Here is a 461,373-nt window from a genome sequence, read left to right as displayed (position 1 = left end):
ACTATTTTAAGGTAAAATTTACATAAAATATTTCTTAAAAAATAAGAAAATTTACAAATTTTTTATCCATGAAATTATGTGATATTCACACTTTAGAACAATGTGTGAATACTACACATTTAGAGAAAATTGACAGATTTTATTATGATTAAAATTTATTTTAAGATGAAATTTATTTTTAAGATTAGTAGGGTATTATTACACTCATAGACGACCTCCCTGGTGTGTTGGTCGTCTGCTTTATTTTGATCCAGCTTTATATGACTTTAATTAAAACTTTACTCTTTTTCTTCTTTGGTTGCTGCCCATATAAAACCGCCAACGCCAATGGCAAAAACTATCACTAACAAAACTACTTCACTGATATCAACACTACTCATAACTATCCTTGATTTTTATTATAATTATACTCTTAGATTTGTTATCTAACTGTTTATCTCATCTTGATTTTTTTCTTTTAACTGTCCACAAGCGGCACTGATATCTATTCCTTTAGAATCGCGTATGGTAGAGAGTAAACCGTGGTTTATAAGGTATTCCTGAAATTTGATCATATCTTCGCGTGATGGACGTTCGTAAGGTGTACCAGGATAGGGATTAAAATAGATAAGGTTTACTTTTGCTTTAATTCCGCTAAGAAGTTTTACAAGTTTTTTTGCAGAACCCAAATCATCATTTTTATTTTTAATGACAAGATATTCAAACATAACACGCTTGCGTGTATCAATTGGAAAACGTTTTACCGCTTCTATAATTGAGTTGATGTTATGTGCTTTATTCATCGGAATAAGCTCTGTGCGCAGTTCATCATCAACTGCATGGAGTGATATGGCTATATGTACACCCAGATCCATTTGACCGAGTTTGTCTATTTTGTTACTGAGACCACTTGTGCTTACTGTTTGTCTTTTTGAAGAAATGGCAAGTCCCTCTTCTTCTTTAAAAATTTCTATAGCCTGTGCAAGATTTTCAAGATTGTCGAGAGGTTCCCCCATTCCCATGTACACTATATTTATCTTTCTGTTATGTTTGTGTTTGTTGTCACGTTTGAGTGTTACTACCTGTGCAACAATTTCTCCGGCAGTCAAATCACGGGTAAAACCGCCTTTGGCCGTCAAACAAAAACTACAGCCGACTTTGCAGCCAACCTGTGTGGAAACACAGACTGTATATTTTGCCTCTTGTGTTATTTCACCATTTTCATCAACTTGTTCATCTTTCATTTTAAGCCAGACTGCCTCAACGGTCTTGCCGTCCTGTAGCTGCAAAAGATATTTTATTGTACCGTCGCTTGACTCTTCTTTTCGTACGATTTCCATGGGATTGATGGTATATTTTTCGCTCAGTTCTTCTTTTAATGCTTTTGGGATGTTTTTCATTGCATCAAAATCCTGTGCATACTGATGATACAGCCAACCATAAATCTGTTTGGCACGAAAAGATGGTTTGACTAACTGTGTCAGTTCTTTTTGTGTGAAGTCATATAAAGAAGGTTTCATTTTGCTGTTAGCTCTGCTATACGCTTTTTTACATGCTCTTCAAGGAGTTCTTTTGCTTTGGATTGATTCTTGAGAAAATCTTCATGAGCCTGTTTGTTAGTATAGTTTGTTATACAAAACACACCGCCGGCAGGAATATTAAACTCCTGGGCAATGCGCAACACTGAAAAAAATTCCATATTTTCTATGCCGACACCAAATTTTAAAAAGTTTTTTGTCAATGTTTCGTTTGTAGATATATAATTTGATGAGTTGACAACAATGTCTTTTTTGTTGGTAGTGTTTGTTGTAACAACATTATCAAGCGGTGTATAGGCATCATTACTTAAAAATGCCAGTTCTATATTTGCAGCAGTTTTTGATTCTATGATATCAAATATTTTTTTTTCTCCATAGCTTCCTGCAGTTCCTACAAAGAGTAAAAATTCCGGTTTGTCAAATAGACAAAGCCGTGTAAGATTCATAGCTGTTTCAATGAGCCCTACTCCCATTGGAGTTGCAAAAGAAAATGTTTCATTGTTTCCTGCACATATAATCATTGTTATAGCCTTACCGGAATATTTGTTCATGTAAATAATGTTTTAGATCCATTATATCTATCTCTTTGTAGTGAAATATGGAAGCAGCCAATGCAGCATCTGCTCCGTGTTCAAATGCTTCTTTTATATGTTGCATTGTACCTGCACCGCCACTGGCTATGACCGGTACATGTACTGCACGGCTTATCTGTTCTGTTATATTGAGTTCAAAACCTGCTTTGGTTCCATCCGCATCCATAGATGTCAAAAGAATTTCTCCGCTTCCTCTGTCTACAACCTCTTTTGCCCACTCTACGGCGTCTATACCTGTATCTACGCGTCCGCCGTTTAGTAAACATTGTATTTGTCACCTGTTTTTTTCACATCAATTGCTGTGACAATACACTGTGATCCAAAGCGTTTGGCACCTTCGTCTATGAGTTGGGGTCTTTTTATGGCTGCGGAATTAACGCTGACTTTATCACAGCCGACATTTAAAAGTTTGTATATATCATCTAGTTTGCGAATGCCTCCGCCTACAGTTAGCGGTATGAAAATTTCTCGTGCTACCTGGGCAACTATATCTACTATTGTGTCTCTGTTGTCAGAAGAAGCTGTAATATCCAAAAATGTAATTTCATCCGCACCCTCTTCATTGTATCTGCGGGCTACTTCAACAGGGTCACCGGCATCTTTGAGCCCTACAAAATTGACGCCTTTGACAACACGTCCGTCTTTTACATCCAGGCATGGGATGATTCTCTTTGCAAAATAATTCATAGCGCAATTATACACTTTTAGGCTTAATGATTGATTTTGTTTCACGTGAAACAAAAGTTTTATATTGCTTTAATATAGTTAGGACTATAATCGTTCATTATATTTGGATAGGAATGTAGATGAAGAAGGATGAAACATTAAAAAGTTTAGAAAATGCAGAAATAGAATTGACAAGGTTTGTAGAAACAGCAAAATCCTTAATAGACGGGATAGATCCGGAAGATAGAATTTTACCGACTTCATCCAGAGAAACAAAATTTGGTCAATGGTTTTATACCGATGGACAGAAGTTGAAGATACTCTCAAACAATCCGCTGGAGTGTATGAGCAATATTGAAGAGCTTCATGACAAACTTCATGAAAGATATCGTGAAATTTTCGACTTGTATTTTGCTGAAGAAAAAAAAGGCGGATTTTTATCAAGAATATTTAAACCAAAGCAAAAGGTACTGACTGAGTCGGAGTTGAAGCTTGTAAACGAAAAGTATCTTGCAATGGAACAAATAGCCGAAGAACTTTTGGCAGAGATAGCAAGACTGCAAAGACGATTAGTGGCCGTTTCAGAAGAAAAAATCAATGCTTTAGTATAAAAAAAGAGAAAAAAATTGATTTTTTCAGTCTGTTACCTTTTTGTAAGTAAAAAAAAGATATCATAGTGCTATGAATAGAGAAAGTATTGTAGCAAAGAAGAAGTTTGGACAAAACTTTCTGAAAGACCAGTCAGTTTTAAGAAAATCGTCGAAGCGATGCCCAAAAACGAGAATAAAATCGTAGAAATTGGGCCTGGCTTAGGTGATTTAACTAAATTTTTAGTTGATGTCAAAAGTGTAGAAGCTTTTGAGGTAGATACCGATTTATGTAAACTGTTACAAAGTACATTTAAAGAAGAGATTGCTACCAAGCGACTCCATATAAACTGTGGAGATGTTTTAAATGCTTGGCAGAGTGAACTTGTGCGTGAGCCTTATGATTTGGTGGCAAATTTGCCCTATTATATTGCTACGAACATACTATTGAAAGCACTCGCAGATCCTATGTGTAAAAATATACTTGTAATGGTTCAACTTGAAGTAGCAGAAAAGTTTTGTGCAACTGCAGGTGAAAAAGTTTTTGGTTCTTTGAGCGTAATAGCCCAAAGTATAGGAACAGCACAGATTGTTGTGAAAGTTCCCCCGACTGCATTTGATCCTCAGCCCAAAGTGGATTCTGCTGTTTTTCTGATAGAGAAAAATGCTGATAGAAATGACAAAGAGTTCGAGGATATGCTTAGAGTTGCATTTTCGCAGCCTCGAAAAACTTTGGTGAAAAATCTATCTTCAAAATATGACAGGAAAAAACTTCAGGAAGTTCTGGAAAAACTGGAACTTGCATTAACGGTTCGGCCTCATCAGGTAAGCACTAACGACTATCACCAACTCTATAAATTAACAAGGAGTTTGGATGGCAGAAGAGACACAAGAGGCAGCACAAAGCAAACCTCAGGAACAACGCAAACCAAATAACAACCGCAAACCAAATAACAATCGTAGACCAAACGGCAATCAGAAGAAGCCAAACGGTGAAAAAAATGCAAATGCAAAACCAAGAACAAACAACAATAAAAACAAAAGTCGCGGCCGTCACAAAAGAGGAGCTTCTCCTATTGATGACAAGCTTAAAGCATTTGTTGTAAAAAATCAGGAAGCACACAAGCAAAGACTGAATCCTCACTATAAACTTGATTTGGAATCAAAAGCGAGAGTCCGTGTCACACCACTTGGAGGGCTTGGAGAAATCGGCGGAAATATTGCTGTATTTGAAACTGACAATGAAGCGATTCTTGTCGATGTAGGGATGAGTTTTCCGGATGAAGAGATGCACGGGGTTGATATACTGATTCCCGATTTTACCTATCTGCATGAAATCAAGCATAAAATTGTCGGTATTATCATTACGCATGCGCATGAAGATCATATCGGTGCAGTACCGTATCTTTTTAGAGAACTGCAGTTTCCTATATACGGAACACCGTTGCCTTTGGCAATGATTGGAAACAAATTTGATGAGCATCATTTAAAAGAGGCTAGAAAATATTTTAATCCTATTGAAAAAAGAAAAGTCTATAAAATAGGAAATGATTTTGAAGTTGAGTGGATGCATATGACCCACTCTATTTTAGACTCTTCTTCTGTGGCGATTACAACAGCAGCCGGAACTGTGATACATACAGGTGATTTCAAGATTGACTATACACCGATAGACGGGTATCCCGCAGACTTACACCGTTTGGCACATTATGGCGAAAAAGGGGTGTTGTGTTTGATGAGTGATTCGACAAATTCACATAATCCTAATCCTACACCGTCTGAGTTAAGCGTTGCACCGGCACTTGATCGTGTGTTTAGCAAGGCAGAGGGAAGAGTGGTTCTTTCAACGTTCAGCTCAAATATTCATCGTGTTTATCAGGCAATTCAGTATGCTGTGAAATATGGTCGTAAAATTTGTGTTATCGGACGTTCTATGGAGCGTAACCTTGAAGTGGCTATGCAATATGACTATATTAAATTACCAAAAAATATCTTTGTGGAACCGGATGAAGTGGCACACATGAGTGATAAAGATGTTTTAATCGTGACAACAGGTTCTCAGGGTGAAGGCAATTCGGCACTGTTTAGAATGTCAATAGGTGAGCACAGACATATTAAAATTAAACCGACTGATTTGATTGTTCTCTCTTCCCGTGCTATTCCTGGTAATGAGGGTTCTATTTCCCAAATGCTTAATCACCTGCAAAAATGTGGAGCTAAAATTGCCTATGACAAAGATTTACATGTTTCAGGACATGCATCTTTAGAAGAGCAAAAATTGATGCTTCGTCTCGTTAATCCTAAGTTCTTTTTACCGATTCACGGTGAATATAATCACGTAATGAAACATAAAGAGACTGCAATGCTGTGTGGTGTTCCTGAGAGAAATATTTTACTTATGACAGATGGAGAACAGATAGAGATTGCACCAAAATATATGAGAAAAGTCAAAACTGTAAAAACCGGCAAGACATATATTGACAATCAAAACAATTATGAAATCGAAGATGACATAGTTATGGATCGCCAAAAACTTGCGACAGACGGTGTTGTTATGATAGTGGCTCAGGTGAGTGAACAAACCGGAAAAATGATGGATAAACCAAAAGTGACATCATTTGGTCTGGTCGCTGACAAAAGAGACAGGGCTTTTGCAAAAGAGATAGAAGAAATACTGGAAAACTTCCTGTTGAACATGAAGCCCGGACTTATCGGTAATCCTAAAACTTTAGAAGGTGATTTGCGTCAGGTTATCAGAAAACATATTTTTAGAAAAATGAAAAAATACCCGCTGATTGTTCCAAATATCTTTATTCACTAAAAAAATACCTCAAGTTTACTCTTGAGGTATTTTTATTACATCATCTTTTCAGCAAATTCTTGCTACTCTATCATACTAAAAACTTTAAAAGGCATAACTTTGTCAGAGAATAAAAACAGTGAATTTGAAAATGCAGTCAAAATAATGATGCATCATGTCGGAGAAGATCCAAGTCGTGAAGGGCTGTTGGATACACCTGCACGCGTGCGAAAAGCCTATGAGTTTATTTACGGCGGATACAAAGAAGATCCTGCGGAAATTTTAAAAAAAGCGCTTTTTACGACCTCCAATGATGAAATGGTTTTGGTAAAAGACATAGAGTTCTATTCTACATGTGAACATCATCTTCTGCCTATTATCGGTCGGGTACATGTAGCCTATATTCCAGACGGAAAAGTGGTCGGACTTTCAAAAATTCCCCGAGTTGTCAATGTGTTTGCCCGCCGTATGCAGATTCAAGAACAGCTGACGGAACAGATTGCTGATGCCATTATGGATACGATTGCGCCAAAGGGTGTTGGTGTTGTCATTCAGGCGCGTCATATGTGTATGGAGATGCGCGGTGTTGAAAAGATAAACTCAACGACAACATCATCAGCGCTTCGCGGACTTTTCAAAAAAGATGAAAAAACACGCAGTGAATTCTTTTCTCTCATTAATTCTCCTACGGGAAACAGATACTAAAATATGCCATTATCATCACTGAAAGAGAAACTTGCAAATAAAAACTATTCGGTCTCTTTTGGCGAGGTTGTGAAAATAAACGCAACGATTATCACGGCAAAAGGTTTACATGTAAGCATCAGCGATATGGTAAAGATTGTCTCAGATACTACAGGACAGGAGACTGTTGGGATGGTAACGGAGATTGATGCAGATCTCTTTTTCATTACACCTTTTTCATTTGTAGAGGGATTTCGTTCGGGAGATAAAGTATTTTTAGATTCCACAGGCTTGAATATTCCTGTGGGCCCTGCTCTTTTGGGACGTGTAGTAGATCCGTTTATGCGCCCTGTTGACGGCAAAGGCAGTCTGAAAGAGGGAAAACTTACTCCTATCATAAAAGCACCAATAGCGGCAATGAAAAGAGGTATGATAGATGAAGTTTTTTCTGTAGGGGTCAAATCAATTGACGGACTTCTGACCTGTGGAAAAGGACAAAAACTCGGAATATTTGCAGGAAGCGGTGTCGGAAAATCAACCTTGATGGGTATGATTGTCCGCGGAGCAGATGCCCCAATAAAGGTCGTAGCGCTCATTGGTGAACGCGGTCGTGAAGTTCCTGAGTTTATAGAAAAGAATCTCGGTGGTGATTTGACAAATACTGTTATAGTCGTGGCAACGTCAGATGACTCTCCTTTGATGCGAAAATACGGTGCTTTTGCAGCAATGAGTGTTGCCGAACATTTTAAGGATCAAGGCAGAGATGTGCTCTTTATTATGGATTCTGTCACACGTTTTGCTATGGCACAGCGTGAAATAGGACTGGCACTTGGAGAACCGCCGACTTCAAAAGGCTACCCTCCCTCCTCTCTCACTCTTTTGCCCCAGTTAATGGAACGTGCCGGAAAAGAAGAAGGCAAAGGAAGCATTACGGCCTTTTTTACTGTTTTGATAGAGGGGGATGATATGGGTGATCCTATCGCTGATCAGTCCCGTTCCATTTTAGACGGACATATTGTACTCTCACGGGAAATGACAGATTTTGGCATCTATCCGCCTGTGCATATTTTAAATTCGGCTTCAAGGGTTATGAGTGATATCATTACACCGGAGCATCTCAAGGCAGTGATGAAATTTAGGCGCCTGTATACGCTACTCAAAGAGAATGAAACACTCATAAGAATAGGTGCCTATACAAAAGGCAGTGATGCTGAACTTGACGAGGCTATTGATAAAAAAGAGGATATGGAAAAATTCATAACGCAAGATTCGACAGTACAGATACCGTTTAGTGAGACTGTCGAGGTGTTGACTGCTCTTATGAATTCATAATATTTGTGAATCAAACCAGCTGTCCCGTGAACGTTTTTCCCCCTGTTCGTGAGTAATGGCAAGTTTTTTGGTGCTATATGTTTCATAGCCGTTCATGATAATTCTAATCTCTTTGTCTATACCGAAAATATCAATATAGGAATAAATGATATTTTCAGCACTGTTGAATCTGTTTGTATTGATGAGTTGTTTTATCTGTGTGTAGAAACTGAGTCGAAGAAGATTCCCTGTTCTTTGTCTTCTTGAAGGTGTGTATATCAGTTCCCCCAGTGTCTTTTTTATGTGTTGTATATCACCGTTAAGCGCATGTTTTTCACACTCATTCATAAGCTTCTGCCAGTGTTTTTCAAGAAGTTTTGTAATTTCAAGATTTTGCAGTCTTGTATCGCTGTCTATAAGTTCATAGCATTTTTTAAAATCATTATTTGCATAGTATGAGAGAAATTTTTGTACAGATTGCGCATATTCATATAACTCTTGCAGTATATTCCTGTTACATGTAAAGAGCTGTGCAGATTTTATTTGCTGTAGTGCTTTTTCAACATTGGCGCTGTCAATTGTATTTTTTATATTTTGCAAAAGCATTTTTTGTGATTTTTGCAGTTCATAATATCCGGGAATATCCTTAAAAACCTCATATTTTGATATAAGTCTGTCAATTGTCCTGTATTCTTTATATTGCAGTGCTTTTAAAAATACTAAAAATTCTTCATTTTGTCTGAGCAAAAGGTTTATAAGCGGACGTTTTGGCAAAATTGTTATGTATGGAAGCAAAAGTTCTTTTGCTCTGTTTAAATTGCCAATGAGGATCTGTTTTTGGGCAAAAATATATGATTTTTTAAAATCAGCTTCCATTTTTTTATAGACAGAGGTATGTTGCAAGGGTGCAAACTTTTCACTGAGTTTGTAGGCAAGAGCATATTTTTTGTCTCTGTAAAAGTGTTGAAAGGCTGCATAATTTTTATGCGCTTTGAACAAAAGCTTAATATCATCTGTTTTACTGTTTATCTGCTGTAGGATATTGAGAATTTTTTTTAGTTCATTTTTATTGGAGTTTATAAGATGAACAAAAGCTTTTGCATAAAGTTTTTGATAAAGGGTTTCAACTTTTTTATGCTCTTTTGTACCTTGAAGTCGCGGATCTGCATCAATTATGTCAAAAGCTTTGACAATATCTTTGCGAAGTATACACATTTTCAGATCATCAGCATCGGCAAATGTAATAGTGTAGAGTTGTTGGTTTTTTAGAGCAACGACAAGCTTTTTCTTATGCGTCAAAATCATAGTATCGACTTCATGCCCGAAGCTGAGATATTTTGGGCTTACAAGCTTTTTGCTTCTAATATTTACAAGCGAAATACTCTTTGATCTTCCGCTTATAAGTGCAAAATCAGTCCGGGGAAAATATATAATATTTTTTATTGCACCAAAAGGCATATGTAAAGAGAAGTTTTCTTCATCTTCGTGAAGTTTTTGTATATAGAGTGTGCCATCATGACTGCCAAGCATAAGCGTCTGCTCGTTTATGAAGCATAAAGCCTCAATAGCTACTTTGGAAACACAAAGTTTTTTTATCTGCTGGTGTGACTGCAGATGAATTATACTGACATAACCTCCATAGCCGCTGCATGCCATATAGTTTCTATGAAAAGCAAAAGCATTGATATTTTGGTGTTTAAACGAGATAAGACGGGCTATTTCTCTTTGAGTATCATGCCGGTAGAGCATAACTCTACCCTCGTTCGTAGCACTGACAATATAAGGCATATCCGGTATAAAATGAAGTGCGGTAACAGTACCATTGTCGGTATAAATAGTTTGCAAAAGACTTTTGTTTGTTAAAGAAACTATATATATTTGGATACCATTGGCTATGGCGCAAATATTTTCGCTTGGATGAACAGCAACGGCAGTTGTTTTATAATTTAACTGTGCGATGGAGAGGATTTTTTTATTTTGACAATCATCAGCATCAAAAATTCGCATACCATGGAGTTTGGTACTGAGTGCTACGGTATTATTGTCCAAAGCCTGTAAGACAGTGATTTGAGAGCGGACTTTTAGACACTCATAAATCTTTGGCATGCAAGGCTTCTAAAAGATTTTATTCACTAAAAGCTGGGCAGAGACCCTGCCGTTAAATTCATTTTTGGTTACGGAGTAACTGCATGTAATCTTTTTATTCTCTGGCATTTCATAAACACGCCGAAAAGCAATAAGCTCTATAGTCTCTCTTTGATGCGGGTATTGTCTGATTTCAATGCGCGAATGTGATTTGTCGGCACCCATCAGTTTTATACTGACAACTTCTGCATCTTTTATAAGAAAAGTCGGCCGGAGATTCGCTTCTCCATAGGGTTCAAACTGTTCAAGCAAATCCAGCAGTTCTGTATCTATATCTTCGCTTGCCAAGATTCCGCTTATCTGTTCTTTTGGTATAAAATCATCATCAGGAATTCTTTGTGCACTTCTATTGACAGCTTCTCTAAAGGCTGCTATATCCTTTACATGTAAACCCAGTCCTGCTGCCATTTTATGCCCGCCAAATTTAGTTAACAGATGTTCATTTTCTTTTATGAGTTCATATATATTGACCTCACCGATACTTCTGGCACTCCCTTTGGCTTCTTCATCTTTTATACTCAAAACTATAGCAGGAGATCCAAACTTATCAACCAAACGGGCGGCTACAATGCCTACAACACCTTCATGCCAGTTTTTACCTGCCACAACAATAATTCTATCGTTTTTATTGACAGAGTTCAGTGCCTCTTGCGTTGTTTGTGCTTCAGTCTCTTTTCGTAGATTATTGAGCTGTCCCAAGAGTTCAAACTGTTTATAAGCCGTATGTGTATCGGATGCAGTATAAAAATCAAGGGCAATAGAAGCATCTTCAAGGCGTCCGGCAGAGTTGATACGCGGTGCTATGTTAAATGCGATATCTTCACTTGTGATGTTTGACTTGTTTAAAAAGTCCCTGATAATAACACTGGCAGGCCTGTTGGAGTGCATAAGGAGATTAAGCCCTTCTTTGACAAGTGTTCTGTTTATATTGACAAGAGGCATAATGTCCGCAATAATTGCAATCGCCAAAATATCTAAAAATTGCTTCATATCTATACTGAGTGCAAGCTCTTTTTTAACAAGTCCAAGTAAAAGCCATGCAACCTGTGCGCCACATATCTCTTTAAAAGGATAGTTACATGTAGAGAGCTTTGGATCAACAATAGCATAGGCATCTGGTAAAACATCGCCTGGAGTATGATGATCAGTAATAATTAGGTCTATTTTGCGTTGTTTGCATATATCGGCTGCTTCTATTGCAGATATTCCGTTATCAACAGTTATAATCAAGTCCGTATCCACTCTTTGCAAAACAGTAGGATTTACCCCATAACCATCATGAAAACGATTGGGAATAATAGCTTCAAGAGGATAGGGAATCTGCTTGAAAAAATCAACAACTATAGCAGTAGAGCTGACACCGTCTACATCATAATCACCTACTAACGTTATACGTTTGTTAGCGCGTATAGCTTCTGCAATTTTTTTTGCGGCTTTATCCGCATCATGAAGCAATTGTGGATTTGGAATTTGGGAAAGTTTTTTGTCTTCCTTGTCAAACCTTTGTGCAAGCAGAGCAAAAAGGTCTGATTTGTTTAAGTGGGGTATATTACTCAGCATTTAAACTGGCATTGACAAATGCTAGTATAGATGGATTTGGAGTTTGGAGGCGTGATGTGAATTCAGGGTGAAACTGCACCCCTAAAAACCATGGATGGCCTTGAATCTCTACTGTTTCTATCAACCCGTCAGACTCACCTGTGACTATCATGCCGGCATCCTCAAGCTGTTGTCTGTAGGCAGGATTTGCTTCATATCGGTGACGGTGTCTTTCATAAATTGTTTTTTGTCCGTTATAGGCTTCACGGAGCAAAGAACCCTCTTTTGTGTCACACGGGTACTCTCCAAGACGAAGGGTCCCGCCCATCGGCGACTGATGTGTCCGAAGCTGCATACCGCCGCTTTGGTCCAAAAAGTTGTCTATAAGATAAATCATAGGGTGCGGTGTGTTTTCATCAAATTCAACGGAGTTCGCACCCTCCAGTCCAAGCACATTTCTTGCATATTCTACAAGCGTAAGCTGCATGCCCAGACAGATGCCGAGATAAGGTATCTTGTTGACACGGGCATACTCAATTGCCTGTATTTTTCCTTCAATTCCCCGGTTTCCAAAACCGCCTGCTACCAATATGCCGTCACAGTCACTCAGAAGTGTCTGTGCATCTCTTTCTTCTATCTCTTCAGAATCAACCCAGCAGATTTCAACTCTGCTGTCAAGATGAGCTCCGGCATGAATAAGAGCCTCTGTTAGTGATTTGTAGGACTCTTTGAGGGCAAGATATTTTCCGACAAATCCTATAACTACTTTTCCTTTTGGCTGTACGATTTTTTTGACAAGAGTATCCCACTCCTGCATATCAGGTTCTATCTCGCCAAGATCAAGTTCTTTTGCTATAGGTTTTAAAATATTTTGTCTTAAAAATGACATAGGAACATCATATATGCTTGCAGCATCAAGTGCTTCTATAACACTGTCCGGTGCAACATCACAGCTCATTGCAAGCTTTTTCTTGAATGTTTTGGGCAGAGCATTTTCGCTTCTTGCTATAATCATCTGCGGTGTGATACCGATACGGCGAAGTTCCTGAACCGAGTGCTGTGTCGGCTTTGATTTCATCTCACCGGCTGCTTTAATGTAGGGAATAAGGGTTACATGGACAAAAAATGTACCGGCAACTTCATCATCATGTTTCATTTGGCGAATCGCTTCCATAAATGGCAGCCCTTCAATATCACCAACCGTTCCTCCAAGTTCCACTACAAGAATATCATGCCCTTCCCCGGCTGCTTTTATACGCTTGACAATTTCACCGACAATATGCGGAACAACCTGAATGGTCTGTCCGAGATACCCGCCTGCGCGTTCACGCTCAATTACACTTGAGTAAACCTGCCCTGTTGTAAAGTTGGATGTTTTTAAAAAAGACTTGTCCAGGAAACGTTCATAGTTTCCAATATCAAGATCAGTTTCTGCGCCGTCTTTTGTAACAAAAACTTCTCCATGCTCCAGCGGACTCATCGTACCCGGGTCAACATTGATATACGGATCAATTTTAAGCATGCCTATATTCTTACCGGCATGTTTGAGTAAAGTACCTATACTGGCAGCTGTAATCCCTTTTCCAAGAGAGCTTAATACTCCACCGGTAACAAAAATGAATTTAGTCATTAAAAAATCTCCATATATATTAAGTATAAGCGCGATTATAGTATATAATGTCTTATTAAATTATGAAAGTAACTGTATGCAAAATGTTTTAGTCTATATAATCATCGCTCTTGGGGTTTCCATAGTTATTAATATCTTTTTGAAAAAAATAGGCATATCGCAGATTATAGGCTATATTCTGACCGGAACACTTATTGCCTATGGTTTTGATCTGCATAAAGCCAGTCATTCGCATGCTTTGGAGATGGCAGGGGAATTCGGTATTGTATTTTTGATGTTTACCATAGGGCTTGAAATATCTTTGGCAAAAATGGGTTCGATGAAAAGAGAGATTTTTGCCAACGGATTTTTACAGGTCGGACTGACTACGGTTGTCACCTATCTGCTAGCCCATTATATTTTTGCTCTGGGAGCAAAATCATCCATAATTATAGCACTCGCGTTTTCGCTTTCATCAACAGCAATCGTACTGACATATTTAAAAAGTTCTAAAGAGATTTATACTCCGTACGGGCAGAATGCAACAGGAATTCTGATTTTTCAGGATATTGCAGTGATTCCTATTTTAATTCTGATAAGCTTTTTAACCAAAGAGGGAGATCAGGAGATCTTTGTCATTTTATGGCATACACTTTTAAGTGTTTCTGTTGTTATCGCTGTGATGTTTACATTCGGCAAGAGAGTTGTTGCCTGGCTGCTGCATTTTTCATCCTCGTCAGAGGTAGACGAACTCTTTATGGGTTCTGTACTCTTTATCGTCATGGCATCTTCTCTTTTTGCCTACTATATGGGTTTTACCTACTCTTTAGGCGCATTTGTAGCCGGTATGATTATCGCGGAAACGAAATACCATCATAAAGTAGAATCAGATATCGCACCGTTTAAAGATATTCTTTTGGGAACATTCTTTGTTGTTGTGGGTATGAAAATTGACATCTTCTTGTTCGTTGACAATATCGGACTTATTATCGGTCTGTTTTTACTGATTTTTATTATAAAATCGCTCCTTATGTTTTTGGTCTTGCGGTTAAGCTCAAGCAGTGCAGTTTCCTTGAAAACGGCACTCTTCCTTTCTCAGGTAGGCGAATTTTCATTTGTAATTTTTGCACTCGCGGCATCAGGGCATATTATTGATGAGCAGTTGGCTTCTTTGTTGGTACTGATAGTGATTTTTTCCATGATAGTGACACCGTTTTTTGTTCCCTTTATCAATGCTGTAACCACCAGGCTGATAAAAGAAAAAGATATTGTTACAGATATGTCTGCACTTAAGGGCAGAGAAAATCATGTGGTTGTGTGCGGATACAGCGTGGTCGGTAAATTTGTGACACAGTATCTTGAAGAACTTGATGTTCCCTATGTTATCATTGACAATTCAAACAAACATGTACAGGAAGCACTGGAAGAAGGAAGAGAAGCCTATCTCGGAGATGCTTCCAAAACAGCTATTTTGCAAGCGCTCCATATTGAAAAAGCTGCTGCAATAATTGTAACACTTGACAATATTGCGAAGAAGCGCCTTATTTGCGAAGCAGTGCTGAATCATTCAAGAAATGCAAATTTGATTGTAAAAGTGGTCTCACTGGAAGAAAAAGAGAAGCTTTCGGACTGGCTATAACGAATATTGTGGACGGAAAAGTAGAGGTGGCACGTGTTTTGGTTGAGAGAATGTTAACCTGCCAGCTAAAATATCGCTAGCGGTTGTATACTAGTTTCCGCGTGAGCCCGGCTTAATGGCCTGGCTGCCGTCTTTGCAAAGCGGACATGTCTCAGGCGGATACATTTCAAAGGTGAAGTCTGCAAGTGCAAAAAACGGAATATCCTGAGGAAGTTTGCAGTTTGGCTTTGTCTCTATGTTGCTGCCCTCTCTGTGGCAAAATCCGCGGTTCGCCAATGCGGCAATGCCGACTATTTCACCACCCAGTTCTTTGACAACTGCAGCAGCTTCCATAGCGCTTCCTCCGGTTGTAATGATATCTTCGCACATCAAAACCTTTTCACCCGGTTTGATTTCAAAACCGCGGCGAACAGTCATCTTTCCGTCAACCCGCTCAGCAAATATACTTCTTGCATCAAGTGCCGTAGCAAGCGCAAAACCTGCAATCAAACCGCCAAGCGCCGGAGCACAGACGGTATCAATCTCAAGGCCGCTTGCCTTGATTTGCTTGGCAAGTTCCTCTGCTAAAAGTTTCGCTGTTTTGGGATCTTCCAAAACTTTTGCAGATTGAAGATAAAACTGTGAATGGTTGCCTGAACTCAATTTGAAATGCCCTTCCAAAAGTGCTTCGGCATCCATATATATTTGCTTTATGTCCACGAATCAAACCTTTAGAATTTCAGCTTCTTTTTCTTTTAAGATGCTGTCAACTTTAGAGATATATTTGTCTGTAATTTTTTGTATATTGTCCTGAGCGGATTTAGACTCATCCTGCGTAATCTCTTTTTCTTTTTCAAGTTTTTTGATTTTGTCGTTGGCGTCGCGTCTGTCATTTCTAATGGATACTTTGGCATTCTCACCCATAGTTTTCATTTTTTTTACAGATTCCTGACGCTGTTCCACTGTCATGGCAGGAAAGAAAAGTTTAATCTGCTCTCCGTCATTATTAGGGTTTACGCCGATATTTGCCGCATTGATAGCAGACTCGATATCAGACAAAAGGTTCTTTTCCCAGGGATTGATGACAATAGTTGTCGCATCGGTTGCCAAAACAGAACCCACCTGATCAAGAGGAGTAGGCGTGCCGTAATAGTCAATTTTTACATTATCAAGTACAGCAGTTGTGACCTTCCCTGTTCTGAGTGTTTTGAAATCTCTTTGCATATGTTCAATGCTGCCTTGCATTTTCGTTTCACATTCATTAAATATTTCGTTTAACATTCTGTTTTTCTCCTTAAAAAGATTATTTTTTTGGTGTTTCTGGTTTTGCAGTCGAAGCAGTCGGCACTGCAGGAGCAGCTACATTTGTTGTCGGAACCATTTCATCTATCACAGAAGACTGTGCAGACTGAGAATACATGTATCCCAGTGTGATCGTATTGACAACGAACAAAAAGCCGATGGTAAATGTCGTTTTTGCCAAGAAACTGCTTGGCCCTTTTGCACCAAAAACCGATTCATTTGAACCACTGTAAGCACCAAGGCCTATGCTTGAGCTTTTTTGTAAGAGCACAGCGATAACCAAGATGATAACTAAGACGATTTGAATTATAAGTAAAAGACTGGTTGTCATATATTTTCCTAAATTATAAAGTGGAGAATTATATCTAAAAAACCTTATATTATCAAACTCTAAAAAAGAGGGTATAATTACAATTATTAAATAAAAATTATTTCGAAGGGTGGGCAGTGAAAAATATAAAAATTATTGCATTGATTCTTATTTTGTTTATGGCAAGCCTGTTTCTTGTTATAGAAAATGAAAAAAAACCTCAAACAAATACAAAACCGATAGTCGGGGTAACCACATTTGCTCTTTATGACATTACAAAGCATATTGCAGGTGATACTCTTGATGTCGTTAATATTTTGCCTTTTGGTGTTGACCCTCACAGTTTTGAACCAACTCCAAAGCTTATGGGCAACATAGAAAAAAGTGCCCTGCTTTTTTACAGCGGCGCAGGATTGGAACCATGGGTACACGGATTTGCATTTAAACAAAAGGCTGTAAATATCAGTAAGTATGTAAAATTACGAGAACTTGCAGATACGGATGAAAACGAAGAAGAGGAACATATCGGGCATCACCATCATGAAGGAGTAGACCCTCACTACTGGCTTGATTTTGACAATATGAAAAAAGCTGCACAAGTGATAACAAATGAACTTATTGCACTGCAGCCTCAATATAAAGAACTTTACATTAAAAACAGAGACAGATATGTAAAAATGCTCAATACGCTTGACCAGGAATACAAACAGAAACTTGCAAACTGTAAACAAAAAAGTGTTGTTGTTACACATAATGCTCTTGGCTATATTGCAGACAGGTACGGATTTGGAGTAGAATCATTGACGGGACTCTCTCCCGAAGCTGAACCGAGTGCTAAAGCAATGAAAAGAGTTTTTCAGGATATTCGCAAAAAAGGCATACAGACAATTTTTTATGAAAATTTTGTAAATGACAAGGTAACCAAAACAATAGCAAAGGATGCAAATATCACTGTTGATGTTTTTCAGCCTTTGGGCAATATTACAGCAGATGAGCCAAAGCGGGTATGACATACCAGGCAATTATGCAAAAAAATCTTAAAAAACTCTCAAAGGCGCTTATGTGCAGATGAAATTCAAAGTTCCCATCTTTGATGTAAAAAAGCTTAGCTTTATTGTTCGCGGACAGAAAATTCTTCAGGATATTTCATTTGAAATTTTTGAAGGAGAATACATTGCCATTATCGGACCAAACGGTGGCGGGAAAACAACGCTCATCCGTATGCTTCTCGGATTGGAACAGCCTACATCCGGGGAAATCAGAATATTTGGCAAAAAGTTAAAAGAGTTTAAAGAGTGGTACAAAATAGGCTATGTGCCACAGCGCGCAACGCTCGTAGACGAAAACTTTCCGGCGACTGTTGAAGATATTGTAAAAATGGGGCGTATAGCAAAAAGAGGAATACTGGCCGGTATAAGTAAAGAAGACAAAGAAATGGTAGAAGATGCCATGATAAAAATGGATATTCTTAATTTAAGAGATAAAATGGTTGGTACCCTCTCAGGCGGTCAGCGTCAAAGGGTCATGATAGCAAGAGCTCTGGCCTCTTGCCCAAAAATTCTGATTCTTGACGAACCCAATACCGGTGTAGATATGGTGTCTCAGCAAAGATTTTACACATTGCTGGCGAAGCTGAATAAAGAAGAAAAGATAACCATTTTGTTTATTACGCATGATATCGGTGTTATAGCTGATGATATCGGACGTTTATTTACAATAAATCAAAAAGCGACAATTTGTAATGACCCAAAAAAGATGCTTTCTTGTGAAGAAGTAAGTGATTTGTATGGCATAGATGCCCATGCACTTCATCACCACAAGCATGAGCATTAAGGATTCCTATGTTTGAAATGTTTGAATATGATTTTATGCAAAGAGCCTTTGTTGCAGGACTTTTTATAGCCGTGCTGGCTTCTGTAAGCGGAAATTTTGTAGTACTTCGCCGTTACTCTCTTATGAGTGAGACTCTGGCACATTCGGCGCTTGTCGGAGTTGCTGTAGGACTTGTGGCAGGATATAATCCTTTGTGGGTTGCTGTTGGTGTTGCGATTGCTTCTGCATGGTTGATAGAATATCTGCGAAGTGCATTTTCACTCTACAGCGATGCTATATTGGCTATAATCCTTTCAGGTTCACTGGCAATTGCTGTGATTATTGTCTCTTTGGGCGGTGCTTTTAACAATTCTCTTTTTTCTTATCTGTTTGGTTCTATTTTATCGGTGACAGATGAAGATGTAATGACAATAGTCACAGTAGGGAGTCTCTCTTTACTCTTTTTGCTGCTTTTCTCAAAAGAACTTTATTTTATTGCTTATGACGAAGAAGTAGCTCAAACAAGCGGTATCAAAGTAAAGTTTTTAAACTTTTTACTTGTTACCGTAGTGGCTGTTATTATTGCACTCTCGATTCGGGTTGTGGGGAGTCTGCTTATCGGAGCTTTGATGGTGATTCCGACTGTCGCTGCCTTGCAGTACCGAGTGGGCTTTAGAAGCACAATGCTTATTTCACTCTTTTTTGCCCTTTTCAGTGTTGTATTCGGCATGAGCCTTTCTTACTACTATTCTTTACCTTCCGGGGCTACTATAGTGCTTTCAATCATAGTTATTTTTATTGTTTCACTGATAATAAACAAGAAATGATAGAGAAGAGATGAAAATAAGTTCTGAATTTTCCAAGTATGCAATGCATTACGGTTCTTATAATGTTATTCAGCAAAAAGTGGCCGATAAACTTCTCTCTCTGATTACCTCGCAGCCAAAAAATATTTTGGACCTTGGTTGCGGAAGCGGTACTTTGGCAAGAAAAATAAATTGGCAGTATGATAAACTGATGGCAGTTGATTTTGCTCCGGGAATGTTGGAGTTGCATCCAAAGTCTCAAAAGATAGAGTGCATTTACGGAAATTTTAATGATGTAAATCTTTTTGATCTTCTGAGAGAATACAGTTTTGATTATATTCTTTCCTCTTCTGCTTTACAATGGGCGGATGATATGGAAAAAACATTCCAGCAGTTGCAAGCTTTTCATACCCCTGTTGCGCTCGCAGTTTTTACCTCAAATACATTTAAAACATTACATGTAACAGCAGGATTGGAACCACTGCTTATAGATACATGTAAACTTGAAAAACTGCAAAAAAAATATTTAAATGCGAACTTTGAAGTAGTACGGTATAAGCTGGACTTTGATAATGTGAGAGATATGTTTCGTTATATAAAAAAGAGCGGAGTGAGTGCCTCCCGCAATGTTTTAAGCTACAAAGAGATGAAAAAACTGATGCAGGAGTATCCCTTGAGCTATTTGGAGTTTGAAGTCGCCTTTATCTATTGAGCATGACTTCTTTTTCTAAATTATACAGCTCATAACGCAGAGTTTTAAAGTTTTCGCTGTAGTCTATGTTGTCTAGCTTATACAACTCCTCTAAAACCCTGGCAGATTCCTGCGCGCGTTTAAAATTGGCAGTCAGGATATCTTCAAGTGTAGAACGGTTTTGTTCACTTTTTGTAGAGGGTCGCAAGACATCATTTATACTGTCTCTGTTCTTGAGAAGCTCTTTTGTTTCTTGAATCTGTGCTTTGTGTCGGAGTGATTTGAGTCTGGAGGAGAGTTCTTTGTTGTTGTCTTTATATCGAAGTATATCTTCAACAACGCGTATGCCTTCTTTGAGACGGTTTATGTTGGCATCAATCACCCGAAAAAGCTCGGGTGAGAGAGTACTACTCTTCATTTCCAAAGATACCAAAAAGCTGCAGCAGTGCTATAAAGATGTTTAAAAAGTCCAAATAAAGCGCAATGGCACCGTCAATAGGCGTTTGATACGCTCCTTTCATGATATTTTGCGTATCATAAATTACCAGGATGCTAAAAGTATGACTACTGCTCCGGCAATGATAATTTGAAACATCGGATTTCCAAGAAATATGTTTATTATTGAAAATCCGATGATTACAAAAAGAGCAATCATTAAAGGTTTTCCGTATCCTGTAAAATCCTTTGTGCTTTTTATAGCAAAAAAGCTCATTGCACCGAATACTACAGCTGTCATTGCAAAAGCATTGCCTACTATCGCACCGCCGCCGTTCATTCCAAGTGTATAAGCCAATAACGGCGCTGTTGTCAGTCCTGTCACAAAAACAAAAGCAAACATTACCAGCAAGTTTATACCTGGTTTGTTTTTTACAAACTGCAAACCGATTAAAAGACCGATTTCCAAAAAGAACAGGGGCCAGATCAAACCTGAAATACTGGCAGCCAAAGGCACACCAACATAAGCACCGGCAGCTCCTGCAAGCATTGATGCAGCGAAAAGCTTATATGTCTCTTTTACAAAAGAGACTATCTGCGCTTCGCTGCGACTCTCTACATGTGAAGCATAAGTATTACCTCTTGCATAATCACGATCATATAGTCCCATAGTTTTTTCCTTTTTCAATATCTATCCATAAGATATTTTTTTATTTAGTGAATTCTATAGATAAAAAGTTAATGGAAGGCAACATAAGAGAAGAAGAATGCTTACACTATAATATATATTAGTGAACAAGCTATGCTAAAATAAGCAAAACTAATTCTAAATGAAACAGACCAAAAAGAAATTTAAAATTTCTCTCAAATACTATTGACATTAAAGTCGAAATCCCCTATAATTCCCATCCACAAACAGAGAGACCTTGTTTAAAAGGCCTGAAGAGACTTCGAGTAGAAGCTTTTAAAAATGTTTGAGATCATTGAAAACTAAGCAAGTAAGAGACTTTTTAACTTTAGAGTTAAAGAGATAAATTACTTAGAAATAACTAATAAACAACAACCGTCTATTCTATTTTGAAATCCATACAGGCTTGCCTGTATGGTTCCCTTAATAGTAATAGATAACTATTATTCTGTGCTTGAAATGGCACAGAACATACAACAGTCTAGTAATAGAACCTTAAGCAGTTTTATTAAGACTTAAAATAACAAAGCCAATGATTTAATAATCTTGGGCAAAAGATCAGTAATAAGTTTACTTATCTTTCTGTAATAACAATTATGGAGAGTTTGATCCTGGCTCAGAATGAACGCTGGCGGCGTGCTTAACACATGCAAGTCGAACGGTAACAGATGGTAGCTTGCTACTATGCTGACGAGTGGCGCACGGGTGAGTAATATATAGATAATGTGCCCCTTGGACCGGGATAGCCATTGGAAACGATGATTAATACCGGATACTCCTTCTTATCACAAGATAAGTCGGGAAATGGATTCCGCCAAGGGATCGGTCTATATCCCATCAGCTAGTTGGTAGTGTAAGAGACTACCAAGGCGATGACGGGTAGCGGGTTTGAGAGGATGATCCGCCACACTGGTACTGAGACACGGACCAGACTCCTACGGGAGGCAGCAGTGAGGAATATTGCACAATGGGGGAAACCCTGATGCAGCAACGCCGCGTGGAGGATGACGCATTTCGGTGTGTAAACTCCTTTTATATGTCAAGAAAATGACGGTAGCATATGAATAAGCACCGGCTAACTCCGTGCCAGCAGCCGCGGTAATACGGAGGGTGCAAGCGTTATTCGGAATCACTGGGCGTAAAGGACGCGTAGGCGGGTTGGCAAGTCAGATGTGAAATCCTACAGCTTAACTGTAGAACTGCATTTGAAACTGCCGACCTAGAGTATGGGAGGGGGAGATGGAATTAGTGGTGTAGGGGTAAAATCCGTAGATATCACTAGGAATACCGAAAGCGAAGGCGATCTCCTGGAACATAACTGACGCTAAGGCGTGAAAGCGTGGGGAGCAAACAGGATTAGATACCCTGGTAGTCCACGCCCTAAACGATGTTCACTAGTCGTCGCTCTGCTAGTCAGGGCGGTGATGCACTTAACAGATTAAGTGAACCGCCTGGGGAGTACGGTCGCAAGATTAAAACTCAAAGGAATAGACGGGGACCCGCACAAGTGGTGGAGCATGTGGTTTAATTCGAAGATACGCGAAGAACCTTACCTAGCCTTGACATTGAGAGAACCTGCCAGAGATGGCGGGGTGCCCTTCGGGGAGCTCGAAAACAGGTGCTGCACGGCTGTCGTCAGCTCGTGTCGTGAGATGTTGGGTTAAGTCCCGCAACGAGCGCAACCCTCGTCCTTAGTTGCTAGCAGGTTAAGCTGAGCACTCTAAGGAGACTGCCTTCGTAAGGAGGAGGAAGGTGAGGACGACGTCAAGTCATCATGGCCCTTATGGCTAGGGCTACACACGTGCTACAATGGGGCGTACAGAGTGTTGCGATACCGCGAGGTGGAGCTAATCACTTAAAGCGTCTCTCAGTTCGGATTGGAGTCTGCAACTCGACTCCATGAAGCTGGAATCACTAGTAATCGTAGATCAGCAATGCTACGGTGAATACGTTCCCGGGTCTTGTACTCACCGCCCGTCACACCATGGGAGTTGATTTCACCCGAAATCGGGAAGCCAACCTTCGGGGGGCTACCGCTTACGGTGGAATTAGCGACTGGGGTGAAGTCGTAACAAGGTAACCGTAGGAGAACCTGCGGTTGGATCACCTCCTTTCTAGAGTAAAGAGCACTCATTCGATTGAGTGGCTCAACACAAGAAAATCTCACACGAGAAATAGTTTATTAGTTGTTTCAAAAGTTACTTACTTGCTTAGTTTTCAGTGATCTGTGTTCATTTGAATTACGATTATGTCAAAGGTGTAACCTTGAGAGGGCTTTGCTTTCTGAGGGATTTTAGCTTTAGTCAAGGAAGGTTCTTTGCTGAAGGCGGAGCGTATAAACTGTACGTGACAACTGAAGTAAAGGTTCTGACGCAGAATAAAGTTAAAAGCACCAGAAAGGGCCTATAGCTCAGCTGGTTAGAGTGCACCCCTGATAAGGGTGAGGTCCCAGGTTCAAGTCCTGGTAGGCCCACCATTTCTTAGCGATTTGCACTTAAAAAAGAAACTCACATACTAAAGTATGCTTCGCTTCTTTTTTAAGCACAACTCATCTAAGAAACAAGTTTCTAAATTAAATATAAGTTCTTAAAGTCATAAGAATTTATATTTGGTTTAAAAACCAAACGATCATTAAATTACAATTGTTAAAGTCAACAACTTTAATTATAGAGATATAATTAAAAACTAAATAACTACAATAACAGATCATTCATCTTGTTTAATGTATTCATACATTAAATAAGGTAGTGAACGCAACATAGAATAAAAAGATATTAAGGGCCATAGGTGGATGCCTTGGCTAGTAGAGGCGATGAAAGACGTACTAGGCTGCGAAAAGTCTCGGGGAGCTGCCAAGAAGCTTTGATCCGGGAATTTCTGAATGGGGCGACCCAGCACGGAGCGATTCGTGTTACCACCTTCGGGTGGGGCGAACTTGGGGAAGTGAAACATCTCAGTACCCAAAGGAAGAGAAATCAAACGAGATTCCGAGAGTAGCGGCGAGCGAAATTGGAATAGGGCGCATACATTTAGCATATTTGTTAGCAGAACATTCTGGAAAGGATGAGCATAGAGGGTGATACTCCCGTAAGCGAAAACATTTATGTGGAACTAAGGTATGGAACGAGTAGGTCGGGACACGTGTTATCTTGACTGAATATGGGGGGACCACCCTCCAACCCTAAATACTACTACTAGACCGATAGCGAACAAGTACCGTGAGGGAAAGGTGAAAAGGACCGCGGTGAGCGGAGTGAAATAGAACCTGAAACCTATGGCTTACAATCATTCGGAGCACTATTAAATAAGTGTGACGGACTGCCTTTTGCATAATGAGCCTGCGAGTTGTGGTATCTGGCAAGGTTAATCGAACGAGAAGCCGTAGCGAAAGCGAGTCTTAATAGGGCGACATAGTCAGATGCTGCAGACCCGAAACTGAGTGATCTATCCATGAGCAGGTTGAAGCTGGTGTAAGAGCCAGTGGAGGACCGAACCCGTAGAAGTTGAAAATTCTTGGGATGACTTGTGGATAGGGGTGAAAGGCCAATCAAACTCAGTGATAGCTGGTTCTCTCCGAAATATATTTAGGTATAGCCTCGAGCATTAGCGTATAGGGGTAGAGCACTGACAGGGCTAGGGCTGCTTACCGCGGTACCAAACCCTATCAAACTCCGAATACTATACGTGTAACCTCGGGAGTCAGGCGTAGGGTGATAAAATCCTATGTCGAGAGGGGAACAACCCAGACTAACAGCTAAGGTCCCAAAGTTTTATCTAAGTGGAAAAGGATGTGGAGTTGCTGTGACAACCAGGAGGTTGGCTTAGAAGCAGCCATCCTTTAAAGAAAGCGTAACAGCTCACTGGTCTAGCGATTCTGCGCCGAAAATATAACGGGGCTAAGATAAACACCGAAGCTTTAGATTTACAGTTTACTGTAAGTGGTAGGAGAGCGTTCCATTCAGCGCTGAAGGTATACCGGTAAGGAGTACTGGAGCGGATGGAAGTGAGCATGCAGGCATGAGTAGCGAGAAAAGAAGTGAGAATCTTCTTCGCCGTAAACCCAAGGTTTCCTACGCGATGCTCGTCATCGTAGGGTTAGTCGGGACCTAAGTCGAGTCCGAAAGGGGTAGACGATGGCAAATCGGTTAATATTCCGATACCGACATTACATCGTTTGAGTGATGGGGGGACGCATAGAGTTAAAGGGGGTCACTGATGGAATAGTGGCTCGAAGGACGTAGGTCGTAGCGTAGGCAAATCCGCGCTACATGAGACCGAGATCTGACAGGCTGGTCAATCTTTTCGGAGAGCGACCAGAACCCTTGATACTGTCGTGCCGAGAAAAGCCTCTAAACGAGATGTAATGTTGCCCGTACCGTAAACCGACACAGGTGGGTGAGATGAGTATTCTAAGGCGCGTGGATGAACCCTTGTTAAGGAACTCTGCAAACTAGCACCGTATCTTCGGTATAAGGTGTGCCCTAAGTGTTAGGAGATTTACTCTCCAAAGCACTGACGGGTCGCAGCAAAGAGTCCCTCCCGACTGTTTACCAAAAACACAGCACTCTGCTAACACGTAAGTGGATGTATAGGGTGTGACGCCTGCCCGGTGCTCGAAGGTTAAAAGGATTGCTTAGCTTCGGCGAAGGCATGAATTGAAGCCCGAGTAAACGGCGGCCGTAACTATAACGGTCCTAAGGTAGCGAAATTCCTTGTCGGTTAAATACCGACCTGCATGAATGGCGTAACGAGATGGGAGCTGTCTCAACAAGGGATCCAGTGAAATTGTAGTGGAGGTGAAAATTCCTCCTACCCGCGGAAAGACGGAAAGACCCCGTGCACCTTTACTATAGCTTGACACTGCTATTGGGATATTCATGTGCAGGATAGGTGGGAGCCGTTGAATCCAGGACGCCAGTTCTGGAGGAGGCAACCTTGAGATACCACCCTTGAATATTCTGATAGCTAACTCCGTACGATTATCTCGTGCGAGGACAATGTCTGGTGGGTAGTTTGACTGGGGCGGTCGCCTCCTAAAAAGTAACGGAGGCTTACAAAGTTCGGCTCAGAAGGGTTGGAAATCCTTCGTAGAGTATAATGGCATAAGCCGGACTGACTGTGAGACATACAAGTCGAGCAGAGTCGAAAGACGGTCATAGTGATCCGGTGGTTCTGTGTGGAAGGGCCATCGCTCAAAGGATAAAAGGTACGCCGGGGATAACAGGCTGATCTCCCCCAAGAGCTCACATCGACGGGGAGGTTTGGCACCTCGATGTCGGCTCATCGCATCCTGGGGCTGGAGCAGGTCCCAAGGGTATGGCTGTTCGCCATTTAAAGCGGTACGCGAGCTGGGTTCAGAACGTCGTGAGACAGTTCGGTCCCTATCTTCCGTGGGCGTAGGAACGTTGAGGAGAGCTGACCCTAGTACGAGAGGACCGGGTTGGACGTGCCACTGGTGCACCAGTTGTCCTGCCAAGGGCATAGCTGGGTAGCTACGCACGGATGAGATAACCGCTGAAAGCATCTAAGCGGGAAGCCAACTCCAAGATGAACGTTCCCTGAAGTACGCTTGAAGACTACAAGCTTGATAGGCTGGATGTGTACGCACAGCAATGTGTTTAGCTGACCAGTACTAATAGTACGTTTGTCTTTTTACCAAGTTCTTAAATGAACACAATTGCTTCACTACCTTATTTAGTGTATTTATTAAATAAGAGATATGTTAAGAAGTTATTTAGTATGACGGAAACAAGGTTTTAACCTTGCCTTTTAGGCTTTTAAGCCAATTAGCCCAGACTGAAGTCTGGGTTCCGAAGAGTTTGTTGACTTTAACAATTGATATTACTCAACTCTTAACTGATATAAGATCAGATATAAATACATCAGTCAGATGTCTTTATATCTGATCTTGTCTAGGTGGCTATAGAGAGAGGGAAACGCCTGGCCCCATTCCGAACCCAGAAGCTAAGCCTCTCATCGCTGATAATACTGCAGGTTTCACTTGTGGGAATGTAGGTCGCTGCCTAGTTGATCAGATTTTTCTTCCTAACTTTCAATCATTTACAAAATTTTCTCTGCTATATTTCTATTTACTTTATTTTTACATTTCTTTTGTACAATACATATATATTTTAATATGTGATAAAAATGTTACAAATATACACATTGTTATTTTTTTATCACATATCTACATTTTCATCTTTTTTATCATATAGTGATATTTACTATTAATACAGCTGATATTTTCTCTATTTCTTCCATTTTTATAATATTTTATTATGTTCCTCAGTGATTTTTGTTATACAATGAACTATAATGATTTAATCTATAAGTTTTTATGATACCTATGTTTCTCTTCTTAAGATGCAATTAATTTTTTATCCCATATAATACTTTCAGTCGAAATAGCTTTGGCTATCTCAAAAATTTGACATACTCTTAAGGAGAGAAAATGAAAAAAACAATTAAATTAGCAGTAGTAGCTGCATTAGCTTTAGGTGCAACTTCTGCATTTGCAACGAACGGTGCAGCATTAATAGGTACGGGTGCAAAATCTCGTGGTATGGCAGGAACGAGTATTGGTATAAGCCATGGTGCAGAATCTGCTCTTTCAAATCCTGCTTTAATTACTTCTGTGAAAGGAACTGAGATTTCTTTCGGTGGTACAATTTTTATGCCACATGTAAAAAATGAAAATAATATTGGTTTTGGAGCTTCATCATTTGACAGTGATGCTAATTTAAATGTTATACCTGAAGTTTCTTTGGCAACTAAAATCAACGATAATTTTTATGTTGGTATTGGTATGTGGGGAACTGGCGGTATGGGTGTTGACTATCGTGATGCCAACTCTGTATTAGCAGGTGGTACTCAAATGCAAATGGTTACCAATCTTCAATTAATGCAGTTTGGTGTGCCATTGGCATATACTACAAATGGTTTTAGTGTAGCAGTTACACCAATTTTGCAATATGGTTCTTTGGATATTAATTATGAGTATCCAGGTAGCCCTAATCCTTTAGATCCAAATGCTGCGGGAGATACAATCGGAATGGGTGTTGCTCAAGATTTAAAATTTGGTTACAACATAGGTTTAGCTTATACGATGTCTGGTTTTACAGTTGGAGCAATTTATAAATCTAGAATTGATATGGAATATAAAGGGTTTGATACAGTTGTTAGTCCTTTTACTGCAACTGGATATAATAACAATAAACTTTCCACACCAGCTGAGATTGGTATAGGTGCAAGTTATAATATGGGCGAGCATACTGTAGCTGTTGATTATAAGCAAATTAAATGGTCTGATGCGAAAGGATATAAAGATTTTGAATGGGATGATCAAAATGTAATTGCTTTAGGTTATGAGTATAATACAAAAGGTTGGGCAGTGCGTTTAGGTTATAATTATGCTTCAAGTCCTATTAGCGAAAAAACTGTTGTGAATCCTGCAACTGATATTCCAAATAGTGCTGGATTACAGCCAGGTACAGTCAATACTTTTAATCTTCTTGGTTTTCCAGGTATTGTTGAATCTCACTATGCAATTGGTGCTTCTTATGATATAAGTAATAAAGCATCAGTAGATGTAGCATATACATATGCACCTGAAGTTACAAATACTTATAAAAACTTTGCAGCTCAAGATATTACAACAAAACACTCTCAAGATGGTGTAAGTGTACAACTGAACTATAACTTCTAGAAAAAGAAAATTAACAGTTCTCTTTTCACATCGCCTTTTGGCGGTGTTCTTTTCTTCTTTCTATTATTTTAATCTTATTTTCTGATCTGTTAGCATAATTCCTGACTTCCGCGATAACTTTTTAAATAAAACTTAACCTCGTAAAATAGGTACTTTCAGAGGATAAAAAGGCACGATTTGTGTGCCTCGGGAATATATTCATAGAATTTGTTATCATTTTATATGGGATTAAAAGTCAGAAAAAAGAAAAATAGCAGTGGAAGTATCAGTATTCATATTGTTGACAGAAGCAATCGAGGCTATAAAGTAGTTGAAACTTTGGGTAGCAGTAAAGATCCAGATGAGATTGAGCAACTTTACCAAAAAGCACTGGGGCGTATTGATGAACTTGAGTATAATCTTTTCTATTTTTTACAAACTAACAGTAAAAAAGAGTTGTTAAAAAAGCTGCTTGCAGAATATACAACACAAGATTTTATACCTATTGGTGATGAGTTAATATTTGGGAGATTGTTTGATGATATAGGGTGTAATAAAGTTTTTGAAAAGTTACAAACAACATCCATTCGTAAAGTTTCAGAAAAACAGTTTTTATTTCGCTCATTGGTAATATCAAGAATACTCTACCCCGGCAGCAAATTGGAGCTGATACACTATTTGGACTACTTCAAACATCAAGAGATGACAACAGATACAATTGATCGCTTCTTGGATACTATCTATCAAGAGGAGATAAAGACACAAATATAGCAATGTGTATTTGAACACACCCAAAAGGTGATGTCAGGAACTATCACTGTAACTTTCTATGATGTAACAACACTCTACTTTGAAAGTGAGAGTGAAGATGATTTAAGAAGAATCGGTTTTTCCAAAGAGGGAAAACTTGCCCGTCCCCAAATACTCCTTGGTCTTTTTACAACTCTAGAAGGGTATCCACTGAGCTTTGAAATATACGAGGGAAATAAATATGAAGGGCATACCCTTATAGATATACTTCAAAAGTTTCAAACACGGTTTCAACTCAAAGAAAAACCGATAGTAGTTGCGGATAGAGGGATGCTCACCCATGCAAATATTGCTTTTTTAGAGAATAACGGTTATAAATATATCCTTGCCTATAAAATCAAAAATATTGACAATGTACTCAAAGAGCAAATTGCAAATTTGACATTTATTGATGATGGGGCTATCCATACCATTGATATAGATAAAACGATAAATTATATAGATGAATTTGGCAATAAACAGCAACTCCCTATCAGACAGAAACTGATTCTTACCTACTCCTCCAAAAGAGCAAAAAAAGATAAAAGAACAAGAGAAAAAGCGTTAGAAAAAATCAAACAGAGGTTATCTGATAAAAATATCACCAAAAGCGATCTAAAGCTCTCCTACTATGCAAAATATTTGGATATAGATGAGAAGTGCAGTATTAAATACAAACTCAATCCTCAAAAAATTATTCAAGATGAAAAGCTTGATGGAATCAAAGGGTTTGCAACAAATGATTTTTCACTCAATGCCAATGATGTTATAGCACATTATCAGAATCAGTATGATGTTGAGAGAGCTTTTAGAATCTCAAAAACAGATTTACGCATTCGGCCAATATACCATCACGTTGAGGAGAGAATAAAAGCACATGTACTTATTTCGTTTGTATCATATGCAGTTTACAAAGAGTTTGAAAGAAGATTAAAGTTGCATGATGTCAGATTTAAGTTCTCGCAGAAATTACTAAGAAAAATTATTGAACATATTACAGCTTTAAAAATTGATGATGAATTACTGCCTATAAATCCATCACCGACTCAGAAGCAAATCCTTGATATTTTTGAAAATTGAAAATGTGTGCCTTATCGCGGAAGTCAGGAATTTTTTGAGATTACTACCCAATATATAACTTTAATTCCATTAAAAACTCAACGACTTCTCGGAATTTATATTTTAGTATGGACTGAAAAGTGACAGAAAAAAGTTGCAGCAGTCGGCACTTATGTGCCGATTCCGAAGGATGTAGAGTTTCTTTGATATATATAATATCTAATTTTAATAAAAAAAGCTATACAAGCTTGGCTTCGCGTTTGCCCTCTTTTATCTCTCCAATCAGGTAAGATCCCTCGGCAGATGCCAAGACTTTCTCAACATTCGCTTCTTCAACGACAAGTATCATGCCTACACCCATATTGAATGCTCTAAACATCTCATCACGAGCTACATGCTCGCTCATAAGTTCAAAGATAGGAAGAACCCTGATAGCATCTTCTTTTACTTCTGCCATTAAGTTTTCAGGCAGTACACGTGGAAGATTTTCTACAATGCCTCCGCCTGTAATATGTGCCATAGCTACTATCTCGTTTTTAAGTGCTTTGAATGTTTTCACATAGATGTTTGTCGGCTCTAAAAGTGTCTCTATCAGCGGTTTACCGTTGAAATCATCATTGAAATCTAAGTTCATTTTTTCAAAGAGCACTTTTCTTGCAAGAGAAAAACCGTTTGAATGCAGTCCGGAACTTGGAAGTGCTATAAGTTTGTGTCCTGCACGAACCAAGCTTACTCTGTCCATTTCAGATTTTTCTGCAACACCGACTGCAAAACCGGCAAGGTCATAGTCATCTTCGGAGTACATTCCCGGCATTTCAGCTGTTTCTCCTCCAATAAGTGCACATTCACTGCGGATACATCCCTCTGCTATGCCTGCAACGACATTGGTTGCTACATTTACATCGAGTTTTCCGGTTGCATAGTAATCAAGAAAGAAACTCGGAGTTCCAAAGTTACAGATTAAATCATTGACACACATTGCAACCAAATCAATACCTACGGTATTGTGAATACCGCTGTCAATGGCAAGTTTGAGTTTTGTGCCGACACCGTCGGTTGCCGCAAGCATGACAGGCTCTTTAAAACCTTTTGGCAATTCAAAGGCACCGGCAAATGAGCCGATGCCTCCAAGGACTCCTGGAACTTTTGTACTTTTGACAAGAGGTTTTATATTTTCTACAAAACTGTTTCCTGCATCTATATCTACACCCGCGTCTTTATACGAAATTTGACTCATTATTTTGACTCCGAATCTTGTGGTAAATCACATTTTTTTGAAATGATACAAAGTGGACAGAAGTTAGTCAAGCCCGCAATGAGAGGAATAAGTCCAAGATAGAACCATACTATGCCTGTGATTAAGCCTGCAATAATGAGAGCAAGACCAAGTGCAATGCGAAACACTCTGCAAAACTTTCTAATTTTGTTATAATCCATTTTATACCTTTAAGTTTTTATAAATATTATGTAATTATAGCGATATTAAGTAAAATTAATCCAAATATGCTAAAATCGCTTTTAATTAATCTACGGGCAAAGCCCATAACAGGAATTTAAGAATGAAAGATTTTATATATAACGAAATGATGGTGCATGTGCCATTGTGTACACATAAAGAGCCAAACAATGTTTTAATCATCAGTTCAAACTCGGCAGGCTTTGTGCAAGAGATACAAAAATATAAATATGATGATATTAATTGTGATGTAATTTCAGCAGATATAAATTTGCTCCGTGAGGTTGCCGATGACAAATATGATGTAGTGATCTCAGAACTTGAGACAGATGCTGCAGTTTTAGCGCATTTTAATCGTGTGTTAAACGAAGAGGGACTTTTGGTAACAGCGCACCCTTCTTTGGATGATGTACCTGAAAACAAAAGAATTATGCAAATTTTAGGCAAATATGCAAAAATCATTATGCCATATAACTTAGGTAATGGAAAAACAGCTCTTTTGGCATCAAAAGAGTATCATCCAACAGCAGATATAATTTTACAAAGAACAGATCTTCTTGACGGTTTAGAATATTACAACTGTGATATTCATCCTGCTGCTTTTGCTACCGGAAACAATGTGAGAAAAGAGTATCTGGGCATTATTAAAAACTAATGGCTTATGAGTATGCTATTGCACTGACAGGCGGTATTGCTACTGGAAAAAGTACAGTAGCCTCACTGTTGGCACTGAACGGAATGCGGGTTATTGATGCAGATACGATTTCACATGAAATTCTCGATGACTCTGTAGAATGGGTGATAGAAACTTTTGGAAGTAAGTATGTAAACGGTACAAAAGTAGACAGAACAAAGTTAGGAAGTTATATTTTTTCTCATCCTGCCGCGAAAAAAACACTTGAAGCGTATCTGCATCCTAAAATACAGGCTGAAATAGAAAAACGCAGTGAAAAGCAGGATAAATTTCAATTCCCCTATCTTATAGATATCCCGCTTTTTTTTGAAAATTCCAATTATGATATAAAAGAGAGTGTTGTAGTCTATACTCCTGAAGATATTCAACTTGAGCGTTTTATGAAACGTAACGGTTACTCAGAAGAGGAGTCTTTGAAGCGAATTGCTTCACAAATGCCGATTGATGAGAAAAAAAACAAAGCGACCTGGATTATAGACAATTCAAAAAATCTCAAACATCTGCAAAATGAGGTAGAGCAATTTGTAGAGAAGATAAAGGAGATATACAAAAAATGAAAATAAGCAAATACAGTGCAAACGGAAATGATTTTGTAATATTTCATGATGATAAAAAACAAGAGCGCAACGAGCTTGCAAAAGTCTTATGCCATCGTCAAGAGGGCATCGGAGCAGACGGACTGATAGTCATCGTGCCTCATGAAAAGTATGATTTTGAATGGGAGTTTTATAATTCTGACGGAAGTCATGCGGATATGTGCGGAAATGGCAGTCGGGCATGTGCCCATTATGCGTACAATCATAACCTTGCACCTGCAAAAATGCAGTTTATGACAGGAGCCGGTGTTATTGGCGCAGAAGTCGAAGAAAATACTCCCAAAAATGCTATGGTGACAAGCGAACTGACAGCTCCTGAGATTCTTGAAACCGGTATAGAATTTGGCGGACACTCTTGGTGGCTGATAAATACAGGTGTGCCGCATTTGGTACGATATACCGACTCTATAGAAGATTTTGACACAGAAGAGGCAAGAGAACTTCGCTATGTTTATAATGCAAATGTCAATATTATGCATGTAGAAAGCGGCAATTTGAGAGTCCGTACTTATGAACGCGGTGTGGAAGATGAAACATTGGCCTGTGGGACAGGAATGGCTGCCTGCTTTTACAGAGCTTACAAAGAGGGCAAAGTCAAAAACAATATTGAGGTTTATCCGACAAGTGGCGATACACTCTATTTGGGTGTAAATGAAAAAACGATTACTTTTAAGGGGCGTGTGAAAAAAACTTTTGAAACAGAGTGGGAAGTTTAGATTGCTAGGTTACATGTAAAGCTTATAAGCTTGAGGCTTTAGCATAGAACGTACGGGTTCCGAGGGAGCGTTGAGCTTTACATGTATATTTTTAGGAATCGGTACTTCAGTGCCGACTGCTGCAACTTTTCTGCCACTTTCAGCCCAGACTGAAGTCTGGGTTCCGAAAAAGTTGATGAAACTTAACGGAATAAGCATTGAATTCTGGGTTTCGGTACCTGCATCGGCTTTACATGTAAGCTTGTAAAGCTATTTGCAAGCTTTAATAACGAAGTTAAAGCAAAGCCCTTTAGAGCCCTGCAGCCTCTACAATTTTTGCCTGATGGTCTGCAATAAGCGGCTCGATGATTTCATCAAGCAGTCCGCCGCTCATAATTTCATTGAGTCTGTAAAGTGTCAAGTTGATTCTGTGATCACTGATACGGTTCTGCGGATAGTTATATGTTCTGATTCTTCCGCTTCTGTCGCCTGTTCCGACTTGTGTAGCACGAGCCTCACTGTCTTTTGCCTGCGCTTCTTGCATCTCAAGGTCATAAAGTCTTGCTTTTAAGACTTTCATCGCTTTTTCTCTGTTTTTATGCTGTGATTTCTGATCCTGATTAGTGACAACCAGACCTGTAGGCAGGTGAGTAATGCGAACAGCCGAGTCGGTAGTGTTGACAGACTGCCCTCCACAACCTGATGAACGCATCACATCAATTTTTAAATCATTCTCGTTAATCTCAATTTCGACATCATCAACCTCAGGCATAACTGCAACTGTGATTGCAGAGGTGTGTACCCGGCCCTGACTTTCTGTCTGAGGCACGCGTTGCACCCTGTGTGTACCGCCTTCGTATTTCAACCTGCTGTAAACCTGTTCCCCTTTTATAAGTGCTATAACCTCTTTGTATCCGCCTGCATCTGAAGGAGAAGTGCTCATCAGTTCTATTTTCCAGCCTTTTAAATCTGCATAGCGCGTATAGGCATCAAACAGGTCTCCGACAAAGATTGCCGCTTCATCTCCACCGGCACCGGCACGAAGTTCTACAATGATATTTCTGTCATCATTGGGATCTTTTGGAAGAAGGAGCATTTTTATCTCTTCTTCCAAAACGGAAACCTGAGGTTCAAGTTCTTTAAGTTCTTCTTTTGCCATATCACCCATTTCCGGGTCTGAGAGCATCTCTTTTGAGTCACTGATTTCTTCTAAAAGTGCTTTGTACTCTTTTGTCTTTTCAACGATCGGTAAAAGGGAAGACTGTTCTTTGGAAAGTTCTGTCATCCGTTTGATGTCAGAGGTGATGTCAGGTGAACTTAGCAATTCGCTAAGTTCGTTATAGCGGTTGATAAACGGTGTAAGTTTATCTGCTAACATTTGTTGCTAGCCTTATATTGCGTTTACAGATTTGTGTAGACGGCTTACTTTTCTTGCAGCAGTCTCTTTTTTCAAGATACCTTTGCTTACAAATTTGTGAATTTGCTGGTTTGCAACTTTAAATGCTGCCTGTGCTTCTTCTTTGTTACCAGCTTCAACTGCTGAACTAACTGCTTTTACGATATTTTTAAGACGAGTTCTATAGAAACGATTACGTTCGGTACGAACGAGTGTCTGGCGAATTCTCTTAATTGATGACTTGTGATTTGCCATTTAATGAGTCCTTTTTGGAATTTAAGTGCGAAATATTACCTTAAAAATAATTAAAATTAAGTTAAAGGGTGGTAAAATACTTGAAATTGTCCTGAATGTTTACTTTCAAGCTTCAAAAAAAGAGAGCGAATCCTCCCTTTGGTCTGAGTCTCTTTTTTTAAATCTTGCAAGTAAACCGGCAAATCGAATATTTTGAGTGGAGTGAATATGAAATTATTTGGCACAGACGGCGTACGAGGCGAGGCAGGTTCTTTTTTAAGTGCTCGGTTGCTATGAAGGTTGCTATGGCTGCGGGGATTTATTTGAAATCGTCGGCAGTTACAAATAAAATACTTGTAGGAAAAGATACACGCAGAAGCGGCTACATGATAGAGAATGCTATTGTAAGCGGATTGACGGCTATTGGGTATGATGTCATTCAGGTTGGTCCTATGCCTACACCGGCCATAGCATACATTACAGAAAATATGCGCTGTGATGCGGGGATTATGATTTCTGCTTCACATAATTCTTATGAAGATAACGGGATTAAGTTTTTTAACGCCCACGGGGATAAATTTTCAAGTGAGACAGAAAAAGAGATAGAAAATATATATTTTAACGATGCACTTCTTAATAACTCCCAGGTTACAGGCAAGGCAATAGGAAAAGCAAAACGTATTGATGATGTGATAGGGCGATATATAGTACAGCTTAAGAACTCTTTTCCTGTGCATATGACACTGCAGGGAATGCGTATAGTGCTTGACACGGCAAACGGTGCAGCTTATAAAGTAGGCCCGACTGTTTTGGAAGAACTTGGTGCCGAAGTGATTGTACTGCATGACAAACCAAACGGTTTCAACATTAACGAAGACTGCGGTGCTTTGCATACAAAAGATTTATGCAAGAGTGTTGTCAGATATAGAGCCGATCTGGGAATAGCACTTGACGGTGATGCTGACAGACTTGTTGTTGTAGATGAAACTGGAGAAGCAGTAGATGGTGACCATCTTCTGGGTGCACTTGGCGTTTACCTACATAAGCAAAACAAGCTCAAAGGCGGAGGAATCGTAACGACTGTCATGAGTAATCAGGGGCTTGAAGATTACATGTCAGAAAATGGTTTGAAACTTTTTCGATCAGATGTCGGAGACAAACATGTTTTGGCAATTATGAAAAAGCAGGACATTAACTTTGGCGGGGAACAAAGTGGGCATATTATATTTAGTGATTTTGCAAAAACCGGAGATGGACTTGTAGCAACACTTCAGCTACTTGCCTTATTGAATGATAAAAAGAAAAAAGCTTCAGAGCTTTTACGACCATTTCCTTTATATCCGCAAAAACTTGTGAACTTACATGTAAAGAGAAAAAAGCCTTTAAGTGAAATTACTTCTCTGGATGAAAAGTTGCATGCTTTAGAGAAGAAAGGAATACGGCATTTGATCCGCTACTCAGGGACAGAAAACAAACTGCGTGTTCTTTTGGAGTGTAAAGAAGCTGATATCATGAATGAAAAAATGAATGAAATCGTAGAATTCTTTAAAAAAGCGCTCAATGAATAACAGTAATAAAATGTTACGCCTTTCAGCGATATTGCTCTTTAGTATCGCAGGTGTATTTATCATCGATCAAAATATTAAAAGTCTCTTTGTTGAGGGCTTTCGTTATTATACAGAGTGTATAGATCTGATACTTGTTTACAATAAGGGTGTTGCATTTTCAATGTTTGCATTTTTGAATGAGTATTTAAAGTATATTCAGCTTTTGCTTGTAAGTGGTGTTTTGATATATGTACTGTACCTAAAAAAGCTATGTTACGCTTTACCGGTGGGCATACTTCTTGGAGGGGCGTTTTCCAATATTTATGACAGGTTTGTTCATGAGGGCGTTGTAGATATGGTCTACTGGCATTGCGGATTTGATTTTGCTGTTTTTAATTTTGCAGATGTGATGATAGATTTTGCCGTTTTATGGCTGCTTATTTTAAATTTCAAACCAAATTTATGCAAAAATTAATCGCAAAAAAAGCACATTTTTGGTATGATTGTCCAAAATAATGGTGTATACAATACAGATAAAAGGAAATTGATGGAAATCAAAGCAAACAAAATTAATGGTGCAAATGCTCAAATTGAAGCAACAATCTCAAGAGATGAGGTGAATGAAAAGATAGAAAAAATTGCGAAACAACTCTCTAAAACTGCGAATGTTCAAGGTTTCCGTAAAGGGAAAGTTCCTGTTGCTATTATCAAAAAGCAATATGGTGAAAAACTTGTTGAAGATGCTGAAGCAGAAGCACTTCGTGAAGTTCTTGCAAAAGGCTTGACAGAGTTAAACATTGACAGTGCATCTTTGATTGGTGAGCCGACTATTTCTAAATTTGAGAAAAGTGATGATAAAATAGAGGTAGCCGTAAAAATAGCTATGCGTCCTGAAATAAATTTAGAGAATGTAAAATCTTTTGTTCCTGATTTTGAAAAACCTGAAGTGACAGATGAAGAGGTTGAAGAGAGAATTAAGGAAATCGCTGAAAATCAAGCGCCTTTGGTTGACATCAAGCGTAACCGCAAAATGAAAGAGGGTGATACTGCTGTTATTGACTTTGAAGGTTTTATAGACGGAAAAGCTTTTGAAGGTGGTGCTGCAGAGAATTTTGAGCTTAAACTCGGTTCGGGACAGTTTATCCCAGGATTTGAAGATCAGTTGATTGGCGTAAAAAGAGATGAAGAAGTTACAATCAATGTGACTTTTCCTGAAAACTACGGTTCAGACACACTTGCAGGAAAAGATGCCGAATTTAAAGTAAAAGTAAACGGTATTAAAGTAAAAGACGAGGTTGTTATAGATGATGAGCTTGCAAAAAAACTGCTTCCTGGTGAAGAAGATGCAACTTTGGAAAAACTTAAAGAAGAAGTAAAAAAAGCACTTGAGCAGGAAAAACTTGCAAAACTTTACAATGATGAGCTAAAACCGAAACTTTTAGAGACGCTGGTTGAAAAAATTGATTTTGATTTACCGGAGTTTGTCGTAGATCAGGAAATTGATATGGCTGTCAACAAAAAAGCATCGCAAATGAGTGAAGATGAAATCAAAGAGCTTAAAGAAAACCCTGAAAAACTAGAAGAACTTCGTGAAAGCTTTCGTGATGATGCAGTAAAAAGTGTAAAAGCGACATTCATTATAGATGCGTTGGCACAGGAGATGAGTATAAAAGTAGAAGAGCAGGAAGTGATGCAGACTATCTACTATGAAGCAATGCAAATGGGTCAAGATCCGCAAAAGGCATATGAACATTATAAAGAGGCAGGGTATCTTCCGGCAATTCAAATGTCAATGGTGGAAGACAAAGTGTTAACTGCTCTCTTGAATGAAAAGTCAGAAGCGTAAGCCATGAGCTATATTCCTTATGTAGTGGAAAAAACAGGACGCGGTGAGCGTTCTTATGATATTTTTTCCCGTCTTTTAAAAGACAGAATTGTGATGCTCAGCGGAGAGGTAAATGATGCTGTGGCATCTACTATTGTTGCACAGTTTTTGTTTCTTGAAGCAGAAGATCCCGAAAAAGATATCTATTTTTATATTAACTCTCCCGGCGGTGTTGTGACTGCGGGGATGGCTATTTTTGATACGATGAACTATATTCGTCCGCATGTTGCTACGATTTGTATCGGTCAGGCTGCATCTATGGGTGCATTTTTGCTCTCAAGCGGTGAAAAAGGCAAACGCTATGCATTGCCTCATGCCAGAATCATGATACACCAGCCTTTAGGCGGTGCACAGGGTCAGGCAACTGATATCGCAATTCAGGCAGAAGAGATTCTTCGCATGAAAAAAGAACTCAATGCAATTTGGCAGAAAATACCGGGCAAAGCATTGAAACAGTTGAAAAAGATACAGATCGTGACAACTTTATGAGTGCTGCAGAAGCAAAAGATTATGGCATGATTGATGAAGTGTTAGTTAAGAACGACAAAGAGTAGGGAGAAAATATGGCAGGTGGATTAAAATCAAAAGTACAGAAAAACTCTAATGCAAAGACAACTGTCATAAAAAAACTGGATCTAGAGAGTTCTTCGAGTGATATTGAAATTTATGCAAAAGAGGTTTTAAATGCACTTATTGCAGACAATTTACCACCTACTCCCAATAACTTTTCACTCTATTTTGACAGACTTTTGGAAGATAAAAGCGAAAATCTTCGGAAGCAGATACACTCTATTTTGGAACTTGAAGAGAACAATGATGATGAAAATACTATTGTTTTGGAACAAAATCTTAAACAGGGATTTAGTTCCATCAAGCATATTCTTACGGTAACAGCCAACCTGTACAAAAATATGTCTTTAATGATAAAAATTTTAGAAAAAAGAAAAAAAGAGCTCAGTAATGTACCTAGTGAAAAAGAGGCTGTGAATATAATCGGTATTTTAGAGGGGGATGTTTCCAAACTGAATTCTATTTTGAAAACACAAAGCTCTCAAATGAAAACAATCTATGATGATACAGCTAAAATTGTTAAAAATGTTGAGAATGAGACAATATTTGACAATCAATTCGGAGTCTATAACAAACGTTATCTGCTTACAAAAATTGAGCAGGAAATTGGGCTTATTAAAGAGTTTAATCATAAAAGTTCTCTTATTATGATAGAACTTTCTCGTGAGCTCAAGAAAAGCGTCAACAATGATAAGGCGGTTTTACTGATGACCAGAACAATTGCAAGACTGCTTTTAAAAACTTCAAGACGAAGCGACATTGTGGCACATTACGGGAATGGCGTCTTTGCAATGCTGCTGAAGCATACAGATATAGAGAGTGCCCAAAAGGCAAGTGAGCGACTAAGTGATTTGGTTTCAAACTCTAATTTCTTTTTGGCAGACAGAGAAATTCATCTAAAAATTTCTATCGGTGTGACAGATGTAAATCCTGAAAATTCTGTTGAAGAGATTGTAGTCAGTGCAATGGACGGTATCCAAAAAGCGTATGAAGATAAAAACAGTGATTATGCTGTCTCATTGAGATCATAAAAAGCAGGAAAATTTTTTAAGAGATGAAGTTAACTATAGTAGAATATCCGGATAAAAAACTAAGAGAAAAATCTTGCGAAGTCAAAGAGTTTGATGATTCTTTGCATGAATTGCTCGATGCCATGAACCCTTTGATGATAAGCACAAACGGTATAGGCCTTGCAGCGATTCAGGTTGGACATCCGATTCGGGCACTTATTTTAAATATTCCTGATGAAGATGGAGAGCAGCCTCCTGAAAACCTGCTTGAAATTATCAATCCGGTTATGACGCATAAAAGCGGAGAAACAACCTATCAAGAAGGTTGCTTGAGTGTTCCCCAGTTTTATGAAGATATTAAACGATATGAAAATATTATTATAAATTATCAAGACAGATACGGGAACACAAAAACACTCGAAGCAGATGGGCTTTTGGCTATAGCTATTCAGCATGAGATGGATCACCTTGAAGGTATTTTATTTATAGACAAACTCTCCTATGCAAGACGAAAGAAGTTTGAAAAAGAGTATAAAAAAATGCAAAAAGAGAAAAAAAACAACAAATAAAATGACAATTTGTCATATTATTCCTTACATGTAAAGCATTCAGCTAAGATAGAAGCAACTAGAAGAAGGTTGATTCAATGAAAAAAGTTCGCTGTGCAACATATGAGGGAATAGATGCCAAAGTCGTTGATGTGGAATCAACTTTGACGAAAGGACTACCGTCCTTTTCTATAGTAGGGATGGCATCGACTGCTATTACAGAATCAAAAGAGCGGGTAAAATCTGCACTCCTGAGCAATGATTTTTCTTTTCCTCCCAAGAGAATTACTTTTCTTCTGGCTCCGTCTGAACTTGCAAAATCGGGTTCACAGTTCGATTTGAGTATGGCTTTGCTCATACTTTTGAATGAGAGTGATGCAGACTTGAACGGCTGGTTTGTCTTTGGTGAACTGGGGCTGGACGGAAGTGTAAAAGAAAATATTCAGCTCTATCCTTTAATTCTTTCTTTGGCAAATCAGGGGCTTATATCGCAAGCTGTTGTGCCGTACGAATCACTGCAAAAGCTGTCAAAAATTCCAAATGTTTCATTTTACGGAGTTAAAAGTGTCAATGAGGCTGTCAGTCTTTTGAAAAATCAGGAGACTGCAACGCCAAATATAGAACAAAGTGAAATTGGCTATCCGTATTATCAGTTAGAGGGACAAAGGTATTATTATACAAAAGAGTATACAGAAGATTTTATCGATGTCAAAGGACAAGAAATTGCCAAAAGAGCGGCTTTAATAGCCGCGGCAGGGTTTCATAATATTATTTTTGAAGGCAGTCCCGGGTGCGGGAAGAGTATGATTGCAAACAGACTCCGTTATATTCTTCCGCCCATGACAGAGAGTGAAATCCTGGATGTTGCCAAGCTTGAAGTTTTAGAAGGGTATGAACCGGAATTCAAACCTCACAGAACACTGAAAAATCCACATCACAGTTCTACACCGGCAAGTATTTTTGGCGGTGGCAGTCATAAGGCAAAAATAGGAGAGGTAGGGCTTGCAAACAACGGTATACTGTTTTTTGATGAATTACCGCATTTTTCAAAAGCTGTTTTGGAATCACTCAGAGAACCAATGCAGGATGCAAAAATAAGAATTTCAAGAGTCAATTCAAAGGTAGAATATCCGGCTAAGTTTTTGTTTGTAGGTGCTATGAATCCTTGCCCGTGCGGAAATTTATTAGATTCACACAAAGAGTGCAGGTGCAGTGATCTGGAAATACAAAAATACAAAAACCGTCTCTCTGAACCATTTTTAGACAGAATAGATTTAAATGTGGTGATGCAAAATGTAAATGTCAATGATTGTCCAAGTTTTTCATCAAAAGAAATGCACAAAACGGTTATTGAAGCACATATATTTTGCCAAAAACGTGGACAAAAAGTATTTAATGCACATCTGTCAGATAAAGATATGGAGAGATTTTGCAAGATGGATAATACATCCAATACAATACTTCAGACTGCCATAGAAAGGTTTGCTTTGTCATTTCGAAGTATAAAAAAAATTCAAAAAGTTGCTCGGACAATAGCAGATTTGTCTCAATCGGGTTTGATTAAAAAAGAACATATGCTTGAGGCTCTTTCATACAGAAGAAGGTAGGTTAGTAAAAGATATTTATATATCTTTTACTTTCATTCAGTTACAATGGTTGGGATTGGTATTGTATGGAGTGTGCTTAAAATGAAGAGGAGAAAAGAAATATGCATGACAGAAGAAAAAAATCAAAAATATTACCGATCTTTTTTTTATTTTTGCAGATAACTGCATTTTTCTTTGCAAGCTGTTTCTTTTATCAGTTGGCAGTTATTATGGGGGTATCGGCTAATATTACAGTGCTGATTATAGCAATTGCCAGTGTATATGCCATAACAAAATTTTTTGCCAGGTATTTTGAAATTAAAAATCGGATAAAATATATGGACTATGAATATTTCGGAAAAAAAGAGAAGTGATAAAATTTGTTTTTATGTTGTGTATAAGCCCATCTCTGCTTGTTTTGAGTGATGAGCGTCTCATTATTAAAAAGAGCAAGAAGAGGGCAGCTACACATCAGCTGTCTGTAAAAGAGAAAAAAAAGAGATTTTTGATGTTGCTGGTTCCTGTTATTAGTAAAGTACATAATGAACTGATGCAAAGATATGAAAGAATTGCAAAAGATATCGCGAATAAAGAAAACAGAGAAGAGATTGAGTTCTTGAAAAAAAAATATAAGGCGACAAGTGATGAGGATTTGTTGGCACGTTTGAAACCGCATCCTGTAAGCATTGTATTGGCTCAGGCTGCTATGGAAAGTTCATGGGCTACTTCGAGATTTTTCAAAGAGGCAAACAATGTTTTTGGAATGTGGAGTTCCCATTTAAATGAAAAACGTATTGCCGCAGGTAGAAAAAGAGGTGGTACACAGACGATATGGCTAAGAAAATTTGATACACTGGAAGACGCTATACGTGCCTATTTTGAGATGATTGCAACAGGAAAGGCATATCACAGGCTTCGTCAACTGCGTTTAGAGTATGATGATCCCTATAAAATAACACAGGGTCTGGATAAGTATTCTGAAATGGGAGAGGATTATATAAAGGTGTTAAACCAGGTGATTAAGTTTAATCATTTAACAAAATATGACCGCTAAAGTATTATTTTTGGGAGCTGCTGGGTTACGGAACAAATTTTATGGCAAAGAATAAAATGATAGGGGTCTATTTAAAATAATTTTAGTTTTTTGGTTGCAGTAGTTTATTAAGCAGTGGAATAGTTGAGATGATTTTTACATCATGAAACGCCTCTGTTTACATGTGATGTCTGGGAACATGCCTATTATCTTGATTACAAAAATGAAAGAGCAAAATATCTGGATGCTTTTTGGGCACATATTAACTGGGACAATGCTTCAAAAGTATTTGCAGATAAAGAGCAGAAGAAAGAAGAAATAGGTTCCTGATTTACAAAAATACCTGTCGGCTACACATTGTAATATGTAGCCTCAGGATGGTATACAACAAGTGCCGAAGTTGACTGCTCGGGGTGTATTTGAAATGTTTCACTCAGTTCAATTCCAAACTCTTCCGGTTTTAAAAGATTAAACAAAGGACGGTTGAGCTCCAAGTCAGGGCAGGCCGCATAGCCAAAAGAGTAGCGGCTTCCCTGATATCTGTTCATGCGTACATCGGCGAGAGTGTTTCCTTCATCTTTTGCAATGTTGAGATCAAGGCGTATTTGTTTATGGGCAATTTCGGCAAGGGCTTCAGCAAGTTCAACCCCCAGTCCGTGAAACTGGTAATACTCCGTATAATCGCCTCTGTCATATATTTCGCGCTCCGCATCACTGATTTTACTGCCGGCACTCACACAGGTAAGTGCGATGACATCATGTCTGTCATTATGAAAGAAGTCACTGAGTGCGCGGTGGGGCTTTTTTCGCTGACGGGGAAAGGTAAAAACTTCTTTGGCACGTCCTATGATGTGTTCAAGCGGTTCGCGGTTGATATCTTCTTCTTTGAACCAGCCTTCGCTTTCATCAAAAATCAAAAGGGAGGTATCATCACTTCTGCATGGCCAGTAGCCGTAGAGTATGGTCGGCTCAAAAAGTTTTTCTTCAATAAAACGCTTTTTGAGTTTTTCATAGGCAGGCCAAACGACTTCGTCAAGCTGTTTTTGATAGGCTTCTTTGCTCATGCCTTTTGAAGAGTAGCCCCAGCGGGATTTGAAAAGTATTTTATGGTTTATCCATTCAAAAGCCATTTCAATTTGCTGCGAGGTAAGTTTAATTTCGCGTCTGCCCCAAAACGGTGGTGTCGGTACGGGCACATCCCGTGAAGGCATTTTTATTTCAGACAACGGCGGGATAATAACCTCTTTGACTTCTTTACGCTCTATTTCAGGTGCATCAGGATGCAGATTGGTATCAAAATTACCCGCTTCTATACGGCTCATAGCGGTAACGCCGTCAAAAGCATCTTTACAGTAAAAGATAGGTCCATCATATGCAGGTCGGCAAAAGTCATCTATAAAAGCACGTGTTAGTGCCGCACCACCCAAAAGAATCGGAATTTTAATACCTTTGTCCTGTAAAATATTTAAGTTTTCAAGCATCACCTGTGTTGATTTTACCAAAAGACCGCTCATACCAAGAGCCTGTGCGTTTGACTTTTCCAATGTTTCAAGAAAGTTGTCAAGTTCTACTTTTATACCAAGATTGATGACCTTGTAGCCGTTGTTGGAGAGAATGATATCGACAAGGTTTTTGCCGACATCATGAACATCTCCTTTGACGGTTCCCAGTATCAGTGTGGTATCAGTCTCTTTTTCAATTTTTGGCAGATAGGGTTTGAGATGGTCAACGGCCTTTTTCATTGTCTCCGCCGATTGGAGCACAAAAGGGAGCTGCATCTGTCCTGAACCGAAAAGTTCGCCGACAACTTTCATGGCATCTATAAGAATTTCATTGACGATTTTTTCAGGAGCAATTTTGTGACGAGCCTCTTCCACAAGGGGAATCATTCTGTCTTTGTCCCCGTCCATCAGCAGTTTGGCTATCTTCTCTTCATCGCTCATTTTGAGATAGGCTTCATCTACCGCATCATTGTCAACTGCTTCTTTGGAGGAGAAATGTTCTATAAAAGTAAAGAGCGCTTCGCCGTTTGGTTTGCGGTTAAAAATCAAATCATCACAAATTTCCTGATCTTCTTTGGGAATCTTGTTCAGGGGAATAATATGCTTTACATTGATAATAACAGAAGTCAGTCCCGCCTCAACACAATGATGCAAAAACATAGAGTTCAAATAGGGTCTTGCATCTTTGTCCAGTCCAAAGGAGATATTTGAAAGCCCCAGGATGGCTCCGACTTCGGGATGTTTTTGTCGAAGCTGGCGAATTGCCTCAATAGTGTTAATCCCTGCATCAAAATACTCTTCATCTCCGGAACCCAAAGTAAAAGTGAGTACATCAAAAACCAGATCTTCTTTTTTGATGCCGTGACGGTTTGTTGCGAGGTCGATAATGCGCTCTGCTACTCTGATTTTGTCTTTAACGGTTTTTGCCATCCCTTTTTCATCAATCGTCAGACAGACAAGACTGGCTCCGAATTTTTTTGCCAACTGGCAGACCGCATCAAATTTCGGTTCACCGTCTTCGAGGTTCACAGAGTTGAGAATCGGCTTGCCTCCGATATGTTTGAGGGCAGTCTCAAGCCCCTTTGTCTGGGTAGAATCGGGCATAAGCGGCAGGGCAATTTTTTGGGCATACATTGCCATGACTTCTGTCATATCTTTTGTTTCATCACGTCCGGCAAAACCGACATTGACATCAAGCACATGCGCACCTGCACGTACCTGTTGCTGTGCAACCGAAAGTGTTCCTTCATAATCTTCTGCTAAAAGCAGTTCGCGAAATGCTTTTGAACCGGTTGCATTGGAACGCTCACCTACAAGCAGCGGTGCGGGTTCCTGCATAAGCGGTACGGTATTAAAGAGTGACGCGATAGAGTTTTGCTGTGAACCTGATGGCGGTTTTGGAACAACACTCGAGACCTTGTCGACAAGTGCGCGAATATGTTGCGGTGTCGTTCCGCAGCAGCCGCCTAAAAAGCTTACGCCGTCATACTCTAAAAATTTCTCCTGTTGTGCTACAAATTCATCAGGTCCCATCGGGTAGTATGTATAGCCTCCGCGGTTTTGCGGCAGACCGGCATTGGCATGCACACTGATTGGTTTGCCCCAGAGTTCACTGAGTGTTTTGACATGTTTGAGTACCTGCTCAGGTCCTGTTCCACAGTTGAAACCAAGAGAGAGAATATCAAAAGGCTCCATAATGGTGGCAATGGTTTCGGCATCTGTTCCTATAAGCATTGTTCCGCTGAGTTCGATGGTCACAGAAACCATGATGGGGATTTCGACCTCTTTTTGTCTGCAGGCTTCCTGAATGGCATGCAAAGCAGCCTTTATCTGCAGCGGGTCCTGGGCAGTTTCAATGAGAAAAACATCCACACCGCCGTCTATAAGCGCGATACAAAATTCAGTATAGCCTGCATACATTTCATCATAGGTGATATGTCCGAGTGAGGGGAGCTTTGTTCCCGGTCCGATAGAACCAAGACAAAAACGGGGATGTTCGGGTGTTGAAAAAGCTTCACACTGTTTTTTGACAAGTTCGGCTCCGGCACGTGTCAGTTCATACGCACGGTGGCCGATGTTGTATTCATCCAAAACCCAGGAAAAAGAACCAAAGGTATTGGTTGTGATGAAATCAGCCCCGGCAGTCAGATAGGCATGAAAGATATCATTCATAATTTCAGGAGCTGTAACATTTAAGAGTTCATTGCATCCCTCATTCCCTTCCCATGCCTCTTTTGGAATTTGATCATCACGTTGCTGGAGTTGTGTACCCATTGCCCCATCGATGATAAGCGGGCGTTTTTTGATAGTTTCCAAGATGTATTGTTTTGTTGTCATATATAAAATCTTTTTATTTAAATATTTTATTATTTTAACATTATTGGATATAAAATTTGCTGTATTATCAGTCTAAATTTCACTTTTTAAGTTCGAGAAATGCTAAAATGACGAAATAATAAAAAAAAATATTGACTTTTATCGTCAAATAAGTGTATAATGACGATGAAAATCAATTATTAGAGAGGTTTAATCGTTAAATGACTATTGCCTATATCCGTCCGGATAAAAATTTTTTATCTGCACATGAACAGTTGAAATATATAAATTCTTACACAACGACTAATAATCTTGTTGTTGATGATGAATTTGTAGATTACATATCGCAAAATAAACGTTTGGAAGATCGCATAAATGTAACATCTTATTTTCAATCTAAAGAAGAAGCTATACTGCTTATATATGATGTTTGGGTTTTAACTACAAATATGGAAGATTTAATTCAAATGGTAAGTTGTTTGTTGAAAAATAAATATAAAGTGCATATTATAAAACACTCTGTTATAATTTCACAAGAGAGTAGTGCAATGTTGATTTTAGGGCTTATGGATCAACTCCGGCAAAAATTGAAAAATGATGCTAAAAGAATGATAGGGAGACCAAAAGGAAGCAGATCCAGTTCTAAGTTTGATATTTATTTAAATGAGATTATAGAGTATATAAGAGAGAAAAAAAGTGTAAGTGAAATGGCACGTCTTTTAAATGTCAGTAGAAGTTCACTAAAAGATTACATTGAATCAAGAGAGTTAAAACAGATAGCTTCGGGTTCGTTGCTGACGCATACTCAAGAAGATGCCGAAGCTCAGGTTATTAATACAATAGTATGTCCAGATTAATTTAATAGGAGAAATAGATGAGTGAAAAGAAAAAAAGTATAGAGATACCTACCCCTTGGAGAATTAAACGCTATTATGTTTATGCGTTGGCGACAATAGTAGCTTTGGTGCTGCCATGGATTAAAGTCAATGGACACCACTTCTTTTTATTGAGTTTTGACAAAATGAAACTGGACCTTGCTTTTGTGCAGTTTGATATGCAAGAATTGTATTTGATGCCATTTTTATTGATGCTTCTTTTTATTACTATATTTGGTATGACAGTTTTAGGCGGTCGTGTTTTTTGTGGATGGGTATGTCCGCAAACTGTGTTTCGTGTCATTTATCGTGACTTGATTGAAACAAAATTATTGCATTTACGAAAACGTATCGGAAACAAGCAGCAAGAACCGGATATGTCAAAACCTGAAAACAAAGTAAAAAAAGCGATAGCTGTTATGATATGGACTGTGCTTGCATTGATTGCAGGAGCCGATTTTATGTGGTATTTCGTTCCACCGGAGACCTTTTTTCAGTATTTAAGTAATCCTGGAGAGCATTTGACGATGATTGGTTTTGTTGTAGGGATTGCAGCATTTTTGATTTATGACATTGTATTTTTAAAAGAAAATTTTTGTATTTATGTCTGTCCATATTCCCGTGTACAGTCAGTACTCTATGATGAACACACAGTTATGGCGATTTATGACTTTAACAGAGGCGGACATATCTATGACGAGCATCACCATAAAAAATTTGAAAAACAAAAAGAGTTGCAAGCAGCAGAACCAAATGCCGAATGTACGACATGTGAAAAATGTGTAACAGTCTGTCCTACTCATATTGATATACGTGAGGGACTGCAACTTGAATGTATAAACTGTCTGGAATGTGTTGATGCCTGTACAACAGTTATGGGTAAACTTGGAAAACCATCACTCGTGACATGGTCAAGTGAGTATGAGATTGCTGAGAAAAAGGGAAAAACAAAATATTTCCGTCCAAAAATCATAGCATATATGGTTTTACTTGTGGGTCTTATGTTTGCACTTGGATATATGAGTACGACAAAAGAGCATATGCTGTTAAATATCAATAAAGAGACAAGACTTTATTCTGTCAAACATCTTGCAAATAATAAATTTGCAGTTGAAAACTCTTATGTCTTTTTATTGCAAAATACTGAGAATGAACCAATGAAATTTTTCTTTGAAGTTATTCCTCCAAAAGGAATGGAAGGGAAAATTCAAATAGTAAAACCGTCAAAACCTTTCAGAGTGGTACCTGGTGTTAAAAAGAAAAAAATTGTAACACTTAGAACAACAGAGATGTTGGTTGATGACAAACGCAAGGATACTATTATTCCTATTACTATTCATGCATATGCTTTGGATAAAGACGGAAAGCCTAGCAAACTTATTTCTGTAATGAGACATACAATTTTCGTCTTTCCTAAAGAGAATGTTCTTTTAGACTCAAAATAAATTTAATAATAAGAAATCACACCATGGTGTGATTTCTATCAAATTCTTCGCAAATAAATAATTTGTTTTCTCATCAGCATAAAATTTGCTATAATTCGCCTCTATTTATAAATTTATAATAAAAGGTAATAACTATGGCATTCTCAAAAGAAAATAGAAAAGGTACTGTTTCAGGTATCATCTTTGTTGCAATTTTTGCAGCTGCTGCAACATCAATAGCGCAAATTGCATTTGTCAAATCACTTGGCATCTCTCCTCTTGTTATCGGTATAGTATTAGGTATTTTTTATGCAAATACTTTACATAACCATATTCCGAGTGCCTGGGGAACCGGTATTACGTTTTCAGGCAAAAAGATTCTTCGTTTTGCAATCGTATTTTATGGTTTTCGTATAACATTTCAGCAGATTATGGATGTGGGGCTCAGTGGTTTTACCGTTTCACTTATTATGCTTTCCACGACTTTTTTACTGGGAACATATTTAGGTATAAAAGCGTTTAAGATGGATAAAGACACATCAATGCTTACAGCAGCAGGTGCCTCTGTCTGTGGTGCTGCAGCAGTTCTTGCAACAGAACCTGTTTTAAAAGCAGAAGGGTATAAAACTGCAGTAGCGGTTTCAATGGTTGTGCTCTTTGGTACAATTTCTATGTTTTTGTATCCTGTTTTGTATGCATCAATTATTGAGCCGGCAACAGGATTTTTGCATATGACTCCGGAACAGTTTGGTATCTATACGGGTGGAACTATTCATGAAGTGGCACAGGTTGTAGCCGTGCCTGCTTCTATTCCAGGTGCACCTGAAATTATGGCAAACTCTGCAGTGATTGTTAAAATGACTCGTGTTATTATGATTGCACCAATGCTTATTGTTTTGGGAATTTATTTGTCTATGCAGGCAAAAAAAGAGGGAAAATCTGGCGGTAAATTACAGCTTGTTATCCCTTGGTTTGCAGTATATTTTATAGGTATGGCCGGATTTAACTCTTTAGATTTGGTACCGCATACTATTGTTGATACTATCAATACAATTGATACTTTTCTTTTAACGATGGCAATGACAGCACTGGGTATGGGAACAATCTTTTCCAAATTCAAAGGGCTTGGTTTGGCACCGCTGTATACTGCCGGTGCGATGTTTGCATGGCTGGTTATAGGCGGTTTTGTGGTGACTAAGTTTGTAACAGCTGCTCTTTAGCAGCTGTTGCAGCTTTGGCAATGAAGCTTCTTAATATACTTATTTAAATAAATATTATATAATATTTATACTAGTTCACAAGGAGTTTAATTTTGTCATATATTCCAAATACATTAAACTCTTTTTGGCTTTGGAAAGAGGTTTATGTAAAACTGGGGATTTCTAATCCTGCCTATAAATATTGGAAAAACACTCCAACGTTAAAATTGAATAATAAATATATTTTTATTCAAAAACAGACACTTCCAAAAAAACATGAACATGTTGAAAATATTCTAACAGATCTTTCGGGGTATTTGCCAATTAAATATGCATCAGATCAGTTACATGTAAATGAACACTTGTTCGTAAGTGATAAAATGGCACTTCATACAGAGTTTGAGTATAAGTTTGTCGAAGATGTAAAATTTGTAAATGTAAAAAGATTTTTCAGAGAATATGGAATTAAAGTGAACAAAAATTCCATTGTACAGTTAGGGAAAATCAAAGATTTGGAAATATCTTCGGATGCAATATTTTATAATTTGAAAAATGATTACGGATTGGTGGTATATAATTCATGAATACTTTTTTTATAGAGTTTCGAGACCCTCTTTTTTCCATTATTATTTTCTTTACCATTATATTTATAATTACTTTTTTTTCTTATTGGTGGGGGAGATATAAAAGAAAAGAGGACTCTAAACAAATAAGTAAATTTTTGGAACAGTTTCGTACCTTACCATCACATAACGAATTGAAAATTTTAATAGCTGAAGGAGGGCTGTCAGAAAAATCATGGCTGCTTCTTGCGAGTGCATACTATAAAAACGGTGATTATGAAAAAAGTATAGAGATATATAATGAAATATTAAAACTCGGAAATAAAAGAAATACGAGAGAAACAATGTTCTTACTTGGAAAAACATATTTTAAAGCAGGATTTTTAGAACGTTCCAAGCAGGTTTTTTTAGAAATTCTGAAAAAGAATCCCCGTACACCGGAAGCTTTGCATTATTTGCTTCTTGTGTATGAGTACATGAAAGATTATAAATCCGCTTTGGAAGTTTTAGAGCCGTTGGATGAACTTCAAGAAGATGTTATTCTTGAACGTGCATACCTGCATGTTTTGGAAGCTCTTGATTCGCCGAATATGACAAAAGAAGAAAAAGTCCAGAAGTTGTTGGAGATATATAAAAATGCTCATCGTCTGGCTTATTTGATATTTGATTATATTTTTCAGGTAGATCCGCAACTTGCCTGGAAAAATATTGACATCTCTAAAAGCGAACTTTTGACAGAACTCTTCTGGCGATGTGATTCAAAAGATTTGAATTTGGATATAATTACAGACAATGGCTATCTGCGGGAACTTTATACTGCAAGAGGTGATGTGAAACTTGCATACAACAGCAGTATATTTGAGCTTGATGTGTTGATAAAACTTGAGGGAAAATCAAATGCAACACTCAGTTTTGAATATGTGTGTGATAACTGTAAAGGGACATATCCTTTTGCTTTCAGCCGTTGCAGTTCATGTCATGCGATAGATACAGCAAGAGTGGAGTACAGTTTAAGTAAAGATTACGCTAAGGAATTCAGTGAAGAAAATAACTCTTTTCAGTGACGGCAGTGCCTTGGGAAATCCAGGTCCTGGAGGTTATGGTGTTATTTTGCGATATGGTAAAAGTGAAAAAGAGCTTTGGGGCTCGGAACTCCATACTACAAATAACAGAATGGAACTCAAAGGTGCAATAGAAGGGCTTCGTGCTCTAAAGGAGCCTTGTGAGGTCGATATAATTTCTGACTCCTCTTATGTGGTGAAAGGAATCAATGAGTGGTTGCAAAACTGGATTAAAAGAGATTTTAAAAAAGTAAAGAACCCTGATTTATGGAAAGAATACATAGAAGTGGCAAAACCGCATAAGATTCATGCCATATGGGTACGGGGACATGACGGTCATGAAGAAAATGAGCGATGCGATGTATTGGCAAAAGAAGCGGCGCAAAAAGCCAAAGAGGCTTTAACACAATGAGGAGAAGGTATTTATGCATAAAAATATAAAGACATTGGAAGAAAAATTAGGATATGAGTTTCGTGACAAAAAGCTCATTATCGAAGCGCTGACACATAAAAGCTATAAGCAGCCCTACGATAATGAGCGATTGGAATTTTTGGGTGATGCCGTATTGGACCTTGTGGTCGGAGAGTATCTTTTTAAAAAGTTTCGGACATCTGATGAAGGAAAACTCTCCAAAATCCGAGCATCACTGGTCAATGAAACAGGTTTTGACAAACTGGCACGGGCTTTGAATCTGGGTGATTATATACTGCTTTCAAATGCTGAAGACAATAATGGCGGACGCGAAAAATCTTCTCTGCTTTCAAATGCTTTTGAAGCTATAATGGGTGCAATATATTTGGAAGCCGGTTTGGCAGAAGTACGAAGAATAGCCATTGATTTAATAGAAAAAAATCATGATGAGATCTCTTTGGATTCTTTGTTCCGTGATTTTAAAACAACACTTCAGGAATTGACACAGGCCCGCTTCGGGATAACGCCGGAGTATAAAGTTTTGGCATCACGTGGTCCTGATCATCAAAAAGAATTTGAAGTGGGTGTATTTATAGAAGACAAGGAGTATGCCAGAGCAAAGGGAAAGAGTAAAAAAATTGCACAACAAGAGGCAGCGAGAGTTGCTGTAGATATGTTAAATAAGGAAAAAAAGTGAACAGTTTTGGAATGAAATTACGATTTTCAACATTTGGTGAGTCTCACGGAAAAGCATTAGGCTGCCTTTTGGATGGTGTTCCGGCGGGCTTGAATATTGATGAAGAATATATTCAAAGTGAACTTGACAGAAGAAAACCCGGAAAGAGTAAATTTGAAACTGCCAGAAAAGAAGCAGACAAGGTTGAAATCTTAAGCGGTGTGTTTGAGGGAAAAAGTACAGGTACTCCAATTGCAATGGTTATATACAATACAAACCAAAAATCCAAAGACTATACAAATATAAAAGATGTGTTTCGTCCCGGGCATGCAGATTTTACCTATTTTCACAAATATGGTATACGAGACTACAGAGGCGGGGGGCGCAGTTCTGCGAGAGAGACTGCTGCAAGAGTAGCAGCAGGGGCTATTGCAAAACTAATGCTTCAAAAGCTTGGTATTACAGTGCTTAGCGGTATCAGTGAAGTTGCAGGCATACAGGCAGAAGATTTTAATTATGAAGGTGCGAAGAAAAGTGTAATTTATGCACTTGATGCCAATAAAGAAGAAGCACAAAAAGCAGCAATACTTAAAGCAAAAGAGGAGCATGATTCTGTCGGCGGTGTTTCGCGTGTAGTCATCAAAGGCACACCCGTAGGTTTGGGGCAGCCTCTTTACTATAAACTAGACGCTGTTTTAGCGGATGCTATGATGGGTATTAATGCTGTAAAAGCTGTTGAGATTGGAGATGGTGTATTGAGTGCCAAGGTACACGGTTCTCAAAACAATGATCAGATACGTGCAAATGGATTTGAATCCAATCATTCGGGTGGAATACTCGGTGGTATCAGTAACGGGGAAGATATAGTGCTTAATGTCTATTTTAAACCAACGCCATCTATTTTCAAAGAGCAGCATACTGTTACAACAGCAAATGAAGAAGTTGATTTTTCACTCAAAGGCAGGCATGATCCTTGTGTTGCTATTCGCGGTACTGTTGTATGTGAATCAATGGCCGCTTTGGTTATAGCTGATATGATACTGCTCAATATGGGTTCAAAAATGGATGGTGTCATTAAATATTATAAATAATATTTAAAAATCATCATCTCCAAATTCTTTTTCCATTGCTTTTTGATACTTTAATTCTTCTTCTTTTTGGAGTTGTTGTTTTGTTAAGACGGCTTCATGAAGAAACGCACCGAAAAATGTCTTTGGTTCTAATTTTGCCAAAGCAAGATAAATACCGCTGATAAGGGCAATGATTGTTATACCTGCTACTGCTTTTTGTATAGGATTAAATCTCTGTATAGGTTCTTTTATTCGCATTTCACAGGTTCCGCCCGGGCAGAGTGTTGGACTTTTTCTTGTTATAAACTTGTAAATCATACAGCCTACACATATCGAAAAAGCACTTTCGAGAAACATTAATGCAAGGCACAGTACACAGATGAGTACTTTGTAAAAAGTAATATCCCAGTTGAGAACAAACCATTGCATCATAGGCAAAGATATCAGCCAGCCAAGAGTCCAGGCAAAGCGTTTTTGGAGTCCGCCTACATATTCCGGTTTTTGATTTTGTACAGCCAGTTTTCCCAGCAGTAAAGAGGGCGAGTATTTGGGAGAAATCATCCTTGCTGTAAAGTCAATAAACAAAAATGTCAAGTAGACTCTTGCTACGATGACATGTCCAAATCCTATTCCTATAAAAATTACAAGCATTCCCAGCAAGCCAAGTATGCCAGCAGCAGCTCTTGCCTCACGCTCGTTAATGACGGTTACATCATAACCCGGAACTCTTTCTCCGTAGTCTAGTAAAAAACTTTTTAAATTCATAAAATACCTTTAGTTGTAATAATTATTCTGTCATTTCTTTTAAAATTTTGACAATCATCCCCTGGGCCTCTTTTAACGGACGGATAGATTCTTCGTCTTGTATGTCGAGTGTATTTATCCAGTTTTCAACACCCAAAAATCCCATATACATCTTTGATTCATTTTTTTTCTTGTAAAGATAAAAAGAACACGGTGCCCAGGCACCTGCTTCGGGATGAAGTTTTGAAACAGGGTATATTACATCAAATTTGCAAATGGAATATGTATGAAAAAAATCATATTCATGAAAATCGTAATCATCAAATATTTCTTCTTGCAGATTAGTATAGTTTGGAAACAAAAATCCCAAAGGTTCTAATTCGCCTTCAAATTCTGCTTCAAAATCTTCTATATAGTCTTCCATTGGCAGGTCGGTCTTTACTTCTGTGGCCATATCAATTGCAAATGATTTTTTTGGAAATTTTACAGTGTAATTTAAGTCTTTAAAATGTCCGTCTGGCATTGCTTTTTTCAGTCCTGTTTGTATCAAAGCAGCATATTTTATTAGATCCGGATCATTTTTCGGGATACCTGTCGCTCTTGACATTCCGTTGAGCGTCAAGGTTGCTATATTCATATTGCCGTCTCTGTCTTCCCAGATAGACATAGTTAAAGGTGTCAATGCACCAAATTTTGGATACTTCTTGATAATCTTATATGTAAGTTCGCTGTTTATATACATAGCAAGGTTGTAAGTTTTATAATGCACTTTACCAAATCTGGTTTTAAACGGCTTATTCATATCATTGTTTCCGGGAACACTCAGTCCAATGGCATCAAAAGCAGCTTCTATTGTTTTGGGAGTAACCTTTTTGTTTGTATTGTGTGTTGTAAAAACCTGCACATCCTGTGTTTGGGCAGGTTTGGAAGGTGTTACGGTAGATGTAGCATTACAGCCGTTAATAGACAGCGTTGCTAAAACAACCATTATCAGAGTGTATATCTTTTTCACTTAGTCTCCTTGAGTTTTCTATTGCATAATACGGATTAAATTTATACTGTGTAACTTTATCATTATTGTTATATAAATAATATTAATAGAGTCAAATACTTACTGTATCTCCGACTTTAATTACGCAAGGACCACTTATTATTTTTGCAAATATACCTCTGTCGTTTTTTAGCAGTTTAGGCAACTTTGGGTTTATGATGGACAAGCCTTTGCACAGAGTGCAGTTTTGTGTTATTTCCAATGTTGTATCACCTATTGTAAAGGTCTCCCCTGTATTTAAATGGTAGGGGTTGATATCAATTAAAATATTTTCGCCCAGTGCTCCGTCTGATAGGTTTATGTTTGTATCATATGCCATATTGTAGCTTTGGATAGAGGTAATTAAAATAGCTCTTTGATCATTTTTATTGTAAAATTTGTCATTTAGAATTCCGTGTTCGTCGGCATCTATATGAGAGGTGTTTATTCTTGTTTTATCTGTATCATTTTTTGTGATGAATAATTTCAGAACTTTACCCTGCAGGTTTTTCTTCATCTGTTTTTGCTCATTATTTGTATTTGTTGTAGTTGTTGTAAAAAATTGAGAGTATGAGAGCCAATGTAGTAATTGGCTCTTAAAAAAGAGGGTAAAATTATTTAATTTTACCTTTGCCTTTGTAAGTTTTACCTTTAAGGTCAACTGCTAACATTTCAACCTTATCACCTTTTTTACCAATTCCTTTAAATTGAAATTTGAAAATAGGATTTTTAGATAAGAATTGTGAAGTAGACATATCTAAAACAGTCTCACCATTGACTGTAGCAGTTAAATGAGTAACAAAGTTTGCGTTATCTCTGCTACCGGTTTTCTTTTCTGCCATATTGTAAGTCATCATTTGATGTTTAACCATTGCTTTAACTTTAACAACACCGCCTTTTAATTTTGCTTTTACTTTAATTCCAGCCATTGTATTTCCTTATTTATTTTATTTTTTTTGTATCAAAATGAGAAGGAATTATCCTTCACATCCACCAAGAGCAACATCAAGAGTTTTCTTAGCAGCGTATAGTTTGCCGTCTTTACCCTCAGCAACGATTGTTATCGTACCGGATTTAGCCATTTTGATTTTAATAGAATATTTGTTTACACTGTACTTGTTTGTTTCTACAACAAGTACTGCTGCTTCCGGATTTGCATCTTGAAATACAGAAATTGTTTTTACATCTTTGTCAGTTGAAAAATCAACCGGAATTGCACCACCGTTGCTTGCAACATCAGGAGCAGTAAGTTTCACACCTTCCATTGTTAATGCATTTGAACCATACATTGCTTTGATAGCATCATCAACAGTTTTTGCTGTCCATACAGTCGGTTTGAGTTTTCTGTAGTCTTCTGCTCTTACACTTGCCGGTACAACCGCTAACGCCAGTGCGCCTAAAGTCATGCTTAAAAATTTTCTTCTTTCCATCATTTTATCCTTTTTGTTTATTTACTTTGGTTGATAATATAGTCAACAACTGATTTGAATTGTTTGTCAGAGAGTGATGAACCGCCTTTAGGAGGCATTCCTGTATCAGTCCCTTTTAAACCATTTTCATATACTTTATCCATTCCTTTTACAAGCAACGGTGCCCATGCGGACTTCTCCCCAGGTGCTGGAGCAGCACCTGTGTCATGGCACATTGCGCAGTTTGCAGCATATGCTTTTTTCGCATCAAAACTGCTCTCTTCTTTCTCTTTTGGAAGATCTCTTACTGCAGACAAAGGCGGATGAAAGTCACTGATTCCGGCACCTTTTATATAAACAACTTCCGCAGTCGGTTCCTGGCAGTCTTTCATACATCTTGATGCAGGGTTTTTGACATCATATTTCTGTCCGCCAAAGTTTTTTGCATTTGCATAATACTTACGTACATTTTCAGGACCATTCGGACCAGCGATATCCGGTTCAAATCCGTCTCTGTTTGGCATTTTTATTTTTAGGAATTTTTCACGATTAAGTACATACTCATCATCAACTTCCACACCGTCTATTTCCATTTCATTGGCATTTAATATATATGCAACCAAAGCATATACTTCATCATCACTGAGACTGTCAGTCAACGGATGAGGCATCGCATCTTTGATGTACCACCATAGAGTACTTGCCTGTGGCCAGTATGTACCAAAAACACGTACTGGACCGTCAGTATCTGGTTTGATTCTTTGATTTGTTAATGTTTTATGCAATTCATAGGCATTTCCTTTGGATAAAGCAGGATAGCCACCGCCGCCTGAACCAAAGTCACCATGACACATGACACATTTTGCTTCATAAATATTTTCGCCTTCTTCTACACTTCCCTGACCTTCCGGTAAACCGGTACCGTCAGCCATGACATCAGAATTCCACTCATCATATTCCGCTTTTGTCGGAGTACGGCCATATTTTACATCTGCATTATGCGCATTTGTATTGACATAGTATGGTCCTGTTTTTCCGTTTACAACAGGATAGTCTACTCCACCGTCAATAGAAGCTTTTGTAGGCACATTTGAACCTGCAGGTGAAGCATTTTCCACACATGCAGAAAGTCCCAGTGACAATACAGCTGCAGTAGAAATTGAAATTAATAATTTTTTATTTAATGTAAACATCATTACGCTTTTCCTTCTATTACTAACTCGCCATTTGCTTTACGCCCTAATTGAGAACGTACTTCAACGTGAGTTATCTTTCCGTCTTTTTCAACTTTCCATGTTTCCACTGCATTTCTATGGTACACAGCTTCTACACCTACAGTAAGAATTTCCTGGTCAACTGTCGGTTGGATGTATCCTGCATCATCTCTGGCACGAGAAGTAAGGAAGAGTTCCTGTCCTTTTTTGTATGTATGCATATAGCTCCAGCGTGTCCAGCATTTAGGAAGAACCAAACCTTTGAGTTTTGCTTCAACATAATTTCTTCCACCGTCAAAAGAGAGATCCACACCTGTAATTGTTCCCATTCCGGACTATGCAAGACCTTCTATCTCTACTATGTCACCATCTTCCAGGTCTGTCCAGTCAATTTCCGGAGACGGAGAAGTTACTGTTGAGTTTACTTCATTTGCATAGAAGTGTTGGATGGCCTTTCCGGTTGGTTTCAAGACTGTGTATTTAGATGTTTCTTCTTTACAGTACCAAGGTTCACTTGCGAAGTCTAAACGTCTTAGCCATTTTACACAGAGATTGCCTTCCCAGCCCGGAACAAGTAAACGAATCGGATATCCTTGTTCAGGACGCAGTGCTTCACCATTTTGGCCCCATACAATCATGGCATCATCCCAGACTTTTTCCATTGGAATGGTTCGACCCATTTTTGAGGAGTCTCCGCCTTCTGCAAGCATCCACAGTGCCTCTTTTTTTACACCCAGGTCTTTGAGGATGTCTTTAATGTAAACACCTGTCCATTCTGCACAGGACATAAAGCCTTTTGCAAACTGTAAAGAGTTGTATTGTGGACCTCTCCATTCTTGACCGCCGTTTGCAGGACACTCAATAAAGTGAGTACGTGTTACACTTGGGTAGCGCTTCAGCTGCTTCATAGTAAGAACCAGAGGTTTTTCAACCAAACCGGTAATCATAAGTCTGTGCTCATTCGGGTCAATATGTGCCACACCACCGTGACAACGACTGAAAAAGAGGCCGTTTGGTGTGATGATTCCGCTTGACTCTTGTAAAGGCGTAACCGCAATAGATGCTCTGAAGTTACCCGAAGCAAGGAGCTTCGTGTATCTTCTTGTTACGTTATGCTCATACTTGGATGGCATTCCGTAAAGATTCTTTGTTACAGGATCTCCCCATTTTGTTCCCCACGGTGTAGGTTCTAAAATAGCGGGATCGCCTGCTTCTTCTGATGCCAGCAGAGAAGTTCCAGCAAGTGCAGTTACAGATAATGCAGCTGTTTTTCTGAAAAAGTCTCTTCTGCCAAGACTTGAGTCGTTACTGTTGTCAGTAGCAGACTCTACATCTTGTTGAGATTTTTTTATATCCACAATGTTCTCCTTGGTAAGTTGTTATTCTGTTTAATACTTTTAATATCTCATTAATTTCCAGGCAATACAAATAATTGCTGATTTGTATTATGCCATTGTATGCTTAAATTATAAATACATAGCAAAAGGTATTATACAAAAAAATGAGACAAAAATGTGATATTAGCACCTAAAATGCACTAATTGGTTACTTATTGAAACACTCTCCATATATAACTAAAAATAATATTTGTACAGGTTATTTTTGGAATAACATAAACTTATTAGATAATAAAAATTATTTTTCAACTATACCCAGCACAAGATAGGTTTCAGAGGCTTTGTCAATGAAAAACGGTATTATAAATCCCTGGTGCTCAAGGTCTTTTATGTTTTCATCATTAAAATAGACAGACTGCTTGTATTTTTGTGCTTTTGTCGGAATATTGATTATTACAGTATCCAAATACATTTTAAAGTTTTTTGTTGCCATAAAATCTTCTTTTGCGAATTTTTGCAAAATATCCTGTAGCTGTTTTTCAAACAGGTCAGTGCATAGTATTTGCATCATTTGGCCTTTTCGTTAAGCCAGTTTGAAAGTTTTTGTGTGCAAGGATAGAACTCTTTTACAGAGTTCTTGTCCTGTTTGTATTTTTCAAATGCTTTTTGCATCTTTTTTTTTGCATCTTCATTAATCTTTTGCATTATCTACTCGTCATCATCTTCTTCTTGGGTTTTTGGTGTATTGCCATAAATAGCATCCACTTCTTCTGAAAGTGAACTAATCTCATCTATTGCGTCTTCATAGGCTTCCACTTTTTCATCACAGTCCTCAGTGGCTTCAGCATTAGCTGTTGCTTCATGGAGAGAATCTTCTATCATATAGGCTTTAAAAGGCATACCGTAGTTGTAAACTATTTCTCCACCGTGTTTTCCTTGCAAAAGTGTTGTTGCTGTTGCTGCAAGTAAAAGAAGAATGGCCAATGCCTGCACAGCAAAGTTTTTCATTTTATATCCGACTATCTGCACCAATGCGATAATACCCGTTGCTATTGCCAGATACAGCCCAAGCTCTTTATGTTCCAGGAGTTCTTCTTTACCGGCTTTGCTCAGATAATCAAAAATTTCCGGTCCGGCCTGATTCCCTGTATACCAGGCTACTGTCATTGCAAGTGCTGCCGCAAGTGTCATTATAAGAGAAGTTTTCGACATCATTTCACTTTTGCTGTAAAGATAAACAAGTCCAAAAACTGAAGCAACTACAGGTAAAGCCATCGCAAAGTGTACGGTTGCAGGGTGTAACATCATAGTAAATCCTTTGTATTTGAGTTTAGAAAATTATATTAAAACATTCAAATTTATTTTTTAGTTAATTATAATAATAAATTATCTTAAGATGAAATTTATCTATCTTTTTTTTCCATCGCATCTTTGGCTGACTTTATTGCACTGCCAAGTGCTGCCCGGGCAACTTCCCATGCCTGTATGCCCATTTTTTTGGCTTCCTGTGCCTTTGGCGAATGCAGGGCACTGTCTGCTTTCTTGGCTGCAATTTTTGCAAAGGCAGAAAACTTTTCTTTGATAACTTCAGCTGTTTCTTTGGAGATAAGAATAAGCTCTTCGAGATCATAACGCATTTCTTTGTTAAGTTCGAGAAGGATTTTTTTAATGTATTGTGAACTTTGGGAAGCCTGCGTGATGATTATCTGTGAAAAAAGTGTATCTGTCTGATGCAAATCTTCTATGATAGTATCATAGTCTTCGATAAGTATATGTTTGGCTTCTACAGGCATAAATGCAACTCTTTGTTTAAATCTGTCAATAGATTTGATCAATCCGCTTCGCATACCTTTGAGTGTGGCAGAGAGAATCTCTTGGGCTCTTGTCGGTGTTGCTTCTGCAACTTCTATAGTCGTTGCAAGAATTGTGGAGAGGATTTTTCTCACACGTATTGTATTGAGAGAACCTTCTTTTATAGACTCAAAGGTAATATCTTTTATAACCTCTTTGATTGATTCGTTTACATCACCGTCTGTATCTTTTTCCAGTGCTGTAATAATGGCTGATTCCACCATTTCGCTGAGCATATCATACAGATCAATGGACTGCAGTTTGATTTGATGTAACATATGAACAGCTTTGTCATCTTTGAGTTGCTCTTCAATAGCATTGAAAACCTCATATTTTGCTATTTGCAGCTCTTCTGATTTTTTGTGCAAAGCTCTTTCGATGGCTTCTTTTTGTTCCAAAAGCTTTTCAACCTCTTCTTTCAAAGTATGTGTTTCTTCTTCAACAAAAGTATTTGTTAAGGCTTTCATCTCATCCAGTGAGATGTTTTTCAGATCTACTTTTGCATCGGACAATGCATGTCCGATTCTTTTTTCTATACTTTTAAATTTATGACTGTATGCTTCTTTGAGTTTTGTTTGCAGGGTTTGATTTTGATCCATGGGTTACTCCTAAAGTACCATTTTAATATCTTGATGATTTTTCAAAGCATCATATATAAATTTTCTGTCATCTTCGTTATGAACAAGTAAATCAAGGTTCATGCTGACATATTTGCCTGTTTTAGACTTGTTTGAGTCTGTAAGTTTGTGTGAGCGTTCATCAATGACCTCTTTTATGGCATTTTGCAGAGCCTCTTTCTCACTTGCAATGACTTTATAGCACCAGTTACAAGGATATTCAAGTTCCAATTGTTTGTCTTTGAGTTTATCGTTTAAAGTCTCCACTTTTTCCTCCTGATTTAGATTCAAGTTGAACATTCTGTATCACCATTCCTTTGTCGATAGCCTTTACCATGTCATAAATTGTCAAAAGCCCGATGCTGACTCCTGTTAATGCCTCCATCTCAACACCTGTCTGTCCTGTGAGTTTCGCAGTAACTGTAAGCTTAAATCCAGGAAGCTGTGTCAGTTCTTCTACCTCACAGTTTATGCCGCTTAAATTTAAAGGATGACACATAGGAATGAGTTCGCTGGTTTTTTTCGTCCCCATAATAGCTGCAATAACGGCTGTTTGCAATACAGGACCTTTTTTTGTTTTTTCGCTGACTATGGCATCGTAGGCATCTTGACTCATTTTTATGATACCGCTTGCTATTGCTACTCTTGTTGTATTGTTCTTATCACTTACGTCAACCATTTTAGGTCTTTGGTTTTCATCAAGATGCGTTAAATTCATTACTAAACTGCTCTCTGTTAAATTATTTTTACTATTATAGCAAAGTGCCGTTAATAATGCGTGAGAATTTCAAGAGCTTTTTGATAATCTTTAGGGTGATTCATATTTAAAAAGGGTTTTGAATCAGGAAAATAAACATAGCTTGTTTTGGAATTTTTTAAAAGAGAACCAAGTTTATGATTGTTTTCATGAAGCATCTGTAAAAATTTTGGTTGTAAATTTTTGGAGTAGATCCCGCATAAGGGCTGTACACCCTCATCTGTTTTGGCAATAACCGCATCAGAAGCAGAGTTGTCGGCAAGTATGATTTTTTCTATTTCTCTTTGGGAGACAAAGGGGGTGTCAACGCTCAAAACAAATATTTTTTCTGCACTGAGTGTATCAAATACTGTGACAAACCCAAGAGTAGGAGCGAAAACAGAAGAAACTTTTTTATCTTCTATGAAGTTCGCATCAAAAGAAAAAACTGATTTGTTTTTGCAGGAGATATAGACCTTTGTAAAAATTTTACCCAGTCTGACGTATTGGTACTCTGTCAGGGTACTGAAACCGGCAAAAGGGAGAAGCGATTTGTCCTCTCCCATTCTGCTGCTTTTGCCGCCTGCAAAGATAACACAGGAATATCGAACATTTAGTTGAGTGTTAAGTTTGCTTCAATCCGTCTGTTTTGTGCGCGACCTTCAGCTGTTTTATTACTTGCAATAGGGTTAAGCTCACCCATTCCTAGCGTTGTCAGTCTTGAAGCAGGTACTCCTTTTTGCACAAGAAGTTTTTTACTTCATCGGCTCTTTTTTGAGAAAGTTTTTTGTTATAAGCTTCGCTTCCTCTGCTATCAGTATAGCCGACTATCTCAGCACTGTAGTTTTTGTATTTTTTCAAAAAGTCTGCAAATGCGTCTATTTTTGCAAGAGATGTTTGCTTGACTGCATACGAATTGTTTTCAAAATGAATGTCTAAGTTAATCGTTTGAGGGCATCCATCTACATTTACCGGAGTTCCTGCAGGAGTGTTTGGACATTTGTCTAAAGAATTTTCTACTCCGTCATGGTCATCATCAAGAGAAATTTTGCAACCGTTTATATCAACTGTACTGTTTGGCGGAGTATTTGGACATTTGTCGAGGGCATCATAAATGCCGTCACCGTCACTATCCACTTCCGGTTTTTCTATGAGGATAACTTTTTCTTCGACAATTGTAACAACCTCAGGGATTGTTTGTGCTTTTTGTGCACCAAAAGAGTAAGTAAGACCGACAAGACCTACAAGGTTGCTGTCAGCATTTCCGGCATTGTTTGAAGCAATTTTTGCCATATAAATAGCTTCTAATTTAAGCGCCCAGTTTTGAGTAAAAGGGATTTTCACTCCTGCCCCTGCATCTAAAAACATACCGGTTTCATTATTTCTGTTTGTATCAGAAATATTTTCAATGCCTACACCCATTTTTGCAAAAGGGATGACGGTATGTGTTTTTTCAAAAGTATACACGCCATTAAAAGCACCACGGGTAATTTGTGTATCTCCACCTGACTTATAATCTACGCCGCGAGAATGAAATACTGAAAATTCCGGGCTTATTTTACTTTCTAAAGTATTGAATTGTACTTCAACGCCTCCTGTAAAATAGCCGTCATCTTTAATGCCAAGATTGCCTTCTGCGATATCGTATCCTATCATTGGAGAGATTTCGTATTTGTAATCGCTCGCTTGAATCAGTGTCCCTGCCAATAAAAGTGGTAGCAAAAATCTTTTTTTCATAAAATGTTCCTTATTTGTTATTAATATATCATTATCTCGGGTCTGTAATATACCCTGTAATTGCAGATGCCGCGGCAGCAACGGCTGAGTTGCCAGGTAACTTTGAAGAGCGGCTGCCCATACGACCGACAAAGTTTCTGTTTGTTGTGCTGATGGCTACTTCATTGTCCCCTAAAATACCCATGTATCCGCCGAGGCAGGCACCGCAAGTAGGATTGCTCACAACACCGCCGGCATCGACAATGATGTCGATATAGCCCAAATGGTTTGCTTCACGCAGGATTTTTTGTGTTCCCGGTGTGACAATGAGACGAACATCAGGATGGACTTTTTGTCCTTTGAGTATCTCAGCGGCTACTTTGAGGTCAGCAAGGCGGCCGTTTGTACAGCTTCCGATAAAAGCCTGGTCCACTTTGATTTTATCTTCGACCGCTTTTTTGACTGAGTGACCGTTTGACGGCAAGAAAGGATAGGCAATAACGGGGTCAAGGTTTGCAACATCAATCTCTAAAACCTGAACATACTGGGCATCTTCGTCAGAGTAGTGAATACGAGGCGCGCGGGCGAGGTTTTTGTCTGCCAAAAACTCTGCTGTAATCTCATCATAGGCTACGATACCGTTTTTTGCACCGGCTTCAATCGCCATATTGCACATAGAAAATCTGTCATCTATCGTAAGGTGCTTAATCGTACTTCCTGTAAATTCCAAGGTTTTGTACAGTGCACCGTCAACACCGATAAGACGAATAATTCCAGGATAATATCTTTTCCTGTTGTATATTTTCCGGGTTTGCCTGAGAGTACAACTTTGATAGATTCGGGTACTTTGAACCAGTTCCCTCCGGTAATCATAGCAAATGCAAGATCCGTTGAACCCATTCCTGTTGAAAATGCACCGAGTGCTCCGTGCGTACATGTATGCGAATCGGCACCGATGATAACATCACCCGGAACAATCAGTCCCTTTTCCGGCAATAAAGCATGCTCAATGCCCATATCCTTTTCATCAAAATAGTTTTTGAGTTGGTGTTTTTTTGCAAAATCGCGGGAAATTCTTGCCTGATTCGCTGATGCAATGTCTTTTGCCGGAATAAAGTGATCAAGAACGATAGAGAAACCGTCCGGATTTGCCAGTTTTTGTGCACCACTCTCTTCAAAAGCTTTGATAGAAATAGGTGTAGTAATATCGTTTCCGATAACCATATCAATATCGCAACGGATAATTTCACCCGCTTTGACTTCACGACCGATATGCTGTGAGAATATTTTTTCAGTTATAGTTTGCCCCATGATGGTTACCCTCTTATAATATAATTAATTTCGCGATTATAACATAAGAGATTTAAAGTGATATTTCAGGAGATGCTAGATTTGATATTTAATGGCTTTTTTAGTAAATTCGGTTGAACAAAAAAACAGAGCAATAAAAACAGGGTTAAATACGATAACATCATCTTCAAGCGTTTCAAAAACAGTAAAACTGAAACCTTCTCCGTCATTGGGATTTTGGGGAGTGATGACAAACTTCAAAGGTGCAAGTGCCCGCGACATGTTGATGATGTTCTTTTTTACTTTTGAATTTGTCCCGTGTAAGATATTGAAATCTTTTTCTTCAGCCTCTCTGTGCGCAACGAGAATATTTTGAATCAGATCTATTTTGTCTTTAAAAACTACTTTGTTCCATTTTATGATTGTATTGTTTGAAGCAATTTGGCAGTTCTTTTGCATAAGCGGATGCGGTTTTTTTGCACGCATGGCTTCAATGAGTGCAAGTAAATAGTTTACGCCACCTATATTTTGGCTGCTTTTGTTAAAAAAAGATGTAAAAACTCTTTTTTCTTTTGGTCTAGATTGTTAAAATTACACATTGTTTTTTCCTTCTTAATTTGTTATTATAACATTATTATTGGCTGTTTGAATTCTTAAACAAAATGTAAACTCAGTTTGGCTTAAGCAAATCATAATGACAAAACTATTATGATGTCAAAAGTAAAAGAAGACAAAAATAGTCTGATTTAAAATATAACCCAATTAAGAGGTAAAAATATGCAAGTTTATTTAGACAATAACGCTACTACAATGACGGACCCGCAGGTAGTAGAAGTAATGCAACCATTCTTTAGTGAAATTTACGGAAATCCCAATTCGCTTCACAAGTTTGGTACAGCATCACATCCATACCTGAGAAAAGCAATAGACCAGGTTTATACAGCACTCAATGCGAGTGACAATGATGATATCGTATTCACATCATGTGCAACAGAATCAAACAACTGGGTATTAAAGTCCATCTATTTTGACAAAATTGTCAATGGAGAAAAAGACCATATCATTACAACAGAAGTTGAACATCCTTCAGTGCTTGCTACATGCAGATGGCTGGAAGAGCAGGGCGTGAAAGTAACTTACCTTCCTGTCAATGAAGAGGGTATTGTTGAGTCACATACGGTAAAAAGCTTCATCACAGACAAAACCGCACTTGTAAGTGTTATGTGGGCTTCAAACGAAACAGGGATGATTTTCCCTATTAAAGAGATTGGTGAGATTTGTAAAGAAAAAGGGGTTCTTTTTCATTCGGATGCTGTTCAGGCAGTCGGAAAAATTCCTGTTGATTTACAAGATGTACATGTAGATTTTTTAAGTATGTCTGCGCATAAATTTCATGGACCAAAAGGTATCGGGGCACTTTATATTAAAGATTCACAGCCTTTGACTCCACTGTTTCACGGTGGAGAGCAGATGGGTCATCGTCGTTCGGGAACATTGAATGTTCCCTATATAGTAGGTATGGGAAAAGCTATCGAACTTGCTACAACAAACATTGAAGAGACAATGGCTTCTATTCGTGCAAAACGTGACAGACTTGAAGATGCACTTTTGGAACTCAGTGATACTTTTGTTGTCGGCAGCCGTGAAAACCGTACACCAAATACAATTCTTATTTCTATAAGAGGTGTTGAGGGTGAAGGGATGCTTTGGGACTTGAATAACGGTCAAATCGGGGCATCTACAGGTTCAGCATGTGCTTCTGAAGATTTGGAAGCGAACTCTGTTATGCTTGCAATCGGTGCTGACAATGAACTTGCACACACAGGTATCAGACTATCACTTTCGCGTTTTACAACAGATGAAGAGATAGACTACACCATAGAGCATTTTAAGAGTGCGGTGGCAAGACTTCGTGCTATATCGAGTTCGTTTGCAAAAGTTGCACCGACTCCGGGCGGCGAAGCGGGGAGTGTCATATTCCTCACCACATGGCACATTAATAAGTAAGTGGTGCCATGTTTTTCTCTATAAAATTCCGAGGGCGAATCCTCCCTACGGTCTGAGCCTCTTCATTTTACAGAGAAAAACATTAGGGTAAAGCAACGAGTTGCGCGAGCTTTGCATTGAGCAAAACCAAGTGTTAGCGTAGGGAAAAGAATCGAGGTACCCCTTGAGGGTATACTTCCTTTCCCGTAATAATAATGAAGGGTCGTCTTCATTTTATAAAATAAAATTAAGGAAGAATAGTATGGCAAAAGCAGATATGTTAGGCGAGTCTCTATGGGACGCGTATTCAAATAAAGTAACTACATTAATGAACAATCCCCAGCATCAAGGGGAAATTACACCGGAAGAAGCTGAAGCACACGGAAACAAGCTCATCGTAGCAGATTTCGGAGCGGAGAGTTGTGGAGATGCAGTAAGACTCTACTGGGAAATTGATCCAAAAACAGACAAAATTGTAAACTCAAAATTCAAATCATTCGGCTTGGTACGGCTATCGCATCAAGTGATGTAATGACAGAGCTTGTATTGGCAAAACAGTACAGGAAGCGGTAAAAATTACAAATATTGATGTGGAAAAAGCACTGCGTGATGATCCGGATACTCCGGCAGTTCCACCGCAAAAAATGCACTGTTCGGTAATGGCATATGATGTTATTAAAAAAGCAGCTTCATTGTACCTTGGTGTAGATGAAGAGAGTTTTGAAGATGAAATCATTGTATGTGAATGTGCGCGTGTTTCACTCGGTACGATTCAAGAAGTTATTAAACTAAATGACCTCAAAACGGTTGAAGAGATTACGGACTATACAAAAGCCGGCGGTTTTTGTAAGTCTTGTATCAAACCGGGCGGTCATGAAGACAGAGAGTGGTATCTGGTTGACATTTTAGAGCAGACTCGCAAAGAGATGGAAGCAGAAAAAATGAAAGCAGCTGCAGATGCGATGAGTGCAGGCGGCGGAAATTTTGAAGAGATGACACTTGTACAGCAAATCAAAGCTGTTGATGCTGTCATTGATGAGAGCGTCAGACAGTTCCTGATTATGGATGGCGGAAATGTGGAAATCATAGACATTAAAAAGAATGATGACAACATTGATATTTATATCCGCTATCTCGGTGCATGTGACGGTTGTGCCTCATCTGCTACGGGTACACTCTATGCAATTGAATCAACACTAAAAGAAAAACTTTCTAAAAAAATCAGAGTTTTGCCTATCTAATTTTCTTCTCTGACTCTCCCTTGACGGGAGTCCTCTTCTTGCTACAATACCTTCATGTATAAAAAGCTTTACTCAAAAATAACAGATGCCCTGGTCGACAACGGCTATATTATTTTAGAAAATGTGTTTGAACCTGCACTTGCAAAGCAACTTTTACAGATGTCACAAAATATCAGACAATACAAACAGGCGGGAATTTCCCATCACTCTACGATCAATACAAATCGCAGAAAAGATAAAATATACTGGATAGATGCAGAGAATGAGCCAACTGCCAGGTACCTGGATTTTATGAACGGACTTCAAAATTATTTGAACCGGCAGCTTTATCTTGGGATTAAATACTATGAGGCACATTTTGCTTTATACCAGGCAGGTGATTTTTACGAAAAACATCTTGATGCTTTTGGCGGTACAAAAAACCGTGTTGTTACGACTGTCTATTATCTTAACGAAGAGTATACGTCTCAAAATGGGGAGAACTGGTCATGTATGACAAAAATGATAACAAATGCAAACAGTTGCGCCTCTTATAAATACTCTGGTTGTATTTTTGAGCGAAGAGTTTCCTCATGAAGTTCTGGTTTCCAAGAAAGAGAGATACTCTATTGCAGGTTGGTTTAGAGTTGATGAAAGAGGAGTGAATATTTGAGCTTGCCATATCATGATGAAATTCAGAAACTCAAGCAGTATAAGATGATTTTGGATCATAACAGTATTGTCTCCAAAACGGATGTCAATGGCATTATAACCTATGTGAATGACAAATTTTGTGAAGCTTCCGGTTACTCCAAAGATGAACTGATCGGGAAAAATCATCGCATTATCAAACATCCTGACAACCCGGAACATATCTATCAACATATGTGGGATACGATAAAAAATAAAAAAATATGGCAAGGTACGCTTAAAAACAGAAAAAAGAACGGAGAGGCCTATTATGTAAAGTCAACTATTGCCCCTATTTTGAACTCCTATGATAAAATTATAGAATATATCGCTGCTAGAATTGATGTGACGGACCTTGTGCACAAAGATGAAATCATTAAAAATCAGTTTATGGACGAACTTACCGGTTTGCAAAACAGAACGGCATTGTTACACGATTTAAAGCTAAACGGAGAGAATAAAGCCTCTTTGGTTCTTATCAATATAGACAGGTTTCAGATATTAATGATTATTTTGGATATGAAGTCGGAGATGAGGTGCTAAAAAGTTTTTCACAGACTCTGTTGCAGGCCCATAAAAAAGTCTACAGAATAAGTGGTGATGAATTTGCAATCTTGTGTGAGCATACATTAAACAATACGGCGAAGCAGGCAATTACAGCAATTCTGGATACCCTTCAAAACAGCAGTTACTCTTTTGAAGGGATGAACATCTCACTGTTTCTCTCTTGCGGCGTCTCCTATGGAAAAAAGAAAGATATTTACAAATTCTCCCATATTGCCTTAAAAGACAACAAAAGAACAAACAAAAAAGTGACATTTTTTAATGAAAATCCGGATCTGCAAAACCGTATCAAAGAAAATCTTGAAATAATAACAAAGATTAAAAATGCGATTGACAATGACAGGTTTGTCCCATACTATCAGGGTATTGTAGATAACAAAACACAAGAGATTGTTAAATATGAAGCGCTTATCCGCTTACAGGAAAAGACGGGAAGATTATTTCTCCTGTCTTTTTTTTAGAACATGCCAAAAAAGCCAAACTCTATACACAATTGACAAAGATTATGCTTGAAAAAGTATTCCAAAAATTTGCTGATTCAGCGTGCTCATTTGCAATCAATTTTACACTTGAAGATATAGAATCACAAGAGGTTGTGCAGACTTTGGTGGAGAATCTGCAGAAGTATGCATGCGGAGAGCGGGTAACTGTAGAGATTGTGGAATCCGAGGGGATAGAAAATTTTGATGAGGTCTCAAATTTTATAAAAAAAGTAAAAATGTATGGATGTAAAATTGCTATTGATGATTTTGGAACAGGATATTCAAATTTTTCATATCTTGGAAAACTTGATATAGATTTTATAAAGATTGACGGTTCTCTGGTTTTGAATATGCATCAGGGTGGTGCTGAAATGGCAACCCTGGAAAGTATTTTGCATTTTGCGAAAAAAATGAAGATCAAGACAATAGCAGAGTTTGTTAAAGATGAAGAGACATATGAAACATTGCATCAAATGGGTGTTGACTATTCACAGGGGTACTACTTTTGCAAACCGCAGGAAAATTTGAGAGATTAAACAAAGGTAAGTGTAATTTTGGTTCCTAGATTTTCTTTGGACTCTATGTTTATTTGAAAGTTATACTCTTCTATGATACTCTGGACAATATTTAAACCGACTCCAAATCCGCCGGCATAGGAATTTGCCCGTACAAAGCGGGTGAAAATTTGCTGCAGTTTTTCTTGTTTGATACCGATGCCTTCATCTTGAATGACAAAAGAGTTGTGTGTGGTTGTGATTTTTATCTTTGTGTTGGGATGAGAATATTTTATGGCATTGCCAAGCAGGTTGTTTATAATCATTTTTGCTTTTGTCGGTGCTATTTTAAGTGGACAGTTTTGCAAATCGGTTTGGACAGTAATATTTTTTTTCTCCACAAGTTCACTGAAATAAGCAATATCTTCTTTGATAATTTCATCAAACAGAAGAGAAACGGCCTCTTCACTCTCATTGTCAAAACTTAAAAAGCTGAGTGATGCATATATGTCATAAAGCTGTTTTGTACTGATGGAGATGTTCTTGACCGTTTTTTCATCATACTCCTTTTTTGCTTTTAATCTTGAAGTACTCATCATAATTGCTGTAATGGGTGTATTTAATTCATGGGTTGTGTCTTTGACAAAATCCTCTATCTCCTGCATTTTGTCTTTGAGCGGTTTGAGAAAAATATAGGATAAAAAGACGGCGATGACAATGATGAGAAAAGCTGTAATAATGACAGCATAGGCAATTTTGTTTTTTATCACTTCTATATTTTTTACACACTCGTCACTTTGTACAACAATGTACTTTACATGTAAATGTCCGGCTGTCCTTTGGGTGATTAGAGTAAAAATATCATCTTTCATGTAAAAATCTTTTGAAAAATCAACCGCCTGGACAACTCTCCCGTATAACAGGTGTTTTTGTGCATCAAAAAGGGCGATAGCTTCTTTTTGAAACGCATCAAGTTTGAATTTTTTATGGTGCATATGGGCATCAATGACTTTGGCACTGACAATGTCAGCGATGTGGTTCATTTTGTAAAAATTGGCATTTTTTTCCATAGCTACCTGAGATGTGTAAAACCAGTAAGCCGCCAAAGACAAAAACATAAAAGAGCTGAGAAGATAAAGAGAGAGAAAAGAGTAGAAGGATTTTTTTGTTATTTTATTCAAAAATATACCCTTCCCCTCGAACAGTTTTTATTTTTTCTTTGCCTATAATTTCTCTGAGTGTTCTGATGTGCGAACGAAGCGTAGCATCACTGGGCAGCGAATCAAAGTTCCAGATATTCTGCACAAGTTCTTCGTTGGTAATGAGGCGAGATCTGTTTTTTAAAAAATAGGATAAGAGCAGTGTATCTTTGGCAGTGAGAGAGATTTTTTTGTTGTTTACATGTACTGTTTTTTGCACAGGGTAAAATAGAGTTTCGTCATCCAGGATGATAAACTTGTTATTTTCAATATTGAAAACTCTTTTGATACTGAGTATTCTGGCATGCAGTTCTTCAAGTTCAAAAGGTTTTTTAATGTAATCATGCGCACCGGCGTCAAAAGCACGCTGCAGGTGTTTTGTATCTCTGTAGGCGGTGATAAAAACAGTGGGGGTTTTGTTGCTGAAAGCTCGGAGTTCTCTGAGGAGGTCTATGCCGTCTTGACCCATCACATTGATATCAAATATAAACAGGTCATATTTGGAGTTTTCAAGATGCACATAGACTTCCTGCGCATTGTAAGCATAATCCACATGCCACTCTTCTCGCAAAAAATCCAGTAAAATATCGGACAAAACAGGGTCATCTTCCATTAAAAGTATGTTCATAAGTTATTTTATCCTAAAATAATGAAATGATTATAAAAATTGATAATATTAATACAGATGAACTGCAGATTTACAAAGAACTCAGAGAGAATGCTTTTCGGAGTGACAGAAGTTTTATAGCCGACAGTCCGAAAGTCGTCAATCTTTTGCTTGAGAGTGATTTGGAGATAAAAGTATACTTGCAACGCAGGAGTATTATGATGAATTTATGCCTCTTGTGCAGTCAAAAAATATTCCCAAAGTCTATCTCACAACGAAAGAGGAGATGAGCAGGATTGTCGGGCATAAGATACATCATAACTGCATGGCACACGGCATACGTCCTGATGATATTACTTTAGAGGGGGCAGGTGAGCGTATCATCATGCTCGATAATATCACTTCAAGTGAAAATGTAGGCTCGATTGCCAGAAGTGCAGCCGCACTTGGCGTAACGAGTTATTTTTTGCCAAAATCCTCACCTCATCCGTTTAACAGGCGTGCTCTGCGTGTCTCTATGGGCTATGCGCACAGGCTGGGCATACATGTCTATAAAGATATTTTTGAGACGATTGCTGCTTTAAAATCTGCCGGTTACCGAGTCTATGCCGCAGAAGTTACCGAGGATTCCACTCCCTTGTCCTCTTTACATGTAAGCGGCAAATGGGTACTTCTGATGGGGCATGAGGGTCAGGGAATCGCACAGGATATTTTGGATCTCTGTGATGAAATTGTCAGCATAGAGATGCAGGCGGGCATTAAAAGTTTTAATGTAGGTGTGGCTGCATCCATTCTTATGTATAGCTTTGTGCTTAAGAAACAGTAATACTAAAAAGAGCACCTTTGTCGGTATTGCGAACACAGAGTGTGCCCGCGCAGTAGTTTTCAATGATAATTTTACTCATATAGAGCCCCAGTCCTGTTCCTGTATCATCTTTTGTGCTGAAATAAGGGTCAAAAATTTTGTTCATAATATCCTGAGGAATACCTCCTGCGTTATCTTCTATTATAATTTCAGTCTGATTATGCCGCAGTGTCAGTGTAATGTATATATTTTTATCTTCAATATTATTTTCAATTAATGCATCTTTGGCATTGTTTAAAATATTAATGATCACCTGTCCGAGAATATCACTTTGCATTGTAAGTGTTTTTGTACTTTTGTTTTCATAGGTAATGGAGATATTCTTTGCCTGAAATACCGGTTTTACAAGATTGATACTGTGAGTGATAATTTCATCTATAGAAAATTCTAACTTGTCTTTTGGCCGAAAGTAGTGCATAAAATCGTTTGTGACTTTTGTCATTTCCTGGAGTTGTTTTTTTGCATTTTTGTCAAAATACTCAATAAAATCATCATTGAGTTTAGACTGTTTGTACTTGTGCCTGACTGTTTGCATAAGCATAGAAAGTGCATTGAGTGGTTGTTTCCATTGATGCGCAATCATATTCATCATATTCCCCATCTGTGCCAGTCTGTTCTGCTGCAGCATGTGCAACTCCTGTTCTCTCTGTTTTTCTACTTCTTGTCTGACCTGCTGCTGAAGGTTTTGATTGAGTGCGCGTAGTTTGTCTTGGGCATCTTTTCTTCTTTTTACTTCGTGTTCGAGCGAGAGGTTTATGAAATAAAGGTAAATGGAAAATGGTAAAATAATTCCAAAGGCAATGGCTAAATAAATAAGTGTCTGCTTGTCGAAATAACGCTCTTTGTCTTTAATATAGCCCCATTTCAGGTAAAGAGACTGCAACTCCTGTTGGGGTAAATTGGTCACCGCTTTACTTAAAATAACATTAAGCACAGGCAGACTGCTTTGGCTTGCTATACGAAGTTGATAAAGGTAGTCCAAATCACCGGCAACCCGCAGGTTTTGAATATTATACTGACTCATATAGTAACTCGCTCTCACAGGTTCACTGATGGTTGCCTCTGCTGTTCCTGCTGCTACAGCCTGCAGGGCTTTGAGCTCTGTTTCGCAGGGTTTTATCACAATAGAGGGATATTTGTTTTGAATGTATGCAAAAATTGCACTTTTGTCAACAAGTGCAACACTCTTTGCCTGCAGTGACTCAATATCAGAAACCAAAAAATTGTCACGCTGCGTGATGATTTTGTTTTGCTGTGTGAGAATAACATCTGTAAAATCCAGATACCCCAGACGTTCCTGAGTTTTTTGCGCTGCAAAAACTATATCGATTTTCCCTTTTTTTGCAGCGTCCATTAATGCATGCCATGTAGGAAAAGAGATGTATTTAAAAGAGATACCCAACTCCTGTTCAAGGAGATGAAAAAGATCCAAAGAAAAACCGGCAGTTTTGCCCTCAGGAGATATGATAACCTGGTTTGGAATGTTGGTAATACCGACAGTAAGGGGCTTCTTTAAAGTACGCAGCCATGTTTTTTCTTTTTGATTTAAGAAATTTTTTGTTGTTATCTGTTGAGGTTTTGAGAGCTCTTTAAGCTGCATGAGGAGAAAAAAACTCAAGAGGATTACAAAGGCAATGAAAAAGAGATAGCTTTTTTTATACATCTGAACTCCGCCCTTGAGTTGTGGGTGCTGTAGAAGAATCGCCGAATTTAAAATGAGATTTTGCCTCTTTCTTTGCTGCATACATTGCCATATCTGCACTGTGTAAAAGTGCCTCTTTTGAGCTGCCCTGTATTGGGTAAACTGCTATGCCTATACTGCATGTAATGTGAAATGTATACTTTTGAAATACTATAGGAGTGCTTACAGCCTGTATAATTTTCTCGGTAAGACTCTTTGTATCAGAGATCTTTTTCACACTTTCTACAATTAAAGCAAATTCATCACCTCCTATGCGGGCAAAGGTGTCTTCGATGCGAATAACTTTTTTTATATTTTGCGCGACAGACTGCAGCACTGCATCTCCTGCTGAGTGTCCGTATTGATCATTAATACTTTTAAAATTGTCCAAATCAATAAAAAAAAGAGTAAAGTTTTCATGGGAGTGTTGTGCTTTATTTACAGTTTCATTGAGTTTGACACTAAAGAGATGTCTGTTTGCAACCTGTGTCAATGTGTCGTAATGTGCAAGCGCATACAAGACCTCGAGCTCTTTTTCTTTTGCCTTTTTGGCATCTATGTCATTTTGAAGATTTCTGGCAATAGCGTGGAGTCTGTCATAGAGCATTTCTATGTCAACCGGTTTTGGAATAAAATAGTCTATACCTGTATTGATCGCTTCAAGCAGTTTTTCTCTTTCATCAAAAGCAGAGAGAATGACAATCGGTTGCCATTTGTCGATTTTTTTAATTTCTTTGGAAAGTGTCAGTCCGTCTGAGTGGGGAAGCACAATATCTGATAAAATAATATCAGGTTTTTTTTCTTTATAGACAGCTAAAGCCTCTTCTGCGTCAAATGCCTGGTAAAATGCCTTGAAATCATCCGCTAAAAGCATCTTCATATGTTCCTGTGCCTGCATGTCATCTTCAACATACAAAAGTGTAAAATTCTTTAAGTTCATTTATTTTTTTCCTTTTGGCAGACGGATAACAAAGTTGGCTCCCTCGTGGGTATTGAAAACTTCTATTGTAGCATGTAACTGTTCCTGCAAGACCATTTTTACCATATACAAACCCAGACCTGTTCCGTTTTTTTCCTGTTTTGTTGAGAAGTAAGGGTCAAAGATTTTGTCTTTTATGGCTTCGTCAATTCCCCCGGCATTATCCTGTATGGCAATGAGTAGCTCTGTGCCGGTATCTTCAAGTGTTATCTGTATCTTTTTTTCATTTTGTGTTGTTTGCAGCAGGGCATCTTTCGCATTGTTGAGAATATTTAAAAGAACCTGGTTCAGGGCATTGGGATTTGTAAAGAGTTCATAATCCTGTGCGGCATTAAATTCAATGAAAATTCCTTCATTCTTAAAAATATCGGCCGTAATATTTAAAACTTCATTGATAGCATCCTTAAGAGAAAAGGCATATATCTGATCTTCCTGTTTGAAAAAGTTTTTAAAATTATCTATAGTGTCAGACATTAAATCTATCTGTTTTTTAGAGTGGCTTTTAAAATACTCTATTGCCTTGTCATCAAGTTTTCCTTTGGCATGTTTTGAAATTGTCAGTTGGTTGATGAGGGCAAGATTATTCAGGGGTTGTCTCCACTGGTGGGCTATCATGCTAATCATTTCTCCCATTTGGGCAAGTCTGCTTTGCTGGTAGAGAAATAATTGCTGTTCTTGGCTTTTTTTTACTTCTTTGGCAATGGTTTCTTCAAGTGTTTTCGTGTATCTCTTTCTCTCTTCAACAAGCATTCCGATGGTGAGGATTACAGAGACATGGACCAGAATAAAAAGGTTGTAGTTGATGACATTGTCTATATGGTTGTTGAGAGTAAACGCCCCAATATCCAGATAAACCGCATAGGATGCAATGAGAGCTACAAGTACATTGAAAAAAGTTCCGTATACCAAGCCTTTGTATGCACTCGCGAGAGCGACAACAGGAAGTGTTAAGCTCAAAAGAAGAAAACTGTTTTCAATGCCAAATACTATCTGGAGTATATACACGTAGGCACCAAACAGCCCTGAGCAGAGAAAAAATTCTTTCCATTGGATTTTTTGAAAGTTTGTAAAAAGGAGGAGTAAAAAGGGTGTAAAAACCAACTGCCCCATTACATTGCCAAACCACCATGAAAAAAGATAGAGCGAAAACTTTTCAATAGAAATATAATGTGCCATAAGCAGTACGGTGTTTGAAAGTAAAGCACTCAAAGGCTGCAATACAAAAAATATCAGCAAAACCAATCCAAAAATATCACGAAATTTTTCAAGGCTGACACGGAGATGAAATTTTTTAAATAAAACAACAGCCAGGTAGGCTTCGGCTGTATTTATAAGAGCAATACTGAGTGATACCGCAAATGAGATTTCATTGCCAAGGGCTAAGAAAAACTGTCCAAGAAAAATCCCCGGGAGGACTTTTTTGCCGAAATACAGGGCAAACGCCAAAGCAATGCCTTCTGCTGCAAAAAGTCCGACATTGATAATCGAGTTTCCGCTTAAAAGACTGAGGCTGAGTGTTCCGCTTGCATAGTATAAAAAAGCAAGAAGAAAAACAAGGAGACTATTGCGTATCATTCTCTTCTCCTTCATAAACAGGCATTTCTATAATAAATTCGGCACCCTCTTTTGTGTTTTTGACAGAAAGATTTCCTCCGCTGTGTTTTTCTATAATCATTCTTGACATATAGAGACCGAGGCCTGTTCCGTTTTTTTCGGTTTTTGTAGAAAAATAGGGCTGAAAAATTTTGTCTTGTATATGTGAAGGAATGCCTCCTGCATTATCGATGATATGTAAGCTGTTTTTGTCAATCTTCAAAGTGATTTTCGGATGCCTAATGTTGTTTTGGACTAAGGCATCCTGCGCATTTTTTATAATATTTAACACAACCTGTACAAGTTCATTTTCAAAGGCCAAAAACTGTTGGGGTGCAGTAATCTTTTTTTCAAAATGTATATTTTTTTGTTCGAGACTGTGTTGAACCAAAGCAGTGACAGTACGAAGAATTTTTTCAAAATCTGTCACTCTTTTTTCTTTTTGCGGTTTAAAAAAGTTTCGAAAGTCATCAATAGTATGACTTAAATAGTTGATATAGTTTTGCAGTTTTTCAGAGATTTTTTTTGCTTCTTCTGCATTAAGTTTGTCATTTTGCGCTTTGAGTTCAAGTACGATTGCCGCCGTTGCCATAGCATTGAGCGGTTGTCTCCACTGGTGGGCAATCATGGCTATCATTTCACCCATTTGGGCATGGCGGGACTGGGTGAACATAATTTCATCTTTTTTTCTGTTTTTTTCAACTTCTTCATAAACAAGGCGCTCAAGGTTGTCATTTGTGTATTTGAGCTGAAAGTTTGCTTCTGCCAACTCTTTCTCTTTTTTGAAGTAATCTATCCACAGGTCGACTTTGAGGATAAACTCTTCAAACACATAAGGCTTTTTTAGAAAATCATTGGCTCCGTTTTTTAATACATCCCGAATAATATCCGGCGTGGAAGTTCCCGAAAGTACAATAATGGGAATAGACAAAAACCGGCTGTCTTTACGTAAAAGTTTTAAAAATTCCAGGCCGTGGATATCCGGGAGCTCCATATCTAAAATGATAAGATTATACTCCTCTTTTTTGAGCTTATCAAAGGCTGTTTTTGCTTTCATCGCTGTGTGCACAGTATAGTTTCTGGGTTCAAGAACTGTTTTGATCTGTTTGCAGATAAATCGGGAATCATCGACTACCAAAATTTTATCTCTCTTTTTTGTACTGATTGTGTGAATTATTTTTACTATTTCAGAAATAGAGTATAAAAAATTGGTATCTTTGATAATGTAATCAAGTATACCGTACTGAAACAGTTCTTCGCGAAGATCTGCATCTTGAGAAGATGTCAGGACAATAACTTTTGTTTTTGTCAAAGACTGTATATGGGCTATGAGCTCAGAACCTTCTCCGTCAGGCAGATGTAAATCTAAAATGATAAGCTGAAACTTCAGTGTCGTCAAAAACTCTTTTGCCTCGGCAAGTGTATGGGCCTGTGAGATCTCAAAACCAAGAAGTGTCAGCTCTTTTTTTATGAGATTGTTTATGGTACGGGAATCTTCTATTACTAAAATATTTTTCATAACAACGGCTCCGGTTTTCCAAAATAGTATCCTTGAGAAAAGTCAATTCCAAGCTTTTTGACTATCTGAAAAATAGCTTCATTTTCAATAAACTCTGCAACAGTTTGCAGTTTCTGCTCTTTTGCGAAAGTAACGATACTTTTTACTGCAGAAAGGGAGTAGGTGCTTGTTTCTATATCGCGTATCAGGCACCCGTCTATCTTGAGAATATCCGGCTGATACTCCAAAAGTCTTTCAAAGTTGGAATATCCGGCTCCAAAATCATCAATGGCAATTTTCACCCCGTATTGCTTTATCTCTGCAATGAATTGTTTGACGGTTTCAAAGTCTTTGATCCGTTCGTCTTCAAGCAACTCAAAAACTATTCTGTGGGCACTCTCTTTGTATTTTTGCAAAAGGGAGAGAATTTTTTTGCGCATACTCAGCAGTTCAATATCCAGGGCAGAAAGATTGATGGAGATATCTGCCTCACAATGGCGTAAAACAGTAAAAGAGTGTTCTAAGACGATATTCGTGATTTTGAGATAATAATTACTTCTTTTGGCAGTTTCCAGAAAAAAGTAAGGTGAGAGCACTGTACCGTCTTCTTTGACCAGCCGCACCAGGGACTCATATTTTTCTATTTTCTGTGTGTTGTTGTTGATGATGGGCTGAAAGTAAGAAATAATTTTTGAACTTCGAATGGCATCCTTAATCATATGCACTGTTCTTATATTTTCTTTTGCTTTTCTCTGCTCCTGGGAGGCAAAATTATTGGCAAGTAAAAAACGCTGCTTCTCTTTTACAAGCTTTTTCATGCCGAGTTTTACCGATTCGTAAAGTTTGTCATTTTCATAGGCGAAAGTGAGTAAAATTGCAATATCATACTCAAGATCTTCAAAAGCAATGGTATCATCGCGGACCTGCTGTTGCAGTGCCTGTAACTCCTGTACAAATAATGTTATATTGTCGGTGTGTTCTTTGGCATCAAGTATAAAAGCATATTCTCCGTTTTGCAATTGATATATTTTGTCAAAACTGTATTTTTTTGCAAAAGTATTCTGTAGATATATTCGCGCTTTTTGTTCAAGAATATAGAGCGTATTTGTATCATAAAAATCCTCAAGATCATCATAGTCTTCAAGTTTGATATAAACCAGTAAAGGATTATGGGCATTTTTGAGTTCGTTTTTGAGTTGTTTGAGCGGATGCATAATGTCTGTAATATCATGCCGCAATGAAATATACTCAAGAATGTTTCCCTCTAAATCAAGAATCGGTTTTACTGTTGCATCAAGATAGTAACTTTTTCCGTTTTTCGTTCTGTTTCTTATGCTGCCTTTCCAAATCTTTTTTTTATTTTTTATGGTATCCCACATTTCTTGAAAAATTGATTTGGGATTGTCCGGGTGGCGTATAATGTTGTGATTTTTTCCGATAAGTTCCTCTTTTGTATATCCGGAAATTTCACAAAAAGCATCATTGACATAGGTAATGATGCCTGCTGTATCTGTTTTGGAAACGATAGCGCTGTTGTTTGTTGCTTCTTGATACTCTTTGAGGAGATGAAGATTCTGTTTGGCCTGCAGCGCATATTTGTATCTTTGTGTTACCTGAAAGATGGTACTGGAGAGCTGTTTCATATCAATGGGTTTTAAAAGGTAACCGTTAATGCCGATTTGTATGCTCTGGAGAAAAAAGTCCTCTTCGTTATGGGCTGAAAGTATGATAATAGGGACTTCTTTGTTGATGGCTCTTATTTTTTTTGCCATTTCCAGACCGTTCATGTGGGGCATATTTATATCTGTAATAATGATATCTATAGACTCTTTTTGAAATTTTTCCAAGCCCTCCTGCCCGTTTTGTGCGACAATGATAGTATCGAAAAAATCCTCCAAAAGCATCGTTGTAATCTCTCTTGCATCAATGTCATCCTCAACATACAAGACTTTTAAACTCTGCGAATACTTAGTGACTTCTTGGATTTCAATCATAACAACACCCTTTAAAACAGATTTATAATTTTAAAATACAAATCTAAGCAAAATTACACTAAAATCTGTTAAATCTGTATTTAACTGGGATAACGCATGCAAAAGGGCAAAATATTACTTGTAGAAGATGATGAACTCTCTTCGGAACTTATTTTCGAATATTTGAGTGACTGCGGGTTTTTTGTTGAGGCTGTATTTACGGCGACTGATGGTGTGGCAAAAGTAAAAAATGAGCCGTTTGATCTTGTATTGCTTGATATAAATCTGCCTGATTTTGACGGGTTTGAAGTCTTGAAAAGTCTTAAAAATCACTCTTCTGTGCCGATTATTGTGACAAGTGCCTACAGTGATACACAGAAAAAACTTTTGGCTTTTAGATACGGAGCGAGTGACTATATGACAAAACCTTTGGATCTTGAAGAACTTGAGGCTAGAATATGGCTACAGCTTGGAAAAAACAGTGCGATTAAAACAGAAGACGAAAAAAAAATCTTTGAAATAAAAAACAATCATGTCTATTTTCAACAAAAACAGCTTGATCTGACGACTATTGAGTTTGAACTCCTCTCCTTGCTTATCAAAAACAAAAACAGTGTTATGCAGAGGGAAAAACTTGTCAATGCCCTCTCCTCTATCAGTTCGCATCGTTCTTTGGATAACCATATAAAAAATATTCGTAAAAAAATAGGCGATACCGGAACAAAAGCCCAGTATCTTAAAACGGAGTACGGTGTTGGCTATAAATTGACATTTTAGCTATAATTACAAAAAAGAAACTACTCAATGAACTTTACTACACTTCCGCTTTCTCCAAAAATGCTTCAGACTATAGAATCACTCGGTTACACACAGATGACTGCCATTCAGGCTCAGGCACTTCCTGCTGTATTGGAAGGACGTGATGTTATTGCACAGGCTAAAACAGGCAGCGGGAAAACAGCTGCTTTTGGTATAGGACTGTTGCATCATCTGGATGTGAAAAAGTTTCGTGTGCAGTCTTTGGTATTGTGCCCGACCCGTGAACTTGCCGATCAGGTTGCCAAAGAGCTGCGCCGTCTTGCACGGTTTCAGCATAATATTAAAATTTTGATGCTCACAGGAGGAGAGTCTTTTGGCAGACAGCTTGGCTCTTTGGCACATCAGGCACATGTTGTCGTGGGAACACCCGGGCGTGTTTTAAAGCACTTGCAAAAAGAGAGTCTGGATCTGAGCAATCTCAAGACTCTTGTTTTTGATGAAGCAGACAGAATGCTTGATATGGGGTTTATAGAAGAGATAGATGCTGTGCTTTCTTTTGTGCCCAAGCAAAGACAGACGCTGCTTTTTTCCGCCACTTATGATGATGAAATTTTAGCAATCAGCAAAAAACTTCAAAGCAATGCTTTACATGTAAAGACAACAGCACAGGAAATAGAAAATAAAATAAAGCAGGAGTTTTATCAAACAGAGCATAAAACAGAAACACTCATTCGTATATTTTCTACCTATAAACCGCAAAATGTAATCGTCTTTACAAATACAAAAGTTGAAGCAAAAGAGCTTGCAGAGTCTTTGGTGCGGAACAAAATAGACGCACTGGCAATTCACGGCGATTTGGAACAGTATGAAAGAAATGACGTGCTGGTACAGTTTGCCAACAAATCCTGTCCCGTTTTGGTGGCAACTGATGTGGCAGCCCGCGGGCTTGACATAAAAGAGCTAAGCATGGTTGTCAATTATGACCTGCCCCATACCCAAGAAACATATACGCACCGTATAGGACGTACCGCAAGGGCAGGGGCAGAGGGCATTGCAATTACGTTGTATAACGAGTATGAGGCACAAAAGCTTGAACCATATGAAAATGATGAAAAACATCAATTTTTAGATGTCTCTGTGCTTAAAAAAGAGCAGGGTTTTGAAATGAAACCAGAGTTCGTGACTTTGGTCATAGAATGCGGCAAAAAGGATAAAATCCGTGCCGGTGATATACTCGGAGCCTTAACAGGTGATGCCGGACTGCAGGGAAAAAGCATCGGTAAAATTGATTTGTACGACAGACAAAGTTATGTGGCAATTGAAAATTCTTTGATAGACGAAGCCCATAAAAAACTCAAAAACGGAAAAATCAAAAACAGAAAATTCAGCGTCTGGGTACTTTAGCTTACTTCTTCTATCTTTAAAGTATACTCTTCTAAAATTGTATCAAGTTTGGTTTGTTCTTCTTCAAGTTTTTCAAACATCTCTTCTACCTGCTTTTCCATCTCCGAAACAGTTTTTGAAAGTTCCATGAGCGTGGCGCTGTCACCTGCATTGGATGCTTCTATAAGCTCTTCATGTTTACATGTAAGTGTATCTTCAAGTTCCATTATTGTGTTTTCGAGATTTTCGACTTTTTTCTTGAGCGGGGAAGCAAGTTTGTTCCGCTCCCGTATAAGTTCGGCACGCAGTTTTTTGTTTTCTTTGTGATTTGATTTTGGTACTGTTTTCGTTTTTTCTTCCTGCTCTTCCTCATCCCAGCCGATTTTTTCTAAAAAGTCGTCGTACCCGCCGTCAAAATATTCAGCGCCATCTTTTGCAAAGATGATGAGTCGGTCACATACACGGCGCAGTAACTCTTCGGAGTGGGTCACAATGATGCTTGAGCCTTCAAACGCATTGATGGCATTTGTAAGGGCTTCAATACTTTGCATATCAAGGTGGTTTGTCGGTTCATCCAAAAGCAGGAGATTGACATCTTTGGCAATTATCTGTCCCAGCATTACGCGGCTTTTTTCTCCGCCTGAAAGCAGGGAGATTTTTTTCTCGGCGTGTTCACCGCTAAAGAGCATCGCCCCGCAGATACTTCTGACTTTTGCTTCACTTAAGTTTACATTGGCATTGTAAATTTCATCCATGACGGTATTGTCAGGGTTTAAATGGGCGATGTTTGTCTGTCCAAAGTGGGCAGCTTCAGTTGCGGCGTTGCAGATAACCTCCCCGCTGTTTTGTTTGAGTTCCCCTGCAATGGTGTTTAAAAGGGTTGATTTCCCTTTGCCGTTTTTTCCGATGATGCCCAGGGTTTCGCCTTTTGCAAGTGTGAAGCTGATATCTTTAAAAAGTATTTTATCTGCTGTGTAGCCAAAGCTTAAATTTTTGACATCAAGCAATACTTTGGCAGGCGTATCTTTGTAATGAAATCGAAACGCAAGCGAGGCATCTGTGTTTAAATCTTCAAGCCTGTCCATCTTTTGCAGCTGTTTTACTTTGGACTGTGCAAGCGAGGCCGTAGAGGCACGTGCTTTGTTTTTGGCGATGAACTCTTCAAGCTCTTTTACTTTTCTGTCCTGAGAGAGCTTTTGTTTCTGGTGCAGTTCGTCATCGCTTGCAAGCTGGGCATAAAACTTGTGTGTATTTCCCTCGACAAGTCTGATGTTTTTTCGTACAATGCCTGCGGTATGTGTGCATACTCCGTCCATGAAATTTCTGTCATGGGTAATAAGGATAACCTCTCCCTCAAAACTTCTTAAAAATGTCTGCAACCAGCGCAGCGAGACAATATCGAGATAGTTTGTCGGTTCGTCCAGAAGCAGTAAATTTGGCTCAGTGACCAAAAGTTTTGCGAGATTGATGCGTATCTGGTAACCGCCAGAGAAAGAGAGCGGGTCTTTGTTCAAATCATCCGCACTAAATCCCAGTCCGAAAAGGATTTTTTCCACTCTGTAGGTATCATACTGCATCTCTTCGCCAAGAGCGAGTGCCGCTTCTTCTCCCAGTGTTTTTTCACTGAAACTCAAGTGTTGTTTGAGTATGCCGATACGATAGTTTTTTGGCAGGAGAATCTCACCCTCATCGGCTTCTTCCTCACCGGTAATTATTTTAAAAAGGGTCGATTTCCCGCTGCCGTTACGTCCTACAAGTCCGAGACGGTTGCCGGAGTTGAGTTTGAGGCTGAGGTTTGAAAAAAGTTCTTGGGTGGTAAAAGATTTTGAAATATTTGTTAATTGAATCATAAAGGTATTTTACACTCTTGTCTATTAAATTTTTACATGCTTTGTGCTATAATTGGGAAAAACAGCTTAAGGAGGACGATATGAATATTGCGCAGTATACATTCCAGTCACCTTATCCGAGTCCTGTTCAGATTGGAAGACTGGATCCGAGTTCACTCAAAGATTCCTCTTCATCACAAAGTGATACATCCTCATTACTCAAGGCGAGCAATGAAACTTTAAAAAAAGCACAGGTCTTGGAGACATCGTTGAAGAGTGAAGTAAAACCGAGTGTTTCTCAGTCAAAGTCGTTGGATATTTACGCGTAAGAGAGCTATAAAACAGTTTGCAGCTCTTTGCGCATCCATTCCCATTTTCCATATCCGCTGTCTGTATTGATATGCCCTGCATTGTTGAGTATTTTTATCTTTACATGTAAAGTTTTCTGCAATTCTTTTGCTTCATCCAGACTCATATAAGGGTCATTTGTAGAGGCAATAAGCAGGGTCTCTTTTGCAAACAGCTGAGCCGGTGCCGATACCGGAAAAAATTCCTCAAGTTCTTTTATCTTACATGTAAGACTCGGCGGTGCGACAAGGTACAATTTCTCTATTTCGGGTACTTTTTTTGTATTGCACAGATGAAACCATAAGGTATTTGCGAGCGAGTGGCAGATGACGATATCTGGTTTGAAATCTGCAAGAGCAGATTCAAGCTCCTGCATCCAGACAGCAAGTTTTGGCGTATCAAAATTTGAAAACTTTAAAAAATTGACACAGCCGTATTCTTTGGCAGTCTCTCCCGCAAGCCAGCTTTGCCAGTGCGGATAATCGCTTCCTCCCCAGCCATGCAGCAGCAATACTTTCTTGGCCATGACTATTCTACCAGTTTGGCAAAGTTTTTCAGTGTTAACAGGCGCAGATTTTGTCCTTTCAAAGCTTTAAGTTCACTGGAAAAACCCTTTTTTGAGACAATGACAAATATATCTGCATGAATGCCTGCTTTTTTTGCAAGCTCCTGCAGGCGAGTAAGTTCACTCTTTTTGATTTTTGTATTTGTATATTTTGTACTGCCGACAACTGTCTTGCCTGATTCTGTTTTGGCAAAGATGTCAAACTCTGCTTCTTTATCCCAGTAGCTTGAAATCTCTTCAACAGGGTCCTCTTTTGCAAAAATATCTTTGAGAAGCTCATGGGAGAGCTGGGTAAAAATCAGATTGGCAAACTCCGCTTCTCTGTTTTGCCAGCGTTTTTTTACTTCGCTGTAGTCACCGTCACGAATGCCTTTAAAAAGCGGAGAGACGAATGCAAACCAAAAACGTAAAAATGGTGTTGTAAAGTAGAGTTTGTTATCAAGTTTTTCATCATTTTCCCAGGAGGTAAACTCTTTTTTGGGCTTTTGGACACGTATAATCCCTCTTGCTGTAAGCTCCTCTACTGCTTTGTCTCCGACTTCTTTTTCAAGTTTTGCCCGCTTGTAGCTTGCATGTGTTTTGCCGTCACCCATGGCAATGGCACTCAAAAGTGCATGATACAGCGGGGCTCCGCCCGTAATCTCACTGATATCATTGCGAATGTAGTGATAGTCTTTGAGTATGAGTTTCTCTATAAGCTCATAGGAAGGCTTTGATGTATCTATCTCGCCCCATCCTACACCGCCGAAGATTGCAAATTTTTCCAGCAAATCTTCAAAACTCTTGCCTGGATGCTCTTTGTAAAATATTTTGAATGCTTCTTTGAGTGTCTGTTTTTCTGAAATCACAGCGAATGCCTTTTTTTATAAAATTATACACTAAATAATCACTACACAGATACTACACATTTAAAATGTATAATTTTTTAATGTAATAATTGTAATATATTTTATGCTACAATTGTTCTAACTTAAAATATCAAAGGATAACAATATGAACAGGTTAAATCTTACAGCTTTACTTTTGGGCGCGGCTCTTTTTACAGGACTCGGTGCAGTTTCACTCAGTGCAGGCGATATGAAATGCGGCGCAGGCAAATGCGGATCTTCAATGGACAAGCCAATGAAGAAAGAGGGTGATTCCAAATGCGGTGCCGGTATGAAAAAAGCGGGCATGAAATGCGGTGCTGCCATGAAAGAGATGAAAGAAAAGAAAGAGATGCAGGAAAAGAAAAAAGGCGGTATGAAGTGCGGCAAAGGAAAGTGCGGCGCTAACTAGCGAGCATTTTATAACAGAGGCCTCCTCTGTTATATGAATATTATCGTATACGCTCTTGCATAAAAATACGCTCTCTTCCAAAAAACATTAAATTTTCCTGATTATACACACTTATTACACACAAAAGCAGTAAAATTTTTCATACAACTTAAGGAGTTTGTTATGAATTTGAAAAAGATATATCTTGAGTTTTCACGTTTAGGGAATATCTGCAGCCGTTAAGTCTGCTTTTTGCAAGACTCTTGGTAGCATACGGTTTTTATGAACCGGCAATGATGAAATGGAATGATATGAAGTCTGTTGCAGAGTGGTTTGGCTCAATGGGTATTCCGTTTCCGACACTGAATGCCTACATGGCCGCCAGTACAGAAATAACAGGGGTTGTGTTGTTGACATTAGGATTTTTTACGAGACTCATTTCTATTCCTTTGATTATCATAATGATTGTGGCCATAGTCACTGTCCATCTGCATAACGGCTTTGCAGCAGGTGATAACGGTTTTGAAATTCCACTCTATTATATGGCATTTTTATTTATTTTCTTATCTTTTGGTGCAGGAAAATTTTCATTGGACAGACTTGTTTTTGGAGAAAAAAATTAAACAATGGAAGCATTATTCAGGTTTACGCATGAAATAGGAGAAATCCAATTCCCAATATTGATGTTTCTATTTAAGGCAATAACTATTCTTTTTATTGTAACTTCTATAGTTTTATTTATTTATGACAGGTATATTCAACGGGAAAACCAGCTGCTGATTAACTATCCGTTAATCGGTCGTTTGCGGTATCTGTTTTATGCACTGCGTGACCCGATGCGTCAATATTTTGGTGATGAAAAATTTTATGAATCGTTTGACAAGGTCAAATGGGTATATGACTCGGCTGAACGAAAATCCGCCTATGCCTCTTTTTCTCCCGGACAACCGCAAAAAACTGCAAGACTGGGCATTAAAAATGCCAACTGTGTGCTTAATACAGAAGATGTGAGCGATGATTTTTCTGCAACTTTTGGAGAAGATTCTCCCAAGCCTTTTACAACAAGATCTGTTCTCGGGCGGAGTGCCATGAGTGACGGGGCTATCTCTCCTGAGGGAACACGTGCTTTTACAAAAGGGGCTTATCTTGGAAAATTTCCTATCAATACAGGAGAAGGCAGTCTGACTTCAAACTTTTTTTATACCCATAAATATACAAGAGAGTGTCAATTTTTTCAAATCCAAGAGGGAACTTTCTTTGCAAAAAATGTGTATAGAATTGTAAAATTTTTGATCAACCCGGCCACTGCACAAAAGGTATACAAACATATGGTTGTGACAACTCCTGCTCCTGACAGTTATCTTTTTGATAAAACGGAATTGGTTTTTTACCGGGTTAACTGGGATGCGCCTATGAGCACTTTTCCTTCACAGGTGCCTGATGATATGCCTGATATTATTTTTCAGATGGGAAGCGGACTCTACGGTGTGCGGGACAAAGAAGGAAATTTCTGCGAGGAACGCTACCAAAAGACAATGCGTTTTTGTAAAATGACAGAGATTAAAATGGCACAGGGAGCAAAGCAGACCGGAGGGAAACTGCTTGCATCCAAGGTAAGCGAAGAGATCGCCTATTATCGCGGGGTAGAAGCACACAAAAATCTTTTCAGTCCAAATCAGTTTCCTTTTGCACACAGCATAGAAGAGCTTTTTGATTTTACGGGCAGGCTCAAAGCCTTGTCTGAAAAACCGGTAGGCATCAAGCTTGTGATTTCATCCCAGGAGAATTTTACAGAGTATGCAAATCTTATCCAACAGCGCCTTGCTGCCGGTTCAAATGCCTATCCTGATTTTATTACCATAGACGGCGGAGACGGAGGAAGCGGTGCTGCACCACTGGAGATGATGATGAGTGTCGGCATGAATATTGCAAAAGCGCTTTATATAGCAGATAGCGAATTAAGAAGAGTAGGCGCACGACAAAAAGTCAAACTCATTGCAAGCGAAAAAGTACTGACACCTGATGATGCTGTTGTCCTGTTCGGTTTGGGCGCGGACTATGTAGCCATAGCAAGAGCTTTTATGATGAGTGCCGGATGTATCCGAGCACGGGAGTGTTCAGGGGCACACGGTCGTGCCTGTCCTGTCGGTCTGGCAACACAGGACAAGAAAAAAAGAGCCTCCTTCTTGATAGAGAAAAAAGCAAGAAACATTGCATCATATCATGAACAGCTGCTTTTTGGAATACGAAACCTGCTCGCTGTGATGGGCTTACACCATATAAAACAACTTGAAAAAGAGAATCTTATTTTCAGAGACAACAGTGGAAAAACATACATGGATGTTGAACGTTATTTTGAAGAAATGCTGATAAACTAAAAAGGTGTTACACAATTATTACACACTTTTTGAGTATAATAGTTGTAATAATTAAAAAGAAGGAGGCTATGATGTGTATTCCTCACAGTACCGCAGGTACAGTTACACAAACTTTTGTGAAAGAGAAAAAGCCTAAAAAACATATACAAAAACCTTCAAAAGAGATGCTTGAAAAAGGGGATCCTGATTTTGTGGATGAACGGACATCCTCTTATAAACCAAAAAAGAAAGGTTCTTTTTTTGATGACCTTTTCTCGTAGAAAATTTTTACAGGCAAGTTTTCTTTCCGGTGCCGTTTTTTTAATGGACGGATGCACCCTTTTTGGCGTGACAATACCCTTGCAAACCTTCACCCTTTTACACAAAGACCTGTTCCCTCAGGCACAGCATTTAGGGATACAAACTGCTCCGTACATGCAAAAAATATTTCATCACAGCCGCATAAGCGATGCGGATAAAACTTTCTTAAAAAACGGTGTGAAATGGCTGAATGAAGAAGCCATTCAAAGCTATAGACAAGAGTATACAAAGCTTTCGCCAATGCAAAGGCAAAGTATTCTTGAGAATATAACACAAACAGAGTGGGGAGAGAGTTTTGTTTATGATGTGATGAACTATATGTTTGAAGCAATGCTCGGTGACCCTGTATATGGCGGAAACAACAAAGAAGCCGGTTGGCAATGGCTCAATTTCAAAGGCGGACAACCCAGACCGCAAAAGGTTTACATGTAATGGCAGAGATATAATGGTTGATGTATGTATAATCGGCAGCGGAGCAGGTGGTTCTCCCGTAGCGTATGAGCTTGCCAATGCCGGGTTCAGTGTTGTCGTTTTGGAAAAAGGCGAAAACTATACAGAGCGTGATTTTAACAAAGATGAAATAGCCGTCACACGACGTGATATGTTTACTCCGCCGCTGAGTGAACAAAAACATATTATAAATGAGTATAACGCAGACGGTAGTTTTACCCGTTATGACGGGGAAGCATCGGGCTGGAATTTTTGGAACGGCTCCATGGTGGGCGGTTCCTCAAACCTGATGAGCGGATATTTTCACAGACTCAAGCCAAATGATTTTAAACTCAAGAGCGTATACGGCGAGATCAAAGGGGCAAATATTGTTGACTGGGCGATCAGCTATGAGGACTTGGAACCGTATTATGACAAGGTTGAAAAAGTTGTGGGTGTGAGCGGGAAAATTGTCAAACACAAACATCTTGAACCGCGCTCACGTGCAGATCTGCCTTACCCTGAGTTGCAGACAAACGGTGTTACGAAGTGGTTTGACCTTACATGCAAAGAGCTTCATTATACCCCGATACCGACACCGCGTGCCATATTGTCGCAAAATGCACTTGGGCGCAATGCCTGTTATTACTCCAATTTTTGCGGCAGTTATGGCTGTGCAAGCGGAGCAAAGGGAAGCGGTCGTGCCGCCTTACTGCAAAAATGCTCTGCAAAAATTATTACAGATGCCTTTGTCTACAAACTTCAAAGCGATGATAAAAAAGTGACACGGGCGTACTACTACACAAAACGCGGTATCAGACACTCTGTGCAGGCAAAAATTTTTGTTGTAGCGGCACAGGCGATTGAGACCTCAAGACTCTTGCTTAATTCTAAAAATGAGCATTTTCCAAATGGTTTGGCAAACTCCAGCGGCGAAGTCGGGAAAAATCTTATTTTTTCTGCAGGCGGCAGCGGAAGCGGACGCTTTGTCTTTGAAAAACTGACACCGCAGCAGCAAAAAGAGCTGATGGAAGTCGGTGTTTTTTTCAACCGTTCTTTACAAGACTGGTATGATTTTGAAATGAATGCAAAGATGCAAAAAGGCGGAACGATTGACTTTTTGTTTGAGCATCAAAATATTATTTCCCGTGTGATGCGTGAAGTTTATGATGAAAACGGAAATCTCTTGTGGGGTGATGCCCTTGCCAAGAAAATTAAAAAACGCATAACACGCTCAAGAGTACTGACCTTTGAAGTCTTTAACGACTGGCTGCCTACGGACAAATGCTTTGTGAGTGTGGATGATACAGTCAGGGACAAATACGGTGTACCTGTCGGGGTTATAAATCTCTACGGACATCCGCATGACCTGGAAGTAGGAGAATATTTGGCACAAAAAGCAGTGAAAGTTTTAAACAGCTTGGGTGTGAGGAGATTGATTACTCCATATCTTCTGCACCGCCGCCTAACCTTGTCGCGGGCGGATGCAGGTTTGGCGAAGATGTCAAAACATCGGTACTGGATAAAAACTGCAAAGCCCATGATTTGGAAAATCTCTATGTCGCGGATGCCTCTTTTATGCCGACAGGCGGGAGTGTTCCCTACACATGGACGATCTATGCAAACGCATTTCGTGTGGCGGATGTTATCAAAGAACAATTAAAGAAGGAAAAGTCATGATAGTCTCAATAGTATTTGCAGCAGGATGTTTTTGGGGTGTTGAAAAACATTTTGAACATATGCAGGGGGTTGTCAGTGCCGAGTCCGGTTATGCAGGCGGGAATTATCCCAATCCGACCTATGAGAAGGTACTGAAAAACCGTTACACAAAAGACGGCAAAAAGATCATCAACTATACCGAATCGGTCAAAGTCGTTTATGACAATTCTAAAACAGATGCAAAAACACTGATAAAATCTTTTTGGGAACTGCATGACCCGACACAGGCAAACGGACAGGGTAATGATATTGGCAACAATTACAGAAGCGCCATTTTTTACACAATACCCAGACAGGAAAAAATTGCTCACGAGACAGAAAAGGTGTATCAAAAGCTTTTAAGACAAAAGGGCTTTGGCACAATACAGACAGAAATAAAACCGTTGAAGCATTTTTATACGGCAGAGACCTACCATCAGGATTATCTGCAAAAACATCCTCATGGGTATTGTCCCAACCATGCTACCGGTGTCAAGTTTCAAAAAGAACAAGCAAAACATGATTTTGTAACACCTTTGGGAGGCAAAGAGATTTTGGTCATTAAAAGTCCTAATTTTTGTCCCTATTGTGAAAAATTTGATACAGAGGTGACAAAAAACTATAAAGGGAAAGTGCCGATGCGGACAGTTTTGGCAAGTGATTTGAAGGGCTTTGCAATACAAACAAAACTTTATGCAACGCCTACTGTGCTTTTTATAGAAGATGGAAAAGAAATAGCCGGTCATGTCGGTTTTATGAATGAAAAAGAATTTTATAAAGCCCTGGGTAATTTTAAACTGGGTAAAAATTCCGAGAGTTACAAGGTAGCGTTTAATCAGGGCACGGATAACCGCTTTTGCAAACAGTATGATATATTTAAACATACGTCTGAGGGTGTATTTGTAGACAAACTCAGCGGTGAAGTACTGTTTGATACGCGAGACAGGTTTAATTCAGGAACCGGATGGCTCAGTTTTTACAAGGCGGTTGACGGTGCGACAATACAAAAAGAAGATAACAGTTACGGTATGCAGAGGATTGAAATTATTGCAAAAAAAAGCGGCATACATTTGGGACATGTTTTTCCTTTGCCTGACGGACGCAAACGGTTTTGTATCAATGCAAGTGTCCTTGAATTTATACCAAGAAAGTAGTTTGGCAGATTTTTAAGAAATATTGGCGTATAATCGTTACATGTAGATTACATGTAAAGGATTTGTGATGGCAACAGTGAGATCGTACGGTGCAACAAAAGAGGTGACAGGTTCGTGTCATGTCCTTAAAATTGATGGTGTGAAAATCATGATAGACTGCGGGATGTTTCAGGGCGAAGATGAAGAGAAAAACGAAGAGGCCTTTTATTTTGAACCCTCGAGTATAGATTATCTTTTGGTGACACATGCCCATCTTGATCATATCGGACGGATTCCCAAACTGGTCAAAGAGGGTTTTAAGGGAAAAATCTATGCTACTGCCGCCACAATGGATTTGGCAGAGATTATTTTGATGGACAGTGCGAAAATAATGAGTGAAGATTTTCAAACAAAGTACAGAAAAGCACTGCGCAAAGGAAGAGAAAAAAAACTTTCAAAACCACTCTACCAGCCTTTGGATGTGGAAAAAACATTTCAAAGTATAGAGTGGGTCAATCCTGAATATAACAAATATTATGATTTATGCGAAGGTGTGAGTTTTGTCTACCGTAATGCAGGGCATATCTTAGGTTCCGCTTTTATCGAACTCTCTTATATGGACAAGAGTGATTCGCATACTATTGTATTTTCAGGTGACATCGGAAATGATAACGGCCTTGTCATGCCAAATTTAAACAAATGTGACAAAACACAAAGTCTGTATGTTGAAACAACCTATGGAGACAGAGACCATCAGCCAATTGATGCAACAATCAAAGAGTTTAAAAAGGTTATTGTAAAAACGCTCAATAACCGTGGAAATGTGCTGATACCGTCATTTGCGGTGGAACGTACGCAGGAGTTGCTGTGTATTTTAAGAGAGATGCATGAGAGCGGAGAGTTGCCAAAATGTAAAGTGTTTTTGGATTCTCCCATGGCAACGCGGGCAACAGCCGTATATCGAAAATATGTGAATGAATTGACAAACAAATGTCAGGCAAATGTGCAAGAAGACGGAACCGTTTTTAATTTTGATTCGCTTGTCTATACAGAAACACCTGAAGCCTCAAAAAGCATAAATGATATAAGAAGCCGTGCTATCATCATTGCCGGAGCAGGAATGTGCAACGGCGGACGCATTACACACCATTTTAAACACAGAATCTGGGATAAACGCAATGCCGTGATTTTTGTAGGATTTCAGGCTGAGGGAACCTTGGGACGTGAAATCGTCGAGGGAGCAAAATGGATCAATGTTTTGGGAGAAGATATTGTTGTCAAGGCATCTATTCATACAATTAACGGATTTTCCGCCCATGCGGACAGAGACGGAATCTTAGAGTGGATCTCGAGTATGCAAGATTTGAAAAAAGTCTTCTTGGTACATGGAGAACTCAAGAGTCAAAAAGCTTTTAAGAAAATGCTAAATAAAAAACTGCATCTGGATGCGCATATCGTTTCTTTTAAAGAGAAAATAGTTCTCGACTAAGAACTATTTCATGGAACCGCCGCATTTCCCTGCACCGCATTTCATTGTGGGTGCCGGCATGGCTGCACCGCATTTGCCTTCCCCGCAGTTGAGTGTCATAATGTGTGTTTTGGGATCTCTTACACAATCATACATTTTTTTTGTACTTTTTGCATTTTTTACACAGTTTTGACGCGGATCATCCTGTCTCATCTGTGCTAAAATATTTTTCTTTTTTTTGACAAGTGCTGCACTGCCGTCAAACATATTTGCGCCGCATTTTCCGGAGCCGCATTTCATCCCCGGCGCCGAAGATTTGGCAACTTTTTTCTCATCGCTGCAGGCACTTATGAAGAGTACAAAAGTGCTGAGCGTCAGTAAAACAATTTTCATTATACCTCCTGATTACAGTTTTACATTTTTTAAACGCAGTGCGTTTGCAATAACAGAAACAGAGCTGAAACTCATAGCTGCTGCGGCAATAATAGGGGAGAGTACAATCCCAAAGAACGGATAGAGTACCCCTGCCGCAATCGGGACGCCGGCGCTGTTGTACACAAAAGCAAAAAAGAGATTTTGTCTGATGTTTTGCATTGTGGCGCGAGAGAGCCGCAGTACTTTTACAATACCCAGCAGATCGCCTTTTATAAGAGTGACTCCCGCACTCTCAATAGCCACATCTGTGCCTGTTCCCATGGCAATTCCGACATCTGCCTGTGCCAGTGCCGGAGCATCATTAATACCGTCACCGGCCATAGCAACGCGTGCTCCATTACTTTGGAGCTCTTTTACAACATCTGCCTTGCCGTCTGGCAGGACATTGGCATATACTTTTGAAATGCCAAGTTTTTTGGCAACAGCATTGGCTGTAAATTCATTGTCTCCACTGAGCATGACAACTGTTATGCCCTCTTTTTCCAATGTATGAACAGCTTCAACAGAAGTCTCTTTTATAGGGTCTTCTATCGCAATAATTGCACAATATTTATCATCTATTGCCATAAAAATAATACCTTTTGCATCATTGCGCATGGCATCTGCTTTTGTCTGGACCTCCTCTATGGAGATACCCTGTTCCTGCAGAAGTTTTTCACTGCCCAGAATTATTTTTTTACCGTCAATTTTGGCAATGACTCCTTTGCCGGGCACCGCTTCAAAATTGTCTACATTGATAAGTGAAATATTTGACTCTTTTGCATAGTCTATAACAGACTGTGCAAGAGGATGCTCACTGGCACGCTCAAGTGAAGCAGCATATTTTATAAGCTCTTGCGTATCATAGCCGGGTGCAGTGAGAAAATCGGTCACTTTTGGTTTTCCAAGCGTCAGTGTTCCTGTTTTGTCTACTACGAGAGTGTCTATTTTTTCCATCGTTTCAAGTGTTTTTGCATCTTTAATCAGTATACCCGAGAGTGCCGCACGACCGGTTGCCACCATAATTGAGATCGGTGTAGCAAGGCCGAGGGCACACGGGCAGGCAATAATTAAAACAGAAACGGCAGCGACAACGGCATACGCCAATTGCGGAGACGGTCCCCAGATATACCAGCCTATAAAAGCAAGTACCGCTGAAATGACAACTGCAGGTACAAAATAACTTGACACCGTGTCGGCAAGCTGTTGGATCGGTGCACGGGAGCGCTGGGCCTGTGCTACCATCTGGACAATCTGTGCAAGCATCGTATCCGAGCCTACTTTTGTCGCCTGCATAACCAAGGTGCCGTTTTTATTGATGGTAGCCCCTATGAGTGTATCGCCTACTGTTTTTTGCACAAGAACAGGTTCTCCTGTAATCATAGACTCGTCAATATTGCTTTGTCCTTCGATAACAATGCCGTCAACAGGAATTTTTTCTCCCGGTTTTACTCGGAGTTTGTCACCTACATGTACAAGTTCGAGATTTACTTCCTCTTCATTTCCTTCTTCATCTATAATTCTATGCGCTTTTTTTGGCGCAAGATTCAGAAGTGTTTTGATGGCTGTGTTTGTTTTGCTTCTTGCCCGCAGTTCCAGCACCTGTCCTAAAAGAACAAGGGTGGTAATGACGGCTGCTGCTTCAAAGTAAACAGGGACAACACCTTCTTTTGTGTGCATTAAAGGCGGAAAAATTTCAGGAAAGAAAAGAGCCACGACACTGTAAAGATAGGCGGCTCCCACACCCATGGAAATGAGTGTAAACATATTGAGGTTCCATGTTTTTACCGACTGATAGCCTTTGACATAAAAAGGCCAGCCACCCCAAAGTACAACAGGCGTTGCCAGAACAAATTCAATCCACTGTACTAATTGTGCACTCAGCCAGGAGGGAATATACTGCGGAGTAATGTCATGAACCATTGCCAGGGCAAACAAAGGAATTGACAAAACGGTGCTTATCAAAAAGCGGCGGCTCATATCGTCAAGTTCTTCGTTTTTCTCTTCGGCCTGTACGGTGGCAGGTTCAAGATGCATACCGCATATAGGGCAGTTTCCCGGTTCATCACGGATGATTTCGGGATGCATGGGACAGGTGTACTGTGTCTTAATCGTCGGCAGTGCCTCAACCTCTTTTTCAAGGGTCATGCCGCATTTTGGACAGTTCCCGGGATGGTCCTGGTGAATCTCCGGATGCATAGGACAGGTATAAAATACATTGCCTATTTCACAGGAATCATCAATACAGTATATATTTTCTTCTTCTGTGTTTTCTTCTGTTTTCTTTTCACTCATAATACACCTCCAAATCAGTGTTTCAGCAGTTCTTTTTTTCGTTTGTACTCTTCTTCGTCTATTTCGCCGTTTGCATACTTTCTGTCTAAAATATCTCGTGCCGATTCTCTGTCAGTGTTGTTATTGTTGTTGATAAAATAAAAAAGCGCAAAAATTAAAAGCAACGGTATAATCCATCCTAAACCCATTGTAAACCCCCATCCTGTCATTGCATGTTCAAACATACTGTTTCCTTTAAAAAGCACTCATAAGAGTACGCAAGTTATTGAAAATTTCGCTCATATGCTGTTTAAAATCTTCGTCTACATCGACTGCATTGAGCATCTCTTCTATGCCGATTGTCGCCAGAACCGTTTTACCGTTTTGTTCGTAAATGGATATTCTGCAGGGAAGATACACGGAAATGTCGGCAATGGCATTGAGTGCCATGTTTGCAGCAGGAGGATTGCAAAGTTCATACACTGTGATTGGTGTTTTAAGTTCAAATCCCTTGCTTTTCAATATCTTTTGAAAATCATAAGACCCCAATACACCAAAACCTAATGCTTTTGCCTTGTCCTGAATCTCTGCTTTGACTGTTTCAAGAGGAGTGCTCGTTTGTGTTTTGTAAATCATCTTCCATCCTTTTAGAATTTATTTTAGAAAAGTATAGTAAGAGTTTGTGGTGAATTTGTGAGTTTCGTAAAAGATGTCATGCTATGGAGGAGAAAAGTCTATAGCATGACAGAAAAAAGGAAGTGTTAGAAAACTGCACGTAATGTAAAGTATATTTCATTGCGTTTTTGAGAATTTTGATTAAAGACATAATCAAACTGACATTGCACATTTTCTTTGTAAAAATATTTGACAGCCAGAAGTTGTGCATTGTCTGCAGAGTTTGTATATGCACCGTTGTCTGCCGCCCTGTAGCCTGCTGAGAACATAAGAATATGTGCAACAGGCGCTATTTCACCCATAATGGTAGCTGCTTTTACCTTGTTTGGAGTCTGTGCAAAGAGACTGCCTTGTTTTGCCTGGGCATAGGTGAGAAAAACACTCACAGGAAGTGTGTCAACGGATCCCATAGCCTGAAAGTTCAGTGCGAATTTGTCTGTTTTATCTTCTATTTTTGGTAAAGATGTATTTGCATCATCTCTTGAGGCTGTTCCCCACCAGATTTGAGTGCTCATGCCAAGATCCCAGTTGCCGACCTGTGGTGTAAAAGCAAGGGAAGCGTAATGTGCGGGTGTAACACCTGAGACGGTACCGACAGTTGGTACATAGGCAGAGTAAACACCGTACCATAAATCACTTGCAATATAAAAGCCGATACCTTCTGCGGCAGCTTCTTCTCCTGCATTATTGACAATGTAAGACTGCGCAGATGTGACAGAAACAGCTTCAAGTGTCTGCCCGTTTGCTTTGGAACCGGTTGCCAGTGTGTCATAAGAAGCGGCTGCTCCAAATTCACTTGTTCGGTAAAATACAGTTCCGAGTGTATAGTTTGGAAGTTCATAGACAACAGGCACTACCAAAGTAGCGAGTTGAAATACAGGATCATTTCCGTCTTCTGATTCGTAACCGATTTCGGTAAATACACCAATATTGTTGGCAACACGCCCCGCTATCATAAAGCCAAGAGCCTGTGGAAACTGAATTTGGGCTGCTTCGGCAGGATCTTCTCCTTGAACATACCCGATTTTAACATTCAAAGAGAGGTTGAGTGTGTCTGTCAGTGAAAGAAATTTCCCGTTTTGGTCATCATAAATCGACTTTTGTGCACCGACCATTGTGTAGCCGCTTGCCTTAAAGCTTCGTCCGAAACGATTGAGCGCAGGAAATCCGTTTTGTGAATGGCAGGCATTACACGAGATTCCCATCTGTCTTGCAAATGCCGGAATAGCGTAAGCATTTGTTACAAAAGTGACGAGACTGATACCGAGTAAAAAAAACATTTTTAACATAATATACCCCTTATTCTTAAGTTTTAAAATTAGTTTTGAAATGCAAAACAACACTTAAGATATTGATACGGTATCAAAAAAGTGTGATGAGTTTGTGAGGAAATACTGTAAGCCAAAAAAAGCTTACAGGTTTAGTAGCGAATTAAAACCAAAATCGAAGACCAAAAGTCGCATAAGCTTCATTAAGCGGAGAGTAGGTATTTGTTGTCCCAAAGTTTTTTGCCCATTCAATGCCGACATAGGGGGCAAACTGTCTTCTGAATTCATATCGAAGTCTTGCGCCGAGAGTAAGATTTGAGATGCCTGAACCGTAACCCATAGTCGGGGCATCTTTTGTATAGGCATCGAGTGTAAATTTTGGTGTGAGGATGAGTCTTTGGGTGATGAGTGCCTCATATTCCATGTCAATTCTCAGACCAATATTGCCATCGTCACTAAAAAGTAAAGCTGCCCGTGTTTCAAAAAAGTAAGGAGCCAGGCCGGAGAGAGCAAGAACGCCCCATGTTTTGTTGTTTGATCCGGCTATACCGTAACTGATACCGGCCTGCACATCCCAAAAAGGGGCAACCGCACGGGAGTAAAGGAGTTGATTTTCACTGCTTGCATCGCCACTGTTGGGCTTTTCTCCCTCACTGTAGAAGTAGAGTTTGTTGAGATCATAGCCAATGTATCCATAGGTGTCCCAGTAAAGATTTTTTTCGCTGTTTGTCTGGTACTCCAGGTTGTCAGCGGTAAAAGTTGCACGCAGGGTATCACCACCTCCACCGGCAAAAGAGAGCGTTGCCAGAGTCGTTAAAAGTGTTAATTTTGTGAGTATATTTTTCATCATAAATCCTTTAATCAACCACGACTTTTCTAAACATATCTGTCATGTGATAGAGTAAGTGGCAGTGGTACGCCCATGCACCTTTTGCATCCACTGTGACACGAAAGCTTATTTTGGAACCGGGCTGTGAGATAATAGTGTGTTTGCGTACCAAATGATTTTCATCACCGGTTTCAAGATCACTCCACAAACCATGCAAATGCATTGGATGGTTCATCATAGTGTCATTTATATAAGTGATACGCAGACGTTCGCCGTAATGAAACTCCAAAGGTGCCGCTTCATGATAAGGAATACCGTTGATAGACCACATGTAACGCTCCATATTTCCTGTTAGATGCAAAACGATCTCTCTGTCTGGATATCTGTCTTCTTTTGTAGAGCGCAAAGAGCGTAAATCTGCATAGGTTAATACTTTTCTTCCGTTGTTTCTTAGTCCGACACCCGGGTCATCGAGTCTGTACTGCGGATTCATTGCCCGCATGGTTGTGCCGACATCCCATCGTATTGGCAGTTTTGTAAGGGGAATGGGCTTTTGTAGAGATGGCATTGATTGTTTCTTTGCCATATCCATACTTTTCATCTGTGCCATATCTTTACTCATGCCCATATCAAGCATTGTAAGTGCTTGCGGCGGATCCATTTGCGGCACTTCTGCCAATATATTTGCATCAGTTGAAAGGTTTCCGAGTGCATAGCCTTTTCTTGCTATACTTTGTGCAAAAATAGCATAGGCTTTGTCATTTTCGGGTTCAACTATGACATCATATGTCTCTGCAACACCTATGCGAAACTCATCCACATCCACAGGCTGTATATTATTGCCATCTGCTGCAACAACTTTCATTGTAAGCCCTGGAATGCGAACATCAAAAAATGTCATTGCGGCTGCATTTATAAATCGAAGCCGTACTTTTTCTCCGTTTTGAAAAAGTGCCCTAAAACGTGTTGCCGGATTTTGCCCGTTCATCAAAAAAGTATAGGTGTAGGCTGTTACATCAGAGAGATCTCTGTCTGACATACGCATTTTATTCCACATTTGACGTGCTTTAAAGGCTTCAACAAATCCTTTGTCTTTGACTTCCCAAAAGAAATCGCCGACAGTTCTTCTGTTAAAATTATAATAATCAGGAAAAAGCTTCAGTTTTCGGTAAATAGCTGCGGGTTTTTCATCTGAATAATCGGATAAAAGGACAACATAGTCTTTGTCGTATTCATAGGGATCTTTCTCTTCTTTTGGTTCTATGACAATGGCGCCGTAAACACCTGTCTGTTCCTGAAAAGCAGAATGGGAATGATACCAAAAGGTTCCGCTTTGACGGACGGTAAAGGTATAGGTAAATGTCTCTCCCGGCGCGATACCGTCATAGCTGATTCCCGGAACGCCGTCCATTTGGTAGGGTAAAATGATACCGTGCCAGTGAATAGAGGCGGATTCGTTGAGATTGTTGGTTACGTGTAAGGTAATTGTGTCGCCTTCGCGCCATCTGAGTGTAGGACCCTGCAGCATAGCATTGACTGCCGTAGCATATGAGGGTTTTCCTGTTACATTGACAAGAGTTTTGTCTATAGACAGATTAAAAACCGTTCCTGAGAGTTCTTCGGTCTTTTTGCGCTTTTTAACTGTGTCGGTTGAAGCGTTGAGGTTTATTCCGTAAAGCATTGCACCTGAAGCGACAACGCCTTTGACAAAAGTTCTTCTTGATAAAGAGTGTTTATTGTGTTTCATAAGAATGCCTTTTTTGTTATTCTGCATTTAAATCAAGTACATCAAATAATTCTTTTGCACCTTCATAGCCGTAATGTATTGAATCCGTTTGGGGTGTTCCGTCACTCTCTATGAGCAAGAATGCGGGGTAGCCGAAAACACCGTATTTTTCTTTAATAGCCAGTGTGTCTTTATTGCTTTTATCAGACAAATCAACTACTAAGGCAATATATTTGTTATTAAGAATTTCAATAATTTTTGGATCTTTGAATGTTGTTTCATCGAGTTTTTTGCAAACCTTGCAATATTTTGAATGAAATAGACAAATACAGGCTTGTCGGTTTGTTTTGCCAGCGCTAATTTTTCATCCATTGCTTTGAGGTTTGGTACTTCTGTAAAAAGAGAAGGTGTTTTTGTAACCGTCTGCAAACCTGATGTTGATTGTTGTACAGCGTTGCTTTTGAGTGGCATATATATGTTGTCATGCCCCATAGCAGCTCCTGTCAAGCTGATAGTTCCCCAAACAAGACACAGTATTGCCAGCGTTCTTAAAAACCTCTGCCATAGCGTCAAGGACTCATCTGTTGTTGCCAAGGGATATATAAATGCGCCGATTATTATAAAATAAACACCCCACAGATACAAAGCAGAAAAGAGTTCAAGCTCGGAAAATATACTTACAGCAACACCTAAAAGGAGAATACCGAAAAAGTACTTTACATAATCCATCCATGCGCCTGCTTTTGGAATCAGATATCCGGCACCCAGACCAACGAGTAAGAGCGGAACACCCATACCAAGTGAGAGTGCAAACATCATCTCTGCTCCCAAAACAGGATTTGCCTGCGCAATGGCAACACTTAGAAATGAGATAATGACAGGCGAGACACAGGCTCCTAAAATAAGGGCCGAGAGTAAACCGAGCAAAAAAACGGCAAAAAAGGTACCGCCTTTAATATTTCGGGTTTGACTGTCAAGTTTTGACTGAATAAAAGAGGGCATTTGCAGGTTGAAAAAACCAAACATAGAAAGTGCCAGCAGAAAAAAGACAAAGCTCATAATACCAATCGCCCAGATATTTTGAAAGTAGGATTGCAGCTGTTCACCTGTAGCCCCGGCAAGAGCACCCATAAGTGTATAGGTCAGTGCTGTGCCAAGAACATAAGCAACAGAGAGGAGTAAACCGTTTTTCTTGGTAAGCTTTTCACCCTGTCCGGCTATGATACTTGAGAGAATCGGAATCATAGGCAGTACACAGGGAGTAAAAGTAAGCAGTAATCCGGCTCCAAAGGCTCCGAGTAACAATCCCAGAAGCGTGTGTGTTTGGAGACTTTCTGCATTGGCAAACAACGGAATTGTTACTAACAGCAGAAAAAGTAAAATAATCTTTTTTCTCATCTTTTTTGCCTTTTAAAAGTTTAATGTTGTTTTAACACGAGACCTTTTTCCTGTTTTAGGTGTGATAAATATATGCAGTTGCCATGTTCCGCTCATTGCAAGATTGAGTGTTGCTTTGTATTTTCCGTTACCAAGATTTTGGGCATTTGCTTTTGAGCTCATAGCAGGCATCCCCGGCATGGCTGGCATAAAGGCTTTGAGTGCTACTTTTGCATCAGTGACAGGTTTGCCGTTTTTCTTGATAGTGACAATAAGTGTGTTGGAACCGGTAGTAAGCGGTTTGTCTGCGGTGATATGTACTGCTGTTGTTCTGAATTTTGCATCCTTGGAGAATGCGGCTGCCTGAACAAGTGTTGTGCCTAAAAGCAGTGCGAAAAAGATTTTTGCCAAAGTTTTCATAAGAAACTCCTTTTTGTTTTGTTAGGAGAAGTATATAACTTTTTTGTGGTGTGTTTGTGTAGCACAGGGACAAAAATGTATGACACAAAGATTACACAGGAAAAATATATAATTGACTTTTTAAAAAGGATAAGTCATGACAGATCTGTTTAGAACAAAAAATGAAGGTGATAACTGCTGTACGCCTCAGCCAAAAGGCAAAGTTGCCTGTCCGATATGTGGAGAAAAAGCCAAAGGGGTGCTGGGCAAAACACTGCAGCATCTTTTAACAGAGGAGGCAAAATCAAAACTTTCCTGTTTTGACGGTTTTTATTACTGCAAAACAGCTGCATGCGAAGCAGTCTATTTTCGGGGCGATGAGATACTGACACAGGATGATATGAGCATTGTCGTCGGACTCAAAGAAGGAGCAACTCCGGCTACTGTATGCTACTGTTTTGGCTGGAGCAAAGAGAAAATAAAAGCGGAATTAGAGGCAACAGGACAAACAACAGCACTTGAAGACATCAAAGCAAAAATGAAAAATCCCGGCTGTGCCTGTGAAGTGCTGAACCCAAGCGGCGGATGTTGTCTTGGAGATGTAAGCATGGCGATAAAAGAGCTTATAACACAGAGTTAGGATGTTAGTGGCACAGATATGCTATAATCTGTCTTATGAAAGCGACAAAAAACAATATCATAGAGTATCTCAAACAGATAAAACCTGAACTTTATAAAAATGGCATCAGCTCAGTCGCCCTTTTTGGGAGTTTTGCAAAAGAGACACAAACAGTTTACAGTGATATTGACATTGCCATATCCAAAGATAAAAATTTCTTACAGACAAACACATCTTATGATTACTTTGATACAGTAGCAACGATAAAATCAAAAATACGAAAGCAGTTTCATAGAAATATAGATATTTTTGACTTAGACAGCAACAGTCCATTTAAAGAGAGTATCAAAAAGGAGCTTATATATGTTTAGTCAAAAATCTGTAGAGAGAATAAAAGTTATAAAAAAAAAGATTCTCTTTATAGAGGAGATAGTGAAACAAAACGGCTCCATTGAGAAAGCGTTAGAAGACGAACAAAATGCAAGAGCAGCTATACTTATGCATCTTACATCCATTTCAGAACAGTTTGATAAATTACTTCATAACGGTGAACTTGAGATACTTTCAAAGTTTGCAAAAGAGGATATAAAAGGAAGTTACGAACTAAGAAATTTTATAGCGCATGATTATGAAGGTGTGGACCTGTATATAGTGGAAGATGTAATAAAAACAAGATTACCCATAATTAAAAAAACGACTGAAGATATACTTATAAACGAAAAATGAAAATATTACTCCTTGAAGATGACACGGCACTGGCAAACATTTTGGTTGATTTTTTGGAAGACGAATATGAGGTTGTGCAGACTTACAGTATGAAACAGGCACTTGAACTCTCGGAAAATGAAAAATTTGATTTGTATATTTTTGACATTAATGTTCCGGATGGCGACGGTATTTCACTACTGCGGGAACTGAGAGACTTCCATGATGAAACACCGGCTATTTTCATTACCGCTTTTCATGATACAAAGTATCTCAAATCCGCTTTTGAATCAGGCGCGAACGATTTTATAAAAAAACCTTTTGATTTGGAAGAGCTGGCACAGCGTATAGAAAACATTAAGAGACATTTTGGACTGGAAAGTCTGGTGAAACTGGATGAACATATCATATTTGACACAAAAACACATATACTCAAAACGCCAGAAAAAATGATCAAACTGACACATAAAGAGAGTGACTGTCTTCATTACTTTTATAAAAACCGTCATCGTGTGGTAAGTTCTGACGAACTGTTGCAAAATTTTTGGGAGTATGAAGATATGCCGAGTGATGATGCTATTCGTACCATTGTAAAAAATCTGAGAAAATACATCGGCAAAGAACATATTGTCAATATCCGGGGAGAGGGCTACAAATTTGAATGAGTTGGAAAAAAAGTCTTTTTACTCTTTTGTAACGCTCTATCTTGTCTCTTCCTTTTTGTTTGTTTTGCTCTCAGGATACTGGTACTACAGCGCACAGAAAAATTCTTTGGAGAGTGCAACCTATTATAAGCTCAACCATATCGCCGACAAACTTTCAGGACTCATAATTAATGCACAGATGAAAGGGACAACATTACAGCTCCCAAATGAAAAAGGGTATGAATACAGTTTGATTGGTGCAAATGAAGCTGCGGGTTTTAAAACAGGATATTATGAGAAAAACGGTTATAAGGTTCTGGTTTCGGATGCACCGCAGGAACATCTGAATATTGAATATGTCCTTGTCAGAACAAAAGAGTATTTCAAACAGCTGCACGAACTGCAAAAAAATGTCCTTTTGGCTATGAGTGTGGGTTTTTTCTTTATTGTCCTCATCTCTGTCATACTTGCCAAACTGTTTATGAAACCTGTGCATCAGAGAATGGAGCAGATAGAGAGCTTCATTCAGGATGTCTCGCATGAGTTAAATACTCCTATAACCGCTTTGAAAATGAGTGCGAGCCGGGCAATCAAGAAAAAAGTTTATGATAAAAAAATACTGACGAATATCTCTATAAGCACAAAACAGCTTGAGAGTATCTATAAGTCACTGACATTTTTAAATTTTAATCAAAAACAGCAAGAAGCAGAGGATGTGAATCTTAAAAATATTTTGGAGCAGACTATCGGTTACTACAGTGAACTTACAAATGCAAAAAATATAAAAATAGAGAGTCAGCTTGAAGAATGTTATTTTCATATAATTCCCTCACGGGCAGAACTGTTGTTTTCCAACCTGCTCTCAAATGCCATCAAATACTCTCTTCCCCAAACAAAAATAAGCATAAAACTTGATAAAAATGCCTTTGTTATAGCAGATGAGGGTGTCGGTATAGAGCAAAAAAAACTTGATGCAATTTTTGAAATGTATAAACGTGAATCAGATATAGCAGGCGGATTCGGTGTGGGTCTGAGCATTGTGAAACAGATATGTAATGCATATGGTATCACAGTCAATGTTACATCCCAACTTGGAAAAGGAACACAATTCACACTTCTTTTTAAATAATAATAATTTTCTTTTAAGAAGAGTTGCCTTATACTTGAGGTAATTCAAATCAGAGGAGAAGAATATTATGACACGAGGAAATTCGATTATTAAAGGCATAGAACCTGAAACAGTGGTGAAGTTGCTTAACAGAGCCTATGCTGATGAGTGGCTGGCCTATTATCAGTATTTTATAGAAGCAAAAGTGATTAAAGGCATTATGAAAGATGCGGCATTTGCGGAGCTGACACAGCATGCAAATGATGAACTCAGACATGCCAATATGGTTGCCGACAGAATCATACAGCTTGGCGGTACACCGCTTCTGAATCCGCAAGAGTGGTTTACGCATACAAACTGCGGCTATGAAGAGCCAAAAAACTTTGATGTGGTTGCCATCCTTGAAGACTCTATAAAAGGAGAACAGTGTGCAATCAGTACCTATTCGGAACTTGCCAATATTGTCAAAGACAAGGATATCATCACTTACGATATGGTTTCTCAGATACTGGCCGATGAGGTAGAGCATGAAGCAGATTTACAGGATCTGCATGATGACATTACAGAATTTGTCCAAAATATAAAAAGTACGATGCAATAAAAAAGAGGATTAAATATCCTCTTTTTGGGAAAGTTGTCGTTTTGCATAGATTTCAAACAGGATCGGAATGATGACAAGGCTCAAAACAGCTGAACTGACAACTCCGCCAAGCATAGGTGCGGCAATACGCTGCATGACTTCGCTTCCTACTCCGTGGGTATACATAATAGGTGTCAGACCTGCCAAAATAGCAAACACCGTCATAAGTTTTGGACGGACTCTTTGTACAGCTCCTTCATAAATTGCGGCATTGAGTTCTTTGATTCCAAAGTTTTTTCCATATTTTTCTTTATATTCATCCACCGCTTCCTGCAGATAAATTATCATGACGATGGCTGTTTCCGCGGCTACTCCAAGGAGTGCCAAAAATCCGACGATAACGGCTATACTCATGGCAAAGTTGAGGATGTCTATATAGATAAGTCCGCCTAAGAGTGCAAAAGGCAGAGTGAAAAAGACAATAATTGTCGGTCCCGGTTTTTTGAGTGCCATATAGATGAGTAAAAAGATGACAACAAGAACAGCAGGCACAATCCAGATGATACGCTTCATAGCCGAATCAAGATACTCTGACTGTCCCGCCCATTCTATATAGTATCCCGGATCAAATTTGATTTGATTGATGAACTTTTGTGCGCCTATTTTATACTCTGTCGCACTGATACCCTCTTTTGGTGTGATATAAATGAAGGTCACAGGTGCTGCCATTTCGCTTTTTATGACAGAAGCGCTCTGTCTGTAAGCCACTTTTGCAAGTGAACCAAGCGGAACAAAGCCAAGTTTGGTTTTGACCTGTATGTTTCTGATGGACTCAAGGCTTCTTCTCTCATTGTCTTCCAGACGCAGTGCGATAGGATAACGTTCAAGACCTTTGTACATTGTTGAAACTTTCATGCCCCCGATGGCAAAAGCTGTGTACTCCAAGAGCGTATCTTTTGTCATGTTGTATCGGGCAAGTTTCTCCTCATCAGGGATAATGTCAATGTAGTATCCGGCACTTGCCTGATCTGCAAATACGGAGAGGGTTTTGTCATACTCCCGCAGTTTGTCTTCTATCTGTTTGCCGAATTTTTGCAAACCTGCCGCATCCATTCCGTAGAGTTTGATACCGATAGGGGTTCGGATACCGCTTAAAAGCATATCGATACGACCGCGAATCGGGTAGGTCCAGGAATTTGTCAGTCCCGGAACCTGCAAAGCGGCTTCCATGTCTTCACGCAGTTTGTCATAGGTCATGCCTTTGGGCCACTCGGACTTTGGTTTGAGCGTGATGATAGTCTCAAGCATACCAAGAGGAGCAGGATCCGTTGCCGTACCTGCACGCCCGGCTTTGCCAAAAACATTTTCTACTTCGGGAAAACTTTTGATAATCTTGTCTGTTTTTTGCAAAAGCTGTTTTGTCTGGTCTATACTGATACCATAAGGGGTAACAGGCATATACATGAATGTCTGCTCATTGAGCATAGGCATAAATTCCCATTTCAGACTCTTGTAAAGCGGATACATGTAACCAAGAGAGAGTAGAACAAGAACAATGACAAGATATTTTGCTTTGAGGCCGTAGACAATAATTGGACGATAGAGCCAGATGAAAAATCTGTTCAGTGGATTTTTGCTCTCTGGCAGGATTCTGCCTTTGACAAAAAATATCATCAGTGCAGGGACCAGAGTGATGCTCAGCAGTGCGCCTGCAGCCATTGCAAATGTTTTGGTAAAGGCAAGCGGGGTAAACAACAGTCCCTCTTGACCTGTCAGTGCAAAAATAGGCAGGAATGATACGACAATAAGTGCAAGTGCGAAAAATATCGGACGCCCGACAAGCTGTGAGGACTTGAGTATGATGGCAATGCGCTCTTTTTCTGTCGGGATTCTTCCTTCTTTGTGTTCAAATTTGTGCAGCATTTTGTGGGCATTTTCTATCATGACGATGGAGGCATCAACCATGGCACCTATGGCAATGGCAATACCTCCAAGACTCATAATGTTTGAGCCGATACCAAAGATTTTCATCAGCAAAAAGGTAAAACCGACTGTTAAAGGCAGAACAATAATGACAATAAGCGAAGAGCGAAAATGCATCAAGAAAAGTCCAATGATGATGACAACAATAACGCTCTCCTCAATAAGCGTATCTTTTAAAGTGTCTACCGCTTTGTCAATGAGACCTGAACGGTCATAGACGGTGACAACATCCACACCCTCAACTTTAAGCTCTTTCATTTTTTCCTGAACACGCTTAATCATTGTATAAACATCTTCGCCGTAACGTGCCATAACGATACCGCCGACAACTTCGCCTTCGCCGTTTAAGTCTGCCAACCGCGACGCGGTGCAGGGGTAAGTTCTACCCGTGCAATATCACCGAGTTTTACAGGTGTACCGGCTTTTGTTGTGACAACAAGTCCTCTGATATCATCAAGGTTTTTAATATAGCCTTTGGCCTGTACCATCCACTCATATCCGTTTTTAATGACGATACGCCCGCCTGTATCATTGTTGTTCTTGGCCAATACTCTTTTGATGTCTTGTATGCTGAGATTGTAGCGAACCAGATTGTCATTGTTTACTGTCACCTGAAAGGTAGGAATAAATCCGCCGATACTTGCTACTTCACTGACACCGTCAACACCCATAAGCGCATATTTATAGTAATAGTCCTGGAGGGTACGCAACTCGGCAAGATTCTTTGTTTTTGATTTGAGGGCATATTCATACACCCAGCCCACACCGCTGGCATCGGGACCAAGGGATACATTCATGTTTGCCGGCAATTGCGACTGAATGGAAGCAAGCTGTTCAAGAACACGGCTTCGTGCCCAGTAGAGATCTGTTCCCTCTTTGAAAATGATGTAGATAAGACCGTTCTCATAGGTAGAGTATCCACGTACCGTATCAATATTGGCAATAGCCAAAAACTGTGCAACAAGCGGATAGGTTCCCTGATCTTCGACAATTTCAGGAGACTGTCCTGCCCAATTGATTTGTACAATGACCTGAGGAGGAGACAAGTCAGGCAAAGCATCCAAAGGCGTGTTTTTCATACTCCAAATAGAAGCGCCGACAAGAGCAAAAGCCGCCAAAAGAACAATAAACTTGTTTTTTATACTAAAAGCGATGAGTTTTTCTATCATAATTTGTCCATTTTTTTAGTTTTGAAAATTATAGCACGCTAGTGTGTAGCGTTTGTGAGAAATAGTATGAGACAATCAGGATTTTTAGAGGTTCTCTTAATATATTTTCTTATAGAATTAGGATATGAAAAACAATAATAAAAAATCTATATACTCCTGGGCACTGTATGACTGGGCAAATTCTGCCTATGCAACCACTGTTATGGCTGGGTTTTTCCCTATATTTTTCAAGTCTTATTACAGTGTGGGAACTGAGGTGACTGTGAGTACCGCGCAGCTCGGATTTGCAAATTCAATTTCGAGTTTTGTGGTAGTGCTTCTTGCGCCTTTGCTTGGGGCTGTGGCTGATGCAGGTTCACTCAAGAAGCGTTTTTTGTTTCTTTTTGCATTTTTGGGTATTTTGATGAGTGCCTCACTGGCTCTTGTCGAGCAGGGAAACTGGCAGATGGCGGCACTTGTCTATACGCTGGGAAATATCGGTTTTATGGGATCAAATATTTTTTATGACGCTTTGCTTCCCTCTGTGAGTAATGATAAAAATGTTGACTATGTTTCAGGCCTGGGCTTTGCCCTTGGATATCTCGGAGGCGGTATTTTGTTTGCCTTGAATGTTTTTATGGTACAGGAACCCGCCTTTTTCGGTTTTGAAGACAAGGCTGCGGCGATAAAAGCTTCTTTTGTCAGTGTTGCAGTGTGGTGGGCGGTTTTTTCATTGCCTCTTTTGCTTTTTGTAGAGGAGAAGAAGGGAGACAAAGAGCAGAAAAATATTTTATTGGTTGCAGGGTATCTGCGTTTGAAAAAAACCTTTCAAAGAGTGGCAAGTCTTAAAGGACTTTTGCTTTTTTTGGTGGCATACTGGCTCTATATTGACGGGGTTGACACTATTATCCGTATGGCTGTTGATTACGGAATGGCGCTGGGGTTTGACAGCAGCAAGCTTATAATGGCCTTGCTTATTGTGCAGTTTGTCGGTTTCCCTGCCACACTCATTGTTGCCAAACTTGCCGATATCTGGGATACAAAAAAAGTTATCTATCTTTGTATCGCTGTCTATATATTTATTATTGTTTATGCTGCGATGATGGAAGATGTCTATGAATTTTATATACTGGCAATACTTATTGCATTGGTTCAGGGAGGTATTCAGGCACTGAGCCGTTCCTATTATGCCAAAATGATACCGCAAAAATATGCGGCAGAATTTTTCGGATTTTATGATCTTCTTGGAAAATTTGCAGTTATCATAGGGCCGCTTTTGGTAGCCTTTGTCGCACTCTTTAGCCATAATTCAAGACTCTCGATTGCTTCTGTTGCCATTCTTTTTATTCTCGGCGGACTGCTCTCTTTTTTGTAGATGAGAAAAAAGTCGCAAAAGATGTGCGTCAGGCAATGGAATGAGATGCAAATTAATATACCTCATCATGTGAACCGATGTCTATAAGAATGATCTGCTCATCTATAATGATAAAATCTATGAGGATTCTGTAATCCATATCAATAGAGACAGAATGATATTCACTTAACGACCCCTGCAGTTTGTGCAAACGCAGTGAAGGGTGAAAAGGGTTTTTCTGTAAAAGAAGAATAGTTTTTGTGTATTTTCCTTTTAAATTTTGATGCTTTTTAAAAAACTTTTTTACTGTTTTTTCATACTTTTTACTAAAAGTGATTTCATACATCAGCTATCTCTTTTAAATGTTTTGCAACATCTGTATGATAATCTCCATTTTTAATATCCTCCATTACCTCTGTATAAGCACGGTCAAGTTCCAAAGCACGAAGCTCTTTATACCTTTCTATGTCCATAACGACATACTTTTTTTCACCACGAAAATTGATAATAACCTCGTCCCATTTCTCCAAGAGTTCTCCAAAAAGAGAAACGCCTCGTTTTTTTACTTCATTTGCGCTGACTGTCATAAGAATATCCTTAAAAGTACTTTTAAGAGTATTATAACACAGTTTTAATACAAGCCGTTTATCTGCGCATCACTGTCCATCATAAAGAGGGCATTGTTGACAACTTCATCGCCGGCATTGAGTCCGCTTGTTATGATGTATGTTTCATTATTGAGCGGTTTGACATTGACTTCCATCGGTTCATACTCTCCCTCAAATTCTCCGACAACAAAAACATAGTATTTTCCGTCTTTTAAGATAACCGCACTCTGCGGCAGTGTCAGATACTCTTTTGCCTTGTCTTTTGAAATTACATCCGCATACATTCCCGGAAAAAGTGTATGGTCTTTGTTCGCCAAAGTGAGTCGCATAGTGAGTGTTGCCTCTTTTGGACTCAGATTTGGATAAAGAAACTTTGAATGCGTCTCGTATGTTTTATCGGTTGTTTTAAAACTGACACGAAAGTCATTGGCATGTTTGAGCCATTTGACATCATCTTCAAAGACCTTTACCTCAACCCAGACGTCATCAAGATTGACTATCTCAAAAAGATTTGTTTTTGCATTAAAAGCAGATCCTTCATTGATATTTTTCATAAAGATATAACCGCTTTGCGGTGCATAGATTGTTGTGTTCGGTGATACTTTTCTCATCTTTATAACTTGAGAAATCTCATTTGGCGCGACTTCCAGCAAAGAAAGTTTCAGCTTTGCACTCTTGAGCATACCTTTGTTTGGTCTGTTTTTTGTGTAGTTGTACGAGTTGACATAGTCCTCTTTTGCTTTGTATACTTCAGGAGAGTAGACAACTGCCAAAGGCTCGCCTTTTTTGACATATTTGTAAATTTTGTCGGCATAAAGTTTTTCGACAAATCCTCCAAAACGGGGACTCACTTCATACACTCTCGCTTCGTTTGCTTTGACAAAACCGTAATTTTTTTTGCTGTGGCTTGTTTTTGTTTTTTGTACCTTGACGGTCTGAACTGAAAAAAGCTGTTCCACCGATGCTTCTTTTGCCGATACCATCAACGGCAGCAAAAGTAGTAATAATTTTAAATTTTTCACTGTAATTCTCCTTTAAGTTGTGCTATTTTGGCTTGTGCCAGGTTGTAGTTTGCGACGGCTTTGATACTTTTTTGTTCCAAATCAAGTTTTTGAAACAGGACATCTATATATTTGAACAAATCAGCCCCGACAGAGATGGAAGAGCTTGAAAGCTCAAACATGTGAGCAACCTGGGGAAGGGCTTCATCTTGAATAATATGATATATTTCATAAGAAGAGAGCATTTGCGCATAATAGGCTTCAAGCTCGGCATTGACAGATATCTGAGTATCTGCTTTTTGGCTTGTAGCGGAGAGAACCAGGGCGCGTGCTTCTTCTTCTTTGTAGTCTTCCGTGCCGTATATAGGCAGGCTCAAGCCGAAACCAAAATTAAAATAGTTGTTGAAATTTTCTCGAAGAGCATAGCCTGCGATAAGATTAATGTCCGGATAGTTGTTGAGATCTGCCATTTTTAACTTTGCATTTTGTTTGAGAATCTCTTTGTCTTTTATTTTAATATCCGGATTCTCTGCTAAAGATTTTTGCAGTTGTCCCAAATCCGGTTTTTCCCCCATTTGTATATTTATATCCAAATGGTGTATTTTAAATGAGGCCAGATAGGAGAGTCTTGCATAGGCAGCATTGATTTTTTCACGCAAAACACTTTTTTGGATTTGCAGATCTGAGAGGGAGAGTTCCGCTTTCATTATTCCGATATGCTGGTTCTCATCAATACTTGTGTAGGATTCGTACAGATCAATGTTTTGCTGTGTCAGTGTGACATACTCATCAATAATTTTATACAATTCATTCAGTTTCCAAATGGTATAGGCTTCACTCTTTATCTGTGCAACCAGTTTTGTTTTTGCTGCATTTAGTTTTTCCTGCAACAAAGCATCTTCCGCTTCTGCAATTTTTTTGTTGGTTTCACGTTTATTGTAAAAAGGAATTTTTTGTTTGAATGTCACCACAGACTGACTCATCGCCTGCGAAGAATTGAGTGTATTTTTTGTTATGAGCAGTTGGGGGTTTTCAAATTGGTCGGAGACTGCTATATTATATCTGTTTGCCTCAATTCTTTCATTGATAGCTTCCAGCGACGGTTTTTTTGCCAAAGAGATGTCAATAATTTCACTCAGGCTGACTGCCTGTGCTCCGGAGCAAAGTAGGAAAATACCCAGTATCACTGTTTTCATAAATTATTCCTCTGTTTTTTTAGTTTTCAAAGTATAGCATGCTAATGTGTAGTGTTTGTGAGTTTTGTTGCTTATATGTCTACGCTAACTCAGTCAACGAAGCGGTGAGAAAGCCTTTTATTGTTAAGATGTTGTTTTAATAAAAAGGGAAAAAATGAAAGAGATAGAAGAATTACTGCAAAAGTACAACCACTTTAAGCATGAACAACTGCGTTCAATACAACAGCTGCCCGATACAAAAATTGTGACACTTGTGGTGCAGGATGACGAGGGGGAGGATATTCACACTGTTAAAATTACTTTTAGCGGTATCAATGCTTCGAGAATTTTGGAAAACCATGTCCTCTCTTTTTTAGATATGGGCTTTGGGATAACACTTATCAAAGAAAACAACCTCTATGGCTTTGCCCTTGGAAGCGGAAGTACAATGTTACATGTACACAATGCGCCTTTGTACATTGTCGCTTCTGATATCAAGATAGAAGAGAGCTAGCTTTATTCCTTAACATAGCTTTCAGTTTGTTTGCTATAAGCTATTTGTATGAAGAACTCAAAAAATAAATTTTTTATGATTGGGATTACCATTTTGCTTGTATGGGTTTTTATAGAAGCATACTTCTACATGATAGCTGTAGAGGCACAAAAAAACTATACTGACAATTTACTCAAAGATGCACGGGAACATTACGAAGAGATAGAAAATATCCGTAATCTTCCTGCCGAGATTGGAACTTTTTATGTGAAAGAAGGTGATGCCTTTAAAAAAGTTGATCCCAGTCTGCTTGTACAAACCCTCTTGAAGCAATACCAAAAAAACGATTTTTACTATACAGTGACTCCAAAGGTGCAAAAAAAGGGAGCAAATCTTTCAAAAAAACCTATTTACAGGCTTGAGAGCGAAAAAAAAAGGCTTTATTATGTTTATAAAGAGATTGCCATTGATATGGATGCCTCTTTCTATGTAGAGAAGATACAGAGCGTCTGGTTCAAGTTTTTTGCAGTAAGTTTTTTATTTACTGTTTTTACACTTGTCCTTCTTTTTCTCATCAGGTTTTTACAAAAAAAGAGCAGTAGTTATGAAAAGCTAAGCAATACGCTTGAACTCAAAGTTCTCCAGCAGACAAAACTGCTCGAAGCAGAACATGCCAAAAAAGAGATTTATCTGGAGACGCTTTTTGAAAAGAGTCCCAATATTATCATTATCACAACCGGCAACAGTATTACCCGAGCGAATGAGGCATTTTTTAAATTTTTCAAAGAGTATGCTTCTTTGGAAGAGTTTAAAAGAGAGCATGAATGTATTTGTGACTTTTTTTGTGCATCATGCCATGGTGATACCATCAACAGCACAAAAATGCAATGGGTGGAAGATGTTCTGGGTGAGGAAGAGCCAATCATAAAAATCTGTTACCTGGAGCAGGAATACTATTTTTCTGTGTATGCCAAAAAGATATATGAAGAGAATAAAATGCATATGATGGTGACATTAAATGATATAACAGAAATATATAATATTCGGCATAAATTTGAAGATTTGTCCATGCAGGACGCACTGACAAATATTTACAACAGGCGGTACTTTAATGTAGTGTTTCCCCAGGAGCTAAACAGAGCAAAAAGAACCCATGAGAGTTTTTGTTTTGCGATTATGGATGTGGACAATTTTAAACTCTACAATGATAACTACGGGCATGATGCAGGGGATGAGGCACTTCAAAGCATTACTGCAAAAATCACAGAACTGACACAGCGTGCCAATGAGTTCTTTTTCCGTTTGGGCGGAGAAGAGTTTGGCTTTGTCTGCAGCGCCTATACAAAAGAGGAAGCCTTTAGGCACCTGCAAAATATATGCAAAGAGGTGCAAAACCTGAAAATTGAGCATCTTTACAATGAAAAGTATGGAGTGCTTACTATATCTATAGGCGTATGTTATCTCTCTGATGCACGCGAGGGTGAAGTGAAATATATTTATAAAAGTGCGGACAATGCCCTCTATAAAGCAAAAGAGAGCGGAAGAAACAAAGTTGTTCTATTTGAAAACTGTTGAGAGCGCTTTTTTTGTCAAAGAAGAGATTGGAGCGCTGTGCAAGGCCTTTGTTTCTACCCAGATGCCATCTTCAAAAGAGTCGAGTGTGTAGAGCTTTACATGTAAGCGGTATTTTGTGTAGGCGTGTTTGAAACTGCCTAAAAAATCTTCTTCTATCGGGTCGACGGCAGGAAGTTCAAGCATGCCTTTGTACATGTTTCCTGTAGCAGGGGTAAGGGCTATTTTTTCATTTTGTATGCAAATACCGTAAAAAAGTTCGAGTGATTCATACTCTTTTTTCTTGGTTTTTGTATATAACTCCGCTTCTGTTTTTCCCTGACACGTTTTTTGTAGCGGACACTCTTCGCATTTTGGATTTTTGGGCAGGCAGACAAGCGAACCCAAATCCATAAGGGCAAGGTTATGGCTTCTGGTGTCTTTGTGATTAAGGAATTTTTGTGCGTATTCCCAAACTGTTTTGTCCTTTACATGTAAGAGGGCAAAATAACGCTTGAGCACTCTTGCTATGTTTGTATCGACAACAGGAATACTCTGATTGCAGCCGAAACTGCAAACGGCACTTGCGGTGTATTGCCCTATGCCGGGCAGAGAGAGCAGCTCCTTGTAGTCTGTTGGCAGAGATTTTGGTGAAAGTCGGGCTGTTTTATGAAGGTTTCTTGCACGCGAATAGTACCCAAGTCCGCTCCATGCCGCTAAAACATCATCCAGCGGTGCATTTGCAAGGCTTTGAAGTGTGGGAAATTTTTCAAAAACTGAGGATAGTATTCATCCCGTACACGATTGACCTGTGTTTGTTGGAGCATGATTTCGCTGAGATATACACGGTAGATGTCCTGTGTATTTCGCCAAGGAAGCTCATGCCTGCCTGCTTTTTCATACCATGCCAAAAGTTCTTTCTGTGCCTGTTTTATCTTTTTTATAACAACTGCTCCTTGAGAAATTCACTGTAGTGCCCTTCTTGTTCTTCAAGTTCTTCATGCGTGCCGCGTTGGACTATTTCACCTTCATTGAGGACATAAATCATATCGGCATTTTTAACAGTGCTGAGTCTGTGGGCGATGGTAATGACTGTTTTTTTCTCAAGCAGGGGAGCGAGTGCTCTAAAGAGTTTGGCTTCGGTATGCACATCAAGTGCAGAAGTTGATTCATCAAAAATGACGACACTCGGATTTGCAATTATCATTCTGGCGATGCTGAGTCTTTGTCGTTGCCCGCCTGAGAGGCGTATGCCGTGATGCCCGACGAGGGTGTCAAGCCCGCTTGGCATACTTTGGAGCATATCTTGAAGCTGTGCGATTTCAAGAGCTTTGTAGATGGCCTCGTCGCTAATGTTTTCATGTCCCATGGTGATGTTAAATCTGAGTGAAGCGTTAAAGAGGATAGGCATCTGCAACACTAAAAATATTTTTTGGCGCACGGAGTGTTTGTCCAGCTCTTCTGTGGGAATATCATTGTATCTGAGTTCACCGGATGTTTTTTCATAAAAACCGGCAATAATCTGAGCAAGGGTTGTTTTGCCGCTGCCGCTTGCACCGATAAGCGCTGTTTTTGAACCGTATTTGACATCAAAAGTTATCTCTTTAAGAATGAACTTATCACTTGAGGCATAACTGAAGCATATATTTTTCAAAGAAATATCAACGCTCTTTGTTGTAAGTTTTTTCTCCCCGCTCGTTTCTGTTTTGAGTGTCAGGACTTTGTTGATACGCTCTAAAGCAGCTTTGGCGGAGGCATAACTGTACTGCATGGAGAGGATGTCCTGGACTGGTGTCATGATAAACCAGATGTAGCCAAACATGGCAAACATCATACCGATACTCAGATCACTGTAGGCTACAAGCAAAAGTCCTGAAGCGCGAATGAGTTCAAAAACACTTAAAAAGATTGTATAAGAGAGTTTTTCATAGGCAACACTTTTAAAGCTGAATTCATTGGAAGTATCCTGAATTTTTTTTGCCTGTTCTATCGCTTTGCCAAAAAAATGCTGTTCTTTGTTACTGGCCTTTATTTGCCCGAACAGTTCAAGCGTTTCGCCGACATTTTCCTGAAATTCTGCAATTGCCTGGTTCTCTTCTTTTTTGAGTTCTCCCACGCGTGCGGACATTTTTTGCTGACAAACATGATAAGCGGCTGCACAAAAAGTATGAGTATGCCCAAAACAGGATTGATAACAATCATCACGATACCGACGGCAAGAAGGGTTAAAACAGAGGCAACAAAACGTGAAGCACTGCTCATAATAAATGCATCAAGGGTATTGATGTCGGTGATAAGATTTGCCGTAATAGCACCGCTTCCAAGGGTCTCATAGGCATTCATGGAAGTTTTTTGGAGATGTTTTAGCAGGCGTGAGCGTATCATAAAGGTAACATATTTTGATATTTTTGTAAATATTTTTGTGCTGAGTACCCCTAAAAAGTAGTATAAAAAACGTAAAAATATAACAGCAAAGGCAACAAGCCCAATATAGTAAAAAGCAGAACCGCTGCCAAAAAGTCTGTCAATGGCAGGAACAATATACTCAGGTTTGTGCAGCAGGACTTCATCTACCATGACCGGCAACATCAAAGGAATGGGAACACTGACGATGATAGCCAAAATGGTCAAAATCTGCCCGTTTATCAGAGAAGATTTTTTATGCAGCGCTAATGCAAAGATGGATTTTATAGTGACAGGTTTTTGATTCATAAAAGAATTATATCTCAAAAAAGCAGACTCTAAAGTTAACTTTTTTATGTTTTTAGATATTTCAGGTATAATATATTGTGAAAAAATAGATAAGGACAGGTTATGAAGAAAATATTATTGGCAGTTGTCTTTGCCGGCTTACATGTAATGGTGCTTAACGGGGATGATATTACACAAAAGCATATTCAGCAACAGATACAAAAAGAACAAAAATATGCAAAAGAGCAGAGGTTTTATCAGGGAAAAGATTATAATCTCTCAGCAGTGGAAGTAGACCCAAGTGATTTGGATGCAATCCCTACCATTGAACCGGAAAATGATTTTGATATGACGGATGTCTACAGAGATGATATTTAATGGGGATATTTTGAAAATAGACGGATTTTATAGCTGAATAAGTTCTTTTTAAGCAATAATATCAAATAATTCTTAAAAGATAATATTTTTCTATTAATGAAAGTATGCTCTTTACTAAAAAAAGGATTCTCCGTGAAGAAAATGATTTTTTCATTATCAGTTGTTATATCATCCCTCTATGCTTCAGACACTCTCCTGTTAGAACAGGCAAAACAAAATTTTGCACCATTGCCAAAAACATTTCCTTCTGCGCAATATACCATGATGCCGGAAAAAATCAGACTTGGAAAGATGCTTTTTCATGAAAAAAGAGTTTCTATAGACGGAACAACGAGTTGTGCAAAATGCCATCCGTTTAGTTATTACGGAGCAGACAATCTTGAAAAATCAAGAGGGAATTTTGGAAAACTGAATCCAAGAAATGCACCAACGGTCCTCAATGCTGCAGGTCAGGTTTCTCAGCACTGGCGCGGAGACAGAAAAGATGTTGAAGAGCAGGCAAGAAAGGCATTGCTCGGAAAAGGCTCTTTTGGCGCACCTTCTAACGAGTGGGTGGAAAAGAAGCTGCAAAGTATTGAACAATACCGTATTTTGTTTAAAAAAGCATTTCCAAATGATACGAAGCCGATAAGCGTTGCCAATTATGCAAAGGCGATTGGAGCATGGGAACGCACACTTTCAACACCTTCACGGTTTGACGAATTTTTAGAGGGCAAAACAAATGCTTTGACACAAAAAGAAAAAACGGGGCTTAAAACATTTATAAAAACAGGCTGTGCCTCTTGTCATTCAGGAGCACTGCTTGGCGGGACAATGAATCAAAAATTCGGAATAGTTGCGCCTTACTGGGAGTATACCAAAAGTAAGAAGATTGATGAAGGTCGCTACAATGTCACGAAAAAAGAAGATGACAAATATCTCTTTAAGGTACCGCAACTCAGAAATGTTGCAATGACTTCCCCTTATTTTCATGATGGCAGTGTTACATCATTGCAAGAAGCTGTAAAAATAATGGCAAAGGTGCAGTTAGGGGTAGATTTGTCGCAAGAGGAAACAGAAAGTATTTATCTGTTTTTACAATCTTTAACAGGGAAATTATCGCAAGATATAGTGACTGTGCCTATTTTACCGGAAACAAATTAAAACACAGAAGCCATTATATATTGGCTTCTATGGCTCTGGCAATACGAAGGATGGTTTCATCCTTTCCGATGACAGACATAACGACATCAAGTCCCGGACCGCTCATTTTACCCAGCAGTGCCACACGAAGCGGATTGCCGATTTTTCCAAAACCGATTCCATCTCATTGACAAGGGCTTCCATCACATGATGATAGTCACTTGGCAGGTGCAGCTCTTTTGCTTCATCAAGTTTGTTTGCAAAATGTTCAAGAATTTCAATCGCATTGCCTTTAAAGGCTTTTTTGACAGCTTTTTCATCATATGACTGAGGTGTTGTCACTATCTCATTGATAAGCGTTGCCAGCTCTTTGAGGGTTTTTGCCCGTTCTTTAAGGGCGTCAAGCAAAATCTCTTTTTTATCGTGTGAACTTAATACCACACCAAAATCAGCAAGCAGTTCCGTCAGTTCTTCATTAGGTGTGTTTTTAATGTAGTGGGCATTGAGCCAGTCGAGTTTTTCCGTATTGTAAATGGAGGCTGATTTGTTGATGTCTTTTGGATCAAACAGCTCTTTCATCTCATCCATAGAAAAAATCTCCTGATCTCCGTGGCTCCAGCCAAGACGCACAAGAAAGTTAAGCAGTGCCTGTGGTAAATATCCCATCTCTTTGTATGCCATGACATCTGTCGCACCGTCACGTTTTGAGAGTTTTTTGCCCTGCGCGTTGTGAATCATAGGGACATGATAAAATTTCGGAACATCAAATCCGAGCGCTTCATAAACGACGATTTGTTTAGGAGTGTTTGAGAGGTGGTCGTCTCCGCGGATAACTTCATTGATACCCATCAAAGCATCGTCTATTGCCACGACAAAGTTATAGGTAGGACTTCCGTCTGCACGGGCAATGACAAAATCATCCAAAATATCCTCTGCCTGAAACGAGATATCGCCTTTGACACCGTCATGTACGACTATTTCACCGCTTAGAGGTGCTTTGATGCGGATGACAGGATCAACACCTTCGGGAGGAGTTCCGCAAAAGTCACGGTATCTGCCATCATATTTTGTTCGTTCTTTGTTTGCCATTTGTTGCTCACGCAAAGCATCAAGTTCCTCTTTGCTCATATAGCATTTGTAGGCTTTGCCCTCATCAAGCAGCTGCTGTATGTATTTTTTGTAAATATCTTCGCGTTTGCTTTGGTAGGTGATTTCTCCGTCTGCTTCAAGTCCAAGCCATTCAAATGCTTTTAAAATGGCTTCTGTTGCCTCTTGAGAATTTCTTGCTTTGTCGGTATCTTCAATGCGAAGAAGAAACTTTCCCTTGTTCTTTCTTGCCCACAGATAAGAAAAAAGAGCCGTGCGTAAACCGCCAATATGCAGATAGCCTGTAGGAGATGGAGCAAAACGAGTAACAACCATGATATACCTCTTGTGTTAGTGTTCACTTCTTATGTAAACTTAGCGTGAGGCTCAGACTGGCAAGGAGAATTTGCCCTCTAAGTTAAGGTTACATAAGAAGTTTCTTGCAATTTTAGGCAATTGTTGGTTAAAGGTTGGTAAAATACTCTATTAAAATTAACAAAATGGATTTTTATGTTTAAATTACTCGTATTACTTATGCTTGCAAGCTTAGTAAATGCAGAAGTCTATGACGGTGTCGCAATTGTTGTAGAAGATAAAGCAATTACTCTGCTTGATATTGAAAAAGAGATGCAGCAGGCGCATATAGATGCAAAAAAAGCGTCCGACATCCTTATTCGTAAAAAACTTGAAGCACTTGAAATTGCCAAAAGAGATATTTCGGTTTCAAGTACGGAAGTGTATGATGATATTAAAAAAATGGCTGAAGCAAACGGATTGACAATCAGTCAGTTGTATGATGCTGTGAGAGAACAAAGCGGTTTGAGTTCTACAGAATTCAAAGAAAAAATAAAACAAAAACTTTTAAGCCAAAAGCTTTATGTTGCCATTGCAATGTCATCACTCTCCGAACCGACTGACGAAGAGATAAAAGAGTATTACGAGTTGCACAAACAGCAGTTTAACCATCCCGAATCTTTTTCTGTCATCATAAACGAATCAAAAGACAAAAGCCGACTGCAGGAAAAAGTAGACAATCCAATGTTTTATGCACCCGATATCAAGACACAGGAGCAGGTATTGCCTTACAATAAAATTCCGCCACAGCTTGCGGCAATCTTGGAAAAAACACCCCCAGACCATTTCACTCCGGTTTTGCCTGACGGCAGAGGCGGTTTTATGTGTTGTTATGTAAAGTCGACAACAAAATCAAAAAAAGTGGATCTGAAAAAGCTGAAACCGCAGATCATCAATGCGATTATGGCAGAAAAACGTGAAGCGGTTTTGAGTGACTATTTTGCACGGCTTCGTGACAATGCAGATATAAATATTATCAGACTGCCAAAGTAAATTATGCTTAGTGACAAAAATTTTATAAACATAGCTTCAGAAATAGCCTCAGCATCCAAATGCGTTTCAAAACAGGTCGGTGCGGTCATTGTCAAAGACGGACGCATCTTAAGCACAGGCTACAACGGAACGCCTGCAGGCTATACGAACTGCTGTGATCACTGGAATGACGAATACACCAAAGAGCACCATGAGTGGAGCAAGACATACGAAATTCATGCGGAGATGAACGCGATTATCTGGGCGGCACGAAAGGGTATCTCCATTGAGGGCGGAACAATTTACGTTACTTTGGAACCTTGCAGCGAATGCAGCAAAAATCTTATTGCCAGTGGCATCAAACGCATTGTATATGCCAAAGAGTATGAACATACACACTCCAAAACCATCTCAAAGTTTTTGGAAGATAACGGAGTAAGCATAGAGCAGTTAACTCTTTAAAAACTCTTTTGCTTTAGAAATAGGAAGACGATTGCCATGCCTTGCGGGTATTTATTGGTGAACTTAGTTGTTATATCTAAGCTACTTAAGAAAATTTATCATTGTTTTTCGAAAATAGATTTTAAATTTAATAGAAAAGCATCTATTATTTTGTTAGAATAGTAGTATATGCTTAAAATGGAGTTCATTATGCTAACCTTAAAACAAGAACAACTATTTGAAGAAATAGACATTTTACCGATAGATTTAAAAACTAAAATTGTTGATAAGTTACTGGCAAGTATCACACCTTCAAATGCTGCAATAGATTCTTTATGGATTAAAGAGGTAAATAGACGTAGAGATGAGATAGAAACCAATCAAGTTTCACATGTTAACGGGGATGAAGTTTTTAAAAAAATTTTTCAAAGATTAAACGCATAGTATGATATATTTTTTTCATCCTGATGCAGAAGCTGAACTTAATGCTTCAGTAAATTATTATGAAGAATGTCAAACTCATTTGGGTTTAGAGTTTGCACATGAAATTTACAAAACAATCCAAAGAATTATAGAATTTCCAGATGCTTGGCAAAAGCTTGATAAAGATATTCGAAGATGTTTAACAAATCGCTTTCCCTTTGGTGTAGTTTACTATCAAAAAGATGATGAAATAATAATTTTAGCAGTTATGCAACTTCAAAGAAAACCTAACTATTGGAAATCAAGAAAGACATAGAAATTCCACCCTTGTACGTAAATCTCCACTTTTAGGGTGTAAAGTAACAAAGATATAACAAAAATGAGGAGACTAAGAGTTGATTCTATCAAGTAGGAGCGAACAAGTATCCATGAAAACTCATTTTCAAAGATGGCAATCACGCACTCGCGCTCCCTGTTAGCATCCTCAAAAATTTTATTTTACACAATTCAAGTTGAGAGTCTTTTTTAGATTACAAAACTAACTGTGCTTAAATGTCAGCAAAACATACGAGCCAAATGAATGATAAAAGAGTAAGCATAGAGCAGTTAGCTCTTTAAAAACTCTTTTGCTTTTTCTGGCGGACGGGCGATGATTGCCTCTTTGTCATCTTTTATAATTATCGGACGTTCTATCAGTTTTGGGTGTTCTGCCATTGCCGCAATAAGTTTTTCCTCATCTTTTTCATTTTGCAAATCAAGCTCTTTGTAAATGGCCTCTTTGGTACGCATCATCTCTCTCGCACTTTGCAGTCCGAGCATTTTTATAATGTTTTTGAGTTGTGCGGCACTCGGACGTTCGTCAAGATACTTGACAACATCGGCAGCAATACCATTTTCTTCTAATATTTTAAGTGCCTCTCTTGATTTTGAACATCGCGGATTGTGTAAAATAGTGTATTTACTCATTCTCTTTCCTTTTTTTTAGTAGAATTTTACACTATAATAGTTGCAATTGATTAATAAAGAGGGCTTTGGAATGAAATATAAAAACAAATCATTAAAACTTGCCGAGTTTGCAAGGGAGTTGTTGACAAAACATTCTCTTGAAGATGGTCTGCCTCTGATTGCAAAATATGTCAAAGATGTCATAGGTGCCGAGCGGTGTTCTATATTTATATATGATGCTGCTGCAAATGAGGTGTGGACAACCCTGGCGGATGAAGTTAAAAAAATAACACTTCGTGCAGATAAAGGGTTGGTGGGGTATACACTCAAGGCAAAGAAACCTGTTGTAGCAAATGATGCCTATGCCCATCCGGAGTTTTTGCCCGAAATTGATTCGGCGACAGGTTATATTACAAAAAATATCATAACAGCACCAATATTCAGTTCCAAAAGAGAGATTATCGGGGTGATGGAACTTTTAAACAAAGAAGAAGGATTTGATGAAGAAGATGTCCGTTTTATGATATTTTTTGCACATTATGTCAGCGGATTTTTAGAACTGCTGCATACGTATTTAGATCAAGAAAAGAGAGTGGATTAATATGAAACAATTAAAGAGAATTGCCGAATTCGGTAAAAAACTGATGACAACCAATGCGATTGATGATGCAATTGTTTTGATAAGTGATGAGGCAAAATCTCTTGCAGAGGCACAAAGATGTTCTATATTTATTGTGGACAGTGATGATGAGATACTCTGGACGACACACAGTGACGGAATGGGAAAAATCGTTGTCAGTGCGGATGCGGGGATAGTTGGCGCCACATATAAAAGCAAGACACCGCAGATAGTGAACAAACCTTATGAAGACGAGCGGTTTTTACAGCACATAGATAAAAAAAGCGGCTATCTGACCGAAAACATGCTGACAGTTCCTGTATTTGATTCAAAGAGAAATGTAATGGGCGTGATGCAGCTGCTTAACAAAGAAACAGACTTTACCCCGCAGGATCTGGAGACACTCACTTTTTTTGCCAATTATGTGAGTGGAAGCCTGGAACTTGTACTGATAACACAGATACAAGGCGGGGAATAAACACCTTGTATTTTCTCAACATTACATTGTAATATTGAGAACTTTGTGTGCTTTACTGATAAGTTCGTGGTCAACAGCTCTGTCTGCAGGATCAATGGCTTTCATTGTTTTTGCAAGGGTGACTAAAAGTGCTCCTGCTATTTCCGGAAGTTTGTTTTCAAGCTCAATTTCAAGTGATAAAACCGGTGGATAAAAGCTAAGCGTTTGCGCAACATCTTTTGCATCTATTTCTGCTTCAAGTTTTTTAAAAATTTCGACAGTCTCCTCAAACCCTTTTGTAATCGGCATATCTGCCACCCAGATAACATCACGACCATTGTATTTTGCATTTTTTTGAGCGATTGTGAGCATATCATATAACTTCTGTTCCACTATATCTGTGACCTCTTTCGCATGTCCTTTATGAATATCCAAAGATGCACTTTTTCTAAAAATCTCTTGTAATTTTGTAAATCCTACTACTGCCATTTCTGACTCCTTTTGTTTTTTTGTTTAAGGTGAAGGAATTATGACAGCTTTTGATTTTTTTTAATGCAACCTATGTAGCAAATTATTCAGTTTTTAGTAAAGTGTGGGCATCATAGGCTAATCGAATGACGCCGACGGCATAGTTTGACGAGTTGTTGTAACGCATGATTTTTTGTACATATTTTCTCATATACTGCAGGTGCTTTTTGCCTTTGCTGAAACATTGGTACGCTTTGCCGCTTTTGCTGCTTTTTTCATAGCAAAACGATGCATTGTCGTATTTGTAGGCATAGGCGTACCACTCTTGTTCTGTTTTTGGAATATCGGGCATTTTTTTCCAGTCAATGAGTGTGTCAAATTTTGCCTTTACATGTAAGAACTTCGCAGCAGAGAGGATGGCGTCTTCCATTTTACTCAAGTCTGCGACTTTGCCTTTGTAGCTGTCTGTGTAGATAAAACTGTTTGGCATAAACTGCGGGATGCCGACAGCTCCGGCGTAGGAGCTTGGAAGGTTGCATTGTTCGGGTTTGACACCTTTTTTGTAGCAGTGTTCAATAATGGAAGCCATATTTGTTTTGCCCATTTTTAAGAGCCACTTGTTTCGGTGGGTATTGGGTTTTGTGCGTGTTACGATAGTGTTGAAAACAATGAAGGCATCATGTGTCGGTTTTATTTTGCCGAGTTTTGTCTCTTTGAGTAAAATGGCGGCAATGATTTCACGGTTGACATGATATTTATTTTCGGCATAGTCGTAAACATCTTTGTATTTTTGAAGATTTTTTACCATCTTTGGGACATACTTTACCAGTACATTGTTTGCCTGTTTCTCTTTTTCTTTATGATATTTTATTTTTGAAGGCTGTATGTATTTCCAGGTTATTTCATCATACTTTTGTGTTTTAAAATAGGAGAGTAGAAATTGGTTGGCATATTTGTAACTGACGCCGTGTTTGACGACTTTTTTGCAAATATCTTCATAATGTTTGTTTATAAAATTGCAGTTGTCATATTTTGCAAAGAGTGTATTGCTTAACAAAAGTAAAAATATCAGTTTAGTTTTCATTGATTTCTTGAAGCCTTTGTGGTGTGCCTATATCATGCCACATTTTGTTAAATACTTCGCCACTGACAAGATTTTTGTCGATATTTTTTCTCAAAAGCGGAGCGAGCGGGCTTTTTTGTAACGCTTCGTTTTCAAAGAGTTTCGGATGGTAGTAGCCTATGCCGGAAAAGGTGTACATTGTTTTGTCTTTATTTGTTACAAGTCCGTTTTTGAGTCCAAAGTCTCCTGTTGGATTGTGTACAGGATTGGGTACCAAAACAAGATGGGCAAGCACGTCGGTGAGTTTGAAATTCGGATTGAATTCATATTCGCAAAATATATCGCCGTTGACGACCAAAAAAGGAGCATCTCCTAAAAGTGGCAGTGCTTTTTTGATACCGCCGGCACTCTCGAGGGCTCCGCTGTTTTGCTCATTCGAGTAGTGAATTCTGACATGCCACCGTGAGCCGTCTCCGAGAGACTCCTGGATTTTAGAGCCAAGATGCGCAATATTGATAACGATCTCCTCAAAACCGTTTTGAGCCAGCTTTTCAATATGCCACTCTATCAGCGCCTTTCCCTTTACATGTAACAAGGGCTTTGGCAGAGTATCGCTCAAAGGACGCATGCGCTCACCCCGTCCTGCCGCAAGTATCATCGCTTTCATCATATGCTCTCCTTTTTTATGGGTTTTAACCTGGCTATTCGTCTTGAAAGACACAAAGCCCGCGCTACAGAAAAAAATTTAGTTTTTTTCTAAGTCATGCTTTAGCATAGAAAGTACGGGTTCCGGGAAAATCATTTAACTTAATGGAACCCAGACTTCAGTCTGGGCTGAGTTGCTGTCAAAGTACAAGGCGAAGCTAAAGCATCGCTTCCGAAGAGTTTAGCACATGTTCTTTGAAACCTAGACTTCAGTTTCAATGACATTAAGTTAAGCGGCTTTTTCGGAACCCAGACTTCAGTCTGGGCTGAGTTGCCGTAAAAGTTTCCCAAACTCTTTTGTCTCATCATATCGCAAAGCTGTTTCAATCACATAACGCAGTGTCAGCGGAATATCTTTTACATATCCCTCCTTGCCGTCACGCAAATGCAGACGCGAAAAAATCCCCAACACCTTTATATGCCGCTGTAATCCCATAAAATCGAACCATTTTAAAAACTCTTCACTGTTTACATGTAAACCCTTTTTACGGGCAAATAAAAGTGCCAATGCTTCTATGTCTTCACGTGAAAAAGCAATATAACAGTCTTTTAAAAGCGAAACCAGATCATAGGTGAGTGCCCCGCTCATGGCATCCTGATAATCAATTATACCAAGTTCATTTTTACTTGTGAGCATAATATTGCGCGAGTGAAAATCACGATGTACAAAAATGTTTTGCGGCTGAGACAATACAACGCCGGATATCGCCTCAAGGGTAGAAGATATCAGCCTCTTTTGTTCTTTGTTTACATGTAAAGCAAGCTTTTTCTCCAAATACCACTCTTGCATGAAATCCATCTCTGTATGGAGAAATTTTTTGTCATACAGCGGCAGGTTTTTCGTATCGGCTTTTTGCATTTGTATTATTGCATCAATGGCTTTTTCATACAGGTTTTTAAAGTTTTCACGCTTGAGTACATCCAGCAGTTGCGTATCACCGAAATCTTCTAAAATAAGATATCCAAGAGAGAGATTTTTTGCAAGAATTTTCGGTGCTTTGACCTTTACATGTAAGAGCCTTGCCGTGATGTTTACAAAGGGTGACAAAGAGTGTTTTTCCAAAGAGGCATCCATCAAAATAACAGAATGATTTTTATGTGAAAGCCGATAATATTTTCTAAAACTTGCATCAGCCGAGGCAACTGCGATGGCATACTCTTTATAGGGAGTGGTTTGCAACCAGGCTTTAATCTGCTGCATAAATAGCTCCTGCTATGGAATCTTTTTGGGCACCGGTAACTTTTTTGAGGGGAAGGGGCTCTTGATGGATGCGTTTCTTTGCAAACCAGGCAAATGCCATGGCTTCTAAAAAATCACTGCTGATTCCAAGGGTATCGCTTGCAATCACTTTGGCATGGCACAGTGTGCTGAGTCTTTGCATCAAAAAGCTGTTTTTTACGCCGCCGCCGCAAATTATGAGCTGTGTAGCCTGCGTGGCATTGACGTCATTGGCAATGGAGCGGGCGGTGAGTTCGAGCAGGGTTCTTTGTATCTGTGCATCGGATAAATGTGCAAAATCTTGCAGCTGTTTTTCAAGCCATGCGGCATTAAAATACTCTCTGCCTGTACTTTTTGGCGGTTTTTGTCTGAAATACTCATCGTCAAGCATTGTTTTGAGCAGTTCTTCATGTGTTTCGCCGCTTTTTGCAAATGCTCCCGCTGCATCATAGCTTTTATGCTGAGTTTTTTGCATCCACACATCCATCAAAACATTCCCGCAACCGACATCCCAACCGCCAAAAGTATCAAAAAGCAAAGAGATGTTTGCCATCCCTCCGATGTTGACAACTGCCGTATGCTCTTGTGTAGTGGCAAATAAAAACTGATGAAAAAGAGGGGCAAAAGGCGCTCCCTGACCGCCGTTTGCTATGTCTTTGCCTCTAAAATCCGCCACAGTCGTGATGCCTGTCTTGGCAGTAACGATGTTGGGATTGCCAAGCTGCATCGAGAAAGGATATGGAGTGTTTGGTTCATGCCAAAGTGTCTGTCCGTGCAAACCGATGGCGACTATGCCCTTTACATGTAAAGCATTGCTTTTTATAAAATCATTGAGACACTCTGCAAAAAGAAGCCCGAGTCTGCTGTCGCATTCTCCGATTTGTTTTAAAGTGGCAGAATTGGCTGCAAGTTTAAGAATATCTTCTTTTAATTCATCTGGAAAAGAATACTCCTGTGCCGCAAGGAGTTTGCAGTTTTTACTATCTATTTCACACAGAGCAATGTCAATGCCGTCAAGACTTGTCCCGCTCATAACACCGATGTAGAGTTCTTTTTTTATCATGTTTTTCCTGTTTCTTTTGATTATTATATCTATTTAGTAATAATTTTTTGTAACCTGGGCTCTAGTTTTGAAAGACACAAAGCCCGCACTACAGAAAAAATTTAGTTTTTTTCCAAGTCATGCTTTAGCATAGAAAGTACGTGTTCCAAAAAAAGCAAAAGAAACGAAAAAAAAGTTTCAATACCATTAGGCTCTCAACGGCTTTTTCGGAACCCGTACTTCAGTGCGGGCTCAAAGTGTTAAAGTGCTGGCAACAGCCGGCACTGAAGTACCGGTTCCAAGACGATAGCAAGCTTTGCTTAAGCTAATGGTTTATCCTTTTAGTCTGGGCTGTACTGCTTGCGAACTTTGTCTGCGAAGTATCTGTCTGCATAATCACAAAAGCAACCAAGGTTCCTAAAATCATCTGCCAGGCAAATCCTATATGAATGCCAAATAGATAGGGCTGCAAGGCTAAAACACTCAAAAAACCTCCGACAAGGGCAAAGGGAACGGTCGCGGCACTTCCTCTTGTTGTAAAAACTGCCGAGAAAAAGACGCCTAAAAGTCCGGTATAGGCAAAGGTCATGACACCCAGGGCAAAACTTACCAGTGAAAGTTCACTTTCTCTTTGCCAAAAATAACTTACAATTGCCATAAAAAAGAGAATAAATGCAAAGATAAGTACGGCTTTTCGGGAAGCTTTTAAAAAATGTATTTCTTTCGTATGGGGATCTTTTTGCAATTTCCACGGTCGGTACAAATCTTCAACGGCGACAGAAGCCATGGCACCCAAAACAGAGTTTGTGCTTGAAAGTGCTGCGGCAATGGCACCGACTGTTACAAGTCCTCGCAGTCCTGAGGGCATTTCATTGAGGATGTAATACATAAAAATGGTAATGCTCTCGCCTTGAAAATTCTGACTTACCGTACCTGTCTGGTAATGTACAAAAAGCAGTGCTCCGATGCCAAGAAAAAGCATGACAATTGGAATAGTCAAAACAATGGAGAGAATGAGTGACTGTGCAGCTTCGTTTTTGTTTTTACAGCTGAGTACGCGCTGGGTCATGTCCTGATCAAGTCCGAAAGCGGCTATGTTTAAAAGCAGCCAACCGCTAAAAAGTGCAATAATGCTGAACTTCCCATCAAGTGAATTATCTATTACATGTAACTTGTTATGTGCTTGCAGGATTGCTAAAATATCTATATTGTGCAAAGAGAGATACAAATACCAAAAAACTAAAAGACCGGCACCGACATAGGTAAGGGCTTGAATGATATCACTGAAGATGATGGACTTGATACCGCCGAAGTAAGTGTAGGATAAAGCGCCTGCAATTAAAAGAGTGATGGCAACAAGCATATGAAAAAAGCCGATATCCAAAAAAAGTATCATACTCACAGCCAGTGCGCCGATGTAGAGCCGTGCCCGCTCGCCATAATGCGTCCAAGCAAAAACATGATGCCTGCCTGCTTTTTGGCACGTTCGCCGTAGCGTGTTTGTAAAAGTTCATAGACGGTGACAACTTTGTATTTGTAAAATTTCGGGACAAAAACAAGGCTGATAAATACAACAGCCACCAGCGCAGAAAAATAAAACCCCAAAAAGGTAAAATCATGGACATAGGAAAATTCCGGAACACCCAAAAAGGTTGCAGCAGATTGGGAAGTTGCTACGATAGAGACAGCAACGGCGAGCATAGGCATGGTGTTTGCACTGACAAAATAATCCCTTGAGGAACTGATTTTGAATTGAGAAAAAAGGTAGGAACTGATGGCAAGTATAAGAAAATAAGAGGCAAAAACAAACCAGTCAAGAGAGGAAAAGCCGTTATTCATCCGCGCCTCTGAGGTGCAAAGTATGCAGCCCTTGTCTGACTTTATGCATAAACTCTGCTCCGGGATCTGCTTTTTGTGTTCTGTAGTGTGCATCACGCTCCAGCCAGAGGGAATTGTTTTGCATTTTTGTGTATTCGTAATGCCCGATGAGGTAGGTAATGTCAGGATATTGTTGTTTGAGATATTTTACAAGGGCAATGTTTGCACGTACCTGCGCATCTGTTAAATCCTCTTTTTTGTTTGCCTCACCGCCGACGTTTTCTATGCCGATACTTGAGTAGTTGAGTCCGATGACATGGCGTGCCATAATATCATCTGGCATCAGCTGGTAAATTGTTCCGTCTCGGTCCACCAAATAGTGTGCCGAGACATTCAAAGCAGAAGCTTTGGCTATATCTTTTCTGTCACTAAGAAGTTTTTGCGGGTAGAGTCTGGCAAAACTTTTGTTAAGATCCATAACGGCAGTCCAGTGCAGAACAATTATTTTTGGCTTTATTTTTATCTCCTTTACATGTAAGCCGTAATGTTTTTGAATATATGCCCGCGTTAATGCTTTACGCTCTTTCTCAAATATGACAGGCTTTTGTACAAGGCTGTTCTTGAAATGCAGATTTGTGATTCGTGCATTGGATTCTATAATTTTGCTGAGCGGAATCTTTTTATTTTTGACCTGTTTGAAAATAGTCTCAACTATCTCTTGCGTCGAATTGTGTGCAAGCTGATTGCCAAAGAGTAAAATATTCACTCCTGAATTAATGGCTAATGTCACGGCACTTTTGAGAGAATAATTTGCCGAAATTGCCTTCATCTGCATATCATCACTGATGATGATACCCTGAAAGTGCAATTTGTTTCGTAAAAGTTCTGTATTTATTTTATAAGAGAGTGTTGCCGGATATTTGTCATCCAAATGTGCATTAAAGACATGTGCAGTCATAATGGCATCAGCCTTATGGGCTTTGATGAGGATTTTATAAGGCTCCAGTTCTTTTTTGCTCCAGGTATTTGTGATGTCAACAAACCCTTTATGGGAATCTCCGAGTGAGGAACCGTGCCCGGGAAAATGTTTTAAAACAGAAAGGACATTGTGGCGTGTCTGGGCGTCTATCATTGTCTGTGCATATTTTGCAACCTCTTTGGGATCGCTTCCGTAAGAACGCTCCAAGCCTACTATGACTTTGTTGTCTGGGTTGGTGCTTAAATCGAGTACGGGGGCAAAATTTACATTGATACCACTGTTTTGGAGCATTTGAGCCTGAGCCTTGTAAATTTGCTGTGCTCTTTGTAAAGGCATACATGAAACGGCAGCAGCAGAGGGGATTTTGACAAAGCCGTATTGTGGTTTGAGCCTGCTGACCTTGCCGCCTTCCTGGTCGACGGCTATAAAAAGTGGTTTGTGTGCAAAATATTGTAAATGCCAGGTAAGTTTTTTCAGCTGATAGGGTGAGAGGATGTTTTTAACTCTTTGTTTGTCTGTATAAAACCGGTCAAAGAGAATCACACCGCCCAAATCATACTTTTGTATATCTGAAACTATTTGGGACGTCGGTTCTACATAACTTTCATCAAAGCCGACAATCAGCATGCGCCCTATCATTTTTTTGAGTTGCGTATCTGTAGGCACTGTGGCAGGAAGCGTTATGTAGAGACTTAAAAAAAGTAAAAAGATGCGCATTATAAGTAATCCTGATTTAGATATGCTTTTGCAATACTCTATTTATATCATGAATAACATTAAACAAAAGTGATTTTGTATTTTCTTTTGTAATGGTGTGTGGTGCAAAATGGTCACTGACGACCTTTAAAATATGAAATTTTTCAATGGCAGGATTATGAACAACCGCCTCATAAAAACCAAAACTTTCCATATCAACGGGTGTTTCGTGTTGTATTGCGGCTGCTTCGTCTTTACATGTAAGCGTATGTTTGTCAGAGCAAAAGGGATAAACGGTATTGTGATAGACTACAGTACCTATTTCTAAAAGTTCTCCGATTTTATGCTGCTTTGGTGCACCGCAGATACCGACATTGAGATAAATGTCTTCTTTTGTAATGTCAAAATTGTCAATCAGCGTCTGCGTCGCAAGTCTGGCATTGTCAACCCCGATACCGCTGATAATGAGTCTGATATCTGTGTTTGTAAAAAGTGTATAGTTTTGCAGTTTGTTTTTTTTGAGTCTGTATTTGTCAACGAAGGCCTGAGCTTCAGGTTTGAGAGCGGTTACTATGTAGAGCATAGTTTTTCTTTTTTATTTTTTAAGCCTAAACTATACAATAGGAATTTCTAAAATTTGTCTATGCTTGTGATGAAGGAGCGTTTAATAAAAATTTAAAGCTACCTAATTGGTAGTGTAAATTTTTAATGAATGTTACTTTGTTACAATGATAGATGAAGTTTTTAATTCTCTATTGTATAGTTTAGGCTTTAGGTGCCTCTCTCCAGATGGCTGCGGCACATAGCGTACTAAGGCGTGCTGCTGTATTCCTACCCTGACACATTACCTCAGTGCACCATTGCACAGGTCTAAAGAGAAGCGGTGAAATTATAGCAGATTTTTCTTAATCTTCTCTATATTTTGAAATGCCGCAGGGCTGATTTGGTGTTGGCGGGTGCTCTTTTAGGTAGGTTAAATCTTCTAAAGTCTGGTCAAGTACCCGTTTTTGCTGCAAAATCGGCAGCATCAGATTGTCTTTTTCATTGAGCGGAATACTCCAGTCGAGTAAAATCTTTTGTACTTCGTCATCGAGTTCTTTGAGGGCATTTTTTATATGTTTTATGGAATTATCTATCATCATGGCAGAAGTATAGCAAAATTTTAGAAAAGTTTGGGTATAATTGCACTTCCAAAATTTTACGAAAAGGATTATCGATGCCAAAAATGAAATCGGTAAAAGGCGCTGTAAAGCGTTTTAAAGTGAAGAAGAACGGTCAGATCAAACGCGGAACAGCGTTTAGAAGCCATATTCTTACAAAGCAGGATGCAAAAACTCGTCGTAAGCAACATGCTCCAAAAGTAGTTGCCAAGTCAGATGCAAAAAACATTAAGGAAATGATCGTTAGCTAGGCTAAGAGTATCATTAATCTCCAATTTTCAGTAATTGGGCAAGACCACCCGAGAGTGGCACCCTGACTACATGTAAAGTAGCTGGGTAAAGAAACAAAAGGAAAGATATGCCAAGAGTTAAAACAGGTGTTGTTCGCAGAAGAAGACACAAAAAAATATTAAAATTAGCGAAAGGTTTTTACAGCGGTCGCCGTAAACACTTCAGAAAAGCTAAAGAACAGATAGAACGCTCATTAATGTACGCGTTCCGTGACAGAAAGCAGAAAAAACGTGAATTCCGTAAACTATGGATTATCCGTATCAATGCTGCATGTCGTTTAAACGGGATGAACTACTCAACTTTTATGAACGGACTTCACAAGTCTGGTATCGAACTTGATCGTAAAATTCTTGCTGATATGGCAATGAACGATGCGGCTGCATTTACTGCAGTTGTTGAAGCTTCTAAAGCTGCATTGGCAAAATAACCTTCTATTTCAAAAGCCTTCAGGGCTTTTGTTATTACTTACATATTACTTACAATCTTCTCTACGCTATATTTCAAATCTTAAGTCAGTATAATAAAATATTATATTTTTAAACACTCTGAGTTTTTAATATTGATTACACTTATCAGATACTGTTTAATTTTATTGTATATTGAATTTTTTTTTGATATAATCTTTAACTGTAAAAAAAAAGGATTATTTTATGACAATCAAAACAAAATTAGTATCTGTTGTTATAGCGGTTATTATTGTATTGGCATCAGCTATTACCTACGTATCTATTACAAAGTCCAAAGAGGCTATAGATAAGAGTGAATTTGATAAGCTTAGCAGTGTAGAGGTGTCTAAGCATGGGGAAATTGCAAATTATTTTGATTATCTTGGTGGTCTTCTTACTTCTTTGGCAGGGCAAGAAGGAACAAAAGAAGCTTTTGTTTCTTTAGATAATGGTTTTTATAAGCTTGAAAATGAACTGCACCTGGATATAGAAAAAGTAAAAGCTACATTAAAGAAAAATTATAAAAATGAGTATTTGAATGCAGTAAATTATAATGTGCCAAATGCAGCAAAACCCAAACCGCTAGAAGAGTATTTACCGCGTGAAGATGATGCATTGGTTGCACAATATATTTTTATTGTAAAAAATCCTGCGAAATTGGGTGAAAAAAATAAAATGGCTTTTAATCCAAAATATGACAGCAGTTATATGCGCGCCCATAAAAAATACCATACTTCTTTTGATAAGTTTTTAAATTCTTTTAGCCTGTATGATATCTTTTTGGTAAATATGAGAGGAGATGTTGTTTATACAGATTTTAAAGAAAAAGATTTCGCGACAAATCTCAAAAAGGGTGTTTATGCAGATACAGGGCTTGCTAAAGCGTACAAAAAAGCCTTAAGGATGAAAGAAGGTGAAATTGCATTTGATGATTTTTCTCCTTATGAGCCAAGTTACAATTCTCCGGCATCTTTCATAGCAACACCAATTTTTATAAATGGTACCAAAAAAGGTGTCTTGATTTTTCAAATGCCTGTGGATGTTATAAATTCTATTATGCGTTTTAATGATGATTTTGAAAAAGCAGGGTTAGGAAAAAGTGGGGAGTGTTATCTCGTTGGCAGTGATTATTATATGCGAAGTAATTCCAGGTTTCAAAAAGAGATAAAAGATAAAGTAGTACAGGAATTAGGGACTACGATAGGAGTATGGAAAGTAAAAACGCCTTCAACTGAGGCAGTAATAACTGGAGAACGCAAACGCGGGCAATGGATTATAAAAGATTACAGAGGTATTTCGGTTCTTAGCGTTTACGAAGAATTAAGTATTTTTAATGGACAGGGAAAATGGGTAGTTGTGGCTGAGATTGATGAAGCAGAAGCCTTTGCCCCTGCCTACAAGTTAAGAAATTATCTTTTAATTATATCTTTAATTATCATTATTATCTCTGTTGGAATATTACTGTTTATGATCTATAAAATTATTATCAATCCTTTAAATAAAATTGTGCAATATATTCAGCATATATCCAATGGTGAAAATATTGATTTGACAAAAGAGTTGAAAATGAAAGGGGATGATGAAGTTTCGATTATTGCACAAAACCTTTCTCGTGTTATGTCACAGTTAAGAGATTTACTCTCTGAGGTTAAAGTAACATCAGAAGAAAATGCTTCAATTTCACAAGAACTTTCACAAAGGGCTATAAGTGTGGGCAAAAATGTTGAGAGTTCAGTGGCAATAGTAAAAGAAACAACATCAAATGCAAAAGAGATACAAAATGAAATAGCTACGGCAATCACAGAGGCTCAAGAATCGAAAAATGATATTATAAATGCAAATGAAAATTTAGAAATGGCGAAAAACAATATTATTTCTTTAGCATCAAAAATTCAAACAACAGCAGAATCTGAGTCAGATTTAGCACAAAATATGGAGACTCTTTCTCATGATGCGAGTGAAGTGAAAAATGTATTAACTATTATTTCTGATATAGCAGATCAGACAAACTTGCTTGCTTTAAATGCTGCTATAGAAGCAGCACGAGCGGGTGAACATGGACGTGGATTCGCTGTTGTAGCTGATGAAGTCAGAAAACTAGCAGAGAGAACTCAAAAAACACTCTCTGAAATTAATGCTACAATAAATGTTGTTGTCCAGTCTATAATTGATGCTTCAAATAAGATGATTTCCAATTCTGATGAAATTCAGGAGTTGGTAACAATCGCTCAAGATGTGGAAGAAAGAATTAATTCTACTGTCACGACTGTGAATAAGGCGGTGGATGCAAGTGATAGAACGGTTAAAGATTTCGAAGATACAGGTAGAAATGTAGGTGAAATTGTAGGAAAAGTCGAAGAAATTAATGAAATATCATCAACAAATGCGCACAGTGTGGAAGAAATAGCTGCTGCGGCAGAACATCTTAATGTAATGACAGATGAACTTAATATGAAATTAACAACTTTTAAAATTTAATAGAAAAATTGTGAGACCGTTTAAAGTTCTGTGTTAATCTTCCAGGTCCATTTGGGCCTGATTCTCAAAATCACTTCTTTCAACTCTTTTTTATTAAATTTATCTTAGAATGCACAACCTTGTGTTTTTTGGATACGGATTATGACATTACTAGAAAAGCGGAAACGCTGTTTAGCTGTATTTTTTGCAATAAAGATGAAAACAATCCATAGAGCATGCAACAAATGATTGAAAACAGTAAAGCAGAAATTTTGCCAAAATTTGTAGAACAGGAATTTGAAAATCTGATAGGTACCATACAGGATAATTTAAAAATCCTTAAATTTGTACTCAACAGTGTGCCGATAGGTATTTTTATATATCAGCCCAATATTGTCTATGCAAACAACTACACACTGCAGCATTTTAAAATAGACGCAAAAGAGCTTTTTTCCTATACTCCAGAGATGCTCCTTGACAAAAGTACCCCGCAGCATGTTCGCAAAGACCTCATAAGCAAAGATACCGGTATCAAAAACTACGAACTGAGATTAAATGTAAAAGGTGTCATTTTAGATGTTATTGCCGTTTCGCAGACTATTGTCTACAAAGGCAAACCGGCAGGTATTATCTGGTTTATAGACAATACAAAGTTTAAAGAGATAAAAGAAGAGTTTTCTGAGTTGCTGCACTATTTGCCGATTGTGGCCTATAAAGTACGTATATTTAAAGACAAAAGTTTTCAGGTAACTGTTTCAAAGGCTATAAAAAAGTTAACAGGTTTTACTTCTAAAGAAGCAGAATCAAATTTATTTTGGTGGCAGGAACATATTTATGAAGCAGACAGAGACAGAATGCTCAAAGCGCAGAAGGCTCTTGTTGCAAACAAGTATATGCAACACCAGTACCGAATAGTATGCAAAGACGGCTCTTATATCTGGATTGATGACAGGCTTGTAAATCTGAATCACGGTGATATGATTCTAGATATTTTAGGTTTTTGGAATGAAATAACCGTACTGAAACTCCATGAATTTGCAAATCAGGCAATAGCTGAAATCAATCAACATTTTATTACACAAAGCGATGAAGAACGGATCCTGTTTTGTATATGCAAACATTTTGTTGAGAGTGAATTTTGTGAGCAGGTTGTTTTAACACGAAAGTCAGGAAAGAAATACCGTTATCCCGAGAATGATATAAAAGATTTTGTCATGCAAAAACATCTGAAAGTTGCTTATGCAGAAGAAGTTTTAAAAATTGTTTTTTATTTTCAAGCCAAAATAACAAAACCGGAAGTTTTTGAGGGTATTTTAAATATGTTTAAAAACAATGTGGAAACCGGGCTGAAGGCTCTTAGGGATGCAAGAAAACTGAATTATCTGACCTACCATGAGTTTCTTTGCGATTATCCTAATGATAACGCGCTTAGAAAAAAACTAAAAAAGTATAAAGAGCCTTTTGCTCTGCTGATTATCAATATACGTTCTTTTTCAAATATTAACCTTCTGTATGGCTTTTCATTTGGAAATAAAGTACTTTGTGCGGTGGCGGATATAATGAAAGAGAGTTTGGCAGTCACCGACTCTGTTTATCATCTTGCAGGTGATAAATTTTGTCTTTTTATTAAAGATGTGAACCAGCTCAAAAAAATTGCCAAGAAAATAGCCAACCAGTGTGCACATAGTATTTTTGTCAAGCAAAGGCACATTCCCGTCAGTTGCAGATTCGGCATAGCAAAATACCCTCAAGACAGCGAAAACAGCTTAGAAGTAAGAGATTTAGCGATGACGGCACTCTCTTATGCAAGCAAACACAAACAAGAGATAGCAGTATATGAGCCTAAAATGAAAGAGACGTTAAGTACATACATTGAGACGGAAACAGTACTCATTGATGCAATAGAAAATAATGCCTTTGTGCTGCATTATCAGCCTGTAACAGATGTAAAAACAGAAAAAATTCTGCACTGTGAAGCACTTATCAGGCTTAAAGATAAAAACAATAAGCAGATAGTGCCGGAGTATATGATACATGTCGCAGAAGAGCTTGGGCTTATTAAAAAAATCACAAAGATTGTTATAACAAATGTTGCAAAGCAGCAGCAGATCTGGCAAAAAAAAGGTTTGCATGTAACGGTTGCTGTCAATATTTCTTCTTATGATGTAGAGAGTGAAGAATTTCTGGATTTTTTTGAAGAGACCATGACAAAGTATGGCCTGAACAATAAGAGTATAGCAATTGAAATTACAGAAAGAACAGCGGTACAAAATTATGCGGCAGCAGAAAAATTTTTGCAGGTTATGAAACAGCTTGGCATATCTGTAGAGATTGATGATTTTGGAATAGCACACTCTTCACTGTCTCAAATAACGCAAATGGAATTTGATACACTTAAAATAGACAAGTCTTTTATTGATAAAATTATACAAAGCGACAAAGAGCGAGAAATTGTAAAGATTATAATTGAGATGGCAAAGGTTTTAAATGTTACAACTTTGGCAGAAGGTGTTGAGAGCAAAGAGCAACTTGAATGGCTTAAAAAGAATGGCTGTGATATGATACAGGGGTATTATATTTCCAAACCGTTGAGTGCTCAAGATTTTGAAGCATATTTTTCTTTAAGGGGCTAAGATTGAATACAGATCTGCAAAAACAGTATGTTCACAATGAATATATACAGACCTATTTTCGTCTTTTTTTTATTGCTGTATCGGTTATTGCCATTACGTATTATACTTTTGTTGAGCATGCGCTTAGTGTTGAAGTCTATAAGTATATTATGCTGTTTCCTGTTTTGATGCTGAGTTTAATTGCCGTATATATGTTTATAGTTTACAAATATCCCTATTTTCTCCAGAACCAACGAATTGTTTTTATGAGCTTTGTTGAAACAACAGCAACTGGTTATGTTATGTACCTGACAGGACCGCTTTCGGCATATTTTCCTGCTTTGCTGTTATGGTTTTGTATAGGGTACGGAGTACGGTATGGAGAAAAGATAGGATTTGTCACCTATGGTATAGTTTTAATTACCTGGCTTGTTCTGCTCAACACCAGCCCATTTTGGATACAAAACAGAGCACTCGGTTTTGGCTGGTTTATTGCTTATCTGGTTATTCCTCTGTATTTTTTCAAATTGCTGCAAAAACTTCATAGCGATGTGAAAACATTCAACTACAAAGCGACACATGATCCCTTGACAGGTCTTCCAAACAGATTTTTATTTGACGAAGTTTTATATCAATATTTAAAAGGCAAAAACTTTGCGTTGATATTTGTAGATTTGGACGGCTTTAAAGAGATAAATGACTCTTTTGGACACCTCACCGGCGATAAAGTTTTAGTGGAAGCATCCAAAAGAATAGAGCAGATAACTGATTTTACCTCTCGTTTGGGCGGAGATGAATTTGTTTGTATTGTGACATATGAGACAAAAAATGAATTAAAAGACCGATTAGACAAACTTGTTGCAAATCTTCAAAAAAATTGTCCAAATGAGCATATAAATCTTTCTGCAAGTATAGGTGTTTCACTTTATCCGAATGATTCTTTGTCTGCACATGAATTAAAGAAGAAAGCAGATGCGGCAATGTACAAAGCCAAGGAATCCGGAAAAAACAGATATTTTTTATACAGTGAGCTTGCCAGTTAAAAAATATTTACAGAATCTTTTCAGAGAATCTTTCAATAATCTCTTTACATGTAACCGGTCGTGAAAAAAGATAACCCTGTCCAAAATCACAGTTTGCTTCAGCCAGAAACTCTTCCTGATCCTGTGTTTCGATGCCTTCGGCAACTATCATATATTCGAGTGTTTTTGAAAGCGCTATAATTGCTTCGATGATGACATTGTCCGAACTGCCGTTGGCTATGTCATCGACAAAAGATTTGTCTATTTTAATGGTATCGGTGGGGAGTTGTTTGAGATAGGACATAGAGGAGTACCCTGTACCGAAGTCATCGATTGAAATTTTAAATCCATAGTTTCTGAAGTTTTGCAAAATATTCAAATTGGCAACGGTGTGTTCCATTATGAAGCGTTCAGTGATTTCAATCTCTATCTCATGCGGTTGGACATTGTGTCTTGCCGCTATGGCTAAAAAAGTTTCCAAAAGATTGGCTTCTTTAAACTGCAAACTGGAGACATTGATAGCAATGTAGTGTATGTGAATGTTTGCTTCTTTCATTTGCTTAAATGCTTTGCAGGACTCTTCAAAGACGAAGTACCCAAGTGGGATAATCGTACCGTTTTCTTCGGCGACAGGAATAAATTTGTCAGGGGCAACATTGCCAAGTTTTGGATTTTTCCATCGGACAAGAGCTTCAACAGAGTGGATGGTTTTTGTTTTGAGTCTGTATTGTGGTTGAAAAACCATAAAAAGTTCATTGTTTTGCAAAGCGTTACGAAGTGCCATGTCAATGTCGAGTCTGTGCTGTATGTTGCGTGAAAGTTCTTGTGTGTAGTAGCGGAAGTTGTTTTTTCCTGACTCTTTGGCAAGATACATCGCACTGTCGGCATGTTTTATGAGTGTCTGGGAATCTTCTCCGTTTTGCGGATAAACGGCTATACCGATACTTGCCGTAGTGATAAGCGAGTGCTCATTTACATGTATGGGTTCTTCAAGGTTTTTTATAATGTTTTGAGCGACTATTGCCGCATCGCTTGCAAGTGTCAGGTTTTCCAAAATTATAACAAATTCGTCACCGCCCCAACGGGAAATAAAGTCACTTTCTCTGAGTGTCGTTTTCAGTCTTGAAGCAACAGTTTTTAAAACTTCATCTCCTATGTCATGCCCGAGTGTATCATTAATGACTTTAAAACGGTCCAGGTCTATAAACAATACAGCTAAAATATCCTTGTTTCTTTTGCTTATTATGAGTGCATGTTGCAAATACTCTTCAAAGTTGACACGATTGGAAAGTCCTGTGAGCGCATCATGATAGGCAAGATAATCCGCTTTTGCCTGTGAAGTCTCTATCTCTCTGAGGTCGGTCTGCACTGCAGTATAGTTGAGAACATCGCCTTTGGAGTTTGTGATTTTTTTAATTGTTGACCAAAGAGGAATCAGTTCACCGTTTTTGGTTTTATTGACAAATTTTCCTTTCCATATACCGTGTTCTATCAGTTGATTCCAAAGATCTTTGTAAAAACTTGTATCCTGTACTCCCGAGTGTAAAAATTTAAGACTTTTCCCTTTGACCTCAGTAAGGGTATACCCGTATATGTTTGTAAAAGCACTGTTAATGGAAATAATCCTTCCCTCTGCGTCTGTTATGATGATGGATTCTTCTGTATTTTCAAAAACACTGGCTGCCTGGGCGAGTTGCTGGTTTTTTTCTATATACTCTGTGATGTCAAGTTTTAAGGCAATGTAGTTGACGAGCTTGCCTTGAAGAAAAATCGGAACGATGGAAGCCTTTTCGTATAAAAGAGAGCCGTCTTTTCGTTTGTTGATAAACTGTCCCTCCCATTTTTCCCCTTTGGCAAGTTTTGCATTGAGTTCTTCATAGAGAGCCGGGTCCTGAATATCTGATTTTAAGATTCTTGGATTTTGTCCCAGTACTTCTTTGCTTTGTATTTTGTTGTTTTTTCAAATGTTTCGTTGACATAGACGATATTTCTTTGGGCATCTGTGATGACCACAATGTTGTCACTGTGTTCTATGGCATATTTAAATGCCAAAAGTTCTTTTTTTGTTTTGTTTGACTGAAGATGTGAAAAATAAGTACAAATAAAATCGAAACAGTTACAAGGAAAAATACTATCATCAGCCATGTCTGGTGCTGCAAGTCTTTTTCATAGTCAAGTGTTATATGACGCTTGAGTGCTTCGAGTTGCCTGTAAAGCGGATTTGTCTGTACTTCTTGTGAAACCTCTTTGAGTGATTGGAGTGTTTGGAGCATTACTTTTGCGTGCATATAAAAAGTATAAAGATATTGACTGTTTTTATTGCGGGCAATTATTTTAAGTTCATGAAGCTTTTTTTGTATGGTTTTTTTATCTATATATTCACTTGAAGCATATCGCAAGATATAAAAAAGAGCTCATTTGTAAGGTTTTTGCCTGAAGAGAAATATCAGCAGCATTGGAAATTGTCGTATGCAGATCAAAAAGAAAATGGGAGCTGTTTATAAGAGCAGAGTTTTGTGCTTTGAAGTATTCTAAATCATCAGCTTTTTTTTGAAAATTTTGTGCAATTTTTTCTAAAAGAGGTGCAGTATTTTTATTGTATTTTTGCATATCCTGACGCAGGCTTTTTAAAATTTTCTCAAATTGTTTTTTTTGCTGGTCAACTGTATCATAATTTGTGAATTTATTTGCAGTGAATGTAAAGTCATTGAGTTCTCTGTCTATAAGTTGCAGTTGGGTTATTTTATTGCTTTGGAGTGAAAAATGACTCATGTTTTCTTTGATTTTGTAGCCGTTTACAAACATTATAAAAACAAAAAGGATGAAAACAAAGAGTATGAATGTAGTTTTATCGGTATGCTTTAACTTTTCTATCATTCTGGCTCAATATTTTTAGGAAGTTCACCGTTGAGAGACTGTAAAAAAGCAGTTATTTTCGCAATCTCCTCTTTTGTAATGTGACGACCGAGTTGATACTGAGACATAATTTCTACCGCTTTTTTCAAATCATAGGTACGCCCGTCATGGAAATAGGGTGCCGTCCTTGCAATATTTCGAAGCGAGGGGACTTTAAAAAAGTATTTGTCCCGCTCTTTATGGGTAATATTGTATCTTCCCAGCCACTCGGAATTTGATTCATTGAAGATACCAAATTTGTTATAAAGATTGCCGCCAATGTTCTCTCCGTGATGGCAGCTTACACACCCCTTTGACTTAAAAAGTTCATATCCCTCTTTTTCTTTTTGAGTGAGAGCACTTTTGTCACCCCTGAGATATCTGTCAAAGCGGGAGTTTGGCGTGATGAGTGTTTTTTCATATTCCGCGATGGCATCTGTAATATTATTTTTGGTAATACCGTCATTATAAATTGCATCAAAAAGTTTTTTGTATTTGCTTTTTTTGAGTTTTGGTATGATCTCTTCAAAGCTAGAACCCATTTCAACAGGATTTTCAATAGGTCCAATGGCCTGTTCCTGCAGATTTTTTGCCCGACCGTCCCAAAACTGTCGAAAATTAAAAACAGCATTATAAACAGTAGGTGCATTCACTGAGCCTTCTTGCCCTTGAATACCAAAAGAGAATTTTAACCCGTCATCTCCGCCATTGTGTAAGTCGTGGCAGCTTGCACAGCTGATAGTATTATCATGCGATAAAATAGGATCAAAAAAGAGCGCTTGACCGAGTTTTGCCTTTGCCTGATTGACCTGTACACTTTGCGGTAAAGGTGTAATAGGCTCATTTGCCGTTAGCAAAGTAACATAAAAAGAGAAGATGAGAATTATTATTTTATACATACTGTAATATTATCACAAATAACCTAAAACAATATTTCATTGTCCGTACATATGTTTTTTCGTTTTACTCGTAGCAACAGCTTCAAAAGGATTTTGCGGCCAATAATGCCTTTTGTATTTTCCCCGTAACTCTTTTGCGACCTCGGCATAAGAGTTCTCCCAAAAGCTTTTTAAATCATAAGTGATTTGTATGGGTCGCATAGCGGGTGTGAGGAGATGCATCTGTAAAGGGAGTGTGCCGTTTAACACTTTGGGTGTTTCATGAAGTCCGAACACTTCTTGTATCTTTACATGTAAAGAGGGTTTGTGAACGTCGGTGTAATCTATATGAATACTTGAACCGCTTGGTACTGTAATACTTTGGGGTACCTGGTGTCCAAAAGCTGCTGCTGTTCCCATGTCAAGAGTGAGCGTAACAGCGCATAAATATCTAAACTTTCCAACTCTTTTATGCTTGCAATGTTGTCAAGATGAGGCTCCAGCCAAAGGTCAAGTCTCTCAAGCAGCGCTGTATCACTAAAGTCTGCAAACTCTTGATGATGGTGTAAAAAATTGACTCTTTCTTTGAATTTTACAGCTTTTTTGCTCCATGTCAAAAGTTCCAGACCCTCTTTTTTTATTAACTCTGTAAGCAGCTTTTGAAAATCTTGCCCTTTTGCAACCTGTATCGGTTTTGCAAAAAGGAGCAGTTTTAAAAAGTAAGTCTCTTCTCTTATGTCAAACTTCTTGTTCTCTTTATTGTAGTTTATTGTTTGTTTGGTGTGCATAAAGGAAGAAAAGTAGTGCTCAATCTGCGTCATTGTTACACTCAGTGCCAGATTTATAAGTGAGTCTTTGGCATGTGCATGAAGATTTGCCACAACCAGGTACTCTTCATTGCGCAAAGTGTCTTCGTCATGAAGCATGGCGCCTTTTGCGTTGCTGAGTATGTATTTGTTACTGTTGCTGTCTCGCCGTCTAGCGAGTCTGTCAGGGTAGGCAAAAAGGAGCAGTACCCCGAGTATATCTTTGTCAAGTGAACTGTTTTTTTTGTGTACCTGTTTGATATATTTGAGTTTTTTATAAAAAAACTCTGCTTCGCGGAGTACTTCTTTGGCTCTGAATGTATGGATATAGCTACTGTTGAAGTCTTGCTCAATAAGATGTATATATCGCGGCAGTATGTCACTCTCTTTTGATGCATTTTAAAAATATCTTTTTCTCCCAAAAGTGAGGCCAGCAGACAGGCTTCATAGGCAAAGCCCAAATCATTTGCTTTTAAAATCATATAGGAAAATCTTGGATGCAGTCCCAGACTCAGAGCATCTCTGCCAAAAGCGGTGATTTTGAAAGAAGTATCAAGCATTGCGAGCGCCTGTAAAATTTTTTTTGTTTTTTGAGTAGTGTCGGGATGCGGAATATCCAAAAATTTCAGTTCGCAAAAGTCATCAACACCCCATAAAGCCAAATCCAGCATCAGTGAGCTTAAATCCGTCCGGAGTATTTCGGGTTTTGTGGACGGTTGCAGTATTTTTGATGCATGCCACAGCCTGTAGCAGACTCCGTTTGAGAGCCTTCCGGCTCTGCCTGCTCTTTGAACGGCGGCATCTTCTGAGACAAAGGACATTTCCAAATGATTCATCGCATTGGCATGGTTGTAGTGTGAGAGCTTCTCCAGACCCGAGTCTATCACGACTGTCACGCCCTCTATGGTCAGAGATGTCTGTGCAATGTTTGTACTGAGTATGATTTTTCGTTTTGAGGAGGAGGAGAGTGCCCTGTCCTGTTCTTTTTTTGAGAGTGAAGAGTAGAGCGGTACAATGAGGAGATCTTTGCTAACGGTATTAAGAAGTGCATTTTGCAAATTTTTTATCTCTTTGACTCCTGGCAAAAAGACTAAAATATCTCCTGTATGCTTTTTTAATGCCTGCAGTGTCGTTTTGAGAAGCAAAGCATTCAAAGAGCGTGCGTCAGGTTGTTTTGTTTTGATGTCAAGATATATATTTTGTACATCATATCTTTTCCCTTTTGAAGTTATCACGGGAACATCACTGAGCAGGGAGGAGATTTCGTTTGCATTGAGTGTGGCGGACATAATCAGGATTTTCAACTCATCACGTAAGAGTTCCTGTACCTGCAAAGACAGCGCAAGGGACAAATCAGTGTGAATACTGCGTTCATGAAACTCATCAAAAACAATCATAACTACATCATCCAAAGTCTGATTGCTTTGGAGTTTGCGTACTAAAACAGCTTCGGTAACAACCAGAATTTTGGTGTTTTTTGAATAAACACTGTCCATTTTTATCTGATAGCCCACACGCTCTCCAAGTGGTTCACCCAGAAGTTTCGCCATTTGCGAAGCAACCATCCGGGCAGCCACGCGCCGCGGCTCAAGCATAATGATCATTTTGTTTCCAAGCCAGGCTTCATCAAGCAAAGAGATAGGCACAACAGTGCTTTTTCCTGCCCCGGGAGGAGCCTGTAAAACAAGCCTGTTATTATTTTGCAGTGATTTTTTTACATCTTCTAAGACGTCATGTATCGGTAGGTTTATCATATAGAGTATTATAGCATTTTATCCAAATAATTTTTTCTTATTTAAATGTTTATAAAAACTGATACTGCTTTTGCCAGTGTGTAATTTTTACTCACTTTTATTATTAATTTATATTATAACATCAAAAAATTATAAAAATTATATTTTCGTGATACAGTTACGGTAAATTTTTAAAATATGGAGTAAAAATGAACAAAACATCACTTATACTGGTTGCAGCAACTTTGGCTGTATCACTTGAAGCAGGTACTTTTTCAAACTTTTTTGACAGAGTTTCTAAAAAAGGGCATTCTATAAAAGTTGTAAGGGGTTTGAACCACGATCAAAAAAGTTATAAAGATAATGAGTACGGTCTTGTAAATGCAGACGTTGCTGCAAAGTGGATTAATGACTGGGAAGCAAATAAACCAGCAGGTGTGAACGGGCGCCTGTTTGTGATGCAGGTAGGACTTTTGCCGGGAAGCAAACCATTTGTGAAGCATGACGATGTGCATGTATTTACTTTTGACAGAACAGCAGGGTGTACTACAACAGGCGATATTCGCAATGACGGAATTTCTGATATTCCTATGCCGATTTTTTCAGGCGGTATGACAGGTATGGACGGTGCTTTTTGGGCATACGATATCAATCCGAATGAAGATATGCTTTTGGTTGTAGTCGCATCAGATGATCCTCAGAATATGGCACTGGCATCACGCTTTTTGTGGACAATGAGTTATTGGGGAATGAAAGAGGATCATGTTTCATTAATGAACGGAACGGCAATGTATATGTTTGATCCTGAGTTAAACCCTCGTATAAAAAGAGCGGGTGTAACGAGCAAAGAGTCAATGTTTACAGAGATGGGGTCTGAGTATTTGATGGCTCCGGGCGGAAAACTTGATTTTGGTGACGCAAAAAGCGGTCGTGCACCGGCACAGCGCCAGAACTTTGAATCTATAAAAACACTGCCTACCCAACCAAACTTCTCATTGTTTGCCAGTATGGAAGATATAATGAATGTAGTTGATGCAAACCAAAAATCTGATGTTATTATTGATGGCAGAAGTGCGGCTGAATACAATGCTGAAATCGAAGTTAAAAGAAGCAAAACAGAAACAAAAGAGTGTGGTGTAAATCATGATAAGCAGTGCTATTCCGCGTTTGAAGGACATATCAGAGGTGCTGTTAATCTCGAATACCGCAGTGTTATTAACACTCAAGACTTTGTCAAAGATCTTAATGGTGACGGCATAGTCGATGAGCGTGATGCATCGATGACTTTTCTCTCAAAAAGAGAACTTAAAAGAACATTTAGAAAATTAGGCGTAAAGCGTGACAGTGATGTATATACATACTGCAGAACAGGTACCCGTGCATCGCTTGTGACTTTTGCATCGTATGAGATTTTAGGATACAAAACACACATGTATGACGGTTCATGGATTCAGTGGTCAAAACTTGCAGATGCGGTAGATACTTACGCAAAACAAATGCTTCCGGAAGATTCACCATGGAGAACAGATGTTTCGCGCTATACAGAAAATATAAAATATAACGATTCTGTTGATGTGGGACCGGCTTCTGCAACACTTTATCCTTATGCGCCTGAAGGTTCAGGAAACCGCATTGTAGAAGAAGATGAAGCCTATCGTTTTGACTTCTAGGTTTTAATATGCAATAGGGGAGGGGAGGTCCCTCCTTGTGTCGTTATTTTGCAGTGCGCTTTTTACATCTTTCAGCGTAAAAACTTTGCAACTCTCGGGTTGCGTTTGACTGCTTCCTGTTTTGCTTTTTGTGTCGCATTAATAATATTTTTGATAACAAATGGATTGAGTTTCACTGCTTCTAATTGCACTTTTTCTGAAGGGTAAGTGATAAATTTAATGATTTGCGGATTATGTCTTACTGCGACTATTTGTGCTTCTTCGTCAAATGATTCAATCAGTTTTGTTAATGCTATGTTAAAGCTGCCGTCTTTCATAATCTTGTTTACTGCAAGAATCTGAATCTCTTTCGTTGGATTTTCAATCTCTTCAATAGCTCTTGGAGAGGTTTCCAGTGCTGCTTTTTGTACCTTATACGAAGGGGCTTTTATAAATTGTATTTTCCACCAGTATTGTGTAACCGCTTTGATTTGTTCTTCTTCACTGAGTGAAGAGTAATACTTTGTTCTTTCTTGTATCTGTTGTGCATAGGAAAGGTTTTTTGGCTGGGCACATCCGGTAAGAAGTACAAATAAAGCAAGTGCACTGAAAGCAAAAAATTTCATTAAAGGTGCCATAAGTAGTTTTCCTCTTCCTGCCAGCCGTCAATCTCATCAATAATCTGTCCACTGGGTGCATCTATAATATAGGTAACCGGTGAAAAAGGTCTGATAAGTTTTTTGGGAATATTTTTATCTGTATCGCGATTTATTATAAGCTTTATATACTTTTTGTTGATATAGTCTCGTATATCTTTTTTTATTAAAATAGTATCTACCAGACGATGACAAAAAGGACATCCGTCACTTACCAGAATTACAAGAAGGTCTTTATTCTCTTTTTTGGCAATGTTAACAGCTTTGTTGTAATCTCTTTCATATCCCATATACTCTGCAAAAAGATTGTAATCATCCCAATAGTTGGCATACAGAGAAATTGACAGTAAGGGCAATAATAATAGTTTCTTATAAAAATTCATGTTTTTATTTTAGCATAAAATGATAAATAAGGAATTTGATGGACAAAACGAATATGTGATGGTGGAGCATAGCGGGATCGAACCGCTGACCTCTTCGCTGCCAGCGAAGCGCTCTCCCAGCTGAGCTAATGCCCCATATATATTTGTAAGTATCGTAAATGTTTTTTGATTTTATAAATGGTGGACCCTCAGGGATTCGAACCCTGGGAGGTGTTACCCTCGCCGGTTTTCAAGACCGGTGCATTCGACCAACTCTGCCAAAGATCCACATTTGTAGTTATGATTAAAAAACTGGAGGTGCCACCCAGATTTGAACTGGGGATAGCAGCTTTGCAGGCTGCGGCCTTACCACTTGGCGATGGCACCAGTTTCAGTTAATTATCAGTGGTGCCCGGGGCCGGACTTGAACCGGCACAGTATTGCTACCGGGGGATTTTAAGTCCCCTGCGTCTACCGATTTCGCCACCCGGGCAATATATTGAGTGTACCACAGTTTAACAATCTTAAATTAAATGGAGCGGGAAACGAGGTTCGAACTCGCGACCCCAACCTTGGCAAGGTTGTGCTCTACCACTGAGCTATTCCCGCAATTTCAGTTTACAATTTGTAAGTGAGCCGGAATTATAGCTTTTTTTTTTTGCTTTGTAAAGAGTTTTTAGTTAAAAATAGTAAAAAAGTGCTATAATCGCATTCATATTTTAAGATGTAAACTACTATACAGGGATTTTTTATGAGAAGTGATATAATCAAAAAGGGCTTTGATAAGGCGCCTCACCGTTCATTGTTGCGTGCTACCGGTCTAAAAGATGAAGATTTTGACAAACCGTTTATCGGAATTGCAAACTCTTATATTGACATTATTCCAGGACACTTTTTCTTGCATGAATATGGTGAAATAGTAAAAGAGGCCATCCGTGAAGCAGGCGGTGTGCCATTTGTATTTAACACAATCGGTGTTGATGACGGTATTGCCATGGGGCATGACGGTATGCTTTACTCTTTGCCGTCACGTGAAATTATTGCGGATTCTATTGAAACTGTTATGAATGCGCACAAACTTGATGCGATGATTTGTATCCCTAACTGTGACAAAATTGTTCCGGGTATGATTATAGGGGCACTCCGTGTGAATGTTCCTACTATTTTTGTCTCCGGTGGGCCTATGGCTGCGGGACACAAAAAAGACGGTACGCCGATTGACCTTGCAACTGCATTTGAGGCAGTCGGTCAGCATGCCGAGGGTAATATGACGGATGAGGAGCTGTATGAGATAGAGTGTGAAGCCTGTCCTTCCGGCGGAAGCTGTTCGGGTATGTTTACAGCAAACTCTATGAATACTCTCTGTGAGGCGATGGGAATCGCATTGCCTGGTAACGGAACTGTTTTAGCCATGACACCTGAGCGGATTGCAATGGTGAAAAAAGCGGCAAAACGTATTGTCGAGCTTGCAAAAATGGAAAATAACGAAAAATACAATTTTAAAAATATTTTGAATGAAAAAGCAGTGCATAATGCATTTACCGTAGATATGGCTATGGGCGGAAGTTCAAATACCGTACTGCATATGCTTGCCATTGCCAAAGAGGCAGATGTTGATTTTAAAATAGAAAATATTAATGCAATTGCAGAAAAAGTTGCACACATTGCAAAGATTTCTCCGTCATTAACAACTGTTCACATGAAAGATATAGATGATGCGGGCGGCGTCAATGCGGTAATGAAAGAGGTTTCCAACAGAGGCAATGATGTCTTGCATCTTGATGCACTGACTGTTACCGGTGAAACTATCGGCGAGAGAATTAAAGATGCCGAGATAAAAGATACAAACATTATTCATACAAATGAAAATGCCTACTCTCCTGTTGGCGGGCTCTCGATTTTATTTGGAAACCTTGCGACTGAGGGTGCGGTTATTAAAGCAGCCGGCATTGTAGACTCTATGAGACACTTTAAAGGTACGGCTATCTGTTTTAATTCACAGCAAGAAGCAATAGACGGAATTATGGCGCACAAAGTCAAACCCGGCAATATTGTAGTGATTCGCTATGAGGGTCCAAAAGGCGGTCCCGGTATGCAGGAGATGCTTGCCCCGACGGCACTTATTCAGGGTATGGGGCTTGGCGAGAGTGTTGCGCTTATTACCGACGGGCGTTTTTCTGGCGCTACCAAAGGGGCTTCCATCGGGCATGTTTCTCCTGAAGCTGCCGAGGGCGGACTGATCGCATTGATAGAAGACGGTGATGAGATAGAACTTGATGTGGACAAACACATCTTACAGTTAAATGTAGACGGCGAAGAACTTGCAAGAAGAAAAGACCATTATGTTCCTTATAAAAATGAAGTAAAATCAAAATGGCTGAAACGTTATCAGTTGCTCGTCTCTAATGCATCAAACGGTGCTGTATTAAAAACAGAATTATAAGAAGGAAAATATATTTTGAATGAAATTGCTATAAAAAGAGACGGTGAAATTATAGATACACAGACAGCAAAAGAGCTGGGCTTTGAGGGTGAGCAGATTCACCTTGACAACTCTCCTGAGTCTTTGGAAGTTCTGCGTCACTCAACGGCACACCTTATGGCTCAGGCTATTAAGTCACTTTATCCTGATGCTGAATTTTATGTGGGACCGGTTGTCAAAGAGGGTTTTTATTATGACTTTAAAACTTCTGCTGAAATTGGTGAGGCTGATTTAAAGAAGATTGAAAAACAGATGCTCTCTTTTGCTAAGAAAAAGTACCCGATAGAAAAGTATGAAATTACAAAAGAAGAAGCGATAGAGAAGTTTAAAAACGACCATTTAAAGCTTGAAGTCATGAAAAGAATTCCGAGTGATACAGTCAGTATTTACAAGCAGGGTGAGTTTGAAGACCTTTGCCGCGGACCGCACCTGCCAAATATCGGTCTTATCCGATACTTTAAACTGACAAAAATCTCCGGTGCCTATCTTGGCGGAGATTCCAAAAACGAAATGCTTACACGTATATACGGTATAGCATTTGCAACAAAAGAAGCGCTTAAAGAGCATATGACAATGCTGGCCGAAGCTGAAAAACGGGACCACCGCAAACTCGGCAACGAGATGAAACTGTTTACCTTTCGTGAAGAAGTCGGTGCCGGTTTTCCTATCTGGCTGCCTGCCGGAGGGCGTTTGCGTGCAAGACTGGAGTCTTTACTTTTTAAAGCACACAGAAAACGCGGATACGAGCCTGTACGCGGTCCTGAAATGCTCCGTTCTGATTTATGGAAAACATCAGGGCATTATCAAAACTACGGTGAAAACATGTACTTTACCCATATAGATGAGCTTGAATTTGGGGTAAAACCGATGAACTGTGTCGGGCATATCAAAGTATATGAAGATGAACTGCACTCTTACCGTGATTTACCGATTAAATACTTTGAATACGGCGTTGTGCATCGTCATGAGGCAAGCGGGGCTTTGCACGGGCTTTTCCGTGTACGTGAATTTACACAGGATGATGCGCACATTTTCTGTCGTGCAGATCAGATTGAAGAACAAATCATTGAAGTAGTTGATTTTGTGGATAAAATTATGTCTACTTTTGAATTTGATTATAAAATGATGATTTCTACAAAACCTGAAAAAGCGGTCGGCAGTGATGAAGTGTGGGAAATTTCTACACAGGCACTAAAAAATGCAATGGATAAAAACGAACTGGCTTATGAAATAGACGAAGGCGGGGGAGCATTTTACGGCCCTAAAATTGACATCAAAATCACCGATGCCATCGGACGTGAGTGGCAGTGTGGAACAATTCAGCTTGATTTTAATCTTCCTGAGCGGTTTAAACTTGAATACAACGGCGAAGAGAATGATAAAATTCAGCCGGTAATGATTCACCGTGCCATTTTAGGCTCATTTGAACGCTTTATAGGGATTTTGACAGAGCATTATGCCGGAGAATTTCCGATGTTTATCGCCCCTACACAGGTAGCAATTGTTCCTGTTGCAGAAACACATAAAGAATATGCTAAGCTTTTATCAGATAAACTTATCGATATTAATGCCGATAGTGAAATCTATGCGAAAAATGATTCTTTAAACAAAAGAATCAGAACTGCAGAAAAAACCCGTGTTCCTATGATAGTTGTCATCGGGGATGAAGAGATTAAAAACAAAACTGTAGCCATTCGCGACAGACGAACTAGAGAGCAGTACAACTTAAGTGAAGAGGAATTCTTGAAACTTATACAAACTAAAATAAATGAGGTAAATTTTTGAGTAAAAACAAAGACCGCGTTATCATGAATGATGACATCCGTGTTCCAGAGGTGAGATGTAATGTAGATGGAGGTGAGTCTTTAGGCGTCATCTCTACTGATGAAGCTATGACGAAAGCAAATGAATTGGGCTTAGACCTTGTGCTGATTGCTCCAAATGCCAAGCCGCCTGTTGCGAAAATCATGGATTATGGCAAGTTTAGATACCAAGAAGAGAAAAAGCTTAAAGAGCAGCGAAAAAATCAGGTAAAAATTGTTGTCAAAGAGATTAAACTTTCGGTGAAAATTGCAGAAAATGACATTGCCTACAAGGTCAAGCATGCAAGAGAGTTCCTTGAAAAAGGCTATCATGTAAAATTCAGAGTCTTTTTGCGTGGTCGTGAAATGGCACATCCTGAAGCTGCAAAAGAGGTACTTATGCAGGTATGGCCTATGGTTGAAGACATCGCAGTCATGGAAAAACCGCCAAAATTTGAAGGACGTTATTACAATATGTATGTCGTTCCGAAGAAGTAACTTTTTTTCAATTTTCTTCTATAATAAAGCCTAAAGGCTTTATTATTTTCTTCTCTTATCAGTAAGATAACAATCAATTAACAAAAATAGTATTATAATTACATGTAATTTATTATATAAGGATTATTATGATTAGACGTATGCCGTGGTGGTTAGCCGGAATCTTAATGGCGTTGTTGGTACTGTTTACATTTTCAGTATTTGGAGCAAACAGGCCTTTTGGAGCATCAACCTATGTGCCTTATTTCGCAGGGATACTTTTTGATTTAAGTCCCGAAAAATACCCTTATCTCAAAGAGGTACATTTTGCCGGTGCCTGGGAAGGGGTAATGCTTTTGGGTGCTCTGACAGGCGGTTTTTTGACCTCTGTCTTTGTCACAAAAACTTTTCGTTTGAGTATTATGCCCACAGGCTGGAAAAAATATAAAAACTCTTCAGTCATATCACGGCTTGTTTGGAGTTTTGTCAGCGGTTTTTTTCTTATAATAGGTGCGCGCCTGGCAGGCGGATGTACAAGCGGGCATTTTTTAAGCGGGATGGCACAGACGGCTATAAGCAGTATGATTTTTGGCGGAGTAGTTCTTTTAAGTCTGATTATTACAGGAAAAGTATTTTATAAAAGTGAGGCAAATGATGTTTGATAGAATCTTAAACATGTTTACGACTGTCTCCAATGAATCCCACGGTTCGGTATTTGTCGTTTTTATGATAGGGCTTGTGTTTGGTGTACTGATTCAGTACAGCAGGGTGGACAAGTTTGAAAAAATTGCCGGTTTTGCAATGCTCAGAGATACAGTGGTGCCTAAAATGCTCTTTTTGGCAATAGGTTTAGCCTCTATAGGACTCTATTTTATGGTGGAAGCGGGATATGCATCGTACCATCCAAAGCCGATCATCTTAGGCGGACTGATTATAGGCGGTACGATTTTTGGTATTTCTATGGCAATACTGGGAAAATGTCCGGGAACCGGTCCCGTATCTATTGCAGAAGGACGCATTGATGTTCTTGTGGGAGCCATCGGCGGAATATTCGGCGGGCTGGTCTTTACTGTTTATTTCGATTTTTTTAAAAAAATCATGGGTGAGAGTCTTGGAAAAACAACCTTGGTATCCTACTTTCAGGGACATGAAAATTTAAGTGTCTTTATTTTTGGTATTGTTCTTATTATTGTGAGTATTGTTATTCCTCTTCGCCAAGAGTTTGATGAAGCGGATCTGCAACAGCTGCAAGAATAATATTTATTGATAAATATCATCTTTTCACCGGATTTTCTTCTGTATAATATTCCTTAAAAAAGGAAATAGATATGCAGCAGATACAAAGAATAGCAATACTGTTTGGAATTTTATTCCAGTTTGCAATAGCGCAAACACCAGAATTGGATACACAGGAATTTCCTTTAGAAGAATTGAAAAAACAAAATATTCAAATTGCTGCGCTCGCGGCAAAAGAGATGTCCAAAACACTGCCTCAAAAAGTCGACAGATATACTACTGTCACAAGTATCATTAATGACAAGAACATGCTGGTATATACATTTGTTATCGATACCGGCAAAAAAAGTGATGCAACTGTTCAAAAAGAAGACCACAGCAGAATGCAAAAAGCAATCACGACAGGTGTCTGTAAAACTTCAGAAAAATTTTTGCTTGCCGGAATTGATACTCTTTATGTTTACAAAAGCGAAAAAACAGGCAGGGTATTGTTCAGGTTTAAAATCACTCAAGAGAAATGCCCGAATCTAACCAGTCGATAAGTCTCTTATGCCGATTAAAAATATCATACGGTCTCAGAATTTTTTTTCCTCTTTGGAAGATGAAGACCTGGAGCGACTTGCATCCATATCCTTGCTGCATCATTATAAAAAAGAGTATATGCTTCAGTATGAAAATGAAGAGTGTAATGAACTGTTTTTTCTGTGCGAGGGTATGGCAAAAGCCTATAAAATTGACAAACACAATAATGAAGTTGTGCTGCACTACATATATGCAGATTCAATGATATCGGAGATTTCGGATACTGATGCTGAAAAACTCCGGTCCTTTTCAAATATTCAGCTGATTGAAGATTCCCAGGTTTTAAGTATAAATTATCAAAAATTCAAGAAGTATTTTTTAGAAACACATCTGTTGCAAAAGGAATTTACGGGTGAGATTGTAAAAAGATCATTACAATTACAATCTTTAATCAATCGGGAATTTATCTTTGATGCTGTTTCGAAGGTCAGCATGATGCTTTATGATGATTTGCAAATGTTTAACAAACTCAAGCGCCATGAGATATCCCTGATGCTGCATATTCAGCCGGCAACACTTTCACGTGTTCTTAACAGATTAAAACGAAACAATATTATTGATATAATACACGGGCAGGTAAAAATCATCAGTCAAAGAGGTTTGCAAAATATATACAAGGATAAAATTGATGACTAAAATAAAATTTCTAGGGGCATTGATTTTTTTTCTTTCCATAGTGCTTGCCCTGTACTCCAAACATATTGCTGCGCATAATGAAGCAAATTTGAGACTTTTGAAAGTGATTAACGAACAAAAAGCATTTACACAGGAGATTGCGAAAAATATCTTTTTTATGTATAAAAACAAAGATGCTTCAGTAGAAGAGTTAGACAAATATATACAGTCTTTTGTTGAAAATATGAACAACAAAGATGAGATACTCGATAAGATATTTTCAAAAGATATCAAACAGGAGTCGGAAAAAATTATTTCCCTGTGGAATAACTTTTATCTGCTTGTGCAAAAATTCAGAGATGCCTCCCGGATACACAACGGTTATACAAACATTGTAATTGACAAACTGGTCAAAGATATCTATGATACAAATCTGCAGCTTGTAGTAGAATTCAACAAACTGATAAAAATGCATAAAAAATATTTTGACACACTGCAGCATAAAAATAAAACTATTCAAGTTACGCTGTTTGTTGTTTTGCTTCTTTTGCTTTTATACCTTTTTTCCCAATTAAAATCTTTGCTTGGATTTATTCAGAAATTTCTCCATACTTCTAAAAAAATTGTGCAAAAATCAACGGTACTTGGTGTGGAGCCGATAGAAGAAAAGAGCAGTATTGCTGATGTGACACAGGCAGCGGATGCTTTTAATTTTCTTGTTCAAAAGATAGACAAATCAATTGAAAATTCGAGCAAGTCCATCCAGGCTGCTTCTAAATCACTCGAAGAGACAGAAAAAAGTATAGAGGATTTGCTGGAATTAATTGCTGTGATGGATGAAGAAAACAGACTTGACAAAAATTTGGTAAAAAAAGAGGATATCCTTATCGAATCTTTGGAAGAACTCACTACATCTCTGCAGAAACTCCATTCTCTGAAAATACATTTGGACAACTTTAAAAAATAAAACTAATTGAATAATTTGACCAAGGTCAAATTATTAGATGCCTTTGTGTATTAAGATTTTTCTATCATTTGGGAAAATTTCTCAAAATGAAAGAAAAAAGGAGAATACAATGGCTACTCATTTAAGTAAGCTGACTTCACTTATTTTAGGCACTTCACTGATGGCGACTGTTGCGTCGGCAGCTATCGGCGGTGAACTGCAAAAAGTAATGAAGGCAAGGGGACTTACGGAAAACGATATTATTCATGCTGCAAAAACATACACACCAAGCGGTGGCAGAGATGAATTTATTGTATTTAGTTCTGGTGGACAGTCCGGACAGATAATTGTCTACGGTGTTCCATCTATGAAAATATTAAAATATATTGCCGTATTTACGCCGGAACCATGGCAGGGCTACGGATATGACGAGGATTCCAAAAAAATCCTGGCACAAGGAAAAATCCGGGGAAAATCAATCACCTGGGGAGATACGCACCACCCGGCACTCTCTGAGACAAAAGGGGTGTATGACGGAAAATGGCTTATTATCAACGATAAGGCAAATCCTCGTCTGGCTGTAATTGATTTAAATGATTTTGAAACCAAACAGATTGTTGTGAATCCTGTTTTCAAATCAGAACACGGCGGCTCTTTCTTTACGCCAAACTCAAAACATATTTTAGAAGCATGTCAGTACGCTGCGCCGTATGACAATAACTATCACCCGATAGAAGAGTACAAAGAGACATATCGGGGCGGTGTGACTGTATGGAGTTTTGATCCAAAAATCGGTCGTATCAAACCAAAAGATTCATTTACGATTGAGATGCCTCCTTATATGCAGGATTTGAGTGATGCCGGAAAAGGCGCCTCTTTTGGATGGGGTTTTACAAACTCTTTCAATACAGAGATGTACACAGGCGGTATAGAAGTCGGAATGCCACCGTTTGAGGCAGGAATGTCAAGAAATGATACTGACTTTTTACATGTATACAACTGGAAAAAACTCTACCAGCTTTCTAAAAACAAAAAAAATGTAAAAGTTGTCAACGGAATGAAGGTTATTCCTATGAGTGTGGCAGTGGCCAACAATGCACTGTTTTTAATTCCTGAACCGAAATCTCCGCACGGTGTTGATGTCTCTCCTGATGGTGAATACATCACTATCTGTGGAAAACTTGATACACATGCTTCTGTTTTTAAATGGAGTAAAATCAAAAAACTGATTGATAACCATGAATATGCAGGAAAAGATCCTTACGGGATTCCTATTTTGGATATGAAAAAATCTTTACACGGTCAGGTAGAGTTGGGTCTTGGGCCATTGCACAACCAGTATGGCAAAAACTGGAAAGACGGTGAAATCTATACGTCACTTTATGTGGATTCACAAATTGTAAAATGGAACTACAAAACACTGAAAGTCCTTGACAAAGTCAATGTGCATTATAATGTTGGACACCTGTGCAGTATGGAAGGAAAATCGGCTGATCCGCAGGGAAAATATGTAATTTCTTTGAACAAACTTGCTATTGACAGATTTAATCCGGTTGGTCCTCTGCATCCGCAAAATCACCAGCTGATTGATATCAGAGGCAGAAAAATGGACCTTTTGTATGATATGCCGATTCCGTTGGGTGAACCACACCAGGCGGTTGCAATTCGTGCGAGTAAACTGCATCCTGAAGTACGCTACAAAATGGGTACAAATCCGAAAACGGGTAAAATGCATGTAGGAAAAACGCTTGCAGGACAGGAAAGAATTGTAAGAAAAGGCAATAAAGTATATATTTACGGTACATTGGTCCGTTCCCATATTAATCCTGAACGGGTTACTGTGAACAAAGGAGATACTGTAATCTTTTATCTGACAAATCTTGAAAGAGCAGAAGATGAGACACACGGTTTTACAGTAGATAACTACAATGTACACGGATCATTGGAACCGGGAGAGACTGTAGAACTTAAATTCAAAGCGGACAGAGAGGGTGTCTTCCCTTACTACTGTACAGAGTTTTGTTCTGCCCTTCACTTAGAAATGATGGGTTATCTGATGGTCAAAGATCCAAACAAAAAATATGTCAGCGCACAAAAGCTTAAAATGAAAAAAATGTCAAAAGCTGAGCTTAAAGCCGAGTATGAAAAGACTGTAGCTGTGAACAATGCAACAGATGCGGTTATTCAGTCTGTTGTCAAGTTCCTAAAAGAAAATCATTACGAAAAATATCCTACAGTCAAAGCACTTGTAGAAGATGCACTTGACCAGTACGGAAAAATTCCGGAACAAAAGAAAAAAGCTGATGAAGCCGTCAAAAAAGGCGACTATGAAAAAGCAATTCTTTTTGAAAATATGATTTGGCAGTATATGGTCAAGACGGCAGATGTCGGTATCCGTGCCAAAGATTTGTTAGTGAAAAAAGTTGCAACAAAACAGTCTCCTGCTGCTGCTGCCGGTGAACGGGCATTTGGCGAAGGCGGATGTGGCGGTTGTCATGTTATCGGTAAAGTATCTTCTGGGCCAGACCTCACAGGTGTTTTACTCCGTCATGAAAATGCTGAGAAATGGGTCAAAGACTTCATTATGGATCCTGCATCCAAATATGATGATCCGTATGTGAAAAGTATGATAGATTACTTTAATCTAAAAATGCCGAATCAGCATATGAATGAAAAAGAAGTCAAAAATATCATTGAATACCTGAAATGGGTCGATGAGAATGCAAATCTGTTTTAAACACAACAGTATGTCAACAGGGAGGAGGAATGCTTTTTTTCCTCCTCCACAATGAAAAATTGATATATATCATTAAATTTACCCCAAACAATTAGATACAATTAACTAAGTCTATATTTAAGTTTATAATCACTTATAGTAAAGGAATAAAATATGCATCCAAGTCTCATAAAAGCCAAAATATTTGCCACAATAGCTTTACTGATTTTAACATTTTCATTTACACTGCCAATGATAGCTTTTCACGGAACCTTGAATAAAATAGAAGAAGGGAAGGCAAATGAAGTCTCATCGGTCAGTAAAAGTGTATGGAATCTATACAACAAAGGAAGATATAAAAGCGTTGCAACACCTAAAGACGCCAGAAACAATTTAGAGAAGATGATAGAAGAAGGGGCTGAAATCGGTCCGGCATCTCTGCCTATCTGGGCGGTTTCTCTCGAAGCTCCAAATTATCCGAAAGAGGCATTTCCGGAAGGGATACCTGTCTTTTTCCATTTTGACGGATACAGTGGAGAAGTACATGAAATGAATACAATCAACCACTATGTGGGTATGGACCCTATGTGGGCAGGCGGTCATATAGAACGTGCAATCGGAATTTATGCTCTTTTATTTCTTTCTTTGGGAATTATTTTGTTTATTGCCTATGATAAAAAAATCTTTAATTACATTATGCTGATTCCTGCCGCACTGCCGCTTATCTTTATAGCTGATTACTCCTACTGGCTGTATCATTTTGGGCACAGTCTGCATGACTGGGGTGCTTTTAAAATCAAGCCTTTTATGCCGACTGTGTTTGGTGACGGAAAAATAGCACAGTTTACAACACACTCCTACCCAACCATTGGTTTTTACATGCTGTTGCTTATCAGTTTTTTCAGTATTTTGGCTTTTTTCGCAAAACAGAAAGCTTTTAAAGAGATGGAAGAGAAATAAAATGCTTCTAAGAATATTTGTATTGCTTTTGTATTGTAACGGATTAAATGCAAATATTCTGCAAGAAGCTATAGACAAAGCTCCTGCAGGCTCAATTCTGAAACTCCCAAAAGGTATATACAAAGGCTCTGTTGTCATTAACAAACCGCTCTCAATCATAGGGCAGGAAGCAGGTGTGATTATTGACGGAGAGAATAACGGAACGGTCATAACAAGCAAAAGCTCGTATGTGACATTAAGAAATCTGACGATCATCAACAGTGGTGACAGGCATGAGAATGTTGATGCGGCTATTGCAATGAGTGAGTCCAAACAGTGCGAGATAAGCAACTGTACAATCAAAAACTGTCTGTTTGGCATAGATCTGCAAATGGTCGACAACTCTATCATTCAAAACAATACCATCAGTTCAAAACCTTTTGCTTTGGGGCTTAGAGGAGACGGCTTAAAGCTGTGGTATTCCAATGACAATATTGTCCGGGGCAACAGACTGATCAAATCACGGGATATGGTTGTCTGGTACTCCCACGGAAATCTGATTGAGGAGAACTTTGGAAAAGACGGCAGATACTCTTTGCATTTTATGTATGCGGGAAAAAACATTATAAAAAACAATTACTACGAGCTCAATTCTGTGGGTATATTTTTTATGTATTCGCAAGACTCCATAGCCGTGGGCAATGTGATTAAAAGCTCTCAGGGTGCCACAGGAATGGGCATAGGCTTAAAAGATGCATCCAATTTTACGATAAAAGACAATACGGTCATCTACTGTGCACAGGGACTTTATATAGACAGATCCCCTTTTGAACCGGGAACACACAATACAATAGTGGGCAATAAGATTTTGTACAATGCCGAGGCAATGCATTTTCACTCCCTGAGTGAGAATAATATTATTAAAAACAATATCATACAGGGGAATATAGAGGATATTGTCAATGACAGCAGAGGCAGCAAGACAAACGAAAATGAAATATCGGGAAATTACTGGGACAAATATGAAGGTTTTGATAAAAATCACGACGGCATAGGCGATACACCGCATAAAGTGTATCAGTATGCTGACCAACTGTGGGTTTATAACTCTAATGTGAAATTTTTTTATGCTTCACCGGTTATCTCACTTCTTAATTTTTTGGCAAAACTGGCACCTTTTACGAAACCGCTTTTTTTGATGGAAGACAAGAAACCAAGAGTGGTAAAACCATTATGACTCAAGTTAACAAAAAAGGAACACTATGGCAAAGCAAGTAAAAACAGACAGAAGAGAATTTATAAAGTACTCTACATTGGGTGTTTTGGGACTGGTTCTGGGAGGCGGTATTGTTTTGAGCCCGTATTTGCAGGCAAAAGAGAATCGGCTTCGTCCGCCGGGGGCGGTTCCTGAAAAAGAGTTTTTAGGTTTATGCATTAAATGCGGGCAGTGTCTGCAGGTGTGCCCGTACCACTCTATAAAACTGGCAGATATTGCCAAGGGAGCAGGCGAGGGGACGCCTTACATAGATGCAAATATCCGGGGATGTTATGCCTGTGATGCCGTTCCTTGTGTGCTGGCCTGTCCAAGCGGTGCTTTGGACCACAGTTGCTCAAAACCCGAAGATATTCAGATGGGAGTTGCCGTACTGGAATTTCCCGATACCTGTCTGGCAATGACAAATACTCCGGTACCAAAAGGCTACAATGACAAAATGAAAGCCTTTACCGCCTCTGTCAACAATGTGACAAGTCAGGAATTGCAGCTTCTTGAAAAATTTGACGGGTATGAGGGAAAAGAGTGTACGCTGTGTGCCGATATGTGCCCGGTTCCCAATCCTTTAAGTGCCATCGCTATGGTTCCGGATGCGCAGGGAGGGAAGCGCCCTGAAATATATGACGGGTGTATAGGATGCGGAGCCTGTCAGGAGGTCTGCCCGACGCAAAAACCGTCGATAGTCGTCAAACCAAGAGTAACATACGAACAGTATTATGAAAAAACAACATAGGAAATCCCATGAAAACAGATAAAAGAAAAAAGAGTATGAAGGGTTTTGTTCTTACTTCGTCGTTGGTCTTGCTGACACTTTTAAGCGCATGCAGTGACTCAAAAGAGGACAGATCACAAAAAGAGCAATCTCTGTCTGCTAAAAATCAAAAGAGCAGTCCAAAGATTGAAATAGTTGAAAATAAAAATGCGCATGCGGTGAAAGTGGCCCGGCAGGAGAATGGAAAAACACAGAATAACTCGTTTTATTATGATTACGGAGAGAAAGAGAGTGTGCAGGAAGTCAATACAAAAAAGCGTACTGACATTGATGCCAATTTACATGTACGCAGCCCCTATGAACAGATTCAGGTCACGATGCTGGTAAAAAAACTAAGCAAAAACTTTATCGTCAGATGTGCACCTTGTCACAATGATTATGCAAACGGGGTTATCGGGCCGTCGCTTCTGGAGAGAAAAGCGGACTATATATACAATAGAATTCAGGATTTTAAAACCGGAAAGAAGTCCAATCCTTTGATGAATGACCTTATCCAGATGATGAGTGACGAACAGATTAGAGCTATGGCAGATGAAATATATGCCTTTAATAAAGAGATTAACAAGATGAGGGGCAGAGAATGAAAAATATAATTGTAGGAATCTTAACACTTGTAATTTTTGGACTGATGGCGTGGACGGCTATGAACGGAGGTGCATACAACGGAGGCGAACACGGAAAAATTATTGCAGATATCGGCAACAGAACAGCTGCTGTGCAAGAGAGCCAACCACAGGAAAAGAGTGACAGAGAAAAAGAGAACGAAGCATTAAGTGCATTGCGAGAGAAGGCCGGCAATGTTGCAGGTTTTAAAGTAAGTGATGCGTACAAAAGCAAATGTGCTTCCTGTCACGGTGTAGACGGCAGCGGTATGCAGTACGGGAAAAAACTGATGGGACCGAAGCTCTTCGGACAAAGTGCGGAGACAATTTACAAAAAACTTGAAGACTTTAAATCGGGAAGAAAAGAAAACCTGGTGATGAAAGGGCTTTTAATTCATATGACACAAGAGGATTTACGCAGGTTTGCCAATGAAATAGGTGAGTTTCCGGCAAGAGCACAAGCAGTGAAACAGGAATAAAAATGGATAAGTATCATAATAGAGAGACGATAAAAAGAACAACTTTCTGGTCAACATTCTATAACACAACAAAAGAGGGGAAAAAGGTTCTGAGCTACAGAGCCAAAAGATGGATTCTTGTTATAGTAATTCATCTGATGTTCTTTTTATCTTTTGCTGTGGATATTCAAATGCTTGAAGGAACATTAAACGGTTCACGTTTTTTAGGCTTTCACCTGATTGATCCTTTTACAACTTTAGAGATGCTGATGGCAGAGCACCATCTGCATATAAACATCATTATCGGTGTGAGTACGATTGTGCTGTTTTATATTTTGGTTGGGGGCAGGAGCTATTGTGCCTGGGTCTGTCCTTATGGAATATTGAGCGAAATAGGCGAAAAATGGCATGATACGCTGGTGCATAAAAAAATTATAAAAGAGAGAAGGTTTGATCATCGAATCCGTTATGCTTTTTGGGTGATTTTTCTTATACTCTCATTTACAAGCGGCTATCTTGTTTTTGAAACATTTAATGTCGTGGGAATACTCTCCCGTGCAATTGCGTACGGCTGGAGTCTGGCACTTGTCTGGGTTTTGGTGGTGCTGGCTTTTGAGGTCTTTTTTTCACGCCGGGCCTGGTGTACATATATCTGTCCGATAGGCACAACCTATGGTATGATAGGAAAAGTCTCCGCATTGCGTGTTGAATGGAATGACAACTGTGACCACTGTATGGTCTGTCATGATGTCTGTTTTGAAAATCAGGTTTTGGAAATCACAAAGGCAAAATATGACAAACAGAGAGAAGAAGAAGGCATCACAAGAGAGTACATTACGGGTGCGGACTGTACTTTATGCGGAAGATGTATAGATGTTTGCCATGAAGATGCGCTCAATTTCGATTTTCGATTAAAAAGTTTGGTGTAAATTATGATTCAGATATCCCATGTAACAAAAAAATTCGGACAGAATATTTCCCTTGACAATGTCAGCTGTGAATTTAGGAAAAACGAATCCATAGCACTTATGGGCGCAAACGGTGCAGGAAAAACAACACTCATCCGTTCGATTTTGGGATATTACCATCCTGATGCCGGAGAGGTGCTGATTAACGGATTGAATCCTGTAAAAAAGAGAGTCGATGTTTTGTCCCATATCAGTTTTGTGCCGCAGCTTCCTCCGCCTATCAAGCTCAGTATTGACGAACTGATACAGTATGTCTGTGTGAGTGCCGAGGTGGACAAAGAGTTGGTGAAACATTATGCGAATGAAATGAAACTCGATATAAATGCCAATTTGAACAAATCATTTTTCAAACTCAGCGGAGGAATGAAACAGAAGCTTCTTATCGCAATCTCTTTGGCAAAGAAGAGTGACATTATCATATATGATGAACCGACGGCAAACCTTGATCCAAAAGCCAGAGATGATTTTTACAGACTGCTCAGGCAAAATGAGCAGGAGAAGGTTTTGCTCTTTGTAACGCACAGGCTTGAAGAGGTAAGAGAGTTGGTCAACAGGCAGATCTATATGGATATGGGAAAAATTGTATCAGATGAGAGATTTTAAATGAAAAATTTATATTTAATTGCATACTTGGATTTAAAAGAGTCAATCCGGGCGAAATGGTTTTTAGTCTATTCCCTTGTGTTTGGCGGTCTGATTGCCCTGTTTTTTATTGCAGGGGTGACGGAATCGCAGGTAATGGGATTCAGCGGGCTGAGCCGTCTGCTGTTGATGTATATTCAGATAACGATTGTTATTTTGCCTATATTTATTTTGATTACTACGGTTCGTTCCATCTCGGGGGACAGAGACAGTCATATTTTGGAGTATATGCTCTCTTTTCCTATCTCTTTAAAGCAGTATTACTGGGGGAAGATTATCGGGCGTTTTATTACCGTCTATCTGCCTGTTGTTTTTGCGATGGTGATTGCCGTTGTCTACGGTGCTTTTAAGGGAGCCGAAATTCCCTGGGGTATTTTCTTTTTGTATACCGGGCTTTTGTTTGCGATGAGTGCCACATTTCTGGGCATTGCTTTTTTTATCTCCTCTTTTGTAAAATCTTCCGAAGTGGCTTTGGGTATCGCATTTTTTATTTGGATATTTTTACTGGCATTTATAGACATTGCCCTTATATCACTGATGATGCAGGAGCGTTTTAGTGAAGGTTTGATTATCACCATAGCACTGTTAAACCCTATGGAGATTTTCCGGGTGGCAGCCATATCACTGTTTGATCCACAGTTGACAGTGATGGGCCCGGTTGCCTATTATATACTTGACTCTGTAAGTCAGACAACTTTTGTACTGCTTGCTATTGGGTATCCTCTTGTTTTGGGGATTGGGTTTGCGTATCTTGGATATAAAATATTTGAGAAAAAAGATTTGGTCTAGGAGCTGTTATGAAAAAAATTATGAGTATGGTCCTGTTTGCAACACTGTTGTTTTCGTATGAGATGAATTATGACAAAAATACGACAGGGCTGATAAGACAGATGAAAGTCTACAAATATCCGACATGGGTCGCGAAGATAGAACTGGCAAGCGGAAAGAAAATATTTTTTGTTTCTCCAAAATCCATGTTTGAATTTTATTTTCGGCCTGCCGCATGGCCTGAATACGGCATAAAACAGGAGAGTGATTTCAAAAACATCTATGTGACTGATTTTGCAACGGCAGAACCTATCAAAGCCAAAGGTGCCTTTTATGTGTACGGAAGTGATACGACCTCTCCTTCGGGTGATGACCTGGTGCCTTTTGACTCATATAAAAGAGCGGAAGAGTTTGCAAAAAGGCACAAGGGAAAACGCATTCTCGGATTCAGAGAGATTAACAGAGGACTTATCAACTGGCTCAACGACAGCCTGTAGGAGGGAAAAATGACAAAACCGACACCAATAGATGAAGAGATTCAGCTGGATCCGAAACGATACATCGTCAGTGAAACAGACGAAAAAGGAAAGATCACTTATGCCAATGATTATTTTCAGGAAGTTTCAGGGTATACGGAAGAAGAACTGTTGGGACAGCCTCACAGTATTGTGCGTCATCCGGATATGCCAAAAGTAGTATTTAAACTGTTATGGGAGACGATAAAACAGGGGAAAAAACATTAATGCTGTTGTGAAAAATCTGGCAAAAGACGGGCGCTACTATTGGATATTTACCGAGTTTGAAATCAGAAAAGACACAGACACCGGGAAAATCATAGGGTATCATGCTTCACGAAAGACCATATCAAGGCATGTTATTGAAATCATAGCGGACCTGTATGCCAGACTTTTGGAAATAGAGAAAAAAGAGGGTCTTGCAGCAAGCGAAAAATATCTTATCTCGTTTTTAAAAGAAAAAGGCGAAACAATAGAATTTGCAGATATTATGGAAGAGATTCACAAGTTTTACTGATGTTGAGGTACAAAACAGAATGAAATTCCTCATACTTTTTGTAATTTTTATCTCCTCTCTTTTTGCAAACTCCTTGCAAGAAGCTGTTGATCAGGCATCCGCGGGTGCCGTCATTAAGCTTCAAAACGGTATTTATCATGGAAATATTCTTATTAAGAAACCGCTGACAATTATCGGGGTTGGCAATCAGGTTGAAATCAGGGGAGAAGGAAGAGGTTCTGTTGTCAGGATACAAAGCGCACATGTACGTTTAAAAAACATAATTATCACAAACAGCGGAAAAAACATGCGCTCTATTGATGCAGCAATTAGCCTGAAACAGGTAAAGTACTGTGAAATCAGCCACTGTACACTGAAAAATGTATTGTATGGAATTGACATGGATATGGTGCAAAACTCTTTGGTTTTGCAAAATGATATCACTGTTGCAAAAAATGATATTGCCTTGCGCGGAAACGCTTTGAAACTTTACTATTCACACTACAACACCATTGAAGCAAACAACATTCATGATGCACGGGATGTGACGCTGCGCTATTCGCATCATAATCTTTTTCAGAAAAATAAATTTGCACACAACAGGTTTGCGACACATCTCGAACTCAGTAATGCAAATATATTTAAAAACAACAGCTACATGTATAATTCTGTGGGCATGATGTTTATGGGTGCAAAAGATACGCAGGTTATTGCAAACAAAATTTACAGTTCAACAGGAGCAGCCGGAATCGGCGTGATGATAGGCAGTGTTTCCAATTTTGTATTTACAGGCAACAGTGTGCGTTATAACGCAAAAGGTATTTATATTCAAGGGGCTGAAAAAGCGCGGGGAATGAAACGCTTTTTTAAAAACAATGAAATAGCCTATAATGCCGAAGCCTGCATTTTCACGCCTCTATCAGAGACAACATGATTGTACATAATAAATTTTTTGGAAATATTGATGATGTGCTCAAGGATATCGGAGGTGATTTTGATGCTTCCAATGTTGTGGAGTATAATTACTGGGACAGGTATGACGGTTTTGATGCAAACAGTGACGGTATAGGCGATACACCCTACCGTGTCTACCAGCATGCTGATCTGCTGTGGCAGGAGAACAACAAAGTCAAGTTCTTTTACGCGGCTCCGGTGATGAGTCTGCTTGATTTTTTGCTCAAACTTGCTCCTTTTATCGAGCCGGATTTAATTATGGAGGACAAAAAACCTATCTTCCGATCTTTTTGACACGTCTGAGCACTTCATTGAAATCTATAATCTCCTGATCTTTTGCTATATCATTTTTGGAAGCATGAGCAGAAAATCCGTATGCCATTGGGGTAATGTTTTCAGTGTCATAGTAGGCAGTTCTTGCATTAATCCATTTTCCTGTTTTTGCATCTGTCACCCAGATAACAGCTTTGTCCTTCCAGGGAATCTGTTCATCATGAAACCAAAGAACCATGCAGCCAATATCATCAAAGGGGTAATATTTTCCGTTTGAGGGGTTGATGACCTGGACCGTGTTTTTCCGGTCACTGACAACCATTGCACAGCGTGCACACATATCTCTGTCAAAATGGACTTCGTGGGCCTGTACGGCAGACTTTTTTTCACATCCGGTTATACTCAGCAGGCCCAAAACAAGCGTGACTGAGAAGAAGAATAATCGCATAGGCAAATCCCTTTTTGATTATTCTAACTTATTCCTGTTCTTTAGAAGATGATATATGTCAAGTATTATTTAATTATCTGTGCTTTGAGAGTCTCTTCTTCGAGTTTTTCCGTTGCATATTTTATGACGACGACATGCTCTGTTTCATTGATGAACCACTCTGCAATATGTTCGCTTTCCAGGGCATTGAGTTTATCAAAGTCGACTTCATTTTGTGGAATAATCAAATGAGAATATCTTGTAGGATTTTTCATTTTCAAGAGTGTCCACAGAAGCCATAAAAGACCAATGGCACCGATGGTGAGTCCCAAAGTCTCTCTGGAGCTGACATCAAGATAGAGTCCGGCAAAGGTACCGCCCAAAAAGGTTGCAAAATATGCCGCAGAGTTTGCTATACCCAAAGCGGCACCTTTTTGGTGTACTTTGGCAAACTTGCTGATCATAGACTGCACAAGCGGTTCCATCATATTAAAGGCCACAAAAAAGAAGATAACGGCAGTGATAAATACGGCACTTGAAGTTGTTGTTCCCATCATCACAAATGAAGCGATAAACAGGATGATAGAGAGTAAAAAGATCTGTTTTGGAATATTTCTTTTTTCTCCAAATACAGCAGCCGGTCCCATCGCAATAAGTCCTGCGATCATTGCAGGCACATAGACCATCCACAGATCACTCTTTTCCCAGCCAAAACCGTATTCCGGCTTGGTCAAAAAGACGGGAATGATGACAAATGCGGCAGTCATCAGACCTTTTTGCATTGCATTGATAATAATCATACTGAGAAGGTTCGGGTCTTTTAAAATATCTGCCGTTTTTGTTTTTCCATGGTAAATGTGTTTTATTTTTGGAGGTGTCGGTACTTTGACAAATAGAATAACAATGGCAACCAGTGACAAGATCGCCGTAATAACGAAGATAACACTGATACCGAATTCTGCGGCGATAACCGGACCGAGTGCCATAGCAGCAGCAAAACTCATAGCGATAAACCCGCCCATGATTGCCATTGCATGGCCGCGCTGCTTCTCTTCAACCAAATCGGCAATCATAGCAGTGACAACAGAACCGATAGCGCCGGCGCCCTGCAAAAAACGCCCAAACATCAAGGTATATATATCTGTTGAGTAGGCACAGATAAGCGAACCGACCAAAAAGATGATCAGACCGAAGAGTATCGTCGGTTTTCTTCCGATTTTATCACTCATGCTTCCAAAAGGAACCTGAAAAACAGCCTGTGTCAGGGCATAGCCGCCGACAACAACACCGACAAGAAAAGGCGTGGCCCCTTCCAGGTCAAGAGCATAAACGGAAAGAACCGGTAAAACGAGAAAAAGTCCTAAAAATCTGAGAAAAAGAATACTGGAGAGTGGTAAAACTTTTTTGAACATAAAAATCCTTTTGTTTTAGTGTATAATTTTGTAATTATAGAGCAACTATTATTTATAATTGATTTGCAAAAGATAAATAATATAATTTAAAAGATAATTTAAGGAAAGAAATTGAAACAACTGGTTTTAGCAACATCAAACAAGGGAAAAGTAAGAGAGATCAAAGAACTTTGCAGTGAATATGAAGTAGTGCCCTATACAGATTTAATTGATGCTTTTGAAATTATAGAAGATGCCGATACTTTTCAGGAGAATGCACTGATTAAAGCACGTGCGGTTTATAAGGCTTTGGGTAATGAAAATGCAATTGTACTGGCTGATGACAGTGGTATAAGTGTGGATGTGCTTGAAGGTGCACCGGGAATTTACAGTGCCAGATACGGAGGAGAAGGGGCAGATGACAAAGAGAACCTGCACAAGCTTATGCAGGATATCAAAGCAAAAGGTGTGACGAACTCTCCTGCACATTATACGGCAGCCATTGCCATTGTAACAAAAGGCATTGAAAAAACAGTACACGGATGGATGCACGGAGAGGCGATTACTGAGGCAAAAGGGGAAGGCGGTTTTGGATATGACCCGATGTTTGTACCGCTGGGGTATGAAAAAACACTGGGCGAGTTGGATGAAAAAGTCAAAAAAGAGCTTTCTCACCGCTCCCAGGCTTTAAAACTGGCGGGTAAAATTTTAAAAAGCTTATAAGAATTTACGGCTTGCCAGATAGAATGTTTTTTCTAATTTACTGAGTAATACATGTAAGTGATCGCTGTATCGGCTGATTCTTTGCATGATATCTCCTTATAGATTTAAAATGTCTCACAGGAGAGACTCAGCAAAAAGTGTACCATTAGTTAAATAGCGTTAAAAGTATCACACCAAAAAGAATTCTGTATACACCAAAGGCAACAAAGGTGAATTTTTCCAAAAATTTCAAAAAGAGCTTGATTGTCAGATAGGCAACAGCAAAAGCAACAACAAAGCCGACCGCCAAAGCTTCGATGTTTGCAGAAGAAAATTCATGATAATGTTTGAGCAGATCATATCCACTCACGGCACTCATTACGGGAAAAGCAAGCAAAAAACTGAATTCCGCACTGGCCTTTCTGTTCAAACCGACCAGTAAGGCCCCGATGATTGTTGCTCCCGCACGTGAAGTTCCGGGGATGAGTGCAAAAATCTGTGCAATACCAATCCACAAAGACTGCCTGAGTGTAATATCTTCGACATCTTCTGTAAGTTTTTTTTCTTTGGGAATATAAAATTTTTCGACAATCAAAAATATAATTCCGCCTGTGATAAACATAATCGCAACAATATTGATACTGAAAAGTGCTTTGATCTGGTGTGAAAAAATGAAACCGACAATACCGATAGGCAAAAAGGCAAGAAAAACTTTTGTCCATAATGAAATATGTTTGAATGTAAATTTTTCTCTGTAGTTGAGAACAACAGCCAAAATAGCTGCAAACTGGATGATAACTTCATACGCTTTGGTGACATTTGTCTGGTCTATACCCAAAAATTGACTCGCTACAATCAGATGACCGGTTGAAGATATGGGAAGAAATTCGGTAAAACCTTCAATTATACCTAGTAAAACAGAGTCAGACAATGTCATGAAAGAACCTTCTTTTTTAAAATTTAAACTTATTTCGATATAATACGAGGTTTTATTTTTAAACAACCTAAAACTCACAGGAAATTACATATGTTACTTTTTACACCCGGTCCTACACCAGTACCGCAAAATGTTAGAAATGCCATGGCTGATGAGACAATGCACCATCGTACCCCTGAATTTGAAGCTATTTTTGAAAAAACACGAAAACATCTTTTTGAACTTTTTGCTACTGATGAAGTTGTTATGATTGCATCAAGCGGAACAGGCGCTATGGAAGCAACAGTAGTCAACCTGTGTAAAAATACACTTTTAAGTGTCAATTCAGGAAAATTCGGCGAGCGTTTTGGAAAAATTGCCAAAGCACACGGACTCAAAAATATTGAGATAAAAAATGAGTGGGACACACCTGTCAGTGTTGAAGATGTTGTTGCCGCTGTAAAATCCAACAGCGACATTGATGCTGTGGCTGTGCAGATTTCTGAGAGTGCGGGCGGACTGAGACATCCCGTGGAAGAGATAGCAGAGGCGCTCAAGGCAATCAATCCGGATATTATGATTATTGCAGACGGGATTACCGCTGTCGGTGTCGAACGTATAGATGTGACAAATATTGATGCGTTGATTGCAGGCAGCCAAAAAGCACTTATGCTGCCTCCTGGACTTGCCATTATCGGACTCAGCAATGCCGCGATAGATAAAATCGGCGAGGGCAAAGGCTACTATTTTAACCTTGCGTCCGAAATCAAAAAACAGCGCCAGAACACGACAGCCTATACTGCTGCTACGACACTTGTTATCGGTCTTTTGGAAGTTTTGGAGACAATAAAAAAAGAGGGCGGATTCGGCGTGCTGTATTGCAATACAGCCAGACGTGCCAAAGCGACAAGAGCGGCACTCGAAGCGATAGGTTTGCACTCTTACCCCAAAGTGCCTGCTAAAAGTATGACAACCATTGATGACAAAGATGCGGCAAAAATCCGCTCCGCTTTAAAAGAGGAGTACGGGGTAAATGTAGCCGGCGGACAGGACCATTTAAAAGGTAAAATATTCCGTATAAACCAGATGGGCTTGATTGCACCGCATGAATCTCTCTGGGTTGTCAATGCGATAGAGTTGATCTTGCACCGTTTGGGACGTTTGGAGTATGCGGGCATTGCTTCAAAAGTCTATAATGAGGTTTATTTTAAAACCGTATTAGAAAAAAAAGAGATATAAATGATACTTGAACATGAAATACCCAATGGTTCAAAGCTTTATTTTGGCAAATCCGCCAAGATAAAACGCCAGATAGAAAAAACTGCAAGTGATATTCTTGATGCAAATGGCTACGAAGAGATAGTAACTCCTGTGTTTTCCTACCATCAGCATCAAAGTATTGCAGATCAAAGAGAGCTGATTCGTATAAATGATGAAAAGAACAATGCGCTTTCTTTACGTGCAGACTCGACAATAGATGTTGTACGCATTATAAAAAAAAGACTCGGAAGCAATACGAAACAGAAAAAGTGGTTTTATATCCAGCCTGTGTTTACCTACCCGACAAACGAACAGTATCAGGTCGGTGTGGAATTTATGGGGGAGAAAAAACTCTCTTGTGTGGCAACACTGGCAATAGAGATTTTTGAACGCTTACATGTAAAGCCTCTGATGCAGATTTCCAATATTAAGATACCCGAGTTGCTGGTTGCAATGTTTGATGAACTGACTATAGATGATTTCAGACATATCAACATTGACAAGTTTTTGAATCTCAAAGTCGAATGGCTGAGCGAACTTGTTTATCTGCAGTATGTGGAGCAGATAGATGATGTGCTTCACAAGGTACCCGAAGCAATCAAAAAAGAACTGTTGAAGATGAAAGAACTGTGCGCGGAAATTGCCTGTGAAAATGCTGTTTTGGCACCAATGTATTATGCAAAAATGCTTTATTATGATGAGCTGTTTTTCAGATGCATAGTAGGCAATGAAGTCTATGCACGGGGCGGAAGATATAAAGATTCAGATTTAACATCTGTAGGGTTTGCAATTTATACAGATACTTTGTGTGAAGCATTAGAGCAATAGAAAAAGAGGAAAAGAAAATATGTATACAAATAAAGCAGATGTGATTGTCGGAATCCAGTGGGGAGACGAAGGCAAAGGCAAGATTGTTGATAAACTTGCAATGGAATATGATATGGTTTGTCGCTCCCAGGGTGGGCACAATGCGGGACATACGATTTGGGTGGACGGAGTCAAATATGCACTGCATCTCATTCCTTCGGGTGTTTTGAATCCAAAAGCCGTCAATGTAGTGGGTAACGGTGTTGTTCTCTCTCCTGTTTCTATTATCAAAGAGATGGAGCAGTTTGAAAATCTTGAGGGACGTCTTTATATTTCAGATAAAGCACATCTCAATCTTGCATACCATGCAGAGATTGACCAGGCAAAAGAGAAGCTCAAAGGCGATAAAGCAATTGGAACGACAGGAAAAGGGATAGGACCTGCCTACTCTGACAAAATCAACCGCATCGGACATCGTGTGGGCGAACTGCTGGATCCTGAGAAGTTGTGTCAGACTATTTTGGACTATTTTGCGCTTAACAAGCCTATTTTTGATGTTATGGATCTGCATGCACCGAAAAAAGAGGAACTTTTGGCAGAGCTTAAAGGCTATAAAGAAAAGTTGGCACCTTATATTACGGATACAACACAGATGGTATGGCGGGCTCTGGACAGTGAAGGCAAACGTGTTTTGCTTGAGGGTGCCCAGGGAACGATGCTTGATATCGACCACGGAACCTATCCGTATGTGACTTCTTCTTCAACGGTGAGTGCAGGAGCCTGTACCGGTCTTGGACTCAATGCAAAAGATATCGGTAAAGTGACAGGGATAGTCAAAGCCTACTGTACCCGTGTGGGTAACGGGCCTTTTCCGAGTGAAGACCTCGGTGAAGCCGGTAGACGTCTTGGGGAACAGGGGAATGAGTTTGGAACGACTACAGGCCGGGCAAGACGCTGTGGCTGGTTTGATGCGGTTGCAACCCGTTATGCAAGCCGTCTGAACGGATGTGACGAACTGGCACTGATGAAACTTGATGTTCTTGACGGTTTTGATGAGGTAAAAGTCTGCGTTGCCTATGAATATAAGGGCAAGACTATAGATTATGTACCGATTGATCTGGAAAATGTCAAACCGGTTTACAAAACTTTTAAAGGCTGGGACAATTCAGTGGGCGTGAGAACTTTTGAAGAGTTGCCGGCATCTGCGCAGGATTATGTGAAACTTATTGAAGAGATAAGTAAAACAAAAGTCGGTATAATTTCTACATCACCGGAAAGAGAAGATACAATAATTTTATAAGGATACGCCGTGAAAACACGTTTTACCTCTTTGGTACATGTAAAGAAAAGCATTATGCAAAAGAGTGAACGTGTTTTGCAAGAGGCAAATACAAACCTGCAAAAAGCAAAAAAAGCGCTGGAAGACTCTCTGGCGTTTTTGCAGGAAATTTCTCTCCCCTCACATGGAAAAATAGCAGAATTTATGGCAGGAAGGGCACTTTTGGATGCACAAAGAGCCGTGATACAGCATAATCAGGAATGGTTGCAATATGCAAAAAACGAAGTAGAACAGGCAAAAGAGGCATTGAAAAAAAACATGACAGAGTATGAAAAGTATAAATATTTAGAATATGAAGAGATAAAAAAAGCACTCAAAAAAATAAAAATCAAAGAGGCAAAAGATTTGGATGAAATTGCTCTAATGACCTATACAAACAAAAGCAAGGAAGCCTCTTGAGATATCTTTTACTTACAGCATTTCTCTGCTCTTCACTTTTTTCGATACAAAACAGTGACAAACTTTTTGAATGCACACAAATATTCAACGAAAGAAAAAATGAACTTTTGGTTGAACTTGAACGTATAGATGAGCAAAAACAGGCATTAAATGCCTTGAAAACGGCTACTGAAGAGTTATTGAAACAAAAAGAGGCAAAACTTTCTTTGAAAGAAGAGGAAGTGAATGCCAAACTGGAGCAGATCAGCGAAAAAGAGAAGAAAATAAAAGCAATGCTTGAGCAAGATGCGCAAATTCTCAAAGAGCTGAAATCGACAAAGATGAATAAAATATCGCAAACATTTGCAAAAATGAAAGCAGGGGCTGCGGCAAATGTACTCTCGGACATGGACGAAATAGAAGCAGTGGCTATTTTGCAGTCTCTCAAACCAAAAGTAGTAGGAAAAATATTAACCAAGATGGATCCAAAAAAAGCATCAAAGTTAACGCAACTATTAGCTAAATAATTGTAAAATACTTAAATTTAATTTATAAGCAGGCTGAATCTATGAAAATATCTCTTAAAACTATTCCCCATATCGCAAATAAAATTGCTGTTGATTTAAACAAAAGCGGTGCTGTTACAATGACAAAAGGGCTTGAAAATGTCGCACTTGAGGCACAGAAAGTATTGGAAGAGAATGTCAAGCAGGAGATGGCTCTTGAGAAAAAAGTAGATGAGATCTGTATGGACAATGAAGAAGAGATTGAGTTTATGCTTGCAGACGAGAGACAGCTTTTCTTTATGATTAAGAAAAAACTGGCTCCCGAATACGGGGTGATTTTAGATTATGAGGAGCGGTACTCAGATATATCGCACAAAATTCTTGATGAACTTTATGAAGAAGATTTGATTCATTTTGAAGTAACGGAAAATCGTATTAAAAATATTATTTACAATGCCATTACTTCTTTTATTGCGGATGCATCGGAAATTGAAGATGCCGTAATGGACAAAATTCGTTCATACAAGAGAAAATTCATTCCCGGAACAGATGAGTTTGACATCTTGCATGAAAAACTTTACAGGAAGAATTAATGAAAAGAGGAATGGAGTAAGCGTATGAGTTATTCATTGAAAAAAGCCTGGATATATTTGGAGAACGGTACTTTTTTGGAAGCAAACAGTTTTGGTGCAGACAAAACAGAGGTCGGCGAAATCGTTTTTAATACCTCAATGAGCGGCTATCAGGAGATAATGAGTGATCCCTCGTATGCCGGGCAGTTTGTTACTTTTACAATGCCGGAGATCGGAAATGTCGGTGTGAATGAGCAGGATATGGAGAGTGCCAAGGCGCATGCCAAGGGAATGATAGTGCGAAAATACCAGGGGCGTTATTCAAATTTTCGTGCACAAAACTCCTTGCATGATTTTTTGATTGAGAACAGTGTGATGGGTATTTGTGATATTGACACACGCTATCTGACAAAAATGCTTAGAAGCGAAGGTTCCATGATGATGGTTGCTTCAACACAAATAAGCGACAAAGAAGAGCTGAAACAGATTCTCCAAAACGCTCCCCGCATTGAAGATGTAAACTATATAGAACAGGTCAGCACAAAAGAGCCGTATCAGCATACTTCAAGCACTTTTTCATACAGAGCATTCAAGTATGACGAAGCACCAAAAGCAGAAGCAAAAATCGTTGTCATTGACTTTGGTGTCAAGCGTAATATTTTAAATGAACTTGTGAGTGCAGGCATCGAGGCAGAAGTCATCCCAAATGATTTTATAGCCGAAGACCTGATAGAAAAATATCATGCAAAATTAATTGACGGCGTCTTTTTGTCAAACGGTCCCGGTGATCCGCTGGTACTTAAACGCGAACAGGAGCAGATTAAAAAGCTTATAGATGCAAAAGTGCCGATGTTCGGAATATGTCTGGGGCATCAACTGCTCTCAATTGCTCACGGATATGATACTTTTAAATTAAAGTTCGGACATCACGGTGGCAACCATCCTGTCAAAAATGAAAAAACCGGACTGGTTGAGATTACAGCACAAAACCATAACTACAATGTTCCGGATACTATTACAGAGATTGCAGAGGTGACACATACAAATCTTTTTGACGGAACCATTGAAGGTTTACGTTATCATGAAGCGCCTGTATTTTCAGTCCAGCATCACCCGGAAGCTTCCCCCGGTCCCAAAGAGAGCCGCTATATATTCAGTGAGTTTTTATCTTTGATAAGAAGATAAAACTCTCTCTTTTTTCGTAATTTTCTTATAGCAAACACATAATTCCTAATTAATTGCTTCCTTTTAGAATGATATTAAAAAAAGTGTCATTTTTATGTCACTTTTAAGATAGATTAAACAAATCTATTGTTAATATACAAATGTTGATTAGTCTTTTGAGTGTATTTATACATTTAAAGACTTAATTGCTTTGAATCTTAAGGAGGCTATATATGGAGAATCGTCCATTAGAGTACGACTATACGGTTGCAAAGATGTTCATGTTGACAACAATTGTTTTAGGAATTGTTGGTATGAGTATCGGTGTATTTATTGCATTTGAACTTGCATTCCCTGGATTGAATACAATCTTTGGTGCAGGTTTGGCTGAATATACAAACTTTAGTCGTCTTCGTCCATTGCATACTGACGCAGTTGCATTTGGTTTTACGTTAAGTGGTATTTTTGCTACGTGGTATTATGTTGGTCAGAGGGTACTGAAAGTATCTATGGCAGAATCTAAATTTCTGATGTTTATCGGTAAACTTCAATTTTGGTTATATGTTATCGGTGTTGCGGCAGTTGTTGTTTCACTGTTTATGGGAATTACTACCTCAAAAGAGTACGCTGAATTCGAATGGCCTATTGATATTGCCATTGTTGTTGTATGGGTACTGTGGGGTGTAAGTATCTTTGGTCTTATCGGTATTCGCCGTGAGAAATCATTATATATTTCTATCTGGTATTATATTGCTACTTTCTTGGGTGTGGCTATGTTGTATCTGTTTAACAATATGGAAATTCCTACAATGCTGGCAACTTCTGCAGCAGGTGAGACAGGAATCGGTGCATGGTATCACTCTATTTCTATGTATGCAGGTACTAATGATGCGCTAGTACAGTGGTGGTATGGACACAATGCGGTTGCATTTGTATTTACTGTGCCTATTATTGCTATGATTTATTACTTTTTGCCAAAAGAGTCCGGACAGGCGATTTACTCTTATAAATTGTCTTTACTTGCATTCTGGGGTTTAATGTTTGTATATCTTTGGGCCGGTGGTCACCACCTTCTTTACTCAACTGTTCCTGACTGGATGCAGACTATGGGTTCTGTTTTCTCGGTAATTCTTATTTTACCGTCATGGGGTTCAGCGATCAATATGCTTTTGACAATGAAGGGTGAATGGCAACAGGTTGCAGCATCTCCATTGATTAAGTTTATGGTTCTTGCTTCAACTTTCTATATGTTCTCAACTTTGGAAGGACCTATCCAGGCGATTAAATCTGTTAATGCTATTGCACACTTTACTGACTGGATTGTCGGTCACGTACATGACGGTACTCTTGGTTGGGTCGGATTTATGATTATTGCTGCGCTTTACCATATGGCTCCGCGTGTATTCAAACGTGAACTGTATTCTAAAAGTCTTATGGCTGCACAATTCTGGATTCAAACTTTAGGTATCGTTTTATACTTTACTTCTATGTGGATTGCAGGTATCACTCAAGGTATGATGTGGCGTGCTCACGATGAGTTTGGAAACCTGGCATATTCATTTATGGATACTGTTGATGTATTGCATCCTTACTATGCTTTACGTGGTACAGGTGGATTGTTATATCTTATCGGTTTCTTTATGTTTGCTTATAATATTTACAAAACTATGTCGTCTCGTCCTGTGGAAGAGTCTGAATTACAAAATGCTTCGCCTATGGGCGCTTAAGAAAGGGAGGATTATATTATGTTTCATTGGTTAGAAAAACACCCGTTCTTTTTTGCGGTAGGTGTATTTGTAGTAATTGCGTTTGCGGGTTTGATTGAAATCGTTCCAAACTTTGCACAGGCTTCTCGTCCTGTTATCGGAACTAAACCGATAAGTCTGTTAGAACAGGCCGGTCGTGATGTTTATATCAAAAACAGCTGTAATGCCTGTCATTCACAGCTTATTCGTCCGTTTAAAGCGGAGACTGACCGTTACGGTCACTACTCTTTAAGTGGAGAGTATGCGTATGACAGACCATTCCTTTGGGGCTCAAAAAGAACAGGTCCGGATTTACACAGAGTAGGAAATTACAGAACTACCGAGTGGCATGAAAACCACATGAAAGATCCAAAGTCTGTAATGCCATCAAGTATTATGCCTGGTTATCCGTGGATGTTTACAAACAGTGCAGATATAGACACTGCATATGCGACACAGTTGACAAATGCACAGTTCTTTGGTGTACCGTATAACAAGCCTGTTCCTATGAAAGACGGCTCAACTACAGTAGTTAAAATGGCAGATTCTGTTGCTCAAGCACATGCTATGGCACTGGAAGAAGCGAAAAAAATTACAGCGAAAATGAAAGATCAAGACGTTAAAGATGCAGTGGCTGCAGGTAAAATACCTGAAATAGTTGCTTTAATTGCATATTTAAACAGTCTTAAATAGAAAAGGTGTACATAGTGGATTTTAATGAATTTGCCGCGTATGCGTATTTCTTTTTAATAGTTTTTTTGGTGGTTGCAACATATTCGTATGTGTATCATCTTTATACAAAAAAGAAAGATGCTACCGGAGTTGATTATGAACACTATAGTAATATGGCACTGAAGGATGATATAGGGGATACTCCGGTAAAACCTGTATCAAAGACAGAAGAAAAATAGGAGAGATATATGAATAAGCTTTATCTTTGGGGAATTATCATAACGGCTGCAATGTTGGCTGCAACATATGCAACAGTTGGATACCAAAAAGGCGGTCTCAATGATGATATCGTCAATATGCTTGCAATTGCAGGGGCTGTGGCACTTGTAATAATTACAGTATTTGTGGTTATCAAGTATGTTCGTCAGATGCAGGTTGATCAGGCAACTGGTGAATTGGCAGATGAGTCATGGGACAACATAGGTGAATATAAAAACCCGGTACCTTTTGGTTGGGCAATTATGTTTTTAGGTACAATGATTTGGGGTATGTGGTATTTTACAATCGGGTATCCGGTAAATGCATTTTCTCAAATCGGTCAGTACAATGAAGAAGTAAAAGAAAAAGATGCTGACTTTGAGAAAAAATATGCAAACATCAAAGGTGAACAACTTGTAAACATGGGTGAATCTGTTTATCTGGTTGAGTGTGTTGCCTGTCACGGTCTCAATGCTGACGGTAATAATGAGGTTGATGCGGCAGATTTAAACCGCAGAATATCTGCTAAAAGTGTGAAGTATGTTATCAATCACGGTTCAAACAACAAACTTTTAGGAACAGAGATGCCGATGCCTGATCGCAACGGTCTTTTCAATGCAGCAACCGGTGCATTGATTACAGACAAAGAGATTGATGAAGTGGCTGATTATGTTGCAGGCGGATTAAAAGATGCAAACAGTGCAGGTGCGGCAGTATTTGCAAATGTATGTGCTGCATGTCACGGTCCTGACGGAAAAGGCATGGCATATGTTGCTCCGGATATTGCAACTTGGAACCAAAAACTGATCATCAATGTTCTAGATTACGGTAAAACAGGGGCTATTGGTAAAATGCCAGCAATGGACAGACTGAACCCTAAACAAAAAGAAGCTATTGCAGCATATGTGATGAGCTTAAGTAAAGGAGAGTAGCATGAATGAAAATAGAAGTGTTTTTGCTCTTGATGGTGTAACGGGTATGCTGATTGCAACTGTTTTACTACTTAGCATATTGGTTTTTTTAAGTTCAATGCCTGTAAGTGTACAACATGCAAGCTGAAAACTTTTATAAGATAAAAGATGAAAAATCAATTAAGATGTTTAGTACCGAAAATGCTAAGCATGTTGTTGATGTGAAGTAAGGAGTTTAGAATGGAAAAAATTATTTCTTGGGGCCTTGTAATTATGGCTGCATATACTCTTTGGGCTGTTGTAACTCCAAATCATCTTTATGTTGGTTAGGAAGTTTATTTGAAACTTTTAAGAAGAGGGCTTTATGCCCTCACCCTCATACTGTTATTTCAAACACATTTATTTGCAGAGTATTTATATAAAGATGAAGTGATACACAACCCAAAATTCACGGAAGAGGTGGAAACCTTAGGGAGTACGCTTTATAAGAAAACAGGGATTTCTTTACGCCTGATGATGCTTAAAGAACTGCCAAAGAATATGACGATGTACGAATATGAAAAAAAAATATTATCGCAGTTTCAGGAACCGACAATATTGTTGACATTCTCTGAAATGAATTCGCAGGTAGATATAGAAGCAAATGATCAGTCTTTATATAAATATTTTGACAAAAAACAGGTACTGAGTCCGGTTACATCCTATGTACAGGCTTTATGATGGCAGCCTTTTATGCAAAAAGCTGGGATGACTTTGTCAGCATTATGAGCAATACCGGAGGGACTATTTTGCCTCTTTTAGGCGGAAAAGCAAAAAAAGGAATGGTCGCAGACAAATATTCTGCGGCAATGTTTAACGGTTACCTGGATATAGCGCAGCAGATAGCAAAAGCCAAGGGTGTCAAGTTGGGACATGGATTTGACAGTGATGCAAATCAAACGTCTTTGTTTTATGTAAGAGTATTATTCTATGGTTTTATTTTATATGGTATAGTTATGCTTTTTAAAAGAAAAATTTATAAAATGAGGCATAAAAATGAGCATTATAAAAAGTGGTAGACTCTGGCCTTATGCAATAGGGCTGGCAATTACAGGTGTTTTTGGCTTATGCGTATGGACAATTATAGAAACAAGCAAGGCTGACATACAGCCGAGTGATGATTATATGACAAAATACCAGGATGCAGATGCAAATGCAAACAAACTTATCAAACAGAGAATAGCTTTTGACAAAGCATATAAACTGAAATTTGTTTCAGACAGAATTTCAGAAAATGGTTCGGATGTAAAGTATGCCCTCACTACAAAAGAGGGCAAAGCGGTCAAAGGCGCAAAAATGATTTTGGAAATCAGCCGTCCTGAAGTTGACACCTACACAAAAACGCTCAAAGATCCTGTGTTTGAAGAGGGTCTTTATGTATTTCATGATGTGAAATTTCCAAAAAAAGGTGTTTGGAATCTGTTGTTAAAAGTAGATGTCGGTGACAAGAGCAGATTTTATGCTATCAAAACTGATACCCGCATCATAAACGACAGAAGCATCCAGGAAGCTTCGCAGTACTAAATATGGAAGAGACAACCATAGTCCTTCCGACTGCCCGTGCTATTCGTCACGAGCAGCTTGCTGCACAAGAACAGACACTCTTTTTACCCAACTACATTACTATGAGCGATTTTATCGCCAGACTCACGCTTGTAAAAGGCTATAAATTTATAGATGATGAGAGCAGAATACTGCTTTTGCTTGAAGCGTCAGATTTTAAAGGCTTTGCAAACCTTCAGATCGAGCGGAATTTTTTTACCTTTACCAAAAATTCTTCGTATATCTTTAAGTTTTACGAAGAACTGAGTGCAGAACTTTATGATATCAATCTACTCAGCAGTGCCGATGTTTATGCAGAGTATGAAGAGCATATTGCCATTTTGCAAGAACTTTACAAACGTTATGAAAAACTGTGCAATGAAAAAAAACTGCTTGACAGAATATTTTTGCCAAAGCTTTACGAATTTAACGAAGCGTATGCAAAAACACATCAAAATGTGACGATTTATTTAGACGGGCATCTGACAAACTTTGAGCTTGAACTGTTGCAAAAGGCAAAGTCGTTTATGTCTATAAAACTCCGTTTCTGGGCGACGCGCTTTAATGAAAAGATGCAAAACAAACTGGGCGAACTCGGGTTTGAACTGGAAGCCGGATTTATATATGAACTTGACTTTAACAACATAAAAACGCTCACAAAAGAAAAAATACCTACAGATTACAAGCTTACATGTAACAGTTTCAGCGAATCTCTTTTGCAGGTTGCCTTTGTACAGCAGAAAATCTATGAATTTGTGCAAAAAGGATATAATCCCCAAAAAATTGCCGTCATTTTGCCCAATGAAACCGCAGCACCGATACTTAAAAGCTTTGATGAAAAGTGCAATCTGAACTTTGCAATGGGGGAGTCTTTTCGTCACTCCGGAGTTTATAAAAAAATCGAAGCAACATTAAATGCGATAGAACAGGACTCAAAAGAGAATGAGGCACGTATACAAAGAGTGGGAGATGAGCTTTTTTTGCTCTTGCACGGACTCTACTATAAAAAAGTTTCAGAGATTGATTTTATACAAAATATGCAGGAAGTGGCTGCTTTTTTTACCAATAGACAGGAGAAGAAAATATTGAACGAGGAGTTGCATAAAATAGAAAAACTTTTGCCTTTTATGCAGGATATGGGTGTAAAATCACTCTTGAATATTTTTATGCAGCGTCTGGCTTTGAGAACTGTGGATGATGTCCGTGGGGGCAAAGTGACGGTAATGGGAGTACTTGAGACAAGAAGTGTTCATTTTGATGCAGTAATTATTATAGATTTTGATGACAAAAATGTTCCAAAACGCAGTGATAAAGATATGTTTTTAAATACACAGATACGAAAAGCTGCCTCTTTGCCAACGATGGGAGACAGGGAAAGCCTGCAGAAACATTACTACCAAATGCTGATTTCACGCTCAAAAGAGGTGGCAATCGCCTATGTCAACTCAAGTGAGAGCAGCGGTTCAAGGTTTTTAAAACAACTCGGCATTACACAAAAAAATGAGTACAGAGAACTGGACTACGCTGAAATTCTCTTTCAAAAAAGAGAGGCAGGTTTTCAAAAAGAAGAAGAGATAATAGAGGAGTACAGTTTTAAAAATGTAGCGCTCTCTGCCAGCAGGCTCAAAACCTTCCTTACATGTAAGCGTAAATATTACTATAAATATATCCAACATATAAAAAACCATGAAATACCAAAAGATATGCCTCAGGAGTATGAAATAGGCAATGTCGTGCACAGTGCATTAAAAGCAGTCTATGAAAAGCAGAATTTTTATACGGATACCGAAAAGCTCAAAAAAGATATCAACAAAGCTCTGGATGATTTTTGCGGAGAGAGTGAGCTTGACAAGTATCTCGTTGAAATGCAAAAAAAACGTCTGGAGGCTTTTGCGGAGGCTGAAATAGAGCGGTTTGAAAAAGGCTGGAAAGTATTCAAAACAGAAGAACTTTTAGAAACGAATTTTGCAGGCATGAAAATTGTCGGTCAAATAGACAGAATAGATAAAAAAGAGAATCTTATCGAGGTGCTTGACTATAAAACAGGTGCCTACATGCTTTACAATAAAAACAACTACACAGAGGCAACGGACTTTCAGCTTGAATTTTACGCTCTTTTGGCCGGCGGTTTTGGAAATGTTGAGCGTTGCGGTTTTTATGATTTGAAAGAGTCTCAAATCATCCCGGAAGCATTTTTGCAAGAAAAAACAGAAATATTAAAATCTCATATCAAAGATCTCCTTTCCATAGAGTCCGTCAACTTTGAAAAATGTGAAGAGACAAAGCCCTGCCAGTTTTGTGAATATGCCATCATGTGCGGGAGAGTGTAATGGCATTTATAAATAATCTTGCCTACGAAGCGAGTGCGGGGAGCGGGAAGACTTTTATGCTTGTTGTGCGCTATCTTTCTCTACTTTTTAAAGGTGCGGAGCCTGCGAAGGTTTTGGCTCTTACTTTTACAAATAAAGCGGCTGCCGAGATGAGTGAGCGGATTGTCGAGACACTGCAGGCATTGGAATCACGTATGGAATTGCATGAAATTGCCAAAGAGTGTGGGATGTCTGACAAAGAGATTTTGGCAAAACGGTCGCAGATTTTGGCCGAGTTTTTAAATGCACATACGAAGATTATGACGATAGACAGCTTTTTCGCTCAGATTTTGAGAAAATTTTCTCTGTATGCCTCTTTGATGCCCGATTTTTCAACGGCGAATGCCCAGCATGAAGTCAAACTGATGTCTCGTTTTTTAAAAGAAGTCAGTGTTGCCAACAAACGCAAGACGCTTATCAGTCTCTCTTTGGAATCAAACAAACGTGTCAGTGACATTTTTGCGCTGCTGGATGATTTTTATCTTAAAAAAGAGGAACTTTCTCATCTGAAGTTTCAAAAAAAATCGATACAGGCGTATGAAGAGGAGGCGATGCAAGGGCTCTCTCTTTTGCAAAATATTGTAAAAAACTGCAAAGAGGCATCGGTGACACTGCAAAAAGCCGTTGTTGCCCAAAATTTTGAAGCACTCAAAGCAAAAACATGGGTATATAAAGAGAGCCTGAACTACTGGGTCTTTAAAAAATGCTTCAGCCCTGCAATGGATGCGGCTCTGTTGCAAATTCAGCGTGCCGTACAGTCGCATGCAAAGGCAAAAGAGCAGAATTTTTTCTATGCCCTGAATGAACTTGTTACACTTTACAAAAAGGCAAAAAAAGCACTCTATGTAGATGAGGGAGAACTCAGTTTTTCGGATGTGACGCTTCTGGTGTATGAGATTTTGCACCGTCTCAATGAGAGCGAATTTCTGTACTTTCGCCTCGATGCAACGATAGAACATATGCTGCTTGATGAATTCCAAGATACCAGCATATTGCAGTATGAGATTTTAAAACCGCTTATCACAGAGATAACTTCGGGTGCGGGTGTCTGCAGCGAGGGAAGTTTTTTCTTTGTGGGGGATGTTAAACAGTCTATTTACCGTTTTAGGGGAGGTGTGTCGGCTCTTTTTGGGGAGGTGGCAAAAGAACACCGCACCGAGGTAAAAAAACTTTTGACAAACTACCGTTCGCAAAAAGAGGTTATAGAGTTTGTCAACAGAGTCTTTGCGGATAAAATAAAAAACTACACTCCTCAGCTTGTTCGCAAAGAGGCACAGGGCGGTTTTGTCGAAGTGATTGCAGATGAGGAACTTTTGGATGCACTGGTTGAGCAGGTAAAGCGCTTGATAGATCTTGGCGCAGATGTGAATGACATTGCCGTTTTATGTGCGACCAACAGTGACGGACAGGTCATTAAAAACGTACTTGACGAACAAAATATAGAGGTTGTGACTGAGACAACCACAAAGCTTATCAACCAAAGAAGTGTCAAGGCTGTTTTGGAGTATTTGAAATATCTCTATTTCAGAGAAGAGATTTACAGACAGAACTTTTTTGCTTTGATAAATCAGGAGGTCAGGGCTGTTGCCACTGTAGATTTTAACAGTGTCAAGCTTGTAGATGTTGTGAAGAGATGTATAGAAGAGTACAGACTTTTTCAAGATGATTTTCATCTGATTCGCTTTTTGAATGCTGTATCCAAATATGCAGATATTGAAGCGCTTTTGTTTGAGTATGAAAGACTTGATACTTCTGCAGCAGCGGCTGATATCAGTGGAGTGAGGGTTTTAACGGTACATAAATCAAAAGGCCTGGAGTATGAGCATGTGATTGTCATGGACAGACTGAAAAAGGCTCCTGCTCCAAGAGATGCCATTATTTACAATTATGACGGCATCAAACTGCAAAATCTTTATCTGAGAACAAAAAACAGAGAGCTTATTGACCATGACTATGCCTATGCTCTTTCCAAAGAAAAAGAGCTTATACGAGAAGACAGTTTGAATGCCCTGTATGTTGCTTTTACAAGAGCAAGAGAAAACTTGATCATCCTTGCAAAACCAAAAGATTCCATATTTGCATTGCTGGATTTACAACCTCAAAGCTTCGGAGAACTGCGCTCTACATGTAAAGCCAAAAACATACCGCAGGCATATAAAAAACTTTCGTTTGAAAATATCTATTACGGAACACAGAGTGATTTGTTGGCATTAGAAAAACACAATGAAGAAGATTTGCAAGCCATTAATTTTGGAATTGCTTTGCACTATACTCTGGAGATGATGCAGGAGTTTACACAAGAAGCGCTTGCTTGTGCCAAAGATATGATGCTGAACAAATATGGCTTTATGCTCACAGAGTCAGAGATAGATGATATACAGCAGAGAATAGAGAGGCTTGTTGCTGCACCGGAGTTTTTGACTTTGACCCGGGGAGTATGCTATAAAGAAAAGGCTCTGCGCTATAAGAACAATCTGCGTTATCTTGATTTGTTGGTCAAACATGAAAAGGGAGAGTGGAGTGTGATAGACTACAAAAGTGCGATGCATTTTACCGAGGAGCATCGCAAGCAGGTTCGATACTATGTAAAAGCAGTGAAAGAGATAACGGGAGATGAAGTGCGTGGCTATATCTGCTATATTTTGGAAGATGCCGTTAAAATAGAGACCGTTTAAACGGGTAGAAGAGGTATTAAAAACAGGTCCTTGTGCAGAACCTGTTTTGCAGTTTAGACGATGACTGTTTTGATTTTTGCAATCAAATCGTCATTGCGTATAGGTTTCATTAAAAATCCATTTGCGCCGCACTCCAAAGCTTCTGCTTTTTTTGTTTCATCTGTTGTAAGAACCAAAATAGGAAGTTGACGCAGACTTTCATCGGCACGCACGACTTTAAGCATATCGATACCACCCATGATAGGCATAATGATATCCAAGAGTATCAAGTCAATATCATCACGGCTTTTTAAAACACCTATGGCATCTGAGCCGTTTTTTGCTTCGACAACCTCTTTTACATTTCCGCTTTTCATCAGCATAGATTTTAAAAGCTTCAAATTAATGAGATCATCATCAACTGCAAGCACAACCAAATCAGTTTTTTTCATAGTTATTTCCTTAAATAAATTTTTCTATAACAAGTCTCAGCAAGTCTTTGTTTATAATATTTTTAATCGTTTCATCTACATATTTTGAATCTTCTTCACTTACAGGTACAGCCGGATCTACAATCAATACCAGGTAGGTGGAGAGATTGTTTTTTTGACTTTTCTCTTTGACTGACCGGGCGAAATCTTTCAAGTCTAAAGTTTCTGTCTCTTTGTCAAACAATATAAGTTTATAGCTCTCCTCTTCAATTTTCTTTTGCAATTCATCTATATTGTCTATGACTTCGTAAGTATATCCAAGTGAACTGAGAATTTTTGTAAAAAGCTTTGTTTCAAAGGGACTTTTTTTAGCAAGAAGAATATCAGCTTTGTATTTTGCCGGAACTTGTTCCGGTACTGCTTTTTTTTCTTTTTCCGGTACTGCTTTTTCTTCTTCTTTTGCTTCTTCTTCCTGCTGTTGTGCTTTTTCTGTTTTCTTTTCTTCTGTCTTTGCATCATTGACATCCACAATGTGGTCTGCTAAAAAATGATTCAGCAGTGTTATGATCTCTTCACGTACTAATGGTTTTGTTGTATATTCATCAAGTCCGGCTGCTAAAAATCTTTCACGATCACCCTTGAGTGCATTTGCTGTTAAAGCGATTATTGGAACATGGGGCTGGTTGTATACCTCTTCATATTCAAGAATCTCCTGCGTCGCTTCTATACCATCAAGGAAAGGCATTTGGATATCCATAAAAATCAGATCATAGTTATTGTCTTTGCGTTTTTGGAATGCTTCAAGTCCATTGGATGCGATATCAACAGTGAGTCCCAAGTCTTCAAGTGTCCGTTTTATCAGTTTCTGGTTGATTATATTGTCTTCTGCAACAAGTACTTTTGCTGCAAATTTAGACGAACCGACTGTAAAGACTTTGTTTGAAGTTGTTTTTAATTTTGGTGCTGTAAAATTTTGACTTTGGTAATTTTCAAGGGCTGCTTTTAATTTGGTATTATTTAATGGCTCATATATGGTCTTAAATATCTCTATACCCATAGAGTCGATTTTTCTCATAAAATAAGATTTTGTAAGAAGTATCAGCTTTTGCGGAAGAGTGCTGTATGCTTTTAATTCTTCTTCGGTTGCATATTCATAATCTACAAAAAGCATATCATAATTTATTTGTCGCTGGAGTGTTTCACTTTCATTTTTGTTTTTAAATGTTGTATAGCTTACGCCGTAAAAATCAAGATACTCTTTGAGATAGGTGTCTTGTCTCTTTGTTTTATGAGCAGACTCTAAAATTAAAGCATTGATTCCCATATATTGTTCTTTGGCACTTTCGCTGATAACTTCTATCTCTTCAAAATCAAGTGTAAAGAAGAAAGTTGTTCCTTCTCCCGGTTCACTGTGCAGATCAAGTTGTCCGCCCATCAGTTCAATAAAACGCGCAGAAATTGTAAGACCAAGACCTGTACCGCCGTATTTACGTGTAATGGATGTGTCTGCCTGTGAAAAAGCTTCAAAAATTCTGGATTTTTGCTCGCTTGTAACACCGATACCGCTGTCTTGCACTTCAAATCTGATACGTGTTGTTCCTTCCTGAGGTGATTGCAGTTTTCTGATATCGACATTGATAGCTCCGGAACTGCTTGTAAACTTCACAGCATTAGAGAGCAGGTTAATAAGAACTTCTTTAATTTTTGTCGGGTCACCTTTGAGCGGCTGTTCAAGTTCAGGGTCAATAAAACATCCCAGATCAATGTGCTTTTCACTTGCACGGACAGCATATACATCAACGGCACTTTCAAACTCTTCTATAGGATTAAAGATTACATCTTCAATTTCAAGTTTATTGCTCTCGATTTTTGAAAGGTCAAGAATATTGTTGATAATTTCAAGCAGATTTTCTGAAGATTTTTCAATAATTTCAACAAACTCCTGTTGCTCTTCTTTGAGTCCTGTATCTTTAAGAAGTTCCGTAAAGCCAACAATTCCGTTGAGCGGTGTACGAATTTCATGGGACATATTTGCAAGAAACATCGATTTTGCTTCAATCGCTTCCTGTGCTGCTTCTTTATCCCGTTTTGTCTGTTCAATGATTTTTTCCAAAAGACTGTAGGCTTCTTCTGTCCCTTTGGCTGTATGAAGATTGATCTCAACTGCTTTGTCGCTTTCATTCGTGTCTTCTGCAACTTTTCTGAGGACACCTTCAAGGTTGTGAATATTTCTGGCAATTTCATTAGAGAGCAAAAAGCCCAAAACTGCCAATATGATTGAAATCAGCCAAATTGTCAATGTAATGGTCAAAAACTGTAAAGCTTCTGTTTTTACCTGAACGGCTCTGGTGTCCATGGCACTCAGGACAACATTTTCTCCCTCTGAAATAAGGTTGCTTTTTTCTGAAAGCATGGCAAACCAGACACCCGGGTTTGTTTCATACTCTCCGCTTGCTGCAGCAATTAAAATAGAAGCACGTTCTGAGTTAAGGTCATCAAAGAGCTCAAGAGCATCATCACTTTTAAATAGTTCATCAAGCTTTTTCTCAAGATTTTTGTCTTTGAGGTTATAGAAGTTGATAGCATCGGCTTTTGCGATTAATGAGAGCCATTGATTTATCTCTTCTTCTTCCATTTCTGTTGAACGGGCAAGGGTATAAGAGATAAAGTCACGTTCATCTGCAGTATAGGCATTTGCACGTACCAGCGAAATATAAACAGAAGCATAAGTGTTGATTTTACTGTCAAGCTGGTGCGACGTAATCGTTTCAAGCTGCTTGATAATTATTTTTTCTGCTTTACCGTATACCTTATTGTATATATCTTCAAAGTTTATTTTATGTGTATCAACCAATGTTCTGGCATGTTTTATACTTTGCATCGCATTTTTTAATACCGTGTCTTTTTGTGAAAGTGCCTGTAGCTTTTGAAAATAGAGTTTTTCCTGTTTGTCAACGATCTTTCTCTGCTTTAAGAGTGATTTTAATGTATTTGGTGAGGAATTACCAAGGTACATTACGGTCATACCTCTTTCCCGGGAAACATTTCTCAGAAGGTTGTTGAGTTGCCTGTTTGTGGAAAGTTTATCCTGAAGAAGTTGTGCTGCTTTATAGTTTTCGTATGAGTTATATACAAAATAACTTGTAATAGAAATTAAAATAATAATCGGTAATAAACTAATAAGTCGAAGTCTGTTTTTTAGTCCTATTTGCATTGCCTATTCCTCTTCTTTTGAAATTGCTGTAAGTATATTTTCTATCTCTTTTACAGTTTGTGTCAGCGTCTCTTTATCTGTAGAGTGTGTGAGTGTTTCAAGTTCATTTGTAAAAGTGTGCATTCTCATATTGTCACTCATTCCTTTTAATTTTAAGGCCTGCCGCTTCAGTGCAGGGTAGTCTTGGGTGGCGAGAGCATCATTTATTTTTGCAATTATAGCATGTGCTTCTTTTATAAAGTCTTCAAAGAGTTCATTGAAACTCTCTAAATCCAGGCCTATCTCATTGGCAATTTTTTCTTTAGAATATTTTTTCTCATTTTCTGATTCTTCCTGCGTTTCTGTCTCTTCCTGCGTCTCTGTCTCTTCCTGCGTCTCTGTCTCTTCCTGAATTTCCTGTTCTTCTTGAATCTCCGGCTCTTCTTTAAATTCCAAAGTCAGTTCAGGTTCATCATCTTTAAAAGTGAGAATTTCTTCAGATTCCTGTGGTGCAACAAAATCATCATCATAAAGTTCCGGAATTTCAATTTTTTGAGGCACTTCATCATCTTTTATGGTGGCAAGATCTTCTTCACCGGCTAATTTTGCAATAATTCTGTAAAAATCATCCAGGTTTGTCTGTATGATATCGACATCAGAAGTAGCATTTATAATTGAAAGTACTTCATGTGCATCTTCAATACGAAGATTCGCTGCGACTCCTTTAAGCTTGTGCGAAAGAGTTTTAACATTATCAATATTTCCTTCTTCAAGTGATTTGTAAAGTTCATCTTTAAAGTCGTTTGCCTGGGTTATAAAATCCTGTATAAACTCTTCAATCAAATCAAGTGGCAAACCAAGCTCTTTTGATGCGATATTGGGGTCAAAAACATAGGTGCTTTTCGGTTTTTGAGGAGATTCCTGAACGAAAGGCTCTGTCTTTGTTACTTCCGGGGTTTCGATGCTTAAGTCACCTACATCCAGCATTGCATCAAGGTCTTCTTTCTCTTGTGTCTCCACATGTAACGGAGTGTCATACTCATCTTGTATGACTGTTGGTTCTTCTGTTGTCTTAAGGATTGGTTGTGACTGCTGTGGAGATACTGTTTCCGGTATTGTTCTTTGCGTAATATCTCCTGAAATAGCATCATACTCCTGCGCTGTAAGTGTTCGCAGATTGTTTAAGTGTACTATATAGGCTTTTTGAGTCGGATTGTCTACAAGGTAGGCATTTGTAATTGTAATTATTGCTTTGTAGTTTTTTGAATTGGCATTAATGATGACTTTGGATTCTTCATTAGACTCTGCACATGTTATATAGTCAATCCAGTGCACATGCTGAAAATTATGTATATATCCTGGTGTTTTTACAAACAAATCTGCGAAATCTGTCACTTCTGCGCGCAGATCAGCCAAATCTTTATATCCCAGTGTATGCAGGTTTTTTTCGTCAATACCCAAAAACTCTTTTTGAAAATTATAAATTAGCATTCTTCCATCCCTTATTCCTCTTCTGTCTCAAGCATCTTTTTATATGTTTCTTCTGTTTCTTGAATATCTTTGCGAGAGGCTGCTTTTCTGGCAGCAATATAACCTGTTATATTTTCATCATTATCTCTGATTGGCAGAATTTCTGTCTCTACCCAGTAGTACAGACCGTCTTTTCTAAGGTTTTTTACAAGTCCGTTCCAAGCCTGTCCACTTTGAATAGTTTCCCACATTTTTGCAAATATGCTGCGCGGCATATCCGGATGTCTGAGTATGTTGTGGGGTTGTCCTACCAGTTCATCGGCTTTATAACCGGATACACTGCAAAATAGTTTGTTTGCATAGGTAATAACACCTTTTAAATCTGTCTGAGAAATAATGACATTTCCGTCAAAAAAATACTCTTCGTCTACAGGGATAATTTTGCTCATTAAAAAACCTTATAATTAGTGATTCACTTGAATTCTCACAAATATATCATAAAGGAGTGAAAAAAAAACTTATTTATAAAAATTTTTGATGGTTTTTGCATCTTTTGTATTTAAAAGTGAACGAATATCATCAAATGTGGCACTTTTGAGTGCTTCAAAGGTGCCATAATGATTGAGCAGTTTTTGAATTTTTGCAGCCGATATTCCATGTAAACTTAAAAGTCTGCTCTCCTGGTCAAGTTTGAGTTTTGTTTTTTTGTGAAATGTGATCGCTGCTCTGTGTGCTTCATCCCGTAAATTTTGAACCCACTGCAGACGTTTGTCACTTGTTTTGAGTCTGAAAATTTTCTCTTTTGTATAGAGAATATCCTGAGCATTTCCTTTGGCCCGGTGTGCCTTGGCATCAACTTTTTCTTTTGAAATGGCTATGACATCAAGGGCGATACCGTTGGATTCAAGTATGTCAAGTGCAAGTTTAAGCAGTGTTGCTCCTCCGTCGAGTATCCACAGGTCCGGCGGTGAATTTTTAGAAAAACTCTCTACTCTTTTTGTAAGTGTTTCGCGCATTTGGGAGTACTCGTCTTTTGCCTCCAGATGATAGGTTCTGTAGGATTTCTTGTCAAACTTTGCATTTTCATATACGACCATAGCTCCGACTGTTGCAACACCGGACATATGGGAATTGTCAAATATTTCCACTCTGTTTGGAATTTTTTGCAATTGACACAGTTCCTGGAGTTCTTCGAGTATTTTGACATTAAGTGTTTCTTTGTCTTTTTTCAATAACTCCGCTGCATTTAATTTTGCCAAAGCAATCAAGTCTTTTTTCTTTCCTCTTTGAGGGATGAGAATGTGTGCTTTTTGACCAAATACTTTTGTGAGGTGATGCGCTATAAGTTCTTTGTCCTCAAAACTCTGAGGAAGAAGAATCGGAGCAACGATGGGAGGCTTTTCATCTTTGTAAAATCCAAGCAGTGCTCTTGAATAGAGCTCATTCAAATCCAAGCCTTCATGAAGCTGCAGATACTCATGAGAAGAAGAGATTATTTTGCCGTGTCGCATAAATATTTTTACAACTACCGCTCTTTTTTCAGAATTTTCTATTGCAAAAATATCATAATGTTCATTTGTGGCAAAATCAATTTCGCTTTTAATCTGGGACCGTTCTATTCTCTCTATGGTGTCTCTGAGCTCGGCGGCTTCTTCAAAGCGCAACTCCTGGGCATAAAACTCCATTTTTTCTTCCAGTTTGCCAAGAAGCAGTTTTTTGTTTTTAATCAGCTGCGATGCAAGTGTTACTTCCTGCTGATAACGCTCTTTGCTGATTGGCAGTTCACAGGGACCGAGACATTTGTCTATCTGATAGTAGAGACAAAGTTTTTTTGACTTCAGACAGGATTTTTTCTGTACAAGTTTGCAAATATCATAAATGGAGTTGAGAATATCTCTCGCACCGACAGAGTAGGGACCATAGTAGGTGATATCTTTGGAGTTAATCACCTTTCTTGTAATGTCGAACCGAGGGTACTCCTGAGAGTTGTCTATATAAATGTAGGGGTAGGTTTTGTCATCACGGAGCAAAATATTGTATTTCGGACCCAGCTGTTTGATCAGTGAATTTTCAAGTATGAGCGCATCATGTTCGGAATTTACAATGATATAATCCATGGAAACGGTTTGGTTTATCATTTTTGAGATGCGCAAAGAGAGCTGCGGATTTGCACAAAGTTCGGGAGTAAACTGCCAGTAGCTTTTTACACGCTTGGCAAGGTTCTTGGCTTTGCCCACATACAGGAGATGGCCGTTTTTGTCAAAATACTGATAGACTCCCGGGTTGTTCGGCAGTTGTTGGATTTTTTCTTTAAGTGTCATTTTTTTCTTTTATAATTTTTTGGATAGAGAGAATAAGTTCTCTGAGTTTTTCATCATGAACAGGAATGTCAAAGTTTCCCGTTGCTCTTTCCCTGTAGGATACAATTTTTCTGGGTTGTGTCAATGCTGTTGTGTCTCCATGTAAAGCAGGTTTATGTGTAACAAAAGCTTTTATATCTGTTATAGTTTCATTTTCACATTCTGCGGGAGTGTGAAACTTTAAAGCACTTTTAATGCTTTGTATACTATTATCAAATTCTTGTTTGGCACCGGGATGATTGAGAACGAAAAAAAGTATTTTATTTTTTATATATGAAAACTTAATCATCTTTTGTAAAGGGGGGCTGAATGCCGATTGTATTTTATGAATGCATTTGTATTGAGACAGTTTGGAAAATTGAGGTTTATTTTGAAGAGAGTTGAGAATATCACTGCTGTTTTTCATAGGCTAATTATAGCAAGCTTTTTATTAAGCGTAAGCGGGTGCGGCTATAAAGCACCCCCTTATTATGAACAGAGTGTACCAAAAGAGGATAAAAATGTGAAGTTTATTATTCAAAAGAAAGAGTTTAATAATGATACGAATGAAAGCTGTGCACCGTAATGACTGAATATGATGTAGTAATAATAGGCGCAGGTGTGGCAGGACTCTATGCAAGTATGAATATCCCTGCTGAGAAAAAAGTGCTTATTATCAATAAGCGGGAAACTTTTAAATGCAATACATTCTATGCCCAGGGCGGAGTAGCGCTGGCTCGTGATGAAGCGGATATTCCGGTACATATAAAAGATACGCTTGCCGCCGGTGACGGGCTGTGTGATCCGGAAGCGGTGGATGTGCTGAGCCAGAATTCACGTCAGGCGATTGATGACCTGATAGAACAGGGGTTTCGTTTTGACACCAATGAAGAGGGGGAACTTCTTTATACAAAAGAGGCGGCACATTCCTGCGAACGGATACTGCATGCAGGCGGTGATGCGACGGGGAGATATCTGCACCATTTTCTTCTTGAACATACTGCCCATGCGATGCTCAGTGATGCAAGAGTCGTTGATCTGCTGATTGATAATGGCGAATGTTATGGCGTTACCGTACTTGATCACAGACAGCGCAGAAACATATATGCAAAAAATGTCATTATAGCGAGCGGAGGCGTAGGTTCTTTGTATGAATACCATACAAATGCACCCTGTATCAGTGCTGATATACAGGGACTTTGTGTGATGAAAGGCATAGCCCTTGACAGAATGGAAATGTTGCAGTTTCATCCCACTGTATTTGTAAATTCCAACAATGCCCAAAAAATGCTCTTGACAGAAGCTCTCCGTGGAGAAGGGGCAACCATAGAGGATGAAACCGGAAAAAGATTCCTGTTTGATTATGATGAGAGAGGCGAGCTGGCTTCACGCGATATTGTCAGCAAGGCAATATATAAATATAAAAAGAAGACAGGTATGCATGTGTATCTCAACTGTGAAAATTTTGATAAAGAGTATTTTGAACACAGGTTTCCAAATATTTGCAAGAACCTAAGGGAACTGGGCTTTAATGTTCCTGCGCAAAGGGTTCCGATATCGCCTGCTTTTCATTATGCCATCGGTGGTATTCGCACCGATTTGAATGCCAGAGTGCCAAATGTAAAAAATTTGTATGCTGTTGGCGAAGTTGCTTCAACAAGGGTGCATGGAGCAAACAGACTGGCATCGAACTCACTGTTGGAGGGTTTGGTTTTTGCAAAAAGGGCAGTGGATGATATTTTAAAAAATATTGACACTCCTAAAAGTATGAAAACATTTGAACTCCATGATGAGGTGATGAGTCTCAAAGAGGACAAGGCGAAAAAAGACCAGCTCAGACGAATAATGTGGGAAAATGTTTCTATAATTCGTACAAAAAGCGGATTAAACGATGCTTTATCCACAATTAATGCACTTTTAAATGAAAATATTGGTAAACTACTAAAATTTCGTTTACTGACGGCAAAAGAGATAGTAATATCTGCATTAAACAGGCATGAATCCATAGGGGTTCATACAATACAAGAGGAGAATTAATGGAACACGAAGCAATAAATCTTGCAACAACCTGGGTAGGATGGCTGAGCTTAGCTGTCTTTGTTATAGCGTATTATTTTATCGCTACAGAAGAAAAATATGAGATAAACAAAGCAAAACCGGCACTGTTTGCCGGTACATTTATGTTTATGCTTATCGGTATTTATTATGCTATTAACGGGATGAATCCTGATCCGCTGCATGATGAACTGGAAAAACTGATTTTGGAAATAGCCGAAATTTTCTTTTTCCTGCTTGTTGCAATGACTTTTATTGAGACGCTTTTAGAACGCGGTGTTTTTGATCTGTTAAAGTATAAACTTGTCTCAAAAGGGTATACCTATAAAAAACTCTTTTGGCTGACCGGTCTGCTGGCATTTTTTATCTCCCCTGTCGCAGACAACCTGACAACTGCTTTGATCCTTTCCACCGTGCTTTTTACGATTGACAAGAAAAATCTTGCATTTTTGGTTCCGGGAGCTATAAATATTGTCGTAGCTGCCAATGCAGGCGGCGCATGGTCTCCGTTTGGTGACATTACAACACTCATGGCATGGACTGCCGGCAAAGGAGAGTTTGTGGACTTTCTTTTCCTCTTTCCTGCTTCTGTTGTCGGCTGGGTTGTTACAGCATTTTTACTCTCTTTGTCCGTTCCCTCGGGAGAACCGCCGTTTGATGCAGCGACAGAAAAGAAACCCAAAGTACTTGATGGTGGAATAACCGTTGCCTATTTGGGAGTATTGACCATTGCAATTGCTGTTCTCGGGCATACATTTTTTCATTTTCCGGCAATGTGGGGTATGATGTTCGGTCTGGCTATTTTAAAACTTTATGCGTTCCAGCTTGAAAGAACAGGAAAGAACAGTTTTAACATTTATGTCAATATGGAAAAGGTAGAGAACGATACGCTTCTTTTCTTCTTCGGTATTCTTTCGGCTGTCGGAGCATTGCACTTTTTAGGCTTTTTGGAATACATCCATCATCTGTATGAGTTGCTTGGTTCAACCACAGCCAATATCGGTGTCGGATTCCTTTCTGCAATTGTAGACAATGTACCGGTAATGAGTGCAATTTTAAAATCTTCTCCAAACATGGGAATAGACCAGTGGATGCTTGTAACCATGACAGCGGGTATAGGCGGCAGTCTGATCTCTTTTGGTTCGGCAGCCGGTGTCGGAGTTATGGGAAAACTTCGCGGAATCTATACTTTCGGTTCACACATGAAGCATTCATGGACTATTTTAGTGGGATATGCGGTCTCTATTATAATCTGGTACGTTCAGTTTGAAATTATGGGACTTTATTAAAAATCCAAATTTCGGAACCCGCACTTTATGTGCGGGCTTTGTCTCTAATGGCTAAGACTTGGATTTCCAAGAACAAATCAAACATTAATCTTATTTATTGTATCCTTTCATAACTTAAATTCTTTTCAACTTTTCTTTTCTCAAAAAACATTGTTTTTTGTAGCTTTAGGGGGTTGTAGGGACGCAGAGTCCCTGCTGTAAAATGGGCTTTTGCTCATTTTATATATAAATTTATCAAAAGGCATTTCAATGACAAATGTTAGCATTATAGTTTTAGACTTTGGTTCTCAATACACACAACTCATCGCTCGTCGTCTTCGTGAAGATAAAATATACTGTGAAATCCTTCCTTTTCATACAAAAGCCCAGGATATTGCAGCGAAAAATCCTCAGGGTATCATACTCAGCGGAGGTCCCTCTTCTGTATACAACAAAGATGCCTATGAAGTTGACAAAGAGGTTTATAAAATGGGCATTCCGATTCTTGGTATCTGTTATGGAATGCAAAGGATTGCGGTAGATTTTGGCGGTTCGGTTATACGTTCTGACCACCATGAATACGGAAAAGCAGAACTTGACATAGTCGGGTATCCTGACAATGTTTCTCCTCTTTTTAAAGATTGTGACAATCACACTGTAGTATGGATGAGCCACTCGGACAGAGTAGAAACACTTCCTGAGGGTTTTAAGGTAATCGCCACATCTGACAATTCACCGTATGCGGCCATTGCAAATGATGAAAAACGTGTCTATGCGCTTCAGTTTCATCCGGAAGTACAGCACTCTGAAGAAGGGTACCTGATGCTTCGCAACTTTGCAAAAAATATCTGTGGCGTCACAGAAAAATGGAAAATGGAGCATTTTCTCAAGCAGCAGATTGAATCCATTCGCGAACGTGTCGGTGACGCCAAAGTGCTTTGCGGACTGAGCGGGGGAGTTGACAGTTCTGTTGTGGCAGCAATGCTGTATGAAGCAATCGGTGATCAGCTTATTCCTGTGTTTGTAGATAACGGACTGTTACGCAAAGGTGAGAGAGAGCAGGTTGAGGAAGTTTTCAAAGTAAATCTCAAAGCGCCTCTTGTTACTGTGGATGCAGCGGATAATTTCTTAACAAAACTGGCAGGAGTGAGCGACCCTGAACAAAAACGCAAAATTATCGGGCATACTTTTATAGAAGAGTTTGAAAAAGAGGCGAAAAAACATGACGGTATTAAGTTTTTGGCACAGGGAACACTCTATCCGGATGTCATTGAATCTATCTCTGTCAACGGCCCCTCAGAAGTGATTAAATCTCACCATAATGTCGGCGGTCTTCCTGACTGGATGGATTTTGAACTGATTGAGCCGCTGCGTGAACTTTTTAAAGACGAAGTACGTAAAATCGGACTGGAACTGGGACTTCCGGAGAGTATGATTAACCGTCATCCTTTTCCCGGACCTGGTCTTGCTATTAGAATCATGGGGGATGTCAATGTTCCTGATTTGGATCTTTTACGCGAAGCAGATGTTATTTTGCTCGATGAACTCAAAGCAAGCGGATATTATGCAAAAACATGGCAGGCTTTTGCCGTGCTTTTAAATGTAAAATCAGTAGGGGTTATGGGTGACAACCGTACCTATGACAACACGGTATGTATCAGAGTTGTAGAAGCAGTTGATGGTATGACAGCAACATTCGCACATCTGCCACATGACCTGCTTGAGAGAATTTCAAGAAGAATCATTAATGAGGTTGATGGAATAAACCGCGTAGTTTATGATATATCATCTAAACCGCCCGCAACAATAGAGTGGGAATAAAATTGAGAAAAATTTCGGCTCATCTTGAAAGGATTGAGGAATCAGCATAGTTTAACTATGCCTTAACCTCAAAACATTCCAATCTGAACCAAACTTTTTACGATTTCCATAAACGAGGAAATTTCAATGCATAACAAGCCCATTTACCTTTTTTCTGTCTCTTCTCATCCTGATGCTCACCATGTAAACTCTTTGGATATTACTTTTTTTCAGCCTGATATTGATTTTTCCAAATATGATTATCTGATAATTACCTCAAAGCAGGCATCAAAAGCGTTGCAACAGTATGAGAAAAAAGAGTATATAAAGAAGCAGGCGCTGTGTATCTCAAAACAGAGTGCAAAAAGTTTTGAAGATTTAGGGGGTCAGGTCCTGGCTGTCGGTAAGGGGTACGGCGATACTCTTGCGGAAAAAATAAAACAATACCCAAAAGAGACAAAATGGCTTTATTTGCGTGCTGAACTTGTTGCTTCTGATTTTGTCCTTACATGTAAAGAAGAGGGATACTGTATAGATGAAAAAATTGTCTATGCAAGCAAGTGCAGTGAAGAGTTGTTACATGTAACAGTGCCGCAGGAGGCTATACTTATTTTCACCTCTCCTTCAAGTGTAGAGTGTTTTTTAAGCAGGCATACTTTGCTGCACACACATAAAATAATCGTTATAGGCAAAACAACGGCAAAAGCACTGCCAAAAAACTGCTCCTGTATTCTCTCTGATGAGACAACTATTGAGAGTTGTATGCAAATAGCGCATTCCCTAAAATAAAAACAAGCATATTTTTAGTATAATTATCTTGTTAATCTGAGTAGTTCGTGTCAGCACATATATGCGGGTTCTACATATTCAACCTGTGAATCAGTAGGGTTGTCGTGTGTCGGTGGTTTCGCTTGAGGTATGTTCACTCTGCCGATGAAATTGCCGCCGTCAGGCAATCCTCTCTTCACCCAAATTCGGCTTTTAGAACCAAGCCAGTAGTGCGACGGCTGCTCGGGTTAATGCAAAAAAAGTTTATTTATTTCATCAGGGTGGGCTAAATAAATTTTTTAATTATATGGAGATACAAATGAAAATATTGATCTTGGGGAGCGGTGGACGAGAGTACTCTATTGCCCGTGCTATAAAAAATGAAGAAGAGGAACATGAACTTTTTTTTCAGCCTGGAAACGGTGCAACAAACAATCTGGGAACAAACCTCGATATCAAAGATTACAATGATTTGGCAGCATTTGCAAAAAAAAATGAGATTGATTTGACTATAGTAGGTCCTGAAGCGCCTCTGGTGGATGGTGTTGTAGACATATTTAAAGCACAGGGACTGACAATTTTCGGACCAAGTAAAGAGGCTGCTCAGCTTGAAGGCTCAAAAGTCTATATGAAAAACTTTTTGGCAAAATACAATATTCCTACAGCAAAATATATAGAGAGTGATTCGATAGAAGAGCTGTTTAGGTTTACAAACACCCTGCAGGCACCTATCGTTGTAAAAGCAGATGGTCTGTGTGGCGGAAAGGGTGTTATCATCGCACAATCCCATGATGAGGCAAAAAAAGCAATTTCTGAAATGCTCAGCGGAAAAAGTTTCGGTGATGCGGGTAAAAAAGTAATCGTGGAAGAGTTTTTAGACGGATATGAACTTTCTATGTTTGCAGTATGTGACGGGAAAGATTATATCTTGCTTCCGGCTGCACAGGATCACAAACGCCTGCTTGACGGTGACAAAGGTCCAAATACAGGAGGAATGGGTGCCTATGCCCCGACTCCGCTTGTAGATGAAACACTGTACCAAAAAGTACGAGAGCGTATTATCCGCCCTACACTTGAGGGTATGCAACAAGAGGGTGCACCTTTTGAGGGTGTACTTTTTATCGGTATTATGGTGGTAAACGGTGAGCCGATTACTCTGGAATTTAATGTACGTTTTGGAGATCCTGAATGTGAAATTCTTATGCCGTTAATGACTTCAAGCGTATCTGACATGTTTTACAAAGCGGCAACAAACCGTTTGGGCGAAATCAAAGTAGAATTTTCAGACCAGTATGCTGTCGGTGTGGTTATGGCGAGTGAAAACTATCCGTACGGACCATCAACGCCTGCTGAAATTATTTTAGATGATGTCAAGCATAAAGAAATAGAAGAAAATACACATATATCTTTTGCCGGTGTTACAATGGAAGACGGGAAACTCTACGCAACGGGTGGACGTGTTTTGGTATGTGTCGGTTTGGGTGAGAGTATCAAAGAGGCACGTGACAGAGCCTATATGAGATGTGGACAGGTTCATTTTGCAGGAAAAAAACTTCGTACAGATATCGCCTACCAAGCTCTTTAGGAATTTGAATTTTGAATGAAGAGATTGAAAAACTTCTCAACCGAGAACATTTACAGCTCGCCTCTGTTAAAAAAAGGGCAATGGCATTTTTTATAGATGAAATGCTGCTCTCTTTTTTACTTATTATCGCGATGTCTGATTCATTTGCCAATGCGCAGACGGTTGAAGATATTATTATACTGACAAATACCTATGTATTGCAGTATATTGCGATGAAAATAGTCTATCAGACTTTTTTTGTAATGCAGTACGGGGCTACTTTAGGGAAGCTGGCAATGAAAATAAAGGTTATTGATGTGCGCACACTGGACAATCCGAACTTTGCAGCAGCACTCAACAGGGCAGTTTTCAGAATTATAAGTGAAATGATTTTTTATCTTGGTTTTTTATGGGGAATGTTTGATCCGCAGCGCCAGGCATGGCATGATAAAACCGCAAAAACTTTGGTGATAGATGCTTAAATATTTTCTTTTTTTCCTTCTCTCCTGTATGGGTATTCTGATTGCAGATGACAAGATTGAAATATATGCATCCTCTGTCAAATCAAAAAACAATATTGTGTATGCGGACGGAGGAGTCAGTGTTGTTTACAAAGATTATTTTTTAACTGCTCAAAGAGCGGTGTATAACCAAAAGACGCAAGATTTGGAACTCTTTGGAAAGGTACGGCTCAACCATAACAAAAAGTACAAGATACTCGGAAAATATGCAAAACTCAATTTGGCAAAAAAAGAGCGGTATTTTAAACCGCTTTATCTGCTTGAGAACAAATCTGATGTCTGGATCAGTGCAAATGAAGGTGAATCAAAAGGAGTGCTGCTGGATATCACTTCAGGTTCAGTCAGCGGATGTGACCCTGTAGACCCTTTATGGACAATGGAGTTTTCTTCATCGGACTACAATACAGATTCCAAATGGATTAATTTATACAATGCACGGCTTTATATTTACGATATACCGGTATTTTATACGCCCTATTTTGGCTACTCTCTTGATACGACACGGCGTACCGGTCTTTTGAAGCCGTCTTTTGGAGTATCCTCAACCGAAGGGTTTTATTATGAACAGCCGATTTACATTGCCGAACAAAACTGGTGGGATTTAGAAATCAATCCACAGATCAGAACCACAAGAGGAAAAGGACTCTATACTACTTTCAGATTTGTGGATTCTGCTGTTTCGCACGGAGAATTCAAAGCAGGATATTTTAAAGAAAACGAGGACTATTATTTAAAATATAATCTGCAAAATCAATCCCATTACGGATTTAATTTTAAGTATGACAATACAAATCCTCTGAATCAATGGCTTGGACTGGACTTGCCGGGACAGTCCGGAATATATGCAGATATTAACCATATGAATGATGTTGACTACATTAACCTTGCACAAAACAATAATGCACTGCAGCAGGCAACTGCAACACAGGTACTTTCACGAGTAAACCTTTTTTATAATACAAATGACAACTATATAGGTGCCTATTTTAAATATTATGAAGATTTGACACTCCAGACAAATGACAATACACTGCAAAAACTCCCAACTGTTCAATACCATCATTATGTAGATACTTTTTTGAAAGATCATTTGCTGTACTCCTTTGATGTGCAGAGTAATAATATTCAAAGAATCATAAACAAAAAAGTAATTCAAACAGATGTAAATCTGCCTGTAACACTTCAGACGCCATTGTTTGGTGAATATGTCAATCTTTCATACAAGGCAAATCTGTATCTGCAACATTCTCAATTTAGCGGGCATGAACAAAATCCAATTCCGGGTTTTGAATATCATGACGGCTTTTATGCAAGCAACTACAATACTGTTACTGTTTCAACACAGTTAACAAAGGCATATGCAAATTTTAGTCATGTTGTAGGCTTTGAAGTGAGTTATAATGCGAAAGGCTGGAGTAAGAAAGACGGTTTTTATCAGGACAATATGGACTACTGTTCAGATTTTACAAATAAGGCAGATCCAAATTTTGCACAAAGATGTGAGTTTTATAATATAGCAACAATTCAAAATGATACACAGCTAAACTTTCAGCAATATTTTTATGACAGTACCGCACAGGAGATTATCTATCACAGACTTTCCCAAAACATCTCTTACGAAAATACAAAAGAACGCTATGGTGACCTGGAAAATGAGCTTGACTATAAGATAACGAGTTTTTTGTCCTATTACAATAACATGTTTTATAATTATAAGGAAAAAAAGTTTTCAAAGATTTTGAATCAGGTGTCATTCAACAGGAATGGCGTGAAAATTGCACTCTCACATCTCTATAAAAATACCTTTTTACCAAAAACAGCCACTTATACGCCCTATACAAGTTATCTCACATCAAATGTAAAATATACTTACAACAAACACTATTCTTACAATACAAGCTATAATTATGATTTAGAATCAAAAGAGAGAAAAAGTTTTTCTTTCGGATTTTTGTACACAAAGCGATGTTGGGATTTTGGAGTGCAGTATACCGAAAACAACAGACCTGTCTTGACTACAGTCGGGAGTACAAGTTCCTCTGTGTATGACAGGTTTATATACTTGACTGTTGTATTAAAACCGTTAATGAAAGCAAATGCCGGCAGCTCTTTTTTATCGTATAAATTGCCGGATGATACAAAATAGGATGCAAAAAGATGCAAAAGTATAAGCATATTTTACAAGACAGGGAAGATGCAGCACAAAAGCTTCGTGATGTACTTCCTATGCAAAAATTAAAAGAAGAAGCGTGGAATATTGTTGCAGTGTCAAAAGGCGGACTTGAATTGGCTTCACTGATAAAAGGCAAGTTGAAAAATAACCTGGAAATTCTTTTTTTAGAAGCAATTATGGCGCCAAACAATCCTGAATGTGAAGTTGCCAGAGTCAGTGAGACAGAGGAGATTGTCCTCAATGAAGAGTTGATTAATGCCTTTGGAATACAGTATGATTATATCTACGGAGAAGCTCACAGAAAGCATGAAGAGGATATACTTAGCTATATATACAAGTATCGCAAAGGAAGACCGTTTCCTCCTATGAAAAACAAGATTGTTTTACTTGTAGATGAGGGAAGTGAGACAGGAAGCAAGTTTATGACTGCACTCAAAACAGTTTTGGCCCAGAAACCAAAAGCAGTTTATATTGCCAGTCCTGTACTGCCAAGAGATGTTTTGGAATTGTTAGAAACATTCGTAGATGACATATTTTTTCTGTATGACATAGATGACTATGTAGAAACATCATTGTATTATAAGAATTTAACAATAATGGACGATGAAGAAATAGAAGAAATACTCAGTAAAGATTTAAAGGATAACAGATGACGTATGATGTAAAATTAGAATTAGAAAACAGAGTAGAAGAATACTCCTTTGGTGATGTTGCCAAACAGGCAAACGGTTCGGCATGGCTTAAATCAGGTAAAACTGTAATACTGGCGACGGTAGTGATTGATGAGACTGAGGTTGTCAAAGATGACTTTTTGCCTTTGACTGTACAGTATATAGAAAAAACATATGCAGCCGGAAAAATTCCGGGAGGGTTTTTCAAACGTGAAACAAAGCCGAGTGATTTTGAGACTCTGACATCACGAATAGTAGACAGAAGTCTGCGTCCCTTGTTTCCAAAAGGATTCGGGCACCCGACACAAATTACCATTATGGTATTTTCGGCGGATCCTGAGTCTGATATGCAGCTTCTTGCTCTTAATGCCGCTTCGGCTGCACTTTTTACTTCGGACATAGATATAAACAGCAGTGTATGTGCGGTTCGCGCAGCAAAAGTAGACGGAGAGCTTGTACTGAACCCAACACTTTCACAGCTGAAGAACTCTACACTGGATTTGTATCTTTCAGGAACGAAGAAAGATTTACTGATGATAGAGATGCGTTCCATCGGCAGTGAAAAGGTTGAGGTTGAAGAGACCTACGAGCCGATGCTTGACCCGATGATGGATCCGAGTCTTGGTACAATAGTGGTAGATACACATGTATCCAATGCAATGAGTGAAGATGAACTGATAGAAGTGCTTGATAAAACAGAAAAAATTCTTTTTGCTTCAAATGTTGAATATGAAGTGGCCTTTGGACCGTATCAAAAAGAGATAAAACCTCTGGAACTCAAAACAGACGGTTTAAATGAAGAGATGGTGGCTTTTGTGAAAGAACGTCATATGCAAGATATCATAGATGCCATGAATCAAATGGCAAAGTCTGAACGCTCAACTGCCTTAAGAAACCTCAGAAAAAGAATTCTTACCAATAATCTGGAGTGGGATGAACTTGAACTCAAAGCGGCAATAGAAGCGGTTAAAAGAGAGCAGGTGCGTGCACAGATACTCAATGAAAAAGTGAGAGCCGACGGACGTACACTGACAGAAATACGTCCTATCAGTATTGATACAAATGTATTGCCGGCTGCGCATGCCTCTTGTCTCTTCACCCGTGGACAGACACAGGCTCTTGTGGTCTTAACGATGGGCGGACCCAAAGATGCGCAAATGTTTGAAGGTTTGACAGATTCCGGCACTCAAAATGAAAACTTTATGGTGCATTATAACTTTCCGGGATTTTCGGTAGGGGAAGCTTCTCCTATTATGGGAACAAAAAGACGTGAACTCGGACACGGAAATTTAGCAAAACGTGCGCTTGAACCGATACTCAACCTTGATGGACAGACAGTCCGTCTGGTGTCTGAAATACTGGAGTCAAACGGTTCTTCTTCAATGGCAACTGTGTGTGGCGGGTATCTTGCACTTAAAGCTGCAGGGCTTGAGACAAGTGATACGGTTGCTGGTATTGCCATGGGTATGATAAGTGACGGAGAGCGTTATGCAATTCTTTCTGACATTATGGGTCTTGAAGATCATGATGGTGATATGGATTTCAAGGTTACCGGTTCGAAAGAGGGTATTACCGCTATGCAGATGGATATCAAACTCGGCGGTGTGAGTCTGAACATTTTAAAAGAAGCATTGTATCAGGCAAAAGAAGGACGTGCGCATATTATTGACATTATGCTTGATGCAGAGGCTAAAATAGAATTTAATGACGGCGTACTCCCTGTTACAGAATTTTTTCATATTGATCCGGGATTTATCGGTGAAATTATAGGTCAGGCAGGAAAGACAATCCGTGAAATGATAGAAAAATTTGAAGTGGCGATAGATATAGATAAAAAAGAGGGAAAAGTTAAAATTACCGGTAAAAACAAAAATGGTGTAGAGGGAGCAAAAGAGCATATTCAAAAAATTGTCAATGCACCGAAAAAAGAAAAAATAAAATATGAAGTAGGCGGAAAATACGAAGGGACTGTAAAAAAATCGTTGACTTTGGTGCTTTTATAGAGTTGCCTGACGGAACAGACGGCCTGTTGCACATATCCAAACTTTCAAAAGACAAACGTGTGGAGAATGTAAGTGATATTTTAAGTGAAGGCGATAAAGTAAAGGTGGAAATTTTAGAATTTAAAGGAAATAAAATTTCTTTAGGTCTTGCATAAGAGAATATTTAGCAAAACTTTCATATAATGCGCTTATCAATTTCTAGTAGGGAAATCTGGGCATTTATGTTCAGGTTGCTTCATTACATGTAATGAGGTTACGCTATCCGAACGGATTGTAATTATTTCAAGGAATATATTATGAAAAAAATTCTTTTTCTTTTAGTGGCTTTTTCTGCTGCTGCATTCGCAAATGACGGTGAGGTTGCCAACCAAACTCTTAAAGCATACTCAATGATCGCTGCGGGTCTCGGTCTTGGTCTTGCTGCATTAGGTGGAGCTATCGGTATGGGTCATACTGCTGCTGCAACTATTGCGGGTACTGCACGTAACCCTGGTCTTGGTGCTAAACTTATGACTACAATGTTCATCGCTCTCGCAATGATCGAAGCACAGGTTATTTATGCACTGGTAATTGCGTTAATCGCACTTTACGCTAACCCGTATTTAGGATAATCTTCAAAGATTACTAAATATACCTCAGACCTGGCTCCCAAAGAGTCAGGTCACTTTTATACCACACAAATGCGCAGGTGGTGGAACGGTAGACACGCAACGTTGAGGTCGTTGTGCCTTCGGGTGTGGGGGTTCAAATCCCCCTCTGCGCACCATAACCCCCTATTTTCGAACTTTCAAAGCAATATTTAAAAACCGGCATAAAAGACAACGGAAGATGAAGTGCGTGGACATATATGCTATATTTTGGCAGATACCGTTAAGATAGTTCAGGCTTAGGTTCCGATATTTCATAACCCTGGGCATAATCTATCCCTATTTTTTTTACATAATCATAAACTTCCAAAGAACAGACAAATTCGGCAATGACCGGAATGTTTTTCTGGTGCGCATAGTCGAGTATTGTTTTTGCGGTAATCTGGGAGTTTCTGTCTGCAACGATGTTTTTGATAAATACCCCGTCTATTTTTATAAAATCGATTTTCAGATTGTTGAGCTGTCCGAAATTTGAACACTCAGCGCCAAAGTCATCAATGGCAAGTTTACACCCGAGGTCATGCAAAATATTAAGCGTTTTTTGAATCTCTTTGTGTTTTGCGATACTGTTGTTTTCCAAAATTTCAAAGGTCAGTCGTTCCGGACTGATACTGTATTTTTCGATATTTTTTTTCACAACTGCCATAAACTGCGGATGTTTCAGGTCATAGTCACTGATGTTGACGGTAAAATTATAAACACTGGTCTGAATTTTTTTACAGGCCTCTTCAAGATTATTTTAAATATTTCAAAGAGCTGTCCGCTGTAGCGGGCGGCATCCAAAAAATGGTAGGGAGAATAGATTTCACCTTCATACTCTATGCGGACAAGACTTTCATATTTTTCAATTTTATCTGTTTTGAGATTTTTTATAGGCTGAAAATAGGTAAGAATTCTATGCTCACTCAGGGCATCCCGGATTCTTCCTGTCCACAAAGAGTTTGAATGGATGGTTCGCAGAATCGTCAAATCATCACTGTATTTCTTCAGATTGTTTTTTCCATACAGACGGGCTTCTTTTAAGGCAAATTCTGCTTTTTGTATAATGTTTCCATAGTCATCGATGACAACACCAATGCTGGCAGTCAAATGTATTTTAATACCGTTGATGGAGAAAAGATGGTTGTAAATGTCATCCTTTACCTTTGTAATTCTCTGCTCGGTTGTGAGCGTGTCTCCCTGTGTATAGAGCATGGCAAACAGATCTGCTTCAAGGTGAAAAACCTGGGCATCCTGTGTATATTTTTCCAATAAAAAACGGGAAAAAGCCCGCAGAACTTTGTCTCCAAAATCAAATCCGTTGTGGTTGTTAATAACACTGAAATCATCAATATTGATAAGTATGAGAGATTTCTTTCCGCTACTGCTGAGATTTTCAGAGAGTTTGAGCCGATTTGGCAGTTTTGTCACCTCATTTGTAGTCATCTTAGTGTAAATTTCATCTTTTTTGTCTTGAATGTCTTTAAACTGCTGGTACTGTTTGATAGCTGCACGCACAGTCAGAAAGAATTTTTGAGACTCTATGCAGGCGCGTGACCTGTAGTCATTTATATCATAATGCTCAAGAATTTCATCAGTGGGAACAGCTGAGTCTACACTGTCTATAATGACTATGCGCATTGTAGTACTGATTTGTGCCCGAATGTAGTTGATTAATTGCAGTCCGCCGCTTAGTTTTTCTATATTGATATCTATAAAGGCAACAGCGATATCTTTATTGTTTTGAATGATTTTTCGTGCTTCTTCTGCGTTGTGTGCATGAAGTACTTTGAGCTTTTTATGGAAAATGACGGCATCTCCCAACTTTTCCTTTAAAATATCGTGGACAAAAGCATCATTGCCAACCAGTAGTATTTCCCAAAATTTTGTAGACATTATGAACTCCATGCGTTAGTAACTATTATATATCGCTGCTCATAAAACTTTTATTAATCAATTAAATGAGGATTGTCAGAAGGAAAGGCTTTTTATCTGTACTAAGGAGACAAGGAGTCTAATTCCTGCAGATCAGGTTTCGGTTCTGCTATTTCATACCCCTGCACATACTCCACGCCCAAAGCCTTTACATAATCATACACCTCTTTGGAACAGACATATTCTGCAATGACCGGAATCCCTTTTTTGTGGGCAAAGTCAATAATGGTAGTCGTGACTATCTGAGAGTTTTCATCTGTTATGATATTTTTGATGTAGGCTCCGTCAATTTTAATGAAATCTATGGGCAGGTTGTTAAGCTGTCCAAAGTTTGAACACTGGGCACCAAAGTCATCTATGGCAAGCCGAAAGCCCTCTGCATGGAGTTCATTTAAAAGTGCCTGAATATTTTTGTTGTGGGCAATGCTGTCATTTTCCAGAATTTCAAAAGTAATACGGGAATGGGGCAGGTTATATTTCTTTACTGTCTTTTTGACTGTCGGAAGAAAATCAGGATATTGCATATCGTACTGGCTGATATTTACCGTAAAAAAGTAAGTGCTTTGGACAGCCTTTTTGCAGGCCTCTTCCAAAACAAACTGAAATATTTTAAATATCTGTCCGCTGTAGAGTGCCGCATCCAAAAAGTGAAAAGGGGAGTAGATCTCATTTTCGTATTCCAGTCTGACAAGGGCTTCGTATTTAATGATTTTACCGGTTTTTACTTCTAAAATAGGCTGAAAATAGGTATGCATTTTATGGTTGTGCAGGGCATCGCGTACCCTTGTACTCCATAGTGAATTGGTATGAATCGTCCGGAGTATGTTCAAATCATCTGTATACTTTTGAATACTGTTCTTGCCGTAACGGCGTGCCTCTTTGAGGGCAAACTCCGCTTTTTGGATGATATTTCCACGTTCGTACAGTGCAATGCCTATACTTGCTGTCAGGCGTGTTTTTATACCGTTGACGTTAAAAATATATTTTGCAATATCGTCTTTGATGCGTAAAATATTCTCTTCGGTTGTTTCATTTTCGAGTTTGACACACAAGAGTGCGAAATTATCGGAGTGCAGATGAAAAACCTGGGCATATCTGCCATATTTTTTCTCCAAAAATTTTGCAAAAGCACGCAGTACTTCATTGCCAAAGTCAAACCCGTTATGTTCATTGATGAGGCTGAAGTCGTCTATATTGATGAGTATAAGAGATTTTTCTCCCATTGTGTCCAGATATTCTGAGAGTTTGATTCTGTTTGGCAGATTGGTTACATTATTGGTCGTCATCTTTTTATAGATCTCGTCTCTGCTGGATTTGATCTCTTTGTATTGTTCATACTGCTTAAGTGCATTGCGGATGATAAAATAAAATTTACCGCTTACAATTTCTTCTTTTTCTTTGTAGCCGTTAATATCATAATGGTCAAAAATTTTATCAGGAGGAACCGGCGAGTTTCCGCTGTCTATCATGACAATTCTTATGTTGCTGTTGTGCAAAACATTTCTTATATGTTCAACAAGCTTCAAGCCTGCGTCGGGTGTTTCCATAGATATGTCTATAAAAGCGAGGGAGGTATCGGAGTTGTCTTTTAAGAGCTCTTTGGCTTCTTTGGCATTGTGTGCATGGAGGATTTTTACGGGTTTGTTTTGAATAAAGATATTTTGCAGTTCTTTCTTAATGACATTATGCACAGCAACATCATCATCAACGACTAAAATTTCCCAATATTTTTCAGACATCATTATATTTCCTAGTAGTATTAACCATAGACTAGCATGAAAAAGATTAATATTTGTTTATAATAAACGGGGGGGGAATACCGTTAAGCCAATAAAAAGCTTTAGTTTTGTGTGACAGTCGGAGCAAAAGCCTTTGTACTGAGTCTGACACTTTGTCCGATTTGGAGATTCTTGGCTTCTGCGGAGCTGACGACAACCTCGACGAGTTGCTGTCCTATGGCTACAACAGCGATGTAGATGACATCTGCTTTTTTAATATCGAGCAGTTCTCCCTCAAAAGAAAATTTTTGACTGCCCTGCGTCTTGAGCAAAACCTCTTTTGGTGCGCCGTCATTGATTATTTTTCCGTTTTGTAAAATGATGACACGAGAGGCAAGACGGTATATTTCGCTCGGGTCGTGACTGACCATAATGGTTGTCGTGCCAAACTCTTTATGCAGCACAAGCAGTTCGTTTTGCAGCTTTGTCCGCATAGCAGGGTCAAGTGCCGAGAGGGGTTCGTCAAGCAGTAATATTTTTGGTTTTTTCATCAAGGCACGGCAGATGCTGACTCTCTGTTTCTGCCCGCCGCTGAGGCTGTTTGGATAGCGTTCTTTGAGGCTGGAGAGTTCACTCAATTCCAAAAGATGCTCGGCTAATTTTTTGTCATTGTTGACAAAAAGCAGATTTTTTTCTACACTCATATTTTCAAAAAGGGCATACTCCTGAAAAACAAAACCGATGGCTCTTTTTTGAACAGACAGGGCCCCTTTTGCATCAAGCCAGACGCTGTTTTGTACAGTGATGCTCCCTTTGGCCTCTTCAAGCCCTGCTAAAATTCTCAAAAGTGTAGTCTTTCCGCTGCCGCTTTTCCCACTGATGGCTACAAACTCGCCCTCTTTAATATTGAGCTTTACATGTAAAGGCATAACGCCCTGGGCTCCGTGAAGTGTTTTTGTGACATCTATATGTATCATAATCCAAACCTTCTGTTGTGTCTGGCATTAAAGATGTAGACGCTCAGAAGTACTGCAAAAGAGATGCCCACCATTATGGCGCTGTAGATATGAGCGGCAGTGTAGTCCATATTTTCCACCATTTCATAAATGGCTACAGAGGCCACCTTTGTCTCACCCGGTATGCTGCCGCCTACCATTAAAACTACGCCGAATTCTCCGACTGTATGGGCAAAAGTGACAATGACGGCAGTGAGTACCGCCGGTTTCATATTTGGCAGGGCGACAAAAAATAGAGTCTGGAGTTTGCTTTTGCCGGCAATGTAACTCGCCTCAAGCATATTTTTGTTGAGACTCTCAAACCCGTTTTGAAGAGGCTGCACCATAAATGGCAAAGAGTAAAAACAACTTGCCACAACAAGTCCCGTAAAAGAAAAAACAAGTTTGACATCAAAAGTCTCTTCAAAAAAGTGACCGATTGGGGAGCTGTATGCAAATGCCCAAAGCAGATAAAACCCCAAAACAGAAGGGGGCAGAACAATTGGCAAAGCTGTAAGGGCTTCTAAAAAAGGTTTTGTTTGTGATTTTGTCTGTGAGAGAAACCATGCAAGCGGCAGGGCGATACAAAAGAGAATAAAAGCTGTCAACGCCGCAAGTTTGAAGGAGAGCACAAAGGGTTCAAAACTCATGAAACTATCTCCTTGAGTGACAAATCACTTGATTTTATCAGTGCGATGACAGATTCCCCTACATGCAACTGCATTCTTTGCAAAGAATCGCTTGTGATGATGGACTCCAAAACATTGTCATAAAACTGTAACTCTACAACAGACAAGAGCTCTCCGACTTCTATAGAACGCACCGTTACATGTAACTGGTTTGCATGGCTCAGTTCTCCCTGAAGATTTTTTGCTATGGCGATGGCTGTGGGTTTGCATGTAAGGAGAACTTCTGTGTTTTGTGTGAGTGTTTGGGGCAATTCAAGGCTCATCATGCCCAGCGTGCTCTCATTACATGTAAAGTGTACTACATGTAAGTTTTGTACTGTTTGGATTGTCTCTGCTTTTGCTGGAATTGTATTCATTGTACACTGTATCCGTACGCTTTGAAAATCTCTTTTGCCGGTTGTGAGAGTAAAAAGGTGTAAAAAGAGTGTGCGTCTGCATTGTCTGTGGCATGTTTGAGCAAAACAATACCCTGTGCAATGGGTGTGTAGAGTTTTGGATCAACATCTTTAAAATTGACGCCTTCTTCATACTGTTTCATTTTAGGAGAAAAGAGTGCTGACTTGGCGATAAAACCCAAATCAGCTGCCGTGACTGCATAGGCAACAGTCTGTCCGACAGACTCTCCGTAAACAAGTTTCTTTTTGATTTTTTTATACAAAGAGGCATTTTGCAGTGCCTGACGCGCTGCTATTCCGTAAGGTGCGGTTTGCGGATTGGCTATGGCTATTGTTCTGATATTTTTGTCAAGAACGAGAGCTGTTCCCTGCTGAAAGTCTCTTTTTTTTGTGCTAAAAAGAGCAAGCGCGCCCCGGGCATACACAACCGGTTTGGTCAGAGCAAAGCCTTTTTCGTACAATTTTTTTGGATAGGCCATATTTGCAGAGAGAAAAATGTCATAAGGTGCGCCGTGCATTATCTGTGCTGTGAGTTTTCCACTGCTGCCTATAGTCATTTGTATTTTTGTTTGCGGATTATTTTTTTGAAATTCTTTTATCAGTCGGGGAAGGGCATAACTGACATTTGCCGCGGTTGCAATGTTGAGAGTACCCGCCAAAACAGTTGTAAAGGAGAATAAAAGTATAATAAGATAATTTTTCATTACAAGATTATAGCAGAGAAACCCTAATCGGCAAAGCTTATAAATAACTTAAATTCAGTTGTTTATAAGTTTATACGGCTATACTTCCATCAAATAAAATTACTTGAAGGGTTCGAGAATGAAATTTACAAAAATTGCAACTCCTGAACAAATCGATCAAAAATGGGTTTTGATTGATGCTGAGGGTAAAACATTCGGTCGTATGATCACTGAAGTAGCTACTATACTTCGTGGGAAAAACAAACCGTGTTTTACTCCTAATATCGACTGTGGTGACTACGTAGTTATCATCAACGCTTCTAAGGCAAAATTTAACGGTCTTGGAAAAATAGCAAACAAAGAATATTTTTCTCACTCTGGGTACTTCGGTAGTACAAAGAGCGTTAAAATGACTGAGCTTTTAGAAAAGAACCCTGAGAAACTGTATAAGTTGGCAACTCGCGGTATGCTTCCTAAAACAAAGCTTGGTGCTAAAATGCTTAAAAAATTAAAAATTTATGCAGGTGCTGAACATCCTCACACTGCACAAATTGCTAAATAAGGACTGATTATATGGCAAATAAAATATATGCAACAGGTCGTCGTAAAGCCTCTGTAGCAAAAGTATGGTTAACTCCAGGAACCGGTAAAATCACTATCAACGGTCTTTCGTTAGACGCATGGTTGGGTGGACTTGAAGCGAAAAAACTTCGTGTAAAACAGCCATTGGTAGTAACAAAACAAGAAACAAATGTTGATATCGTTGCTACTACTTTAGGCGGTGGTTTCGGTGGTCAGGCAGATGCACTTCGTCACGGAATTTCCCGTGCTTTGGTAGCATACAATCCAGAATTAAAAGCAATGCTTAAACCTGAAGGTATGATGACTCGTGACTCACGTGTTGTTGAACGTAAGAAGCCAGGTAAGCGTAAAGCTCGTCGTTCTCGCCAGTTCTCTAAACGTTAATCGTTTGGAATTTTTATCAATGCTTTTTGCATTGGTAAAATTCTTTTTTATCTCCTCTTTGCAAAGTACACAATAAATTAACTCTATTAGTATATAATGTCTGTTCCATAAAAAAGCAGGTATTTATATGAAAAGAACAACGCTCATTCTCACACTGTTTACCATACTCATAATGCTTCTTTTTCCGTTTTTCGGCAACAGTTTCATGCAAAAACTTATAGATGAAAATATTCAGGTTTTGCAGTCACAGGGTCTGGTACTTAAAAAGAGTACAAAAGAGAGCGGTTATCTTAACACAAAACAGCATTTTGAATTTGTTTTGCAAGATACACAGGCACTGCAAAACTATTTACGTTCTTACACAAAATCAGCAGTGCCGCCGGCTGTAGAGAAAGTTTTTCAAGGTGCGACAATAGGCGCAGATGTTGCCTACAGCAATATTCCCTTTTCAAAGGCTGTGACTGTAGAGGTATATCCTTTGCAGCTTGCAAATACACTTATGCAGGAGATGAAAAAAAACAATCCGCAAGCCTACAGATATTTTACTGATTTTCTTAATGCAAAAGGGCTTTTGTATCATGTAGAGTACAATGTGCTCAGTAGTGATTTTAACGGCTTTGTCAAAGATATAGATACGCATTACAGTGTAAAAAAGAATGCAAATGTGCGTATGCAGTTAGAAGGTGTCAGGTTCAGCGGAGAGGGAAGCCTTTTTGCAGCAGAAAATATGACTTTTCATATACAAACAATGAAGCTCGCTTTGGAAGATGCTGCAAATGCACTCTCTTTTGAGATAAATAATTTGCAAAACAGGAGTGAATTTGCATCTTTTTCCCACTATACAACGGATACTAAAGTATTTCAAATCAAGTTTTTGATGAAAAATTCTCAGGATGATATCAATATATCTCTTGGTAATGTGGATATGGCTTCCTCTTCTTCTGAAAAAGACGGCAAAGTGGCATTGCATTCAAAAAGCTTTATAGATACTTTGATATTTCACGCAAATAAATTAAATTTTTCTCTCAAAGCATTGAACAGCGATATCTCTATTGAGGACCTGGACAAACAAAGCTATGAAAAATTTTCGCAGTTACTCACACAGTCAAAACAGATAAAACAGCAGGCCTTGCTTGCCATGCTTGCACACGGTTTACATGTAAAGGTATCGGACCTCTCCTTTGAAAATATAACACTCAACAGGATTGAAGAACTTGGCAGTATGAAAATTCAAAGTGATTTGAAAATAGCACAGGACAAAGATTTTGCCAAAAAACTCAAGATGTCACCTCTGTTGCTGCTTGCAAATGCACAGATGAATATGAAAATAAAAGTGGCAAAAGCACTCTATCTCAAAATGATAGAAGATACACCTGCGGCAGCAGTGATTGTATCCTATGCAAAAGAGGATGCGCAGAGTGTCTATTTTGATATAGCATTTACAGACAGCAGACTTACAGTAAACGGTAAAGTTGTACAGTAATGGCAAAGACGGTTTTTTTTCTTTTTTTTTCCTGGAGTTTCTTCTTGGGCTCTCTCAACGGAGCCACTTTGCATCTGGCTACATCGTCAAATCCTTCAAGACTCAATCCTGTTTTGGCAACAGATTCTTCTTCCTCGGAAATCAGCTCTTTTATATTTAACGGGCTTGTCAAATATGACAAAGATTCCAAAGAGATTATAGGGGATTTGGCAGAGAAATTTTATTTTAAAGACAATAAAACACTTGTTTTTGAACTGAAAAAAAATGTTTTGTGGCATGACGGCAAAAAATTCAGTGCCAAGGATGTGCTCTTTACCTATAAAACACTTCTCTCAGATAAAATAGTTTCCCCTTACAGTTCAGATTTTCGTTTTGTCAAAAGCGTCAGGATTATCAATGACTACAAGATAGAAGTACGATACACAAAACCTTACTTTAAGGCACTTGAGACATGGATGATGGGGATACTCCCCGAACATGTTTTAAAAAACGAAAAAAACCTGATGAACGCCTCTTTTAATACACATCCGACAGGGACAGGTCCCTATAAACTGACACGTCTTGAATACTCAAAAAATATAGAGCTCTCTGCTTTTGATGCGTATTTCGAGGGCAGACCAAAGATAGATACTGTTTCTTTCCATGTTATCGGTGATGCAATGACAAGATTTTTGATGCTTAAATCAGGACAACTGGATATCGGCAGTGTAGAGCCTTTCGTCTATGAAAGACAGCTTACTCAGAAATTTTTTGAAAACTTCAATATATATGAAAAAATCACTCTCTCCTATACATATCTCGGATTTAATCTGCGAAAAAAGAAGTTTCAAAATCCGAAAGTCAGACGCGCACTCTCTTTGGCGATTGACAGGCAGGAACTCATCGACATCCTTTTTTTAAAACATGCAAAGGTCTGCACGGGTCCGTTTCTGCCGGGAACAATTGCCTTTAATCCTGATGTCAAAGCTCCGACACAAAATATTGGGGAGGCAAAAAGACTGCTTAAAGAGGCAGGTTATGACGAGCAGCACCCTTTTACTTTTGAAATAGCCACATCAAACGCCAGCTCGATTCGCCCCTATGCGGCAGAAATCCTGCAGTATCAGCTCAAAAAAGCCGGTGTAATTGTCAAGCTGAGAGTCATGGAGTGGCAGGCCTTTTTAAATATGGTGGTTTTTCCGCATAAATTTGACACGGTTCTTTTGGGCTGGGGACTCTCACCTACACCCGACCCCTATATGTTCTGGCACTCAAAAAGCGATAAACCGGGCGGTTTTAACCTTGTAGGCTATCACAACAGTGAAATAGACGCAATGATAGAAAAATCACAGGCGACAATTGACAGAAAAAAACTGGGAGAGCTGTGGAGAAAGATGTTTAAAATCATTGCAGAGGACAACCCTTATCTTTTTTTGTATATTCCAAATTCCATCACGGCCGTGAACAAAAAGATAAAGCATATTCAACCGGCACAAAGCGGTATATGGCACAACTACATACAATGGGAGAAAAACTGACGTGATAATATTATTTGATTTGGACGGCACACTTATAGACTCGACAGAGGCAATTTTGGAGAGTTTTCACAACTCTTTTGCAGTGCACGGCTTCTCTGTACCCGCTGATGCACAGATAAAGGCGCTTATCGGCCATCCTTTGGATGTAATGTACAGAGAACTCGGGGTGGATGAAGCGCTTGTTTTGGATTTTGTCACTACCTACAAAGAGCATTACAGAGAAATTTCCACGCAAAAAACAAAACTCCTGCCCAATGCCAAAGAGGCCGTAGAAGCGGCAGCAGCATTTGCTTCTTTGGGAATAGTGACAACAAAAACAGGAAAATATTCCCGGATTTTAATGGAACATTTCGGATTAATGGATAAATTTGAGGTCCTTGTAGGCAGAGAACATGTGCAAAATCCCAAACCGCATGCGGAACCGATTTTAAAAGCTCTGCAGAGTTTTGATACAAAAAACAAAGAGATATGGATGATCGGAGATACACAGATGGATCTGTTGTCGGCAAAAAATGCCGGTGTCAATTCCATCGGTGTTTTGAGTGGATATGAAGAGAAAAAAAGTTTAAAAAAGTTTTCTGACATTATATTTAATGATTCTTTGGATGCAATCGGTTACCTGAAAAGTAGAAAAACCGCACACTTTATAGTATAAGTTAATCTTAATCATATTATCAAGCTAACTTTAAGTGGGTCTGTTCTAAAATAGAGCTTAAGAATTGACAAAAATTGTTAAAGTAAGTTTCTTGAAAATTGAAGGAGAATTTATGCTAGAGATTAGATGGCATAGTCGTGCTGGCCAAGGTGCTGTTACAGGTGCCAAGGGTTTGGCAGACGTTATTTCTACAACTGGTAAACATGTACAGGCATTTGCGTTTTACGGTTCTGCAAAACGTGGAGCTGCGATGACAGCATATAATCGTGTGGATGATAAAGTAATCATGAATCATGAAAAATATATGGAGCCTGATTATGTCTTTGTCATAGATCCCGCTTTGGTATACACAACAGATGTTACGGTAAACGGGAAAGACAATACAAAATACATCATTACAACGCATATGAGTACAGAAGAACTTGTCGCCTCTCAGCCAAAACTTGAGGGCAAAGATGTTTACACGGTTGACTGTATTAAAATTGCGCAAGAAACGATTGGGCGTCCTATTCCTAATACACCGATGCTTGGTGCTTTTATGAAGATATCGGGTATGTATGATATTGAATTCTTTAAAGAGAATATGATGAGAATATTAGATAAACTGCCTAAGAAAATTGTTGATGCAAATATGATCGCCATACAGCGCGCATATGATGAAGTAAAATAAGGAGCTATAGATGGCAAATACAGGTTGGGACGAATTTGAAATCGGAGCAATGCTTCGTACATTTGATGGTGCAGTAGAAGATATTGCGGGTACACTCCAAGAAGACCGTCCGTATTCACAAAACAGCTCTTTTTCTGCAAGTGTTGCTGACTGGAGAATTGAAAAACCGGTTTTTAATAAGGATTTTTGTATTGATTGCCAATTTTGCTGGGTCTACTGTCCGGATATTTCAATTATTTCAAGAGACAAAAAGATGATAGGTATAGATATGGATCACTGTAAAGGGTGCGGAATTTGTGTTGAGGTTTGTCCTACAAACCCAAAATCACTTTTAATGTTTCCGGAACAGGCAGACGAAGAAACAGAAATAGCAAATTGGCCTGCTAAAGAGACAAAGGAGAAATAGATGGCATTTGATAAAATGGAATTAAGAGATATCGAAGTATGGGATGGAAACTTTGCAGCTGCGCAGGCAATGAGACAGTGTCAAATTGATGTTGTTTCCGCATACCCGATTACGCCGTCAACTCCTATAGTTGAGGGATATGCAAAATTTTTGGCAGACAACTATGTCGAGGGTGAATTCGTAATGGTTGAGTCTGAACATGCGGCAATGTCAGGATGTATCGGTGCTGCAGCTGCCGGCGGGCGTGTTGCTACCGCAACATCTTCACAGGGTTTTGCTTTAATGGTTGAAACGCTTTATCAGGCTTCCGGTATGCGTTTGCCGATTGTCTTAAATGTCGTAAACCGTGCATTGGCTGCACCGCTGAACGTAAATGGTGACCATTCAGATATGTATCTTGGACGCGACTGCGGTTGGATACAGCTTGATGCATACTGCCCTCAGGATGCGTATGACTTGAACTTTATCGCTTTTAAAGTGGCTGAAGATCATGATGTGAGACTGCCGTGTATGGTACACCAGGATGGTTTCATGACTTCACATACAGCACAGGGTGTGCATACACTCGATGATGATACCGCATACAGTTTTGTAGGTGATTTCAAGCCTATGAACGATATGCTTGATTTTGAACACCCGGTAACACACGGAGTACAAACAGAAGAAGACTGGCATTTTGAACATAAAGCACGCCAGCATAATGACCTTATGACAAAAGTAATGCCAAAGATTCAAGCAGCCTTTGATGAGTTCGAGAAACTCTCAGGACGCAAATACAATATCGTTGAAAAATATGATATGGATGATGCGGATGTGTGTGTTGTGTGTATGGGTACTTCAGTAGAAACTGCCCGTGAAGTGGCAAGCGAGATGAGAGAAAAGGGTGTTAAGGCCGGTGTTGTCGGACTTCGTGTTATTCGGCCGTTTCCGTTTTTTGAAATTCAAGAAGCGCTTAAAGATGTAAAAGCTATAGCAGCACTTGACCGTTCGTCTCCAAACGGAGCGCCGGGTATGCTTTAATGAAATTGCGGGTGCACTTTTTAACACAGATACAAAAGCCTTACTTTCGGGTTACATTTATGGTCTTGGCGGGAGAGATTTAACAAAAAGACATCTCACAGACCTGTATACTGAACTGCAGGCAAATGCTGATGCCGGCAAGGTGCTTACTCCACTACAACAATTTATCGGTGTTCGTGGACCGAAATTACAATTTTTATAGGAAAAAACGATGAGTGAAATGAAAAAAATTAAAAACTTAAAAGAGTTTTCTACATCAGCAGACCGTTTTGAAGGGGCAAACCTTCTTTGCCCTGGTTGTGCACACTCTATCATTGTTCGTGAAGTTTTAAATGCAACGAATGATGACCTGGTTCTTTCAGCATCTACCGGATGTTTAGAAGTTTGTACAGCAGTGTATCCTTATACTTCATGGGATGCTTCATGGATTCACATCGGTTTTGAAAACGGCTCAACTGCTGTTGCAGGAGCTGAAGCCATGTATAATGCATTAAAACGCAAAGGCCGTCTCAAGCAGCCTGACCGTAACCCTAAATTCGTATCTTTTGCCGGCGACGGTGCTTCTTACGATATCGGTTTTCAGTGGATTTCAGGCTGTATGGAGCGTGGGCACAATATGATGCATGTTGTTTTAGACAATGAAGTATATGCAAATACGGGCGGACAGCGTTCCTCTTCAACACCGATCGGTTCAAGCACAACAACTGCACCGGCAGGTCGTGTAAGCTACGGTGAGAAGAAAAACAAAAAAGACATGGTAAGCATTATGGCAAGCCACGGTATTCCGTATGCGGCGCAGGTAGCTCCAAACAAATGGAAAGATATGGTGAAAAAAATCCAACACGGTATGGCAGTGGAGGGGCCTGTATTTATCAATGCAGTTTCTCCTTGTACAACCGAGTGGAAATTTGACCCAAAAGATACGATGCTGTTAACGGACCTTGCGACTGATTCGTTGGTATTTCCGCTTTATGAAATCATTGACGGGCATGAGTTAAACATAACATACAGACCAAAAAACGTTATTCCTGTTGAAGAATATTTAGCTGCACAGGGACGTTTCAAGCATCTTTTTAAAGATGAATACAAACATCTTATTAAAGAGTGGCAAGAACGTGTAGATGCAAACTGGGAGTACTTAAACCGCCGAGAAGAAGCTCGCGTTTAAGAAGTTTCATCTTCACCGCATTTTGCACAAAAGTCAGAAACGGCAGGCTGTTAGCCTAGCCTTTTTCTGACTTTGGCACAAACTACAGTAAATCTAAAACTTCTTTATTTTTCGGAACCCGGACTTCAGTCCGGGCTGGGAGTGGCAAGACTATTCCAACAGCCGGCACTGAAGTACCGCTTCCGAGAAAGCATTATTTTCTTAACTTAACGGCATAGAGACTTCAGTCCGGGCTAAAATTCATGCCTGCTTTCATCCTTCAATTTATCATCAATTTTTTTCGCTAAAATACATATAATATAAACTAAGGAATAGACTCATGCCATTATTAGACTCATTTACCGTTGACCACACAATTATGCCGGCACCTGCAGTGCGTAAAGCAAAAGTTATGAAAACACCGTGCGGAGACAAAATTACAGTTTTTGACTTGCGTTTTTACAAACCAAACGAAGACAAAATGGACGGACGGGGAATTCATACCTTGGAACACCTTTTTGCAGGATTTATGCGCAATCATTTAAATTCCAAAAATGTTGAAATTATAGACCTCTCGCCGATGGGATGCCGTACAGGATTCTATATGTCGGTAATTGGAACTCCTGATGAAAAAAGAGTGGCAAAGGCCTGGAAAAAATCTATGGAAGATGTCTTACATGTAAAGAGCAAAAAAGATATTCCTGAACTCAATATTTATCAGTGCGGAACCTATAAAATGCACTCTCTTAAAAATGCCAAAAAAATTGCCAGTGACATTCTTTCGAATAAAATAGGCGTGATGGATAACAAAAAACTGCAACTGAGTAAAAAGAAACTTAAAGAGATAAACAGCTAATGTTGGTTTTAGTACCGATGAACACTGCAGATGTGCAAGAAGCCGAGATTACACCGGTTTTAGAAGCAAAAACATGGGCACAGCTTCGTATAGAAGAGGGTGAACTTGTAGAGGTACTGCATTGTGACACATACGACGGTTTTGAGAACTGGTCTGAAGCCGTTGTTGTAAACAGCGATGGTGAACCTGTTATGGACTTTATGAATATGTCCATGATGGTACTCGTTGCACATACGCAAAAAACGATTGATGAGATTGTAGAAGCGTATTTATTTCGAGAACTGCATGATCTTGCATATTAGGAAAAACAATGGAGTTAAAACAGTTTTTAGAACTTTTTAACCCTCTGCCGGGAAATCACTATATTCAGATTACCGACAAAATTGATGCAACGACCCTTGCTTTGCAAAAAATGATTGCAGCAGTTGAGGGTGAGTTTCATTTAGCCCTTTATACAGAAAAAAAGCTGCAAATTCCCGATGCCCTCAAAGAGATTAAAATAGAGTATATACCAAATTTTTCAAAACCTTTTCGTGCATTGCCCAGAGATCATGACATCGTAATTTTCAAAGATGTTTTTTTTAGGCATCAAAACCCGGAGCTGCTCCTCAGAATTGCCTACACAACACTTGCAAATACGGCAAATGTGATAATTATGCAAAAAAAAGGAACAATGGATATAGAAAAGACAAAAGAGCTGTTGGAAAAATTTGAATTTCGTGCCCCCAATGCCATAGACATACTGCCTGAATATGATCTGGTCATGGCAAAAAAAATGCACATGTGGGGCAACGGGTTATAATTTTTCTCAAACTTCACCTGCCCCTTTTGCAGTTCGTTTGACACAGGAGATGATTCCTTTTGATGAGCTAAAAGAAGTGTTTCATCAAGAAATCATCAAATAATTTTATAAAACATCAAACCTGTCTAAATTCATCACTTTATCCCATGCCGAAATGAAGTCATCTACGAACTGTTCCTGTTTGTCATCCTGGGCATAAAATTCTGTTTGTGCGCGCAGTTGCGAGTTCGCACCAAAAATTAAATCTGCACGTGTTGCCCTGTATCGAATTTCGCCGTTTGGTGGCCCTCAAACAAGCTGTGTGTTTCATCTGTGACCATGTATATTCATATCTGCCAAATTGACAAAAAAATCATTACTCAGACTTCTTTTTTGTCGCTGAGCACTCCATAGTCACTTTGGCTATAATTGACCTCGAGCACTCTCAGCCCACCGATGAGCACTGTCATTTCAGGAACACTCAGTGTCAATTGCTGTGCTTTGTCGAGTAAAAGACGTTCAGCAGCTACCTGAGACTCTTTTGGAAGATAATTTCTAAAGGCATCTCCCTCTTTTGGTTCAAGGTATGCAAAGCTGTGAACATCGGTCTGCTCCTGTGTCGCATCAACTCTTCCCGGCAGGAAAGGAACTTTTTTTGCATAGCCGCCATTGTGTACAGCTTTTTCAAGTGCCGCTGCTCCTCCAAGGATAATCATGTCCGCAAGTGAAATTTTATTTTTATGATTTTCATTGAAATTCTCTCGAATTTCTTGCAAAGCAGATAATACTTTTTGCAGCTGTATCGGATCGTTCACCTGCCAGTTTATTTGTGGTTCCAGAGCAATTCTTGCACCATTGGCACCGCCTCTTTTATCTGAATCTCTATAGCTTGCAGCAGATGACCAGGCGGTATACAGCAGCTCGGAGATTTGCAGGGAGCTTTGTAAAATCTCTTCTTTAAGAGCCTCTGTTTCATCGTCATTTATCAGCGTATCCTCATTAACAGCAGGAAGCGGATCTTGCCACAGGAACTCATCTTGCGGTACTTCCGGCCCAAGATAACGTGATTTTGGACCCATGTCCCGGTGTGTCAGTTTAAACCATGCTTTTGCAAAACTTTGGGCAAATAATTCCGGATTTTCTAAAAAAGAGCGGGAAACTTTTTCAAATTCAGGATCCATTCGCAGCGCCAAATCTGTTGTAAACATAATTGTTTTGTCTTTTTTCCCTGCTATATGTGCATCAGGGACCAAATCTTCTGCATCAGGATTGACAGGGACCCATTGCCACGCACCTGCAGGGCTTTTTTCAAGATTCCATTCATATTTAAACAGGATTTCAAGATAGCTGTTGTCCCATTTTGTGGGAGTCGGTGTCCAGGCACCTTCCAAGCCGCTTGAAATAGTATCGGCTCCTTTGCCGCTTTTATAGCTGTTTTTCCAACCAAAGCCCTGTTGTTCCAATGGGCTGCTTCAGGTTCGGGACCTACATATTTTTGGATCAGCGGCTCCATGGCTTTTGCCAAAGTATGGCCGCCTGCAATAAGCGCAATTGTTTCTGCATCATTCATACCCATACGACGAAAACTTACCCGTATGTCCTCAGCGGCAGCCAAAACATTCGGTTCTCCGTTAGGGCCTTCAGGATTCACATAGATAAGTCCCATCTGTACAGCAGCTAATGGGTTTTGAAGCTTTTTGTCCTCTGAATGGCGCTTGTCTGCAAGCCACTCCTCTTCCTCTCCCCAGTAAATGTCTTCTTCTGTCTGCCAGATATCTTCACGGCCGCCGCCAAAACCGTAAGTCTGTAACCCATAGATTCCATCGCCACAGTTCCGGCAAGTATCATTAAATCCGCCCAGGAAATTTTTTCTCCATATTTCTTTTTCAGAGGCCATAACAAACGGCGGGCTTTGTCCAGGTTGACATTATCGGGCCAGCTGTTAAGCGGGGCAAAGCGCTGGTTGCCTGTTGCTGCGCCGCCGCGTCCGTCTGTGATTCGATAGGTGCCTGCACTGTGCCATGCCATACGAATAAAAAAAGGACCGTAATGTCCATAATCGCAGGCCACCAGGAAACAGAAGTCGTCATAAGCGAAATAAGATCTTTTTTGAGTTCTTCATAGGGGAGTGTCCAAAAGCTTTTTTGTAAGAAAACTCTGATGTTGCAGGCGTCAGACGCGGATTGTTCTGTGTAAGTATTTTAAGATTAAGCTGATTTGGCCACCATTTTGCGATTTCATCACCATCTACAATGGTATGTTTGTATGATTGCATAATAAATCCTTTAAAGAACTATTTTCTTAATGGAAAATAATTATCCTTTATTATTACAGAAGTAAACTTAAACGATTATTTATTATTAAAAATTTTTACAATTTGTTTCTCTGTGCAATATTTTGAGTAACACAATGGTAAAATAGCATCATGAAAAAAGATACAGACAGATTCGACACAGATATGCATACCTGGAACTTACAAAAGACGGAAGCTATACGGCCTACTCAAAAGAGTATGCCCAGCACTATCATTCAACAAGAGACGGCGCTCTGCATGAGTCCTTGAAAAAGCATATACTCCCTGCTTCTTTACATGTAAAGGAGAAAAAAGAGGTAGCTATTTTAGATATTTGTTACGGACTCGGGTTTAATACTCTGGCAACAATATTGCATTACAAAAAATATGCACCGCAGATAAAACTGCATATATATTCTCCGGAATTGGATGCAAAACTGGTGCAATCCCTGCCTTCTTTTCACTATCCGGAGGAATTTAAAATACTGCACGAGGTAATAACAGCACTCAGTACACAGGGAAGATATGAGGATGAGACGCTTTGCATAGAACTTTTTTTAGGGGATGCACGGAAGTATGTAAACAAATTTGAAAACAAATTTGACATTGTCTATCAGGATGCTTTCTCGCCTGACGCAAATCCGATGCTCTGGACACAGGAGTATTTCAGTGATATAAAAAAGAGTATGAAAAAAGATGCGATTTTGACAACATACTCTACAGCACTCAAAACCCGTCTGGCCTTACATGTAAACGGGTTTTATATCTATTTAAACAAAGGAGAGGATTTCAGAGCTGCAACGGTGGCATCTCTGAGGGAGTTAAGCAACTTTGAACCAGTGAATATGCAACACAAGATTACATGTAACCCTGACGTACAACCCTTGCGAGACAGTGAACTGAATTTTTTGTCACCTGTTTAGTCATTGATAACATCCAAAAACTCTTTTCCAAACTGTGCGAATTTCTTTTCTCCCACACCGTTTACTTCAAGCATCTCCTCTTTGTTTGTCGGCATGTCATTGGCTAAATGCTTGAGTGTTTTATCTCCAAAAATGATGTAGGCAGGTACCCCATTTCACTTGCGAGTTCGGCTCTTTTTGCCCGAAGTTTTTCAAATAGTTCTTCATCATACTCAAACTCTTTTGCCTGTTTGATCTTTTTCTCTTTTATGTTTATCTGAAGTCTGGAAGATTTGATATCTACAAGTTTTTGTGATTTGAGTACGGCTATGGCATCATTTGTGAGTTTTAAAACGCTGAAATCACCCAGCAGTAAGATTTTTAATTCCAAAAGGCGCTCAATGATGACAAACCACTCTTTTTTGCTTAGTTCCAAGCCGATTCCGTAAACTGAAAGCTTGTCAGCACCGTTGGCAAGCAGCTTTTGTTCAGTGGAACCGCGAAGAATATCTATGATGTAGTTTTTTCCAAAACCCTGATTGGTCTTGTAGATTGTACTGAGGATCATTTGTGCCTCTTTGGTGATATCCTGGCGTTTGTCATCGGATGTCAGACAGTTGTCGCAGCGTTCTTTACAGGCATCAAGAGTGTCGTTAAAGTATTCGGCAAGCTGTTTGTGAAAGCAGATCTCGCTGGTGGCATATTTGTATATTTTGTCTATTTTTGTATCAAGATGGGCTTTGTACTCTTCATTTTCGATGTCTGCCAGAAATCGTTTATGCTGTGCCATATCGCCTGCATTAAACAGCAACAGCACTTCGCTGTCTTCACCGTCACGTCCCGCACGTCCGATTTCCTGATAGTAGTTCTCCTGTGACTTTGGCAGGCTCATATGCACGACAAAACGGATGTCGCTTTTGTCTATGCCCATGCCAAAGGCAATGGTCGCCACCATAATGTTGATCTTGTCGTTGACAAAGATTTTAAAATTCTGTTCTCTTACATGTTGAGGCAGGCCTGCATGGTAGGCAAGAGATTTGTAGCCGTTGACATTTAAAAAAGTGCTGAGTTCTTCGGCTTTTTTTCGCGAACTCACATATATGATTCCGCTTTCGTCTTGGTGTCTTGCCAAAAAGTTTTTAAGCTGTGCATGGCCGTTGCTTATGCGTCTTTGCGCGGAAATAAAATATTTTTGCGAAATACTTTTCCTTTGAGCAAAAGAGGGTTTTCAAGACGCAGTTCTCTTAAAATATCCTGTGTGACATTGTCTGTTGATGTTGCGGTAAAAGCGGCGATTGTCGTATGTGGAAAGTTGTGTTTCAGATTTCCCAAGGCACGATAATCATCACGAAACTCATGTCCCCACTGCGAAATACAGTGTGCCTCGTCAATCACAAAGAAGTTTACATGTAAACCGTGCAGCAGTTCAATGGTATGTCCGTTGTTTAAGCGTTCTGGAGAGAGATACAAAAACTTTAAAGCACCGCTGTATGCCTGTGATATAATATCCTGCACCTCTTCATAACTTTGTGCCGAGCTTATCATTTGTGCGGAAATATTTTGTGCCTGCAGTGCGCGTACCTGATCCTGCATCAGTGCGATAAGAGGAGAGATGACAATAGTAATGCCCTCCATCATCATCGTCGGGAGTTGATACACAAGAGACTTTCCGCCGCCTGTTGGCAGTATCATCAGTAAATCCTGCCCCTTTAAGATGGCATCCACACCCTCTTCCTGGAGTTCTCTAAAGCTGTTATGTCCGAAATTGTCTTTTAATATCTGATTTTTGATTTGTACTCCATTGGTTGTCAACTTTTTTTCTGCACTGCTGATTGTTGTTGCTTTGCTTTTTCTCTCAGCCCACCCTGAAGGATGGGTTCCTGGCATTTATTTTCCCGGAATCGGTACTTCAGTGCCGACTGCTGCAACTTTCCTGGCATTTTCAGCCCGCACTACAGAAAAAAATTAATAATTTGCACTTATTCGATCTACTTCATCCCATGAGAGTGAAGTTGATTTTTGATGTTTGACGATATGTGCGACGTACCGGGCAAACATATCTGTCTCGACATTGACACGACTGCCTTTTTTGTAGTTCTTAAAAAGTGTCTCTTTCATTGTATGGGGAATGATAGTCAGACGAAAACTGTTTTCGTCGACATCATTGACCGTAAGGCTGACCCCGTCTATGGTAATGGAGCCTTTTGGCACAATATAGGGAATAAATTTCTTCTCTACTGTGATAAAAACATCATAAGAGTTGCCGTTGTTTTTGATCTCTTTGATGGTGCCTACAGTATCAACATGTCCCTGAACGATATGCCCCTCAAACCGGTCACCCATTTTCATAGCAGGTTCTATATGCACCTCGTTTTTATAATTTTCTATGGCCAAAAGTTTTTGGCTCTCAGGAGAGAGTTCTACGGCAAAGCCGTCTGGATTTACTTTTACTACGGTTAAACAGGCACCGTTTACGGCAATTGAATCACCGATACCGGCTTTGTATGTTGCTCTGATACTGAGAGTGGAACCCACAAAGCTTTTCACTGTTGCAACTTCTCTGATTAGTCCTGTAAACATATATCTGTTTCTCCTCTGCCTCATGAGAGGCTAGCGCAGTTAATCGGGACGTATTCCGATTCACGTGTTAAAAAACTAGAAGACGATTTTACCGTCTTCTTGAAGACCCTTAATGATAGCTTTGGCTTTTTCATGTCCTTGATAGGCGGCTTTTCGGCACAGGTCAAGGGCTTTGTCATGATCCTCTTCACAGCCTATTCCCTGATCATACAGGAGTCCAAGATTATACAGCCCTTCTGTGAGTCCGCCATCAGCTGCACGCTTGAAACAGATAAAAGCTTTTGCATCGTTCTGTATCACGCCATGGCCCTCTTTGTAGAGTGCGCCAAGATTGTTAAATGCCTGCAAATGTCCGCGTTTTGCCGCCTCTTCATACCAAAATGCGGCTTCTGAGTAGTTTTGCATACAGCCAAGCCCGCGCTCAAGCATAAGCGCAACTTCATACATGGCAGGCGGAACGCCTCTTGTTGCCGCTTCCATATGCAGCTCATATGCTTTGAACATGTCATGTTTGACACCGCCAATACCGTTTTCATATAAAATAGCGAGATTAAAAAGGGCATAAGGCTGTTTTGCCTCGGCTGCCTTTGTGTACAGCTCCAGTGTTTTTGCCTCATCCTTTTCACACCCCTGTGCCATTTGGTGCATATAGCCCAAAGAGGTTTGCGCATCGGCATTGCCTTCTTGGGCAAGCTGTGTATAAAGTTTGTATGCAGTTTCAAAATCACCGGAATTATAGGCTTCGTTTGCTTTTTGTATCATTATTCTTCATTCTCCGTACGAATTGGTTGTCTAAAAGTTGTTGTATTGCCTTTGGCGGCTGCTTTTGCTTTTCTTACTTTTTCTAATAATTTTTCTTTGCTGCTGAGATGTTCGTCCCGTATTTTATGCTTGTAACTGCCGTCAATTTCTGGGTCATAAACCAGTATTTCGGGTACATAATCTTGAAATAAATCTGTACGCATCTTAAAAACCTCAGGTAATTTACTTTATATTATGCAAATGATACTGAAAAATGATAAAATTCGCATTAATAAAGTAAGTTTATATAAGTAATTTAAGGGCATCTCTAAAAACCCTGATATCCCTCAAAGCCAAAAAGAGGAGTGAGATTGTGCAAAACTTTTCTTGAAGCATAGCCGTAGCTACGGTGATCGAAAATTTTGTGCAAGATTGCTTCTCTTTTTGGCTCCGGCAGGGCATTATAGCAAAAGCACTACTGCTTCGTTAAAACCACTTGAAGCTACTCGTAGCTCCTGCGTAGTTTTGCCTTGCATTAGTACCTTCGCTATAATGTTGAGATATATCAGGGTTTTTAGAGGTGCCCTTAATTAGCCCATTCTCAAAAAATTAAACTACTTATATAAACAAGCTATGCTAACAGGATGTATAAATGAATTATGATGTAATAGTAGTAGGCGGTGGACATGCCGGTATAGAGGCTTCTTTGGCGGCAGCTCGAATGGGGAACAAAACACTGATGATTTCCATGCTTGCGGAAAATGTCGGGGCAACTTCCTGTAATCCTGCCGTAGGCGGACTCGCAAAAGGGCATTTGGTACGTGAGCTTGATGCACTCGGCGGCGAAATGGGACTCATTACCGATGAAGCAGGCATACAGTTTCGCATACTCAATCAGACAAAAGGGCCTGCAGTTCGCGGAAGCCGTGCACAGATAGATATGGACAAGTACCGTGTAATCGCCAGAAATGTTGTACTCAATACGCCTAATCTTGATTTGGCACAGGATACGGTTGAATCATTAATCATAGAAGAAGGTGAGGTAAAAGGTGTCCGCACAGCATTGTTAAACGAGTACAGAGCCAAAAAAGTCATCATTACTTCGGGGACATTTCTCAACGGTATAATCCATATAGGCGAGGTGCAGCAAGAGGGCGGACGTTTTGGAGAACCACGAAGCGTCGGACTTTCTGCTTCGCTTAAAAATGATGCAGGGCTGAGTATGGCACGCCTCAAAACCGGTACCTGTGCGCGTATTGACAGTTCAAGTATTGATTTTTCTGTCATGGAAGAACAGGATGGGGATGCCTTGCCGAATCCTTTCAGTTTCAGAACAGACAGAGAAAAATTCCGTGCGACAAAAAAACAGTTGCCGTGCTACATCGCCTATACAAATGAAACGACACACAAAATCATTGAGAGCAATTTTTACAGGGCACCGCTTTTTACGGGTCAGATTGCAGGAAAAAGTCCGATACTGTCCTTCTATCGAAGACAAAATAGACAAGTTCCCTGATAAAGAGCGTCATCATCTTTTTTGGAACCGCAAACCATGGACAATACAGAGATCTATGTCAACGGGCTCAGTACCTCTTTGCCTCCTGAAGTGCAAAGAGAAATGATTCATTCGGTTAAAGGAATGGAAAATGCAAAAATTGTCCGTTACGGCTATGCCATAGAGTATGATTTTGTCGATCCGCGTGAACTGAAGCACTCGCTTGAAACCAAAAAAATCAAAGGTCTGTATCTTGCCGGTCAGATAAACGGGACAACAGGCTATGAAGAGGCGGCAGCACAGGGAATTATGGCGGGAATCAATGCCTCTTTGGCATTGCAAAACAAAGAACCGCTTATTTTACGTCGTGATGAGGCATACATCGGTGTACTGATTGATGATCTGGTCACAAAAGGAACGAACGAACCGTACAGAATGTTTACTTCGCGTGCAGAGTACAGACTCCTTTTGCGTGAAGAATCAGCGGATGTACGACTGGGAAAATACGGACATGAACTTGGACTCATCTCCGATGAACAGTATGAAAAAATCAAAACAAAAGCCCAGCAAATACAAGAGGGTGCCAAACTTTTGGAAGAGACAAAATTTACACCAAACAAAGAGTTTAATGCACTGTTGGCATCTATGGACGAACAGCCGCTCAAGGATGTCTCAACCGCACAGCAGCTTATTGCCCGTAAAACATTTGATGTGCAGAAGATGGTCACGGTGGTGCCGGAACTTGACAAGTATGATGACTATATAAAAGAAGAAATTTTGGTGGAGGGAAAATATGCCCGTTACGTTGACAAACAGAGCCAGGAAATAGAACGTATGAAAAAATATTTGAAAGTCAAAATACCCGAAGGGTTTGATTTTACGGGTGTGAGCGGGCTCTCCAAAGAGGTACAGGAAAAACTGGCGGCTTTTTCTCCTCCGACACTCCAGGCAGCGATGAATATCAGCGGAATTACACCCGCAGCAATTGAGATACTGCATATATACATCAAAATGGCTGCAAGATCCAATAAAGTGTGAGAATGTTTTTAAAGTACGAGAATATGCACACTAAAGTTTGAGAATGAGATAAATTGACATGACAAAACCCAAAAGTATTATTCCTGAGTTTATGATACAAAACCCGGATGATGTTTTTATGTTTTTAATGCCTTTGAATCTCAAACTTGATTATGAAAATTATGCTAACAGTCACTTTAGTGTAGCTGTTAAAAATCTTACAAAATCAGAATTTTTTACTACAGAGCTTTCTCCTGAACTTTTTTTTACAAGATTTCGTTTTCATCAGGCTTATAAAAAAGGGAAACAATTTAGGCAATATAAGCGACCATACAATGATATTAAACTACTAAAAAAGCAATTTAGGATCAATACAGAGCTTCCAAAAGATAAGTATGATATAGCTTTATTCAATTACATGGATGAGATGGAGATTGGAAAAGTATTGGGTTGGAAGAGAAAATACTTAGAGAAAGCAAAAAAGATACGATGTTTTATTTTTGAACAAGAAGATTATAATATCATCATTCCTCACTATGCGATTGCTATATACTACTATTATCGTACGACAGCAATGCGTGAAGCGATTTTAAACTGCAATCTTGAAAATCTTTATATTGCTGCACATAATGATGGGTATGATGCTTCTATTGTCATTCCAAAATATGTTACAAAAGCAGAAGCTCCATTTATATGTAGATTTGCAACCGTAGAAGAAGCACATAAAAAATTTGAAGATACCGGAAAGTTTATTTTGAACTATGTGCACCATATTAAAAACAAGTCAGGACAATATCCTAAAACTATGCCGATAAAAGCGAAGTTTCCTATGGAATATGTTTTTTTGATAGATGCAAAGGTTCATGAGTTTATGCATAAAGGTAAGAGAAGCTATTTTGTACATGAACTTGTGAATGATGATTCTGATATCGGTTTTAAAACACTTCAAGTGTTGCGTGAGCATAAGCAAAGCAGTATAGATATTGATTCGCTTAATAAGTTACCGACAGTACCCAGAGAGATTCCCGGGAAAATGACTGAGGTTTTAAAAGTGGAAGGAGCAAGCAAAAGAAAGCAGCATCGTACAGTTAGCACTAAGCGAAGCCAATGTAACAGTTTAGCGGGCGTTAGCATTAGTGAAGATATGGTTACGGCAGAGGGCATAGATACACTACTTAAAATATACAAAGAAGAAGTAAATGATGAAGTAACAGATCAAAGCCTTACGGAATCTTCTAAAAATACAGAGAAAAAGATTAGAAAAACACGAATATCAAGTGAGTATGAGAAAAAGCAAAAAGAGAAGAAAGAATATACTCATAATTTTGATGAATTTCATCAATATAGCAACTATTTAAAACAACAACCTGATATAAAAAATTTTACTGTGTCTCCAAATAAAAATATGGAAAAAGTTATTGATATCTACACAGATAGAGAACATCATAAATGCTATGTTGAAGGAAGATCAAGGCAGTATATCACAGCCATATTTCAATATAAAACAATATATGTAGGACTTTTGGAATTGGAAAACAAGACTGGTACGGCAACAAGTACATGGGTCATCTCCTCAAGTAACCCTATTAATCAAAGTGTATTTGGCAAATTTTTATATCATTTTGTTGATGAAGATAAAAAGATCAATGATATGAAAGAAGAGTATAAAAACAATATGCAGATACGATTTTCTACTAAAAATCATGAGAGAGCAAAAAATTTGACTGAAGAGGATTTGGCTAAATGGATGGTTGGGGTTCTTGGGAAATTGATAAAAGCTTAGATGGTGAATCTATATATTTTATGGATAAGATTATCTATAAAATTTGGTATCTATGAAAAAGATGGATATAGTAGGTTAAGAAAAATAACGAAATTAATGGCAATTTTTAATGTTTTTTATATATAATTAGTGAGTTCGAGGTATTAAAGAATCATTGATAACAGTGTATTTGTGTAGTAAGCTATTTAAAAAGGCAACACTACGTGTTGAGTCAATACAAGAAAATTTGCAAGAATTGTGAGTTTCTTTCAATAAAATTTTTTTTGCCTGAGTGAATGATATATATTGAATATCTCCATCTGTGAATTCAATATAGACATCATTAGAAAGTATTTCTATACAGAGTACATTTTTCAAAACGGTAGTAATTCCTTTTATTTTTATAATTATAGGTATTTTTTACCATTTTGTCAAGTTTTTAATAAAAGAGATAATAATGACAAAAAAAGAGTTGGCTAAACGATTAAACATAGATGTTAAAACATTGAATTCTTGGGAAAAAAACCGTCCAGAAGTTATGCGTCTTATAAAATTTGGTTTATATGCTGAAGCGCATATTAAAGATGTAGAAAAATATTTAAAACAATTGAAGGATAAAGATGCAAGCTAAGGGTGCAAAATTAAGTGAATTACTTGGACATCAAGAGAAACAATTTATTATTCCTATTTACCAAAGAAGTTATAAATGGACAAAAAGACATCTTGATAGACTATTAGAAGACTTGTCTGATATTGAATATGGAAATGCAAAGCACAGTCATTTTTTAGATTCTATTGTTTATGCAGGTATTCAAGTTCAACAAGCTTCTATGAGTCATACTACACTTAAATTTCAAGTAATCGATGGTCAGCAAAGATTGACGACTATTAGTCTTTTATTAATTGTTATTAGAGATAGATTAAAAGAGTTAACGGAAGATACAGAAGCAGAAAGATTAAATAATATTTATATAATCAATCAATATGCAAGAGAGTATGATGATAAATTGAGACTACGTCTTTCTGAAGCAGATCATCCAGTATATGAAAAACTTGTGTTTGGTGATGAGATTACACCTGAAGAGAAGAAAGGGCTTATCTATAAAAATTTTCTTATACATAAGAAATTTATCTCAGAAATGAGCATAGATGAATTAAAAGTATTAATATTAAAATTTGAAGAGCGAATAGATATTATTGATACATTTTTAGAACCACATGATAATCCTCAAAAAATCTTTTCAAGTCTTAACTCTACAGGAAAAGAGTTAAAAGATTCTGATTTAGTAAAAAATTATGTTTTAATGAATTTACCTTCTGACAAACAAGTTGAATTTTATAACCGTTTTTGGAGAAATATAGAAGATAAATTACAAAATAATGAAACTATTTTGATGAACTTTTTACAACATTACCTTACTATGAAATCTGATAGTGGTTTTGTTGTAACAACTGGTGCAATTTATGAAACATTTGAGAAATATTTTGTTTCTGAAAACCAACGAAATTCTATAGGTGAGATAGCATTTATAGAAAAACTTTTACAAGATATGATGAGCTATACAGATGTATATAAAAGACTTTTCTTAGATTATGATAGAGTAGATTTTGCTTATACTCAGAACTCTATTCGTCAGTTGGGTATAGAATCTTATTATCCACTTGTAATGAAAATATCACATGAATGTTCACAAGAACTAGATAGTGTTTATAAAGTGATTGAAAGTTATCTTATTAGGCGATTTGCCGTTGGTCTTCCGGCTGGAAAAACAAAAACAGTTTTTGCAAAAGCTACAAAAAATTTGGATATTACACCTGCTAGTAGTAATCTTGAAAAAAAACTTTTAGAGATACTGAAAAGTGAACAAAAGCAAAATCGTTATCCTAATGACAATGAATTTCATGATAGCCTTAAACATAGTCCACTCTACTCTAACTCCTCTAAAGCTACAAAATATGTACTTTATAAAGCTGAGTATTTTAAAAATACTCAAAATCGTACACAAACAGTTAATTATGAAGATTTAACAGTAGAACATATTTTGCCTCAAACAGAATATGCAAATCTTGGTAGTTGTTGGACATACTCTTTTGATCTTGGTGAGTATGAGAAGTATGTACATACACTAGGTAATTTGACACTTGTAACACAGGAAAAAAACTCACAACTTGGAAATCGTTGTTTTGATGAGAAAAAGAGCATCTATCAAACAGATAGTTTTATGATGACAAAAGAGTTAGAAACTAAGTATTCGGACTGGAGTTCTGAAGAGATAGAGAAACATGCTGATGAGATGATTGATGAGTGTGTTATGAAAATTTGGGGGTAGAGGAAAAATAATGGATATTAAACCATCATATGTAGCGGTTGGAAAGTTATTTAAAGAGAAAGCAATTTATGAAGTACCAAAATATCAAAGAGCATATGCTTGGGAAGAAGAGTCTATTGATGATTTTCTTAAAGATACAAAGAAAGCTTACAATGCTCGTAAATCTAATAGTCCAATAAAACATTTTTTTGGAGGTATTCTTTGTGTAGAAGATGAAATTGAAGGTACTATGGGAGACCATAAACGAGGATTGATTGATGGTCAGCAGAGAATTACAACAACTACATTATTAGCTGCATCATTAATGAAAATTTATGATGAATTATTAGATTCTTTGGGTGGACGACCTAAAGAACTTGTAGAAGAAAGAATAAAAAAACTTCAAGAACGATTTATTCAATTTTCACAAGAAATTCATATGACTGAAACAGTTGTAGATGTATTAACTCTTTCGAAAGCAGATAATGGTTTTTATAGAGAGATGATTAATAATTTAGATCCACAGACTGAAAGAGAATCTCACAAAAGACTCAAAAGTGCTTATATTAAAGTATATAAAGAGATGAATAAATTAGTAAAAGATGATGATATTCAAGCTATGGCAAATAATGTTCAAACTCTTGAATATGTTATTGATAATGATTTTACAATTTTATATATGAAAACAACGACAAAAAAGGATGCATATAGACTGTTTCAGGTAATTAATGATCGAGGAATTGGCTTGACAGAGGGAGATTTATTACGGGCAAAGACTTTAGAATTATTAGAAGGATATCCTTCTCAGCAAGATGCAGTTGAAAGAATTTGGGATGAAATACTTAAGGAAGATCCTAAAACAACATTGGATTATTTGACTTGGATTTATGAATCTCATACCGGAAAACGTCCTAAGCCATCTGCTTTGTATGATAAGTTTGTTGAGCATTTTTTTTCAAATATACCTACTATGGAAGTAGATGCAATGGAAATATTTGAACAAGCAAAGAAACTGAAAGAGGATATAGCAATTTGTAGAAAATTAACATCTGAAGAATGGTTATTTGAACATAGACAACCTATAAATGAATGGGATAGAGACAAGCTAACATTACTATTAGGAGCGCTTAACCATACTCTAGCATACCCTCTTTTAATTGCTGCAAAAAAGTTAGATCATGTTAAATTTGCAAAAATTGTTCATATCCTTGAAAAAGTATTTTTTAGATATAAAATTATTTGTAATGGTCACGCAACACCTTTAAAAAAAATATATCAAGATGAAGCTATTGAAATTAGAAGAAGACCTGGTAGATATAATATAAATAGTTTAAGAACTAAATTAAATAGATTGCTAGATGATAAAGCAGATGATATGACTTTTAGTTTTAACTTGAAAGCATTAGAATATGATTCAGATAATTCCACAAATAATAGAAAAATAAGATACTTTCTTTTAAATATTGAGTATTATTATAAATGCTATAAATATGGTTCTGAATGGAGTGATGATTGTATTGATAAAAGTAGAATATATCCTTTTAGTGATACTTCTATTGAACACATATATCCTAGAAGTGCAAGTGGGGAGAAAATTATAGAAAATTTAGAACCATTAAAAAATAAATTAGGCAATTTATGTTTAATGGATCCTGCTCAAAATACAATTGCTGGTGATAAAACTTTTGAAGAAAAAAAAGAAATTTATACAAATACAACAGTTAACATGTTAAGTGAAATAGGTAGGAAAGAAAGTTGGACAGAAGATGATATTTTACAATCGGTAGATAACATGGTGGCAATGGCTTTAAAGATTTTTCGAGCATAAGATGAAATTACAAAATGAATATTTAATTATAGTTGATAAGGAAACTTCTCCAGGTTTTTATAAACTATGTAATTCTGTGATAAGGTTTAATGAATTTCTTGAAGATGATAAAGAATTCAAAATTCAAAAGAATAAGATTTTTTTTGGGAAAAAGCCTTATGGTTATCAAGTAAAACGAGGGAAAGTAAAAGGAAAGACTCAAAATTTTTTTTATATTACTTTAGAATTTGAAGGCGAAGAAAAATATTTACCAGGTTATAAGCAATTATTAAGAAGGTTAAAATATATTTTTTATGAAAATAAGTCTATTATTGAAACTTTAAGAGATGATTTATCTTTTCATTATTCGCAGTTGTCTTATGCATTGATTCATAAGATTGAAAATTTAATGAGAAAATTTATAACATACTTTATGATAATTAATGTAGGTAAGAATTGGATTAATGAAAGTTCACCTAATCAAATAAAAGAAGTTTTGGATAAAACTAAAAGAAAAGAGTATATTGATGTTTTACAACAGTTAGATTTTATACATCTAGGTGACTTTCTTTTTAAGGCTTATCATGATGAGGATATTTCTCGTCTCTTGGAAAGAATTGAAACAATAGATAAAAGTATTACACCTCTTGAACTTCAAAGTTATATACCAAAATCAAATTGGGATAAATATTTTAAAAATAAAATAGATTGTGATGATGAATATTTAAAAAAACGATGGGAACGTTTATATGAATTAAGAAATAAAATAGCCCATACTTCTCATTTTACAGTTGGAAATTATCAAGATATTCAAGATTTAGTTAATGATATTGAAGAAAAACTTGAACAAGCATTTATTAAAATTGATAGTATAGAAATTAAGGCTGAAGATAAAGAACAGCTATCAAAAACTATTGTAGTAAATACAAATGAACATATTGGACTATTTCTGAATGAATGGAATAATTTGGAAAAGCAAATAAATAGACTAGCTGGAATGGAGAGTAATAATTTTATGATAAATTTAAAGGCTATAGGAGAAAAAGGCTATTTAGTTGATGAGCTGTTATATAAGGTTGAAGATAATAGGAAGTTTCGAAATATATTAGTTCATGGTACAGAACTAGTCAATACAGAAGTTATACAAAATCATATTAAAGAGATTCGAAATATTAATTCTTTTTTGCAATTAAGCTGGGACATTGAAGTAAAAGAAGCATTTGAAAAACTTGGTGGAGAAGCATCTTTAAATGAAATATATAAATATATTGAACAAAATACAATACGAGAGCTTACTGCATCATGGAAGTCATCAATAAGAAAAGCTATTTATTATTATTCATCCGATGCAGATTTGTATCTAGGAAAGAAAGACTTATTCATGAAAACTGGTAAAGGAAAGTGGAAATTAAGAGATACTAAAATTCCTGCAACATAAAATCAAAAATATTACTATCTGACTTCAAAGAAGAACTAAGTATGTAATATCCTCTAAAGATATGTTTTTGGAGGTGTTGTTCTAGGTCTTTTTTGGAAGTAATAGTGATGTTATTAAAAACTTCTATAGCATCCCAATAAAACTTTGTATAGTCCTCACTCCCTTTTCCTTCACCTGTAATTTGTTCAAGTCTATACTCTTTACCATCATAGTGTTCTATTTCTACATTATCAAATTCATCTTTTTGAAGGGAGAGAGATATATTTAGCATAAAACGTAGATAGACCCATTTGGGTTCACCTTCTAAGCTAAGGGCTTTGCTGAGTAGTAAGATATAGTTTTCTATCTCTTGAGTTGTTCTTATCATGATGCTACCTCTATTTGTGAACCTAATTCATTTCGTGTTATTTGGTAGGTTGTGTATTTTAAACTTTGAGATTTGACGAACTCGAATTCACTATCTGTAAGTAAAAGTATAAGATTTTCAAACTGTAAGTAGCACTCTTCTAAGAGAAGCTTTTTATTTGCATTTGAGAGTCTTCCAAAAGGAGTGTCAACCATTACAAATGATGCAAACTCTTTATACTCTAAAATACTTTTTACTATTAAGAAATTCAGTACCTGCTTTTGTCCTGCTGAGAGTAGTTCTGTATCAAGTATTTTTTCTCCATCACTAATAACAATACGATGTTTTTCATCGATATATATTTTTTTTATATGTTTATATTGCTTTAAAAAAGAGGTAGTGTTTTTTGCTAAAGTTTTATTAAAAATTTCCAATTTCTCGCTTAGTTCCTCTTTGTAGACTTTTTGGGCTACATTAGAAACCTCAAGAAGCTCTTCATAACCTTTAACAAAAGCATACTTATCTTGATTTTCTTTAAAGAGAAGAGATAGATTTTTATTTATTTCCTTGAGCCTTTCTTTATCATTTTCAAGACTATTTTCCAAATCTAAAATAGTCTGTTCTTCTTCTTGCAGTTTTGCTATTTTGTCATCTCTATCTTCTATAAGTGAACGAGTTATCTCTTTCTCCATCGCATTTGTTTCACTTTCTTGTATCTTTAAGTTTATTTGTTTTATCTCATACTGTAGATTTTTCATCTCCTCTAGGAGTTTTTTAAACTCTTTTTTTGAAAGTGATAATTCTATTGTAGATGATTCTGTAAGCATAAGAGATTTGAAAGCACTAAGAGCATCTTCCAAGGCTAAAGAAGTTCCAATCTCTTCTAAAAAGCGTTTAAAATTATTATTAAAGAGTTGCTCGTCATTAAGAGAGAGTGGAGAGTGTGAACGACTTTTTAATCCTTTAAAGAGAGTAGGATTGAGTAGAAGTGGAAGTTCAAAGAGGATGAGTTCTTTAAATTTAGCAGAAAGATTTTGAAGCTCTTGTATCTTTGTGTCTTGTTTTTTATGAAGTTCTTTTATCTTACGATTACGATTTCGTATTTGAGTATCTAGTTTTTGGATATTTAGTTGATTTGCTTTGTAATTCTTCTTTTTAGAACGAAGAGATTCTGTATCATCTTCTATTTTTTGCATTAGTTCAAAACGCTCTTTTTCAAATTGTGTAAGTTTTATGCTCTCTTCATCACTATTTTGTGCTAAAAGATTTTTAGCAACTTGCAAAGAATCTTTATATACATAATCTAGCAGGTCAAGGTCAAAAACATAATCAAAAAGATTTTTTAGTTTTGTTTGTGAGAGTAAGAAAAGATTGCTTCCAACTTCTCCATCATAAAAAAGAAAATCAATTAGAAACTTTGGTATTTTATTTTCAATGAAGTGTTCTGCTTCTGCACCTTCTAAGTCTTTATCTTCCGTATCAGTAAATTTTATGAGTAAAGACTCTTCTATATTATCTAAAAAATTCCACTCTCTTTTTATTGTAAAGATGTCAAAAACTAAAGATATACTACAATATGGTTCTTTTGCATTATTATTGAGTATTGATTCTAGGGCTCCATTATGATGTCCAAGACCTAATTTTATGGCATTAAGTATAGAAGTCTTTCCAAAACCATTAGAACCAATTATACATGTAATAGGGCTAAAAGGTATCTCTTGTTTTCCATTGTATGAAAAAAGATTGTTGATAGTTATACTAGTTAGCTTCACGATACTCACCTTTGTAATAGTCAACAACTCTTTTTTCGATATCTTTAATCACTCCATATCTTGTAGAGATGTTTTTTCTATATGCTTCTATTTCATAAATTCTTTCAAACAGATCAATATTTAATTTATCTTCATATTTTTCTAGTTTAGCTCTAAGTGGAGTTTCTATACTTTCATTCATCAATCTTCCATATTTTTGGGCTATACGAAAGGCACTTTTTTTGATATCTCCATCACCATCCCAATACTTTTGTATAAGTTGTATTTCATCATCTTGGATAAGTCCAATGTGTTCTTGAGAGTTATAGTCTGGTGAATCTTTTTTCATTGAATGATAATTATTATTTACTAGCTTTTCTACCTCTAATAATCTTTCAAGCAGTTCTCGTCTTGTTTGTGGTAAAAAAGGTCCGGGACCAAGCATTCCATTTCTTCTGCGTGTATCTCTTTTTCCTGAATCTGGTTTTCTCCATTCATAGAGTAATTCTCTATAACTCCATAATGGTGTCATCCACTCTTCACCATTTTTAAGCATCCCTTCCATTGAACGGTCTTTTTCTACAACAGTACAAACCCAACAGCCAAATCGTGTTTTTCCACAACTTGGAGATTCAGGATTGAGAGCAATATTACAATCTCCTTCCCCACTTCCTTTATCATAAAGGCTCATCATATAGCTATGGTCACTCCAAGGCAGAGGAGTAGTAAGTTCTTTTGTATTACTTAAATATGTCCAAACATCTTCATTTGACCAATGTTTAATAGGAGATAGGACATAGGCATCAGGGATATTTTCGTGAGGAGATAAGCCTCTTTGGTTGAGTTTTCTCTTTTCTATAGAAGCTTGTCTGGCTTGAGATTCTGCACTTCTTACACCCAAGAGCATTAAAATGGATTGGTGTTTATTGACAAGGTTTGTTAAAAAATCTGTTGCAGGGTCAATTTTAAGTCTTTCTGTACACCATCTAAATGTACTTGTTGGTGCGGGATATCCTTTACCAAGCATAAGACTCCAGAAAGAGTCTTCTATATCTGGACTTAGTTTATGACATGACAATTTTAAGTTTGATTTTTGTGCAAAATCAGAAATTTCATTGAGTTTTGATTCTAAGTATTTTTCAATGATTGGCATTTCTACAGTTGTATCAGATGAAACAATATAAGTATGTTTGGTATCTTTGCCTTCTTTATGCAGTTCTTGCAACATAGTTAGAGTCAATTGTAAAACACATGTAGAGTCTTTCCCTCCAGAGTAAGTAACCACCCAAGGCCTATCATCAGCTAAGTATTGTGTTCTTAAAAGATTTATAGTTGTATCTATTTGTTCTTGTAAATGATTAGTTTTCAGAGTTACCATCCTTATTTCTTCCAAATGCTTTTGGTCTTTTAACAGGTTCTTTCATATCTAGTTGTTTTAGCTTTAATTTAAAATCAATTTTATTCTCTGCCATTTCACCCATTAAAAATACGATAATTGCCAAATGATTTGGTACTTCACCTTTTTTTTTATAGTTTGTAATGGAAGATTGTTTCATCCCCACTAATTCTGCAAAGCTTTTAGTATTTAAAGAAGCTTTTCCTAATTGTCTTTTAAATTCTGCATAATCCATGCGGAATTATATTCAAAAAATTATTAAATTAAGGGTATGTATTATATCTAAATATATACATAAAATCAATTATTTTATACATATTTAAATGTAAAAAATACTATTTTAAATGTGTTTTATACATTTATATAATTGTTTTAAACAATTTTAGATTTCTTTACAAGAAACTGATAAGTTTTAACAAATCCTTTATGGATGCTAAAATGGCATCCCACAATCTCTGCAACACTTTGTTGGGTGACTTTTTGATTATTTTGCTTGAGATAGTTAATAGCTCCTATGACTTCAGATTCACTAATATCTCTACCGGTTTTATTTTGCACAGGCACAAGTTCTTCAAGGGTTTTTAGATACCAAAATGGCATATTTTTAAATCCGTGTGTAAAATCTCTATGTGTTAAGTTGTTATCTTTTATAAAACTCTGCAAGTTTTTGGGAAAGTTTTGAAAAAGGTGATATACCATTGCAGTAAGTAAAAAGTTTTCATAAATAAGCGATGCTTTTTTAGAATTATATCGTTGTAATTTCGCTTGGAGTTCTCTGTACTCTGTTAAAAGTGGAAAATTTCTTAGTTTGAACTTTTTAGTAGATTTGATTAATGCATAAAAAATTGTATAAGTCTGAAAAATCCACAGTGTGTGTACTTGCATACCTTGTAAGGTAAAGTAACCGTTTTTAAGTCCTGATTCAAACCACCTGATAGCTTCAAGTGCATAAAGATGAATCTCATTGATTTTTTTTGGTCGCGTTTTTCGCAGATCTCTACCACAGTTATGACAGTAGGCGATTGCATCATTCAAAGCCATTTTATGAAACCGTACTCTCTCAAAACATTTACCGCATCTATCTACAAGATAAACCTGATGTTTGGGACAGGCATTATAAAAGAGGTATCGCCACTGTTTACGAAAATAAGGAACTTTGTCGGTTCGCAGACATACAGGACAGAATATCAACCCAAAATGTGTGCGTTTATCGAGAAGTTTTCTTATCTGTTTTGGAGGGTAGAGACATTCATTGCATGTAAAGAGGTACCCCTCTTCGCTTCTGAGTGACATTTTGAGAATCTCTGAAATTGGAAGTTGGCTTTTATTGGAGAGTAAGTTCAATAACTGCTCGTCATATCTAAAATCAAGATCGATTCTACTAAGATTGGCTCCTTCATTTTTGATGTATGTTGTTGTAAAAAGAGAAAGTGTTCTACCGTGTGCAAATGCAGTACGGGTCAGCCAAGAACTCAGCAGTTCATCCGGGAGTATTTTTGGAACAATGTGAAACTTGTAGTTTGCTATCCATTCTCGATTGCGTTTATACATTTAGGAGAGGGTTGGCATATATTCTATATCTTCAAGAATAATTTTTTTTCTACCGGATCGTATTGCTTTGACTGCCGCTTTTTTGAGTAAGTTAACGGTACGACCGATAAGACCTTCAGATGCATAGTAAAGTGCACTCATAATCTCAGTGTTTGTAACGAGGTTGGAAGCCTCTTTGAGTGGAAGACAGGTTTCATAAGTCGCAACAAATGAGCGAAATTTTTTGTCATTGTTCCATCTTGGAAGTTCAATCGATGGGAATCTGGAACTTGTCTCACCGCTTATGTTGAGTGCAGAGTGTGCTTCTCGTGTACCGGCCAATATAATAGTGAGTGAGAGTTTATTGCTGAGTAGTTTAAGGTCATTGACAAAAGCACGCTGTTTGGTAAGGTTACCGGTTAGAGCAGAGTGAATTTCATCAATGAGAATCATCTTTGTATTTAATTTATTGAGATAGTGCTCTACAAGTCTCGCTTTTTCCAAGACCTTTTCCGTTCCTTTGTGTGGAACACATAATTGATCAAGAATATAGCTATAGAGCTTACTCTCATTTGGACTGTTGGGAGCTTCAAGATAGAGGATAGGTATCTCATAAACCGTATCACCGTTTTCATCAACTTTATCGAGGGTAGCTTTATGCCTGTCATAAAATTTTCTCAGTATTGCCGTTTTTCCGTTATGTGGGTCTCCATAGATAAGAAGTCCTTCATGACGAAGTTGTTTGGGGTCATTAAATTTGTCTTCAAGTATATCAAGGAGTGTTACGGCAGCATTGTAGCCTATCCAAACATCTTCTTTGCAACATCTGATTCTCTCTTCATCACTTTTGTTGAGATGTTCGCGTGCTTTTTTTGTCAGTCTTCTTTGCATTAAAATTTCCTACTCTACCGTATAATATTCAAAATCATCGTCATCATCTATATCATTGTTTTGTAGTGTCGTATTGGATGGCGGAGAAATTTCAGGTATCTGTTTCTTTTCAAACTCGATTGTTCTTTTCATATGTTTTTTGGAACTGGCTGCGCGTCTTATTGATTTTTGTTCCCGTTTTGATTTTTCGGCATACTGATAAAGCCGTTCATGGGCCTCAAAGATATCATGAGACTCTATACCTCGACCTGTTACTGTTTTTTTCGCTTCAGAGATTGCTCGGCGAAGTTCTTTGAGATTTATAGCCGGTCGTTTGATATTTGCATAGGGTACTATAATGTAGTCATTAATCTCGTCATCATACACATAGATTTTACTGATATCTCTTGGATCTCTTCTGCATATTACTTTTTTTGGTTGAATGTTTTTTGTTATTGTTTTATAGCTTACAGGGATAATCCATTTACGAAGAGTCTCTGAAAAATAGGTAATGTGGTCAATGGTGATACCATTTTTCTGTACCATTCTTTGCATGGCAGGTAATAGTGCCATTCTCAGCTTAAGTGTATTGGCCGGAACGGTTGGCAGGTAAGGAATAGCTCCCTCACCGACACCAAGCATTCCTTGATAAAACTTCTCTTCAGGTGTCATCCCGATGGAGGTGTGTTCAGTTTTATGGTAAATATTGACGATAAATTCCAAAAACCATTGTTCAAGTTCTTTAAGTGTTAAAGCAGCTTCTTTTTGGGAGTTGTAAGTACCTTTTTGGGCTATATTGGAAAAAGTAGTTCCCGGCAGAATATGGACGGTTTTCATAGCTGTTTTAATGGCACTCTCGACATGCCCTCCAAACTCAGGTCTTGCTACTGGACGCAATATATGTGTAATACGGTACTCTTCTGCAAACATTTGAAGACTTTTACTACGAAACTCTGCGGTATTATCCATGTGAATGGCTCGAGGTAATCCATATACCGGCCATTCACCGGTGATATTATGGTATTTGAGCAGATCATCTTTTGGTAAGATGGCATTAAGTAGTGCTTGTCCTACACTGAAATAGCTTGGTGCTTCAAGTGAGATATAAAAGCCAAAAATCATTCTGCTATACACATCAATCGCTAAAGTAATACTCGGTCTTCCTATCTCTTTACGAGATTCTTCATCGACAATTATGACATCCATAGGTGTATGGTCTATCTGAATCACATCCAAAGGCATATGAACATCGGGAAAACTTCTGGGAGTACCTCTGGTATCACGAACATTTAAACCTTTTCTATGTTTTGCGATAAGTTTTGGATTGAGCTGCTTGATGCGATTCCGTACAGTATTTTTATTTGGTGCTTTTAGTCCTAGGTTCTTACATTTATTTTCAATTTTTAAATATATGAATGAGAGTGGGTATTGTTGTTTGTGAAGATATAGTTCATCAATGACGGATTGAACAATGGTATCTACGGACGGATTAAGTCTGCTTTTTCCTTTGCCGCCACAATGGTTAAATGAATTGCTTAGAGCACTAACGGTACCGTATGTTTCAAACTTTTGTATCCATCTATAGAGAGTTGCTGTACTCTTCTTATGTTGTTTGGCAATTTTTTGAACATCTTTTGTGGTTCTTTTTTCAAGTTCAAGAAGCGGCTTGATGATGAGATAGCGCTCTTTTGCTTCGGCAAATTCTGTTTCACTAACGTCAACAAGCTCTTTTTCGATAGCAACTGCATTTTTAGACTCTTTTATAATCTCGCTGACTTTTATGATACTTTCTTTATAAGGAGGATGTATCTCTTTTGCTAACACTTCATTAAAAGATGCATAGCCTTTAATGACATATATTGTGTCCTTGCAAGTAAACTGCTTCCCTATATCAAAACGAATAATACTCATAAGGACAACTCTATAAAGGAATTCATACTGACTTTTGTATCATATAGGTCTGCTCTGAGTTTTCCAATGGCTACCAAGCCCCAAATAGCATTGGAGATAATTATGAGTTCTTTTGGATCTGTCGTAATATTATTGGCCAGCTCTGATGCCGTAAGCTTGTCTGTAGTGCATAGTGATAATATCTGCTCATCATAATGGCTTTCTCTGTCATGCGTTTTGTAGCGGTAAAGAAAATCTATATTATCAATATAGGTCTGTGAATATTGTTGCTCCGTAAAAACAGAAAAATTAATTGCTAACTCTTTACATGCCTCTTGAATAGATGTAAACTTTTCCTCAAAATACTCTCGCTTTTTTTCAAGTTCCTGAGTATATTTTACTTCAATGAGGCTGTCTTGTTTGTTTGAGTCGGAAGTATATCTTACAAAACAATCAGCACTGTATATTTTGGTTCTGTTTTGAAAATCAATTGTTATTTGCGGTTGCTCTTGGTAGGATGTAACATCATCGTCAAATTCAAGGGTTAAGAAAAAGATCTTTTCCATTTTGGATTCATAGGCGATAGATTTATTATTCTTAACACTTGGAAAGTGCCCTGTTACTGAGCGGTAGTTCTTCTTTATCTTGCGTTGTGGAAAGGTAATCATAATAGATAAATTATACAATAGTAAAATAAACAGATATATTCTCATACTTTATTGAATATTTATCAAGCTTTATTTCATAAATTAGATGCAAGATATGTATATTTTTAATCTCATAAATAGTACAATGCTACCAAAAATAAGGTTTTTTAGATGAAAAATTATAATTCTCAAACTTTAATAGATATGACAATGGCTGCAAAAAAACTATGAGAACTTTTTATTATGTGCATACGGGGCACAGAATAGGCCTGGACAGATTTCGCAGGGCAGTGGCGATACTCAATGCTTTAAAAGATGAAGATATTACACTGTTGACAAGTGATTATCGCATTGCACAGGCGGCACGTGATTTTGGCATACAAAAGAGTGTGGGGATTGATGTTGTCAGAAATATCCCCCAAATTGCCCATAATGGCGACAAGCTGATTTTTGATTCTGCAGAGGCAAATCCTGTCATGCTTGAGGATATGCGAAACTATTTTTCAAGATTTGTGAGAATCAGCGATAAGCCTGATGAGGTAAAAGCGGAGAGTGAATTTTTGCTCTCTCCCTATTTGGAAGATGAAGGTATCTGCAAAGCCGTGGTTGTAGCTGACAAATACTTTACATGTAAAGAAAAGACAGTACCACTCTCCTATTTTTTCGGAGATGATGATTATGAAAAAGATTTGGAAAAACATTTAGATTTTATAGAAGATTTACGTCCACATTTGCAGCTTGGATTTTATTATTTTCTAGATTATGAAGAAATGTTAAAAACAAGATTCGTTCATTATTTCGAATTTGAAGAGTATGATGAAATGATAATGCAGAGTGAAGTTTTAGTTACAGCTTCGCCACAGGCAGTGCTGGATTCTTTAGCCTCTGGCGGGAAACCTGTTTATATACAGAGAGAAGATTACACACGGGATTTTATTCCTCTGTTTGAAAGCTTAAATATTCCTGTCGTTTATAATTATGATAAAAATCACTTAAATGTGATATTAGAGACTGTTTTTACGAGAAATTATGAAATAATTGAAAAAAATAGTAACAAAACAGCAAACTTTCTAAAGGAAAGCTTAAATTTATAAATAATTAAAACTTATTTGGTATATAATAAGGATTGAAAATTGAATAAAGAAGAGAGAAAACATGAAAAATAATAGCCGTAGAGGTTTTATGGGCAAAGCGTTTGGTGCTGTTGCCGGTGTGGGTGCTGTCGCTTCATTGTACGCGATGAAGAGATCATGGGATCCTTTACCGAGCGTCAAAGCAGCCGGATTTACTACTCTTGATATGTCGCAGTATAAAGAGAATGAGTTGGTAACAGAAAAATGGAGAGGGAAGCCTATTTTCGTTTTAAAGCAAACTGCAGAGATGGTTAAAAAAGCAGAAAAAAATCCTAAAGATTTAGAGAGACTTATTAAAATTGGAAATGATTACTTTTTAGTATGTCTTGGTCTTTGTACACATCTTGGTTGTATCCCTGGGTACAATCCTGACGAAAAAAGCTTTTTGTGTGCATGTCATGGTGGTATGTATGACTTTACAGGGGAGGTGACAAAAGCTCCGCCACCGCGTGGGCTTGATATTCCTCCATTTAAAATTGATGGAGACAAACTGGTTTTAGGTGAAGAAGGACCTGAATATAAGAAGATGCTTGAAAATGGCATAACATTAAAAGCATAAGCAAAGGAAGATAAATGGCACATTTTACAAAAGCAAAAAATTTGCACGATTGGCTTAATCAACGACTTGCGATTGATACGCTTAACCGTGTTTTAGCTACGGAGTATTGGATTCCTAAAAATATTAACTTTTTATGGGCAATGGGTATGATACTTGCGATTACATTCGGACTGTTATTGATATCGGGTATCTTTTTACTGATGTATTATCAACCGAATATTGATTTGGCATTTGACAGTGTAAACTACACGATAATGCAGGAAGTCGGTTACGGTTGGTTATGGAGACATGTTCACGGTGTAGCGGCATCTGTAGTGTTCCTGATAATCTACATTCATATGTTCACAGGGATATATTACGGTTCATATAAGAACGGTCGTGAAATGATTTGGATTTCAGGGATGCTTTTATTTGTTGCGTTTTCAGCAGAAGCATTTTCAGGATACATGCTCCCATGGGGTCAAATGTCTTATTGGGCTGGTATGGTTATTACAAATCTTTTTGCTGGTGGTAGTTTACATGCTGATGGCTTAGTTGAGTGGATACGCGGAGATTATATTCCTGCTCAAGCATTTTTAAATCGTTTCTTTATGTTACATGTATTGTTGATTCCTTTGGCAATTATCGGTCTTATCGGATTACACTTCGGTGCGCTTCGTATTCCACATGTAAACAACCAGGACGGTGAAGAGATTGACTTTGATGCTGAAGCGAAAAAATATTTGGCCGGCGACAAAGCAAATTCAAAAGTAATTCGTTTTATGAATGACTTTTTGGCAAAAGATATGATGGTTGTGGGAATTTTCCTCATTCTTTTCTTTTATCTTGTCTTTTATCATTATGATTTTGCAATGGACCCTGTAAACTTTGACCCTGCAAACGGTCTGAAGACGCCTGCGCATATTTATCCTGAGTGGTATTTCTTATGGTCTTATGAGATTTTACGTCCATTTTCAACAGATGTTGGACTGATTGCATTTGCTTTTGCACAGGTAATTTTCTTTCTGTTACCATTTTTAGACAGAAGCCCAAATGCAGTGCCTGCGTCACGTCGAGGTCTGTTCAAATACTGGTTCTGGGCAATGTTGATTGACATGATTATACTGACGGCAATGGGTAAAGTTCCGCCAGAAGGTGTGTTTAGCGCTATCGGTTTTTACGCGGCTATAACGTTTATCGGTTTATGGATTATACTTCCATTTATCACAAAATTTGAAAAAAAAGTTTAAGGAGTAAACAGTGAAAGAATTATTTATATTAGTGGTCGTAACTGTATTTACTCTTGTGACATACTATTTGGTTGAACCGTTTGCACATTCGCAAATGCACAAACACATAGAAAGTGAAGGGTTTACATACAAAGATTTACCGGCATTGACAAAAAAAGGTGATGCTGCACGTGGAAAAGACCTGGTCATGGGTGCAGGTGCCTGTGTTGGTTGTCACAGTATTGAGGTTGCCGGTATGCCGGCTCCGATGGATCCTGTAACTGCAGCACAAAGCTACGGTGTAAACCCACCGGATTTATCAAATGCAGGAGTTGTCTTCGATGCTAAATTTTTAGCGGCACTCATTAAAAACCCTGCACATGCTTTAATGCTTGAGCATAAATACAATGAAAAAAGTGGTAAATCTTATCCGATGCCACAGTTCTACGGAGCCGGCGGAGATATGGATCAGGAAGTGGCTGACATGGTTGCCTACTTACAGTCAATTGCAGTACCGCAAGAGAAATTAACGCCAAATATGGCATTTGAAGTTGCTTGTGGACGATGTCATGCAATTCATTATCAGTATAATTTAGACGGAAAGCTTCATGCACCGTGGACACAAATCGGAGAAAAACCGACATTCAAACACAAACAGGATGAGTTGGCATTTGAAACAAAAGTGCTTGATTATCAAGACGCTTTAACAAAATATCTCGGTACCTTGCCACCGGATTTAAGTATGTATATCCGTTCTCGCGGAGAGCACTACATCAAAACTTTTGTTGAAGATCCTCAAGCGTATCTTAAAGGAACTGCGATGCCTCGTGTAGGTGTGACTGCAGAAGCTGCTGATAAAGTGATTGAGCATCTTGAAAATGTCGGAGATTCCAAACGTCACAAAAGAGAAGAAATCGGTAAATATGTTATGATATATATTATTATCTTTGCAATATTTGCTATTCTTTGGAAAAAAGAAGTGTGGAGAGACTTGCACTAGTCTTTTTCTTTGGGTTTCCATACTTTGTGTGGGAATCCATTCCCTGGCTATTACAATCAATGTTATTAAGTTAAGCGACTTTTGGGAACCCGTACTTCAGTGCGGGCTGAGAGTGGCAAAGAATATTGCAATAGCCGGTACTGAAGTACAGGTTCCGAAAAAGTATTAATTTTTTTCACTTAATAACACTGCGCTATTACCCCTCCTAAAGTTAAGCTTTGATATAATCTTTTTATGAGATTTAGAGATATCAAAAAAAACACAAAACATCAAAAACAACAACAAAAGAGACCTCACATACGCTATGCGCGTTATCCGGATAGAATAAAAGCACTCATTACCGACTTGTTTATGATATATGCACCTATTTTATATATTATTGCTTATATTGTGATGGGAAGCAAAGAAGCATTTCAGTCTTCGCAATGGGCACCATTTTTCGGGGTAGCAACATATGGATTGATTTACGCCGTTCTTCTGGCAAAATTTGGACAGACTCCGGGAAAAAAAGCCTATAAAATTAAAGTAGTTGACGATAAAACATATAAAAATATAGGATTTTTTCGGGCTTTGTGCCGTTTTATAGCTTTTTTGTTTTCTGCAACAATTCTTTTAGGATTAGCAATTCCATTTTACAGAAAAGACAAAAAAGCATTGCATGATATAATATGCGCAACTGTAGAAATTGAAGTTGATTAAGAAGTGCATCAACTCTAAAAGATATAATGACAATAATTAAAATTAGGAAATATAATGCTTATTGATAGCTATGACAGAGTGGTAGATTATTTAAGAGTTTCTGTAACCGAACGATGTAATTTTAGATGTCAGTACTGTATGCCCGAAAAACCGTTTTCATGGGTTCCAAAAGAAAACTTATTGAGCTTTGAAGAGCTGTTTGAATTTATGAAAGTGGCTATTGACGAGGGTGTGAAAAAGATTCGCATTACAGGCGGAGAACCGCTTTTGCGCGAAGATTCTGGACAAATTTATCAAATGATTTATGATTATGAACCTGCGATAGATTTGGCAATGACAACCAATGCCTTTTTGCTCAAAGGCACGGCACAGCGGCTTAAAGATGCAGGGCTTAAACGCATTAATGTCAGTATTGATACCCTTAAACCGGAAGTGGCACAGGCTATAGCGGGCAAAGATGTTTTGAAAAATGTACTTGAAGGCGTGGATGAGGCACTCAAAGTAGGGCTGAAAGTCAAAGTAAACATGGTACCTATGAAAAACATGAATGCTGATGAGATTGTGGATGTGCTGGAGTATTGCAAAGAGCGTGATATGAGTGTGCGTTTTATAGAGTATATGGAAAACAAATTTGCCAAAGCGGATATTTCAGGGCTGAAATCATCAGAGCTTCTGGAAATTCTCAGAGAAAAATATGAATTTGAAGATGAAGGTTTTGACGGTGCCTCGCCATCGCATTATTACAGAATGAAAGACGGATACCGGTTTGGTATAATTGAACCCTACGGAGATGATTTTTGCAAGCAGTGCAACCGTATAAGACTGACTGCCGAGGGTAATCTGATACCGTGCCTGTATTTTGATGAGGCAATGAGCATTGCGGAGTCGATTAAAAAGGGTGATATCAAAGGGGCAGCAGCTGTTTTAAAAGAGGTTGTGCGTACAAAACCGGAAAAGAATCGCTGGGGTGGAGAAGATGATGAAGTTTCCAACCGGGCTTTTTATGAGACGGGTGGATGATCTACCTCGTTGAGCATTTTTACTCTATTCAGGGGGAGGGCAAGTATGTAGGCACGCCTTCTCTTTTTTTCCGTTTCGGCGGCTGCAATATGAAGTGCGAAGGTTTCGGGTGTAAAGAGACAGCAAACGACGGTACAGAAGTTGTCGGCTGTGATACTGTTTATGCCGTCAATAAAGAGCATTTTTTACAGAGTTGGGTGCCTGTTTATAAAGTAGAAGAACTGCTCAATATTCTCTCTTTGTATGATTTGCCCGAAGCGGTAGACATTGTTTTGACAGGCGGTGAGCCTCTGATTTATGCCAACGATACACTCTTTGTTGCTTTTTTGGAAGCCCTGGTGGCAAAGGGACATCAGATAACTTTTGAAACAAACGGTTCTTTAGCGGTTGATTTTGAAAAATATCCTGTATACAAAGAGTGTGTGTTTGCTCTGTCAGTGAAGCTTTTTAATTCTGGGGAATCCCTGAGTAAACGTCTGCGCGGTGATGTGATTTACAATATTGCCGCAAATGCAAAAGATGCTTTTTTTAAATTTTCCATTGACAAAGAGTCTATAAATATAGCTCTGGAAGAGGAGATACAAAGCGTCACCATACATTCCCCTCATACCAAGGTTTACTGTATGCCTGTAGCAGGAAGCAAAAAAGAGTTGGAAGAAAATACCGAACCGCTGATAGAGTTCTGCAAGGCAAAGGGGTACAATTTCAGTGACAGACTGCACATAAGAATCTGGGATGCCAACAAAGGTGTATAGCATCAAGGCAGTTTCATATGTTTTGTCGGAATCCGTACTTTAATGCTCAAACATGATTTGAGAGAAAAACTAAATTTTTTTCTGCAGTCCGGGCTGAGAGTGGCAAGGCTATTGCAACAGCCGGCACTGAACTACCGGTTCCAAGAAAGCATTAGTTTTCTTAACTTAATAGTGTTGTCGGAACCGGTACTTCAGTGCCGGCTTTGTGTCTTTAAAAATAGGTGAACAAGAGGGATTTATCATGATTATCAGAAAACTTTTTAAATTTGAAAATGCACATATTGTACGGGGATGCTCAACTGTAAAATGCAGAAGTTCGATTCACGGGCACTCTTACAAAGTGGAACTGCTTTTTGCATCCAACTTTTTGGATAACGGACAGATGGTCTATGATTTTGGACTGATGAAGCAAAACATGAAAGATCTCGTGGAGAGTTTTGATCATGCGATTGCTCTGTGGCGTGATGATGATCCGGAGTTTGTCCGTGATATGAAAAAACACTCTGCGCGCTGGGTCCAACTGCCTGTGTCGCCTTCTGCAGAGCAGTTTTCACGCGTCATTTTTGTAATGATAGAGAGACTTTTGTCGCTTACATCAACACAAAACGGAGAAAAAGAAGTACGCCTTGAGAGCGTCATAGTGCATGAAACCGCCACAGGTTATGCACAATGTTTTCGTGAAGATGCCCACTCAAAAAACATGGGTGAAATCAAGCTTGAAGAGATTGTTTTTTCTGTGCAGGTTTTAGAGGATTTTAAAGATAAAGACCTATTTGAAAAGATAAAAAGAGGAGAAACTTTTTTAAATCCTGCAAGTGTCTGAGCCCTCTTAATATTTTTTAATAATAGAGTGCTATACTTAAAGCAAACAAAAATATAAAACACTGTTCTTTTGGTATAAAAGGAGAAGAGATATGGCACAGGAAGAGATTAACAAAGCTGTCTCGGGCGAGTATAAACTCGGATTTGAGATAGATATAGAACAGGACACACTGCCTCCCGGGTTAAATGAAACAACCGTTCGTTTCATTTCCCAAAAGAAAAATGAACCGGAGTGGATGACGCAGTGGCGCTTAAATGCTCTTGAAAAATGGCAGAAAATGCAAGAGCCCCACTGGGCACATGTAACTTACGAACCTATAGACTACCAATCAATTTCTTATTTTTCGGCTCCAAAAAAGGGAGCAAATTCTCTTGATGAAGTTGATCCAAAAATTCTTGAAGCCTATAAAAAACTCGGCATTCCTTTGGATGAACAAAAACAGCTGCAGGGGATTGCCGTAGATGCCGTTGTGGATTCTGTTTCTGTAAAAACCACATTTTCTGAGGAATTGAAAAAGCACGGGATTATCTTTTGTTCTATTTCTGAGGCCCTGCAGGATTATCCTGAACTCGTTAAAAAGTATATGTTCAGTGTCGTACCGATGAATGACAACTATTATGCAGCCCTGAATGCTGCTGTTTTTACAGACGGCACCTTTGTCTACATTCCAAAAGGGGTTCGCTGTCCGATGGAGTTGAGTACCTACTTTCGTATCAATGCACTCAACACAGGACAGTTTGAGAGAACACTGATTGTTGCAGACGAAGGAAGTTATGTAAGCTACAATGAAGGCTGTTCCGCACCAATGCGGGATGATTCACAGCTGCATGCCGCTGTTGTGGAACTGATTGCGATGAGGGATGCGGAAATCAAATATTCTACCATTCAAAACTGGTATCCCGGTGACAAAGAGGGCAAAGGCGGCATTTACAACTTTGTTACCAAACGCGGTCTTTGCAAGGGAGACAATGCGAAAATTTCCTGGACGCAGGTGGAGACCGGTTCCGTCATCACCTGGAAGTATCCAAGCTGTATTTTGCAGGGAGACAACAGTGTGGGTGAGTTTTATTCAGTTGCCGTGACAACGCTTGCACAGCAGGCAGATACAGGAACAAAGATGATTCACCTGGGAAAAAATACAAGTTCTACCATCATCTCAAAAGGAATTTCTGCGATGCGGGGACAGAACAGTTATCGCGGACTAGTCAAAATGGCGGCCAAAGCTGAAGGCGCACACAATCGAAGCGAATGTGACTCCCTGCTTATAGGAAGCGAGTGCGGGGCACATACATTTCCATATCTGGAGAACAAAAGTGCCCATGCCAAGGTTGAACATGAGGCAACAACAACAAAAATCAGCGACGAACAGCTTTTTTATCTGCGTCAACGGGGTATCAGCGAAGAGGATGCTGTGAGCATGATAGTACACGGATTTTGTAAAGAGGTGTTTAACCAACTGCCGATGGAGTACGCGGTAGAAGCCAAAGCGCTCTTAGAATTAACATTGGAGGGAAGTGTAGGATGAGTACAATGATGGAAATAAAAAATTTGCATGCAAATATAGGTGAAAAAAATATTTTAAAAGGATTGAATCTTTCACTCGAAACAGGGAAAGTTCATGTCATTATGGGGCCAAACGGTGCAGGGAAGTCGACACTCTCCAAAGCCATTGTCGGGCATTATGATATCAGTGTCGGTGAGGGCGATATTGTTTACAAAGGAGAAAGTATTGTTGAAGAAGCACCGGAAATGCGTGCGCTCAAAGGTATATTTTTAAGTTTTCAAAATCCTGTAGAGATTCCGGGTGTGAGCAATGCCTATTTTTTACGAACAGCGGTGAATGCAAAAAGAAAGTTTGAAGGCAAAGAAGAGCTTAACGCTGCAGAATTTTTACGCGAAGCAAAGCGTCTGGCAACGGAACTCGGAATGAAACCTGAGCTCATTACCCGTTCACTCAACGAGGGTTTTTCGGGCGGCGAGAAAAAACGAAACGAAACACTGCAGATGCTGATGCTTGAACCTGATTTTATTATTTTGGATGAGATTGATTCCGGACTTGATATTGATGCTCTGCGGGCAGTAAGTGAGGGGATTAACAAAATCAGAGATGAGAAAAGAACCTTTTTGATTATCACACATTACAGCAGAATTCTTGAGTATGTGAAACCTGACTATGTGCATGTGCTCAAAGACGGCAGAATTGTTAAAACTGCGGGTCCTGAACTTGTGGCAGAGTTGGAAGAGAAGGGATATACAACTCTTGAGGAGTTTTAAAATGAAACAGATAGTTTTGGCCAATATTTTAGCAAACCTTTCTTCTGTGGTCTCACAAGAAACAGCAGCTGCGGCATCCCGTCTGCAACTACTCGGACTGCCTACGAAAAAAACAGAGCAGTACCGGTATTTTCCTATTGAAAAACTCCTCAATGCAGAGTACAGAGCAATCGCAAAAAAAGAGTCTGAAATTGAAGAAGCCGATTTTGTGGAGATAGTTGACGGTGTTGTAGTACGTGCGCCAAAGGGCTTGAAAATCGGCTATACAAAGAGGCGCACTATTGCTGAAGAGCATTTTGACCCGCTCTATTATCTTGGGCATCTGCTCTCTTTGGAAGTCATTGAAATCAATTTTGAAAATGACAGCAGCATAAAGATTTTACACAGATATACCCAGGAAAATGCGCTTATTGCCTACAGGGTAGTTGTGCAGACTGCACCAAATATAAAAGTGACACTTTCTGAATCTTTTATAGGCTGTGATGCAAAAGAGAGTTTGGTGCTCTACGGCTGTGATATCCGTCTTCAAAGAGATACGCGATTCACTTTTATAAAAGATGAAACACTCGTTGAGGGTATCTATACACCGGTCCATTCGCATTATATAGAGCTGGCAGAACAAAGCAGTGCAGACTTTTTCAGTTTTGATTTTGGCAATGCCGACGGGCTTCAGTTAATACAGGCAAAACTGATGCACTCAAGTGATTTCAGGGCACATCATCTTTTATATACAAAGGGAGAGAGCAAAAGAGGCACGGTTTCGCAGATTGTGCATGCTGCAAAAGATGCACAAAGTTCCCAAAAAGCAAAAACAATTTTAGGAGAGAGCGGACGGGGAATTTTTGATGCGCTCATTAAAATCAAAGCAGAAGGGAGCGGTACAAAAGCCTACCAAAACTCCCAGGCCGTTTTACTCAATGACGGGGCCTACATGGCGAGTAAACCACAGTTGGAAATTTATATAGATGATGTGGAAGCCAGTCACGGTTCAACGATAGGGGAGCTTGATGCACAACAGCTTTTTTATCTCCGCTCACGGGGTATTATGCTTGAAGAGGCCAGAAAAATGTTGATTTTGGCTTTTGCAAATGAAATCATTGATGCGATAGAAGATGAAAAACAAGAGAAAATGTGCACCTCTCTTTTGAAAAGGTTTATTACGGTCATGGACAGTTGGAGTGTATAGCCACCTGCCATCACTGCTGTGAGACTGTGTTTGGAGAAGAGTTGTGAGTGTTAGGGACAAAGTAAATTATTACAAAGAAGATCTGGAGATGTTTGAAACACCAAACGAAAAGTTTGAATATATTTTTGATTTGGGAAAAAAACACACTGTCTTGCCTGAAGAAGAAAAAAATGAAGCAACATTTATAGAAGGCTGTTCTTCTCCTGCCTGGCTTGTCGGTGAGTGTAAAGATGGTAAGCTTGTTTTAAGAGGTGAGGGCAGCAGTGAAATGGCAAAGGGAATGCTGAGTCTGCTTTTAGATATTTTCAGCGGACAGGAGGTGGATGATATTCTTGCCTTTGATCCCAAAGAGCTTGAAAAACTGGGAATAGTCGAGCACCTTTCCCCTGTTCGTCAACAGAGTTTAGAGGCTTTTTTAAACAAAGTCTATGCTTATGCAAAAAGATGCAAAGAGGAAGTGGTATGAGTGATATAAGAGATGTGACGCCTAAGGAGAGTGAAGCACGGGTTATTGAAGAGTTAAAGAAGATATATGATCCTGAACTTCCGGTAGATATTTATAATCTTGGTCTGATTTATGATGTCAAGTGTGAAAAAGATCCGGTGAGCAAATTAAACAGATGCAAAGTTGTCATGACGCTTACCGCACCAACCTGTTCGATGAGCCAGGTCATTATAGATATGGTGAAAAATATTGCCAATACGATAGAAGACGGTTCTGTTGAAGAACTTGATGTTGAGGTGGTGTATGATCCGCCATGGGATCAAAGCAAGATGAGCGAAGAGGCAAAACTTGCTATGGGGATGCTGTAAAATTACGCTGCTAACTTAAAGGTATAAAGTCTGCACTGCAGAAGCTGAACTTTGTACTGATTGTCTTTACCGGGGTTTCTTTTGGAATTTCTGTACAGTTTTCATCAGTGATGATAAAACTGTTCGCCTCTGCGAGAGGAGAAATCATTCCCGGAGCATACTGCTCACAAACCGTAAAATATTCACCGTCAAAATAGCCGGGAATGACTGTTCTTCTTCCTGCGCGCAGTGTGACATCATTTTTCATTTTGGCAATAATGGGGTTGATGTATTTGTCTTTTTGTCCGCTCATTGCATAAATAATGCTTCTTCCGAAAAGCTCAAAATTTAGAGCTGCTGCGAGCGGATTTCCAGGCAGATTCAAGATGACTTTGTTTCCGATTTTTCCAAAAGTAGTCGGTTTTCCAGGTTTGATGGCTACTTTGTCAAAAAGAATTTCATACCCGAAGGCGCCAAACGCCTCTTTTGTAAAGTCGGCATCTCCGACACTTACTCCGCCGCTTGTAATGATAAAATCACAGTCAAGTGCACTCCTTATGTGTGTATGAATATCTTCGAGGGTATCTGCGGCAGTACCGATAAACTCCACTTCACAGCCGAGTTCTTTGACACGGGAGAGGAGAGTCGGTGTATTTGTATTGTAGAGTTGATACTCTGTAATCTGCTCAAAGTGCATTTTCAGTTCATTCCCTGAAGCAAACAGAGCGACACGGGGCTTTTTGTACACTTTGACATGGCTGATGCCCTGGGATGCGAGCAGTGTAATCTGATGCGCATCGATTTTGTCACCGACACAGAGCAAGAGAGTCTCTTTTTTGATATCTTCACCGCTGAGACGGATATGCTTTGAGATGACAAGATTGTCGGGAAGTTTGACACCGTTTTGGCACTCCTGTGTATCTTCAACCGGTACGATACACTGGGTTCCAAGCGGAATTCTTGCTCCTGTCATGATTTTGATGGCTTCTCCGTGTCTGAGTTCACCCTGAAAATCATCCCCTGCAAAAATTGTACAAGACACCGTAACACATTTGTCAGAGTCTTCTATCTTTACCGCATACCCGTCCATCGCGGAATTGTCATAAGGCGGGAGATTGTGTGTTGCTGTAATATTTTCGGCAAGTACATAGCCCAAAGCTTCTTCAATGGGCAGTATTTTGAGCGATTTTCGTTTCGTATTTGTATAAATCAGTTCGAGTGCTTTTTCAATGCTTACAGTCATAATAGTATATCCTTTGTGCAGACTCTTTGTTTAATGGACATATTATAATATAATTTCGTTATGAATGAAATGTATAATATGGGTTTAAGCCTACATAGTTGGTCTGCGGTTGCAATTTTAGTGATGATTTTTGTAAATCTTTTTTTTCTGATAAGTTCTCAGGAGCTTGCCAGATACAAAAGGGTCAACTCTTTGTATTTGACACCTTTGACAATGACAATACTTGGTTCGCTTTTGTTTACCGGTATAGTGATGATGGCGGCAAAGCACCTGCACTTCAGTATAGAAAATATTGCTATGATTTTTTTAGGTGTTGTATTGATTGTTTTGGAAACAAAAAGGTTAAAAGCCCTGAAATATCTGAGTACGAAAAAAGAGCATGCTTTTAACGCATACAAACCGTTTGCAAGAACAATTTTGCAGGCAGAATTTGTTTTGGTGCTTTTGATGTCACTGTGGATGTGGTTTTTGTAAAATGGTATATCTTTTCAATGCAGAAGCAGGCAAAGACTCTTTACATGTAAAGAGCGAAGATTTTAAATATCTTATAAAAGTACGCCGCCACAAAGTCGGTGACGAACTGGGTTTTCGCAATAAAGAAGATATAGAGAGGCTGCATATATACAGGTTGCAGAAAATCGAACCAAGAACGGCAGTGTTTGAGCGTATTTCTTCAGAAATCCTGAGAGTCAAAGCAGAAAAAGAGCTGCATATCGGCTGGTGTGTCATTGACAACAGGTCTGTTGAAAAAGTACTGGCAAGTCTGAACGAAACAGGGGTGAAAAAGATTACTTTCATCTACTGCGAGCGCAGTCAGAAAAACTTTAAGCCTGATTTCAAGCGGTTTGAACGGATTTTGCAGGCTTCAAATCAGCAGTGCGGGCGTACAGAGTTTATGGAATTTGCTACATGTAAAGGGCTTGAAACATTTATCAAAGAAAATCCGGATACAAAAGTTTTTGATTTTACAGACAAAATACTGGAGTGAGAGTGATTTTACAACAGTACTGATAGGCTGTGAGGGCGGGTTTTCAGCCAAAGAAAAAGAGTTTTTGAAAAATCAGGAAGTGTTCCGGCTGGATACACCTATGATTCTTCGTTCTGAGAGTGCAGTTTTAGCAGTTGCAAGCAAAATATTGCTTTAAGAGAAGCGTGATATAATTTTTGAATGAAGAGTTATAATATAATTTATAAAGATGAAAAAACATTTCAAAAATTTGTAAAAAAGTATAAACTGAAAGAGGAAAAGGCACTTCTTGTTCAGGTATTGAGCGGGATTACAGAGGAAGAGTTCTGTCTCTCTCTTGCACAGTTTATCAAAAAAGAACTCCCCTATGCAAATATCATCGGTACCACAACGGCCGGCGGCATAGCGAATGCTGTCATGTATGACAAAGAAGTTGTGCTCTCTTTGAGTCTCTTTAAAAAGAGTACAGTCGCTTCGAGACTTTACTCTTTTGAAGATGATTTTAATGTTGCAATGATGCAAAAAGCGCTGGTACGGGAAAATACAAAAGCGATGATAATTTTCAGTGACGGATTTAAAAGTAACGCTGAAGCATTGATAGAAAATATTCACAGGACCATGCCAGATATTGTCATTGCAGGAGGAAGAGCCGGTGATGAACTTTTTCAAAAAACATTTGTTTTTGACGAGAAAAATTACAGTGATAACGGATGTGTGATAGCAACATTAAGCGGTGAGGAACTGCATGCCAAGAGTGATTATATTCTTGCCTGGACCCCTATCGGCAAAGAGATGATAGTGACAAAAGCACAAGAGACAGTTTTGTATGAACTTGACGGAATCCCTGTTTTGGACATATACAAGAGATACCTTGGCAAGCATATTTTGGAAAAAATTCCTGAAGCATGTGCTCCTTTTCCGTTGTTGCTGAAAAAAGGAGACATTACTGTAGCGCGGGATCCTATTGCTGTGACGCAAGAGGGCTTTTTGCAGTATGCAGGCAGATTTGAAGTAGGCGATGTTGTGCGGTTTAGTTTTGCCGACATTGAAGATTTGACAGATCATCTTGATGAACTTTACGGTGCTTTGAGCCGGCACTGCGCAGAAACAATCTTTATATATTCCTGTGTCGCACGAAAAGCACTTTTAGGAGAAAAACTCGAAGATGAACTGGGTGTTTTGGAAGCCATTGCACCGACAGGCGGTTTTTTTACTTTTGGTGAATTTTTTCAATCTTCTGAGATGGCAGAGTTGTTAAATGTCACAACAACAGCGCTCTTCTTGTCAGAATCAGACTATACAGAGTGCGAGAAAAAAAGTTTTGCACCAAAGCATACTTTTGACTCTATAAAAAAATCATTAACCCATCTGGTCAAGATGACATCCCAGGAGTTGGAAACCCTGACCATTCATGATCCTCTGACTGCCTTGTATAACCGACAGGAGTATATCCGTATAGTTACAAAGAAGATAAAAAGTGCAAAACGGTATGGCGAAGTGTTTGGCATGATGATGATTGATATAGACTTTTTTAAACTGGTCAATGACAATTACGGACACGATGTCGGAGATCATGTCTTGAAAAAAATTGCACAAATTTTGCTGAAAAATGTACGTGAGGATGATTTCGTTGCACGATGGGGCGGCGAAGAATTTATTATTATTGTGAAAAACGCCAAAGTAGAAGCTTTGGAAAAAGTAGCACAGAAGATTCAGAAAAAGATGCTTCAGGAATCTTTTACTCCGGTGCCAAAGGTGACGCTCTCCTTCGGATTAACGCTTTACTGTGAGGGAGATGATGAGGATGCACTCTTTAAACGTGTAGACAATGCACTCTACAGAGCAAAGGAGAATGGAAGAAATCAGTATATCATCGGATAAATTTTGTATTAAGAAAAAATTTGGTTATAATTCCATTCAGAAAATCTGCCCCCATACGGATTTAAAAAATATATAGATATTCGTACTTCGACGAGTATCAAAAGGTAAAAAGATGAAAAAAGGTATTCACCCTCAGTTAGTTGACTGTACTGTAACATGTGCATGTGGAAATAGTTTTGTAACAAAAAGCCAAAAGCCGGAAATGAGAATTGATATTTGTAATGAATGTCACCCGTTCTTTACAGGCGAAGAGCGTATGGTTGATACGGCTGGTCGTATCGAGAAATTTAACGCACGTTACAATAAAAAATAATTTTTTAACTTGCTGACTCTTGTTCCAACTCCGATTGGAAACATCGGCGATATTTCACTCAGAGCGATTGATGCTCTGAGAAATGCCGATACACTTTTATGCGAAGACACCCGCGTTACCAAAAAACTCATCCATATTCTTAAAGAACGCTATAATACAGAATTTAAAGAGAACCAACAGTTTATTGCTCTGCATTCTCATAATGAACAAAGTTTTGTTGAAAAACTTTCTCCCTCTTTTTTTGAGCAAAATATTGTCTATGTCAGTGATGCCGGCATGCCCGGTGTGAGTGATCCCGGACAGGCCTTGGTTGCCTATTGTCTGGAACATGATATTTCCTATGATGTGCTTCCTGGTGCCAATGCCGTGCTTACTGCTTTTGTTGCCAGTGGATTTTGTGAAACAAAAATGCTGTTTTTAGGATTTTTGGACCATAAAGGAAGCAGTCGCAGTGAAGGTTTGCAGCGTGCTTTGCACAGTGGCTATACAACAGTTTTATATGAGTCCCCCCACCGTTTGGAAAAACTGCTTTTAGAAATTGCAAAAGAAGCACCTGAAAGAGAAATATTTCTGTGTAAAGAGCTGAGTAAGAAATATCAAAGATACCTGCGTGGCACTGCAGCTGAAATAGTTGTAAAACTTGATGGAAATTTTCGTGGCGAATGGGTTGTGGTGATTCAGGCAGCCAATGAACAAAACAGTTCTGCCGTCAGTGAAAACGATATACTGGCACTGGACTTGCCTAAAAAAGTGCAGGCAAAACTTATCAGTAAAATTACAGGTGAAAATACAAAAGAGATCTATCAAAGATTAATGTAAATTTATGAAAAAATTTTAAATAAACACTTTTTTGGATAAAATACTCTCATGTTAATTTATGCCAAACAACCAATATATTATCTTATCAACAACTATCCGCAAAAAATAAAGACTCTGTATCTTGCAAAAGAACTTGAGAAAAAAGAGTACTCCCGCCTTATGAAAATGGATTTTGCAATTAAACGCATTCCAAATGAAGCAGCCGTTAAAATGAGTAAAAATGCCAATCACCAGGGATTTTTGGCTGAAGTTGAAGATTACAAACTCCATAATTACCAGACATTTTTAGACAAAGAGTTTGTAGTTGTTTTGGCAGGGCTCACAGATGTCGGCAATATTGGCGCCATTGTACGAAGTGCTTATGCCTTGGGTGTGGATGCGATTATTGTCAGCGGGATCAAACATCTTGCTGTTGAACCATTGCTTCGTACAAGTACCGGTGCACTTTTTGATATGCCTTTGGCTGTTGAAAATAACATACATAACTTATTGAATGATTTTAAGATGTCCGGTTTTGTCAGCTATGGTGCTGATATGGGCGGTATTGATATCAGAGAAGCAAAAATTGCGAAAAAAAGGCTTTTAGTCCTGGGCAATGAAGGAGAAGGTCTGACCGCAAGAGTAAGCGCAAAATTAGACAATATAGTCAGTATAAAAATGGCACATGATTTTGATTCACTGAATGTAAGTGTTGCCGGAGCTATTTTAATGGACAGGATGAGATATGAACAATGACGGGTTGCAAAAATTAAAAGATATCGGCGCACAGAAAATTTATGAAGATACACACATACCGGTAGGACATATACAGGCAATTTTACATGCAAGTTTTGACGGTTTGAACAAAATTCAGTTTATTGGTTTTATTTCGATACTCCAAAGAGAGTACAACATTGATTTGAGTGAATTGAAAAATGCCGGAACTGCCTACTATAATGAAAAAAATCCTGTTGAGACAACCACTGAAGACGGGATTTTTATAGCACCGAAAAAAAAGAAAAACTTCACACTTTTATATATTTTACTTACAATGGTTGCTCTGCTTGCTGCTTTGTATTATACAGTGGAATATACAGATGAAGAGATAAAGACTCCTCCTCCAAAACAAAGCAATATTCAGATTTTATCTGTTGATACAAATGTCAGTCAAAAAAAGATGAAAACAAGACACTCAAAGATGCAAACACGACACAGGAAACTGCAATAAAAAAAGAAAAAGTCGTAGAGAAAAGTTTTAAAATTATTGCAAGATCAAAAGTCTGGATGGGTTATATTGATGTTGCAACAAACAAGAAATATCAAAAGACATTTACGGGAGAGTTTGATCTTGATCCAGACAAAGAGTGGCTTTTGATTTTTGGGCATGGCTACATAGATATTGTCACGGATACAGAGAAAAAGAAATTTAATTCGAAAAAAACATTAAGACTCCTGTATAAAGAGGGTGCAGTGAAGGAGTTGACTTTTGAGGAATTTAAAAGACTCAACAGAGGCAGTTCATGGTAAAAGTCTTTGTTCTCATGGCACTCTTTTTTGGTTTTGCAAATTGTGCTGATATAACACAAGACTCATTGGATGTGAAAATTAAAAGCTTTTTAGGTGAGAAATCCTATGAGACAAACAAAGATTTTATCAATGTGATTTTTGAACCGAAATCCTCTTTTTATGTCAAAGACAGGGTCAATGCGGTAAAAGTCATACAGACACTCAAAGACAATGGTCTGTTAAATCTTTTTTTTCGTTCACCACAGGATTTTCGGCTCAATTTTAAAACAAGCGGGTATCCTCTCTTTTTTGTAAAAATTATGGAAGACACGCTGCAAAACCTGGGCTATTTCAGATATGTGACAACAGCATCAAATTTTGACAGTTCAGAATTTTCCTGGAGTATCAATCTCACATCAGAGTATGCAACCGACCCTTTGATACTGCAAAACGAACTGCAAAAAAGCGGTTGTAATATAATAGACGTAGAAAAAAATTCTTTGAAAGAGTGGACATACACCATTGACATAAGCAACGGATATCTCAATGTCGCTCAGCTGCATACAGGCGAAGAGATGAAACTAAAGCGCTCTTTGTATGCCCACTGGCTTGATATTTCAAAGATCAGAAGTCTGACGATCAAAAGTTCAAGAAGAAACAGATGGTATCCGTATATTGCTTATTATGATGCCTCTTGCATCTTTTAAAACTTTTTAAAAAAAATAAAATTATAAAAAACTGACACTTATCATGCCCAAAAATGCGAAATATATCAAAATATCGGATATGCATACACTCAAAAATGTCAAAGATTCTCTTGTTTTATATCCAAAGGGCAAAAGATAATTTACAGACCGTAACTTTATTCTAATAATTTTTCGCTAAAATAGCACTAAATATTTCATGTTATAGGGTAAACAATGTTTGATGAGTTTAATTTTAATAGAGTTGAGAGACTTCCAAAGTATGTATTTGCGGAAGTTAATGATATAAAAATGGCAGAACGCCGTGCCGGTAAAGATGTGATAGATTTTTCTATGGGAAATCCTGACGGACCGACGCCGGAGCATATACGAAACAAACTTGTCGAATCAGCCCAAAAGACAAAAACACACGGATACTCTTCTTCAAAAGGGATTCCGAAACTCCTCAAAGCAATTGCAGACTGGTATGAACGCCGTTATGACTGCAAGCTTGATCCTGAAACAGAGTGTGTGGCGACAATGGGTTCCAAAGAGGGGTATGCACACCTTACCTATGCCATTACAAACATAGGAGATGTGGCGGTTGTACCTGATCCTACCTACCCGATTCACGAATACTCTTTTATTCTGGCCGGAGGCAATGTTATCAAATTCGGTATAGAGTTTGATGAGCATTACCGGGTGAATGAAGATCACTTTTTTGAGAGTCTGGAAAAGGTTTTCAAAGAGAGCTCCCCGAAACCAAAATATGTTTTGGTCAATTTTCCGCACAATCCGACAACAGCAACGGTTACGCCTGAGTTTTATGAACGTTTGGTTGCGATGGCAAAAGAGAAAAGATTTTATGTGATTTCCGATATTGCCTACGGTGACATTACCTTTGACGGCTATAAAACACCTTCTATTATGAGCGTAGAGGGTGCAAAAGATGTGGCAGTCGAGTCGTTTACGCTTTCAAAATCGTACAATATGGCAGGCTGGCGTGTAGGTTTCTTTGTAGGAAACAAAAAACTCATAGGTGCCTTGCAAAAAATCAAATCATGGTTGGATTACGGTATGTTTACGCCTATTCAGGTGGCGGCGACGGTTGCACTTAACGGCGATCAGACCTGTGTGAGCGAGATTACCCAAAAATACAATCACCGCCAGGAGGTGCTTATAGAAGCATTCGGGCGTGCAGGCTGGCATATACAAAAAATGAGGCAACAATGTTTTCCTGGGCAAAAATTCCTGAGTGTGTCGCACATCTCGGTTCTTTGGAGTTTTCGAAACGTCTGTTGATTGAAGCAGGTGTTGCCGTGGCTCCGGGAATCGGTTTTGGAGAATACGGTGAGGGCTATGTTCGTATAGCACTCATTGAAAATGACAACAGGATTCGTCAGGCGGCAAGAAATATAAAAGAATTTTTAAAGCAGTTTGACGGCTGTAAAAAAGAGAGTAAAAAGTAATGATAAAAGTCGGAATAATCGGTGTCGGAACAGTCGGAACAAGTGTAGCGCAAATTTTAAAAGAGAATGCGGATGTGATTTCTGCCCGTGCGGGTGTTGATATTGTCGTCAAAAGCGGTGTCGTGAAAAATCTCAAAAAAGAGCGGGGTCTGGACATTGTATTAACAGATAATGTAGATGATATTTTAAATGATGAAGAAATAGATATTGTCGTAGAATTGATGGGCGGAGTAGAAGAGGCATTTGAAGTGGTAAAACGCGCACTCAAAGCCGGTAAGTCTGTTGTAACTGCAAACAAAGCGCTGCTGGCATACCATCGTTATGAATTGCAGGAGATTGCAAAAGACAAAGCCTTTGAATTTGAAGCGAGTGTTGCCGGAGGTATTCCAATCATAACGGCACTTCGTGACGGTTTGTCTGCAAATCATATAGAGTCGATTATGGGTATTATGAACGGTACATGTAACTATATGATGACAAAGATGACGAATGAGGGTGTGGCATACGATGACATTTTAAAAGAGTCTCAGGAACTCGGCTATGCCGAAGCTGACCCGACTTTTGATGTGGGCGGATATGATGCTGCACACAAACTGCTTATTTTAGCTTCCATTGCTTACGGCATTGATGCAAAACCCGAAGATATTTTGATTGAGGGCATTGAAAATGTGACGCAGGACGATATTGCATTTGCCAAAGAGTTCGGTTATGCCATCAAACTTTTAGGGATTGCAAAAAAAGACAAAAATGAAGTTGAGTTGCGAGTACATGCCTGTTTGATTAAACAAGAAGAGATGATAGCAAAAATAGACGGCGTGATGAACGGCATCTCTGTTGTCGGTGACAAAGTCGGCGAAACACTCTACTACGGTCCGGGTGCAGGCGGCGATGCAACGGCTTCGGCAGTTGTGGCAAACATCATAGATATAGCAAGAAGCGGAAAATCGACGCCGATGCTTGGATTTAACCGACCGATGGAAGGCAATCAGCTGACACTCAAACCAACGGAAAAAATCGAGTCCAAATACTATTTGAGAGTCAATGTCTCAGACAGAACCGGTGTTTTGGCAAGACTGACAAAAATATTTGAAACACACAATATCTCTATAGAAACCATGCTGCAGCGTCCAAGTGACAATGAAAGTGCAAATCTGTTGATATCAACACATACAGCCGTGGAAAAAGATATACAAAATATGATCCGCGAACTTGAAGCCCTTGATTTTATAAATGCAAAACCTTCTATGATCAGGATAGTGTAACTTTTAAGATGAAAATCCTGATTACAGGGGCAAGCTCCGGTCTTGGTGCGGAATTTGCACGTCAATATGCGAACAAAGATACTGAACTTATTTTGTTGGCACGCAGAGAGCAAAAACTGCGAAGCCTGCAAAAAGAACTCGCTCCAAAATGTAAAAGTATTACTTTGCTTGTTGTGGATGTGACTGATTTTGTTCAACTTCAGAAAAAAGTCAGGTCAGTCGGAGCAGTTGATTTACTTCTGTTAAATGCCGGAATATCGCTTGGACATACGCAAAATATTCCAACGATACATGATTTTCAAAATCTTTACAATGTGAATGTGCTGGCAAATCATGCGATTTTAGAAGTGCTTTTACCGCAACTGCAGGCACAAAAAAGCGGTCATATTGTATTTGTTTCATCGCTTTCGTCACTTTTTACTATGCCGAGTGCAAAAGTGTATGCTTCGTCCAAACGTGCTTTAAATGCCTATGCTGAGGGTATATTTTACAAGTATGCAAAAGACGGTTTACATGTAAGCATACTTTTGCCGGGATTTGTCAAAAGTGAAATGACTGACAAAAATGAATTTAAGATGCCGTTTTTGCTGGATACTGCAGAGGGAGTCAAACGTATGAAAAAGGCAATAGAAAAAAGAAAAAAGTTTTATGCCTTTCCTCTTAGATTTTATTTAATCATTCGTTTTATGAATTTACTTCCATCAGCTTTAAGTCAAAGAATTGTAAACTATCTTTCATAGTTGCATATTGCAGATTTTTTAAGAATATTTTATGAAGACAAATCCTCCCTTCGGTCTGAGCTTCACAAAACATCCTTAAAAAATCTTATTGAAAATATGGTAATAGTTAAGGGTGGAAAATGGAAAATATAGAGACAATAGACAGTGTGTGCGCATACTGTGGCGTAGGCTGTGACATTGCCGCACATGTTGATGTCAAAGAGAACAAAATCAAGAAGATATTCGCACATCCCGACGGTGCTACATCAGAGGGAAAGCTTTGTATCAAAGGAACATACGGTTTTGACTTTGTTGATGCAAAAGAGCGTATTAAAAATCCCCGTATCCGAAAAAGCTTTTTGGAAAAGAATCCTCATATCAAAGCTGTTATAGCTGATTCGCTTCATTCTCTGGATGAAAAATGGTATGAAACAAATTTGGAGAGTGCAACAACAGCCGGTGCAATGAAGCTCAAAGATATTCAGGCAAAATATGGCGACAAATCTGTCTGTTCGCTTGGCGGGGCAAGAAGCTCTTGTGAGAGTGCCTACTATTTTCAGAAATTTACGCGTTATACACTGAACTCTCCACATGTGGACAACTGTGCGAGAGTCTGCCATTCCCCATCACTAAAAGGCATGCGTCTTACTATAGGCGAAGGGGCTGCCTCGAATCCTTTTGATGATATATACAAAACAGAATTTATGATCGTAATGGGCTCAAATACTACAGAAGCTCATCCTATTGTCGGAAACCGTATGATAAAGCGGCACAAAAGGGCACGCCTATTGCATGTTTTGATGTTCGTGAGATAAAACTGCACAAGTTTTCAAAGTATAAAGCGGTAACACCGCATGAATCAAATCTGCTTGTTTTAAATATGATAGCCTACACTATCATCAAAGAAGAGCTTTACTGTAAAGATTTTATCAAAAACAGAACAAAGAACTGGGAACATTTCAAGGAAAACATATTAGCCGACCCGTATGCAAATCCGGAGTTTTTCAGAGATGTAGAAGGGTATGAGTATCTTGCGGATATGCTTCCTGAAATTGCCCGTGAGTATGCGGCCAAAAAGTCTTTGATTCTCTGGGGTCTCGGGATTACCGAACATGTGGACGGTTCCTATGCTGTTATGGCCATAGTGCATTTGGCACTAATGACCGGAAATATAGGTAAAGACGGAGCCGGTGTTATGCCGCTTCGCGGACAGACCAATGTACAGGGTGTCTGTGACATGGGAATGCTTCCGTATTATGCGCCTGATTATACAGCTCCAAAAGAGGTAGGGCTAATGACACCCCAACTGGTTGACGGAATGCTTGACGGCAGTATAAAAGGTGTTCTCAACATTGGTGAGGATCTGACACACATTCATCCGAATCTTAACAAGATTACGAAAGCCTTTGAAAATTTGGAACTGATATTTGTGCAAGAGCTTTTTATGACAGATATTGCCGAACGTGCCGATATAGTGGTAGGTGTAAAATCAGCCTACGAAAAAACAGGTGTTTATATCAATGCCATGAGAAAAGTACATCTTTCAAGACCTTTGGTAGAGTGTGATTTACCTGATGACTGGGAAGTGATCAAACTGCTTGATGAAAAGATGGGCGGCGGTTTTGGTTTTGACTCGTCCGAAGCAATATGGGAAGATGTCAGAAAAACAGCGACAAACAGATTTAAAGGCGCTTCTTACAAAGTGCTCAGAGAAAATGAAAAAAAAGGCATTTCCTGGCCGATAACCGAAGAGGGAGAGGGCACTCCTGTACTGCATCGCGAAGATTTCAGAACACGTGACGGCATTGGTGCTTTTAGATACCACGGATACAAACTCTCAGGGATGGTAGAAGAGATTTTAAACAAAAATCTCAAAGGATACCATCTTACAACAGGCCGTGCTATGGCACATTACAACAACTCTGCACAAACAAAATATACCGAAAAACTGATGAAACGCTATACAGAGGATCTCTTGTTGGTACATGAAGAGGATGCGGCAGACTTTGTGAGCGAAAAGGTGATTCTAAAAACAGAGTTTGGTCAGACAAATCCTCTTCGTGTAAAGTTTACCGATAAAGTCCGTCCAAAAACGCTTTATACAACATTTCATCATGCAGATTCAAAACTGAACAATATATTTGGAGACAAGAGTGATGAGCTGATTATGACAGCGGCATTTAAGTCTATACAAGTTGAAATAATAAACTGCTAAGCGAACACCAGCCCAGGTTAAAACCTGGGTTTCGAATAAATATAAGCATGTCAAGATATCGAGGAACCCAGACTTCAGTCTGGGCTGAGAGTTGTTTTGAAAATTGCCAAGAAAGGACATAAACCCATGAGCAGAGCAAAAGGAATATAGCAGAAGAAAAGGCTGCTCTATTCCTGCAGGAACATGGGTATACTATTTTAGAAAAGAATTTTTATTCCCGTTTTGGCGAATTGGACATTATTGCCTTCAAAGATAATATCCTGCATTTCATAGAAGTAAAAAGCGGTGAAAATTATGAACTAGCCATTCAAAACATAACACCGGCAAAACTCTCCCGTCTTATAAAAACCGCACAGGTCTATATGAAAAAAAATACTCTGGATCCTGAGTATATGTTTGATGCACTGATAGTCACCCCGAAAAACATAGAAATATTGGAAAATATTACAATTTAATTTAATTTTTGCTAAACTGTAGAAAGTGATATTTGTTTTACAGGTTTTTTTATGAAAAATAATTTTTTGAATGATACAATGAATAAAGACTATTTGCTCAAAACATTTGACAGAGATGTCATTTTTTCTGCAACTGATTTGCAGGGAAAAATTGTATATGCCAGTGAGGCATTTTGCAGAATAAGCAAATATTCAAAAGAAGAACTTTTAGGAAAAAACCATAATATTTTAAGACATAAAGATATGCCAAAAGAGTTGTTTGCAGATTTGTGGGCTACTCTCAAAGCCGGAAAAGAATGGTATGGCGAGATAAAAAACAGGGCCAAAGACGGCAGTTTTTATTGGGTGTATGCGCATATCGGACCATATACCAATGAGAGAGGGGAAGTTGTCGGCTACCATGCATTGAGAGAAAACATTACAGACAAAAAAGCTTTGCAGGAGCTGCAGAAAAATATGGAAAATATGAATGAGTATCTCAAAGAAGAGGTACACCGCAGAATCAAAGATATTGTAGCACTCAACAAAGATATACGTGAAACACAAAAAGAGATCATATTTACAATGGGCACAATTGGCGAGAGCCGTTCCAAAGAGACAGGAAATCATGTAAGGCGGGTTGCAGAGTATTCCCGCTTGTTGGCGGAGTACAGTGGTATGGATAAATTTCATGCGCAGATGTTAAAAGAAGCAAGTCCAATGCATGACATAGGAAAAGTAGGCATACCCGATGCTATACTCAACAAACCCGCAAGACATACAGCCCAGGAGACTGAAATTATGAAGACACATACTACTCTGGGGTATGATATGCTTAGACACAGCGACAAAGAACTTTTACAGATTGCAGCTACGATTGCGTATGAGCATCATGAAAAATATGACGGCTCTGGATATCCCAGAGGTTTGGCAGGAGAAGAGATAAGCATATATGCAAGAATTACCGCTGTAGCAGATGTATTTGATGCGCTTGGAAGCGAGAGAGTGTACAAAAAAGCCTGGAAGGATGAAGATATTGTTGCAATGTTTCAAGAAGAAAAAGGAAGACACTTTGACCCTCTGCTTGTTGATATATTTTTAAATAATATTGCGGACTTTAAGAAAATAAGAGACCGATATTGTGATGTTGCCTGCTCTTAGTTATTTGTATTTAAATCGGCTTCGTCTAAAAGGGTAAAAAAGCCTGCGGGCTCAAGCACTCCGAAACTTTCAAATAAAATTTTTCCCTGTGAATTAAGAAAATAGTGTCTTGGAACGCCGAATCTTTGGAATTTTTTTGGAATGAAGTGCCGGTCACGTGAGAGATATACAAGAATATAGTCTTGACGAAGCCTCTGTATGACTTTTTTTTGAGAGAGTGTTACTTCTTTAAATCTTTTGCAAAAATGGCATCTGTCCGCTCCGACAAAGAGGTAAATGTTTTTGTGCGCTTTTTGTGCTTGATTTACTGCCGTATTGTAATCATGCAGCCATTTGTCTGTTTCAAATCCAAAAAGAGAAGATGCTAAAAATAGGATAGTTATAAATGTTTTCATAATCAAATTGTATTAGGATTACAATTAAAATGATATAATTTTCTAATATAAAATGATATCTTAGGAAAAATGATGAAAGAAGCAAAAATATTTTTCGGTTCTAAAGAAGCAGAAAAAGCAGAAGTAAGCCAAAGAAAATCGCCTTACAGCGGGGAAGTGGTCTCAACTGCTCCTGTATGCAGTGAAGAGGATGCAAAAAAAGCATTGCAGATTGCCAAAGATGCCGCTGTATTTGCCAAAAAAAGTACTTTGGCACAGCGTTGCGCATGGCTGCTTGATGTTGCCAAAAAACTTCAAGAAAACAAAGAAGATTTGGCAAAAACCATTACGGATGAAGTAGGGAAGCCTATCTCTTTTTCGCGTATAGAAGTTGAGCGTTGTATTGAAACCATAACGCTTTCAGCAGAGACAATGCGGACAATGCACGGTGAAACGATCAACACTGATGCCATGCCCAGCGGGAAAAAAACGCTTAGCTTTTTTCGACGCGAACCTGCCGGTGTTGTTGTGGCAATTACGCCTTTTAATTTTCCTTTAAATCTCGTGGCACATAAACTCGGACCGGCACTTGTCGCAGGTAATGCCGTAGTGCTTAAACCGACACCCGAAGCACCTCTGACCGCATATAAGTTTGCAAAGCTTTTTATAGAGAGTGATTATGCCGTACCTGATGCATTAAGTGTTGTTTACGGTGATGCAGAAGTTGGCAATGCACTAATTACAAGCGATATTCCCCGTGTTATCAGTTTTACAGGCAGTGTTCCTGTCGGCAATATTATTACAAAGAATGCCGGTATCAAAAAAATAGGACTTGAACTCGGAGGCAATGCCGCGACATTCATAGAAAAATCGGCTGATCTGGCCTATGCTGCAACGAAATGCGCCATGGGTGCTTTTGTCAATTCGGGACAGGTGTGTATATCGCTGCAGCGTATTTATGTACAAGAAGATATATATGATGAATTTGCAGAACTTATGGCAGCGGCTACAAAAAAACTCAAAGTCGGCAGCCCTTATGATGAGGAGACATTTATGGGACCGCTCATAGACGATGAATCATGCCAGCGTGCTATGGGTTGGGTTGATGCCGCTATAAAAGAGGGTGCAATTCCTTTACTGGTTCCGCGTTTGGAAGGCAGAACATTTTATCCCTGTGTCATGGCAAATGTAAGGGATGATATGGCAATTGTCTGCGAAGAGGTCTTTGCACCGATAGTTTCGCTGGTAAAAGTGATGGATTTTGATGATGCTGCCCTAAGAATGAATGACTCGCCTTACGGTTTGCAGTTTTCGGTTTTTACGAACGATTTAAGCATTGCAAACCGTGCAATAGAGGAGCTTGATGCGGGCGGAATAGTTATAAACGATATGCCGACACTTCGTTTTGACATACAGCCCTACGGCGGGGTGAAACTCAGCGGAGTAGGACGCGAAGGTCCGCGTTTTGCCATAGAAGAGATGACGGAGTTGAAGTCTATTGTCATTTGTTAAATGACAAGTGAAATTTAGACTTTTGTACCCTAAGAGTCGGCACTAAAGTACCGATTCCGATGAAAGAGCTTTTGGGAACCCGCACTTTTAACGCTAAAGCGTAACTTAGAAAAAACTAAATTTTTTTTTGCAGTGCGGGCTTTGTTTTTTTACAAGAGAGGGCTGTATGAAAAAAAAAGTAATCGTTTCTGCCTGTTTACTCGGTGAGTGTTGCCGTTATGACGGTAAAACAAAAAAGACAGATGTGGTAGAAGAGGCTTTAAAGGAGTATGAAATCATTCCTTTTTGCCCTGAAGCACCGCTTTTTGGAACGCCGAGAGAACGTATCAATGTTTTGGAAATACACGGAAAAAAGAGAATCGTGACAGATGAGACAAACAAAGATGTTACACAGCTTTTGGAAGACGAAATAAACACTTTTATGAAACTGTATCCAAATGTTGAGCGTATCATCCTCAAATCCAAGTCACCAAGCTGCGGATATGGTACGACTCCTGTTTTGAATGAGAAAAAAGAGACTGTGAAACTCGGCAACGGAATCGCTGCAGAGCTTATGAGCAAATATTACAAAAATATCAAAATCGAAGATGAATTAAATTTTATGAAACATAATCCAAACGAGTCAGATAGACTTTAAAAGCATCATCCAGATCATAAAAAAACTCTAACTCGGGATTGTTCGCATCTATCGTAAACTCTCTCTCATGCATTTTGTTTTTCTCCATTTTCAGTGGGTTTGAAAATTGTAGTATTTTTTTATTCCGTTTTGGTTACAAAGAGTGACACATATTCTCTGTTAATCTCCTACAGGAATATAGGCAAAACCGTCATTTTGTTTGTTGATAAGTCCTATGGTAGAGTTTGGAATAATTGTTACAAAAGGAACAATGTCATCTTTTGTAAGCCTGTTGCGGTCCATTGCCGCACCGCACATTAGAAATTCCACATCGTAGGTGTCAGCCATTGTGGCGATACGCTGCTTGAGCTCTTTGTAGGCTTTTTGAAGTTTTTGATCATTTTTAAAGATGGTAGTGTCCAGATTTTTTACAAAAAATCTGTAGGCTCCTCCATGGATAACAACGGCTACATCAAGCTCTTTGAGCTGGTTTGCATAGAGTGTTTTGTTGAAAACAATTCCTTTGAGTATATTTCTTTCAAATTTTGCCAAATTTTTTGTTGTCAAATCATACACTGCCTTTGCATTTTCATCTTCGGCCTGAACCAGACTAAGAAGCAAGGTTAAAATCAGTATCACTTTTTTCATTATAAGTTCCTTTGAAATATCTTATCCCAGATAAGTAAAATTTATGTAAAATCACTTTTCTTTTTTTAGTACAACTTCACCCAGACCTGTTTTTACAGGGTATCCTGCTTTTACCCAGCCTTTGAGCCCGCCTTTGAGCGTGGTTACATTTTTGTAACCCATTTTTTTCAACACTTCTGCCGCAAGAGCCCCTCTGCCTCCGCTTCTACAATATGTGACTATCAGGACATCAGGATCTTTGATCTTTTTCGCCGCTTCCCATTCCAGATTGCCGCGTGTAATGGCTACAAAATTTTCTTTGTTGAACTCATCATAGGGAATACTTCCCTCGGCTCGCTGTTCACTCTCTCTTACATCCAGAACAATGACGTCTTCACCCTCATCAAGCAAAGCTTTAAGCTGTTTTGCAGGCATCTCTCCCACACTTTTTCTGGCTTCTTTGATAAGCACCATTTTATTTGCAATATCTGCCATAAGCAGGTTGGTACTCAACAATGCAATGATCAACAACAATTTTTTCATTGTTATTCCTTTGTTTTGAAATAACCTAATAGTTAAATGCTTAATTAGGCATTTAACTAAATAGATGAGAGTATGGTATAATTTTATAATTAAAATGTCAAGGACAACAATGCTGGATATGCAACAAAAAATCAAGATATTCAAGGCGCTTGGGAATGAAACACGTTTTTTAATTTTTAAAAATGTTTTTACGGGCGGATATACATGTTCTCTTGATAAAAAAGATCCAAAGGTCAAGGTCAGTCCCCATGCAACCTGTGTAAGCACCATTGCCGAGCATTTTGATTTTTCACTGCCTACGATCTCAAAACATTTAAAAGAACTTCGAGAAGCCGGTATCATCACAATGGAAAAAAAATCAAATAAAATCTATATAGAACCGAATATGGAAACAATCCGGGAGTTAGGGGGCTGTTTCAATACTTTGGTTGAAAACTTTGAAGCCAACCGGGAACTTTTTTTCACATAAGACAAAGCGTGTAAAATTACAACTTTTGAAGTTTCTTCTTCCTGTCAAGATAAAAAACATCAAAATCAGCGGCAATAAAACATTCCCCTTTATAGGCAAACTTTATCTCCCTGCAAATCATTTCTGCATCGCAGGAACTTCCCCGTGAATATCTTGGACTGATGTGGGTAGCTATAAGATTTTTTATGTGATGTTTCTGTGCCGCTTCACCCAGTTTTTTTGCTGTAGTATGAAGAAATTTTGTCTTTAATGCATCGTATACTTTCTGTGTGTAGGTACTTTCATGCACCAGCAGATCAAGATTCTCCAGATAAGCGCCTAAAATATCAGGTTCACTGTTGTCTCCGGCTACTATGAGACTTCTTCCCGGCAGGGGAGACAGCATATAGTCCTTTGAGAGAAACTCTTTTCCTTTGTGCATAATGCTGTTTCCTCGTTTAAGCTCTCCATAAAGAGGCGAAGGCTCGAGTCCCGCCAGGCGCAGCTTTTGCTCATCAAGTTTGTCTGTTGTGTCATGCTCTTGTATAAAATAGGCAAAACTTTCCACAGAGTGTACAAGCGGGAGAACACGGAGGACGAATTTGTCAAAGATTATTCTGCTGTTTGCTTCTGTCTCAACTATTTTGAGCGTATATCCCAGATGCTCTTGGGAAGTGTCTGTAACACATTCAATGAAATGTTTGATTCCTTTTGGTCCATAGATCGTCAGAGGAGAAAAGGCTTTATCGAGTTTTTTTGAAGAGAGCAGTCCGGGAAGTCCGTAGCAATGGTCGCCGTGGAGATGGGTGATGAAGACTGTAGAGAGTTTTCCAATGCAAAGAGAGGTTCTGAGTATCTGATGCTGCGTAGCTTCCCCGCAGTCAAAAAGATACCATTTATTGTCTTGGTCAAATTCGAGTGCAAGGGCTGTAACATTTCTCTCTTTTGTCGGCTTGCCGGCACTTGTTCCTAAAAAAGTAAGTTTCAATGCGTATTCCTTATATTTGTAATATAGGGCACTTCTAAAAACCCTGATATCCCTCAAAGCCAAAAAGAGGAGTGAGATTGTGCAAAACTTTTCTTGAACCATAGCCGTAGCTACGGTGATAGAAAATTTTGTGCAAGATTGCTTCTCTTTTTGGTTCCCGCAGGGCATTTTAGCAAAAGCACTACTGCTTCGTTAAAACCACTTGAAGCTACTCGTAGCTCCTGCGTAGTTTTTGCCTTGCATTAGTACCTTCGCTATAATGTTGAGATATATCAGGGTTTTTAGAAGTGCCCTATAATGAAAATAGTGAAATTTTATACAAAGGATACCCAATCATGAATAATTATCAAAGAGTCCATCCGCACAAACCCGCAGGTATTGAAAACAAACGAGCTTTTTTGATTGGTTCGGGTATAGCTTCTTTGGCTGCTGCCGAGTATTTAATGCGTGACGGATATATGCAGGGTCATCAAATAACGATATTTGAAGAGAGCAGTGTGGCCGGTGGTGCGCTTGATGGCGCAGGCAATCCTCAAACGGGCTTTGTAGCGCGCGGAGGACGGGAGATGGAAGAGCATTATGAGTGTTTGTGGGATTTGTATGCCGGGGTCCCATCTCTGGAGGAGGAGGGAAGAACTGTTCTTGATGAGTTTAAAGAACTCAATGACATTGATCCGAATTTTTCAAAGGTACGCGTAATATACAACAGGGGAGAAAAACAGCGTTCAACAGGTTTGGGACTGGAAGAGAAACACATAAAAGAGTTGACAAAACTGCTTTTGAAAAAGGAAGAGGATTTGGGAACTATGAGTGTTGAAGAGTATTTTGAGGCATCCTATTTTGAGACAGACATGTGGCTGTACTGGAGAAGCATGTTTGCTTTTGAGCCGTGGCACAGTGTTGTCGAGATGAAGCGCTATATGCACCGTTTTATGCATCTTTTGCCGGGAATGAGTACGATGAGGGGCCTGGTGTTTACCAAGTATAACCAATACGATTCTTTGACCCTTCCGCTGAAAAAACTTTTAGAGGACAAAGGTGTCAATTTTGTTTTTAACACCAAAGTAAGTGATCTGGAAGTAGATATTCAGGAAGAGAAAAAGACGGTAACCGCCATTCATCTGCTGCAAAACTCCAAAGAAGAAGTTATTGAGACATGTGAAAATGATTTGGTATTTTTTACCAACGGCTCAATGGTGGAAAACTCCTCTTTTGGAGATATGAAGAGGGCTCCTGTTTTAAATAGAAAAGAGGGTGCCTGCTGGGCATTGTGGAAAAAGCTGGCACAAAAAGATGCGTCTTTCGGCAAACCGGAAGTTTTTTGCAGTGATATAGACAAAACAAAATGGGAATCATTTACGATAACTGCCAGGGGACCAAAAATGCGCAAACTTTTGGAGAGTTTTGCCGAGAGAAAATTTTTGCCGCATAAAACAGCAACGGGCGGAATTATTACCATTAAAGATTCGAACTGGCTTATGAGTGTTACGGTAAACAGGCAGCCGCAGTATAAAAACCAGCCATTTGAGTATACGGTTGCCTGGGCATATGCACTCTATCCGGACAACAAAGGCGACTTTATCGACAAGAAGATGAGCGGATGTTCCGGAGAAGAATTGTTAAAGGAACTGTTATACCATTTTGGAATAGATGACAAGGATATGCAGGAATATGTTGAGGAGTGCATCGTGATTCCTGTGATGATGCCTTATATAACAAGCCAGTTTATGCCAAGGCTTCAAGGCGACAGACCGGAAGTTGTACCAAAAGGGAGTGTGAATCTGGCTTTTTTGGGGCAGTTCTGTGAGATTAAAGATGATTGCGTCTTTACTGTTGAATACTCTGTCCGTTCTGCAATTACCGCTGTGTATACACTATTGAAACTCAATAAAAATGTACCGGAGATATATCCGGGCCAGTATGATATTCGTGTGTTGGCAAGAGCTGTCAAAACGATGAAAAGTGAGCATGAAGGCTTGATAATGCGTTTGATTGAGAGTGTTGTCAAAAAGAAATTAAAAAATACCATTTTTGAAAAGTTGCTTTAGGACACCCCGTAAAGGCTCCGGACAAGAGATACCTGATGAGAAATCAAAAGTATCAATTGTCACGCAAAAGAGCTTATTACTGAAAAAGAGAGCTAAAGTATTCTTCAATATCTCCAGGTGTGCCTAAGATTGACATAAACTCACCCATGCTGAGGTTTGGATAGGCAATAGCAAGATAGTATTTCGGGTGTAGGATTTTTGCTGTGTCTCCTTCAACCATTACCATATAAGGTAAAAATGCACTGTGTTTTTCTCCTTTTATTTCAGAAACATAGTATTTTTCACCTTTCTTAGTCGGCATTGCTATACCATAAAGCGTTGCACTCCCGGTTTCTAATGTAAAAACAATGTTTTTTGCTGCATTTTTTTCCAGTTTCTCTTTGAGTTTTTCTCCTTTTGCAACTTCTATCATATCTTCATAATACGGCATAGCCATCATAAAGTGATACCCTGCAATATCGTCATCATCAAGAGCATCTTCTGAATTTTTGAGTGTGCCAAAAGCATTTGCAAGCTTGGTGTTTACTTTTTTTGCATGTGCTTTTTGAAAATCATCCTGCATAAAAGCATGTAAAAAATATTGTGGATTTGTAAGCACGAGTTCATTGTCTTTAGTGTTTACGAGCACTTTTTGCACACCGGCAAATGCCCTGTCTTTTTTAGAAGCATCTTTTGTCAATGTAGGACATGTATAGGCTATGACATGATAATTTGGGTCCTGCATAGCATCATATTCGCCAACAATCTGTAAACCGTTTTTTGTAAGTGCCGTTTTGACATCATTTGCATTTTGAAATGCCGCATATTCATATGTGCTTACTTTTTCAGCAAAAAGATTTGCTCCTATTATCATTGTTACCAAGCCTGTTACTACTGTTTTTTTCATTTTCTCTCCGTGAATTAAATTGAAAAATATTATAATTTATTATAGTTAAGAGGCACATTAATTTTAAAAAATTTGTTTAATTTGTAGAAAAAAGAGAATAAATTCAAAAAATTTAGCTCCTTTTGGATATAATCGCGTAATTTTATAAAAGAGAAACAACCATGGATATTAGAGAAGAGTATTTAAAATTTTTTGAATCAAAACAACATACAAGAGTTCCCTCAGCGCCTTTGGTGCCTGAAGATGCGACTCTGCTTTTTAACAACGCAGGCATGGTGCCTTTTAAGTCGATTTTTACAGGGGAGGTTCCTCGTCCCAAAAATCCTCGTGCCACATCCTGCCAGACTTGTATCCGTGCGGGTGGAAAACACAATGACCTGGAAAATGTCGGACATACAGCGCGTCATCATACTTTCTTTGAAATGCTGGGAAATTTCAGTTTCGGAGACTATTTCAAGGAAGAGGCAATTGCCTATGCCTGGGAGTTTATCACTGAGATATTGCATCTGGACAAAGACAAACTCTGGGTAACAGTGCATGAAAGTGATGATGAGGCTGAAGAAATCTGGAAAAAGCACATTGCGCCTGAGCGGATTATGCGTCTTGGAGACAAAGACAATTTCTGGTCTATGGGCGATACGGGACCGTGCGGGCCGTGTTCTGAGATTTTTTATGATCAGGGAGCAGAGCATTTTAGCGGTCCTGAGGATTATATGGGCGGTGAAGGCGACAGATTTTTGGAAATCTGGAACCTTGTTTTTATGCAGTATGAAGTCAAAGAAAAAGGCGGAGAGAGAATTCCTCTTGCACATCCATCCATAGATACAGGAATGGGACTGGAGCGTGTTGTAGCCATTAAAGAGGGTGCCATTTCCAATTATGGATCCTCTTTGTTTATGCCGATTATCCGAAAAGTCGAAGATTTGACAGGCAAAGAGTATGTATACGCTACGGGTGCATCGTACCGTGTTATAGCAGATCATATCAGAACCGCAGTATTTTTACTCTCTCAGGGTGTAAATTTTTCTAATGAGGGACGCGGGTACGTGCTTCGAAGAATCCTGCGCCGTGCTGTGCGTCACGGGTATCTTTTAGGTTTTCGCGAACCGTTTATGTATAAACTTGTAGATACTTTGGTTGATATTATGGGTGGCGAGTATGAGTATCTTCAGACCAAAGCAGAGGTTGTCAAAGAACAGATAGAGCTTGAAGAGGCACGATTTTTCAAGACAATAGAATCAGGCATAGCACTTTTTAACATGGAACTGCAAAATACCAAAGACAAGGTGAATGCCGAGGGCAGAGAAGGTGCCCTGGGGTATGTGTTTTCGGGTGAAGTGGCTTTTAAACTCTATGATACCTACGGCTTTCCGCTTGACTTGACAGAAGATATGCTCAAAGAAAAAAACCTCTCACTGGATACGGCAACATTTGAGAGCCTGATGAATGAGCAGAGAAGACGTGCCAAAGCTGCCTGGAAAGGGAGTGGGGATGATGCCATCAGCGGTGACTTTAAAACACTGCTTGAGGAGTTTGGTGAAAACAGATTTGTCGGATATGAAACTATGCATCATGCAAGCAAAGTGCTGGCACTTTTAGATGAAAAGTATGTGCGTGTGGAAGAACTGCAAGCCGGAGAAAAAGGATGGGTATTTTTAGATATTACACCTTTTTATGCTGAGAGTGGCGGACAGTGTGGTGATATTGGAGAACTTGAAGGCATTGCACAGGTAGTTGATACGAAAAAATTCTTTGGTTTGAATCTTTCGAAGATAGAGTTGCATGCCTCTCTCAAAGTCGGACAGCATGTAGATGCAAAAGTGGATATTTCCAGAAATGAGATAACAAAACATCACTCGGCAACACACCTGTTGCATGCGGTACTTTTTGATGTGCTTGGAGAACATATTTCACAGGCGGGTTCTTTGGTTGAGGCAAATCGTCTGCGATTTGATTTTTCTCATCCAAAAGCGCTCAGTGAAGAAGAATTACATGTAATAGAAGAACGTGTAAATGTTGAAATAATGCGTGCAATTCCTGCCCAAACTGAGGTACTGCCTATAGAAGAGGCAAAAAAATCAGGTGCGAAGAGCCAGTTTGGCGAGAAGTATGGAGACGAGGTGCGTGTTGTCAAATTTGCAGACGCTTCTGTTGAGTTTTGTGGCGGAATACATGTAGACAATACGGCAAATATCGGTTCATTTATCATTACCAAAGAGAGCGGTGTGAGTGCCGGTGTGCGACGTATTGAAGCTGTGTGCGGCAATGCGGCGTATAAATACTTTTGTGAGCAAAGAGCACTTGTAAAAGAGGCGCAGAGTGAAGTGAAAAATCTTGATCTGCTTGCAGGAATCAGCAGGCTCAAATCAAATATAGCTGCTTTGAAAGATGAACTCAAAGAGGCACACGAAGCTGCAAAAGTTGAAATTAAAGCAGATGAGATAAACGGTGTGTCAGTAGTTGTGGATGAACTGCCTAACGGGGATATCAAAGAAAAGATAGATGAGCTGAAAAATCAAAATGACAAACTCTGTGCAATGCTTTTCCAGGTCAAAGGCGATAAAGTGCTTATAGCCGCAGGTGTCAAAGGGTGCGAGGCAAAAGCGGGTGATTGGATCAAAAAAATAGCACCGCTCCTTGGCGGAGGCGGTGGCGGTCGTCCTGACTTTGCCCAAGCCGGAGGAAAAGATGCTTCAAAACTGCCTGAGGCAAAAGAAGCAGCACTGAAATTTATTACAGAGGTATTGGATTGATGAAAGATTTTATGATTGAACTTTTTGCAGATTACAGAACACAGATTGTCTTTTTACATGTAATCTCTGCCGTTGTTTGGGTCGGAGGGATGATTGCCATGAAATTTGCAGCGCATCCTTCATTTATACAAATTGAATCACCTCTGCACAGACTCGAACGAATTTCACAGGCACTCAACAGGCTCTTTATGATTGTTTTGCCTTTTGTTGTTATACTTATCATTACAGCAGTTATCATGGCTGTCGGACTTGGTTTTCGTGCGGCTGCCGTTGATGCAGGCGGCAATGTGATAGATGAGTATGCGATGCATATATATAATCTTGTGCATGTAAAAGAGGTGATCTGGATGATTATGGCGGCTAATCTTGCGGCTATGATTTTCAGACGCAACAAAGCACAGAAACTTTTACAAAAAGGTGATACAGCAGGTGCAAAAAAAGCGTTAGAGCTTATTGGAAAATATATGGTTCCCATCAATATCACACTTGGAATTATTGCAATTTATCTGGGAGTGACTCTGCGAAATGCCTATTAGACTCTGCTCATCATCTCAGACACGCGCCATGCTTTTAAAAAAAGCAGGCATTGATTTTATTCAAGAGAGTGTTGATTTTGATGAAGAGAGTATTGTCGCAAACAGCCCGAAAAACTTTGTTTATCAGGCAACTTTGGGCAAGTATGAAGCAAATCTCAGAGTATTTGGCTATGAAGAGTATCCGCTGTTGGTAGCCGATACTGTTGTTACAAGCCAGGGACATATTTTAAGAAAGGCACGCTGCAAAGATGATGCCCGTAATATTTTAATGACGCAGAGCGGAAATATTACGAGTATCATTACATGTATGATATATCATGCAAAACAGCAAAAGATAATAGATATTTCAAAGACAGACTATCTGTTTGAACCATTTAATACACAAGATTTGGAACGTTACTTAGAGAGCGGAGAGTGGCGAGGCAAGGCTGGTGCCTGTATGGTAGAAGGGTTTTGCAAGCCCTACATCAAAGAAGTCAGAGGCTATGAGAGTACGGCAATGGGACTTTGTGTCGAAGTGCTGGAAACTTTTATGGAGCAAAACTGATGTATTTTTATAAAAGATACAGTTTTTTTATTAATATACTGCTGGCATATCTCTTCGTACTTTTTGTCACATTGCAATTAAGTCTGGTTTGGAATGTTATTCTTGTCACACTTTTGTTTATGGGTATCAGTATTCTGTTTTATCGCTATGCCAAGCAAAAACACTATTATAAAAGTATCATTGACAACTCTACAAATATTGTCATTGTCAGTAATGAAAAAAAGCTTGTTTCTGCAAATAAAACTTTTTTTAAATATTTCAAAGGCTATAAAAATATAGAAGAGTTCTCACAAAAACACCATTGTATATGTGAATTTTTTGAAGAAGAAGAAGGATATATCGGCGCTGTAAACAATGGTCTGGGTTGGATAGAATATATTGTCAAAAATTCTGAGGTATATCACAAAACCAAAGTCAGGATTTACGACAAAGAGTACTATTTTGCTATTTCTGCTTCGGTTCTTGACAAAAAAGACAATCTGTACGGAATTATACTGTCCGATATAACCGAACAGGAAAACTATAAAAAAGAGCTGGAGATTCTGGCTGTAAAAGATTCACTGACAAAGATCGGCAACCGGCGTTTTTTTCATAAAAAACTGGATGAACAGATTTTGCTGACACAGCGCTATCACCATCCGTTTTCGCTGATTATTTTTGACATAGATTTTTTTAAAAAAGTCAATGACAACTACGGGCACGATACAGGCGATAAAGTACTGGTAGAATATACAAAGTATATTGCTTCTATGCTGCGTGATACCGATATTTTTTGCAGAATCGGCGGAGAAGAGTTTATAGTGATCCTGCCAAATACTACGAAAGACAAAGCGTATGCCCTGGCACAAAAGATAAGAGAAAGTGTTGAAAAATACAAAGCTGTTCTGCCTATTACCATGAGCTTTGGTGTTGCAGAGTATGAAAAAGGCGACGATGATATTTCTCTGTATAAAAGAGTTGATTTGGCTCTTTACAAAGCAAAAGAAACAGGGAGAAACAAGGTAGTTCTTGGATGAATTTTTATGCTAAAGAGCTCAAAGCTCTTCAAAGAGCAGGGCGTTATCGGACACGTGAAATTGTTGACAACACTCTGCATGATTTTGCCTCAAATGACTATTTGGGACTTTCGCACAACAAAGAACTTCATACGCTTACATGTAAAGAATTAGCAGAGTATCCGCTCAACAATCCCAAGGCATCTATGCTGATAAACGGCTATCATCAGATACACAAGGATTTTGAAGAGGCTTTATGTGAAGCAAACGGCTTTGAGGCAGCAATAGTGCTTGGAAGCGGATTTAATGCAAATATTGCCTTGATTGAATCGCTTGTCCGTCGTGGTGATACGCTTTTTATGGATGAACTGTATCATGCCTCAGGTGTTTTGGCTTCCCAGTTACATAATATAGATGTAGTTTTTTTCAAACATAATGATATGCAGGAGTTGCAAAGCTTGCTAAAACATTCAACTGCCAAACGAAAGATCGTTGCAGTTGAGGGTATTTACTCAATGGACGGTGATTTGTGCGCAAAAGAGGTTTTTGATATATGTGATGAAGAGGAAGCGATTTTGATAGTTGATGAAGCGCACAGCAGCGGAGTAGTCGGAGACAAACTGATGGGTGTTTTTGATTATTACGGTATTGCCGTAAAGCAAAACCATATTAAAATGGGAACGCTCGGAAAAGCCTATGGCAGTTTCGGTGCTTTTATACTCTCATCAGAACATATATCACACTATCTTTTAAATCGTGCAAAACCGATTGTGTATGCGACTGCTCTCTCTTTGTATGATACACTGTTGGCGCATAACGGACTCAAATATATTTTGCAAAACAGTGAAACACTGAAAAAAGAGATAATGCTTCGCCAAACAATAGTCTCCCAAGAGTTAGGCTTACATGTAAAGGGTTTGATTGTGCCTGTTTGTATAGGAGACAATAGACAGGTCATAGATATTAAAAACAGGCTGTTGAAATCCGGTTACAGTGTGGGGGCGATACGCCAGCCTACGGTTGCCTCTGCAATAATTCGTCTGATTGCAAGACTCGGTGAAAAGAGTGATACGCTCAGACTGGTTTGCAAAGAGTTGGCAGGAATAAAATCATGAAAATGTCCAAACTCAAAATTATCTACAACAATAAAGCCCTGGTGGACATCTCCTTTGACATTTCCTCTTCATTGGCATTAATAGGGCAAAGCGGCAGCGGAAAAAGCCTGACAATCAAGGCGCTTCTGGGGATGCTGCCCAAAGAGATGAGAGTAGAGCTTGCAGATAATTTTGATTTTGAACTCATTGCAGGAAAAACACTCTCTTTTGTGCCGCAGAATCCTTTTACAGCACTCTCTCCACTGACAAAAATCAAAAAACAGTTTTTCAGTGAGCCAAAAAGGGTCAGGGAACTTTTTGATGAAGTCGGTCTGCATTACGATTTGCTCGAACGCTTTGCCCCCGAACTCTCAGGCGGACAACTTCAGCGTGTTGTCATTGCAATTGCGTTAGAATCAAAACCGAGGTTACTTTTACTTGATGAACCGACAACCGCACTTGATCCCCAGACCAAAGAGGTGATACTTCAGCTTTTAAAAAAATTGCAAAAAAAAGAGCAGTTTCAAATGCTTTTTGTGACACATGACATAGCTTCTGCCAAGGCACTGTGCGAAGATGTTGCTATCATAAAAAACGGAAGAATAGTTGAAAGCGGAAAAATGCGTGAAATAACAGAGAATCCGCAACAAGAGTATACAAAAATATTAATAGAGGCCAGTTTTGCCAACAGGAAATTCAGAACATGAAAAAACTACTAAAAAGAACATTTGTAACCGTACTGATTTTAGGGTTTTTCTCACCCTTTATAATTCTTGGCTATTACCTGGTAAGCTATGATTATGATATCTCCTCCTTAGTAGACTACAAACCAAAACAGACAAGCAGAATATATGACAAAAACGGAGAAAAAATAGCAAATATTTTTGATAAACAGCATAGATATTATGCCTCTTTTAATGAGATTCCTCCAAGGGTAATTGAAGCACTTGTCGCCATTGAAGATACAACCTTTTTTGAACATTCCGGCGTTAATTTTGATGCAATTTTTCGGGCAGTTATCAAAGATATCAAAGCAGGAAAGATGGTTGAGGGCGCCAGTACGATTACGCAGCAGTTGGTAAAAAACAAATTATTGACCCGGGAGAAAAAACTTTCACGAAAAATAAAAGAGTTGATATACTCTTTTAAACTTGAAAATGCACTGACAAAAGAGCAGATTCTGGAACGGTATTTAAATGAGATCTATTTTGGGCACGGATATTATGGCATCAAAACAGCTGCAGACGGGTATTTTCACAAGAAGCTCTCTGATTTGACACTTAAAGAGATAGCCATACTTGTGGGATTGCCAAAGGCGCCAAGTACCTATGCGCCTACAAAAAACTATGATATTTCCATGGGCAGAGCCAATCGTGTCATAACAAGAATGTATACACTTGGCTGGATAGACGACGCAACATACAAAAAGGCATTGGCTGAAAATCCGGTAGTATATAATGATACACTGACACAAAACAGAGCCCCTTTTGTTGTGGATGAAGTTGCAAGAAGATTCAGAAATATGGGAATTGACGACTTAAAAACAGGCGGATATGAAATATATACAACGATTGATTTGAAACTGCAGGATATTGGAAGAAAATCACTGCAGTATGCGTATGACAAAGCTTTAGAGAGAATTGAAAAATATAAAGAAAAAGAGGCACAGGAAACAGAAGACGAAACCTTTAAAGTCCAGGATGTCAATGTGTCACAGCTTAACGGTGCTTTGGTTTCTCTTGATTCCAAAACAGGGGATATTTTGGCACTGCTTGGGAGTGTAGATTATAAAAAAAGCTCTTATAATCGTGCTACTCAGGGCAGGCGCCAGCCCGGTTCCGCTTTTAAACCTTTTATATATCAGGTAGCTATTGATTTGGGATATTCGGGTGCTACAAAACTTGTTGATATTGCCCAGACATATGCCTATGAAAAAAATGGTGAGGAGATGAAATGGCAGCCTAAAAACTATGAAAAAAACTATAAAGGTCTCATTACTCTCAGAGAAGCACTTATTCATTCAAGAAATTTAGCGACTATCAATCTTGTAAATGACATAGGCCTGTCACAGTTGCTGCGGGAACTGAAAAAATTTCATATTAAAAATCTGCCAAATGACCTCTCTATTGCACTTGGAACCATGTCAATGTCACCGCTTGAACTTGCACAGTATTATACGTCATTTTCAAACTACGGGATTCAGGTAAAACCTCACTTGATTACAAGTATTGACCAAGGCGGCAGTACTGTTTATAAAAAAGAGGATGTTTCTTATTATATAACGGCTCCGACTCAGGCTTTTATAATGACGACGATACTGCGTGATGTTGTCACAAGAGGAACAGGACGAAGAGCAAGAGTGCGAGGCATAGAAATTGCAGGAAAGACAGGAACAACCAATAATAATATAGATGCCTGGTTCGCGGGCTATTCTCCTACAGTTGAGACAGTTGTCTGGTTCGGCAATGATGACAATACACCGATGTATCACAAAGAGACAGGAGGACGGGTTTCGGGTCCTGCTTTTGCTTATTATTTCAGAAATCTTTTGAAACTCTACCCGCAGATAAAGCGAAAATTTGATGTGCCTGAGGGAATTATTGAAGTTAAAATCAATGGAAAAAAAGAGTATTTCAGTGATATCTCAAAGCCGCCAAGAAGTGATTACAGTGATGAAACAGAATCTGAACTTCTTTTTTAGCCAAAGGTTCTGTTTAAAGCACAAAACATGGCTTTGATTGAGGCTACAGTGATGTCGTTGTCTATTCCGACACCAAAACGCGAGAGTACCTCTTTTGTCTGAATTTCTATGTATGCTACTGCCTGTGCACTGCTTTTGTCACCACACGAGTGCTCCGAGTATGACTTAACAGTAAAATCATTTTTGTACTTTTGCATCAGTGCATTCTTACAGGCATCAATCGGTCCATTGCCTTCGCCCTCAGATGTAATGACATCTCCATTGTATTTGTACGTTAAAGTACATGTAGCCTTCCCGTTATCTGAAGAGAGCGTAAAGTCTATAAAAGAGATATGCTCTTCAATATTGAAATAGGTATTTTTAAAAACTTCCAAGATCTCTTCGGGTTCCAGTTCTCGTCCTTTTTCATCACTTAATGCCTGCACGGCACGACCGATTTCAGGATGCATGGCTTTTGGCAAATGGTAGCCGTAATTGTGTTCGAGTATATAAGCCACTCCGCCTTTTCCCGATTGTGAGTTAATACGGATGATACTTTCATACGTCCGTCCCACATCAGCCGGATCTATCGGCAGATAAGGCACTTCCCAAAAAGGGTCCTCTTTTGCCTGCTGATAGGCAAGCCCTTTGTTAATGGCATCCTGATGGGAACCGGAAAATGCAGTATAAACAAGTTCTCCGACATAGGGATGTCTTGGATGTGTCGGAAGTTCTGTACATGTTTCGACAACTCGCACCACTTCGTTGATATCCGAAAAATCAAGCCCCGTATCTATCCCTTGGGAGGTCATATTTAAGGCAAGGGTGATGATATCTACATTGCCTGTCCGCTCTCCGTTGCTCAAAAGTGTTCCCTCGACTCTGTCTGCCCCTGCCAAAAGTGCCAACTCTGTTGCAGCGATGGATGTGCCTCTGTCATTATGGGTATGGGTTGAAATGATGACATTTTCACGATTATCCAGGTGTCTGCCCATCCATTCTATCTGGTCTGCATAAATATTAGGCGTCGCCATCTCTACTGTTGCAGGAAGGTTTATAATCACCTTTCTGTTTTCGTTTATTCCCCAGCGAGCCGTTACGGCATTGGAAATCCGTGCCGCAAAATCCAACTCTGTTCCCGTAAAACTCTCTGGAGAATACTCTAAAAATATCTCTCCGTTATGATTTGCTTCATATTTTTTGACCAAATCAACACCCTCCAGGGCAAGGTCAATAATTTCATCCTGTGTTTTTGAAAACACTATTTTTCTCTGGGCAACCGAGGTTGAATTATACAAATGTACCGTTGCTTTTTTACACCTTCCAAGGCTTCAAATGTTTTGGCAATCAAATGTTCTCTTGCCTGCACAAGTACCTGAATTGACATCATCCGGAATGAGATTGTCATTGACGAGTTTGCGCAAAAAATCAAATTCTATTTTGGAAGCAGAGGGGAATCCCACCTCTATTTCCTTGAAACCGAGTTTAAGTAAGAGTGCAAATAATTCAAGTTTTTTCTTCATATCCATAGGATTGATAAGTGCCTGATTGCCATCGCGCAAATCGACACTGCACCATATCGGTGCTTTGGTTATACTGTTGTCCGGCCATTTTCTGTCTGGCAAGTCTATTTTCGGATAAGGCTTGTATTTGCCTTTAGGAATATTCTTCATAAAGAATCCTTGTTCTTGAATTATTTAACAGCTGCACTCTTATACAGGACTATTATGTTTGCAATTATATCGAATTTTTGATTTAATGGGCTTTTATTTGGAACCCGTATTTTCTATGCTAACGCATGACTTGTGAGAAAAACTAAATTTTTTTCTGCAGTGCGGGCTGAAAGTGTCATGAAAGTAGCAACAGTCGGCACTGAAGTACCGATTCCGAGCAGAGGGGTGTTGCTTTTTGGAACCCATCCTTCAGTGCGGGCTGAGAGTGTCATAAAAGTAGCAACAGTCGGCACTGAAGTACCGATTCCGAGATATTTTGTCGGAACCCATGCTTTAGCATAGAAAGTACGGGTTCCGAAAAAGCTTAGAACATATAGCCTAAACTAAAGTTCTTAGCACTGGTAGGTAGTTTTGAATTCGTATGCAGTCGGGCGACCTTCGTCCGGCCATACATCACGTTCAAATTTATAGTGCTGGTATGCTTCTATAAATTCAGATGTAAATACCGGCTTTAAGAATTCGTTGTCTGCAATAAGACCTTCTAATGCTTCACGAAGTGTGTGCGGCATTTGTGGAATGTTTTTTTCACGAATTTCATCAAGAGAAAGTTCAAACAGGTCTTCATCCATCGGACCGACAGGGATTGTAGCATGTTTGATACCGTCTAGTCCCGCCATCATCATTACAGCAAAAGCAAGGTAAGGACAAGATGAAGAGTCCGGGAATCTCATTTCAATACGTGTTGCTTTTTCACCTGCACCATACGGAATACGACAGGCAGCTGAGCGGTTTTGAGAAGAGTAAGTCAAAATGCTTGGTGCTTCAAACCCAGGAATAAGACGTTTGTATGAGTTTGTTGACGGGTTTGTAAATGCAGCAACTGCAGCAGCATGTTTGAAAATCCCGCCTGCATAATGAATTGCCATTTCACTTAGGTTTCCATAATTGCCTTCTTTATAGAAAAGGTTTTTGCCGTTTTTCCACAGTGACTGGTGAACATGCATTCCGTTTCCGTTGTCACCATATAATGGTTTTGGCATAAATGTAGCAGTTTTACCGTTGAGGTGCGCTATCATTTTTACAACATATTTGTATTTTTGAACATTGTCACCAGCAGTGATAATATCACCGAAAACGATACCGATTTCACCTTGACCCTGGGCAACTTCGTGGTGTCCAAGAACAACTTCAAGACCAACCTGCTCTAACACCTGCATCATTTCAGCACGCATGTCTACCATAGAATCTGTCGGTGCTACAGGGAAGTAACCGCCCTTTGTTCCCGGTCTGTGACCTGTATTGTACATTTCGTCATATCCGGTGTTTGAATTCCATTCACCCTCTTCTGTGTCTACTTTGAATCCCATCTCATTGATGTTGTCAACAAATTTAACATCATCAAAGATAAAAAATTCATTTTCCGGACCAAAGTATGCAGCATCAGCTATTCCGATATCTTCGGCATATTTAAGTGCTTTTTTTGCGATTGAACGCGGACATCTTTCATATAATTCATTTTTGTAAATGTCATATACATCACAGATAAGAATCACAGTAGGATCGGCAGTAAAAGGATCAAGAAATGCAGTCGGAACATCTGCTTTTAAAAGCATGTCCGATTTGTTAATCGGTTGCCAGTTTTCGACAGAAGAACCGTCAAACGGGAAACCGTTTTCTAAATTTTCTGCATTTACTGCACTGTAACGGTATGTAAGGTGGTGCCATGAACCTTTAATATCACTAAATCTCAAATCTACAAATTGTACATCATTTTCATTACAAAATGTAAAGAACTCTTCTATGTTATTAACGAATTTTCCCATTAATTATCTCCTGAATTTTATCTGCATGTAGTATATCTTATTAAAACAAATTTATAACTTTGAGAATGATGAAAATATAATCAATTTCTCAGATTTGTTTCATATTGTGATAAAAATGAAAGTTTTTTAAATCAAAGAACTCACAGCAAGATGTTTTGGTTCATTTTTTGCAACTTTTTTTTGACAGGAAAGAATTGTATTTATATGCTCTTCACTTATGAATGATTTTTTCTCTGGAGTGATAAGCAAGGAGGCACTTGCTGTGAGAAGCGGAAACCTGCATGTTTGCTCTTTTCTGTTTTTGGAAATGATATAGCCATTCTCTTTATCTTTTTTGTTATAAAATTCTTTTGCCGAGGAAGCAAATTTTTCCAAAATATTTTCTATCATTTTCATGTCAAAAGAGTTGTGGGTAAAATCTTTATTCTCCCAGGCAACAAAAAAATCATCACCTCCTATGTGGGCTTTGAAAACATCTTTTGGCAGTTCTTTTCTCATAATATCTGCAAAAAGCTGAATAATCCTGTCACCGTTTCGAAAACCGTACACATCATTAAAGGCTTTGAAATTGTCGAGGTCAAAATAGCACAGAAGATAGGATGCTGAGGATTGGGATACTTTGTATATGTATTTTTCAATCATTGTGTTTCCGGGAAGTTTTGTGAGCGGATTTTGGTCTCTGGCCTGAATCATATTTTCCTGATGCATCATGTTGATAATTGCTTTTGCGGACAAAAATCCATAATAGCCTGAGTTTTTTGTAATAATAATGCCTGAAGATTCAGGATTGTTCGCAAAAAGTTCTATAAGGGTAGTGGTGTTGCTGTTGATATCTGCATGCCCGCAGGGGTGAAGCAGGTTTTCCAGTTTTGAGTTATTCTGTTCATTTAAGAGTAAAGACATGCCGTAGGGAGAGTAAAGAAACTCTTTGATGTCAGATTCAAGCAATATTCCCACAGGCTCATTTTGGGAATTTACAAGAGGAACAATGGGAACACTCTGATTCTTTTTAAAATACTCTATGACCAGATTCATTTTTGTTTTAAGTTTTAAAGGCTGAATTTTGTCTATATTGTTTTTCAGTAAAATATTTTTGTCACTTATCCGTCTGTCGAACTTTATAATGTCAATGATATTTGTGTATTGCTGATAAATTTTTTGTGTATTTTTTGTAGGTTTCTGAATAAGATAGCCCTGTGCCAAATGGCAGCCGATGTCTTTACATGTAAGGTACTCTTCTTTTGTCTCAACACCTTCGGCAATCACCTTAATGCCCAGTTGAATGGCAAGATGTGTGATGTTGCGAACCATAAGCTTTTTTTTCATATTGGTCGCAAGTCCCTGCAGAAAAAATCTGTCAATTTTGATGATATCGGGTGTGGAATCATAAAAAAGTTTGTATCCGGAATAGCCGACACCAAAGTCATCTATTGCAATGGAAAAATCTTCATTTTTATAATGCTGGAGTATTTTTTCAAGGTCAAATTCACTGGAAATTTCCTGTCTTTCCGAAATTTCAAAACAGAGATTTTCTTTCTTTATATTGAGCTCTTTGAGAATTTTTGTTGTATTTCCTGTAGAAAAATTTTCCATTTCCAAAACCCGGTTATCCAGATTATAAAAGAGCTTTATGTTCTTATAGCTTTGTATCTGTGTGTATTTTTTTAAAGCTTTTTCTCTCAGTGCCAAATCAAAAGAGTACAAAAGTTTCTCTTTATAAACAGCATCAAAGAGTGCAAAGATAGATTTAAATCCGACATCCTGAAAATTTCTCAACAGGGCTTCGACACCGTAGAGTGTTCCTGTATGGATATTGATGATAGGCTGAAAAGCCACATCAAGAATTTTAAGATTGTTTTTCCAGTGTTGGGTGAGTTCATTATTCATTATTTTAGATATCTCTTTTTTTGGGATTCTTTTATTTTTGAAATGTCGACGATTATAAAGCTGTCTATACAGTTGGAAAAATCACTGTCTATGTTGTAGGCGCAAAATTGTATGCCGCCTTTTTCACACAGATCGGCATACTGCTTGTAAAGCGTTGGAATATTTGTATTGATACTGCCAAGCGCTTTTTTGAGTGTTTTGAAATTCTCTTTGTATTCCGGTGCACTGAACTCTTTTTTAAGATTTGCCATGAGTGTTTCATCTGTTTTAAAGTTGTAGGGATTTTTTGCCCTGACAAGATTTTGTCTGTCTTGAAAGTTTTGATCATAAAAGTATAAAATCATATCTTTGGCTGTTTTGGCATAACTTTCACTCAGTGAAACCGGACCGTACATGTAACGGATATGCGAATTGTTTTTGAGATATGCACCTATGCCGTACCACAAATAATCAAGCGCCCGGGAACCCCAGTATTTTGGCTGGACAAAACTTCTGCCGAGTTCTATGGCATCGGGGAGGTAAGACAAAAATGCTTCGTTGTAATCAAAAAGTGTTGTTGTATAAAGGGCATCAACGCCAAATTTTTTTATGATATCCGTACATTCGGCTATACGGTATGCCCCGACTATTTCAAGATCTTCCTCATCCCAGAGTATAATGTGTTTATAGTATCTGTCATATTTGTCTATATCTCTTTTTTTGTTGATACCCTCTCCGACTTTGCGAAAGGAGAGCTCTCTGAGCCGTCCTATTTCATTGATGATAATAGAGTTGTTGTCATTGCTGCTGTAGAGATAAATTTTTTTTCCGTCTTTTGTCTCTCCGAGCAGTTGTGATGATTTTAACTCTTTTTTGAGATCCCGTCTGTCTTCGGGATGGGCAATTGCTTTTTGGGTTTCAAAATAGCTCTCATTTCTTTTGAGGGCATACAGATGTTTTTTATAGAGTTTGAGGAGTTTGTCCTTTTGTATCCCCTTTGGCGTGATGTTTTCATAAGGAATGAGTTCGCCTACAATCATCTCAATAGCTTTGTGTTTTTGTTTAAACATTTCGTGTGCAAGAAGCAGGGCTGCAAGTTTTTTGTTCAGCGCTGATACGGAGTAAAAGGTTTTGGAATTCTTCCCTCCTATAAATACGGGAAGTACAGGAGCATTGCCTTTTTTGGCAAATTTTAAAAAACCTTTGTGCCAAACTTGTCTTTTATTCCTGTCGGAGTAGCCCGGCTTACTTCGCCGGAAGGAAAAATGATGACAGCCTCTTCTGCATCAAGTGCCGCATATACCTGTGTAACGGCTTCTTTTTTTTGCCGTGCTTTAAAATTGTTGACATTGATTAAAATATTTTTTATGGGAGTGATGACTTCTAAAAAATCATTTGCAACAACTTTTATATCTTTTCTGATATTACTGACAAGTTTGATAAGTGCGAGTGCATCCAAAGAACCAAGCGGATGATTGGCAATAATGACAACGCGTCCGGAGGAAGGAATGTTTGAAGATCCTTGTCGGAGACGAAAAAATCAAAGTTGAGGTATTGCAATGCTTCGTCTATAAACTCAAAACTGCCCAAATGCCTGTTCTTTTTGATAAATTCATTGATTTGTTTCTCATGGACTACAGAATCTGCAAATTTTGAAATTGCACCTTTGATCACCCTGGAGTTTTTAAGTTTGGGGTATTTTTTTATAATCATTTTTTCAACATCAATCATACATACTCTTTTTTGTATTGCGTTGAAAAATTATAGTAAAGAGAGGTTACACAGAGATTACATTTTTCCTTATATATAATTCAAGATAATTCTGTATACTTAATTTAGTGGAAAATATTGAAAAGGGATGCTCATGCCTGAATATGCAAAACAGATAAGATTTTGTATGTAGAAGATGAAGATGACGTGCGTGAAGGCTATGCCCGTGCACTCAAACGGATAAGCAAAGAATTATATACAGCCAACAACGGTATTGTCGGACTCGAATGTTTTAAAAAGTATCAGCCTGATATTGTTGTAAGCGATATTAAAATGCCTAAAATGAACGGTCTTGATATGATTCGGGCCATAAAAGAGAGGGACGCGGATGTAAAGGTTATATTTACAACAGCACACAGTGAAAGTGCCTATCTGCTGGAAGCGATAGAGTTGCAGGTGGAGGGGTATCTGCTTAAACCTGTGCAAAAAAAATCCTTAACCGCTTTGATAGAAAAACTTGCCAAAAATATCATTATTGAAAAAGAGTATGAAGAACAGAGAGAAATTCTGCAGTATATTATAGATTCTGAAAACAGTATGTCTGTTATTGCAAATATTGAACATGTCAGTTTTGCCTCAAAATCTTTTTTGAAATACTTTGGAGTAGAGAGTGTAGAAGAATTTAATGAAAAATTTCATTCTATTATTAACATTTTTTCAAATGAAGAGGACAGTATCAATACGAAAAACATACAGGCTTTCCTGGAAAAAGGCAGCAGTCTGTATGATTTTATAAACTCTTTGAATGAGACACAGAGAATTACAACGATTGTAAACACTAAACATGAGAAAAAATCATTTTTGGTCAATATTTCCAAGATTAATGAAACACAGTTTCTGATGAACTTTACAGATGTAACTGAAATAGAAAAACAAAGAGAAGCCATTACAAAAAAAGCCAACCATGATATGCTTACAGGACTCTATAACAGGAACAAGTTTGAAGAGATTTTTGCGTATGAGCTTTCTCAGGTCAAAAGATATGGCTACCCCCTCTCTTTGGCTATAGCAGATATAGACCATTTTAAACTTTTTAATGACAGATACGGACACCTGGTTGGGGATGAAATTTTGAAACTTGTCGCCAATATACTGACTTCGTGTACCCGAAGTGCCGATACTATAGCAAGATGGGGCGGAGAAGAGTTTGTTATGCTTTTGCCGCAAACAGCACTTAATGACGCACAGCTGCTTCTTGAAAAATGCAGAAAAAAATTTGAAGAACTTCATGCTCAGGAATATGGAAAGATTACACTGAGCTTTGGTGTCACTGCTTATAAAAAAGGGGATACGCTCAAATCAATGCTCCAAAGAGCGGATGAAGCTTTATATAGCAAAAGAGAACGGAAGAAACCAAGTGGTAAGCAAAAATGCAACAGAAAATAAAATTTTTACTTTTATTTTTGCTTTTGTTTGTGGTAAGCCAGTACCTGAACAACTATCATAAAAACCACTTAATTCAAAGAGAGCTCTCTTCGGTTCTCAGGCATTTGAAAATAAATTATGAAATAGTAAATGAGACAGACAAGGCAGATGCAGCCTCTTTAAATGCCTTTGTGTCTAATGATGCAACGGTTTTGCGTATATTGCAGGAGGCTTTACATGTAACGGAGGCAAAAAGAGAGTTCTGCGTAAAGAATTGTATCAACATTTGAAAAAGCAATACAGCGAAATTCGAAAACGCGGTGTTTTACAAATGCAGTTTGTACTCCCCGACAATGTCTCTTTTTTACGCATGCACAAACCGGACAGATACGGGGATGATTTAACAGGTATTCGCTATACTTTTGAGTATGTCAATAAAACACATAAAGCGATTGCAGGGTTTGAGCAGGGGCGTATTGCGCATGGTTTTCGTAATGTTTTTCCTTTGTTTGAGGGGGGAAAGTATATCTGTGCCTATGAAATATCTTTTTCCTCAGAATCTTTTCAAAACAGACTTGCCAAAGTAAACAGACTCTACACACATTTTTTGGTCAATAAAAAAGTATTTGATGTGAAATGGTATAAAGACAAAGAATTTTTAGCACACTATAAAACAAGTATAGAATCAGATGACTACATGTTTGTTTATACAAAAGGGGTTCGACCACAGTATCTGCAGTATTTGAAAGAAAATATTATTCAAAAACATCAGCAGGAGATAAAAGAAAATATGCAAAAATGCAAGGCTTTTTCTTTGTATCAAAAAACAGGAAAAAGTGTCGAAGTTGTCTCTTTTTTACCTGTTAAAAATGTAAAATCAAAGCAGACAGTAGCCTATCTTGTGTTATATGCAGACAATTCAAATATCCAGTCTATTTTGTACAACTTCAAGCTCATCAGTCTGATTTTGCTTTTAGGCTTGTTTTTGCTTGTGTATCTTTTTTATCTACAGTTTATTCGAAAAAAAGCACTTAAAGAAACAGCTCAGGAACAACAAAAACTCCTGGAACTTTTTGACAAAGGAGATATTGCTCTTTTTAGATGGCAAAATGATATTCACTGGAGTGTCGAATATGTCTCAAACAATGTTGCTTCTTTGACAGGATACACAAAAGAGGCGTTTGTAAACGGTGAAATCGAATATCCTGATTTGATAGATGCAGAGGATTTGCAAAACGCCCTCCATGAACTTACAGAAGCATTTGAAAAGAATTTAGATATTTTAAAACATCAGCCATATCAAATCACGACAAAAGACAAAACAAAAAAATGGGTAGAACAGACAACGCTTTTTATTCGTGATAAAAAAGGGAGAATAACGCACTTTTTAGGCTATTTGATAGATGTCAGCAAAAGACAGAAACTTGAGACACAACTGCAACAGCTCAATGAACACCTCATAGAAGAGATAGAAAAACGTACAAACGAGATACTGCAAAAAGACAAAATGCTCCAGGAACAGGCAAAGCTGGCTGCGATGGGGGAGATGGTCGGAGCCATAGCGCATCAGTGGAGACAACCGCTGAATTCACTCAATATCAATATTCAAAATCTTGATGATGATTATGAGGAGGGTTTAATTGACAAAGAGTTTATAGATGAATTTATTGACAAACAGACACAGACAATAAACTTTATGAGTCAAACCATAGATGATTTTAGAAACTTTTTCAGAGTCGATAAAGTCAAACAGGATTTTTGGGTAAAACAAGCATTGAAAACACTCTTTCTTTGGTAAATGCACAGTTAAAAAGTCACAATATTGAAATATCACTGCATGGAGAGGATTTTATGCTTCATGGGCTTGAAGGTGAGTTTCAGCAGGTTATTCTCAATATTATATCCAATGCAAAAGATGCCATTGTCCACAACCGTAAAGAGTATGGAAAAATAGACATTATACTGAAAAACAAAAAGATAATTATCACAGATAACGGAGGCGGAATACCGGAGGAAATTATAAAAAGAGTGTTTGAACCCTACTTTACAACAAAAGAGCAGGGTATGGGTACAGGTGTAGGACTCTATATGTCAAAGATAATAATTGAACAAAACATGGGCGGACATTTACATGCAAGCAATACAAAAGAGGGAGCTGAATTTATCATCGACTTTACGCAGGAGAGTTAAAAGACAATAGTAAAACTGGAGCCTTCATTCAGTTTGCTTCTGATGACAAGTTTAAAGTTGTGCAGCTGAATGATATTGTTCACGAGAAAGAGTCCCAGACCCAAAGAGTTGTTCCATCGGTTCGAGTGGACTCTGTAAAATTTGTTTGTAATGCTTTGCAAATCTTTTTCAGAAATACCTATTCCTGTATCAATAACTTCGAGTGAATTTTGACTGATATTGACTATGACTTCATCTTCGGAATATTTAAAAGCATTTTCTATCAGGTTTGTAATGACAATGCCAAAAAGTGTCGGATCAATCTCTATGGCCAGGGTTTTGTCTCCATTGACAATAATTTTTTTGTTTTTATAATGCAGTCCCAGGTTTTGTGCTGTTTCTTGTACCAGATTATATAAATTTACTTTGCGTGTATTTAAAGCCTGGTGCCCGCCATCAAGTTTCATGGAGAGTCTGAGGGTATCTATAAGCTCACTGAGTTTTGTACCGTTTGTATAGATTTTTGTAAGAAATTTTTTTCGTATACTCGGGTTGATGTTTTCATCATCAAGAAGTGTCTGTGAGTAGCCGTTTACAACCGCGATAGGGTTTTTAAACTCATGGGATATCGCAGAAATAATATCATCTTTTTGTTCATTGAGTTTTTGGAGTTTTTGCGTATATTTTGTTTTTTGTTTCTCTTTTTTGACAAGAATCTGTGAAACTTTTGTAAGCAGGTTTGTTATATGGGAAAATTCCTGGGAAAAGTCAGATTTTATATAGGTATCTTTTTTCTTTTTTGTCAAAGATTTTAAAAAGTCCACTATTCTTTTTGTTTCATGTTGAATCTGTATATTTATTCTGTAGGACATGTAAAGAACGATAAGAAAAAAGAGCAGTAAAACAAAGGCTATTTTAATGCCAAGGTTGATGATTTCACTGCGGACACCTTTGATTTCACGTGCAACCCGTACATAGAGAACTCTGCCGTCAATGGTGTATTTTTTTGCCACATACTGCAGATCTTTGTCAAGGGTATGTGAGTGGCGTATGGTGTAGCCGTGTTTTTCCCTGTTTGCCTGTACAATTTCGTCTCTGTATTTATGGTTGTCCATAGTATGTTTGTCTTTGTCAGATTCTGCCAGAATATTGCCCTCTTCATCTATAATTGTTAGGCGCAAATGGAGCTGTTTTTTTACCTTTTTTGCAAGTGCATCAAGGTCTGTGTCTTTGTTGATAGTGAAAGAGACAAGCTCAGTGGCTTGCATAAGTGCTTCTTTTGAAGAGTGAAGATAAAATTCATATACCCAATAGTAGACTATAGCACTCACTATTAAAAAGAGTGCTAAAAAGAGTGCTAAAAACTTCTCTAATACTATTTGGGAAATTTTTTTCATTTAATTGTGGATGTTTCCACCGATTTTGATATATACCAGCAGGTTTGCCACGCTGATTGCCCTGCTGGCGATTTTTTCACTTTTTCGAAGTGCTCTGAGCATCTTGTGATATTTTTCAAAGGTACTCGAGCCTTCGGCCTGTTCTACAAGCTTTCGTTCTATCATTTCATACAGGTCATCAACTTTGTTTTCTTCGATAAGTACCTCTTCATACATCTCCTGAAGTTCATCCATGTCATCAACATTGATCATTCTTACTGTTGTTGTAATGGCTTTGACCGTTGAGGTCTGCATAAGGCTTGCATATTCGTTAATCTCTTTGACATCAAGGTCTTTGCATACATCAGTAAATCCCCGTATGAAGCTTCTTGTGTTGGAGCATGCGCGTGAGAGTTCATTGCTTATTTTAAAGTAGGCAACAACCTGTCGCAGGTCTCTTGCTTCTGGTGTATACAGAGCAAGGACTTTAATGATTGCATTGTCAATTTCATCCGCTTTTGCCGTAATGTTTTTGATGCTGTTTCTTGCATCATTAAAGGTTTTTTCATCGCAGTTTTGTAATGCCTGGAGAATGAGTGTATTGGCAGTTACAAGATTTTCTCCGATATGTGTAAGTTTTTTTCTTATTTCATCGAGGCTTGTTCTAAATGTAGGTAACATTTTTGACTCCTTTGTTTTTTATAATTTATCCGAATCTACCTGTGATATAGTCTTCTGTTTTTTTCTCTTTAGGATTTAAAAAGATGTTTTCTGTTTTGTCAAATTCTATCAAATCTCCAAGGTACATAAATGCAGTATAGTCACTGATACGCGAAGCCTGCTGCATATTGTGTGTCACAATTGCAATGCTGACATCTTTTTTCAGTTCCACCAGCAGTTCTTCAATGGCACTTGTTGAGATGGGGTCAAGGGCGGAGGTCGGTTCATCAAAAAGAATGACTTCGGGTTTGACTGCTACTGCGCGGGCAATGCAGAGTCTCTGTTGCTGTCCCGCCTGAGAGTCCCATTGCAGACTTGTTGAGCCTGTCATGGACTTCTTTCCATAATGCACTGCCCTTGAGTGCTGTCTCTACGCGGTCGGCAAGTTCACTTTTGTTTTTGATGCCTGCAATTTTCAATCCGTAGGCAACATTGTCAAAAATACTCATAGGAAAAGGTGTCGGTTTTTGAAAAATCATACCGACTTTTTGGCGGAGTTCTATAAATTCATTCTCTTTTTTAATTTCAAGAATATTTTGATATTTTCCGGTTGCTTCATTAAGTAACTCAATCTTTCCGTCATATTTATTACCGGGATACAGGTCATGTATACGGTTCATAGAGCGTAAAAGTGTTGATTTTCCGCAACCGCTCGGACCGATAAGAGCAGTAATTTTATTTTTCTCTATGGATAGATTTATATTTTTTAAAGAGGGTTCGTCGACCCCAGGATAGGTAAAAGAGAATTTTTTAATATTCATTACAGGCATAATTTTTGTTTCCTTAGTTATTTGTGTTTGTTTCTTGTGATAAATCGACCCAGCAGGTTGATAACTAAAACCATCATTGTCAGTATAAATGAAGCAGCCCAGGCAAGATCACGACTCGACTCTTCAGGTTCATTGGCAAGATTATAAATACTGACAGTCAAAGAGGGAAAACTCTGTGTGAGATCGAGACTGAAATAGTTGCTTGTTTCACTTGTAAAGAGCAGCGGTGCCGTTTCACCGGCAATTCTTGCAAATGCCAAAAGAATACCTGTCATGATTCCCACTTTTGCGGCTTTTATAACGATGTCCAGGATAACACGGTATTTTGATGCACCAAGGGCAATACCTGCTTCTCGTAACTCCTTGGGGACAAGAGAGAGCATAGAGTCTGTTGTGTTGATGATGATAGGAACCATCATAATGGTAAGCGCTAAAATACCGGCAAATCCGTTGGCTCCTCCATAAGGGGCAACGGCTATGGCATAGACAAAGGCTCCGATTACAATAGAAGGTGCGGACATCATGATGTCACTCAAATCCCGAATCAGTTCCGGATATTTTCCTCTTCCGTATTCGCGTATATAAATACCTGCAAGCATTCCCAGCGGTATTCCTATAGCACCTGCCAAAGAGGCAAGAACAAGCTGCCCCACCAAAAGATTTCTGAGTCCCCCGTCAACAAGGTCATTGAGAAAGAGGCTTAAATGAAGCGAAGAGAGTCCTTTGATAAAAAGGACGGCAAGAATCCATCCTAAAAAACCAATGCCTATAAGTGCAGAAGTTACCGAAAGTGCCAAAAAGATTTTGTTTAGCAGAAGTCTCATAATTTAGCCTTTTTCAAAAAGTAAAATTTGGCAACTGAAATGATGATAAAACTCATTACAAAGAGAATCAGACCCAGATAAAAGAGTGCACTTTCTCCCAGTCCGCTGGCTTCGCCAAAGTTTACAGCCATAGCAACAGGAATGGAGATGGTAGGGTCAGTAATCTTTTCAGGCAGTGAATAGACTGCTCCAATCAAAAATGCAACAGCCATAGTCTCTCCCAAGGCGCGTCCGAGTGCCAAGATGATAGAGCCTATAATACCAACCTTTGAGTAGGGAAATATAATATCTTTGACCACTTCAAATTTTGTGGCACCAAGCGCATAGGCAGACTCTTTGAGGACATCAGGGGTTGTATTCATACTGTCACGGGTGATGGCTGCCATAAAGGGAAGAATCATAATGCCAAGAACAAGTCCGGCGGTCAACAAAGAGACCTGATAGCCGCCAAAGGTATCGGAGATAATGGGGGCAAAATAGTAGAGCCCCCACATACCAAAAATGATACTCGGAATTGCCGCCAAAAGTTCAATGGCCATACCGACAAACTTGGAGATGTTTTTTGAAGCGATTTCAGCCAGAAAAACAGCAATACCCATAGCAATAGGCAGTGCAAAAGAGAGGGCAATAAGCGTAGAAAGAATTGTTCCGACTATCGGAACAAGTCCGCCATAAAGTGTTTTTGTCTGAGACTCTTCATCTTCATCAAGAATCATATCATCTTCATCCTCGATGGCATTTTCATCTGCGATGTTTACAGCAGTGTTTATTGTGCCGGCAGCACTCTCCACAGGAACCTCTTTGTTCCATGTCGGATCAACAAGAAAATGGAGTCCAAACTCTTCAATGGCGGGCTTTGCAGCGCTAAAGAGAGTGATAAATATGCCAATAAGTATAACGAGCACAAGAGAAGCACTTGATAAAGAGAGCTTTTGAAATATTTTTTCCATATAAGAAAACCCTAGAGTAAATTTATTTTGATATTATATTGTAATTTCATTACAAAGAGATTACATTAAGGAAAGAAATTTATGCTACACAAAAAGTGTAACATAAAATAAGGAGAGAGTGAAATTTGAAATTTGTTTTTTTTTTGAAGAAAGAGATTATCTAATCCCTTTTTCTTCCCAGTATTTTCTGATTTTGTCTGTAAGTGCGTCCGGTAATGGAACAAAACCTAAACTTTTTGCAATTTCTTGACCGTTTTTGTATGACCAGTCAAAAAATGCTGTTACTTTTTTATCCATTTCAGGTTTTTCAGCAGGCACCAGGATAAATGTAGCAGCTACGATAGGATAAGAGTCGGCACCTTTGGGATCGGCAATAATAGAGTAAAAATCTTTTTTGGGATCCAGGTTTGCTTTTGCAGCAGCTGTCTGAAATGCTTTTAATTCAGGTTTGATATAGTGCCCTTCTCTGTTTTCAACCGAAGCCATTACAATGCCGTTTTTCTGTGCATCCGCATAGTCGATGTATCCGACAGAGTAGGGAGTCTGTTTGATAAGACTTGCCACACCTGTATTTTTGTTTCCACCGATATGTTGGTTGCCAGGCCAGTTCAAAGATTTTTTTGCACCGTATGTATGTCGCCACTCTTTGGATACTTTGCTTAAAAAATATGTGTAGTTGAATGTTGTTCCCGACCCGTCTGCACGGTGAACAAATGTTACTTTTTCATGTGGCAGTTTCAATCCTGCGTTTGCAGCAGTGATCAACTTGTTGTCCCAGTATTTTATTTTCCCTTCAGAGATTGCAACGATTGCACTTCTGCTGAGTTTCAACTCAGAAACACCCGGAAGATTATAGCCCATTGTGATTGCACCGACAACACCCGGAAACTGATAAAGGTTGTTTTTCTTAAGTGTTTTAGGTGACAATGGTTTGTCTGTTCCTGCAAAATCAACCTGTCTTGCTTTCGCATCTTTGATCCCTTTTGAAGAACCTTTTGAAATATAGTCAACTTTGATACCAGTAGCTTTATAGTAGGCTTTTGTCCATTTTTGATATACCGAATATGGAAAAGAAGCACCACTTCCTTTGAGTACATCATTTGCACTGAGTCCGCCTGTAAGAACTGAAGCTACAAGAGCTAACTTGATTACTTTTGTCATCTGTTACACCTTTTTAATTTTAGTTATGAAAGTATAGACTTTTTTTATTACACTAAGGTTACAAAACGGCAAAAACTTTGTGACAAACTTCAAGAGTATTGTCACTTGAATTGTTTTGTATCATTTACAATTATAGTATAGGGTTGTTGCCTGTTGCCGTTTTGTAACCTTTATGTAACCTGGATATTTTATACTTCCGCCAACAAAACAAAAAGGAATTCAAAAATGAATAAAATCGTTTTATCAGCCTTAGCTGCTTTAACCCTCAGTTCAGTTGCTGTAAATGCTAATGAAATCAAACTGTATCAAGATGCTAACGGACAAGTATTTACACAGCCTGCACCGGACAGAACACTGTTGGATACAAACAGTCTTGGAAATACAAAACAAAATATTACTATAGTAGACAAGAAATCTCCAAACTTTTTATTAGGCAAGCAGACGCATATTAATATGAAATTTGTTGCACAGGACAATCCTGATATGTGGCTCAAAGCAGGTGTGCGTATTCAGGGTACATTTGAAAACAGAAGTGTGGAAGATTTGGCAACAGGTGCGACAACAAGTTATTATGATGCTTATTTGAGACGCGTTCGTTTTGAAGTGGCAGCGGGTTTTAACAAGTATGCTTCTTTTACAATGGATGTACGAAATGACAAAGCGAACTATAAAGACAAGGGAGAGCAGTCATTCAATGTCGGTGATGCCTATGTAAAAATCAAAAAACCTTTTGGTTCGTCACTGGTCAACTTTAAACTTTTCCGTGCAAAAATTGATGTCTCCCGTACCGAAACGGTAAAATCAGCGCGCGTGCTACACTTTGACCGTCCTCATGTAGCGGATGAAGCGGCACAGTATATTACCCATAACCGTCGTGGTACAAATGCACAAATTTACGGTAACTGGAACAAGAAAGTACACTACCAGGTGGCTATAGGTGACGGTGTCTACTCTGGAAAACTTCATGATGCTTCGGGTGCAACTTTTGGCGGCAGTAATTTTATGCAGAAGAACTTCTTTTATGGCGGTAAAATTGTTCTTTCTCCGTTTGACGGCTGGGAAGAGAAAAAAAGAACTGAAAGTTACTTTGGGCAGGGAAAGCACTTTGAAGTGGGTGCCGGTTACTGGGTAAGTCCTGATATTCAGTACACAACAACAGGCGGAGTAAATACTTCAGTGGATCACAAACTGTTAAATCTTGAAATGTCAGCACACTACAAAGGTGCTTTTGTTCAAGCAGAATATTTTGACTTTGACGGTGTTGCAAAAGACTGGGCGAGTACGACAAGAGGAAAATCCAACGGCTGGTATGCAACCGGTGAATATGTTTTTGCAGACTATGGTTTTGTTGCTCCCTTTGTCAGATATGAGTCTTGGGACAAATTTAAAGATTTGGACGGTTACGATTTGACATCCAAAATAGCCGGTGTAAACTGGTATTTAATGGGGAACTCAATCAAAGCCGGATTGACATTCCAGGAAGACAAATATGGTGCAAACATAGGAAACGAGAAAGAACGCAGAATAAAAGTTACTTCTCAGTGGTTCTTCTAAAAACAGATTTCAAATTTCATTTCTCCTTTTTTACATGTAAAGCATCACCGCTTTACATGTAACTTCTTTCTATTTTCTATTTTTTTAAAATCACAAATTTCATTTTATGTTATAATAAATAAATTTTAACAAAGTGAGTAAAAATGACGAAATCTTCGTATGATTTTGATGAATTAAAATCAAAAGTCCGTGCTTTAGGTCTTTTAGAACGTGTTCCTGTGAGAGGAAGCCTTGAAATGACAGCGATACTTTTAAGTATGGGAATTGTTTATGTGATACTTTTTTATCACAAAAATCTCATTGACAATTCTTTTGCAGCAGCTGTAGGTCTTGGTCTGTTTATGTCTCTGGTTTTTACGCGTGCCGTTTTTGTGTCGCATGATATTTTGCATACACAGTATTTTAAAAACAAGCGTCTGTCTTTTAAACTGAGCTATCCGTTTTCAGCGTTTATCCTTTCGAACTCCTCTTCCTGGTGGGATTTCAAACACAATGTCAACCATCATACCTGGTGCAATATTGTCCAAAAAGATGTTGACATATTGGCATTTGATGGAGCATTTACAAACAACAAAGGCAACAAAACATGGCTTCGCAAGAGCAAATATCTTGTTTTTTGGGGTGCTATGTTCTTTATGTATCCTGCTTTTATTGTACAGTCTTATAATTTTGTAATAAAACGTAAAAAATGGGGTGAGCTTGGATTGATGCTTTTGCACTGGCCTGTAATCTGGGGAAGCGTTTTTTATTTTTTACCTCTGACTCAAGCATTTACTGTTTACCTGACACTGAATCTTACACTTTCTGTCTGGCTGGCATTTGGTTTTATAACAAACCATCTTGGCTGTGAAGTATTTGACAAAGAAGTGGGCGAAAAACTTTCATGGATGGAGTTGCAGATGCGTACCTCACGCTCTTTAAAAGGCGGGAAATTTGTACACTGGTTTTACGGAGGATTAAATACCCAGATAGAGCATCATCTTTTCCCAAAAGCACCCAGGTTCAATCTGCTGAAAATCCAAAAAATGACAAAGGAATTTGCACAGAAAAAGGGTATTGCCTATTTTGAAACAACACCGCTGCAGGCGTATGTACAGATAAACAATGTACTCAAATCCTATTAGGTAAATAGCAATTTAGATAAAATATCACCAATTAACAATTTGGAGATTTTAATGGACGCAGCCAAATATATTTGGATGAATGGAAAATTTGTTGCATGGGAAGATGCAAAGGTACATGTACTCACACATACAATTCACTATGGAAACGGTGTAATTGAAGGAACAAAAGCTTATAAAACTGACAGAGGGTATGCAATATTTCGTTTGAATGATCATACCAAAAGACTCAAAGAGTCGGCAAAAATGACACTGATTAATATTCCTTATACTGTTGAAGAGTTAAACATTGCACAGATCGAACTCATCCGAAGAAATGAATTTACCGGGGACAATGTCTATCTTCGTCCTTTTTCGTTTTTAGGCTATGGTATTATGGGGCTTTACCACAAAGACGCACCGGTTGAAACAGCCGTTGCCGCCTGGGAATGGGGTGCTTACCTTGGGGAAGAGGGTATGCGTAAAGGCATTCGTCTGAAAATTGTCTCCATGACAAGACCGGCAAACACATCCAATATGGGAAAAGCCAAAGCCACTGCAAACTATTTGAACTCCCAAATGGCAAAATATGAAGCGATTGACTGCGGATATGATGAAGCCTTGCTTCTGGATGATGAAGGTTATGTTGCAGAAGCAAGCGGGGCCTCGTTTTTCATGATAAAAGACGGGGAGATTATTACACCGCCAAGTGATAACGCCTTAGCTTCCATCACACAAAAAACTGTCATTGAAATGGCTGAAGACCTTGGATACAAAGTGACTCGACGCCGTATCACAAGAGAAGAAGTCTATGTGGCGGATGAGGCATTTTTGACAGGAACGGCTGCAGAAATCACACCGGTTGCTTTGGTTGATGCCAGAGAGATAGGCAGAGGCTCCCGCGGAGAGATAACGGCAATTATTCAGAGCGGGTATTTTGACATTGTATTTGGTCGAAATAAAAAATATGAGCATTATCTTACCTATGTGGATGAGATCAATTAAGAAGACTTTCGGAACCCAGACTTTCAATACTGAAGCATGACTTAGAAAAAAACTAAATTTTTTTCTGTAGTCCGGGCTGAAAGTGCCAGAAAGTTGCAATAGCCGGCACTGAAGTACCGGTTCCGGGAAACAGCCTGTATTGGAACCCATTCTTTAGGGTCAATGCCCTTCAGTTAAGCGGTTTTTTCGGGACCCGTACTTTAGTCCGGGCTGAGAATGGCAGGAAAATTTAAAAAGTAAAAAAAGGAATACAATGGCATCAGATATGAATGACTATTTTAACAAGAAGAAAAGTGAAGGCGGAGGATTTAATAACTCTAACTCAGGCGGTGGCAGTGGTCCAAAAGGACCTCAGATGCCGAATTTGAATTTTAATTTTGGCGGGGGAAAAGCAGCACTGACATATTTCTTGATTGCTGTTGCTGTGATGCTTGTTGGCAAAGCCGTTTATTATTATTCAAGAGGGTGAACGGGGTATCTTAAGTACAAACGGAAAGTATCAGGACCAGGCACTGCTTCCGGGACTGCATTTTATTATTCCTGTGATTCAAAAAGTATATACGGTGGATACGAAGGTCCGTATTATCAACTATGCATCACGTGTAGAAACAAATTCAAATGCTTCGGGGATTATTTCAAAGCCTGCCATTACAGTGCTTGACAAACGTGGTCTGCCTGTCTCGATTGAACTGACTGTTCAGTACAGACTCAATGCACAGTTTGCCGCACAGACGATCTCAAACTGGGGATTCAGCTGGGAAGACAAAATAATCAATCCTGTTGTTCGTGATGTTGTGCGTAATGTCGTAGGAAAGTATGATGCCGAATCTATTCCTGTTATGCGTAATACAATTGCAACTGCGATAGAAGACGGCATACGAGAAAGTATCAAAAGTCTGAAAAACTCTCCGGTAATCCTGCAGTCAATCCAGCTTCGTGATATTATGTTGCCGGAAAAAGTAAAAGCACAGATTGAGAGAGTACAACTGGCTAAACAACAAGTTCAACAGGCAGAACAGGAAGTACAGCGTGCGAAACAAGAAGCACTCAAACGTGCCGCAGAAGCTCGCGGTATCGCTGAAAAAGCAAGAATTGAAGCACAGGGTAAAGCAGATGCTGTGACAATTGAAGCAGATGCCAATGCCAAAGCAAATATTTTAATTGCAAAATCATTGACAACGAAGCTTTTACAGCTTGAACAGATGAAAGTACAAAACAAGTTTAATGATGCACTCAGAGTCAACAAAGATGCAAAAATATTCTTGACACCGGGCGGTTCAACACCAAATATCTGGGTTGATACAAAAAATATTCAGCAAAGAACGACGGCACGATAAGCATGCAGGAAATAGTCAATAGAGTAGATTGGGAGAAGCAGGAGCTTCTGCCTGTCATTGTCCAGGACAACACGACCAATGAAGTGCTGATGATGGCCTACATGAATAAAGAGGCTTTGGAACTTTCACTCAAAACAAAGCAGGCACACTACTTTTCAAGAAGCAAACAGCGTATATGGAAAAAAGGCGAAAGCAGCGGACATACGCAGGAAATCGTCTCTTTTTTTATTGACTGTGACAATGATACGCTCCTGATAAAAGTCAATCAAAACGGAGTAGCCTGTCATACCGGGAGAAAATCATGTTTTTTTACAGAGCTGCAAAGCGGTGAGATTACTTCTGAAGTTGAGGTAAATACCGAGGCTGCATACGGTGTTATTGATACACTCTATCATACGATTCAAGAGCGAAAGAGTGCAGACCCTGCCACTTCATGGACGGCAAAACTCTTAAGCAAAGGGGAAAATACAATTTTGAAAAAAGTTGTTGAAGAAGCCGGTGAATACTGTTTTGCACATAAAGACAATGATGAGAAAGAGATGGTGTATGAAGCGGCAGATTTGACCTACCATATGCTTGTGGCGCTCGCTTCTAAAAATATATCACCAGACAGAATAAAACAGGAGCTTGCCCGTAGATTTGACATGAGTGGCATCGCTGAAAAAAACGCAAGAAAAGAGTAAGTAAAATATGAAAGAGAAGCTGTTGGCATTTATTCATGGATTAATAACGTATGATTATATCCTTTTTGGTATGTCATTTCTTCTTTTTCTTCTTTTTATTATTCTTGCACTTCTCCTTCGAAAAAAGATAATTCTTGCGATCTTTTTTGTTCTTTTTGGATTTGCAATACTTCTTCTCGGTCCTACGCTTGGTTATATCGAGATGCACAAATATCTTTTTAAAAATTCTGTCCAGTTGCTTTCGCAAAAAAGACTTCATTTTGTGGAGGCTTTGGTGGTTAAAGGAAGTATCACAAATGAATCCAAATTCGATTTTTCCGAGTGTAAAATCACTGCAAAAGTCTACAGGGTTACAAAGAACAAGTACAAAAACTATCTTTTACGATTAAAACCATTTCAAAAAATGTCGATTCTAGAACCTGATATAGCACAAGGGCAAACAAGAGAGTTTAAAATTATCATAGAACCGTTTGCATATAAAAAAGACTATAATGTATCTCTGGAGGGAAATTGTAAATGACACTCTTTAATTACTGGCATTATATAGTTTTCTTTGTAATCTTTTTACTGAGTATTGCCGGTATAGTGAGTGCAGTGAAACAAAAAAACAAAAAACTAGTCTATTCTATGATATTTTCTATTATTTTGGTGACTGTTTTTATGGCTGTTTTTTCTGTTATAATTGTTGATAAGTATACGAAAAAGGTGCAGTTGGAAAAACTGCACAACAAAAGGCTCTTGAGCACGGAAGAGATAGCCTATTACGGTATTGTTAGAAATGTCGGAAAATTTCCTGTAGGAAAAGTGACTTTTGAAATAAAACTGGTCAACAAAGGGCATGCAACAGGAAATGTAAAAGGCGGGAATTTTTATAAACCCAGCGGTTTTATGGACTTTTTTTCCGGAGGTTTTGGAATGGGATCACGCAAACCGCAAACCGTTACGAAAAAGTTTGTTGTTGCCAGAAATCTCAAACCCGGTCAGGCAAAGGCATTTAGAGTATACTTCAGATATCCGCCCTATTTCAGAAGTACTGCGGAATTTGCAAAAGCATACGGGCATTAATACTTTAGACCGACTTTTTTAAGTGCGGCGTTAATATTTTTTATCTGTTGGTTCTTGTTGCGGCACCATTTTGGAGCTAAGAGGGAATCATCATCAATGCCTGCTGTCACTCTTTGGACATTGACATTTTTGGGTTTCATCAGAAGAGATTTTACAAGCACATCAAGATATTCCTGCTCACTGATTGGGGTAAACTCTCCACGGTTAAATTCATTTGCCAAGGCAGTGCGTTTTACAACATACAGAGGGTGATATTTTACAGAATCAATTCCCCATGAATAAGCGGCTTTGGAGGTCTCAAGCATCATCTCCTGCGTTTCTCCCGGAAGACCAAAGATAAGGTGCCCGCAAACATTCAGACCTGCCTCTTTTGATTTGATAATCCACTCCTTAACATTTTCGCTGTCATGCCCACGGTTGATTTTTTCCAGTGTTTCATCATATACAGACTGAATGCCAAATTCAATCCAGATCTCTTTATCTTTGGCAAGGCCTGAGAGGTAGGCAAGTGTCTCTTCTGTGATGCTGTCAGAACGTGTACCAATGCTTAACCCTACCACGTTCTCAAAAGAGAGCGCTTTTTCATAGAGTGCTTTGAGGGTTTCAAAAGGGGCATAGGTATTGGTAAATGATTGAAAGTATACAAGAAATTTTTTTGCGCCATACTCTCTTTTCTGGCGTTTTGATATGGCATCAAACTGCAGTTCAAGCTGTTTGAGTTGTTTTTGCAAAAAAGGATTCTCTTTTGATTCAAGATTTAAGTGAAATCCTTTGAGCTCCACAACGGCATCAGTACTGGCTGAAAAAGAGTCATTTTCGCAAAATGTACAGCCTCCTTTGGCCACGGTTCCATCAATATTCGGGCAGGTGAAGCCGGAAATATTGATGCCAACCTTGTGTACTTTTACACCAAATTTGTTTTTTAAATAATTACCGTATGTATAAATTTGTTCCATTAAACGATATATTTTCCAGTAAAACAGGCTGTACAGTAGATATCCTGTGTCGCATTCACACTTCTTAAGAGTGATGCTTCATCCAGATAGGCCAAAGAGTCGGCTTCTATAAAATCACAAATTTCCTGCACACCCATATTTGCAGCGATTAAATTCTCTTTGCTTGGTGTATCAACACCGTAGAAACACGGATCGGTAGTCGGAGGAGAAGAGACACGCATATGGACTTCTTTTGCTCCTGCTTCTTTCAGCATTCTGATGATTCTTCTTGAAGTTGTACCTCTGACTATAGAGTCATCTATAACGACAACTCTTTTGCCTTTGATAATGTCTGTCATAGGAGAGAGTTTCATCTTCACTTTTAAATCACGCATCTCCTGTGTCGGTTCTATAAAGGTACGCCCTATGTAGTGATTGCGCATAATTCCCATTTCATAGGGAATTCCACTCTCCTGTGCATAACCGATTGCAGCAGGTACACCACCATCAGGCACAGGGATAACCAAATCGGCTTCAACAGGCTGAATTTTTGCCAGCTCTTTTCCCATCTCTTTTCTGCATTCATATACAGATTGTCCGAAGACAGAAGAGTCAGGACGGGCAAAATAGACATATTCAAAGATACAGTGTTTTGGTGTCGGTTCAAAGATTTTTACACTTTGAGGGGCTTTGCCTTCTTCAAAAATCAGAAGTTCTCCCGGTTCCACATCACGGACAAAAGTAGCCCCCACAAGATCAAAGGCACAGGTTTCACTTGCCACAATATAGCCGCCGTTGGCCAAACGCCCAAGACTTAAAGGTCGAAATCCGAAACGGTCACGCATAGCGAACATTTTGGTTCTGCTTAAAAAGACAAGAGAAAAAGCACCTTCTATTTTTTGAACAGCATCTATAATTCTGTCTAGAAGTTTGTCCTGCTCACTTTTGGCGATAAGATGAATAAGATTTTCAGTGTCCATAAATGTCTGAAAAATTGCACCGCGTTTGATCAGTCTGGCACGTACTTCATCAGCATTTGTAAGGTTACCGTTGTGAACAATTGCCATCTCACCCAAATCGTATCTTGCAAATACAGGCTGTGCATCAAGAATGGAATCATTTCCCGCTGTGGAGTAGCGGGTGTGGCCTATAGCGCTTGATCCGCTTAAAGTAGCAAGTTTGTCTTCGTTAAAGACGCTCATGACAAGTCCGCGATCTTTGATAGTATGGAGTTTTTCTCCGTCAGATGAGCTGATACCTGCTGCTTCCTGTCCGCGGTGTTGGAGAGAATGAAGAGAAAAGTAGGCTAACTTTGAAGCCTCTTTATGACCAAAAATCCCAACAACAGCACACTTTTCATTCATATTTTCGCGCAATTTTTTTCCTTGATAAGTTGTAATTAAATTATGATGCAATTATACTCAAAATATCTATAAATATTCTCAAAGCTGTCTTAATTAATAGATATAATTTATTTTCAAAGTGGAACTGTTTTTGCTATAAATTATATATTTTCAAAAAAGGTAGGATATATGGAAATTGTTTTGCGCAATAATCTTATTCTTATCACTACAGGGTTTGATACCTTAAATACAAGTTGGATGAGAGAATTTTTAAATCATCATGCCCGTGGTATGCTCTTTTTACCTAAAGCTGTACTTGTATTTCAAAATCAGTCATTAACGCAGGTCAGAGAGAATTTCATAAGAGAGTTAAGTGAGTTTCATGCGAAAACACATGATTTCAATCATGAATTTTTCTTACGTTCCATGTTAAAGTTTGGCAATCAGCCGATTAAAATAGAACTCAACAGGATGGAAGAGCCTGAAACTATAAAAGTACATCTCTATGCATATGATAAAGATACGGTGCTTATTTCACTGGACAGTCCGAATTCATGGGTGCTCAACTATATGCGCTCACAGCTTGAAGTGTATGTGGAGCGGGGAACAGATATTTCTTTGGTGGTGGATGTCAGTGATTTTAGGTCAAAAGCAAGGCTGGAACGTGCTTTAAACAAGCGTCATATCTTGCATTATCAGATTCAGTATACCTATGACAATCATTTTATGTCCAAACTCTACTCGGATTTTGCAAATTTTTCTTTCGGAGATTTATGCAAAGCCTCTTTTGATGAAGAGAAAAAACATTTTTATACGATTTTAGAATGTCCGATCGGTGCTTCGCAGGATGCTTTGAAAAAAAGCTATAAAAAACTGACAAAAGTTTATCATCCGGACAAAATTTTTCATGAAAGTCCTTATCTGGTAGAACATTACACACAAAAATTTCAGCTGCTGCAAGAAGCGTACCAGGCACTGCGTGTTGTCAGTTAATTATACTTTTTACTTGAGAGAGCGTTTTTTAAGCAGTGCCTGAAAGTCCTCGCTGCTGTAAAGTGCCAGACCTGCACCGCTGAGCTGGGTGAGTTCTTTTGAAAATCCCCGTTTTGAGAACAAAACGATTTGGGTCGGTTCAATCCCGAGTTTCTGGCATTTGTCCCGTATTTTATGCAGCTCTTTTTTGTTGATGATGTGGTTTGTCCATTTGCATTCTCCGACATAGATACGGCCGTTTTGTGTGATGGTCAGAATGTCTATTTCTATTTTTGCATCCCAGTAGCTGCCGCTGCTGCGTATATGTGCGTCACGAAGATGATAGTTCAGCAGGACTTCGGAGAGTTCTTCGTATACCAGGCTGGTATAACTGTTGTGGCGCAGGGTAAAATCTTTGAAAAAGGCATCATATTTCTGTGCCTCAATCTCTTTGATATGGGGTATGACAAAGTAAAACCAGAACCTGACAAAAGGGTGGGTAAAAAGGACTTTGTGTGATATGCGGTGGCGTGCCTCTTCTCTTTTTAGCTTTGTGTTTGGATATTTGTCTCTAGGATGCTCTTCCCGTGAATATTCCAGTTGAATCAGGCCTTTTTCCTGCAAAAAATTGAGTGCTGCTCCGCCGTTGGCATTGTTGAGTCCGGCTTTGTTAAAGGCAGAAAAGATACGTCTGTCTCCTGTTGCAAGGGCTTTGAGAAGTTTACGGTTGAGGGTATTGTTGAGAGTGAGTTCTCTCATCTGTGCATCTATAGCTTCAAAATTGTCCAATACAAGCAGCCGGAGTAATTCTTCAATAGGCTTTGTCGTGTCAATTTCCCAGTCAAGTCCGCCAAATACTGCGAAGTAGGAGATCTGCGTCTCCATATCATCTGGGTAGTTTTTAAAATAAAAAGAGCGAAACTGCTCAAGAAGTTTTACATTTGTCATATGTTAATTGTAACATATTTTAGACTACATGTATTATTTAAGTTATAACTGTGAGGTTTGTAAACGGCTTTTCGGAACCCGTACTTTCTATGCTAAAGCATGACTTAGAAAAAAACTAAATTTTTTTCTGTAGTGCGGGCTTTGTGGTGTTGAAAACCAAAAGTTAGATTCCGAAATTATATGATTAAAATCTAATTAACGAGTTGGGGTAGCAACACCAGCACTACTTAAATTTGCATCAACTACGTTTAGTATGTTAGTTTTTGCACTTGACATGTAAGTATTTAATCCCGCTACCAGTCCAACACCGACGATTACTAATAAAAGAGCAACTAAAACTCCGCTCATACCTTTTTGTGACTTAATACGTTTGAATAGATTTTTGATCATATTCTCTCCTTCTTTGTGATAAAGTTGTGATAAGTATATCACTTTTATATAAGAAAAGCAAATAATATTTGCTTAAACCAATTATTAACCTAGCTTATAGTGTTTTTGTGTATTTTTGTGAAATCCATACACTTGCATTCAGATCTTTACATGTACGGTAACAGTCCTGTTTTACTTTTAACCAGCTTGCACCGTTGACTGTTTTGGAGATGTCTGATGTAAACTTATGCCCTTCTTTCCAAACATTAACACGCTTTCCATTTACAGGTTTTTCTCTGAGAAATATCTTTTTCGCATTGACAGCATAGGTTTGCAGAGAAGGTTTTGTCTCTTTTTTTACTGCTGTTTCTTTCTTCTTTGGCATTGTCATTGTAAGTTCATGTGTCTTTTGTGCTGCTTTTTGTGTTTTTTGTGCTATCTTCTGTTGTGTCTGTTGTGTCTGTTGTTTGGCATTCTCTTCCGGTGGAGTTTGCAGACTTTCTTCTTCATCTATTATAATCGGAGCGGGAAATGAAATATGTGATACTTCTGATGGTGCCGTTTCTGTAGTGTTTTGCTCTGTATCGGGAATTTTTTTCGGAGTGTCAGTCACCTTTGCATGAAAAACAGTACTTTGCGCTTTAAAATTTTTGTAAAAGTCAGTGTCATCTATCTCTTCATTGGCATCCACAATCTCAGGGACAAGTAAAAAGATCAAATCAGTTGTGTTTAAATTTTCAACTTTATGCTTGAAAAGCTCGCCCAGTAAAGGAATATCTCCAAACAAAGGGATTTTTTCTTCACTTTTGGAATTTTCACTGTGCAGGCGACCACCCAGGGCTATAACCTGCTCAGATTTTACAACCACATTAGTCTGAATGTTTTTACTGATAAAAGAGGGAATGGAGATGCCGGTTCCAAGAGCAACATTATTGGCAGGGTTAGGGTCTATGGCACTGTCTTGAATATCTACATTGATGTGCATATAGCCCTCTGTCTGCATAAATTTGCTTGTGAGTGTAAGTTTGAGACCATACTCTTTTTCTGTCACCTGAATGGTGGGTGCCGTTCCTGTGTTTTGTATAATACCTGTCGGGATATAAAGCTCCCCGCCTACGCGAAAGGTTGCATTTTTGTCTTCTGTTGTAATGAGCACCGTGTCATCAAGTATATTGGCAACCCCTTTTGTCTGTAAAAAATTGAGTGTAGCAAGAACGGATTTTCCGGTTGCTGTTGTAAAATTTCCCAGGTTGTCAAGTAAAAAACCGCTGAATGTTGCAGAGTTTGCAGCACCCGCATTGGCTGTTGCATTGACATATTTGTTGAAAAATCCCAGTCCGGTAACACCACCCAAATCTTTTGCTCTTTGGTTGTCTACGGCAATGAGGTAGAGTTTTGTACGAATCATTTTGTTGACTCTGCGTGTTTTTGTCAAATCCATCAGTTTGTCTGTATCTACACCGCCTTTTTTCAAAATCTCATAAATTCTTTTTTTGTCATGCGGATCTTTAAATACACCGGTGATGACGGCAGAGTCGTTACCGACCATGCTGAGTGAAAGATTCGGTTCAATAATATTGATCATTTTTTGAATATAGCCGAGATTCTCATTCACATAGACATGATAATTTTCTATGGAGTTGTCCCTGTAAATGATAAGAATAGAGGTGTTGCCTGTTTTTTTACCAAATATTTTAAGCAAACTTCCTTTTGCCGTACTCTCCAAAAGAGAAACGTTAATATTTTCTCTGTTACCGACAATGAGTTTTTTGATCTTTTTTTGCAAGGGTAGGACCTGGTACTCATTGTTAAAGACAAGAATGTCGTTTGCAAAAAGATGCAGACAGATTCCAAGATATAGTAGTATTTTTTTCATTTTTTCCCCTTTTTATTGGCAGGTGCCGGTGATTGATATGTTTTGATCATGATACGAATAGGTTTGCATCTGTGTACTTAAGGTTTTGTTTTTAAAATAGTGACCGTTATGGGTATATTTTATGGTTACAATGACCTGACCAGGCAAGGTTGCATCGGCCGGAGCAGAAAAGCTTATGGTTGTTCCTTTTGGACACAGTCTGCTTCCTACTTCTGTATCGAGTGTTGCATTGAGAGTATTGCTTCTGAGATCCTGTTCGCTGTCAAGTACGGTAGAGGTCTGATTGGCTATGAGTTTGAGTTTGTAATCCTCTTGCATTACACTCCAGTAGTCTGTCATCAGTGTTATGATAAATGCCAAAGTCGGTAGAACAACAAGCAGCATCGCCATGATTTGACCCATACCGAAGGCATTGCGAAAATTGTGTTTAGTTTTCATAGGATATTTTCACTCTTTGTACATGTTTTTTTCTCTGTTTTTTTCTCTGTTTTTTAAACATTTTTTTGTCTACAAGGAGAAGTTCTTTTTGTTTTTGCAGCTTGACGTTGATCTCTTTGGGTGTTTTTATCATCCATAACTGCCCTCCGTAGTTGTGAAGATTATAGACTCGCTTACTGTTAAGCGCCTGTGTTTTATAGTAATACGCCAAAAAGTTTTTAATCTCTTTTGGTGCCATTTGGAATATGACAGTATCTGCCTTGGTAAGCATTTGCTTTTCATTGTAACTGAGAAGTTTTGTCTGTCTGTTCCCGTTGATGACAAAGGTATCTATCTTTACATGTAAAGCGACATATTTTGTATAAAAGAGATCTGGAGTTTTTTTGTTTGCAGAAGGAATGGCACAGGCTATATCTACAAAATCTCCCGAACGCAGAGATGTGTCCTGGTTTCTAAAAAGAGAGAGTGCGACTGAGAGTGTGTCTTTGGTGACCTGCTGTGGTGCTTCTGTCTTTTGAGGCTGTACCTGTTTTTCTTTTTTCTTTTGCTTTTTCGCCTCTACTTCCTGCTCGGTTTTTGGCGGTATCGCAACAATCTTTTCAGGACGAATAGGCTCACCTTTGTAGATATCTACATTGGCATATCGGCCTATAATTTCTGTATCTGTCAAAGGAGTAAAGCTGATATAGCTTTTGGCAAGATTTGCTTTTTTAAGTGAATCTGCATTAATAACATCCCCTTTGTGTATGTTTTTTGCCGCAACAAAAACTTCAACTTCTGCTTCCTTGTGCTCTTTTGTCTTTCCCTGTTTGAGGTATAGAAGCAGTGCTACGGAGGAGCTAAAAAGCACCAGTCCGACCATTATTCCCATGATTATTCTTGTTTTTCTGTTTTTCATATTACTCCCTTTTAAAATCCCGGCATTAAGGCATCTGCTGCCATTGGAAATGCTATCATTGCGATGACTGCCGGTAAGATGAATATAAACATGACCAGCGTAATGCCTATATTCATCGTTGCGGCTTTTTTCTCTATGTTTAGCATTTCCATTGATTTAAGCTCCTGCGCCTGATTCTCAAATATAGATTTGACACCGATTCCTGTTTCCTCGGAAAGTCGCATAAATCCGACAATAGTGGCAATTGCATCACTTCCCGTACGGTTGACAAGATTTGTAAACGCTACATCGCTTGAGTATGTTATAAACTCGTTTTTAAACTTTTTAGACTCACTTAAGAGGTCTGGACCTAAAACACTTGCACCTTCTGTTGTTACTTTGTCTATGGCATTGTTGAGTCCTCCGCCTCCTTCAAGAATGATAATCAGCAAATCTATAAAGATAGGCAAATCATTTTCTATTCTTTTGATTCTTGCCTTTATCTGTTCTTCAACATATATATAGGGCATAAATATTGCTATGGCAACACCTGACACAACTAAAAAAAGCTCAGTTAAAAAACTAAAATCCATAATAAAAATCAGCGATATCAAAGAGATGCCTGCCAAAATACTTGCAAATACTATTTCATTAAACTGTTTGCGTTTAAGTCCCGCTCTTTGAAGCTTTAATTTAAATTCTGCTTTTTTTGCACTGAAATTGTCAGTGATAATTATGTCATCCTCTTTGGCAAAAATAGCGCTTAAAAGTCTCCTGTGCTTATAATGTACATAAGCATACAAAGAGAGGAAAAAAGCGATAATGCCAAGAGAGATGAAAAGAGTAAGGTATGAAAACAGTTCTATCATTTGTGTACCCTTGTCAATACTTTATTGATCATTATGCCGGTAAATACCCAAAGAGCAATACCCAAAAGCTGAAATCTTCCGTATTGGGATTCCATAAAGTACTGATGCAGTTTCCCGTCAAAGTTCCCATTCAGCGAAAAGTATAAAAAGATGGTAATTAAAACAACGACATATGAGCCTACACTGCTTTCTCTTGTAACAACATCTACTTTTTCCTGCATTTTTTCTCTGTAGCTGATCGTTTTTTCAACCTTTTCCAAAGTATTTGAAAACTGTCCGCCGCTCGCGCGCCCTATTTTAATCGCCAAGGCAAAGATACGGAGTTCTTTGGAATGGATAAACTGGTTTAAATTGTTAAAAGCCTCCATCTCTCCGATAGTATTTTTTTCCTGGAAAAATTTTGCAAATATGTCACGAAAAAGCTTGGACCCTGAAACTGAAACTGACTTGCTGAGTGCCTGTTCAAACCCAATACCGTTTTTCATCATTTTTACAAGCACTGAAATGGCAACGGCAAGTGCTTTGTTGAATTTCTTTTTTCTGTTGTCTATAATGGCACGTAAAATCATGTAAAAGATGAACGAACCAAAGGGGATACCTATAAGATACCCGCTCCAGTGGCGTAGAAAAAGTGCAAAGAGAGATCCTGCCAGGAGAGAAAATGCGAAAAAAACAAGAACAAAAATGTAGGGAGAAAAATGAAATCCTGCCTGAAGCATCAGAGCGTTTATTTTGTTTTTCAGCGTATTTTTGCTTTCTAAATGTTTTTCCCGTAAAATGTCATCTTCATCCACATCCACAAGTGATATGACATGCTTGATGTAATTAATGTGTTTTGTCCGTTTGTACTCTGCCAAGAGAATATAGCCAAGTGCAGTAGCACTGCTTGTGATGACAAAGATAAGTAATATGTCTATTTGTAATTCAGTCATTATTTTAGGTTCGGCCATCTTTCTAATATGCTTTTGCTTGAGATATAAGAGGATTGTATAATCTCAGACATATAGTTTGTTTTCCATCCGCACATTCTTTTTGGATGAAACTCCTTAAGCTCATTTGTAAGCATCTCTTTGCTGACAACATAATCATTGTCAAAGATACGGCTCTCCATTGTGACACCGTTTTGCATCATCTTTAATATAGCACGCGAAGAACCTGAAATTGCTTTGAAATTTCCGCTTGAATCCATCGGATTGTCACTGTTGGCATTGCGTTGAAATTCAAACAGGTCCAGCATGGAAACGACACCGTTTTCTTCTATGCGTCTTTCAGGTTCAGATATTTTGACGATGCGTCTTGTTCCGTCGGGAAAACGGACGATTTGTATTATCAAATCAACAGCAGAGATAATTTGTGAGCGCACAAAGGTCATATTTGCCGTAGGACGTGCTTCTAGGAACATATTTTCAATTCTTACAATTGCCTCTTTTGTATCATCCGCATGAATAGTTGTCATAGAACCCGGATGTCCTGTGTTCATAGCATTGAGCATCGTGACAATTTCTGGACCTCTGCACTCCCCGACAATGATACGTCGTGGACTTGAACGCAAAGCTGTACGCAACAGGCTCTCAATCGTGATCGCTCCTGCACCCTCTTCGTTTGGCGGACGTGCCTCAAAGGAGCGAATCGCATGGCAGGGCATTTGCGGTTTCATCTCTTTTGTATCTTCTATGGTGAGCAGCTGGTCGCCCTCGTCTATAAAACGGGTAATGGCATTTAAAAAAGTTGTTTTTCCGCTTGATGTACCGCCGGAGACAACAATGTTAAGTTTGCCTCGTATGGCTTTTATGAGAAAATATGCCATTTTCAAATCAATCATATTTGAGTCTATCAAGGTTTCAAAAAGCAGAGGAATCTCGCGAAATTTTCTCACAGTGACATAGGAGCCGGGATTGCCGTCGCTGTCAAGGTTTGCAGAAACAGGCGGTATTTGTATCTCTATACGTGAGCCGTCGGGCAGTTTTGCAGAGGCAATAGGGTGTGACTCGTCGATTTTTCTGTTTGAAGCCATGAGCATTCTGTTAATAAAACGGCGCAAATCTTCTTCATTCCTGAATTTAAACGGTGTTGCTATAGTCTGGCCGTTGTAAATAACATCAATATAATCTTTTGTGTTGACTAAAATATCATTGAGCCCTTGCCCTGCAAGACGCATAATCGTTGAAATCGGACCGTAGTTGAGCAGATTGTCTATAACAAAGTCGGCTATTTCCGTTTTAAGGGCAGGTTTTGGCAAAGTAAACTCAGATATATGTTTGATGACAACTTCCCGTATCATTTTTTCTGTAAGTTTTCCGTTAATATTAAGTTTTTCGACAAAAGCATCATATATAGAACAGGCAAGCTGAAAATACTCTTCATTTCTGTAAATCAGCGGGAAACAAAACTCAGAACAGAGGTTCTCTTCAATATGTACAGTTGAGGCAGTACTCTTGATCTGTACATTCTCTTCAGTGCTATTGTGCCGTTCTTTGATTTTTTCTTTTAGAGCCATCGTTTCACCTTGGACCAGAAAGAGTGTTCGCCTTTGTGGGCATTTTCATACAAAGAAGCATCATGAATAAAAAAGTTTTCTCCAAACTCTTTGAGCTTTAGCATAAAAGGCGAATCCGGGTATTCGTCGCAGACAAGTTGCGCTTCATTCCAGCACTCTCGTAAATGAACAGCATCATTCGGCAAGGCAAAAGCAATTTCAAAGTTGTGTTTTAGGCCTTTTGAGAGTATCTTTCTTGCCTCCTCCTGGGTAACACTTCCAAAAGAGTCTGAACGGTTGGCTATGATGTGTGTTTTGGAATACCATCCGCTTTTGTCAATGATATCTATATATGTTTTTAAAATAGACATGGAAGGAATGGAAAATTCGGTAATGACAAAAATATTGTCTGCGATCTCTTGAATATCTATCTCTAAATCGACATCTTCAAAAACCCCGACATCTATAATGATAAAGTCAAATTTTTCTTTGATAAACATGATAAAGTTTAAAAACATCTGTATGTTTTCAGGTTTTTCCAGCTCTTCTCTGTCAGTATGTTTTTGTACACCCGGGACAAAATAGAGGTTGTCATTCAGTTTTTCCAAACCGTTTTCAAAGAGTTCCTGCATATCCAGATTTTGCACACTAGATATGTCAACTATGGTTTTTTTGGGCTGCGGATAATTAAAAAACAGGTTAGAAACAGCTTTTGTGTAGGCAAAATCAAGATATAAAACATTTTTGTCTGGATGGTCCTGTGCCAGTGTTTTTGCAAGATTCATAGAAATTGTTGTTGTTCCAACTCCACCGCTGATACCTGTAAATACAGATATGTTACTGTTTCCGCGTCTTTGTTTTATAATGCTTTGTGACTTGATGATGAGGTTTGTGATAAGTCCCGAATTGGCTTCTTCTTCACTGAGGTATACATCTACACCGATTTTTCCTGCCAGCAGAGAAAATTTTGTATCATTCTTGCCTATAACAATCATATAAATATTATTGTTAAAGTGTATCTCTTCAATCTTTTCGATATCTTCAAGATTTTCAACTCTGTAAAGCAGTACCACATCGCGGTTTTTGCTAACAGCATAAAAACTGATAAAATCATTGATGGAGTTAAAGTTTTTGACATCGGTAAATTCGTCTTTTAGATCATTGTAGCACTCTTTGTCGACTTTTGATACATAGGCTATTATCATTAATGCATTCCTCCGTTTTGACTGTTACTGTTTTGGCTGTTGTCTTGGTTGTTGTTTTGATCATTTCTGTTCTGACTGCCTCGTGAGACTTTAATGATTTCAAACTCTGTTGTTGTTCCTGGAGTTGTTGCGTTAATATCTTCAATGTCTATTTTTTTCAGATGGAGAATAAGTCCTTTGTGTACTTTTTCTTTGTATTCGACAACGCTATAATCATTCTTGTCCAATAGATTGTCAAGTTGCGTATCATAATCGGCTCCATTGGAAGAGTGTCCCGATAAAATACTCACAATATTTGTAAAGGTGTCAATTATTCTTCCAAACAAACCTTTCTTTTGTCTGCCTTGATTGCGCTTACACCAGTCCAGCCAATCTTCAGTAGATACGTGAATAGTATATTCTGTTTGTGTAGAATAATTAAACGGATTGAGATATAAACAATGGTCATGATAAGTTTCGGATGTTCTTGAGAGTAGGTTATAATCAGATACAGCCGAATCATCTGCACATCTCTTGCGTGTTTTCCCACCATCCAATGTTGTGTCCGTTGGAATTCCCTGTGTAAATGTCTGATATGATGAACGCCAGCCAAAGATTCCTTTTTCATCTTTTACTGTACAAGACTGTACTTCCGTTCCATAAACACTTTCAATGCCTAAAAGTTTAAAATACTCAAAGCCTTTGACTATGCCGTTTTGTACCTGCATAAAAGTCAAAGGCATATGATTTGTAAAATCAAAGTTTACACTGACAGTTTCTGTGAGTGTTTTTGAGTTCTCTCCAAAGAAAAAGCGAAACATGGATTTTGCCATGAATATCATCGGTTTAAAAACTTCTCCGAGAATACTTACTCTTCCTGTTTGCGGATCAATTTTAGGCTGTACATAATTGGTATTGTCGAGTTTGCTTGCCAGTGTCAGCAGGGTTGTTTCTGTATCCTCTAAAACAGAGTCTGACTGTATGCTGGATTTGTTAGAATTTTCACCCAGCAGACTGGCACCGTTTCCAAAAAAAGGCATCCATTGCGTCATCCCGAAAAAGTTTTGGAATTTACATGTCAGACTGTCCGGATTGAAGGTAAAAAAGATGCCGTCACAGCCTGTTGTATCATTTATCATTAGGGCATTATAATCAAGCAAAGAGGGCTGTTTTGTAGAAAAAGCCTGATTGATACTGTTCGTATCGATAGCAGATTCTTTTTTTATACGGTAGTCTTGTTGCAGACCAAAAATAATGTTTGCCATATATCGGTTTCTGGATTCTATTTCATTTTGCGTTAAAGCATCTACTATTGTTGTATCGTTTTGCGGAGAAAAATAAGTTTTGATCAGTTGTACCATATAACCAAAAAAAGTTCTTGGTTTTTCATTGTTATAATCATTTGTATTGTCATCCTGGTAATATTTGCCGTCTCGAAAAACATCCAAAGCATAAAAAGCATCATCATGGTCAGGATCATAGTTTTGTGCGGAATCAAAAGGAATTCTATATTCACCAGTAGGCAAAATTTGTCCCATGGCATCTTTTTGCAGTTGGGGATTAGCTAAAGTTCCATCATTAATCAAAAACGGTTTTTGCCCTGAACAGCCTTCTTCCGGTAGCCTGCCGTCTTTACATGTAAAGACATTTTCTATTGTAAGTTTTACATTTGCGGCAGTTGCAATATTTGTAAAATTGGACTGGTCCTGTGCGGCATCTGAAAATTTTCCCCAAAAATTGTTGATTTTAAAATTTTGCGTATTGATTTTGACATTCTGGTACATAATCTTGTCACCATAGTCATTTTGCACGTCCTCTTCTTCATACGGTGTCTGCAACGTCACATTTGTTGTTGTCTTTGCCGAGAGTACCAGCGTCAGTACAAACAGACTTACAAGTATGATTTTTCTCATTTTTTCCCCTTTTTTAGTTTTCATCTATGTTGTTTAACACCATAATATTATGAATGTATTGACTCACTTTTTCATTTAACTGCGCATCGGTGAGACTTCTGTTTGCATCATAAAGCTCCTGCTTCTTTTGGCAGGCTGCAATAATTAGACGCTCCTGCGTATGCTGCAAATTTTCCAACTGGTTGACTTTGTGGAGGTTGTCACTCTCACCGCCCATAAACCAGATAAACCAAAACAGCAGCATAATTGCCAGGAACAATGGTACCAGTGCTGCAGAACCTCTTCTCATAATTTTCCTATTGTATAACTCAGTATTGCGGCAATGCTCATAGCCGGAGCAAAGCCATAGCTTTTCTTTTTCAGAGCAGCTAAAATCACAAGATGTATCAGCCCTGAAAATATGATAAAATACCCAACCTGTGACAAACCTACAAAAAGGGCACAAAAGGCACCAAATCGTAAATCACCGCCGCCAAAAGCCATATTTAAAATAACAGGGATGATAAATATGACAAGTACAATTAAGACCGCATATAAATCATACACAGACAGGTCTGCATCCCACCATTTTAAAATAACCAACACTGCAAATGCCGGAAGTATAATTCTGTCCGGAATAACTCTTTTTTTACTGTCAATATAAGAGAGAACAGAAGCAATAACTATAAAATAAACAAATATAATCATCACATTCCCTACACTCTTTTTTGATATTTTTGTGATATTTGAGCTATTGTATGGAAGAGAAGCTTAAATTAATTTGAAGTATGTGAAAAACAATGAATTTTAGTACAAAATAAGAAAAAATAATGATAATTGTTACTTTTTGAAGTAGTTTTTGTTTTTTTAAATATAAGTTTAGATTATGATGTTGATTTTAGAGTTCACTTGCAAATCTGAGGGCATCCATACCGTACTTTTCACGCAGTTTTTGTGTTTTACATGTAAGCGTATACATTTTTCTTTCTTCTTCAAAGCCTAAAAGTGAGAGCTCTTTTTTTGAATCCCTCGTAAAGCTTGAACAGTTGATACTCAAACGAATGACACAAAGACGCTTGTGAATGTCAGCCGCATGAAAAAGAGAAATGCATAAGGCATCAAACTTTTTTTCGGTAAATATTTCTGCCTGAGAGATGTTTTTATGAGATTTTTGATGCATTTCATAGGCAATACCCAAATGAAAAACAGTGGGAATTACCTGAAGTTTTATAATAGCAAAGCTGAGATGTCTGGCAAGAATGTGAACCCGTCTGAGCAGTTCTGCTCTGTCATAGAGCGGATCAAAAGTTCTGGATATTCCGATGGATTTTCTTTGATGGGTCGTTTTAATCTGCGCATCACTTTCTCCGTTGACACGTTTATAGAGCTCTTTTGCATACGGTCCCCATGACTCCAGAGTTCCCCGTCTTTTTCGCAGTTCTCCGAGTGTTTTGATTTGTGCACTGTGCAGTTTGTTTTTCATACTTTTGCCTATGCCTGCGAAATCTTCTACTTTGATGGGGTTGACAAATCCGTCAAATTCGTATTTTGTAATCGTTTTGCATCCAAAAGGTTTGGCATAGCCTGTTGCAAGTTTTGCGATGTAGCGTGTGGATGCGACACCGATGGAGACAGGAAGCTGGAGCTCTTTTTTGATTTCATGGCGCAAGCTGTCTATAAACTGTGGTATCTCTTCATCATCTATCCATCCGCTTACATCTCCGTAAAATTCGTCAATAGATGCCTGCTCGACAAGCGGAATTTTACGTGCTAGAAAGTCATGGAGTCTGTGAGAAAGCTCCTGGTACAAAGACATATTTGGTGCTTTGATGATGAGATGCGGACAGAGTTGCAGAGCCTGTCGAATACTCATGGCGGTTTTGATGCCATAGGCACGGGCTTCATAACTTGAAGTTGTGAGAATACCGCGGATACGTCCGTCTTCGTCCTGAAAACTTTTGAGATCATCCCCGTTTTCATAGGCTTTATAAAAAGTCGGTACAAACGAACCGGAATTTTCAAAATTGACTCTCTGGTTCTTTGCGTCTTTGGTAAATATTTTTGTATCGCTTCTTCCGCCGATGGCAACAGGTTTGTGTTCCAAAGAAGGCTCAAGTATACGAGCTGCACTGACAAAAAAGCAGTCGATGTCAATATGGATTTTCATAATTTAATATTAGCAGAGAAAAAAGAAATCTTTTAAAAGTATTGCAAATTGACAAAAATATATTATAATTTCATCAAATTATTTTAATAAGGAAAGCGGATATGGCACAGGTACCTGAAGATATAGGATGTGAAAATAAAGAGTGTATAGCAAAAGACGAGTGTAAAAGACAGGTGATAGCAAAAAACGGTACAGCACGAGAAATCAGAGAATTCGGCGGCACTGCAACAAAAAAGTGCGGTAAGTTTTTAGAAAAATAGATGAGATATTTTTTAGCGGTTTTTATACTTCTTCTCTTTGGGGGATGCAGTATAAAAAACTATGAACATACAAAGGCAAAAATAGTCATTATAAAATCTCCAAGACTAAAGTTTTCTGACATAGGCTATATACGGCACAGCAAAGATGCGATAGAACTGGAACTTTTTGTTGCGGGGCATGTGCTTCAGCGCATTCATATAAATCATCTGATCTGTGTGAATGAGGGATGTATGAGCAAAAGCAGTTTTAATCAAGAGTATTTGTCTGGTGTTTATCCTCCTTCTTTGCTGCAAAACGTAATATTGGGGAAAGAGATATATGACGGTAAAAACAGCTTAAAAAAAGATAACGGATTTATACAAAATATAAAAACTTCAGATGTAGATATAAAATATAGGGTAAACTCCCGAGAAATTTATTTTAAAGACAAAAAAAACCATATACTCATTAAAATTAAGGAACCAAACTGATGACAGGCCATAAATATGTAGGCGCACATGTAAGTGCAAGCGGCGGTGTGTACAATGCACCGCTTAATGCCAAAGCCATAGGTGCAAAAGCCTTTGCCCTTTTTACGAAAAACCAAAGACAGTGGGTTGCAAAACCTCTTGACAATGAGACGATACAAAAGTTTAAAACTGCCTTAGAGGAGAGCGGAATTTTACCAAAACATGTACTGCCGCATGACAGTTATTTGATAAATCTGGGGCATCCCGAAGCTGATAAACTTGAAAAATCACGCGTGGCTTTTATAGATGAACTGGAGCGCTGTGATGCTTTGGGACTAGACAAACTGAACTTTCACCCCGGCAGCCATTTGGCGAAACTTACCAAAAAACAAAAAGAAGACAAGGTCCTTTTAGAGGAAATCGAAAACAAATGTCTGGACGTGATAGCCGAGTCCATCAATCTGGCACTTGATAAAACAAAAAATGTCAAAGCAGTCATAGAAAATACGGCAGGGCAGGGCAGTAACCTTGGATATAAGTTTGAACATCTGGCATATATCATAGACAAGGTAGAAGACAAATCAAGAATCGGTGTCTGTATAGATACCTGTCATATGTTTACTGCGGGTTATGATATACGCACGCGTGAAGCCTATGAGAGAACATGGAATGCATTTGGTGAGATTGTCGGCTTTGAGTATCTGAGCGGGATGCATCTGAATGATTCAAAACCGCCTTTGGGGAGCAGAGTGGACAGACATCACTCACTGGGCAAGGGTGAAATCGGACTGGATGCGTTTAGATTCATCATGAACGATGAACGTATGGATGATATACCGCTTATCCTGGAAACGATAGATGAAACGATATGGGCTGAGGAGATAGCACTTTTATACTCGTTCCAGCTCTAAGCCGGTACTTCAGTGCGGGCTTTGTGTCTTTTATAGATATTTGAGGAAAAATAAGATAGTATTGTCCGCAGAAAATATCAAAAAGAGAAAAAATATGAAAAAAACAGTGTTTATGTCATTGATGGCAAGTTCAATAATAATGGCGGGCGGATATAAAATTCCGGAAACTTCTACAAACTCAGTTGCTCTTGGGGGAGCAAATATTGCCCATACAAAAAATGCCGATGCTGCATATGACAATCCGGCAAATATGGTTTTTATGGATGATGCACAACATGCAGAAGTGGATTTGATGTATGTAGGGTTAAGCTCTACAAACTTTAAGGGAACTTACGCAAAAACACTTACAGGCGCAGAAGAACTCAATTCGGAAAAACAGACTTTTATTCTTCCTTCACTCCATTATGTCTCTCCAAAACTTGGTCAAAACGGTGTGCGTGTCGGTTTGAGTATCACTGTGCCTGCCGGACTGAGCAGACAATGGGAAGAGGGTTCTGCCAAACTTGTTTCTCAGGAGTTTACATTAAAGATTGTAGAAGTGAGCCCAAGTGTTGCGTATAAAATTACAAACACCCTGGCATTGGCATTTGGTTTTAGAGCGGTGCATACAAGCGGGGTTGTAAAAAGCAGTGAAAGCGCAATTGTCAATGCATCTCCTTTGGCAACATCCTATATCAGCCGTGATCTTGAAGGAAGCTCTTTGGATTTCGGGTATAATCTCGCCCTGGCATACCACCCGACAAAAGCACTGGAACTGGCTGCCACATACCGTTCGAATGTAAATTTGACGGTAGAAGGAAGCGCGAGACTCTCATCAACGGCTGCATTGGGAGGAGCCATTCCTGCAGGTTCATATAACGGTGAGGCAAGTGTGAGTATTCCTCTTCCTGCAACATTGATGCTTGCCGGAGCTTATACATTTGAGAAGACAAAAACAACAGTAGAAGTTGTTTATGAAAAAGCATACTGGTCTGCCTATAAATCTCTTGATTTTGAGTATGACGGATCACTTACAAACCCGGTTTTGATTGCTGCCTTTGATAATCCCAAACCTAAAAACTGGAAAGATACAAACACATTTCGTTTGGGTATTACGCAGGAGTTGGACAAGGTAACTTTACGGGCAGGTGCGATTTATGATGAAACTCCAACGCCGGAGTCTACACTCAATTTTGAATCACCGGGAAGCAATGCATACTCTTTTTCATTTGGTGGACGTTATCAAATAAATGATAGTATGGATATAGGCTTGTCAGCATTGTACTCCATAAAAAAAGACAGAACAATTTCTGGAACGACGAATATAAACGGACTGGACGGTACATTCAGCAACTCTAGAGCGTTGCTTGTTTCAGCCGGTTTAGGGTATAAATTTTAAGGAAATAATTGAAAACACTAGTTAACTTTTTAAACGAAAAAGAGATTGAAAAATCGGAGATATTTATCCATCTAAAATGCAGTATCAATGAAGCAAAGATACTGCAGTATATTGCGCACAGGTATATGAAAGGACAGGATGATGTACTTGTCCTAGATTTGCTGCAGGATTTGTACAAAAGTGAAAACTATGAACATTTGGTACATTTAAGAGAACTGAAAAGTCTGCTTGAACTCGGTTGGCTGCATCAGCAAAGCTTTACTCCTGTAAAAATAGCGGATGTGACACCGCTTGAACTTTTAAACACTGCAGTAGGGCTCACACCTGCTTTTTTAAAACTCTTACAAGACGGCACGCTGGATTTGGATTTGCCTGAAGTAAAGCCCTACTCTGACCATCTTGAGTACCTGCAGGATCAGTTTTTCCGGATTGAACTCTATCAGAAAATGAGTGTGATTCGTCAAAATGTACATGAACATTCTCTCGGTATTGACAGACTGCAAAACAAACTCAAACTGCTTGAAAAGCGCATTGAAGAGCGGGTAAAACAGAGCTCTGAAAATCTTGTGTTGGACAAATTTTTCAAACAGAAGAAAATGAGCAACTATGAGCAGGTAATTTTTATTGCACTGCTTCGTGAAGAGTACGGATCGACTGATTCTTCTTTGCGGGAGATGAATACGTTGATAGATTTGATTTCGCTTGATGAGTATGAACGTATTAAAAACCGTTCATTGTTAGAAGAGGGCTCAAACCTTTTAAGCAATGGGATTATAGATTATGAAGAGATGCTCAATCCTTTTGGCGGAATCAGCCGTTCTTTCTATATAGTAGACGATGTCTTACAAAAAATTATTCATCCGCAAAAAACAAAAAAAGTAACACGCTTAAAACTGAATGCTTTGGTAGAAGAACAGGATATTTTTGAACTGGTAGAACCTGAGACTTCTTTGGATGATGTCGTGCTTAATTCCAAAACAAAAGAGACGCTTGAAAACCTGATGAAACAGGTAGATAAAGAAGTTGTGAGCCGCCTTGTAAAATGGGGTATAAAAGATAAAAAAAGTGGTATAGATGCCAGAATAATCTTTTACGGACCGGCAGGGACAGGAAAAACAATGACGGCATACTCTCTGGCAAAATCACTCAAACGCCAGGTTTTGGCCTTTGACTGTTCTAAGATCCTTTCTATGTATGTAGGAGAGAGTGAAAAAAATGTCCGTAAAATCTTTGATACTTTTTATGAATTGAGCGAAAAAACAAAAACAGAACCTATACTGTTACTCAATGAAGCAGACCAGTTCCTGGGTGCAAGAAGCAGCGGTAATATCACAGGCTCGGATCAGATGCACAACCAGATGCAAAATATCTTTTTGGAACAGATTGAAAATTTCAGAGGAATGCTCATAGCAACGACAAACCTGCTTGAAAATATCGATAAAGCCTTTTCCAGAAGATTTAATTATAAAATCGAGTTTAAAAAACCGGACAAAGAACAACGGGTACAGCTTTGGAAGAAAATGTTACCAAAAGAAGCACCTTATGAGGACAACTTCAATGTTGCAGCGCTTGCAGAATATTCTCTTACCGGTGGACAGATTAGTCTCATAATCAAAAACACAGCCTATAAAGTCGCTGTACGGGAGAATCCGCTCTTTACGCTTGATGACTTTATTGATGAAATCAAGCGTGAAAAAGATGCGAACTTTGACAGTGAGAAATCTATGGGATTTTTAAACAAATAATTTTAAAGCTTCTTTTAAACTAACAAAATATTTACTCGTATCAGTGTTGCGATAAGTGACATTTGGTATGAGTTATCTTCCACAAAACTTTTTTTTAATATTCATTTTGCTATAGTGCAGTAACTGTTTTTTCTAGTAACAAATGAAAATAGGTTTGCAACAAAAACCGTTTTTCATCGTTAGAAAACAAATATAAAAATCAGTTATATTTTTAATAAATATGACTTTTAAAATAAAAGGTAGGTTATATGGAGCATATAGTGACTTCAAATCCGTATTTTGGGGTATTTGTACTTTTTGTTATAACATTTGGTGCGTTTATTACAACGACTGTCGTCGCCCGATTGGCGAGTCGTGCATTGGCACGTAAAGACAGTGAAAAAATCAAACTTTCAGTGTATGAATGTGGACCTGAAATTACTAAGCAGCCAAACAGGGTATCACCGCAGTTTTATCTGTTTGCATTGCTTTTTTTGCTTTTTGATGTGGAAATAGTATTTATGTTCCCTTGGGCAGTAGATTTTAAAGTGCTTGGTTGGTTCGGTTTTGCTGAAATGATAATGTTTATATTGTTATTGGCAATAGGTTTTGTATATGCATGGAAAAAAGGAGCGCTGGAATGGCACAACATAAAGTAAATTATACACAGGACGGTGGTTTACCGATAGCACTGACAAGTGTGGATAAAATTGTAAACTGGGGACGTTCTAATTCTCTTTGGGCATTAACATACGGTCTTGCATGTTGCGGTATTGAAATGATGGCATCAGGTGCTTCACGATTTGACTTTGACCGTTACGGAACAATTTTCCGTGCGAGTCCCCGTCAGGCGGATGTTATGATAGTTGCCGGTACACTTACCAAAAAGCATGCAGAGTTCATCAAACGTCTGTATGACCAGATGACAGAACCGAGATGGGTTATCTCTATGGGTTCATGTGCAAATACAGGCGGAATGTTCAATACCTATGCGACAGTGCAGGGATGTGACAGAATTATTCCGGTTGATCTGTATCTTCCCGGTTGCGCACCACGTCCTGAAACACTGCAGTACGGTGTAATGTTGTTACAAAAGAAAATTCGTGCAAACAAAGCGGGAAATGCACAAAAAGCAAAGAGGTTACTGTAATATGAGAGCGTATAAACCTAAAGACAATATACAGGCAAAGGCATACTATACAGACAGATTTTATGTAGCGCCACAGGTACCGAAAACAGCGGTAGAAGAAGATGAGGTTTTTGCTGCAGATTTAGAGGCGATTCAAGCAAAATTTGAAGTGAAAGAGGCCTATATTCAAGTGGAACAAATGGTCGTATACATCAATGCGCATGATATTTACGGCGTGCTTGAATTGATGCGCGATGAGTTGGAATATACACAGCTTTCAGAAATGTCTGCTATTGACTGGCTGGCAAAAGATGATACATTCGAAATTTTTTATCAAATGCTTTCCATGACAAAGCGCAAACGTATCCGTGTGAAATATTTTATTAAAAACGGAGAGGCTGTTGACAGTGTTGAAAAGCTTTTTAGAAGTGCTGACTGGAGTGAACGTGAAATGTTTGATATGTTTGGCATTGAAGCGAACAACCATCCGTTTATGAAAAGAATTTTAATGCCGTATGACTGGGAAGGCTACCCTCTTTTAAAAACATATCCTCTTGAAGGGGATGAATTTGCAGCATGGTATGAAGTAGATAAAATCTATGGAAAAGAAGCACGTGACATCATAGGCCCTGAACTTCGCGATACTGCAAGAGTGGACAGATATGATTCTGAGCGTTTTGCACGTCTTGGGCATGAAGTTCCAAAAGGTACAAAAATTACCGGTGACGAGCCGGCAGTTACGCATTCGTATCAGGAAGAAGGCGGCGTTTTCCTCATCAAAAAACTTGATAAAGAGTCATCAGTAGTTATTGATGATCCGCAAAGATAAGGTGGTATAAAATATGGCACAGGTAAAAAACAGATTAACACCGTTTTTTGAAAATATAACATTTGACAGAGATGACAATGAACTGATATTAAACTTTGGTCCACAGCATCCGTCTGCTCACGGGCAATTACGTTTAATGCTGCATCTGCAACAGGAACAGATTGTAAAAGCACACCCTGATATCGGGTATTTGCACCGCGGTATGGAAAAAATGGCTGAAAACATGATTTATAACGAGTTTATGCCGACGACAGACCGCATGGACTATATCGCATCATCTTCAAACAACTACGGATTTGCTCTGGCTGTTGAAAAACTTATCGGGCTTGAAGTCCCTCGCCGTGCAAAAGTTATCCGTATGCTGCTTTTGGAAATCAACCGTCTTATGTCTCACCTTTTCTGGCTGGCGACGACGGCACTTGACATCGGCGCTATGACGGTTTTTCTTTTTGCTTTCCGTGAAAGAGAATACCTGATGGATATTATTGAAGGCTATTGTGGTGCACGTTTGACACATGCAGCAATTCGTATAGGTGGAGTCCCTCTCGATCTGCAGGATGGATTTTTACACCAGCTCAGAGTATTTTTAAATAAACTGCCGCAGAATATCAAAGATTATGAAGACCTTTTGGACTCTAACCGTATTTGGCTGATGAGAATGGAAGAGGTGGGCGTGATTTCTACAGAGATGGCACTTTCATGGGGCTGTACAGGTCCAATGCTCAGAGCTTCAGGTGTTGCATGGGATATTCGTAAAGAAGAGCCGTATGAACTTTATGATGAAGTGGAGTTTGATGTTCCTTTTTCAGACAAAGGTGACAACTTTGCCCGCTACCGTATTTATATGGAAGAGATGCGTCAAAGTGCGAAGATTCTGTACCAATGTATAGAAATGTATGAAAAATGTGAAAAAGACGGTCAGACTGACTTGATGGCACATGCACCGAAGTATATTTCGGCACCGAAAATCGACATAATGACACAAAACTACTCATTAATGCAGCATTTCGTTCTTGTAACACAGGGAATGAGACCGCCGGTCGGTGAAGTGTATGTTCCGACAGAATCACCAAAAGGTGAGCTTGGATTCTACATCAATTCCCAAGGCGGTCCGTATCCGTACAGACTGAAACTGCGTGCGCCTTCATTCTGGCATACAGGAATCTTAACCGACCTTTTACCGGGTCACTATATTCCGGATGTTGTATCAATTATTGGTACTACGAACATAGTTTTCGGGGAGGTTGACAGATAATGAAACGATATGATTTAAGACATTTAAAAGATAATTTTGAACCTCGTATGAAAGAGATTTTAGAAGAAAAACACAAACCGACGGAGACGTTGATATTTCTTTTTGAAATAGGAGATTTTTCTCCGATCCAAAGAAGTGCTGATTTGGTAAAAGAGTGTGGGTATGAACTGTATAACTCATTAAAATTTAACGAAGTCGACTGGACTATCGTAGTGAAAAAATAGGGATTGAATGTGAGCAAAGTATATTTTTCTACTTGGAATGGTGAGCTTGTTAACAATATCGGCAAACCACAAGAAGAGTGGGAAGAATCAGCTTATAACTTACCGGCACAATATGATGATCACCGTGATTCAAAAGCTTTTATCGGCTGGGACGGTGTTTCGTTGTTTCATGAGGATGTGGATGTTATTCGTTTAGCGATGGAATATGCTGCACAGTATCAAGTCTATTCAGAAGCATGCGGAAGATGTGCTCCTGGAAGATGGGGTGGCCGTATTTTATATGACCAGCTTGATAAAATTGCTCGTGGTGAAGGTGAATTGGCTGATTTGGACCACTTAAAAGAGATTGGTAAAAGTATGCAGATAACATCCAAGTGTGAGATTGGGAAAACAGTTCCAAATCCTATTTTGGACTTAATGACGCATTTCGAAGATACATTTCTGGAGTGTATCAATGAAAAGAAAAAATCAAAACATTATGATGAAAAAATCGGCTATATAGCAAAAATAACAGCACCGTGTACGGATGCCTGTCCTGCGCATGTTGATATACCCGGATATATTGAAGGTGTCAGAGACTTGCGTTTTGACGATTCCCTGGAAGCAACACGCCAGACAATGCCGCTTGCACATACCTGTGGACGTGTCTGTCCGCATCCGTGTGAAGATGCCTGTCGAAGAACCAATCTTGATGAGCCTATTTCAATTATGGCACTCAAACGCCTTGGTGCAGACTGGGAAACAGACCATGAATATGAGTTTTTTCACCCGATGGAGAAGAAGCCGCCGATTGACAAAAAAGTTGCTGTTATCGGTGCAGGTCCTGCGGGACTGACGACTGCGTATTATCTTGCTGCAGAAGGCATAAAAGTCGATGTATATGAGGATCTCCCTGTTTTAGGCGGTGAAGTGGCTGTGGGTGTTCCTGAGTACCGTATGCCGGTTGACAAATACAATCAGGATATAGAATGTGTCCGCGATATGGGTGTGAACTTTATCACAAATTCGAGAATCAGTGCCGACGATATGCGCAGATTTGAAAAAGAGTATGATGCAACGATGGTGGCTGTAGGGACAAGAATCTCCAAAAAAGTCCGTTGTGAAAATGAAAGACCAGAGATTAAGGGTTACTGGGGCGCTATTGATTTTCTTGACCGTGTGAATCTGTATGAAAAATACGGCATCACCATTCCTAAAGAGGTGCAGGAAGAGAATTTGCTTACTACAGACTATGTGGACCTGACAGGCAAAACCGTGGTCTGCGTGGGCGGCGGATTTACTTCAATGGATGTTGTGCGTTGTGCAATTCGGGCCAATGCCAAAAAAGTCTATATGATTTACCGTCGTGATGAAAAAACGATTATTCGCAATACAACCTATGAAGAGTACCATGAAGCGGTTGAAGAGGGTGTCGAGTTTCTTTTTCACTCCGCTGTAAACAAAATTACGACAGATGAAAATGACATTTTACGAGAACTTCTGATTGACAAGTTTGAGCTTGTTCCTGATCCAAACGGCGGACGTGCACAGCTTGTAAAAATAGAGGGTGAATCCTATACCATTGAAGCAGACTATCTGATTCCTGCTGTTTCTCAGTCGGCTGATTTGGATTTACTGCCTGAAGAGTGGGACATTGAGATGACTTCATGGGCGACTATTAAGACAAACGGCAAAGACTATATGACATCACGCAAAGGTATTTTTGCCGCAGGTGACTGTGAATACGGTCCTATGACGATTGTCAATGCGGTCGGTCAAGCCAAACGTGCGGCTTCTGTTATGGCCCGATATGTACAGACCGGTGAAGTAAGCTTGACTGATGATGAGATTATGGAAGATCATCTTGTTAAACTGAAAGTTTATGATAAAAAAGAGAAAGTTACCGGCTGGTTGCCGGGTCTTCCTCGTGAGCACTCTTCTGTTTTGGATGTTGAAGTGAGAAAGCATAATAATGCGGAAGTAAATCTTGGTTTCACACAGGAACAGGCTTTAAGTGAAGCTGAGAGATGTATGCGTTGTTATTATATAGCAATGGTACAGGCATAAGGGGAGTCGTAAATGAGTAAAATTATAAATTTTAAAATTGACGGCAAAGATGTTACAGCAGTAAAAGGGGAGACAATTCTTCAGGCTGCGAGAAAAAATGATATCTATATTCCTACTATGTGTTATATTTCAAAAACGACACCCTGTGCATCATGCCGTATCTGTTCTGTCGAGGTAGAAGGTGTAGATGGGCTTGTTCTCTCCTGTAACACACCTCCGACAGAGGGTATTGAAGTCAGAACAAACTCTGCCGAGCTTGAGCTTGAACGTACAAATATCATGAAACTCTATGATGTAAATCATCCATTGGAGTGTGGTGTTTGTGACAAATCCGGAGAATGTGATCTGCAAAATATGACTTTGGAGTTTGGCGTAGCACAACAGGAATTTTCTGCAAAAGATCAACTCAGAAAAGTGGAACACTGGGGACTGATTAATTATGACCCAGCATTATGTATTATGTGCGAAAAATGTGTACATGTATGTAATGAAGTTATAGGCGATGATGCTATTGAAGTAAAATTCGGCGGATACTCTTCTGTGATTATCCCAAAAAATGCGGATACACTGGATTGTACTTTTTGTGGTGAATGTATTGCAGTCTGTCCGGTCGGTGCTTTGGTAAGCAGTGATTTCCAGTACTCTGCAAATGCATGGGAACTCTCCCGTATTCCTTCAACATGTGCCCACTGTTCTGCCGGTTGTGCTTTGGAATATGAAACACGCCACGTCGGTATCAACGGTGAAGATTCTATTTACAGAGTGAAAAACAATTATGAATTCAATTCATTATGTGGAGCAGGGCGTTTCGGATTTGATTTTGAAAATCGCGCCTCTAAAGACGAAGAAGCATTTAACAAGGCAGTTGAAGCGATTCAAAATGCAAATGCTATACGCTTTTCTTCAATTATTACAAATGAAGAGGCACATATTTTACAGCTTTTAAAAGAGAAACTTGGGATAAAACTTTTTAATGAGGACGCAAGACTGTATGCTGAATTTATGAAATCTTATTCTTCAGTAAGCGGTAAACTGCATCACAGTGCTTCGATGGATGCCGTCAAACAGGCCGATGCGATTATTATTATCGGCACACGTCTGGCGACGGATAATCCGATGGTACGCTATGCTGTGCGAACAGCATCCCAGCATAATGGTGCAAAAATAGTATATGCGCATCCGCTTGAAGATGCGCTTATGAAAAATACCGCTACACAGTTTATGAAATATGAAGTGGGTACAGAAGAGGGTGTCATGGCACTTTTGGCAAATGAGCTTCTTCAAAACAGTGATGTGGACGAACAAACCAGATCATTTTTAGATGATTTGGATTTGGGCTACCTTGAAGCTGAAAGCAATGTGGGCGATGATGAACTTAAATTAATGACGAAGTCATTCAAGCGGGCACAAAAGCATGTACTTATCATCGGAAGTGATGTATTTGCACATAAGCGTGCAAAAAATATTGCGAAACTTGCAGCTTTGATTGAAAAATATACTGAATTTTCATTACTGATTATTCCTGCAGAAGTAAATACTGCAGGGGTTGCCCTTACATGTAAACTCGACACTGATGAAAATATAGGCAACATTGTTGCTTATAATGCAGAAGGTGACTTTATAATGTCATCTTTAAAAGATTCAGATTTAGCGATGCCGGCACTTAATCAAGTGGAAGGAACAGTTGTCAATGTTGACAATCAGGTACTTCCGTTGAATGTGGCACTTCCTTTTGAAGGATATACTTTGAATGATATAGCAAATGCTCTTGGTCTGAAAAAAGAAAATACTATTGACTATACAAAAGAGCTCGACACATCAAAAGGTTTTAAAGCAATTGCTTTTGATGATTTGGAGAATTTTTTAACACCTTACGGTGAAGACAAAAGGGGCTATATTTTAGATGAAGTTGTCTGTGAAGCAGATTCAGAAGTAGCACCGATTGAAGAGTTGCCTGAGTTTAACGGAAGTGTAATTTATAATTGTAACCCTGTTTTGCAGTTTAATGCGTTTACAAATAAAACACATCAGTTGGAAAAAGACACAACATTAAGAGGCTCGGCTCAGTTTGCGGCAGCTGCAAAGATTGCAGATGGTGATGTAGTTGAAATAAGCTTTGCATCAAGAACAATACAAAGAGTTTTTAAACAAGATGAAGAACTAAAAGGAACTATAGCACTCAATCCTACCTTCGATTTAGGTCAGGATTTTAGCAGATATAGATTTGAAAAATCCAAAATAGCGAGAGTAATATAATGAGTGAAATTACCATAAACATTGACGGAAAAGATGTTCAGACAAAAGAGGGTGAGTATTTGTTAAATGCTGCCCGTGCAAATGACATATTTATTCCTGCAATATGTTATTTAACAAGATGCAGCCCGACTCTAGCCTGTCGTATATGTCTTGTTGAAGCAAATGGAAAACAGGTATATGCCTGTAATGCAAAAGCAAAAGAGGGAATGCAGGTAGTAACATCGACTGAGTCTATAGAAAAAGAGCGCAGAATCATCATGGAAGTATACGATGTGAACCATCCGCTTCAGTGTGGTGTATGTGACCAGTCAGGTGAGTGTGAACTGCAAAATTATACACTTGAGATGGGTGTTGATTCACAACATTATTCCATTAAAGATGTAGACAGAAGTTCTCATGACTGGGGACATTTACACTATGATCCGGGCCTTTGTATCGTGTGTGAACGTTGTGTTACTGCCTGTAAGGATATGATAGGTGACAATTCACTTAAAACAATTCCGCGCGGTTCTGATCCTATCAATGCAGATTATAAAGAGAGTATGCCAAAAGACGCATATGCAATGTGGAACAAACTCAACAAGTCTGTCATTGGTTTGACAAACGGAACTGATGTTCTTGACTGTACCTCATGCGGCGAATGTGCAGCAGTCTGTCCGGTCGGAGCACTTGTTGATACAGTTTATGTATAAGTCCAATGCCTGGGAGTTAAAACAGGTTCCTGCAACCTGTGGACACTGTTCTGCGGGATGTCAGATAACTTATGATCTGAAACATACAAGTATTGACAATCCTGAAGATAAAATATACCGTGTTATGAACGAATGGAACTATGTTTCACTTTGTGGTGCAGGCCGTTACGGATTTGATTATCAAAATGCCGGTGTTACAAAAGACGAGACTGCATTTGCAAATGCAGTAGAGGCCTTTAAAAAGGCAGATACAATAGCTTTTACATCTACAATTACCAATGAAGAAGCCTACCTGCTTCAAAAAATGAAAGAAAAATTCGGATACAGACTTGTCAATCCGGAAGCAAAAGCATTTCAGGATTTTTTAAACAATTATGCACAAATCAGTGGACATAAACTCTATAAAGGCGATCTGGAAAAAGTGCATAGTACAAACTTTATAGTCTCTGTCGGTTCGGCACTCAAAACTGACAATCCAAATGCACGCTATGCATTAAATAATTCGTTGACAGTAAAAAAAGGCGCAGGAATTTATTTTCATCCTGTAAAAGATCCGATTATCGAGGGTATAGGGAAGTCTATCATGACAGTTGCCCATGCTCCTCTTCAAGAAGAAGCAGCATTATATCTTCTGCTTGATCTTTTTGCAGACAAATCAAAAGTGCCTTCTGATATTGTGGACTACCTTGCTTCTTTTCATTCACAAAAAACCGTTACAGTTGAAGAAGTTGTGAAAGAAAAAGTTGTGGAACTTGTCAAAGAGACAAAAGTCAATGAAGAAACAGGGGAAGAAGAAGAAATTGAAGTAGAAAAAACCAAAATGGTTTCTACAAAGATTGCAAAAGAAATAGAGGTTGATGATAACAGACTCTTGGAAATACTTGGTCTTGATGATAGTTTTATGCAAACACTTGAAAAGAACCTGAAGAAAAAAGAGACTTTTGCGCTTATGGTTGGACCAGATTTGTATATGCATCCAAATGCAAAAAACCTGGCTCGTCTGGTTGCTTTGCTGGAAAAATACTCAGCTTTTGAAGTTACCATGATTCCAACACTTACAAACTCATTGGGTGTAGCGCTGATCTGTGACCTTGATGATGGAAAGGCTCTTATACGGTTGCGTACAATACTGATGGCGATTTTGTACTCTCCGGGCTTGGCGACGGTGATTTGGATATGCCGGCGATCAATCAGCAGGAAGGAACATTGACATCTGTAAACAAACGTGTCAACCCTACAAATGCGGCTATCGGATATGAGGGATATGAATTAAACGATATTGCAAAAGCGCTTGATTTTGAAGCAGAAAATATTATAGATTACACTGTAGAACTTCCTGTTGCGAGAGGATTTAAAGCAGAAGAATTCGATAACCTGCCAAATCATTATGAAAATGACGGTACAGAAGTAAGAGGTTATGTGTTAGAAAATGTAGCAGTAGAGGCCAGTGAAGATGAAAGTGTAGAAAAATTCAGTGAAGATAAGTTAGAAGGGTGTATAATCTATTTAGCAAATCCTGTAAGACAGTTTACGGAATTTACCTACAAGACAACAAATCTTGACGAAGTAAGCGGTATTTACATGAGTGAAGAGTATTTATCCAAAACTGATTACAATGAGGGTGATACAGTCACAGTGAAAACTAAAAAAGGTGAACTGACTGCAAAAGTTGTGTGTGACAATAAAATTGCAGGTGATATAGTGGTTTTACCTACATTTGATAAAAAATTAAACTCAGAAGCACTCTTTGACGGCTACCGTTTTAGTACAGCTTCAATCCAAAAGGGGTAATATATGGATACAGCATATTTAATTGAAACGATTATAAAAGTCGTTGTAATTCTACTTATATTTTCTGCATTGGCAGGTATCGGTACATATTTTGAGCGGAAGATACTTGCATTTATGCAACGTCGTTTAGGGCCGATGTATGTCGGACCATACGGGTTGTTGCAGGTGGCAGCAGACGGTATAAAACTTTTTACAAAAGAAGATATTATTCCTACAAACGTAGTGGGTCCGGTATTTAAAATTGCACCTGTAATTACTGCGGCAACTGCATTTATGGCAGCAGCAGCGATTCCGTTTTTTCCACAATTCACAGTGTTCGGTTATACAGTACATCCTATTGTAGCTGATTTGAATATCGGTATTTTGTATATTCTGGGTGTAATGGCAGTCGGACTTTACGGACCTTTGCTTGGCGGTATGGCTTCGGCAAATAAATTTTCCCTGCTTTCAGCAGCGCGTACGGCAGCTGTTTTCATCTCTTATGAAGTTGTCAGCGGTTTAGCTATTCTGGCACCTATTATGATGGTAGGTTCTTTGTCTCTGATTGATTTTAACAATTATCAGGCAGGCGGTATCAGTGACTGGATTATATGGTCCCAGCCTGTAGCCTTTGTTTTATTTTGGATCGCGGCTTTTGCTGAAACCGGACGTACGCCGTTTCACCTGATAGCAAATGACCATGAAATTATTGACGGTTTTGGAACAGAGTACTCTGGAATGAGATGGGGTCTTTTCTTCATTGGCGAGTATGCAAATATGTTCTTTATCTCCTTTGTGATTCCTCTTATCTTTTTAGGCGGATACGGTGACGGAAGTATGCTTGGCGCATTGGGGCTGATAGGAAAAGTGGCATTTTTCTTTTTCTTCTTTTTGTGGACAAGAGCTGCCTGGCCGGATGTAAGACCGGATCAGTTGATGTGGTTGTGTTGGAAAGTACTAATGCCATTGGCCGTGATTAATGTTGTAATCACCGGCTTTGTGATGATGTTTTAAGGGGATAATGAATGAAAATGGAACAATTTAATGATAGAAATGTAGCTGACAACGGTTACTTTTTAGTTGATATTGAAGATTATCCTACTGATGGTTGGGGTAAATTTAAACGTGTCGTAAAAAGAACTTTCAGAGCCGAACTTTTTGTAGGTTTATGGGTAGTGCTTCGTGAAATGATCAAATTTGATATTCATACGGTACAGTATCCGCAGGAGAAACTGCCTATAGGTCCTCGTTATCGTGCCGTGCATGAAATGAAAAGACTTTGGGAAAGTGATGCTGAACGTTGTATCGGATGTGGACTTTGTGAAAAAATCTGTATATCTGACTGTATTCGTATGGATACAAAGATAGATGAGAATTCACGAAAAGAAGTAACCGAATATACAATTAATTTAGGGCGTTGTATTTTTTGCGGTTACTGTGCGGAAGTTTGTCCTGAACTTGCTATTACTCATGGCGGAGAGTATGAACAGGCATCAGAACAGCGTGAGCATTTTGTTGACTATGCGTATATGTTGACGCCACTTGACAAAATGAAAGCCGGAACTCAAATGGAGTTTGAAGGTTTTGGTGCGATTACACCACATGAAGATGAGCGTGTTAAAAAAACACCTCTAGCATATTAAGGAGTTTGGATTATGTTTGAAGCGGTAGCATTTTACTTGTTTGCATTTCTGACGATAACGATGTTTTTCATCACAGTAACAACATCACAGGCGTTATATGCATTAAGTGCATTGGCAGCGGGAATGATTTTCATATCAGCATTTTTCTTTATTCTGGGTGCTGATTTTTTAGGTGCAGTGCAAATAATTGTTTACACTGGTGCAGTAATGGCTTTATATGCTTTTGGTATGATGTTTTTTGACACGACAAGAGAAGTTAAAGAGAAACAGGGGAACAAATACATCATTGTCGGACTCTCAACACTGGCAGCAGTTCTGGTAGTTGTTATTTTTGCAGCGCCGATGGTATCTGAAAATATTGTTGCTCTTTATCCGGCAATTGAAGGAGTAGGCAATACTCAAGAAGTAGGACTGATTTTATTTACAAAATATCTAGTACCATTTGAAGTGGCTGCAATTATGCTGCTTGTTGCAATGGTAGCAGGTATCGTCCTAGCAGGGAAGAAAATGGATCTTTCAATTACACTGATGAATGATGCTGAAATTGAAGAACAAAATAACACAAAGGTACTTTCATGATGGAAATAGGTTTAAATCATTATCTTGTTTTATCTACTATTTTATTTGCTATTGGTTTAGTAGGTGTTATGCGTAGAAAAAACCTTCTTTTACTGTTTTTTGCAACCGAAATACTCTTAAATGCAGTTAATGTTGCTTTTGCAGCAATTTCGCATTATTATGGCGATTTGACTGGTCAGATGTTTGCATTTTTCGTAATTGCTATTGCAGCTTCAGAAGTTGCAGTCGGTCTTGGACTTCTGATAGTATGGTATAAACGCCACAGTTCAATTGACTTAGATGCGTTAACAGCGATGAAAGGATAAAGAATGGAAAAATATTTATACATAGCACTCTTTGCTCCGCTTGTAAGTTCTTTGTTTTCAGCGTTGTTTACAGCGACACCAAAGAAACTGTTTACGGGTATTGTTGCCAGTCTTATGATATTGACATCATTTGCAGCAAGTACAGTCCTGTTGATTTATATACTCAAAGGCGGAGAGCCTGTACATGTAGAGATGATGACATGGATGGCAACCGGAGATCTTTACATTCCTTTTGGTTTTGTTGTTGATCAGATTTCGGTAACTATGATGATGGTTGTTACCTTGGTTTCAACTATCGTACATATTTACTCTATCGGTTATATGGATCACGACAAAGGTTTTAACCGTTTCTTCGCATGGCTGTCAGCATTTGTGTTTTCAATGATGGTTCTTGTCATGAGTGACAACTTCGCAGGACTTTTTATAGGCTGGGAAGGCGTTGGTCTGTGTTCATGGGGTCTTATCGGTTTTTGGTATCATAAACAAATTGCCACATGGGCAGCCAATGAAGCGTTTATCATGAACCGTATCGCCGACCTTGGTATGCTTATCGGTATCTTTTTAGTCTATTGGAATACAGGTACACTGCAGTATGATGAAGCATTTGCCGTTATGCCATTGCTGGATACTGCCACATTGACATGGATAGGTATATTTTTATTTATCGGTGCAATGGGTAAATCAGCACAGTTTCCTCTGCATACATGGCTTGCAGATGCGATGGAAGGGCCTACTCCTGTATCGGCTCTTATTCACGCGGCAACAATGGTTACAGCGGGTGTTTATCTTGTAGTGCGTTCGAATGAGCTTTACAGTTTGATTCCTCATGTCGGATTGTTTATTGCTTCACTTGGTGCATTTGTGGCATTGTTTGCAGCTTCTATGGCCCTTGTGAATCGTGACATGAAGAGAATTATTGCCTACTCTACACTTTCTCAGTTAGGGTATATGTTTGCCGCAGCTGGTCTTGGCGCTTACTGGGTTGCACTTTTTCACTTGATGGCACATGCGTTCTTTAAAGCACTGTTGTTCCTTGGTGCGGGAAATGTAATGCATGCGATGCATGATGAACTTGATCCGTTTAAGATGGGTGGACTGAAAAAAGTAATGAAGTGGACATGGATTATGATGACAATTGCCTCATTGGCTTTGGCGGGAATCTTTCCTTTTGCAGGATTCTTTTCCAAAGATACGATTCTTGAAGCGGCATTTGCTGAGCATCACTTTGTGATTTACGGGGTACTGCTCTTTACGGCAGGTCTGACAGCATTTTATTCATTTAGACTTGTGGCACTGATCTTTCACGGTGAAGAACGTTACAAGATATTTGGTATTCATCCGCATGAAGCCTATAGATTTATGCTGATTGCAATGAGTCCGTTGCTTATTCTTGCAATGATTGCCGGAATTTTCCAAGAACCGTTCTTTGGCATGATCGAAGAAATTTTACGTGCGCATGAGTATCATATCCATTCCCATACAACACTATGGATTATGTTGGTCGGTACGCAGCTTTTTGTAGCACTTGCTATTTTGTATGCATATAAAAAATATGCTTCATGGAGCAGTGTTCCGGATGGCACAAGTCCGATAGAAAATTCATTTATCTATAAACTGCTGTTTAATCAGTACTATATTCCGTATTTTTACGAAGAGTACCTTGTAAAACCGTACAGAGAGGCTTCTGAACTTTTCTGGACAAAAGTAGATATGAAAATTGTGGATGCTACTGTTGACGGGATTGCAGGTATTGTGTATGGTACCGGTAAGAAAACTAGGAAAATGCAAAGTGGTAACTTATCTACTATGCTTAAATGGATGGTAGCAGGTTTAGTTGGTCTGCTCTCACTCGCTGTGGTGTTTGGGCTTGCAGCAAGATATTCTGATGAGATTGTACTATTCTTATCAGCTCTAGGAGTTTAGTATATGTTAGATCATATTTTATCGTTATTAATTTTCTTTCCGGCACTCGCAGCCGTATTTGGTTTTATGATACAAAAAGAGAGTATGCGTGCATACGGTATCTCTGTCGCTGCTATAGAGTTTGCACTTTCGCTGTGGCTGTGGTATGTATTTGATGGCAATGTGTCCGGAATGCAGTTTATGGAGAGCCTGCCGCTTGTTCCTTCTTTTGGAATCAATTATATACTTGGAGTGGATGGTATATCTTTATTTATTATTATTCTTGCAGCTTTTTTTACTATGATAGGAATAGCCAGTTTAACAGATACGCCTAATGTAAAATATATGATTATTACATTGTTGTTTTTACAAATGACAATGGTCGGTGTTTTTGTGGCACTTGATGCAATAGTCTTTTACATTTTTTGGGAACTTTCGCTTGTACCTATGCTTTATATCATCGGTGCATGGGGCGGACCGTTGCGAATATATGCCTCTGTTAAATTTTTCCTGTATACTTTTACAGGTTCGCTTGTGATGCTTGTCGGTATGCTTTTTATGGCATATTTTTACTATCAGGCAACAGGTGTCTGGAGTTTCGCTATTTTAGACTGGTACAGACTGATTTTACCAGAGTCTTTCCAGCTTTGGCTTTTTGCAGCATTTTTTATCGGTTTTGCTATTAAAGTACCGATGTTTCCGTTTCACACATGGTTACCGTATGCGCACGGACAGGCACCGACTATCGGTTCTGTTATCCTTGCAGCAATTCTGTTAAAGATGGGAACATACGCGTTCATTCGTTTCTCTTTACCAATGTTTCCGGATGCTTCGGCATTTTTTATGGTTCCAATCGCAATCATCGCAATTATTATGATTGTGTATACTGCTATGGTTGCCTATGCGCAAAAAGACATCAAGCAGGTTGTTGCATATTCATCGATCTCGCATATGGGTGTTATTATTCTGGGAACATTCGCACTGAATGTGGAAGGTATCTCGGGTTCAATCTTTTTGATGATAGCACATGGTGTTGTTTCGGGAGCTCTGTTCCTGCTCGTAGGTGTTATTTATGACAGACGCCATACGAAGATGATGAGTGAATTTGGCGGCTTGGCACAGGTGATGCCAAGATATGCAACAATATTTGGTCTGATGTTAATGGCTTCTGTCGGAATGCCTCTTACAATCAACTTTGTAGGTGAGTTCTTGTCGCTTCTCGGATTTTACCAACAGTCTCACATTTTGACACTTTTAGCCGGAACAGCGATTATTGTCGGTGCCATCTATATGTTGGCAGCATACAAAAAAATGTTTTTTGGTGAGGTAACAAAAGAAGAGAATAAAAATCTTAAAGATGTCAATAAAAGAGAATGGGTTGCCCTCCTGCCACTTGGAGTAATTACCATATGGCTGGGTATATATCCCAAACCTGTGTTGGAACCGATTAACAACAGTGTGAAATCAATTGTACAGTTAATGCACAATAAAGCTACAACAGAATTAGGTAAAGAAAGAATTCCAAATTTAGTGAAACCTAAAGTTGTAATTATAGAAAAAACTATTATAGAGGAGGTTCACTAATGTTAGCGCCGATAAATATTTCAATGGAGTCGTTAAATGTAATGACTCTGGCGCCTATGCTGATACCGGTAGTAGGTGCATTGTTAATCTTAGTGATTGATGTTATCAAGGGTGGGCTTCACAAATCACTCTACGTCGTACTGAGCCTGCTCTTTTTGGCAATGGACTTTTTCTCTTTGCTTGATGCCTCAGAGATTTTTACCCAAAACGGTACAGTACTTGGTATGTTTGATGTAATGCTGATAGACGGTCTGGCTTTGTTGGCTCAGTTTATTATCGTTATAGCATCAATGCTCTTTATTCCGTTGGCTTTGACAAACAAACGCTTTCATGAGTTTTCCTATCCTGAGTTTTTTGCACTCTTTTTGTTTATGATTGCAGGTTTCCAGTTTATGGTTGCTACAGATAATCTGATCTTGATATTTGTCGGTTTGGAAACAGCATCTTTGGCATTGTACACGCTCATAGCTATGCATAACCGTGACAAATCTTTTGAAGCTGCTGTGAAATACTTTACAATGGGTGCCTTGGCCGCAGGTTTCTTCAGTTTCGGTGCCATGGTCTTTTATGCATTGACGGGTTCAGTAGAAATTAATAAAATTGCCTTGGTTCTTGCTGCAAACGGGTATGCTGACATTGGATATGTCCTTGTAGGTGTTTCGTTTTGCTGGCAGCCTTTGCTTTTAAATTATCACTTATTCCATTTCATACATGGGCTCCGGATGTGTATGAGGGATCTTCTGCACCAATGGCCGGTTATATGTCAATCGTACCAAAAATAGCTGCTTTTGTCGTGGCTATGAGATTCTTTGAATTTTTAGTCCACAGTGGCATTATATGGCTTGATATTGTTTTATATGCCTTTGTCATTATTACGATGACAGTGGCAAATATGTGGGCACTGTGCAAACAGATGTAAAACGTATGCTGGCATACAGTTCAATTTCGCATGCAGGTTTTGTGATGGCTGCTATTTTAATAGGAACGACACAGGCAAACAGCGCACTCTTTTTATACTGGGTTCTGTTTACATTCACAAACCTCGGGTCGTTCTCAATGCTATGGATCTCCCGTCAAAAAAGCTTACCGGAACATCAAATGTCAGACCACTCGTATGACAAATTTGCGGGGATGATTAAAACCGCACCGGTACCGGCAATGATTATGGGACTTTTTATGCTGAGTTTGGCAGGAATCCCTCCGTTTGCACTGTTTTGGGGTAAAATCTATCTGATCAGTTCTGCGGTAACAAGCGGTTATACAATCCTTGCACTTATATGGCACTAAACTCAGCAATAGCAGGGTATTACTATTTAAAACTTATTGTATACATGTTTATGAAAGAACCGGTTGTCGGTGCGAGCGGACAGATATATGTTGCCAATGCGACATTGGCGCTCAAAACTATTATCGGTATAGCAGCAGTAGGAACCATATTTGCTTTTGTTGCTATAAACCCGCTTCTAGAGTTTATTACAGCTTTTGTATATAACAGTGGATATTAATAGTCTAAAATCTTAAACAAGGGGGAGAAAATTTGCTAAAATGGATACTCCTGGCCTTTGTTCTTACAAATTCTTTTGCACTTGAAATTTCTATAGAGAGTGCAAAGGACAACTTCATAAAATACTCTACACTTGACATTCGAAACACTGAACGCTTTACATGTAAAGAATTAAAAACGATCTTGATACAGTTTTGGAAATTCAATGTATTTTTTTAAAAAGACCAGTGCGAAAACTCAAGCATATTCAAAATGATTTTTTTAAAGTAAATACAGTTTTTAAAGATGAAAAATTTATTGTTACAATCAAGCCCTTTTACAAAATAAAATTGATTCCGGAAATATTTGATCTCACAAAAGACAATGAAGTTTTTAATGCAAATGTAACATATTCAGACCATTGGAGTGTTCTAGGGTACAAAAAAACATTTCCTTTGTTTAAGCAGGAGGAAGCCTCTTCACTTGCATTGGATTTTCCTTTTTACCTTGACAAAGACAAACTGCCGTATGTAGGAAGTCTGGACCTGCAGGGAAACCCGGTATATATCAAAAATGTAGAAGATGTGAAAGAGTACTTGAAAATAAAAAAGTATTATAAACACAAAGAGTATGAAATGTGTCTTGAAAGTATAAATGACATATTGAATGATTATCCAAATACGCTTTTTAAAGCAGAGCTGCTCTATTATAAAATTAAAGTGTATGCAAAAATAAAAGACTGGGATAATGTAGTAAGTGTAGCAAAAGAGTTTTTAAGAGAATACTCTTCTGATGAGAATGTAGCAGAGGTCCTTTCCCTGGTAGCAAAAGCATATGCCAAACTCGGTGAAAATTCAAATGCTGACTACTTTTATGACCGATTGTTTACAGAACATCCAAAAAGTAAATTTACACAACTGGGATATATATACAAGGGAGAGATGCTTGAAGAGTCAGGTGGTACAAAACAAGCGCTAAAGTATTATAAAAAAGCATTGTATGAGACGAAAGATTTAGAGGTGGCAGCAAATGCCGCATACCATTTAGCCTCTTTGTATCTTTCTTACAAGCCAAAAGAGGCTTCGCAGTATGCGATGAAAATTATTCAGGCAGATCCTGGCTTTTTTATGGAAGATTTTAAAGCATCACAAAAGATGATGGAGGAATTTGCAAATCAGGGGTATTATAAAGTTGCTGCAGCTATAGCAGATACTCTGCTGCAGGAGATCGATGCCACATATGATGAATATGAAGAGTTGCTTAAAAACAAAGCTTTATGGCTTGCCCAAACAAAAGAGAAGAAAAAGGCTTTGGCCGCTCTCAATGAATATTTGAAAAAGTTTCCTGACGGAGACTATGTGGATGCTGTTCAGGTTGCCAAAGACGCACTCTTTTTTGAAGTTTCTGATTTAAATACAACAGCAAAACTGGCAGAATTTGACAAGCTTATTCAAGAGTATCAAAACGATACTATAGGCAAACGTGCACTGTATGAAAAAGCAAAATTACTTTTAAAAGAGGGAAAATACAAAGAGGTGCTCTCTTTAAAAAAATCCCTGGAATCTCTGGATGGGACAGAGTATAAAGATATCCAAAAAATTATACAGGATGCTGCTATCGGAGAGATGAAACAGTCTCTGCGTAAGAAAAACTGTAAACAGGTTTTAATCATATCAAATGAATATAACATTACGCTTTCGGATAAATGGGATGACGGTATATATGAATGTGCGATGAAAGGCGGAGATTTTCAGCTTTCAAAAAGTATAGCACGTAAAAATTTAAAGTCCAAAGATTTGGATAAGCGAAAAAAATGGCTTTTTCGCTACATAAAAGTTGATTTTGCTACGGGAAATTACAGTGATGTACTGGATGCAGCCAAAGATTTAATTACTTTGATAGAAGATGACAAAAATTCAAAATACAAAGAGGTTTACAGATATCTGTTTGATACATATGAACGATTAGAGCAAAAAGAGAAGATGATTGATGCAATGGCAAAAATCGAAGAAGTCTTTGGCCTCGACTATAAAGATATAGAACGTTATGTTGCAATGGTAACACTCGGAAACGAACGATATGATGACAATTTGATAATAAAATATGCAAAAAAAGTAATGCAGATACAGAACAAATCAAATTCCTATGCGCAGAGTCCTTATGTGGAATTTGCACTGTATCAGGCATATATGGATAAAAAAGAGTACAACAAGGCTTTGGAAGTTATAAAATCATTAGATAAACTGGGACTAAAGCCTACATTACGTGCGCGGCAAAAATATCTTTTAGGCAGTGTACTTGATAAACTATGGAGAGATGATGCAGCGAAAAAAGCATATAAGGAAGCAATAGCCGCTGACCCAAAATCTTCCTGGGCCAAACTGGCAAAAAGTGCATTGGAACTTTAAATTAAAGTTCCAAACAATCACTGATACTGTAGAGACCGGCTTCTTTGTCTGCAAGCCATTTTCCGGCACGAAGGGCACCTTTGGAAAAAGTATTTCTTGAAGTTGCTGTATGGTTGAGTTCTATAAATTCTCCGTCATTGTAAAAGCCGACAGTATGACGTCCTACGATGTCACCGCCACGCAGAGCCATAACTGCTATTTCATCTTTGCTTCTTTCGCCGATGTTCCCGTCTCTGCCGCTGATGCGTACTTTGTCAAGATCCAATCCTCTTGCGGCTGCTGCTGACTGGCTGAGTGTCAATGCCGTACCGCTTGGGCGCATCTTTTTTGTGTCTGTGATGCATTTCTACAATTTCTATATCAAATCCCTCAAGGGCTGCTGAAGCCTGATAAACAAGTTTGTTCAGAAGTGCTACACCCAGGGACATATTTGTGGCATAAAGCACTGGCATACGCTCACTTGCCTCTTTTAAAAGATTGAGTTGATGTGTATTGAGTCCTGTTGTTCCGATGACTAACGGTTTGGGAGTTTTCATTGCCTCTTCGAGAAGTATCTCACAGGCATCCGGTAGTGAGAAATCTATAATAATATCAGCCGCATGCAAAAATGCCTGCATATCAGAAGTAACCAGAACTGAAGGATCTATGGAAAAATCAAGTGAATTTCTGACAAAAACCGTACTCAAACTCATTGCATCTGTTGTTTTTAAATCTTCTATTAAAAGTCTGCCAACTCTACCGCTCGCACCGAATACGCCTACTTTTATCATAATATATCCTCATTTTTTTTCTTATAATAGCAAAATATTACTCAAATACTACTTTCTTTTTCATATACTCATTGTAATATTTTTGCGCTTTGAGTATATTGAGCAGGAGCAGCAGGGACGAAAAGAAAAAGAGTATAGTAGCGGGTATTAAAAAAATACGCGAATAAGCCGTAAAAAGAAAAAGAAAAAAGGAAAGATAGTACAAATTGATCTGATACTGCATCTTTTTTTTTGGTATTACATTGCCCATTTCCGCATCAAAAACCATATTTGAACTTAAATGAAACCAGGTCAAAAAAGGGATGATTTTATAAAGCATTGCATTGATTAAGGCATATACAGCGCCAAAGAGAGTAAAAAAACCAATAGCAAAGGAAAGGTTTACATGTAAAATATTTGCACCTGTAAAAAGGAGAGACGCAAGAACAGCATTGCCCATGGCAAAATACCAAAGCTGGATGCTGGCATCTTTTCTTGCCCGTTTTCTTTTTCGTAAAATTTGTATACTCAACAGAGCAAAAATGATGACTGGTACGCAAAGCAGTATCTGTGTTAAAGTGAGAAGCAGCATTTTTTCTTGAAGTTGTGCATATGCAAATAAAAGTAAAAATACAAGTTGTGCAGGATAGAGTTTTTTTTGTAAAAATATCGGAAACTCTTTTGCAACAAAAAACATAGGAATAATTTTATACGATACGGAGACTATAAGTAAAAAGACCCAGCCAAAAAGCATAAAAGCAATATGAGTGTTTCCATAACGCAGTGTGTCAACAAATCCAAAATGTCCAAGCAGTGCCAAAGCTCCAAACAGAGCTGCTGCAAAAAGAGCTATAAAAGAAGCTGCAAAATTTTGTACCAGCGTGTTTTTTTCCTGGCTGAGCAAAACTGTTTTAAAAGAGAGTATTGCAAAATAGAAAAAGGTTCCGCTCAGCACTGCTCCTGCAAGATAGAGCAAGAGTGGCGTATTTGTGAGAAATCCAACAACAAAACTCAGAATTCCGGTATTTAAAGCAATGTGAACGATTGTTGCATTTTTTATGACATTTGTATAGGGTGTTGCCAGCATAACAGGCAACATTTGAAAGAGTGAGCCGAACATGACATGTGTGATAAAACCCAGAGTCAGCAGATGTGTCAAAGCAATAACTTCATAATCAAACCGTGAACCTATAGAAAATCCGTAGATTACAATGGCTACTGAAAGAAGTATAAGATAAAAGGCACCACTGAGATAAAATTTTATTGGAATTGCATAAGGGGGTGCCTGTTCAAGACTCAGACCTTGAAACATTATTTATAGATCCTCATTTCAAACTCATTTTCATTTTCTTTCGTAATTTCATATTGCAAACCAAGGGACAAAATGTTTTGAAAAAGCATTTGAGGGTTCATCCGATGGCGAAATATCAGCACTTCATCATCCTGTAAAATATTAAGAGCATTGATGGCTTCTACCAGAGGGTAGGGCGCTTCAAGCTCACTGACATCCAGAATAATCTCTTTTTTAGTTTTCATAGTTTTGTAGTTTTTGAACGATTTCTTCTGCATTTTCTGCCAGGGCACTGTTCATCATGGTGTAGAGCATCTGCTCTTCTTTGAGATTGTGCTGTTGCAGGAGAATATTCATGGATTCTCCAAGAGAAAAAGCTCTTTCTTTGTCTTTGGCATTATAGGCTTCATCCATTTTTTCAAAGAGTGATTTTGCCTGTGCATGCTCCATTCGCATAACATTTGTCGGTCCCATACTTCCCATCCCTGATTTTTCTTCAAGCATAGGAAAAAGATACTCCTCTTCCATTGTGAAATGCAGGAGTGTTTCATTTTTAAAGGCTGAATATTTGGAAAGAGCTTCGTCAAACTCTCCGCTTTCAAGAAAATCTTCTGCCTGCGTCAAAAGATGATCACACTCTCTGTGTTTACTTGTCATAAAATCTTTTATAGTCATATCGGTACTCCTAATTTAGTAATTCATCAACATATGAAATGGCAGAAAGCGCAGCAACAGCGCCGTCTCCGGCTGCTGAAACAACCTGTTTCGGTGCTTCTATCCGTATGTCACCCGCAGCGAACAGTCCAGGAACAGAAGTTTTCATGCTTAAGGTTACAATAACCTGTCCCTGCTCATTCACATCACACAGATAAGTTCCGTCTTCTTGGATAAGTGTCTGATTATTGACATTGTTCCCCACAAACACAAAAACACCGGGAACCTGTATATCTTTTATATTTCCATCTTTGTCTTTGACTTTCAATCCGTTTACTCCGCTTGCATCGCCATAAACTTCATCAGGAACAGAGTTGAGTACAAGTTCTATTTTTTCATTTTCTTTGACTCTTTTTACTGTATTTGGTGCTGCACGAAAGCTGTCGCGTCTGTGAACAAGATAGACTTTTGTGCATATTTTTGCAAGGTATAAGGCTTCTTCAAGAGCAGTGTCTCCGCCTCCTATCACTGCCACTTCTTTTCCTTTGTAAAAAAATCCGTCACAGGTTGCACAGGTACTGACCCCTTTGCCAAAAAATTCGTCTTCTCCCCTGAAACCTGCACGGCGGGGAGAGGAACCGGTACAAACAATAACACTGTGTGCCTCAATGCTTGTTCCGTCTGATTTGAGTACATGAAAGAGATCGCCATCTTTTGTTATACGGTTTACTTCTGCCATATCATGTTTGAGTCCAAATTTTGACACTGCTCGGGCCATGGCATCATCAGGTCCATTCCGGTTATCTCACCTGTTACACCCGGATAGTTTTCTATTTCGGAACTCTGTGTAATCTGCCCGCCAGGCATACCTTTTTCAAACATTGTAACATTTTCAAGTCCGCCGCGTGTAGTGTATAGTCCTGCAGTAAGACCCGCCGGTCCCCCACCTATAATTGCACAGTCTAAAGTCATGATTTTATCTCCTCTAATTGGTCTAAATTGTCAAGCTTACGTATCATACTATTTTGCTTATAAAGGGAATCTTTTATTCTCTTTATGAAAAAAATAGATGGTGAGTTGTAGATATTGAAGCGCTGTATGAATTTTAAAGATGTGTTGGTCCCACTTCTTAAAAAAGTAGTTGTTTTTGTGTTTTCCCGGACCCTGTTATAGTAGTCAATGGCAAGTATCGGCAGGTTTAAATCTAAATTTGCAAGTCTGTTCATTGTGTGTTTATCTCTTGAAGAATAAAAAATGACGATATACTCTTCACTTACTGGCGTGAAAACATCATTTTTTTCATAATAAACGAACTCTTTAAAATTAATAAACTTATACTCTGAAAATTTGTAGTTGAAATAGGCAAAAGCACCTGCTATCATTGCAGCACCAAAGAAAGATGCTAGAAGAGTGGAAAGAGAAAAGAGGCTTTTGCCTCCCTTTCCGGCCACTTTTGAAGTCCTTGAAATTACGCTAAAAGAGCGTCAAGTTTTTCTGCAAGAGCCTGTTTTGACTGTGCGCCTACGATTTGGTCTACCATTTCACCGTTTTTGAAAAACATAATAGTAGGGATTGAACGAATACCGAATTTTACAGCAATATCCTGCTCTTCATCAGTATTGACTTTACAGATCTTAGCTTTTCCGTCATAATCTTCCGCCAATTCTTCAATAACAGGAGCAATCATACGACACGGCCCACACCATGGCGCCCAAAAGTCTACCAGAGATACACCCTCTGCAAGAGTTGCTTCAAAATTTGCACCAGTTAGTTCTATATATTTACCCATTAGTAAATCCTTTTTATTTTGTTTGTTATAAAAGTATTATACAAGTGCTATCATTAATCCAAACTTTAAATTTAGTTATAGCAATAATTTGTATAATTCTCTATAATGAACTACATGTAAAGGAAAAAAGTTTTGAAGTTAGAAATTACAGCTGGAAAAATTGATGTACGACCTCCTGTGGCAAAGCCTCATCCGGGTTTTTTTAATGAAGTGGGAGAAGAAAGGTTTAGAAAACTGGTGTTTGAACATTATGAATCCATCAAGAGCAGTGATATTGCTTTTTTATTTCCTGTATTTGATGATGATGATTTTGCAGAGGCACAAAAACATGCAGCTGATTTTTTGATAGAAATTTCAGGTGGTCCTGATTATTTTACACAAAGCAGGGGAGAGCATCAAATGGTTGGGCGTCATGCACCCTTCCGCATAGATGAAAATGCGCGAAGAGTCTGGCTGGAACTTTACATTCCGCTTTTGAATGCGCTTGCAGAAGAAGGTATTTCTCCCAGGTATATAGAATCTTTTTGGAACTATTTGGATCTTTTTTCTATGTGGGTGGTGAATACGAAAAGCTAAAACTGTAAAAACCTTCGCTCTCTGTTTATAAAGTAAGCACACTCTGAATAGCCGATATCTTTGGCAAGCTGTGTGACTTCTTTGTCAAACATAGCCACCTGTTCGGGTTTGTGGGCGTCAGAACTGAAAGTGATAGGTATATTGAGTTTATATGCCTCTTCAAGGAGTTCTTTTGAGGGATAAGCTTCACCGACAGGCTTTCTGTAGCCGGCTGCATTGATTTCCAACACCATGTCGGCATTTTTTATGGCATGCAAAGCATTTTTTGCTATCTCTTTGATGTCTTGCGTCGGCATAAATTTAAATACTTTTATAAGGTCCAGATGTCCGACAATGTCAAATAGTCTACTGTTGGCCATAGCCTCGACAGCATTAAAATATTTCTGCCATATCAGATTGATATCTTCATTTTGGTACTCTCCTATAAACTCCGGATTGTCAAAACCCCATTCGTCTATAAAATGTACAGAACCAATGAGGTAGTCAACATCGGCAGTGAGCACTCTTTTGTCCATATGCCCCTCAAGGTAGTCAACTTCATAGCCAAGCAAAACAGTAATCGTATCAGCATACTTTTTCTTTGCATCGAGAATGTCTTTTTCATATTTTTGCATCTCTGAAAATGACATTCTGTATTTTGGATCAAAGTCCATAGGCGCATGGTCGGAAAAGCCAAATATTTTCGTATTGTTCCTGATGGCAGCATTGATATACTCGTCTATTGTGCCCTGGGCATGGTTACACAATGGTGTATGGTTATGGAGGTCTACTTTCATATTTGTTCTCGTATTATATAATTTATGCTATTATAGTGTGAATTAATAAATTATTCAATTACGGAGACTGTTTATGACGCAAGAAGAACTGGACGCCTTAATGAGCGGTGGTGTGGATATGGATGATATGTCTGAAGAGGATGAGCATACCCAAGATGATGAAAATTCGCAGGACAAGGAAGATGAATCTTCCAAAGACCCGATAACAGCAGGCATTGAAGCAGCCGAACTTCCGCTTCCTGCGACAAATGAAAACAAAATGGTGCATCAGCTTGACGATGTTACCAAAGAGAGTGAAGAAAAAGCGAGTGAGATTTTTGATATTATTGACAATATCAGCAGCAATTTGATGGAAAAAGAAGAAAGTCTCAATATAGTAAGTGAAATTCTTCATTCAAATATAGAATTGTTTACAAAATTGTGTGAAAAATTCCCTGATGTGCAAACCTTCCAAACACAGCTGGAAAAAAATGAAACAGCTCTGAATGAAATCAACGGTGTCATAGAAGTTTTGCAAGAGAGCGGAGATGCTATCATGAGTGTTATGGATATCATGCAGTACCAGGATATTCACAGACAGAAAATTGAGCGGGTTATCAATGTCATGCGTGCATTGTCAAAGTATATGAATACGCTCTTTGAGGGTAAAATTGATGATGACAAACGTGTCTCTTCCGCCATACACATTGCGGGAGACACGCACAACGAGCTGGCTTCTACAGATGACATAGAAGCGCTTTTGGAACAGTTTTCAAAACAATGAATAATAAAAAAGTAGAATTGCTTTCCCCCGCAGGGACCTTGGAAAAATTAAAAATTGCACTAGATTTTGGTGCAGATGCCGTATATGGCGGAGTCAGTCATTTCTCACTGCGTATTCGCTCCGGAAAAGAGTTTAGTTTTGAAGATTTTGAAGAGGGTATCAAATATGCTCATGAACGCGGAAAAAAAGTCTATGCAACCATAAACGGATTTCCATTTAATTCCCAGCTTGATTTACTGAAAAAACATATTGTGAAAATGGGTGAACTGGGGCCCGATGCTTTCATCGTAGCGACACCGGGTGTGTTGAAACTGTGCCATGATTTGGTACCCGATATGCCTCTGCATCTCTCAACACAGGCAAATGTTATGAATGTGCTTGATGCACAGATTTACCATGAAATGGGTGCGACACGCATTATTACTGCACGAGAAATTTCTCTGCGTGACCTGAAAGAGATTAAAGCGGCTTTGCCTGATTTGGAACTAGAAGTTTTTGTGCACGGTTCTATGTGCTTTGCCTACAGCGGACGCTGTCTGATCTCAACCCTGCAAAGCGGGCGTGTGCCAAATCGCGGAAGCTGTGCCAATGACTGCAGATTTCCTTATGAAATATATGCGGCAAATCCGGAAACAGGTACGCTTTTCAAGCTTGAAGAGGACCCGGGTGTCGGTACCTACATTATGAATTCAAAAGATCTGAATTTGGCTTCACACATACAAGAGATTTTAGACAGCGGTGCTGTGGATTCCATAAAAATAGAAGGACGTACAAAAACAGCATATTATGCAGCCACTACGGCAAAAGCATACAGAATGGCAATAGATGACTACTATGCCGGAAAAATGGACAGTGAACGGTATCAGTATGAACTGCAGTCTCTGCAAAACCGAGGATATACGGATGCCTATCTTGTCTCTCGTCCATTTGAAAGACATGATACCCAGAGTCTGGACTTCACCATGCAGCTTGGCACGCATCAGGTCAGCGGTGTTGTCAATGCCGAGGGCACACATTTTTTATGTAAATACAAAACGTTTCCTGGTGATGAAATGGAAGTCGTTTTTCCTTTGGGCAGTGAAGTGGAAAAGGTTGATAACGATATAGGCTCGACATATGAAAGAGACGGGAAGTTTTTTATGAAACTCAAACAGCTTAAAGCACAAAACGGAAAAATCTGGGAAGAAATTCACAGCGGCAATGTCAACCCTATAGAGTTGCCGACAAAATTTCCGCCCTATACATTCTTTAGAATACCGGCGAGTGCAGATATGAATACAGCTCCAAAAAAATAATGCAGAGTGTTAAAATTAAAAGAAAGGTAAAATAATATGAAGTTTGTATCTATAGTAATAGGCTCAAAAAGTGATTATGAAGTAATGAGATCGTGTTCTGACACATTAGAGGCATTTGGAGTCAGTTATGAGATGGTTATCTCATCAGCGCATCGTTCCCCTGAGCGTACAAAAGAGTACATAGAAGAAGCTGAAAAGAAAGGTGCGCAGGTCTTTATAGCTGCAGCAGGCATGGCTGCCCATCTTGCAGGTGTATTAAGTTCAAAAACCATCAAACCTATAATAGGCGTACCGATGTCAGCATCTGCACTGGCAGGCATAGATGCACTGCTCTCAACTGTGCAAATGCCTGCAGGTATGCCTGTTGCTACTGTTGCCATAGGCAAGGCAGGGGCTATTAATTCGGCATATCTGGCAATGCAGATACTGGCGCTTGACAATGAAGAACTCAGTATAAAACTCAAAGAAGACCGTATTGCAAAAGCAAAAAAAGTAGAGATGGATTCTTTAGAGATAGAAACTATTATAAAATAGCTACAGCAAAAGAGAGGTTTGGCAATGAAGTGGATGAGTGATGAGGAATACAGTCAACTGACGGGATTGGATATAACTTCTATTGAAGATTTGATTGAGAGGGGCAAATTAAGTGTAAAAATTGAAGACGGCATTCGTTACATTGATCCGTCAAAAGGTGCGACAGAAGCCGTTGTGCCTGCCAAACTTAAGGAACTTGCGAAAAAAAACACCCATGAAATGCTTGTTCAGCCTGAGTTCGTTGAAAAAACCATCGGGACTATCATCAATCTGCATGAAAAAGTTTTGGATGCAAAAGATGAAACACTCGAAGCCGTCCGGGTGGAAAATGAGTTTTTACGTGAAGCATTGGCTTCTTTGCAGGAACTGTATGATGAAGACAGAAAAACCATACATACTCTGCAAGAACAGCTCAAACTCTCACAGCAGGAAGTTGAATTTATGCGCCGCAAATATAAACTTATGTGGAACAAGGCTATTGATGAGCATACTGGAAAAGCATGACCATAGATAATGAATGTGTCGGATGTATCATCAACCAAAGTGTGAAAGTCGCTGATGCAATTGGTGCAGATAAAACTTTAAAAAACAGACTCAGAACAACTGTGGAAAGTATGAGCAAAGATTTTTCTTTTTCAAAAACTCCTCCGGAGATTGCTGCAGATGTGTATGAAAAAATGTCTGAATTGCAGATAAAAAAGATCTGTATGATGAGGTCAAAGAACTCTCTACGAAAAAAGCTCTGTCCTTTATTCCGTTTTTAAAAGAAAAACTCTTTACATGTAATGACAAACTTTTGACAGCCACAAAAATTGCTGTAGCAGGCAATGTTATAGATTTGGCTGCTCAGGTAGAATTTGATTTGCAGGAAGAACTTGAGAAAATCTTTCATACAGAATTTTCTCATAATGATTTTGAAGCGTTTGCAAAAGTATTGCAAACTGCAAAAAACATTGTAATTCTTGGTGATAATGTCGGCGAACATATTTTTGACTATTTGTTTATAGAGACTTTACAGGAACTCTATCCAAAACTTACATGTACTTATATGGTACGGGGTAATCCTATAATCAATGACGTTACATGTAAAGAGGCAAAAGAAGCCGGCTTTGAGAAACTCTGCAATTTGGTTGACAGCGGTGTCAATACTCCGGGATTTGTTTACGAACGTGCTGCAAAAGAGGCACAAAAGCTTTTTGATGAAGCGGACTTGGTGATAAGCAAGGGCATGGGAAATTATGAATGTCTCAGTCCAAGCCACAGAGATAATATCTGTTTTTTGCTCAAAGTAAAATGCAATGTTGTTGCCAACTCATTAGGCAAAGAAGTCGGTGATATAGTTTGTAAACTTGTATAAGGAATCAAAATGTTAAAAAAACTGACGATAGGTATGCTGTTAGTTAGTTCAACGGTATTTGCAAAAGTAAGTTATGAATATGCCATAAATATTGTTGGTATGAGTATGGATTATAAAGAGTCCGAAAATGGAGTTTTTTTGGATAGTGAAGAATCAGATTTTGCAGATTTAAATGGTCTAGAAATTCAATATAAATATATAAAGCAAACAGAAACTTCACAAGATTTTGATACGGTATCAATAAATATCATGGCTGTAGGTGGCAATACAGAATACAAGGGTGCATACATTGGTTCTAACCTTGGATATGGAAGTTTAGTAAGTATAACTTCAAATCAAATTTATGATATGGAAATAGATTTTGCACACACATATGAAGATAGATCTTCCTTTACAACTACTATCTCTCTAGGTGTTGGGTACAGATTTTGGCGCAGGAAGCTGTCAGCTCAACAAATAGAAGACTATACATGGTTTTCTCTTCGACCAAGTGTTTCATTTTCTTATATGTATTATGATTTGAGAATTGCCCCGAAATTTGAGTTTCAATATGGGTTAGGACCTAGAATGAGTGCTACAGGTATTAGTGATGATTTTAAGCTAGGTTCTGCAAATATTATGGAGTTTACACTGCCTATAAAATATGCAATTACACAAAAATTTTCTTTATATGCTGCATATACATATCAGTATCAAAAAATAGAGGAATCTAATGTTGTATATGATAATACAGGCACAGGGTATTTGGAACCGGAAAGTAAAGCATATAACGAATACATTAAATTTGGAATTGTTTTTAAATACTAAAAAAGTCTCTTTGGCTATAATAGCAAAAACAAATTGAAGGCAAAAAATGATTACTTTTAGCGAAATGTTACTCAAATTACAAGAATTCTGGATGAAACAGGGGTGCAATATTGTACAGCCTTACGATATTCCTGCCGGAGCAGGGACTTTTCACCCTGCTACATTTTTGCGCTCACTTGATTCTACGCCCTGGGCAACGGCGTATGTCGCTCCCTCTCGCCGTCCGACAGACGGAAGATACGGAGAAAATCCCAACCGTCTAGGTTCCTATTACCAGTTTCAGGCACTTATAAAACCTTCGCCGGATAATATTCAAGAGTTGTATCTGCAGTCTTTGGAGTATCTGGGACTTGACCTGGCAAAACATGACATTCGTTTTATAGAGGACAACTGGGAGTCTCCGACACTCGGTGCATGGGGACTTGGCTGGGAAGTATGGCTTAACGGTATGGAAGTGACGCAGTTTACCTATTTTCAACAGGTCGGCGGGATTGAGTGTGATCCGGTTGCGGTTGAAATTACATACGGAACGGAGCGTCTGGCAATGTACTTGCAAGGCGTTGATACGGTCTTTGACATCGTGTGGAATATTGCTCCTGATGGAAGTCAAACGCTCTATAAAGATGTGCACAAAGAGAGTGAAATCGAGTTTTCAAAATACAACTTTGAAGTAGCCGATACAGAAATGCTTTTTGCTGATTTTAACGCCAAAAGCAAAGAGTGTTTACGCACACTTGAGGCCGGTTTGCCTTTACCTGCCTATGATTTATGTATGATGGCATCAAATACGTTTAATGTTTTAGACGCAAGAAAAGCAATTTCACAAACAGAAAGACAAAACTATATTTTAAAAATTCGAGAACTTTCAAAAGGGTGCGCAGAACTCTATAAAGAACAGGAAGAGGAACGTATTAAAAGAGTAAATACTTAATTTTATTTCAATTTGTCATATTTTATAAAAGTTTTTTTCTTTTTCTTTATAATTTAGTTTGAAAAGGGAAATTATGAATTTATCAAAGGATGAAGAGGCAAAGTTTCGCAAGCTTGGAATTAATTCTGTTTTGGAACTTGCCTTGCTGGTGCCTCATACCTATGAAGATTACAGACTTCATGAAAAATTACTTCAACAAAAAGCACAGCTCATAGATGCGACGGTTGAGTCTGTCTATAAAGCCCCAAATTCTATTCAAATTACTTTTTTTGCACACAATCTCGGGCATACTGTTCAGGGAGTGCTTTTTCGCCCCAAACCTTACATGTTACATCAGTTTAAAGTAGGAGAGAGGGATTGTTATTATGGTGTTATAGACTGCAAGCAGGGGCACTGCAGTATGAGTATGCCAAAAAAAGTCTCTAAAGTGGGGATGATTACTCCAAAATATAAAACGGCACTCAGAAGCGATGTTATGCAACGGCTTGTACAGAATTGTCTTACAAAAGAAAACCTGTTACATGTAAAGCTGCGTGAAGATATTGCCGAGGAGCTGTTAGCACTCCATTTTCCAACAGATGAATTTTTACAAAATAAAGAGTACAGTGAAAAAACACGCAAGGCATTAAAATACACGGAACTTTTTTCCTATATGCAGATGTTAGCTGGAAAAAGGCGTTATTTTGAATCACTCTCTTCACAGGCAAAAGAGTATACGCCATGGAGTAAAACGCTCCCTTTTGTGCTGACAGAAGAGCAGTTGAAAGCTATAGAAGATATTTATCAGGATTTGAAAAAAGATGTAGCGGCAAAACGGATGGTTGTCGGGGATGTGGGGAGCGGTAAAACAATGGTGATTCTGGCAGCTGCCTATATGAATATGCCAAACCGATCTGTCTTAATGGCTCCGACAACGATTTTGGCAAATCAGCTCTTTGAAGAGGCACAAAAATATCTTCCTCAACTCAAAGCTGCACTTGTAACAAATAAAACAAAAAAAACAGACTTGAGTCCTTATGACTTTATCATAGGAACGCATGCGCTTCTGTATCGAGAATTGCCGCAGGCTTCACTGATTATGGTGGATGAACAGCATCGTTTTGGAACTCTACAAAGAAATATGCTTGAAAAATTAGTGACAGAACAGGCATTAAAACCGCATTTTATACAGTTTTCAGCCACTCCGATTCCAAGAACACAGGCAATGATTGAGAGTGCACATATAGATGTCAGCCTCATTACTACTACGCCTTTTACAAAAGATATTTCTTCAAAAGTCATTCACAGAAATGATTTTCAAGCATTGCTTTTACATGTAAAGGCGGAAATTGCAAAAAACAATCAGGTTTTACTTGTCTACCCTTTGGTGGAGCAGAGTGAAGCTTTTGATTATCAGAGTATAGACGAGGCACGGGGCTACTGGGAGAAAAATTTTAAGAATGTTTATGTGACTCATGGAAAAGACAAAGACAAAGAGCAGGTACTGCTTGATTTTAGAGAAAAAGGCGACATATTGATAGCGACTACAGTTGTAGAAGTGGGTATATCTTTGCCTCGTCTGAGTACGGTAGTAATAGTTGGAGCAGAGCGTTTAGGGCTTTCAACGTTGCATCAGCTTCGTGGAAGGGTGAGCCGTACCGGTTTAAAAGGCTACTGCTTTTTATATACAAACAAAAAAAAGTCTGAGCGTTTAGATGAATTTATACATACCAAAAGCGGATTTGATATAGCAAATTTGGATTTGAAGTTTCGAAAGAGTGGTGATCTGCTCAAAGGAATTGTACAAAGCGGGAGCCGGTTTAAATGGGTGGATTTTGCGCAAGATGAAGAAATAGTTAAAATGGTAAAAAAAGATTTAAAAGCTGTTTCTAAACCTAAGTGTTAACCTGGGTCTTAGTCTTTAAAGACACAAAGCCCGCACTGAAGTACGGGTTCCGAAAACCCCTGGAACCGGTACTTCAGTGCCGGCTGTAACAATTTCATTGTTATTCAAAGCCCGCGCTTGAAAGTACGGGTTTCGGGTTTAATAGAGCCCGAATTTTTTGTTCCCCATTTTAAAAAGAACACGTGTTTTGTTTTCATTGTCTAAAAAGATTTCAAATGTTTTATCACTGTTTTTAAGATCTTCTAAAACATCTTCGACTTCACGAGGCTTGTAGAGTTCAAGTTCTACCGGAATGATTTCATCTTCCATTGCTTCTGCAGCAGCTTTTACATCGACTTCTTCCGCTTTGACTTCATTTAAACCGACTTTTTGATGGTCTGTTACTTTGTCATGGAGACGACGAAGTGATTTTTGTGCTCTGTTGGTTGCAAGGTCAATAGCAGCATAGGCATCCTCATCATTTTGCTTGATTACTATAGTATTTTTATGTGCAAGATTGATGACAAACTCAACAATAGCGTGTTCTTTGCCCTTTTTTGTCTGTGTAGAGACAACAACATTTACCGAAATAATATCTAAATTAAATTTTTTTAGTGTTTCGATAGAAGCTGAAATATGCTCTTTTAAAGCATCAGTAAGTTCTACATTTCTTCCTGTCATGCTGATATTCATGATTAAATCCTTTTTTATTCTATTGGAAAAAAATTATACCATTAAAAAGTTTAATAAAAAGTACGAATCTATAATTTTTGCAGAGTTCTTTTGAAATATCTGACAGGTTCACTGGCAACTGTTGTATCATTTACATCTACAGTTACATCCATAAGGACAGAACCGTTTTGTTCGGGTGTGGTAACAGTTGTATAGAGTATGCCTCTGTTGGCAGCAGGTATAGCATTGCAAACAGCTTGTGCTTCATTGACTAAAGGTGTATTTGGATCATCATAATATATGTATTGTAGTTTGATTGTTATATTGTAAAGTGTGTCTTGCGTGAATGTTGTATCTAAATCAGTACAAGGTGGAGTTTGCGAAATCCGCAAAAGTGCATATTCTGCTGCACTGTGCGCAAGAAGTACAGACTGCTCATACAGATAGACATCTGTCGTGCGTTTGGTTGTTTGGGAAGTAAGAGAAATGGCTAAAGCCATTATGGTTGCAATAATGACAATAACGGCAATCGCCATAATCATGGCAATACCTGAACGCTTCCCTTTTAAAATACTGTTTTTTCTTTGCATAAAGAGTACTCCTCTGCCAAGTCTGTTTTCGTGCATACCTGAATCTTCATAATAGAACCTATAGCGGTAAATCGGAAGGTACTGACATTTTGCATAAGTAATGATTTGTGGAGGCTGTCATTGTTGTCATCATATTGTTCTCCCTGCCATGGCTGATAATTGTGATATAGATATAAATTACCCATTTTTGTAGTTGAATTATAGTCTTCCATAGCTACGGCATAGGCAGTCCATGCTAATTTGTAATACTCGTAAATATCGACACCGCTGAAGTCTGTACCTGTAGAAGATGTAAACTGTGTCGGTTGTCCGGCTACACTTTGGACAGGGTGCATAGCACCTTTTTGGGCATTTATTATCGTTGTATTTGTATCCCATCCATAGCCGGTACGGATGTCACTGTCTGCCCCTGTAAAGAAGATGGCGCTGTCATTTATTCCTGCAGTACCACTTGAGAGTATAGCAATTAAAGTATTTGTTTTTGTGGTATTAGTTTCCGGAGATACCAATGTATTGCTGTTTCCTGCATCCAGATCTATAATGCCACTCCAATTAGGAAGATGGATTGCAGTGGTATCCGAAATACCGCGAAAGCCGTCCGTATCACTGCCAATCCATTCTAACACTGCATAGGTTTTTGAATTATTTACGTCTCCGATCGGATCAAAATTTTTATTTGCTTCTCTGGCAATCACAGAATCCTTTATGCGACCTTCGAGCCGTTTTGCTATGAGTTCAACCGCAGCTTCACTGTTTGACTGGAGTTCATGATTTATTTTTGAAAATATAAAACTGTTATAGGCCTGTGCCAAAAATTCCACGCCGAATTTTCCTATAATTCCCATAATGACAATGACAAATACTAATTCAAGCATAGTAAAAGCAAAACGATTTTTCATTAATAGGACCTTTTATAGTAGTCTATGCCGCCGATATTTGCAACATAGGTAAATAAAGAAGTAACAACATTACCTTCTTCATCTTTAACTGTAATGGTTAATTTTTTCATATTAGGTCTTTGAATTCCGTCAAATACAGGGTTATAGCTGATGACAAGTGAAGAGTTAAAGTCTTGCTTGTACCCTTCCTGCCCCGGTGTTAAGTTTAAAAATATATTTCTGTATCCATGTGCTTTGTCTTCAACTGCATCAACGTCCGGGTTGGTATTGGAATGGAGTGCTGTTTGATTTAAATTGTTTAAACATTTTCTATGAAGCGGTTCCAGAATATGTCCGGGTTTTAATCGGTAGCGTTGACTGGATTGATTGTTTTCACATAAGCCGTCGAGGTTTATAACCTGACTGACAGTTGTACTTGCGTTTTCATCTATGGAAGCTTCGTCCCATTGGGCAGTTGTTGCTTCATTGAGTTCTGTTGCTGCTGCAAAAATGGCTTCTTGCAGCAGATTTGAATCAATTCCTTTTGAAATGGACTGATTCATCATTGGCAAAGAGATGACAGTAATTGCAATCACGACGATGGCAAAAATAAGCTCTATGAGCGTAAAAGCGCTTTTTTTTACCACATAAGTCTCCTGTTGGTATTATCAGAAGCATTTTTATTGGTTGTGGCATTTGTTTCATATATGCCGGCCCAGTTTGCATTAGGATTGACAAAGTCTACCTGAAACTCATTGGTTGCGGCATTGGCATTGTATTTGTTATAAATGAGCCAGCCTGAGGCATTGTTTTCCATTGTTGCCTTGTACGGATATCCGCTGCTTCCATTGTAGTGTACTCCAATATAGTCAGGATGATTTCCGTTGGCTTCTCTGGTAATACTTACATTTACACCATTCTTTTGCACTGTGGCTGTTTGTGCAGCCGTTCCTGCATCGCTAGTATGGTTGGTATTGACAAACCAACGCGGATCATCTGTTGATGTTGAACTGTTCCCGTCTTGAAGTAATGATTTGTTACATGTAGCTCCGTTGCAGAATACTTCATAGTATACAGAAACATTGCCGTCAGAACCTAAAACAGTCTGTCTCGGTGCATTTGTGCGCCCGTAATAGTGCCTGACGGGTATTGTCGAATTTAAATCTTTAATCCCTTTTGTTGTCTTGCTGTTTATAAGGTCAGCATTAAAAGTACAATCAGCTACCGCATTTGTACAGTTGACCTGATACTTTATAAAGGTGAGTGTTGTTGGATTGACAGCAGTGTCTTTTTCTCTCATATAGTTCATATTTAAGCGTGTCTGCATAGTACCGTTTAAATTTTTAGGAAAATATGTTTGAGCAGTTTGAATGCGTATGTCATTAGACTGCAGTGCGGGATTTGTTTCTGTAAGATTGATATCCAATGCATTTATAATACTGCCACTCGAATTAATGTCATGAAAACGTATTCTGTAGGGAACATGATTCCCCTTTGAGTCATTCAAGTCTCTGTTGCTTGTAGAAATGTTTATATCCAAAGGTACTGCATAACATTGGTCTACAAAGTTTGAAAGGGTGACATTGTTTTCACCTAAAGCTGTAATGCTCCCGTTTAAATGGTAGGACATATTCTCATCCAGTGTATTGTTAATGTCTGCCATATAGATATACGGTGTGGTGCCTGGCACAGGAGTAAACAGCAAGCCGATAGTAGGAGTAACAGCTGTTCCTCCTGCAGTTGCATTGAGATCAAATCTGTAAGGGTGATAAAATACAAGCATATCCTGAAAATCTTGGGAATAGTCATTATTATGATGCACCGAAGATATGTTACAACCATTCTTGGAAGCAGAACTTTCATCTTCGACTGCAGATGAGTTTTGTATACAGTCCGCTCCTGTTTGAAAATACGGAGCTGTATGATGATCAAGATAGAGAGAATCAACCGCTGTCCATTTTGTATCAATAATATGAAGTTTGTATGATCCGACATTGTTCCATGTTGTGTTCGTTTCTGCAACACCATTGACAAAAGGATGTTCGAGTGTAATATTGCTTTCATCGTTACAAACAAGTGAAGAAGTTCCCTGCCATGTCATATTTGCATCAAGACTACTTGTGGTGTAACCGAGGACAGGTGTATTGTTAAGATGGTCCGTTGCATTCATGGTCAAGAGGTAATTGTACCCCGCAGCCAAGTGGGCAGTTTTTATATTACTGCCGTTATTGTCTATGATAAAGCTTTGCTGTAACGGATTTGAGTGATTATAGTCTGTAAATTTAAAAGAGTAGCTTTCCGGGCGAATGGCAAAGTTGTCTCTTGAACAGATGCTTTTCGTATTGTTGTTTTCATCTGTATAAATAATTCTAAAGGCCGCATTTTGAGAGGCTTTGGAAAAGACTGCTGCAGTACGCATTGCATCTTTATCAATACTGACGGTTGTATCATTAATATTAAAGTGTGTGCTTACAGGCGTGCCTATCACAATACTGTTGTCAGGATCTGTACAGGTTGCATTGGTATAATGAAAACCTGACATATTTACCATTGTAATATTGACATCCTGTGCCTTGCTGACAGCTTTTGATTTGTTTAAATCATTGGGATCCATTGATTCTAATAAAAAGTTCCCCACTCTGTTGACGACCTGTGTTGGAATATTAAAATAATAGTAAGGATCATCACTTTTTGTTTCTCCGGCTTGAACAATATTGAAAATATCCGGAACCGGTTCGTAGCCTGGAGTCGGCTGGCAAGGATCCATGTCGCTTAATTTAGTGCTGTATGTCCCTAATCCAATACCGTCAACAGTCAAATCATAGCGAAACTCTATGTCAACCGGTACTTCTGAAAGAGTACTTTGATTCAGGTCTAAACTATAGTAGAGATAAAAATAATCCAAACTTCCAAAGCTACCAATAGGGATGTTCTTAACATAACTTTTGTCCGATGCAATATCTAAAATATTATCATCAATATTTGTCACAGTGGTATCTGTTTTAGCTATTTTTGTAGAGTTTAAATGATAAACGGCTTCTTTAAGGTTTAGTATATCTATGTTCAGGTTGTTAATAGTAGTGTCAGAATTTTCTCTGTTTCTGAAATAGACTTTAAGGTCAAGTGGTGTACTTTTGTTGAAAGTTCCATCAATAAGTGCAGGTTTGATACTTGGTGCTGTAGTATAGTATCCGTTTTGTCCATAGGTATAATCGTAACAGATATCAAGGGTATAAAGGTTTGTTGTGAAAACAAACATACTAGGATAGTATGAATCTCCACTTGATGTAAAGCGTACTGTAGCACTGGTGTCTTTGTATCCTAGCAAGTCTGCTCCGGATGTACCGATATCTATATTTTGAATATCTATACCAAAATTGTTTGTTAAGCTTGGCTCTTTCTCAAATCCGCTGGTGTGTGAGTACATGACATTGTTGGAGTTTCCAATTTGATAGCCGTTAAAATAGAGTTCATCTCCAGTATAGGCTATATCCCCTTCCCCTGCAAAGAAAGAAAAAGTAGAGTTGATATCTCCTGCTTTTGGGGTTAAAAAACCGCTTAAATCTATGGTCTCTTCTCTGTTGTATGATGAAATGTTAGTATAGCCATCAAACACAGTAATGTTACGAAAGCTTTCACTGCTGTCTTTATATATAACAACAAGTGTCCATGCTCCAAAATAGCCCAAGGATGTATCTTTTCCTTCGCTAGCCTTGATATTTGCACCTGTCCACCAGCCGTTTATCTCACTCCCTTTTTTTCCAATGAGAGCATTGACGGTACTAAAGGTTGAATAGGTGTAGCCAACCCACTGTAAGGAATCAATCACTTCCGGATACAGCGGGAAAAGAGTGTTATCCGGTGCTATAAGGTACATTGGCTGAGAATTGAGGTCTGCTCGAACTGTTTCTAGGGATTCATTTGTATATCCTTGTGCGTAAAACCCTGCCCACACTACCTCTGCAGTATCCGGAATACCGCTTATTTTTGCTTTTGAAGCATTGATGAAACCATCTACCTCTTTAATGTAACTTAAAGTAGTGTTATTGTTTGGATCAGAGGTTTCCTTGCATTGACCATTACTGTCTTTTTCACACAGAACAGTGTTCCCGATGATTTTGACATTACCTCGAATATTTCTGGTGTCATCCGGATTTCTAATGGTAAAAGGACGACCATCTGAAGTCTCGTTTGTATCACTTTTGCATTGTGAAAGTTTTCCACTGTATGTCGTGCCGTCTTTTGTATATGTTGCCAATAAATCATAATCGTTACTGTTTAAAAAACTAAAGAGTGATTCAACATAAGCGCTTTTTGAATTGTTTGATATAAGTGTTTGTAAATCATATGTGACACCACTGTTAAAGGCTGTAAAAGTATTGAAAAAACTCAAATCACTTGTTTGTGAACATGTTTCACTGCCGTCACCATCTAAAACATCACAGTTTGAAAAAGCTGAAAAAAGCGAATCAGATGCCAGAACTACCTGTACATCAGATAAATTACCATTTGAAATATTTCTGATAGGAATAGTTGTTTTGCTGAGAACATTTATAAATCCAAAATTTAGTCCACTGACTGAGATACTGTCATAGCATATATCATTACTGATAGAAGATGAGGAAAATGAGGAAGAGAAGGAAAGATTGAGCGTAAAAGAATCATCATCATCGGTATAATTTCTTATAGGGAGATAATAGGTTGTTCCAGCAGAGAGTGTGTAGGTAATGTATATGTCATTGTTATTACGTGTATCTGAAGCAACCGTGCTTCCCCACCAAGATACGCATTCATCTATATCATCATAGAGCCAGGCGTTACTGTCATTGTCCATGTCAGTAGTTTGGATAACAATTTCTCCATTTGAGGAGGGGGTAAACTTGTAATAAGTATAGAAATAATGGCTACCCATACTCCAAGTTCTGTTTTGCAAAGAAGTATCAGTTTCACTTGGCAGAGAAAGCTCTATAGCATTTGAACAGCTATCTCCTGCTGCATTTAGTAATGTCGTCAAAAATAAAATTGAAAGGAATAACAACTTTTTCATAACATCCCCTTTTTTGTAGGAAAAATCACGGCACCCACAAAGGGGGCTCATGTTAAAAAGAAACAATTGTCTACGTTTCAATTGTCGTACTTTATTGCTAAATTTTAGCTGAAATATCTTTAAAAGAGGTTATTGTGCTATGTTTTTTATGGTATTTTTAAAATTTATGAGAAAATGTGTTAAAAGTGACAAAAAGAGAGTGGATTTTATAAGTTTATATTCAGCTCATAAAGGTATAATTTCGTTTCTTCAATTTGGCCTGTTAGCTCAGTCGGTAGAGCAAGTGACTGAAAATCACTGTGTCCTTGGTTCGATTCCGAGACAGGCCACCACTTATTCAGATATATTTTCTTTAATCTCACGTATAAAATTTTTGAAGTCATCAATAGAATTTAAAAAATCATAGAGTTTTTTTATGTCAATTGTCGTATATTCATGGATAAGAAGATTTCGAAGTCCTATCATTGCAATATACTTTTGGCTATGAAATTTGTTTAGGTAGTCATTTTTACTAAGAATTTCTATGCATTCTTTATAATTTTCAGGCTTCCCCAGGTTAAAATAATTTGTCACTTTACAGCTGACATCTATCATTATTTGTATTGATTCAAAAAAACCATATCGAAGTTCCCATTCGTAACGTTTATTTGCCGCAATGTCTTCAACTTGCATCTCTTGTTTCAGTTCTTCTAATATTTTTATATTTTCTTCAAGCTGTTTGAGTTTTTGCAATATTTCCATTACTTATCCTTTTGCTAAATGCCAGGTTTTGCTCATCAAGTATATGCTTAAAATCAAGATAGTAATGGAGAGCATTTTCTTTGAAGATATCATATTTTTTTTTATTATTCAGTATAAGAATCGTATGGTTTTTGTAGATATTATAGGCAAGAAGTGGTGATGTTTTATAAAGTTCATTAAATATTACAAAATCTATTTTATGATTTAGTTCCGTCTCAAGGCTTGCGATAATATCACCCATCTCAAATAAATTGAGTTCACGGCTTGTTTGCACTGCAATATCCATGTCACTCATGTTGTGCTGGGTATTTGTTGCATACGACCCAAAGAGTAATGCATTTTCGACAGTGTCATATCTTTGTAAAATACGCTTTATTTGATTTATATCCATCTTGTTGAACCTTTTATTTATTTATTATAACACATAAATTTTTTTAGTTTAATCCCTATTATATAACTTTTGGATAAAATAACATTCAATTTAATTTAATTAGGATATTTTCATATGAAATCAAAATTCTCTTTTGTATTTGCTCTCTCTTTTATCATTTTATTTGCTTCGTGTTCAAAAGAGGTGGAGGAATACAACAAGCCGGCTGTTTACTGGTATGGCAAAATTGTGGAGTCTATTTCATCCGGAAATATTGACAAAGCGGATGATTACTATTCCTCTTTACAGGGGGAACATATCGGGTCACCTCTTTTGCCTGAGGCAACCATGATTCTTGCAATTGCGCATATGCACAATGAAGAGTATCTGCTTACTGAACACTTTTTAAATGAGTATGTCAGAAGATATGCAAATGCCAATGAGAGAGAATTTGCGGAATTTTTAAAGATTAAAGCAAAATATATGGCCCTTCCAAATCCAAGACGTGATCAAGGGCTTATACTTGAGGCCATAAAAAATGCAAAAACATTCAAGCAAAATTATCCGCACTCTATGTACTACTCTTTGGTGGATACGATGCTGACAAATTTATATCTTGCTGATGCCTCTTTAAACAAGGAAATTGTCGATTTGTATACCAGACTTGACAAGCCGGAATCGGCAGCATATTATCGCACCTTAAGAGTAGAACCATGGATAAAATGGGATGAAGTTGAGCGTGCAAAAATACCATGGTACAGAGAAATATTTGAAGGAGACGGTACATCCAGCTGGTATGCTTTTATGATTCCGGATACACAGAGTGTCGTCTCTAGAAATACAGTTAAATCAGACAATAATAAAACAAAATAATATAAGGAAACTATATTTATGAAATTAAGCAACTACGGAGAATTTCCTGCTGACATCCCGGTGATAGCAGAAGATGAACTTTTTTTATATCCTTTTATGATTTCACCGCTTTTTTTAAGTGATGAAAAAAATATTAAGGCGGCAACAAAGGCCATTGAAAACAATTCTTTGGTGATAGTCTGCCCGACTAAGCCAGGACATGAAGGTGAAAGAGAGTATGACGCACTGTATGACGCAGGTGTGGTAGGTTCAATTATGCGAAAGGTTTCGCTTCCTGACGGACGGGTCAAAGTACTTTTTCAAGGGCTTGCCCGTGCAAAATCTTTATATAAAGTTGCAGAAGATCCGCTTATAGCCCATGTAGACGTGATGCAGTCAACAGAGGTTGATTCTTTAAAAATTGATGCAATACTTGAAGTCGTGCGTGAAAAAGTGAGAGCTTTGGCTGCTGTAAGTAACTATTTCCCGCCCGATCTACTGCGAACTATAGAAGAAAATCATGATCACAACCGTATCATTGATCTGATATGTTCAACAGTAAAACTCAAAAAAGAGCAGGCTTATAAGCTTTTTGTAGAAACTGATACAGAAAAAAGATTTTTGGATCTTATCGATCTGTTGATTGATGAGATAGAGGCAAACAAGCTTCAGCGCGAAATTCGTTCAAAAGTACATACACATATAGAAAAAGTCAACAAAGAGTACTTCTTAAAAGAGCAGCTCAAACAGATTCAAAAAGAACTCGGAACGGACACATCCCGAGAAGAAGAGATAGAAGAGTACAGAAAAAAGCTTGAAGCCAAAAAAGAAAAAATGGGAGAAGATGCCTACAAAGAGATAAGCAAACAGCTTGAACGATTTGCACGTATGCACCCGGATTCTTCGGATGCTTCTATGACGCAGACATATCTTGACTGGGCTTTGGATCTTCCTTTTGGCGATTTGGCAAAAAAACCGCTTCGCATAGAGAGTGTGGAAGAACAGCTCAACAAAGACCATTTTTCGCTAAAAAAACCAAAAGAGAGAATCGTAGAGTATTTTGCAGTAAAAGAACTGCTTGAACTTCGTGGTGTCTCAGCGAAAAAAAGTGCTGGAGCGATATTGTGTTTTTCCGGCCCTCCGGGTGTCGGAAAAACCTCTCTTGCCAACTCTATAGCAACAGCACTCAAACGTCCGCTTATCAGAATAGCACTGGGCGGTCTTGAAGATGTGAATGAATTGCGCGGACATCGCCGTACTTATGTTGGGGCTATGCCGGGACGTATAGCACAGGGGCTTATAGATGCGAAAAAAATGAATCCTGTGATAGTGCTTGATGAGATCGATAAAATTACCCGCTCACAAAGAGGGGACCCGACAGCGGCTCTTTTAGAGATTTTGGATCCTGAACAAAACAGCGAGTTTCGCGATTATTATCTGAATTTTGATTTGGATCTGAGTAATGTGATTTTTATAGCAACAGCAAATGATGTCGGGCGTATTCCTGCTCCTTTGCGTGACAGAATGGAATTTATCACCTTAAGTTCATATACACCGCAGGAAAAGTTTGAGATAGCCCGTCGTTATCTGTTGCCGCAGGAGATTAAAAAACACGGACTCAAAAAATCTGAACTCAGTATTTCAAAACCGGCGTTAAAAGAGCTGATACACAGTTATACACGTGAAGCAGGTGTGAGAAATTTACGCCGCCGTATAGCTGAAATGGCGAGAAAAGCAGCTATGGAACTGCTAAAACACAAAAATGTTGCAAAAGTATCAGTGACACTGAAAAACTTAAAACAGTTTTTTGATAAAAGTGTCTTTGAGATTGAAAAAACAGACAAAGTTCCTGTTATCGGTGTAGTCAACGGCCTGGCATGGACAGCAGTAGGCGGAGATGTTTTACGAATAGAGAGTATCCGCATCAAAGGCAAAGGCAATCTGCAGCTTACAGGCAGTCTTGGTGATGTTATGAAAGAGTCTGCAAGAATTGCCATGAGTGTTGTAAAAACACTTATAGACAAACGCAAGCTGAGAATTTCTCAAGACAATATTCCGCTTACTTTTAAAGAAAAAGAAGAAATTATAGAAGTTGATCCAAGCGAAGTATATAAACGGTATGATTTACATGTACATGTACCGGACGGCGCAACGCCAAAAGACGGACCGAGTGCAGGTATAGCCATGGTAACAGTTATATCTTCCATACTCGGTTCCTATAAAGTGCGCTCTGATGTCGCTATGACAGGAGAAGTTTCATTAACAGGGGATGTTTTGCCGATTGGCGGATTAAAAGAGAAGCTTATAGCTGCATATAAAGCCGATATGACAAAAGCTTTGATTCCTGCAAAAAATTATGAAAGAGATTTGGAAGATATTCCAAAAGAAGTAAGAGAAGCACTTGAGATTGTACCGGTCAAACGGGTAGAAGAGGTGTTAAAACAGGTTCTTGTGTAGAACCTGAAAAATCCAAATTTATAATTACATGTAACGATACGCCCTTTTTGAATGTTTGTTTATTTGTTATAATGTTTAAAAAGAGAAATATAATGCTGAGAATATATATAGACGGCGATGCCTTTCCCAACCTCTTAAAACCGATCATTTTTCGTCAAATAGAAAAATACGGCATAAAAACCTGTGTGTTTGCAAATAAAAAAATCAATATTGGAAAATCAAAAAATATAGAGTATGTCATTGTAGATGCAGGTGCAGATGAGGCTGACAATAAAATTGTACAAAAAGTACATTCGGGGGATTTGGTTATCACTGCAGATATTCCCTTGGCGGACAGAGTTATAGATAAGAATGCCCATGCAATAGATCACAGAGGCGAACTTTACAGCAAAGACAACATCAAACAGTATCTTGCAATGCGGAATCTCATGGAGAATATCAGAGAAATGGGAGAGATGACGCAAGGTCCGAAGCCTTTTGGCTCAAAAGATGCCGAACTTTTTGCAAATCAGCTAAACATGTTTTTGCAAAAATATATGCGATGACACTGTTTTAGATTTCGTTATTTTTCCAGGAAAAAACGGCATCATTTAAACTTTCAAATCCACTTTCTTTGCCGATAATGAAAATTTCATCAAAAACATAACAGGTGACTCGTGTATTTGGTTCAAGTAAGAATACGGCATATTCTTCATTCTCTTTTTGATTGACAGATAAAACACGCATGTCATCAACTATATCTCCAACCTGTGGCGTTACATCAAACTCAACATTAAGTAATTTTTTGCCGTCGCTACTGTAGATTGCCATGATTGCCTCTATTTTTTTGTATAATAAGTATTGCTTTAAAATTGCAATACTTATTATACTCAAAGAATAGGAAATATATGAAATCCGTTATATTTGTATGTCTTGGCAATATCTGCCGTTCCCCGTTGGCAGAGGGGATTGCCAAAAAAATAGCACAAGAACATAAAATAGATATAAAAATAGACTCTGCAGGGACAGGAGACTGGCATATCGGCGAACCCCCATGTGAGGGTTCTATCAAGGTGGCACAAATGCACGGCATAGATATAAGCCATCTTAGAGCGAGACAGTTTACAAAAGAAGATATTGGTTTATATGAGTTGATAGTTGTACTTGATGAAAACAACAGGCTGCATGTCAAGAAACTGGGTGCCAAAAATATACAAAAGCTGGGATGCTTCGCATTTAATTGTCAGGATGTTCCGGATCCGTATTTTTTTGACGGATTTGACGGATTTTTAGAAGTCTACAAAATGATAGAAGTTTGTGTAAATAATCTTTTTAGTGTAAAATTACTTCAAGAGGAAAAATAATGAAAATTGCAAAAAATATAACTGAATTAGTAGGCAACACGCCATTGGTAAGGCTGAATGAGGCATCAAAGCTGACAGGTGCCACGATATTGGGAAAATGTGAGTTTATGAATCCGACAAGTTCGGTCAAAGACAGAATAGGATTCAATATGATCCGCAGGGGTATAGAATCAGGACGTATTCAAGCAAATACAACGATTATTGAACCTACAAGCGGAAATACAGGAATTGCTCTGGCAGCCAACTGTGCAGCTCAAAATTTAAAACTTATTTTAACTATGCCTGAGTCTATGAGTGTAGAGAGAAGAAACCTGCTCAAGGCTTTAGGCGCTGAACTGGTACTGACTCCGGCTGCAAAAGGGATGAACGGAGCCATTCAAAAAGCACTGGAAATTCAGGAAAATACACCGGACTCTATAATCTTACAACAGTTTGAAAATCCGGCAAATCCGGAGATACATGAAATCACAACGGCACAGGAAATTCTCCGTGATACAGAGCAAAATCTGGATGCTTTTGTGGCAGCTGTAGGGACGGGAGGAACGCTTAGCGGAACTTCGAAGGTCTTGAAAGAACATATTGCAGATATTGCTGTTTTTGCAGTAGAGCCTGAAGCTTCGGCAATTCTCTCAGGAGAGAGCCCGGCTCCACATAAAATTCAGGGAATAGGCGCAGGTTTTGTTCCTGCAATTTTAGATACCTCCTGTTACAGTGAAGTGATAAAAGTGAGTAATGAAGATGCTATAGCAACAGCCAGAATGTTGGCAAAAAAAGAGGGATTGCTTGTAGGTATATCTTCAGGAGCAAATGTATATGCTGCCATGCAGGTGGCTTCACGGGAGGAATTTCAAAGGCAAAACGATTGTGACCGTTTTATGTGACACGGGAGAAAGGTACTTAAGTACAGAACTTTTCAGTGAATAAAATTCAATATTTAGAAACAATCAAAGCAGTTGATGCAAAACTGTTTCATCTTGCATACCATCAAAAACGGCTTGAGAAAACAGTTGGGCATTCCGGCATTATACTACAAGATATTTTACATCCTCCCGCATCAGGATTTTTCCGGTGCAGGGTTGTATATGATGGCGAAGAGTACAGCATCACATACCATCAGTATAAAAAAAAGAGTATTCAAACCCTGAAACTTGTTTTTGATAATGAGATAGAGTATTGTAAAAAATATTATGACAGAAGCAAAATAGAGAAGCTGCTGGAAAAAAAATCTTTTTGCGATGACATACTTATTGTAAAAAATTCTCTTATTACAGATACATCCATTGCTAATATCGCTTTTAAATATAAAGATGAATGGATAACACCAAAAAGCCCTTTGCTTGAAGGAACGACCAGAGCAAGGTTGCTCGAGAGCGGGAAAATCAGAGAAGATGATATATCTGTAGAGGATTTAAATCATTTCGAGCAGGTTGCACTGATGAATGCTATGATAGATTTTGATATAATACCAAATGAAAACATAAGGGATATAATTTGTTAGAAAATATAATACAAGACAGAGATTTCGCACACTTAATGAAAAAAAATATTCAGGAGTTGATTGTTCTGCTGTTTGAAAAAGAGCAGAATTTCGGTATTTTATGTAAAATCGAAGATGTGAGTTTTGCACCGGCACTACCGGAAAGTATAAACGCTGAGTTTCGTCCGTTGACACTTTTCTTTTTAGCAGGATATACATTTGAGACTGCCAGAATAGAGGATGATATTTTAATTTTTGAGGCAGGTTTTGGCAGTGAAAATTTTGGAAGTGTTGTACATGTACCCTTGCTGAGTATTTTACAGATTATTATCGATGAAACTCCGGTTTTGATTAATATATCTGCATATAAAGAGGAAACAAAGAAACAAGAAGCTGATATAGACGAAAGCGGAGTGAAAAACTCCATGGCATCTTTTCTCTCAAATCCGGAAAACTCCAAGTTTATAAAATAAGACGCTATCTACACTCTGTTAAGCGAGAGCAGATAATTGACTACATTGTCTACAAAAGCATCATGTTTTCTGTCTTTGAGATAGGCTATGTAAAAACTTCTTGTAATTTTATGGTTTTTTAGTCTGGCTTCATAAAGTTGGCCGTTTTCGATTTCTGACTTGATGACATGACGGGACATAATAGAGACAAGAGGTCGTTCTGCATTCTTGTCTGCATGTAAAATAGACTCCTTGATGGAAGTCGGACTGGCAAGAACACCGATAACATTGAAATTATTACACTGCACTCCCATCTCTTCAAAAACTTCTGATGTCAGTTTTCTTGTGTGGGAGTCCTCATTGCGACAAATCCAGTCGAAATCGAGTAAATCATCTGCACTGAGATGTTTTTTCATCGGCTGGTTTGAAAAAACGACCAATTCATCTTCCACCCATTCTCTGTAAATGACACCATCTCTGAAAACAGGAGATTCGATGAGTGCGACATCTATTTTTTTATCTTCAAGCTGGTCAATAATGTTTGAAGAGAGATCCACATTCATAAAAACTTCATTGTTGATGCGTTTTTTTATTTCACTGAGATAATTCGGAAGCACATAATTACCGATTGCAAAAGAAGAACCCATGACAAAAGTGAACTCTTTGTTGATTATTTTTAACAACTCTTTTTCACTGCTGTGTATAGCTTTTTCAAGTCTTAAAGCGATTCTGTAGAGATCTTCGCCCTCTTTTGTGAGGATAATTCCGTTTTTCTTTCTATCAACTATTTTTGTATCAAGATAATCTTCAATGAACTTGATTTGCTGCGTGACAGCGGGCTGGGAAATCCCAAGTTTTGCTGATGCTTTAGAGAAGCTTTTCTCTTTTATAACCATCAAAAAAGTATGTAATTTCGCAAAATCTTTTAACATAATAATTCCTATAAGTATCAATAATAGTAAAATTATAACTCATAATTATAATTATTGCAATAGTTTTGTAATAATTTATGACATTTTAGCTATAATAAGTAGAAATACAACTTAGTAGTGAACATATATGGAAAAAATTTTTAATCATTTAAATGAGTCTCAAGCAGCAGCAGTAAAGCAAACAGAAGGACCTGTCCTGATTCTTGCAGGAGCGGGAAGCGGAAAGACGACAACAATTATTTCACGCTTGGCGTATCTTATTGAGGTTGTGGGTATTCCCGCTTCAAATACACTTACCCTGACATTTACAAACAAAGCTGCAAAAGAGATGAAAGAGCGTTCTCTCTCTATGATAGAAAATGTCGCCTATCCTCCTCTTCTTTGTACCTTTCACAAGTTTGGACTTCTTTTTTTAAAATTCAATATACATCTTCTGGGCAGAGCCAATAATTTTGTTGTGATAGATACAGATGATAAAAAGAGAATCATTAAAAAAATAAATTCTGAGCTGCCGACACCGCTTATCGCGAGTGAAATTTCCAGATACAAAAACTCTTTAATGAGTCCTGATGATGCCTACAAGCAGACTGAACTGTTCAGTTACAAGCAGATTGCCGAAGTTTTTGCAGAGTATGAAAAATATTTACTGGAAAACAATCTTGTTGATTTTGATGATCTCATCGCGCTTACCTATAAACTTTTGGATGAAAACCCTGAGTTGGCAAAGGCTACCTCGCAGAAATATCAGTACATTATGATTGACGAGTACCAGGATACAAACGAACTGCAGTTTAAGCTGTTACAAAAACTTTGTACAGTGCATAACAATTTGTGTGTAGTCGGTGATGACGATCAGAGTATATACGGCTGGCGTGGTGCGCATATTCGCAATATTATGGAGTTTGACCAGGATTTTTCAGGCACACATGTCTTTAAACTCGAAGAGAACTACCGTTCACGTGCGCCGATTTTAAAAGTTGCCAATGCGCTTATCGAGCACAACCGGTCCCGTTTGGGAAAAAAGCTCATAGCAACGCGTGGCAACGGGGATGATGTGACAACACTGAATTCTAATGATGAAAACGAAGAGGCAAGAAAAGTTGCCGCAAAAATACAAAAACTGCTTGAGAGCGGAGTACGTGCCAGAGAAATAGCTATTTTGTACCGTGTCAATGTTCTGTCACGTTCTGTAGAAGAAGGCTTGAACCGTTACGGGATTAACTATAAACTTGTGGGTGGTTTGCGATTTTATGACCGGGCAGAGATAAAAGACCTTATTTCTTATATCAGGGTGATTACAAATCATCATGATGACTTCTCCCTGAAACGTATAGTCAACAAGCCGAAACGCGGACTGGGCAAAGCAAGTTTGGATAAAATTGAACTTGCAGCTCAGAAAAAGGGAACTTCTATTTATGAATATATCACTCAGGCATCCATGGAAGAACTTGAAGGCTTGGTCAGAAAGAAAAATGCTGCAACGCTCAAAGAGTTTGCTAAAAACATTCAAGAGGTTGCCGGTATTGCGCAGGCGTCTACCTATGAGTTTATAGATGCTTTGGAAGAAACTTTTTCTTTGAAAGATATTTACAAAAACATGCAAGACTCACAGGAAAGAATTCTCAATATAGATGAGTTTTACGGTCTTTTTAGAGATTTTGTAAAAAAATCACCACAGAGTTCTTTGGATGAGTTTTTAAACGAACTGACGTTGCAAAGTGAGCAGGACCAGGTGGAGGGGGAGAGTATCTACATGATGAGTATACATGCCTCCAAAGGTTTGGAGTTTGAACATGTTTTTGTCATAGGAATGGAAGAGGGCTTTTTGCCACTGACAGGAGACGGAAGTGATTTGGAAGAAGAGAGACGACTTGGGTATGTTGCGTTTACCCGTGCCAAAGAGACCTTGACGCTTTGCCATGCCGGGAGCAGATTTTACAAAGGACGCAGAAGTGATTTGGAAAAAAGCCGTTTTTTCAATGAAGCCGGACTTTGCAAAGGCTCTTTAAAGTGTGAAAAAAACACAGCATTTAAAAAAGGTGATCTGGTACGGCATAAAATCTTTGGAACAGGGCGCATTATCGGTGTGAGTAAGTCGGGAAGAGAGTTTAAACTCAAGATTAATTTTGCAGGAACAAAACGCGATATTCTTGCATCATTTGTAGAGAAGTTATGAATCGTCTTTTTGTTGCATACAAACCTTCGGGAGTAGGCTCAAACAAGTATCTTTACAGTCTGAAAAAAAAGTATAACAATAAAAAAGCAGGTTTTGCCGGAACACTGGATCCTTTTGCCAAAGGCGTGCTTTTGGTAGGTTTTGGCTCACATACGAAACTTTTTAGATTTTTGAACAAAACACCTAAAAGATACAAAGCGACTTTGTGGCTTGGTGCAAAGAGTGATACCCTTGATACAGAGATGATCGAAGAAGTTGTACTTCCTGAACCTTTACATGTAAAGGAGATTGAAGCGGTGCTTTTGTCTTTAGAGGGTGAATTAGAGTATAAACCGCCGATTTTCAGTGCAAAACGGATAAACGGACAGCGAGCGTATGATTTGGCACGTGCGGGAAAAGAGGTTGTTCTCAATACTGTCAACTCAACTGTTTATGAAATGAAACTGATTCACTACTGCCATCCCTTTGTGACCTTTGAAGCAAGTGTAAGCGAAGGGACTTATATACGTTCTCTGGGAGAGATGATTGCGCATAAACTTGGTATAGCGCATGGAAGTTTAAGTATGCTTGAGCGACTGAATGAAGGACAGTTTGTTTATGAGGATGAAAAAGCCTTGAATATCAAAGAATCTTTAAACATTCCCCAGAATTACTATTTGGGTGAAAGTGATAATGTAAAGTATGGAAGAGTTCTTGCTTTAGAAGATTTAGAGTTGCAGGATGACGGCACATACTGGCTGGATAATGGCGAAAGCATCTCCATTATTACAGTAAATGAGGGCAGAGTAAAATATGAATTAGGCAGGATAGAATGTTAGTACTTGCAAGAAAAGCAGATGAATCTATAGTTATTGGTGAAAATATTGTTGTAAAAGTTATCTCTGTAGAAAACGGTGTCGTAAAACTCGGAATTGACGCGCCAAAAGAGATTTCCATCATTAGAAATGAGCTTATCGAAGAGGTCAAAGCGAGTAACAAGGCGGCTTCTTTGGGAACTGTAGACGAAAATGATATTCTGTCTTTGAACAAAATACTGGGAAAATAAAAAGCGGATGAAAAAGTATAAGGCCTATGCCAAAGTAAATATTTTTTTAAAAATAACAGGCAAGAGAAACGAGTACCATGAGATAGTCTCTCGATTTATGAAAGTCAATGATTTGTATGATGTCCTCTCCTTTGTATCAAAACAAGATGTTCAAGCCAAAGCAAATGAGTTTAAAATAATTGGTGATTTTGATTGTGATACAAAACAAAATACCATTTATAAAGCATATGTAGCCTTGAAAGAGGCTACATCAAGCGCTGCACTTGAAAAACTTATGCAAACGTATGCGGTGGCTGTTGAAAAACACATTCCCGCATTTGCAGGTCTTGGCGGAGGCAGCAGTGATGCGGCAACCTATTTGAAAATGTGCAATGAAGTACTGCATTTGGGTCTGAGTCTCAATGAACTCGCACAAATAGGTTTACATGTAGGGGCGGATGTGCCGTTTTTTATTTATGGATATAATAGTGCCAATGTCAGCGGAATAGGGGAAGTGGTAGAAGCCTTTGAGGAAACACCGCTCTCATTTGATATGTATACACCCAAGATACAAATCAGCACTCCAAAAGTCTATAAAGCATACAGAGAAAAATTTTACAGACCCATAGACGGATTTCAAGCCGATGCATTGAAAAAGAAATCTTCAGTAGAAATCTTGCAGGAACTCGATGCAAAAGAAGCAAATGATCTTTTTGCGCCTGCATTGCAGGAGTATACAGAATTGGAAAAACACTATAAAGAGGGCTACTTCTTCAGCGGCAGCGGCAGCAGTTTTTTTAGAGTAATTTAATAGTTTGCACCATTTTATTGGCATAAGAGAGTGTTTTTTGTCAAAGTATTCAATATTATGATACAATAAAAATTGTCAAAATAAGGGGGGCAAGATGAGAAAATTATTACTAATAAGTGTGTTTGCATTGACGTTGTCAGTTACTTCTGCATCAGCATATAATCTTAAGTCAAATATGATACTTTTAAACACAGAATTACGAGAAGTTCAACAAGGCTTTATAACTAGTGATAAAGAGGGTATAAAAGTTTCGATTGAACGGTTTGCAAAACACGCCAATGATTTATTGGCTGATAAAGAAAAATTTGAGGAGATGCTTCCTGAAAACAAGAAGCATAAAGCCAATGAAGCGATTATGAGTGCACAGATTATTGCACATAATGTTCAGATTATATTAGACGCTATTGCGAATAAATATAACCAGTCGGGTAAACTTCGAAGAGAAGAGTCTCAAAGAGCTTATACCTATATTGAGCATGCCTGTTTTCGCTGTCATAATATAGTTCGCGACGAAAACTAAAACAATAAACATCTCTTTAACAATCCAAACCTTAATGAATGCATGCTAAAATAGCAGAAATATTTTAGGCTATACAGTTTAGAAGGAAGTGGATTATGGGTGAAACAATAGCAAAAAACAAAAAAGCGTATCATGATTATTTTATTGAAGAGAAGTTTGAAGCAGGGCTGGTTCTTACAGGGAGCGAGGTCAAAGGCATACGTGCGCATCGCGTTAATCTTAAAGACAGTTTTATCCGCTTTGTCAACGGAGAGGCTTTTTTGTTTAATGCGCATATCGGCAGACTCGAGACGACGCACCATTATTACGGGCATGAAGAGCGCGGGGCAAGAAAACTGCTTCTGCACAAAAAAGAGTTAGAGAAAATGCAAAAGGCTGTAGCACGTGACGGGTATACCATTGTGCCTTTGCAGCTCTATTTTAACAAACGCAACATTGCAAAGCTGCAAATTGCCATAGCAAAAGGAAAACTGCTGCATGACAAAAGAAATGATCTAAAAGAGAAAGACCAAAAGAGAGACATTCAAAGGGCGATGAAGGATTATTAATGAAACTTTTGCTTTTTTTGTGCTTTTTTGTCTCCTCTCTTTTTGCTTTACATGTAAAGATAGTCAATGATGAGGTAGGTAACGGCAAGACAGTACTGGTGAAGTTTGCAAAAGAAAAAGGCATTGAATACAAAGCACTCTTTTTTGAAGAAAAAAAGATAAAAATTTTTCCGAATCCTTTGAACAGGAGTGAATATTATGCCTTGATTCCCGTCTCCTACTACGACAAACCTGCTCAAAAAACCGTGAAAGTTATTTATCTGCAAAACGGGATAAAAAAACACAAAGAGCTTTCTCTTACAATCAAAGATGCAAAATACAAAAAAGAAACCATCCGTGTAAGCGCTTCGAAAGTAAATCCGACGCTGCCCAAGATAAAAAAAAGAATCGCAAAAGAGTACAGGGAAGCTATGAAAATTTATCATACAATAACAAACAAAAGCTATATGCATTCAGATTTTATCTTGCCGGTGGAGAGTAAAATTACAAGTGCTTTTGGTACAGCAAGAATTTATAACGGAGCTTTGAAAGGGTATCACAGCGGGACGGATTTTCGGGCGAAAACAGGCACACCGATTAGAGCGTCCAATGACGGAAAAGTCGTTTTGGTCAAAAAAAGATTTTATTCGGGAGGCACTGTTGTCATTGATCACGGTGAAGGCATTTATACCTGTTATTTTCATATGAGTAAATTCAATGTCAAAACAGGTCAGCTTGTCCAAAAAGGAGAACTTTTGGGCTTATCAGGAAAAAGCGGCAGGGTAACAGGTCCTCATTTGCATTTTTCAGCTAGAATTGCCGGTGTACAAGTTGATCCGTTGCAACTTATAACATTACTTAATAATAATTTAATTTTAAATAAATAGGAAAACAATTATGACACTTTTTCAGTTACTTATGCTTGGAGCCTCTGCTTTTTTTGCATACAAAATTTACGAACATATACAAACACTTAAAGATCCGCAGGACCAACAGCACACAGGTGCTCAAGGTGAACGAAGTGCTGAGGCATTTTCCCCTTTTGATGCCTCCTCTTTGGTGGAAAAAGCCGATGAAGAGATGCAAAAGGGAGATTTGCAAAAAGCGCTTGCCATTTATAGCGAGGCAAATATTAAAGATCCAAAGAACCCTGAAACACTCTTTAAAATGGGTTATACACTTGCACAGCAAAACAGGGATGATGAGGCTATGGAGTATTACAAAGAAGCGTTGGAACTGGACCCGAACAATACCTATATCCATCAGGCGATGGCATCCCTGTATAGAAAAGCGGGTGAATATGCGAGTGCAAGAAATCATCTCAACAAGTCGCTTGAAATTGATGCCACAAACCCTATTACCTACTATAATTACGGGAATCTGCTTGTTGATATGAAGCATTTTGATGAAGCAAAAGGAATGTATGAAAAAGCGATAGAACTTGACCCTGAATTTAAAGAAGCAAAAGAGGAACTGAAAAAAATCAAGAAGGGAGAATCGCTGTGAAAATATTGGAAATATACAAATATCTCAATGAGCTTTCTCCTTTTGATATTCAGGAGTCATGGGATAATTCCGGTCTTTTGATAGGTGATTTCAAAGATGATATTTCAAAAATTGCTTTGAGTATTGATGTAGATGAAAAACTGATTGATTCTTTGGATGAAAATACGCTGCTTATTACGCACCATCCTATTATTTTTGGCGGACTCAAACAACTTGAGTTCTCTAAATATCCTGCAAATTTGATTCAAAAAATGATTAAAAAAAATATTTCAAATATTGCGATGCATACAAATTTTGACCAGACACACTTAAACGAATATGTTGCAAAAGAGATACTCGGATACGAAATTTGTAAAAAAGACGGTTTTGTTGCATACCTGGAAGTGAATGAAGATTTTGATATATTCGCAAAACATGTTTCAAAAGCATTTGGACTTAAATGTGCAAGAACAGTTAAGTGTGCGCAAAGAGTAAAAAAAGTGGCCCTGACAACAGGATCGGGATGTTCTTTGATGAAGAGTCTGGATGCTGACTGCTTTTTGACAGGTGATGTAAAATATCATGATGCAATGGAGGCAAAAAGTATAAAATTGTCTTTAATTGACATCGGACACTATGAAAGTGAGTACTTTTTTGCACAAATTATGCAAAAGCATTTGAAAATTTTAGGTTTAGAAGTTATAATTGCATCATCAGAAAACCCATTTACATATATTTAGGTCTAATAATACAGGTAATGGTAGAAGTAAACCCCTAAAGGATCCCAATGAACAAGCACTTAAAACAATTAATCGATCTGTCAATTATAGATAAAGAGATAGACGCATTTGAACCTCAGATTGAAGAAGCAAATGCAAATTATGAAGCGGCTCTTGCAAAAACAAAGAGCATAGAGTCAGATATTGAAAATTTAACGAATGAAATCAAAGACGAAGAAGTTAAAAAAGCAAAAAACGAACTGCATCTCTCGGAACTTTCACAAAAACTTGAAGAGAATGTAAAAAAAAGCTCTGAAGTAAAAACAGAACGTGAGATGAAATCGCTGCAGCTTGAAGAAGAGATTGCCAAAGAGCAGGTCACATTTGCAAATGAAGAGATTCAAAGACTTGAAAAAATCATTGAAGCAAAAAAAGAGCAGATTGAAGCTGCAAAAAATGCTCTGGAAGAGTTAAATGCAAATTTGGAAAGTGTAAAAGCTGATGTAGATACAAAACTTGAAAAAATACACAAAGAGAGACAAGAGGTTTTCAAAAGAAAAGAGACTCTTTTGTCAGATATCAATCAAAAAGGGCTTGCTTTTTATCAAAAAATCCGTCGTTGGGCAAAAAACACAACAGTGGTTCCTGTTGAAGAACAGGCATGTATGGGATGCCATATGATAATAGGCGATAAGGTTTATGCTGATGTCATAAAAGGTGAAGATATCACTACATGTCCCCACTGCGGACGCATCCTTTATGTGAAAGTTAACGAAGAGTAGGCTTGAAGCCGTTTTTCCTTTTCTATTATGTACTGAGTGTAATGCTGTTTATAACAGCATTGCCTCTTTTGATATTGCTTGCTTTTAAAAAAAAATACAAAGAATCAATTCCTGCACGTTTTTTTCTTTTTAAGAACCCTCCGTTTCGCAGTACAAATGCAATTTGGTTTCATGTCTGCTCTTTAGGTGAAGCCAGAGCCCTTAAACCGCTTCTGGATCTATTGGCAAATAAAAAGATACTTGTGACAACGATTACACAAACCGGACACAATGAAGCAAAAAAATATAATGCAGAGGTACGTTATCTTCCGTATGAAATGTATCTGCCGTTTTGGGTCAAACCGCAGAAAAAGCTTATTGTACTTGAGGCAGAATTTTGGTATCTGCTCTTTAGCATAGCGCGTTCACGCGGTGCAGAAGTTATTTTGCTTAATGCCAGAATTTCAGATAAAAGTGTCAAAAAATATATGAAGTTTGCCTGGTTTTATAAAAAACTTTTAGAGAATGTAGATATGGTCTATGCTCAAAGCGAAAGTGACAAAAACAGATTTTTGGCCTTGGGTGCAAAACACATTGAAGTGATTGGCAATATAAAATTGGCAGGTGAAATCAAAAAAACAAAAGAATACGAAAAGCCCGATGCGGAAGTAATTGTAGCTGGAAGTACCCATCCTGGTGAGGAACAAAGCATTTTAGAGGCATTTTTTGCCTATGAAAAGAGCAAAGAGGCAAAACTTGTAATTGTTCCCCGTCATCCGGAACGTTTTGCAGAGGTATATAGCTTAATGGAACGATACGGCAGGCAAAATAATGCCACTGTTTCCCGTTTTTCAGAAGGAAAGAGTTTTGCAGGTGATTTGATTTTAGTCGATATGATGGGTGAACTCAACAATATTTATGCCATCAGCGACATAGCCATATTAGGGGGTGCTTTTAAAAATGATGTCGGTGGGCACAATCCGCTCGAACCGGCTTATTTCGGATGTAAAATAATTACAGGAAAGCATTTTTTTCACCAAAAAGAGTTGTTTAAATATGTCCATCACGTGCAGTATGTTGAGCCGGATGAAATAGCCGATGCACTTGAGATGACAAAGGAGTTGCCGCCTTCAATGGTAGAAGAGCAGATAAACCTGGAACCCGTGGTTCAAAAAATATTAAAAAATTAAAAGGAGCTGGTAAAATGGCAACAGAAAAAGCGTATAAATTATTGGCACAGCAAGAGGGAATTTCCAATTCCAATGCAAAGTCTATGATAGACAGAGGACTTGTGTATGTCGGCAACAAAAAAGTGATGATTGCCCGTGGTGAAATTGATGAGCGAACGATATTCAGAGTAGAAAAAGTAGAACACGTTAAGCCTATTTTTGAAAATGATGACATTGTTGTAGTCGATAAGCCGGCACATGTAAACTCGGACGAGATAGAGCGTCAATTTAAACCGGCGGTACTGTTGCACAGACTCGACCGCGAAACAAGCGGTGTTTTAATGCTTGTAAAAAATGAGGAATTTCGTCAGCGTGCTATCAAAGAGTTTCGTGATGACAAAGTCTACAAAGAGTATATCGCCTGGGTTGAGGGAATAATGACCGAGCCGATTGAAGTAGACAAAGCAATTACTACACAGAAAAAAAACAACAAAGCCTACTCAAATGTTTCTCCAAAAGGAAAACCGGCGAGAACGGAGTTTTTTCCTGATATTGTCAGTGCCAAAAAAACAAAAGTCAAATGTATTATTCACAATGGGCGCACACATCAGATAAGAGTCCATGCACGTTATATTGACCATCCTATAGTCGGTGACGAGCAGTATGGCGGGCGTCGTGCAAAACGCGTGATGCTCCATGCCCATAAAGTCAGACTTCTTGGAATGGAGTTTGTGGCAAAAGAGCCCAAAAGCTTTGTTACATTTGAATAATTAAGAAAAACTTAGTTACAATTTCGAAAAAATTTATATAGAATAAAAGAGGTGTTTTCATGTTCGGTACTTTAACAGATTCGTTTACAAATGCAATAAAAAAGATTCGTTTTCACGATGATGACAAGGCACTCTCCAAAGCACTCAATGAACTGAAAAAAAATCTTTTAAAAGCGGATGTCAACCATAAAGTCGTCAAAGAACTGATTCAAAAAGTACAACTGCGTACAAAAGAAAAAGGGATAGGCAAAGACCAGTTTCTTGAAGCCTTACGTGAAACTCTCAACGAACTCTTAGATGTAGGCGGCAACCGAGGATTCGTCTTTGCTCCCAACCCTCCGACTGTGATTTTGATGACAGGACTGCAGGGGTCTGGTAAAACAACTACAACCGGTAAGCTTGCAAATTATCTTAAAAACAAAGGCAAAAAAGTACTTGTTGTTGCAGCTGACTTGCAACGTCTTGCCGCGGTAGAACAATTACGCCAGATTACCGCACAAATTGAAGTTGAATTGTATGAAGATGAAGCAACAAAAAATCCTGTAGATGTTGTACAGTCTGCATTAGAGTATGCTGATTCCAAGATTTTCGATGTTGTGCTTATAGATACGGCCGGTCGTCTGGCTATTGATGAAGAACTTATGGATGAGCTTGAAAATGTAAAAAAAGCGGCAAATCCTGATGAAATCTTTTATGTGGCCGACTCTTTGACAGGGCAGGATGCCGTACGCACAGCAACGAGTTTTAAAGAAAAAATCGGGATTGACGGCGTAATTCTTTCCAAATACGACGGAGATGCAAAGGGCGGTGTTGCTTTGGGTCTTTCATCTCAGGTACAGGTACCGCTTCGTTTTATCGGTCTGGGTGAAAAAATGGAAGATTTGGAAGTCTTTTTACCGGAGCGTATTGTCAACCGTCTGATGGGTTTTGGTGATGTAGAAGGACTTGCGGAAAAAGTAACGAATGTTATTGATGAAAAACAGGCGAAAAAACTGACAAAAAAAATTCAAAAAGGCAAATTTAACTTTAATGATTTTTTAGAACAGATGGAACAGATGAAAAAAATGGGAAGCATGAGTTCTATCATAGGAATGATTCCGGGCATGGGCAATATGTCCAAAGCGATTAAGGATTTTGATTTTGAAAACTCCGGAGAGCTTAAAAATATCAAAGCCATGGTTGCTTCAATGACAAAAAAAGAGCGAGAAAACCCCGACCTGTTAAATAACTCAAGAAAGCAAAGAATTGCAAAAGGGTGCGGCCTTGATATCGTTGAAATAAACAGAATGATCAAGCAGTTTAAAAATGCAGGGAAAATGGCAAAGAAATTTTCCGGCAAAAACGGTATGAAGCAGCTTCAGTCGATGATGGGCCAGGCAGGCGGACCAGGAGGTATGGGTGGCCTGCCAAGATAGAGATTGTAATTTAAGAAAAAAGTGGATATAATTCCATTTCAAATAAATCTTTTTAAACAATACCTCTGTGATAAAAAGATTTGTAGCCTGTTTACCGGTTACATGTGTACATCCAACTATAGAGATGGTAAGAGGGAAGCAAAATTATTTAAGAGAAAAAAGACTCTTCTGCATTTATACCTTCCCAAAAAAACTTAGCATTTATAGTAATAAACTCTCAATATGTATACATGTAACCGGTAACAGGTAAATAAAAAAACAGGAAACAAAATGACAGTAATTAGACTTACTCGTATGGGAAGAAAGAAAAGACCATTTTACCGTATCGCGGTAACAGACAGCCGTAAACGTAGAGATGGTGGTTGGATAGAACTTATCGGATATTACAATCCAATGACAAAAGAGCTGAAAGTTGACAATGAAAGAGTTGATTACTGGTTGGGCGTCGGTGCTCAGATGAGTGATCGTGTGAAAAAGATCACTGGTCGTTAATTATGATTGCTGATTTTGTCGCACAATTTGCAAGACTGATAGCATCACACCCCGATGATATCAGAGTTGAAGTTCAAGAGGGCGATGAAATAACAGAAATAGTTCTCTACGCAAACCAGGCAGATATAGGGAAATTAATAGGAAAAAGCGGTAAGATGATTGGTGCTATTAAAACTGTGATTTCCGGATGTAAAGCAAAAGATGGTGTGAGTTACCGTATCAATGTCGAAGCAGTCTAGTAAAGAAAAGTTGTTGCATATAGCAACGATTGGTAAAACCGTCGGCATTCATGGAGATATGAAATTGCATCTTAAGTGCGATTTTCCTGAACAGTTTGTTAAGGGAGCCACTTTTTTAATCAATAAAAGTGAGCGCATTACTTTAAGTGATGTTGATTTGAATCGTGGATTGGTTCGCATTAACAGCATTGCAAATCCTGAAGATGCCAAAAAGTTTACAAATGCAAAACTTTTTACCACCTACGAAGAGACAAGAAAAAACTGTCATTTGGAAGAGGGTGAGTATTTCTGGTTTGATTTGGAAGATTGTGAAGTCTATGAAGATGACAAATGTCTTGGCAGAGTAAAAGAGATAGAGAGATTCAATACTACCAATTATTTAAGTATTGTTACGGATGAAAGTTTAGTCGAAAGCGGTTTGGCCAAGAGCTTTTTGGTTCCTTTTATTGAACCGTTTAAAGTGGAAGTTGACATTGAGAACAAACGCATCACACTCAGTGGTGCTGTTGATATCCTGGAAGCTTCTTGAATGCGCTTTACTTTTGTTACTCTTTTTTCTGCTCTGATTGAAGGCTATTTTAAAGATTCGATTTTGAAACGGGCCATTGAGAAGGATATCATAAAGATAGACTATTTGAATCCTCGGGATTACTCAAAGAACAAACACTCTAAAGTTGATGATACGGCAGTAGGCGGCGGTGCGGGAATGGTAATGAATCCACAGCCGCTTTTTGATGCACTGGATGATTTGAAAAATAAAGATGAAAATGTTCATATCATTTTTTTGACTCCGGTTGCCAAACCTTTTGTACAGAATGATGCAAAGCGTTTGGCAAAGAAAACCCATATAGCTTTTGTGAGTGGAAGATATGAGGGAATAGATGAAAGAGTTATTGAAAAATATGCGGATGAAGTATTTTCTATCGGTGATTATATTTTAACAGGAGGCGAACTCGCCTCTCTGGTTATATGTGATGCTGTAAGCAGAAATATAGAGGGTGTTTTGGGGAATTCTGAATCTTTGGAGATTGAGAGTTTTGAAACGCCGCTTTTGGAAGCACCGTCATTTTCAAAACCACAAAACTATGAAGGTTTAAGTGTTCCATCAGAATACTTAAAGGGAAATCATAGTAAAATTCGCTCACTAAAATTAGCCTTGTCTGAAGCAAAGACCAAATTCTTTAGACCAGAACAGCTATTAAAGCACAAATCGGAAGAACGATTACGCTAAATCGCACCAGTGCGATGGGCTTTTCGCCGAGAAAAACAAAGTGTTAACGTAGAGAAAGGAATTATTTCCATTCTCGTTATAAATCAAATGGAGGGTTTCCTTCATTTATGAAATAAATTAAGGATCTAGTCTTATGAGAAATAAGTATATTGAAAACTTTGAAAAAGCACAAACTGCTGAGAAAAATATTCCAGATTTTCGTGCCGGGGATACTGTAAATTTAGCAGTAACAATTAAAGAAGGTGACAAAACTCGTGTACAAAACTACGAGGGTGTTTGTATAGCTAAGCGTGGTCAGGGAACAGGGCAAACAATTACAGTACGCAAAATCGGTGCTAACGGTGTTGGTATTGAGAGAATTTTCCCAGTTTATTCTGACTCAATCAATGAAATTAAAGTGATTCGTCGCGGTCGTGTTCGTCGTGCAAAACTTTTTTATCTTCGTGCACTTGCCGGTAAAAAAGCCCGTATTAAAGAACTTAGAAGAAAATAATTCTTCTGGGCTCTTGCCTTCTTCATATTTTATAACATTCCCACATTACACATATTTTTTAAACTCCGTAAAAATTAATCTAACTTTTTAGCATAAATAACAAATTCATAGTATAATCAATAAAAATAGACATTATTTGGATAACAATGAACTACATAGCAGACTTAAAAAAGGTCGTAGAAATAAATTCCTATACAAAAAACACAGAAGGTGTGAACCTTGTCGGTGAAATTTTTGATGAATGGTTTGGGGCATTGGGTTTTGAAACGGTCATTTACAAACGCAACAATGTCGGTGATCATCGTTACTACAAGTCTTTACATGTAAAGAATTCTCCAAAATTACTTTTGCTCGGACATATTGACACGGTTTTTCCTCCCGGAAAATTTGAATATTTTACAGAAGATGACACCTGGGTATACGGGCCGGGTGTATGTGATATGAAAGGCGGCAATATTGTACTGCTTGAAGCACTGCGCCAGCTTACATGTAAAGGCGTGAAAATTCAAAATATTGATATTCTTTTGGTCAGTGATGAAGAGACTGGGAGTGATGATTCCAAATATCTGACTGCTGAACTTGCCAAAGAGTATGCGTATTGTTTTGTGTATGAAGCGGCCGGTGCGCATTTGGAACTTGTAACCGGACGAAAAGGTGTAGGAACTTTCTTTGTTGACATAGAGGGCAAAGCAGCCCATGCAGGCAATCATTACAGTGAGGGCTGTGATGCAAATTTAGAACTTGCATACAAGCTGCAAAAACTTGTGCAGTTGACAGACCTGGACAAAGGCACAACGGTTAATGTCGGAAAAATTATGGGAGGAATAGGGGCAAACACTGTCTCTCCGCAGGCACAATTGGTTTTTGAATTGAGATACAAATATTCTGCTGAGAAAGAGAGAGTGTTGGCAGCCATAGAAAAGATTGTGCAAAGCTCTGTTGTTGATGGCGTAAAAGCAACATTAAGCGGTGGTATACAAAGAGATGTGATGCAGACAACAGAGGATTCAATCGCTCTACTTAAAAAAATAGAAAAGATTACACAACAGCAAATATCCGCGGAAGAAAGAGGCGGAGTGAGTGATGCAAATATTGTCAGCGCATGTGGTGTTGTGACACTTGATGGTTTCGGACCGTTTGGTGACGGAGATCATACAGTAAAAGAGCGGGCGAGCAAGGAGAGTTTTGTCCGTCGCATAGAGATGAGCAGAAAGCTCTTTGGGTATTTTATAAAAAATTTAAAATTTTAGGGGATGTCAATGAAAAAAAGAAAAATCGGCATGTGGTTATATAAGAATGGCGGCGGAGACAAAATAGCAAAAAAAATAATTAAAAAACTCAAAGAAAGAAACATTGAAGTATTAAACGATATTAATTTGCGTCATGCGATTGCAAAAAATGCGCATATACTCTATCACGGAAAAGAGTATCATGGAGAAAAACTCGATACACTGGATCTATTTTTTTCCTATAATGCAGGGGAACAGACACAGTATCAAATGTACCTGTATCAGGCATTAAACCGAATTATTCCGATGATTAACTCTTATGAGTCTTTTGCTTTGACAGAAGATAAGTTTCAGACCTCGTTTGTTCTGAGAAACAGCGGTGTGAAAACAGCTGATTATAAGCTGTGTCATCGGGATGATGGGCATGAACTTAAAAAAATCATTAAAAAATGGGACAAAATGGTCTACAAGCCTACTGATGGCTGGGGTGGTGTGGGACTTACCAAAATCGAGAATGAAGCAAGCCTGGATATGCTTATGCCTTTTTTAAATCAGATGGATCTGCGCTATTTTTATGTAGAAAAATTTATTGATTATGATAATACGGATTTCAGAGTTGATATTGTTGACGGAGAATTTGTTTCGTGTTACGGAAGAAAAGCCAGCGGAACTGACTGGCGTACAAATGTGACAAGCGGCGGCAGTGTTTTTGTACGTGAAGCAAATGACGAAGTTGTCAGTATTGCAAAAAAAGCATGCAAAGCAACAGGTGTGGATATTGGTGGCGTAGATATTATTTATGACAGAGAAAAAGAAGAGTATATTGTTTTGGAAGTAAACGGTATTCCCGCTTTTGCTACTCCTGAACAGGAAAAAATGGGATTAAACTTTAATGACAAAAAAATTGATTTAATTGTGGATTTAATTGACAGAAAAACGAAGTAAGAGTATCATTTCAAAAAAATGAAGGCAATGGCTTGAGACAACAATATAGTTCATATGATGAATGTATAAATTTTTTTAATTCTGCTCAAAAGAGACATCCAAATCTTGTTAAAGTAGAAACAATAGGACAAACATGGGAAAGCAGAGATATCATTGCTGTCTCAATTACTAAAAATGTAGAGGCACATCTGAAAAAACCTGCACTTTTTTACACAGGTACAATTCATGCAAGAGAATGGATTGGAATAGAACTTTCTCTTGCTTTTGCAAAATATATTTTAGAACATATTGATTATGAACCACAACTTAACAAAATATTGGACAATACAACACTCTATATGGTTCCCCTGTGCAAATCCGGATGGTTTCGAATACTCAAGAAACCATTTTTCTTTTTGGAGAAAAAACCGTAGAAAAAATCCTGACGGAAGTTACGGGGTTGATTTAAACAGAAATTTCAGTGTAGGTTTTACTCCGAACAAAAATTATACTTCGAATGTCTACTCTGGTCCGAAACCGTTCAGTGAACCGGAAACCGCAGCCATTAGAGATTTTATACTCGAACGCAAAAATATTACAATTGCTTTGGACTACCATTCTCAGGGCAATGTATTTTTTCCTGCACACAATTTTATTCATGAAGATGCGGAGGATGCTGTTGACTTAAATCTTCTGGCGGGAAATATGGCAGAAGAAATAAGAAAAGAGTCTTCTCGTGAATACGGCATTCATATGGGAAAACCGCCTGTGCATCTCATTTCAGGAAGCGGACGCGAGTTTTACTATTCTCAGGGAATCCTTTCGCTAGTAGCAGAAGTCGGAACGAGAAACATCAGTGACTATATTGAGAATATGAGTGAGAATATCCAGGAAAATATTCCAGCTTTGATTATGGCTCTCTCCGAAGTAAACAATTACAAAAAAGAAAACAATTTACAACGTGTTGAAAATTTTGTGGCAACAGGCATTGGGGCAAAAGAGGTAGAACTTAGCTGGGAGTATATAGAAGACGAAACAATTTATTTTGAAATTTATCGTTCAACAAAACTCAAAGGATTTGCGCAGGCCTCCAATCGAATTGCCATGACAAAAATGAAAAGTTTTACAGATTCCAATTTAAAGAGTTCGACAAATTATTATTATTATATTCGTGCGGTCTGCAAGGACAAGTCAATTAAATCACCTTATGCTCAACTTGTTGCGGTAAGAACAAAACCGGCTGAAAATATGTTTTCCAAAATTTTATATCCCATTGCAAGCAAAATAGGATATGTCGGAGAAAAGACACAAAAGAACAAAGATCATTTTGGGAACAATTCTCTGTTTGTCGGAATTTCAGAACAAAAAGGGGAGTGTTACGGAGTGTGTGGATTTTCCTTAATGACAATTCCGGAAAATGCGATTATTACAGCAGCAAAAATTTCATTTTATCCGATGAACCGGGTTGCTGTACAGGTTGAGCGCTATGGTCAGTGGCGGGTTGGACAGATGGATGAGCGTACAATAGACAAAATAGACAGTTTTGATGATATAAAAAATGCAAAAATGCTTTCTTATATAGATCGACCAACCTCTTCACATCAATTGGCTCAGGGTATATGGAGAGAATATCAATTTGCAGAACAGGAAATAAAAGTTCTTGAAAAAGCTTTAAAAAGACGAGAAGCATATTTTAGAATGCAAGGACCGACCTCTTTGCCGCTTGACAGGTCTTCTCAGTTGATGCAGTGGGATATCGGATATGGAAAATTCAGTGGAGGATTAACCTACAGACCAAAGCTTGATATTTCGTATACCATACATGAAGCAAAACTGGATATTCAATCTTCTTATGAGTTTACAGTCAATCATGACAATATAAAAGACAGTGCGCTTAAATCCGGATATGACGCAAGTGGCAACCTGAAATATGCATGCATTGAATTTGATTTATTGAATTTACCGGATATGGAAAATACCGTAGTATCTGATGCGTATATAGATTTACAGGCATATCAGGTGAATGCAAAAGAGAATAATTTACGTTTTCATATAGAACTGGTGGAACCGATTACAGGTGAAATTACCTATGAGAAGATAAAAAACAGAAACATTATTGAGAGAATCGGATATGACGTAAGTATTACAGAGATCAAGAGGTCTTCAAAACAGAGATTTGTTTTTGATACATATGCAATTCAGGAAATGCTTGAGTTGGCAAAAGAAAAGAAGAAAGCCTTTTTTGTAATTTCCGCTTCATCAGAAACTGAGATGTCCAAAAATGCTGATGTAAACTGGATAGACAATAAAAAAATAGATAAACCGGTTTTAACTCTGGATTACATCCGTAAAAGGAAAAATCCGCCAAAACAGGTAGAGAACTTACGGGCAAGTATGGAAAACGGAATAATAAAACTGCAGTGGGAAAGTCCTGAAGACGATGGCTACAGAGGTGTGATTGTTGTAAAAAACAGATTCAAGGTTCCATGCTCTCCTTATGATGGACAAAAACTCTATGGCGGCAGTGATAATTATACGTATGATAATTTTGGTGATTTGAATGTTCATAAATATTATGCAGTATTTTCATATGATGATGTTCCAAATTTTTCTGAACCTGTATATATTGAAGTAAACAGTTAGAAGTTTGTTTGAGTCAAACTTCTATAAAAAGTAACAAATAAAAAACTTCAAAAACTTTTTAAAAAACCCACCAAACATTAAGCAGTCTCTAAGCAATACTCCCCTATAATTCCCATCCACAAACAGAGAGACCTGATTTAAAAGGCCTGAAGAGACTTCGAGTAGAAGCTTTTAAAAATGTTTGAGATCATTGAAAACTAAGCAAGTAAGAGACTTTTTAGCTTTAGAGTTAAAGAGATAAATTACTTAGAAATAACTAATAAACAACAACCGTCTATTCTATTTTGAAATCCATACAGGCTTGCCTGTATGGTTCCCTTAATAGTAATAGATAACTATTATTCTGTGCTTGAAATGGCACAGAACATACAACAGTCTAGTAATAGAACCTTAAGCAGTTTTATTAAGACTTAAAATAACAAAGCCAATGATTTAATAATCTTGGGCAAAAGATCAGTAATAAGTTTACTTATCTTTCTGTAATAACAATTATGGAGAGTTTGATCCTGGCTCAGAATGAACGCTGGCGGCGTGCTTAACACATGCAAGTCGAACGGTAACAGATGGTAGCTTGCTACTATGCTGACGAGTGGCGCACGGGTGAGTAATATATAGATAATGTGCCCCTTGGACCGGGATAGCCATTGGAAACGATGATTAATACCGGATACTCCTTCTTATCACAAGATAAGTCGGGAAATGGATTCCGCCAAGGGATCGGTCTATATCCCATCAGCTAGTTGGTAGTGTAAGAGACTACCAAGGCGATGACGGGTAGCGGGTTTGAGAGGATGATCCGCCACACTGGTACTGAGACACGGACCAGACTCCTACGGGAGGCAGCAGTGAGGAATATTGCACAATGGGGGAAACCCTGATGCAGCAACGCCGCGTGGAGGATGACGCATTTCGGTGTGTAAACTCCTTTTATATGTCAAGAAAATGACGGTAGCATATGAATAAGCACCGGCTAACTCCGTGCCAGCAGCCGCGGTAATACGGAGGGTGCAAGCGTTATTCGGAATCACTGGGCGTAAAGGACGCGTAGGCGGGTTGGCAAGTCAGATGTGAAATCCTACAGCTTAACTGTAGAACTGCATTTGAAACTGCCGACCTAGAGTATGGGAGGGGGAGATGGAATTAGTGGTGTAGGGGTAAAATCCGTAGATATCACTAGGAATACCGAAAGCGAAGGCGATCTCCTGGAACATAACTGACGCTAAGGCGTGAAAGCGTGGGGAGCAAACAGGATTAGATACCCTGGTAGTCCACGCCCTAAACGATGTTCACTAGTCGTCGCTCTGCTAGTCAGGGCGGTGATGCACTTAACAGATTAAGTGAACCGCCTGGGGAGTACGGTCGCAAGATTAAAACTCAAAGGAATAGACGGGGACCCGCACAAGTGGTGGAGCATGTGGTTTAATTCGAAGATACGCGAAGAACCTTACCTAGCCTTGACATTGAGAGAACCTGCCAGAGATGGCGGGGTGCCCTTCGGGGAGCTCGAAAACAGGTGCTGCACGGCTGTCGTCAGCTCGTGTCGTGAGATGTTGGGTTAAGTCCCGCAACGAGCGCAACCCTCGTCCTTAGTTGCTAGCAGGTTAAGCTGAGCACTCTAAGGAGACTGCCTTCGTAAGGAGGAGGAAGGTGAGGACGACGTCAAGTCATCATGGCCCTTATGGCTAGGGCTACACACGTGCTACAATGGGGCGTACAGAGTGTTGCGATACCGCGAGGTGGAGCTAATCACTTAAAGCGTCTCTCAGTTCGGATTGGAGTCTGCAACTCGACTCCATGAAGCTGGAATCACTAGTAATCGTAGATCAGCAATGCTACGGTGAATACGTTCCCGGGTCTTGTACTCACCGCCCGTCACACCATGGGAGTTGATTTCACCCGAAATCGGGAAGCCAACCTTCGGGGGGCTACCGCTTACGGTGGAATTAGCGACTGGGGTGAAGTCGTAACAAGGTAACCGTAGGAGAACCTGCGGTTGGATCACCTCCTTTCTAGAGTAAAGAGCACTCATTCGATTGAGTGGCTCAACACAAGAAAATCTCACACGAGAAATAGTTTATTAGTTGTTTCAAAAGTTAACTTACTTGCTTAGTTTTCAGTGATCTGTGTTCATTTGAATTACGATTATAAAATGGGGAATTAGCTCAGCTGGGAGAGCGCCTGCCTTGCACGCAGGAGGTCAGCGGTTCGATCCCGCTATTCTCCACCATTTCTTAGCGATTTGCACTTAAAAAAGAAACTCACATACTAAAGTATGCTTCGCTTCTTTTTTAAGCACAACTCATCTAAGAAACAAGTTTCTAAATTAAATATAAGTTCTTAAAGTCATAAGAATTTATATTTGGTTTAAAAACCAAACGATCATTAAATTACAATTGTTAAAGTCAACAACTTTAATTATAGAGATATAATTAAAAACTAAATAACTACAATAACAGATCATTCATCTTGTTTAATGTATTCATACATTAAATAAGGTAGTGAACGCAACATAGAATAAAAAGATATTAAGGGCCATAGGTGGATGCCTTGGCTAGTAGAGGCGATGAAAGACGTACTAGGCTGCGAAAAGTCTCGGGGAGCTGCCAAGAAGCTTTGATCCGGGAATTTCTGAATGGGGCGACCCAGCACGGAGCGATTCGTGTTACCACCTTCGGGTGGGGCGAACTTGGGGAAGTGAAACATCTCAGTACCCAAAGGAAGAGAAATCAAACGAGATTCCGAGAGTAGCGGCGAGCGAAATTGGAATAGGGCGCATACATTTAGCATATTTGTTAGCAGAACATTCTGGAAAGGATGAGCATAGAGGGTGATACTCCCGTAAGCGAAAACATTTATGTGGAACTAAGGTATGGAACGAGTAGGTCGGGACACGTGTTATCTTGACTGAATATGGGGGGACCACCCTCCAACCCTAAATACTACTACTAGACCGATAGCGAACAAGTACCGTGAGGGAAAGGTGAAAAGGACCGCGGTGAGCGGAGTGAAATAGAACCTGAAACCTATGGCTTACAATCATTCGGAGCACTATTAAATAAGTGTGACGGACTGCCTTTTGCATAATGAGCCTGCGAGTTGTGGTATCTGGCAAGGTTAATCGAACGAGAAGCCGTAGCGAAAGCGAGTCTTAATAGGGCGACATAGTCAGATGCTGCAGACCCGAAACTGAGTGATCTATCCATGAGCAGGTTGAAGCTGGTGTAAGAGCCAGTGGAGGACCGAACCCGTAGAAGTTGAAAATTCTTGGGATGACTTGTGGATAGGGGTGAAAGGCCAATCAAACTCAGTGATAGCTGGTTCTCTCCGAAATATATTTAGGTATAGCCTCGAGCATTAGCGTATAGGGGTAGAGCACTGACAGGGCTAGGGCTGCTTACCGCGGTACCAAACCCTATCAAACTCCGAATACTATACGTGTAACCTCGGGAGTCAGGCGTAGGGTGATAAAATCCTATGTCGAGAGGGGAACAACCCAGACTAACAGCTAAGGTCCCAAAGTTTTATCTAAGTGGAAAAGGATGTGGAGTTGCTGTGACAACCAGGAGGTTGGCTTAGAAGCAGCCATCCTTTAAAGAAAGCGTAACAGCTCACTGGTCTAGCGATTCTGCGCCGAAAATATAACGGGGCTAAGATAAACACCGAAGCTTTAGATTTACAGTTTACTGTAAGTGGTAGGAGAGCGTTCCATTCAGCGCTGAAGGTATACCGGTAAGGAGTACTGGAGCGGATGGAAGTGAGCATGCAGGCATGAGTAGCGAGAAAAGAAGTGAGAATCTTCTTCGCCGTAAACCCAAGGTTTCCTACGCGATGCTCGTCATCGTAGGGTTAGTCGGGACCTAAGTCGAGTCCGAAAGGGGTAGACGATGGCAAATCGGTTAATATTCCGATACCGACATTACATCGTTTGAGTGATGGGGGGACGCATAGAGTTAAAGGGGGTCACTGATGGAATAGTGGCTCGAAGGACGTAGGTCGTAGCGTAGGCAAATCCGCGCTACATGAGACCGAGATCTGACAGGCTGGTCAATCTTTTCGGAGAGCGACCAGAACCCTTGATACTGTCGTGCCGAGAAAAGCCTCTAAACGAGATGTAATGTTGCCCGTACCGTAAACCGACACAGGTGGGTGAGATGAGTATTCTAAGGCGCGTGGATGAACCCTTGTTAAGGAACTCTGCAAACTAGCACCGTATCTTCGGTATAAGGTGTGCCCTAAGTGTTAGGAGATTTACTCTCCAAAGCACTGACGGGTCGCAGCAAAGAGTCCCTCCCGACTGTTTACCAAAAACACAGCACTCTGCTAACACGTAAGTGGATGTATAGGGTGTGACGCCTGCCCGGTGCTCGAAGGTTAAAAGGATTGCTTAGCTTCGCGCGAAGGCATGAATTGAAGCCCGAGTAAACGGCGGCCGTAACTATAACGGTCCTAAGGTAGCGAAATTCCTTGTCGGTTAAATACCGACCTGCATGAATGGCGTAACGAGATGGGAGCTGTCTCAACAAGGGATCCAGTGAAATTGTAGTGGAGGTGAAAATTCCTCCTACCCGCGGAAAGACGGAAAGACCCCGTGCACCTTTACTATAGCTTGACACTGCTATTGGGATATTCATGTGCAGGATAGGTGGGAGCCGTTGAATCCAGGACGCCAGTTCTGGAGGAGGCAACCTTGAGATACCACACTTGAATATTCTGATAGCTAACTCCGTACGATTATCTCGTGCGAGGACAATGTCTGGTGGGTAGTTTGACTGGGGCGGTCGCCTCCTAAAAAGTAACGGAGGCTTACAAAGTTCGGCTCAGAAGGGTTGGAAATCCTTCGTAGAGTATAATGGCATAAGCCGGACTGACTGTGAGACATACAAGTCGAGCAGAGTCGAAAGACGGTCATAGTGATCCGGTGGTTCTGTGTGGAAGGGCCATCGCTCAAAGGATAAAAGGTACGCCGGGGATAACAGGCTGATCTCCCCCAAGAGCTCACATCGACGGGGAGGTTTGGCACCTCGATGTCGGCTCATCGCATCCTGGGGCTGGAGCAGGTCCCAAGGGTATGGCTGTTCGCCATTTAAAGCGGTACGCGAGCTGGGTTCAGAACGTCGTGAGACAGTTCGGTCCCTATCTTCCGTGGGCGTAGGAACGTTGAGGAGAGCTGACCCTAGTACGAGAGGACCGGGTTGGACGTGCCACTGGTGCACCAGTTGTCCTGCCAAGGGCATAGCTGGGTAGCTACGCACGGATGAGATAACCGCTGAAAGCATCTAAGCGGGAAGCCAACTCCAAGATGAACGTTCCCTGAAGTACGCTTGAAGACTACAAGCTTGATAGGCTGGATGTGTACGCACAGCAATGTGTTTAGCTGACCAGTACTAATAGTACGTTTGTCTTTTTACCAAGTTCTTAAATGAACACAATTGCTTCACTACCTTATTTAGTGTATATATACTAATAAGAGATATGTTAGTAGTTATTTGGAACCGGTACTTTAGTGCCGGCTGTTGTTGATTTTACCAATTCTAACTTAATGAGCAATCATTAACTCACTCAACTGGTCCTTGTAAGATCAGATATAAATACATCAGTCAGATGTCTTTATATCTGATCTTGTCTAGGTGGCTATAGAGAGAGGGAAACGCCTGGCCCCATTCCGAACCCAGAAGCTAAGCCTCTCATCGCTGATAATACTGCAGGTTTCACTTGTGGAAATGTAGGTCGCTGCCTAGTTGATCAGATTTTTATCAACAATCCATTCATTTTTTACAATATCCATATTTACTTTATACAAACGTTCAAGATAATAATCTCTTGAAACTTCTTTTGCTCCTAATGATTTAAGATGTGGTGTCGGTACCTGACAGTCAATAAAATCATATCCCCATACTTTTAAATGTTTTACCAATACCGCATATGCAGCTTTTGACGCATCACTGACTTCTGCAAACATTGATTCTCCACAAAACACTTTTCCTATTGTCAATCCATACAACCCGCCTACCAGTTTGCCATCAAGATAACTTTCAACTGAGTGAGCTATACCCATGCCGTGCAAAACATTGAATGATTCTGCCAGATCTTTATTTATCCATGTACCATTTTGATCTTTTCTTGCAACAGAAGCACATTTATGCACAACTTCTTGAAATCTGCTATCAAATGTATATTCAAATTTTTTCAATTTTTTTTTCAATGAACGTCTTAGTTTAAAGTCATCAAGCTCCATAATAAGACGCGGATTCGTTGACCACCACAGTATAGGGTCTTGCTGTGAGTACCAGGGGAAAATACCATTTTGGTATGCTTTTAATAATCTAGAGGGATTTAAATCTCCTCCCCATGCTACTATACCTTCTTTGTTCGCATCATGGGGATCAGGAAAGGAGAGTGAATAATTGTCAAGCTGCGGCAAATACATTAAGCTTCTTCGTATACATTCTCTAAAGTGTCATTTTGTATTATCACTTCTACTTTTCCGCCATTTTTAAGTTTTCCGAATAAAATTTCATCACTGAGTTTATCGGTAATATTATTTTTAATATACCTTTTAAGCGGTCTGGCTCCCATTTCCGGTGAATAGGTTTTCTCAGCAATAAATTTTATAACTTTATCGGAAACAGTTACAATTATTTTTTTCTTTTTTAACTCTTTATTGAGTTCTGTTATGAATTTTTGTACAATTTTTTCGACTATTCCATGACTCAATTGCCCAAATTCTATAATAGCATCTAATCTATTTCTGAATTCCGGAGTAAAAAATGATTTTAGTTCTTCGTTTTTAGAAATAGATTCATCTTTATTGAATCCCATAACATTTCTGGCCTGAGCTCCAATATTTGATGTCATAATCAGTATAACATTCTGAAAATCGGCTTTGTAGCCATTATTGTCAGTGAGTGTTGCGCTGTCCATTATCTGTAGTAACACATTTATAAGTTCCGGATGTGCTTTTTCTATTTCATCAAGCAGTAAAACTGTATAAGGATGCTTTTTGATGGCTTCTGTAAGCAGTCCTCCCTGCTCATATCCTACATATCCAGGAGGCGCTCCTACCAAACGGCTGAGAGCATGTTTCTCCATATATTCGCTCATATCAAATTTTTCAAAATTGATCCCTAAAATTTCACTTAATGCAATTGCCAGTTCGGTTTTTCCAACACCTGTCGGTCCTGAAAACAAAAATGAAGCTATGGGTTTGTTCGGAGGTGTTAATCCTGCTTTTGATATTTTAATAGCTTTTGTCACCATCTCTACAGCTTTTTCCTGACCAATAACTCTTTGTCTGAGTTTATCTTCTAAATGTTGCAAAGATGCCGTTTCATTATGAGATATTTTTGAATTACTGATACCCACAATGGATGCTATAGTTTTTTGAATATCATTTGCGGTTACTTTTTCTTTTTTTCTTTTTTGAAGATGAAATGATGCTGCTGTTTCATCAATTAAATCTATGGCAATATCTGGTAAAAATTTGTCTGTAATGTAGCGTTTAGAGAGATCCACTGCTGTTTTTAATGCCTTGTTTGTATATTGCACAGAATGGTGTTTTTCATATTTGCCTTGAAGTCCCTTGAGAATGAGATAGCTTGTTTTTTTCGATGGTTCATTAACATCTATTTTGGAGAATCTTCTGCTGAGTGCTTTGTCTTTTTCAAACCCGTTTCTGTATTCTGCAAAAGTTGTAGCTCCCATACATTTTATTTCGCCTGATGCAAGAGCAGGCTTGAGTTGATTGGCTGCATCCATTGTTCCGCTCGTGCTTCCTGCTCCTATAAGTGTATGAATCTCATCTATAAATAAAATTGCTTTAGGTTCACGTTTGAGTTCATCCATAACACCCTTAAGGCGTTTTTCAAAGTCTCCTCTGTACTTTGTTCCTGCAAGCAATGCTCCTAAATCAAGTGCATAAAGATTGGAGTCTTTGATTATGTCAGGAACATCATTCGCTGCAATACGCAGAGCCAGTCCTTCTGCTATTGCTGTCTTTCCAACGCCTGGTTCACCTACAAGTACAGGGTTGTTTTTCTTTCTTCTGCAGAGTATCTGTGTGACTCTTTGAATTTCATTATCTCTGCCTATTACAGGGTCAATTTTTCCTTCTTTGGCTTTTTCTATAAGGTTTATTGTGTATTTTCGTAAATTAGACTCTTTTTCTTCTTCATCCTGGTCTGTGTCAGGATGTGAAATTACTTCCAATATATCCAGTTTTGTTATTTGGTATTTATTGAGCAAAGCATAGGCAAATGTATGTTTCTCTTCAAAAAGAGTTGCCAAAAGATCCCCTATATCCGCATTCGTTTGACCGGATGACTGAACATGGCGCACCATCTTATCAATCAAACGGGAAAGCGCTACGCTTTCATAAGGGTCCTGTATTATATCGGCAGGAAGTGTTTCCATATTTTTTTTGATGTATTCGCCAAGTTCTTCTTTCATTTTTGACACATTCCCGCCACATGTTTCTATAATTGATGCGCCCTCATCCGAACTTAACAAAAGGTAAAATATATGCTCAATTGTCAGGTATTCATGGTGGAGCTGTTTTGCAAATATTACAGATTTTTGAAATATATCATTGAGTGATGAGCTTATCATGTTATTCTTCCTCCATTGTGGCTTTTAGGGGAAAGCCGTTGTCTTTCGCTTTGCGACGTACTTGCTTAAGCTTTGTCTCTGCGATTTCATATGTGTAAACACCACACAAACCTCTGTTTTTTTTATGTACTTCAAGCATAATATCTTGCGCTTCTTCATATGTTTTATGAAAAATTTCCATGAGAATATCGACTACAAAATCCATAGGCGTATAATCATCATTGAGTAAAAATACAAAATATTTTTTTGGATATTTCAGTATTGTCTGTTCATCTATTTCTAAGTCTGTTTTTGTTGCCATTTTTTCTACTTTGCTGCTTGAATAAAATCATTTATAATTTCTACCGGGTTTTCAAGTCCGATAGAAATTCTAATAAGACCGTCGGTAATTCCAAGAAATTCTCTGGTTTTTTCGTCAAAATCACTGTATATAGTTGATGCCATATGCAGGGCGAGTGTTCTTGAATCGCCTATGTTTGCAGTAATTGTTGCTATTTTTGTTTTACGTAAAAAGTCGTATGCACGCTCTTTGCTTTGCATATCAATTGTCAAAAGGGTTCCGCATCCATATTGAAAATCTTCTTTATACCGTGCATGGTGAGGATGAGACTGAATACACGGATGGTTTACCGCTATACCATGTTTGGCAAGTTCCAGGGCCACTGTTTCAACACTTTTGACTATTCTTGGAAGTCGGAGTGCCAGTGTTTCGAGTCCGAGTAACGTTTGATAGCTGGCATGTGCATTTGCGCTCATTCCCAAGTCTCGTAAAGCCCGTTTTTTTGCATTAGGTATGAGAGCCGTTTTCCCCGCTCCTTTGATAAACTTTTCAAGGAATGCGTAACGTTCTGTCTTAAATTTGTCAGCATTTTCATGTATGGCGCGAAAAACCACACAACCGCCTAGTGCAGAGGAATTTCCAGAGATGATTTTCGTAGTTGAATAAACCGTGATGTCAGCACCAAGAGCCAAGGGCGAAACACTTAAGGGAGTAATAGTGTTGTCAACGATGAGCGCTACATTTGATTCATTCGCAATTGCAGCGATTCTTTTAATATCAGGAAGCCTCATATTCGGATTACCGACACTTTCTAAAAAAATTATTTTTGTATTTTTGTTTATGGCATTTTCTATGTTGTCAAATTCGTCAACATCAAAAAAGTGAGTTTTTATACCAAATCTGCTGAGAGTTTCATCAAACAGTGCGTATGTCCCGCCAAACAATCCGCCTATGCTAATGATTTCATCTCCTTGAGAAAGCAGGGACATTACGGCAAGAGATGTCGCTCCCATCCCTGAGCTTGTTGCAACAGCTCCAATACCACCATCCATCTCTGCCATGATTGATTCAAGTTTTGCTGTTGTTGGGTTGCCCATTCTTGAATAGAGAGGCTTTTTTACACTGCCATTGAAAATCCCTTCTGCTGTTTCCGGACTTCCATAAGAAAAAGAAGCTGAGGATACTATACTCGGAGAGACCGCTCCTTCTTTACTTCCGATACTTTGTACAAATTTTGTGCAGTAGTCTTCAAATTTATTCATATTTCATGCCTTTTAATTATCTATAAATTATAGCAAATTAGAGATAATATTTATCCTATGTACTTTAATTATGTTAGAATTCTAAAGAAGAAATTTATTAATTAATATTAGGAAACGCAAATGGATAATCAAACAGCTTTGAATAAACTCAGTGAAAAAGTTTCAAGTATTCTTGAAAAATATCATACGCTCATAGATGAAAATGAGAAGATGCGAAATGAAATCGTGACACTCAAAGCAGATTGTGCATTGAAAAATCAGGAAATTGAAAGACTGCATGAAGAAAATGCTCAAAAAGATATAGAAATAGAAGAAATTGTAAATAAAATCGAAAGTATTTTAGGTTAATAATATAATGAGTAAAAAAATTGGACTACATATCGGAGGCCGCAGATTTGATGTTGATGTGGAAGATAAATTTGCCAATTTTTTACAGAAACAGATGATGAAAGATTTTAACATGGAAGGAAACAATGATATTAAAGTTTTACTCCAGGCATATGTACGAAAAAACCATGAATTGTATTTGCAAAATCAAAAAGTAGAAGAAATATTAGTAAAAATTGAAGATTAGACACTGTTTTATAATTATATAAGTTATAAGTGATATAATTTCAGCCTCTCAATCAGAGAATGGTGTGCGCTCGTAGCTCAGCTGGATAGAGCACTGGTTTGCGGTACCAGCGGTCACATGTTCGAATCATGTCGGGCGCACCATACTTAAACTTCCTCACCTATTTAACCAATAAATTTTAATGGTATGTTATTCAGTATAACTCTTCTCAAATAAAAATAACACTTGATGTCAGAATTGGCATAAGAATTTATTAATTGACAAAACTTGTCCATCTAATTTCCTATAATCCTTACACTTCAAAAAAAGGAACAAGAAGATGAAAAAAATAATAATAGGTGCAGTTTTGGCATCAACAATGGCATTGGCAGGTAGTTACACTTTAGCTCCAGATGGTAGTTATGTTAGCGGGGATACTGCAACTTTAGCTCCTGACGGCACATATGTAGGCGGTAATAGTGCAACACTAACTCCAAATGGTTCTTATGTAGGGGGTTCGAGCAGTACTATGACGCCAAATGGTAATTATGTAGGTGGATCAACAAGCACTTTGGCCCCTGATCGCTCTTATGTTGGTGGTAACACTGCAACTTTGGCGCCTGACGGTTTGATACGGCTACACTTATTCATACTCAGAACATTTAGCAATTCTGAGATAAAATATCACTATGAATAAGGATAAGAAGAAGATGAAAAACAGTAAATACACAAGAGAATTTAGAGATTCAAGCGTACAGTTGGTCATGAATTCAAACGAATCAACAGCAAAGATTGCAAAAGATTTGGATGTAAACGAAAAAACGCTTTATAACTGGGTAAGAGAGTACAAGAAAGCCAACAATATTCCCATAGAATCCAGAGGAGGATTTTCAACTAATCAGAGTATCAAAGAGACAACTGAGGAAGAGAATAAACGCCTGCGTGCCGAGAACAAACTCCTTAAGCAGGAGCGTGACATTCTAAAAAAGGCAACAGCATATTTCGCCAAAGAAACTCTGTGAAGTATGTGCCGTGAGCGAAGCGAGGAAATGCCCTTGGGGTGCATGGATGCGAGAACACTCAAACGAGTTTCAAATAGCAGTGATGTGTAGGGTACTTCAAGTCGATAAAGCAAGTTATTACCACTGGATCAAGCAAGGTTGCAAATTGCAACAGGTAGATGAGAAGCTCAATGAACTTATTGAGATTATCTTCATGCAGGGTAGAGAAAATTACGGTACACGGCGTATTAAGGATAAGTTAGTGCAAAGATATGGCTTTATCGTTTCTCGTCGTCGTATAGGGCGTATAATGCGTGAGTTAGGACTTGTTGCAAAAACGAAAAAACGCTATAGAATCAATACGACAAACTCAAATCACAACTTGCCTGTTGCGCCCAATATATTAAACAGAGATTTCTATGCAACTTATCCTGATGAGAAATATGTTGGAGATATAACCTATATTCCAACAAATGAAGGATGGCTCTATTTAGCTACTGTCATAGATTTATACTCCCGTCGCATCGTTGGCTGGTCGATGGATGATACAATGAAAGTATCACTTGTGAATGACGCTTTAAATATGGCACTTATTGCAAGAAAGCCTCAAAAAGGTTTGATCTGGCACACTGATCGTGGTAGCCAATACGCTTCATATACTCACAAGGATTTATTACAACAGCATGGAATCGTTCAAAGTATGTCACGCAAAGGGAACTGTTGGGATTGTGCCCTGAACGAAGTGAGGAAATGCCCTTGGGGTGCAGTAGCTGAGAGCTTTTTTCATACTTTGAAAACTGAACTCATTTACCATGAGATTTTTGAGACAAAAGCTCAGGCTAATCAAGCTATATTCGAGTATATCGAAGTTTATTATAACCGACAAAGAATGCACTCTGCAAATGGTAATTTATCACCTGTTGAGTTTGAAGAAAAAATGATGTTACAAGTTGAAACAGCAGCTTAGAATCTTTATGGATAAGTATGAAATAGGGTTGACACATCAATGTGATTATACTATTTTTTTAAGCATTTCTTTTATATCTTCATAACTCTCTAAGGCTGAAGCTCTTCCAACTTCAGGATTCATACCGGCACCTTTACCATCCGTTATATTCTTACCGATTTGGAGCTTATGTTTGGCATTTGAATGAACTAGGAGTCTGTGTTGATGACTATTATTTAAGTATCTAACTAATATGACTTTGTTAAATATAGTTTTCTTCCTTTTTTTATTTTGTGGTAGTATAGAATTTTAGATGGTCATATTTTGTCAATTTTTAATTATTTTGAGAGTATCGTATATAATGTGTTCTGTACTCTCCTTCGGTAACATTAAAAAGAGCTTCATTCCAAAATTTAAATCTGAAGTGCAATTTTTTTAGAATTTGAAAATAAAAAGTTGTAAACTTAGATTTGAAGAGGTTAAATGTTAAAATCTTACTTCAAATTCTAACCACAGAATATAGGAGAAGTAAAGATGAGTTATAAACATTTAACCATAGAAGAACGATACCAAATATAAGCTTATAAAGAGGTAGATTTTTCTAAAAGTGAAATTGCTAAAAAATTAAAAGTACATCGTATTGTTTTAGAAATAATATGAAAAATGTTAGACTTATTTTGTCTATAAATTATCTTTTATAGATTAAAGAGCATCTTAGTATAAAAACCCAAACAACCATATGGGCACTCTGTTTCCACTACCCACTTCTATATCATCGGCTACGATAAAAGAGTTTGGTATATCCTTTATCTGTTTGTATTTTTTGTTTTTACCACCCACTTCCAAAGTGTATTTTTCATCTACAAGCAAATCACCTTTTTTTGCTGCTTGGATGGTGTGAGCTTGGCTCAACATACTTGCGACAAAAACCTCTCTGAGTGTGCCTGTGTTGTTATGGCTGCAGTAGGCATAATGTAAGTTTGTATTGTTTAGGTAGATTTTATCTGGTTTGACAAAGATGTTATCCCCTTTTGATGCAGGTTTTAAAGTGGTAAATATTTTTGCACGACTGAGATACTCTATAAACCTGTAAAGCCCTTTGTAGTTGTCTTTCATATCCATTTTTGCTAAAAGCTCTTTGATGTTTGGAGTGTATGGGTGTGATTCACAGAGGAGTCGTACTAATTTTTTTAGATTTTGTACACTGCTGTAATCTATAGGAAAAATGGAAGGGATGTCCACTTCTATAACGGTATTTATTGTCTCATTGAGTCTGATGAGATAATCCTCTTTATCTTCAAAGTAAAAGGGATAGTAGCCACTTTTGATATACTCTCTAAAAAGTAGTGTGAGATTGAATTTTTGTAAAAGTTTGTACGCTATATCTATATGATTTGTCAAAATATCTTCAAGTGCAAACGCGGGGAGTTCGATGCCTTTTTCTAGCTCTACAAACTCTCTAAAACTTAAACCATACACACTGTAAAGTCTTGCCCGTCTGCTAAGGTCTGCTTTTGCATTATTTATACTTAATGCACTGCTTCCACTAAAGATAACTTTGAGACTTAACAAGTCATAAATCTTTTTTAACTCTATCTCAAAGTTTTTATATTTGTGTATCTCATCGATGATGAGCACTTCACCTTCCTCTTTACTAAAAGAGTTGGCTACTTCAAACAGGGATGGAATGGTTATGATATCTGCACTGATGTAGAGTTTTTTAGAAAATGGCAAATCAAGCTCTTTGAGGTACTGCAAGAGGTAAGTAGTCTTCCCAACCCCTCTAGCCCCTACAATACCGACAAGCTTTTTATCAAGATTTATAGTTTTATGAAAATATCTTTTGTATGTGAAGTTGTTATTTTCAAAAAGTTTTCGCTGATACTCTCTAAGTTCATCCAACTGCATCTGAGAACCTTTTTTTGTTTTATTGTATCTAAATTGGACTTATAAACCTAATTTTGTTATATTTTTTTGGAAATGTTTATCTAAATCAATCTCATATATTTCTTTTAATAATGCTATTTCTTCTTTCATTTTACTCTTTCAACCTATCGTTTCTAACCAATACTTCATAAATGGATCTACAAGGTAGTACCTGTCATCTTTTTTATCGCATATATCTTTTTTTAAAAGTGCTTCAAGTGTACTTTTTAGTGTTGTTGCACTGAAATTAAACTCTTGCAGATGATCGTTGCTATAGAGATTAAGCCCATCAACATGAACGATGTATTTTAATGTATTTTTTTGATTTGGAGTTAAACTTGACCAGATAAAACTATATAAATCATACTCTCTTTGTATGATCAGCTCTAAACTCTGTTTTAAAATATCATCATCTGCATTTTGAGATGTTTTTTCCCATATCATCGACATTATCTGTTGCATATAGTATGGAAAACCATCTGTTATATCAAAGACTTGTTTTATGTATCTTTTTTCTATCTCTTTGTTAGTCTGTTTAAATTTATTCTCAATAAAAACTATCCACTCATCTAATTTTATCTGCTCTATATGAAAATGTTTTACAGATTTGTAAAAGGCTCTTGAATTGTCGCTAAACATCTGGTTCAGTATGGACTTTTTGCTACCACTAAATATATACGAAACTTCTCTTGAGTGTGATTGTAAGATGGTTCTTAGCTTTTTTTCAAACTTTAATTGCTCTATCTCTTGAAATTCATCAAAGATTACTACTACTTTTTTATTAAACTTTTTAGCATATATTGATGGTAAGTTCAAAACATCTTCTAAAGTTTGATTTTGCTCTTTTTTACTAATTGAAAGAGAGTAGGAGATATTACCCGTCTCATTTATACTCATAGTAACATTTGGTCTTATGTTTAATACCTCTTTTATATTTCGTAAAGCTTTTTGGGTGTTGTTTTCAAAACTATTGATTATGAGATTAAAATATTTTTGTATAAACTCATCTATGCTCGATACACTAAAAAGGTCTATAAAAATAACCTTATAATCTTTTTGCTTATCTAATTTATGTTTCAATTTTTTTAGAAGCGATGTTTTACCAAATCTTCTTGGAGCATAAAGTAAAAGATTTTGCCCACTAGATACATCTTGTGCTAACTCCTGCAACTCTTGAACTCTATTGCAAAAATCATCATCATATACTTCATTCCCATAGTAAAATGGATTGGGTGTTTTCATATTAGACCTTTTAATATTATAGTAATTAGTATTATACCTTTTAGTATAATTTAAGTCAAATAAAAAGTTTTCTTTGATACTCTCTAAGTTTATCTAACGTATCTGAAAATTTATGATTCAGATACCCATTTTTTTTATTAAATCAATATCTCTTGCACTAAAATATTCAAAACATCCTTAAATACAACAACAGCAGTCTCAGATGCATACTGACTTGTTTGAGGTTCTTGAACCAGTACGGCTATTGTATAACGTTTTTTATTTCCATTAACAAATCCGACAAAGGAGCAATTGTACTCTTTGATGTATCGCCCATTTTTCACAACATGAGCAGTACCAGTCTTTCCGCCTATCTCTAAGCCTTGCGCCTTTGCATTTTTACCTGTACCTTTTTCTACTGTCTCTATCAAAATCTTCTTTATTGCATTGGCAGTTTTGGTATCTATCACTTTTTGAGGTTTTTGTGCTGCGCTATTGGCAACTATTCTAGGTTTTATGAGTATGCCATCATTGTTAAAAACATTGTAGGCTTGCAGGAGTTGCAGAAGATTAACTTTTACTCCATATCCATAACTGGTAGTCGCTTTATAGATTTCATATTTCAAACGCTTACTATCAGGAATAAAACCACCGTTTTCACCACGCAATCCATCTACGGAATGTTGTGTAAAACCAAACTTTACAAGCCCGTCGTGATAATCTTGTGCGGGCAACTTCTGTGCTATTTGTACTATACCTATATTTGAAGAGTATATCACTACATTTGCAGCACTCAGCCAATCAAATGGATAATGGTCAGTTATAGTTCTTCCTTTGAATTGATAACGCCCCTGATGTCCATTAATAAGATCATCTGGAGTAATAAGTTTTTTCTCTAATGCCAAAGAAAATACAATCGGTGCCAGAACAAACCCAGGTTCATATGTGAGATTTGCTATGCGATTTTTTGGAAAATCTTTCACTACATCACTGTTAGAATCAGCCAGACTAAGAATCTTTCCTGTTTTTGAATCCATAACAGCTACTGCAACAGCCTTTGCCTGAAACCTCTTTTTCATAGATTGTGTGAGAGATTGCAGTTGTTTTTGCAGTGAGGCATCAAGTGTGAGTGGTATCACTTTTGTAACAGTTACATTCTCTCTTGCGCTAATAATAGAAGCCAAGAGTAAAAGTAGAACGAATATATTTTTTTGCATAGTGAAAATCCTTTTTTAAATTTTGTTCGTATTTATAGCTTAAAATGGATTTTCATCATCCATATCCATATCTTAGAACCTTTGAGAATATCTTATTTCTATATCTCTTGAGAGATTTCCCACCAATATGATTTTGTTGTACATTTTGATTCCTTCATCAGTTTGCGATATATTACTCTTTGCTATGGACAGATATTGTCAATGAATAAAACTATTGTGAAATATTATAACAAATATGCTCTTACATCAGTTTCAATCTTCTCTCTTAAAGAATCAGGCGAAACAACTTTCATATGAGGAATCCACTTTTTTACAAGATCTTCTATCTCCATTGCCTGTGTGACTGTAAATGAGAACAATATACTTCCATCATTCTTTTGCTCTATAATCTTTTGAGAAGGTAAAAATTGTTTCATCTTGAAATATTTTGCTTTCTTTGGGCTTACTTCTACCACTACCTCTATAAGGTGTCTTCTAAAAGATGGCGTATATTTGGGGTAGGGGGTTTGTATGGTTTTTACAAAGTCAACTATATCCGGATTATGATGAAATGTTTTTTTATGAAGCACAATATCTGTAATATTTGTAACTCTAAAAATACTAAAAGGATATGCCTCATTTGCATTCTCACCCACAAGATAAAAGTTTTCATTGATAAAGAGAATTTTATAAGGTTTGAGTTCATAACTGCTCTCTCCTTTTGCTTCTTGTTGTGTGATGGTGATATATTGCTTGTATGTGATTGCTCTCTCCATCTCACGCAGAAGCTTGACATCCTGTTTCTTTGTTTCAAAAGGTTTTGTGACAAATTCATAACATTCTTTTGATTTTTTGATTTTTGTATTGATAATTTTCTTATCATTCTCATCTATATTTAAACTCTCTAAAATATTGTTTCTTTGTGCAATATTAAACGTCTGTACCATTAAAGCTAAGGTGTCTTGGTCTAAAAAGTTGTTAAAGATCTCTTTAGTTATCGCTTTATAACATCCCTTTTCACCCTTGCCACCGCGAATAAGATCAAAACTCTCAGGAAAATACTCTTTGATTACATCAAGATCTCTACGGATTGTTTTTTCACTTTTTCCAAACCACATTGCATCGTTTTGTAAAACATCAATACAAACTTTTTCTCCACTGTTAAATCTTTTTAAAAGTTCTAAAACTCTCGCTGTTTGATTGGTTGTCATAACACACCTTCAAATTGTTTTAGAAAATTATAACCTTATTTTTGGTCATATTTTGTCTAATGGTGATATGAGTAAGATTAAACCCAGAAAAAACTATATCTTTTTCTGAAAAAATAAAAAAGAATTACTTCAATGAAGCTCTATAATAAGGTATTTTATTTCATTGCTGGTCATGGTAGGGGGGGTGGGTATATTCTCCAAGTTATTTATTTGAAAATTAATTCTTGCCAAGCATCAGGAATGTCTAATAAAACATCTTTAATGCTTCTTAGACTGCATCCGTTAAGAATCTGTTTGGAGTAACCTTGTTTTTGCATTGATTTTCGTAATGTATCCATATCAACTTGGCGGATAAGCTTTATTTCTATAAAAAAAGATTACAATACGTTTATAATTCTAAGGAGAAACAATGAAAATACGAAATCTTTTATGTCTGAGTGGAATGCTTCTGCTTTCAACAACACTCTTTGCCGGCGAAGTTCCTGAGGAAGCGGATGCTTCTCGCGCACATATTGAGGCAAAACACCATGAAGAAGGAAACCTTTATATCGTTGCCAAAGGACTGTTGAGTTTAGGTGACAATTATACGGAAGAAGCAAAAGGCACAGAACCTGAAGCGATTTTAAAAGGTGACACCGGACAGGGTTTCGGAATTGATTTGGGATATAGACTGGGCTATGGTTTTGCTACAGAATTTGATTTTTCATACACACATACTACGGTTACAAAATCTGTTGTTGGTGAGGCAGATGTAAGTGCGGGAGCAGATTATTACAGTTACGGTATAGATTTGCTGTACGGATATCATGTAAATGAGGAAATTGTTCTTTTTGGAAAAGCAGGATGGGAAATTGAGAAAGAAAAAATCAGTGCTTTTGGTATTGACGGAACCAATGACGGATTTACCTATGCTGCCGGAATGGAATACGGTCTCTCTTCGCATTGGGCACTCATAGGAGAGTATGAAGGCTCTTTAATAGACGGTCCGCGCGGAAATAACATTTTTGCCGGTGTCAGTTATACTTTTTAAAACATTCAGACAGTATCTGTGAGCAGAATCTTTCTGCTCATATAAAAAAATACTGTTTCTTCTCCTTATCGCTTAACTGGATAAAGCAGTCCCCTCCTAAGGGATAGCTCGTGGTTCGAGTCCACGTAGGGAGACCACTACTCAATTCAACAAAATCTAATAAAGACTTTTAATCCCTAAATAACGAACTTTAAAGCACTTCTTTAGTCTAACTTAATCTAAGATAGAGTATAATCATCTAAACATTTTAGGGGCTTGTTTGGGGGCTTAATACTTTTTGGCTCTTATGGTAGAAATAAATAAGCCCCTAAAACTATTAAAGGTTATTAATGGCACGGACTACGACAACACTCACAGCTACACAAATTAAACAGGCAAAGCCAGAAGCTAAAGATTATAAATTATCAGACGGTGGGGGTTTATATCTTCTTGTAACAAAAGCTGGAGGTAAACACTGGAAGCTCAAATATAGATTTGAAGGTAAAGAAAGCAAAATTTCTTTAGGTGCATATCCTGAAATTACATTGTCAAAAGCAAGAGAACTAAGAGAACGATACAAAGCAGACATCGCAAACGGCATTAATCCAAATGAAGTAAAAAAAGAGAAAAAAGCCAAACTTAAAGAAGACAAGAGTAAAAAACAAAATACGCTTAACAAGGTAGTAGATGATTTTTTTATTCAAATAGTGGAAAGTGTTACACCTAAGTATCATAAGAAATTAAAAAGCTATTATGATAATCATGTTAAAGACCATCTAGGGACAAAACCTATTAAAGAGATACAAAGGGCTGATATTTTATCTATCGTTGATACTATGCAAGATAAAGGTATATTTGAAAGCACTAAAAAAACTATTAATCTTTTAGAAAGAATTTATAAATATGCAGTATCAAGAGAGTATGTGGAGCATAATATAATTGCAGATTTCGATAAAAAAGTAGTTATTAAAAAAAGAGCAGTAAAACATCACGCAACATTAACAGATGATAAAAGTATTAAAATACTCCTGCAATCTATAAATAATTATCAAGGAGAAGTAGTCACAAAATACGCTTTAAAAATCATTCCATATTTAGCCCTAAGACCAATAGAGTTGAGGTCATTGCGATGGGAGTATATCAATTTCAAAGATAATCTTATAGTAATACCTGCTGATAAGATGAAGATGAGAAGGGAACATTTAGTGCCTATGACCTCGACCGTTAAAAAGATGATACAAGAGTTGAAAAAATATACGGGTGACAAGCCATATTTATTTGCAAATACAGTTTATAAAGATAGATACATGAGCGAGAACACAATAAATGTAGCATTAAGACGAATGGGATTTGGTAAAGATGAAATAGTGTCACATGGTTTTAGGGCAATGTTTAGCACAATAGCAAACGAAAAAAGTCATTTTAGTCGTGATGTGATCGACACTCAATTAGCTCATAGTGTGGGTAACAGTGTAAGCCAAGCTTATAACCGAGCTAAGTATCTTGACGAGCGTGTAAAACTGATGCAGTGGTGGAGTGATTATTTAGAGGAGTTACAAAAATGTTAAGCCTTGAATATTTAAATGACGAAAGATTCAAACAAGAAATAGCTACATATGCACAGAGTATAAAATATTTAGATATACATAAGATTAAATATGCTGATTGGTCTGATAGGCGTAGATTCGACGGCAACATATCTTTTGATGAAATAGCATTATATCTGCTCTCTATTGGAGAATACGATAATCAGGAAAAGATAGCACACCTTAAAGAAGCACACCAGAAAACTATCCGAGGACGAATAGATAAGTATTTAAAACAATTTCCAATATATTATGAAAAGAAAAGAGTTGAAGAGCTGATTAATTCGGAAGATTTTAAAGAGTATAAAAGAACTTTTCGACAAAATAGTGATAGGGTTGATTGGTTGGATGAAGTTGATAACTTTAATGACTATATTAACTACCGCGGGAAAAAAGATAGCAATATAGAGATTACAGCAGATGAGCTTCAAGATATAAAATATATGGCATACACACTTTACAGACTAGAATGTGTCGGAATAGATGCAAATACTTATAATAGTAAAGTAACAAAATATCTTGATTTTATAAAAAAGGGATCTGAAGAGTTTGGTCTTCTTATTTCTGATGATATACCATTCTCTAACCCTAGAAAACTATCTGTACTGATGGATGCTAAATTAACTAAAGCAGGATTATCGAATAAACAACGCACTACATTCTATAGAGACTTTAATATTCGTGATAGAATCCCTGACCAAAAACTTGTAAGACAAAGAGTATATGATGACATGGTGCGTGATTTAGGAGATAAGTTCAGAACATTACCTAAAGAAGATCAAACTGCGGCACAATATCTGCATCCAGAAATAGAAAGTTTATTTGTACTGGACGATGAAGATGCATTAATGAAGTATGAAAACCATATTTTTAGCTCAGAATACTATGCAATATTAGAAGAATATAGTTTAAAAGAGTTCCCTTTTGAAGCTATAGACCCTCATTATGCCATAAATACTGAAAATAATTTAACTGAAAACCCATGGGAAATTAATGGACTTGACTACAATAACAAAGAATATCTACTTAACAAGAAAATTGAACATGCAGATACAATAAATTCTATAGAAAAGTTAGACCAAACTAAATATGCTCTATTAAGACATGAACATATATCACTTGATTATACAAAGTATAAAGAGATTGAAGAAAAATATCAGCAAGAGGTTGAAGATGAAATTGCTGATATTTGCGATGACTCCCACCTTTTAAACCCATAAAATATACTTCAAATAAAACATCATTTATTGCATTGAAATTAATGCGATAAATCCATTTACAAGAATTATGTAACCCTATAAAATTCCCCTTGTAAGTCCAATAAGACGTTGTTGGATTCAGCACAAGGCGGAGACAAATTCTAGATAGTCTTCTTAAAAACACAAACATTCATAAAGGAGAATCCCATGAATGAACAATTTTTAAGACTTCCAAAAGTAATGGAAGCAACAGGACTAGCAAAAAGCACTGTCTGGCTTTGGGTAAAGCAAAATAAACTACCTACACCAATTAAATTATCGGCTCGTGTAACCGTGTGGAAACTCTCTGATATAGAAGCATGGCAAGAAGAACAAGCTCAAGGAGGTGTAGCATGTTAAGCCCTATTGTATTAACAGATGAACAGCAAGCTGCATACAATACTATAGGTGTTACAAAAACACTTTTTCTCTCTGGTGCTGCTGGATGCGGAAAGAGCGTTATAATTACTGAACGCATGAAGAATGATACGACTGGGAAGTTTATATTATGTGCAACAACAAATCAGGCATGCCGTATTCTATCTGAAAAGCTAAATACGGGCAAACAAGTTCCAACACTACAATCTGTGTTGAATATGAAACCAATATATGATGGTTCAACGAAAAATGAGGATAAACTGATAGATTTTTATTTTCAGGTACCTCCTAAGAATTTTACATCTCTTGTAGGGATGCATTTGATTATAGATGAAGCATCGATGATTTGTAAAAATACGCAGCATTACCTGTTGGAATTGATTGAACTAGAACATTTAGAGAGTGTTACATTTGTTGGGGACAAATATCAACTTCCGTGCGTGAAGAAGGAACCCTTTGAATACCATCGCATAGATAAAGTTATTGAACTGCAGTACGTGAAGCGTGCCAATGGGGAACTGTTGGATTACTACAATCAGATTCGTAAAGATGTTATCAATGATGAAGAGTTAAGTATGTTTGAGCATGCAAGGTATTTCGATACGACTGAAGAGTTTTCTGCATACATTAAAAATATTGAAGGCTCCAAATGTGTCATTAGCTGGACAAATCAAGCAGCAGATACCTTCTCTAAGCTCATTGACACCTCTGAAATCTATGAAGGGAAAGAATATACTGCTTTGGCATATTGTTCCTTTAAGCGGCTTATGGAGGATGATTATGAGCATAATACTAAAAATGATAGTGTATCTTTTACTACCAACTCCAATATTCAAATCTTAAAAATTTTTAAGGATTACGATGCAATGAAACGGGCTGCTGCTAGAGAAATGTATGAGTACAAACTACCTAAAAAGCCTGTGAATATCGAACTTGAAATAATCAAATATGTAAAAGTATTGAGCGAAGATAGGGATGAAATTTATGTCGGTATATGGGATGCTCCAGCAAAAGAGAAGGAAACTTTATATCTTAACAATATGACTCGTAAGTATCGAAAATTCTTGAATAGTATTAAACATAAGGTACCTACAACTATTTGGAATAGATATGCAAAAGAAGATGGTTACCCGAAATCGCTTTACAATATCAGCAAGCATGTTAAATTTTCGCGTGACATCATTGTTTATGAGCTAAGTTATTGGAACGATTTTCATGCAATCATGGAAGCGGTTCCTGTACGCTCAATTTACTCAACAACAGCACACAGAGTTCAAGGTACAACTGTCGATGTTGCAGGTATTAACTGGGCAGATATATCTAAAGGAGCAGATAAGAAGCTGCAATATGTCGCTTTGACAAGAGCAGCAAAAGAATTGGTTTTTTACATAGGGGATGAAAATGAAGCAGTACAGTAATCATAAAATAGCAGATGTTTATCCGATGATGAGTGATAAAGAATTACAAGCTCTTATAAGTTCAATGGAAGTTGATGGGTATGATGAAAGTCAACCTATCTATCTCTTTGAAGACAAAATCCTTGATGGAAGAAATAGGTATAAAGCCGCTCAAGAAGCAGGTGTAGAGCCTGCTTTTAAAGTCTTTGAAGGTACCTACGAGGAAGCAGAAAAAAAGAGTATATTACTCAATTCTAACCGAAGACATATGAGTACTTCTCAAAAAGCTATGATTGCAGCGATGGAAATACAGAAGAGCCGAGATGACACTGGGAGAAAAAAAATAACAATTCCTAAGGCTTCAATCATTTATGCTGTAAGTCCAAGAAGCATAAGTGAGGCATTGCAGATTTTACAAGAAGATGAATCTATTGCTAAACTTGTATTTGATGGGAAGTGTAATCTTAAAGGTGCAAAATTTAAGATTGAAGAGATTGAGCGTATTAAAAATCCTCCTAAAGAGATTGATGAGCAATTTAGCAGCCAACAGCAGCAAGAGCGAAATTCTGTATTAGATAATGCGTTAACTAATGCTGACAATCAATATGAATCTATACAAGTCAACATGCCTAATAATAGCGTGATTGTAGAACTTCAAGAAAAACTCCGTAAATGTATGGAGGAGAAGCAGATGCTTTTGGGAAATATGGCATCTTAGTAGAAAAATAAAAACACGCAATTTTGCACGTTTTTACCAAAACGCGCACTTATATAATATATATAGTGCGTGGTTTTTATCTTACTTAGCCTTTTCAACGAAGACATAAATAGATGACACGCCTAGTCGCACGGAACACTACCAGCTAAAGCTGGAGTGTCCGGCGGCGTGCCTATGATTTAGTTGCATTGAAATATAAAAACTACCACACGCACCTGAGGATATTCAGACCTTTAGGTCTGGATTACCTCCTCGACTAGGTTGTTTAGAAAAGAATCATGATGAAACCGATTTAGCACATATCAAGGGTTTTTGTACTACTATTGAACAAATACTTGCTTCTTATGGAAAGGTGACAAAGGCTGAAATGCTTAATATTAAAAAACCTATCCTTGGAAATATATCTTTAAGAAGAAAACCACCTAAGATTGATTACAATATACCAACTTTTATTAGAAGACAAAAGGCTTAAATGTAAATATCCAAGTTAATTTCTCCTTATTTGTTAATTTATGTTTACAAAAGGTAAGTTTTTGATGTATGACAAAAAAACACGTAAAAGATGCTATAAATCACGTTCATATGAGTTATTAAATAAACGTAAAATGATTTTTATCCTTTCTTTAGTAATCTTGACAACTGCTATTTTATATTATCTTTCAAATACTATTGTAATTCCTATTATTTATATAATATCTATTAGTCTTTATGATGTAATTCGAGAAATGAGAGTGACAAAAGCAACCTATAAAAAAGCAAAAAAAGAAATGAATGAAATTTTTGATTCATCTTCTAAAAAATGAGAGCGTAAAAAATAATTAAAGCTGCAATCTAAATTCTTCAATTTTACTATAACAAATTCCATTTGTTATTCCTTGCTTTTATTACTGTCAATATATAACAATAATGTCAAATTTTCCATGTATTTTTACATTGATCACCTGGAATTCCATAGCCAGTACAACCCCAGAACTCTCCAAATCTACCATTCCTCCTTTTCATAGGTCTTCCACATTTGTCACAAATTTTTATGCTGTTGAGACAATTTGGGTTTTGGCATATACTCTCTTTTTCATAATCAATTGAAGGAGCACCACATTTTTCACATATTCGAGGTTTCGATTTACAAACTGCTCCAGAAGTACAACTATAAAAATTACCGTACTTCCCTTGTTTTAATTTATAATACCCATTTGTACATTTATTACATTTGAAAATTTCTCGATATCTTTGATTAAATGTTTCAGACACAACATCTATGTCAAATTTTGGGGCAAGTAATTCATTTATAAAGACAGATGTAGCTCTTGGATCTGCAACAAGATAGCATTTCTTTTTAGCTCTAGTAATCCCAACATATAAAAGTCTTCTCTCCTCTGAGTGTGGAAAAGTATCAAGGGAAGGAAGAAGTGCTTCTACAACAGCATCTTCTTTATTTTCATTAGGAAACCCTGTCTTACCTTGAAAAAAGCCAATTAAAATACAGTAATCAGCTTCTAAACCTTTAGAACTATGAAATGTCCAAAACTTAATACTAGAGTTTTTTATATGTTTATATACAACTTCTTTAGTATCTTTTAGTAGATATCTATATCGTGCAATAACAGCAATAGATGCTTTAGAGTTTTGTTTTAAAATCTCTTGAATAAGATGTAGGGTTTTTAATTCAAGATTTTCTTGATTATCTACTTGGCTATCATACAAATAAACTTGAGGTGAAGATACTTGTGTATGTGTAATAACCTTTTTAATATATTGTTCAGGGTTTTGCATGACAAACTCACCAGCTGTGTGTGCAATACTATTGTTATATCTAAATGTCTTTTGTAATATTGTTTGAGAAGAAGATCCAACTCGAGATTCAAATTGTGTTGTTAATTCAAGTTTACCACCTGAGAATCGATAAATAGATTGCCAATCATCTCCTACAACAGTCAATCGAGGATTCGGTCCATTTTTAATAAGAGCTTTTAAAAATTCCATTCTCGCAGCAGAAATATCTTGAAATTCATCCACAAGTATATAAGTCCATTTAGGTTTAAAAGAACCATCATCTACAGCTGTAATAGCTTTAATAATCATATCATCAAAATCAATGGCATTTTGTTTATTTAGCTCACCAATATAGGCTTTATGTAAGTCAGATAAAAGTTCTTGATACTGTTTAGAGTTTGCAATTTTATAGTCTTCTAAACGATTTAATATAGCATCATCTGATAGCCTCTCTACCCGTATTGCTTGGAGGCATTTTAAATATTTTTTTATTCCAGCAATTAAAAAGCCACTTTCATTGAGTTTTTGAAAAATCTCCTCGGATGATCTCTGTTTTATTGTAATATCATGATCTTTCATGTGTTGTAGTAAAGTATCTTCTAATTTACCTTCGACCCAATTATAATGATATGTTTCGATAAGAGTTGTGTTTTGCTCTTTATGTAGCTCTCTTTTTCTCTGTATTTCAAAATTATATTGTTGACTATCAATACCTACTCTAGTATTTCCTTTTCTGTCAATACCAAAATGTTCTAAATATATGTCTGCTGAACTCAAATAGAAGTCAGGTTTATAATCAAAACCTACTTCTAACCTTCGTTTAGTTACATAAGAGGGTTCATACTCATAATCTACACAGTTGAGATATAACCAGTTTGCTATGCATAGCTCTTGATAGCCTTTAACTACCTCATTTTGTAGTGTTCTATATTCATTATCTCTGATGTAGTTATCGTATTCCTCTTTTGTTTTAAAATCAAAAGGGTTAATAGGCTGGTAACTCAAATCGATAAATGTCTGCATAAACTTTGGATCAGACTGTATTTTATGTATAAACCATTCAGATATCCACATATCCAACTTTATTTGATCTTCACTAAAAACGGATATTGAAACAGATTGTTTGCCATCAAGAAGAATTTGTCTTCCAAGTGCATGAAAAGTTTTTACCTTTGGTCTATTATTTTTATCAATTGCAACAGCAGTACCTCTAATACTTAATCGTTTTTCAAGCTCCTTTGCCGCATCACGATTATAGGCAAGTATTAAAATCTCTTCAGGATTTGCTAATCCTCTATCTATTAAATCCAGAGCCTTTGCCACCATTACTGAAGTTTTTCCTGTTCCTGCTGCTGCAAGGACTAAGTTTCTATCATTATCACGGATTACAGCAAGTCTTTGTTCCTCTGTTAATGGGTTTGCTTCGATATTGTCATAAAATTTTGCTCGTGAAGAGAGGATAGTAGCTTCAAATTGCTTTCTCAAGATATTAATTATCTTATCTGTGAGAGGAATATAATCCGATAAAGTATCTAAAAATAAAAGAAGGTCTTTAGAAACATGTTCTTTCCATTCAGTAGTATTTGCTTCATATAACTTTAGTAAAGGAAGTATTTCATTATTTAAATAATTCACTTTTGAATCTCGTAAATATTCTAATTGTGTATATTGTTGAAAGATTTGTTGCTGAGATACAATTTTATTTTCTATGATAGGTTTGAGTATTTTATTAATTACTTGAATGTTATTCTTACATTCTAATGATTTTAAGAGTTTGATTTTTATTAGCTGAGAGTTAAATGAAAATTGAAGACTTGAACCAAATAAACCAGAAAAAATTACTGCAAAACTATCAGCATTAATCCAATTAAAGCTTTTTTCAAGACTACTTTTTTTAAATAAATATAGTTTTTCGTCATCATATTCTAATTTAGAATAATTACCGAAAAATTTACCAAAAAGAGAGGTTTCTATTGTTCCTTGAAACATCTTTATTGCACCTCTCTTTTTTCTTTCAAACTACTTGAACTTTTATTTCTACCATGATCCAAGACTTTTCTTTTTTCTGATAACATCCACTCCTCTAAAAATGGTATCTCTCTAGTTTGTGGGGAGTTGATTTTCTGAGAATTAAATATTTGAAATATCTTTGTAATCCAAGATAACATTATATACTACTCCTTCTTATTTTAACTATTACGGCTCTTCAGGTTTAAACAACATAAGTGCTTTAATGGTATTTTCTTTCTGATATACATACGGATTTCCATCGAGAAATGAAGGTGTTTCAAACTCTACTGTTTTTATTTTAGAGTTACTTTTTATACTCTTAGGTTCCTTTATTGTTATTAGATATTATATTTCTTCGGATTAGCAATCATATTTAACTTTTTAATATCAGAAGGTAAACTTAATGTATGCATTTTTCTATGGCAATTAGGGCATAACGCAACAGCATTATCAGTGGTATCTGGTCCTCCCTTTGCAAGTTGCTTTATATGATGCACTTCAAGATATGGTGTGCCATCTTTCTTTTTAAAAGGAGCTTCTAAGTCACATAGTTCACAGATACCTTGTGCTCTTCTCAAAACTACTTCAACAACATAAGCTGAGCGTTGATAGCATTTAGCTTTTGTATATGAATATCCAGGTGTACTTTGTTCTGTTTGTTTTGCTTTATCATATACTTCCGCGTCCGTGAGTCTCTTAACCTTATTATACTTTTTCTTCTCTATGTTTTGTAATGCTTCCTGGTCATTAAGAGCAGCTATACGATCTTTGAGTTTTAATGGAAAAACATATACATTGCGAAAATTATCATCTTCGTCAGGTTGTCTTTCGATAAAAGGCTCATTGATTAATTCCACTTCACCTTTATATGTATACTCTGTCTTTGCAAACACTTCAAATAAAAAGACTGTTGTGTTAGATTGTTTAGATTTAAGTAAACGTCTATTCGCTCCGGTTAATGTTTGATTACCTTTCCTACCTTCACCAGTGTAATATAAAATATCTCCTTCTTGTTTATCTTCATAAATGCTTTTTACATGATTTCGAATCAGAACTAGTCTATTCGTATCCTTTTTATAGTTCATCCCTCGCATAACTGTACAGCTGAGTTCATCTTTAATATCCTGTTGCGAATATATCTTATTAATAATGAGTGCCATATTTTAGATTCCTTTGAGTAGTATGGAACAATCAACTAGATGGTTCTTTAATTTATCGCCTTTGCTATTGACATCTAAATCATTCTTGTAGTAAAAGCATTTTTTGTAATTTTTAATATCATTATATATTATTTTCCAGAATGCAGTAGGAACAGCTATTTTGTTTTTTCCTATTCGTTTAGGATTAGTTCTATAAACAACACCATTTATAACTGTAACGGAACCTAAACTAGATGCCACTTTTCTTTCTAGTTTTTCAGCTTTAATCCATGTTCTTCTGTTTACTTTTGGTGCTTGTGGAATAATATTCGCCATACTATAAGTTTTACGCAATGCTTTTTTACTATAATCGAAATCTGCATCATTAGCTAGATGGCCTCTATCATATCCAGAATGCACATAATCTTTAGATTTACTTCTGTATTTTACAGGTATTGTTTTCTCATTATAAAATCGTTCTCTTTTTTTAATATTTACAGCATTAACTTTATTTCCATCAAGTGTATAGGCTACATACTTTGCACCTTTCATTTTATAATCATAGCATATAGTAAATACTTGTTTGTCTATGATTTGGTTACAGTTGTTTTTATTGATATAGTCAGATAAATTTGTTGCTTGTAAGACTGTTGCAAATAATATAATAAAAAATTGTAATAGATTTATCATTATTCGTATAATTTTTGTCGTTCTTTGCGTAATCTTTCAGAATTGTCAGCACTAATAAAAGTTGTTCTATTTGCCTGATTTAATGTTAGTGTTGCAGTAACTTCTTCTCCATTAACTAACATCTCAACAGATAAACTTTCTCCACCATCATCCCATACTCGTATTTCTTCTCCACGTTTCTTTGCAAATCTTTTTGCATGAATCCATGGTATAGATGTTTGAAATATTTCTCCTTCATTTAAGTAAGCTTCACCTATTGCTTTTTTAATGTCATTACCACTGTCACTCTTAAAGAAACTCCATAAAACAATAACAACTATAATTCCTACAATAACTTCCATTTTACACTCTCCTATTGGCTTTAAACACATTCATATGATATATCCTAAAATGGAATCTCATCTTCATCAATATCGATTATAGGCACATTTACCTGTGATTTATTAGATATTTGTTCTTTTTTAAGGGCATCATATATATCTCTGATAGTTCTATTAAATGTTATCGAAATTTCTATATTTTTTGTATAATCCGACAAATCATATCCATCTGCTCTTAAAGCCAATATCAATAATCCTGCAATTCTTTCTTCTGCTTCTTCTTCACTTATACTGTTTAAATCTGAACCAACTGAAAATAGGGATGGACTTTTAAGGGCTTCAATCCTTACTTCCTGTAATATATATAGAATTTTTTTGCCTTTTGACATATGTTTTATTACGCCCCATACAAACCATATAATGATAATTCCTATTATTATTTCTATAATAAATTCCTATTAAAATTTAGTCTTACATAAACTTTTTTACTGCATAACACGGTACAAGTTTTATATTATGCAATGGTATTATTCATTAACTGTGAATCAACTAGTTTCTTTTTAATTAAATGCTTATCCAAATGGCTTTGGCATAGGTTTAGCACAAGTACAAGTTGGACTTAATGTACCATCGTTACATACAACTCTTCCACTACTTGAACAACCTGCTACACCTCCATGCCATGAGCAACACCCACTGCGCTGTACATCTAATGCTTTGCTGTTGTGACATACAGTTTTACTTTGAGATTCCTTGTTTTCTGCAATGTTTTTATCAACTGTATCAGATACACCAAAAGCCAATGAACTAAGTATTAATAACATCAATAATGTTTTTTTCATGATATACCCCTTTATTTAAACTAGTAAAGATTAGTTGATAGAAATATAATAACATCCTATCATTCAGTTAATCTTAAAAACTAGGTATAACTACTTGAGAAATGCTGATGAGCTACCATCTGAAACAATAGATAACTTCTATAAACAAATCGGATACAATGTTAAAAAACAACGAAAACTAAAAGGATATACACAACTTCAACTGGCTCAGGCACTTGGGCACAAATCTGTAGGTTTGGTTTCACAGGCAGAAATCTACCTAAAAAAACAACACTTCAATATCGAGCATCTCTATAAAATCGCCTATATTTTAGAGTGTGATTTATGTGACTTACTAAAAGATACAGATAATTGATAATTATTATTAATACCTCAATACAAATGAATCTCATTGTTTCATACTACCTCAAGCTATCTTCAAACCAAAAATCTTTATAGAGCGTCTCTATTTTTTTGCAAGAAGTCTTAGTTTTTAAATCCCCAAATACCGTTACATGTAATACCCCCGCCCATTAAAAAACTATGAGGTATATTATAAGTGAACCACCTTTATGGGATCATATAGAGTCTCTCATATGTTACCGAGATTGTGGTTCATTCTACAATTACATTGCTACACACTTACACCACACACCACACACCACACACCACACAACACTTCGTGAGCCACGGTCTCACTCCGTTCCTACAGCAGCCAAGGTCTGCTTTCGTTATTCGCCTACACGGTACGGCTCATATCTTTTTTTTATTGTTTTCTTTATTCTGCGTGTTTATATTCCTGCGTTTAGTTGTTTTTTTCTTCTTTACATGTAACACTCCGTTCGTGCCTCTCTTCACTATTATTACACGGCTTGAAGCCTGTCATTCAAACGCCATTAAGGCTTACATCGGTATAGCTTTGGACGATTACTGACCTTGTCAACTATGAATGAGACGAGCAAGTTTATCTTCAGATAAATATGAAGCTAAAATTACTCCCTTACATTCACAGATGCCAAGCCAAGTAAATCTTTAGACATAACACACACTCTATAGAAACTGAACTCTTCTCTGCGTTACGAGTAAAGTTTCCGCTACGCTTACAGAGTGTTGTGTTATGTTAACCATCCTACGGCACAGCTCTTATATCTATGTGACATCGTTCAATCGCCACAGGGCTCTCATCTAAGCAGTGACACTGCGTGTTTTTATTGTTTGTTTATCTTTTGTCACAACGCCTTTTAAATCCTTAGAGCATACACCACTATCTTCAAAATAAAATGAAAAGTAGTTCCAGTTTATTTTAAAGAGTAACAGTGCAAGCAGTCGGAAGTTAAAAGGCTTTTTGAGCCAAAAGAACTTGAATCTTAGAGGGATTTCAGTTTGAGAGTTTCGGTTAATACCGACAAATATTTTACGAAAACATTTGATAAAAGGATTAGATTATGCGAGTATATTTAACAGACCTACAGGCGTACAATGAAGGGCATTTAGTTGGAAAATGGCTAGAACTACCGATGAGTTCATTTGAACTTGCACAGGCTCTCTCAGAGGTGCTAAATGAGGGCGAAAGTGTAAGTGGTACGGATGGACACGAAGAGCTGTTTATCACTGATTATGAAGCTGATATAACTATAGATGAATATGACGACATTTACAAGCTGAATGAACTGGCAGAAATTATTGATACACTGCGTGAGGATGAGTTACTGAAACTAAAACTACTCTCACATGAGGGCTACAACGAACGAAAGGTGTTACAAAACGGCATAGATAACTATGATGTTGATATTTATGATTATAGTAATGATGTCAGTTTTACTGATGTTTATGAGCTACTGGCGTACGATATGGTGCAAGAGGGCTTATACGGTGCCATTCCCTCACATTTAGAAAACTATATAGATTATGGTGCTATCGGTAGAGATTTAAGTTATGATTATGTAGAATTTGAACATGGAGTTCTTGGAAGAGTAGCGTAAATGCTGCTCTTTTTTTTGCTTACATGTAAATAGGGCATGGCATTCTGTGCGGGATGGATTCAATCGTTGCCTCTGAACCCACCCACCCAGAACCTTCGCAGCATAGCCGCATCAGGACTGCCATAGCCCTTGGAATTGTTTCATCTTTAACTATAAAAATGATACTATTATAAAGACAGAGGGAGATAAAGTAATGAAAGCATCACACAACGAACAAACTTGGACAGAGAAGCTTTTAGCATGGGCAGACGAGTATAAAATAGATGACCTCATAGGCAAGAGTAAAGAGGAACTGCTCTCACTTGAAACTTTAAAGATCAGCTTTGAAGCATCAAAAAAACTAGACGGCTTTATAGCACCAGAGATAGAGTATCTGCAAAACCTCAAAGATCTGACACTTGATCATGTCTACACGCTAGAAGTTTTACCACTTGAAATAACAAGACTAAAAAATCTACAAAGTTTAAAACTTATATGGCTTCCTCTAAAAATAATTCCTAATGAAATTGCAGAATTACAAAATTTAAAAGAGTTAGTTATAGCTGTCTGTTCCAAGGTCAAGTCATTACCACTTAGTATTGTAGAAATGCCAAGTTTGGAAATACTTGTTATTGAGAACTGTTTAGCTCTTGAGGTTCTACCAATATCACAAAAACCGCTGCATAACCTTAAAAAGCTCGTTATACAATCTTTTAAAAGGCTTTGTATATTAGATTTTATCAAACAATTTCCGGAGCTTGAAGAGTTGGGCTTATGCAGAATACCTTTTGTGAATTTTCCAGTCTCATTGTGTAGTTTAAAAAATCTAAAAGACTTAACTATGCGTGATACAAAAATAAAACAACTGCCAGCAGAGATAGCAAATTTAAAACAATTGGAGATATTCATATGTGATTCTCTAACAGAGATATCAGAGGAGATATGTCACTTACCAAAGCTCAAAGAGTTTGATTATGGTGCTAGAGCGTTAAAGGATCTTCCACCATCAATAGATAAACTCATTGCTCATGGGTATATAGAAATAAAAGATTATGAGATTATAGAAACGATTGATACACTAAGAAATAAAGAGCCGTTGAAACGAGGCTTTAAGATTGTTGATAGTTATGATAAATATATTCAAGAAGTGAAAAATATGAAAATAATCACCCATTGCTATAAACAAGAGCCACTTGTGAAGTTTGTTTCAAATGAAGAGTTTGCACAGGAGTATCAAAAGAAGAATAGATTTATAGAGCAGGTGGTTAAAAAGTTTTTGCATTCCAATGAAACAGAAGAGCTTGATGATGTGGAAGAAGCATATGAAGAACATCTTAAAGAGAAACGATGGGATGAAGAAATGTTATCAGGTTTTAACGATGGAGTTGGTTTGTATAAAATTTAGATATGCTTGTCAATAAATGACTTTATTTTTTAGGGGCTTAATTAGGGGCTTAATTTATTTAATAATATTATAAACTCCTGTAAATAGCATTATAATGAACATCTATGGTTTCACGTAGGGAGACCAAAAAAAAGGCAAAACTTTTGAAATATTTTTTCTTTGCTTTATTGTTTTTTTTACAACTTCATGGACAAATTACTGCGTATAAAATTACTCCAGACAATACTTTACATGTAACGAAACAAAAAATAAAAATACTTGATGCAAAAATCTTACATTTTGAGACTAAAAAACGTATTCCTTTTCATGAAATTTCAGATCTTGTGTATGAAAACGGGTTTGTTTATTTTGTCAGTGACCAGGGATATTTATATAAATTTTTCATAAATATTCGAAAGAATAAAATCAGCAGTTTGCAATATCTGGATGCTTATGTTTTGAAAAACAAAAAAGGGAAGAAGTTAAAAAAGAAAAAAAGGGATGCGGAAGGTTTGGCACTTTGCAAAGACAGACTGCTGGTATCGTTTGAGAGAAAACAGCGTGTTGTTTGGTACTCAAAAAACGGATTGAAAATAAAGAAAATAAAAATTCATAAAGATCTGCAAAACAAAAATAATTATGCCAGCAAAAACAAAGGGCTCGAAGCCGTTACATGTAATGACAAATATGGTGTTGTGACGGCACCGGAGAGTCCTTTGAAAAATGCAGACCCGCAATACAAAACGCTCTACAGCAAAGAGCATCTTTTTAAGTTTATGGCGGATGGGAGTATTGTAGCTTTGGAGTTTTTTGATGAGGACAGTGTGTTGGTTTTACTTCGTGATTTTAATTATTTGACGCGAAGAAGGATGAGCAGTCTGATAAAAGTACAGCTCAACAACTGCAATGCGAAGTATATCTGCAAGAGTGAAGTTTTAGCAAAACTCGACTCCTCAAACGGTTGGAAACTTGATAATTTTGAAGGGCTCACTCGTGTTGAGGCAAACAAATACCTTATGGTGAGCGATGACAATGAAAATATTTTTCAAAAAACACTGCTGGTGCTTTTTGAAATTATGCCTTAAGTGTTTATCTCGTTTTTAATGAGCTTGGCCAATTCGCTGCATTGCGCGATTTTCTGTGTGTAATTTAAATCATTGTTGAGTAAAATTTTTACAAAAGCACTCCCGACTATGACCCCGTCAGCACCTTGCACTTTTTCTTTTGCTGTTTTTTCGTTTACACCGAAACCTACATATACGGGTGTTTGTGTGTATTTTTTGATAGAGTGCAAAAAAGGCTGCAGATCTTCTGCCGTACCTGAGCCTGTAATACCGGTGTAAGCAACCATATAGATGAACTTTTGCGCATCGCTGACAACAGTCTGTATCCTCTCTTCGCTGTCTGTGGGGGCAACAAAAGAGATGTTTGCAATACCGTTGCTTTGAAATAAATCTTTGTATGTCAACGCCTCTTCATGGGGAACATCCGGAATAATCAGTCCGTTTATGCCAAGTTCTTTTGCCAAAGGAATGAGATTTTGCATGTTTTGCTGGTAAAAACTGTTGAAATAACCCATCCAGAGTGTATCTACCTGAGGGGCAATCTCTTTGGAAATTTCAAGTAAATCTTTAAATTTAAATCCAAGTTCAAGTGATTTGTGATTTGCTTTTTCTATGAGAGGACCATCAGCTACAGGGTCTGAAAAAGGAACACCGAGTTCCAAAGTGTCGACACCGCTTTGTGCAAGGGCGAGACTCAAGTCAACTGTAAAAGATTTTTCCGGATAGCCGGATGTTATGTATGCTACTAAGTTTTTCAAATTATTTTTCCAAGTCAGGGATTTTTAATAAGGAGTATTTTATTTTACTGAGTTTGTTGTTCTGTCTCAAGTCGTCATTCCAAACAGCAAACATATCACTGATATTTAACAGCCAGTCTGTTGTTTCATCACTGACAGGCGGTTTTTTTTGACGTAAAGATTCAAGCTCATCTTCAACAAAAGCAGCCAGTTTATTCATTGGTATGATTTTCAAATAACCGCTTGCTGATTTTATATTATGAAATACACGAAAAAGTTCATTGACACTTCTTTCGTACATATTGGGTTTTGAAAGGTCAAGAATCATAACTTCCATGCTCTCAACCATCATAGCATAGTGATCCAAAAACTCATCAATAATTTCAAAATCAAAGTTTTCTTCTAAATCACTTCTTATACCCATAAAATAATTCTCCTGTATAGTTCAGATTATAGCAATTTTTGGCTAAAATACATCTATATAATATAATAAAGAGTTTTAAAATGAGTAAAAAATTAACGATAACAGCTATAAAAAAAAGAAAGGGTGAAAAGCCTTTGGTAATGATAACGGCCTATGACGCACTCTTTGCAAAACTGCTCGAACCAAGTGCAGATATGATTTTGGTTGGTGACAGTTTAAATATGAGCTTTGCAGGCCGCAATGATACAATCAGTACCACATTGGAACAAATGATTTATCACACAAATGCCGTTTGTAAAGGGGCACAAAACAGTTTTGTGATTTGTGATATGCCTTTTGGAACCTATACATGTAAAGAAGATGCTTTACATAATGCTATAAAAGTTTTTCAAAAGACACCGGCAGACTCTGTGAAGATAGAAGGCGGAACAGACAAAGCAGAGATTATTCAACATTTGACAGAGAACGGCATTGCAGTATGTGGACATATAGGACTTTTGCCACAGTCGGTAAGAAGTGAAGGCGGATACAAAGTCAAAGGGAAAAGTGCTGATGAAAGAGAACAACTCCTCAAAGATGCCAAGGCAGTTGAAGAAGCAGGTGCCTTTTGTATGGTGATAGAAGGAACAAAAGCCGAGGTTGCAAAAGAGGTCGCACAGAGTGTGACGATACCGGTTATAGGAATAGGTGCAGGTGCTGATGTAGACGGCCAGGTTTTGGTATTTTCTGATATGTTGGGGTTTTTTGAAGAATTTACTCCAAAATTTGTAAAAAAATATCTTGATGGGGCCACTCTGGTTAAAAAAGCTTTGCAAGAGTATGCGGATGAGGTTGTGAACCGTAAATTTCCGACAGAGGAACATATATACTAATGGAAAGAGTTGTAGATATTGAAACTTTTTCTCTTGAAGAAGAGAGCAGCGAAGTTACATTACGTCCTGATGCCTGGAGTGAATATATAGGGCAGGAACAGATTAAAAAGAATCTTGCTGTTTTTATAGAAGCTTCAAAAAAAAGAGACGAAGCACTTGATCATGTTTTGTTCTACGGACCTCCGGGACTTGGTAAAACAACTTTAGCCTTGATTATCGCCAATGAAATGAATGCAAATATTAAAGTAACAGCCGCACCGATGATAGAAAAAAGCGGTGATTTGGCAGCAATTCTGACAAACCTGGAAGAGGGGGACATTCTCTTTATCGATGAAATACACAGGCTCTCTCCTGCCGTTGAAGAAATTCTATACTCTTCTATGGAAGACTATAGAATAGATATTATCATCGGCAGTGGTCCTGCTGCACAGACGGTCAAGATTGATTTGCCTCGATTTACGCTTATAGGAGCGACAACACGGGCGGGAATGCTTTCAAATCCATTAAGAGACAGGTTTGGGATGAGTTTTCGCATGAATTTTTACAATCAGGAAGAACTGGCAAAAATCATTGTGCAGGCATCGAATAAGCTCGAATGCCAAATCATTCATGAAGCGGCTCTGGAGATTGCAAAAAGAAGTCGTGGAACACCACGTATTGCCCTGCGTCTGTTGCGTCGCGTGAGAGATTTTGCGGAAGTTGCCGATGAAAAAAATATAAACCATCAGCGTACCCGATATGCATTGGATGAACTGGGCATCAATTCACACGGTTTTGATGAAATGGATCTGCGTCTGCTGACGCTTTTAGCAAGTGCCAAAGGACGTGCAATGGGCTGAGCACTATCGCGGCAGCCTTGAGTGAAGATGAGGGAACGGTAGAAGATGTTTTGGAACCGTATCTGCTTGCAAACGGTTATTTGGAACGGACAGCAAAGGGCAGACGGGCAACACCCGCAACCTACGATGTCTTAAATATGTCATGTGTAAATGAAGACGGGACACTTTTTTAGATGAAATCACAATATTTTATAGCTGTTTTGTTTGCTACTTCTTTGTACTGGATGTATCTTCTGTATGAACCTTTTTTGCTTGTGATGACTATTGCCGCTTTATTGGCAATTTCTACGGCTACGATCAATAACTATTTTGAAGAGTTGTTTTCCTCTCGTTTGTTGGCGGCATTTGTATCAAGTCTGCTGCTTGCCATGCTCTTTTTTGCACCGCTTGGTTACTTTTTGGCAACACTCACAATCAAGCTGAACAATTTGGAGCCGAGCAGTTTGCAAAATATAGAACTCTATATAAACGGGCTGATTACCAATCCACCGAAATTTCTGCTCTTTTTAAAACCTTATCTTGCAGATTCTTTAAAAGGAATAGATATCAACAGTTTGACTACAAATGCTTTACATGTAGCTGCAAAAATTGGAACATTCAGTGCAGGTTTTGTAAAAAATGCTTTTTTGGTCATTGTTTTTTACTTTTTTGCTTTGTATAACGGTTCTACAATTGTAGAGTTTCTCAAACGTGTTGTCCAGATGTCTGTTGAAGACAGTACTTTACTTGCACGGGAACTCTCCGCTGTTATGAGTGTTGTTTTTTATTCCATCATCGCTACGGCAATGTTTGAAGGTGCACTCTTTGGTATAGCAGTCTCTTTTATGGGCTATAACGGCCTGCTCTTTGGCATTATGTACGGATTTGCTTCTTTACTTCCTGTTATAGGAGGAATTTTAATGTGGCTTCCGTTTATGATTTATGAATTTTCGGTAGGACATAATGCAAATGCTGTTTTTATAGCACTCTATTCAATTATTGTGATTTCCATTATAGCAGATACTTTTGTGAAGCCTTTGATAATTAAGGAGATAAATAATCGACTGCTCAAAGAGAGTGATGCACAGCTCAACGAACTTATTATTTTCTTTGCAATTATTGCAGGGCTGACAACTTTCGGATTTTGGGGAATGATTTTAGGGCCTGCAATAACAGCTTTTTTCTTGCAATTTTAAAACTTTTTGAAGCCAGAACGCAAGAGTGTGAAACGAAAAATCAGGTATAAATTTCGGGTTTGTCGTTTTTCCATCGACGATGGAGCCAAAACCAAAACTTTGGCTCTTTTTTGATGATGGAAGTGAGCCAGTCGGCTTGAAGTTGTGTTGCTTTTTGTATATCTTCTTTTTCATTCTCTGTTTTATCAATTTTTATCTCATCAGCTATAATTATTGTGTAATTTTCTTCATCATCAGTTCTTATGTGTACGGGCACTATGGCGGCATTGAATTTGCGTGCCAAATAAGCAGGTGTTGCCGTCATACGCAGCGGTTTGCCTAAAAAATTCACCATAACACCCTCTTTCTCATTGATATTGGTATCTATTAAAATCCCGCTGGCTCTTCCCTGTTTTATAAGGCGTATAAGAGGTTTGACAACATTTGTTTTCTCAAGATTGGTGTTGCCAAACCTTGCTCTTGCATCGAGCAGCCATTTTTCATAGATTCTGTTCTTGAGCTTTTTGTATACAGGAGCAATGGGCTCTACATGTAAAGCAAGTCCTGCCGCACCAAGTTCCCAGGCACAGTAATGGGGAGTCACATAAATAACGGCACGCCTTCTTTGTGAATTCTCTCAATTTCTTTTTTATTTATTACTGTAATTCTCTTGGCAATTTCTTCTTTGCTCAAATGGCGCATTTCCATAAGGTGTAAAAAGTTATAGAGCAGGTTTTTAAAGCTGTAGCGTGTGATGGTGTCAATTTCTTCGTCACTCATACTGTTGTCAAAGGCATAGTTGAGGTTTTGTCTGACGATACGGCGATATTTTTTTGCTGATTTGTAGCCGATAAAGGCCAAAAAGGTAAAAAATGCTTTGCGTGCTTTATGCGGCACTAGCATTAAAATATGTTCAATGACGAGGAGGAAATTATAGCCCATTAGTTAACAGCTCCTTTGCTTTTTGTGTGACATCTTCAGGACGAATTTCTTTAATGGAGAAGTCATTTTTATTAATTTTAAGAATATTTACCTTTGAGGGTGATTTGAGTGCTGTATTTTTTGGCGTTTCGTAAATCATTCTCGTGGTAGTCGGACCCAAAAGTGTAATGGAGGGTATATTTTGCGCCCATGCCAGATGTGTCGGACCGGTGTCATTTCCTATAAGCAGATCCATGCTCGATATAAAAGATACAAGTTCTCCCAGTGTGAGTTTTGGTGCCAGTTCGGCATACTTGGAGTGTTGCACAATCCACTCAGCATCCTCTTTTTCAGATGCATTGCCCCAAATAATGTAACACTGCTCTTGAAGTCTATTGCAAATGTCCGCAACAGACTCTTTTGGATAAATTTTTGAAGGCCAGGAAGCGCCTATCACAAAGGCAATGTTTTTTTTCTCACGTTGCAGTGAAAATTCTTTTGTTTGTGAAAAAATGGGTTCTTTGTTTAAAATCATAGCATCAGTAATCTCAAATCCGAGAGCGTCAGCAACAACAAAGCAGTTGCGCTTTATAACATTTTCTTCATACGGGACAGAGGAGGTCGTTTTATAAAAAAGTGCGGCCAAAGATTCACGTATTGAATTTTTATCAAAACCATGGGTGTTTTTCCCTATGATTCTGGCAACTGCTGCTGACTTTAAAAGTCCTTGCATATCTATTATAATATCATAATCGGGCAGCATAGAGAGCTCAGCGAATGTTTTTTGTAGCAAGGAAAAGCTTTTTGTCTTTTTGAGTTTTTTTAGATTGACAGTGTGAACTGTATGCAGGTGTTTGTTGTTTTGTAAAATATCTGAAAAAATCTCTTCACTTATCCAGTCTATTTTTGCATCAGGATACTCTTTTTTGATAAACTGCAATACAACTGCACTGTTGATTATATCTCCGAGTGCGGAGAGTCTGACAATAGCAATATTTTTAATATCTTTTTTCATCAATGACATTATACCAATAATAGTAAATCTTTGATATAATTCAAATAAATTAAGAAGGAGTGACTTGTATGGTTCCTATAGATATTCAACATTTTGCCGAAGGCAGAACAAAAGCCAGAGCATATTTTTGTTACCTTTTTTCAAAGAATATTCCCAATAGACTTCCTTCTTTAAGTGAAGATATGATTATGCCGAGACTGCTTAAAATAAAAGCAGATCTTGAAAACTGTGAGGGAGTGTATCTTCTTGACCACAAGGGTGTACAGGTAAGTCCGACTTTTACAAAAGATGATCGGATAGATGATGATATAGGAAAGATTCGTGCTGACCGTGCATACTACTATCGTGCAGTCAGAGAAGGCAGATGTACGATTACCGATCCATATCCGTCACTCATTACAGGTGATTTGACTGTAACGGCATCAGCGCCTATATTTGATGAAAACGGTTCGCTCAGGTATGTGGCATGTATTGATATGCCGCTTGAAGAAGTGTTGAAAATTGCACATCTCAATAAAATGGATATATTCTTTGGAGAATTTTTCAAGTGGACTTATGGTGCTTTTGCATTTGCTTTGGTGGCTATAGCACTTTTGCTTTTCGTAAAAGGGATAGAGAGTTTTTTTGAATATGGAATTTCAATAGGTCATTTTCAGATTAAAGATGTTTTTGAAGCAACAATTTTGCTTACACTCTCTTTGGCAATTTTTGATCTTTCCAAAACCCTTATTGAAGAGGAGATATTAGGACGCTATAAAGAACATGACATAGCAGGCCCGCACAAAACGATGGTCCGCTTTTTGGGTTCTATCATTATTGCACTTTCCATTGAAGCATTAATGCTTGTATTCAAGTTTGCAATTACAGATCCAAACAAGCTGATCTATTCTATGTATATTATTGCGGGTGTAGGTATACTGATAGTCTCTTTGGCAATATATATCAAATTTACAAAATTAAAGATAGATGAATAATGATAGCAATAATTGATTATAACATGGGAAATTTGGCAAGTGTGAAAAATGCGTTTGCCAAGCTTGGACAAGAGACAGTAGTTGAGAGTAATCCTGATAAATTTAAAGAGTATGACAAGCTGATATTGCCCGGTGTCGGTGCTTTTGGTGATGCGATGCAGCATTTGCATGAACGGAATATGGTAGAGTCCATAAAGGAATTTGCAAAGAGTGACAAACCGATGCTTGGAATTTGTCTCGGAATGCAGCTTTTGTTTGAAAATTCCGAAGAGTTTGGCAAACATGAAGGGCTCGGGCTTATAAAAGGCAGTGTTGTAAAGTTTGATACGAAAAAATTCAATGAACCTTTGAAGGTTCCGCATATGGGCTGGAACAGAATGTTTACAAAAGAGCATCCTCTGTTTGCAGGACTGGATGATGAGCATTATCTGTATTTTGTACATACATACCATGTTGCATGTAAAGATGCCAATGACATTATCGGAGAAACATATTATGGCTATAAATTTACTTCTGCCGTTGCTCACGGTAATATAATGGGAATACAGCCCCATCCTGAAAAAAGCCATAAAAACGGTTTGAAAATTTTAGAAAATTTTATACAACTGTAAGAGAAAAGGAAGAGAGAAATATGACATTATATCCGGCAATAGATTTAAAAGACGGCAAAGCAGTCCGTTTGACAAAAGGTTTGATGGAGAGTGCGAAAATCTACTCAAACGAGCCTTATGAATTAGTGAAAAAATTTGAAGAAATGGGTGCGGAGTGGGTGCATCTGGTTGATTTAAACGGTGCATTTGCGGGAGAGCCTAAAAACCTTGAACAAATCATCAAAATTCGTCAAAACTCAGATGTAAAACTTGAACTTGGCGGTGGTATTCGTGATGAAGCAACGATTCAAAAGATGTTGGATATCGGAATTGACAGGATTATTTTAGGTTCTATTGCGGTAAAAGATCCTCAGTTTGTAAGAGATATGGCGGCAAAATATCCCATCGCAGTAGGCATAGATGCCATAGACGGATATGTGGCAGTCGAAGGCTGGGACGAAGTCAGTACCATGCGTGCGACTGATCTGGCAAAAGAGTTTGCAAATGCCGGTGTAGAGGCGATAATATGCACAGATGTCGGCAAAGACGGTACACTCAGCGGCGTCAATGTAGATTTTACGCTTGATATCGCAAGAGCCGGTAAAATAAGCACAATTGCAAGCGGCGGTGTGAAAGATGAAGATGATATAAAAGCTTTGATAGCCACGGGTGAAGTGGATGGTGTTATCATAGGAAAAGCTTATTATGAGGGCAGGTTGGATTTAGCCAAAATGTTTAAATTGGTAAATTAATAGCAAAACAAACAGAATTTTGCTATTATTAGATATAAATTATGCAAAATATTATGTAAAGGATTTCAATTGAAATTACTTGTTGTTGATGATAGTTCTACAATGCGCCGTATTATAAAAAATACATTGGCTCGACTTGGTTATAAAGATGTACTTGAAGGTGCAGACGGTGTTGAAGGCTGGGCGCAAATGGACGCAAATCCTGATATTGATATGCTGATCACAGACTGGAATATGCCTGAGATGAACGGGCTTGAGCTTGTCAAAAAAGTTCGTGCGGATGAGCGCTTTAAAGATACACCTATCATTATGGTTACGACTGAAGGTGGAAAAGCAGAGGTTATTACAGCACTTAAAGCCGGAGTAAACAATTATATTGTAAAACCGTTTACGCCTCAGGTTTTAAAAGAAAAACTTGCTGCCGTGATGGGTGTATCTGAGTAATGCAAGAGCATTACTACGAATTAGTAGTGAAAGTCTCTTCACATCATGAACTCTTTGCAGATTTTTTGGCAGATACTTTACCGATCGGGTTTGAAGAGACAGACAACGGATTCATTATAAGAAGTGAAGAAGAACTCGACACTATAATGTGGGGGATTGAGCAGTTTGCAGAGGCCTTACAAAAAGCACTCGGCAAATCTGTAGACGTAGAGTGTACACAAAAAAAACTCCAAAACAATGACTGGGTAGAATCTTATAAAAACAGTATAGAACCCCTTGTTATAGATAAATTTTACATCCATCCTACATGGAATGACAATCATCCAAACCTGATAAACATAGTAATAGATCCGGCGCTTGCTTTTGGTACAGGGCATCATCCGACAACTGCTTCTTCTTTGCGCGCAATTTCTCAACATGTGAAAAAGAATGACAGAGTTTTGGATGTAGGCTGCGGCAGCGGTATACTGGGCATTGCAGCTATGAAGCTTGGAGCTGTCGTGGATGCTTGTGACACGGACCCTGTATCGGTCGAAAATTCTATAAAAAATGCAAAATTGAATAATTTGGAGTTTCACTCCATATGGGAAGGTTCTGCTTCAAATTTGGATGAAAAGTACACTATAGTCGTGGCAAACATAGTTGCAGATGTGTTGACTTTTATTGCAAATGATCTGAAAAAAGCAATGGCAGAGGACGGAATCTTGATTTTATCAGGTATACTGAATAAGTATGAAGAAAAAGTTCTCAATGCTTATAAAGACTGTAAAATAACACAAAGAATAGCCCAGGACGAATGGGTTACATTAGTTTTAAAAAGAGAGAAAAAATAAAAATGGCAGATAACGAAAACAAAAACAACAATAACAACTTTTTTAATCAAAATCCACTGATAACATTTGCAATATTTTCAGTAGTAGTAATTTTGTTGTTTAAAGTAATGGTTGGAGAAGGTGCCGGCAACAGTTCTGTGATGGGAACATCAACAACAAGAATTAAGCCGGTTGACTATTCAGAGTTTAAAGCGCTTGTGAAATCCAAAGCAGTAAAAAAAGTTGAAATAGGCCAGACATATATCAGGGCCATATCAACAGACGGTTCAAAAATCTACACAACAAGAGTTGTCAAAGGGGACAATGAACTTATAAAGCTTTTGGACAAAGAAAAAATCGACTATACAGGCTTCAGTGAAACAAACTGGTTTACCGAGATGTTTGGCTGGCTGTTCCCATTTTTGATTATCATTGCCATCTGGATGTTTTTTGCCGGCCGTATGCAAAAAAGTATGGGTGGGGGACTGCTTGGAATGGGAAATTCCAAAAAGCTGATTAATTCGGAAAAACCGGATACAAAGTTTGATGATGTAGCCGGTGTGGAAGAAGCGAAAGAAGAGGTGCAGGAGATTGTAGATTTCTTAAAATATCCCGGTCGTTATGTGGAAATCGGTGCAAAAATTCCAAAAGGTGTTTTGCTGGTCGGAAGTCCCGGAACCGGTAAAACACTGCTTGCAAAGGCTGTTGCCGGAGAAGCGGAAGTCCCTTTTTTCTCAGTCAGCGGTTCGAGTTTTATAGAGATGTTTGTCGGTGTAGGTGCTGCGCGTGTAAGAGATCTGTTTGAACAGGCTAAAAAAGATGCGCCGAGTATTATATTTATAGATGAAATAGATGCTATCGGTAAAAGCCGTGCAGCCGGCGGCGTTATGGGCGGAAATGATGAACGGGAACAGACACTCAATCAGCTTTTGGCAGAGATGGACGGTTTTGGAACAGATACGCCTGTCATAATTTTAGCTGCAACCAACAGACCGGAAATTTTAGATCAGGCACTGTTGCGTCCCGGACGTTTTGACAGACAGGTCCTTGTTGACAAACCGGATTTTGAAGGGCGTGTCAAAATTTTGAAAGTACATGTAAAGAATGTCAAAATAGACAAAGATGTGGATTTAGAAGAGTTGGCCCGTTTGACAGCGGGACTCGCGGGAGCAGACCTGGCAAATATAGTCAATGAAGCAGCACTGCTTGCGGGAAGAAAAAGTCAAAAAACAGTGAAACAAAAAGATATGTATGAAGCGGTTGAGCGTGCCTTGGCAGGACTTGCTAAAAAATCTCGCCGTATCAATCCTAAAGAGAAAAAAATTGTTGCTTACCATGAAAGCGGACATGCTTTGATGGCAGAGACAACAGACGGAGCAAAAAAAGTTTCCAAAGTCTCTATAGTGCCTCGTGGTTTGGCAGCACTTGGTTATACACTGAACAAGCCTGAAGAAAACAAATATATGATGCAGATGCATGAACTGTGGGCAGAAGTAGATACTCTGCTTGGCGGGCGTGCTGCCGAAGAAGTATTTATCGGTGAAATTTCTACAGGTGCGGGAAATGATTTGGAACGTGCCACAGACATTATAAAATCAATGGTTCAGACATACGGGATGAGTGATATTGCAGGACTTATGGTGCTTGAAAAATCCCGTCAGTCATTTTTGGGCGGTCCGCAACAGGCGACACGTGAGTACAGTGAAAGAATGGCAGAGGAGATGGATGAATACATCAAAAAGTCATTGGATGAGCACTATAAAGCCGTTGTCAACCGCTTAAAAGAGTACAGTGGGGCGATTGAAGCAATGGTTGCACTGCTTTATAAAAAAGAGAATATTACAGGAGACGAAGTCAGAGAAATTATTATAAATTTTGAAAAAGAAAATGGCATAGAGTCTAAAGTTGTAGAAAACAGCGAGAGTATTGAAGAAGAGCTAAAAGCAGATGCCACCATGACAGACACCGAGAACAGTGACGGAAAAAGTGATGAAAAATAACCTTTTTATTATAAGCAAAAACGGGTATAAATATATTCTTTATGCCTTGTTTGCCGCCCTGGTATTTGGGCTTTTGGATTTAGAGTTTTTTTCATTTTCTGCTTTTGTTCTTGCACTGTTTTTTATGTACAGTTTCAGAAATCCGGAAAGAGAGAATACTTTTTTGGATGACAAAGCCGTAGTCTCTCCTGTTGACGGCACTGTAAAATCTATAGATACACTTGAAAGCGGTGAGTATGCCTACAGAATAGTTATAGAATCAGATTACAGAAATGTCGGTATATTGCGGATCCCTTTAAGCGGACGTCTTGAGAATGTCAAAACCACAAGGGGGGCAAGAACATCAAAAAAATCAAAGCTCTTTTATGATTTAAATGAACGTGCAGAACTTTTGTTTGTAGATACCCATAACAATAAAATAAAAGTTCTCCATAGACTCAAGCAGAGTTTTGCGCCGATTGCTATAGAAATCCCAGTCAGAGAAACCTTGCACAAAGGGACAAGATACGGGTTTGCAACGAACAGCGTTACCGAACTGTATCTTCCAAAGAATTTCAGACTGGACACTAAAGTAAACAATGAAGTCCAGGCAGTTCACTCTCTAATCGGTTATTTTACTTAGAAAGCAGTTTATTATCCATTGGGATGCTCTTTCATAAACAAGAGTTTGTCTGTATCAATATTAAATTCAAAATATTCTGATTCGAAGCTGTCATCATCTATTTTTTGCAGTTGAATGGCTGCTCCTTCATTGTTCTTGATCTCCATATACAAAAGGGCGAGTGCATATCTGGCTTCATAAAAATTTTCATTTTTCATTTTTGATAACTCAAGCAATGCTATTGCATTGGCATGATGTTTGGCCGCAGTTGATGCAACAGCTCCCAAATAGAGTGTATAAGCATCCTGTACTTTTAACTCGTCAATTAAATGATTGTAATGGGTATAGGCTTCTTCAAAGTTTTTATTATACAGGAGTGTCAAAGCCAAAGCGCTTTCTATGTCCTGTATATCAGTATCTTTTGTCTGTAAAACATACTTTAGCTGCTCTTGTAGGTAGTAGAGCCTTCCGGTGATTAAATGTTCCTGTATATATGTGTATCTTGTAATGAAAGGGCCGTAATATAAATCAGTATAGGTGAATTGCTGAGTGTTTAAGTATTTCAAGACCTCTTCTGCGTATTTTGGTATGGTATACCCGGTAAAATGTGTATCTATATAGATCATATGCGGCAGGATATCATGAGGAAACATGACTGTGAGTTTGGATGCAGCAGATTTTGCTCTGTCCAAATTTTTTGTTTTCATTCCAATAAGTACCTTGAGCATAAGATACAAAGGTCTTTGTTTGTAGTCTTTGTCAAGCCATTCAATTGCTGAGAGATAGTCATTGTCGTTGATATGTAAAAGAGTATTGTACAAGTCAATCTCTTCACTGCTGTTTTCGCCGGAGAGGGAATCTTTCAAAATAGATTCCAGTTTTGTGTAATCTTTATTTATAAGTTTGCTGGTCATGACAGCATAAACACCGGAAAGATAGTTTTTGGCATCTAAGTGATAGGAACGTAAAAAGTGTTTGTTTGCCTGGAGCATATCTCCCATTTGTGCATAGGTCAAGGCTAAATTATAGTGTAAAATAGAGTGTTTGGGCTGTATTTTAACAAGTTGCTGCAAGTCCTGGTTTGCCTCTCGAATTTTTAAAGAAAGAGCCTTTTTAATGGCTTTTGTTATGCCTATATCAACATTTGATGCAGAATAGCTTTTTTTCAGGTATTGCTGGGCAGATTGGATATTGTCAATATATATATTTGCATTTCCTTTTCTAATGTAGCTGATTGTCTGATTTGCATTAAAAATTTTATAGGGTGAAAAATAAAATATTTTCTGAAAATTAAGAAATTTTGAATTCTGAATTTTTTTCCTGTAGAGGGTTTGGGCTTTTTGGGGGTCAAATAAAGCATCTTTGAGTTTGACACTTACAGGATAAATCTTATAAATTTTTTGCGGATATTCATCTGTAACTTTTTTGAGTTGTGATGCCGCTTTTTTTGTATGTCCTGCTTTAAGGTTTATGTAACTGCGTGCCAATTTTGCCCTGAGGGGCTGATTGTTTTTTGTGATAGCAGTGTTGAGATGGTCAATTGCAAGATTAAAGTCACCTATCCGCGCATACAGCAGAGCCAGGCTGAAATCATCTACCTCTTCATTTATTTTTTCCAAAGCATCAATTGCATCATAGTTATTGTTATACAAAGCATTGATTTTCGCGCTTAAATGATTTTGTATAACCGGATATGCAGGATGATCTGTATTTTTGAGAGCATTTAAAGCACCAAGATAGTTTTTGTTATAATAGCTTATAAGGGTATAGTAATATGAGTACAAAGGCGAATTGATCTCATATGGCAAATAGGCATAAGCCAGGTCGATGTAGTATTTAAAACTGGATTGATCCTTTACATGTAATGAACATACTGCCGCATTTATAGCGCTTACACATCTTTTCTCATCATTGAGTATCGCATTTTGAAATGTTTTCAACGCCAGTGCATACTGCTTGTTTTTCATTTGGGCAACACCAAGATTGTATTGTGAGATGGCCTGCGAATAGTAGGCAATATTTTCATACAGAGTCAGAGCTTTTTCTTTTGCGCCTGTTGCATAGAGATAATTTGCTTTGGCAATCATATTTTCAAGTTTACTCTGTTCTATAACGGGAGCTTTTGCTTCTTTAAGCTTGTTTTCCAGGAGACTGAAATTGTCAACTTTTTTTGTAGAGGATTTTTTTATCAGCAAAAGTGCAGTAACAGTAATAAGCAACACAACAATAACAGCAATTCCTCCAAAAAGAATGATTTTTTTCTGTTTGGATTCTTCATCATTTTCATCAAGAACTTCGTCAGTTTGCTCATGCGAATGCAATACTGCATCACTGTCTTCTATGATTATTATCTCTTCTTGTGCATCAGCCATTGACTACCCTGTTAAATATTGCATCTTTTGTATTGAATAAGCAAAAAAAGTACCAATGCTCTGATCTCTCAAACAATATCATTATATCTTATATTTAAGGAGTATTATAGCAGTAACTACCTGATTTGATGCATACATTTTATCTGATAGCAGGGGTAGGTATCATGGTTGCAGTACTGAGTCTTTTTATATTTGTGATGCGTTATTCAAACACGAAAGAGTAAATAAAACTCTTTCGCCTCTTTTAGCATTGTGTTGGATCTTTGAGACAAATTTGTCTTTGTTTTTCTATTTTTGCTTTTTTCATTTGTAAACTTGATCCTGTTGTTACATCATTGAGAACAAAGGCAAAAGATACAAGATATAAAAAGGAAAATCCGCCAATTAAAGCAATGATGACATAAATGTTGAAATATTTTGAGAGTCTTTTTTTCATAGCGTCCTCCTTAAAGGATATGCTACTATCTTATTGCAAAGAAACTTAATATATATAAATAATTTTAATATAATTGCAGTTCTTAATTAATCTCTTTTACTGCACTCCTGCAGAATATGCTTAATGATTGCATCATAATCAAGGTTAAGTCCTGCTGCAAAAGTTTCAATAAAGGAGCTGTTTTTGTCAGTAATATCAGGATTGAGATTTGTCCGCATAAAAAAACACTGACCGCTTTGGTTTGTTCTTATACTGATTTGCCCAAAATCTCTGATACCAAGATCAATATAGGCATCTATTGCAAGATTTTCAACACTCTCTTTGATTGTTTGGTCTTCAATATTTTCCAGAATTTTTTTATTTCCGTTGTTTGATCGTAAAACCTTTGCAGAGGAGATCAGCATAGCATCTTCTTTTGTTTTTATGATGGATACAAGATAGTCTTCTCCATCGAGATACTCTTCAATCAAAACAGGAACATTATATTTATTAGAAAGAGAAGAAACGCTTTTTTCAAATTCGCTGAAACTATTGACAGTAAAACATTTGTTTTCTTCTTGACATTGCAGGGAACGGGCAGGTTTAACAACCAGGGGATAATTAATAGGTATGTCGTAATCACGCAAATATTTTTCTGCATCGGCAATAAAATATCTTGATGTACTGATACCTTTTTCTTTAAGATAGGATTTTGCCAGTTCTGTATCTGCATCAAAGAGCAAAGCTTTTTTATCTGAACCGGTAAAGTTGATATTGTGTTTTTTGAAAAATTCACAGAGCCAAATTTTTTCTCCGTCTTCAGTGACAATATTGTTAAGAGTAAGGATAGCCAAGTGAGGTTTTCTTTGTACTGTCTGGTGTAGGTCTTGTATGGTGTGGCATTCATGAACTTCAGCAGTATATCCAAGGGATGCTATAGCATGTAAGATGGTATTTTCTTGTAAATGTTCATTTCTTGCTGTTATGATTTCTATATTCACTACTGCGTATCCTTGGTAAAATTAACTGGCTACATAAGTGTTGTAATTTTTGTGATTTGGTTGCGGAAGCAAGATTTGAACTTGCGACCTTCGGGTTATGAGCCCGACGAGCTACCGAACTGCTCTATTCCGCGATATTTGAGTCTAAAGTGGATGTTAAAAAGAGCAGACAGTTTTGATAAACTGCCCGCTGTGAAGATGTTACAGACCTGTAACGTTTTCTGCTTGTGGACCTTTGTCACCCTGACCGACTTCAAAAGTTACTTTTTGACCTTCGTCAAGTGAAACACGAGAGTGTCCGTTGTCATTAATTTGACGATAATGTACAAATACATCTTTGCCGCCATCTTCTACTTCGATAAATCCGAAACCTTTGTCGCTGTTGAACCATTTAACTGTTCCATTTTGTAATGTTGCCATTGTAAATCCTTGTTTGTTTGAGTACACCAAATTTCTTTGATGATAAAAATCTAATATAAAGTTTTTCTTTTAGGTGAATGTACTGGAAACAAAGAAGTTATCAATATAAAGCAATCTAAAGATGTAACTAGAATCATCTTTTCTTGTTGGAAGTATATCTTAAAAAAAATTTAAATGCAAGGAATGTGAACAATTCTTTTTTGTAAAGTATTTACATCCCTAGATAAGGATGCAAAACTTCAGGAATATTTATGCTTCCGTCTTCATTTTGAAAGTTTTCCATAATGGCTACAAGTGTGCGGCCAACGGCAAGAGAAGAACCGTTGAGGGTATGTACGAGTTCATTCTTTTTCCCGTTTTTAAAACGGATTTTGGCACGTCTTGCCTGAAAGTCTCTTGTATTGCTTACAGAAGAAATTTCACGGTATTTGTTTTGTCCGGGCAGCCATACTTCAAGATCGATTGTTTTAGCCGCGGAAAAACCCAAATCTCCTGTACACAGAGTTACCAGTCTGTGCGGTAATTCCAAAGCAGTGAGTAAATCAGAGGCACATGTGACCATATTCTCAAAAATTATATCGCTTTCACCCGGTGTAGAAATGCTTACAAGTTCTACTTTATGAAACTGATGCTGGCGTATCATGCCTCTTGTGTCCCGTCCTGCAGCTCCGGCTTCTTTTCGAAAACATGAAGTATAGGCAGTCATTGTTTTTGGCAGTTCCTCTGTTGTGAGTATCTCATCCTGATAGAGATTTGTAAGAGGAACCTCGGCTGTAGGAATGAGGAAAAGCTCAGGATCCTCTACTTTGTATAAGTCATCTTCAAATTTTGGAAGCTGTCCTGTTCCTTCAAGGGCTTTTCTGTTGACAAGTGCAGGAACGCTGACCTCTTCAAATCCGCGTTCACGGTTAAAGTCAAGCATAAAGTTTATAAGTGCGCGTTCCAGTCTTGCAC

General features: G+C 38.3%; 448 protein-coding genes, 12 tRNA genes, 6 rRNA genes, 1 other RNA gene and 35 pseudogenes (1 of these 502 cut by a window edge). 299 read left to right on the top strand and 203 right to left on the bottom strand.

Annotated elements, in window-relative coordinates:
• Positions 1-425: 425 nt before the first annotated feature.
• From rlmN to hisF, 3 genes and pseudogenes are all read right to left on the bottom strand, one after another.
• Positions 426-1,499, bottom strand: a complete 1,074-nt coding sequence (rlmN, locus tag MLC44_RS13230; protein WP_434657763.1) for a 23S rRNA (adenine(2503)-C(2))-methyltransferase RlmN — start codon at positions 1,497-1,499, stop codon at positions 426-428.
• Positions 1,496-2,038, bottom strand: coding sequence for a purine-nucleoside phosphorylase (locus MLC44_RS13225; RefSeq protein WP_346389051.1), 543 nt, complete (start codon positions 2,036-2,038; stop codon positions 1,496-1,498). The genes rlmN and MLC44_RS13225 overlap by 4 nt, the downstream gene beginning before the upstream one ends.
• Positions 2,039-2,040: 2 nt before the next feature.
• Positions 2,041-2,797, bottom strand: a pseudogene (gene hisF / locus MLC44_RS13220) (imidazole glycerol phosphate synthase subunit HisF).
• Between the two features lie 119 nt (positions 2,798-2,916).
• Here hisF and MLC44_RS13215 point away from each other — a divergent pair.
• The 5 genes and pseudogenes from MLC44_RS13215 to fliI all read left to right on the top strand — a co-directional run bounded on the left by MLC44_RS13215 (position 2,917) and on the right by fliI (position 8,179).
• Positions 2,917-3,387 carry a CZB domain-containing protein gene (locus MLC44_RS13215; protein WP_434657760.1) on the top strand — a complete coding sequence of 157 codons (471 nt, stop codon included), beginning with the start codon at positions 2,917-2,919 and terminating at the stop codon, positions 3,385-3,387.
• Positions 3,388-3,457: 70 nt separating this feature from the next.
• Positions 3,458-4,299, top strand: a pseudogene (gene rsmA / locus MLC44_RS13210) (16S rRNA (adenine(1518)-N(6)/adenine(1519)-N(6))-dimethyltransferase RsmA).
• Positions 4,238-6,184, top strand: coding sequence for a ribonuclease J (locus tag MLC44_RS13205; RefSeq protein ID WP_151899258.1), 1,947 nt, complete (start codon positions 4,238-4,240; stop codon positions 6,182-6,184). Before rsmA ends, MLC44_RS13205 begins: the two are co-directional and overlap by 62 nt.
• Before the next feature lie 99 nt (positions 6,185-6,283).
• On the top strand, positions 6,284-6,868 hold the full coding sequence (gene folE, locus MLC44_RS13200; protein WP_346389048.1) for a GTP cyclohydrolase I FolE: 585 nt from the start codon (positions 6,284-6,286) through the stop codon (positions 6,866-6,868).
• A gap of 3 nt (positions 6,869-6,871) precedes the next feature.
• Positions 6,872-8,179, top strand: coding sequence for a flagellar protein export ATPase FliI (fliI, locus tag MLC44_RS13195; protein ID WP_434657757.1), 1,308 nt, complete (start codon positions 6,872-6,874; stop codon positions 8,177-8,179).
• On the opposite strand, the gene MLC44_RS13190 is transcribed toward fliI, so the two are convergent.
• Genes MLC44_RS13190 through MLC44_RS13180 form a run of 3 tightly spaced genes read right to left on the bottom strand, consistent with a single transcriptional unit; the run spans position 8,174 to position 13,472 of the window.
• The gene (locus MLC44_RS13190) at positions 8,174-10,264 is read right to left on the bottom strand and encodes a hypothetical protein (protein ID WP_434657754.1); all 2,091 of its coding nucleotides are present in this window, start codon (positions 10,262-10,264) and stop codon (positions 8,174-8,176) included. The two genes, fliI and MLC44_RS13190, sit on opposite strands and share 6 nt — an antisense overlap.
• Positions 10,265-10,273: 9 nt before the next feature.
• Entirely contained in the window at positions 10,274-11,863 is a 1,590-nt protein-coding gene (recJ, locus tag MLC44_RS13185; RefSeq protein WP_418640827.1) for a single-stranded-DNA-specific exonuclease RecJ, read from the bottom strand.
• Positions 11,853-13,472, bottom strand: coding sequence for a CTP synthase (locus MLC44_RS13180; protein ID WP_151899263.1), 1,620 nt, complete (start codon positions 13,470-13,472; stop codon positions 11,853-11,855). The genes recJ and MLC44_RS13180 overlap by 11 nt, the downstream gene beginning before the upstream one ends.
• Positions 13,473-13,548: 76 nt before the next feature.
• On the opposite strand from MLC44_RS13180, the gene MLC44_RS13175 reads away from it, so the two are divergent.
• Positions 13,549-15,090, top strand: a complete 1,542-nt coding sequence (locus MLC44_RS13175) for a cation:proton antiporter (RefSeq protein WP_434657751.1) — start codon at positions 13,549-13,551, stop codon at positions 15,088-15,090.
• A gap of 90 nt (positions 15,091-15,180) precedes the next feature.
• Here the strand turns inward: MLC44_RS13175 and pyrE are convergent, their stop codons facing one another.
• The 3 genes from pyrE to secG are packed head-to-tail and all read right to left on the bottom strand — an operon-like array spanning position 15,181 to position 16,702.
• Entirely contained in the window at positions 15,181-15,789 is a 609-nt protein-coding gene (gene pyrE, locus MLC44_RS13170) for an orotate phosphoribosyltransferase (protein ID WP_188110002.1), read from the bottom strand.
• A 3-nt stretch (positions 15,790-15,792) separates the two neighbouring features.
• Positions 15,793-16,350, bottom strand: a complete 558-nt coding sequence (gene frr, locus MLC44_RS13165; RefSeq protein WP_226066677.1) for a ribosome recycling factor — start codon at positions 16,348-16,350, stop codon at positions 15,793-15,795.
• 22 nt (positions 16,351-16,372) lie between these two features.
• Positions 16,373-16,702, bottom strand: a complete 330-nt coding sequence (gene secG / locus MLC44_RS13160) for a preprotein translocase subunit SecG (RefSeq protein WP_151899265.1) — start codon at positions 16,700-16,702, stop codon at positions 16,373-16,375.
• Between the two features lie 116 nt (positions 16,703-16,818).
• Here secG and MLC44_RS13155 point away from each other — a divergent pair, with 116 nt between their 5' ends.
• The 4 genes from MLC44_RS13155 to MLC44_RS13140 are packed head-to-tail and all read left to right on the top strand — an operon-like array spanning position 16,819 to position 20,011.
• The gene (locus tag MLC44_RS13155) at positions 16,819-17,691 is read left to right on the top strand and encodes a metal ABC transporter substrate-binding protein (RefSeq protein ID WP_434657747.1); all 873 of its coding nucleotides are present in this window, start codon (positions 16,819-16,821) and stop codon (positions 17,689-17,691) included.
• Positions 17,692-17,749: 58 nt separating this feature from the next.
• Complete coding sequence (locus MLC44_RS13150; protein WP_346389043.1) at positions 17,750-18,514, top strand: metal ABC transporter ATP-binding protein; 765 nt, start codon at positions 17,750-17,752, stop codon at positions 18,512-18,514.
• An 8-nt stretch (positions 18,515-18,522) separates the two neighbouring features.
• A complete protein-coding gene (locus MLC44_RS13145; protein WP_151899268.1) occupies positions 18,523-19,320 on the top strand; it encodes a metal ABC transporter permease in 798 nt (265 codons plus the stop codon).
• Between the two features lie 10 nt (positions 19,321-19,330).
• Complete coding sequence (locus MLC44_RS13140; protein ID WP_346389042.1) at positions 19,331-20,011, top strand: methyltransferase domain-containing protein; 681 nt, start codon at positions 19,331-19,333, stop codon at positions 20,009-20,011.
• On the opposite strand, the gene MLC44_RS13135 is transcribed toward MLC44_RS13140, so the two are convergent.
• Both MLC44_RS13135 and MLC44_RS13130 read right to left on the bottom strand, forming a co-directional pair.
• Positions 20,001-20,408, bottom strand: a complete 408-nt coding sequence (locus tag MLC44_RS13135; RefSeq protein ID WP_188110004.1) for a thiamine-phosphate pyrophosphorylase — start codon at positions 20,406-20,408, stop codon at positions 20,001-20,003. The genes MLC44_RS13140 and MLC44_RS13135 overlap by 11 nt on opposite strands.
• Positions 20,398-21,095: pseudogene (locus tag MLC44_RS13130) on the bottom strand (Bax inhibitor-1/YccA family protein). Before MLC44_RS13130 ends, MLC44_RS13135 begins: the two are co-directional and overlap by 11 nt.
• Positions 21,096-21,706: 611 nt before the next feature.
• On the opposite strand from MLC44_RS13130, the gene MLC44_RS13125 reads away from it, so the two are divergent.
• The 6 genes and pseudogenes from MLC44_RS13125 (at position 21,707) to MLC44_RS13100 (ending at position 30,666) form a co-directional block, all read left to right on the top strand.
• Positions 21,707-23,227 (top strand): 16S ribosomal RNA (locus tag MLC44_RS13125).
• 285 nt (positions 23,228-23,512) lie between these two features.
• Positions 23,513-23,589 (top strand) — tRNA-Ile (locus tag MLC44_RS13120).
• A gap of 288 nt (positions 23,590-23,877) precedes the next feature.
• A 23S ribosomal RNA gene (locus MLC44_RS13115) occupies positions 23,878-26,770 on the top strand.
• A 255-nt stretch (positions 26,771-27,025) separates the two neighbouring features.
• A 5S ribosomal RNA gene (gene rrf, locus MLC44_RS13110) occupies positions 27,026-27,141 on the top strand.
• The 16S, 23S and 5S rRNA genes sit together here with 1 tRNA gene alongside, the layout of an rRNA operon.
• Positions 27,142-27,564: 423 nt before the next feature.
• A complete protein-coding gene (locus MLC44_RS13105) occupies positions 27,565-28,818 on the top strand; it encodes an OmpP1/FadL family transporter (protein ID WP_151899271.1) in 1,254 nt (417 codons plus the stop codon).
• Positions 28,819-29,040: 222 nt separating this feature from the next.
• A pseudogene (locus tag MLC44_RS13100) lies at positions 29,041-30,666 on the top strand (IS1634 family transposase).
• Positions 30,667-30,883: 217 nt separating this feature from the next.
• Here the strand turns inward: MLC44_RS13100 and purM are convergent.
• Both purM and MLC44_RS13090 read right to left on the bottom strand, forming a co-directional pair.
• Complete coding sequence (gene purM, locus MLC44_RS13095) at positions 30,884-31,882, bottom strand: phosphoribosylformylglycinamidine cyclo-ligase (protein ID WP_434657743.1); 999 nt, start codon at positions 31,880-31,882, stop codon at positions 30,884-30,886.
• Entirely contained in the window at positions 31,882-32,082 is a 201-nt protein-coding gene (locus tag MLC44_RS13090; protein WP_151899275.1) for a YgaP family membrane protein, read from the bottom strand. The genes purM and MLC44_RS13090 overlap by 1 nt, the downstream gene beginning before the upstream one ends.
• Before the next feature lie 122 nt (positions 32,083-32,204).
• On the opposite strand from MLC44_RS13090, the gene MLC44_RS13085 reads away from it, so the two are divergent.
• From MLC44_RS13085 to dapF, 3 genes are read left to right on the top strand one after another with little or no spacing between them, the layout of a single operon-like run.
• A complete protein-coding gene (locus MLC44_RS13085; protein ID WP_151899276.1) occupies positions 32,205-32,756 on the top strand; it encodes a spermidine synthase in 552 nt (183 codons plus the stop codon).
• A complete protein-coding gene (coaE, locus tag MLC44_RS13080; protein ID WP_434657740.1) occupies positions 32,756-33,352 on the top strand; it encodes a dephospho-CoA kinase in 597 nt (198 codons plus the stop codon). The genes MLC44_RS13085 and coaE overlap by 1 nt, the downstream gene beginning before the upstream one ends.
• Positions 33,349-34,107: a diaminopimelate epimerase gene (gene dapF / locus MLC44_RS13075; protein WP_151899278.1), complete on the top strand. Its 759-nt coding sequence runs from the start codon at positions 33,349-33,351 to the stop codon at positions 34,105-34,107. The genes coaE and dapF overlap by 4 nt, the downstream gene beginning before the upstream one ends.
• Positions 34,108-34,116: 9 nt before the next feature.
• Here dapF and MLC44_RS13070 read toward each other — a convergent pair whose 3' ends face one another.
• The 3 genes from MLC44_RS13070 to rpsT form a co-directional block, all read right to left on the bottom strand.
• A complete protein-coding gene (locus tag MLC44_RS13070; protein ID WP_434580640.1) occupies positions 34,117-34,305 on the bottom strand; it encodes a hypothetical protein in 189 nt (62 codons plus the stop codon).
• Between the two features lie 91 nt (positions 34,306-34,396).
• Positions 34,397-35,464, bottom strand: a complete 1,068-nt coding sequence (gene prfA / locus MLC44_RS13065) for a peptide chain release factor 1 (RefSeq protein ID WP_434580638.1) — start codon at positions 35,462-35,464, stop codon at positions 34,397-34,399.
• Positions 35,465-35,476: 12 nt separating this feature from the next.
• Entirely contained in the window at positions 35,477-35,737 is a 261-nt protein-coding gene (gene rpsT, locus MLC44_RS13060; RefSeq protein ID WP_151899280.1) for a 30S ribosomal protein S20, read from the bottom strand.
• A 207-nt stretch (positions 35,738-35,944) separates the two neighbouring features.
• On the opposite strand from rpsT, the pseudogene glmM reads away from it, so the two are divergent.
• The 10 genes and pseudogenes from glmM (at position 35,945) to MLC44_RS13010 (ending at position 44,225) form a co-directional block, all read left to right on the top strand.
• Positions 35,945-37,284, top strand: a pseudogene (gene glmM / locus MLC44_RS13055) (phosphoglucosamine mutase).
• The gene (gene lspA / locus MLC44_RS13050; protein WP_418640814.1) at positions 37,277-37,738 is read left to right on the top strand and encodes a signal peptidase II; all 462 of its coding nucleotides are present in this window, start codon (positions 37,277-37,279) and stop codon (positions 37,736-37,738) included. Before glmM ends, lspA begins: the two are co-directional and overlap by 8 nt.
• Positions 37,739-37,810: 72 nt before the next feature.
• Positions 37,811-39,109 (top strand): trigger factor, encoded by a 1,299-nt coding sequence (tig, locus tag MLC44_RS13045; RefSeq protein WP_346389825.1) that lies wholly within the window; start codon positions 37,811-37,813, stop codon positions 39,107-39,109.
• Between the two features lie 3 nt (positions 39,110-39,112).
• A pseudogene (locus tag MLC44_RS13040) lies at positions 39,113-39,627 on the top strand (ATP-dependent Clp protease proteolytic subunit); the annotation flags it as partial.
• An 84-nt stretch (positions 39,628-39,711) separates the two neighbouring features.
• Entirely contained in the window at positions 39,712-40,749 is a 1,038-nt protein-coding gene (locus tag MLC44_RS13035; protein ID WP_151899285.1) for a GGDEF domain-containing protein, read from the top strand.
• 23 nt (positions 40,750-40,772) lie between these two features.
• Positions 40,773-41,297: a peptide deformylase gene (gene def, locus MLC44_RS13030; RefSeq protein WP_346389824.1), complete on the top strand. Its 525-nt coding sequence runs from the start codon at positions 40,773-40,775 to the stop codon at positions 41,295-41,297.
• A 77-nt stretch (positions 41,298-41,374) separates the two neighbouring features.
• Complete coding sequence (locus MLC44_RS13025; protein WP_151899287.1) at positions 41,375-42,883, top strand: YifB family Mg chelatase-like AAA ATPase; 1,509 nt, start codon at positions 41,375-41,377, stop codon at positions 42,881-42,883.
• Between the two features lie 101 nt (positions 42,884-42,984).
• A complete protein-coding gene (locus MLC44_RS13020; RefSeq protein WP_434657737.1) occupies positions 42,985-43,236 on the top strand; it encodes a hypothetical protein in 252 nt (83 codons plus the stop codon).
• 14 nt (positions 43,237-43,250) lie between these two features.
• Positions 43,251-43,916: a glucosaminidase domain-containing protein gene (locus MLC44_RS13015; RefSeq protein WP_434657735.1), complete on the top strand. Its 666-nt coding sequence runs from the start codon at positions 43,251-43,253 to the stop codon at positions 43,914-43,916.
• A 153-nt stretch (positions 43,917-44,069) separates the two neighbouring features.
• Positions 44,070-44,225, top strand: a complete 156-nt coding sequence (locus MLC44_RS13010; RefSeq protein ID WP_283949348.1) for a Fe-Mn family superoxide dismutase — start codon at positions 44,070-44,072, stop codon at positions 44,223-44,225.
• A gap of 20 nt (positions 44,226-44,245) precedes the next feature.
• Here the strand turns inward: MLC44_RS13010 and metH are convergent, their stop codons facing one another.
• Positions 44,246-47,734, bottom strand: coding sequence for a methionine synthase (gene metH / locus MLC44_RS13005; RefSeq protein WP_434657732.1), 3,489 nt, complete (start codon positions 47,732-47,734; stop codon positions 44,246-44,248).
• 200 nt (positions 47,735-47,934) lie between these two features.
• On the opposite strand from metH, the gene MLC44_RS13000 reads away from it, so the two are divergent.
• The 8 genes from MLC44_RS13000 to aroC all read left to right on the top strand — a co-directional run bounded on the left by MLC44_RS13000 (position 47,935) and on the right by aroC (position 55,014).
• Positions 47,935-48,570, top strand: coding sequence for a recombinase family protein (locus tag MLC44_RS13000; protein WP_151899291.1), 636 nt, complete (start codon positions 47,935-47,937; stop codon positions 48,568-48,570).
• A gap of 17 nt (positions 48,571-48,587) precedes the next feature.
• Complete coding sequence (gene ccoG / locus MLC44_RS12995; RefSeq protein ID WP_151899292.1) at positions 48,588-50,033, top strand: cytochrome c oxidase accessory protein CcoG; 1,446 nt, start codon at positions 48,588-48,590, stop codon at positions 50,031-50,033.
• A gap of 134 nt (positions 50,034-50,167) precedes the next feature.
• A complete protein-coding gene (locus MLC44_RS12990; RefSeq protein ID WP_151899293.1) occupies positions 50,168-51,232 on the top strand; it encodes a YeiH family protein in 1,065 nt (354 codons plus the stop codon).
• Between the two features lie 92 nt (positions 51,233-51,324).
• Positions 51,325-51,795: a hypothetical protein gene (locus tag MLC44_RS12985; RefSeq protein WP_151899294.1), complete on the top strand. Its 471-nt coding sequence runs from the start codon at positions 51,325-51,327 to the stop codon at positions 51,793-51,795.
• Positions 51,792-52,838, top strand: coding sequence for a tetratricopeptide repeat protein (locus tag MLC44_RS12980; RefSeq protein WP_418640812.1), 1,047 nt, complete (start codon positions 51,792-51,794; stop codon positions 52,836-52,838). The genes MLC44_RS12985 and MLC44_RS12980 overlap by 4 nt, the downstream gene beginning before the upstream one ends.
• Positions 52,813-53,247, top strand: coding sequence for a ribonuclease HI (gene rnhA / locus MLC44_RS12975; RefSeq protein ID WP_151899296.1), 435 nt, complete (start codon positions 52,813-52,815; stop codon positions 53,245-53,247). The genes MLC44_RS12980 and rnhA overlap by 26 nt, the downstream gene beginning before the upstream one ends.
• A gap of 13 nt (positions 53,248-53,260) precedes the next feature.
• On the top strand, positions 53,261-53,944 hold the full coding sequence (gene rnc, locus MLC44_RS12970; RefSeq protein WP_151899297.1) for a ribonuclease III: 684 nt from the start codon (positions 53,261-53,263) through the stop codon (positions 53,942-53,944).
• Complete coding sequence (aroC, locus tag MLC44_RS12965) at positions 53,941-55,014, top strand: chorismate synthase (protein ID WP_434657728.1); 1,074 nt, start codon at positions 53,941-53,943, stop codon at positions 55,012-55,014. Before rnc ends, aroC begins: the two co-directional genes overlap by 4 nt.
• A 3-nt stretch (positions 55,015-55,017) precedes the next feature.
• Here aroC and MLC44_RS12960 read toward each other — a convergent pair whose 3' ends face one another.
• The 18 genes and pseudogenes from MLC44_RS12960 to MLC44_RS12875 form a co-directional block, all read right to left on the bottom strand.
• The gene (locus MLC44_RS12960; RefSeq protein ID WP_193150735.1) at positions 55,018-55,758 is read right to left on the bottom strand and encodes a DUF4395 domain-containing protein; all 741 of its coding nucleotides are present in this window, start codon (positions 55,756-55,758) and stop codon (positions 55,018-55,020) included.
• Between the two features lie 22 nt (positions 55,759-55,780).
• Positions 55,781-56,749 (bottom strand): hypothetical protein, encoded by a 969-nt coding sequence (locus tag MLC44_RS12955; RefSeq protein WP_434657725.1) that lies wholly within the window; start codon positions 56,747-56,749, stop codon positions 55,781-55,783.
• A gap of 91 nt (positions 56,750-56,840) precedes the next feature.
• Positions 56,841-57,284 (bottom strand): MOSC domain-containing protein, encoded by a 444-nt coding sequence (locus MLC44_RS12950; RefSeq protein WP_151899301.1) that lies wholly within the window; start codon positions 57,282-57,284, stop codon positions 56,841-56,843.
• A 97-nt stretch (positions 57,285-57,381) separates the two neighbouring features.
• The gene (soxZ, locus tag MLC44_RS12945) at positions 57,382-57,696 is read right to left on the bottom strand and encodes a thiosulfate oxidation carrier complex protein SoxZ (protein WP_434657722.1); all 315 of its coding nucleotides are present in this window, start codon (positions 57,694-57,696) and stop codon (positions 57,382-57,384) included.
• Positions 57,697-57,744: 48 nt separating this feature from the next.
• Entirely contained in the window at positions 57,745-58,197 is a 453-nt protein-coding gene (locus MLC44_RS12940; RefSeq protein WP_188110005.1) for a thiosulfate oxidation carrier protein SoxY, read from the bottom strand.
• A gap of 17 nt (positions 58,198-58,214) precedes the next feature.
• On the bottom strand, positions 58,215-59,372 hold the full coding sequence (locus MLC44_RS12935; protein WP_434657719.1) for a c-type cytochrome: 1,158 nt from the start codon (positions 59,370-59,372) through the stop codon (positions 58,215-58,217).
• On the bottom strand, positions 59,372-59,719 hold the full coding sequence (locus MLC44_RS12930) for a hypothetical protein (RefSeq protein WP_434657716.1): 348 nt from the start codon (positions 59,717-59,719) through the stop codon (positions 59,372-59,374). The genes MLC44_RS12935 and MLC44_RS12930 overlap by 1 nt, the downstream gene beginning before the upstream one ends.
• Before the next feature lie 6 nt (positions 59,720-59,725).
• The gene (soxC, locus tag MLC44_RS12925) at positions 59,726-60,748 is read right to left on the bottom strand and encodes a sulfite dehydrogenase (protein WP_434657713.1); all 1,023 of its coding nucleotides are present in this window, start codon (positions 60,746-60,748) and stop codon (positions 59,726-59,728) included.
• Positions 60,749-61,025: 277 nt separating this feature from the next.
• Positions 61,026-61,295 carry a hypothetical protein gene (locus MLC44_RS12920; protein WP_151899304.1) on the bottom strand — a complete coding sequence of 90 codons (270 nt, stop codon included), beginning with the start codon at positions 61,293-61,295 and terminating at the stop codon, positions 61,026-61,028.
• Positions 61,295-61,432: a hypothetical protein gene (locus MLC44_RS12915; protein ID WP_188110006.1), complete on the bottom strand. Its 138-nt coding sequence runs from the start codon at positions 61,430-61,432 to the stop codon at positions 61,295-61,297. Before MLC44_RS12915 ends, MLC44_RS12920 begins: the two co-directional genes overlap by 1 nt.
• Positions 61,433-61,435: 3 nt before the next feature.
• A complete protein-coding gene (locus MLC44_RS12910; RefSeq protein ID WP_151899305.1) occupies positions 61,436-62,035 on the bottom strand; it encodes a DUF2231 domain-containing protein in 600 nt (199 codons plus the stop codon).
• A gap of 95 nt (positions 62,036-62,130) precedes the next feature.
• Positions 62,131-63,177, bottom strand: coding sequence for a DUF6781 family protein (locus tag MLC44_RS12905; protein ID WP_434657710.1), 1,047 nt, complete (start codon positions 63,175-63,177; stop codon positions 62,131-62,133).
• 9 nt (positions 63,178-63,186) lie between these two features.
• Positions 63,187-63,462, bottom strand: coding sequence for an HP0495 family protein (locus tag MLC44_RS12900; protein ID WP_151899307.1), 276 nt, complete (start codon positions 63,460-63,462; stop codon positions 63,187-63,189).
• Entirely contained in the window at positions 63,443-63,913 is a 471-nt protein-coding gene (gene moaC, locus MLC44_RS12895; RefSeq protein ID WP_151899308.1) for a cyclic pyranopterin monophosphate synthase MoaC, read from the bottom strand. The genes MLC44_RS12900 and moaC overlap by 20 nt, the downstream gene beginning before the upstream one ends.
• A 50-nt stretch (positions 63,914-63,963) precedes the next feature.
• The gene (gene mobA / locus MLC44_RS12890) at positions 63,964-64,524 is read right to left on the bottom strand and encodes a molybdenum cofactor guanylyltransferase MobA (protein ID WP_434658890.1); all 561 of its coding nucleotides are present in this window, start codon (positions 64,522-64,524) and stop codon (positions 63,964-63,966) included.
• A 20-nt stretch (positions 64,525-64,544) separates the two neighbouring features.
• Positions 64,545-65,668: pseudogene (locus MLC44_RS12885) on the bottom strand (OmpA family protein).
• Between the two features lie 31 nt (positions 65,669-65,699).
• Positions 65,700-66,958: pseudogene (locus MLC44_RS12880) on the bottom strand (3-isopropylmalate dehydratase large subunit).
• Positions 66,959-67,033: 75 nt separating this feature from the next.
• On the bottom strand, positions 67,034-67,423 hold the full coding sequence (locus MLC44_RS12875; RefSeq protein ID WP_434657705.1) for a hypothetical protein: 390 nt from the start codon (positions 67,421-67,423) through the stop codon (positions 67,034-67,036).
• A gap of 291 nt (positions 67,424-67,714) precedes the next feature.
• Here MLC44_RS12875 and MLC44_RS12870 point away from each other — a divergent pair, with 291 nt between their 5' ends.
• From MLC44_RS12870 to MLC44_RS12845, 6 genes and pseudogenes are all read left to right on the top strand, one after another.
• Positions 67,715-68,944 (top strand): NifS family cysteine desulfurase, encoded by a 1,230-nt coding sequence (locus MLC44_RS12870; protein ID WP_434657703.1) that lies wholly within the window; start codon positions 67,715-67,717, stop codon positions 68,942-68,944.
• 241 nt (positions 68,945-69,185) lie between these two features.
• A pseudogene (locus MLC44_RS12865) lies at positions 69,186-70,164 on the top strand (iron-sulfur cluster assembly scaffold protein).
• Positions 70,165-70,218: 54 nt separating this feature from the next.
• The gene (locus MLC44_RS12860; protein ID WP_434657701.1) at positions 70,219-70,740 is read left to right on the top strand and encodes a 2OG-Fe(II) oxygenase; all 522 of its coding nucleotides are present in this window, start codon (positions 70,219-70,221) and stop codon (positions 70,738-70,740) included.
• Entirely contained in the window at positions 70,676-70,816 is a 141-nt protein-coding gene (locus MLC44_RS12855; protein ID WP_434657699.1) for a 2OG-Fe(II) oxygenase, read from the top strand. Before MLC44_RS12860 ends, MLC44_RS12855 begins: the two co-directional genes overlap by 65 nt.
• Positions 70,813-71,376: a PAS domain S-box protein gene (locus tag MLC44_RS12850; RefSeq protein ID WP_434657697.1), complete on the top strand. Its 564-nt coding sequence runs from the start codon at positions 70,813-70,815 to the stop codon at positions 71,374-71,376. Before MLC44_RS12855 ends, MLC44_RS12850 begins: the two co-directional genes overlap by 4 nt.
• A pseudogene (locus MLC44_RS12845) lies at positions 71,370-72,415 on the top strand (EAL domain-containing protein). The gene MLC44_RS12850 and the pseudogene MLC44_RS12845 overlap by 7 nt, the downstream one beginning before the upstream one ends.
• Here the strand turns inward: MLC44_RS12845 and MLC44_RS12840 are convergent.
• Together MLC44_RS12840 and MLC44_RS12835 are read right to left on the bottom strand one after the other, a co-directional pair.
• The gene (locus MLC44_RS12840; protein ID WP_418640800.1) at positions 72,412-73,554 is read right to left on the bottom strand and encodes a sensor histidine kinase; all 1,143 of its coding nucleotides are present in this window, start codon (positions 73,552-73,554) and stop codon (positions 72,412-72,414) included. The pseudogene MLC44_RS12845 and the gene MLC44_RS12840 sit on opposite strands and share 4 nt — an antisense overlap.
• The gene (locus MLC44_RS12835) at positions 73,547-74,200 is read right to left on the bottom strand and encodes a response regulator transcription factor (RefSeq protein ID WP_434657695.1); all 654 of its coding nucleotides are present in this window, start codon (positions 74,198-74,200) and stop codon (positions 73,547-73,549) included. Before MLC44_RS12835 ends, MLC44_RS12840 begins: the two co-directional genes overlap by 8 nt.
• Before the next feature lie 26 nt (positions 74,201-74,226).
• Between MLC44_RS12835 and MLC44_RS12830 the strand changes: the two genes are divergently transcribed.
• Both MLC44_RS12830 and MLC44_RS12825 read left to right on the top strand, forming a co-directional pair.
• Positions 74,227-74,469 (top strand): hypothetical protein, encoded by a 243-nt coding sequence (locus tag MLC44_RS12830; RefSeq protein ID WP_434657693.1) that lies wholly within the window; start codon positions 74,227-74,229, stop codon positions 74,467-74,469.
• Entirely contained in the window at positions 74,409-75,005 is a 597-nt protein-coding gene (locus MLC44_RS12825) for a TrmH family RNA methyltransferase (protein WP_434657690.1), read from the top strand. The genes MLC44_RS12830 and MLC44_RS12825 overlap by 61 nt, the downstream gene beginning before the upstream one ends.
• Here MLC44_RS12825 and MLC44_RS12820 read toward each other — a convergent pair.
• Genes MLC44_RS12820 through MLC44_RS12800 form a run of 5 tightly spaced genes read right to left on the bottom strand, consistent with a single transcriptional unit; the run spans position 74,992 to position 82,789 of the window.
• Complete coding sequence (locus MLC44_RS12820; protein WP_434657688.1) at positions 74,992-76,707, bottom strand: ATP-binding protein; 1,716 nt, start codon at positions 76,705-76,707, stop codon at positions 74,992-74,994. The two genes, MLC44_RS12825 and MLC44_RS12820, sit on opposite strands and share 14 nt — an antisense overlap.
• Positions 76,700-77,665 (bottom strand): two-component system response regulator, encoded by a 966-nt coding sequence (locus MLC44_RS12815; RefSeq protein WP_418640796.1) that lies wholly within the window; start codon positions 77,663-77,665, stop codon positions 76,700-76,702. The genes MLC44_RS12820 and MLC44_RS12815 overlap by 8 nt, the downstream gene beginning before the upstream one ends.
• Complete coding sequence (locus tag MLC44_RS12810; protein ID WP_418640795.1) at positions 77,666-79,279, bottom strand: ATP-binding protein; 1,614 nt, start codon at positions 79,277-79,279, stop codon at positions 77,666-77,668. It lies immediately after the preceding gene.
• Positions 79,266-80,816: a hybrid sensor histidine kinase/response regulator gene (locus tag MLC44_RS12805; protein ID WP_418640794.1), complete on the bottom strand. Its 1,551-nt coding sequence runs from the start codon at positions 80,814-80,816 to the stop codon at positions 79,266-79,268. Before MLC44_RS12805 ends, MLC44_RS12810 begins: the two co-directional genes overlap by 14 nt.
• Entirely contained in the window at positions 80,813-82,789 is a 1,977-nt protein-coding gene (locus tag MLC44_RS12800) for an EAL domain-containing response regulator (protein WP_418640793.1), read from the bottom strand. The genes MLC44_RS12805 and MLC44_RS12800 overlap by 4 nt, the downstream gene beginning before the upstream one ends.
• A 96-nt stretch (positions 82,790-82,885) precedes the next feature.
• On the opposite strand from MLC44_RS12800, the gene MLC44_RS12795 reads away from it, so the two are divergent.
• The gene (locus MLC44_RS12795; RefSeq protein ID WP_151899325.1) at positions 82,886-83,545 is read left to right on the top strand and encodes a response regulator transcription factor; all 660 of its coding nucleotides are present in this window, start codon (positions 82,886-82,888) and stop codon (positions 83,543-83,545) included.
• Between the two features lie 27 nt (positions 83,546-83,572).
• Positions 83,573-84,931, top strand: a complete 1,359-nt coding sequence (gene dbpA / locus MLC44_RS12790) for an ATP-dependent RNA helicase DbpA (RefSeq protein ID WP_434657685.1) — start codon at positions 83,573-83,575, stop codon at positions 84,929-84,931.
• Here dbpA and MLC44_RS12785 read toward each other — a convergent pair.
• Entirely contained in the window at positions 84,928-86,760 is a 1,833-nt protein-coding gene (locus MLC44_RS12785) for an ABC-F family ATP-binding cassette domain-containing protein (RefSeq protein ID WP_434657684.1), read from the bottom strand. The two genes, dbpA and MLC44_RS12785, sit on opposite strands and share 4 nt — an antisense overlap.
• An 80-nt stretch (positions 86,761-86,840) precedes the next feature.
• Here MLC44_RS12785 and MLC44_RS12780 point away from each other — a divergent pair, with 80 nt between their 5' ends.
• Positions 86,841-87,068: a hypothetical protein gene (locus MLC44_RS12780; protein ID WP_346389801.1), complete on the top strand. Its 228-nt coding sequence runs from the start codon at positions 86,841-86,843 to the stop codon at positions 87,066-87,068.
• A 5-nt stretch (positions 87,069-87,073) separates the two neighbouring features.
• On the opposite strand, the gene MLC44_RS12775 is transcribed toward MLC44_RS12780, so the two are convergent.
• Positions 87,074-87,613 (bottom strand): RBBP9/YdeN family alpha/beta hydrolase, encoded by a 540-nt coding sequence (locus tag MLC44_RS12775; protein WP_434637024.1) that lies wholly within the window; start codon positions 87,611-87,613, stop codon positions 87,074-87,076.
• 2 nt (positions 87,614-87,615) lie between these two features.
• A complete protein-coding gene (locus tag MLC44_RS12770) occupies positions 87,616-88,500 on the bottom strand; it encodes a DUF234 domain-containing protein (protein ID WP_434657682.1) in 885 nt (294 codons plus the stop codon).
• Between the two features lie 145 nt (positions 88,501-88,645).
• Between MLC44_RS12770 and MLC44_RS12765 the strand changes: the two genes are divergently transcribed.
• The 9 genes and pseudogenes from MLC44_RS12765 to MLC44_RS12725 all read left to right on the top strand — a co-directional run bounded on the left by MLC44_RS12765 (position 88,646) and on the right by MLC44_RS12725 (position 96,336).
• A complete protein-coding gene (locus MLC44_RS12765) occupies positions 88,646-88,930 on the top strand; it encodes a hypothetical protein (RefSeq protein ID WP_151899331.1) in 285 nt (94 codons plus the stop codon).
• Positions 88,931-89,172: 242 nt separating this feature from the next.
• Positions 89,173-89,532, top strand: a complete 360-nt coding sequence (locus MLC44_RS12760) for an HvfX family Cu-binding RiPP maturation protein (RefSeq protein WP_434657680.1) — start codon at positions 89,173-89,175, stop codon at positions 89,530-89,532.
• A gap of 3 nt (positions 89,533-89,535) precedes the next feature.
• Positions 89,536-91,287, top strand: a complete 1,752-nt coding sequence (locus MLC44_RS12755; RefSeq protein ID WP_434657678.1) for a glutamate synthase-related protein — start codon at positions 89,536-89,538, stop codon at positions 91,285-91,287.
• A gap of 68 nt (positions 91,288-91,355) precedes the next feature.
• Entirely contained in the window at positions 91,356-91,547 is a 192-nt protein-coding gene (locus MLC44_RS12750) for a hypothetical protein (RefSeq protein WP_230973282.1), read from the top strand.
• Positions 91,531-92,019 carry a gluconate 2-dehydrogenase subunit 3 family protein gene (locus tag MLC44_RS12745; RefSeq protein WP_434657676.1) on the top strand — a complete coding sequence of 163 codons (489 nt, stop codon included), beginning with the start codon at positions 91,531-91,533 and terminating at the stop codon, positions 92,017-92,019. Before MLC44_RS12750 ends, MLC44_RS12745 begins: the two co-directional genes overlap by 17 nt.
• Positions 91,937-92,908: pseudogene (locus MLC44_RS12740) on the top strand (NAD(P)-binding protein); the annotation flags it as partial. The gene MLC44_RS12745 and the pseudogene MLC44_RS12740, both read left to right, overlap by 83 nt.
• 491 nt (positions 92,909-93,399) lie before the next feature.
• A complete protein-coding gene (locus MLC44_RS12735; protein WP_434658889.1) occupies positions 93,400-93,696 on the top strand; it encodes a GMC oxidoreductase in 297 nt (98 codons plus the stop codon).
• A complete protein-coding gene (msrA, locus tag MLC44_RS12730) occupies positions 93,693-94,868 on the top strand; it encodes a peptide-methionine (S)-S-oxide reductase MsrA (protein ID WP_434657674.1) in 1,176 nt (391 codons plus the stop codon). The genes MLC44_RS12735 and msrA overlap by 4 nt, the downstream gene beginning before the upstream one ends.
• Positions 94,869-94,935: 67 nt before the next feature.
• Complete coding sequence (locus tag MLC44_RS12725) at positions 94,936-96,336, top strand: MBL fold metallo-hydrolase RNA specificity domain-containing protein (protein WP_434657671.1); 1,401 nt, start codon at positions 94,936-94,938, stop codon at positions 96,334-96,336.
• A gap of 3 nt (positions 96,337-96,339) precedes the next feature.
• Here the strand turns inward: MLC44_RS12725 and MLC44_RS12720 are convergent, their stop codons facing one another.
• From MLC44_RS12720 to MLC44_RS12675, 10 genes are all read right to left on the bottom strand, one after another.
• Positions 96,340-96,708, bottom strand: a complete 369-nt coding sequence (locus MLC44_RS12720) for an HvfA family oxazolone/thioamide-modified RiPP metallophore (RefSeq protein ID WP_434657668.1) — start codon at positions 96,706-96,708, stop codon at positions 96,340-96,342.
• Between the two features lie 12 nt (positions 96,709-96,720).
• Complete coding sequence (locus MLC44_RS12715; RefSeq protein WP_434657666.1) at positions 96,721-99,024, bottom strand: copper-transporting P-type ATPase; 2,304 nt, start codon at positions 99,022-99,024, stop codon at positions 96,721-96,723.
• Between the two features lie 14 nt (positions 99,025-99,038).
• The gene (locus MLC44_RS12710; protein ID WP_418640786.1) at positions 99,039-99,248 is read right to left on the bottom strand and encodes an SHOCT domain-containing protein; all 210 of its coding nucleotides are present in this window, start codon (positions 99,246-99,248) and stop codon (positions 99,039-99,041) included.
• 10 nt (positions 99,249-99,258) lie between these two features.
• On the bottom strand, positions 99,259-99,639 hold the full coding sequence (locus tag MLC44_RS12705; RefSeq protein WP_434580572.1) for a DUF302 domain-containing protein: 381 nt from the start codon (positions 99,637-99,639) through the stop codon (positions 99,259-99,261).
• A gap of 125 nt (positions 99,640-99,764) precedes the next feature.
• A complete protein-coding gene (locus MLC44_RS12700) occupies positions 99,765-100,967 on the bottom strand; it encodes a hypothetical protein (RefSeq protein WP_151899340.1) in 1,203 nt (400 codons plus the stop codon).
• Between the two features lie 142 nt (positions 100,968-101,109).
• Positions 101,110-101,793, bottom strand: coding sequence for a copper resistance protein B (locus tag MLC44_RS12695; RefSeq protein WP_434657663.1), 684 nt, complete (start codon positions 101,791-101,793; stop codon positions 101,110-101,112).
• 10 nt (positions 101,794-101,803) lie between these two features.
• Entirely contained in the window at positions 101,804-103,522 is a 1,719-nt protein-coding gene (locus MLC44_RS12690; RefSeq protein WP_434657661.1) for a copper resistance system multicopper oxidase, read from the bottom strand.
• A gap of 16 nt (positions 103,523-103,538) precedes the next feature.
• A complete protein-coding gene (locus tag MLC44_RS12685) occupies positions 103,539-103,829 on the bottom strand; it encodes a thioredoxin fold domain-containing protein (RefSeq protein ID WP_434658888.1) in 291 nt (96 codons plus the stop codon).
• Positions 103,721-104,899 carry a protein-disulfide reductase DsbD family protein gene (locus MLC44_RS12680; RefSeq protein ID WP_434657658.1) on the bottom strand — a complete coding sequence of 393 codons (1,179 nt, stop codon included), beginning with the start codon at positions 104,897-104,899 and terminating at the stop codon, positions 103,721-103,723. The genes MLC44_RS12685 and MLC44_RS12680 overlap by 109 nt, the downstream gene beginning before the upstream one ends.
• A gap of 12 nt (positions 104,900-104,911) precedes the next feature.
• Complete coding sequence (locus MLC44_RS12675) at positions 104,912-105,298, bottom strand: FixH family protein (RefSeq protein WP_151899345.1); 387 nt, start codon at positions 105,296-105,298, stop codon at positions 104,912-104,914.
• Between the two features lie 136 nt (positions 105,299-105,434).
• Between MLC44_RS12675 and MLC44_RS12670 the strand changes: the two genes are divergently transcribed.
• From MLC44_RS12670 to MLC44_RS12645, 6 genes are all read left to right on the top strand, one after another.
• The gene (locus tag MLC44_RS12670) at positions 105,435-105,917 is read left to right on the top strand and encodes a putative iron-sulfur cluster-binding metallochaperone (RefSeq protein WP_418640783.1); all 483 of its coding nucleotides are present in this window, start codon (positions 105,435-105,437) and stop codon (positions 105,915-105,917) included.
• Between the two features lie 35 nt (positions 105,918-105,952).
• Positions 105,953-106,267, top strand: a complete 315-nt coding sequence (locus MLC44_RS12665; protein WP_346389789.1) for a nucleotidyltransferase family protein — start codon at positions 105,953-105,955, stop codon at positions 106,265-106,267.
• Entirely contained in the window at positions 106,260-106,622 is a 363-nt protein-coding gene (locus tag MLC44_RS12660) for a HepT-like ribonuclease domain-containing protein (RefSeq protein ID WP_151899348.1), read from the top strand. The genes MLC44_RS12665 and MLC44_RS12660 overlap by 8 nt, the downstream gene beginning before the upstream one ends.
• Positions 106,619-107,266 (top strand): response regulator transcription factor, encoded by a 648-nt coding sequence (locus MLC44_RS12655; RefSeq protein ID WP_151899349.1) that lies wholly within the window; start codon positions 106,619-106,621, stop codon positions 107,264-107,266. The genes MLC44_RS12660 and MLC44_RS12655 overlap by 4 nt, the downstream gene beginning before the upstream one ends.
• On the top strand, positions 107,259-108,374 hold the full coding sequence (locus MLC44_RS12650) for a sensor histidine kinase (protein WP_418640782.1): 1,116 nt from the start codon (positions 107,259-107,261) through the stop codon (positions 108,372-108,374). Before MLC44_RS12655 ends, MLC44_RS12650 begins: the two co-directional genes overlap by 8 nt.
• Before the next feature lie 67 nt (positions 108,375-108,441).
• Positions 108,442-108,954: a ferritin-like domain-containing protein gene (locus tag MLC44_RS12645; RefSeq protein WP_230973283.1), complete on the top strand. Its 513-nt coding sequence runs from the start codon at positions 108,442-108,444 to the stop codon at positions 108,952-108,954.
• 9 nt (positions 108,955-108,963) lie between these two features.
• Here the strand turns inward: MLC44_RS12645 and MLC44_RS12640 are convergent.
• A pseudogene (locus tag MLC44_RS12640) lies at positions 108,964-112,085 on the bottom strand (efflux RND transporter permease subunit).
• A gap of 124 nt (positions 112,086-112,209) precedes the next feature.
• Between MLC44_RS12640 and MLC44_RS12635 the strand changes: the two are divergent.
• On the top strand, positions 112,210-113,439 hold the full coding sequence (locus MLC44_RS12635; RefSeq protein ID WP_434657655.1) for an MFS transporter: 1,230 nt from the start codon (positions 112,210-112,212) through the stop codon (positions 113,437-113,439).
• 52 nt (positions 113,440-113,491) lie between these two features.
• Here MLC44_RS12635 and MLC44_RS12630 read toward each other — a convergent pair whose 3' ends face one another.
• From MLC44_RS12630 to MLC44_RS12615, 4 genes are read right to left on the bottom strand one after another with little or no spacing between them, the layout of a single operon-like run.
• Entirely contained in the window at positions 113,492-113,764 is a 273-nt protein-coding gene (locus MLC44_RS12630; RefSeq protein WP_434580567.1) for a type II toxin-antitoxin system RelE/ParE family toxin, read from the bottom strand.
• The gene (locus MLC44_RS12625; protein ID WP_346389785.1) at positions 113,757-114,005 is read right to left on the bottom strand and encodes a prevent-host-death protein; all 249 of its coding nucleotides are present in this window, start codon (positions 114,003-114,005) and stop codon (positions 113,757-113,759) included. Before MLC44_RS12625 ends, MLC44_RS12630 begins: the two co-directional genes overlap by 8 nt.
• Positions 114,006-114,049: 44 nt before the next feature.
• Positions 114,050-115,048: an efflux RND transporter periplasmic adaptor subunit gene (locus tag MLC44_RS12620; RefSeq protein ID WP_188110011.1), complete on the bottom strand. Its 999-nt coding sequence runs from the start codon at positions 115,046-115,048 to the stop codon at positions 114,050-114,052.
• The gene (locus MLC44_RS12615) at positions 115,045-116,223 is read right to left on the bottom strand and encodes a TolC family protein (RefSeq protein WP_434657652.1); all 1,179 of its coding nucleotides are present in this window, start codon (positions 116,221-116,223) and stop codon (positions 115,045-115,047) included. The genes MLC44_RS12620 and MLC44_RS12615 overlap by 4 nt, the downstream gene beginning before the upstream one ends.
• A 154-nt stretch (positions 116,224-116,377) precedes the next feature.
• On the opposite strand from MLC44_RS12615, the gene MLC44_RS12610 reads away from it, so the two are divergent.
• Both MLC44_RS12610 and MLC44_RS12605 read left to right on the top strand, forming a co-directional pair.
• Entirely contained in the window at positions 116,378-116,716 is a 339-nt protein-coding gene (locus MLC44_RS12610) for a hypothetical protein (protein WP_151899357.1), read from the top strand.
• Positions 116,717-116,764: 48 nt separating this feature from the next.
• On the top strand, positions 116,765-118,270 hold the full coding sequence (locus MLC44_RS12605; protein WP_434657650.1) for a sensor domain-containing diguanylate cyclase: 1,506 nt from the start codon (positions 116,765-116,767) through the stop codon (positions 118,268-118,270).
• On the opposite strand, the gene MLC44_RS12600 is transcribed toward MLC44_RS12605, so the two are convergent.
• From MLC44_RS12600 to MLC44_RS12585, 4 genes and pseudogenes are all read right to left on the bottom strand, one after another.
• Positions 118,253-118,768 (bottom strand): hypothetical protein, encoded by a 516-nt coding sequence (locus tag MLC44_RS12600; RefSeq protein WP_434657648.1) that lies wholly within the window; start codon positions 118,766-118,768, stop codon positions 118,253-118,255. The genes MLC44_RS12605 and MLC44_RS12600 overlap by 18 nt on opposite strands.
• Positions 118,769-118,786: 18 nt before the next feature.
• A pseudogene (locus MLC44_RS12595) lies at positions 118,787-118,978 on the bottom strand (A/G-specific adenine glycosylase); the annotation flags it as partial.
• Positions 118,963-119,157 (bottom strand): hypothetical protein, encoded by a 195-nt coding sequence (locus MLC44_RS12590; RefSeq protein ID WP_434657645.1) that lies wholly within the window; start codon positions 119,155-119,157, stop codon positions 118,963-118,965. The gene MLC44_RS12590 and the pseudogene MLC44_RS12595, both read right to left, overlap by 16 nt.
• Positions 119,158-119,186: 29 nt before the next feature.
• Positions 119,187-120,958 (bottom strand): annotated as a pseudogene (locus MLC44_RS12585) (ABC transporter ATP-binding protein).
• Between the two features lie 102 nt (positions 120,959-121,060).
• Between MLC44_RS12585 and MLC44_RS12580 the strand changes: the two are divergent.
• Together MLC44_RS12580 and MLC44_RS12575 are read left to right on the top strand one after the other, a co-directional pair.
• Positions 121,061-121,315: a hypothetical protein gene (locus MLC44_RS12580; RefSeq protein WP_151899361.1), complete on the top strand. Its 255-nt coding sequence runs from the start codon at positions 121,061-121,063 to the stop codon at positions 121,313-121,315.
• A 141-nt stretch (positions 121,316-121,456) separates the two neighbouring features.
• A complete protein-coding gene (locus MLC44_RS12575) occupies positions 121,457-122,458 on the top strand; it encodes a cytochrome-c peroxidase (protein ID WP_434658887.1) in 1,002 nt (333 codons plus the stop codon).
• 13 nt (positions 122,459-122,471) lie between these two features.
• Here the strand turns inward: MLC44_RS12575 and gltX are convergent.
• Positions 122,472-123,859, bottom strand: a pseudogene (gene gltX, locus MLC44_RS12570) (glutamate--tRNA ligase).
• A gap of 174 nt (positions 123,860-124,033) precedes the next feature.
• On the opposite strand from gltX, the gene MLC44_RS12565 reads away from it, so the two are divergent.
• The 4 genes from MLC44_RS12565 to MLC44_RS12550 all read left to right on the top strand — a co-directional run bounded on the left by MLC44_RS12565 (position 124,034) and on the right by MLC44_RS12550 (position 126,029).
• The gene (locus MLC44_RS12565; RefSeq protein ID WP_434657642.1) at positions 124,034-124,870 is read left to right on the top strand and encodes a peptidylprolyl isomerase; all 837 of its coding nucleotides are present in this window, start codon (positions 124,034-124,036) and stop codon (positions 124,868-124,870) included.
• 3 nt (positions 124,871-124,873) lie between these two features.
• On the top strand, positions 124,874-125,311 hold the full coding sequence (locus MLC44_RS12560; protein WP_346389778.1) for a deoxycytidylate deaminase: 438 nt from the start codon (positions 124,874-124,876) through the stop codon (positions 125,309-125,311).
• Positions 125,312-125,500: 189 nt separating this feature from the next.
• On the top strand, positions 125,501-125,734 hold the full coding sequence (locus MLC44_RS12555) for an addiction module protein (RefSeq protein WP_188110013.1): 234 nt from the start codon (positions 125,501-125,503) through the stop codon (positions 125,732-125,734).
• Position 125,735: 1 nt separating this feature from the next.
• A complete protein-coding gene (locus MLC44_RS12550; RefSeq protein ID WP_151899366.1) occupies positions 125,736-126,029 on the top strand; it encodes a type II toxin-antitoxin system RelE/ParE family toxin in 294 nt (97 codons plus the stop codon).
• 290 nt (positions 126,030-126,319) lie between these two features.
• Here the strand turns inward: MLC44_RS12550 and arsC are convergent, their stop codons facing one another.
• Positions 126,320-126,679: an arsenate reductase (glutaredoxin) gene (arsC, locus tag MLC44_RS12545; protein WP_418640771.1), complete on the bottom strand. Its 360-nt coding sequence runs from the start codon at positions 126,677-126,679 to the stop codon at positions 126,320-126,322.
• 70 nt (positions 126,680-126,749) lie between these two features.
• Between arsC and MLC44_RS12540 the strand changes: the two genes are divergently transcribed.
• A complete protein-coding gene (locus MLC44_RS12540) occupies positions 126,750-127,259 on the top strand; it encodes a GAF domain-containing protein (RefSeq protein WP_346389776.1) in 510 nt (169 codons plus the stop codon).
• Position 127,260: 1 nt separating this feature from the next.
• On the top strand, positions 127,261-127,755 hold the full coding sequence (locus tag MLC44_RS12535) for a GAF domain-containing protein (RefSeq protein WP_151899369.1): 495 nt from the start codon (positions 127,261-127,263) through the stop codon (positions 127,753-127,755).
• A gap of 21 nt (positions 127,756-127,776) precedes the next feature.
• On the opposite strand, the gene MLC44_RS12530 is transcribed toward MLC44_RS12535, so the two are convergent.
• From MLC44_RS12530 to MLC44_RS12480, 11 genes are all read right to left on the bottom strand, one after another.
• Entirely contained in the window at positions 127,777-128,223 is a 447-nt protein-coding gene (locus MLC44_RS12530) for a DUF1931 family protein (protein WP_434657640.1), read from the bottom strand.
• A gap of 82 nt (positions 128,224-128,305) precedes the next feature.
• Positions 128,306-129,286, bottom strand: a complete 981-nt coding sequence (locus tag MLC44_RS12525; protein ID WP_434657637.1) for a lytic murein transglycosylase — start codon at positions 129,284-129,286, stop codon at positions 128,306-128,308.
• Positions 129,276-129,935: an N-acetylmuramate alpha-1-phosphate uridylyltransferase MurU gene (murU, locus tag MLC44_RS12520; RefSeq protein ID WP_434657635.1), complete on the bottom strand. Its 660-nt coding sequence runs from the start codon at positions 129,933-129,935 to the stop codon at positions 129,276-129,278. Before murU ends, MLC44_RS12525 begins: the two co-directional genes overlap by 11 nt.
• A 291-nt stretch (positions 129,936-130,226) precedes the next feature.
• Positions 130,227-131,171 carry an aminoglycoside phosphotransferase family protein gene (locus MLC44_RS12515; protein ID WP_434657632.1) on the bottom strand — a complete coding sequence of 315 codons (945 nt, stop codon included), beginning with the start codon at positions 131,169-131,171 and terminating at the stop codon, positions 130,227-130,229.
• Positions 131,158-132,252 carry an anhydro-N-acetylmuramic acid kinase gene (locus tag MLC44_RS12510; RefSeq protein ID WP_434657629.1) on the bottom strand — a complete coding sequence of 365 codons (1,095 nt, stop codon included), beginning with the start codon at positions 132,250-132,252 and terminating at the stop codon, positions 131,158-131,160. Before MLC44_RS12510 ends, MLC44_RS12515 begins: the two co-directional genes overlap by 14 nt.
• Positions 132,253-132,556: 304 nt before the next feature.
• Positions 132,557-133,627 (bottom strand): sodium:solute symporter family transporter, encoded by a 1,071-nt coding sequence (locus MLC44_RS12505; RefSeq protein ID WP_434657627.1) that lies wholly within the window; start codon positions 133,625-133,627, stop codon positions 132,557-132,559.
• Positions 133,628-133,629: 2 nt separating this feature from the next.
• Entirely contained in the window at positions 133,630-134,070 is a 441-nt protein-coding gene (locus MLC44_RS12500; protein WP_434657625.1) for a sodium:solute symporter family transporter, read from the bottom strand.
• A complete protein-coding gene (locus MLC44_RS12495) occupies positions 134,063-135,745 on the bottom strand; it encodes a glycoside hydrolase family 3 N-terminal domain-containing protein (RefSeq protein WP_434657622.1) in 1,683 nt (560 codons plus the stop codon). The genes MLC44_RS12500 and MLC44_RS12495 overlap by 8 nt, the downstream gene beginning before the upstream one ends.
• 16 nt (positions 135,746-135,761) lie before the next feature.
• A complete protein-coding gene (locus MLC44_RS12490) occupies positions 135,762-136,307 on the bottom strand; it encodes a hypothetical protein (protein ID WP_346389767.1) in 546 nt (181 codons plus the stop codon).
• Positions 136,308-136,503: 196 nt separating this feature from the next.
• Positions 136,504-136,601: signal recognition particle sRNA small type (gene ffs / locus MLC44_RS12485), an RNA gene on the bottom strand.
• 28 nt (positions 136,602-136,629) lie between these two features.
• Positions 136,630-136,866, bottom strand: a complete 237-nt coding sequence (locus MLC44_RS12480; protein WP_230973287.1) for a hypothetical protein — start codon at positions 136,864-136,866, stop codon at positions 136,630-136,632.
• Between the two features lie 74 nt (positions 136,867-136,940).
• Here MLC44_RS12480 and rpmI point away from each other — a divergent pair, with 74 nt between their 5' ends.
• The 5 genes from rpmI to MLC44_RS12455 all read left to right on the top strand — a co-directional run bounded on the left by rpmI (position 136,941) and on the right by MLC44_RS12455 (position 143,733).
• Entirely contained in the window at positions 136,941-137,135 is a 195-nt protein-coding gene (gene rpmI, locus MLC44_RS12475; RefSeq protein WP_151899377.1) for a 50S ribosomal protein L35, read from the top strand.
• A gap of 107 nt (positions 137,136-137,242) precedes the next feature.
• A complete protein-coding gene (rplT, locus tag MLC44_RS12470) occupies positions 137,243-137,602 on the top strand; it encodes a 50S ribosomal protein L20 (protein WP_346389766.1) in 360 nt (119 codons plus the stop codon).
• 223 nt (positions 137,603-137,825) lie between these two features.
• The gene (locus MLC44_RS12465) at positions 137,826-140,099 is read left to right on the top strand and encodes a methyl-accepting chemotaxis protein (RefSeq protein ID WP_346389765.1); all 2,274 of its coding nucleotides are present in this window, start codon (positions 137,826-137,828) and stop codon (positions 140,097-140,099) included.
• 224 nt (positions 140,100-140,323) lie between these two features.
• Positions 140,324-142,711 carry an EAL domain-containing protein gene (locus MLC44_RS12460; RefSeq protein ID WP_434657619.1) on the top strand — a complete coding sequence of 796 codons (2,388 nt, stop codon included), beginning with the start codon at positions 140,324-140,326 and terminating at the stop codon, positions 142,709-142,711.
• Between the two features lie 2 nt (positions 142,712-142,713).
• The gene (locus tag MLC44_RS12455; RefSeq protein WP_434657617.1) at positions 142,714-143,733 is read left to right on the top strand and encodes a GGDEF domain-containing protein; all 1,020 of its coding nucleotides are present in this window, start codon (positions 142,714-142,716) and stop codon (positions 143,731-143,733) included.
• 7 nt (positions 143,734-143,740) lie between these two features.
• On the opposite strand, the gene MLC44_RS12450 is transcribed toward MLC44_RS12455, so the two are convergent.
• The gene (locus tag MLC44_RS12450; RefSeq protein WP_434658886.1) at positions 143,741-145,333 is read right to left on the bottom strand and encodes an EAL domain-containing protein; all 1,593 of its coding nucleotides are present in this window, start codon (positions 145,331-145,333) and stop codon (positions 143,741-143,743) included.
• Between MLC44_RS12450 and MLC44_RS12445 the strand changes: the two genes are divergently transcribed.
• The gene (locus MLC44_RS12445) at positions 145,305-145,457 is read left to right on the top strand and encodes a hypothetical protein (RefSeq protein WP_434657615.1); all 153 of its coding nucleotides are present in this window, start codon (positions 145,305-145,307) and stop codon (positions 145,455-145,457) included. The genes MLC44_RS12450 and MLC44_RS12445 overlap by 29 nt on opposite strands.
• Before the next feature lie 5 nt (positions 145,458-145,462).
• Here the strand turns inward: MLC44_RS12445 and MLC44_RS12440 are convergent.
• The 8 genes and pseudogenes from MLC44_RS12440 to MLC44_RS12405 form a co-directional block, all read right to left on the bottom strand.
• Positions 145,463-145,609: pseudogene (locus MLC44_RS12440) on the bottom strand (hypothetical protein); the annotation flags it as partial.
• Positions 145,610-145,617: 8 nt separating this feature from the next.
• Entirely contained in the window at positions 145,618-145,764 is a 147-nt protein-coding gene (locus tag MLC44_RS12435; protein ID WP_434657613.1) for a PAS domain-containing protein, read from the bottom strand.
• A complete protein-coding gene (locus MLC44_RS12430) occupies positions 145,743-146,111 on the bottom strand; it encodes a hypothetical protein (protein WP_434657611.1) in 369 nt (122 codons plus the stop codon). Before MLC44_RS12430 ends, MLC44_RS12435 begins: the two co-directional genes overlap by 22 nt.
• A complete protein-coding gene (locus tag MLC44_RS12425; protein ID WP_434657608.1) occupies positions 146,092-146,589 on the bottom strand; it encodes a DAHL domain-containing protein in 498 nt (165 codons plus the stop codon). The genes MLC44_RS12430 and MLC44_RS12425 overlap by 20 nt, the downstream gene beginning before the upstream one ends.
• On the bottom strand, positions 146,586-147,506 hold the full coding sequence (locus MLC44_RS12420) for a cytochrome-c peroxidase (RefSeq protein WP_434657606.1): 921 nt from the start codon (positions 147,504-147,506) through the stop codon (positions 146,586-146,588). The genes MLC44_RS12425 and MLC44_RS12420 overlap by 4 nt, the downstream gene beginning before the upstream one ends.
• 36 nt (positions 147,507-147,542) lie before the next feature.
• Positions 147,543-147,905 (bottom strand): ATP-dependent helicase C-terminal domain-containing protein, encoded by a 363-nt coding sequence (locus tag MLC44_RS12415; protein WP_434657604.1) that lies wholly within the window; start codon positions 147,903-147,905, stop codon positions 147,543-147,545.
• Positions 147,830-148,411 (bottom strand): ATP-dependent helicase C-terminal domain-containing protein, encoded by a 582-nt coding sequence (locus MLC44_RS12410; RefSeq protein ID WP_434657601.1) that lies wholly within the window; start codon positions 148,409-148,411, stop codon positions 147,830-147,832. The genes MLC44_RS12415 and MLC44_RS12410 overlap by 76 nt, the downstream gene beginning before the upstream one ends.
• Positions 148,327-150,045: a helicase-related protein gene (locus tag MLC44_RS12405; RefSeq protein WP_434657599.1), complete on the bottom strand. Its 1,719-nt coding sequence runs from the start codon at positions 150,043-150,045 to the stop codon at positions 148,327-148,329. The genes MLC44_RS12410 and MLC44_RS12405 overlap by 85 nt, the downstream gene beginning before the upstream one ends.
• 188 nt (positions 150,046-150,233) lie before the next feature.
• On the opposite strand from MLC44_RS12405, the gene MLC44_RS12400 reads away from it, so the two are divergent.
• Entirely contained in the window at positions 150,234-151,694 is a 1,461-nt protein-coding gene (locus MLC44_RS12400; protein WP_434580529.1) for a sulfurtransferase, read from the top strand.
• A 71-nt stretch (positions 151,695-151,765) separates the two neighbouring features.
• Here the strand turns inward: MLC44_RS12400 and MLC44_RS12395 are convergent, their stop codons facing one another.
• The 7 genes from MLC44_RS12395 to MLC44_RS12365 all read right to left on the bottom strand — a co-directional run bounded on the left by MLC44_RS12395 (position 151,766) and on the right by MLC44_RS12365 (position 153,300).
• Positions 151,766-152,311 (bottom strand): hypothetical protein, encoded by a 546-nt coding sequence (locus tag MLC44_RS12395; protein ID WP_434657597.1) that lies wholly within the window; start codon positions 152,309-152,311, stop codon positions 151,766-151,768.
• Entirely contained in the window at positions 152,299-152,685 is a 387-nt protein-coding gene (locus MLC44_RS12390) for a thioredoxin fold domain-containing protein (RefSeq protein ID WP_346389758.1), read from the bottom strand. The genes MLC44_RS12395 and MLC44_RS12390 overlap by 13 nt, the downstream gene beginning before the upstream one ends.
• 86 nt (positions 152,686-152,771) lie before the next feature.
• Positions 152,772-152,847: transfer RNA gene (locus MLC44_RS12385), tRNA-Ala, on the bottom strand.
• 43 nt (positions 152,848-152,890) lie between these two features.
• Positions 152,891-152,979: transfer RNA gene (locus MLC44_RS12380), tRNA-Ser, on the bottom strand.
• Between the two features lie 25 nt (positions 152,980-153,004).
• Positions 153,005-153,078: transfer RNA gene (locus tag MLC44_RS12375), tRNA-Cys, on the bottom strand.
• Between the two features lie 19 nt (positions 153,079-153,097).
• A tRNA-Leu gene (locus MLC44_RS12370) sits at positions 153,098-153,184 on the bottom strand.
• 41 nt (positions 153,185-153,225) lie between these two features.
• Positions 153,226-153,300 (bottom strand) — tRNA-Gly (locus tag MLC44_RS12365).
• 142 nt (positions 153,301-153,442) lie between these two features.
• Here MLC44_RS12365 and ilvD point away from each other — a divergent pair.
• The 22 genes from ilvD (at position 153,443) to MLC44_RS12255 (ending at position 172,228) form a co-directional block, all read left to right on the top strand.
• On the top strand, positions 153,443-155,134 hold the full coding sequence (gene ilvD / locus MLC44_RS12360; protein ID WP_434657594.1) for a dihydroxy-acid dehydratase: 1,692 nt from the start codon (positions 153,443-153,445) through the stop codon (positions 155,132-155,134).
• 15 nt (positions 155,135-155,149) lie between these two features.
• Complete coding sequence (thrS, locus tag MLC44_RS12355) at positions 155,150-156,958, top strand: threonine--tRNA ligase (protein ID WP_151899391.1); 1,809 nt, start codon at positions 155,150-155,152, stop codon at positions 156,956-156,958.
• On the top strand, positions 156,955-157,473 hold the full coding sequence (gene infC, locus MLC44_RS12350) for a translation initiation factor IF-3 (protein WP_188110014.1): 519 nt from the start codon (positions 156,955-156,957) through the stop codon (positions 157,471-157,473). The genes thrS and infC overlap by 4 nt, the downstream gene beginning before the upstream one ends.
• 128 nt (positions 157,474-157,601) lie before the next feature.
• Positions 157,602-158,114, top strand: a complete 513-nt coding sequence (locus MLC44_RS12345) for a YeeE/YedE thiosulfate transporter family protein (protein WP_346389757.1) — start codon at positions 157,602-157,604, stop codon at positions 158,112-158,114.
• Entirely contained in the window at positions 158,104-158,709 is a 606-nt protein-coding gene (locus MLC44_RS12340) for a YeeE/YedE thiosulfate transporter family protein (protein WP_230973288.1), read from the top strand. The genes MLC44_RS12345 and MLC44_RS12340 overlap by 11 nt, the downstream gene beginning before the upstream one ends.
• A 71-nt stretch (positions 158,710-158,780) precedes the next feature.
• Positions 158,781-159,230: a hypothetical protein gene (locus MLC44_RS12335; RefSeq protein ID WP_434657591.1), complete on the top strand. Its 450-nt coding sequence runs from the start codon at positions 158,781-158,783 to the stop codon at positions 159,228-159,230.
• A 7-nt stretch (positions 159,231-159,237) separates the two neighbouring features.
• Entirely contained in the window at positions 159,238-159,906 is a 669-nt protein-coding gene (locus tag MLC44_RS12330) for a Crp/Fnr family transcriptional regulator (protein ID WP_151899394.1), read from the top strand.
• Positions 159,899-160,852 carry a hypothetical protein gene (locus MLC44_RS12325; RefSeq protein WP_151899395.1) on the top strand — a complete coding sequence of 318 codons (954 nt, stop codon included), beginning with the start codon at positions 159,899-159,901 and terminating at the stop codon, positions 160,850-160,852. Before MLC44_RS12330 ends, MLC44_RS12325 begins: the two co-directional genes overlap by 8 nt.
• Positions 160,853-160,961: 109 nt before the next feature.
• On the top strand, positions 160,962-163,568 hold the full coding sequence (gene nosZ, locus MLC44_RS12320) for a Sec-dependent nitrous-oxide reductase (protein WP_434580520.1): 2,607 nt from the start codon (positions 160,962-160,964) through the stop codon (positions 163,566-163,568).
• A gap of 153 nt (positions 163,569-163,721) precedes the next feature.
• Positions 163,722-164,507, top strand: coding sequence for a cytochrome C (locus tag MLC44_RS12315; protein ID WP_151899397.1), 786 nt, complete (start codon positions 163,722-163,724; stop codon positions 164,505-164,507).
• A 1-nt stretch (position 164,508) separates the two neighbouring features.
• Complete coding sequence (locus MLC44_RS12310) at positions 164,509-165,723, top strand: nitrous oxide reductase family maturation protein NosD (RefSeq protein WP_151899398.1); 1,215 nt, start codon at positions 164,509-164,511, stop codon at positions 165,721-165,723.
• Between the two features lie 25 nt (positions 165,724-165,748).
• Complete coding sequence (locus MLC44_RS12305) at positions 165,749-166,492, top strand: 4Fe-4S dicluster domain-containing protein (protein ID WP_434580519.1); 744 nt, start codon at positions 165,749-165,751, stop codon at positions 166,490-166,492.
• 8 nt (positions 166,493-166,500) lie between these two features.
• A complete protein-coding gene (locus MLC44_RS12300; protein WP_230973289.1) occupies positions 166,501-167,115 on the top strand; it encodes a c-type cytochrome in 615 nt (204 codons plus the stop codon).
• Positions 167,112-167,612 carry a c-type cytochrome gene (locus tag MLC44_RS12295; RefSeq protein ID WP_151899400.1) on the top strand — a complete coding sequence of 167 codons (501 nt, stop codon included), beginning with the start codon at positions 167,112-167,114 and terminating at the stop codon, positions 167,610-167,612. The genes MLC44_RS12300 and MLC44_RS12295 overlap by 4 nt, the downstream gene beginning before the upstream one ends.
• A gap of 2 nt (positions 167,613-167,614) precedes the next feature.
• Positions 167,615-168,520 (top strand): NapH/MauN family ferredoxin-type protein, encoded by a 906-nt coding sequence (locus MLC44_RS12290; RefSeq protein WP_151899401.1) that lies wholly within the window; start codon positions 167,615-167,617, stop codon positions 168,518-168,520.
• Positions 168,521-168,523: 3 nt separating this feature from the next.
• Positions 168,524-169,162 carry an ABC transporter ATP-binding protein gene (locus tag MLC44_RS12285; RefSeq protein WP_151899402.1) on the top strand — a complete coding sequence of 213 codons (639 nt, stop codon included), beginning with the start codon at positions 168,524-168,526 and terminating at the stop codon, positions 169,160-169,162.
• On the top strand, positions 169,163-169,990 hold the full coding sequence (locus tag MLC44_RS12280) for an ABC transporter permease (RefSeq protein ID WP_151899403.1): 828 nt from the start codon (positions 169,163-169,165) through the stop codon (positions 169,988-169,990).
• 8 nt (positions 169,991-169,998) lie between these two features.
• Positions 169,999-170,466 (top strand): nitrous oxide reductase accessory protein NosL, encoded by a 468-nt coding sequence (locus MLC44_RS12275; protein ID WP_434580515.1) that lies wholly within the window; start codon positions 169,999-170,001, stop codon positions 170,464-170,466.
• 9 nt (positions 170,467-170,475) lie between these two features.
• Positions 170,476-170,712: a PAS domain S-box protein gene (locus tag MLC44_RS12270; RefSeq protein ID WP_434657588.1), complete on the top strand. Its 237-nt coding sequence runs from the start codon at positions 170,476-170,478 to the stop codon at positions 170,710-170,712.
• 7 nt (positions 170,713-170,719) lie between these two features.
• Positions 170,720-171,001: a hypothetical protein gene (locus MLC44_RS12265; RefSeq protein WP_434657586.1), complete on the top strand. Its 282-nt coding sequence runs from the start codon at positions 170,720-170,722 to the stop codon at positions 170,999-171,001.
• Positions 171,002-171,020: 19 nt separating this feature from the next.
• Positions 171,021-171,914, top strand: a complete 894-nt coding sequence (locus MLC44_RS12260; RefSeq protein ID WP_434657584.1) for a right-handed parallel beta-helix repeat-containing protein — start codon at positions 171,021-171,023, stop codon at positions 171,912-171,914.
• A complete protein-coding gene (locus MLC44_RS12255) occupies positions 171,911-172,228 on the top strand; it encodes a hypothetical protein (protein ID WP_434657581.1) in 318 nt (105 codons plus the stop codon). Before MLC44_RS12260 ends, MLC44_RS12255 begins: the two co-directional genes overlap by 4 nt.
• Here the strand turns inward: MLC44_RS12255 and MLC44_RS12250 are convergent.
• Positions 172,209-172,655, bottom strand: coding sequence for a hypothetical protein (locus MLC44_RS12250; RefSeq protein WP_434657578.1), 447 nt, complete (start codon positions 172,653-172,655; stop codon positions 172,209-172,211). The genes MLC44_RS12255 and MLC44_RS12250 overlap by 20 nt on opposite strands.
• 65 nt (positions 172,656-172,720) lie before the next feature.
• Entirely contained in the window at positions 172,721-174,046 is a 1,326-nt protein-coding gene (locus MLC44_RS12245; protein WP_434657575.1) for an MFS transporter, read from the bottom strand.
• A 111-nt stretch (positions 174,047-174,157) separates the two neighbouring features.
• On the opposite strand from MLC44_RS12245, the gene rdgB reads away from it, so the two are divergent.
• The gene (rdgB, locus tag MLC44_RS12240; protein WP_151899409.1) at positions 174,158-174,748 is read left to right on the top strand and encodes an RdgB/HAM1 family non-canonical purine NTP pyrophosphatase; all 591 of its coding nucleotides are present in this window, start codon (positions 174,158-174,160) and stop codon (positions 174,746-174,748) included.
• A gap of 145 nt (positions 174,749-174,893) precedes the next feature.
• Here the strand turns inward: rdgB and MLC44_RS12235 are convergent, their stop codons facing one another.
• Positions 174,894-175,664 carry an undecaprenyl-diphosphate phosphatase gene (locus tag MLC44_RS12235; RefSeq protein ID WP_151899410.1) on the bottom strand — a complete coding sequence of 257 codons (771 nt, stop codon included), beginning with the start codon at positions 175,662-175,664 and terminating at the stop codon, positions 174,894-174,896.
• 90 nt (positions 175,665-175,754) lie between these two features.
• Here MLC44_RS12235 and MLC44_RS12230 point away from each other — a divergent pair, with 90 nt between their 5' ends.
• From MLC44_RS12230 to MLC44_RS12150, 17 genes and pseudogenes are all read left to right on the top strand, one after another.
• Complete coding sequence (locus MLC44_RS12230) at positions 175,755-176,882, top strand: pyridoxal-phosphate-dependent aminotransferase family protein (protein ID WP_434657572.1); 1,128 nt, start codon at positions 175,755-175,757, stop codon at positions 176,880-176,882.
• A complete protein-coding gene (locus MLC44_RS12225) occupies positions 176,883-177,731 on the top strand; it encodes an ATP phosphoribosyltransferase regulatory subunit (protein ID WP_151899412.1) in 849 nt (282 codons plus the stop codon).
• A 19-nt stretch (positions 177,732-177,750) separates the two neighbouring features.
• Entirely contained in the window at positions 177,751-179,010 is a 1,260-nt protein-coding gene (locus tag MLC44_RS12220; RefSeq protein ID WP_151899413.1) for an adenylosuccinate synthase, read from the top strand.
• Positions 179,011-179,019: 9 nt separating this feature from the next.
• Complete coding sequence (locus tag MLC44_RS12215) at positions 179,020-179,448, top strand: flagellar export protein FliJ (RefSeq protein WP_434657569.1); 429 nt, start codon at positions 179,020-179,022, stop codon at positions 179,446-179,448.
• Positions 179,445-179,954: a MotE family protein gene (locus MLC44_RS12210; RefSeq protein WP_418640750.1), complete on the top strand. Its 510-nt coding sequence runs from the start codon at positions 179,445-179,447 to the stop codon at positions 179,952-179,954. The genes MLC44_RS12215 and MLC44_RS12210 overlap by 4 nt, the downstream gene beginning before the upstream one ends.
• Before the next feature lie 41 nt (positions 179,955-179,995).
• Complete coding sequence (locus tag MLC44_RS12205; RefSeq protein ID WP_434657566.1) at positions 179,996-180,526, top strand: DUF507 family protein; 531 nt, start codon at positions 179,996-179,998, stop codon at positions 180,524-180,526.
• Between the two features lie 24 nt (positions 180,527-180,550).
• Complete coding sequence (gene carA / locus MLC44_RS12200; protein ID WP_346389731.1) at positions 180,551-181,690, top strand: glutamine-hydrolyzing carbamoyl-phosphate synthase small subunit; 1,140 nt, start codon at positions 180,551-180,553, stop codon at positions 181,688-181,690.
• A 212-nt stretch (positions 181,691-181,902) separates the two neighbouring features.
• Positions 181,903-183,396, top strand: a complete 1,494-nt coding sequence (gene ccoN / locus MLC44_RS12195) for a cytochrome-c oxidase, cbb3-type subunit I (protein WP_151899417.1) — start codon at positions 181,903-181,905, stop codon at positions 183,394-183,396.
• An 18-nt stretch (positions 183,397-183,414) separates the two neighbouring features.
• Complete coding sequence (ccoO, locus tag MLC44_RS12190) at positions 183,415-184,107, top strand: cytochrome-c oxidase, cbb3-type subunit II (RefSeq protein ID WP_151899418.1); 693 nt, start codon at positions 183,415-183,417, stop codon at positions 184,105-184,107.
• A 14-nt stretch (positions 184,108-184,121) separates the two neighbouring features.
• Positions 184,122-184,325 carry a CcoQ/FixQ family Cbb3-type cytochrome c oxidase assembly chaperone gene (locus tag MLC44_RS12185; protein ID WP_151899419.1) on the top strand — a complete coding sequence of 68 codons (204 nt, stop codon included), beginning with the start codon at positions 184,122-184,124 and terminating at the stop codon, positions 184,323-184,325.
• 9 nt (positions 184,326-184,334) lie between these two features.
• Positions 184,335-185,276 (top strand): c-type cytochrome, encoded by a 942-nt coding sequence (locus tag MLC44_RS12180; protein WP_418640748.1) that lies wholly within the window; start codon positions 184,335-184,337, stop codon positions 185,274-185,276.
• 1 nt (position 185,277) lies between these two features.
• Positions 185,278-185,485: pseudogene (locus tag MLC44_RS12175) on the top strand (DUF4006 family protein).
• Positions 185,486-185,594: 109 nt separating this feature from the next.
• Positions 185,595-185,975 carry a hypothetical protein gene (locus MLC44_RS12170; protein ID WP_434657561.1) on the top strand — a complete coding sequence of 127 codons (381 nt, stop codon included), beginning with the start codon at positions 185,595-185,597 and terminating at the stop codon, positions 185,973-185,975.
• Positions 185,975-186,313 (top strand): hypothetical protein, encoded by a 339-nt coding sequence (locus MLC44_RS12165; RefSeq protein ID WP_434657558.1) that lies wholly within the window; start codon positions 185,975-185,977, stop codon positions 186,311-186,313. Before MLC44_RS12170 ends, MLC44_RS12165 begins: the two co-directional genes overlap by 1 nt.
• Positions 186,291-186,818, top strand: a complete 528-nt coding sequence (locus MLC44_RS12160) for a FixH family protein (protein WP_151899423.1) — start codon at positions 186,291-186,293, stop codon at positions 186,816-186,818. Before MLC44_RS12165 ends, MLC44_RS12160 begins: the two co-directional genes overlap by 23 nt.
• A gap of 2 nt (positions 186,819-186,820) precedes the next feature.
• The gene (locus MLC44_RS12155; protein WP_434657555.1) at positions 186,821-189,166 is read left to right on the top strand and encodes a PD-(D/E)XK nuclease family protein; all 2,346 of its coding nucleotides are present in this window, start codon (positions 186,821-186,823) and stop codon (positions 189,164-189,166) included.
• Positions 189,166-191,880 carry a RecB-like helicase gene (locus MLC44_RS12150; RefSeq protein WP_434657553.1) on the top strand — a complete coding sequence of 905 codons (2,715 nt, stop codon included), beginning with the start codon at positions 189,166-189,168 and terminating at the stop codon, positions 191,878-191,880. Before MLC44_RS12155 ends, MLC44_RS12150 begins: the two co-directional genes overlap by 1 nt.
• Before the next feature lie 53 nt (positions 191,881-191,933).
• On the opposite strand, the gene MLC44_RS12145 is transcribed toward MLC44_RS12150, so the two are convergent.
• The 6 genes from MLC44_RS12145 to MLC44_RS12120 form a co-directional block, all read right to left on the bottom strand.
• Complete coding sequence (locus tag MLC44_RS12145) at positions 191,934-192,311, bottom strand: response regulator (RefSeq protein ID WP_151899427.1); 378 nt, start codon at positions 192,309-192,311, stop codon at positions 191,934-191,936.
• Positions 192,312-192,321: 10 nt separating this feature from the next.
• Positions 192,322-195,504, bottom strand: coding sequence for an ATP-binding protein (locus MLC44_RS12140; RefSeq protein WP_434657551.1), 3,183 nt, complete (start codon positions 195,502-195,504; stop codon positions 192,322-192,324).
• A gap of 3 nt (positions 195,505-195,507) precedes the next feature.
• Complete coding sequence (locus tag MLC44_RS12135) at positions 195,508-196,974, bottom strand: Hpt domain-containing protein (protein WP_151899429.1); 1,467 nt, start codon at positions 196,972-196,974, stop codon at positions 195,508-195,510.
• Positions 196,975-196,985: 11 nt separating this feature from the next.
• Positions 196,986-197,402 (bottom strand): PAS domain-containing protein, encoded by a 417-nt coding sequence (locus MLC44_RS12130; protein WP_151899430.1) that lies wholly within the window; start codon positions 197,400-197,402, stop codon positions 196,986-196,988.
• Between the two features lie 69 nt (positions 197,403-197,471).
• Positions 197,472-199,274, bottom strand: coding sequence for an excinuclease ABC subunit UvrC (uvrC, locus tag MLC44_RS12125; protein ID WP_151899431.1), 1,803 nt, complete (start codon positions 199,272-199,274; stop codon positions 197,472-197,474).
• A complete protein-coding gene (locus MLC44_RS12120; RefSeq protein WP_230973291.1) occupies positions 199,264-199,602 on the bottom strand; it encodes a hypothetical protein in 339 nt (112 codons plus the stop codon). Before MLC44_RS12120 ends, uvrC begins: the two co-directional genes overlap by 11 nt.
• Before the next feature lie 81 nt (positions 199,603-199,683).
• Here MLC44_RS12120 and MLC44_RS12115 point away from each other — a divergent pair, with 81 nt between their 5' ends.
• The 5 genes from MLC44_RS12115 (at position 199,684) to MLC44_RS12095 (ending at position 205,204) form a co-directional block, all read left to right on the top strand.
• A complete protein-coding gene (locus MLC44_RS12115) occupies positions 199,684-199,878 on the top strand; it encodes a hypothetical protein (RefSeq protein WP_151899433.1) in 195 nt (64 codons plus the stop codon).
• The gene (nadB, locus tag MLC44_RS12110; RefSeq protein ID WP_151899434.1) at positions 199,878-201,329 is read left to right on the top strand and encodes an L-aspartate oxidase; all 1,452 of its coding nucleotides are present in this window, start codon (positions 199,878-199,880) and stop codon (positions 201,327-201,329) included. Before MLC44_RS12115 ends, nadB begins: the two co-directional genes overlap by 1 nt.
• On the top strand, positions 201,329-202,636 hold the full coding sequence (nhaD, locus tag MLC44_RS12105) for a sodium:proton antiporter NhaD (protein ID WP_151899435.1): 1,308 nt from the start codon (positions 201,329-201,331) through the stop codon (positions 202,634-202,636). Before nadB ends, nhaD begins: the two co-directional genes overlap by 1 nt.
• A 249-nt stretch (positions 202,637-202,885) precedes the next feature.
• Positions 202,886-204,436, top strand: a complete 1,551-nt coding sequence (guaA, locus tag MLC44_RS12100; protein WP_151899436.1) for a glutamine-hydrolyzing GMP synthase — start codon at positions 202,886-202,888, stop codon at positions 204,434-204,436.
• A gap of 126 nt (positions 204,437-204,562) precedes the next feature.
• Complete coding sequence (locus MLC44_RS12095) at positions 204,563-205,204, top strand: uroporphyrinogen-III synthase (protein ID WP_418640740.1); 642 nt, start codon at positions 204,563-204,565, stop codon at positions 205,202-205,204.
• A gap of 50 nt (positions 205,205-205,254) precedes the next feature.
• On the opposite strand, the gene MLC44_RS12090 is transcribed toward MLC44_RS12095, so the two are convergent.
• Positions 205,255-205,383 (bottom strand): hypothetical protein, encoded by a 129-nt coding sequence (locus MLC44_RS12090; protein ID WP_346389719.1) that lies wholly within the window; start codon positions 205,381-205,383, stop codon positions 205,255-205,257.
• A 119-nt stretch (positions 205,384-205,502) separates the two neighbouring features.
• Between MLC44_RS12090 and purD the strand changes: the two genes are divergently transcribed.
• From purD to MLC44_RS12055, 7 genes and pseudogenes are all read left to right on the top strand, one after another.
• Entirely contained in the window at positions 205,503-206,768 is a 1,266-nt protein-coding gene (gene purD, locus MLC44_RS12085; protein WP_434657548.1) for a phosphoribosylamine--glycine ligase, read from the top strand.
• Between the two features lie 11 nt (positions 206,769-206,779).
• Positions 206,780-207,229 (top strand): RDD family protein, encoded by a 450-nt coding sequence (locus MLC44_RS12080; RefSeq protein ID WP_151899439.1) that lies wholly within the window; start codon positions 206,780-206,782, stop codon positions 207,227-207,229.
• Positions 207,222-209,414, top strand: a complete 2,193-nt coding sequence (locus MLC44_RS12075; RefSeq protein ID WP_434657545.1) for an LPS-assembly protein LptD — start codon at positions 207,222-207,224, stop codon at positions 209,412-209,414. Before MLC44_RS12080 ends, MLC44_RS12075 begins: the two co-directional genes overlap by 8 nt.
• A gap of 11 nt (positions 209,415-209,425) precedes the next feature.
• Complete coding sequence (locus tag MLC44_RS12070; RefSeq protein WP_151899441.1) at positions 209,426-210,094, top strand: phosphoribosyltransferase; 669 nt, start codon at positions 209,426-209,428, stop codon at positions 210,092-210,094.
• Positions 210,091-212,270 (top strand): annotated as a pseudogene (locus MLC44_RS12065) (polyribonucleotide nucleotidyltransferase). Before MLC44_RS12070 ends, MLC44_RS12065 begins: the two are co-directional and overlap by 4 nt.
• A 141-nt stretch (positions 212,271-212,411) precedes the next feature.
• A complete protein-coding gene (locus MLC44_RS12060; RefSeq protein WP_151899443.1) occupies positions 212,412-212,726 on the top strand; it encodes a F0F1 ATP synthase subunit C in 315 nt (104 codons plus the stop codon).
• Positions 212,727-212,797: 71 nt separating this feature from the next.
• A tRNA-Leu gene (locus tag MLC44_RS12055) sits at positions 212,798-212,881 on the top strand.
• Positions 212,882-212,985: 104 nt separating this feature from the next.
• Here MLC44_RS12055 and MLC44_RS12050 read toward each other — a convergent pair.
• The 6 genes and pseudogenes from MLC44_RS12050 to modA form a co-directional block, all read right to left on the bottom strand.
• Positions 212,986-214,187, bottom strand: a pseudogene (locus tag MLC44_RS12050) (EAL domain-containing protein).
• A gap of 551 nt (positions 214,188-214,738) precedes the next feature.
• On the bottom strand, positions 214,739-216,418 hold the full coding sequence (locus MLC44_RS12045; protein ID WP_434657542.1) for an EAL domain-containing protein: 1,680 nt from the start codon (positions 216,416-216,418) through the stop codon (positions 214,739-214,741).
• A gap of 98 nt (positions 216,419-216,516) precedes the next feature.
• Positions 216,517-217,371: an ATP-binding cassette domain-containing protein gene (locus MLC44_RS12040; RefSeq protein ID WP_418640735.1), complete on the bottom strand. Its 855-nt coding sequence runs from the start codon at positions 217,369-217,371 to the stop codon at positions 216,517-216,519.
• Positions 217,368-218,039 (bottom strand): molybdate ABC transporter permease subunit, encoded by a 672-nt coding sequence (modB, locus tag MLC44_RS12035; RefSeq protein ID WP_151899447.1) that lies wholly within the window; start codon positions 218,037-218,039, stop codon positions 217,368-217,370. The genes MLC44_RS12040 and modB overlap by 4 nt, the downstream gene beginning before the upstream one ends.
• Positions 218,036-218,434, bottom strand: a complete 399-nt coding sequence (locus tag MLC44_RS12030) for a TOBE domain-containing protein (RefSeq protein ID WP_151899448.1) — start codon at positions 218,432-218,434, stop codon at positions 218,036-218,038. The genes modB and MLC44_RS12030 overlap by 4 nt, the downstream gene beginning before the upstream one ends.
• Positions 218,431-219,177 (bottom strand): molybdate ABC transporter substrate-binding protein, encoded by a 747-nt coding sequence (gene modA, locus MLC44_RS12025; RefSeq protein ID WP_434657538.1) that lies wholly within the window; start codon positions 219,175-219,177, stop codon positions 218,431-218,433. Before modA ends, MLC44_RS12030 begins: the two co-directional genes overlap by 4 nt.
• Positions 219,178-219,295: 118 nt before the next feature.
• On the opposite strand from modA, the gene rplM reads away from it, so the two are divergent.
• The 12 genes and pseudogenes from rplM to MLC44_RS11965 all read left to right on the top strand — a co-directional run bounded on the left by rplM (position 219,296) and on the right by MLC44_RS11965 (position 228,678).
• Positions 219,296-219,718, top strand: coding sequence for a 50S ribosomal protein L13 (gene rplM, locus MLC44_RS12020; protein WP_151899450.1), 423 nt, complete (start codon positions 219,296-219,298; stop codon positions 219,716-219,718).
• Positions 219,719-219,729: 11 nt separating this feature from the next.
• A complete protein-coding gene (rpsI, locus tag MLC44_RS12015; RefSeq protein ID WP_151899451.1) occupies positions 219,730-220,122 on the top strand; it encodes a 30S ribosomal protein S9 in 393 nt (130 codons plus the stop codon).
• A 127-nt stretch (positions 220,123-220,249) separates the two neighbouring features.
• Positions 220,250-221,605 carry a hypothetical protein gene (locus MLC44_RS12010; RefSeq protein WP_434657536.1) on the top strand — a complete coding sequence of 452 codons (1,356 nt, stop codon included), beginning with the start codon at positions 220,250-220,252 and terminating at the stop codon, positions 221,603-221,605.
• Positions 221,605-223,122, top strand: a complete 1,518-nt coding sequence (locus tag MLC44_RS12005) for a peptide-binding protein (RefSeq protein ID WP_434636908.1) — start codon at positions 221,605-221,607, stop codon at positions 223,120-223,122. The genes MLC44_RS12010 and MLC44_RS12005 overlap by 1 nt, the downstream gene beginning before the upstream one ends.
• A gap of 1 nt (position 223,123) precedes the next feature.
• Entirely contained in the window at positions 223,124-223,777 is a 654-nt protein-coding gene (locus MLC44_RS12000; protein WP_346389711.1) for an HAD family hydrolase, read from the top strand.
• A gap of 112 nt (positions 223,778-223,889) precedes the next feature.
• On the top strand, positions 223,890-224,447 hold the full coding sequence (locus MLC44_RS11995) for a pyruvate flavodoxin oxidoreductase subunit gamma (RefSeq protein ID WP_346389710.1): 558 nt from the start codon (positions 223,890-223,892) through the stop codon (positions 224,445-224,447).
• A gap of 10 nt (positions 224,448-224,457) precedes the next feature.
• On the top strand, positions 224,458-224,853 hold the full coding sequence (locus MLC44_RS11990; RefSeq protein ID WP_346389709.1) for a 4Fe-4S dicluster-binding protein: 396 nt from the start codon (positions 224,458-224,460) through the stop codon (positions 224,851-224,853).
• Positions 224,854-226,075 (top strand): annotated as a pseudogene (locus MLC44_RS11985) (2-oxoacid:ferredoxin oxidoreductase subunit alpha).
• 9 nt (positions 226,076-226,084) lie between these two features.
• Complete coding sequence (locus MLC44_RS11980; protein WP_226066313.1) at positions 226,085-227,041, top strand: thiamine pyrophosphate-dependent enzyme; 957 nt, start codon at positions 226,085-226,087, stop codon at positions 227,039-227,041.
• Between the two features lie 319 nt (positions 227,042-227,360).
• A complete protein-coding gene (gene luxS, locus MLC44_RS11975; protein ID WP_346389707.1) occupies positions 227,361-227,876 on the top strand; it encodes an S-ribosylhomocysteine lyase in 516 nt (171 codons plus the stop codon).
• On the top strand, positions 227,876-228,178 hold the full coding sequence (locus MLC44_RS11970) for a hypothetical protein (RefSeq protein WP_151899464.1): 303 nt from the start codon (positions 227,876-227,878) through the stop codon (positions 228,176-228,178). The genes luxS and MLC44_RS11970 overlap by 1 nt, the downstream gene beginning before the upstream one ends.
• 8 nt (positions 228,179-228,186) lie before the next feature.
• Entirely contained in the window at positions 228,187-228,678 is a 492-nt protein-coding gene (locus MLC44_RS11965) for a hypothetical protein (protein ID WP_346389706.1), read from the top strand.
• 359 nt (positions 228,679-229,037) lie between these two features.
• Here the strand turns inward: MLC44_RS11965 and MLC44_RS11960 are convergent, their stop codons facing one another.
• The 3 genes and pseudogenes from MLC44_RS11960 to MLC44_RS11950 all read right to left on the bottom strand — a co-directional run bounded on the left by MLC44_RS11960 (position 229,038) and on the right by MLC44_RS11950 (position 230,932).
• The gene (locus MLC44_RS11960) at positions 229,038-230,120 is read right to left on the bottom strand and encodes a peroxidase family protein (RefSeq protein ID WP_434657532.1); all 1,083 of its coding nucleotides are present in this window, start codon (positions 230,118-230,120) and stop codon (positions 229,038-229,040) included.
• A 95-nt stretch (positions 230,121-230,215) separates the two neighbouring features.
• Positions 230,216-230,685 (bottom strand): annotated as a pseudogene (locus MLC44_RS11955) (peroxidase family protein); the annotation flags it as partial.
• Between the two features lie 58 nt (positions 230,686-230,743).
• On the bottom strand, positions 230,744-230,932 hold the full coding sequence (locus MLC44_RS11950) for a hypothetical protein (RefSeq protein WP_434657529.1): 189 nt from the start codon (positions 230,930-230,932) through the stop codon (positions 230,744-230,746).
• Between the two features lie 284 nt (positions 230,933-231,216).
• Here MLC44_RS11950 and MLC44_RS11945 point away from each other — a divergent pair, with 284 nt between their 5' ends.
• Positions 231,217-231,873, top strand: coding sequence for an MnmC family methyltransferase (locus tag MLC44_RS11945; protein WP_434657527.1), 657 nt, complete (start codon positions 231,217-231,219; stop codon positions 231,871-231,873).
• On the opposite strand, the gene MLC44_RS11940 is transcribed toward MLC44_RS11945, so the two are convergent.
• The 6 genes from MLC44_RS11940 to MLC44_RS11915 form a co-directional block, all read right to left on the bottom strand.
• Positions 231,870-231,968: an HRDC domain-containing protein gene (locus MLC44_RS11940; protein ID WP_434657525.1), complete on the bottom strand. Its 99-nt coding sequence runs from the start codon at positions 231,966-231,968 to the stop codon at positions 231,870-231,872. The two genes, MLC44_RS11945 and MLC44_RS11940, sit on opposite strands and share 4 nt — an antisense overlap.
• 8 nt (positions 231,969-231,976) lie before the next feature.
• Positions 231,977-232,984 (bottom strand): RecQ family ATP-dependent DNA helicase, encoded by a 1,008-nt coding sequence (locus MLC44_RS11935; RefSeq protein ID WP_434657522.1) that lies wholly within the window; start codon positions 232,982-232,984, stop codon positions 231,977-231,979.
• A gap of 29 nt (positions 232,985-233,013) precedes the next feature.
• Positions 233,014-233,739, bottom strand: coding sequence for a RecQ family ATP-dependent DNA helicase (locus MLC44_RS11930; protein WP_434657519.1), 726 nt, complete (start codon positions 233,737-233,739; stop codon positions 233,014-233,016).
• A 78-nt stretch (positions 233,740-233,817) separates the two neighbouring features.
• The gene (ribE, locus tag MLC44_RS11925) at positions 233,818-234,432 is read right to left on the bottom strand and encodes a riboflavin synthase (RefSeq protein WP_434657516.1); all 615 of its coding nucleotides are present in this window, start codon (positions 234,430-234,432) and stop codon (positions 233,818-233,820) included.
• 75 nt (positions 234,433-234,507) lie between these two features.
• Positions 234,508-235,194, bottom strand: coding sequence for a tetratricopeptide repeat protein (locus MLC44_RS11920; RefSeq protein WP_151899468.1), 687 nt, complete (start codon positions 235,192-235,194; stop codon positions 234,508-234,510).
• The gene (locus tag MLC44_RS11915) at positions 235,194-235,397 is read right to left on the bottom strand and encodes a hypothetical protein (protein WP_151899469.1); all 204 of its coding nucleotides are present in this window, start codon (positions 235,395-235,397) and stop codon (positions 235,194-235,196) included. The genes MLC44_RS11920 and MLC44_RS11915 overlap by 1 nt, the downstream gene beginning before the upstream one ends.
• Positions 235,398-235,825: 428 nt before the next feature.
• Here MLC44_RS11915 and MLC44_RS11910 point away from each other — a divergent pair.
• The 7 genes and pseudogenes from MLC44_RS11910 to MLC44_RS11880 all read left to right on the top strand — a co-directional run.
• Positions 235,826-236,959, top strand: a pseudogene (locus tag MLC44_RS11910) (FAD-dependent oxidoreductase); the annotation flags it as partial.
• Between the two features lie 18 nt (positions 236,960-236,977).
• Positions 236,978-237,706, top strand: coding sequence for a hypothetical protein (locus tag MLC44_RS11905; RefSeq protein WP_434658885.1), 729 nt, complete (start codon positions 236,978-236,980; stop codon positions 237,704-237,706).
• A gap of 133 nt (positions 237,707-237,839) precedes the next feature.
• Positions 237,840-239,468 (top strand): hypothetical protein, encoded by a 1,629-nt coding sequence (locus tag MLC44_RS11900; RefSeq protein ID WP_434657513.1) that lies wholly within the window; start codon positions 237,840-237,842, stop codon positions 239,466-239,468.
• A 331-nt stretch (positions 239,469-239,799) separates the two neighbouring features.
• Positions 239,800-240,078, top strand: coding sequence for a helix-turn-helix domain-containing protein (locus tag MLC44_RS11895; protein ID WP_434658884.1), 279 nt, complete (start codon positions 239,800-239,802; stop codon positions 240,076-240,078).
• Positions 240,068-241,777 (top strand): DUF262 domain-containing protein, encoded by a 1,710-nt coding sequence (locus MLC44_RS11890; protein ID WP_434657510.1) that lies wholly within the window; start codon positions 240,068-240,070, stop codon positions 241,775-241,777. Before MLC44_RS11895 ends, MLC44_RS11890 begins: the two co-directional genes overlap by 11 nt.
• Before the next feature lie 10 nt (positions 241,778-241,787).
• Positions 241,788-243,584, top strand: a complete 1,797-nt coding sequence (locus MLC44_RS11885; RefSeq protein ID WP_434657507.1) for a DUF262 domain-containing protein — start codon at positions 241,788-241,790, stop codon at positions 243,582-243,584.
• Between the two features lies 1 nt (position 243,585).
• Positions 243,586-245,001 (top strand): hypothetical protein, encoded by a 1,416-nt coding sequence (locus tag MLC44_RS11880; protein ID WP_434657504.1) that lies wholly within the window; start codon positions 243,586-243,588, stop codon positions 244,999-245,001.
• Here the strand turns inward: MLC44_RS11880 and MLC44_RS11875 are convergent.
• The 8 genes from MLC44_RS11875 to MLC44_RS11840 form a co-directional block, all read right to left on the bottom strand.
• Complete coding sequence (locus MLC44_RS11875) at positions 244,982-245,368, bottom strand: DndE family protein (protein ID WP_434657501.1); 387 nt, start codon at positions 245,366-245,368, stop codon at positions 244,982-244,984. The genes MLC44_RS11880 and MLC44_RS11875 overlap by 20 nt on opposite strands.
• On the bottom strand, positions 245,365-247,146 hold the full coding sequence (locus tag MLC44_RS11870) for an AAA family ATPase (RefSeq protein WP_434657499.1): 1,782 nt from the start codon (positions 247,144-247,146) through the stop codon (positions 245,365-245,367). Before MLC44_RS11870 ends, MLC44_RS11875 begins: the two co-directional genes overlap by 4 nt.
• A complete protein-coding gene (gene dndC, locus MLC44_RS11865; protein WP_434657496.1) occupies positions 247,106-248,476 on the bottom strand; it encodes a DNA phosphorothioation system sulfurtransferase DndC in 1,371 nt (456 codons plus the stop codon). The genes MLC44_RS11870 and dndC overlap by 41 nt, the downstream gene beginning before the upstream one ends.
• Positions 248,457-248,729, bottom strand: a complete 273-nt coding sequence (locus MLC44_RS11860) for a hypothetical protein (RefSeq protein ID WP_434657493.1) — start codon at positions 248,727-248,729, stop codon at positions 248,457-248,459. Before MLC44_RS11860 ends, dndC begins: the two co-directional genes overlap by 20 nt.
• Positions 248,730-248,866: 137 nt before the next feature.
• A complete protein-coding gene (locus MLC44_RS11855; protein WP_434657490.1) occupies positions 248,867-250,045 on the bottom strand; it encodes a TniQ family protein in 1,179 nt (392 codons plus the stop codon).
• Complete coding sequence (locus MLC44_RS11850; RefSeq protein ID WP_434657487.1) at positions 250,046-250,915, bottom strand: TniB family NTP-binding protein; 870 nt, start codon at positions 250,913-250,915, stop codon at positions 250,046-250,048.
• Positions 250,916-250,924: 9 nt separating this feature from the next.
• Positions 250,925-252,805: a Mu transposase C-terminal domain-containing protein gene (locus MLC44_RS11845; protein WP_434657485.1), complete on the bottom strand. Its 1,881-nt coding sequence runs from the start codon at positions 252,803-252,805 to the stop codon at positions 250,925-250,927.
• Positions 252,802-253,350: a TnsA endonuclease N-terminal domain-containing protein gene (locus tag MLC44_RS11840; RefSeq protein ID WP_434657482.1), complete on the bottom strand. Its 549-nt coding sequence runs from the start codon at positions 253,348-253,350 to the stop codon at positions 252,802-252,804. The genes MLC44_RS11845 and MLC44_RS11840 overlap by 4 nt, the downstream gene beginning before the upstream one ends.
• 308 nt (positions 253,351-253,658) lie before the next feature.
• On the opposite strand from MLC44_RS11840, the gene MLC44_RS11835 reads away from it, so the two are divergent.
• From MLC44_RS11835 to MLC44_RS11775, 13 genes are all read left to right on the top strand, one after another.
• The gene (locus MLC44_RS11835; RefSeq protein WP_434636878.1) at positions 253,659-254,525 is read left to right on the top strand and encodes a hypothetical protein; all 867 of its coding nucleotides are present in this window, start codon (positions 253,659-253,661) and stop codon (positions 254,523-254,525) included.
• A gap of 61 nt (positions 254,526-254,586) precedes the next feature.
• Entirely contained in the window at positions 254,587-255,123 is a 537-nt protein-coding gene (gene petA, locus MLC44_RS11830) for a ubiquinol-cytochrome c reductase iron-sulfur subunit (RefSeq protein ID WP_151899472.1), read from the top strand.
• A 14-nt stretch (positions 255,124-255,137) separates the two neighbouring features.
• The gene (locus MLC44_RS11825; protein ID WP_151899473.1) at positions 255,138-256,352 is read left to right on the top strand and encodes a cytochrome b; all 1,215 of its coding nucleotides are present in this window, start codon (positions 255,138-255,140) and stop codon (positions 256,350-256,352) included.
• Positions 256,353-256,362: 10 nt separating this feature from the next.
• Positions 256,363-257,331, top strand: coding sequence for a c-type cytochrome (locus MLC44_RS11820; RefSeq protein ID WP_151899474.1), 969 nt, complete (start codon positions 256,363-256,365; stop codon positions 257,329-257,331).
• 234 nt (positions 257,332-257,565) lie between these two features.
• Entirely contained in the window at positions 257,566-258,030 is a 465-nt protein-coding gene (locus MLC44_RS11815) for an RDD family protein (protein ID WP_434657479.1), read from the top strand.
• Positions 258,031-258,084: 54 nt separating this feature from the next.
• Positions 258,085-259,050, top strand: a complete 966-nt coding sequence (moaA, locus tag MLC44_RS11810; protein ID WP_434657476.1) for a GTP 3',8-cyclase MoaA — start codon at positions 258,085-258,087, stop codon at positions 259,048-259,050.
• On the top strand, positions 259,047-259,805 hold the full coding sequence (locus tag MLC44_RS11805) for a 7-carboxy-7-deazaguanine synthase QueE (protein WP_434657473.1): 759 nt from the start codon (positions 259,047-259,049) through the stop codon (positions 259,803-259,805). Before moaA ends, MLC44_RS11805 begins: the two co-directional genes overlap by 4 nt.
• Positions 259,806-260,046: 241 nt before the next feature.
• Positions 260,047-260,628: a 6-pyruvoyl trahydropterin synthase family protein gene (locus MLC44_RS11800; RefSeq protein ID WP_151899478.1), complete on the top strand. Its 582-nt coding sequence runs from the start codon at positions 260,047-260,049 to the stop codon at positions 260,626-260,628.
• A 91-nt stretch (positions 260,629-260,719) separates the two neighbouring features.
• Positions 260,720-262,153 carry a Fe-S cluster assembly protein SufB gene (gene sufB / locus MLC44_RS11795; RefSeq protein WP_151899479.1) on the top strand — a complete coding sequence of 478 codons (1,434 nt, stop codon included), beginning with the start codon at positions 260,720-260,722 and terminating at the stop codon, positions 262,151-262,153.
• A 5-nt stretch (positions 262,154-262,158) separates the two neighbouring features.
• On the top strand, positions 262,159-262,902 hold the full coding sequence (gene sufC, locus MLC44_RS11790; RefSeq protein WP_151899480.1) for a Fe-S cluster assembly ATPase SufC: 744 nt from the start codon (positions 262,159-262,161) through the stop codon (positions 262,900-262,902).
• 1 nt (position 262,903) lies between these two features.
• Entirely contained in the window at positions 262,904-264,088 is a 1,185-nt protein-coding gene (locus MLC44_RS11785; RefSeq protein ID WP_434657470.1) for a SufD family Fe-S cluster assembly protein, read from the top strand.
• Between the two features lie 43 nt (positions 264,089-264,131).
• The gene (locus MLC44_RS11780) at positions 264,132-264,554 is read left to right on the top strand and encodes a SufE family protein (protein WP_434657467.1); all 423 of its coding nucleotides are present in this window, start codon (positions 264,132-264,134) and stop codon (positions 264,552-264,554) included.
• On the top strand, positions 264,551-264,901 hold the full coding sequence (locus tag MLC44_RS11775; protein ID WP_346389668.1) for a metal-sulfur cluster assembly factor: 351 nt from the start codon (positions 264,551-264,553) through the stop codon (positions 264,899-264,901). Before MLC44_RS11780 ends, MLC44_RS11775 begins: the two co-directional genes overlap by 4 nt.
• Positions 264,902-264,911: 10 nt before the next feature.
• On the opposite strand, the gene MLC44_RS11770 is transcribed toward MLC44_RS11775, so the two are convergent.
• Positions 264,912-266,123, bottom strand: a complete 1,212-nt coding sequence (locus MLC44_RS11770; RefSeq protein WP_434636869.1) for a molybdopterin molybdotransferase MoeA — start codon at positions 266,121-266,123, stop codon at positions 264,912-264,914.
• 78 nt (positions 266,124-266,201) lie between these two features.
• Here MLC44_RS11770 and MLC44_RS11765 point away from each other — a divergent pair, with 78 nt between their 5' ends.
• The 16 genes and pseudogenes from MLC44_RS11765 to MLC44_RS11690 all read left to right on the top strand — a co-directional run bounded on the left by MLC44_RS11765 (position 266,202) and on the right by MLC44_RS11690 (position 279,531).
• The gene (locus tag MLC44_RS11765; protein WP_346389666.1) at positions 266,202-266,597 is read left to right on the top strand and encodes a hypothetical protein; all 396 of its coding nucleotides are present in this window, start codon (positions 266,202-266,204) and stop codon (positions 266,595-266,597) included.
• Between the two features lies 1 nt (position 266,598).
• Positions 266,599-267,111 carry an RsmE family RNA methyltransferase gene (locus MLC44_RS11760; protein ID WP_434657464.1) on the top strand — a complete coding sequence of 171 codons (513 nt, stop codon included), beginning with the start codon at positions 266,599-266,601 and terminating at the stop codon, positions 267,109-267,111.
• Positions 267,083-267,268: a 16S rRNA (uracil(1498)-N(3))-methyltransferase gene (locus MLC44_RS11755; RefSeq protein WP_434657462.1), complete on the top strand. Its 186-nt coding sequence runs from the start codon at positions 267,083-267,085 to the stop codon at positions 267,266-267,268. Before MLC44_RS11760 ends, MLC44_RS11755 begins: the two co-directional genes overlap by 29 nt.
• A gap of 23 nt (positions 267,269-267,291) precedes the next feature.
• The gene (locus MLC44_RS11750) at positions 267,292-268,971 is read left to right on the top strand and encodes a sensor domain-containing diguanylate cyclase (protein ID WP_434636865.1); all 1,680 of its coding nucleotides are present in this window, start codon (positions 267,292-267,294) and stop codon (positions 268,969-268,971) included.
• A gap of 112 nt (positions 268,972-269,083) precedes the next feature.
• On the top strand, positions 269,084-269,284 hold the full coding sequence (gene rpmE, locus MLC44_RS11745) for a 50S ribosomal protein L31 (RefSeq protein ID WP_151899487.1): 201 nt from the start codon (positions 269,084-269,086) through the stop codon (positions 269,282-269,284).
• Between the two features lie 9 nt (positions 269,285-269,293).
• Positions 269,294-270,103, top strand: a complete 810-nt coding sequence (gene rsmI, locus MLC44_RS11740; protein ID WP_434580408.1) for a 16S rRNA (cytidine(1402)-2'-O)-methyltransferase — start codon at positions 269,294-269,296, stop codon at positions 270,101-270,103.
• Between the two features lie 48 nt (positions 270,104-270,151).
• Entirely contained in the window at positions 270,152-270,838 is a 687-nt protein-coding gene (gene rlmB, locus MLC44_RS11735; protein ID WP_151899489.1) for a 23S rRNA (guanosine(2251)-2'-O)-methyltransferase RlmB, read from the top strand.
• Positions 270,828-271,310: a hypothetical protein gene (locus MLC44_RS11730; protein ID WP_434657460.1), complete on the top strand. Its 483-nt coding sequence runs from the start codon at positions 270,828-270,830 to the stop codon at positions 271,308-271,310. Before rlmB ends, MLC44_RS11730 begins: the two co-directional genes overlap by 11 nt.
• 56 nt (positions 271,311-271,366) lie before the next feature.
• Positions 271,367-271,609, top strand: coding sequence for a hypothetical protein (locus MLC44_RS11725; protein ID WP_434657458.1), 243 nt, complete (start codon positions 271,367-271,369; stop codon positions 271,607-271,609).
• Positions 271,603-272,295, top strand: a complete 693-nt coding sequence (locus MLC44_RS11720; RefSeq protein WP_434657455.1) for a hypothetical protein — start codon at positions 271,603-271,605, stop codon at positions 272,293-272,295. Before MLC44_RS11725 ends, MLC44_RS11720 begins: the two co-directional genes overlap by 7 nt.
• 213 nt (positions 272,296-272,508) lie before the next feature.
• Positions 272,509-273,740: pseudogene (locus MLC44_RS11715) on the top strand (LL-diaminopimelate aminotransferase).
• The gene (locus MLC44_RS11710) at positions 273,740-275,002 is read left to right on the top strand and encodes a homoserine dehydrogenase (RefSeq protein ID WP_434580402.1); all 1,263 of its coding nucleotides are present in this window, start codon (positions 273,740-273,742) and stop codon (positions 275,000-275,002) included. Before MLC44_RS11715 ends, MLC44_RS11710 begins: the two are co-directional and overlap by 1 nt.
• 8 nt (positions 275,003-275,010) lie before the next feature.
• Entirely contained in the window at positions 275,011-275,742 is a 732-nt protein-coding gene (locus tag MLC44_RS11705) for an SDR family NAD(P)-dependent oxidoreductase (protein WP_434657453.1), read from the top strand.
• A 119-nt stretch (positions 275,743-275,861) separates the two neighbouring features.
• Positions 275,862-277,936 (top strand): annotated as a pseudogene (locus tag MLC44_RS11700) (molybdopterin oxidoreductase family protein).
• Positions 277,937-278,082: 146 nt separating this feature from the next.
• Positions 278,083-278,391, top strand: coding sequence for a YraN family protein (locus MLC44_RS11695; protein ID WP_434658883.1), 309 nt, complete (start codon positions 278,083-278,085; stop codon positions 278,389-278,391).
• Between the two features lie 51 nt (positions 278,392-278,442).
• On the top strand, positions 278,443-279,531 hold the full coding sequence (locus tag MLC44_RS11690) for an HD domain-containing phosphohydrolase (RefSeq protein WP_434657450.1): 1,089 nt from the start codon (positions 278,443-278,445) through the stop codon (positions 279,529-279,531).
• Here MLC44_RS11690 and MLC44_RS11685 read toward each other — a convergent pair.
• Positions 279,528-279,926: a thioredoxin family protein gene (locus MLC44_RS11685; protein ID WP_151899498.1), complete on the bottom strand. Its 399-nt coding sequence runs from the start codon at positions 279,924-279,926 to the stop codon at positions 279,528-279,530. The genes MLC44_RS11690 and MLC44_RS11685 overlap by 4 nt on opposite strands.
• Positions 279,927-279,998: 72 nt before the next feature.
• Here MLC44_RS11685 and MLC44_RS11680 point away from each other — a divergent pair, with 72 nt between their 5' ends.
• Together MLC44_RS11680 and MLC44_RS11675 are read left to right on the top strand one after the other, a co-directional pair.
• Positions 279,999-281,417, top strand: a complete 1,419-nt coding sequence (locus MLC44_RS11680) for an aldehyde dehydrogenase family protein (RefSeq protein WP_434636853.1) — start codon at positions 279,999-280,001, stop codon at positions 281,415-281,417.
• A 166-nt stretch (positions 281,418-281,583) separates the two neighbouring features.
• Entirely contained in the window at positions 281,584-282,054 is a 471-nt protein-coding gene (locus MLC44_RS11675; protein WP_434636851.1) for a DUF523 domain-containing protein, read from the top strand.
• 159 nt (positions 282,055-282,213) lie between these two features.
• Here MLC44_RS11675 and MLC44_RS11670 read toward each other — a convergent pair whose 3' ends face one another.
• The gene (locus tag MLC44_RS11670) at positions 282,214-282,681 is read right to left on the bottom strand and encodes a DsrE family protein (protein ID WP_434580390.1); all 468 of its coding nucleotides are present in this window, start codon (positions 282,679-282,681) and stop codon (positions 282,214-282,216) included.
• Positions 282,682-282,732: 51 nt separating this feature from the next.
• The gene (locus MLC44_RS11665; RefSeq protein WP_151899503.1) at positions 282,733-283,203 is read right to left on the bottom strand and encodes a rhodanese-like domain-containing protein; all 471 of its coding nucleotides are present in this window, start codon (positions 283,201-283,203) and stop codon (positions 282,733-282,735) included.
• A 109-nt stretch (positions 283,204-283,312) separates the two neighbouring features.
• Between MLC44_RS11665 and MLC44_RS11660 the strand changes: the two genes are divergently transcribed.
• The gene (locus tag MLC44_RS11660; RefSeq protein WP_151899504.1) at positions 283,313-283,672 is read left to right on the top strand and encodes an ArsR/SmtB family transcription factor; all 360 of its coding nucleotides are present in this window, start codon (positions 283,313-283,315) and stop codon (positions 283,670-283,672) included.
• Between the two features lie 16 nt (positions 283,673-283,688).
• On the opposite strand, the gene MLC44_RS11655 is transcribed toward MLC44_RS11660, so the two are convergent.
• Positions 283,689-284,639 carry an MBL fold metallo-hydrolase gene (locus tag MLC44_RS11655; protein ID WP_434657447.1) on the bottom strand — a complete coding sequence of 317 codons (951 nt, stop codon included), beginning with the start codon at positions 284,637-284,639 and terminating at the stop codon, positions 283,689-283,691.
• Positions 284,640-284,974: 335 nt separating this feature from the next.
• Between MLC44_RS11655 and MLC44_RS11650 the strand changes: the two genes are divergently transcribed.
• On the top strand, positions 284,975-286,687 hold the full coding sequence (locus MLC44_RS11650) for an oleate hydratase (RefSeq protein WP_434657444.1): 1,713 nt from the start codon (positions 284,975-284,977) through the stop codon (positions 286,685-286,687).
• Between the two features lie 76 nt (positions 286,688-286,763).
• Here MLC44_RS11650 and MLC44_RS11645 read toward each other — a convergent pair whose 3' ends face one another.
• Positions 286,764-287,573, bottom strand: a complete 810-nt coding sequence (locus MLC44_RS11645; protein ID WP_434657442.1) for a hypothetical protein — start codon at positions 287,571-287,573, stop codon at positions 286,764-286,766.
• Positions 287,574-287,734: 161 nt separating this feature from the next.
• Here MLC44_RS11645 and alaS point away from each other — a divergent pair, with 161 nt between their 5' ends.
• From alaS to MLC44_RS11610, 7 genes are read left to right on the top strand one after another with little or no spacing between them, the layout of a single operon-like run.
• Positions 287,735-290,326, top strand: coding sequence for an alanine--tRNA ligase (alaS, locus tag MLC44_RS11640; protein ID WP_418640710.1), 2,592 nt, complete (start codon positions 287,735-287,737; stop codon positions 290,324-290,326).
• Complete coding sequence (locus tag MLC44_RS11635) at positions 290,326-290,862, top strand: hypothetical protein (RefSeq protein ID WP_418640709.1); 537 nt, start codon at positions 290,326-290,328, stop codon at positions 290,860-290,862. Before alaS ends, MLC44_RS11635 begins: the two co-directional genes overlap by 1 nt.
• Positions 290,852-291,409 carry a septum formation inhibitor Maf gene (maf, locus tag MLC44_RS11630; protein ID WP_151899509.1) on the top strand — a complete coding sequence of 186 codons (558 nt, stop codon included), beginning with the start codon at positions 290,852-290,854 and terminating at the stop codon, positions 291,407-291,409. Before MLC44_RS11635 ends, maf begins: the two co-directional genes overlap by 11 nt.
• On the top strand, positions 291,409-292,425 hold the full coding sequence (locus MLC44_RS11625; protein ID WP_346389648.1) for a GGDEF domain-containing protein: 1,017 nt from the start codon (positions 291,409-291,411) through the stop codon (positions 292,423-292,425). Before maf ends, MLC44_RS11625 begins: the two co-directional genes overlap by 1 nt.
• Positions 292,422-293,519, top strand: a complete 1,098-nt coding sequence (locus MLC44_RS11620; protein WP_434657439.1) for an aminotransferase class I/II-fold pyridoxal phosphate-dependent enzyme — start codon at positions 292,422-292,424, stop codon at positions 293,517-293,519. Before MLC44_RS11625 ends, MLC44_RS11620 begins: the two co-directional genes overlap by 4 nt.
• A complete protein-coding gene (locus tag MLC44_RS11615; RefSeq protein WP_418640705.1) occupies positions 293,516-294,205 on the top strand; it encodes an ATP-binding cassette domain-containing protein in 690 nt (229 codons plus the stop codon). Before MLC44_RS11620 ends, MLC44_RS11615 begins: the two co-directional genes overlap by 4 nt.
• Complete coding sequence (locus tag MLC44_RS11610; protein ID WP_434657437.1) at positions 294,202-296,199, top strand: penicillin-binding protein 1A; 1,998 nt, start codon at positions 294,202-294,204, stop codon at positions 296,197-296,199. The genes MLC44_RS11615 and MLC44_RS11610 overlap by 4 nt, the downstream gene beginning before the upstream one ends.
• Here MLC44_RS11610 and MLC44_RS11605 read toward each other — a convergent pair.
• A pseudogene (locus tag MLC44_RS11605) lies at positions 296,196-297,851 on the bottom strand (2-isopropylmalate synthase). The gene MLC44_RS11610 and the pseudogene MLC44_RS11605 sit on opposite strands and share 4 nt — an antisense overlap.
• Positions 297,852-298,028: 177 nt before the next feature.
• Between MLC44_RS11605 and MLC44_RS11600 the strand changes: the two are divergent.
• Positions 298,029-298,193 (top strand): hypothetical protein, encoded by a 165-nt coding sequence (locus tag MLC44_RS11600; protein WP_434657435.1) that lies wholly within the window; start codon positions 298,029-298,031, stop codon positions 298,191-298,193.
• Between the two features lie 50 nt (positions 298,194-298,243).
• Here the strand turns inward: MLC44_RS11600 and glnA are convergent, their stop codons facing one another.
• The 6 genes and pseudogenes from glnA to MLC44_RS11570 form a co-directional block, all read right to left on the bottom strand.
• Positions 298,244-299,674: a type I glutamate--ammonia ligase gene (gene glnA, locus MLC44_RS11595; RefSeq protein ID WP_434636828.1), complete on the bottom strand. Its 1,431-nt coding sequence runs from the start codon at positions 299,672-299,674 to the stop codon at positions 298,244-298,246.
• 126 nt (positions 299,675-299,800) lie between these two features.
• The gene (locus tag MLC44_RS11590; protein ID WP_346389643.1) at positions 299,801-301,561 is read right to left on the bottom strand and encodes a GGDEF domain-containing protein; all 1,761 of its coding nucleotides are present in this window, start codon (positions 301,559-301,561) and stop codon (positions 299,801-299,803) included.
• The gene (locus MLC44_RS11585) at positions 301,561-302,493 is read right to left on the bottom strand and encodes a GNAT family N-acetyltransferase (protein ID WP_434658882.1); all 933 of its coding nucleotides are present in this window, start codon (positions 302,491-302,493) and stop codon (positions 301,561-301,563) included. Before MLC44_RS11585 ends, MLC44_RS11590 begins: the two co-directional genes overlap by 1 nt.
• Positions 302,494-302,538: 45 nt before the next feature.
• Positions 302,539-302,694, bottom strand: a pseudogene (locus MLC44_RS11580) (hypothetical protein); the annotation flags it as partial.
• A 38-nt stretch (positions 302,695-302,732) separates the two neighbouring features.
• Entirely contained in the window at positions 302,733-303,023 is a 291-nt protein-coding gene (locus MLC44_RS11575; RefSeq protein ID WP_434658881.1) for a hypothetical protein, read from the bottom strand.
• Positions 302,948-303,271 (bottom strand): hypothetical protein, encoded by a 324-nt coding sequence (locus MLC44_RS11570; RefSeq protein ID WP_434657433.1) that lies wholly within the window; start codon positions 303,269-303,271, stop codon positions 302,948-302,950. The genes MLC44_RS11575 and MLC44_RS11570 overlap by 76 nt, the downstream gene beginning before the upstream one ends.
• A 162-nt stretch (positions 303,272-303,433) precedes the next feature.
• On the opposite strand from MLC44_RS11570, the gene MLC44_RS11565 reads away from it, so the two are divergent.
• The 4 genes from MLC44_RS11565 to MLC44_RS11550 are packed head-to-tail and all read left to right on the top strand — an operon-like array spanning position 303,434 to position 306,865.
• Positions 303,434-304,696, top strand: coding sequence for a diguanylate cyclase domain-containing protein (locus tag MLC44_RS11565; protein ID WP_434657430.1), 1,263 nt, complete (start codon positions 303,434-303,436; stop codon positions 304,694-304,696).
• Positions 304,681-304,965 carry a hypothetical protein gene (locus MLC44_RS11560; RefSeq protein WP_434657427.1) on the top strand — a complete coding sequence of 95 codons (285 nt, stop codon included), beginning with the start codon at positions 304,681-304,683 and terminating at the stop codon, positions 304,963-304,965. Before MLC44_RS11565 ends, MLC44_RS11560 begins: the two co-directional genes overlap by 16 nt.
• Positions 304,962-306,473, top strand: a complete 1,512-nt coding sequence (locus MLC44_RS11555; protein WP_434657425.1) for a PAS domain-containing protein — start codon at positions 304,962-304,964, stop codon at positions 306,471-306,473. The genes MLC44_RS11560 and MLC44_RS11555 overlap by 4 nt, the downstream gene beginning before the upstream one ends.
• Complete coding sequence (locus MLC44_RS11550; RefSeq protein WP_434657422.1) at positions 306,434-306,865, top strand: sensor histidine kinase; 432 nt, start codon at positions 306,434-306,436, stop codon at positions 306,863-306,865. The genes MLC44_RS11555 and MLC44_RS11550 overlap by 40 nt, the downstream gene beginning before the upstream one ends.
• Here the strand turns inward: MLC44_RS11550 and MLC44_RS11545 are convergent.
• From MLC44_RS11545 to pstS, 6 genes and pseudogenes are all read right to left on the bottom strand, one after another.
• Complete coding sequence (locus tag MLC44_RS11545; RefSeq protein WP_434657420.1) at positions 306,862-308,241, bottom strand: ATP-binding protein; 1,380 nt, start codon at positions 308,239-308,241, stop codon at positions 306,862-306,864. The two genes, MLC44_RS11550 and MLC44_RS11545, sit on opposite strands and share 4 nt — an antisense overlap.
• Complete coding sequence (locus MLC44_RS11540; RefSeq protein WP_151899519.1) at positions 308,242-308,901, bottom strand: phosphate signaling complex PhoU family protein; 660 nt, start codon at positions 308,899-308,901, stop codon at positions 308,242-308,244.
• 25 nt (positions 308,902-308,926) lie between these two features.
• Positions 308,927-309,710 (bottom strand): annotated as a pseudogene (gene pstB / locus MLC44_RS11535) (phosphate ABC transporter ATP-binding protein PstB).
• Between the two features lie 17 nt (positions 309,711-309,727).
• A complete protein-coding gene (gene pstA, locus MLC44_RS11530; RefSeq protein ID WP_151899521.1) occupies positions 309,728-310,534 on the bottom strand; it encodes a phosphate ABC transporter permease PstA in 807 nt (268 codons plus the stop codon).
• Positions 310,531-311,484 (bottom strand): phosphate ABC transporter permease subunit PstC, encoded by a 954-nt coding sequence (gene pstC, locus MLC44_RS11525; protein WP_151899522.1) that lies wholly within the window; start codon positions 311,482-311,484, stop codon positions 310,531-310,533. The genes pstA and pstC overlap by 4 nt, the downstream gene beginning before the upstream one ends.
• A gap of 156 nt (positions 311,485-311,640) precedes the next feature.
• Positions 311,641-312,645, bottom strand: a complete 1,005-nt coding sequence (gene pstS, locus MLC44_RS11520; protein ID WP_346389637.1) for a phosphate ABC transporter substrate-binding protein PstS — start codon at positions 312,643-312,645, stop codon at positions 311,641-311,643.
• A gap of 225 nt (positions 312,646-312,870) precedes the next feature.
• Between pstS and MLC44_RS11515 the strand changes: the two genes are divergently transcribed.
• From MLC44_RS11515 to MLC44_RS11485, 7 genes and pseudogenes are all read left to right on the top strand, one after another.
• On the top strand, positions 312,871-314,199 hold the full coding sequence (locus MLC44_RS11515; RefSeq protein ID WP_434657417.1) for a hypothetical protein: 1,329 nt from the start codon (positions 312,871-312,873) through the stop codon (positions 314,197-314,199).
• A gap of 143 nt (positions 314,200-314,342) precedes the next feature.
• Entirely contained in the window at positions 314,343-315,323 is a 981-nt protein-coding gene (locus MLC44_RS11510; protein WP_151899525.1) for a fatty acid desaturase family protein, read from the top strand.
• 51 nt (positions 315,324-315,374) lie between these two features.
• On the top strand, positions 315,375-316,304 hold the full coding sequence (locus tag MLC44_RS11505) for a branched-chain amino acid transaminase (RefSeq protein ID WP_418640696.1): 930 nt from the start codon (positions 315,375-315,377) through the stop codon (positions 316,302-316,304).
• 253 nt (positions 316,305-316,557) lie between these two features.
• Positions 316,558-317,641 (top strand): annotated as a pseudogene (locus MLC44_RS11500) (prohibitin family protein).
• Positions 317,642-317,643: 2 nt separating this feature from the next.
• Positions 317,644-318,324: a bifunctional phosphoribosyl-AMP cyclohydrolase/phosphoribosyl-ATP diphosphatase HisIE gene (gene hisIE / locus MLC44_RS11495; protein ID WP_151899528.1), complete on the top strand. Its 681-nt coding sequence runs from the start codon at positions 317,644-317,646 to the stop codon at positions 318,322-318,324.
• A gap of 7 nt (positions 318,325-318,331) precedes the next feature.
• A complete protein-coding gene (locus MLC44_RS11490; RefSeq protein ID WP_434580355.1) occupies positions 318,332-318,844 on the top strand; it encodes a DUF2393 domain-containing protein in 513 nt (170 codons plus the stop codon).
• A complete protein-coding gene (locus MLC44_RS11485; protein ID WP_434657415.1) occupies positions 318,841-319,389 on the top strand; it encodes a DUF2393 family protein in 549 nt (182 codons plus the stop codon). Before MLC44_RS11490 ends, MLC44_RS11485 begins: the two co-directional genes overlap by 4 nt.
• Here the strand turns inward: MLC44_RS11485 and MLC44_RS11480 are convergent.
• Complete coding sequence (locus MLC44_RS11480) at positions 319,386-320,345, bottom strand: TIGR01212 family radical SAM protein (protein ID WP_151899531.1); 960 nt, start codon at positions 320,343-320,345, stop codon at positions 319,386-319,388. The two genes, MLC44_RS11485 and MLC44_RS11480, sit on opposite strands and share 4 nt — an antisense overlap.
• Entirely contained in the window at positions 320,345-321,700 is a 1,356-nt protein-coding gene (purF, locus tag MLC44_RS11475) for an amidophosphoribosyltransferase (RefSeq protein ID WP_418640691.1), read from the bottom strand. Before purF ends, MLC44_RS11480 begins: the two co-directional genes overlap by 1 nt.
• Before the next feature lie 156 nt (positions 321,701-321,856).
• Between purF and MLC44_RS11470 the strand changes: the two genes are divergently transcribed.
• Positions 321,857-322,660, top strand: coding sequence for a J domain-containing protein (locus MLC44_RS11470; protein ID WP_418640690.1), 804 nt, complete (start codon positions 321,857-321,859; stop codon positions 322,658-322,660).
• Positions 322,661-322,669: 9 nt separating this feature from the next.
• On the opposite strand, the gene MLC44_RS11465 is transcribed toward MLC44_RS11470, so the two are convergent.
• The 13 genes from MLC44_RS11465 to MLC44_RS11405 all read right to left on the bottom strand — a co-directional run bounded on the left by MLC44_RS11465 (position 322,670) and on the right by MLC44_RS11405 (position 335,735).
• A complete protein-coding gene (locus MLC44_RS11465) occupies positions 322,670-323,587 on the bottom strand; it encodes a DUF234 domain-containing protein (protein WP_151899534.1) in 918 nt (305 codons plus the stop codon).
• Positions 323,588-323,782: 195 nt separating this feature from the next.
• Positions 323,783-323,977 (bottom strand): hypothetical protein, encoded by a 195-nt coding sequence (locus MLC44_RS11460; protein ID WP_151899535.1) that lies wholly within the window; start codon positions 323,975-323,977, stop codon positions 323,783-323,785.
• 94 nt (positions 323,978-324,071) lie between these two features.
• Complete coding sequence (locus tag MLC44_RS11455; RefSeq protein ID WP_434657412.1) at positions 324,072-325,832, bottom strand: hypothetical protein; 1,761 nt, start codon at positions 325,830-325,832, stop codon at positions 324,072-324,074.
• 12 nt (positions 325,833-325,844) lie between these two features.
• Positions 325,845-326,270, bottom strand: a complete 426-nt coding sequence (locus tag MLC44_RS11450) for a hypothetical protein (protein ID WP_346389629.1) — start codon at positions 326,268-326,270, stop codon at positions 325,845-325,847.
• The gene (locus tag MLC44_RS11445; RefSeq protein WP_434657409.1) at positions 326,260-327,168 is read right to left on the bottom strand and encodes an SAF domain-containing protein; all 909 of its coding nucleotides are present in this window, start codon (positions 327,166-327,168) and stop codon (positions 326,260-326,262) included. The genes MLC44_RS11450 and MLC44_RS11445 overlap by 11 nt, the downstream gene beginning before the upstream one ends.
• An 11-nt stretch (positions 327,169-327,179) precedes the next feature.
• Complete coding sequence (locus MLC44_RS11440) at positions 327,180-328,016, bottom strand: type II secretion system F family protein (RefSeq protein WP_346389627.1); 837 nt, start codon at positions 328,014-328,016, stop codon at positions 327,180-327,182.
• Entirely contained in the window at positions 328,013-328,948 is a 936-nt protein-coding gene (locus tag MLC44_RS11435) for a type II secretion system F family protein (protein WP_151899540.1), read from the bottom strand. The genes MLC44_RS11440 and MLC44_RS11435 overlap by 4 nt, the downstream gene beginning before the upstream one ends.
• Positions 328,948-330,513 carry a CpaF family protein gene (locus tag MLC44_RS11430; RefSeq protein ID WP_346389626.1) on the bottom strand — a complete coding sequence of 522 codons (1,566 nt, stop codon included), beginning with the start codon at positions 330,511-330,513 and terminating at the stop codon, positions 328,948-328,950. Before MLC44_RS11430 ends, MLC44_RS11435 begins: the two co-directional genes overlap by 1 nt.
• On the bottom strand, positions 330,504-331,697 hold the full coding sequence (locus MLC44_RS11425) for an AAA family ATPase (RefSeq protein ID WP_346389625.1): 1,194 nt from the start codon (positions 331,695-331,697) through the stop codon (positions 330,504-330,506). Before MLC44_RS11425 ends, MLC44_RS11430 begins: the two co-directional genes overlap by 10 nt.
• Entirely contained in the window at positions 331,697-333,589 is a 1,893-nt protein-coding gene (locus MLC44_RS11420) for a hypothetical protein (protein ID WP_434657405.1), read from the bottom strand. The genes MLC44_RS11425 and MLC44_RS11420 overlap by 1 nt, the downstream gene beginning before the upstream one ends.
• Positions 333,590-333,602: 13 nt before the next feature.
• Complete coding sequence (locus MLC44_RS11415; protein ID WP_151899544.1) at positions 333,603-333,878, bottom strand: hypothetical protein; 276 nt, start codon at positions 333,876-333,878, stop codon at positions 333,603-333,605.
• Complete coding sequence (locus MLC44_RS11410) at positions 333,875-334,276, bottom strand: prepilin peptidase (RefSeq protein ID WP_151899545.1); 402 nt, start codon at positions 334,274-334,276, stop codon at positions 333,875-333,877. The genes MLC44_RS11415 and MLC44_RS11410 overlap by 4 nt, the downstream gene beginning before the upstream one ends.
• Positions 334,277-334,466: 190 nt before the next feature.
• Entirely contained in the window at positions 334,467-335,735 is a 1,269-nt protein-coding gene (locus tag MLC44_RS11405) for a Y-family DNA polymerase (RefSeq protein WP_434657402.1), read from the bottom strand.
• A gap of 101 nt (positions 335,736-335,836) precedes the next feature.
• On the opposite strand from MLC44_RS11405, the gene MLC44_RS11400 reads away from it, so the two are divergent.
• The 21 genes and pseudogenes from MLC44_RS11400 (at position 335,837) to MLC44_RS11300 (ending at position 360,563) form a co-directional block, all read left to right on the top strand.
• On the top strand, positions 335,837-335,995 hold the full coding sequence (locus MLC44_RS11400; protein ID WP_188110025.1) for a hypothetical protein: 159 nt from the start codon (positions 335,837-335,839) through the stop codon (positions 335,993-335,995).
• On the top strand, positions 335,996-336,466 hold the full coding sequence (locus MLC44_RS11395) for a hypothetical protein (RefSeq protein WP_346389622.1): 471 nt from the start codon (positions 335,996-335,998) through the stop codon (positions 336,464-336,466).
• Positions 336,466-337,356 (top strand): deoxyribonuclease IV, encoded by an 891-nt coding sequence (nfo, locus tag MLC44_RS11390; RefSeq protein ID WP_151899548.1) that lies wholly within the window; start codon positions 336,466-336,468, stop codon positions 337,354-337,356. The genes MLC44_RS11395 and nfo overlap by 1 nt, the downstream gene beginning before the upstream one ends.
• 94 nt (positions 337,357-337,450) lie before the next feature.
• On the top strand, positions 337,451-338,734 hold the full coding sequence (locus MLC44_RS11385; RefSeq protein WP_151899549.1) for an OmpP1/FadL family transporter: 1,284 nt from the start codon (positions 337,451-337,453) through the stop codon (positions 338,732-338,734).
• An 8-nt stretch (positions 338,735-338,742) separates the two neighbouring features.
• Positions 338,743-340,479 carry an ATP-binding protein gene (locus tag MLC44_RS11380; RefSeq protein WP_151899550.1) on the top strand — a complete coding sequence of 579 codons (1,737 nt, stop codon included), beginning with the start codon at positions 338,743-338,745 and terminating at the stop codon, positions 340,477-340,479.
• 248 nt (positions 340,480-340,727) lie between these two features.
• Complete coding sequence (locus MLC44_RS11375) at positions 340,728-341,117, top strand: NAD(P)H-quinone oxidoreductase subunit 3 (RefSeq protein WP_151899551.1); 390 nt, start codon at positions 340,728-340,730, stop codon at positions 341,115-341,117.
• Entirely contained in the window at positions 341,099-341,608 is a 510-nt protein-coding gene (locus MLC44_RS11370; RefSeq protein ID WP_346389619.1) for a NuoB/complex I 20 kDa subunit family protein, read from the top strand. Before MLC44_RS11375 ends, MLC44_RS11370 begins: the two co-directional genes overlap by 19 nt.
• Position 341,609: 1 nt before the next feature.
• Complete coding sequence (locus MLC44_RS11365) at positions 341,610-342,416, top strand: NADH-quinone oxidoreductase subunit C (RefSeq protein ID WP_434657399.1); 807 nt, start codon at positions 341,610-341,612, stop codon at positions 342,414-342,416.
• Between the two features lie 13 nt (positions 342,417-342,429).
• The gene (gene nuoD, locus MLC44_RS11360) at positions 342,430-343,671 is read left to right on the top strand and encodes an NADH dehydrogenase (quinone) subunit D (RefSeq protein WP_151899554.1); all 1,242 of its coding nucleotides are present in this window, start codon (positions 342,430-342,432) and stop codon (positions 343,669-343,671) included.
• On the top strand, positions 343,671-343,895 hold the full coding sequence (locus MLC44_RS11355) for an NADH-ubiquinone oxidoreductase subunit E family protein (protein ID WP_151899555.1): 225 nt from the start codon (positions 343,671-343,673) through the stop codon (positions 343,893-343,895). The genes nuoD and MLC44_RS11355 overlap by 1 nt, the downstream gene beginning before the upstream one ends.
• 9 nt (positions 343,896-343,904) lie before the next feature.
• A complete protein-coding gene (locus MLC44_RS11350; protein WP_434657396.1) occupies positions 343,905-345,941 on the top strand; it encodes an FAD-dependent oxidoreductase in 2,037 nt (678 codons plus the stop codon).
• A gap of 12 nt (positions 345,942-345,953) precedes the next feature.
• Positions 345,954-348,197 carry an NADH-quinone oxidoreductase subunit G gene (locus MLC44_RS11345; protein ID WP_346389616.1) on the top strand — a complete coding sequence of 748 codons (2,244 nt, stop codon included), beginning with the start codon at positions 345,954-345,956 and terminating at the stop codon, positions 348,195-348,197.
• Positions 348,197-350,680: pseudogene (locus MLC44_RS11340) on the top strand (NADH-quinone oxidoreductase subunit G). The gene MLC44_RS11345 and the pseudogene MLC44_RS11340 overlap by 1 nt, the downstream one beginning before the upstream one ends.
• A 3-nt stretch (positions 350,681-350,683) precedes the next feature.
• On the top strand, positions 350,684-351,673 hold the full coding sequence (gene nuoH, locus MLC44_RS11335; protein ID WP_151899559.1) for an NADH-quinone oxidoreductase subunit NuoH: 990 nt from the start codon (positions 350,684-350,686) through the stop codon (positions 351,671-351,673).
• 11 nt (positions 351,674-351,684) lie between these two features.
• Complete coding sequence (nuoI, locus tag MLC44_RS11330) at positions 351,685-352,302, top strand: NADH-quinone oxidoreductase subunit NuoI (RefSeq protein ID WP_151899560.1); 618 nt, start codon at positions 351,685-351,687, stop codon at positions 352,300-352,302.
• 12 nt (positions 352,303-352,314) lie between these two features.
• Positions 352,315-352,881 carry an NADH-quinone oxidoreductase subunit J gene (locus MLC44_RS11325; RefSeq protein WP_151899561.1) on the top strand — a complete coding sequence of 189 codons (567 nt, stop codon included), beginning with the start codon at positions 352,315-352,317 and terminating at the stop codon, positions 352,879-352,881.
• The gene (gene nuoK / locus MLC44_RS11320) at positions 352,878-353,186 is read left to right on the top strand and encodes an NADH-quinone oxidoreductase subunit NuoK (RefSeq protein ID WP_151899562.1); all 309 of its coding nucleotides are present in this window, start codon (positions 352,878-352,880) and stop codon (positions 353,184-353,186) included. The genes MLC44_RS11325 and nuoK overlap by 4 nt, the downstream gene beginning before the upstream one ends.
• Before the next feature lie 3 nt (positions 353,187-353,189).
• A complete protein-coding gene (gene nuoL / locus MLC44_RS11315) occupies positions 353,190-355,109 on the top strand; it encodes an NADH-quinone oxidoreductase subunit L (RefSeq protein WP_151899563.1) in 1,920 nt (639 codons plus the stop codon).
• A 3-nt stretch (positions 355,110-355,112) separates the two neighbouring features.
• The gene (locus MLC44_RS11310; protein ID WP_434657393.1) at positions 355,113-356,672 is read left to right on the top strand and encodes an NADH-quinone oxidoreductase subunit M; all 1,560 of its coding nucleotides are present in this window, start codon (positions 355,113-355,115) and stop codon (positions 356,670-356,672) included.
• A pseudogene (nuoN, locus tag MLC44_RS11305) lies at positions 356,672-358,177 on the top strand (NADH-quinone oxidoreductase subunit NuoN). Before MLC44_RS11310 ends, nuoN begins: the two are co-directional and overlap by 1 nt.
• 32 nt (positions 358,178-358,209) lie before the next feature.
• Positions 358,210-360,563: pseudogene (locus MLC44_RS11300) on the top strand (tetratricopeptide repeat protein).
• A gap of 1 nt (position 360,564) precedes the next feature.
• Here the strand turns inward: MLC44_RS11300 and dapB are convergent.
• The 7 genes and pseudogenes from dapB to trxA all read right to left on the bottom strand — a co-directional run bounded on the left by dapB (position 360,565) and on the right by trxA (position 365,046).
• Positions 360,565-361,333: pseudogene (gene dapB, locus MLC44_RS11295) on the bottom strand (4-hydroxy-tetrahydrodipicolinate reductase).
• 37 nt (positions 361,334-361,370) lie between these two features.
• Positions 361,371-362,624 carry a hypothetical protein gene (locus tag MLC44_RS11290; RefSeq protein WP_434657390.1) on the bottom strand — a complete coding sequence of 418 codons (1,254 nt, stop codon included), beginning with the start codon at positions 362,622-362,624 and terminating at the stop codon, positions 361,371-361,373.
• The gene (locus MLC44_RS11285) at positions 362,624-362,848 is read right to left on the bottom strand and encodes a hypothetical protein (protein WP_346389609.1); all 225 of its coding nucleotides are present in this window, start codon (positions 362,846-362,848) and stop codon (positions 362,624-362,626) included. The genes MLC44_RS11290 and MLC44_RS11285 overlap by 1 nt, the downstream gene beginning before the upstream one ends.
• Positions 362,838-363,278: a hemerythrin domain-containing protein gene (locus MLC44_RS11280; RefSeq protein WP_346389608.1), complete on the bottom strand. Its 441-nt coding sequence runs from the start codon at positions 363,276-363,278 to the stop codon at positions 362,838-362,840. Before MLC44_RS11280 ends, MLC44_RS11285 begins: the two co-directional genes overlap by 11 nt.
• A gap of 10 nt (positions 363,279-363,288) precedes the next feature.
• A pseudogene (trxB, locus tag MLC44_RS11275) lies at positions 363,289-364,229 on the bottom strand (thioredoxin-disulfide reductase).
• Positions 364,226-364,708 carry a hypothetical protein gene (locus tag MLC44_RS11270; RefSeq protein WP_151899572.1) on the bottom strand — a complete coding sequence of 161 codons (483 nt, stop codon included), beginning with the start codon at positions 364,706-364,708 and terminating at the stop codon, positions 364,226-364,228. The pseudogene trxB and the gene MLC44_RS11270 overlap by 4 nt, the downstream one beginning before the upstream one ends.
• 17 nt (positions 364,709-364,725) lie before the next feature.
• Positions 364,726-365,046, bottom strand: coding sequence for a thioredoxin (trxA, locus tag MLC44_RS11265; protein WP_151899573.1), 321 nt, complete (start codon positions 365,044-365,046; stop codon positions 364,726-364,728).
• Positions 365,047-365,178: 132 nt separating this feature from the next.
• Here trxA and MLC44_RS11260 point away from each other — a divergent pair, with 132 nt between their 5' ends.
• A complete protein-coding gene (locus MLC44_RS11260; protein ID WP_434657387.1) occupies positions 365,179-365,622 on the top strand; it encodes a globin in 444 nt (147 codons plus the stop codon).
• Here the strand turns inward: MLC44_RS11260 and MLC44_RS11255 are convergent.
• A complete protein-coding gene (locus MLC44_RS11255; protein ID WP_346389606.1) occupies positions 365,619-366,398 on the bottom strand; it encodes a histidinol-phosphatase in 780 nt (259 codons plus the stop codon). The two genes, MLC44_RS11260 and MLC44_RS11255, sit on opposite strands and share 4 nt — an antisense overlap.
• Before the next feature lie 73 nt (positions 366,399-366,471).
• Here MLC44_RS11255 and MLC44_RS11250 point away from each other — a divergent pair, with 73 nt between their 5' ends.
• The 9 genes from MLC44_RS11250 to recG all read left to right on the top strand — a co-directional run bounded on the left by MLC44_RS11250 (position 366,472) and on the right by recG (position 373,970).
• Positions 366,472-367,161 carry a chemotaxis protein gene (locus tag MLC44_RS11250; protein WP_151899576.1) on the top strand — a complete coding sequence of 230 codons (690 nt, stop codon included), beginning with the start codon at positions 366,472-366,474 and terminating at the stop codon, positions 367,159-367,161.
• The gene (locus tag MLC44_RS11245) at positions 367,158-368,456 is read left to right on the top strand and encodes a peptidase U32 family protein (RefSeq protein WP_346389605.1); all 1,299 of its coding nucleotides are present in this window, start codon (positions 367,158-367,160) and stop codon (positions 368,454-368,456) included. Before MLC44_RS11250 ends, MLC44_RS11245 begins: the two co-directional genes overlap by 4 nt.
• A 36-nt stretch (positions 368,457-368,492) precedes the next feature.
• Positions 368,493-368,990, top strand: coding sequence for a 5-(carboxyamino)imidazole ribonucleotide mutase (gene purE, locus MLC44_RS11240; protein WP_151899578.1), 498 nt, complete (start codon positions 368,493-368,495; stop codon positions 368,988-368,990).
• Positions 368,991-369,014: 24 nt separating this feature from the next.
• Complete coding sequence (locus tag MLC44_RS11235; RefSeq protein WP_151899579.1) at positions 369,015-369,494, top strand: DUF3972 domain-containing protein; 480 nt, start codon at positions 369,015-369,017, stop codon at positions 369,492-369,494.
• The gene (locus tag MLC44_RS11230) at positions 369,491-369,754 is read left to right on the top strand and encodes a hypothetical protein (RefSeq protein ID WP_434657384.1); all 264 of its coding nucleotides are present in this window, start codon (positions 369,491-369,493) and stop codon (positions 369,752-369,754) included. The genes MLC44_RS11235 and MLC44_RS11230 overlap by 4 nt, the downstream gene beginning before the upstream one ends.
• The gene (locus MLC44_RS11225; protein ID WP_434658880.1) at positions 369,676-370,347 is read left to right on the top strand and encodes a damage-control phosphatase ARMT1 family protein; all 672 of its coding nucleotides are present in this window, start codon (positions 369,676-369,678) and stop codon (positions 370,345-370,347) included. The genes MLC44_RS11230 and MLC44_RS11225 overlap by 79 nt, the downstream gene beginning before the upstream one ends.
• A 9-nt stretch (positions 370,348-370,356) precedes the next feature.
• Positions 370,357-371,154, top strand: a complete 798-nt coding sequence (locus tag MLC44_RS11220) for a hypothetical protein (RefSeq protein ID WP_434657381.1) — start codon at positions 370,357-370,359, stop codon at positions 371,152-371,154.
• Between the two features lie 46 nt (positions 371,155-371,200).
• Complete coding sequence (gene glyQ / locus MLC44_RS11215; protein WP_434636754.1) at positions 371,201-372,085, top strand: glycine--tRNA ligase subunit alpha; 885 nt, start codon at positions 371,201-371,203, stop codon at positions 372,083-372,085.
• A 73-nt stretch (positions 372,086-372,158) separates the two neighbouring features.
• The gene (recG, locus tag MLC44_RS11210) at positions 372,159-373,970 is read left to right on the top strand and encodes an ATP-dependent DNA helicase RecG (protein WP_434657378.1); all 1,812 of its coding nucleotides are present in this window, start codon (positions 372,159-372,161) and stop codon (positions 373,968-373,970) included.
• A gap of 138 nt (positions 373,971-374,108) precedes the next feature.
• On the opposite strand, the gene hpf is transcribed toward recG, so the two are convergent.
• From hpf to MLC44_RS11185, 5 genes are all read right to left on the bottom strand, one after another.
• The gene (hpf, locus tag MLC44_RS11205) at positions 374,109-374,642 is read right to left on the bottom strand and encodes a ribosome hibernation-promoting factor, HPF/YfiA family (RefSeq protein WP_151899583.1); all 534 of its coding nucleotides are present in this window, start codon (positions 374,640-374,642) and stop codon (positions 374,109-374,111) included.
• Positions 374,643-374,710: 68 nt separating this feature from the next.
• Positions 374,711-375,211, bottom strand: a complete 501-nt coding sequence (locus tag MLC44_RS11200) for a hypothetical protein (RefSeq protein WP_151899584.1) — start codon at positions 375,209-375,211, stop codon at positions 374,711-374,713.
• Positions 375,187-376,110, bottom strand: a complete 924-nt coding sequence (locus MLC44_RS11195) for a type II secretion system protein (RefSeq protein ID WP_418640665.1) — start codon at positions 376,108-376,110, stop codon at positions 375,187-375,189. Before MLC44_RS11195 ends, MLC44_RS11200 begins: the two co-directional genes overlap by 25 nt.
• The gene (locus MLC44_RS11190; RefSeq protein WP_346389599.1) at positions 376,110-376,736 is read right to left on the bottom strand and encodes a type II secretion system protein; all 627 of its coding nucleotides are present in this window, start codon (positions 376,734-376,736) and stop codon (positions 376,110-376,112) included. Before MLC44_RS11190 ends, MLC44_RS11195 begins: the two co-directional genes overlap by 1 nt.
• Positions 376,730-381,136 carry a hypothetical protein gene (locus MLC44_RS11185; RefSeq protein WP_434657376.1) on the bottom strand — a complete coding sequence of 1,469 codons (4,407 nt, stop codon included), beginning with the start codon at positions 381,134-381,136 and terminating at the stop codon, positions 376,730-376,732. Before MLC44_RS11185 ends, MLC44_RS11190 begins: the two co-directional genes overlap by 7 nt.
• A 256-nt stretch (positions 381,137-381,392) precedes the next feature.
• On the opposite strand from MLC44_RS11185, the gene MLC44_RS11180 reads away from it, so the two are divergent.
• A tRNA-Phe gene (locus MLC44_RS11180) sits at positions 381,393-381,468 on the top strand.
• Position 381,469: 1 nt separating this feature from the next.
• Here the strand turns inward: MLC44_RS11180 and hepT are convergent.
• Together hepT and mntA are read right to left on the bottom strand one after the other, a co-directional pair.
• On the bottom strand, positions 381,470-381,877 hold the full coding sequence (hepT, locus tag MLC44_RS11175; RefSeq protein ID WP_346389597.1) for a type VII toxin-antitoxin system HepT family RNase toxin: 408 nt from the start codon (positions 381,875-381,877) through the stop codon (positions 381,470-381,472).
• Positions 381,846-382,268 carry a type VII toxin-antitoxin system MntA family adenylyltransferase antitoxin gene (gene mntA / locus MLC44_RS11170; RefSeq protein WP_346389596.1) on the bottom strand — a complete coding sequence of 141 codons (423 nt, stop codon included), beginning with the start codon at positions 382,266-382,268 and terminating at the stop codon, positions 381,846-381,848. The genes hepT and mntA overlap by 32 nt, the downstream gene beginning before the upstream one ends.
• A 114-nt stretch (positions 382,269-382,382) precedes the next feature.
• Between mntA and MLC44_RS11165 the strand changes: the two genes are divergently transcribed.
• From MLC44_RS11165 to MLC44_RS11155, 3 genes are all read left to right on the top strand, one after another.
• Complete coding sequence (locus MLC44_RS11165; protein WP_418640661.1) at positions 382,383-383,120, top strand: outer membrane protein assembly factor BamD; 738 nt, start codon at positions 382,383-382,385, stop codon at positions 383,118-383,120.
• An 18-nt stretch (positions 383,121-383,138) separates the two neighbouring features.
• Positions 383,139-385,556, top strand: a complete 2,418-nt coding sequence (lon, locus tag MLC44_RS11160; RefSeq protein WP_346389594.1) for an endopeptidase La — start codon at positions 383,139-383,141, stop codon at positions 385,554-385,556.
• Positions 385,557-385,648: 92 nt separating this feature from the next.
• Positions 385,649-386,101 carry a YaiI/YqxD family protein gene (locus tag MLC44_RS11155; protein WP_434657372.1) on the top strand — a complete coding sequence of 151 codons (453 nt, stop codon included), beginning with the start codon at positions 385,649-385,651 and terminating at the stop codon, positions 386,099-386,101.
• 7 nt (positions 386,102-386,108) lie between these two features.
• Here MLC44_RS11155 and MLC44_RS11150 read toward each other — a convergent pair whose 3' ends face one another.
• Positions 386,109-386,366, bottom strand: coding sequence for a hypothetical protein (locus MLC44_RS11150; RefSeq protein WP_434657371.1), 258 nt, complete (start codon positions 386,364-386,366; stop codon positions 386,109-386,111).
• Positions 386,367-386,443: 77 nt separating this feature from the next.
• Here MLC44_RS11150 and MLC44_RS11145 point away from each other — a divergent pair, with 77 nt between their 5' ends.
• From MLC44_RS11145 to MLC44_RS11130, 4 genes and pseudogenes are all read left to right on the top strand, one after another.
• Complete coding sequence (locus MLC44_RS11145) at positions 386,444-386,899, top strand: low molecular weight protein-tyrosine-phosphatase (protein WP_434657369.1); 456 nt, start codon at positions 386,444-386,446, stop codon at positions 386,897-386,899.
• A pseudogene (cysK, locus tag MLC44_RS11140) lies at positions 386,899-387,823 on the top strand (cysteine synthase A). Before MLC44_RS11145 ends, cysK begins: the two are co-directional and overlap by 1 nt.
• On the top strand, positions 387,816-388,397 hold the full coding sequence (locus MLC44_RS11135; RefSeq protein WP_346389590.1) for an aminotransferase class IV family protein: 582 nt from the start codon (positions 387,816-387,818) through the stop codon (positions 388,395-388,397). Before cysK ends, MLC44_RS11135 begins: the two are co-directional and overlap by 8 nt.
• On the top strand, positions 388,391-388,849 hold the full coding sequence (locus MLC44_RS11130; protein WP_151899597.1) for a hypothetical protein: 459 nt from the start codon (positions 388,391-388,393) through the stop codon (positions 388,847-388,849). Before MLC44_RS11135 ends, MLC44_RS11130 begins: the two co-directional genes overlap by 7 nt.
• An 8-nt stretch (positions 388,850-388,857) precedes the next feature.
• Here MLC44_RS11130 and MLC44_RS11125 read toward each other — a convergent pair whose 3' ends face one another.
• Positions 388,858-389,760 carry a LysR family transcriptional regulator gene (locus MLC44_RS11125; protein WP_151899598.1) on the bottom strand — a complete coding sequence of 301 codons (903 nt, stop codon included), beginning with the start codon at positions 389,758-389,760 and terminating at the stop codon, positions 388,858-388,860.
• Between the two features lie 127 nt (positions 389,761-389,887).
• Here MLC44_RS11125 and MLC44_RS11120 point away from each other — a divergent pair, with 127 nt between their 5' ends.
• The 26 genes from MLC44_RS11120 to rrf (MLC44_RS10995) all read left to right on the top strand — a co-directional run bounded on the left by MLC44_RS11120 (position 389,888) and on the right by rrf (MLC44_RS10995) (position 414,127).
• Positions 389,888-391,936: an ATP-dependent helicase gene (locus tag MLC44_RS11120; RefSeq protein WP_151899599.1), complete on the top strand. Its 2,049-nt coding sequence runs from the start codon at positions 389,888-389,890 to the stop codon at positions 391,934-391,936.
• Positions 391,933-392,754 (top strand): tRNA pseudouridine(55) synthase TruB, encoded by an 822-nt coding sequence (truB, locus tag MLC44_RS11115; protein ID WP_346389588.1) that lies wholly within the window; start codon positions 391,933-391,935, stop codon positions 392,752-392,754. Before MLC44_RS11120 ends, truB begins: the two co-directional genes overlap by 4 nt.
• Entirely contained in the window at positions 392,748-392,981 is a 234-nt protein-coding gene (csrA, locus tag MLC44_RS11110; RefSeq protein WP_151899601.1) for a carbon storage regulator CsrA, read from the top strand. Before truB ends, csrA begins: the two co-directional genes overlap by 7 nt.
• Before the next feature lie 7 nt (positions 392,982-392,988).
• Positions 392,989-393,771, top strand: coding sequence for a 4-(cytidine 5'-diphospho)-2-C-methyl-D-erythritol kinase (locus MLC44_RS11105; RefSeq protein WP_346389587.1), 783 nt, complete (start codon positions 392,989-392,991; stop codon positions 393,769-393,771).
• A gap of 94 nt (positions 393,772-393,865) precedes the next feature.
• Positions 393,866-394,291 carry a hypothetical protein gene (locus tag MLC44_RS11100; protein WP_346389586.1) on the top strand — a complete coding sequence of 142 codons (426 nt, stop codon included), beginning with the start codon at positions 393,866-393,868 and terminating at the stop codon, positions 394,289-394,291.
• 95 nt (positions 394,292-394,386) lie between these two features.
• Positions 394,387-394,839 carry an SsrA-binding protein SmpB gene (gene smpB, locus MLC44_RS11095; RefSeq protein WP_151899604.1) on the top strand — a complete coding sequence of 151 codons (453 nt, stop codon included), beginning with the start codon at positions 394,387-394,389 and terminating at the stop codon, positions 394,837-394,839.
• Positions 394,839-395,705: a M23 family metallopeptidase gene (locus MLC44_RS11090; protein ID WP_418640659.1), complete on the top strand. Its 867-nt coding sequence runs from the start codon at positions 394,839-394,841 to the stop codon at positions 395,703-395,705. The genes smpB and MLC44_RS11090 overlap by 1 nt, the downstream gene beginning before the upstream one ends.
• 10 nt (positions 395,706-395,715) lie before the next feature.
• On the top strand, positions 395,716-396,324 hold the full coding sequence (locus MLC44_RS11085; protein ID WP_346389584.1) for a tetratricopeptide repeat protein: 609 nt from the start codon (positions 395,716-395,718) through the stop codon (positions 396,322-396,324).
• Positions 396,321-397,043, top strand: a complete 723-nt coding sequence (locus MLC44_RS11080; RefSeq protein WP_151899607.1) for a Nif3-like dinuclear metal center hexameric protein — start codon at positions 396,321-396,323, stop codon at positions 397,041-397,043. Before MLC44_RS11085 ends, MLC44_RS11080 begins: the two co-directional genes overlap by 4 nt.
• 47 nt (positions 397,044-397,090) lie before the next feature.
• The gene (locus MLC44_RS11075; RefSeq protein WP_346389582.1) at positions 397,091-397,804 is read left to right on the top strand and encodes a zinc ribbon domain-containing protein; all 714 of its coding nucleotides are present in this window, start codon (positions 397,091-397,093) and stop codon (positions 397,802-397,804) included.
• A gap of 2 nt (positions 397,805-397,806) precedes the next feature.
• On the top strand, positions 397,807-398,973 hold the full coding sequence (gene waaA / locus MLC44_RS11070) for a lipid IV(A) 3-deoxy-D-manno-octulosonic acid transferase (RefSeq protein WP_346389581.1): 1,167 nt from the start codon (positions 397,807-397,809) through the stop codon (positions 398,971-398,973).
• Positions 398,974-398,987: 14 nt separating this feature from the next.
• Positions 398,988-399,722, top strand: a complete 735-nt coding sequence (locus tag MLC44_RS11065; RefSeq protein WP_151899610.1) for a pseudouridine synthase family protein — start codon at positions 398,988-398,990, stop codon at positions 399,720-399,722.
• A 59-nt stretch (positions 399,723-399,781) separates the two neighbouring features.
• Complete coding sequence (gene ffh / locus MLC44_RS11060; RefSeq protein WP_418640658.1) at positions 399,782-401,137, top strand: signal recognition particle protein; 1,356 nt, start codon at positions 399,782-399,784, stop codon at positions 401,135-401,137.
• Positions 401,138-401,407: 270 nt separating this feature from the next.
• Complete coding sequence (rpsP, locus tag MLC44_RS11055) at positions 401,408-401,629, top strand: 30S ribosomal protein S16 (RefSeq protein ID WP_151899612.1); 222 nt, start codon at positions 401,408-401,410, stop codon at positions 401,627-401,629.
• A 2-nt stretch (positions 401,630-401,631) separates the two neighbouring features.
• Positions 401,632-401,868, top strand: coding sequence for a KH domain-containing protein (locus MLC44_RS11050; RefSeq protein ID WP_151899613.1), 237 nt, complete (start codon positions 401,632-401,634; stop codon positions 401,866-401,868).
• A 13-nt stretch (positions 401,869-401,881) separates the two neighbouring features.
• Positions 401,882-402,397, top strand: a complete 516-nt coding sequence (gene rimM, locus MLC44_RS11045) for a ribosome maturation factor RimM (RefSeq protein ID WP_434657365.1) — start codon at positions 401,882-401,884, stop codon at positions 402,395-402,397.
• Positions 402,398-403,099 (top strand): tRNA (guanosine(37)-N1)-methyltransferase TrmD, encoded by a 702-nt coding sequence (gene trmD, locus MLC44_RS11040; RefSeq protein WP_151899615.1) that lies wholly within the window; start codon positions 402,398-402,400, stop codon positions 403,097-403,099.
• Between the two features lie 133 nt (positions 403,100-403,232).
• Entirely contained in the window at positions 403,233-403,592 is a 360-nt protein-coding gene (gene rplS / locus MLC44_RS11035; protein WP_151899616.1) for a 50S ribosomal protein L19, read from the top strand.
• A gap of 146 nt (positions 403,593-403,738) precedes the next feature.
• Positions 403,739-404,842: a M20 family metallopeptidase gene (locus tag MLC44_RS11030; RefSeq protein ID WP_434657363.1), complete on the top strand. Its 1,104-nt coding sequence runs from the start codon at positions 403,739-403,741 to the stop codon at positions 404,840-404,842.
• A gap of 9 nt (positions 404,843-404,851) precedes the next feature.
• Complete coding sequence (locus MLC44_RS11025; RefSeq protein ID WP_151899618.1) at positions 404,852-405,766, top strand: ATP-grasp domain-containing protein; 915 nt, start codon at positions 404,852-404,854, stop codon at positions 405,764-405,766.
• A 32-nt stretch (positions 405,767-405,798) separates the two neighbouring features.
• Positions 405,799-406,179 carry a M14 family zinc carboxypeptidase gene (locus tag MLC44_RS11020; protein ID WP_434657361.1) on the top strand — a complete coding sequence of 127 codons (381 nt, stop codon included), beginning with the start codon at positions 405,799-405,801 and terminating at the stop codon, positions 406,177-406,179.
• Entirely contained in the window at positions 406,061-408,388 is a 2,328-nt protein-coding gene (locus tag MLC44_RS11015; RefSeq protein ID WP_434657359.1) for a M14 family zinc carboxypeptidase, read from the top strand. The genes MLC44_RS11020 and MLC44_RS11015 overlap by 119 nt, the downstream gene beginning before the upstream one ends.
• Before the next feature lie 488 nt (positions 408,389-408,876).
• Positions 408,877-410,397 (top strand): 16S ribosomal RNA (locus MLC44_RS11010).
• A 142-nt stretch (positions 410,398-410,539) separates the two neighbouring features.
• Positions 410,540-410,615: transfer RNA gene (locus MLC44_RS11005), tRNA-Ala, on the top strand.
• 288 nt (positions 410,616-410,903) lie between these two features.
• Positions 410,904-413,797, top strand: a 23S ribosomal RNA gene (locus tag MLC44_RS11000).
• Between the two features lie 214 nt (positions 413,798-414,011).
• A 5S ribosomal RNA gene (rrf, locus tag MLC44_RS10995) occupies positions 414,012-414,127 on the top strand.
• Here the strand turns inward: rrf (MLC44_RS10995) and aat are convergent.
• Genes aat through MLC44_RS10975 form a run of 4 tightly spaced genes read right to left on the bottom strand, consistent with a single transcriptional unit; the run spans position 414,123 to position 418,534 of the window.
• Positions 414,123-414,815: a leucyl/phenylalanyl-tRNA--protein transferase gene (gene aat / locus MLC44_RS10990; protein WP_434580282.1), complete on the bottom strand. Its 693-nt coding sequence runs from the start codon at positions 414,813-414,815 to the stop codon at positions 414,123-414,125. The genes rrf (MLC44_RS10995) and aat overlap by 5 nt on opposite strands.
• A complete protein-coding gene (gene clpA / locus MLC44_RS10985; RefSeq protein ID WP_434657357.1) occupies positions 414,815-416,992 on the bottom strand; it encodes an ATP-dependent Clp protease ATP-binding subunit ClpA in 2,178 nt (725 codons plus the stop codon). Before clpA ends, aat begins: the two co-directional genes overlap by 1 nt.
• A gap of 1 nt (position 416,993) precedes the next feature.
• On the bottom strand, positions 416,994-417,293 hold the full coding sequence (locus MLC44_RS10980) for an ATP-dependent Clp protease adaptor ClpS (RefSeq protein ID WP_151899622.1): 300 nt from the start codon (positions 417,291-417,293) through the stop codon (positions 416,994-416,996).
• A 5-nt stretch (positions 417,294-417,298) separates the two neighbouring features.
• Entirely contained in the window at positions 417,299-418,534 is a 1,236-nt protein-coding gene (locus MLC44_RS10975) for an aminotransferase class I/II-fold pyridoxal phosphate-dependent enzyme (protein ID WP_346389928.1), read from the bottom strand.
• Between the two features lie 120 nt (positions 418,535-418,654).
• Here MLC44_RS10975 and MLC44_RS10970 point away from each other — a divergent pair, with 120 nt between their 5' ends.
• The 6 genes from MLC44_RS10970 to MLC44_RS10945 all read left to right on the top strand — a co-directional run bounded on the left by MLC44_RS10970 (position 418,655) and on the right by MLC44_RS10945 (position 421,055).
• The gene (locus tag MLC44_RS10970; RefSeq protein ID WP_151899624.1) at positions 418,655-418,882 is read left to right on the top strand and encodes a hypothetical protein; all 228 of its coding nucleotides are present in this window, start codon (positions 418,655-418,657) and stop codon (positions 418,880-418,882) included.
• A 7-nt stretch (positions 418,883-418,889) separates the two neighbouring features.
• The gene (locus tag MLC44_RS10965) at positions 418,890-419,108 is read left to right on the top strand and encodes a hypothetical protein (RefSeq protein WP_151899625.1); all 219 of its coding nucleotides are present in this window, start codon (positions 418,890-418,892) and stop codon (positions 419,106-419,108) included.
• 66 nt (positions 419,109-419,174) lie between these two features.
• Positions 419,175-419,251, top strand: a tRNA-Arg gene (locus MLC44_RS10960).
• A gap of 176 nt (positions 419,252-419,427) precedes the next feature.
• The gene (locus tag MLC44_RS10955; RefSeq protein WP_434657355.1) at positions 419,428-419,784 is read left to right on the top strand and encodes a hypothetical protein; all 357 of its coding nucleotides are present in this window, start codon (positions 419,428-419,430) and stop codon (positions 419,782-419,784) included.
• A gap of 13 nt (positions 419,785-419,797) precedes the next feature.
• The gene (locus tag MLC44_RS10950; protein WP_418641375.1) at positions 419,798-420,109 is read left to right on the top strand and encodes a transposase; all 312 of its coding nucleotides are present in this window, start codon (positions 419,798-419,800) and stop codon (positions 420,107-420,109) included.
• A 10-nt stretch (positions 420,110-420,119) separates the two neighbouring features.
• Positions 420,120-421,055: an IS3 family transposase gene (locus MLC44_RS10945; RefSeq protein WP_434657353.1), complete on the top strand. Its 936-nt coding sequence runs from the start codon at positions 420,120-420,122 to the stop codon at positions 421,053-421,055.
• 693 nt (positions 421,056-421,748) lie between these two features.
• Here MLC44_RS10945 and MLC44_RS10940 read toward each other — a convergent pair.
• From MLC44_RS10940 to MLC44_RS10925, 4 genes are all read right to left on the bottom strand, one after another.
• Positions 421,749-422,942 carry an AAA family ATPase gene (locus MLC44_RS10940; RefSeq protein ID WP_434580238.1) on the bottom strand — a complete coding sequence of 398 codons (1,194 nt, stop codon included), beginning with the start codon at positions 422,940-422,942 and terminating at the stop codon, positions 421,749-421,751.
• A gap of 138 nt (positions 422,943-423,080) precedes the next feature.
• Positions 423,081-424,202, bottom strand: a complete 1,122-nt coding sequence (locus MLC44_RS10935) for an AAA family ATPase (RefSeq protein WP_434580236.1) — start codon at positions 424,200-424,202, stop codon at positions 423,081-423,083.
• A gap of 137 nt (positions 424,203-424,339) precedes the next feature.
• Positions 424,340-425,398: a penicillin-binding transpeptidase domain-containing protein gene (locus tag MLC44_RS10930; RefSeq protein WP_434657351.1), complete on the bottom strand. Its 1,059-nt coding sequence runs from the start codon at positions 425,396-425,398 to the stop codon at positions 424,340-424,342.
• A gap of 224 nt (positions 425,399-425,622) precedes the next feature.
• Positions 425,623-426,588: a helix-turn-helix transcriptional regulator gene (locus MLC44_RS10925; RefSeq protein WP_434657349.1), complete on the bottom strand. Its 966-nt coding sequence runs from the start codon at positions 426,586-426,588 to the stop codon at positions 425,623-425,625.
• 409 nt (positions 426,589-426,997) lie between these two features.
• Here MLC44_RS10925 and MLC44_RS10920 point away from each other — a divergent pair, with 409 nt between their 5' ends.
• The 8 genes from MLC44_RS10920 (at position 426,998) to MLC44_RS10885 (ending at position 433,717) form a co-directional block, all read left to right on the top strand.
• Positions 426,998-427,618 carry a porin family protein gene (locus MLC44_RS10920; protein WP_346389837.1) on the top strand — a complete coding sequence of 207 codons (621 nt, stop codon included), beginning with the start codon at positions 426,998-427,000 and terminating at the stop codon, positions 427,616-427,618.
• Positions 427,619-427,679: 61 nt separating this feature from the next.
• A tRNA-Arg gene (locus MLC44_RS10915) sits at positions 427,680-427,755 on the top strand.
• 192 nt (positions 427,756-427,947) lie between these two features.
• A complete protein-coding gene (locus tag MLC44_RS10910; protein ID WP_434657347.1) occupies positions 427,948-429,165 on the top strand; it encodes a tyrosine-type recombinase/integrase in 1,218 nt (405 codons plus the stop codon).
• Positions 429,159-430,403, top strand: coding sequence for a hypothetical protein (locus tag MLC44_RS10905; RefSeq protein ID WP_434657345.1), 1,245 nt, complete (start codon positions 429,159-429,161; stop codon positions 430,401-430,403). The genes MLC44_RS10910 and MLC44_RS10905 overlap by 7 nt, the downstream gene beginning before the upstream one ends.
• A 186-nt stretch (positions 430,404-430,589) precedes the next feature.
• On the top strand, positions 430,590-430,781 hold the full coding sequence (locus MLC44_RS10900) for a helix-turn-helix transcriptional regulator (RefSeq protein ID WP_434657344.1): 192 nt from the start codon (positions 430,590-430,592) through the stop codon (positions 430,779-430,781).
• Positions 430,775-432,217, top strand: a complete 1,443-nt coding sequence (locus tag MLC44_RS10895; protein ID WP_434657342.1) for an AAA family ATPase — start codon at positions 430,775-430,777, stop codon at positions 432,215-432,217. Before MLC44_RS10900 ends, MLC44_RS10895 begins: the two co-directional genes overlap by 7 nt.
• Positions 432,201-432,914 carry a hypothetical protein gene (locus MLC44_RS10890; protein WP_434657340.1) on the top strand — a complete coding sequence of 238 codons (714 nt, stop codon included), beginning with the start codon at positions 432,201-432,203 and terminating at the stop codon, positions 432,912-432,914. The genes MLC44_RS10895 and MLC44_RS10890 overlap by 17 nt, the downstream gene beginning before the upstream one ends.
• 536 nt (positions 432,915-433,450) lie before the next feature.
• Positions 433,451-433,717, top strand: coding sequence for a hypothetical protein (locus MLC44_RS10885; protein WP_434657338.1), 267 nt, complete (start codon positions 433,451-433,453; stop codon positions 433,715-433,717).
• A gap of 106 nt (positions 433,718-433,823) precedes the next feature.
• Here the strand turns inward: MLC44_RS10885 and MLC44_RS10880 are convergent, their stop codons facing one another.
• From MLC44_RS10880 to MLC44_RS10850, 7 genes are all read right to left on the bottom strand, one after another.
• On the bottom strand, positions 433,824-436,676 hold the full coding sequence (locus tag MLC44_RS10880; RefSeq protein ID WP_434579767.1) for a UvrD-helicase domain-containing protein: 2,853 nt from the start codon (positions 436,674-436,676) through the stop codon (positions 433,824-433,826).
• A gap of 2 nt (positions 436,677-436,678) precedes the next feature.
• Positions 436,679-436,855 carry a hypothetical protein gene (locus tag MLC44_RS10875; protein WP_434657336.1) on the bottom strand — a complete coding sequence of 59 codons (177 nt, stop codon included), beginning with the start codon at positions 436,853-436,855 and terminating at the stop codon, positions 436,679-436,681.
• Between the two features lie 180 nt (positions 436,856-437,035).
• Positions 437,036-437,857, bottom strand: coding sequence for an HNH endonuclease (locus MLC44_RS10870; RefSeq protein ID WP_434657333.1), 822 nt, complete (start codon positions 437,855-437,857; stop codon positions 437,036-437,038).
• Positions 437,858-437,860: 3 nt separating this feature from the next.
• Positions 437,861-438,526: a DNA/RNA non-specific endonuclease gene (locus MLC44_RS10865; protein ID WP_434657330.1), complete on the bottom strand. Its 666-nt coding sequence runs from the start codon at positions 438,524-438,526 to the stop codon at positions 437,861-437,863.
• Positions 438,526-438,867, bottom strand: a complete 342-nt coding sequence (locus MLC44_RS10860; RefSeq protein ID WP_434579760.1) for a hypothetical protein — start codon at positions 438,865-438,867, stop codon at positions 438,526-438,528. The genes MLC44_RS10865 and MLC44_RS10860 overlap by 1 nt, the downstream gene beginning before the upstream one ends.
• Before the next feature lie 44 nt (positions 438,868-438,911).
• Positions 438,912-439,235 (bottom strand): hypothetical protein, encoded by a 324-nt coding sequence (locus MLC44_RS10855; protein WP_434579759.1) that lies wholly within the window; start codon positions 439,233-439,235, stop codon positions 438,912-438,914.
• Between the two features lie 183 nt (positions 439,236-439,418).
• The gene (locus MLC44_RS10850; RefSeq protein ID WP_434579758.1) at positions 439,419-439,688 is read right to left on the bottom strand and encodes a hypothetical protein; all 270 of its coding nucleotides are present in this window, start codon (positions 439,686-439,688) and stop codon (positions 439,419-439,421) included.
• Between the two features lie 94 nt (positions 439,689-439,782).
• Here MLC44_RS10850 and MLC44_RS10845 point away from each other — a divergent pair, with 94 nt between their 5' ends.
• From MLC44_RS10845 to MLC44_RS10830, 4 genes are all read left to right on the top strand, one after another.
• Positions 439,783-440,043 (top strand): helix-turn-helix domain-containing protein, encoded by a 261-nt coding sequence (locus MLC44_RS10845; RefSeq protein ID WP_434579756.1) that lies wholly within the window; start codon positions 439,783-439,785, stop codon positions 440,041-440,043.
• Between the two features lie 1,069 nt (positions 440,044-441,112).
• On the top strand, positions 441,113-441,649 hold the full coding sequence (locus MLC44_RS10840; protein WP_434657327.1) for an antirestriction protein ArdA: 537 nt from the start codon (positions 441,113-441,115) through the stop codon (positions 441,647-441,649).
• 193 nt (positions 441,650-441,842) lie between these two features.
• The gene (locus MLC44_RS10835; protein ID WP_434657325.1) at positions 441,843-443,033 is read left to right on the top strand and encodes a leucine-rich repeat domain-containing protein; all 1,191 of its coding nucleotides are present in this window, start codon (positions 441,843-441,845) and stop codon (positions 443,031-443,033) included.
• 143 nt (positions 443,034-443,176) lie between these two features.
• Positions 443,177-444,097: an esterase-like activity of phytase family protein gene (locus MLC44_RS10830; RefSeq protein ID WP_434657322.1), complete on the top strand. Its 921-nt coding sequence runs from the start codon at positions 443,177-443,179 to the stop codon at positions 444,095-444,097.
• On the opposite strand, the gene trpA is transcribed toward MLC44_RS10830, so the two are convergent.
• Positions 444,094-444,834, bottom strand: coding sequence for a tryptophan synthase subunit alpha (trpA, locus tag MLC44_RS10825; RefSeq protein WP_434657319.1), 741 nt, complete (start codon positions 444,832-444,834; stop codon positions 444,094-444,096). The genes MLC44_RS10830 and trpA overlap by 4 nt on opposite strands.
• 1 nt (position 444,835) lies before the next feature.
• The gene (locus MLC44_RS10820; protein WP_193150401.1) at positions 444,836-445,237 is read right to left on the bottom strand and encodes an Hpt domain-containing protein; all 402 of its coding nucleotides are present in this window, start codon (positions 445,235-445,237) and stop codon (positions 444,836-444,838) included.
• Between the two features lie 80 nt (positions 445,238-445,317).
• On the opposite strand from MLC44_RS10820, the gene panB reads away from it, so the two are divergent.
• The 3 genes and pseudogenes from panB (at position 445,318) to MLC44_RS10805 (ending at position 448,123) form a co-directional block, all read left to right on the top strand.
• Positions 445,318-446,109 (top strand): 3-methyl-2-oxobutanoate hydroxymethyltransferase, encoded by a 792-nt coding sequence (panB, locus tag MLC44_RS10815; protein WP_434657316.1) that lies wholly within the window; start codon positions 445,318-445,320, stop codon positions 446,107-446,109.
• Positions 446,109-447,121, top strand: a pseudogene (gene ruvB / locus MLC44_RS10810) (Holliday junction branch migration DNA helicase RuvB). The gene panB and the pseudogene ruvB overlap by 1 nt, the downstream one beginning before the upstream one ends.
• A complete protein-coding gene (locus MLC44_RS10805; RefSeq protein ID WP_434657313.1) occupies positions 447,122-448,123 on the top strand; it encodes an AI-2E family transporter in 1,002 nt (333 codons plus the stop codon).
• A 40-nt stretch (positions 448,124-448,163) separates the two neighbouring features.
• On the opposite strand, the gene MLC44_RS10800 is transcribed toward MLC44_RS10805, so the two are convergent.
• Genes MLC44_RS10800 through waaC form a run of 3 tightly spaced genes read right to left on the bottom strand, consistent with a single transcriptional unit; the run spans position 448,164 to position 450,038 of the window.
• Positions 448,164-448,706, bottom strand: coding sequence for a hypothetical protein (locus MLC44_RS10800; protein WP_434657311.1), 543 nt, complete (start codon positions 448,704-448,706; stop codon positions 448,164-448,166).
• On the bottom strand, positions 448,703-449,044 hold the full coding sequence (locus tag MLC44_RS10795) for a hypothetical protein (protein WP_434657308.1): 342 nt from the start codon (positions 449,042-449,044) through the stop codon (positions 448,703-448,705). The genes MLC44_RS10800 and MLC44_RS10795 overlap by 4 nt, the downstream gene beginning before the upstream one ends.
• The gene (gene waaC / locus MLC44_RS10790; protein WP_434657305.1) at positions 449,034-450,038 is read right to left on the bottom strand and encodes a lipopolysaccharide heptosyltransferase I; all 1,005 of its coding nucleotides are present in this window, start codon (positions 450,036-450,038) and stop codon (positions 449,034-449,036) included. The genes MLC44_RS10795 and waaC overlap by 11 nt, the downstream gene beginning before the upstream one ends.
• A gap of 68 nt (positions 450,039-450,106) precedes the next feature.
• Between waaC and MLC44_RS10785 the strand changes: the two genes are divergently transcribed.
• From MLC44_RS10785 to MLC44_RS10755, 7 genes are all read left to right on the top strand, one after another.
• Complete coding sequence (locus MLC44_RS10785; protein WP_151899725.1) at positions 450,107-451,012, top strand: PDC sensor domain-containing protein; 906 nt, start codon at positions 450,107-450,109, stop codon at positions 451,010-451,012.
• Entirely contained in the window at positions 451,012-451,623 is a 612-nt protein-coding gene (gene hisH / locus MLC44_RS10780) for an imidazole glycerol phosphate synthase subunit HisH (protein WP_151899726.1), read from the top strand. The genes MLC44_RS10785 and hisH overlap by 1 nt, the downstream gene beginning before the upstream one ends.
• A gap of 20 nt (positions 451,624-451,643) precedes the next feature.
• The gene (hisA, locus tag MLC44_RS10775; RefSeq protein WP_434657302.1) at positions 451,644-452,354 is read left to right on the top strand and encodes a 1-(5-phosphoribosyl)-5-[(5-phosphoribosylamino)methylideneamino]imidazole-4-carboxamide isomerase; all 711 of its coding nucleotides are present in this window, start codon (positions 451,644-451,646) and stop codon (positions 452,352-452,354) included.
• A gap of 69 nt (positions 452,355-452,423) precedes the next feature.
• The gene (locus MLC44_RS10770; RefSeq protein ID WP_151899728.1) at positions 452,424-452,798 is read left to right on the top strand and encodes a chemotaxis response regulator CheY; all 375 of its coding nucleotides are present in this window, start codon (positions 452,424-452,426) and stop codon (positions 452,796-452,798) included.
• Positions 452,798-453,631, top strand: coding sequence for a 50S ribosomal protein L11 methyltransferase (locus MLC44_RS10765; protein ID WP_151899729.1), 834 nt, complete (start codon positions 452,798-452,800; stop codon positions 453,629-453,631). Before MLC44_RS10770 ends, MLC44_RS10765 begins: the two co-directional genes overlap by 1 nt.
• Positions 453,632-453,633: 2 nt before the next feature.
• Positions 453,634-455,610: an ATP-dependent zinc metalloprotease FtsH gene (ftsH, locus tag MLC44_RS10760; RefSeq protein ID WP_346389844.1), complete on the top strand. Its 1,977-nt coding sequence runs from the start codon at positions 453,634-453,636 to the stop codon at positions 455,608-455,610.
• A complete protein-coding gene (locus MLC44_RS10755; protein WP_418640638.1) occupies positions 455,600-456,232 on the top strand; it encodes a phosphatidylserine decarboxylase in 633 nt (210 codons plus the stop codon). Before ftsH ends, MLC44_RS10755 begins: the two co-directional genes overlap by 11 nt.
• 11 nt (positions 456,233-456,243) lie before the next feature.
• Here the strand turns inward: MLC44_RS10755 and MLC44_RS10750 are convergent, their stop codons facing one another.
• The 6 genes from MLC44_RS10750 to serS all read right to left on the bottom strand — a co-directional run.
• A complete protein-coding gene (locus MLC44_RS10750) occupies positions 456,244-458,583 on the bottom strand; it encodes a tetratricopeptide repeat protein (protein ID WP_434657298.1) in 2,340 nt (779 codons plus the stop codon).
• 244 nt (positions 458,584-458,827) lie between these two features.
• Entirely contained in the window at positions 458,828-459,019 is a 192-nt protein-coding gene (locus tag MLC44_RS10745; RefSeq protein WP_434657295.1) for a hypothetical protein, read from the bottom strand.
• Between the two features lie 86 nt (positions 459,020-459,105).
• Positions 459,106-459,999, bottom strand: coding sequence for a hypothetical protein (locus tag MLC44_RS10740; RefSeq protein WP_434657293.1), 894 nt, complete (start codon positions 459,997-459,999; stop codon positions 459,106-459,108).
• A 57-nt stretch (positions 460,000-460,056) separates the two neighbouring features.
• Positions 460,057-460,133, bottom strand: a tRNA-Met gene (locus MLC44_RS10735).
• A 67-nt stretch (positions 460,134-460,200) separates the two neighbouring features.
• Positions 460,201-460,419 carry a cold-shock protein gene (locus MLC44_RS10730; protein WP_151901482.1) on the bottom strand — a complete coding sequence of 73 codons (219 nt, stop codon included), beginning with the start codon at positions 460,417-460,419 and terminating at the stop codon, positions 460,201-460,203.
• 211 nt (positions 460,420-460,630) lie between these two features.
• Positions 460,631-461,373, bottom strand: the 3' portion of a protein-coding gene (gene serS / locus MLC44_RS10725) for a serine--tRNA ligase (RefSeq protein ID WP_151899735.1). It continues 508 nt past the right edge of the window; 743 of the gene's 1,251 nt are visible here — the last part of the coding sequence; its start codon lies beyond the right edge, outside the window — the gene reads right to left on this strand; the stop codon is at positions 460,631-460,633.

Origin of the sequence: Sulfurimonas sp. NW9 (assembly GCF_051132275.1) — a bacterium.
GTDB lineage: Bacteria > Campylobacterota > Campylobacteria > Campylobacterales > Sulfurimonadaceae > Sulfurimonas > Sulfurimonas hydrogeniphila.
Note: the sequence above shows the minus strand (reverse complement) of the source record. Positions and strands in the feature narration are given on the sequence as shown.

Bases quoted from the DNA above. Each gene is read 5' to 3' on its own strand.
- MLC44_RS11100 (WP_346389586.1), top strand. From the start codon at position 393,866: ATGAGAAAATTATTACTAATAAGTGTGTTTGCATTGACGTTGTCAGTT.
- MLC44_RS13140 (WP_346389042.1), top strand. From the start codon at position 19,331: ATGAAAATAAGTTCTGAATTTTCCAAGTATGCAATGCATTACGGTTCT.
- prfA (WP_434580638.1), bottom strand. From the start codon at position 35,464: ATGTTAGCAGATAAACTTACACCGTTTATCAACCGCTATAACGAACTT.
- dbpA (WP_434657685.1), top strand. From the start codon at position 83,573: ATGAACTTTACTACACTTCCGCTTTCTCCAAAAATGCTTCAGACTATA.
- MLC44_RS11085 (WP_346389584.1), top strand. From the start codon at position 395,716: ATGACACTTTTTCAGTTACTTATGCTTGGAGCCTCTGCTTTTTTTGCA.
- def (WP_346389824.1), top strand. From the start codon at position 40,773: ATGAAGTTAACTATAGTAGAATATCCGGATAAAAAACTAAGAGAAAAA.
- MLC44_RS12395 (WP_434657597.1), bottom strand. From the start codon at position 152,311: ATGGCACCTTTAATGAAATTTTTTGCTTTCAGTGCACTTGCTTTATTT.
- MLC44_RS13000 (WP_151899291.1), top strand. From the start codon at position 47,935: ATGACTATTGCCTATATCCGTCCGGATAAAAATTTTTTATCTGCACAT.
- MLC44_RS10870 (WP_434657333.1), bottom strand. From the start codon at position 437,857: ATGGCACTCATTATTAATAAGATATATTCGCAACAGGATATTAAAGAT.
- ccoN (WP_151899417.1), top strand. From the start codon at position 181,903: ATGGAGAATCGTCCATTAGAGTACGACTATACGGTTGCAAAGATGTTC.
- rnc (WP_151899297.1), top strand. From the start codon at position 53,261: ATGCATAAAAATATAAAGACATTGGAAGAAAAATTAGGATATGAGTTT.
- MLC44_RS11930 (WP_434657519.1), bottom strand. From the start codon at position 233,739: ATGCCAGGAACCCATCCTTCAGGGTGGGCTGAGAGAAAAAGCAAAGCA.
- MLC44_RS13205 (WP_151899258.1), top strand. From the start codon at position 4,238: ATGGCAGAAGAGACACAAGAGGCAGCACAAAGCAAACCTCAGGAACAA.
- MLC44_RS11415 (WP_151899544.1), bottom strand. From the start codon at position 333,878: ATGAGAAGAGGTTCTGCAGCACTGGTACCATTGTTCCTGGCAATTATG.
- MLC44_RS12260 (WP_434657584.1), top strand. From the start codon at position 171,021: ATGAAATTCCTCATACTTTTTGTAATTTTTATCTCCTCTCTTTTTGCA.
- MLC44_RS10765 (WP_151899729.1), top strand. From the start codon at position 452,798: ATGCAAGAGCATTACTACGAATTAGTAGTGAAAGTCTCTTCACATCAT.
- MLC44_RS11620 (WP_434657439.1), top strand. From the start codon at position 292,422: ATGAATTTTTATGCTAAAGAGCTCAAAGCTCTTCAAAGAGCAGGGCGT.
- MLC44_RS12630 (WP_434580567.1), bottom strand. From the start codon at position 113,764: ATGTATGAAATCACTTTTAGTAAAAAGTATGAAAAAACAGTAAAAAAG.
- pstA (WP_151899521.1), bottom strand. From the start codon at position 310,534: ATGAGACTTCTGCTAAACAAAATCTTTTTGGCACTTTCGGTAACTTCT.
- MLC44_RS12165 (WP_434657558.1), top strand. From the start codon at position 185,975: ATGGCAGCCTTTTATGCAAAAAGCTGGGATGACTTTGTCAGCATTATG.
- clpA (WP_434657357.1), bottom strand. From the start codon at position 416,992: ATGATAAGCTCATCACTCAATGATATATTTCAAAAATCTGTAATATTT.
- MLC44_RS12660 (WP_151899348.1), top strand. From the start codon at position 106,260: ATGTTTAGTCAAAAATCTGTAGAGAGAATAAAAGTTATAAAAAAAAAG.
- MLC44_RS11155 (WP_434657372.1), top strand. From the start codon at position 385,649: ATGCTGAGAATATATATAGACGGCGATGCCTTTCCCAACCTCTTAAAA.
- MLC44_RS13020 (WP_434657737.1), top strand. From the start codon at position 42,985: ATGCATGACAGAAGAAAAAAATCAAAAATATTACCGATCTTTTTTTTA.
- MLC44_RS11670 (WP_434580390.1), bottom strand. From the start codon at position 282,681: ATGAAAAAAGTGATACTGATTTTAACCTTGCTTCTTAGTCTGGTTCAG.
- MLC44_RS11030 (WP_434657363.1), top strand. From the start codon at position 403,739: ATGAACTACATAGCAGACTTAAAAAAGGTCGTAGAAATAAATTCCTAT.
- MLC44_RS11880 (WP_434657504.1), top strand. From the start codon at position 243,586: ATGAAATTACAAAATGAATATTTAATTATAGTTGATAAGGAAACTTCT.
- MLC44_RS12180 (WP_418640748.1), top strand. From the start codon at position 184,335: ATGAATAAGCTTTATCTTTGGGGAATTATCATAACGGCTGCAATGTTG.
- MLC44_RS11285 (WP_346389609.1), bottom strand. From the start codon at position 362,848: ATGAAAACTAAAAAAGAGATTATTCTGGATGTCAGTGAGCTTGAAGCG.
- MLC44_RS12800 (WP_418640793.1), bottom strand. From the start codon at position 82,789: ATGATTGAAATCCAAGAAGTCACTAAGTATTCGCAGAGTTTAAAAGTC.
- MLC44_RS12805 (WP_418640794.1), bottom strand. From the start codon at position 80,816: ATGAAAAATATTTTAGTAATAGAAGATTCCCGTACCATAAACAATCTC.
- MLC44_RS10750 (WP_434657298.1), bottom strand. From the start codon at position 458,583: ATGGCTGATGCACAAGAAGAGATAATAATCATAGAAGACAGTGATGCA.
- MLC44_RS12405 (WP_434657599.1), bottom strand. From the start codon at position 150,045: ATGATAAACCTACCGATACATGACGTCTTAGAAGATGTAAAAAAATCA.
- MLC44_RS11980 (WP_226066313.1), top strand. From the start codon at position 226,085: ATGAGTGAAATGAAAAAAATTAAAAACTTAAAAGAGTTTTCTACATCA.
- luxS (WP_346389707.1), top strand. From the start codon at position 227,361: ATGCCATTATTAGACTCATTTACCGTTGACCACACAATTATGCCGGCA.
- truB (WP_346389588.1), top strand. From the start codon at position 391,933: ATGAATCGTCTTTTTGTTGCATACAAACCTTCGGGAGTAGGCTCAAAC.
- MLC44_RS12250 (WP_434657578.1), bottom strand. From the start codon at position 172,655: ATGCGATTATTCTTCTTCTCAGTCACGCTTGTTTTGGGCCTGCTGAGT.
- MLC44_RS11730 (WP_434657460.1), top strand. From the start codon at position 270,828: ATGAACAATGACGGGTTGCAAAAATTAAAAGATATCGGCGCACAGAAA.
- MLC44_RS12095 (WP_418640740.1), top strand. From the start codon at position 204,563: ATGCATAACAAGCCCATTTACCTTTTTTCTGTCTCTTCTCATCCTGAT.
- ffh (WP_418640658.1), top strand. From the start codon at position 399,782: ATGTTCGGTACTTTAACAGATTCGTTTACAAATGCAATAAAAAAGATT.
- MLC44_RS11690 (WP_434657450.1), top strand. From the start codon at position 278,443: ATGAAAAATAATTTTTTGAATGATACAATGAATAAAGACTATTTGCTC.
- nhaD (WP_151899435.1), top strand. From the start codon at position 201,329: ATGGAACACGAAGCAATAAATCTTGCAACAACCTGGGTAGGATGGCTG.
- MLC44_RS11685 (WP_151899498.1), bottom strand. From the start codon at position 279,926: ATGAAAACATTTATAACTATCCTATTTTTAGCATCTTCTCTTTTTGGA.
- MLC44_RS12150 (WP_434657553.1), top strand. From the start codon at position 189,166: ATGGCATTTATAAATAATCTTGCCTACGAAGCGAGTGCGGGGAGCGGG.
- MLC44_RS11905 (WP_434658885.1), top strand. From the start codon at position 236,978: ATGGCGGGAATCAATGCCTCTTTGGCATTGCAAAACAAAGAACCGCTT.
- MLC44_RS10875 (WP_434657336.1), bottom strand. From the start codon at position 436,855: ATGTTATCTTGGATTACAAAGATATTTCAAATATTTAATTCTCAGAAA.
- MLC44_RS11065 (WP_151899610.1), top strand. From the start codon at position 398,988: ATGGCAACAGAAAAAGCGTATAAATTATTGGCACAGCAAGAGGGAATT.
- MLC44_RS12815 (WP_418640796.1), bottom strand. From the start codon at position 77,665: ATGAACTTAAAGAATTTTACACTTTTGTATGTTGAAGATGACATGCAG.
- lspA (WP_418640814.1), top strand. From the start codon at position 37,277: ATGAATAACAGTAATAAAATGTTACGCCTTTCAGCGATATTGCTCTTT.
- MLC44_RS12690 (WP_434657661.1), bottom strand. From the start codon at position 103,522: ATGAAACACAATAAACACTCTTTATCAAGAAGAACTTTTGTCAAAGGC.
- MLC44_RS11455 (WP_434657412.1), bottom strand. From the start codon at position 325,832: ATGAAAAAAATACTACTATATCTTGGAATCTGTCTGCATCTTTTTGCA.
- MLC44_RS12220 (WP_151899413.1), top strand. From the start codon at position 177,751: ATGTATACAAATAAAGCAGATGTGATTGTCGGAATCCAGTGGGGAGAC.
- MLC44_RS13215 (WP_434657760.1), top strand. From the start codon at position 2,917: ATGAAGAAGGATGAAACATTAAAAAGTTTAGAAAATGCAGAAATAGAA.
- MLC44_RS11650 (WP_434657444.1), top strand. From the start codon at position 284,975: ATGAATAATTATCAAAGAGTCCATCCGCACAAACCCGCAGGTATTGAA.
- msrA (WP_434657674.1), top strand. From the start codon at position 93,693: ATGATAGTCTCAATAGTATTTGCAGCAGGATGTTTTTGGGGTGTTGAA.
- alaS (WP_418640710.1), top strand. From the start codon at position 287,735: ATGGATATTAGAGAAGAGTATTTAAAATTTTTTGAATCAAAACAACAT.
- MLC44_RS11675 (WP_434636851.1), top strand. From the start codon at position 281,584: ATGAAAAAAAAAGTAATCGTTTCTGCCTGTTTACTCGGTGAGTGTTGC.
- nuoK (WP_151899562.1), top strand. From the start codon at position 352,878: ATGATGGAAATAGGTTTAAATCATTATCTTGTTTTATCTACTATTTTA.
- metH (WP_434657732.1), bottom strand. From the start codon at position 47,734: ATGACAACAAAACAATACATCTTGGAAACTATCAAAAAACGCCCGCTT.
- MLC44_RS12910 (WP_151899305.1), bottom strand. From the start codon at position 62,035: ATGATGTTACACCCTGCAACCGTACACTTTGCGATGGCTTTACCTGTA.
- MLC44_RS10955 (WP_434657355.1), top strand. From the start codon at position 419,428: ATGAAAAAAATAATAATAGGTGCAGTTTTGGCATCAACAATGGCATTG.
- rpmI (WP_151899377.1), top strand. From the start codon at position 136,941: ATGCCAAAAATGAAATCGGTAAAAGGCGCTGTAAAGCGTTTTAAAGTG.
- MLC44_RS13035 (WP_151899285.1), top strand. From the start codon at position 39,712: ATGGCAGGTGGATTAAAATCAAAAGTACAGAAAAACTCTAATGCAAAG.
- MLC44_RS12875 (WP_434657705.1), bottom strand. From the start codon at position 67,423: ATGCGTGCAAAAAAACCGCATCCGCTTATGCAAAAGAACTGCCAAATT.
- MLC44_RS11855 (WP_434657490.1), bottom strand. From the start codon at position 250,045: ATGTATAAACGCAATCGAGAATGGATAGCAAACTACAAGTTTCACATT.
- MLC44_RS10730 (WP_151901482.1), bottom strand. From the start codon at position 460,419: ATGGCAACATTACAAAATGGAACAGTTAAATGGTTCAACAGCGACAAA.
- MLC44_RS11940 (WP_434657525.1), bottom strand. From the start codon at position 231,968: ATGCCGACAAACAAAGAGGAGATGCTTGAAGTAAACGGTGTGGGAGAA.
- MLC44_RS12340 (WP_230973288.1), top strand. From the start codon at position 158,104: ATGATGTTTGATAGAATCTTAAACATGTTTACGACTGTCTCCAATGAA.
- MLC44_RS12710 (WP_418640786.1), bottom strand. From the start codon at position 99,248: ATGTTTGAACATGCAATGACAGGATGGGGGTTTACAATGGGTTTAGGA.
- MLC44_RS11395 (WP_346389622.1), top strand. From the start codon at position 335,996: ATGAGATATTTTTTAGCGGTTTTTATACTTCTTCTCTTTGGGGGATGC.
- moaC (WP_151899308.1), bottom strand. From the start codon at position 63,913: ATGAATTTAACGCATCTTGATGAAAACCAAAGACCTAAAATGGTTGAC.
- MLC44_RS10885 (WP_434657338.1), top strand. From the start codon at position 433,451: ATGTATGACAAAAAAACACGTAAAAGATGCTATAAATCACGTTCATAT.
- MLC44_RS11460 (WP_151899535.1), bottom strand. From the start codon at position 323,977: ATGATCAAAAATCTATTCAAACGTATTAAGTCACAAAAAGGTATGAGC.
- MLC44_RS11505 (WP_418640696.1), top strand. From the start codon at position 315,375: ATGGACGCAGCCAAATATATTTGGATGAATGGAAAATTTGTTGCATGG.
- MLC44_RS10805 (WP_434657313.1), top strand. From the start codon at position 447,122: ATGAAATCACAATATTTTATAGCTGTTTTGTTTGCTACTTCTTTGTAC.
- MLC44_RS12580 (WP_151899361.1), top strand. From the start codon at position 121,061: ATGAAGAAAATATTATTGGCAGTTGTCTTTGCCGGCTTACATGTAATG.
- MLC44_RS13105 (WP_151899271.1), top strand. From the start codon at position 27,565: ATGAAAAAAACAATTAAATTAGCAGTAGTAGCTGCATTAGCTTTAGGT.
- MLC44_RS12310 (WP_151899398.1), top strand. From the start codon at position 164,509: ATGCTTCTAAGAATATTTGTATTGCTTTTGTATTGTAACGGATTAAAT.
- rplM (WP_151899450.1), top strand. From the start codon at position 219,296: ATGAAATTTACAAAAATTGCAACTCCTGAACAAATCGATCAAAAATGG.
- MLC44_RS11625 (WP_346389648.1), top strand. From the start codon at position 291,409: ATGTATTTTTATAAAAGATACAGTTTTTTTATTAATATACTGCTGGCA.
- panB (WP_434657316.1), top strand. From the start codon at position 445,318: ATGAGTAAAAAATTAACGATAACAGCTATAAAAAAAAGAAAGGGTGAA.
- recJ (WP_418640827.1), bottom strand. From the start codon at position 11,863: ATGCTGAGTAATATACCCCACTTAAACAAATCAGACCTTTTTGCTCTG.
- MLC44_RS11515 (WP_434657417.1), top strand. From the start codon at position 312,871: ATGAATAAAATCGTTTTATCAGCCTTAGCTGCTTTAACCCTCAGTTCA.
- MLC44_RS12565 (WP_434657642.1), top strand. From the start codon at position 124,034: ATGTTTAAATTACTCGTATTACTTATGCTTGCAAGCTTAGTAAATGCA.
- MLC44_RS11370 (WP_346389619.1), top strand. From the start codon at position 341,099: ATGGCACAACATAAAGTAAATTATACACAGGACGGTGGTTTACCGATA.
- MLC44_RS10980 (WP_151899622.1), bottom strand. From the start codon at position 417,293: ATGGCAACAAAAACAGACTTAGAAATAGATGAACAGACAATACTGAAA.
- rpsP (WP_151899612.1), top strand. From the start codon at position 401,408: ATGACAGTAATTAGACTTACTCGTATGGGAAGAAAGAAAAGACCATTT.
- MLC44_RS12550 (WP_151899366.1), top strand. From the start codon at position 125,736: ATGATATATTTTTTTCATCCTGATGCAGAAGCTGAACTTAATGCTTCA.
- dndC (WP_434657496.1), bottom strand. From the start codon at position 248,476: ATGGTAACTCTGAAAACTAATCATTTACAAGAACAAATAGATACAACT.
- MLC44_RS12645 (WP_230973283.1), top strand. From the start codon at position 108,442: ATGACACGAGGAAATTCGATTATTAAAGGCATAGAACCTGAAACAGTG.
- glnA (WP_434636828.1), bottom strand. From the start codon at position 299,674: ATGGGAAAATTCGTTAATAACATAGAAGAGTTCTTTACATTTTGTAAT.
- MLC44_RS12625 (WP_346389785.1), bottom strand. From the start codon at position 114,005: ATGACAGTCAGCGCAAATGAAGTAAAAAAACGAGGCGTTTCTCTTTTT.
- nuoI (WP_151899560.1), top strand. From the start codon at position 351,685: ATGAAAATGGAACAATTTAATGATAGAAATGTAGCTGACAACGGTTAC.
- purE (WP_151899578.1), top strand. From the start codon at position 368,493: ATGAAGTTTGTATCTATAGTAATAGGCTCAAAAAGTGATTATGAAGTA.
- MLC44_RS11570 (WP_434657433.1), bottom strand. From the start codon at position 303,271: ATGATTGATGTTGAAAAAATGATTATAAAAAAATACCCCAAACTTAAA.
- MLC44_RS12670 (WP_418640783.1), top strand. From the start codon at position 105,435: ATGACAGATCTGTTTAGAACAAAAAATGAAGGTGATAACTGCTGTACG.
- MLC44_RS11540 (WP_151899519.1), bottom strand. From the start codon at position 308,901: ATGTTACCTACATTTAGAACAAGCCTCGATGAAATAAGAAAAAAACTT.
- MLC44_RS10895 (WP_434657342.1), top strand. From the start codon at position 430,775: ATGTTAAGCCCTATTGTATTAACAGATGAACAGCAAGCTGCATACAAT.
- MLC44_RS12750 (WP_230973282.1), top strand. From the start codon at position 91,356: ATGATGTGTATTCCTCACAGTACCGCAGGTACAGTTACACAAACTTTT.
- ribE (WP_434657516.1), bottom strand. From the start codon at position 234,432: ATGTTTACAGGACTAATCAGAGAAGTTGCAACAGTGAAAAGCTTTGTG.
- MLC44_RS11200 (WP_151899584.1), bottom strand. From the start codon at position 375,211: ATGCAAAGAAAAAACAGTATTTTAAAAGGGAAGCGTTCAGGTATTGCC.
- MLC44_RS12680 (WP_434657658.1), bottom strand. From the start codon at position 104,899: ATGAGAAAAAAGATTATTTTACTTTTTCTGCTGTTAGTAACAATTCCG.
- MLC44_RS12230 (WP_434657572.1), top strand. From the start codon at position 175,755: ATGTTACTTTTTACACCCGGTCCTACACCAGTACCGCAAAATGTTAGA.
- MLC44_RS12825 (WP_434657690.1), top strand. From the start codon at position 74,409: ATGCCTCTTGTGCAGTCAAAAAATATTCCCAAAGTCTATCTCACAACG.
- MLC44_RS10905 (WP_434657345.1), top strand. From the start codon at position 429,159: ATGTTAAGCCTTGAATATTTAAATGACGAAAGATTCAAACAAGAAATA.
- MLC44_RS11440 (WP_346389627.1), bottom strand. From the start codon at position 328,016: ATGATAGAACTGTTTTCATACCTTACTCTTTTCATCTCTCTTGGCATT.
- sufC (WP_151899480.1), top strand. From the start codon at position 262,159: ATGATGGAAATAAAAAATTTGCATGCAAATATAGGTGAAAAAAATATT.
- rlmB (WP_151899489.1), top strand. From the start codon at position 270,152: ATGTTAATTTATGCCAAACAACCAATATATTATCTTATCAACAACTAT.
- MLC44_RS11785 (WP_434657470.1), top strand. From the start codon at position 262,904: ATGAAACAGATAGTTTTGGCCAATATTTTAGCAAACCTTTCTTCTGTG.
- MLC44_RS12420 (WP_434657606.1), bottom strand. From the start codon at position 147,506: ATGTATAAAATAATAATTCTCATCTTCTCTTTTTATGTTACTTTGCTA.
- MLC44_RS12460 (WP_434657619.1), top strand. From the start codon at position 140,324: ATGATTGAAAACAGTAAAGCAGAAATTTTGCCAAAATTTGTAGAACAG.
- MLC44_RS10940 (WP_434580238.1), bottom strand. From the start codon at position 422,942: ATGCAGTTGGATGAACTTAGAGAGTATCAGCGAAAACTTTTTGAAAAT.
- MLC44_RS12235 (WP_151899410.1), bottom strand. From the start codon at position 175,664: ATGACATTGTCTGACTCTGTTTTACTAGGTATAATTGAAGGTTTTACC.
- MLC44_RS12290 (WP_151899401.1), top strand. From the start codon at position 167,615: ATGGATAAGTATCATAATAGAGAGACGATAAAAAGAACAACTTTCTGG.
- mntA (WP_346389596.1), bottom strand. From the start codon at position 382,268: ATGGATATAAATCAAATAAAGCGTATTTTACAAAGATATGACACTGTC.
- MLC44_RS11345 (WP_346389616.1), top strand. From the start codon at position 345,954: ATGAGTAAAATTATAAATTTTAAAATTGACGGCAAAGATGTTACAGCA.
- waaC (WP_434657305.1), bottom strand. From the start codon at position 450,038: ATGAAAAAAGATATTAAAAATATTGCTATTGTCAGACTCTCCGCACTC.
- MLC44_RS12145 (WP_151899427.1), bottom strand. From the start codon at position 192,311: ATGAAAAAAACTGATTTGGTTGTGCTTGCAGTTGATGATGATCTCATT.
- pstS (WP_346389637.1), bottom strand. From the start codon at position 312,645: ATGACAAAAGTAATCAAGTTAGCTCTTGTAGCTTCAGTTCTTACAGGC.
- MLC44_RS12700 (WP_151899340.1), bottom strand. From the start codon at position 100,967: ATGTTAAAAATGTTTTTTTTACTCGGTATCAGTCTCGTCACTTTTGTA.
- MLC44_RS11015 (WP_434657359.1), top strand. From the start codon at position 406,061: ATGAACCACAACTTAACAAAATATTGGACAATACAACACTCTATATGG.
- MLC44_RS12130 (WP_151899430.1), bottom strand. From the start codon at position 197,402: ATGAGCAAAATTATCCCTGTAGACGAAGAGTATTTTTTTGACGGAAAT.
- MLC44_RS11235 (WP_151899579.1), top strand. From the start codon at position 369,015: ATGAAGTGGATGAGTGATGAGGAATACAGTCAACTGACGGGATTGGAT.
- MLC44_RS11255 (WP_346389606.1), bottom strand. From the start codon at position 366,398: ATGAAAGTAGACCTCCATAACCATACACCATTGTGTAACCATGCCCAG.
- MLC44_RS11890 (WP_434657510.1), top strand. From the start codon at position 240,068: ATGCAAGCTAAGGGTGCAAAATTAAGTGAATTACTTGGACATCAAGAG.
- MLC44_RS12870 (WP_434657703.1), top strand. From the start codon at position 67,715: ATGCAAGTTTATTTAGACAATAACGCTACTACAATGACGGACCCGCAG.
- MLC44_RS12305 (WP_434580519.1), top strand. From the start codon at position 165,749: ATGGCAAAGCAAGTAAAAACAGACAGAAGAGAATTTATAAAGTACTCT.
- MLC44_RS11445 (WP_434657409.1), bottom strand. From the start codon at position 327,168: ATGAAAAACAGAAAAACAAGAATAATCATGGGAATAATGGTCGGACTG.
- MLC44_RS11250 (WP_151899576.1), top strand. From the start codon at position 366,472: ATGACGCAAGAAGAACTGGACGCCTTAATGAGCGGTGGTGTGGATATG.
- nadB (WP_151899434.1), top strand. From the start codon at position 199,878: ATGACTGAATATGATGTAGTAATAATAGGCGCAGGTGTGGCAGGACTC.
- MLC44_RS12810 (WP_418640795.1), bottom strand. From the start codon at position 79,279: ATGATACGCAATAGTCTCCTTGTTTTTCTTCTTGCTTTTTTATACTAT.
- MLC44_RS10855 (WP_434579759.1), bottom strand. From the start codon at position 439,235: ATGTCAAAAGGCAAAAAAATTCTATATATATTACAGGAAGTAAGGATT.
- lon (WP_346389594.1), top strand. From the start codon at position 383,139: ATGAAATTAAGCAACTACGGAGAATTTCCTGCTGACATCCCGGTGATA.
- MLC44_RS11615 (WP_418640705.1), top strand. From the start codon at position 293,516: ATGAAAATGTCCAAACTCAAAATTATCTACAACAATAAAGCCCTGGTG.
- MLC44_RS11105 (WP_346389587.1), top strand. From the start codon at position 392,989: ATGAAAAAGTATAAGGCCTATGCCAAAGTAAATATTTTTTTAAAAATA.
- hisA (WP_434657302.1), top strand. From the start codon at position 451,644: ATGACATTATATCCGGCAATAGATTTAAAAGACGGCAAAGCAGTCCGT.
- MLC44_RS13090 (WP_151899275.1), bottom strand. From the start codon at position 32,082: ATGGATTATAACAAAATTAGAAAGTTTTGCAGAGTGTTTCGCATTGCA.
- MLC44_RS11545 (WP_434657420.1), bottom strand. From the start codon at position 308,241: ATGAAAAAAATTTCCCAAATAGTATTAGAGAAGTTTTTAGCACTCTTT.
- MLC44_RS13135 (WP_188110004.1), bottom strand. From the start codon at position 20,408: ATGAAGAGTAGTACTCTCTCACCCGAGCTTTTTCGGGTGATTGATGCC.
- MLC44_RS11450 (WP_346389629.1), bottom strand. From the start codon at position 326,270: ATGAAAACTAAACACAATTTTCGCAATGCCTTCGGTATGGGTCAAATC.
- nuoD (WP_151899554.1), top strand. From the start codon at position 342,430: ATGGCACAGGTAAAAAACAGATTAACACCGTTTTTTGAAAATATAACA.
- MLC44_RS10935 (WP_434580236.1), bottom strand. From the start codon at position 424,202: ATGAAAACACCCAATCCATTTTACTATGGGAATGAAGTATATGATGAT.
- MLC44_RS11660 (WP_151899504.1), top strand. From the start codon at position 283,313: ATGCTGGATATGCAACAAAAAATCAAGATATTCAAGGCGCTTGGGAAT.
- csrA (WP_151899601.1), top strand. From the start codon at position 392,748: ATGTTAGTACTTGCAAGAAAAGCAGATGAATCTATAGTTATTGGTGAA.
- MLC44_RS10840 (WP_434657327.1), top strand. From the start codon at position 441,113: ATGCGAGTATATTTAACAGACCTACAGGCGTACAATGAAGGGCATTTA.
- MLC44_RS10785 (WP_151899725.1), top strand. From the start codon at position 450,107: ATGGTTCCTATAGATATTCAACATTTTGCCGAAGGCAGAACAAAAGCC.
- MLC44_RS12140 (WP_434657551.1), bottom strand. From the start codon at position 195,504: ATGCAAATAGGACTAAAAAACAGACTTCGACTTATTAGTTTATTACCG.
- MLC44_RS11915 (WP_151899469.1), bottom strand. From the start codon at position 235,397: ATGCGTACAGATTTATTTCAAGATTATGTACCCGAAATACTGGTTTAT.
- MLC44_RS12785 (WP_434657684.1), bottom strand. From the start codon at position 86,760: ATGATTCAATTAACAAATATTTCAAAATCTTTTACCACCCAAGAACTT.
- MLC44_RS12255 (WP_434657581.1), top strand. From the start codon at position 171,911: ATGATTGTACATAATAAATTTTTTGGAAATATTGATGATGTGCTCAAG.
- nuoL (WP_151899563.1), top strand. From the start codon at position 353,190: ATGGAAAAATATTTATACATAGCACTCTTTGCTCCGCTTGTAAGTTCT.
- MLC44_RS12270 (WP_434657588.1), top strand. From the start codon at position 170,476: ATGACAAAACCGACACCAATAGATGAAGAGATTCAGCTGGATCCGAAA.
- MLC44_RS10835 (WP_434657325.1), top strand. From the start codon at position 441,843: ATGAAAGCATCACACAACGAACAAACTTGGACAGAGAAGCTTTTAGCA.
- MLC44_RS12990 (WP_151899293.1), top strand. From the start codon at position 50,168: ATGGCATTCTCAAAAGAAAATAGAAAAGGTACTGTTTCAGGTATCATC.
- MLC44_RS12665 (WP_346389789.1), top strand. From the start codon at position 105,953: ATGAAAGCGACAAAAAACAATATCATAGAGTATCTCAAACAGATAAAA.
- MLC44_RS11845 (WP_434657485.1), bottom strand. From the start codon at position 252,805: ATGAGTATTATTCGTTTTGATATAGGGAAGCAGTTTACTTGCAAGGAC.
- MLC44_RS12720 (WP_434657668.1), bottom strand. From the start codon at position 96,708: ATGAAAATTGTTTTACTGACGCTCAGCACTTTTGTACTCTTCATAAGT.
- MLC44_RS11970 (WP_151899464.1), top strand. From the start codon at position 227,876: ATGTTGGTTTTAGTACCGATGAACACTGCAGATGTGCAAGAAGCCGAG.
- nfo (WP_151899548.1), top strand. From the start codon at position 336,466: ATGACAGGCCATAAATATGTAGGCGCACATGTAAGTGCAAGCGGCGGT.
- MLC44_RS11610 (WP_434657437.1), top strand. From the start codon at position 294,202: ATGAAAAAACTACTAAAAAGAACATTTGTAACCGTACTGATTTTAGGG.
- nosZ (WP_434580520.1), top strand. From the start codon at position 160,962: ATGGCTACTCATTTAAGTAAGCTGACTTCACTTATTTTAGGCACTTCA.
- ccoO (WP_151899418.1), top strand. From the start codon at position 183,415: ATGTTTCATTGGTTAGAAAAACACCCGTTCTTTTTTGCGGTAGGTGTA.
- MLC44_RS10930 (WP_434657351.1), bottom strand. From the start codon at position 425,398: ATGCAAAAAAATATATTCGTTCTACTTTTACTCTTGGCTTCTATTATT.
- MLC44_RS11995 (WP_346389710.1), top strand. From the start codon at position 223,890: ATGCTAGAGATTAGATGGCATAGTCGTGCTGGCCAAGGTGCTGTTACA.
- MLC44_RS11750 (WP_434636865.1), top strand. From the start codon at position 267,292: ATGAAGAGTTATAATATAATTTATAAAGATGAAAAAACATTTCAAAAA.
- modA (WP_434657538.1), bottom strand. From the start codon at position 219,177: ATGAAAAATTATCTTATTATACTTTTATTCTCCTTTACAACTGTTTTG.
- MLC44_RS10890 (WP_434657340.1), top strand. From the start codon at position 432,201: ATGAAGCAGTACAGTAATCATAAAATAGCAGATGTTTATCCGATGATG.
- MLC44_RS12465 (WP_346389765.1), top strand. From the start codon at position 137,826: ATGACAATCAAAACAAAATTAGTATCTGTTGTTATAGCGGTTATTATT.
- MLC44_RS12960 (WP_193150735.1), bottom strand. From the start codon at position 55,758: ATGAATTTAAAAAGTTTTTTACTAGACTACGGAGAAAGAGTTCCGGGT.
- rplS (WP_151899616.1), top strand. From the start codon at position 403,233: ATGAGAAATAAGTATATTGAAAACTTTGAAAAAGCACAAACTGCTGAG.
- hepT (WP_346389597.1), bottom strand. From the start codon at position 381,877: ATGGAAATATTGCAAAAACTCAAACAGCTTGAAGAAAATATAAAAATA.
- ftsH (WP_346389844.1), top strand. From the start codon at position 453,634: ATGGCAGATAACGAAAACAAAAACAACAATAACAACTTTTTTAATCAA.
- sufB (WP_151899479.1), top strand. From the start codon at position 260,720: ATGGCACAGGAAGAGATTAACAAAGCTGTCTCGGGCGAGTATAAACTC.
- MLC44_RS12155 (WP_434657555.1), top strand. From the start codon at position 186,821: ATGGAAGAGACAACCATAGTCCTTCCGACTGCCCGTGCTATTCGTCAC.
- rlmN (WP_434657763.1), bottom strand. From the start codon at position 1,499: ATGAAACCTTCTTTATATGACTTCACACAAAAAGAACTGACACAGTTA.
- MLC44_RS11150 (WP_434657371.1), bottom strand. From the start codon at position 386,366: ATGGCAATCTACAGTAGCGACGGCAAAAAATTACTTAATGTTGAGTTT.
- MLC44_RS12980 (WP_418640812.1), top strand. From the start codon at position 51,792: ATGAATACTTTTTTTATAGAGTTTCGAGACCCTCTTTTTTCCATTATT.
- MLC44_RS11920 (WP_151899468.1), bottom strand. From the start codon at position 235,194: ATGATACAAAAAGCAAACGAAGCCTATAATTCCGGTGATTTTGAAACT.
- maf (WP_151899509.1), top strand. From the start codon at position 290,852: ATGCCTATTAGACTCTGCTCATCATCTCAGACACGCGCCATGCTTTTA.
- MLC44_RS12835 (WP_434657695.1), bottom strand. From the start codon at position 74,200: ATGAACATACTTTTAATGGAAGATGACCCTGTTTTGTCCGATATTTTA.
- MLC44_RS11365 (WP_434657399.1), top strand. From the start codon at position 341,610: ATGAGAGCGTATAAACCTAAAGACAATATACAGGCAAAGGCATACTAT.
- MLC44_RS12330 (WP_151899394.1), top strand. From the start codon at position 159,238: ATGCCGATTAAAAATATCATACGGTCTCAGAATTTTTTTTCCTCTTTG.
- MLC44_RS10755 (WP_418640638.1), top strand. From the start codon at position 455,600: ATGAAAAATAACCTTTTTATTATAAGCAAAAACGGGTATAAATATATT.
- rpsT (WP_151899280.1), bottom strand. From the start codon at position 35,737: ATGGCAAATCACAAGTCATCAATTAAGAGAATTCGCCAGACACTCGTT.
- MLC44_RS12765 (WP_151899331.1), top strand. From the start codon at position 88,646: ATGAACAGGTTAAATCTTACAGCTTTACTTTTGGGCGCGGCTCTTTTT.
- MLC44_RS12745 (WP_434657676.1), top strand. From the start codon at position 91,531: ATGACCTTTTCTCGTAGAAAATTTTTACAGGCAAGTTTTCTTTCCGGT.
- MLC44_RS10910 (WP_434657347.1), top strand. From the start codon at position 427,948: ATGGCACGGACTACGACAACACTCACAGCTACACAAATTAAACAGGCA.
- MLC44_RS11875 (WP_434657501.1), bottom strand. From the start codon at position 245,368: ATGATAAGAACAACTCAAGAGATAGAAAACTATATCTTACTACTCAGC.
- MLC44_RS11840 (WP_434657482.1), bottom strand. From the start codon at position 253,350: ATGGAAAAGATCTTTTTCTTAACCCTTGAATTTGACGATGATGTTACA.
- MLC44_RS12855 (WP_434657699.1), top strand. From the start codon at position 70,676: ATGCAAACAGTTGCGCCTCTTATAAATACTCTGGTTGTATTTTTGAGC.
- MLC44_RS11485 (WP_434657415.1), top strand. From the start codon at position 318,841: ATGACACTCTTTAATTACTGGCATTATATAGTTTTCTTTGTAATCTTT.
- MLC44_RS11405 (WP_434657402.1), bottom strand. From the start codon at position 335,735: ATGAAAATCCATATTGACATCGACTGCTTTTTTGTCAGTGCAGCTCGT.
- MLC44_RS11710 (WP_434580402.1), top strand. From the start codon at position 273,740: ATGATAAAAGTCGGAATAATCGGTGTCGGAACAGTCGGAACAAGTGTA.
- MLC44_RS12275 (WP_434580515.1), top strand. From the start codon at position 169,999: ATGAAAAAAATTATGAGTATGGTCCTGTTTGCAACACTGTTGTTTTCG.
- rpmE (WP_151899487.1), top strand. From the start codon at position 269,084: ATGAAAAAAGGTATTCACCCTCAGTTAGTTGACTGTACTGTAACATGT.
- MLC44_RS13150 (WP_346389043.1), top strand. From the start codon at position 17,750: ATGAAATTCAAAGTTCCCATCTTTGATGTAAAAAAGCTTAGCTTTATT.
- MLC44_RS12655 (WP_151899349.1), top strand. From the start codon at position 106,619: ATGAAAATATTACTCCTTGAAGATGACACGGCACTGGCAAACATTTTG.
- MLC44_RS11220 (WP_434657381.1), top strand. From the start codon at position 370,357: ATGTTAAAAAAACTGACGATAGGTATGCTGTTAGTTAGTTCAACGGTA.
- MLC44_RS11420 (WP_434657405.1), bottom strand. From the start codon at position 333,589: ATGAGAAAAATCATACTTGTAAGTCTGTTTGTACTGACGCTGGTACTC.
- MLC44_RS11425 (WP_346389625.1), bottom strand. From the start codon at position 331,697: ATGATAATAGCCTATGTATCAAAAGTCGACAAAGAGTGCTACAATGAT.
- MLC44_RS11805 (WP_434657473.1), top strand. From the start codon at position 259,047: ATGATCTACCTCGTTGAGCATTTTTACTCTATTCAGGGGGAGGGCAAG.
- dapF (WP_151899278.1), top strand. From the start codon at position 33,349: ATGAAAATAAGCAAATACAGTGCAAACGGAAATGATTTTGTAATATTT.
- MLC44_RS12505 (WP_434657627.1), bottom strand. From the start codon at position 133,627: ATGATACTTTTTTTGGATATCGGCTTTTTTCATATGCTTGTTGCCATC.
- aat (WP_434580282.1), bottom strand. From the start codon at position 414,815: ATGTATTTGCCGCAGCTTGACAATTATTCACTCTCCTTTCCTGATCCC.
- MLC44_RS12245 (WP_434657575.1), bottom strand. From the start codon at position 174,046: ATGTTCAAAAAAGTTTTACCACTCTCCAGTATTCTTTTTCTCAGATTT.
- MLC44_RS11400 (WP_188110025.1), top strand. From the start codon at position 335,837: ATGGCACAGGTACCTGAAGATATAGGATGTGAAAATAAAGAGTGTATA.
- MLC44_RS12480 (WP_230973287.1), bottom strand. From the start codon at position 136,866: ATGATGATAGATAATTCCATAAAACATATAAAAAATGCCCTCAAAGAA.
- MLC44_RS12425 (WP_434657608.1), bottom strand. From the start codon at position 146,589: ATGATAGAAAAGTTAAAGCATACCGATAAAACTACATTCATACTCTTT.
- MLC44_RS12610 (WP_151899357.1), top strand. From the start codon at position 116,378: ATGAAAGAGATAGAAGAATTACTGCAAAAGTACAACCACTTTAAGCAT.
- tig (WP_346389825.1), top strand. From the start codon at position 37,811: ATGGAAATCAAAGCAAACAAAATTAATGGTGCAAATGCTCAAATTGAA.
- trmD (WP_151899615.1), top strand. From the start codon at position 402,398: ATGCGCTTTACTTTTGTTACTCTTTTTTCTGCTCTGATTGAAGGCTAT.
- MLC44_RS11230 (WP_434657384.1), top strand. From the start codon at position 369,491: ATGACCATAGATAATGAATGTGTCGGATGTATCATCAACCAAAGTGTG.
- MLC44_RS13225 (WP_346389051.1), bottom strand. From the start codon at position 2,038: ATGATTATATGTGCAGGAAACAATGAAACATTTTCTTTTGCAACTCCA.
- coaE (WP_434657740.1), top strand. From the start codon at position 32,756: ATGGCTTATGAGTATGCTATTGCACTGACAGGCGGTATTGCTACTGGA.
- MLC44_RS12300 (WP_230973289.1), top strand. From the start codon at position 166,501: ATGAAAACAGATAAAAGAAAAAAGAGTATGAAGGGTTTTGTTCTTACT.
- MLC44_RS11835 (WP_434636878.1), top strand. From the start codon at position 253,659: ATGAGAACTTTTTATTATGTGCATACGGGGCACAGAATAGGCCTGGAC.
- MLC44_RS12905 (WP_434657710.1), bottom strand. From the start codon at position 63,177: ATGGATCAAAATCAAACCCTGCAAACAAAACTCAAAGAAGCATACAGT.
- MLC44_RS11965 (WP_346389706.1), top strand. From the start codon at position 228,187: ATGGAGTTAAAACAGTTTTTAGAACTTTTTAACCCTCTGCCGGGAAAT.
- MLC44_RS12160 (WP_151899423.1), top strand. From the start codon at position 186,291: ATGAGCATTATAAAAAGTGGTAGACTCTGGCCTTATGCAATAGGGCTG.
- MLC44_RS10880 (WP_434579767.1), bottom strand. From the start codon at position 436,676: ATGTTTCAAGGAACAATAGAAACCTCTCTTTTTGGTAAATTTTTCGGT.
- MLC44_RS12500 (WP_434657625.1), bottom strand. From the start codon at position 134,070: ATGAATAACGGCTTTTCCTCTCTTGACTGGTTTGTTTTTGCCTCTTAT.
- MLC44_RS13175 (WP_434657751.1), top strand. From the start codon at position 13,549: ATGCAAAATGTTTTAGTCTATATAATCATCGCTCTTGGGGTTTCCATA.
- MLC44_RS11680 (WP_434636853.1), top strand. From the start codon at position 279,999: ATGAAAGAAGCAAAAATATTTTTCGGTTCTAAAGAAGCAGAAAAAGCA.
- MLC44_RS12510 (WP_434657629.1), bottom strand. From the start codon at position 132,252: ATGATAAAAAAAGAACTCTACATCGGTGTTATGAGCGGGACAAGTCTT.
- MLC44_RS12920 (WP_151899304.1), bottom strand. From the start codon at position 61,295: ATGCAAATACTATGCACTGACCTGTTTGAAAAACAGCTACAGGATATT.
- MLC44_RS12325 (WP_151899395.1), top strand. From the start codon at position 159,899: ATGACTAAAATAAAATTTCTAGGGGCATTGATTTTTTTTCTTTCCATA.
- MLC44_RS12675 (WP_151899345.1), bottom strand. From the start codon at position 105,298: ATGAAAACTTTGGCAAAAATCTTTTTCGCACTGCTTTTAGGCACAACA.
- MLC44_RS12280 (WP_151899403.1), top strand. From the start codon at position 169,163: ATGAAAAATTTATATTTAATTGCATACTTGGATTTAAAAGAGTCAATC.
- MLC44_RS11950 (WP_434657529.1), bottom strand. From the start codon at position 230,932: ATGCAATCATACAAACATACCATTGTAGATGGTGATGAAATCGCAAAA.
- MLC44_RS11355 (WP_151899555.1), top strand. From the start codon at position 343,671: ATGAAACGATATGATTTAAGACATTTAAAAGATAATTTTGAACCTCGT.
- MLC44_RS10865 (WP_434657330.1), bottom strand. From the start codon at position 438,526: ATGATAAATCTATTACAATTTTTTATTATATTATTTGCAACAGTCTTA.
- MLC44_RS11280 (WP_346389608.1), bottom strand. From the start codon at position 363,278: ATGACTATAAAAGATTTTATGACAAGTAAACACAGAGAGTGTGATCAT.
- MLC44_RS12070 (WP_151899441.1), top strand. From the start codon at position 209,426: ATGCAAAAGTATAAGCATATTTTACAAGACAGGGAAGATGCAGCACAA.
- MLC44_RS13190 (WP_434657754.1), bottom strand. From the start codon at position 10,264: ATGCCAAAGATTTATGAGTGTCTAAAAGTCCGCTCTCAAATCACTGTC.
- MLC44_RS11850 (WP_434657487.1), bottom strand. From the start codon at position 250,915: ATGCAAAGAAGACTGACAAAAAAAGCACGCGAACATCTCAACAAAAGT.
- modB (WP_151899447.1), bottom strand. From the start codon at position 218,039: ATGAGTTTTGAACCCTTTGTGCTCTCCTTCAAACTTGCGGCGTTGACA.
- purM (WP_434657743.1), bottom strand. From the start codon at position 31,882: ATGAGTCAAATTTCGTATAAAGACGCGGGTGTAGATATAGATGCAGGA.
- MLC44_RS11410 (WP_151899545.1), bottom strand. From the start codon at position 334,276: ATGATTATATTTGTTTATTTTATAGTTATTGCTTCTGTTCTCTCTTAT.
- soxZ (WP_434657722.1), bottom strand. From the start codon at position 57,696: ATGGCTGGAATTAAAGTAAAAGCAAAATTAAAAGGCGGTGTTGTTAAA.
- MLC44_RS11800 (WP_151899478.1), top strand. From the start codon at position 260,047: ATGATTATCAGAAAACTTTTTAAATTTGAAAATGCACATATTGTACGG.
- MLC44_RS11825 (WP_151899473.1), top strand. From the start codon at position 255,138: ATGGCACATTTTACAAAAGCAAAAAATTTGCACGATTGGCTTAATCAA.
- hisIE (WP_151899528.1), top strand. From the start codon at position 317,644: ATGCAGGAAATAGTCAATAGAGTAGATTGGGAGAAGCAGGAGCTTCTG.
- MLC44_RS11145 (WP_434657369.1), top strand. From the start codon at position 386,444: ATGAAATCCGTTATATTTGTATGTCTTGGCAATATCTGCCGTTCCCCG.
- MLC44_RS12415 (WP_434657604.1), bottom strand. From the start codon at position 147,905: ATGGGAACAGCAGCAGCTTTTGGACACCAGGTACCCCAAAGTATTACA.
- MLC44_RS12400 (WP_434580529.1), top strand. From the start codon at position 150,234: ATGAACAAAACATCACTTATACTGGTTGCAGCAACTTTGGCTGTATCA.
- rplT (WP_346389766.1), top strand. From the start codon at position 137,243: ATGCCAAGAGTTAAAACAGGTGTTGTTCGCAGAAGAAGACACAAAAAA.
- MLC44_RS12950 (WP_151899301.1), bottom strand. From the start codon at position 57,284: ATGAAGAAAAACCTGCAGGGTAAAGTTCTGAAATTATTCATCACAAAA.
- MLC44_RS12540 (WP_346389776.1), top strand. From the start codon at position 126,750: ATGAAATATAAAAACAAATCATTAAAACTTGCCGAGTTTGCAAGGGAG.
- MLC44_RS12315 (WP_151899397.1), top strand. From the start codon at position 163,722: ATGCATCCAAGTCTCATAAAAGCCAAAATATTTGCCACAATAGCTTTA.
- MLC44_RS12010 (WP_434657536.1), top strand. From the start codon at position 220,250: ATGAAAAGAACAACGCTCATTCTCACACTGTTTACCATACTCATAATG.
- MLC44_RS12775 (WP_434637024.1), bottom strand. From the start codon at position 87,613: ATGGCCAAGAAAGTATTGCTGCTGCATGGCTGGGGAGGAAGCGATTAT.
- recG (WP_434657378.1), top strand. From the start codon at position 372,159: ATGAATTTATCAAAGGATGAAGAGGCAAAGTTTCGCAAGCTTGGAATT.
- MLC44_RS11125 (WP_151899598.1), bottom strand. From the start codon at position 389,760: ATGTTAAAAGATTTTGCGAAATTACATACTTTTTTGATGGTTATAAAA.
- MLC44_RS10795 (WP_434657308.1), bottom strand. From the start codon at position 449,044: ATGGGCTATAATTTCCTCCTCGTCATTGAACATATTTTAATGCTAGTG.
- MLC44_RS11760 (WP_434657464.1), top strand. From the start codon at position 266,599: ATGGTATATCTTTTCAATGCAGAAGCAGGCAAAGACTCTTTACATGTA.
- MLC44_RS12410 (WP_434657601.1), bottom strand. From the start codon at position 148,411: ATGCTTCATGACGAAGACACTTTGCGCAATGAAGAGTACCTGGTTGTG.
- MLC44_RS12120 (WP_230973291.1), bottom strand. From the start codon at position 199,602: ATGATTAAGTTTTCATATATAAAAAATAAAATACTTTTTTTCGTTCTC.
- MLC44_RS11245 (WP_346389605.1), top strand. From the start codon at position 367,158: ATGAATAATAAAAAAGTAGAATTGCTTTCCCCCGCAGGGACCTTGGAA.
- hisH (WP_151899726.1), top strand. From the start codon at position 451,012: ATGATAGCAATAATTGATTATAACATGGGAAATTTGGCAAGTGTGAAA.
- MLC44_RS12040 (WP_418640735.1), bottom strand. From the start codon at position 217,371: ATGATACATATAGATGTCACAAAAACACTTCACGGAGCCCAGGGCGTT.
- MLC44_RS11480 (WP_151899531.1), bottom strand. From the start codon at position 320,345: ATGGAACAAATTTATACATACGGTAATTATTTAAAAAACAAATTTGGT.
- fliI (WP_434657757.1), top strand. From the start codon at position 6,872: ATGCCATTATCATCACTGAAAGAGAAACTTGCAAATAAAAACTATTCG.
- MLC44_RS11120 (WP_151899599.1), top strand. From the start codon at position 389,888: ATGGAAAAAATTTTTAATCATTTAAATGAGTCTCAAGCAGCAGCAGTA.
- MLC44_RS13070 (WP_434580640.1), bottom strand. From the start codon at position 34,305: ATGCTTATTCCGTTAAGTTTCATCAACTTTTTCGGAACCCAGACTTCA.
- MLC44_RS13180 (WP_151899263.1), bottom strand. From the start codon at position 13,472: ATGACTAAATTCATTTTTGTTACCGGTGGAGTATTAAGCTCTCTTGGA.
- MLC44_RS11325 (WP_151899561.1), top strand. From the start codon at position 352,315: ATGTTTGAAGCGGTAGCATTTTACTTGTTTGCATTTCTGACGATAACG.
- MLC44_RS12135 (WP_151899429.1), bottom strand. From the start codon at position 196,974: ATGCTAATTTATAATTTTCAAAAAGAGTTTTTGGGTATTGACGAAAAA.
- MLC44_RS11195 (WP_418640665.1), bottom strand. From the start codon at position 376,110: ATGAAAAATCGTTTTGCTTTTACTATGCTTGAATTAGTATTTGTCATT.
- MLC44_RS12615 (WP_434657652.1), bottom strand. From the start codon at position 116,223: ATGAAAACAGTGATACTGGGTATTTTCCTACTTTGCTCCGGAGCACAG.
- MLC44_RS10850 (WP_434579758.1), bottom strand. From the start codon at position 439,688: ATGAAAAAAACATTATTGATGTTATTAATACTTAGTTCATTGGCTTTT.
- MLC44_RS10970 (WP_151899624.1), top strand. From the start codon at position 418,655: ATGGATAATCAAACAGCTTTGAATAAACTCAGTGAAAAAGTTTCAAGT.
- MLC44_RS11185 (WP_434657376.1), bottom strand. From the start codon at position 381,136: ATGAAAAAGTTGTTATTCCTTTCAATTTTATTTTTGACGACATTACTA.
- MLC44_RS11465 (WP_151899534.1), bottom strand. From the start codon at position 323,587: ATGACAAATGTAAAACTTCTTGAGCAGTTTCGCTCTTTTTATTTTAAA.
- MLC44_RS10920 (WP_346389837.1), top strand. From the start codon at position 426,998: ATGAAAATACGAAATCTTTTATGTCTGAGTGGAATGCTTCTGCTTTCA.
- MLC44_RS11310 (WP_434657393.1), top strand. From the start codon at position 355,113: ATGTTAGATCATATTTTATCGTTATTAATTTTCTTTCCGGCACTCGCA.
- MLC44_RS12935 (WP_434657719.1), bottom strand. From the start codon at position 59,372: ATGATGTTTACATTAAATAAAAAATTATTAATTTCAATTTCTACTGCA.
- MLC44_RS11725 (WP_434657458.1), top strand. From the start codon at position 271,367: ATGGGTTATATTGATGTTGCAACAAACAAGAAATATCAAAAGACATTT.
- MLC44_RS10820 (WP_193150401.1), bottom strand. From the start codon at position 445,237: ATGGGTATAAGAAGTGATTTAGAAGAAAACTTTGATTTTGAAATTATT.
- MLC44_RS11600 (WP_434657435.1), top strand. From the start codon at position 298,029: ATGAAAGTAGCAACAGTCGGCACTGAAGTACCGATTCCGAGCAGAGGG.
- MLC44_RS10975 (WP_346389928.1), bottom strand. From the start codon at position 418,534: ATGAATAAATTTGAAGACTACTGCACAAAATTTGTACAAAGTATCGGA.
- MLC44_RS12780 (WP_346389801.1), top strand. From the start codon at position 86,841: ATGAATATTGCGCAGTATACATTCCAGTCACCTTATCCGAGTCCTGTT.
- ilvD (WP_434657594.1), top strand. From the start codon at position 153,443: ATGAGAAGTGATATAATCAAAAAGGGCTTTGATAAGGCGCCTCACCGT.
- MLC44_RS12515 (WP_434657632.1), bottom strand. From the start codon at position 131,171: ATGCAGCAGATTAAAGCCTGGTTGCAAACCACTCCCTATAAAGAGTAT.
- MLC44_RS11375 (WP_151899551.1), top strand. From the start codon at position 340,728: ATGGAGCATATAGTGACTTCAAATCCGTATTTTGGGGTATTTGTACTT.
- MLC44_RS12705 (WP_434580572.1), bottom strand. From the start codon at position 99,639: ATGATTTACAAAACACAAACGAGCACTCCTCTTGAAACAGTCAAAGCA.
- MLC44_RS12535 (WP_151899369.1), top strand. From the start codon at position 127,261: ATGAAACAATTAAAGAGAATTGCCGAATTCGGTAAAAAACTGATGACA.
- MLC44_RS11290 (WP_434657390.1), bottom strand. From the start codon at position 362,624: ATGTTTCAAGGTCTGAGTCTTGAACAGGCACCCCCTTATGCAATTCCA.
- MLC44_RS11775 (WP_346389668.1), top strand. From the start codon at position 264,551: ATGAGTGATATAAGAGATGTGACGCCTAAGGAGAGTGAAGCACGGGTT.
- MLC44_RS10860 (WP_434579760.1), bottom strand. From the start codon at position 438,867: ATGGAAGTTATTGTAGGAATTATAGTTGTTATTGTTTTATGGAGTTTC.
- MLC44_RS12575 (WP_434658887.1), top strand. From the start codon at position 121,457: ATGATTTTTTCATTATCAGTTGTTATATCATCCCTCTATGCTTCAGAC.
- MLC44_RS11090 (WP_418640659.1), top strand. From the start codon at position 394,839: ATGAAACTTTTGCTTTTTTTGTGCTTTTTTGTCTCCTCTCTTTTTGCT.
- moaA (WP_434657476.1), top strand. From the start codon at position 258,085: ATGCTTATTGATAGCTATGACAGAGTGGTAGATTATTTAAGAGTTTCT.
- MLC44_RS13015 (WP_434657735.1), top strand. From the start codon at position 43,251: ATGTTGTGTATAAGCCCATCTCTGCTTGTTTTGAGTGATGAGCGTCTC.
- MLC44_RS12345 (WP_346389757.1), top strand. From the start codon at position 157,602: ATGATTAGACGTATGCCGTGGTGGTTAGCCGGAATCTTAATGGCGTTG.
- MLC44_RS12860 (WP_434657701.1), top strand. From the start codon at position 70,219: ATGTATAAAAAGCTTTACTCAAAAATAACAGATGCCCTGGTCGACAAC.
- MLC44_RS11510 (WP_151899525.1), top strand. From the start codon at position 314,343: ATGACGAAATCTTCGTATGATTTTGATGAATTAAAATCAAAAGTCCGT.
- MLC44_RS12635 (WP_434657655.1), top strand. From the start codon at position 112,210: ATGAAAAACAATAATAAAAAATCTATATACTCCTGGGCACTGTATGAC.
- arsC (WP_418640771.1), bottom strand. From the start codon at position 126,679: ATGAGTAAATACACTATTTTACACAATCCGCGATGTTCAAAATCAAGA.
- MLC44_RS11560 (WP_434657427.1), top strand. From the start codon at position 304,681: ATGCAACAGAAAATAAAATTTTTACTTTTATTTTTGCTTTTGTTTGTG.
- MLC44_RS12285 (WP_151899402.1), top strand. From the start codon at position 168,524: ATGATTCAGATATCCCATGTAACAAAAAAATTCGGACAGAATATTTCC.
- uvrC (WP_151899431.1), bottom strand. From the start codon at position 199,274: ATGACACTTAAAGAAAAAATCCAACAACTGCCGAACAACCCGGGAGTC.
- frr (WP_226066677.1), bottom strand. From the start codon at position 16,350: ATGTTAAACGAAATATTTAATGAATGTGAAACGAAAATGCAAGGCAGC.
- MLC44_RS11815 (WP_434657479.1), top strand. From the start codon at position 257,566: ATGAGATTTAGAGATATCAAAAAAAACACAAAACATCAAAAACAACAA.
- MLC44_RS12940 (WP_188110005.1), bottom strand. From the start codon at position 58,197: ATGGAAAGAAGAAAATTTTTAAGCATGACTTTAGGCGCACTGGCGTTA.
- MLC44_RS12605 (WP_434657650.1), top strand. From the start codon at position 116,765: ATGAAGAACTCAAAAAATAAATTTTTTATGATTGGGATTACCATTTTG.
- MLC44_RS10900 (WP_434657344.1), top strand. From the start codon at position 430,590: ATGAATGAACAATTTTTAAGACTTCCAAAAGTAATGGAAGCAACAGGA.
- MLC44_RS11720 (WP_434657455.1), top strand. From the start codon at position 271,603: ATGGTAAAAGTCTTTGTTCTCATGGCACTCTTTTTTGGTTTTGCAAAT.
- MLC44_RS10745 (WP_434657295.1), bottom strand. From the start codon at position 459,019: ATGAAAAAAAGACTCTCAAAATATTTCAACATTTATGTCATCATTGCT.
- MLC44_RS12205 (WP_434657566.1), top strand. From the start codon at position 179,996: ATGAAAATATCTCTTAAAACTATTCCCCATATCGCAAATAAAATTGCT.
- MLC44_RS11430 (WP_346389626.1), bottom strand. From the start codon at position 330,513: ATGGCTCTAAAAGAAAAAATCAAAGAACGGCACAATAGCACTGAAGAG.
- MLC44_RS11990 (WP_346389709.1), top strand. From the start codon at position 224,458: ATGGCAAATACAGGTTGGGACGAATTTGAAATCGGAGCAATGCTTCGT.
- MLC44_RS12820 (WP_434657688.1), bottom strand. From the start codon at position 76,707: ATGTATAAAAAAAGCTATCTCTTTTTCATTGCCTTTGTAATCCTCTTG.
- MLC44_RS11435 (WP_151899540.1), bottom strand. From the start codon at position 328,948: ATGACTGAATTACAAATAGACATATTACTTATCTTTGTCATCACAAGC.
- guaA (WP_151899436.1), top strand. From the start codon at position 202,886: ATGACAAATGTTAGCATTATAGTTTTAGACTTTGGTTCTCAATACACA.
- MLC44_RS12445 (WP_434657615.1), top strand. From the start codon at position 145,305: ATGTTTGTAAAAGCACTGTTAATGGAAATAATCCTTCCCTCTGCGTCT.
- MLC44_RS12005 (WP_434636908.1), top strand. From the start codon at position 221,605: ATGGCAAAGACGGTTTTTTTTCTTTTTTTTTCCTGGAGTTTCTTCTTG.
- MLC44_RS10925 (WP_434657349.1), bottom strand. From the start codon at position 426,588: ATGACAACCAATCAAACAGCGAGAGTTTTAGAACTTTTAAAAAGATTT.
- carA (WP_346389731.1), top strand. From the start codon at position 180,551: ATGAGTTATTCATTGAAAAAAGCCTGGATATATTTGGAGAACGGTACT.
- MLC44_RS11665 (WP_151899503.1), bottom strand. From the start codon at position 283,203: ATGAAAAAATTGTTGTTGATCATTGCATTGTTGAGTACCAACCTGCTT.
- MLC44_RS11385 (WP_151899549.1), top strand. From the start codon at position 337,451: ATGAAAAAAACAGTGTTTATGTCATTGATGGCAAGTTCAATAATAATG.
- petA (WP_151899472.1), top strand. From the start codon at position 254,587: ATGAAAAATAATAGCCGTAGAGGTTTTATGGGCAAAGCGTTTGGTGCT.
- MLC44_RS11705 (WP_434657453.1), top strand. From the start codon at position 275,011: ATGAAAATCCTGATTACAGGGGCAAGCTCCGGTCTTGGTGCGGAATTT.
- MLC44_RS10965 (WP_151899625.1), top strand. From the start codon at position 418,890: ATGAGTAAAAAAATTGGACTACATATCGGAGGCCGCAGATTTGATGTT.
- MLC44_RS12295 (WP_151899400.1), top strand. From the start codon at position 167,112: ATGAAAAATATAATTGTAGGAATCTTAACACTTGTAATTTTTGGACTG.
- glyQ (WP_434636754.1), top strand. From the start codon at position 371,201: ATGATTACTTTTAGCGAAATGTTACTCAAATTACAAGAATTCTGGATG.
- hpf (WP_151899583.1), bottom strand. From the start codon at position 374,642: ATGAATATCAGCATGACAGGAAGAAATGTAGAACTTACTGATGCTTTA.
- MLC44_RS12795 (WP_151899325.1), top strand. From the start codon at position 82,886: ATGCAAAAGGGCAAAATATTACTTGTAGAAGATGATGAACTCTCTTCG.
- MLC44_RS11770 (WP_434636869.1), bottom strand. From the start codon at position 266,123: ATGACTGTAAGCATTGAAAAAGCACTCGAACTGATTTATACAAATACG.
- MLC44_RS12725 (WP_434657671.1), top strand. From the start codon at position 94,936: ATGGCAACAGTGAGATCGTACGGTGCAACAAAAGAGGTGACAGGTTCG.
- MLC44_RS13145 (WP_151899268.1), top strand. From the start codon at position 18,523: ATGTTTGAAATGTTTGAATATGATTTTATGCAAAGAGCCTTTGTTGCA.
- ccoG (WP_151899292.1), top strand. From the start codon at position 48,588: ATGAGTGAAAAGAAAAAAAGTATAGAGATACCTACCCCTTGGAGAATT.
- MLC44_RS12075 (WP_434657545.1), top strand. From the start codon at position 207,222: ATGCTTAAATATTTTCTTTTTTTCCTTCTCTCCTGTATGGGTATTCTG.
- trxA (WP_151899573.1), bottom strand. From the start codon at position 365,046: ATGGGTAAATATATAGAACTAACTGGTGCAAATTTTGAAGCAACTCTT.
- MLC44_RS13025 (WP_151899287.1), top strand. From the start codon at position 41,375: ATGAAAAAAGTTCGCTGTGCAACATATGAGGGAATAGATGCCAAAGTC.
- rpsI (WP_151899451.1), top strand. From the start codon at position 219,730: ATGGCAAATAAAATATATGCAACAGGTCGTCGTAAAGCCTCTGTAGCA.
- MLC44_RS11490 (WP_434580355.1), top strand. From the start codon at position 318,332: ATGAAAGAGAAGCTGTTGGCATTTATTCATGGATTAATAACGTATGAT.
- MLC44_RS12930 (WP_434657716.1), bottom strand. From the start codon at position 59,719: ATGGGAACAATTACAGGTGTGGATCTCTCTTTTGACGGTGGAAGAAAT.
- MLC44_RS12335 (WP_434657591.1), top strand. From the start codon at position 158,781: ATGCAGCAGATACAAAGAATAGCAATACTGTTTGGAATTTTATTCCAG.
- MLC44_RS12695 (WP_434657663.1), bottom strand. From the start codon at position 101,793: ATGAAAAATATACTCACAAAATTAACACTTTTAACGACTCTGGCAACG.
- purD (WP_434657548.1), top strand. From the start codon at position 205,503: ATGAAAATATTGATCTTGGGGAGCGGTGGACGAGAGTACTCTATTGCC.
- MLC44_RS11025 (WP_151899618.1), top strand. From the start codon at position 404,852: ATGAAAAAAAGAAAAATCGGCATGTGGTTATATAAGAATGGCGGCGGA.
- MLC44_RS12225 (WP_151899412.1), top strand. From the start codon at position 176,883: ATGATACTTGAACATGAAATACCCAATGGTTCAAAGCTTTATTTTGGC.
- MLC44_RS12495 (WP_434657622.1), bottom strand. From the start codon at position 135,745: ATGCGCATCTTTTTACTTTTTTTAAGTCTCTACATAACGCTTCCTGCC.
- MLC44_RS11050 (WP_151899613.1), top strand. From the start codon at position 401,632: ATGATTGCTGATTTTGTCGCACAATTTGCAAGACTGATAGCATCACAC.
- MLC44_RS11590 (WP_346389643.1), bottom strand. From the start codon at position 301,561: ATGAATAATGAACTCACCCAACACTGGAAAAACAATCTTAAAATTCTT.
- MLC44_RS12490 (WP_346389767.1), bottom strand. From the start codon at position 136,307: ATGCTCTACATAGTAACCGCTCTCAAACCTGAAGCTCAGGCCTTCGTT.
- MLC44_RS12045 (WP_434657542.1), bottom strand. From the start codon at position 216,418: ATGATGTCTGAAAAATATTGGGAAATTTTAGTCGTTGATGATGATGTT.
- MLC44_RS10950 (WP_418641375.1), top strand. From the start codon at position 419,798: ATGAAAAACAGTAAATACACAAGAGAATTTAGAGATTCAAGCGTACAG.
- MLC44_RS12915 (WP_188110006.1), bottom strand. From the start codon at position 61,432: ATGCAAAAGATTAATGAAGATGCAAAAAAAAAGATGCAAAAAGCATTT.
- MLC44_RS12060 (WP_151899443.1), top strand. From the start codon at position 212,412: ATGAAAAAAATTCTTTTTCTTTTAGTGGCTTTTTCTGCTGCTGCATTC.
- smpB (WP_151899604.1), top strand. From the start codon at position 394,387: ATGGGTGAAACAATAGCAAAAAACAAAAAAGCGTATCATGATTATTTT.
- MLC44_RS11765 (WP_346389666.1), top strand. From the start codon at position 266,202: ATGGGTTTAAGCCTACATAGTTGGTCTGCGGTTGCAATTTTAGTGATG.
- MLC44_RS12555 (WP_188110013.1), top strand. From the start codon at position 125,501: ATGCTAACCTTAAAACAAGAACAACTATTTGAAGAAATAGACATTTTA.
- nuoH (WP_151899559.1), top strand. From the start codon at position 350,684: ATGGATACAGCATATTTAATTGAAACGATTATAAAAGTCGTTGTAATT.
- MLC44_RS11885 (WP_434657507.1), top strand. From the start codon at position 241,788: ATGGATATTAAACCATCATATGTAGCGGTTGGAAAGTTATTTAAAGAG.
- MLC44_RS13085 (WP_151899276.1), top strand. From the start codon at position 32,205: ATGAAAGATTTTATATATAACGAAATGATGGTGCATGTGCCATTGTGT.
- MLC44_RS12530 (WP_434657640.1), bottom strand. From the start codon at position 128,223: ATGGCAGTAGTAGGATTTACAAAATTACAAGAGATTTTTAGAAAAAGT.
- MLC44_RS11165 (WP_418640661.1), top strand. From the start codon at position 382,383: ATGAAATCAAAATTCTCTTTTGTATTTGCTCTCTCTTTTATCATTTTA.
- secG (WP_151899265.1), bottom strand. From the start codon at position 16,702: ATGACAACCAGTCTTTTACTTATAATTCAAATCGTCTTAGTTATCATC.
- MLC44_RS12715 (WP_434657666.1), bottom strand. From the start codon at position 99,024: ATGAGTGAAAAGAAAACAGAAGAAAACACAGAAGAAGAAAATATATAC.
- pstC (WP_151899522.1), bottom strand. From the start codon at position 311,484: ATGGAAAAAATATTTCAAAAGCTCTCTTTATCAAGTGCTTCTCTTGTG.
- MLC44_RS11470 (WP_418640690.1), top strand. From the start codon at position 321,857: ATGGAAATTGTTTTGCGCAATAATCTTATTCTTATCACTACAGGGTTT.
- MLC44_RS11075 (WP_346389582.1), top strand. From the start codon at position 397,091: ATGAACAAGCACTTAAAACAATTAATCGATCTGTCAATTATAGATAAA.
- MLC44_RS12560 (WP_346389778.1), top strand. From the start codon at position 124,874: ATGCTTAGTGACAAAAATTTTATAAACATAGCTTCAGAAATAGCCTCA.
- MLC44_RS11635 (WP_418640709.1), top strand. From the start codon at position 290,326: ATGAAAGATTTTATGATTGAACTTTTTGCAGATTACAGAACACAGATT.
- MLC44_RS11860 (WP_434657493.1), bottom strand. From the start codon at position 248,729: ATGGATTATGCAGAATTTAAAAGACAATTAGGAAAAGCTTCTTTAAAT.
- MLC44_RS12525 (WP_434657637.1), bottom strand. From the start codon at position 129,286: ATGAAAACTAAACTGATATTTTTACTTTTGTTAAGCAATACACTCTTT.
- MLC44_RS12830 (WP_434657693.1), top strand. From the start codon at position 74,227: ATGATTATAAAAATTGATAATATTAATACAGATGAACTGCAGATTTAC.
- MLC44_RS11645 (WP_434657442.1), bottom strand. From the start codon at position 287,573: ATGAAAAAAACAGTAGTAACAGGCTTGGTAACAATGATAATAGGAGCA.
- MLC44_RS12030 (WP_151899448.1), bottom strand. From the start codon at position 218,434: ATGAATACAATTCCAGCAAAAGCAGAGACAATCCAAACAGTACAAAAC.
- murU (WP_434657635.1), bottom strand. From the start codon at position 129,935: ATGATGAAAGCGATGATACTTGCGGCAGGACGGGGTGAGCGCATGCGT.
- MLC44_RS12755 (WP_434657678.1), top strand. From the start codon at position 89,536: ATGGAAGCATTATTCAGGTTTACGCATGAAATAGGAGAAATCCAATTC.